At 48.5% G+C, this 452,301-nt stretch carries 416 protein-coding genes, 20 tRNA genes, 2 other RNA genes, 1 pseudogene and 1 other annotated feature (1 of these 440 running past the window's edge); of the genes and pseudogenes, 273 read left to right on the top strand and 166 right to left on the bottom strand.

From position 1 onward, the window contains the following. Nucleotides 1–494: 494 nt before the first annotated feature. Entirely contained in the window at nt 495–4,040 is a 3,546-nt protein-coding gene (locus CCE91_RS08715) for a translocation/assembly module TamB domain-containing protein (RefSeq protein WP_086434778.1), read from the bottom strand. After that, nucleotides 4,037–5,824, bottom strand: a complete 1,788-nt coding sequence (locus CCE91_RS08710; RefSeq protein WP_234996291.1) for an autotransporter assembly complex protein TamA — start codon at nt 5,822–5,824, stop codon at nt 4,037–4,039. Before CCE91_RS08710 ends, CCE91_RS08715 begins: the two co-directional genes overlap by 4 nt. 139 nt (nt 5,825–5,963) lie before the next feature. Here CCE91_RS08710 and CCE91_RS08705 point away from each other — a divergent pair, with 139 nt between their 5' ends. The 6 genes from CCE91_RS08705 (at nt 5,964) to CCE91_RS08680 (ending at nt 10,391) form a co-directional block, all read left to right on the top strand. Then, entirely contained in the window at nt 5,964–6,812 is an 849-nt protein-coding gene (locus tag CCE91_RS08705) for an HDOD domain-containing protein (RefSeq protein WP_086434777.1), read from the top strand. A gap of 90 nt (nt 6,813–6,902) precedes the next feature. Next, nucleotides 6,903–6,979: transfer RNA gene (locus CCE91_RS08700), tRNA-Trp, on the top strand. A 75-nt stretch (nt 6,980–7,054) separates the two neighbouring features. Then, the gene (locus tag CCE91_RS08695; RefSeq protein WP_086434776.1) at nt 7,055–7,402 is read left to right on the top strand and encodes a hypothetical protein; all 348 of its coding nucleotides are present in this window, start codon (nt 7,055–7,057) and stop codon (nt 7,400–7,402) included. Between the two features lie 2 nt (nt 7,403–7,404). Then, the gene (rimI, locus tag CCE91_RS08690; protein WP_086434775.1) at nt 7,405–7,839 is read left to right on the top strand and encodes a ribosomal protein S18-alanine N-acetyltransferase; all 435 of its coding nucleotides are present in this window, start codon (nt 7,405–7,407) and stop codon (nt 7,837–7,839) included. A gap of 159 nt (nt 7,840–7,998) precedes the next feature. After that, nucleotides 7,999–9,588 carry a peptide chain release factor 3 gene (prfC, locus tag CCE91_RS08685; RefSeq protein ID WP_086434774.1) on the top strand — a complete coding sequence of 530 codons (1,590 nt, stop codon included), beginning with the start codon at nt 7,999–8,001 and terminating at the stop codon, nt 9,586–9,588. Nucleotides 9,589–9,593: 5 nt separating this feature from the next. Further along, the gene (locus CCE91_RS08680) at nt 9,594–10,391 is read left to right on the top strand and encodes a TatD family hydrolase (protein ID WP_086434773.1); all 798 of its coding nucleotides are present in this window, start codon (nt 9,594–9,596) and stop codon (nt 10,389–10,391) included. Nucleotides 10,392–10,401: 10 nt separating this feature from the next. Here CCE91_RS08680 and CCE91_RS08675 read toward each other — a convergent pair whose 3' ends face one another. Next, nucleotides 10,402–10,986 carry an AhpA/YtjB family protein gene (locus tag CCE91_RS08675; protein WP_086434772.1) on the bottom strand — a complete coding sequence of 195 codons (585 nt, stop codon included), beginning with the start codon at nt 10,984–10,986 and terminating at the stop codon, nt 10,402–10,404. On the opposite strand from CCE91_RS08675, the gene serB reads away from it, so the two are divergent. Next, nucleotides 10,985–11,710 carry a phosphoserine phosphatase SerB gene (gene serB / locus CCE91_RS08670; protein ID WP_234996290.1) on the top strand — a complete coding sequence of 242 codons (726 nt, stop codon included), beginning with the start codon at nt 10,985–10,987 and terminating at the stop codon, nt 11,708–11,710. The genes CCE91_RS08675 and serB overlap by 2 nt on opposite strands. Here the strand turns inward: serB and CCE91_RS08665 are convergent. After that, nucleotides 11,663–14,125 carry a PilZ domain-containing protein gene (locus CCE91_RS08665; protein WP_086434770.1) on the bottom strand — a complete coding sequence of 821 codons (2,463 nt, stop codon included), beginning with the start codon at nt 14,123–14,125 and terminating at the stop codon, nt 11,663–11,665. The genes serB and CCE91_RS08665 overlap by 48 nt on opposite strands. Nucleotides 14,126–14,239: 114 nt before the next feature. On the opposite strand from CCE91_RS08665, the gene radA reads away from it, so the two are divergent. Then, complete coding sequence (radA, locus tag CCE91_RS08660) at nt 14,240–15,601, top strand: DNA repair protein RadA (RefSeq protein WP_086434769.1); 1,362 nt, start codon at nt 14,240–14,242, stop codon at nt 15,599–15,601. Between the two features lie 87 nt (nt 15,602–15,688). On the opposite strand, the gene ettA is transcribed toward radA, so the two are convergent. Beyond that, nucleotides 15,689–17,353, bottom strand: coding sequence for an energy-dependent translational throttle protein EttA (ettA, locus tag CCE91_RS08655; protein ID WP_086434768.1), 1,665 nt, complete (start codon nt 17,351–17,353; stop codon nt 15,689–15,691). A gap of 198 nt (nt 17,354–17,551) precedes the next feature. Between ettA and glyA the strand changes: the two genes are divergently transcribed. From glyA to ribBA, 4 genes are read left to right on the top strand one after another with little or no spacing between them, the layout of a single operon-like run. Then, nucleotides 17,552–18,808 carry a serine hydroxymethyltransferase gene (glyA, locus tag CCE91_RS08650; protein WP_086434767.1) on the top strand — a complete coding sequence of 419 codons (1,257 nt, stop codon included), beginning with the start codon at nt 17,552–17,554 and terminating at the stop codon, nt 18,806–18,808. A 12-nt stretch (nt 18,809–18,820) separates the two neighbouring features. Then, nucleotides 18,821–19,270: a transcriptional regulator NrdR gene (nrdR, locus tag CCE91_RS08645; RefSeq protein ID WP_086434766.1), complete on the top strand. Its 450-nt coding sequence runs from the start codon at nt 18,821–18,823 to the stop codon at nt 19,268–19,270. Nucleotides 19,271–19,294: 24 nt separating this feature from the next. Next, nucleotides 19,295–20,407, top strand: a complete 1,113-nt coding sequence (gene ribD / locus CCE91_RS08640) for a bifunctional diaminohydroxyphosphoribosylaminopyrimidine deaminase/5-amino-6-(5-phosphoribosylamino)uracil reductase RibD (RefSeq protein WP_086434765.1) — start codon at nt 19,295–19,297, stop codon at nt 20,405–20,407. 4 nt (nt 20,408–20,411) lie between these two features. Then, nucleotides 20,412–21,539, top strand: coding sequence for a bifunctional 3,4-dihydroxy-2-butanone-4-phosphate synthase/GTP cyclohydrolase II (ribBA, locus tag CCE91_RS08635; RefSeq protein WP_086434764.1), 1,128 nt, complete (start codon nt 20,412–20,414; stop codon nt 21,537–21,539). A 12-nt stretch (nt 21,540–21,551) separates the two neighbouring features. Here ribBA and CCE91_RS08630 read toward each other — a convergent pair whose 3' ends face one another. The 5 genes from CCE91_RS08630 to CCE91_RS08610 form a co-directional block, all read right to left on the bottom strand. Next, the gene (locus CCE91_RS08630) at nt 21,552–22,457 is read right to left on the bottom strand and encodes a ketopantoate reductase family protein (RefSeq protein WP_086434763.1); all 906 of its coding nucleotides are present in this window, start codon (nt 22,455–22,457) and stop codon (nt 21,552–21,554) included. Continuing rightward, complete coding sequence (locus CCE91_RS08625) at nt 22,426–23,823, bottom strand: AmpG family muropeptide MFS transporter (RefSeq protein ID WP_086434904.1); 1,398 nt, start codon at nt 23,821–23,823, stop codon at nt 22,426–22,428. The genes CCE91_RS08630 and CCE91_RS08625 overlap by 32 nt, the downstream gene beginning before the upstream one ends. A 10-nt stretch (nt 23,824–23,833) precedes the next feature. Next, the gene (locus CCE91_RS08620; RefSeq protein WP_086434762.1) at nt 23,834–24,430 is read right to left on the bottom strand and encodes a peptidylprolyl isomerase; all 597 of its coding nucleotides are present in this window, start codon (nt 24,428–24,430) and stop codon (nt 23,834–23,836) included. A 61-nt stretch (nt 24,431–24,491) separates the two neighbouring features. Then, nucleotides 24,492–25,037, bottom strand: a complete 546-nt coding sequence (locus tag CCE91_RS08615; protein ID WP_086434761.1) for a YajG family lipoprotein — start codon at nt 25,035–25,037, stop codon at nt 24,492–24,494. A gap of 77 nt (nt 25,038–25,114) precedes the next feature. After that, entirely contained in the window at nt 25,115–26,284 is a 1,170-nt protein-coding gene (locus tag CCE91_RS08610) for a methyltransferase (protein ID WP_086434760.1), read from the bottom strand. Nucleotides 26,285–26,357: 73 nt separating this feature from the next. Here CCE91_RS08610 and CCE91_RS08605 point away from each other — a divergent pair, with 73 nt between their 5' ends. The 3 genes from CCE91_RS08605 to ffs all read left to right on the top strand — a co-directional run bounded on the left by CCE91_RS08605 (nt 26,358) and on the right by ffs (nt 28,354). After that, nucleotides 26,358–27,446 (top strand): ketoacyl-ACP synthase III, encoded by a 1,089-nt coding sequence (locus CCE91_RS08605; RefSeq protein WP_086434759.1) that lies wholly within the window; start codon nt 26,358–26,360, stop codon nt 27,444–27,446. Further along, nucleotides 27,443–28,186, top strand: a complete 744-nt coding sequence (locus CCE91_RS08600) for an enoyl-CoA hydratase (RefSeq protein WP_086434758.1) — start codon at nt 27,443–27,445, stop codon at nt 28,184–28,186. Before CCE91_RS08605 ends, CCE91_RS08600 begins: the two co-directional genes overlap by 4 nt. 71 nt (nt 28,187–28,257) lie before the next feature. Then, nucleotides 28,258–28,354, top strand: an RNA gene (gene ffs, locus CCE91_RS08595) — signal recognition particle sRNA small type. 28 nt (nt 28,355–28,382) lie between these two features. Here the strand turns inward: ffs and CCE91_RS08590 are convergent. Continuing rightward, nucleotides 28,383–28,658: a late competence development ComFB family protein gene (locus tag CCE91_RS08590; protein ID WP_086434757.1), complete on the bottom strand. Its 276-nt coding sequence runs from the start codon at nt 28,656–28,658 to the stop codon at nt 28,383–28,385. 107 nt (nt 28,659–28,765) lie between these two features. On the opposite strand from CCE91_RS08590, the gene CCE91_RS08585 reads away from it, so the two are divergent. Next, nucleotides 28,766–29,887 carry a tryptophan 2,3-dioxygenase family protein gene (locus CCE91_RS08585; protein ID WP_086434756.1) on the top strand — a complete coding sequence of 374 codons (1,122 nt, stop codon included), beginning with the start codon at nt 28,766–28,768 and terminating at the stop codon, nt 29,885–29,887. A 4-nt stretch (nt 29,888–29,891) separates the two neighbouring features. Here the strand turns inward: CCE91_RS08585 and priC are convergent, their stop codons facing one another. Next, entirely contained in the window at nt 29,892–30,209 is a 318-nt protein-coding gene (gene priC / locus CCE91_RS08580) for a primosomal replication protein PriC (RefSeq protein ID WP_086434755.1), read from the bottom strand. A gap of 374 nt (nt 30,210–30,583) precedes the next feature. On the opposite strand from priC, the gene CCE91_RS08575 reads away from it, so the two are divergent. The 20 genes from CCE91_RS08575 to CCE91_RS08485 all read left to right on the top strand — a co-directional run bounded on the left by CCE91_RS08575 (nt 30,584) and on the right by CCE91_RS08485 (nt 48,560). Next, the gene (locus CCE91_RS08575; RefSeq protein WP_086434754.1) at nt 30,584–31,369 is read left to right on the top strand and encodes a DUF3450 domain-containing protein; all 786 of its coding nucleotides are present in this window, start codon (nt 30,584–30,586) and stop codon (nt 31,367–31,369) included. Then, a complete protein-coding gene (locus CCE91_RS08570; RefSeq protein ID WP_086434753.1) occupies nt 31,366–32,727 on the top strand; it encodes a MotA/TolQ/ExbB proton channel family protein in 1,362 nt (453 codons plus the stop codon). The genes CCE91_RS08575 and CCE91_RS08570 overlap by 4 nt, the downstream gene beginning before the upstream one ends. Before the next feature lie 4 nt (nt 32,728–32,731). Next, complete coding sequence (locus CCE91_RS08565) at nt 32,732–33,256, top strand: MotA/TolQ/ExbB proton channel family protein (RefSeq protein ID WP_086434752.1); 525 nt, start codon at nt 32,732–32,734, stop codon at nt 33,254–33,256. 12 nt (nt 33,257–33,268) lie between these two features. Continuing rightward, on the top strand, nt 33,269–33,670 hold the full coding sequence (locus tag CCE91_RS08560) for an ExbD/TolR family protein (RefSeq protein WP_086434751.1): 402 nt from the start codon (nt 33,269–33,271) through the stop codon (nt 33,668–33,670). Between the two features lies 1 nt (nt 33,671). Then, entirely contained in the window at nt 33,672–34,283 is a 612-nt protein-coding gene (locus CCE91_RS08555) for an energy transducer TonB (RefSeq protein ID WP_086434750.1), read from the top strand. 3 nt (nt 34,284–34,286) lie between these two features. Then, nucleotides 34,287–35,585, top strand: coding sequence for a tetratricopeptide repeat protein (locus CCE91_RS08550; protein ID WP_086434749.1), 1,299 nt, complete (start codon nt 34,287–34,289; stop codon nt 35,583–35,585). Nucleotides 35,586–35,742: 157 nt separating this feature from the next. Next, complete coding sequence (locus CCE91_RS08545) at nt 35,743–36,552, top strand: HvfB family MNIO-type RiPP peptide maturase (protein ID WP_086434748.1); 810 nt, start codon at nt 35,743–35,745, stop codon at nt 36,550–36,552. Next, nucleotides 36,545–37,303 (top strand): HvfC family RiPP maturation protein, encoded by a 759-nt coding sequence (locus tag CCE91_RS08540; protein WP_157984125.1) that lies wholly within the window; start codon nt 36,545–36,547, stop codon nt 37,301–37,303. Before CCE91_RS08545 ends, CCE91_RS08540 begins: the two co-directional genes overlap by 8 nt. A gap of 77 nt (nt 37,304–37,380) precedes the next feature. Beyond that, the gene (locus CCE91_RS12350; RefSeq protein ID WP_268802166.1) at nt 37,381–37,515 is read left to right on the top strand and encodes a hypothetical protein; all 135 of its coding nucleotides are present in this window, start codon (nt 37,381–37,383) and stop codon (nt 37,513–37,515) included. Nucleotides 37,516–37,527: 12 nt separating this feature from the next. Then, nucleotides 37,528–37,941, top strand: a complete 414-nt coding sequence (locus CCE91_RS08535) for a response regulator (RefSeq protein WP_234996288.1) — start codon at nt 37,528–37,530, stop codon at nt 37,939–37,941. Between the two features lie 58 nt (nt 37,942–37,999). Further along, on the top strand, nt 38,000–38,530 hold the full coding sequence (locus tag CCE91_RS08530; protein ID WP_086434746.1) for an adenine phosphoribosyltransferase: 531 nt from the start codon (nt 38,000–38,002) through the stop codon (nt 38,528–38,530). A 74-nt stretch (nt 38,531–38,604) separates the two neighbouring features. Next, nucleotides 38,605–40,851: a DNA polymerase III subunit gamma/tau gene (gene dnaX, locus CCE91_RS08525; protein WP_086434745.1), complete on the top strand. Its 2,247-nt coding sequence runs from the start codon at nt 38,605–38,607 to the stop codon at nt 40,849–40,851. Between the two features lie 51 nt (nt 40,852–40,902). Beyond that, nucleotides 40,903–41,232 carry a YbaB/EbfC family nucleoid-associated protein gene (locus CCE91_RS08520; RefSeq protein ID WP_086434744.1) on the top strand — a complete coding sequence of 110 codons (330 nt, stop codon included), beginning with the start codon at nt 40,903–40,905 and terminating at the stop codon, nt 41,230–41,232. Between the two features lie 11 nt (nt 41,233–41,243). After that, nucleotides 41,244–41,846 carry a recombination mediator RecR gene (gene recR, locus CCE91_RS08515; RefSeq protein WP_086434743.1) on the top strand — a complete coding sequence of 201 codons (603 nt, stop codon included), beginning with the start codon at nt 41,244–41,246 and terminating at the stop codon, nt 41,844–41,846. A 70-nt stretch (nt 41,847–41,916) separates the two neighbouring features. Further along, nucleotides 41,917–43,830 (top strand): molecular chaperone HtpG, encoded by a 1,914-nt coding sequence (gene htpG / locus CCE91_RS08510; RefSeq protein WP_086434742.1) that lies wholly within the window; start codon nt 41,917–41,919, stop codon nt 43,828–43,830. A 127-nt stretch (nt 43,831–43,957) separates the two neighbouring features. Further along, complete coding sequence (gene adk, locus CCE91_RS08505; RefSeq protein ID WP_086434741.1) at nt 43,958–44,602, top strand: adenylate kinase; 645 nt, start codon at nt 43,958–43,960, stop codon at nt 44,600–44,602. Nucleotides 44,603–44,665: 63 nt separating this feature from the next. Then, on the top strand, nt 44,666–45,073 hold the full coding sequence (locus tag CCE91_RS08500) for an MAPEG family protein (RefSeq protein WP_086434740.1): 408 nt from the start codon (nt 44,666–44,668) through the stop codon (nt 45,071–45,073). Continuing rightward, complete coding sequence (locus CCE91_RS08495) at nt 45,070–45,879, top strand: alpha/beta fold hydrolase (protein ID WP_086434739.1); 810 nt, start codon at nt 45,070–45,072, stop codon at nt 45,877–45,879. Before CCE91_RS08500 ends, CCE91_RS08495 begins: the two co-directional genes overlap by 4 nt. A 57-nt stretch (nt 45,880–45,936) precedes the next feature. After that, a complete protein-coding gene (locus CCE91_RS08490) occupies nt 45,937–47,157 on the top strand; it encodes an aminotransferase class V-fold PLP-dependent enzyme (protein ID WP_086434738.1) in 1,221 nt (406 codons plus the stop codon). Beyond that, nucleotides 47,154–48,560 carry an MATE family efflux transporter gene (locus CCE91_RS08485; protein WP_086434737.1) on the top strand — a complete coding sequence of 469 codons (1,407 nt, stop codon included), beginning with the start codon at nt 47,154–47,156 and terminating at the stop codon, nt 48,558–48,560. Before CCE91_RS08490 ends, CCE91_RS08485 begins: the two co-directional genes overlap by 4 nt. Nucleotides 48,561–48,563: 3 nt before the next feature. Here the strand turns inward: CCE91_RS08485 and hisIE are convergent, their stop codons facing one another. Genes hisIE through hisG form a run of 8 tightly spaced genes read right to left on the bottom strand, consistent with a single transcriptional unit; the run spans nt 48,564 to nt 55,671 of the window. Next, nucleotides 48,564–49,193: a bifunctional phosphoribosyl-AMP cyclohydrolase/phosphoribosyl-ATP diphosphatase HisIE gene (hisIE, locus tag CCE91_RS08480; RefSeq protein ID WP_086434736.1), complete on the bottom strand. Its 630-nt coding sequence runs from the start codon at nt 49,191–49,193 to the stop codon at nt 48,564–48,566. Next, nucleotides 49,193–49,996: an imidazole glycerol phosphate synthase subunit HisF gene (hisF, locus tag CCE91_RS08475; protein ID WP_086434735.1), complete on the bottom strand. Its 804-nt coding sequence runs from the start codon at nt 49,994–49,996 to the stop codon at nt 49,193–49,195. Before hisF ends, hisIE begins: the two co-directional genes overlap by 1 nt. Beyond that, complete coding sequence (hisA, locus tag CCE91_RS08470; RefSeq protein ID WP_086434734.1) at nt 49,978–50,715, bottom strand: 1-(5-phosphoribosyl)-5-[(5-phosphoribosylamino)methylideneamino]imidazole-4-carboxamide isomerase; 738 nt, start codon at nt 50,713–50,715, stop codon at nt 49,978–49,980. Before hisA ends, hisF begins: the two co-directional genes overlap by 19 nt. Then, entirely contained in the window at nt 50,696–51,304 is a 609-nt protein-coding gene (hisH, locus tag CCE91_RS08465) for an imidazole glycerol phosphate synthase subunit HisH (protein ID WP_086434733.1), read from the bottom strand. Before hisH ends, hisA begins: the two co-directional genes overlap by 20 nt. Continuing rightward, nucleotides 51,304–52,377, bottom strand: coding sequence for a bifunctional histidinol-phosphatase/imidazoleglycerol-phosphate dehydratase HisB (gene hisB / locus CCE91_RS08460; RefSeq protein ID WP_086434732.1), 1,074 nt, complete (start codon nt 52,375–52,377; stop codon nt 51,304–51,306). The genes hisH and hisB overlap by 1 nt, the downstream gene beginning before the upstream one ends. Next, nucleotides 52,374–53,459, bottom strand: a complete 1,086-nt coding sequence (gene hisC / locus CCE91_RS08455) for a histidinol-phosphate transaminase (protein ID WP_086434731.1) — start codon at nt 53,457–53,459, stop codon at nt 52,374–52,376. Before hisC ends, hisB begins: the two co-directional genes overlap by 4 nt. Further along, nucleotides 53,456–54,754 carry a histidinol dehydrogenase gene (gene hisD / locus CCE91_RS08450; protein WP_086434730.1) on the bottom strand — a complete coding sequence of 433 codons (1,299 nt, stop codon included), beginning with the start codon at nt 54,752–54,754 and terminating at the stop codon, nt 53,456–53,458. The genes hisC and hisD overlap by 4 nt, the downstream gene beginning before the upstream one ends. A 5-nt stretch (nt 54,755–54,759) precedes the next feature. Further along, nucleotides 54,760–55,671, bottom strand: coding sequence for an ATP phosphoribosyltransferase (hisG, locus tag CCE91_RS08445; RefSeq protein WP_086434729.1), 912 nt, complete (start codon nt 55,669–55,671; stop codon nt 54,760–54,762). Nucleotides 55,672–55,989: 318 nt separating this feature from the next. Here hisG and CCE91_RS12265 point away from each other — a divergent pair, with 318 nt between their 5' ends. The 12 genes from CCE91_RS12265 (at nt 55,990) to CCE91_RS08385 (ending at nt 66,265) form a co-directional block, all read left to right on the top strand. After that, nucleotides 55,990–56,244: a hypothetical protein gene (locus CCE91_RS12265; RefSeq protein WP_086434728.1), complete on the top strand. Its 255-nt coding sequence runs from the start codon at nt 55,990–55,992 to the stop codon at nt 56,242–56,244. Nucleotides 56,245–56,289: 45 nt separating this feature from the next. Then, entirely contained in the window at nt 56,290–58,260 is a 1,971-nt protein-coding gene (locus CCE91_RS08435; protein ID WP_086434727.1) for an ATP-dependent DNA helicase, read from the top strand. Nucleotides 58,261–58,264: 4 nt separating this feature from the next. After that, nucleotides 58,265–58,957, top strand: a complete 693-nt coding sequence (tsaB, locus tag CCE91_RS08430) for a tRNA (adenosine(37)-N6)-threonylcarbamoyltransferase complex dimerization subunit type 1 TsaB (protein WP_086434726.1) — start codon at nt 58,265–58,267, stop codon at nt 58,955–58,957. 67 nt (nt 58,958–59,024) lie between these two features. Beyond that, entirely contained in the window at nt 59,025–59,318 is a 294-nt protein-coding gene (locus tag CCE91_RS08425; protein WP_086434725.1) for a hypothetical protein, read from the top strand. A 52-nt stretch (nt 59,319–59,370) separates the two neighbouring features. Next, nucleotides 59,371–59,967, top strand: coding sequence for a Slp family lipoprotein (locus CCE91_RS08420; RefSeq protein ID WP_086434724.1), 597 nt, complete (start codon nt 59,371–59,373; stop codon nt 59,965–59,967). A 24-nt stretch (nt 59,968–59,991) separates the two neighbouring features. Further along, a complete protein-coding gene (locus CCE91_RS08415) occupies nt 59,992–60,909 on the top strand; it encodes an alpha/beta fold hydrolase (RefSeq protein WP_086434723.1) in 918 nt (305 codons plus the stop codon). 100 nt (nt 60,910–61,009) lie between these two features. Beyond that, entirely contained in the window at nt 61,010–62,689 is a 1,680-nt protein-coding gene (gene fadD / locus CCE91_RS08410) for a long-chain-fatty-acid--CoA ligase FadD (protein ID WP_086434722.1), read from the top strand. After that, nucleotides 62,686–63,822, top strand: a complete 1,137-nt coding sequence (gene rnd / locus CCE91_RS08405; RefSeq protein ID WP_086434721.1) for a ribonuclease D — start codon at nt 62,686–62,688, stop codon at nt 63,820–63,822. Before fadD ends, rnd begins: the two co-directional genes overlap by 4 nt. Before the next feature lie 5 nt (nt 63,823–63,827). Further along, nucleotides 63,828–64,097, top strand: coding sequence for a YcgL domain-containing protein (locus CCE91_RS08400; RefSeq protein WP_086434720.1), 270 nt, complete (start codon nt 63,828–63,830; stop codon nt 64,095–64,097). Between the two features lie 18 nt (nt 64,098–64,115). Beyond that, nucleotides 64,116–65,126, top strand: a complete 1,011-nt coding sequence (locus CCE91_RS08395) for a lytic murein transglycosylase (protein ID WP_086434902.1) — start codon at nt 64,116–64,118, stop codon at nt 65,124–65,126. A gap of 9 nt (nt 65,127–65,135) precedes the next feature. Beyond that, entirely contained in the window at nt 65,136–65,807 is a 672-nt protein-coding gene (locus CCE91_RS08390; RefSeq protein WP_086434719.1) for a fumarylacetoacetate hydrolase family protein, read from the top strand. Next, nucleotides 65,804–66,265: a YcgN family cysteine cluster protein gene (locus CCE91_RS08385; protein WP_086434718.1), complete on the top strand. Its 462-nt coding sequence runs from the start codon at nt 65,804–65,806 to the stop codon at nt 66,263–66,265. The genes CCE91_RS08390 and CCE91_RS08385 overlap by 4 nt, the downstream gene beginning before the upstream one ends. A 16-nt stretch (nt 66,266–66,281) precedes the next feature. On the opposite strand, the gene dsbB is transcribed toward CCE91_RS08385, so the two are convergent. Then, nucleotides 66,282–66,800, bottom strand: coding sequence for a disulfide bond formation protein DsbB (dsbB, locus tag CCE91_RS08380; protein WP_407681283.1), 519 nt, complete (start codon nt 66,798–66,800; stop codon nt 66,282–66,284). 237 nt (nt 66,801–67,037) lie between these two features. Between dsbB and fadR the strand changes: the two genes are divergently transcribed. Then, nucleotides 67,038–67,748: a fatty acid metabolism transcriptional regulator FadR gene (gene fadR / locus CCE91_RS08375; RefSeq protein ID WP_086434716.1), complete on the top strand. Its 711-nt coding sequence runs from the start codon at nt 67,038–67,040 to the stop codon at nt 67,746–67,748. Nucleotides 67,749–67,827: 79 nt separating this feature from the next. Here fadR and CCE91_RS08370 read toward each other — a convergent pair whose 3' ends face one another. Then, on the bottom strand, nt 67,828–68,409 hold the full coding sequence (locus CCE91_RS08370; protein WP_086434715.1) for a superoxide dismutase: 582 nt from the start codon (nt 68,407–68,409) through the stop codon (nt 67,828–67,830). A 205-nt stretch (nt 68,410–68,614) separates the two neighbouring features. Here CCE91_RS08370 and grxD point away from each other — a divergent pair, with 205 nt between their 5' ends. Together grxD and CCE91_RS08360 are read left to right on the top strand one after the other, a co-directional pair. Then, entirely contained in the window at nt 68,615–68,956 is a 342-nt protein-coding gene (gene grxD / locus CCE91_RS08365) for a Grx4 family monothiol glutaredoxin (protein ID WP_086434714.1), read from the top strand. Between the two features lie 65 nt (nt 68,957–69,021). Beyond that, nucleotides 69,022–69,627 (top strand): peroxiredoxin, encoded by a 606-nt coding sequence (locus CCE91_RS08360; RefSeq protein ID WP_086434713.1) that lies wholly within the window; start codon nt 69,022–69,024, stop codon nt 69,625–69,627. 52 nt (nt 69,628–69,679) lie between these two features. Here CCE91_RS08360 and rnt read toward each other — a convergent pair whose 3' ends face one another. Then, complete coding sequence (gene rnt, locus CCE91_RS08355; RefSeq protein WP_234996305.1) at nt 69,680–70,303, bottom strand: ribonuclease T; 624 nt, start codon at nt 70,301–70,303, stop codon at nt 69,680–69,682. A 222-nt stretch (nt 70,304–70,525) separates the two neighbouring features. Between rnt and CCE91_RS08350 the strand changes: the two genes are divergently transcribed. Beyond that, a complete protein-coding gene (locus tag CCE91_RS08350) occupies nt 70,526–71,422 on the top strand; it encodes a flagellar protein MotY (RefSeq protein ID WP_086434711.1) in 897 nt (298 codons plus the stop codon). Between the two features lie 10 nt (nt 71,423–71,432). Here CCE91_RS08350 and nth read toward each other — a convergent pair whose 3' ends face one another. From nth to rsxA, 7 genes are read right to left on the bottom strand one after another with little or no spacing between them, the layout of a single operon-like run. After that, on the bottom strand, nt 71,433–72,077 hold the full coding sequence (gene nth / locus CCE91_RS08345) for an endonuclease III (protein ID WP_086434710.1): 645 nt from the start codon (nt 72,075–72,077) through the stop codon (nt 71,433–71,435). Between the two features lie 9 nt (nt 72,078–72,086). Then, nucleotides 72,087–72,779 (bottom strand): electron transport complex subunit E, encoded by a 693-nt coding sequence (locus CCE91_RS08340; protein WP_086434709.1) that lies wholly within the window; start codon nt 72,777–72,779, stop codon nt 72,087–72,089. Continuing rightward, nucleotides 72,766–73,416, bottom strand: coding sequence for an electron transport complex subunit RsxG (gene rsxG, locus CCE91_RS08335; protein WP_086434708.1), 651 nt, complete (start codon nt 73,414–73,416; stop codon nt 72,766–72,768). Before rsxG ends, CCE91_RS08340 begins: the two co-directional genes overlap by 14 nt. Further along, nucleotides 73,413–74,474, bottom strand: a complete 1,062-nt coding sequence (gene rsxD, locus CCE91_RS08330) for an electron transport complex subunit RsxD (RefSeq protein WP_086434707.1) — start codon at nt 74,472–74,474, stop codon at nt 73,413–73,415. The genes rsxG and rsxD overlap by 4 nt, the downstream gene beginning before the upstream one ends. Nucleotides 74,475–74,484: 10 nt before the next feature. Continuing rightward, a complete protein-coding gene (rsxC, locus tag CCE91_RS08325; RefSeq protein WP_086434706.1) occupies nt 74,485–76,068 on the bottom strand; it encodes an electron transport complex subunit RsxC in 1,584 nt (527 codons plus the stop codon). Then, nucleotides 76,068–76,631: an electron transport complex subunit RsxB gene (gene rsxB, locus CCE91_RS08320; RefSeq protein ID WP_086434705.1), complete on the bottom strand. Its 564-nt coding sequence runs from the start codon at nt 76,629–76,631 to the stop codon at nt 76,068–76,070. Before rsxB ends, rsxC begins: the two co-directional genes overlap by 1 nt. Further along, nucleotides 76,628–77,212: an electron transport complex subunit RsxA gene (rsxA, locus tag CCE91_RS08315; RefSeq protein WP_086434704.1), complete on the bottom strand. Its 585-nt coding sequence runs from the start codon at nt 77,210–77,212 to the stop codon at nt 76,628–76,630. Before rsxA ends, rsxB begins: the two co-directional genes overlap by 4 nt. Nucleotides 77,213–77,465: 253 nt before the next feature. On the opposite strand from rsxA, the gene CCE91_RS08310 reads away from it, so the two are divergent. Both CCE91_RS08310 and CCE91_RS12410 read left to right on the top strand, forming a co-directional pair. Then, nucleotides 77,466–78,005, top strand: coding sequence for a phosphatase PAP2 family protein (locus tag CCE91_RS08310; protein WP_086434703.1), 540 nt, complete (start codon nt 77,466–77,468; stop codon nt 78,003–78,005). After that, nucleotides 78,006–78,902 (top strand): annotated as a pseudogene (locus CCE91_RS12410) (MJ1255/VC2487 family glycosyltransferase); the annotation flags it as partial. A gap of 188 nt (nt 78,903–79,090) precedes the next feature. Here the strand turns inward: CCE91_RS12410 and CCE91_RS08300 are convergent. The 3 genes from CCE91_RS08300 to CCE91_RS08290 form a co-directional block, all read right to left on the bottom strand. After that, a tRNA-Asn gene (locus CCE91_RS08300) sits at nt 79,091–79,167 on the bottom strand. A gap of 28 nt (nt 79,168–79,195) precedes the next feature. Next, nucleotides 79,196–79,272, bottom strand: a tRNA-Asn gene (locus tag CCE91_RS08295). Nucleotides 79,273–80,076: 804 nt separating this feature from the next. Continuing rightward, nucleotides 80,077–81,264: a pyridoxal phosphate-dependent aminotransferase gene (locus CCE91_RS08290; RefSeq protein WP_086434702.1), complete on the bottom strand. Its 1,188-nt coding sequence runs from the start codon at nt 81,262–81,264 to the stop codon at nt 80,077–80,079. Nucleotides 81,265–81,457: 193 nt separating this feature from the next. Here CCE91_RS08290 and CCE91_RS08285 point away from each other — a divergent pair, with 193 nt between their 5' ends. From CCE91_RS08285 to CCE91_RS08275, 3 genes are read left to right on the top strand one after another with little or no spacing between them, the layout of a single operon-like run. Next, complete coding sequence (locus CCE91_RS08285; RefSeq protein ID WP_086434701.1) at nt 81,458–82,810, top strand: MATE family efflux transporter; 1,353 nt, start codon at nt 81,458–81,460, stop codon at nt 82,808–82,810. After that, nucleotides 82,807–84,837 carry an excinuclease ABC subunit UvrB gene (uvrB, locus tag CCE91_RS08280; protein WP_086434700.1) on the top strand — a complete coding sequence of 677 codons (2,031 nt, stop codon included), beginning with the start codon at nt 82,807–82,809 and terminating at the stop codon, nt 84,835–84,837. The genes CCE91_RS08285 and uvrB overlap by 4 nt, the downstream gene beginning before the upstream one ends. A gap of 5 nt (nt 84,838–84,842) precedes the next feature. Next, nucleotides 84,843–85,319: a DUF2919 family protein gene (locus CCE91_RS08275; RefSeq protein ID WP_086434699.1), complete on the top strand. Its 477-nt coding sequence runs from the start codon at nt 84,843–84,845 to the stop codon at nt 85,317–85,319. Nucleotides 85,320–85,349: 30 nt separating this feature from the next. Here CCE91_RS08275 and CCE91_RS08270 read toward each other — a convergent pair. After that, nucleotides 85,350–85,425 (bottom strand) — tRNA-Val (locus CCE91_RS08270). 36 nt (nt 85,426–85,461) lie between these two features. Next, a tRNA-Val gene (locus CCE91_RS08265) sits at nt 85,462–85,537 on the bottom strand. Nucleotides 85,538–85,806: 269 nt separating this feature from the next. Here CCE91_RS08265 and gltX point away from each other — a divergent pair. The 6 genes from gltX to CCE91_RS08235 all read left to right on the top strand — a co-directional run bounded on the left by gltX (nt 85,807) and on the right by CCE91_RS08235 (nt 88,433). After that, nucleotides 85,807–87,216 carry a glutamate--tRNA ligase gene (gene gltX, locus CCE91_RS08260; RefSeq protein ID WP_086434698.1) on the top strand — a complete coding sequence of 470 codons (1,410 nt, stop codon included), beginning with the start codon at nt 85,807–85,809 and terminating at the stop codon, nt 87,214–87,216. A 15-nt stretch (nt 87,217–87,231) separates the two neighbouring features. Next, complete coding sequence (gene can / locus CCE91_RS08255; RefSeq protein ID WP_086434697.1) at nt 87,232–87,867, top strand: carbonate dehydratase; 636 nt, start codon at nt 87,232–87,234, stop codon at nt 87,865–87,867. Nucleotides 87,868–88,024: 157 nt separating this feature from the next. Then, nucleotides 88,025–88,100: transfer RNA gene (locus tag CCE91_RS08250), tRNA-Ala, on the top strand. Between the two features lie 33 nt (nt 88,101–88,133). Continuing rightward, nucleotides 88,134–88,209, top strand: a tRNA-Glu gene (locus tag CCE91_RS08245). 29 nt (nt 88,210–88,238) lie between these two features. After that, a tRNA-Glu gene (locus CCE91_RS08240) sits at nt 88,239–88,314 on the top strand. A 43-nt stretch (nt 88,315–88,357) separates the two neighbouring features. After that, nucleotides 88,358–88,433, top strand: a tRNA-Glu gene (locus CCE91_RS08235). Between the two features lie 4 nt (nt 88,434–88,437). On the opposite strand, the gene CCE91_RS08230 is transcribed toward CCE91_RS08235, so the two are convergent. Beyond that, nucleotides 88,438–89,085 carry an arylesterase gene (locus tag CCE91_RS08230; RefSeq protein ID WP_086434696.1) on the bottom strand — a complete coding sequence of 216 codons (648 nt, stop codon included), beginning with the start codon at nt 89,083–89,085 and terminating at the stop codon, nt 88,438–88,440. Nucleotides 89,086–89,087: 2 nt separating this feature from the next. Here CCE91_RS08230 and CCE91_RS08225 point away from each other — a divergent pair, with 2 nt between their 5' ends. Next, nucleotides 89,088–89,768 (top strand): ABC transporter ATP-binding protein, encoded by a 681-nt coding sequence (locus tag CCE91_RS08225; protein ID WP_086434695.1) that lies wholly within the window; start codon nt 89,088–89,090, stop codon nt 89,766–89,768. Continuing rightward, nucleotides 89,758–92,280 (top strand): ABC transporter permease, encoded by a 2,523-nt coding sequence (locus CCE91_RS08220; protein WP_086434694.1) that lies wholly within the window; start codon nt 89,758–89,760, stop codon nt 92,278–92,280. Before CCE91_RS08225 ends, CCE91_RS08220 begins: the two co-directional genes overlap by 11 nt. A 52-nt stretch (nt 92,281–92,332) precedes the next feature. On the opposite strand, the gene CCE91_RS08215 is transcribed toward CCE91_RS08220, so the two are convergent. Genes CCE91_RS08215 through ispZ form a run of 3 tightly spaced genes read right to left on the bottom strand, consistent with a single transcriptional unit; the run spans nt 92,333 to nt 94,091 of the window. Continuing rightward, nucleotides 92,333–93,226 carry an alpha/beta hydrolase family protein gene (locus CCE91_RS08215; protein WP_198677967.1) on the bottom strand — a complete coding sequence of 298 codons (894 nt, stop codon included), beginning with the start codon at nt 93,224–93,226 and terminating at the stop codon, nt 92,333–92,335. An 11-nt stretch (nt 93,227–93,237) separates the two neighbouring features. Beyond that, nucleotides 93,238–93,537, bottom strand: a complete 300-nt coding sequence (locus tag CCE91_RS08210) for a YciI family protein (RefSeq protein ID WP_086434693.1) — start codon at nt 93,535–93,537, stop codon at nt 93,238–93,240. Continuing rightward, nucleotides 93,537–94,091: a septation protein IspZ gene (ispZ, locus tag CCE91_RS08205; protein WP_086434692.1), complete on the bottom strand. Its 555-nt coding sequence runs from the start codon at nt 94,089–94,091 to the stop codon at nt 93,537–93,539. The genes CCE91_RS08210 and ispZ overlap by 1 nt, the downstream gene beginning before the upstream one ends. 134 nt (nt 94,092–94,225) lie before the next feature. On the opposite strand from ispZ, the gene CCE91_RS08200 reads away from it, so the two are divergent. After that, nucleotides 94,226–95,119 carry a TIGR01777 family oxidoreductase gene (locus CCE91_RS08200; RefSeq protein ID WP_086434900.1) on the top strand — a complete coding sequence of 298 codons (894 nt, stop codon included), beginning with the start codon at nt 94,226–94,228 and terminating at the stop codon, nt 95,117–95,119. Here the strand turns inward: CCE91_RS08200 and trpA are convergent. From trpA to CCE91_RS08170, 6 genes are read right to left on the bottom strand one after another with little or no spacing between them, the layout of a single operon-like run. Then, nucleotides 95,103–95,912: a tryptophan synthase subunit alpha gene (gene trpA / locus CCE91_RS08195; RefSeq protein ID WP_086434691.1), complete on the bottom strand. Its 810-nt coding sequence runs from the start codon at nt 95,910–95,912 to the stop codon at nt 95,103–95,105. The genes CCE91_RS08200 and trpA overlap by 17 nt on opposite strands. Next, nucleotides 95,909–97,144, bottom strand: a complete 1,236-nt coding sequence (gene trpB, locus CCE91_RS08190; RefSeq protein ID WP_086434690.1) for a tryptophan synthase subunit beta — start codon at nt 97,142–97,144, stop codon at nt 95,909–95,911. Before trpB ends, trpA begins: the two co-directional genes overlap by 4 nt. Beyond that, complete coding sequence (trpCF, locus tag CCE91_RS08185; protein WP_086434689.1) at nt 97,144–98,541, bottom strand: bifunctional indole-3-glycerol-phosphate synthase TrpC/phosphoribosylanthranilate isomerase TrpF; 1,398 nt, start codon at nt 98,539–98,541, stop codon at nt 97,144–97,146. The genes trpB and trpCF overlap by 1 nt, the downstream gene beginning before the upstream one ends. Continuing rightward, the gene (gene trpD, locus CCE91_RS08180) at nt 98,534–99,538 is read right to left on the bottom strand and encodes an anthranilate phosphoribosyltransferase (RefSeq protein ID WP_086434688.1); all 1,005 of its coding nucleotides are present in this window, start codon (nt 99,536–99,538) and stop codon (nt 98,534–98,536) included. Before trpD ends, trpCF begins: the two co-directional genes overlap by 8 nt. Continuing rightward, nucleotides 99,535–100,167, bottom strand: a complete 633-nt coding sequence (locus tag CCE91_RS08175) for a glutamine amidotransferase-related protein (protein WP_086434687.1) — start codon at nt 100,165–100,167, stop codon at nt 99,535–99,537. The genes trpD and CCE91_RS08175 overlap by 4 nt, the downstream gene beginning before the upstream one ends. Beyond that, nucleotides 100,164–101,795: an anthranilate synthase component 1 gene (locus CCE91_RS08170; RefSeq protein WP_086434686.1), complete on the bottom strand. Its 1,632-nt coding sequence runs from the start codon at nt 101,793–101,795 to the stop codon at nt 100,164–100,166. The genes CCE91_RS08175 and CCE91_RS08170 overlap by 4 nt, the downstream gene beginning before the upstream one ends. 52 nt (nt 101,796–101,847) lie before the next feature. Beyond that, nucleotides 101,848–101,942 (bottom strand) — a sequence feature (Trp leader region). A 326-nt stretch (nt 101,943–102,268) separates the two neighbouring features. Between CCE91_RS08170 and CCE91_RS08165 the strand changes: the two genes are divergently transcribed. After that, nucleotides 102,269–103,246 carry a DUF4382 domain-containing protein gene (locus tag CCE91_RS08165; RefSeq protein ID WP_086434685.1) on the top strand — a complete coding sequence of 326 codons (978 nt, stop codon included), beginning with the start codon at nt 102,269–102,271 and terminating at the stop codon, nt 103,244–103,246. A 114-nt stretch (nt 103,247–103,360) separates the two neighbouring features. Beyond that, the gene (locus CCE91_RS08160; RefSeq protein WP_086434684.1) at nt 103,361–105,382 is read left to right on the top strand and encodes an NADPH-dependent 2,4-dienoyl-CoA reductase; all 2,022 of its coding nucleotides are present in this window, start codon (nt 103,361–103,363) and stop codon (nt 105,380–105,382) included. Here the strand turns inward: CCE91_RS08160 and CCE91_RS08155 are convergent. After that, nucleotides 105,379–106,674: a Glu/Leu/Phe/Val family dehydrogenase gene (locus CCE91_RS08155; protein ID WP_086434683.1), complete on the bottom strand. Its 1,296-nt coding sequence runs from the start codon at nt 106,672–106,674 to the stop codon at nt 105,379–105,381. The genes CCE91_RS08160 and CCE91_RS08155 overlap by 4 nt on opposite strands. A 124-nt stretch (nt 106,675–106,798) precedes the next feature. On the opposite strand from CCE91_RS08155, the gene CCE91_RS08150 reads away from it, so the two are divergent. Genes CCE91_RS08150 through CCE91_RS08125 form a run of 6 tightly spaced genes read left to right on the top strand, consistent with a single transcriptional unit; the run spans nt 106,799 to nt 111,882 of the window. Further along, nucleotides 106,799–107,674, top strand: a complete 876-nt coding sequence (locus CCE91_RS08150) for a PHP domain-containing protein (RefSeq protein WP_086434682.1) — start codon at nt 106,799–106,801, stop codon at nt 107,672–107,674. A 39-nt stretch (nt 107,675–107,713) separates the two neighbouring features. Then, nucleotides 107,714–108,340 (top strand): L-threonylcarbamoyladenylate synthase, encoded by a 627-nt coding sequence (locus tag CCE91_RS08145; protein ID WP_086434681.1) that lies wholly within the window; start codon nt 107,714–107,716, stop codon nt 108,338–108,340. Then, on the top strand, nt 108,337–109,176 hold the full coding sequence (locus tag CCE91_RS08140) for a segregation and condensation protein A (RefSeq protein WP_086434680.1): 840 nt from the start codon (nt 108,337–108,339) through the stop codon (nt 109,174–109,176). The genes CCE91_RS08145 and CCE91_RS08140 overlap by 4 nt, the downstream gene beginning before the upstream one ends. Then, nucleotides 109,163–109,753, top strand: a complete 591-nt coding sequence (scpB, locus tag CCE91_RS08135) for an SMC-Scp complex subunit ScpB (RefSeq protein ID WP_407681282.1) — start codon at nt 109,163–109,165, stop codon at nt 109,751–109,753. Before CCE91_RS08140 ends, scpB begins: the two co-directional genes overlap by 14 nt. Nucleotides 109,754–109,755: 2 nt before the next feature. Continuing rightward, nucleotides 109,756–110,778, top strand: a complete 1,023-nt coding sequence (gene rluB, locus CCE91_RS08130; RefSeq protein WP_086434678.1) for a 23S rRNA pseudouridine(2605) synthase RluB — start codon at nt 109,756–109,758, stop codon at nt 110,776–110,778. 6 nt (nt 110,779–110,784) lie between these two features. Continuing rightward, complete coding sequence (locus CCE91_RS08125) at nt 110,785–111,882, top strand: agmatine deiminase family protein (RefSeq protein ID WP_086434677.1); 1,098 nt, start codon at nt 110,785–110,787, stop codon at nt 111,880–111,882. Here the strand turns inward: CCE91_RS08125 and CCE91_RS08120 are convergent. Continuing rightward, nucleotides 111,842–113,728: a tetratricopeptide repeat-containing diguanylate cyclase gene (locus CCE91_RS08120; RefSeq protein ID WP_086434676.1), complete on the bottom strand. Its 1,887-nt coding sequence runs from the start codon at nt 113,726–113,728 to the stop codon at nt 111,842–111,844. The two genes, CCE91_RS08125 and CCE91_RS08120, sit on opposite strands and share 41 nt — an antisense overlap. Nucleotides 113,729–113,803: 75 nt before the next feature. Beyond that, nucleotides 113,804–114,499 (bottom strand): SIMPL domain-containing protein, encoded by a 696-nt coding sequence (locus tag CCE91_RS08115; RefSeq protein WP_086434675.1) that lies wholly within the window; start codon nt 114,497–114,499, stop codon nt 113,804–113,806. Between the two features lie 138 nt (nt 114,500–114,637). Here CCE91_RS08115 and CCE91_RS08110 point away from each other — a divergent pair, with 138 nt between their 5' ends. From CCE91_RS08110 to CCE91_RS08070, 9 genes are all read left to right on the top strand, one after another. Continuing rightward, nucleotides 114,638–115,129 carry a regulatory protein RecX gene (locus CCE91_RS08110; protein WP_086434674.1) on the top strand — a complete coding sequence of 164 codons (492 nt, stop codon included), beginning with the start codon at nt 114,638–114,640 and terminating at the stop codon, nt 115,127–115,129. Between the two features lie 73 nt (nt 115,130–115,202). Continuing rightward, nucleotides 115,203–117,803 (top strand): alanine--tRNA ligase, encoded by a 2,601-nt coding sequence (gene alaS / locus CCE91_RS08105; RefSeq protein WP_086434673.1) that lies wholly within the window; start codon nt 115,203–115,205, stop codon nt 117,801–117,803. 237 nt (nt 117,804–118,040) lie between these two features. Beyond that, nucleotides 118,041–118,232, top strand: a complete 192-nt coding sequence (gene csrA, locus CCE91_RS08100) for a carbon storage regulator CsrA (protein ID WP_086434672.1) — start codon at nt 118,041–118,043, stop codon at nt 118,230–118,232. A gap of 220 nt (nt 118,233–118,452) precedes the next feature. Beyond that, a tRNA-Ser gene (locus tag CCE91_RS08095) sits at nt 118,453–118,545 on the top strand. 17 nt (nt 118,546–118,562) lie between these two features. Then, a tRNA-Arg gene (locus CCE91_RS08090) sits at nt 118,563–118,639 on the top strand. 38 nt (nt 118,640–118,677) lie between these two features. After that, nucleotides 118,678–118,754 (top strand) — tRNA-Arg (locus CCE91_RS08085). Between the two features lie 261 nt (nt 118,755–119,015). Continuing rightward, complete coding sequence (locus tag CCE91_RS08080) at nt 119,016–119,249, top strand: OadG family protein (protein WP_086434671.1); 234 nt, start codon at nt 119,016–119,018, stop codon at nt 119,247–119,249. A gap of 21 nt (nt 119,250–119,270) precedes the next feature. Beyond that, nucleotides 119,271–121,070, top strand: coding sequence for a sodium-extruding oxaloacetate decarboxylase subunit alpha (oadA, locus tag CCE91_RS08075; protein WP_086434670.1), 1,800 nt, complete (start codon nt 119,271–119,273; stop codon nt 121,068–121,070). Nucleotides 121,071–121,072: 2 nt separating this feature from the next. After that, nucleotides 121,073–122,203, top strand: coding sequence for a sodium ion-translocating decarboxylase subunit beta (locus CCE91_RS08070; RefSeq protein ID WP_086434669.1), 1,131 nt, complete (start codon nt 121,073–121,075; stop codon nt 122,201–122,203). Here the strand turns inward: CCE91_RS08070 and CCE91_RS08065 are convergent. Beyond that, nucleotides 122,186–124,819 carry a response regulator gene (locus CCE91_RS08065; protein WP_086434668.1) on the bottom strand — a complete coding sequence of 878 codons (2,634 nt, stop codon included), beginning with the start codon at nt 124,817–124,819 and terminating at the stop codon, nt 122,186–122,188. The genes CCE91_RS08070 and CCE91_RS08065 overlap by 18 nt on opposite strands. 172 nt (nt 124,820–124,991) lie before the next feature. Here CCE91_RS08065 and gshA point away from each other — a divergent pair, with 172 nt between their 5' ends. Together gshA and CCE91_RS08055 are read left to right on the top strand one after the other, a co-directional pair. Continuing rightward, a complete protein-coding gene (gene gshA / locus CCE91_RS08060) occupies nt 124,992–126,605 on the top strand; it encodes a glutamate--cysteine ligase (RefSeq protein ID WP_086434667.1) in 1,614 nt (537 codons plus the stop codon). Between the two features lie 52 nt (nt 126,606–126,657). Then, nucleotides 126,658–127,260 carry a transglycosylase SLT domain-containing protein gene (locus CCE91_RS08055; protein ID WP_198678004.1) on the top strand — a complete coding sequence of 201 codons (603 nt, stop codon included), beginning with the start codon at nt 126,658–126,660 and terminating at the stop codon, nt 127,258–127,260. A 19-nt stretch (nt 127,261–127,279) separates the two neighbouring features. Here CCE91_RS08055 and CCE91_RS08050 read toward each other — a convergent pair whose 3' ends face one another. Continuing rightward, entirely contained in the window at nt 127,280–128,578 is a 1,299-nt protein-coding gene (locus tag CCE91_RS08050; protein WP_086434899.1) for an HlyC/CorC family transporter, read from the bottom strand. Nucleotides 128,579–128,675: 97 nt separating this feature from the next. After that, complete coding sequence (locus tag CCE91_RS08045) at nt 128,676–129,482, bottom strand: cytochrome C assembly family protein (RefSeq protein WP_086434665.1); 807 nt, start codon at nt 129,480–129,482, stop codon at nt 128,676–128,678. Between the two features lie 180 nt (nt 129,483–129,662). Here CCE91_RS08045 and ffh point away from each other — a divergent pair, with 180 nt between their 5' ends. From ffh to tyrA, 7 genes are all read left to right on the top strand, one after another. After that, entirely contained in the window at nt 129,663–131,048 is a 1,386-nt protein-coding gene (gene ffh, locus CCE91_RS08040) for a signal recognition particle protein (protein WP_086434664.1), read from the top strand. 131 nt (nt 131,049–131,179) lie between these two features. Further along, nucleotides 131,180–131,428, top strand: coding sequence for a 30S ribosomal protein S16 (rpsP, locus tag CCE91_RS08035; RefSeq protein ID WP_086434663.1), 249 nt, complete (start codon nt 131,180–131,182; stop codon nt 131,426–131,428). 26 nt (nt 131,429–131,454) lie between these two features. After that, a complete protein-coding gene (gene rimM / locus CCE91_RS08030; protein WP_086434662.1) occupies nt 131,455–131,985 on the top strand; it encodes a ribosome maturation factor RimM in 531 nt (176 codons plus the stop codon). Then, entirely contained in the window at nt 131,985–132,758 is a 774-nt protein-coding gene (gene trmD, locus CCE91_RS08025; RefSeq protein ID WP_086434661.1) for a tRNA (guanosine(37)-N1)-methyltransferase TrmD, read from the top strand. The genes rimM and trmD overlap by 1 nt, the downstream gene beginning before the upstream one ends. A gap of 21 nt (nt 132,759–132,779) precedes the next feature. Continuing rightward, entirely contained in the window at nt 132,780–133,139 is a 360-nt protein-coding gene (gene rplS, locus CCE91_RS08020; RefSeq protein WP_086434660.1) for a 50S ribosomal protein L19, read from the top strand. A 102-nt stretch (nt 133,140–133,241) separates the two neighbouring features. After that, complete coding sequence (locus CCE91_RS08015; protein ID WP_086434659.1) at nt 133,242–133,850, top strand: DNA-J related domain-containing protein; 609 nt, start codon at nt 133,242–133,244, stop codon at nt 133,848–133,850. After that, nucleotides 133,847–134,986 carry a bifunctional chorismate mutase/prephenate dehydrogenase gene (gene tyrA, locus CCE91_RS08010; protein ID WP_086434658.1) on the top strand — a complete coding sequence of 380 codons (1,140 nt, stop codon included), beginning with the start codon at nt 133,847–133,849 and terminating at the stop codon, nt 134,984–134,986. The genes CCE91_RS08015 and tyrA overlap by 4 nt, the downstream gene beginning before the upstream one ends. Nucleotides 134,987–134,999: 13 nt before the next feature. Here tyrA and CCE91_RS08005 read toward each other — a convergent pair whose 3' ends face one another. Continuing rightward, nucleotides 135,000–135,353 carry a response regulator gene (locus CCE91_RS08005; RefSeq protein ID WP_086434657.1) on the bottom strand — a complete coding sequence of 118 codons (354 nt, stop codon included), beginning with the start codon at nt 135,351–135,353 and terminating at the stop codon, nt 135,000–135,002. 88 nt (nt 135,354–135,441) lie between these two features. Here CCE91_RS08005 and CCE91_RS08000 point away from each other — a divergent pair, with 88 nt between their 5' ends. After that, on the top strand, nt 135,442–136,080 hold the full coding sequence (locus CCE91_RS08000) for a cytochrome b/b6 domain-containing protein (protein ID WP_234996286.1): 639 nt from the start codon (nt 135,442–135,444) through the stop codon (nt 136,078–136,080). Nucleotides 136,081–136,123: 43 nt separating this feature from the next. Here the strand turns inward: CCE91_RS08000 and CCE91_RS07995 are convergent, their stop codons facing one another. Continuing rightward, nucleotides 136,124–136,600 carry a c-type cytochrome gene (locus CCE91_RS07995; protein WP_198677968.1) on the bottom strand — a complete coding sequence of 159 codons (477 nt, stop codon included), beginning with the start codon at nt 136,598–136,600 and terminating at the stop codon, nt 136,124–136,126. Between the two features lie 182 nt (nt 136,601–136,782). Here CCE91_RS07995 and CCE91_RS07990 point away from each other — a divergent pair, with 182 nt between their 5' ends. Continuing rightward, entirely contained in the window at nt 136,783–139,875 is a 3,093-nt protein-coding gene (locus CCE91_RS07990; RefSeq protein WP_086434656.1) for an amidohydrolase family protein, read from the top strand. Continuing rightward, a complete protein-coding gene (locus CCE91_RS07985; RefSeq protein ID WP_086434655.1) occupies nt 139,875–141,161 on the top strand; it encodes an amidohydrolase family protein in 1,287 nt (428 codons plus the stop codon). The genes CCE91_RS07990 and CCE91_RS07985 overlap by 1 nt, the downstream gene beginning before the upstream one ends. Before the next feature lie 102 nt (nt 141,162–141,263). Here CCE91_RS07985 and CCE91_RS07980 read toward each other — a convergent pair whose 3' ends face one another. Beyond that, the gene (locus CCE91_RS07980; protein WP_086434654.1) at nt 141,264–142,061 is read right to left on the bottom strand and encodes a response regulator; all 798 of its coding nucleotides are present in this window, start codon (nt 142,059–142,061) and stop codon (nt 141,264–141,266) included. A 113-nt stretch (nt 142,062–142,174) separates the two neighbouring features. Between CCE91_RS07980 and CCE91_RS07975 the strand changes: the two genes are divergently transcribed. Together CCE91_RS07975 and CCE91_RS07970 are read left to right on the top strand one after the other, a co-directional pair. Beyond that, nucleotides 142,175–142,480 carry an STAS domain-containing protein gene (locus CCE91_RS07975; protein WP_086434653.1) on the top strand — a complete coding sequence of 102 codons (306 nt, stop codon included), beginning with the start codon at nt 142,175–142,177 and terminating at the stop codon, nt 142,478–142,480. An 11-nt stretch (nt 142,481–142,491) separates the two neighbouring features. After that, complete coding sequence (locus tag CCE91_RS07970) at nt 142,492–144,141, top strand: ATP-binding SpoIIE family protein phosphatase (protein ID WP_159454939.1); 1,650 nt, start codon at nt 142,492–142,494, stop codon at nt 144,139–144,141. 7 nt (nt 144,142–144,148) lie between these two features. On the opposite strand, the gene yciH is transcribed toward CCE91_RS07970, so the two are convergent. From yciH to CCE91_RS07950, 4 genes are all read right to left on the bottom strand, one after another. Further along, on the bottom strand, nt 144,149–144,484 hold the full coding sequence (gene yciH, locus CCE91_RS07965; protein ID WP_086434651.1) for a stress response translation initiation inhibitor YciH: 336 nt from the start codon (nt 144,482–144,484) through the stop codon (nt 144,149–144,151). A 3-nt stretch (nt 144,485–144,487) separates the two neighbouring features. Beyond that, nucleotides 144,488–145,243, bottom strand: a complete 756-nt coding sequence (locus CCE91_RS07960) for a hypothetical protein (protein ID WP_086434650.1) — start codon at nt 145,241–145,243, stop codon at nt 144,488–144,490. Between the two features lie 86 nt (nt 145,244–145,329). After that, nucleotides 145,330–146,016 (bottom strand): sensor histidine kinase, encoded by a 687-nt coding sequence (locus tag CCE91_RS07955; protein WP_086434649.1) that lies wholly within the window; start codon nt 146,014–146,016, stop codon nt 145,330–145,332. Next, nucleotides 146,009–147,628 (bottom strand): tetratricopeptide repeat protein, encoded by a 1,620-nt coding sequence (locus CCE91_RS07950; RefSeq protein ID WP_086434648.1) that lies wholly within the window; start codon nt 147,626–147,628, stop codon nt 146,009–146,011. Before CCE91_RS07950 ends, CCE91_RS07955 begins: the two co-directional genes overlap by 8 nt. 93 nt (nt 147,629–147,721) lie before the next feature. Here CCE91_RS07950 and cysB point away from each other — a divergent pair, with 93 nt between their 5' ends. Next, nucleotides 147,722–148,699, top strand: a complete 978-nt coding sequence (gene cysB, locus CCE91_RS07945; protein ID WP_086434647.1) for an HTH-type transcriptional regulator CysB — start codon at nt 147,722–147,724, stop codon at nt 148,697–148,699. Between the two features lie 32 nt (nt 148,700–148,731). Here the strand turns inward: cysB and CCE91_RS07940 are convergent, their stop codons facing one another. The 3 genes from CCE91_RS07940 to pabB form a co-directional block, all read right to left on the bottom strand. After that, a complete protein-coding gene (locus tag CCE91_RS07940) occupies nt 148,732–150,105 on the bottom strand; it encodes an L-serine ammonia-lyase (protein WP_086434646.1) in 1,374 nt (457 codons plus the stop codon). Nucleotides 150,106–150,229: 124 nt separating this feature from the next. Further along, nucleotides 150,230–150,829 (bottom strand): CoA pyrophosphatase, encoded by a 600-nt coding sequence (locus tag CCE91_RS07935; protein WP_086434645.1) that lies wholly within the window; start codon nt 150,827–150,829, stop codon nt 150,230–150,232. Continuing rightward, entirely contained in the window at nt 150,826–152,277 is a 1,452-nt protein-coding gene (gene pabB / locus CCE91_RS07930; RefSeq protein ID WP_234996285.1) for an aminodeoxychorismate synthase component I, read from the bottom strand. The genes CCE91_RS07935 and pabB overlap by 4 nt, the downstream gene beginning before the upstream one ends. Nucleotides 152,278–152,504: 227 nt before the next feature. Between pabB and CCE91_RS07925 the strand changes: the two genes are divergently transcribed. Continuing rightward, entirely contained in the window at nt 152,505–154,016 is a 1,512-nt protein-coding gene (locus CCE91_RS07925; RefSeq protein WP_086434644.1) for a fumarate hydratase, read from the top strand. Next, nucleotides 154,009–155,385 carry a DNA recombination protein RmuC gene (gene rmuC, locus CCE91_RS07920; protein WP_086434643.1) on the top strand — a complete coding sequence of 459 codons (1,377 nt, stop codon included), beginning with the start codon at nt 154,009–154,011 and terminating at the stop codon, nt 155,383–155,385. Before CCE91_RS07925 ends, rmuC begins: the two co-directional genes overlap by 8 nt. Here rmuC and CCE91_RS07915 read toward each other — a convergent pair. From CCE91_RS07915 to cysZ, 4 genes are all read right to left on the bottom strand, one after another. Next, entirely contained in the window at nt 155,382–156,272 is an 891-nt protein-coding gene (locus tag CCE91_RS07915; RefSeq protein WP_086434642.1) for a hypothetical protein, read from the bottom strand. The genes rmuC and CCE91_RS07915 overlap by 4 nt on opposite strands. 79 nt (nt 156,273–156,351) lie before the next feature. After that, on the bottom strand, nt 156,352–156,756 hold the full coding sequence (locus tag CCE91_RS07910; RefSeq protein ID WP_086434641.1) for a hypothetical protein: 405 nt from the start codon (nt 156,754–156,756) through the stop codon (nt 156,352–156,354). Nucleotides 156,757–156,830: 74 nt separating this feature from the next. Beyond that, nucleotides 156,831–157,700, bottom strand: a complete 870-nt coding sequence (locus CCE91_RS07905; protein ID WP_086434640.1) for a hypothetical protein — start codon at nt 157,698–157,700, stop codon at nt 156,831–156,833. Between the two features lie 95 nt (nt 157,701–157,795). Next, nucleotides 157,796–158,515, bottom strand: coding sequence for a sulfate transporter CysZ (gene cysZ / locus CCE91_RS07900; RefSeq protein ID WP_086434895.1), 720 nt, complete (start codon nt 158,513–158,515; stop codon nt 157,796–157,798). Between the two features lie 212 nt (nt 158,516–158,727). Between cysZ and smc the strand changes: the two genes are divergently transcribed. From smc to ligA, 3 genes are read left to right on the top strand one after another with little or no spacing between them, the layout of a single operon-like run. Next, entirely contained in the window at nt 158,728–162,201 is a 3,474-nt protein-coding gene (gene smc / locus CCE91_RS07895) for a chromosome segregation protein SMC (RefSeq protein WP_086434639.1), read from the top strand. Nucleotides 162,202–162,230: 29 nt separating this feature from the next. After that, nucleotides 162,231–163,190 carry a cell division protein ZipA gene (zipA, locus tag CCE91_RS07890; RefSeq protein WP_086434638.1) on the top strand — a complete coding sequence of 320 codons (960 nt, stop codon included), beginning with the start codon at nt 162,231–162,233 and terminating at the stop codon, nt 163,188–163,190. Between the two features lie 53 nt (nt 163,191–163,243). Continuing rightward, on the top strand, nt 163,244–165,265 hold the full coding sequence (ligA, locus tag CCE91_RS07885; protein ID WP_407681281.1) for an NAD-dependent DNA ligase LigA: 2,022 nt from the start codon (nt 163,244–163,246) through the stop codon (nt 165,263–165,265). A 20-nt stretch (nt 165,266–165,285) separates the two neighbouring features. On the opposite strand, the gene CCE91_RS07880 is transcribed toward ligA, so the two are convergent. The 3 genes from CCE91_RS07880 to gloB all read right to left on the bottom strand — a co-directional run bounded on the left by CCE91_RS07880 (nt 165,286) and on the right by gloB (nt 168,395). Further along, nucleotides 165,286–165,798 carry a hypothetical protein gene (locus CCE91_RS07880; RefSeq protein WP_086434636.1) on the bottom strand — a complete coding sequence of 171 codons (513 nt, stop codon included), beginning with the start codon at nt 165,796–165,798 and terminating at the stop codon, nt 165,286–165,288. Nucleotides 165,799–165,838: 40 nt separating this feature from the next. Further along, entirely contained in the window at nt 165,839–167,473 is a 1,635-nt protein-coding gene (locus CCE91_RS07875; protein WP_086434635.1) for a lytic transglycosylase, read from the bottom strand. Between the two features lie 85 nt (nt 167,474–167,558). Then, entirely contained in the window at nt 167,559–168,395 is an 837-nt protein-coding gene (gene gloB / locus CCE91_RS07870; protein WP_086434634.1) for a hydroxyacylglutathione hydrolase, read from the bottom strand. A gap of 58 nt (nt 168,396–168,453) precedes the next feature. Between gloB and CCE91_RS07865 the strand changes: the two genes are divergently transcribed. From CCE91_RS07865 to CCE91_RS07845, 5 genes are all read left to right on the top strand, one after another. Beyond that, nucleotides 168,454–169,206: a methyltransferase domain-containing protein gene (locus tag CCE91_RS07865; protein WP_086434633.1), complete on the top strand. Its 753-nt coding sequence runs from the start codon at nt 168,454–168,456 to the stop codon at nt 169,204–169,206. Between the two features lie 108 nt (nt 169,207–169,314). Then, nucleotides 169,315–170,058, top strand: coding sequence for a sulfite exporter TauE/SafE family protein (locus tag CCE91_RS07860; protein WP_086434632.1), 744 nt, complete (start codon nt 169,315–169,317; stop codon nt 170,056–170,058). Between the two features lie 10 nt (nt 170,059–170,068). Then, nucleotides 170,069–170,455, top strand: a complete 387-nt coding sequence (locus tag CCE91_RS07855) for a rhodanese-like domain-containing protein (protein ID WP_086434631.1) — start codon at nt 170,069–170,071, stop codon at nt 170,453–170,455. 31 nt (nt 170,456–170,486) lie between these two features. Further along, nucleotides 170,487–170,912, top strand: coding sequence for a YeeE/YedE family protein (locus tag CCE91_RS07850; protein WP_086434630.1), 426 nt, complete (start codon nt 170,487–170,489; stop codon nt 170,910–170,912). After that, nucleotides 170,905–171,330, top strand: coding sequence for a DUF6691 family protein (locus CCE91_RS07845; RefSeq protein ID WP_086434629.1), 426 nt, complete (start codon nt 170,905–170,907; stop codon nt 171,328–171,330). The genes CCE91_RS07850 and CCE91_RS07845 overlap by 8 nt, the downstream gene beginning before the upstream one ends. A gap of 18 nt (nt 171,331–171,348) precedes the next feature. On the opposite strand, the gene rnhA is transcribed toward CCE91_RS07845, so the two are convergent. Beyond that, a complete protein-coding gene (gene rnhA / locus CCE91_RS07840; RefSeq protein ID WP_086434628.1) occupies nt 171,349–171,822 on the bottom strand; it encodes a ribonuclease HI in 474 nt (157 codons plus the stop codon). Between the two features lie 52 nt (nt 171,823–171,874). Here rnhA and dnaQ point away from each other — a divergent pair, with 52 nt between their 5' ends. From dnaQ to CCE91_RS07795, 9 genes are all read left to right on the top strand, one after another. After that, nucleotides 171,875–172,579: a DNA polymerase III subunit epsilon gene (dnaQ, locus tag CCE91_RS07835; RefSeq protein ID WP_086434627.1), complete on the top strand. Its 705-nt coding sequence runs from the start codon at nt 171,875–171,877 to the stop codon at nt 172,577–172,579. Nucleotides 172,580–172,611: 32 nt separating this feature from the next. Further along, complete coding sequence (locus CCE91_RS07830; RefSeq protein ID WP_086434626.1) at nt 172,612–173,883, top strand: TIGR03503 family protein; 1,272 nt, start codon at nt 172,612–172,614, stop codon at nt 173,881–173,883. Nucleotides 173,884–174,028: 145 nt separating this feature from the next. After that, nucleotides 174,029–174,105, top strand: a tRNA-Asp gene (locus tag CCE91_RS07825). A 38-nt stretch (nt 174,106–174,143) separates the two neighbouring features. After that, nucleotides 174,144–174,220 (top strand) — tRNA-Asp (locus CCE91_RS07820). Between the two features lie 355 nt (nt 174,221–174,575). Continuing rightward, nucleotides 174,576–176,756 (top strand): M3 family metallopeptidase, encoded by a 2,181-nt coding sequence (locus tag CCE91_RS07815; protein ID WP_086434625.1) that lies wholly within the window; start codon nt 174,576–174,578, stop codon nt 176,754–176,756. Nucleotides 176,757–176,937: 181 nt separating this feature from the next. Next, a complete protein-coding gene (gene dnaE, locus CCE91_RS07810) occupies nt 176,938–180,420 on the top strand; it encodes a DNA polymerase III subunit alpha (RefSeq protein WP_086434624.1) in 3,483 nt (1,160 codons plus the stop codon). 15 nt (nt 180,421–180,435) lie between these two features. Then, a complete protein-coding gene (gene accA, locus CCE91_RS07805; RefSeq protein ID WP_086434623.1) occupies nt 180,436–181,392 on the top strand; it encodes an acetyl-CoA carboxylase carboxyl transferase subunit alpha in 957 nt (318 codons plus the stop codon). A gap of 19 nt (nt 181,393–181,411) precedes the next feature. Next, nucleotides 181,412–182,404 (top strand): tRNA lysidine(34) synthetase TilS, encoded by a 993-nt coding sequence (gene tilS / locus CCE91_RS07800; protein WP_086434622.1) that lies wholly within the window; start codon nt 181,412–181,414, stop codon nt 182,402–182,404. A gap of 25 nt (nt 182,405–182,429) precedes the next feature. Next, complete coding sequence (locus tag CCE91_RS07795) at nt 182,430–183,311, top strand: DMT family transporter (RefSeq protein WP_234996284.1); 882 nt, start codon at nt 182,430–182,432, stop codon at nt 183,309–183,311. Here CCE91_RS07795 and CCE91_RS07790 read toward each other — a convergent pair. Continuing rightward, nucleotides 183,287–184,210 carry a GGDEF domain-containing protein gene (locus CCE91_RS07790; RefSeq protein WP_086434621.1) on the bottom strand — a complete coding sequence of 308 codons (924 nt, stop codon included), beginning with the start codon at nt 184,208–184,210 and terminating at the stop codon, nt 183,287–183,289. The genes CCE91_RS07795 and CCE91_RS07790 overlap by 25 nt on opposite strands. Before the next feature lie 351 nt (nt 184,211–184,561). On the opposite strand from CCE91_RS07790, the gene CCE91_RS07785 reads away from it, so the two are divergent. From CCE91_RS07785 to CCE91_RS07755, 7 genes are all read left to right on the top strand, one after another. Next, entirely contained in the window at nt 184,562–185,773 is a 1,212-nt protein-coding gene (locus CCE91_RS07785) for an efflux RND transporter periplasmic adaptor subunit (RefSeq protein ID WP_086434620.1), read from the top strand. Between the two features lie 12 nt (nt 185,774–185,785). Then, complete coding sequence (locus CCE91_RS07780) at nt 185,786–188,989, top strand: efflux RND transporter permease subunit (protein WP_086434619.1); 3,204 nt, start codon at nt 185,786–185,788, stop codon at nt 188,987–188,989. Between the two features lie 161 nt (nt 188,990–189,150). Next, nucleotides 189,151–189,891 carry a DUF599 domain-containing protein gene (locus CCE91_RS07775; protein WP_234996283.1) on the top strand — a complete coding sequence of 247 codons (741 nt, stop codon included), beginning with the start codon at nt 189,151–189,153 and terminating at the stop codon, nt 189,889–189,891. A gap of 3 nt (nt 189,892–189,894) precedes the next feature. Then, a complete protein-coding gene (gene astE / locus CCE91_RS07770; RefSeq protein ID WP_086434618.1) occupies nt 189,895–190,920 on the top strand; it encodes a succinylglutamate desuccinylase in 1,026 nt (341 codons plus the stop codon). A 142-nt stretch (nt 190,921–191,062) separates the two neighbouring features. Beyond that, nucleotides 191,063–192,262, top strand: coding sequence for a thiamine pyrophosphate-dependent dehydrogenase E1 component subunit alpha (locus CCE91_RS07765; protein ID WP_086434617.1), 1,200 nt, complete (start codon nt 191,063–191,065; stop codon nt 192,260–192,262). Then, the gene (locus tag CCE91_RS07760) at nt 192,262–193,239 is read left to right on the top strand and encodes an alpha-ketoacid dehydrogenase subunit beta (RefSeq protein ID WP_086434616.1); all 978 of its coding nucleotides are present in this window, start codon (nt 192,262–192,264) and stop codon (nt 193,237–193,239) included. The genes CCE91_RS07765 and CCE91_RS07760 overlap by 1 nt, the downstream gene beginning before the upstream one ends. A gap of 13 nt (nt 193,240–193,252) precedes the next feature. Further along, on the top strand, nt 193,253–194,845 hold the full coding sequence (locus tag CCE91_RS07755) for a dihydrolipoyllysine-residue acetyltransferase (protein WP_086434615.1): 1,593 nt from the start codon (nt 193,253–193,255) through the stop codon (nt 194,843–194,845). An 81-nt stretch (nt 194,846–194,926) separates the two neighbouring features. On the opposite strand, the gene CCE91_RS07750 is transcribed toward CCE91_RS07755, so the two are convergent. Beyond that, a complete protein-coding gene (locus CCE91_RS07750; RefSeq protein ID WP_086434614.1) occupies nt 194,927–195,712 on the bottom strand; it encodes an SDR family oxidoreductase in 786 nt (261 codons plus the stop codon). Between the two features lie 3 nt (nt 195,713–195,715). Then, nucleotides 195,716–197,278, bottom strand: coding sequence for an AbgT family transporter (locus CCE91_RS07745; protein WP_086434613.1), 1,563 nt, complete (start codon nt 197,276–197,278; stop codon nt 195,716–195,718). A gap of 97 nt (nt 197,279–197,375) precedes the next feature. Between CCE91_RS07745 and rnhB the strand changes: the two genes are divergently transcribed. Next, complete coding sequence (rnhB, locus tag CCE91_RS07740; RefSeq protein ID WP_086434612.1) at nt 197,376–197,933, top strand: ribonuclease HII; 558 nt, start codon at nt 197,376–197,378, stop codon at nt 197,931–197,933. An 8-nt stretch (nt 197,934–197,941) separates the two neighbouring features. Here rnhB and argE read toward each other — a convergent pair whose 3' ends face one another. Next, nucleotides 197,942–199,117: an acetylornithine deacetylase gene (gene argE / locus CCE91_RS07735; protein ID WP_133307046.1), complete on the bottom strand. Its 1,176-nt coding sequence runs from the start codon at nt 199,115–199,117 to the stop codon at nt 197,942–197,944. A gap of 189 nt (nt 199,118–199,306) precedes the next feature. Further along, nucleotides 199,307–199,885, bottom strand: a complete 579-nt coding sequence (locus CCE91_RS07730) for a hypothetical protein (protein ID WP_086434611.1) — start codon at nt 199,883–199,885, stop codon at nt 199,307–199,309. Between the two features lie 172 nt (nt 199,886–200,057). Here CCE91_RS07730 and CCE91_RS07725 point away from each other — a divergent pair, with 172 nt between their 5' ends. Both CCE91_RS07725 and CCE91_RS07720 read left to right on the top strand, forming a co-directional pair. Further along, nucleotides 200,058–200,990 (top strand): isopenicillin N synthase family dioxygenase, encoded by a 933-nt coding sequence (locus CCE91_RS07725; RefSeq protein ID WP_086434610.1) that lies wholly within the window; start codon nt 200,058–200,060, stop codon nt 200,988–200,990. Between the two features lie 58 nt (nt 200,991–201,048). Further along, nucleotides 201,049–202,815, top strand: a complete 1,767-nt coding sequence (locus CCE91_RS07720) for a bifunctional metallophosphatase/5'-nucleotidase (RefSeq protein ID WP_126797129.1) — start codon at nt 201,049–201,051, stop codon at nt 202,813–202,815. Between the two features lie 61 nt (nt 202,816–202,876). On the opposite strand, the gene CCE91_RS07715 is transcribed toward CCE91_RS07720, so the two are convergent. Beyond that, nucleotides 202,877–203,386, bottom strand: coding sequence for a hypothetical protein (locus tag CCE91_RS07715; protein WP_086434608.1), 510 nt, complete (start codon nt 203,384–203,386; stop codon nt 202,877–202,879). 205 nt (nt 203,387–203,591) lie between these two features. Here CCE91_RS07715 and CCE91_RS07710 point away from each other — a divergent pair, with 205 nt between their 5' ends. Continuing rightward, nucleotides 203,592–204,803, top strand: a complete 1,212-nt coding sequence (locus CCE91_RS07710; protein WP_086434607.1) for a Bcr/CflA family multidrug efflux MFS transporter — start codon at nt 203,592–203,594, stop codon at nt 204,801–204,803. Here CCE91_RS07710 and CCE91_RS07705 read toward each other — a convergent pair. From CCE91_RS07705 to fadE, 3 genes are all read right to left on the bottom strand, one after another. Next, on the bottom strand, nt 204,755–206,083 hold the full coding sequence (locus tag CCE91_RS07705) for a DEAD/DEAH box helicase (protein WP_086434606.1): 1,329 nt from the start codon (nt 206,081–206,083) through the stop codon (nt 204,755–204,757). The genes CCE91_RS07710 and CCE91_RS07705 overlap by 49 nt on opposite strands. Before the next feature lie 102 nt (nt 206,084–206,185). Further along, the gene (locus CCE91_RS07700; protein ID WP_086434605.1) at nt 206,186–207,754 is read right to left on the bottom strand and encodes an AbgT family transporter; all 1,569 of its coding nucleotides are present in this window, start codon (nt 207,752–207,754) and stop codon (nt 206,186–206,188) included. Between the two features lie 114 nt (nt 207,755–207,868). After that, nucleotides 207,869–210,319, bottom strand: coding sequence for an acyl-CoA dehydrogenase FadE (fadE, locus tag CCE91_RS07695; protein ID WP_086434604.1), 2,451 nt, complete (start codon nt 210,317–210,319; stop codon nt 207,869–207,871). Between the two features lie 246 nt (nt 210,320–210,565). Here fadE and CCE91_RS07690 point away from each other — a divergent pair, with 246 nt between their 5' ends. Next, nucleotides 210,566–211,354 (top strand): DUF3108 domain-containing protein, encoded by a 789-nt coding sequence (locus tag CCE91_RS07690; protein ID WP_086434603.1) that lies wholly within the window; start codon nt 210,566–210,568, stop codon nt 211,352–211,354. A gap of 9 nt (nt 211,355–211,363) precedes the next feature. Here CCE91_RS07690 and purN read toward each other — a convergent pair whose 3' ends face one another. Next, entirely contained in the window at nt 211,364–212,029 is a 666-nt protein-coding gene (gene purN / locus CCE91_RS07685) for a phosphoribosylglycinamide formyltransferase (protein ID WP_086434602.1), read from the bottom strand. Continuing rightward, on the bottom strand, nt 212,029–213,084 hold the full coding sequence (gene purM, locus CCE91_RS07680) for a phosphoribosylformylglycinamidine cyclo-ligase (RefSeq protein WP_086434601.1): 1,056 nt from the start codon (nt 213,082–213,084) through the stop codon (nt 212,029–212,031). The genes purN and purM overlap by 1 nt, the downstream gene beginning before the upstream one ends. Before the next feature lie 154 nt (nt 213,085–213,238). Between purM and rimI (CCE91_RS07675) the strand changes: the two genes are divergently transcribed. The 7 genes from rimI (CCE91_RS07675) (at nt 213,239) to CCE91_RS07645 (ending at nt 221,240) form a co-directional block, all read left to right on the top strand. Next, on the top strand, nt 213,239–214,393 hold the full coding sequence (gene rimI / locus CCE91_RS07675) for a ribosomal protein S18-alanine N-acetyltransferase (protein WP_234996282.1): 1,155 nt from the start codon (nt 213,239–213,241) through the stop codon (nt 214,391–214,393). 63 nt (nt 214,394–214,456) lie between these two features. After that, on the top strand, nt 214,457–215,566 hold the full coding sequence (locus CCE91_RS07670) for an NADH:flavin oxidoreductase (RefSeq protein ID WP_086434600.1): 1,110 nt from the start codon (nt 214,457–214,459) through the stop codon (nt 215,564–215,566). Nucleotides 215,567–215,642: 76 nt separating this feature from the next. Further along, nucleotides 215,643–216,001, top strand: a transfer-messenger RNA (tmRNA) gene (ssrA, locus tag CCE91_RS07665). 393 nt (nt 216,002–216,394) lie between these two features. Beyond that, entirely contained in the window at nt 216,395–217,726 is a 1,332-nt protein-coding gene (locus CCE91_RS07660; RefSeq protein ID WP_086434599.1) for a putative bifunctional diguanylate cyclase/phosphodiesterase, read from the top strand. A gap of 138 nt (nt 217,727–217,864) precedes the next feature. Beyond that, a complete protein-coding gene (locus tag CCE91_RS07655) occupies nt 217,865–218,212 on the top strand; it encodes a hypothetical protein (protein ID WP_086434598.1) in 348 nt (115 codons plus the stop codon). Between the two features lie 38 nt (nt 218,213–218,250). Further along, entirely contained in the window at nt 218,251–218,841 is a 591-nt protein-coding gene (locus tag CCE91_RS07650; protein WP_086434597.1) for a CBS domain-containing protein, read from the top strand. 245 nt (nt 218,842–219,086) lie between these two features. Beyond that, the gene (locus CCE91_RS07645; protein ID WP_198677969.1) at nt 219,087–221,240 is read left to right on the top strand and encodes a S8 family peptidase; all 2,154 of its coding nucleotides are present in this window, start codon (nt 219,087–219,089) and stop codon (nt 221,238–221,240) included. 92 nt (nt 221,241–221,332) lie between these two features. Here the strand turns inward: CCE91_RS07645 and CCE91_RS07640 are convergent, their stop codons facing one another. Both CCE91_RS07640 and CCE91_RS07635 read right to left on the bottom strand, forming a co-directional pair. Then, on the bottom strand, nt 221,333–221,887 hold the full coding sequence (locus CCE91_RS07640) for a hypothetical protein (protein WP_086434596.1): 555 nt from the start codon (nt 221,885–221,887) through the stop codon (nt 221,333–221,335). A 143-nt stretch (nt 221,888–222,030) separates the two neighbouring features. Continuing rightward, nucleotides 222,031–222,540 (bottom strand): SRPBCC domain-containing protein, encoded by a 510-nt coding sequence (locus CCE91_RS07635; protein ID WP_198677970.1) that lies wholly within the window; start codon nt 222,538–222,540, stop codon nt 222,031–222,033. A 162-nt stretch (nt 222,541–222,702) separates the two neighbouring features. Here CCE91_RS07635 and CCE91_RS07630 point away from each other — a divergent pair, with 162 nt between their 5' ends. Beyond that, on the top strand, nt 222,703–222,921 hold the full coding sequence (locus CCE91_RS07630; RefSeq protein ID WP_086434595.1) for a type II toxin-antitoxin system Phd/YefM family antitoxin: 219 nt from the start codon (nt 222,703–222,705) through the stop codon (nt 222,919–222,921). A gap of 4 nt (nt 222,922–222,925) precedes the next feature. Further along, nucleotides 222,926–223,282, top strand: coding sequence for a hypothetical protein (locus tag CCE91_RS07625; RefSeq protein ID WP_086434888.1), 357 nt, complete (start codon nt 222,926–222,928; stop codon nt 223,280–223,282). Nucleotides 223,283–223,501: 219 nt separating this feature from the next. On the opposite strand, the gene CCE91_RS07620 is transcribed toward CCE91_RS07625, so the two are convergent. After that, nucleotides 223,502–225,661, bottom strand: a complete 2,160-nt coding sequence (locus CCE91_RS07620; protein WP_159454938.1) for an EAL domain-containing protein — start codon at nt 225,659–225,661, stop codon at nt 223,502–223,504. A 236-nt stretch (nt 225,662–225,897) separates the two neighbouring features. Between CCE91_RS07620 and CCE91_RS07615 the strand changes: the two genes are divergently transcribed. Further along, a complete protein-coding gene (locus tag CCE91_RS07615; protein ID WP_086434593.1) occupies nt 225,898–226,917 on the top strand; it encodes a zinc-dependent alcohol dehydrogenase family protein in 1,020 nt (339 codons plus the stop codon). A gap of 37 nt (nt 226,918–226,954) precedes the next feature. Here CCE91_RS07615 and CCE91_RS07610 read toward each other — a convergent pair whose 3' ends face one another. Further along, nucleotides 226,955–227,158 carry a hypothetical protein gene (locus tag CCE91_RS07610; RefSeq protein ID WP_086434592.1) on the bottom strand — a complete coding sequence of 68 codons (204 nt, stop codon included), beginning with the start codon at nt 227,156–227,158 and terminating at the stop codon, nt 226,955–226,957. Nucleotides 227,159–227,327: 169 nt separating this feature from the next. Here CCE91_RS07610 and CCE91_RS07605 point away from each other — a divergent pair, with 169 nt between their 5' ends. Together CCE91_RS07605 and CCE91_RS07600 are read left to right on the top strand one after the other, a co-directional pair. Continuing rightward, complete coding sequence (locus CCE91_RS07605) at nt 227,328–229,478, top strand: TonB-dependent siderophore receptor (RefSeq protein ID WP_086434591.1); 2,151 nt, start codon at nt 227,328–227,330, stop codon at nt 229,476–229,478. 10 nt (nt 229,479–229,488) lie between these two features. Further along, on the top strand, nt 229,489–230,715 hold the full coding sequence (locus tag CCE91_RS07600) for a PepSY-associated TM helix domain-containing protein (RefSeq protein ID WP_086434590.1): 1,227 nt from the start codon (nt 229,489–229,491) through the stop codon (nt 230,713–230,715). A 65-nt stretch (nt 230,716–230,780) separates the two neighbouring features. Here CCE91_RS07600 and CCE91_RS07595 read toward each other — a convergent pair whose 3' ends face one another. From CCE91_RS07595 to CCE91_RS07570, 6 genes are read right to left on the bottom strand one after another with little or no spacing between them, the layout of a single operon-like run. Beyond that, nucleotides 230,781–231,887, bottom strand: a complete 1,107-nt coding sequence (locus tag CCE91_RS07595) for an MBL fold metallo-hydrolase (RefSeq protein WP_086434589.1) — start codon at nt 231,885–231,887, stop codon at nt 230,781–230,783. A gap of 41 nt (nt 231,888–231,928) precedes the next feature. After that, entirely contained in the window at nt 231,929–232,441 is a 513-nt protein-coding gene (locus CCE91_RS07590) for a GNAT family N-acetyltransferase (RefSeq protein ID WP_086434588.1), read from the bottom strand. A 22-nt stretch (nt 232,442–232,463) separates the two neighbouring features. Further along, entirely contained in the window at nt 232,464–232,715 is a 252-nt protein-coding gene (locus CCE91_RS07585; RefSeq protein WP_086434887.1) for a TIGR03643 family protein, read from the bottom strand. Nucleotides 232,716–232,736: 21 nt separating this feature from the next. After that, nucleotides 232,737–233,549, bottom strand: coding sequence for an alpha/beta fold hydrolase (locus tag CCE91_RS07580; RefSeq protein ID WP_234996281.1), 813 nt, complete (start codon nt 233,547–233,549; stop codon nt 232,737–232,739). A gap of 31 nt (nt 233,550–233,580) precedes the next feature. Further along, nucleotides 233,581–234,009: a hypothetical protein gene (locus tag CCE91_RS07575; RefSeq protein ID WP_086434587.1), complete on the bottom strand. Its 429-nt coding sequence runs from the start codon at nt 234,007–234,009 to the stop codon at nt 233,581–233,583. A 15-nt stretch (nt 234,010–234,024) separates the two neighbouring features. After that, a complete protein-coding gene (locus tag CCE91_RS07570) occupies nt 234,025–234,360 on the bottom strand; it encodes a YnfA family protein (RefSeq protein ID WP_086434586.1) in 336 nt (111 codons plus the stop codon). A 171-nt stretch (nt 234,361–234,531) separates the two neighbouring features. Between CCE91_RS07570 and CCE91_RS07565 the strand changes: the two genes are divergently transcribed. The 3 genes from CCE91_RS07565 to CCE91_RS07555 all read left to right on the top strand — a co-directional run bounded on the left by CCE91_RS07565 (nt 234,532) and on the right by CCE91_RS07555 (nt 236,298). Next, complete coding sequence (locus CCE91_RS07565; protein WP_086434585.1) at nt 234,532–234,894, top strand: hypothetical protein; 363 nt, start codon at nt 234,532–234,534, stop codon at nt 234,892–234,894. 34 nt (nt 234,895–234,928) lie between these two features. Continuing rightward, nucleotides 234,929–235,315, top strand: coding sequence for a hypothetical protein (locus CCE91_RS07560; protein WP_086434584.1), 387 nt, complete (start codon nt 234,929–234,931; stop codon nt 235,313–235,315). Between the two features lie 86 nt (nt 235,316–235,401). Then, complete coding sequence (locus CCE91_RS07555) at nt 235,402–236,298, top strand: sterol desaturase family protein (RefSeq protein ID WP_086434583.1); 897 nt, start codon at nt 235,402–235,404, stop codon at nt 236,296–236,298. Nucleotides 236,299–236,350: 52 nt separating this feature from the next. Here the strand turns inward: CCE91_RS07555 and CCE91_RS07550 are convergent, their stop codons facing one another. After that, the gene (locus tag CCE91_RS07550) at nt 236,351–237,082 is read right to left on the bottom strand and encodes a hypothetical protein (protein WP_126797133.1); all 732 of its coding nucleotides are present in this window, start codon (nt 237,080–237,082) and stop codon (nt 236,351–236,353) included. A 292-nt stretch (nt 237,083–237,374) separates the two neighbouring features. Here CCE91_RS07550 and CCE91_RS07545 point away from each other — a divergent pair, with 292 nt between their 5' ends. Then, on the top strand, nt 237,375–238,274 hold the full coding sequence (locus CCE91_RS07545; RefSeq protein WP_086434581.1) for a glycosyltransferase: 900 nt from the start codon (nt 237,375–237,377) through the stop codon (nt 238,272–238,274). A 16-nt stretch (nt 238,275–238,290) separates the two neighbouring features. Here CCE91_RS07545 and CCE91_RS07540 read toward each other — a convergent pair whose 3' ends face one another. Next, on the bottom strand, nt 238,291–238,947 hold the full coding sequence (locus tag CCE91_RS07540; RefSeq protein ID WP_086434580.1) for a Fe2+-dependent dioxygenase: 657 nt from the start codon (nt 238,945–238,947) through the stop codon (nt 238,291–238,293). Between the two features lie 121 nt (nt 238,948–239,068). Here CCE91_RS07540 and CCE91_RS07535 point away from each other — a divergent pair, with 121 nt between their 5' ends. Continuing rightward, a complete protein-coding gene (locus CCE91_RS07535) occupies nt 239,069–239,869 on the top strand; it encodes a hypothetical protein (RefSeq protein ID WP_086434579.1) in 801 nt (266 codons plus the stop codon). Between the two features lie 42 nt (nt 239,870–239,911). On the opposite strand, the gene CCE91_RS07530 is transcribed toward CCE91_RS07535, so the two are convergent. Genes CCE91_RS07530 through CCE91_RS07520 form a run of 3 tightly spaced genes read right to left on the bottom strand, consistent with a single transcriptional unit; the run spans nt 239,912 to nt 244,106 of the window. Beyond that, the gene (locus CCE91_RS07530) at nt 239,912–241,342 is read right to left on the bottom strand and encodes a PepSY-associated TM helix domain-containing protein (protein WP_086434578.1); all 1,431 of its coding nucleotides are present in this window, start codon (nt 241,340–241,342) and stop codon (nt 239,912–239,914) included. A 17-nt stretch (nt 241,343–241,359) separates the two neighbouring features. Then, entirely contained in the window at nt 241,360–241,914 is a 555-nt protein-coding gene (locus CCE91_RS07525) for a hypothetical protein (RefSeq protein WP_086434577.1), read from the bottom strand. An 11-nt stretch (nt 241,915–241,925) separates the two neighbouring features. Beyond that, nucleotides 241,926–244,106, bottom strand: a complete 2,181-nt coding sequence (locus CCE91_RS07520) for a TonB-dependent receptor (protein WP_086434576.1) — start codon at nt 244,104–244,106, stop codon at nt 241,926–241,928. 230 nt (nt 244,107–244,336) lie between these two features. Between CCE91_RS07520 and katG the strand changes: the two genes are divergently transcribed. Next, a complete protein-coding gene (gene katG, locus CCE91_RS07515) occupies nt 244,337–246,568 on the top strand; it encodes a catalase/peroxidase HPI (RefSeq protein ID WP_086434575.1) in 2,232 nt (743 codons plus the stop codon). 66 nt (nt 246,569–246,634) lie between these two features. On the opposite strand, the gene CCE91_RS07510 is transcribed toward katG, so the two are convergent. Beyond that, on the bottom strand, nt 246,635–247,222 hold the full coding sequence (locus CCE91_RS07510) for a DUF938 domain-containing protein (protein ID WP_086434574.1): 588 nt from the start codon (nt 247,220–247,222) through the stop codon (nt 246,635–246,637). A 154-nt stretch (nt 247,223–247,376) separates the two neighbouring features. Between CCE91_RS07510 and CCE91_RS07505 the strand changes: the two genes are divergently transcribed. Continuing rightward, nucleotides 247,377–247,682 (top strand): antibiotic biosynthesis monooxygenase family protein, encoded by a 306-nt coding sequence (locus CCE91_RS07505; RefSeq protein WP_234996304.1) that lies wholly within the window; start codon nt 247,377–247,379, stop codon nt 247,680–247,682. A gap of 111 nt (nt 247,683–247,793) precedes the next feature. On the opposite strand, the gene CCE91_RS07500 is transcribed toward CCE91_RS07505, so the two are convergent. Next, nucleotides 247,794–248,822, bottom strand: a complete 1,029-nt coding sequence (locus tag CCE91_RS07500) for a branched-chain amino acid aminotransferase (RefSeq protein WP_268802164.1) — start codon at nt 248,820–248,822, stop codon at nt 247,794–247,796. Nucleotides 248,823–248,958: 136 nt separating this feature from the next. Here CCE91_RS07500 and CCE91_RS07495 point away from each other — a divergent pair, with 136 nt between their 5' ends. Further along, the gene (locus tag CCE91_RS07495) at nt 248,959–249,351 is read left to right on the top strand and encodes a thiol-disulfide oxidoreductase DCC family protein (RefSeq protein WP_086434571.1); all 393 of its coding nucleotides are present in this window, start codon (nt 248,959–248,961) and stop codon (nt 249,349–249,351) included. Here the strand turns inward: CCE91_RS07495 and CCE91_RS07490 are convergent. Beyond that, a complete protein-coding gene (locus CCE91_RS07490; protein WP_086434570.1) occupies nt 249,348–249,584 on the bottom strand; it encodes a hypothetical protein in 237 nt (78 codons plus the stop codon). The two genes, CCE91_RS07495 and CCE91_RS07490, sit on opposite strands and share 4 nt — an antisense overlap. Nucleotides 249,585–249,795: 211 nt before the next feature. Between CCE91_RS07490 and CCE91_RS07485 the strand changes: the two genes are divergently transcribed. The 4 genes from CCE91_RS07485 to CCE91_RS07470 all read left to right on the top strand — a co-directional run bounded on the left by CCE91_RS07485 (nt 249,796) and on the right by CCE91_RS07470 (nt 252,467). After that, a complete protein-coding gene (locus CCE91_RS07485; protein WP_086434569.1) occupies nt 249,796–250,449 on the top strand; it encodes an epoxyqueuosine reductase QueH in 654 nt (217 codons plus the stop codon). Nucleotides 250,450–250,619: 170 nt separating this feature from the next. Next, nucleotides 250,620–250,898 (top strand): YebG family protein, encoded by a 279-nt coding sequence (locus CCE91_RS07480; protein ID WP_086434568.1) that lies wholly within the window; start codon nt 250,620–250,622, stop codon nt 250,896–250,898. Between the two features lie 18 nt (nt 250,899–250,916). Further along, the gene (locus CCE91_RS07475; protein ID WP_086434567.1) at nt 250,917–251,879 is read left to right on the top strand and encodes a calcium/sodium antiporter; all 963 of its coding nucleotides are present in this window, start codon (nt 250,917–250,919) and stop codon (nt 251,877–251,879) included. Nucleotides 251,880–251,933: 54 nt separating this feature from the next. Next, entirely contained in the window at nt 251,934–252,467 is a 534-nt protein-coding gene (locus tag CCE91_RS07470; RefSeq protein ID WP_234996280.1) for a SixA phosphatase family protein, read from the top strand. On the opposite strand, the gene CCE91_RS07465 is transcribed toward CCE91_RS07470, so the two are convergent. Further along, nucleotides 252,464–253,819, bottom strand: a complete 1,356-nt coding sequence (locus CCE91_RS07465; protein ID WP_086434566.1) for a patatin-like phospholipase family protein — start codon at nt 253,817–253,819, stop codon at nt 252,464–252,466. The genes CCE91_RS07470 and CCE91_RS07465 overlap by 4 nt on opposite strands. 113 nt (nt 253,820–253,932) lie before the next feature. Here CCE91_RS07465 and CCE91_RS07460 point away from each other — a divergent pair, with 113 nt between their 5' ends. From CCE91_RS07460 to CCE91_RS07450, 3 genes are read left to right on the top strand one after another with little or no spacing between them, the layout of a single operon-like run. Then, nucleotides 253,933–254,856, top strand: coding sequence for a pepsin/retropepsin-like aspartic protease family protein (locus tag CCE91_RS07460; protein WP_086434565.1), 924 nt, complete (start codon nt 253,933–253,935; stop codon nt 254,854–254,856). Between the two features lie 34 nt (nt 254,857–254,890). Then, complete coding sequence (locus CCE91_RS07455; RefSeq protein ID WP_234996279.1) at nt 254,891–256,327, top strand: serine hydrolase domain-containing protein; 1,437 nt, start codon at nt 254,891–254,893, stop codon at nt 256,325–256,327. Between the two features lie 6 nt (nt 256,328–256,333). After that, nucleotides 256,334–256,765, top strand: coding sequence for a VOC family protein (locus CCE91_RS07450; RefSeq protein WP_086434564.1), 432 nt, complete (start codon nt 256,334–256,336; stop codon nt 256,763–256,765). On the opposite strand, the gene CCE91_RS07445 is transcribed toward CCE91_RS07450, so the two are convergent. Next, nucleotides 256,766–259,654 carry a ligand-binding sensor domain-containing protein gene (locus CCE91_RS07445; protein WP_086434563.1) on the bottom strand — a complete coding sequence of 963 codons (2,889 nt, stop codon included), beginning with the start codon at nt 259,652–259,654 and terminating at the stop codon, nt 256,766–256,768. A 249-nt stretch (nt 259,655–259,903) separates the two neighbouring features. Here CCE91_RS07445 and CCE91_RS07440 point away from each other — a divergent pair, with 249 nt between their 5' ends. After that, nucleotides 259,904–260,656 (top strand): substrate-binding periplasmic protein, encoded by a 753-nt coding sequence (locus CCE91_RS07440; protein ID WP_086434562.1) that lies wholly within the window; start codon nt 259,904–259,906, stop codon nt 260,654–260,656. Nucleotides 260,657–260,729: 73 nt separating this feature from the next. On the opposite strand, the gene CCE91_RS07435 is transcribed toward CCE91_RS07440, so the two are convergent. Next, nucleotides 260,730–263,519 carry a M16 family metallopeptidase gene (locus CCE91_RS07435; RefSeq protein ID WP_086434561.1) on the bottom strand — a complete coding sequence of 930 codons (2,790 nt, stop codon included), beginning with the start codon at nt 263,517–263,519 and terminating at the stop codon, nt 260,730–260,732. 199 nt (nt 263,520–263,718) lie between these two features. Between CCE91_RS07435 and udk the strand changes: the two genes are divergently transcribed. Together udk and CCE91_RS07425 are read left to right on the top strand one after the other, a co-directional pair. Further along, nucleotides 263,719–264,351 carry a uridine kinase gene (gene udk / locus CCE91_RS07430; protein WP_086434560.1) on the top strand — a complete coding sequence of 211 codons (633 nt, stop codon included), beginning with the start codon at nt 263,719–263,721 and terminating at the stop codon, nt 264,349–264,351. Between the two features lie 15 nt (nt 264,352–264,366). Further along, nucleotides 264,367–265,575: a NupC/NupG family nucleoside CNT transporter gene (locus CCE91_RS07425; protein ID WP_086434559.1), complete on the top strand. Its 1,209-nt coding sequence runs from the start codon at nt 264,367–264,369 to the stop codon at nt 265,573–265,575. 31 nt (nt 265,576–265,606) lie between these two features. Here CCE91_RS07425 and tesB read toward each other — a convergent pair whose 3' ends face one another. Further along, a complete protein-coding gene (tesB, locus tag CCE91_RS07420) occupies nt 265,607–266,473 on the bottom strand; it encodes an acyl-CoA thioesterase II (protein ID WP_086434558.1) in 867 nt (288 codons plus the stop codon). 214 nt (nt 266,474–266,687) lie between these two features. On the opposite strand from tesB, the gene CCE91_RS07415 reads away from it, so the two are divergent. From CCE91_RS07415 to acnA, 5 genes are all read left to right on the top strand, one after another. Continuing rightward, on the top strand, nt 266,688–267,446 hold the full coding sequence (locus tag CCE91_RS07415) for a glycosyltransferase family 25 protein (protein WP_086434557.1): 759 nt from the start codon (nt 266,688–266,690) through the stop codon (nt 267,444–267,446). Between the two features lie 89 nt (nt 267,447–267,535). After that, on the top strand, nt 267,536–268,654 hold the full coding sequence (locus tag CCE91_RS07410) for an S-(hydroxymethyl)glutathione dehydrogenase/class III alcohol dehydrogenase (protein WP_198677971.1): 1,119 nt from the start codon (nt 267,536–267,538) through the stop codon (nt 268,652–268,654). Between the two features lie 36 nt (nt 268,655–268,690). Continuing rightward, the gene (gene fghA / locus CCE91_RS07405; protein WP_086434556.1) at nt 268,691–269,515 is read left to right on the top strand and encodes an S-formylglutathione hydrolase; all 825 of its coding nucleotides are present in this window, start codon (nt 268,691–268,693) and stop codon (nt 269,513–269,515) included. A 150-nt stretch (nt 269,516–269,665) separates the two neighbouring features. Continuing rightward, nucleotides 269,666–270,367: a 50S ribosomal protein L11 methyltransferase gene (locus tag CCE91_RS07400; protein WP_157984126.1), complete on the top strand. Its 702-nt coding sequence runs from the start codon at nt 269,666–269,668 to the stop codon at nt 270,365–270,367. Nucleotides 270,368–270,535: 168 nt separating this feature from the next. After that, nucleotides 270,536–273,217 carry an aconitate hydratase AcnA gene (gene acnA, locus CCE91_RS07395; protein ID WP_086434554.1) on the top strand — a complete coding sequence of 894 codons (2,682 nt, stop codon included), beginning with the start codon at nt 270,536–270,538 and terminating at the stop codon, nt 273,215–273,217. An 81-nt stretch (nt 273,218–273,298) separates the two neighbouring features. On the opposite strand, the gene CCE91_RS07390 is transcribed toward acnA, so the two are convergent. Together CCE91_RS07390 and CCE91_RS07385 are read right to left on the bottom strand one after the other, a co-directional pair. Continuing rightward, entirely contained in the window at nt 273,299–274,009 is a 711-nt protein-coding gene (locus CCE91_RS07390; protein ID WP_086434553.1) for an SDR family oxidoreductase, read from the bottom strand. Then, on the bottom strand, nt 274,006–274,398 hold the full coding sequence (locus CCE91_RS07385) for a 2-amino-4-hydroxy-6-hydroxymethyldihydropteridine diphosphokinase (RefSeq protein WP_086434552.1): 393 nt from the start codon (nt 274,396–274,398) through the stop codon (nt 274,006–274,008). The genes CCE91_RS07390 and CCE91_RS07385 overlap by 4 nt, the downstream gene beginning before the upstream one ends. Nucleotides 274,399–274,725: 327 nt before the next feature. On the opposite strand from CCE91_RS07385, the gene CCE91_RS07380 reads away from it, so the two are divergent. The 6 genes from CCE91_RS07380 to CCE91_RS07360 all read left to right on the top strand — a co-directional run bounded on the left by CCE91_RS07380 (nt 274,726) and on the right by CCE91_RS07360 (nt 280,377). Further along, entirely contained in the window at nt 274,726–275,085 is a 360-nt protein-coding gene (locus CCE91_RS07380; protein WP_086434551.1) for a hypothetical protein, read from the top strand. Continuing rightward, complete coding sequence (locus CCE91_RS07375; RefSeq protein WP_086434550.1) at nt 275,078–276,550, top strand: sodium:solute symporter family protein; 1,473 nt, start codon at nt 275,078–275,080, stop codon at nt 276,548–276,550. Before CCE91_RS07380 ends, CCE91_RS07375 begins: the two co-directional genes overlap by 8 nt. Further along, on the top strand, nt 276,547–276,669 hold the full coding sequence (locus tag CCE91_RS12345) for a hypothetical protein (protein WP_268802163.1): 123 nt from the start codon (nt 276,547–276,549) through the stop codon (nt 276,667–276,669). Before CCE91_RS07375 ends, CCE91_RS12345 begins: the two co-directional genes overlap by 4 nt. 6 nt (nt 276,670–276,675) lie before the next feature. Continuing rightward, nucleotides 276,676–277,740 carry an aspartate/ornithine carbamoyltransferase family protein gene (locus CCE91_RS07370; protein ID WP_086434549.1) on the top strand — a complete coding sequence of 355 codons (1,065 nt, stop codon included), beginning with the start codon at nt 276,676–276,678 and terminating at the stop codon, nt 277,738–277,740. A 16-nt stretch (nt 277,741–277,756) separates the two neighbouring features. Beyond that, complete coding sequence (asnB, locus tag CCE91_RS07365) at nt 277,757–279,772, top strand: asparagine synthase (glutamine-hydrolyzing) (RefSeq protein WP_086434548.1); 2,016 nt, start codon at nt 277,757–277,759, stop codon at nt 279,770–279,772. A 128-nt stretch (nt 279,773–279,900) separates the two neighbouring features. Next, nucleotides 279,901–280,377 carry an Hsp20 family protein gene (locus CCE91_RS07360; protein ID WP_086434547.1) on the top strand — a complete coding sequence of 159 codons (477 nt, stop codon included), beginning with the start codon at nt 279,901–279,903 and terminating at the stop codon, nt 280,375–280,377. Between the two features lie 112 nt (nt 280,378–280,489). Here the strand turns inward: CCE91_RS07360 and CCE91_RS07355 are convergent, their stop codons facing one another. Genes CCE91_RS07355 through CCE91_RS07335 form a run of 5 tightly spaced genes read right to left on the bottom strand, consistent with a single transcriptional unit; the run spans nt 280,490 to nt 288,011 of the window. Continuing rightward, nucleotides 280,490–282,286, bottom strand: coding sequence for an ExeM/NucH family extracellular endonuclease (locus CCE91_RS07355; protein ID WP_086434546.1), 1,797 nt, complete (start codon nt 282,284–282,286; stop codon nt 280,490–280,492). Beyond that, nucleotides 282,273–282,746, bottom strand: a complete 474-nt coding sequence (locus tag CCE91_RS07350; protein ID WP_086434545.1) for a MarR family winged helix-turn-helix transcriptional regulator — start codon at nt 282,744–282,746, stop codon at nt 282,273–282,275. The genes CCE91_RS07355 and CCE91_RS07350 overlap by 14 nt, the downstream gene beginning before the upstream one ends. Nucleotides 282,747–282,758: 12 nt before the next feature. After that, entirely contained in the window at nt 282,759–283,898 is a 1,140-nt protein-coding gene (locus CCE91_RS07345; RefSeq protein WP_086434544.1) for a CsiV family protein, read from the bottom strand. A 7-nt stretch (nt 283,899–283,905) separates the two neighbouring features. Continuing rightward, the gene (mfd, locus tag CCE91_RS07340) at nt 283,906–287,385 is read right to left on the bottom strand and encodes a transcription-repair coupling factor (protein WP_086434543.1); all 3,480 of its coding nucleotides are present in this window, start codon (nt 287,383–287,385) and stop codon (nt 283,906–283,908) included. Next, nucleotides 287,382–288,011 (bottom strand): PilZ domain-containing protein, encoded by a 630-nt coding sequence (locus CCE91_RS07335; RefSeq protein ID WP_086434542.1) that lies wholly within the window; start codon nt 288,009–288,011, stop codon nt 287,382–287,384. Before CCE91_RS07335 ends, mfd begins: the two co-directional genes overlap by 4 nt. A 107-nt stretch (nt 288,012–288,118) precedes the next feature. Between CCE91_RS07335 and CCE91_RS07330 the strand changes: the two genes are divergently transcribed. Genes CCE91_RS07330 through CCE91_RS07320 form a run of 3 tightly spaced genes read left to right on the top strand, consistent with a single transcriptional unit; the run spans nt 288,119 to nt 291,288 of the window. Continuing rightward, a complete protein-coding gene (locus CCE91_RS07330; RefSeq protein WP_086434541.1) occupies nt 288,119–289,366 on the top strand; it encodes a lipoprotein-releasing ABC transporter permease subunit in 1,248 nt (415 codons plus the stop codon). Then, entirely contained in the window at nt 289,359–290,048 is a 690-nt protein-coding gene (gene lolD / locus CCE91_RS07325) for a lipoprotein-releasing ABC transporter ATP-binding protein LolD (protein WP_086434540.1), read from the top strand. Before CCE91_RS07330 ends, lolD begins: the two co-directional genes overlap by 8 nt. 1 nt (nt 290,049) lies before the next feature. Further along, a complete protein-coding gene (locus tag CCE91_RS07320; RefSeq protein ID WP_086434539.1) occupies nt 290,050–291,288 on the top strand; it encodes a lipoprotein-releasing ABC transporter permease subunit in 1,239 nt (412 codons plus the stop codon). Here CCE91_RS07320 and CCE91_RS07315 read toward each other — a convergent pair. After that, nucleotides 291,285–291,809 carry a DUF2062 domain-containing protein gene (locus CCE91_RS07315; RefSeq protein WP_086434538.1) on the bottom strand — a complete coding sequence of 175 codons (525 nt, stop codon included), beginning with the start codon at nt 291,807–291,809 and terminating at the stop codon, nt 291,285–291,287. The two genes, CCE91_RS07320 and CCE91_RS07315, sit on opposite strands and share 4 nt — an antisense overlap. A gap of 29 nt (nt 291,810–291,838) precedes the next feature. On the opposite strand from CCE91_RS07315, the gene CCE91_RS07310 reads away from it, so the two are divergent. The 5 genes from CCE91_RS07310 to kdsB are packed head-to-tail and all read left to right on the top strand — an operon-like array spanning nt 291,839 to nt 297,918. Continuing rightward, nucleotides 291,839–294,154 (top strand): DNA internalization-related competence protein ComEC/Rec2, encoded by a 2,316-nt coding sequence (locus tag CCE91_RS07310; protein WP_086434537.1) that lies wholly within the window; start codon nt 291,839–291,841, stop codon nt 294,152–294,154. A gap of 57 nt (nt 294,155–294,211) precedes the next feature. After that, on the top strand, nt 294,212–295,960 hold the full coding sequence (msbA, locus tag CCE91_RS07305) for a lipid A export permease/ATP-binding protein MsbA (protein ID WP_086434536.1): 1,749 nt from the start codon (nt 294,212–294,214) through the stop codon (nt 295,958–295,960). Beyond that, nucleotides 295,960–296,979, top strand: coding sequence for a tetraacyldisaccharide 4'-kinase (lpxK, locus tag CCE91_RS07300; protein ID WP_086434535.1), 1,020 nt, complete (start codon nt 295,960–295,962; stop codon nt 296,977–296,979). The genes msbA and lpxK overlap by 1 nt, the downstream gene beginning before the upstream one ends. Beyond that, nucleotides 296,969–297,166: a Trm112 family protein gene (locus CCE91_RS07295; RefSeq protein ID WP_086434534.1), complete on the top strand. Its 198-nt coding sequence runs from the start codon at nt 296,969–296,971 to the stop codon at nt 297,164–297,166. The genes lpxK and CCE91_RS07295 overlap by 11 nt, the downstream gene beginning before the upstream one ends. Beyond that, entirely contained in the window at nt 297,163–297,918 is a 756-nt protein-coding gene (kdsB, locus tag CCE91_RS07290) for a 3-deoxy-manno-octulosonate cytidylyltransferase (protein WP_086434533.1), read from the top strand. Before CCE91_RS07295 ends, kdsB begins: the two co-directional genes overlap by 4 nt. A 21-nt stretch (nt 297,919–297,939) precedes the next feature. On the opposite strand, the gene CCE91_RS07285 is transcribed toward kdsB, so the two are convergent. From CCE91_RS07285 to CCE91_RS07270, 4 genes are all read right to left on the bottom strand, one after another. Then, the gene (locus tag CCE91_RS07285) at nt 297,940–301,017 is read right to left on the bottom strand and encodes an efflux RND transporter permease subunit (RefSeq protein ID WP_086434532.1); all 3,078 of its coding nucleotides are present in this window, start codon (nt 301,015–301,017) and stop codon (nt 297,940–297,942) included. Next, nucleotides 301,014–304,244 carry an efflux RND transporter permease subunit gene (locus CCE91_RS07280; RefSeq protein ID WP_086434531.1) on the bottom strand — a complete coding sequence of 1,077 codons (3,231 nt, stop codon included), beginning with the start codon at nt 304,242–304,244 and terminating at the stop codon, nt 301,014–301,016. The genes CCE91_RS07285 and CCE91_RS07280 overlap by 4 nt, the downstream gene beginning before the upstream one ends. Continuing rightward, nucleotides 304,241–305,353, bottom strand: coding sequence for an efflux RND transporter periplasmic adaptor subunit (locus tag CCE91_RS07275; RefSeq protein WP_086434530.1), 1,113 nt, complete (start codon nt 305,351–305,353; stop codon nt 304,241–304,243). Before CCE91_RS07275 ends, CCE91_RS07280 begins: the two co-directional genes overlap by 4 nt. Nucleotides 305,354–305,628: 275 nt before the next feature. After that, entirely contained in the window at nt 305,629–306,909 is a 1,281-nt protein-coding gene (locus tag CCE91_RS07270) for a citrate synthase (RefSeq protein WP_086434529.1), read from the bottom strand. 483 nt (nt 306,910–307,392) lie between these two features. On the opposite strand from CCE91_RS07270, the gene sdhC reads away from it, so the two are divergent. From sdhC to CCE91_RS07205, 13 genes are all read left to right on the top strand, one after another. Next, the gene (gene sdhC, locus CCE91_RS07265) at nt 307,393–307,767 is read left to right on the top strand and encodes a succinate dehydrogenase, cytochrome b556 subunit (protein WP_086434528.1); all 375 of its coding nucleotides are present in this window, start codon (nt 307,393–307,395) and stop codon (nt 307,765–307,767) included. After that, nucleotides 307,761–308,117 (top strand): succinate dehydrogenase, hydrophobic membrane anchor protein, encoded by a 357-nt coding sequence (gene sdhD / locus CCE91_RS07260; RefSeq protein ID WP_086434882.1) that lies wholly within the window; start codon nt 307,761–307,763, stop codon nt 308,115–308,117. The genes sdhC and sdhD overlap by 7 nt, the downstream gene beginning before the upstream one ends. Nucleotide 308,118: 1 nt before the next feature. Next, nucleotides 308,119–309,885: a succinate dehydrogenase flavoprotein subunit gene (gene sdhA / locus CCE91_RS07255; protein WP_086434527.1), complete on the top strand. Its 1,767-nt coding sequence runs from the start codon at nt 308,119–308,121 to the stop codon at nt 309,883–309,885. Between the two features lie 14 nt (nt 309,886–309,899). Next, nucleotides 309,900–310,613: a succinate dehydrogenase iron-sulfur subunit gene (locus CCE91_RS07250; protein ID WP_086434526.1), complete on the top strand. Its 714-nt coding sequence runs from the start codon at nt 309,900–309,902 to the stop codon at nt 310,611–310,613. Nucleotides 310,614–310,713: 100 nt separating this feature from the next. Next, nucleotides 310,714–313,521: a 2-oxoglutarate dehydrogenase E1 component gene (locus CCE91_RS07245; protein WP_086434525.1), complete on the top strand. Its 2,808-nt coding sequence runs from the start codon at nt 310,714–310,716 to the stop codon at nt 313,519–313,521. A gap of 9 nt (nt 313,522–313,530) precedes the next feature. Then, nucleotides 313,531–315,099 (top strand): 2-oxoglutarate dehydrogenase complex dihydrolipoyllysine-residue succinyltransferase, encoded by a 1,569-nt coding sequence (odhB, locus tag CCE91_RS07240; protein WP_086434524.1) that lies wholly within the window; start codon nt 313,531–313,533, stop codon nt 315,097–315,099. Between the two features lie 149 nt (nt 315,100–315,248). Then, nucleotides 315,249–316,415, top strand: coding sequence for an ADP-forming succinate--CoA ligase subunit beta (gene sucC, locus CCE91_RS07235; protein WP_086434523.1), 1,167 nt, complete (start codon nt 315,249–315,251; stop codon nt 316,413–316,415). Continuing rightward, nucleotides 316,415–317,287 carry a succinate--CoA ligase subunit alpha gene (sucD, locus tag CCE91_RS07230; RefSeq protein ID WP_086434522.1) on the top strand — a complete coding sequence of 291 codons (873 nt, stop codon included), beginning with the start codon at nt 316,415–316,417 and terminating at the stop codon, nt 317,285–317,287. The genes sucC and sucD overlap by 1 nt, the downstream gene beginning before the upstream one ends. A gap of 145 nt (nt 317,288–317,432) precedes the next feature. Beyond that, nucleotides 317,433–317,810 carry a hypothetical protein gene (locus tag CCE91_RS07225; RefSeq protein WP_086434521.1) on the top strand — a complete coding sequence of 126 codons (378 nt, stop codon included), beginning with the start codon at nt 317,433–317,435 and terminating at the stop codon, nt 317,808–317,810. A gap of 144 nt (nt 317,811–317,954) precedes the next feature. After that, complete coding sequence (locus CCE91_RS07220) at nt 317,955–319,202, top strand: acyl-CoA dehydrogenase family protein (protein WP_086434520.1); 1,248 nt, start codon at nt 317,955–317,957, stop codon at nt 319,200–319,202. Beyond that, entirely contained in the window at nt 319,199–320,266 is a 1,068-nt protein-coding gene (locus CCE91_RS07215) for a phosphotransferase family protein (RefSeq protein ID WP_086434519.1), read from the top strand. Before CCE91_RS07220 ends, CCE91_RS07215 begins: the two co-directional genes overlap by 4 nt. Nucleotides 320,267–320,324: 58 nt before the next feature. Continuing rightward, a complete protein-coding gene (locus CCE91_RS07210; RefSeq protein ID WP_086434518.1) occupies nt 320,325–321,074 on the top strand; it encodes an SDR family oxidoreductase in 750 nt (249 codons plus the stop codon). Between the two features lie 80 nt (nt 321,075–321,154). Beyond that, nucleotides 321,155–321,574, top strand: coding sequence for a hypothetical protein (locus CCE91_RS07205; RefSeq protein ID WP_086434517.1), 420 nt, complete (start codon nt 321,155–321,157; stop codon nt 321,572–321,574). 49 nt (nt 321,575–321,623) lie between these two features. Here the strand turns inward: CCE91_RS07205 and CCE91_RS07200 are convergent, their stop codons facing one another. Continuing rightward, on the bottom strand, nt 321,624–322,226 hold the full coding sequence (locus CCE91_RS07200; protein WP_086434516.1) for an FMN-dependent NADH-azoreductase: 603 nt from the start codon (nt 322,224–322,226) through the stop codon (nt 321,624–321,626). Between the two features lie 130 nt (nt 322,227–322,356). On the opposite strand from CCE91_RS07200, the gene CCE91_RS07195 reads away from it, so the two are divergent. Next, a complete protein-coding gene (locus tag CCE91_RS07195; protein ID WP_086434515.1) occupies nt 322,357–323,283 on the top strand; it encodes a LysR family transcriptional regulator in 927 nt (308 codons plus the stop codon). On the opposite strand, the gene CCE91_RS07190 is transcribed toward CCE91_RS07195, so the two are convergent. Together CCE91_RS07190 and CCE91_RS07185 are read right to left on the bottom strand one after the other, a co-directional pair. Then, nucleotides 323,264–323,797, bottom strand: coding sequence for a hypothetical protein (locus CCE91_RS07190; protein WP_086434514.1), 534 nt, complete (start codon nt 323,795–323,797; stop codon nt 323,264–323,266). The genes CCE91_RS07195 and CCE91_RS07190 overlap by 20 nt on opposite strands. Nucleotides 323,798–323,803: 6 nt before the next feature. After that, nucleotides 323,804–324,793 carry a pirin family protein gene (locus CCE91_RS07185; RefSeq protein ID WP_086434513.1) on the bottom strand — a complete coding sequence of 330 codons (990 nt, stop codon included), beginning with the start codon at nt 324,791–324,793 and terminating at the stop codon, nt 323,804–323,806. 127 nt (nt 324,794–324,920) lie between these two features. On the opposite strand from CCE91_RS07185, the gene CCE91_RS07180 reads away from it, so the two are divergent. Genes CCE91_RS07180 through glnS form a run of 7 tightly spaced genes read left to right on the top strand, consistent with a single transcriptional unit; the run spans nt 324,921 to nt 329,990 of the window. Beyond that, nucleotides 324,921–325,148 (top strand): hypothetical protein, encoded by a 228-nt coding sequence (locus CCE91_RS07180; protein WP_086434512.1) that lies wholly within the window; start codon nt 324,921–324,923, stop codon nt 325,146–325,148. Nucleotides 325,149–325,166: 18 nt separating this feature from the next. Then, complete coding sequence (locus CCE91_RS07175; protein ID WP_126797137.1) at nt 325,167–325,457, top strand: hypothetical protein; 291 nt, start codon at nt 325,167–325,169, stop codon at nt 325,455–325,457. A gap of 16 nt (nt 325,458–325,473) precedes the next feature. Further along, nucleotides 325,474–325,887, top strand: a complete 414-nt coding sequence (locus CCE91_RS07170; protein ID WP_086434510.1) for a hypothetical protein — start codon at nt 325,474–325,476, stop codon at nt 325,885–325,887. 1 nt (nt 325,888) lies between these two features. Then, the gene (locus CCE91_RS07165; protein ID WP_327078325.1) at nt 325,889–326,632 is read left to right on the top strand and encodes a 5-oxoprolinase subunit PxpA; all 744 of its coding nucleotides are present in this window, start codon (nt 325,889–325,891) and stop codon (nt 326,630–326,632) included. 1 nt (nt 326,633) lies between these two features. After that, on the top strand, nt 326,634–327,323 hold the full coding sequence (locus tag CCE91_RS07160) for a 5-oxoprolinase subunit B family protein (RefSeq protein WP_086434509.1): 690 nt from the start codon (nt 326,634–326,636) through the stop codon (nt 327,321–327,323). After that, nucleotides 327,320–328,285 carry a 5-oxoprolinase subunit C family protein gene (locus tag CCE91_RS07155; RefSeq protein WP_086434508.1) on the top strand — a complete coding sequence of 322 codons (966 nt, stop codon included), beginning with the start codon at nt 327,320–327,322 and terminating at the stop codon, nt 328,283–328,285. The genes CCE91_RS07160 and CCE91_RS07155 overlap by 4 nt, the downstream gene beginning before the upstream one ends. 43 nt (nt 328,286–328,328) lie before the next feature. After that, a complete protein-coding gene (gene glnS / locus CCE91_RS07150) occupies nt 328,329–329,990 on the top strand; it encodes a glutamine--tRNA ligase (RefSeq protein ID WP_086434507.1) in 1,662 nt (553 codons plus the stop codon). 83 nt (nt 329,991–330,073) lie between these two features. On the opposite strand, the gene CCE91_RS07145 is transcribed toward glnS, so the two are convergent. The 5 genes from CCE91_RS07145 to CCE91_RS07125 all read right to left on the bottom strand — a co-directional run bounded on the left by CCE91_RS07145 (nt 330,074) and on the right by CCE91_RS07125 (nt 333,293). Continuing rightward, nucleotides 330,074–331,102 carry a saccharopine dehydrogenase family protein gene (locus CCE91_RS07145; RefSeq protein ID WP_086434506.1) on the bottom strand — a complete coding sequence of 343 codons (1,029 nt, stop codon included), beginning with the start codon at nt 331,100–331,102 and terminating at the stop codon, nt 330,074–330,076. Between the two features lie 5 nt (nt 331,103–331,107). Continuing rightward, complete coding sequence (gene fur / locus CCE91_RS07140) at nt 331,108–331,557, bottom strand: ferric iron uptake transcriptional regulator (RefSeq protein WP_086434505.1); 450 nt, start codon at nt 331,555–331,557, stop codon at nt 331,108–331,110. A gap of 100 nt (nt 331,558–331,657) precedes the next feature. Then, nucleotides 331,658–332,182 carry a flavodoxin FldA gene (gene fldA, locus CCE91_RS07135; protein ID WP_086434504.1) on the bottom strand — a complete coding sequence of 175 codons (525 nt, stop codon included), beginning with the start codon at nt 332,180–332,182 and terminating at the stop codon, nt 331,658–331,660. Nucleotides 332,183–332,239: 57 nt separating this feature from the next. Beyond that, nucleotides 332,240–332,455: a DUF2788 domain-containing protein gene (locus CCE91_RS07130; RefSeq protein ID WP_086434503.1), complete on the bottom strand. Its 216-nt coding sequence runs from the start codon at nt 332,453–332,455 to the stop codon at nt 332,240–332,242. 58 nt (nt 332,456–332,513) lie between these two features. Beyond that, entirely contained in the window at nt 332,514–333,293 is a 780-nt protein-coding gene (locus CCE91_RS07125; RefSeq protein WP_086434502.1) for an alpha/beta fold hydrolase, read from the bottom strand. Between the two features lie 163 nt (nt 333,294–333,456). On the opposite strand from CCE91_RS07125, the gene CCE91_RS07120 reads away from it, so the two are divergent. Both CCE91_RS07120 and pgm read left to right on the top strand, forming a co-directional pair. Further along, nucleotides 333,457–333,945 carry a replication initiation regulator SeqA gene (locus CCE91_RS07120; protein WP_086434880.1) on the top strand — a complete coding sequence of 163 codons (489 nt, stop codon included), beginning with the start codon at nt 333,457–333,459 and terminating at the stop codon, nt 333,943–333,945. Next, on the top strand, nt 333,945–335,585 hold the full coding sequence (gene pgm / locus CCE91_RS07115; RefSeq protein WP_086434501.1) for a phosphoglucomutase (alpha-D-glucose-1,6-bisphosphate-dependent): 1,641 nt from the start codon (nt 333,945–333,947) through the stop codon (nt 335,583–335,585). Before CCE91_RS07120 ends, pgm begins: the two co-directional genes overlap by 1 nt. A gap of 10 nt (nt 335,586–335,595) precedes the next feature. Here pgm and CCE91_RS07110 read toward each other — a convergent pair whose 3' ends face one another. Next, the gene (locus tag CCE91_RS07110; protein ID WP_086434500.1) at nt 335,596–336,903 is read right to left on the bottom strand and encodes an MFS transporter; all 1,308 of its coding nucleotides are present in this window, start codon (nt 336,901–336,903) and stop codon (nt 335,596–335,598) included. A gap of 215 nt (nt 336,904–337,118) precedes the next feature. Between CCE91_RS07110 and CCE91_RS07105 the strand changes: the two genes are divergently transcribed. Next, entirely contained in the window at nt 337,119–338,201 is a 1,083-nt protein-coding gene (locus tag CCE91_RS07105) for a DUF2066 domain-containing protein (protein ID WP_086434499.1), read from the top strand. Beyond that, complete coding sequence (gene hda / locus CCE91_RS07100) at nt 338,189–338,911, top strand: DnaA regulatory inactivator Hda (RefSeq protein ID WP_086434498.1); 723 nt, start codon at nt 338,189–338,191, stop codon at nt 338,909–338,911. Before CCE91_RS07105 ends, hda begins: the two co-directional genes overlap by 13 nt. Here hda and CCE91_RS07095 read toward each other — a convergent pair. Genes CCE91_RS07095 through arsC form a run of 3 tightly spaced genes read right to left on the bottom strand, consistent with a single transcriptional unit; the run spans nt 338,908 to nt 340,260 of the window. After that, a complete protein-coding gene (locus CCE91_RS07095) occupies nt 338,908–339,294 on the bottom strand; it encodes a DUF2069 domain-containing protein (RefSeq protein ID WP_086434497.1) in 387 nt (128 codons plus the stop codon). The two genes, hda and CCE91_RS07095, sit on opposite strands and share 4 nt — an antisense overlap. Then, nucleotides 339,278–339,904 (bottom strand): NAD(P)H:quinone oxidoreductase, encoded by a 627-nt coding sequence (gene wrbA / locus CCE91_RS07090; RefSeq protein ID WP_086434496.1) that lies wholly within the window; start codon nt 339,902–339,904, stop codon nt 339,278–339,280. The genes CCE91_RS07095 and wrbA overlap by 17 nt, the downstream gene beginning before the upstream one ends. 2 nt (nt 339,905–339,906) lie before the next feature. After that, the gene (gene arsC / locus CCE91_RS07085; RefSeq protein ID WP_086434495.1) at nt 339,907–340,260 is read right to left on the bottom strand and encodes an arsenate reductase (glutaredoxin); all 354 of its coding nucleotides are present in this window, start codon (nt 340,258–340,260) and stop codon (nt 339,907–339,909) included. Nucleotides 340,261–340,316: 56 nt separating this feature from the next. On the opposite strand from arsC, the gene CCE91_RS07080 reads away from it, so the two are divergent. Further along, complete coding sequence (locus CCE91_RS07080) at nt 340,317–340,793, top strand: TlpA family protein disulfide reductase (protein WP_086434494.1); 477 nt, start codon at nt 340,317–340,319, stop codon at nt 340,791–340,793. A gap of 1 nt (nt 340,794) precedes the next feature. Here CCE91_RS07080 and bepA read toward each other — a convergent pair whose 3' ends face one another. Next, nucleotides 340,795–342,258, bottom strand: a complete 1,464-nt coding sequence (bepA, locus tag CCE91_RS07075) for a beta-barrel assembly-enhancing protease (RefSeq protein WP_234996278.1) — start codon at nt 342,256–342,258, stop codon at nt 340,795–340,797. A gap of 192 nt (nt 342,259–342,450) precedes the next feature. Between bepA and CCE91_RS07070 the strand changes: the two genes are divergently transcribed. Then, nucleotides 342,451–343,548, top strand: a complete 1,098-nt coding sequence (locus CCE91_RS07070; protein ID WP_086434493.1) for an AI-2E family transporter — start codon at nt 342,451–342,453, stop codon at nt 343,546–343,548. Nucleotides 343,549–343,593: 45 nt separating this feature from the next. Here CCE91_RS07070 and bcp read toward each other — a convergent pair whose 3' ends face one another. Then, complete coding sequence (gene bcp, locus CCE91_RS07065; RefSeq protein ID WP_086434878.1) at nt 343,594–344,061, bottom strand: thioredoxin-dependent thiol peroxidase; 468 nt, start codon at nt 344,059–344,061, stop codon at nt 343,594–343,596. Nucleotides 344,062–344,235: 174 nt separating this feature from the next. Between bcp and dapA the strand changes: the two genes are divergently transcribed. Genes dapA through purC form a run of 3 tightly spaced genes read left to right on the top strand, consistent with a single transcriptional unit; the run spans nt 344,236 to nt 346,966 of the window. After that, on the top strand, nt 344,236–345,111 hold the full coding sequence (gene dapA, locus CCE91_RS07060; protein WP_086434492.1) for a 4-hydroxy-tetrahydrodipicolinate synthase: 876 nt from the start codon (nt 344,236–344,238) through the stop codon (nt 345,109–345,111). 13 nt (nt 345,112–345,124) lie between these two features. After that, nucleotides 345,125–346,228 (top strand): outer membrane protein assembly factor BamC, encoded by a 1,104-nt coding sequence (gene bamC / locus CCE91_RS07055; RefSeq protein ID WP_086434491.1) that lies wholly within the window; start codon nt 345,125–345,127, stop codon nt 346,226–346,228. Nucleotides 346,229–346,249: 21 nt separating this feature from the next. After that, the gene (purC, locus tag CCE91_RS07050; RefSeq protein WP_086434490.1) at nt 346,250–346,966 is read left to right on the top strand and encodes a phosphoribosylaminoimidazolesuccinocarboxamide synthase; all 717 of its coding nucleotides are present in this window, start codon (nt 346,250–346,252) and stop codon (nt 346,964–346,966) included. A gap of 39 nt (nt 346,967–347,005) precedes the next feature. Here the strand turns inward: purC and CCE91_RS12225 are convergent, their stop codons facing one another. From CCE91_RS12225 to CCE91_RS07030, 5 genes are read right to left on the bottom strand one after another with little or no spacing between them, the layout of a single operon-like run. Then, on the bottom strand, nt 347,006–347,176 hold the full coding sequence (locus CCE91_RS12225) for a DUF2897 family protein (RefSeq protein WP_126797139.1): 171 nt from the start codon (nt 347,174–347,176) through the stop codon (nt 347,006–347,008). Further along, nucleotides 347,164–347,865, bottom strand: coding sequence for a M15 family metallopeptidase (locus tag CCE91_RS07045; protein ID WP_086434489.1), 702 nt, complete (start codon nt 347,863–347,865; stop codon nt 347,164–347,166). The genes CCE91_RS12225 and CCE91_RS07045 overlap by 13 nt, the downstream gene beginning before the upstream one ends. Next, nucleotides 347,859–348,989, bottom strand: a complete 1,131-nt coding sequence (gene dapE / locus CCE91_RS07040; protein WP_086434877.1) for a succinyl-diaminopimelate desuccinylase — start codon at nt 348,987–348,989, stop codon at nt 347,859–347,861. Before dapE ends, CCE91_RS07045 begins: the two co-directional genes overlap by 7 nt. Continuing rightward, nucleotides 348,986–349,333 carry an ArsC family reductase gene (locus tag CCE91_RS07035; protein WP_086434488.1) on the bottom strand — a complete coding sequence of 116 codons (348 nt, stop codon included), beginning with the start codon at nt 349,331–349,333 and terminating at the stop codon, nt 348,986–348,988. Before CCE91_RS07035 ends, dapE begins: the two co-directional genes overlap by 4 nt. A 9-nt stretch (nt 349,334–349,342) precedes the next feature. Beyond that, entirely contained in the window at nt 349,343–349,858 is a 516-nt protein-coding gene (locus CCE91_RS07030; protein ID WP_086434487.1) for a PTS glucose transporter subunit IIA, read from the bottom strand. Between the two features lie 259 nt (nt 349,859–350,117). Here CCE91_RS07030 and yfbV point away from each other — a divergent pair, with 259 nt between their 5' ends. After that, on the top strand, nt 350,118–350,540 hold the full coding sequence (gene yfbV, locus CCE91_RS07025) for a terminus macrodomain insulation protein YfbV (protein WP_234996277.1): 423 nt from the start codon (nt 350,118–350,120) through the stop codon (nt 350,538–350,540). Between the two features lie 15 nt (nt 350,541–350,555). Here the strand turns inward: yfbV and xthA are convergent, their stop codons facing one another. Next, a complete protein-coding gene (gene xthA, locus CCE91_RS07020; RefSeq protein ID WP_086434486.1) occupies nt 350,556–351,365 on the bottom strand; it encodes an exodeoxyribonuclease III in 810 nt (269 codons plus the stop codon). A gap of 191 nt (nt 351,366–351,556) precedes the next feature. Between xthA and CCE91_RS07015 the strand changes: the two genes are divergently transcribed. The 6 genes from CCE91_RS07015 (at nt 351,557) to hemH (ending at nt 358,389) form a co-directional block, all read left to right on the top strand. Further along, the gene (locus CCE91_RS07015) at nt 351,557–351,880 is read left to right on the top strand and encodes a DUF3392 domain-containing protein (RefSeq protein ID WP_086434485.1); all 324 of its coding nucleotides are present in this window, start codon (nt 351,557–351,559) and stop codon (nt 351,878–351,880) included. A gap of 79 nt (nt 351,881–351,959) precedes the next feature. Next, nucleotides 351,960–353,024, top strand: coding sequence for a patatin-like phospholipase family protein (locus tag CCE91_RS07010; RefSeq protein ID WP_086434484.1), 1,065 nt, complete (start codon nt 351,960–351,962; stop codon nt 353,022–353,024). Continuing rightward, the gene (locus tag CCE91_RS07005) at nt 353,015–354,991 is read left to right on the top strand and encodes a hybrid sensor histidine kinase/response regulator (RefSeq protein ID WP_159454937.1); all 1,977 of its coding nucleotides are present in this window, start codon (nt 353,015–353,017) and stop codon (nt 354,989–354,991) included. Before CCE91_RS07010 ends, CCE91_RS07005 begins: the two co-directional genes overlap by 10 nt. 171 nt (nt 354,992–355,162) lie before the next feature. Further along, entirely contained in the window at nt 355,163–356,362 is a 1,200-nt protein-coding gene (locus CCE91_RS07000; RefSeq protein WP_086434482.1) for a transporter substrate-binding domain-containing protein, read from the top strand. Nucleotides 356,363–356,373: 11 nt separating this feature from the next. Beyond that, on the top strand, nt 356,374–357,240 hold the full coding sequence (locus tag CCE91_RS06995; protein WP_086434481.1) for a hypothetical protein: 867 nt from the start codon (nt 356,374–356,376) through the stop codon (nt 357,238–357,240). A 57-nt stretch (nt 357,241–357,297) separates the two neighbouring features. Beyond that, nucleotides 357,298–358,389 carry a ferrochelatase gene (gene hemH / locus CCE91_RS06990; RefSeq protein ID WP_086434480.1) on the top strand — a complete coding sequence of 364 codons (1,092 nt, stop codon included), beginning with the start codon at nt 357,298–357,300 and terminating at the stop codon, nt 358,387–358,389. Here hemH and CCE91_RS06985 read toward each other — a convergent pair. From CCE91_RS06985 to CCE91_RS06970, 4 genes are all read right to left on the bottom strand, one after another. After that, a complete protein-coding gene (locus CCE91_RS06985) occupies nt 358,376–359,257 on the bottom strand; it encodes an MBL fold metallo-hydrolase (protein ID WP_407681278.1) in 882 nt (293 codons plus the stop codon). The genes hemH and CCE91_RS06985 overlap by 14 nt on opposite strands. A 109-nt stretch (nt 359,258–359,366) precedes the next feature. Next, on the bottom strand, nt 359,367–360,044 hold the full coding sequence (gene alkB / locus CCE91_RS06980) for a DNA oxidative demethylase AlkB (protein WP_086434479.1): 678 nt from the start codon (nt 360,042–360,044) through the stop codon (nt 359,367–359,369). 10 nt (nt 360,045–360,054) lie between these two features. Next, nucleotides 360,055–361,689 carry a methyl-accepting chemotaxis protein gene (locus CCE91_RS06975; protein ID WP_086434478.1) on the bottom strand — a complete coding sequence of 545 codons (1,635 nt, stop codon included), beginning with the start codon at nt 361,687–361,689 and terminating at the stop codon, nt 360,055–360,057. 145 nt (nt 361,690–361,834) lie between these two features. Beyond that, complete coding sequence (locus CCE91_RS06970; protein WP_086434477.1) at nt 361,835–362,272, bottom strand: GNAT family N-acetyltransferase; 438 nt, start codon at nt 362,270–362,272, stop codon at nt 361,835–361,837. 299 nt (nt 362,273–362,571) lie between these two features. On the opposite strand from CCE91_RS06970, the gene CCE91_RS06965 reads away from it, so the two are divergent. After that, nucleotides 362,572–364,536: a Calx-beta domain-containing protein gene (locus CCE91_RS06965; protein ID WP_086434476.1), complete on the top strand. Its 1,965-nt coding sequence runs from the start codon at nt 362,572–362,574 to the stop codon at nt 364,534–364,536. 1,151 nt (nt 364,537–365,687) lie between these two features. Here the strand turns inward: CCE91_RS06965 and CCE91_RS06960 are convergent. The 3 genes from CCE91_RS06960 to CCE91_RS06950 form a co-directional block, all read right to left on the bottom strand. Continuing rightward, nucleotides 365,688–365,764 (bottom strand) — tRNA-Pro (locus CCE91_RS06960). Between the two features lie 73 nt (nt 365,765–365,837). After that, nucleotides 365,838–367,475: a DUF3413 domain-containing protein gene (locus tag CCE91_RS06955; RefSeq protein WP_086434475.1), complete on the bottom strand. Its 1,638-nt coding sequence runs from the start codon at nt 367,473–367,475 to the stop codon at nt 365,838–365,840. A gap of 37 nt (nt 367,476–367,512) precedes the next feature. Then, nucleotides 367,513–367,755: a DUF1414 domain-containing protein gene (locus CCE91_RS06950; RefSeq protein ID WP_086434474.1), complete on the bottom strand. Its 243-nt coding sequence runs from the start codon at nt 367,753–367,755 to the stop codon at nt 367,513–367,515. Between the two features lie 72 nt (nt 367,756–367,827). Here CCE91_RS06950 and yejK point away from each other — a divergent pair, with 72 nt between their 5' ends. Continuing rightward, nucleotides 367,828–368,880, top strand: a complete 1,053-nt coding sequence (gene yejK, locus CCE91_RS06945; RefSeq protein ID WP_086434473.1) for a nucleoid-associated protein YejK — start codon at nt 367,828–367,830, stop codon at nt 368,878–368,880. Between the two features lie 66 nt (nt 368,881–368,946). Here the strand turns inward: yejK and cspD are convergent, their stop codons facing one another. Then, nucleotides 368,947–369,162, bottom strand: a complete 216-nt coding sequence (gene cspD, locus CCE91_RS06940) for a cold shock domain-containing protein CspD (RefSeq protein ID WP_086434472.1) — start codon at nt 369,160–369,162, stop codon at nt 368,947–368,949. Nucleotides 369,163–369,402: 240 nt separating this feature from the next. Here cspD and clpS point away from each other — a divergent pair, with 240 nt between their 5' ends. Together clpS and clpA are read left to right on the top strand one after the other, a co-directional pair. Continuing rightward, nucleotides 369,403–369,711, top strand: coding sequence for an ATP-dependent Clp protease adapter ClpS (gene clpS, locus CCE91_RS06935; RefSeq protein WP_086434471.1), 309 nt, complete (start codon nt 369,403–369,405; stop codon nt 369,709–369,711). Between the two features lie 71 nt (nt 369,712–369,782). Continuing rightward, on the top strand, nt 369,783–372,053 hold the full coding sequence (clpA, locus tag CCE91_RS06930) for an ATP-dependent Clp protease ATP-binding subunit ClpA (RefSeq protein ID WP_086434470.1): 2,271 nt from the start codon (nt 369,783–369,785) through the stop codon (nt 372,051–372,053). A 103-nt stretch (nt 372,054–372,156) separates the two neighbouring features. Here clpA and infA read toward each other — a convergent pair whose 3' ends face one another. The 5 genes from infA to ald all read right to left on the bottom strand — a co-directional run bounded on the left by infA (nt 372,157) and on the right by ald (nt 376,158). Beyond that, entirely contained in the window at nt 372,157–372,375 is a 219-nt protein-coding gene (infA, locus tag CCE91_RS06925) for a translation initiation factor IF-1 (protein WP_008489926.1), read from the bottom strand. A 107-nt stretch (nt 372,376–372,482) separates the two neighbouring features. Then, nucleotides 372,483–373,187: an arginyltransferase gene (locus CCE91_RS06920; protein ID WP_234996276.1), complete on the bottom strand. Its 705-nt coding sequence runs from the start codon at nt 373,185–373,187 to the stop codon at nt 372,483–372,485. Beyond that, the gene (gene aat, locus CCE91_RS06915) at nt 373,184–373,876 is read right to left on the bottom strand and encodes a leucyl/phenylalanyl-tRNA--protein transferase (protein WP_198677972.1); all 693 of its coding nucleotides are present in this window, start codon (nt 373,874–373,876) and stop codon (nt 373,184–373,186) included. Before aat ends, CCE91_RS06920 begins: the two co-directional genes overlap by 4 nt. Before the next feature lie 30 nt (nt 373,877–373,906). Next, on the bottom strand, nt 373,907–374,866 hold the full coding sequence (gene trxB / locus CCE91_RS06910; protein ID WP_086434469.1) for a thioredoxin-disulfide reductase: 960 nt from the start codon (nt 374,864–374,866) through the stop codon (nt 373,907–373,909). 164 nt (nt 374,867–375,030) lie between these two features. Further along, nucleotides 375,031–376,158, bottom strand: coding sequence for an alanine dehydrogenase (ald, locus tag CCE91_RS06905; RefSeq protein ID WP_086434468.1), 1,128 nt, complete (start codon nt 376,156–376,158; stop codon nt 375,031–375,033). 150 nt (nt 376,159–376,308) lie between these two features. Here ald and lrp point away from each other — a divergent pair, with 150 nt between their 5' ends. The 6 genes from lrp (at nt 376,309) to serS (ending at nt 383,181) form a co-directional block, all read left to right on the top strand. Then, nucleotides 376,309–376,800, top strand: a complete 492-nt coding sequence (gene lrp, locus CCE91_RS06900; RefSeq protein ID WP_086434872.1) for a leucine-responsive transcriptional regulator Lrp — start codon at nt 376,309–376,311, stop codon at nt 376,798–376,800. 90 nt (nt 376,801–376,890) lie between these two features. Further along, nucleotides 376,891–379,443, top strand: coding sequence for a DNA translocase FtsK (locus tag CCE91_RS06895; protein ID WP_086434467.1), 2,553 nt, complete (start codon nt 376,891–376,893; stop codon nt 379,441–379,443). A 27-nt stretch (nt 379,444–379,470) separates the two neighbouring features. Further along, on the top strand, nt 379,471–380,118 hold the full coding sequence (gene lolA / locus CCE91_RS06890) for an outer membrane lipoprotein chaperone LolA (protein WP_086434466.1): 648 nt from the start codon (nt 379,471–379,473) through the stop codon (nt 380,116–380,118). A 74-nt stretch (nt 380,119–380,192) separates the two neighbouring features. Beyond that, nucleotides 380,193–381,479, top strand: a complete 1,287-nt coding sequence (locus tag CCE91_RS06885; protein WP_157984159.1) for a replication-associated recombination protein A — start codon at nt 380,193–380,195, stop codon at nt 381,477–381,479. Then, a complete protein-coding gene (crcB, locus tag CCE91_RS06880) occupies nt 381,472–381,849 on the top strand; it encodes a fluoride efflux transporter CrcB (protein WP_086434464.1) in 378 nt (125 codons plus the stop codon). Before CCE91_RS06885 ends, crcB begins: the two co-directional genes overlap by 8 nt. Nucleotides 381,850–381,891: 42 nt before the next feature. Beyond that, the gene (gene serS, locus CCE91_RS06875) at nt 381,892–383,181 is read left to right on the top strand and encodes a serine--tRNA ligase (RefSeq protein WP_086434463.1); all 1,290 of its coding nucleotides are present in this window, start codon (nt 381,892–381,894) and stop codon (nt 383,179–383,181) included. A 15-nt stretch (nt 383,182–383,196) separates the two neighbouring features. Here the strand turns inward: serS and CCE91_RS06870 are convergent, their stop codons facing one another. The 5 genes from CCE91_RS06870 to CCE91_RS06850 form a co-directional block, all read right to left on the bottom strand. Beyond that, nucleotides 383,197–383,526, bottom strand: coding sequence for a TusE/DsrC/DsvC family sulfur relay protein (locus CCE91_RS06870; protein WP_086434462.1), 330 nt, complete (start codon nt 383,524–383,526; stop codon nt 383,197–383,199). Between the two features lie 4 nt (nt 383,527–383,530). Next, nucleotides 383,531–383,845, bottom strand: coding sequence for a hypothetical protein (locus CCE91_RS06865; protein ID WP_086434461.1), 315 nt, complete (start codon nt 383,843–383,845; stop codon nt 383,531–383,533). Between the two features lie 6 nt (nt 383,846–383,851). After that, a complete protein-coding gene (locus CCE91_RS06860; RefSeq protein WP_086434460.1) occupies nt 383,852–384,235 on the bottom strand; it encodes a DsrE family protein in 384 nt (127 codons plus the stop codon). Beyond that, nucleotides 384,232–384,594, bottom strand: a complete 363-nt coding sequence (gene tusD, locus CCE91_RS06855) for a sulfurtransferase complex subunit TusD (protein WP_086434459.1) — start codon at nt 384,592–384,594, stop codon at nt 384,232–384,234. The genes CCE91_RS06860 and tusD overlap by 4 nt, the downstream gene beginning before the upstream one ends. 85 nt (nt 384,595–384,679) lie before the next feature. Next, a complete protein-coding gene (locus CCE91_RS06850) occupies nt 384,680–385,345 on the bottom strand; it encodes a Bax inhibitor-1/YccA family protein (RefSeq protein ID WP_086434458.1) in 666 nt (221 codons plus the stop codon). Nucleotides 385,346–385,613: 268 nt separating this feature from the next. Between CCE91_RS06850 and CCE91_RS06845 the strand changes: the two genes are divergently transcribed. The 9 genes from CCE91_RS06845 to CCE91_RS06805 all read left to right on the top strand — a co-directional run bounded on the left by CCE91_RS06845 (nt 385,614) and on the right by CCE91_RS06805 (nt 390,862). Then, a tRNA-Ser gene (locus CCE91_RS06845) sits at nt 385,614–385,705 on the top strand. 159 nt (nt 385,706–385,864) lie between these two features. Continuing rightward, nucleotides 385,865–386,653 carry an acyl-CoA thioesterase gene (locus CCE91_RS06840; RefSeq protein ID WP_086434457.1) on the top strand — a complete coding sequence of 263 codons (789 nt, stop codon included), beginning with the start codon at nt 385,865–385,867 and terminating at the stop codon, nt 386,651–386,653. Nucleotides 386,654–386,661: 8 nt separating this feature from the next. Further along, nucleotides 386,662–387,258, top strand: a complete 597-nt coding sequence (locus tag CCE91_RS06835) for a DNA-3-methyladenine glycosylase family protein (protein WP_086434456.1) — start codon at nt 386,662–386,664, stop codon at nt 387,256–387,258. Nucleotides 387,259–387,434: 176 nt separating this feature from the next. After that, entirely contained in the window at nt 387,435–388,085 is a 651-nt protein-coding gene (locus CCE91_RS06830; protein WP_086434455.1) for a LuxR C-terminal-related transcriptional regulator, read from the top strand. Then, nucleotides 388,085–389,935 carry an excinuclease ABC subunit UvrC gene (gene uvrC / locus CCE91_RS06825; protein WP_086434454.1) on the top strand — a complete coding sequence of 617 codons (1,851 nt, stop codon included), beginning with the start codon at nt 388,085–388,087 and terminating at the stop codon, nt 389,933–389,935. Before CCE91_RS06830 ends, uvrC begins: the two co-directional genes overlap by 1 nt. Nucleotides 389,936–389,952: 17 nt before the next feature. Then, complete coding sequence (gene pgsA / locus CCE91_RS06820; protein ID WP_086434453.1) at nt 389,953–390,498, top strand: CDP-diacylglycerol--glycerol-3-phosphate 3-phosphatidyltransferase; 546 nt, start codon at nt 389,953–389,955, stop codon at nt 390,496–390,498. A gap of 73 nt (nt 390,499–390,571) precedes the next feature. Then, nucleotides 390,572–390,646 (top strand) — tRNA-Gly (locus tag CCE91_RS06815). 19 nt (nt 390,647–390,665) lie between these two features. Then, nucleotides 390,666–390,739: transfer RNA gene (locus CCE91_RS06810), tRNA-Cys, on the top strand. A gap of 36 nt (nt 390,740–390,775) precedes the next feature. Beyond that, nucleotides 390,776–390,862 (top strand) — tRNA-Leu (locus CCE91_RS06805). Nucleotides 390,863–390,908: 46 nt separating this feature from the next. On the opposite strand, the gene CCE91_RS06800 is transcribed toward CCE91_RS06805, so the two are convergent. After that, on the bottom strand, nt 390,909–391,598 hold the full coding sequence (locus CCE91_RS06800; protein ID WP_086434452.1) for an aspartate/glutamate racemase family protein: 690 nt from the start codon (nt 391,596–391,598) through the stop codon (nt 390,909–390,911). Between the two features lie 175 nt (nt 391,599–391,773). On the opposite strand from CCE91_RS06800, the gene CCE91_RS06795 reads away from it, so the two are divergent. Then, nucleotides 391,774–392,538, top strand: a complete 765-nt coding sequence (locus tag CCE91_RS06795; protein WP_086434451.1) for a glucosaminidase domain-containing protein — start codon at nt 391,774–391,776, stop codon at nt 392,536–392,538. A 3-nt stretch (nt 392,539–392,541) separates the two neighbouring features. Here CCE91_RS06795 and CCE91_RS06790 read toward each other — a convergent pair whose 3' ends face one another. Genes CCE91_RS06790 through CCE91_RS06780 form a run of 3 tightly spaced genes read right to left on the bottom strand, consistent with a single transcriptional unit; the run spans nt 392,542 to nt 394,200 of the window. Further along, the gene (locus CCE91_RS06790; protein ID WP_086434450.1) at nt 392,542–393,207 is read right to left on the bottom strand and encodes a haloacid dehalogenase type II; all 666 of its coding nucleotides are present in this window, start codon (nt 393,205–393,207) and stop codon (nt 392,542–392,544) included. 23 nt (nt 393,208–393,230) lie between these two features. Continuing rightward, nucleotides 393,231–393,647, bottom strand: coding sequence for a hypothetical protein (locus CCE91_RS06785; protein WP_198677973.1), 417 nt, complete (start codon nt 393,645–393,647; stop codon nt 393,231–393,233). Between the two features lies 1 nt (nt 393,648). Then, nucleotides 393,649–394,200: a carboxymuconolactone decarboxylase family protein gene (locus tag CCE91_RS06780; protein ID WP_086434449.1), complete on the bottom strand. Its 552-nt coding sequence runs from the start codon at nt 394,198–394,200 to the stop codon at nt 393,649–393,651. 130 nt (nt 394,201–394,330) lie between these two features. Here CCE91_RS06780 and CCE91_RS06775 point away from each other — a divergent pair, with 130 nt between their 5' ends. From CCE91_RS06775 to CCE91_RS06750, 6 genes are all read left to right on the top strand, one after another. Then, a complete protein-coding gene (locus CCE91_RS06775; protein ID WP_157984127.1) occupies nt 394,331–394,918 on the top strand; it encodes a TetR/AcrR family transcriptional regulator in 588 nt (195 codons plus the stop codon). Nucleotides 394,919–395,056: 138 nt separating this feature from the next. After that, nucleotides 395,057–396,538, top strand: a complete 1,482-nt coding sequence (locus CCE91_RS12380) for a DUF1538 domain-containing protein (RefSeq protein ID WP_327078324.1) — start codon at nt 395,057–395,059, stop codon at nt 396,536–396,538. Continuing rightward, nucleotides 396,535–396,885, top strand: a complete 351-nt coding sequence (locus CCE91_RS06765; RefSeq protein ID WP_086434446.1) for a P-II family nitrogen regulator — start codon at nt 396,535–396,537, stop codon at nt 396,883–396,885. Before CCE91_RS12380 ends, CCE91_RS06765 begins: the two co-directional genes overlap by 4 nt. A 17-nt stretch (nt 396,886–396,902) precedes the next feature. After that, a complete protein-coding gene (locus CCE91_RS06760; RefSeq protein WP_086434445.1) occupies nt 396,903–397,289 on the top strand; it encodes a CBS domain-containing protein in 387 nt (128 codons plus the stop codon). Between the two features lie 200 nt (nt 397,290–397,489). Next, a complete protein-coding gene (locus CCE91_RS06755) occupies nt 397,490–398,104 on the top strand; it encodes a CBS domain-containing protein (protein ID WP_086434444.1) in 615 nt (204 codons plus the stop codon). Nucleotides 398,105–398,148: 44 nt separating this feature from the next. After that, a complete protein-coding gene (locus CCE91_RS06750; protein ID WP_086434443.1) occupies nt 398,149–399,369 on the top strand; it encodes an MFS transporter in 1,221 nt (406 codons plus the stop codon). Here CCE91_RS06750 and CCE91_RS06745 read toward each other — a convergent pair. Next, nucleotides 399,361–400,260 carry a LysR family transcriptional regulator gene (locus CCE91_RS06745; RefSeq protein WP_086434442.1) on the bottom strand — a complete coding sequence of 300 codons (900 nt, stop codon included), beginning with the start codon at nt 400,258–400,260 and terminating at the stop codon, nt 399,361–399,363. The genes CCE91_RS06750 and CCE91_RS06745 overlap by 9 nt on opposite strands. Before the next feature lie 185 nt (nt 400,261–400,445). Here CCE91_RS06745 and CCE91_RS06740 point away from each other — a divergent pair, with 185 nt between their 5' ends. From CCE91_RS06740 to CCE91_RS06730, 3 genes are all read left to right on the top strand, one after another. Continuing rightward, nucleotides 400,446–401,117 (top strand): LysE family translocator, encoded by a 672-nt coding sequence (locus CCE91_RS06740; protein WP_234996275.1) that lies wholly within the window; start codon nt 400,446–400,448, stop codon nt 401,115–401,117. 93 nt (nt 401,118–401,210) lie between these two features. Further along, nucleotides 401,211–402,092, top strand: a complete 882-nt coding sequence (locus CCE91_RS06735) for a 6-carboxytetrahydropterin synthase (protein WP_086434441.1) — start codon at nt 401,211–401,213, stop codon at nt 402,090–402,092. A gap of 64 nt (nt 402,093–402,156) precedes the next feature. Further along, nucleotides 402,157–402,963, top strand: coding sequence for a M23 family metallopeptidase (locus CCE91_RS06730; protein ID WP_086434869.1), 807 nt, complete (start codon nt 402,157–402,159; stop codon nt 402,961–402,963). Here CCE91_RS06730 and CCE91_RS06725 read toward each other — a convergent pair whose 3' ends face one another. Beyond that, on the bottom strand, nt 402,964–404,754 hold the full coding sequence (locus CCE91_RS06725; protein ID WP_086434440.1) for a M61 family metallopeptidase: 1,791 nt from the start codon (nt 404,752–404,754) through the stop codon (nt 402,964–402,966). It abuts the gene before it with no gap. Nucleotides 404,755–404,844: 90 nt separating this feature from the next. Here CCE91_RS06725 and CCE91_RS06720 point away from each other — a divergent pair, with 90 nt between their 5' ends. The 4 genes from CCE91_RS06720 to CCE91_RS06705 all read left to right on the top strand — a co-directional run bounded on the left by CCE91_RS06720 (nt 404,845) and on the right by CCE91_RS06705 (nt 408,397). Then, nucleotides 404,845–405,516 (top strand): flagellar brake domain-containing protein, encoded by a 672-nt coding sequence (locus tag CCE91_RS06720; RefSeq protein WP_234996301.1) that lies wholly within the window; start codon nt 404,845–404,847, stop codon nt 405,514–405,516. A 98-nt stretch (nt 405,517–405,614) separates the two neighbouring features. After that, a complete protein-coding gene (locus CCE91_RS06715; RefSeq protein ID WP_086434438.1) occupies nt 405,615–406,703 on the top strand; it encodes a sensor histidine kinase in 1,089 nt (362 codons plus the stop codon). Next, nucleotides 406,700–407,527, top strand: a complete 828-nt coding sequence (locus CCE91_RS06710; RefSeq protein ID WP_086434437.1) for a LytR/AlgR family response regulator transcription factor — start codon at nt 406,700–406,702, stop codon at nt 407,525–407,527. The genes CCE91_RS06715 and CCE91_RS06710 overlap by 4 nt, the downstream gene beginning before the upstream one ends. Nucleotides 407,528–407,536: 9 nt before the next feature. Further along, nucleotides 407,537–408,397: a DUF6279 family lipoprotein gene (locus tag CCE91_RS06705; protein WP_086434436.1), complete on the top strand. Its 861-nt coding sequence runs from the start codon at nt 407,537–407,539 to the stop codon at nt 408,395–408,397. 17 nt (nt 408,398–408,414) lie between these two features. Here CCE91_RS06705 and pyk read toward each other — a convergent pair whose 3' ends face one another. Further along, a complete protein-coding gene (gene pyk / locus CCE91_RS06700; protein WP_086434435.1) occupies nt 408,415–409,851 on the bottom strand; it encodes a pyruvate kinase in 1,437 nt (478 codons plus the stop codon). 236 nt (nt 409,852–410,087) lie between these two features. On the opposite strand from pyk, the gene CCE91_RS06695 reads away from it, so the two are divergent. The 17 genes from CCE91_RS06695 (at nt 410,088) to CCE91_RS06615 (ending at nt 433,244) form a co-directional block, all read left to right on the top strand. Continuing rightward, on the top strand, nt 410,088–411,533 hold the full coding sequence (locus tag CCE91_RS06695) for a glyceraldehyde-3-phosphate dehydrogenase (RefSeq protein WP_086434434.1): 1,446 nt from the start codon (nt 410,088–410,090) through the stop codon (nt 411,531–411,533). Nucleotides 411,534–411,593: 60 nt separating this feature from the next. After that, a complete protein-coding gene (locus CCE91_RS06690; protein ID WP_086434433.1) occupies nt 411,594–412,727 on the top strand; it encodes a M14 family metallopeptidase in 1,134 nt (377 codons plus the stop codon). Nucleotides 412,728–412,821: 94 nt separating this feature from the next. Next, entirely contained in the window at nt 412,822–414,504 is a 1,683-nt protein-coding gene (locus tag CCE91_RS06685; RefSeq protein WP_086434432.1) for an alanine/glycine:cation symporter family protein, read from the top strand. Between the two features lie 134 nt (nt 414,505–414,638). Next, the gene (locus tag CCE91_RS06680) at nt 414,639–414,968 is read left to right on the top strand and encodes a zinc ribbon domain-containing protein (RefSeq protein WP_086434431.1); all 330 of its coding nucleotides are present in this window, start codon (nt 414,639–414,641) and stop codon (nt 414,966–414,968) included. Next, on the top strand, nt 414,968–415,288 hold the full coding sequence (locus CCE91_RS06675; protein WP_086434430.1) for a YeaC family protein: 321 nt from the start codon (nt 414,968–414,970) through the stop codon (nt 415,286–415,288). The genes CCE91_RS06680 and CCE91_RS06675 overlap by 1 nt, the downstream gene beginning before the upstream one ends. 1 nt (nt 415,289) lies before the next feature. Continuing rightward, a complete protein-coding gene (locus CCE91_RS06670; RefSeq protein WP_086434429.1) occupies nt 415,290–415,757 on the top strand; it encodes a GAF domain-containing protein in 468 nt (155 codons plus the stop codon). An 18-nt stretch (nt 415,758–415,775) separates the two neighbouring features. Next, a complete protein-coding gene (locus CCE91_RS06665; protein WP_086434428.1) occupies nt 415,776–416,066 on the top strand; it encodes a hypothetical protein in 291 nt (96 codons plus the stop codon). Further along, nucleotides 416,059–416,727, top strand: coding sequence for an RNA chaperone ProQ (gene proQ, locus CCE91_RS06660; RefSeq protein WP_086434427.1), 669 nt, complete (start codon nt 416,059–416,061; stop codon nt 416,725–416,727). The genes CCE91_RS06665 and proQ overlap by 8 nt, the downstream gene beginning before the upstream one ends. 14 nt (nt 416,728–416,741) lie before the next feature. Then, complete coding sequence (gene prc / locus CCE91_RS06655) at nt 416,742–418,802, top strand: carboxy terminal-processing peptidase (RefSeq protein ID WP_086434426.1); 2,061 nt, start codon at nt 416,742–416,744, stop codon at nt 418,800–418,802. Nucleotides 418,803–418,917: 115 nt separating this feature from the next. Then, entirely contained in the window at nt 418,918–420,303 is a 1,386-nt protein-coding gene (locus CCE91_RS06650; protein ID WP_086434868.1) for a sodium-dependent transporter, read from the top strand. A 30-nt stretch (nt 420,304–420,333) separates the two neighbouring features. Next, nucleotides 420,334–421,815 (top strand): Na+/H+ antiporter NhaC, encoded by a 1,482-nt coding sequence (gene nhaC / locus CCE91_RS06645; RefSeq protein WP_086434425.1) that lies wholly within the window; start codon nt 420,334–420,336, stop codon nt 421,813–421,815. 7 nt (nt 421,816–421,822) lie between these two features. After that, a complete protein-coding gene (pepN, locus tag CCE91_RS06640) occupies nt 421,823–424,504 on the top strand; it encodes an aminopeptidase N (protein WP_086434424.1) in 2,682 nt (893 codons plus the stop codon). Nucleotides 424,505–424,554: 50 nt separating this feature from the next. Then, nucleotides 424,555–424,809 (top strand): DUF2835 family protein, encoded by a 255-nt coding sequence (locus CCE91_RS06635; protein WP_086434423.1) that lies wholly within the window; start codon nt 424,555–424,557, stop codon nt 424,807–424,809. A gap of 152 nt (nt 424,810–424,961) precedes the next feature. Beyond that, complete coding sequence (locus tag CCE91_RS06630; protein WP_086434422.1) at nt 424,962–429,797, top strand: NAD-glutamate dehydrogenase; 4,836 nt, start codon at nt 424,962–424,964, stop codon at nt 429,795–429,797. 1 nt (nt 429,798) lies between these two features. Next, nucleotides 429,799–430,806 carry a quinone-dependent dihydroorotate dehydrogenase gene (gene pyrD, locus CCE91_RS06625; protein WP_086434421.1) on the top strand — a complete coding sequence of 336 codons (1,008 nt, stop codon included), beginning with the start codon at nt 429,799–429,801 and terminating at the stop codon, nt 430,804–430,806. 52 nt (nt 430,807–430,858) lie between these two features. Further along, a complete protein-coding gene (locus CCE91_RS06620; RefSeq protein WP_086434420.1) occupies nt 430,859–431,407 on the top strand; it encodes a cell division protein ZapC domain-containing protein in 549 nt (182 codons plus the stop codon). Nucleotides 431,408–431,423: 16 nt separating this feature from the next. Next, complete coding sequence (locus tag CCE91_RS06615) at nt 431,424–433,244, top strand: bifunctional 2',3'-cyclic-nucleotide 2'-phosphodiesterase/3'-nucleotidase (protein ID WP_086434419.1); 1,821 nt, start codon at nt 431,424–431,426, stop codon at nt 433,242–433,244. 39 nt (nt 433,245–433,283) lie between these two features. Here CCE91_RS06615 and CCE91_RS06610 read toward each other — a convergent pair. After that, a tRNA-Met gene (locus tag CCE91_RS06610) sits at nt 433,284–433,360 on the bottom strand. A 178-nt stretch (nt 433,361–433,538) separates the two neighbouring features. On the opposite strand from CCE91_RS06610, the gene rlmKL reads away from it, so the two are divergent. The 5 genes from rlmKL (at nt 433,539) to rmf (ending at nt 439,971) form a co-directional block, all read left to right on the top strand. Continuing rightward, nucleotides 433,539–435,659 (top strand): bifunctional 23S rRNA (guanine(2069)-N(7))-methyltransferase RlmK/23S rRNA (guanine(2445)-N(2))-methyltransferase RlmL, encoded by a 2,121-nt coding sequence (gene rlmKL / locus CCE91_RS06605; protein WP_086434418.1) that lies wholly within the window; start codon nt 433,539–433,541, stop codon nt 435,657–435,659. Further along, nucleotides 435,652–435,918: a glutaredoxin family protein gene (locus CCE91_RS06600; protein WP_086434417.1), complete on the top strand. Its 267-nt coding sequence runs from the start codon at nt 435,652–435,654 to the stop codon at nt 435,916–435,918. The genes rlmKL and CCE91_RS06600 overlap by 8 nt, the downstream gene beginning before the upstream one ends. A gap of 2 nt (nt 435,919–435,920) precedes the next feature. Beyond that, a complete protein-coding gene (gene uup, locus CCE91_RS06595) occupies nt 435,921–437,843 on the top strand; it encodes an ATP-binding cassette ATPase Uup (RefSeq protein WP_086434416.1) in 1,923 nt (640 codons plus the stop codon). 4 nt (nt 437,844–437,847) lie between these two features. Continuing rightward, nucleotides 437,848–439,596, top strand: a complete 1,749-nt coding sequence (locus CCE91_RS06590) for a DUF3466 family protein (protein ID WP_086434415.1) — start codon at nt 437,848–437,850, stop codon at nt 439,594–439,596. A gap of 201 nt (nt 439,597–439,797) precedes the next feature. Continuing rightward, nucleotides 439,798–439,971 carry a ribosome modulation factor gene (rmf, locus tag CCE91_RS06585; protein WP_086434414.1) on the top strand — a complete coding sequence of 58 codons (174 nt, stop codon included), beginning with the start codon at nt 439,798–439,800 and terminating at the stop codon, nt 439,969–439,971. 86 nt (nt 439,972–440,057) lie between these two features. Here the strand turns inward: rmf and fabA are convergent, their stop codons facing one another. Next, the gene (fabA, locus tag CCE91_RS06580; protein WP_198677974.1) at nt 440,058–440,570 is read right to left on the bottom strand and encodes a 3-hydroxyacyl-[acyl-carrier-protein] dehydratase FabA; all 513 of its coding nucleotides are present in this window, start codon (nt 440,568–440,570) and stop codon (nt 440,058–440,060) included. Between the two features lie 94 nt (nt 440,571–440,664). Beyond that, entirely contained in the window at nt 440,665–442,602 is a 1,938-nt protein-coding gene (locus CCE91_RS06575) for a Lon protease family protein (protein ID WP_234996274.1), read from the bottom strand. 206 nt (nt 442,603–442,808) lie between these two features. Between CCE91_RS06575 and CCE91_RS06570 the strand changes: the two genes are divergently transcribed. Then, nucleotides 442,809–443,183: a hypothetical protein gene (locus CCE91_RS06570; protein ID WP_086434413.1), complete on the top strand. Its 375-nt coding sequence runs from the start codon at nt 442,809–442,811 to the stop codon at nt 443,181–443,183. A 224-nt stretch (nt 443,184–443,407) separates the two neighbouring features. Here the strand turns inward: CCE91_RS06570 and CCE91_RS06565 are convergent, their stop codons facing one another. The 4 genes from CCE91_RS06565 to CCE91_RS06545 form a co-directional block, all read right to left on the bottom strand. Next, nucleotides 443,408–444,067 (bottom strand): DUF3047 domain-containing protein, encoded by a 660-nt coding sequence (locus tag CCE91_RS06565; RefSeq protein WP_198677975.1) that lies wholly within the window; start codon nt 444,065–444,067, stop codon nt 443,408–443,410. Then, a complete protein-coding gene (locus tag CCE91_RS06560) occupies nt 444,057–447,182 on the bottom strand; it encodes an efflux RND transporter permease subunit (RefSeq protein WP_086434411.1) in 3,126 nt (1,041 codons plus the stop codon). Before CCE91_RS06560 ends, CCE91_RS06565 begins: the two co-directional genes overlap by 11 nt. Beyond that, the gene (locus CCE91_RS06555; protein WP_086434410.1) at nt 447,182–448,228 is read right to left on the bottom strand and encodes an efflux RND transporter periplasmic adaptor subunit; all 1,047 of its coding nucleotides are present in this window, start codon (nt 448,226–448,228) and stop codon (nt 447,182–447,184) included. Before CCE91_RS06555 ends, CCE91_RS06560 begins: the two co-directional genes overlap by 1 nt. Before the next feature lie 223 nt (nt 448,229–448,451). Continuing rightward, nucleotides 448,452–448,955: a fasciclin domain-containing protein gene (locus tag CCE91_RS06545; RefSeq protein WP_086434408.1), complete on the bottom strand. Its 504-nt coding sequence runs from the start codon at nt 448,953–448,955 to the stop codon at nt 448,452–448,454. A 257-nt stretch (nt 448,956–449,212) separates the two neighbouring features. Between CCE91_RS06545 and CCE91_RS06540 the strand changes: the two genes are divergently transcribed. Then, complete coding sequence (locus tag CCE91_RS06540; RefSeq protein WP_157984128.1) at nt 449,213–450,283, top strand: efflux RND transporter periplasmic adaptor subunit; 1,071 nt, start codon at nt 449,213–449,215, stop codon at nt 450,281–450,283. Beyond that, a protein-coding gene (locus CCE91_RS06535) for an efflux RND transporter permease subunit (RefSeq protein WP_086434406.1) crosses the window boundary here: on the top strand, nt 450,283–452,301 show its 5' portion. 1,113 nt of this gene lie beyond the right edge of the window; 2,019 of the gene's 3,132 nt are visible here — the first part of the coding sequence; the start codon lies at nt 450,283–450,285; its stop codon lies beyond the right edge, outside the window. The genes CCE91_RS06540 and CCE91_RS06535 overlap by 1 nt, the downstream gene beginning before the upstream one ends.

Below are 452,301 nucleotides of genomic sequence, written 5' to 3'. Positions count from 1 at the left end.
ATGGTAGTGTGGGGTTTCCCCATGTGAGAGTAGGACACCGCCAGACTTCTAATTGAGAAAGCCCCGACCTGATGGTCGGGGTTTTTTTATGCCTGAAATTCGGGCCTGCAATGTAGCCTGACGTTCCACGTCAGGGCCGGGCCTGCCGGTAGCACCCATCTTCGTAACATAGCTATTTCGATACAGCACCATCTCACCTGCGGTAAAACCGCAGGCTACGTGGTGTAGCCTGACGTTCCACGTCAGGGCTGAGCCTGCCGGGAGCATCCCTCTTCGTAGCGTAATGATGTTTATGGGGCAACACCTCACCTGCGGTAGAACCGCAGGCTACGTGGTGTAGCCTGACGTTCCACGTCAGGGCTGAGCCTGCCGGGAGCATCCCTCTTCGTAGCGTAATGATGTTTATGCGGCAACACCTCACCTGCGGTAGAACCGCAGGCTACGAGATCGCAGGCTATACCAGCCGCAGGAAAGTTTAACGGGAGAAGAAGAGGTTAGTCTTTTTCTATTACGTAGATTAAATCGCCGCCCTGAGCTTCAGTACTTGAAGTGGACTCGAGCTGTAGCTGCTCAGTTAATTGGTAGCGTAGAAAGAAAGTATTAATAGGCTCTAGCAGGCCAATACCGTATTTCACGTACAGGCGCGGACTCAAGTGCTTGCCAATGAAGAAAGAGCTGGTGTTTAAATCGTCGCCTGAATCAATGCCGATTTCATCAATAGAGAAAGCATCTTTCAGATCTTTCCCGAGAAAGTCTACGCCCTGGCTACCAAGTAACATAGCCGCCTGCAATTGCAGATTCTCATCGGTTCCGGATGCTGTTGCCGGACCACGACCAAGAATGAGATAAGAAAGGATCTGGCTATCTGGCATGGCAGGGTTAGAAAATAAACGTAGTGAGGGTGCTGTTAAAGTGCCACCTACTTGCGCACCTACTTGAACACTATCGCTGAACGCACCGGCAGTGAATTCACGCTGTACCCGCAAATCCAGACCAGGGTTACTTATTACACCGCCAGTATAAATTAATGCGCCTCTTTCAATATCAAGTTCTTGTCCGTAAATTTCGTATAAACCCCGGGCCACCGCAATGTTACCAGAAGCCGTGGTTGGTCGTTTACCGTCATCTGTTACTTGCAGGCTGCCGGTAAGGCGGCCGTCAAAGCCGAACGCTTTAACGCGTACGTCATCGCCCAAAGAAATACGAATTTTTGCATCCAATGGAATCGGTGTTTCGGCATCTGTAGTCACGCGTTCCCCAGCACTATAAATCTCTACGTCAGCGGACTTGGATACAGTGCTTTCAAGCTCAGGTTGCTCAATTCGGGCGTATGGAATGGTTAATTCTCCGCGCACCGTAAGTTGATTATCAACAAAGTAGGCACTCACATTTGGACTCATGTCCAACGTCAGTTTTGGGGTATCTACGACGCGAAAATTTTCCCCTTCAACTTGTAAATCAAAGCCTGGTTGGAAGGGGCTTATCTGGCCGGTTATTTGTGCTGCACCTTGACTGGATTGAGCGGCACCTTTTACGGTAAATACCGACAAGTTAGTACTGTCATTTTCAATATCCAGACTAAGCTCTGTTAATAACAAGCCTAATTGGGTAAAGCCAAGCTGTGACGCTGACAATTCCAATTTGCCAAGGAACTCAGGGGTGTCAATGGTACCGCCAATATCAATATCGGTGGTAAGTGAGCCGGATTCATAACTCATCTGCGGAATTACTATCTGAAACAGGGCAAGGTCACTAAAGTTCGCAGTGATGTTGCCATTTAATGCGCCAGTGTTCTGCCAGTCAGTTATACGGACATTACCCGCGAGATCTCCCGCAATGGCGGCTGGAAGAATTTTTAGATCCGCTATTATATTTTTTTCGTCAGCGGTCCAGTTAGCGGCTATGTCTTTAAAGGAAACGCGCTGATTCTGGGTTTCCAATGCAACTTTGGCATTAGTGGATTTTAAATATCCCTCACTGGCAACAAAGGAATTATCTTTGGTGTTTAACGTAAGCCATGCCTCTGCGTCCACGGCTCCAAAGAACCGGGCCGGGTACTCGCGTAACAAGTCTGAAATGATACTAAGAGGAAATTGGTCTGCTACTACCTCGAGTCGGTTTAACGAACGACTTTGTTCTTCAACAATACGTTGTTGCAGACATAATGAGCTCGCCGACGCCTGCAAACAGAAGTCATCGAAACTCAGTGCCAGAATATCCTGAACCGGAACTTCAATGTTAGTTGGCTGATCCAACTGCCAGTTACCTAAAGCTGCTTCAGAAAACGAGAACTTGGTTAGGTTTACCGTTAGAACGTTTTCGGAAAAACCACCGCCAAGTTGTAGCGCCATTTGTTCAAAATCAAGTGCCCCGTAGGTTATGTCATTTGCGGCGCTTTCTACATCGAACTTCAGTGCTTGTATGTCACCGCTAAGCGTACCTTTGGCAGCAATGGAGCCGGCTATATTTTGTCCTGGTAACACAGCGCTGTAGGTTTCCAGATTAGCAATGCGACCCTGCCAGTTAATGGCCTGATCACGACCGAGGGTACCATTGACTGTTAGTTGGCTATCCGGACCGGTAATCTCGAAATTCGTTATATTCAGCACATCTTCGCGATAACTGGCGCTGCCCTTAGCATTGAAGTTTAATTCTGCTAGCTGCAGCGAGGCCTTGTTAATTAAAACACTAGCCTCGAGTCCATCAGACCAGTCTACACTGGCTTCATTTATAAGTTGTCCCTGTTCACCCACGAGTTCAGAGCTGGCTATAGTAAAGGCCGACGAGCTGCCCGTACCGCGCAGGCTGTGGTCAAAGGAGTAGCTCTGATAGTTGAGTTGATGGTTTAAATTAACCTGGTAGCTATCCAAGGTACCGGACACTTCCAGAGTACCCATTTGAGATGCCGCATCAGCAATTACCGCAGGGTAGGATAGGTCATCCCATTGCGCTGAAATAGTCAGCTCTGGGTTTGCAGAAGCCCACTTGTTAATATCACCCTGCAACGAAAGACGGTTTTCTTCACCGTCTTTGCTTTGAGTTACTTCTAGTTGTTTAACCACCAACTGGGTTTCAGTTAAATCAAGTGTTCCGACAAGCTGTACGCTATCGAGTTCGGGTACCTGAGCCGCAAGGTCAAGCTCAACCAGCATCTGCTCGAGTGAACCTGAGGCTTGCACAACACCAGTTAAATCGTCTGGAAGTTGCTCGCTGGGCGAGCTGGTAAAGAGTTGTGCTACATCCACTTGCTGCATACGCAGAGAAGCGTCAAACGCGGGTGCTTGCAGCAATTCGGTTAGGGTGGCTGCCAACTCAAGACGTTGGTTATTTATATCCAGCTGGTTTGCGACAGTCACCTTAGTGGCATCGCCTTCAACTGAAGTAGTACCGTTAATACTTTGCAACTCGGATACATTTAGTTGCCAATCTAGCTTAGCCTTTAAAGGGTAATTCTTCGTTGTGGTCACGCGGATCGAGCCGCTATTGAGCTTGGCAATGTCCTGGTACTGCAGTTGCAGCTGACTAAGCGCTAGGTCACTGTTCCGATAGTTTATTGAAGCTACCAGGGAAGCTAGTTCTTGGTTTAAACCATCATTATTCGACAGCCGGGCTGAGGTAATGCGCAATTTATCTACAGTTAGTTGCAGAGGTAAACGAATATCAGGCAACACGGGGCTTTGTTGCGGCGGTTCTTCGCTCGAAGACGCAGCCAGTTGTAGGTGGGGCTCTATCAGGGTTAGCTTAGTTAAGTGCACTGACCCATCGAGCAAGGCCAGTGGCCGCCAGGATAGTTGTAGGCTCTTAATGGTGATGTTTTGACCGCCGGTGGTAATCGTTAGATCACGAATCTCAAAGCTATCAATTAAGGTGCCATTGAGCTGCTCGTAACGTAGGTCAACTACATCGGTGGGCAAATAATCAATTGCAGTACTGGCAACAAAGCGACTACCTGATTCGGTCGCCACTAACCCCCAAAGCAGCAGGGGAATGCCAACAAAAATGAGCAGAATAATGGTCGCTAGTAACTTATATATGTTCATAAGTCAGGACCAAGTGTAAAGCTTAAACGCCAGGGCTTGTCTGGTTCGTCAATGGCTTGTGCCACATCAAGTCGCACCGATCCAATTGGCGATACCCAGCGGATACCTATGCCAACGGACTGCTTTAAAGGCCCTGAAGGTTCGATCATTGCGTTACCAATGTCAGTAAAGAGCGCAACACGCCAGTTGGGTTTAAATTCGTAATCAAACTCTAAGCTACCTACAGCTAAATAACGTCCACCGGTTACCACGCCATCAGCGTCTTCCGGGCCTAATTGTTCATAAGCATAGCCTCGCACACTATTGTCGCCGCCAGCGAAGAAACGCAACGACGGTGATAGCTCAGCGAAATCTTTAACATAAGTTGCGGCTAACTCGGCGCGGGCGAGCACCCGCCATTTTTCCGACAACGGTTGAACGTATTTGCCCGAGGCAATGACACTTGCAAAATCAGTGTCAGACAGGCCGGAATCACTACCGCCTTTTAGCGTTAATGAAACCCGGTATCCCTCGGCCGAAACGAAGCGGTCATCAGCCTGAAGTAGGGTCCAACTTACGCTTGGGATAAGGAAACGGGAGCTACCTTCGAGGTTATCGCCGTAGCGGAAGTCCTCTCGTTGCCAGTCTAACGCGTAGGTACGCTGCCAGTTGCTGAACTGACGTAGGTCGCTAACGCCAAATCGATAAATCTGCGCGCGCTGTTGCTCATATGATTTGTCAGATACTTCGCCATTGATAGAGTAATGATCAGTGGCAGGGTTAAGCCCAGGTATCAAATAGTTGATGCGCCCGGTAGTGCGAACTTCAGAAAGCTGCACTACGCCATTGAGCTGATGCCCACGGTCATTTACCCAGCGCCGGTCGTGGCCTAAAGTAATTCGGGCACCAGTATCGGTTCCGTAGCCTAAACCCAAACGGTAACGCAATCGTGAATTTGGTATTAAATCGACTTGAATTGGAATTTGCTGCTGCTCGGCCGCGCTATATTGTGGCGCAACCTCTACCCCGGAAAAGTAATCGCTGTCTGCCAAAGCAACCTGTAAATCAAGTAGTTGACGATTGGTAAAAGGATCGCCTTGACTAAAGTTCAGGTAGCGCTCGAGCAAACTATTGCGCAGCGGCGTTTCTGAAAATTCAACGGGGCCAAAGCTGTAACGGGCTCCAGAATTAAGCGTGAGTTCTATTTGAGCAGTCTTATTGGTTAATTCCACTTTCGCACGTTGAGTAGTCAGTCTGGCTTCATAATAGCCGCGCTCAGCAGCCAGAGCGCGTAACTGACTCTTCATTTGTTCGTAGCGGTCGTGGCGAAAAATATCACCACGTTTTAGTGGTAACTGATTAATCAGAGCGGCGAAAGCAGCATCATTAGCGGCGTCACCCTCCCGGGTAATATCAATGGCATCAACCCGGGTTGGCTGGCCTGGAGTAACTTGGTAATTTGCCTGCCAACTACCGTTATTACGCTCTAAGCTGCTTTGAATTTCAGCATGGTAATAACCGAGCGGCTGCAATGCGGTTTGTATTTCAGTTGGTGCTTGACGATGTAAGTAGCGTAATCGAAATGGGCGCGGCGCAGCTTGCTGGTGCAACGAATAAATGCTCAGCATCGGTAACAGGTTACTGCGTTGCTCATCGTTGAGTCCGGTAATAGTAACCGTTACTTTTTCAGGATCTTGTTCAGCATTACGCTGTTGTGCGGTTGTACTGCCAGCAAACACAAAGAGCAGAAGGCACAGACTAACCTGAGCGCTTAACCGCACAGCACTAATAAAGGTTACCTGCACAATAATGGCTTATCCTTTGCTCGACAAATTACTTAATGTTTAATACTGTCATAGGCCAAGTTTGCTTGTAAACTGATGGCATAATGAACAGAAGCTCTATTGACAATAATAGCATGATAACGGACGAGGGTTAGGGTATATGGCGATTGTTATTACAAAGGCAGAAAAGCAGTTGCTGCAATCGGTAAGTATTCCGCCACGACCTGAAACGCTGTTAAAAATTAGTGCCGAGGCGAAGAAGGATGAACCTGATGTGTCCGTTGTGGCTGAGGCCATTGCCGCTGATATGGGGATTTCAGCGGCGGTGTTGCAGGTCGTGAATTCAGCTGCATTTCGTCGGGTACGCGAAATAGAGTCGATTCAGCAAGCCGTAATGACACTGGGCTTTCGGCGCGTGTTCCCGATTGTGCGGGCGGTAGCCCTGAAATCGGCTCTTAGCAATCATGCGCTATTAGAAAATTTCTGGGATTACAACGAACGTGTAGCTGCAGCTTCTGTGCTAGTGGCTGAGCGGCTTGGCAAGAATCCATTGCGTGACCATGTATATATGCTGGGCCTTTTCCAGGGCGCGGGTATTCCGGTCATGTTGGCAGCATTTGACGACTACGACACTATTTTTGAGCGTTCTCAGGACGAAAGCTGGGATCAATTACTAAAAGAAGAACGAGAGCGCTACCAGACTACTCATACCACAGTTGGTGCGTTATTGGCTCAGCAATGGCGATTACCTAAGTTACTAGTGGAAGTCATTTACTACCTGCACGAGGAAGAGGGTATCTTTGAGTCTGATGATTTAGATGCATTAGGCCTCGACTTGCTGGGAGTGGTGAAAATAGGTCGTTACATTGCGGACCAACAAGAACGTCAGGAAGCGGGCCGACAAGAATGGTTAAGCGTGCAAGACGCAGTGTTAAATCATTTTCAGTTAGATGATTATCAGTTGGAAGAGATGCTTAGTGAAATTAACGAAGAGCTAAATGAACACTGAAGTGGCTAAAAAAGCGGCATTCAAGAGCGTTGTGCTCATAAAAGGCTTGCCTGACACCAAGCCCTCAGTATAATTCGGAGGCTACTTTGCAGGGGCATAGTTCCAATTGGTAGAACAGCGGTCTCCAAAACCGACGGTTGGGGGTTCGAATCCCTCTGCCCCTGCCAACTTCCTGAATTTTCTTGTGTTATCCTCCAGCCATACGCATAGTTACAACAGTAATTTAAACTTGGAGAAATCACATGTTGTCGGTTCAGCAACGCACAGCGCTAGGTCGCCTTGGTATACCAAACTGGCAGTTGCGCGAACAAGTAGATACTAGTGCTGCCTGTTATTACCGCTTGGGTAAGCTGTTGCTGGTATTTGCTGAGCCGGTAATGGTAACCAAACCGAGCTGGCTTGATGACTTAGTTACTGCTAGTGATGAATCGCTGGTAGCGCTTAACGAGCGAGCCGCATCCCATTGGGACAACGCGAACCTTGTTGATCTCCGCGGTGGCTCAGGTGTGTTTCCCGCGAATGATTTGAAACAACAGCTATGGCGTCATCTATACACGTACACTAGTAGCAGTCAGCCAAGCACCGACTAATCATGTTCATTCAGAGCGACCCCCTATTAGCCGACGAGGCGTTTGCCATTGAATGTCAGGTGCATGAATTCCCCTGGACGCGAGCAGTATTTGACTCTTGTAACAGCCAACAATATTGGCGTTCGGTACTGATTTTGAATGACAGTATAGCGGGTTACGTGATTGCTCAACCGGTTGCTGATGAACTCACTATTATGAACGTTGCGGTAGCTACTGTGAATCAAGGGCAGGGCTACGCTAAACAGTTGCTACAACACCTTTTCGCACGTGCCCGACAAGCGCAAATCAACACTATGTGGCTGGAAGTGCGGCAATCCAATACCAACGCGATTATGCTGTATCAGAGTCAGGGCTTTGTTCAAGTTGGTCGGCGCCGTGATTATTATCCCGCCGGCGATACCCGCGAAGATGCACTAATATTCCGCTTAGATCTGTAAATATCGCTACTCACAGCGGGCGTTAGCCTATCGCTGGTAAGTGATTTTTAGTCGAGATGATAGTACCATCCCTGTACAATGCGTCCGATAAAATACGCGAGCAAAACGACTCACCTCACATAATGTGTCCACCGTGATAGAGACAATTAAGAAAGCGACATGACAGACGAGAAAAAACTGAACGAAATCAATTGCCGAAGAACCTTTGCTATTATCTCGCACCCGGATGCTGGTAAAACAACCATCACTGAAAAAGTACTGTTGCTAGGTAAGCAAATTCAGAAGGCTGGTACCGTAAAAGGAAAGAAATCTGGTCAGCATGCAAAATCTGACTGGATGGAAATGGAAAAAGAGCGGGGCATATCGGTAACAACCTCGGTGATGCAGTTTCCCTATCGTGATGCTCTGGTGAACTTGCTGGACACACCCGGCCACGAAGATTTTTCTGAAGACACCTACCGGACACTAACCGCAGTGGATTCCTGCCTGATGGTTATTGATGGCGCCAAAGGTGTGGAAGACAGAACCATCAAGCTGATGGAAGTTACCCGACTTCGTGACACCCCTATTATTACCTTCATGAACAAACTCGATCGTGATATTCGCGATCCTTTGGAGTTGCTTGATGAAGTTGAACGTATTCTAAACATTATGTGTGCGCCTATTACCTGGCCAATTGGCTCAGGAAAGAACTTCAAAGGCGTGTATCACCTGAAAGACGACCAGATAATTTTGTATAAAAGCGGTCAGGGCCACAAGATTCAGGACATAGATGTTATTGATGGCTTAAATAATCCTGAGTTAGATAAGCGCATTGGCAGTTATGCTGATGATTTGCGCGAAGAAATTGAACTGGTTCGTGGGGCTTCAAACGAGTTTGATCACGAGCTCTTTATGGCTGGCGAACTGACGCCGGTGTATTTTGGTACGGCACTGGGTAACTTTGGCGTTGACCATATGTTGGACGGCCTGGTTGACTGGGCACCTAAGCCATTACCGCGCGAAACTGATCAGGGCCGCCAGGTCGTTGCCAGTGAGCCGGAGTTCTCTGGGTTCGTGTTTAAAATTCAGGCTAATATGGACCCAAGACACCGGGACCGTATTGCCTTTATGCGTATCGTGTCGGGCAAATACGAGAAAGGCATGAAGATGCGGCAGGTACGTATTAACAAAGACGTACGTATTGCCGATGCCTTAACCTTTTTGGCCGGTGACCGCGAACATGTAGATGAAGCATGGCCGGGCGACATTATTGGTTTGCATAACCACGGAACCATTCAAATTGGCGACACCTTCACTGGTGGTGAGTCATTTAAGTTCAGTGGTATTCCAAACTTTGCACCGGAAATGTTCCGCCGTATTCGTTTGAAAGATCCGCTCAAGCAGAAGCAACTGCTGAAAGGGCTGGTACAGCTTTCGGAAGAAGGCGCAGTGCAGGTTTTCCGCCCGCTTAGCAATAACGATCTGATTGTTGGCGCCGTGGGTGTGCTGCAGTTTGATGTGGTCGTACATCGACTTCGCTCGGAATATAACGTGGATGCTATCTACGAGAATATTAATGTAGCTACAGCGCGTTGGGTAACCTGTGACAGTGAGCGCAAGCTGGATGAGTTCCGTCTTAAAGCTGAGAGTAATCTGGCTTTAGATGGCGGTGACAACTTGGCCTATATTGCCCCTACTATGGTGAATTTGAATCTTGCTATTGAGCGTTACCCTGAGATTGAGTTCCACCATACCCGCGAGCACTAATAGGTATGCTGCCGCTGTTCGATACCCACTGCCATCTCGATTTTGAGGCTTTTGATCAGGATCGGGATGCGGTGGTTGAGCGGGCACAGCATGCGGGTGTAACAGCCATTATGGTGCCCGGAACTAGCCGTGAGCAGCAAAGCGCGGTGAATGCGGTGCAAGCGAAGTATCCTGATACCCTTATTACTGGCGTTGGCCTACACCCTTATTTTATTGAAAACCACAGCATGGACGATGGTGACTGGCTGGCGCAGCAACTTGCTGATAAGCCACAGTTAGTGGTTGGCGAAATAGGTTTAGATGCCACTATCGATCATGCTGATAAACAACGTCAGCTCTTTGAACAGCAACTAGATTTAGCTGCAAAATTTGAACGACCAGTAATTTTGCATCACCGTAAAACCTTGGACGAAATGGTGCCGATGATAAAGAAGGTACGGGATAAACTGCCGGATACTGGTGGAATAATCCATGCTTTCAGTGGCAGCATGCAACAGGCCGAGAGCTATGTTGAGCTGGGGTTTAAGCTGGGTATTGGCGGCACTATTACTTACACCCGGGCGCAAAAAACACGCGCGGTGGTGAGTGAGTTACCGCTGTCGGCGTTAGTGCTGGAAACCGATGCACCGGATATGCCGTTGGCTGGTTATCAGGGGCAACGCAATGAGCCAGCGCGCTGTCGCAAAGTTTTTGAGGTATTGCTGGAATTGCGGGCAGAGCCTGAAAGCGAAGTAAGAAGTGCGCTTTGGCGTAACACCGAAGACTGCTTTAAGCGGTTTTACCCGGGCATTTTCAATATCTGAGAGTAGCTAGTCAGGGTGTGGTTTTTTTATAACGAATTCGGTTAAAGCCAGCCATCAGTAACACGCCCGCAATAACAGCTAAAAACAACAAGGCGCGGCCTCGCTGGGTTAAAAACAGATGGGTTTGCTCTGGCTGCCGCAACAGTTGCTGATAATCAAACACCACGTGCAAATAGCCAATCAGATTATCATCAATAGTAAGCTCACTGACCATGGCGAGCGGTTGCTCAGTCTCATTACGTTCCTGCCAACCTATTACCGACGTTATTTCACCGGCTACCGCCAGTTGCTGACCATACTGATTTTGTATTGAGGCGCTAAGAATGCCTGGTTGCTGGTGTAGGTTCTCGGCAACTTCCCGCAATGCTTCGGTATTTTGCTGAACCAGCCAGTGAGTGGCTGAGTAAGCGGCTTGTTGCACGGCCATGCGGGCTAGTTGCTGAGTATGTAAGGTTAACTGCTGTCTACTCTGCTGCGTGGTGCTGTGCCAGACATGGGCTATTACCAGTATCAGCACCGCCCCAATAGCAAAACGCCGAAGTCGGCGGTAGACTATTCGAAAGAAGTTAATAAGCTCAGCAGAGGATATTTTCATGGCGTCACTATACGCTGGCGAGCTTCCTTTTTGCAATATCGAATCGAGGGAATTGATGGTGAATCTGCACAAACCGGGCTTGGTTGTCTTCGATATGGATTCAACCCTTATCACTATTGAATGTATTGACGAAATAGCGGATTTAGCCGGCTGCAAGCCTGAAGTAAGCGCGATAACAGCGGCTGCCATGCGTGGTGAAATTGATTTCGGGCAAAGTTTGTTACAGCGTGTTGCAGTACTAGCTGGTGTTCCTGAAACGGCCCTGACGCAGATATTTGAACCAATTCCTTTTACTACCGGGGCATTCGAATTAGTGCGCTGGTTTCAGCAGTTAGGTTGGAAAACCGCTGTCATTTCAGGTGGTTTTACCTGGTTTGCTGAGCGGGTGCAGCAAGAACTTGGGTTGGATGCGGCAGTGGCCAATAGGCTGGAAGTTGAAAACAACCAACTAACCGGTGTCGTAATACCACCGCTGGTAGATGCTCAGGCGAAAGCATCGCACTTAGTTCGTCTGGCTTCACAATGGTCTATCCCAGCGGAGCAAGTCATTGCGGTTGGTGACGGAGCTAACGATATACCTATGCTTCAAGCCGCTGGCTTAGGGGTTGCTTTTCATGCCAAGCCGACACTTTACCCCTATGCAGATCTGATTGTGAAACCTGCCGATTTAATGGTTTTAAAACACCAACTCGTTGAGCGGTTCGGCCAACCACTGCGCCAGTAGCTCTTGTTTCGCCGTGTAGTCTTCAACTGAGGTCTCCATGGCGGCTACCGCCGGGGTAATATCCTGTACATCGATAACCCCGGAGACACTCCACAACATAGCTTCTAAGTCGCTGGCTTTGTGGCTAGCATAGTTGGCTACGTAATTCAGTTCGCGTTGAATGAACTCCATGTCAGGACGCCCCGTTCGCGATAGATTAAAGCGCAGGATCTGGCGCACTACGGTTGCCGTTGATGGCGTTTCTTCTACAGCAAAACTGAGTTCAGTGGCTTGCTGCCACTGATGGCTGATTTCAATACGCTTATTCTGCTCGGTAAAATCAAGTGCAAGATAGGCCTGCGCAGGGCTATCGTCACGCTGCAGCTGCTCGAGCTTGGCAACGAGCACATCATTCCATTCCTGATTATTAAACAACAAACTTAAATCAAAGTGATGAGCTTTAGTGGCTTGTTGGGCCAGTAACTTCGCAATAAGTCCGCTGTGCGCACTGTAACCAACCTGACCTATTTGGGTAAGCTGACCGCGGGGGCGGTGCACAAACATCGGCAAACTCATTTGCGAAGCACAGGATAGGTTGCGCAAGCACAGTTCAATACCATGCAGTTGATTTTTCTCACGGGAAATACGCAGTTCTTCGCGGTTCTTTTCAATTAACGAATGAAAAAAGCGCGCTCCCGGGTGTTCGGTTTGGGCGCCTACGGCACGAAGGTTTAAAATGGAGCCGTCTTCACTGCGGCCAACCACCTGGTAATTTAGATTCAGCAGGTTGGCGTGTTTGCGGTGGCGATTCAATTCAGTCAAATCCAGTTTAAGCTCAGCGTCCAGTGGAACAGAGGTGGTGTCTTCAATCTCCAGTTGTAACCCAGATACGGAAAAATCGACCGTTACCCCATAATAGTTTCGCCCTTGCCAGTTAAATTTGGCTGGGGTGCGATAATTGAAGCGACTTTCTTTGCGCAAATTCACGAATTCAAGCGTGACTATTTGCGTTTTGTACGACAGCTTCTGGGTATGAGCAAACTGTTTTAGTCGCTGCGCTTCCTGACGTTTCACCGTTTTGGCTTCAAGCTCAGGGGTCGCCTCACTGGTCACGTCCAGCAGTTGCCCCACATGACTAATTCCTTCCAAACGCTTCATCACGCGCGGCGACGGCGGACGCATAACGTTAGTAACCGCTGTGTCCGGTACTGATAACGGCAACCATAATTTTGATTTATCGGCTTTGGTGAGGTTTAGTTGGTACACGCGCCAACTGTCCTTGGTGCGACCAAAGCTAATAAATGCTTCACGCAAACCAGTTTGCTCAAGTTCTGCCGCCGAGGCGGAGTAAAAGTACACTTTTCCCCGGGCAGTTACCGAAAAGCTGTAAATAACTAGCTGTTTCTCGTCTTGTGGTTGTTTCAGTACAGCGGTAAGTCGGCGGCCAGTGAATAAACCACCAATAACGGTCTGATTGTTCTCGTCCAGCCAGCTATTAATAATGTGCTTGTTGTTATCCGTTTGCAGCACCATGTCAGTGAACATTCGTTGTTCAACGCGCTTGAAAAATAGCGGTAAGGCGTTTAACCGGGGCATAAAAAACTGCTCATGACCTTTTGCCACCAGCGCTGCCAGAGTATTATCAAGGTTAATTTTATAGCGCTTTTTATGTCCGTTAATGAAACCCAATAGAAAGGTATCAAAACTTTCGGATTCGAAATCAGCTTTGCGACGTAACTTCAGGTAAGTCACCTGATCGGATTCGCGAGTGCTGTCGATTACTATGTAAGGAATTCGAAGTCGCTGATCAATAGTGAATTTTTGCGCTAAGCCGGTAAACCGCAAAGCAACCTCAGCGCCGGGAGTAAGGTTAACAGCTGACTTGCTGGGAACTTTTATGCGCATGCCCTGTACCGATAGGTCGGTAGTGGAAGCTTCAAACTCGCTGCCTTCAACGGGAATGACTTTTACTTCACTCACAAAGTTCATGCGCTCTTCATTGCGCTGGGCATAGCCGGCCAGTTTAAATGCCGGCACGTGAATATGGGAATGACTGGCGGCAATATTGGCGGCACCAAGAGCAGCACTATCGGCATTGCTCTGGCTAAGTAAACGCTGAATTTGTTCGTAGGTGTCTTGAGTAAACACGCCTTGATACAATGACAGGCCATTTTCAAAAATGACTAAAGCACGTTGATCAAGATAGTGAATGCGGCCATTATGTGGCACGGGAACACAGTCGTAGATAACCTCAGAGCGCATGTCTATGCTGCGGTTACAAGGCGTAACTAAGCGCCGTAATTCCATTTTGAGCTGTAACTTGGTTGGGCCGTCTTCGTCCGCTGTCAGTTGCGCGAAGATGTCCGCGAACTCAGGTTCGTTAACTATAGGTTTTAACTGCTCAATCAATTCTAGGTAATGTTCTTTATCGAACATATGTATCCTTGCGCGGCGCTGTTGTTGTAATAATTATGGAGCCGATTAGTCTTTTAACACAGGTAATGTCGTATTTTATGCGGCGAATGTAAAGTGTAAACCGAGGAGCTATAAGTGGCTAAAGCCAAAACTGCCTACGTGTGCCAGGACTGTGGCGCCGATTTTCCACGCTGGTTGGGGCAATGTTCAGAGTGTAAAGCCTGGAATACTATTACCGAAGTTCGGTTAGCGCCGGCAAACTCGCGTCAGCACGATCGACAGGGTTACAGCGGTTCTACGCAAGCGCAGGTGCAAACTCTGGCGGAAGTCGATTTACAGGATGTCCCCCGCTTTAGTAGCGGTTATACCGAGCTTGATCGGGTGCTTGGCGGCGGGGTGGTGCCGGGCTCAGCTATTTTGATTGGTGGTTCACCAGGCGCAGGTAAAAGCACCTTACTGCTACAAACCATGTGCCATTTAGCCACGCGCATGAATGCACTGTATGTAACGGGCGAAGAATCACTGCAACAGGTAGCCATGCGTGCCCAGCGGTTAGGGTTACCAACCGACAAGCTGCGGATGTTGGCGGAAACCTCTATTGAAACCATTTGCCAGCTGGCTGACAAAGAAAAGCCGGCCATTATGGTTATTGACTCCATTCAGGTTATGCATTTAAGCGATATACAGTCGGCCCCCGGCAGTGTTGCGCAGGTGCGCGAAACTGCGGCTTACCTGACGCGCTATGCCAAACAAAACAATGTCGCCATTATTTTGGTAGGGCATGTGACTAAAGACGGCAGTTTGGCTGGCCCTAAAGTGCTTGAGCACTGTATTGACTGCTCCATCTTGCTGGAAGGCGACACCGACTCGCGCTTTCGCACCTTACGTGGCAGTAAAAACCGTTTTGGTGCTGCCAACGAGCTTGGCGTATTCGCCATGACTGGCGAAGGCTTAAAAGAGGTCACTAACCCATCGGCTATTTTCCTGCAGCGCGCCGAGCAACATGGCAATGGCTCAGTGGTGATGGTGGTGTGGGAAGGCACCCGGCCTTTGTTGGTGGAAATTCAGGCGTTGGTAGATCATTCACATTTAGCCAATCCAAGGCGGGTAGCAGTAGGTACCGACACCATGCGGTTGGCCTTGTTGCTGGCGGTGCTGCACCGTCACGGCGGTTTGCATATGTCCGATCAGGACGTATTTGTAAACGTAGTAGGCGGCGTGCGTGTTACCGAAACTGCTTCGGATTTAGCCTTGTTAATGGCGATTGTGTCGAGCTTTCGGGAACGCGTGCTGCCACGCGACTTGATTGTGTTTGGTGAAGTTGGTCTGGCAGGTGAAATCCGGCCGGTACCCAATGGGCTGGCGCGCTTAAAAGAAGCTGCGAAGCACGGTTTTACCCGCGCTATAGTGCCACATGCGAATCGACCAAAAGAAGCTATTGCCGGCATGGAAGTTGTGGCGGTTAAAAGCTTGCCGGAGGCTTTGGAAGCGATTTAATCAAGCCGGTAAATCATGCTCACAAAAAAGCAGCGGTCTGCCAGGCAGAACCGCTGCTTTTTATTTGCTCCCAATAAGCAAAAGTTATTAGTTAATAGGCTTGTAACGTACACGATGCGGTTCCATCGCATCTTCACCGAAGGTCTGCTTCATATAAGCTTCGTAATCAGTGTAGTTACCCTCGTAGAAGGTCACATTACCGTCATCACGATAATCCAGAATGTGAGTGGCTACGCGGTCAAGGAACCAGCGGTCGTGCGAAATAATCATGGCTGAGCCCGGAAATTCAAGCAATGCCTCTTCCAGTGCCCGCAGTGTCTCGACGTCCAAATCGTTGGTCGGCTCATCCAATAACAGCAAGTTGCCGCCGGCTTTCAGTAGTTTTGCTAAATGCACCCGGTTACGTTCACCGCCAGACAAATCACCAATAAACTTCTGCTGGTCATTGCCTTTGAAGTTAAATCGGCCAACGTAAGCACGACTTTGAATTTCAAAGTTACCGATACGTAAAATATCGTTTCCTTCAGAAACTTCCTGCCATACGGTGTTGCGGTCGTTCATGCTGTCGCGGAACTGATCTACGCTTGCCAACTCAACGGTTTCACCCAAAGTAATAGAACCTGAATCTGGCTGTTCCTGTCCGGTAATCATGCGGAACAGTGTTGATTTACCTGCACCGTTCGGGCCAATAATGCCAACAATAGCGCCTTTCGGAACCTTGAAGGTTAAGTCGTCAATGAGTAGGCGGTTGTCATAAGACTTACGCAGGTTTTCCACTTCCAGCACTTTGTCACCAAGGCGCGGGCCGGGTGGAATGAACAGTTCGTTGGTTTCATTACGCTTTTGGTAATCGCTGTTTTGCAGCTCTTCAAAGCGTGACATACGTGCCTTGCTTTTGGCCTGACGGCCTTTCGGGTTAGTGCGCACCCACTCCAATTCTTGTTTAATGCTGCGCTGGCGGCCTTGCTCGCGTTTTTCTTCTTGTTCCAGACGTTTCTCTTTCTGCTCCAGCCAGGATGAGTAGTTACCTTCCCACGGAATACCGTAGCCACGGTCAAGTTCCAGAATCCAACCGGCAACGTTGTCTAAGAAATAACGGTCGTGGGTAATGGCAACCACAGTGCCTTCATAGTTGTGCAGGAAGCGTTCAAGCCAGGCCACAGATTCAGCATCAAGGTGGTTGGTTGGTTCATCCAGCAGCAACATATCGGGCTTGCTTAGCAGCAGGCGGCAAATAGCTACCCGGCGACGCTCACCACCAGATAAGGTTTTAACTTGCGCACCCCATTCTGGTAAGCGCAGTGCATCGGCGGCACGATCAAGAATATTGTCCAGGTTGTGGCCGTCTTTGGCCTGGATAATCGCTTCCAGTTGGCCTTGTTCTTTGGCTAAGGCATCAAAATCAGCATTTTCGTCGGCATAAGCGGCGTACACTTCATCCAACCGGGTGAGTGCATGTTTTACATCGGCAACAGCTTCTTCAACTACGTCGCGCACAGTGGCGTTTTCGTCCAATACTGGTTCCTGTGGTAGGTAACCTATTTCGATGCCAGACAAGGCCCGAGCTTCGCCGTCAATGTCTTTATCAATACCGGCCATAATCCGCAGTAAAGTTGATTTACCTGAACCGTTTAGGCCAAGCACGCCAATTTTTGCACCGGGGAAAAAGGACAGTGAAATATCTTTTAAGATGGTACGCTTAGGTGGTACTACCTTGCTCACCCGCGACATTGAATAAATATATTGCGCCATGCGACTTGGAATCCTCTTAAACAACGTATTTAGTGCTAAGTTTACTGTGGATTGCGCCGCGACCCAAGCGCAGAATGCGTCAAATAAAGCGCAAATACGTTTCACTTGGGCTAATCGGGCGACAAGGTAGGCAGTTACGCTATTTTCAGGTTAAAATAGCGGTTCTTAAATTATTCCGTGAAAGAAGTAGGAGCCCTGATGTTAAAACGAGACATGAACATTGCTGATTATGATGCTGACCTATGGCAGGCAATGACGCAGGAAGTAGAGCGTCAGGAAGAGCATATTGAACTTATTGCTTCTGAAAACTATACCAGCCCACGAGTGCTGGAAGCACAGGGCTCTCAGTTAACGAATAAATACGCCGAAGGTTATCCGCACAAGCGCTACTACGGCGGTTGTGAGTTTGTTGACGTGGTGGAAGATCTGGCCATTGAACGTGCCAAGCAATTGTTTGGGGCTAAGTTTGCTAACGTTCAGCCACACGCTGGTTCACAAGCGAACTCAGCTGCCTTTATGGCGTTGATGGAAGCGGGCGATACTGTGCTAGGTATGAGCCTGAATGACGGCGGCCATTTAACTCACGGCTCGTCGGTGAACTTCTCCGGCAAATTATACAATGCTGTGCAGTATGGGTTGAGCGAAGAAACCGGTGAAATTGACTACGAAGAAGTAGCTGCGCTGGCGCGTGAACATAAACCTAAGCTGATTGTAGCCGGGTTCTCGGCTTATTCTGGCGTGGTTGACTGGCAGAAATTCCGCGATATCGCTGATGAAGTAGGCGCTTACTTTTTAGTAGATATGGCCCACGTAGCTGGTTTGGTAGCTGCCGGTTTGTATCCGAACCCGGTGCCAATTGCCGATGTGGTAACTACCACCACTCACAAAACCTTGGCCGGTCCGCGTAGTGGTTTGATTTTGTCAGGCAAAGACGACGAAAAGCTACACAAGAAATTAAACAGCGCGGTATTTCCTGGTAATCAAGGTGGACCATTGTGTCACGTGATTGCTGCCAAGGCTGTTGCATTCAAAGAAGCGCTGGAACCTGAATTTAAAGCGTATCAGCAACAAGTGCTGAATAACGCCAATGCCATGGTTGAAGTGTTGCAGGAACGCGGTTACAAAATCGTGTCTGGCGGTACCAAGAACCATTTGTTCCTGGTTGATTTGATTGATAAAGACATTACCGGTAAAGACGCCGATGCTGCACTTGGCCGTGCCTTTATTACGGTGAACAAGAACTCAGTGCCAAACGATCCGCGCTCACCTTTTGTAACTTCAGGGTTACGTTTGGGTACCCCGGCTATTACCCGTCGCGGCTTTAAAGATGCCGAAGCGAAGCAGGTTGGTCACTGGATTTGTGACGTGTTAGATAACATTAACGACGAACAGGTTATTGAGCAGGTGCGTGAAGCCGTAAAAGCACTGTGCAAAAGATTTCCGGTTTACGGTTAACAGGTAACTAAAATGCATTGTCCGTTTTGCGGTATTCAGGATACCAAGGTTATTGACTCACGCTTAGTTGCTGATGGCGCCTCTGTGCGCCGTCGGCGCGAGTGTAATCAATGCCGCGAGCGTTTCACTACCTTTGAAACGGCGGAACTGGTAATGCCCAGAGTAATCAAGTCGGACGGCTCGCGTGAGCCGTTCAACGAAGATAAATTGCGTAATGGACTGCTACGGGCGTTGGAAAAGCGGCCGGTTAGCTTAGAAGTTATGGAACAGGCCATTCACAACATAAAATCCAGCTTACGGGCTACTGGTGAACGCGAAATTAGTAGTCATGAAGTTGGTAATCTGGTGATGGAAAACCTGAAGTCTATCGATAAAGTTGCCTACATTCGGTTTGCCTCGGTATACCGGGCATTTGAAGACATTCGTGAGTTTGGCGAAGAAATAGCCCGCTTGAATGACTAAACTGTTGGGAAATAATCAACTGAGATGACATCCTCATTTACTTCGGTAGATTATGAATTTATGCAGCGCGCTCTTGATTTGGCCGAGCAAGGTCGCTTCAGCGCCGCACCCAATCCTTGTGTAGGATGCGTTATTGTTGCCGCCGGAAAGGTTATCGGTGAAGGGTTTCACCTGCGAGCTGGCACGCCACATGCGGAAATTAATGCAATTGATTCTATTCGCAGTGAAAATCGTTCACAGCTGAAAGGGGCGACCGCATACGTAACACTTGAACCTTGTAGTCACTTTGGTCGTACTCCACCTTGTGCTGATGCACTGATTGCTGCTGAGGTTGGGCGCGTGGTGATTGCTATGCAGGACCCTAATCCGCAAGTGGCCGGGCAGGGTATTGAACGTTTGCGTAAAGCGGGAATTCAGGTAGAAACAGGCCTGATGGAACCCTTAGCAGAGCGGGTGAACCTTGGTTTTTGTATGCGCATGCGCAATGGGCGCCCCTGGGTTCGCCTAAAGCTGGCTAGCTCACTCGATGGCGCTACCGCTTTACAGAACGGTGAAAGCCAGTGGATTACCGGCGCTGAAGCGCGAAGCGACGTACATCGCTGGCGCGCGTTAAGTCAGGCTGTAGTTTCCAGTGCCACCAGCGTTATCCGCGACAACGCGCGATTAACTGCGCGGCATGACAGCGCGCAGCAGCAACCGTTACGCGTAATTTTAGATAAGCATAATGAATTAGACCCTGGCCACCCATTTTTTCAGGAGCAGGCGCCGGTGTTATTAGTTCGTAGCCACGTTGATACCAAGCAATCATGGCCGTCGAACTGCGAGGTTATAACAGCCTCATTTACAGCAGACGGTAGCTTTGATTTGGCAGCACTGATGGCTGAATTAGGTAAACGCGAAATTAATAATGTCTGGTTAGAGTGCGGAAAGTCTCTGGCGGGTAGCTTCTGGCAAGCAGATTTAGTAGATGAACTCATTTTATACTTAGCGCCTAAGCTCATGGGTAGTGCTGCGCAAGGTTTGTTGTCACTACCTGTATTTGAATCCATGCATCAGGTTCCAAGTTTGAACTTGATAGACGTACGTTGTGTTGGCGATGATATTCGTATTATTGCCACCAAAAAAGGTGAAAATTAAAGTTATGGCTAAAGCAGTAGGGCTGAATACCACCGAAGAAATTATTGCTGACATTAAGCAAGGCAAAATGGTCATTCTGATGGATGACGAAGATCGCGAAAATGAAGGTGATTTGATTCTTGCCGCCGATTGCGTCACTCCGGATGCTATTAACTTTATGGCGCGCTACGGGCGTGGGTTAATTTGCTTAACCTTAACCGAAGAGCGTTGTCAGCAACTGAAATTACCGCTGATGGTGGATCGCAACAATGCACCTTACGCCACCAACTTCACGGTTTCTATTGAAGCCGCTAAAGGCGTTACTACCGGTATTTCTGCAGCCGATCGGTCGGTTACTGTGCAAGCTGCAGTAGCTGCACAGGCCAAGCCAGAAGACTTGGTTATGCCTGGGCATGTGTTTCCTTTGAAGGCTAAGTCTGGTGGCGTATTAAACCGTGCCGGCCATACCGAAGCTGGTTGTGATTTAAGCCGTTTAGCCGGGTTTGAGCCTGCCGCTGTTATCGTGGAAATTTTGAACGAAGACGGCACCATGGCGCGACGTCCTGATTTGGAAAAATTTGCTGCCGAGCATGATTTGAAAATCGGCACTATTGCCGACTTAATCGAATATCGTTCGCTGAAAGAAAAAACCGTTCGCCGGGTAGCGCAGTGTCAGTTGCCAACCTCCTACGGTGAATTTGAGCTTGTTACTTATCAGGACACCATTAACCAGCAAGTGCACTATGCCCTGGTTAACGGTGAAATCAATCCTGAGCAACCAGTAACGGTTCGCGTTCATTTGCAAGATACCTTCAACGACTTGTTTGCCACCGAACGCGCTGGTAAACGCAGCTGGCCATTACCGCACGCTATGCAGTATCTGGGCAAAGAAGGTGGGGTGTTAGTGTTGATTGGGCGTCAGCAATCGGCTGATGACATCATTAACATGGTTAAGAGTTTCGAGCTGGAAGATCAGGGCGAACGCGCACCAACAGCGTCAGCTTCAAATGCATCTCGTAATGTCGGTATCGGCTCGCAAATTTTGGCCGATTTAGGGGTGCATAAAATGCATCTGATGAGTGCGCCGAAGCGTTATACCGCGCTTTCAGGCTTCGGTCTGGAAGTGTTGGATTTCATTGAAGACAGCATGTAATACCTGCTGTTACTAAGTCAGTTGATGCCACAGTTGCTCATGCGCTGTGGCATTAACATGGTGCTTAGCCGCCATACGAACTAAAAAGCCATTCAAATAATCTATTTCCGTTCTTCTGTTATTGCGAATGTCTTGCCGCATTGACGAATGGTTTGCCGCCGTTTTGTGAATCACCTCGAATACCAAAGCTTGAATAACTTCACCGTCAAATTCATAACCCGCTGCAGCAGCGATAGCGCAAAACTCCGTGCAGAGCTCCTGTATCTGGCTGGCAAACTGCGGCTTGGCTAAATGACCGTTCAAGCACTCGTGCACTGCCGTCAGCGGGTTTATTACCGAGTTAATGGCAAGCTTTAGCCAGCGCCGCTGCTGAATATCGTCAACCATCTGCAGTGGTGGCCAGGCTTTACTTAAAGTTTCAGCTGCGTCTGAATCCGTAGCTGCTGTCAGCCAACTTTGGCCAAGCCCGGAGTGAGTCACATAGTTGGTTTCAGTAAATGCAGCCTGAGTGGTTACCAAATGTCTTACCGGCAACCCCTCGAACAACTGAGCTTCGTTCTCAAGCATACCGTTATAACTTAAAATCAGCTGCGGCGGTGATTCAGCTTTAAAACCCCAGTTAGCGGTTCGGTAAGATTCGATAAAAGCGGCTACGTCATAGGCTTTGATAGCAGCAACTATAACCAGTGGGGCAGCGCTGCTGGCAGTTGCTACCGGGATGTCTAGTAAAGTGCTTTGCAGCGGTTTTTGGGTAGCGTCAACAAAGGTAAATTGACGCTGCGATGTCTTGTCGCTATCACGTAATTTAATCAAAACCTGCTGATCAGCGGACAGCAGCTTAGCGGCAATAAGCGAGCCAAGGGCTCCTTTACCAACTACCCACCAATTAACTTCGCTGCTGGTCATGCTGTTTGTCATGATAGCTAAGCTCTAGTTCGGTTAACTGTTTACGAATTAAGAATAAGAATAGCAGGCTAGGTAAAACCATGAGGGCCGTTAGTAAGAAAAACAGTGCCCAGTCACCGTCCAGCCAGTCGACTACGACACCACTGTAAGCTGCCAGCACAGTTCTGCCCAAAGTGCCTAACGATGCCATCAGCGCGTATTGGGTAGCGGTAAAAGAACGATGACAAAGTAGGCTAATGAACGCGACGAAAGCAACTGTAGACCAGGCTCCGGTGAAGCCATCAATCACTACGGCGGCAAGCAGCATATTAGTATTTGGACCACTTAAAGCTATCCAGGAGAAGAATAAATTACTGGAAGCCATAGCTAAACCGCCAATAAAGAGGCCGCGCACAATACCCAAGCGAAGGTTTACTAAGCTGCCGGCGACAGCAAAGAAAATGGTAACCCACCAGTTAATTAACTTTGAGTACAAGCCAATCTCATCATTGGTGAAACCAATTTCTTTGTAGAACACAATAGACATGCGACCGAGGAAAGCTTCACCAACTTTAAACAGGAAAATAAACAGCAGTACTGACAGTGCTAGCTTCACGCCATTGCGGCGGAAAAACTCGGCAACGGGCTCCACTATAGTCACAGTTAACCAGGTAATTACTTTGCGGCTGCGGTTAGACAAATGAGCCAGCTTTTCCTGATAGTGCATTTCGCGCTCTTGCTGAAACGCAAAATCAAGGCGTTTGGGTTCCGGAATAAACAACACCAAAAAGGCAATCACCGCCATAATCAGGCCTAACACAATGTACGCGTCTTGCCATTGCCAGGTAGTACCGTCCACCAGGAAGAAAGGAATAGCGCCGAGTCCGCTGTAGCCAGTCCACCAGCCCGCAGTTGCCATGGCCGCTCCAGCTGATTGCAGGCGCGGTTCGTCTTCGCCAAAAGACTCAATTCGAAAGGCATCAATAGCAACATCCTGAGTCGAGGAAGCTGTGGCCAGAGTTAGGGCCAATACACCAACCGTGGTTAGCTGACCAATTAAATCCAACTGACTAAGCGCCATGCAGCAAAGCACTATCACTAGCTGACAGGTAAACATCCAGCTGCGGCGCTGACCAAGCCAGCGGGATAATCCTGGCAGTTGTACCCGGTCAATCAGTGGCGACCAGAATACATTGATTGAATAAACTGCAAACACGGCACCAAAATAACCGATAACGGAACGTTCTAGTCCGCCTTCCTGCAACCAGGCTGACAGTGCTGATCCAATCATTACCCAGGGGAAGCCACTGGCCATGCCCAGCATGAATATAATCCACACACGTTTTTGTTTAAAAACGCGTAAGTCGGTTAGCCAACTGCGGGTTACTTGTGTGTTCACAACAGAAACTTCACTGGGCAGGTACCACTTCAATGCGAATTATTACCGGTGGATCAACGGGAACATCACGCCATTTGGTTTTCTCGTCGTATGGAAGCGACTCGGTTTGTGCCAGTTTCTGTAACACCTCATCGCCAGCAACAACTTTACCAAATACGGTATAACCCCAGCGGCTGTCACTTGGATTCAGTGAGTCATTATTGTCAATGTTAAAAAAGAACTGACGAGTAGCACTATGCGGCGCGCGCTCACGTGCCATGGCGATGGTGCCATAATCATTCTTCAGGCCATTGCCCGATTCATTCACAATTTGTTCAAACGAGGGCTTATCGCGAAATTCTTCAGTGTAGCCGCCGCCTTGCACCACATACTCTGGAACAATACGATGGAAGATAGTGTTGTTGTACTGCGCTTTCTCAACGTAACGGAGAAAGTTCTTAACCGTAATTGGCGCCCGGTCACGGTTTAGTTCCACCACAATATCGCCAACTGATGTGACCATTTTAACGCGAGGGAACAAATTGTCGGGTTGAATTTCGGCCGTTGCCGAGGTCATTGCAAACAGCCCCACAACTAGTGTGAGGCGGGTTATCAAGAGCTTCAACATAACTGCTCGTCCTGTTTTTTTAATTATTGGAGACGAGGTTTGGCCGCAGCCAAACCTTGTTTTACTCTGCCATAAAGTCGATTAGCTTAGGATCCCGTAGCATGTCGTCCAGCAATTTACCGAGTAACTCACTAAACTTCTCTTCCAGCTTTGCTGGATCGGCACGGAAAGCGCCTTCACTGCTGGCTTTGGCATTAAAATCACGCGTATAAGTGGCGCCGTCTTTTCGTGCGGTCAGTAACAACGAGATTTCGTGCTCGGCCTGATGTTTTACTGAGCCTTGTTCAACCCGAATAATAGCCTGACGGATAGCTACGTTCACTTGCTTTGAGGCGCTATTTACTACGTTTAATTTTTCCGCTAAAGCATCGTAAATGGCAGTTTCAAGCATAGGTGCGCTGCTGGCAAACTGCGCCTGATCATCGCTCAGTTTAATGCGCAATAAATAATTCTGTGCACGGGTATCGGTTACGCTTAGGGCTACTGGTAGCTGACTTGAGTTCGCACTAATTACCGGCTGCACAATCAGTGGGTTGGGTGCGCTCTGACAAGCACTAATAAGAAGTGCGGTGGCACCAATAAGAACTGACTTGATTACTGGGTACATAATTTCATCCTTCACATGCTACGACTATTGAACCTGTTATCTGCACAATACCAAGCTACAGGCAAACTCCAAAGCCATTATTTAATAGCTGAAAAAACCACGAACTTAGGATTACTTGCTATAACCTCTACTTGATCAAATAGGGTATTTAAAAATTGATGATAGCCTAAATGACGATTGCCTACGACCCGCAGCTCGCCACCTTTACGCAGCACTCGTTTCGCGTCGGTAAACATTTGTCGGGCCACGTGCTCGGTAATACTAAACTCTTGATGAAAGGGCGGGTTGCACAAAATCAGGTCAGCACTGTTGGTATCTGCGCTGGCCAGGCAGTCATCAACATAAGCATGATAGCGCGTGTCCCCCTCGGCCGGCGCCAGGTTCTTTGCAATATTTTCCTGTACCGAAGCGACAGCTAAATAGGATTCATCCACCCAGGTAACCTTCGCCTGCGGATTATTGCGCGCATAAGCTAGGCCTAACACGCCGTTGCCGCAGCCCAGATCAGTAACATCAGTGGCGGCTTTGGTAGGTAAGTTATCCAACAATAAACGTGCACCAATATCGAGTTGTTTGCGTGCGAACACGCCTGGTTGATGGCTTAACTCAAGCTCAAATTCAGGTACTTGCCACACTGATGTAAGCGCTGGTTCAGTTGCATCCGCTGGCGGAGATTGCAGTGTTCCGCCCAGCACCCGCGACTTTTTCCATGCCAGCGAAACCTTCATATCCGCCAGATAGCGTTGAAATAACTCTCTAACGCTTGGCGTAATAACTTTGCTTTTTGCTGCTGCAAAAATGGGGGTTCCGGCCGGCAGTTCAGCGGCAATGCGCTGTAACTGATATTCCAGCAGGCTTTGGCTTTTCGGAATTTTAAACACTACGCTGGCGGCGGGCGGTATGGCATCGGTCATACATAAAGGTGCTAGCGCTGGCGAGGTAATCAAGTCGGTATTTAGCTGTAAGTTCTGTTCATAGCCCAGCAAACTTACTCGCGAGTCGCTCATGGTCCAGCCGCCAAGCTCATGTAAACCAAGGGCTAGAGCCCCAAAGCTATCATTCAGGATAAGTACTGGACCAGCTAACTCGTTGTCTTCAGCCGCAGTGAGCATAAACTCGTCGGCGGTATCCCAAGCTTGTAGCAGCTCGTATTTGCGTTTAGGGTAACGTAAAAGCTGCCAGCAACCCGAATGGGTTTGCAGGCTCGTAGGTACTTTTTGTTGGCGATTTTCGGAATGATTTGGCATTGGTCGGACATTTCACTTGGATACAATCATGCTATGATACCGAAAAAGCGCAAGTGACTATAGGTTTAGCTCAGTGAAAAAATACGCAGAAATTACCGGGTGGGGTAAATGTTTACCACCAGCCGTGCTTACAAACGATGATTTAGCTACCTTTCTAGATACCTCAGACGAGTGGATTAGCTCGCGCACCGGTATTCTGGAACGACGGGTTAGTCACCTTGGTACGTCGGAACTGGCCACTATAGCTGCCAGGAATGCCCTTGCCGCAGCTGACCTGGACCCGAAGGAATTGGACCTGATCATTGTGGGTACCTGTACGCCGGATGAAATTATTCCAAATGTAGCCTCAGCCGTGCAGCGTAATATAGGTGCAACCCATGCCGCATCTCTTGATGCCAATGCCGCCTGCAGCAGCTTTTTATATGCTATGCACTTTGCCACTCAGGCTATTAAAACCGGTGCGCACAAGAAAGTGCTGATTATTGGAGCAGAGCGGCTGACTCGAATTTTAGACTGGACCCAGCGTGAAAGTGCGGTGTTGTTCGGCGATGGCGCTGGCGCTATGGTGCTGGAAGCGTCCGATAACGAGGTTGGTTTGTTGTCGTCTCATGTTACCTGTGATGCCGATGCCCGCGATGTCCTGTCGCTTGATTTTGGCCTGAGTTTCGACCGTTTCGGTTTTGACGGCATTATGGAATTTAGTTTTGTTGGTCAGGAAATTTTTAAGCGAGCAGTGAAAGGCATGAGTGCTTCAGTAGAGAAAGTATTTGCTGAAACAGGCTTAACCACCGAAGACATAGACGCATTAATTCCGCATCAGGCCAACAAACGGTTAATAGATTTTCTGGCGAAGCTGTGCAAAGTGCCGAATGAAAAAACTGTTATTAATATTCAGAAGTACGGCAACACATCTTCCGCAACGCTGCCTATTGCTTACGCTGAAGCCGTTGAGCAAGGGAAAATTAAGCCCGGTGACAAAATTATGTCGGCGGTATTCGGTGGCGGCCTAACTTGTGGTGCTGGCTTAATTAAGTGGGGCGACCGGGTTACTCCGAAGCAACCAAATGATCGTCAGCTACCTGCTGGTGATAAGTCGGCACTGGAATTAATTCTGCCGCTGCATGAACACACCAAGAAAGCGTGGGAGCAACGGGGCAAATGAGTCAGGATGTGAACATTGAGGTAACCGACAAAATAGTCACTATTACCTTAACCCGTACTTCAAAAAAGAACGCATTGACGCAGGCCATGTACGCGGAAATGACGGAAGCCTTAAAACAGGCTGATGCGAATAAAGAAATAGCTGCCGTTATTATTCAGGGCGCTGCGGATAGCTTTACTGCAGGTAATGACTTACAAGACTTCCTGAAAATGGAAAGTATTGATGAGGAAGCGCCGGTATTTCAGTTTTTGCATACTATTGCCAATGTCAGCGTTCCACTAGTTGCTAGCGTGAATGGTTTAGCCATAGGTATAGGTACTACCTTATTGCTGCACTGTGACTTGGTTTATGCCAGCCGTGATGCGCGTTTCTCACTGCCATTTATTCATTTAGGCCTGGTGCCTGAAGCCGCTTCAAGTTTGCTCCTACCGCAGCTTTGTGGTCGCGTGCGAGCGGCCGAGCTGCTGTTGTTAGGTGACATGTTTAACGCCGAGCAAGCGCTGCAATATGGCATTGTTAATCAGGTGGTTGATAATGATGCATTAAGTAAGCGTGTCAGTGAAGTAGCGCAGCAACTTGCTGACAAGCCGGTAGCCGGGTTGCGGGCCAGTAAAAAATTGATGCGCGCACCAACGGAATCTGTTGATGACCGTATTGCCCGAGAGGTGAAAGTTTTTGCTGCAGCTTTGGCTACCCCGGAAGCGAAAGCGGCTATTGCTGCCCGACTGCAGAAAAAGTAAGCACTTAACACGGCTTCCCTTGCTACCTGTAAGCCAATCAGGGATAATCTGCCACCTTGTTATGGTGACTTCATTGGTCCCCTCGCAATGCTAACTGGTGAACTCGGTCAGGCCCGGAAGGGAGCAGCCGTAGTCAGGGACGTGTGTGCCGGGGTGTGGCTGGTGAAGTCGCCACCCCAACTTCAAGTTCATTCAGTTACGACTTCGATTTTTCGGTGCGCTTATCCATAAATGCCAGCGCCTGCGTCATTGCTTCCTGCACATTCATTTCCATTTCTAGCCGTTTTGACTGTGGCAGGTAAAATGCCATGTCCACTTCATAGCGAATATAGCGCGGCGGCAGCCGGTTCAGCACTAAACAACATAAGTCGGCGAGGTCATCGCTACTGCGGGTTTTGGCCAAGTCCAAATGCTCGATTTGATCTAGCACAAGCTTTTCATAATAGTTATGAATATCATCATCAAGTTTCATTTAATTCTCCTACGCCCATAATTAGTTGTATAAAGCAAAGATAGCTTATCTTTACTTGGCTTGCTGCAGTTGCTCTAATTCAGGTCTCATTATTAAGGATTCATGTTATGGCAAAGAATATCGAACCTGTCTATTACGGCGAGTATCTGCAATTAGATAAGTTGCTTGATGCACAACATCCGCACAGCCCCAGATATGGCGCTGAAGCACATGACGAAACCTTGTTTATTATTGTTCATCAGGTATACGAGCTGTGGTTTAAACAAGTTCTACATGAGCTGAAATCTGTGCTCGCACTGTTTCAGTCAGCCGCTATTGCCGATCAGGACTTAATTACTGTGGTGCACCGGTTGGATAGGGTGAAAGCCATCCAAACCTTAATGAATGACCAGGTGGGTATTATTGAAACCATGACCCCACAAGAGTTTCTGGCCTTCCGTGACTACCTGCTGCCGGCGTCCGGGTTTCAAAGCATCCAATTTAAAGAGCTGGAGATTATTCTTGGCTTAACCCGTAAGCGTCGGGTGGCATTCGACCAGCAGTCGTTTTATAACCGCCTGAGTAATGAACATCGCACCCATCTGGAGGCGCTGGAAGAACAACCAAGCTTGTTTGATCGAATTGATGCCTGGCTGGCGCGTATGCCGTATTTGGAGTTCGCGGGTTTCAGCTTCTGGTCGTTGTACCAGGATGCGGTAAAAAATATGCTGGCTAGTGACGAACATATTATTGAAGAAAATGACACTTTGACGGCGGCTGAAAAAGAGCAGGAATTGGCGGCCCTAGACGCCACACGTGAAAACTTTGCGGCATTGTTTGATTCCGACAAGTATCAGCAAGCGCAAGCCGACGGGCGGGTACGGTTAAGCCAACACGCATTGCTAAGTGCTTTGTTTATCTCGTTATACCGAGAAGAGCCAGTGTTTAACTTACCCTTCCAGGTGATTACGTCGCTCGCCGACATTGATGAGAAGTTAACGATTTGGCGCTATAAGCACGCCATGATGGTGCAACGCATGATTGGCAGTAAAATTGGTACTGGTGGTTCATCGGGCCATGACTATTTACGCAAAACAACCGAATCGAATCGGGTGTTCGCGGATTTCTTTGCCATGGCCACTTATTTAATTCCTAAAGCAGAGTTACCTGCACTACCGGACCATGTTAAACGTACTATGGGATTCTGGGTTGCTGGCTTAGAGCTGGCTAGCGGTGAGCTCGACTTATAAGGGCTTAAAGTTTTACGGACAGGGCAGTTTGCAGGGCGCCCAACTGATCGGCCACGCGCTGCTCCAGATACTCTCGTTGGGTGCGCTGTTCTGGAGTTAGTTCAGTGTGCGGCTGCTTTGCCAGTTTAAATAGTAGTTCAGTATTCTTTTCAAGCTCTGCTACATAGTCCAGAGGTTGTTGGCTATTGCGGTTGAACAGGCTTGGATCAAACCAGGCAGCAAACAGATGCGCATCAGGATGTTGGTCTTGCCAAAATCTCGTTTGCTCACGCATACGTTTTATCTCAGTGGTAATTTTTTTTTCTAAAATGTCTACAGACACGACTATATCACCCTTATGTTTGATATATTTAGTTGTTAATATTTAGAGTCTTTCTTTTCTGTTTTGATCTAAACATCACAGTAAATTAAGTGTTTTCCAGTTGTACAACTGCCAATATGTTACTAAATTATAATCTAGTAACATTTGTTGAGTGTTTTTAACCTCTAATTTTGTTGCTTAAAAATCCTTTAAAACCAGTCTATATCGGCTGTTGACAGCTTCTGTAAGAACGTGGGAGTATTAACGCATTATTGCTGCAAAAGTAGCAATAGCTGCAAGTGTTGATTAATACTTTTTTTTCGTCATTCAATAACTCGAAGCCTTTAGCAATAGGTGCAATAGGTGGGAAGTTTCAGTCAAATTGGTTGGGAACTATGACCAAAGTAATCAATAAAAGCAAAATCGCCGCAGCCGTAATTGGCATGTTCGCGATAGCAGGCAGCGCTACAGCTACTGCACAAACCGATCTTCGGACATTACAGAACGAAGAAGCCCGGGTTCACGAGGCTGATCGCCAATCGCAAGATAAAGTAGATTCTTTGTTCGAGCAGAGCCAGGATTTATTATACGACTATCGTGCGGTTGTAGATGAGTACGAGAATCTGAAAGTTTATAACGACCACGTACAAACATTGGTAGACGATCAAAAACGTTCTATCGAGTCTTTGCAGCGTCAAGTCAATACTATCGACGAGACTAAGCAAGGCGTAGTGCCGTTAATGTACAAAATGATTGATGCATTGGATCAGTTCGTTGAACTGGATATTCCAATTCATAAAGAGCGTCGTCAGGAACGTGTTGAGCGTTTACGTGAAATTATGACGCGTTCAGACGTAACCACGTCAGAGCAGTATCGTCAGATTATCGAAGCTTACCAATCTGAAATGGACTATGGTTCAGGCTTAATCGCTTACCAGGGTACATTGCAGTTTGAAGGGCAAGATATTGCCGTTGATTATTTCCACTTGGGCCGTGTTGCATTTTTGGCACAGTCAATGGATTTACGTAACGCATGGATTTTCAACAACGAAACCAAAGAATGGGAATCGTTGGATGATGAATTCTTGTCGCCATTAACTACAGCCATTCGTATGGCGCGTAAGCAAACGGCGAATGACCTGGTTAAACTTCCAATTTTCGCAGCGGAGAGTGCAGAATGAAACATCTAGTGAAAAGTGTACTGGTCGCAGCAGCTGTCTGTCTGTCAGCCGGCACCACCTTCGCTGTGAGTGCACAGGATGACGCGAAATCTTTGGATGAGCTGTTGCAGCTGGTTAAAGAAAACCGTGCTGAATCGCGCCAGATTAACGCGCAACGTGAGCGTGAGTTCACAGCTGAGCGTGCGGACAAGCAAGCGCTGTTAAACCAAGCACGTCAAGAACTACGTAGCGAACAAGCTCGCGGCGAACGTTTACAAAACGAATTCTCTGAAAACGAAGTTACCTTAGCAAATAAAGAGCAAGAACTTGAAAACGCTAAAGGTACTTTAGGTGAGATTTTCGGTGTCGTACGTGGCGCAGCTAGCGAAACCATTGGTCGCATCGCAACTTCAATTATCAGTGCTCAGTATCCAGGCCGTGAAGACGTGCTGGAAAGCTTAGCTGAAGCTGATGAATTACCGACTATCGCAGAGTTGGAAGAGTTATGGATTTCCTTACTGACTGAAATGAAAGAGTCAGGCAAGGTTGTTACCTTTAACTCAGACGTTACTTTGTTAGACGGTGGTAGTGAGCAACGCGAAGTTACTCGTGTAGGTGTATTTAACCTGGTTTCTAACGGTGAATACTTACTGTACAACGATGCTACTGAGCAAGTGCAACCATTAGGGCGTCAGCCTGCCGGTTACATCACTAGTGAAGTTGCTACGTTTGAAGCGGCTGAGTCTGGTTACGAAGGTCTGTACATTGACCCTGCGCGTGGCCAAATCCTGAGCCTGGCAACGCAAAAAGCAACCATGATGGAGCGTTATCATCAAGGTGACACCGTTGGTTACGTAATTACCGCGGTTCTGGCCTTAGGTTTATTAGTTGCGATTTACAAACTAATCACCTTGGGTGCTGCTGGTGCGAAAATCCGTGCACAGTTGAAAAACACTGAAAACCCTTCAGACGGCAACCCGCTGGGTCGTATTCTGAAAGTTTATCACGCCAACAAATCATCAGACGTTGAAAACCTTGAGTTGAAACTTGATGAAGCTATCTTGCGCGAAACACCGCGAATTGAAAGCGGCGTTAACCTGATTAAGATTCTGGCAGCCATCGCGCCGCTATTGGGTCTGTTAGGTACCGTTGTTGGTATGATTGGTACCTTCCAAACGATTACCTTGTTTGGTACCGGTGATCCGAAGATTATGGCGGGTGACATCTCAATGGCACTAGTAACTACTGCCTTGGGTCTGATTGCCGCATTGCCACTGATTCTGATTCATAGTGTTGTGGCTGCTCGCAGCAAGTCTATCGTTCATGTACTGGACGAGCAGGCGGCGGGTATTGTCGCGTCGCACGCGGAAAAGGAGTAATCCTATGCTTTACCTGATGGAGCTTTGGGAATCTGTCAGGGATTTTATTGGTACCGGTGGCGACGTCTTGTACGTCGTCATGGCAGCGCTCTTACTCATGTGGATTTTATTGATAGAGCGCTTCTGGTTCCTGGCTAGTGTTTACCCGAAAATGAAGCAAGACATCATTGACCGGTGGAACGCGCGCTCAGATACCACGTCCTGGTACGCCCATAGAATCCGTGATGCATGGATCTCCGAGGCCGCAGACAAACTAAATGCTCGCATTTTGTTGATTAAAACTTGTGTAGCTATTTGTCCACTAATCGGACTTTTAGGTACAGTGACTGGCATGATTGCAGTATTTGAAATCATGGCAGTGCAGGGAACGGGTAACCCTCGCTTAATGGCGTCGGGTATCTCGATGGCAACAATTCCTACAATGTCGGGAATGGTTGCTGCGTTGTCAGGCATGTTCTTTACTACGCGTTTAGAAGCGCGGGTAAAACGTGCTAAAGACAGCTTAATCGACAGTTTGCCACATCATTAAGAGAGAAGAATTATGGCACGTAAACGTTTTCGTGAAGAGGAAGATGCGACGATCGATATGACACCGATGCTAGACATCGTGTTCATCATGTTGATCTTCTTCATCGTAACCACCTCTTTCGTAAAAGAAGCAGGGATTGACGTAACCAAGCCTGAGTCTGACCAAGCGCAGAAGAAGCCATCTGCTAACATCTTTATCGCAATTCGTGAGAACGGTGAAGTATGGATGGATAAGCGCATGGTTGATGTCGAGCGTGTAGCTGCGAATATCGAGCGTTTATTAGCTGAGCAACCTACCGACTTGGTAGTTATTCAAGCTGATAAAGAAGCACGTCATGGTTTGGTCGTTGATGTTATGGATCAAATTAAGGAAGCGGGTATAGACAATATATCCATAGCCGCAGAGGACGATTAATATGGTACGCTTTTTAGTATCAATACTATTAGGTGTCGCCGTTACTTTCGCTCTATTTGCGTTCATGGCTTTCTTGATTAGTGGCGGTGAAGGGCGTAATGAAGCGCCCCCACCAACACCTGTTATTGAGATTGTAACGTCGCCACCGGATACGGATTTGGATACGCGTCGTCGTACGCCGCCTCCACCTCCGCCGCCGCCGCAGGCGCCGCCAGAAACGCCACAAAGTGAGCCTGATACATCTGATGATTCAGGCATGAATATGGACATGGGCTTTGAGGTTGATGTTGGTGGCACTGACGGTCTATCTGGTCCAGGTGAAGGTTTAGGCCGCGACGGAGATGCACAGCCAATCGTGCGTATTAACCCTCGCTACCCACCAGCTGCTGCCCGAGACGGCATCACCGGCTGGGTTCGCTTAAGCTTTACCATCGATGAATCTGGCGGTGTAACTGACGTAGAAGTTATTGACTCAGAACCACGCCGTATTTTTGACCAGGAAGCGCGTCGTGCGTTACTGCGTTGGAAATATAAGCCGAAGGTTGTTGATGGTGAAACTGTGCGTCAGCCTGGCTTGACCGTACAGCTGGATTTCACTCTGGATGGAGCTTAATCAATGATGCAAAATTTATATAAAGCAGTCATTCGTGCGAGCGTTGTAGTTGGCGCTGGGTTGATGATGGCTCTGCCAGCATCAGCTCAGGTGAACGTGAATTACGATTTGCCGTCCGCAGAAGTGATTCAGGAACGCAAAGATAATCGCAAGAACCAAGCGGTTGGCGAGCGTGTTGGTCGCCGTATCATGAGTGCATTCGAACTATACGAAGCAGACGATATGCAAGGTGCAATTGCTGAACTTGCTGATTTGTCGCCAAGTGAAGCGTTCGACGTTGCTTATGTAAACCGCTTCCTGGGTGCATTCTATGCTTCTGAAGACCAAACTGACAAAGGTATCCCACTGTTGAAACAGTCAGTGGATGCTGATGTATTGGGTTGGTCGGATCAATCTGCAGCACTCAAAACCTTAGCGGATTTGTATTTGCAGGAAGAAGACTACAACAATGCACTGCGTTATTACGACCGGTGGTTGCAGTTTACCGGTGACGCGAATCCTGATGTGTTCTTGCGTATCGCCAATGCTTACTACGAGCTGAAGCAATACGACAAGGTCATCAAGCCAGCTGATATGGCTCTGCAAAATTTTGATAAACCGAATAAGAACCCGTATATCTTGAAAATGGCTTCTTATTACGAACGCGAAATGTTTGCCGATGCCATTACAGTATTGGAAGAAGGTTTGAACGTCATTCCAACAGAGAAAGGCTGGTGGAACCAACTAGCTAACTTCTATATGTTGGAAGAACGCATTGATAAAGCTCTTGAAACCATTGAAGTTGCTTATTTGGCGGGTTATCTGAACAGTGAAAACCAACACCGAGTGTTGATTCAACTGTATGCAAATAACGAGATTCCATACAAAGCGGCAATGTTAATGGCCAAGCACATCGATGCGGGCGACATTGAAGAAAACACGCGTAACGCTCAAAGCGCTGCTCGTAACTTTGAAGGTGCTCGCGAGTTCGAGAAAGCTGCCGAGTGGTATGGCCGGTCAGCAGCGCTTGCTGAAAGCAGTGCTGAAAAGGGTGATTTATATCGTCGTCAAGGCGTTGCCCTTATCCGTGCTGAAGAGTATGCGCGAGCTGCTGATGCCTTAAATCAAGCGTTACAGTTTGACTTAGACAAAGAAGGTGCTGTTCATATGGCACTGGCTGAAGCTTACTTATACACACGTGACTATCGTCAGGCGCTGGATGCTGCAACAACAGCTCAGCAGTTCGATAGCGAACGTCGCAGTGCGCGTAGCTGGGCGGGTTATATCCGCAACATAGCTGAACGCCGCGGTGTTTCTTTGTAAGTAGTTTTAGTTAACGTACTAAGTTACGTAATAAAAACCCTGCCATTGTGCGGGGTTTTTTTATGTCTGCAGTAGCTCACTAAAAGTGAGCTAAAAGTCAGTAACGGCAAAAAAGTGTTAAGCTTATAGCTTGCTGATCGTAGTGGTAGGAGAGTCTATGAAACAAGTAGGTATAGGTTTGCGCCGTAGCTTTGTAAATGATGCTTTGGCGGCACCAGCTTGTGTTGGATTCTGGGAGTTAGCCCCCGAGAACTGGATACCTTTTCCCAACGAATATAAGCGTAAGCTGCATGCGCTGAAAGAGCATGCCAAGCTGACCTGTCACGGCCTGTCATTGTCTATTGGTAGTCCGGATCCGCTGGATGAAAAATTTATTCAGCAAATAAAAAGCTTTTTAGATGAATACCAGATAGATATCTATAGCGAACATTTGAGCTATTGCTCCGCTAATGGGCATTTGTACGATTTGCTACCTATTCCGTTTGTAGAAGAGGCAACTGACTATCTAGCGCAACGCGTACGCCGTGTGCAGGAGATTGTTGAGCGTCCATTGGTGCTGGAGAATATTTCTTATTATGCGGCACCGGGTCAGCAAATGAGTGAGCTTGAGTTTATTAATACGGTGCTGGAGAAGTCCGGTGCACAGTTGCTGTTGGACGTGAACAATGTTTTCGTAAATAGTGTCAACCATGGTTATGACCCCTATGCATTTATAGCCGGCTTGCCTAGTGAGCGCATTGTATACGGCCATATTGCCGGGCATTATGAAGAAGCAAAAGATTTGTTTATTGATACCCACGGAGCCGATGTTAAACCCGAGGTGTTTAACCTGCTACGTTATGCCTACCGCCAGCACGGAATATTTCCCACTGTATTAGAGCGGGATTTTAATATTCCGCCCTTGGATGAGTTATGCAAGGAAGCACAGGTTATAGAGCAGATACAGCGTGAGGTCAGCTTTGACTAAAGAGTATGACTTTCAAAAGTTGCAAAAACGGTTTGCCGACTACTTGCGCAACCCCGAACAGTGCTCTTTTCATGAGATTGCTGAACAGCGGCGTTTGCATGTGTACCGCGATCTTATTCGTAACAACCTGCAAAGTTTTTTAAATTCCGGCTTTCCAGTTTCCCGCAAGGTGCTGGGTGAGGATTTATGGCGATTGACCGGAGATGCTTTTCGGGCTGGCTACCAGGCGCAGTCGCCATATTTTGCAGATATTTCCGGCGACTTCGTTGATTACCTGCAAAGTGCTGATATTGAAGCGCTACAACCATATCCCTTTATACGCGAACTCGCACATTATGAGTGGGTTGAGCTGAAGGTATCACTGAGTCACTTGCCGGAAGATTTAGCTGCGTTAACAGAGGAATCTCTGACAACAGCGCAACTGGTAGTAAATCCAACCGCGCAGGTTTTACGTTATCAGTTTCCGGTACATGAGGTTGCTACTGACAACCAACCGCAAGAACCTCTTAGCGAGGCTTTGTTACTAGTGGTGTTTAAAAATGCGCAAGGCGCGGTCAAATTCATTCAACTAAGCCCGCTGACGGCGCTGTTACTGCAACATGTACAGCAACATAAAGCGTTAACCCTGGTTGAGTTACAAGCTGCAATGCAAGCAGCTTTACCGCAATTTAATCCTGCAACTTTAGCGACAGGAATGCGCGAAACCTTAACTGAGTTCGGCTCCAGAGGGTTGATTGTTCAGCGCTTGTAAAAGGCGAGAAAACGACCTTTTATCCTGACCCAAAATCCAGTAAGATCTCGCCTCGAATTCGAACGAGGAAAGCTAACATGTCAGATTCAAATCACCATGAAGATTTTAAAGATGCAGCCGGTAAACGTTTTATGGGTGTATCGTTGGTCTGTCTAATAGCCATTGCACTACTGCCGATGGTACTCGCCTGGGTTAACTTCTTCTCGGCCTAAAAGGTTCAGTGAATGTCGCAAGTCATGTCACAACTAAAACCGAATCTAGTTTCACAATCACTGCTGTTAGTTGAGGACAATGAAAGCACTCGTGCAACATTGTTTCAGCTACTCGAACAGTTAGGCTTCAGTGTTGATTGCGCTGTCGATGGCTTAGATGGTTTAAATAAAGCCAGTCAGCGGCAATATGGGGTGGTTTTGCTGGATCACAAAATGCCGTTAATGGACGGCCTTTCGCTACTTAAAAATCTGCGCGAGATTGATTCTTATCAAGATACCCCTTTAGTGTTGCTTACTACCGCAGATTTGGCTCAGGTTGAAGCTAAAGCAACCGCTGCAGGTGCTACACTGACCTTACCGAAACCGGTATCCGCAGAAACTTTGGCGCGCGCACTACAACGCAGTTTGTGGAGTGGTGTTGCCTAATTAGCTAACGCCGGTGCAACCAGGTTCCATTGAAACAGCCCTCGCAGGGAGCGTGGAAATGACCGCAATAAACGCTTTAAAACCTTTAATTCGAACTATTCCCGATTACCCCAAACCCGGTATTCAGTTCCGCGATATTACCCCGTTACTAGCCAACGGCGATGCGTTCTATCAGGTTATAGAGCATTTTGCCGAGCGCTACCAAGATAAGGGGCTAACCAAAATCGTTGGCATTGAAGCGCGTGGGTTTATTTTTGCCACGGCGTTGGCCTATCGTTTGAAGTTAGGTTTTGTGCCGCTGCGCAAGCCCGGCAAACTTCCCGCGAAAACTCGCCAGCAGAGCTACGATCTTGAGTATGGAACAGACGCGCTTGAGCTTCATGACGATGCGTTAACCGCAACTGATAATGTATTGCTGATAGATGATTTGCTTGCCACTGGTGGAACTCTTATCGCTGCTCATAAGTTATTGAGTGATACTGGTGCCCGCATTCACGAATGCGCATTTTTAATCACTTTAAATGACTTACCCGGTGGTCAAAAGCTGGATGAAAACGGCATTGGTTACTATACGCTATTTGAATTTTAGGGTACCTTAACAAGCATTAGCTTAAAACGAATTGGTTCATACCCACCAGTTTCTAACGGAGTTTTAGCAGAGGCATGAGTTACCAGGTTTTAGCACGGAAATGGCGCCCTCAGACCTTCACCGATGTAGTTGGTCAGCAACATGTTCTGCGCCCGCTAATTAGCGCGTTGGAAAGCCAGCGGTTGCATCACGCCTATTTGTTTACCGGCACTCGTGGCGTTGGTAAAACAACCATTGCGCGTATTCTGGCCAAAAGCTTGAACTGTGAGCAGGGTATTCAGGCAACGCCATGTGGGGAGTGCGGCGCCTGTAAAGAAATCGATAGCGGCCGTTTTGTAGACCTGCTGGAAATTGATGCGGCGTCACGAACCAAAGTAGAAGATACCCGCGAGTTACTCGACAACGTTCAATATCGTCCCACCCGCGGGCGCTATAAGGTTTACTTAATCGATGAAGTGCATATGCTGTCACGGCATAGTTTTAACGCTTTATTGAAAACCCTTGAAGAGCCTCCTGAGCACGTGAAATTCTTGCTGGCGACAACGGATCCGCAAAAGCTTCCGGTAACCGTATTGTCGCGCTGCTTGCAATTTAATCTGAAGGCGCTTAGCCGCGATGAAATTGCCGGTCACATTGATTACGTGCTGCAGCAAGAAAAAATTCCGTATGATAAATCAGCATTGCCTGCGTTGGCGCGTGCAGCGCAAGGTAGTTTGCGTGATGCCCTGAGCTTAACCGATCAGGCCATTGCCCAGGGTCAGCAATCCGTTTCTCAGGAAGCGGTGCAAACCATGCTGGGCGCAGTTCCGGGCGCGCAAATTGCGAAGTTGCTCAATCATATTATTCGCGGGCAGGGCGCTGAAATGTTAGCGCTGCTCGATAGTGTTGCCGGCCAAATTCCAGACTTATCCTCATTACTGACCGAGCTACAGTACACCTTGCACCAACTAGCACTGATTCAGGTAGTGCCAGAAAGTGCTGAAGCTTTGTCGTTGTCGCCGGCGGAAACTCGACTGGCACAACAGATTCCAGCGGAGCTGGTACAGGTAATGTACGATATTGTGGCTGCCGGACGACGCGATTTACCTTTTGCAGCAGATGCCCGCAGTGGCGTCGAAATGACATTGTTGCGGCTACTGGCGTTTCGTCCAGAATATATAGATGTGGAAGAAACTTCTGCGGATGTAACCACTCAGGAACGACCTGTACCAGCGCCACCGGCGTCGGCAACAGCAACAGCTTCACCGGCTGCTACGAAACCTGAACCTGCTACGGAAGATACTGCAGAGAATACTGTAGAGAATAAGGTGGAGGATACCGCCGCCAGTAATATCGAAGCAAAAGCTGAGTCTGGCATGCCGAATCAGGACGCCAACAACTCCGCACCTGCAACGTCGGCTGATACTGAACTTGATAGTCTGGCTGATAGCTACCAGGACAACGAAGACGATGCCGATGAGTTATTTGCTGCGCAGGAAGAAATTCAGACCCAGGCAGATCAGCTTCGGGGTACTAATAGCACTGCGAATACACCTCAACCAGAAACACCGCAACGAGAAACACCAGCACCTGAGCAGGCTTCTGCTAATGCAACCAGCTCGGCCATGGCTAATTTGCTTGCTACCCGGTCACAGTTAACGCAAAAAAAAAAGCCACTGAATAAAGAGTCGGAAGCAAAGCTATGCCAACCAGAAGTCAAAACCAGCACTACGGCTGATGAAGATTCGAGAGAAAGCCTTGGCGACGCTGCTGACAATGTTGCAGAGAGCGCTACTGAAAGTGCGACTGAGAATGTTGCAGAGGTTGCTATAGAGAGTGTTATAGACAGCGCTCCCCAGCAGCAGGCGTCACCTGAAGCAGCTCAGGTTGCACCGGCAAGCCCTGCGCTAACTGAGCCGGCAGCGGCACCTACCATAGAATTCACCGAAAACGCGAAACTAGCCGCCGAGGTAGATCGCTGGAGTGCTATTGTTGATACTTTGCCGTTAACTGGCTTAAGTCGCCAGTTGGCATTGAATGCAGTGCTGCATGAGCACAGCAAAACGGATTATGAAGTGCGCTTAGCCGAGCAGCATAAACATTTGCTGAACGACACTACCCGGCAGAATTTAATCGACGCGTTGGCGGAAGCATTGCCTGATGCGCAGGTTCGTATTGAGGTTGCCGGGCAAACTGAAGCAACTCCACTACAAATACAGCAACAGCTGGATACCGAACGTGCCAAGCGGGCGCGAGCGGCTCTTGAGAATGATCCTCAGGTGCAGGCATTGCAAAAGCGCTTTGGCGCCACCATGATCGAAGAAAGCTTACAGGTTTTGTAGAACAAGAATACACAACCTTCATTTTTTAGCGACAGCAAAAGAGAGACAACTATGTTTAAAGGCGGTATGGGTAATATGATGAAGCAGGCGCAGCAAATGCAGGAGCGCATGCAACAGGCACAAGAAGAAGTTGCCAAGCTGGAAGTAACCGGCGAAGCCGGTGCCGGTATGGTAAAAGTAACCATGCTGGGAAACCACAACGTGCGCCGCGTTACTATTGATCCGAGCTTGCTGGAAGACGACGACAAAGAAATGATTGAAGATTTGGTTGCCGCGGCTATTAATGATGCGGTGCGTCGGGTTGAGCAAACCAGCAAAGAAAAAATGGGTGAATTGACCAGTGGTATGGGTCTTCCTCCTGGCTTCAAAATGCCGTTCTAAGGAAATAACTACTGATGTTGAGTCCTGCTCTGGCAGAATTGATTGCAGCGCTGAAAGTGCTACCCGGCGTTGGGCAAAAAACCGCTCAGCGCATGGCGTTTCAGTTGTTGGAACGGCAACGTGACGGCGCCACTAAGTTGGCGCGGTCGTTACAGCATGCGGTTGAGGTTATAGGTCACTGCAATGAATGCCGTACCTTAACTGAAGACCCTGTATGTCGCTTGTGCCAGGACCCGAAACGTCAGGAAAGCGGTTTGGTGTGTATTGTTGAAACACCAGCTGATGTGCTGGCGATTGAACAAACCAGTACGTATCAAGGCCGTTACTTCGTGTTGATGGGGCATTTGTCGCCATTAGACGGAATAGGTCCGGCTGACATAGGTTTAGATAAGCTGGCGGAACGATTTAAGTTAGGCCACATAAATGAAGTGATATTGGCAACTAATCCTACTGTTGAGGGCGACGCTACCGCTCACTACATAGCTAACATGGCACGCCAATATCAAATTCGCACCAGCCGCATTGCTCATGGGGTACCTGTTGGTGGTGAACTGGAGTTTGTTGATCAGGCCACGCTCGGTCACGCCTTCAGCGGGCGAAAACAATTCGATTAACGCTTGAAATAACCGTAGTCATCCCCATCTCCTGTATTGTTACGTTAAATCATTTACAGGAGAACTGATCATGACGGAGACCCGTCAAACTGAAACCCATGGTTTTCAAACCGAAGTGAAGCAACTGCTTCATTTAATGATCCATTCCTTATATTCCAATAAAGAAATATTCCTGCGCGAGTTGGTTTCTAATGCCTCTGACGCGGCCGATAAGCTGCGTTTTAAAGCGCTGAGCGAAACGAATTTACTGGCTGACGATGCCGAGCTGTACGTGCGCGTAAGTGCCGATAAAGACGCTGGCACTATCACTATTAGTGATAACGGTATTGGTATGACCCGCGAAGACGTGATGGCCAACCTGGGTACCATAGCTAAGTCTGGTACTGCGGAGTTCTTCGGCCAGTTGTCTGGTGATCAGGCGAAAGATTCGCAACTAATTGGCCAGTTCGGCGTAGGTTTCTATTCAGCCTTTATTGTGGCTGACTCAGTTACTGTGCGTACTCGCGTAGCTGGTGCGGCTAAAGAAGACGGCGTTGAGTGGCAGTCGCGTGGCGAAGGTGAATATGATTTAAAAGCCATCACCAAAGAACGTCGCGGCACAGATATCATTCTGCACCTGCGCGATGACGCGGAAGAGTTTTTAGACGAGAGCCGGTTACGTTCCATTATTAATAAGTATTCTGAGCACCTGAGCATTCCGGTGCAAATGCCGAAAGCTGCAGATGACAGTGAAGAAGCAGATAAAACGGAATCCAAATGGGAAGCCGTGAACTCAGGCAAAGCACTGTGGACTCGCGACAAGTCAGAAATTAGCGACGAAGAGTACAAAGACTTCTATAAATCCGTTGCTCACGACTTTGATGAACCCTTGCTGTGGAGCCACAACAAAGTTGAAGGCACCTCGGAATACACCAGTTTGTTGTATGTACCGAAACGCGCGCCATGGGATTTATGGAATCGCGATAGCCAGCACGGCATTAAACTGTATGTGAAGCGCGTGTTCATTATGGACGACGCTGAACAACTGATGCCAAGCTACCTGCGCTTTGTGCGTGGCTTAATGGATTCCAACGATTTACCACTCAATGTGTCGCGCGAAATTCTGCAGGACAATAAAGTGACTCGCGCTATGCGCAACGGCAGTACCAAAAAGGTACTGAGTATGTTGAGCAAGCTGGCGAAAGACGACGAAGAGAAGTATCTGGAGTTCTGGAAAACATTCGGCGCCGTGTTAAAAGAAGGGCCAGCAGAAGATTCAGCCAATGGCGAGAAAATTGCTGGTTTGCTGCGCTTTGCTTCTACCCATACCGATTCAGCGGAACAAACCGTTAGTTTGGATCAGTACCTGGAGCGCAAGCCGGAAGCCCAGAAGAGCATTTACTATATTGTGGCAGACAGCTATGAAGCTGCCCGTGACAATCCTGCGTTGGAAATTTTCCGCAAGAAAGGGCTTGAAGTTTTACTCTTGTCCGAGCGTATTGATGAGTGGCTGATGAGCCATTTAACTGACTACAAAGACGTTGAATTCCAGTCAGTAACTCGCGGTGATTTAGACCTTGGTGACCTGGAAGACAGCGCTGATAAAGAGCAGCAAAAGGCCACCGAAGAAGCTTTCAAGGAACCACTTGAGCGCTTCACTAAAGCACTGGGCGACAAAGTGAAGAAGGTTCGGGTAACCCACCGCCTGACCGATTCGCCAGCCTGTATCATTACTGATGAGAATGATATGAGCACCCAAATGGCGAAGCTGATGGAAGCGGCTGGCCAGAAAGTACCGGAAACCAAATACATTCTTGAGTTAAACCCTGAACACAAGCTGGTACAGCGTGTGACCGAGGTTACTGATGAAGATAAATTTGGTCAGTGGGCAAACTTGATTTTGGATCAGGCAACGCTGGCAGAGCGCGGTAGCTTGAAAGATCCGGCTCACTTTGTGACTCGTTTGAACAAGCTGATGCTGGAACTTACTGAAAGTACTTCTTAAGTTGGTTGAAGAGCAGGTGATTCGACCATGGTCGAGTCGCCTGAACTCTTGTAAAGCCACGCCCGGCAAGGTAAAGTTCGCTATTAACAAATAAGCGACACTCATTTCATTTAGACGAGGTTTTTTCATGCGCATTATCCTGCTAGGCGCTCCAGGCGCAGGGAAAGGAACGCAAGCGCAGTTCCTGATGAAAACGTTTGGTATTCCGCAGATTTCTACTGGTGATATGTTACGCAGTGCAATCAAAGCCGGTACCGAATTAGGCCTGAAAGCGAAACAAGTGATGGATGCCGGTAAATTAGTTTCCGATGACATCATGATTGGCTTGGTAAAAGAGCGCATTGCCGAACCAGATTGCCAGAATGGCTATTTGCTGGACGGTTTTCCACGCACTATTCCACAAGCAGATGCCATGCAAGAAGCCGGTATTGAAGTTGATTATGTACTGGAATTCGATGTGCCGGACGACGTGATTGTTGAACGTATGGCTGGTCGTCGTGTTCATCCTGGTTCAGGTCGTGTTTATCATGTGCAACACAATCCGCCAAAGCAGGAAGGCAAAGACGATTTAACCGGTGAAGATCTTATCGTGCGTGATGACGATAAAGAAGAAACCGTGCGTAAACGTTTGGCTGTTTATCATGAGCAAACCGAGCCATTGGTTAAGTATTATCAGAATGTGGCTGACCAAGGCGCAACCAAATACGCAAAAATCGACGGTACTAAGTCGGTTGATAAAGTCAGTAAAGAACTAGGTCAGTTGTTACAGTAAGCTGGCTCAGGTTATAGTAAGGCCCACTTTGAGTGGGCTTTTTTTTTGCAAAAGGAAAAAAACATGACATTGGTTCCACCTGTTATCTCATTATTGTATATCGCTTTACTAACCCTGTTACTACTGGTGCTGTCCGGTCGTATTATTCGTTTGCGCTGGCGCGATCGTATTGGTATGGGCATTGGCGATAGTAAAGATTTGGAAGTTGCAGTGCGAATTCACGGTAACTTCATTGAATATGTGCCGCTGGCGTTGCTGATACTCGTGATGATGGAAATGACTGGTGCTAATGCCATGTTGTTGCACGGGTTGGGTGCGTTACTCTTTATTGCCCGGGTTTGTCATGCAATGGGTTTAACGCGTTCAGTAGGTGTTTCGTGGCCGCGTACCGTTGGGGTATTGGGTACTTTCGCTATGTTGTTACTTAGCGCCGGTTACCTGCTTGGCTATTATCTGGGTCAGACTTTATGACGCAGAAGCAGGGCCTGCCAGCTGGTTGCCATAGGTACGGAAATGCGGACCGGGAGCCAGTAGTACTGTTGCATAGTTCGCAAAGCAATAGTAGCCAGTGGCGTGATTTGATTACCGAATTAGCCACTGACTATCAGGTGCTGGCAATAGACTTATTAGGTTATGGTCAGGCGCCGGCGCCGCAAGGGGAGGTTGAGTACTTTCGCTTGCAGCAGGAAGCTGAGCGCGTAACCGCTATTATTCAGGAATTAGCGATAGCGCAGCCGGTGCATCTGATCGGTCATTCCTACGGTGGCGCCTTAGCGCTGAAGCTGGCGCGCGAGTGTCCTTTTGCTGTTGCCTCGGTTGCGGTTTATGAACCTGTAGCGTTTCATGTATTAGCTGACCCGAGCGATGCTCGCCGTGAAATCTTAACTGTGGCTGGCAAGATGAATGATTACAGTGCTGTGGACGCCACCAGAGCCTTCGTGGATTATTGGAATCAAGCTGGCTATTTTGATGCGTTACCGGCACGTATTCAGCAGTTGATGAGTCAACAGGCAGCCAAAGTTCAAATGGATTTTGCGGCACTGATTGGCGAGCCTGCTGCGCTTGAGGACTATGAGCAGATAACCGTGCCCTGTTTATTATTAACTGGGCGCGACTCGCCACAAAGTGCTGGTGCCGTTATTGCCGCGCTTGCGCAAGTACTGCCGAATTGTGAGCTGCATGAAGTAGCCGGCGGTCACATGGCGCCGTTAACCGATGCCAGCAAGGTAAACCCGCATTTGAGCAGTTTTTTAAAGGCGCAAACTAAGGGTAACTGATATAATCCAGCCGTTTTAATTAAGCCTTAGCTCCAATCAATTCGGTAGGTCACTAGAATGCATAACTGGCAGGCAGATTTTCCGTTCCACCAACATCACCCGCAGCTGGTGTACTTGGATAGTGCGGCTACCTGTCAGCAACCCCAGGTAGTGCTGGATGCGATGCAAGACTACGTTATTCATCAGCACGCCAACGCGCATCGCGGTGCTCACGGGCGTGCCCGTGCCGCTACCCAGGCTTATGAAGATGCCCGCACCCGCGTGGCGGCTTTTATTGGCGCTGATGCGAGCAATCTTGCGTTTACCGCATCAACCACCGCCGCATTAAATCAATTAACTACCGCGGCCATTGACTGGCAAGCCGGCGATGAAATTGTTATTTCTGCCAGTGAACATCACGCCAATATATTGCCCTGGCAGCGCTTAGCTGAGCGCCTGGCGCTAACTTTAAGGGTTATCCCGGTAAGTAGTGGCACTGGTCAATTAATTGAGCCTGAGCAGTATCTGGGGCCTCGCACGCGTGTTCTGGCCATAACCATGGCTTCAAATGTGACTGGTGTAGTGAACGATCTCGCTAGTTTATGCAAGGCGGCGCGGGCCAAGGGTATTCGAACATTCATTGACGCGGCACAAGCGGCAGCGCACGTTCCTATTAATGTTGCCGAGTTGGGTTGTGACGCTTTAGCGTTTTCTGCCCACAAAGTGTACGGGCCAACTGGAATTGCAGCTTTGTACATGCGCCCGGAGCTTTGGCAAACTATGCCACCGCAAAATTTGGGTGGGGGTATTGTTGAAACTGTTACATTCACCAGTTCAGAGCTCATTAGCAGCATTCAAAAATTTGAAGCGGGTACGCCCAATGTTAGTGCGGCAGTTGGTTTTAGTGCGGCACTGGACTGGCTGCAACAGACCCAACAAGCAGGTGCCGGGCGATACTTACGTAATTTACAGCAAAAATTAATAGCGGCGCTGCAACAGCGCCCGCAGCTTGAATTACTGCCGTCGGATCCGAACGGTACTCCAATTGTCAGTTTTTACAGTCAGGCGTTTCATTGTCACGACTTAGCCTTGTTACTGGCAGAGCAGGACATTGCGGTTCGCGCCGGACATCACTGCGCGCAGCCGTTATTACAGCATTGGCAAATACCGGGAGTAGTGCGGCTATCGCTGGGGCTAACGGTGACTGAGCAGCAGTTAACCCAAACTCTGGTGGCGCTGGACAAAGCCATGGCCTTACTGGCTGAAACCGGGCCTTTAACCGAGAGTGACGAGGCATGAACACCACAGTAACCGCCGCGCAAAAAACCGCAGAATGGAAGCAACTGGCTAAGTTGACTGGTCCCATTTTGATAGCTCAGCTAACGCAAACCATGATGAGCGTGGTAGACACCGTTATGGCAGGGCGCGTGAGTGCGACCGATTTAGCAGCCGTTTCGGTGGGTAGTAGTATCTGGATCCCTGCTATTTTGCTGGTGTTTGGTTTAGCTCTGGCGCTGGCACCTATTATTTCTCATTTTGATGGTGCCCGGAATCACACCCAAATTGCGCGCATGGTGCAACAAGGTTTTTATGTCTGTGTGCTGGGCGGTCTGGTTACCTATGCCGCTATAGCCAGTGCCCCCTGGTTACTGAATATCATGACCGTGGAAGACGAGTTCCGACGAGTCACACTGGAATATCTGGAATATATTGTGTGGGGGCTGCCGGCCTTTATTATCTATATAGTGCTGCGTAATTTCTGTGAAGGACTTTCGCACACGCTGCCATCGCTGGTTATTGGTATTATCGGGCTGCTGGTTAATATTCCCGCCAACTACATTTTCATCTACGGCTATTTTGGCATGCCGGCACTTGGTGGTGCTGGCTGCGGGCTGGCTTCTGCCATCGTGCTATGGGCCATGGCTCTGGCTATGCTCGGTTACGTGGTGTGGGCGAAACGCTTCGCTTCCATTCAGCTGTTCGCGCGTTGGCATAAACCGAACTGGGACGACATCTGGTACGTGATCCGTATTGGTTTTCCAATCTCAGTGTCGTTGTTTTTTGAAGTGAGTTTATTTGCGGCGGTCGCACTGTTGATAGCACCACTTGGTGCTACCGTGGTTTCCAGCCACCAAATTGCGTTAAATATTTCTTCGCTGGTGTATATGGTGCCCTTAAGTTTGTCTATGGCGGTAACGCTGCGGGTTGGCTTTGCACTGGGCGCCGGTGAGCCTGGGGCCGCTATGCGTAGCCACAAAATGGCGCTGACCTTTGGCATGGCCTTTGCGGCCGTGAATGGCTTAATTATGTGGTTGGGTGGCGCCTGGCTGGCGGCGCTTTACACTGAAAATAGTGACGTGATTAAACTGGCTGCCCAGTTAATGGGTCTGGCGGCTATTTTCACACTCTCGGATACTTTCCAGGCGGTTGCTATTGGTACCCTGCGTGGCTACAAAGACACTCGCGTAGTGATGTTTATTACCTTCTTGTCGTATTGGCCGTTTGGACTGTCAGTAGGTTACATATTGGCCCTAACCGACTGGTTTGTACCTGCTATGGGTGCGGCCGGATTCTGGATCGGCTTTATTACCGGCTTAAGCATGGCAGCGGTGTTGCTCTCCTGGCGATTACACAAGGTACACAGAAGTTACCTGAAGCGTTTTCACCAGGGGCTGCATCCTGACCACGGCCATACCCACTAAGGCTTATTTGCTGCGGCGGTCGGCTAATACCTGCAGAACGTCGTTGAGGCTCAAGTCACTGCTTTGCAGAACCACCAGTAAGTGATAAAGCAAATCAGCGCTCTCGTTGAGTAACTCTTCTTTGTCGCCCACAGCGGCGGCTAATGCCACTTCAACACCTTCTTCACCGACTTTTTGCGCTGCCCGTTTAATGCCAGCGGCAAATAGCGATGCGGTGTAACTGGTGTCTGCGGCTTCGCCTTTACGTGAGCGAATCACGTTCTCCAGTTCGGTCAGCATGGGTTCTGCCGAGCCATCTGGTGCGGTAAAACAACTTTGCGTACCTAAGTGACAAGTTGGCCCTTGCGGTAGAGCTAAGGCCAGTAAGCTGTCGTTGTCGCAGTCGGTATGCAAGCTTACGAGCTGTAAAAAGTTGCCTGAGCTTTCGCCTTTGGTCCATAAGCGTTGCTTGCTGCGGCTGTAAAAGGTGACTTTGCCTTCGCTCAGGGTGTGCTCCACAGCTTCAGCATTCATATAGCCCTGCATTAACACTTCGCCGCTGAGCGCGTGCTGCACAATGCACGGCAGCAGGCCGCTGCTGGATTGCTGACTGGCAAAGGCCAGCTCGGTTACATTATTGCTCTGAATTCGCATTAGTTGTCCTGTTCGTTAAGCGGTTCAACAATAGGGCGAATAGCTATGCCCTGTTGGCTTAAATAGTCTTTCAACTCGGCAATTTGAATCACATTTTTATGAAACACCGAGGCCGCCAGAGCGCCATCCACTGCTGCTTGTTGGAATGCATCAGCAAAGTGTTCCATAGTACCAGCACCACCGGATGCTATTAACGGCACCGGACATACCTTGCGCATCGCACTTAGCTGCTTAATATCGTAGCCGTTGCGAACACCGTCCTGATTCATGCAGTTTAATACGATTTCACCAGCACCGCGCGCTACCACTTCAGCCAACCAGGCCTCGGTAGTCCAGGTGGTTTTTTGGGTGCGGCTTTCGTCGCCGGTAAACTGATAAACTTCGTATTGATTTTGGGCTTCGTTATAAAAGCTATCAATACCGATCACCACACATTGTTGACCAAACTCATCAACCAAACGGTTGATTAAACTCGGGTCGGCAAGTGCGGGCGAGTTTATTGAAATTTTATCGGCACCCATAGCCAATATTTCCTGGGCATGAGCAATACTTTTAATACCACCGGCTACGGTGAACGGAATATCGATAACCTTGGCAATGCGGCGTACCCAGGACTTGTCGACTACGCGCTGGTCTGATGATGCGGTGATGTCATAAAACACCAACTCGTCGGCGCCTGCGGCGGCGTAACGCTCCGCCAGTGGCTCAATGTCACCAATAATTTCGTGGTTACGAAACTGGACGCCTTTTACCACTTGTCCGTCGCGAACATCCAGGCATGGAATTATGCGTTTGGCCAACATGCCAGCGCCTCCTCGAGAGTGAATTTCCCGGTTAACAGAGCCTTACCAAGAATGGCGGCATCACAGTTCACAAACTGCAATTGATGCAAGTCATCCAGGCCTGCTACGCCGCCGGAAGCCTGCCATGCCACTTGCGGGTACTCTTCTTTCAACTGCTTATAAAGCGCAACATTGCAGCCGCTTAACATTCCGTCGCGGCTAATATCGGTGCACAGAACATGGCGGCAGCCTGCTTCCAGCAGTGGCTCCAGCACTTCGGTAAGAGTCAGCTCACTGGTTTCACGCCAGCCGTCAATGGCCACAAAAGGGCGGCCCTCAGGGTCAATATTTACATCGATAGCAATCACAATAGCTTCCGGGCCAAAGTCACGTAGCCATTGCTGCACTAACTGTGGTTGCTTGACTGCGGTTGAGCCAATCACAACCCGGGCAACCCCGGCGTTCAATAAATCCTGTACGTCGTCACGGGTGCGAATACCACCGCCTACCTGACACTGCATGCTGGTGGCATTGGCCAGTTGCTGAATCAGTTGTAACTGGCGTTTAGCGGTATCGCGGGCACCATCAAGATCAACGATGTGCAGCCACTTGGCACCGGCATCAGCGTAGGCCTTGGCCACGGGTAATGGATCATCATGAAAGGTGGTTTGCTGAGCAAAATCACCTTGTTTCAAACGCACCACAGCACCATTAATTAAATCAAGCGCGGGTATCAACATATTCGGACTCCAAAAAATTCTTCAAAATAGTTGCGCCGACAGATCCTGAGCGCTCGGGGTGAAACTGCGCACCATAAAAGTTTTGATGCTGAATCATGGCGGCAAAATCTTCACCGTAGTGGCTGCTGGCAATAGTGTAACTGTCTACGGGCACCGCAAAGCTGTGCACGAAGTAGCAGTATGCTGCTGCATCAAGACCCTTTAACAGCGGTGTGTCGGTGCGCTGCTGCAACTGATTCCAGCCCATGTGGGGTAACGGTAAACCATCAGCTTGTAAACGGCGGGTTTGGGTTGGAATCACGCCTAAGCAATCGACATCACCTTCGCTGGAGCTTTCGGTGAGCAATTGCATCCCCAAACAAATACCTAATACCGGCTGGGTGAGTTGCTGCAGGGTTTCTACCAGTTGCTTACGCTGAATGTTGCGCATGGCCGCACGAGCCGTGCCCACACCGGGTAAAATAACCCGGTCAGCGGCGCGAATTAGCTCGGCTTTGTCGGTAACTGTTGGCACATACCCCAGGCGTTCAAGTGCAAAGCATACTGACGTGAGGTTTGCACATTCGGTGTCAACAACCACTACTTTCATCACAGCATTCCCTTACTTGAGGGCAGAGTTTGGTCGCCGGTTTTAGTAACCGCCTGACGCAGTGCCCGACCAAACACCTTGAATAAGCTTTCTACCTGGTGGTGACTATTTCCTTCGCTGGTGCTTAAGTGCAGGCTTACAGCCATAGCATCACTAATAGAGCGGAAGAAGTGACCGACCATTTCGGTCGACAGTTCACCAACCTGAGTGCGGCTAAAGTCCGCCTCAAATTTCAGATAAGGGCGACCGGATAAATCCAGCAGACATTCCGCCCGGCACTCATCCATCGGCAGCGCAAAGCCGAACCGGCCAATGCCACGTTTATTGCCAAGCGCTTGACGCAAAGCCTGACCCAGCGCCAGTGCGGTGTCTTCAATGGTGTGGTGATCGTCAATGTGTAAATCACCAATCACTTTCACGTTCAGTGCAATGCCAGCATGCGTGGCAATTTGTTCCAGCATGTGGTCAAAAAAGCCAATGCCGGTACTAACGCTAATTGGCTTCTGCGCGTCCAAATCCACACTTACCCGAATATCGGTTTCGTTAGTGGTACGTACAATGCTGGCCTGGCGTGGTTTTTTTAATAGCTGGTGCTGTATGTGCGCCCAGTTTAGTTCGGCCGGATCATATTTAAATGAAGGCAAGCCCATATTCTCAGCCAGTTGCACATCAGTGTCGCGATCACCAATCACATAGGAGTCGGTGAAATCAATGCGACCCTGTTGCAGATACTCTTTTACTAGCCCCAGATTCGGCTTGCGGCAGGCGCAGTTATCCTCTGGGAAATGCGGACAAATAAGAACATCAGCAAATTGAATGCCCTGTGACTTAAAAATGTCCATCATCAGATTATGGGGCGCATCAAAGTCCGCTTGTGGGAAGCTGTTGGTACCCAGGCCATCCTGATTAGACACCATCACCAACTTGTAGCCAGCTGCTTGCAAGGCTAGCAGTGCCGGCACCACGCCAGGTTCAAAGGCCAGCTTATCAAGGCGGTCGAGTTGTTTATCTGAGGGCGGTTCAACCACCAGGGTTCCATCGCGATCGATAAATAAAATACGTTCAGCGCTCATGAGAAAAAATCCTGCGTAATAGCGTTAAGTGAGGCGATCAACTCATTGTTTTCAGTTTCCGAGCCAACCGTAATACGTACTGTGTTGGAAAGCCCGACCTGAGCGGATTGATTACGAATCAAAATGCCTTGCTGCTGACACCAACTAACCAGTTTAGCGGCGTCGGTAACTTGCACCAGTATAAAGTTTGTGACGCTCGGCCACAGCTTTTTCACATAGCTAAGCTGTTCAAGCTCTTGCTGCAAGCGTTCGCGCTCAGTAATAGTTTCCGCCAAACGAGCCTGCATTTGTTCGCAGGCCCCCGGTGCCAGCGCCTGAATAGCAACCTGCACGGTTAAATCTGGCAGCGGGTAGGGCGCCAAAACCTTTTGCATGGCAGCAATAACATCAGGGCTTGCCAGTGCAAAACCACAACGGATACCAGCTAAGCCAAAGGCTTTGGATAAAGTGCGCAGTACGACCAATTGTGGATACTTCTGCAACCATTGGCTAACACTGCTAATACCAGCCAGCGCCGCGTACTCAATATAAGCTTCATCAACTATCACCAGCGCCTGATCACCAACCGTTTCTAATACTTCGGTCAGCGCTTGTGATTCCAGTGCGTTACCCAGCGGGTTGGATGGATTACATAAGAACACCAGTTTTACAGCGGCCAGGTTTGCTTTTATTTGGTCTAAATCCAACTGCCAGCTGGCGGTTAGCGGAACGCTTTTAACGGCCGCACCATGGGTGGCTGCAGAAATGGCATACATACCGTAGGTGGGCGGACATATCATAATGGCGTCCTGACCCGGTTCGCAGTAGGTGCGAATGAGCACATCAATAGCTTCGTCGCTGCCGCGCCCAATCAGTACCTGATCGCTACGAACTTCGGCATAGTCGGCATAGGCCTGCAACAGCTTAGTGGACTGAAATTCCGGATACCGGTTTAAGCCAGTGGTATCAAGGTCGTAATCGTTGCCGTAGGGAGATTCATTGGCATTTAGCCACACACTGCCGCCACTCATGCTGCGTCGTGCAGAAGCATAGGGCGTTAAGGTTTGCAGGTGCTGCCGTTGCAGTTTTGCCGCAATACTCATGAGCTGGCCTCCATTCGAATGGTCACCGCTCGTTTGTGCGCATCCAGACCTTCGGTATCAGCCAGGGTTGTAATGGCTTCGGCCAGTTCGGCAAGTCCCGCTTTAGTAGCGGTTTGCACCGTGTAACGACGGTAAAAATCAAGCAAGCCCAGGCTGCTGTACACTTTTGAAAAGCCATAAGTGGGTAGCACGTGATTGGTGCCGGTGGCGTAATCGCCGCCCGCTTCAGGGGTGTAATCGCCCACGAAAACAGAGCCCGCGGTGGTTAGTTTCGCCAGCCACTGTTGTGGTTCGGCAAACTGCAACGACAAGTGCTCAGGCGCATAGTCCTGGGAAATAGCAACAGCCTGTTCAATATCCGCCACCTGAATTAAAGCACTGCTAGCTAATGCCTGAGTCGCTATGTCACGGCGGCTTAACTGGGCTAATTGCTGCATTAATTGCTGTTCAACTTTTTCGAGCATAGCGGCGCTGGTCGTTAGCAAAATAACCTGAGAGTCGGCGCCGTGTTCAGCTTGTGACAGCAAATCTGCGGCGACAAAGGCAGGGTTGGCGGTAGCGTCGGCTATCACCAGAAGCTCGGACGGGCCAGCTGGCATGTCCATCGCGCAACCGTCGCTGCGCTGAGCAACCAGCTGCTTGGCGGCGGTTACATAGCTGTTACCCGGGCCAAATACTTTATCTACGCGAGGTACTGTTTCAGTACCAAAGGCCAGTGCCGCAATAGCCTGAGCGCCGCCACAACGATATACCTCGGTAATGCCACAGCGCTGTGCCGCGTACATTAATGCCGGTGATAAGTCGCCGTTAGCGTCTGGCGGGCTTACCAATACGACTTGCTGACAACCCGCAATTTGCGCGGGTACACCCAGCATCAACGCCGTTGAAGGCAAGGTGGCAGTGCCGCCCGGAACATAAAGGCCCACGCTTTGCAGGGCGGTGAAACGTTGTTCGCAAGTCACGCCTGGACGCGTTTCAACCTGAATGTTCTGTGGGCGCTGGGCTTCGTGAAAGCGTTTAATAGTGTCATAGGCGGTATCAATAGCCTGACGCACCTTAGCGTCCAGCCGTGCCGCCTGCGCATCAATTTGTTCAGTTGAGTAGCGCAGGTTTGGCAGCGCTACCTTGTCGAACTTTTCAGTCAGGGCTAGCACTGCGGCATCACCCTCGGCTTTCACCTGAGTCAAAATGCCCTGAACCGTTTCCAGTAGCGCGGTCGAGGTTTTCTGTACCGGCCGCGCCAATGCCTGTTGACGGTGGTCGGCCGACATTTTTTGCCAATTCATCAGTTGCATGGCGTTTACCCCATCATTTTCTCAATTGGCAGCACTAGAATAGAGCTGCAACCCAGGGCTTTTAGCTCTTCCATGGTTTCCCAGAAGAGCTTTTCGGTGCTAACCACGTGCACAGCAACAGTTTCGTCGGTGTGGCTTAACGGCAAAATGGTAGGTTGTTCCGCGCCTGGCAGTAAATCAACCACACGTTCCAACATGGCTTTCGGTGCGTGCAGCATAATGTATTTGCTCTCGCGTGCCAGTTGTACGCCATCTAAACGCGGTAGCAACTGATCCAATAGCGCTTGTTTTTCTGAACTTAACTCGCCCGGACGCTGAATTAACTGAGCTTGTGAGCGGAAGATCACATCTTTCTCAACCAGGCCATTGGCTTCTAAGGTGGCGCCAGTTGAAACTAAGTCACAAATTGCATCGGCTAAGCCTGCGCGTGGCGCTACTTCAACACTACCGGTGAGCATGGCGGTGCTGACGTTTTTCACGCCGGCGTTTTTCAGGTAGCGCTGCAGCAGGTGCGGATAAGTAGTAGCTATGCGCTTACCTTCTAATGATTGCAGCGTGTCGTAGCTGGCTTCTTTAGGCACAGCGATAGACAAACGGCACTGCCCAAAATCAAGGTTACGCAGCTTGGTGAAAACCGCCGGAAAGTCGGTAGCCAAACGCTCTAAGCGCGCTTCTTCAAGCACGTTTTCACCAACTAAACCTAAGTCGACTACGCCGTCCATAACTAAACCAGGAATATCATCGTCGCGAACCCGCAGCAGATCGACCGGGTGGCTGGTGCTGTGCGCCAGCAGGCGCGATTCATGTAAGCTGAATTTGAAGCCACAGGCTTTCAGCAAGTCAATAGACTCGCGGCTTAAACGGCCTGATTTCTGAATCGCAATAGTCAATCTTGAACTGCTTAAAGATGATTCCACGGATAATCTCCTGTTAATAAATGCACAAAAAACGAAAAACCCCCGCAAGGTTGCCCTTCGGGGGTTGTATATTTTTCGAAGGCAACCATTAGGCTAGCCTTCTACGCACTAAGCATGGCTAGCGATCATATAAATGATGGTGATGGCGATGCTTTTGTATGAACATAAAAATGCCCTTGCGTGCGGTGAATTGGTTAAGTTGTACAGATTGTATCGAAAAAAATATGAATTGCAACCCTAAAGATATTAGAGTTTATACCGATATGTGGCTATAATTTGTACAGAGGTTGTATAGTCAAATAGCAACAGGGAGGCGAAATGCCAAGCTTAGACGCGATTTTGCCGTACATTCCGCGCGACACTCGCGTGGGACTTGTAAGGGAGCACGAACGAGTAAACCAGGTGGAGAAAAATACCCGCCTGCGTGAAATCGAGGAAGAAGAACAAAATGCTGTGCATGAAGAACAACAGCGGCAGTCTCAACAACAGCAGCAACAGCAACAGCAACAACAACGGCAAAAGGATCAAGATAGCGACGACGATGAGCATCCGCATCTCGATACTTATGCATAGCTGTGCGATAATTGGCGGCTGAATCTGCTGTTAATTGGGCGTGGCATGGCTGCTGTTGAAGACGTATTTTCCCCTACGGGTTTATTATCGAAAACTATTCAGGGCTTTCACCCGCGCCAGGCACAGGTTGATATGGCCACAGCCATTGAGCTGTCGCTAAAAAAGAACACCCAACTAGTAGTTGAAGCTGAAACCGGTACCGGCAAAACCTTTGCTTACCTTTCTCCGGTTCTACTCAGTAAAAAGAAAGCCATTATTTCCACCGGCACTAAAAATCTTCAGGAACAACTATTTCACCGTGACTTACCGGCTCTGCGTGATGCGCTGGCACCGGAAAAGCAAGTGGCCCTGCTCAAAGGTCGCGCCAATTACCTGTGCACGCACCGATTACAGCAAGCCGTTTCACATAGTGGTGAGCTGAGTAAAGACTTACAGCAGCAATTAGTACAAGTGAAGCAGTGGGCAGTGCGTACCCGTAGTGGTGATGTCGGTGAACTCAATGTTCTGCAAGAAGATGCTGCGGTATTGCCGCACGTTACCAGCACAGTAGAGAACTGCCTGGGCCGCGATTGCCCGGACTACGACCAGTGTCATCTGGTTAAGGCCCGAAAGAGTGCGCTTGAGGCGGATATTGTGGTGGTTAATCACCACTTGTTTTTTGCGGACATGGCGCTAAAAGATGTAGGTTTTGGTGAGTTGATCCCAGCTGCTGGCGCGGTGGTGTTCGATGAAGCGCATCAGTTGCCTGACATTGCCAGCCAGTATTTTGGTGAAGCTGTATCAAGCCGCCAGTTACATGAGCTGGCGCAGGAAATAAAGCTGCTGTATTTAACCGAAGTTAAAGATTTAAGGCAGTTAGATTCCGTCGGCGATAAATTAATTAGCAGTTTACGCGACTGGCGCCTGGCATTTCCCACCGACCCGCAACGTGGGAACTGGCGTGAATGGTCGCAGCATGAGCCGGTTATTGCGGCTGCTGCCCGGGTAACTGAAAGCCTTGAGTTGCTGCAACAAGTATTGAAAAGTGCACTAGGTCGACATCAGGACTTAGACCAGGCCTATGAGCGTTGTGTGCTGTTTATGCAAAAGTGGGAGCAATTACTAAGTACCGATCGCACCGGTTTTAGCTTCTGGTTTGAAACCACCGCCCGGCAAATTACCTTGCATCAAACACCCTTGAGTGTGGCGGACAAGTTTGGCGGCTATGTGCGTGCCAGCGAAATGAGCTGGGTGTTTACCTCGGCCACGCTGGCTATTGGCGAAAGTTTTAATCATTTCACCGAACAATTAGGTTTGCAGGACGCGCAAACACTGCGCTTAGCCAGCCCTTTTAATTTTTCGTCGCAGGCCATGCTGTGCATGCCACGATTTCTGCCGCAACCGCATGAACGGGAAATGGAAGCGGCGCTGCTGGATATAGCGCGTCAGGTGGTTGATGCTAATCCCGGCGGTACCTTTTTACTGTTTACCAGTCACCGTATGCTGCAGCGCATTGCCCAGCAACTGGAAGCCTTCACGGACAGGTTAATATTAACCCAGGGCTCCACCAGCAAACGCGAGCTGCTGGACGCTTTTGTGAATGATGGCAAAGCGGTATTGCTTGGCACCTCGTCGTTTTGGGAAGGGGTAGATGTGCGTGGCGATGCCTTGCGTTGTGTGGTGATTGATAAACTGCCTTTTGCCAGCCCGGACGATCCATTGCTGCAGGCACGCGTTGAAGATTGCCGTTTGCGCGGGGTAGAACCATTTACCAAGGTGCAGCTACCACAAGCCGTTATTGCATTAAAACAGGGTGCCGGACGCCTGATTCGCGACCGCCACGACAGCGGTGTGTTAATTGTGTGCGACAACCGACTGGTGAATAAAGGTTACGGGAAAACCTTTTTAGCCAGCTTACCGCCCATGCAACGCACGCGATCACTTGAGCAGGCGCTTGAATTTCTGAAGAATACCCACATTACCGAAGCAACTGACGTAACTGACATAACTGACATAACTGAAAACACCGAGGCTTAATTAAATGACCAACTTGCTGGCCATAGACACTGCAACCGAAAACTGCTCCGTAGCTTTGCAGGTAGGCAGTAAAATTTATTCCAGAGCAACAGAGAGTCCGCGTGAGCATTCACAGCGGCTGCTGGGTTTTGTGGATGAGGTCATAGCCGAAGCAGGCATTAAGCTACACGACATACAGGGTATTGTGGTGGGTAACGGGCCGGGCAGTTTTACTGGTGTGCGTATTGGCGTAAGTGTGGCGCAGGGCCTGGCTTTTAGCTTGCAATGCCCGGTAGTAGGTGTGAATAGTCTGGCGGCACTAGCCCATCAAGCCATACGTAAGCTAAGCGTTGAGCGTGTGGTAGCCGCCATTGATGCGCGCATGGGTGAAATATATCTGGCCGCCTATGAACAGGTTGACGGCCAGTTGCACACCACACTTGAACCTATGGTGGGTAAACCTGAGTCCCAGTGGCTCGCTCAACAGCTTGGTGAGTACACCCCGGCAGTAAGTGTTGGAACTGGTGTAGTGACCTACCGCGAAGCCTTCGCCAGTTGCACTGACACAGCTCACGCAGAAGAGGTTTTACTTCCGCTGGCGGAAGACATGCTGGCTATCGCGAGTAGTAAATTTTTCGAAAACGCGGTTGCCGCAGCGGATCTTGAGCCGCTATATGTACGTAATGAAGTAACCTGGCAAAAGTTGCCAGGACGTTAAACTTGTCGAATGCGACGGAACTAGCCATAATAAGCATTGGTCAGATAGTTAAGGCATAAGTAGCGACGTGGAACTCAAATCATTACAAACGCGGGTAGGGCAGCCACAGTGGCAGGCTCAGCAAACCCAGCAAAGCGCGGATAATCCGCGCCGTGATAAGGCGGCTGAGCAAATCAATGTGCCGGCGGTTCCGAATGAGCGCGAAGCACAAAAGCAGGCGCAGCAATGGCAAGCGTTTGAAACACAGTACGATATGCCATCAATGGCGTCGCAAAAAGCACTAGCGGCCTATCAGGGTGTTGCTCAAAACCCGCAGCGCGAACAAGTACAAAGCATGTTTGGTGTCGATATATACGCATAACTTGCTTTGGTTGCTGTGATAGCCCGGTTCGAGCCAACAGCAGGAGATGAGCATGAATATTTTAAAATCCATTCTAATTAGCGCCGCAGCACTTACTATTAGTGCCTGTTCCGCTATTCCCGAAGAATTACAGACCCCTGAAGGTACTAACCTTGTCAGTTTTGAACGCGCGTTAACCCAGCCAACTGAAGCGGTGGGAGAAACTGCGCGTTGGGGCGGCGTTATCGCCAGCGTTAGCAATACCGACAACGGCACTATTATTGAAGTGGTTAACTTTGATTTGAAAAACTGGGGACGCCCGTTGGTGAGCGATGAAAGTAACGGACGTTTCCGCGCTGTACTGGAATCCTTTGTTGATCCGCTGGTGTATCAGAAAGGCCGCAGTATTACAGTGGTAGGTGAAGTGATTGAGCCGGTGGAAGGTACTATTGATGAATATAAGTACTTATTCCCAACCGTGGCTGTTACTTCGAAAAAGCTTTGGACAAAAGAACGCAAAGCTGACGTTCAGATTGACTACAGTCCGTTGTGGTTCCGTCACCAGTTTTACGGCCCATACCCCTATTATTATCGCCCTCATACGCGGGTTCGGACACTGGAAACTAAGCCAGCCCGATCCGGTGGTGCGACTAACCAACAACAGCATTAAGCCATAAAGGGAAGTTCTATTTAAATGGACATGACAACACAGGATTGGCTCGCACGGGCTCAGCAAATTGCTGAGCCCGTTTCGTTTGAGCTGCCGTGGGGCAGCTTGCGCGGGTTGCGTTGGGGCAAGGCCGACGTGCAACCACAAATTGCATTGCATGGCTGGCTGGATAATGCGCACAGTTTTTTGCCCATTGCGGCTGAGTTTATGCGCTCAGGAGCACATAACGACCATAGCTTTATGGCGTTGGAGTGGGCCGGACACGGACACTCGGACCATCGTCCTGCGGGCAATCACTATTACTTTATCGACTACGTATACGATTTATGGGAGTTGCTGGAACAGCAGCAATGGCAGCAGTGTAATATTTTAGCGCATTCCATGGGCGCTTTTGTAGCCAACATGCTGGCTGGTATTGATCCGGACAAAGTCGCTAACTTGTATGCGGTAGAAGCTTTCGGGTTACTGGCAGCGCCGCCGGAACGCACCGCTGCCGATTTACTAAAAGGCTTTCGTAGTCGCCACGACTACCGCAATAAAAGCCGCCCTGATTACCCGGAGTTTGAGCGTGCTGTTGCAGCGCGCACGGCTGCGGGAGATTTCTCTAAAGAGCTGGCTGAGTTATTAGTTACCCGGGGTAGTGCTCAAAACCAATCTGGCAGCTGGCGGTTTCGGGCTGACGGCAGAGTGCGGGTGGAATCACCGTTTCGACTCACGCCTGAGCAAATTGCCAATGTGTTAGAGCAAATCAAGTGCCCGTTTAAACTGATTCGCGGTGCCAATGGCTTTAACCATGTAGATGAGCATTTGCAGCTCTGGCAGGCGGCTGTTCCGCAGCTTGAGGTGGAAGTTATGGAAGGTGGACACCACGTGCACATGGAACAACCAGCAGCTATGTGGCAAAGCTACGAAACATTTGTCAAGCTTGCAAAGACAATTTAAGCTCTCGAATTCACTGGTCGGATATGCGATGATTGCGGGCAATTTTGGGCACAAGTGCCCCTGAACCAAACTATAATTATAATTTGCAGGAGTTGAGACAATGGAAAAAATTTGGCTAAAACGCTACCCACCTGGCGTACCAGATACCATTGATCCCGATCATTATGCGTCGTTGGTCGATATTTTTGAAGAAAGTGTACGTAAATTTGGCGAAAAGTCGGCTTACGTAAATATGGATTGCGAGCTCAGCTTCATTGAACTGGATGAGCAGACGAAAGCCTTTGCGGCCTACTTGCAAAGCCTTGGCTTTGAGAAAGGCGACGCGGTTGGCGTGATGATGCCAAACCTGCTGCAGTACCCAGTCGCATTATTCGGTATTCTGCGCGCTGGCATGACGGTCGTGAACGTGAATCCACTGTACACACCACGCGAATTAAAGCATCAGTTAACCGACTCTAAAGCCAAAGGCCTGGTGATTCTGGAAAACTTTGCTCACACCCTGGCCAAAATCGAAGACGACGTAAAACTCGAAAAAGTAATTATCACTGGCATTGGTGATTTACTGCCGGCGCCGAAACGCTGGTTGGTAAACGCAGTAGTTAAATACGTAAAACGTATGGTGCCGGGTTATTCGTTAAGCAATACCATTAGTTTCCGTGCGGCGCTTAGCAAAGGTCAGAAAGCCAGCTATAAACGTCCGGAAGTAACGGGTGACGATTTAGCCTTCCTGCAGTACACCGGCGGTACTACAGGTGCTGCGAAAGGTGCCATGCTGTCGCATCGAAATATGGTTGCTAACCTGGAACAGGTTTCAGCCGTAGTTGCACCGCTGATGCAAGATGGCGAAGAAACTATCATTACCGCGTTACCGCTTTATCATATCTTCGCGCTAACGGCGAACTGCCTGACCTTCCTGAAGCACGGTGGTAAGAACGTACTTATTACCAATCCGCGCGACATGAAAAACTTTGTGAAAGAGCTAAATAAATATCCTTTCTCCATGATTGCGGGCGTAAATACGCTGTTCAACGGTTTGCTGAATACCCAGGGCTTTAAAGATGTGAATTTCTCCCATCTGAAAGTGGCTCTTGGCGGCGGTATGGCGGTTCAACGTAGCGTTGCTGAGCAGTGGGAACGAGTGACTAAGTCTCGCTTGCTGGAAGGTTATGGTTTAACGGAGTGTTCACCAGTAGTAACCACCAACCCAACCGATATCGAGCATTACACCGGCAGTATCGGTATTCCGTTACCATCTACAGACATTCGTATTATGGATGTTGAAACCGGTAAAGAAGTTGCTATGGGTGAGCCGGGTGAATTGCAGGTGAAAGGCCCGCAAGTCATGGTTGGCTACTTAAATCGCCCGGATGCTACGGCCGAGTCTATTCAGGACGGCTGGTTCGCTACTGGCGACATTGCTACTGTGGATGAAGAAGGTTTCTTCCGCATTGTGGACCGTAAAAAAGACATGATTCTGGTATCTGGCTTTAACGTGTATCCGAATGAAGTGGAAGACGTAGTGGCTGGCCATCCGAAAGTACTGGAAGTGGCTGCTGTTGGTATTCCGCATGAGTCATCCGGCGAAGTAGTGAAAGTATTTATTGTCCCGAAAGACAAGTCAGTAACCGAGCGTGAAGTCATTGATCACTGCCGTGAAAATCTGACTGGCTACAAGGTACCTAAGCTGGTTGAGTTCCGTGAAGAGCTGCCAAAAACCAACGTTGGTAAAATTTTACGTCGTGAACTTCGTGACGAAGAAGAGAAGAAGCAGCAGGAATGAATCCAGCCGAACTGGTAACTGATCAGCATCAACTAGAGCAGTTTTGTGAGCATGCGCGTCAGCACCAGCTGTTAGCTATTGATACCGAGTTTGTGCGAACTCGTACCTTGTTCGCAAAGCTCGGGCTTATTCAGGCGCGTAGTGGCGATGAAGTAGTCTTAATAGATCCTATTGCCGGTTTAGATTTGGCACCCTTCTGGAAGCTATTGCCAGATCCGGATGTTGTTAAAGTCATTCACGCTGGCGGCGAAGATTACGAGATATTCTGGCAAAAAACTGGCGAGCTACCAAACAATCTGTTCGATTCTCAGGTTGCTGCTGCTTTTGCCGAAATTGGCGATGCCATGGGTTATGCAGCACTAGTTGAGCATTACTTTTCGGTTACGCTGGACAAATCTCAGTCGCGTACCGACTGGTTGAAACGTCCGTTAACGGATTCCCAACTTACTTATGCAGCCGCTGATGTGCAATATCTTTATGATATTTACCCCAAGCTGTTAGCAATGGTTGAGGAAAAGGGGCACTACGATCTGGTGTTAGCTGAAAGTAGCTATCAGGCTAAGAAACGTGCCCAGCAAGTACCCACCGATTTACTCTATTTATTTATTGGCAATGCCTGGCAATTAGATCCGCAGCAATTAGCGGTGCTAAAAGAGCTGGCAGCCTGGCGGCAAACGCGTGCGGAACAAGAGAATATTCCGCTAAGTTTTGTGGCCAAAGAGCATGTGGTAATGGAACTGGCACGCAAGTTACCAGAGCGCACTGACAAGCTTTACAGTATTACTGATTTACCGCCTATGACCCGCAAGTATGCTGGTGATGAGCTCATAGCCTTAATCAGCAAAGCTCGTGAAAGTAGCGAGGCCGACGCGCCGGCACCTTTGTACCGGCTCACTGACATGCCTGGCTATAAAAATACCTTCAATGCCATTAAAGCGCATATACAAACGGTTGCGAATAAGCAGCAGATACCTATTGCGCTCATCGCATCGCGTCGCCAAATAAACGACATTATTCACTGGGCCTGGCAAATTCCACCTGAATTTTATTCGCGTTTGCCGCAACCAGACTTGTTCGCCGACTGGCGGGGCGCTATTCTGCGTGAACCTTTAGAGAAACTGTTGCAGCGTTAAAACCTATGTTGTGTGTTGTCTACAAAAGTCCGCGGCGCGCGGACACCTACCTTTATGTTGCGCATGGTAAAGATTTAACCGACTTACCTGCAGTACTGCTACAATCTTTTGGTACGCCGCAACAGGTCATGATTTTGAATTTACAGCCCGATCGGAAACTTGCCCAGGTAAATGCAGTCGAACTGCTGGAACATTTGCAGGAGCCGGGCTATTACCTGCAACTGCCGCCACCACCTGAAAATCTATTAGACAAACACCGTCAGCAAGGTCAATAACCCAGGAGCTACGCCATGATGAAACGAATTATAGGACTCACAGTTGCACTAGTTGCAATGGCGAGCCAGCCATTACTCGCGCAGGAAAGTGCAACCGAAACAACGTCTGGGAAAACGGCTGCTGAGTTTCCTGCTTATGTGGAAACCATCAAGCAAGAAGCGTTAGCGGAAGGTTTTACCGAAGACACTCTAAATAAAGCCTTCGCTGGTGTGAAATATTATAAGAAGTCAGTGGAAGCTGACAAAAACCAGCCTGAATTCAAACTAACTCTGGACACTTACTTACCGCGGGCAGTACCCGAGTGGAAGGTAAAGAAAGGGTTGGAAATGTATAATGAGCACAAAGAGCTGCTGACCAAAGTTGGTGAAGAATTTGGTGTGCAGCCGCGCTTTATTGTGGCGTTGTGGGGTATTGAAACCAACTACGGTAGCTACACCGGTGGTTTTGATGTTATTTCCGCATTAACCACTATGGCGTTCGATGGCCGCCGTGAAGCTTTCTTTAAAAAAGAGCTGTGGAATGCCCTGACTATTGTCCAGGACGGGCACATTGAACCGGAGCAAATGAAAGGTTCCTGGGCTGGCGCAATGGGCCAAACCCAATTTATGCCGAGCTCGTTCATGAACTTTGCTATTGATTATGATGGCGACGGTAAAAAAGACATCTGGAACAGTTTTCCGGACGTATTTGCCTCGGCTGCGAACTACCTGAAATCAGTAGGCTGGCGTGACGACGTTACCTGGGGTCGTCAGGTGAGCTTGCCGGACGACTTTGATGTTGAACTGGCAACCCTGAAGACCAAGAAATCTTTGGGTGAGTGGCAGGAGCTGGGCGTGCGGCGCTTTGACGGTGGTGATTTGCCGGGCCGTGACGATGTGCAGGCCTCAGTGATTATTCCTGACGACCGTAACGGCCGCGTGTACCTGGCTTATGCCAACTACGATGCGCTTATGCGTTGGAATCGTTCCAACTATTTTGTGGCTGCGGTTGGCTATTTATCGGACCGTATTCGCTTTCCACGGAATTAATAACTACCTATGTATGAACATACATGGCAAAACGGCGATAAGGTGGCCTTGCCGGCCACCAAAGCCATCTGTGTAGGCCGTAATTATCAGGCTCACGCCGCCGAGCTTAATAACCCGGTACCCGAACAGCCGGTGTTATTTATGAAGCCGGATACCTCGTTAAGAGCTTTTGCTGAGAATATTCACCGGCCAACTGATCGCGGTAGTTGTCATTACGAAATGGAACTGGCGGTATTAATTGGGCATTCCAGTAGTGGAACCATTAACGGCGATCCCATGGAATTGGTGGCGGGTTATGGTCTGGCATTAGATTTAACCCTTCGAGATTTACAAAAACAGCTGCAACAAGCAGGTAAACCCTGGGAACGCGCCAAGGCTTTTGCTGGCTCGTGCCTGTTATCCAACTGGATTCCCGCAGGTGAGGTGAGCCAATCACTGCAACTCTCCTTGCATATAAATGGTGAACTGCGTCAACAGGCCACTACGGCCGACATGATTTTCGCGCTGCCGCAGTTACTGGATGAAGCGTCGCAGGCGTTTGACTTGCGTGCCGGTGACGTACTACTGACTGGTACGCCGGCAGGAGTGGGGGCGTTAGCCGACCATGATGAACTGGAACTGAGCTTACTTGATAGGCAGCAGAACAAATCCTGGCAGTGGCATACGCGAGTAGCGAGATGACCGAGTTTTGGGAGCACAAAGCACTGACAGAAATGTCTGCTGCAGAGTGGGAAGCGCTGTGCGATGGTTGCGGCAAATGTTGCCTGCACAAACTCATTGATGAAGACGCCGACGCCGTTGAAGAGGAAGTGGTGTTTACCGATATCGCCTGTCGGCTATTAGAAACCAGTACCGCTCAGTGCAGCGATTACCCAAACAGACTTAAACATGTCCCCGATTGCGTCGTGCTAAGCCCGGACAATCTTAGCGACGTGTATTACATGCCTGAGTCCTGCGCCTATCGTCGCCTGGCGGAAGGTCGTGGGTTAGCAGCGTGGCATCCATTACTAAATAATGGCAGTAGGGCCGCACTTCGCAAGGCAGGTATTAGCGCCGCCGGACGTTGCGTGAGTGAACATCGTTATCATGGTGATTTGGAAGATAGAATAGTGACCTGGCCACTCTTTGATAAAGAATGACCAGGCTTAGTCGCGATTAAAAGCGATGAAACTTCAGCACCCGCACCAGAATTAATACCGCTGCAATCAGCGCGTAGGCCGCAAAAATAATCTGTAGCCACATTGGCATAGAAAGCCCTAAGAATTGCCAGTCAATGTCACCACATAAGCCCGGTGCGGCAAATAAATTTGGTAGCCACTGATGCAGCGGTGCCCAGTTCGGAAAGTTCGGGAAGGTTTCACAAACGGCGAAAAAGGAGTTCGCGGACGTTTGCATAGCAGCATGTTCTGCCGCAATCAGATAGCCCCACACTGACGCTACCAGCCAGCCCACCAGCCCGGCAAACCGGGTGATTGCGTACCTTGGTAACAGGGCCGGTAGCAATGCCGTCAGCGCAATACCGAACATAGCAACACGTTGATATATACACTTCACGCATGGTTCCAGGCCCATGGCGAATTGAAAATACAAAGCTACGATGATAAAAATCAGCGCAGATGCGAACAGTAACCACCAGGCTCCGGAGCGTTCAACCAACTTTCCAAGTTTATGTATCATGTGTATACGCCATGTTTTCGTCTATGAATACCAAAGGTTAACCCAGTAACCTTAACGTCCATGTGGACTTAAATAGTGCTGCTGAAGATAACTGAAGCTATAGCTGTTGTCGATACATCAATCATGTTAAAACTTGTCCGACCATTATAAAGCCTGATAAAATCAGCGGAATTATAACAACCATATAACCAATGCAATCACGCAGCCCGATCGCGTGCTGTGATAGGCGACAAAATGATCATAAAAGCACAAAGCCCGGCAGGATTCGCTGAGGAATATATTGTTAAGTCCATCTGGAACGGACATTTTGCGCCGGGCACTATACTGCCGGCTGAGCGCGAGCTTTCTGAGCTAATTGGCGTAACCCGAACCACCTTGCGGGAAGTGTTGCAGCGACTGGCCCGTGACGGCTGGTTAACTATTCAGCACGGCAAGCCAACTAAGGTTAACAACTTCTGGGAAACCTCAGGCTTAAATATTCTGGAAACTCTGGCACGGCTGGACGAAGACGGCATGCCGCAGCTAGTTGATCAATTGCTGTCAGCACGCACCAACATCAGCGCTATTTATATTCGGGCCGCAGTAAAGAATCACCCGGAGCAAGTACTGGAGTTGCTGAAAGACGCTGAGCAGTTGGAAGATACCTCAGTGGCCTTTAGCGCTTACGATTACCGCCTGAATCATGATTTAGCGCTGGCGTCGGGAAATCCTATCTACGTGCTGGTACTAAATGGCTTTAAAGGTTTGTATTCGCGCATTGGTAATTTTTACTTCTCGAATGCTGAAGCGCGCAAACTGGCAACTAAGTATTATGCAGAATTACGTGAAATTGCGCTGAAAGGCGGACGCAACGAAGCGGTAAATTTGGTACGTCATTACGGTATTGAATCGGGTAAAATCTGGCAGAGTATGCGTGCAGATATTCCTGATAACTTAATTGAGTAGTTTTGGTTGAGTAAAAATGACGTAAAAAAAAGGATGAACCAAGCTCATCCTTTTTTATTTGAGCTAATTGTAGTGAAACTTAGCTAAAGTTCTTTGCTACGAAATCCCAGTTAACCAGGTTCCAGAATGCTTTCATGTAGTCTGGACGCGCGTTACGGTAATCAATGTAGTACGCGTGCTCCCACACATCAGCAGTTAACAGCGGAGTAAGGCTGCTGTCTGTTACTGGTGTTTCGGCATTACTGGTGTTTACGATATCAACACCGCCGTCTGCAGTTTTCACCAGCCAGGTCCAGCCAGAACCGAAGTTGCCAACTGCTTGGTTAGTGAATTCTTCTTTGAATTTGTCAAAAGAACCAAACTTTTTGCTGATTGCGTCAGCAACAGCGCCGGATGGCTCACCGCCACCATTTGGGCTTAAGCAGTTCCAGTAGAAAGTATGGTTCCATACTTGTGCAGCGTTGTTAAACACGCCACCGCTTGATGCTTTAATCACATCTTCCAGGGATTTGCTTTCTAAATCAGTACCTTTTACCGCATCGTTCAGTTTATTAACGTATGCAGCGTGGTGCTTGCCATAATGATATTCCAGAGTTTCGGCTGAAATATGCGGCTCAAGCGCGTTTTTTTCATAAGGTAGAGCTGGTAATTCAAATGCCATTGTTAATTCTCCCTTGGCTTTTCGAGTGATTATTTCTGAGTGTAACGGTTGAATCCGCTACAACCCGTCTTCATATACTCTGTATTGTGCAATTCGGCTTATCTTTCAAGGGTAAGTATAGAATGTTTTTTTAAAAGCGCTGATTTCACCCGACCAAAACGGGTGTGTTATAATCTCGCTTTAAATAAGTCCACGTGAGGTAGTCATGGAAACGGTTGAACGAATTAAGCAGCAAATAGCTGAGCATCCTATTTTATTGTATATGAAGGGTTCTCCGAAGTTACCAAGCTGCGGATTCTCTTCTCAGGCATCACAGGCATTAATGAACTGTGGCGAGCCGTTCGCTTTTGTGGATATTTTGCAGAATCCCGATATTCGTGCAGAATTACCAATTTACGCTGATTGGCCTACCTTCCCACAATTATGGGTTGAAGGCGAATTAGTCGGCGGCTGCGATATCATTATTGAAATGTTTCAAAAGGGCGAGTTACAAAGCCTGATTAAAGACGTAGCCGAACGTCATCCGGCGCCGGAAGCTAGTGAATAAAGCACGCTGCGTTGATTACAAAATTCGTACTGATTAATTTTAATAGATAACAATGGAGATAAAACATGTCTGTATTAGTAGGTCGTAAAGCACCCAATTTTACTGCGGCAGCAGTATCAGGTTCTGGCGAAATCGTTGAAGATTTCAAACTGTCTGATGCCATTAAAGGTAAAAAAGCAGTGGTGTTCTTTTACCCACTTGATTTTACGTTTGTCTGCCCATCAGAGCTAATCGCTTTTGATAAGCGCTTAGAAGAATTCAACAAGCGCGGCGTTGAAGTTATTGGTGTATCTATTGATTCACAATTCTCTCACAGCGCTTGGCGTAACACTGCTGTGTCTGATGGCGGTATTGGTCCAGTGAAATACACCCTGGTAGCAGATACTAAGCACAGCATCTGTAAGTCTTACGACGTTGAGCACCCAGAAGCAGGCGTTGCCTTCCGTGCATCATTCCTGATTGATGAAGAAGGCATGGTACGTCACCAGGTAGTAAACGACCTGCCATTAGGCCGTAACATTGATGAAATGCTGCGTATGGTTGACGCCCTGAACTTCCACGAGAAACACGGTGAAGTTTGCCCTGCAGGCTGGAAAGAAGGCGACGAAGGTATGCAAGCAGACGCGAAAGGCGTTTCTAGCTACCTGTCTAAGAACTCTGACAAGCTGTAAATATGGCTTATCAATAAAAAGCCCCGCTTATGCGGGGCTTTTTTTTATCGGTTTAGTCGGAAGTGGTGTCGGATTGCATGGGCCAGCCGCCCAGTTGTTGCCAGCGATTTACCATCCAGCAGAATAGCTCTGCGGTGCGTTCGGTGTCGTACAAAGCCGAGTGGGCCTGCTTGCTATCGAACGCTATGCCGGCGGCCTGACAAGCTTTTACCAGTACGGTTTGCCCCAGCGTTAGCGCTGCCAGCGCAGTAGTATCAAAAGTGACGAAGGGGTGAAACGGATTACGTTTGATTTCGGTGCGCGCAGCAGCGGCCATTAAAAAGTTATGGTCGAAGGTGGCATTATGGCCAACCAGCACGCAGCGCTGACAATCGACCGCTTTTTGAGCCTTGCGAATAGGTTTAAATAACTCTTTTAGTACTTCCATTTCAGGCAAAGCACCACGCAATGGCGTGTGTGGGTCGATGCCATTAAAATCAATAGCGGCCTGCTCGATATTTGCGCCCGGAAACGGCTCAACATGGAACTGAATTGACTCGTCACGTACCAGTTGCTGTTCATCGTTGAACTTCAGAGTAACCGCAGCGATTTCGAGCAGGGCATCGGTATTGGCATTAAAGCCTGCAGTTTCAACATCAATAACTACTGGAAAATAACCACGAAAACGAGCCTTCATCAGCGCGGCATTGTCTTTCGATGTAGAGGTGTTCAATACTTCCGTTGGCTGGCTGCTAGTCATAACTTCCTATTAGTATTGGTAATGATAATCTGAATTCGAAGTAGCTTGGCGCAAAACCGCATTATTACAGAAAGCGTTCTGATCTTCCTGCTTTTCTTGTGCTAAAGCTTTGCGAACAAAGGTCGATATAAAAGCATCAATCATTGCCCGGGATACAGTATGAAATTGAAGTACCTGACTACTGCGTCTGCGCTGCTGACTTCCGCTTTGCTAATTGCGCCCGCTACTAGCGCGGTGCGTCACTATGCAGCGGACCTTTCTAATTCCAACTGGGAAGTGACCGAGCAGAGCGCGTTGCAATGTGAACTTGAGCATCAGGTACCTCGTTACGGGCGCGTGAAATTTGTCAGCGAAGCCAGCAAGCAACTGAACTTGCGCATGCGCCTTGAGTTTCTGCAGTTACCCGACAGTTATGATATTGCCTCGGTAAAATCTATTGCGCCTAATTGGTGGCCGGGTTCGTCAACTTACGAGTTGGGCGAGATGAAACTGTACAAACAGTTTAATAGCGAATTACCTAAGCAGGCGGCCTGGACTGTATTAACCGAGCTGGAGAAAGGGCGTCATCCAACTTTCTTTTATCAGGATTGGTACAACGAGCGTGATCAGGTAGCTGTGGGTTTATCGGCTGCAAACTTCCGCCGCAATTACGACGACTTCTTAAATTGTGTAAGCGGGCTGCTGAAATTTAGCTTTGAAGATATTGCCTACACAGTGCTGAATTATGATGACGACAATGGCGAGCTGACTCGCGAAGCCCAGCAGAAGCTGATGCAAATTGGTCAGTACTTGTCGCATGATACCGATTTGGAACTGGTGCTTATTGACGCTTACACCGATGCTTACGGTGCGCGTGAGCCGAACCAACGGTTAACCGAAGAGCGGGCTGAAATGATTAAGAGCTTCTTTACCGAACGCGGTATTAATGGTGAGCGCATTGTGACTGTAGGTCATGGTGAGCGCCGCCATATTGCCGGTAACGATGACGAATTAGCACGCGCTCAAAACCGCAGGGTAGTGATTCAGTTAAGCAAGCCACTACTGGGCATGCTGTAATCACCAGAGGCTAGGAGACGTCGTCAGACGTCTTCTGCTTGTACTCGCACAAGTCTTCAATACGGCACGAGCCACAGCGTGGTTTACGCGCAATGCAGGTGTAACGGCCGTGCAGAATAAACCAGTGATGTGCGTCTACTTTAAATTCCGCCGGTATTACCTTCACTAATTTATCTTCCACGTCGCGCACGGTTTTACCTGGCGCAAAACGGGTGCGGTTGGCCACCCGGTAAATGTGTGTGTCTACCGCTATAGTCGGCCAGCCAAAGGCTGTATTTAACACCACATTGGCGGTTTTGCGGCCAACGCCCGGCAGGGCTTCCAAAGCTTCTCTATTTTCCGGTACTTCACCACCGTGCTCGTTCACCAGAATGTGGCAGGTTTTAATCACGTTTTCGGCTTTGGAATTAAATAACCCAATGGTTTTTATATAGTCTTTTACGCCATCTACGCCTAAATCCAGCATTTGCTGCGGAGTACTGGCGGCTGGAAACAGTTTGCGGGTGGCTTTATTCACGCCCACGTCGGTTGCTTGTGCGGACAACAGGACCGCAATCAGTAACTCAAAGGTTGAGTTGTATTCAAGCTCAGTGGTCGGGGTCGGGTTGTCTTCCCGCAACCGTTGAAGTATTTCAATACGTTTATTTTTATTCATGAAAAACCTTTACGACTGCGCCGTAACGCGTGCTCGGGTGACTTGCTTCTCGGGCTTGCTGGCATGTTGTTCACGGTAGTGATCAATGGCATTTTTCAGGGCAATAATAAAGCCCATACCAATAAAGGCGCCCGGCGGCAAAATAGCCAGTAACAACGGGTAGTCAACGGTAAATAATTCGATGCGTAACGCAGTAGCCCATTCGCCCAGCAGTAACTCGGCGCCATCGAACAAGGTCCCGTTACCAATAATTTCGCGCAGCCCGCCTAAGGTCATTAGTACCAGCGTGAAACCAACACCCATCATCAGACCGTCAAAGGCCGACTGGCGCCAGGGGTTCTTCGAGGCATAAGCTTCAGCGCGACCAATAATGGCGCAGTTGGTTACAATCAGCGGAATGAAAATGCCCAGTGCCTGATACAGCCCGTAAAAGTAAGCGTTCATAATCAGCTGAATAACGGTTACAAAAGCCGCAATCACCATCACAAACACCGGAATACGTATTTCTTTGGGTACCCAGTTACGCACCAGCGACACGGTCAGGTTGGAGCCGATAAGTACCAGCATAGTTGCCAAACCCAAGCCCATGGCGTTGGTTATGGTGGCGGTAACCGCCAGCAGCGGGCATAAGCCCAGCAGTTGCACCAGGGCAGGGTTGTTATGCCATAAGCCCTGTAGGCTAATGTTTTTATATTCTTGCATCGCTGGCGACCTCCTCACAATTTGCGGGTTGTTGCTGCCATTGTGACTGATTCTCGGTAAACACTTGCACGGCGTTTTCTACCGCATGCACCACGGCGCGCGGAGTAATAGTTGCACCAGTGAATTGATCAAATACGCCGCCTTGTTTGCGTACGTCCCAACGCGAATCGTCATCGCCGTTAACTTGCATACCGTCAAAAGATTCAATCCAGTCGCTTTTACGGCGTTCAATTTTGTCACCCAAACCTGGTGTTTCCTGATGCTTCAAAGTACGCACGCCAGCCACGCTGCCGTCAGCATAAACCGCTACTAGTAATTGAATAGCGCCGCTATAGCCATTGGGTGCGGTTACTTCCATGGCCGCGCCAACAAAGCCCTGCTGCTGATAAGCCAGATAAACGTGTTTGGGCTGACTACCACCGAGTTCTTCGTGAGTGACCAAACGGCATTCTTCAAATAGGTTATTGGTGTAAGTTTCCTGTGGCAATACAGCATTTAAATTGTTACGTAACTGCTGTTGCTGCTGCGCGGTTATTTGATCTTCGGTTAGCAGTGCAGTGCCCACAATTAACAGCGTGGCAGCCACCGCGAACGCCGCCAGAACCAGACCATTTTTTTGCATGCTGGAAAGCGTCATGATGAAGATCCTTTATGCCCGTATACGGTTGGCTGGCTGTATTTGTCGATAATAGGTACGCACATATTTGCCAGTAGTACGGCGAAGGCAACTCCATCGGGATAACCGCCCCAGGTGCGAATCACGTATACCAAAAAGCCAATCAGCAAGCCAAAGTACAGCCGGCCGCGATTAGAGGTGGCTGCCGATACCGGGTCGGTCGCAATAAAAAAGGCGCCAAGCATAGTGGCACCGCCAAACAAATGCATAAACAGCCCAATGCTTTGGTCGGGCGCAATGGCCGAGCCAATAAGTGCCGGAACGGCTAGCCCAAGCATTAAACCAACCGGAATGTGCCAGCTAATTACGCGGGTGGCAATAAGTGCCAAACCACCTAATAAAAACGCAGCGTTAAGTAGCTGCCAGCCAACCCCGGCAATACCGCTAAAGATTGGATTGTTGGTGATTTCCGGGGTGGTTAGTTGCTGCGATAATCCGGTTTTGAGGGTGTCCAGTGGCGTGGCCATAGAAATACCATCAACCCCAGCTTTCAACTGTTGCACGTTATAGCCGTCGGCGGTGTAACCACTGAAGATGAGCTGGGTGGCATCATAAAACGACACACTAAAATTACTGAGCTCAGCCGGCAGCGGCCAACTGGTCATTTGCAGTGGGAATGACACTAACAGCACCACGTAGCCAGCCATAGCTGGGTTGAAAATATTCTGGCCAATACCGCCGTACAGGTGCTTCACAATGCCAATGGAAAATACGGTACCTATAACAATAATCCACCAGGGCGCCAGTGAGGGAATACTCAACGCCAGCAGCACTGCGGTAACCACGGCGGAATAATCGGCTAAGGTATTGTGGCTGGTGCGACGGCGCGCCTGGGTGAATAAAAACTCGGTGGCTACTGCGGTAATAGTTGCCAGTAACAGCTGAATAATAATACCTGGCCCAAAAATAACGTAATGGGCCAACGCACCCGGAATTAAGGCATAGCAAACCAGTCGCATAACCTGACCTGTGCTGCGAGCTGGTTTTGTATGTGGCGCCGGAGCGATACGAAAAGTCATGATGCGATTCTCAGCTGTCGTCGTCGGATGAGGATTGGGCTTGCTGTTTTGCCCGGCGCGCTTTGGCGCGAGCTAATGCTGCTTTTACCGCGTCCTGCGGATCTTTACCGGTAGTTTTCGCGGCTTCTGCCTGCGATTGTTTACGGGCTTCGGCCGCTTTACGATGGCGCTCCAAGCGTTCCTGCTGTTCACGTTCCAGCCGTTGCTGGCGCGCTTCAAAGCGCTCGCGGGCAACTTCGGCCTGAGCTTTTTCACGCGCTATATTGCGAATTTCTGCTTTGGCTTTGCGGTAATAATGCACCAGTGGAATGGCGCTGGGGCAAACATAGGCGCAAGCGCCACATTCAATGCAGTCGAATAAGTTTTGCTGCTCAAGCTCATCGAACTCTTTGGCTTTGGCGTGCCAGTACAATTGCTGCGGTAATAAGCTGGCAGGGCAGGCATCGGCACAGGCACCGCAACGAATGCAGGGCATTTCCGGTTCGGCGTCGGGTAACTCACGACTGCTTGGCGCTAAAATACAGTTGGTTATTTTTACTACCGGAACCGTTAAATCAGGTAGGGCGAATCCCATCATCGGACCGCCCATAATGACGCGCTGTTGCGGCTCGGCCTGAAAGCCGGCCTGATTCAGCAAGTGGGCAACCGGCGTTCCTAAACGAACCCAGTAATTGCCCGGTTGCTGTAAGGCTTCGCCGGTGGCGGTAACTACGCGTTGAAGCAATGGTTCGCCGTCAATAATGGCGCGCTTTACCGCAAAGGCGGTGGCCACGTTTTGCATCACCAAACCTATATCAATAGGTAAGCCTCGGCTTGGCACTTCACGCCCGGTAAGCAACTGAATTAGTTGCTTTTCGCCACCAGAGGGATATCTGGTAGGCACCACCCGCAAGGTTATAGTTGCATGGTCTTGCAAGGCTTCAGTTAAAACCTTGATAGCTTCTGGCTTGTTATCTTCTACCGCAACTAATGTTTTGGGAATATCAGCCAGATACATCAGAATTTCAGCGCCGCTGATAATTTCTGCGGCGTACTCGCGCATCAGGCGGTCGTCGGCACAAATATAAGGCTCGCACTCCACACCATTTAAAATCAGGTAATCCAGTGGCTTTTGCAGTGCCAGTTTTTGCGCAGTAGGAAAGCCTGCACCGCCAAGTCCGGCAATGCCTGATTGTTGAATATGGTTCAACAGGGTGGCGTGGTCGTGATTGCGATAATCCGCATAAGCTTGGCGTTCGCCCCAGCGGTCGTCGCCATCAGGTTCAATAATAATACAGGTATCGGCTAAACCAGACGGGTGTGCAACCCGTGCCGGGCCAATACTACTAACCACGCCGGACGATGGCGCATGCACCGGCAACTGACCGTGTTGCTTACTATTGGTTAGCGCTTGCCCTTTAAGCACGGTATCGCCGGGCTTCACCAGAATATCGGCGGGCTCACCAATATGCTGGCGTAACGGCAGAATAAAACGCTCGGGCAAAGGGAGTTCGCGAATAGGTTCAGCGGCCGCGTATTTGCGCTCTGGTGGATGAATGCCACCAGGGAAAGTCCAGATATGCCCTTGCTCGATTAATTCTTTACTACGCTGCATTAGTTACTGGACTCCACCATGCGCACCGGAATTTGCTCTAAATCCCATTGCCAGGTTTCCGGCTTCACGGTTACCGGCACCATGTCGATACAGTCCACCGGACATGGCTCAACGCACAAGTCGCAGCCGGTACACTCATGCGCAATGACCGTATGCATATGTTTGGCGGCACCTAAAATAGCGTCAACCGGGCAGGCCTGAATGCACTTGGTGCAACCAATACATTCATCTTCGCGAATCACAGCAACTTTTTTGGTACTTTCTTCACCGTGAGCAGAGTCCAGCGGTTTGGCTTCCACACCCATTAAATCAGCTAGCTCACGAATAGTCGCTTCACCGCCCGGTGGACATTTATTAATGTCATCGCCGTTAGCAATAGCTTGAGCGTATGGCCGGCAACCCGGATAGCCACATTGTCCGCATTGGGTTTGCGGTAAAATAGCGTCAATTTGATCCACTATAGGGTCGCTTTCCACGCGGAATTTCACCGCGGCAAAGCCAAGTACCACGCCGAATATCAGGGCGAGAAGTCCTAGTGCTAGTACTGCAGTTAATAAACTCATGAAATGGTCACCAGTCCGGTGAAGCCCATAAATGCGAGTGACATTAAGCCAGCGGTAATCATGGCAATAGCAGCACCCTTAAAGGGCAGCGGAACGTCGGCTGCCACTAGCCGCTCGCGCAATGCAGAGAATAAAATAAGCACTAACGAGAAGCCAAGAGCAGCGCCGAGCCCGTAAATAATAGACTCCACGAAGTTGTGTTGTTCGGTAATATTCAGCAGTGCCACGCCAAGTACTGCGCAGTTAGTGGTAATCAATGGCAGAAAAATACCAAGCAGGCGATACAAAGTAGGGCTGGTTTTGTGCACCACCATTTCGGTGAACTGCACTACCACGGCAATTACCAGAATAAAGCTCAGGGTTTGCAGAGCCAGTAAATCTAGTGGGGCTAACAGGTAAGTATTCACCAGATAGCTGCATACTGAAGCCAGAGTAAGCACAAAAGTGGTTGCAGCGGACATGCCAATAGCTGTTTCCAGCTTATTTGAAACGCCCATAAAAGGGCATAAGCCAAGAAACTTCACTAGCACAAAATTGTTTACCAGCACGGTTGCTACCAGCAACAGTAGGTATTCACCCATGATTGTATCCAGTTACGCCGAAGTTTGTGCGCAAGCACTGCAAGAATGATGTTTGTATGCGCCTATTATCAGTTTTTCGGGCGCGTTAAACAACCGACTAAAGGTAGGCTTATTCAGGTTTTTTCGAAAAAAACGGTGTTTTTGGGAGCTGCGCTTACTGAAACCTTCTTTGAACCTTCACTAATCTGTCGCATAACTGTCATTTTTAGGCTCTAAGGTAGCCTTTACTGCAACGAGGATCGGGGATTCTCTTATGCACATAAAGTGGCTTGGACGAATACAGAGCTGGGACGAACAAACGTTCTTCCTGTTAAGCACCAAACAGGCACAGCGTTGGTGCCGCCAATGGCCGCGCTGGCTGTCTCGTACCGGTGACGGTTACGGTTACATTCTAGCCTGCGTAGCGGCACTGCTGTTACAAGACCCCGACGCCGCAATATTGTCAGTCACTTTGTTATTCGGCTTTTTACTTGAACTTCCGTTGTACTGGTTATTAAAAAATACGCTGCGTCGACAGCGACCTTACCAACGTATTCCTCGCTTCAAGTCACAAATTATTGCTCACGATACCTTCAGTTTTCCCTCCGGTCATACGACAGCTGCCTTTATGTTCGCCGGCCTATGGGCGAATTTCATGCCTAGTTTGGGGCCATTGGTTTATACCTGGGCCGCCTTGGTAGGGCTGTCGCGCGTGTTACTGGGGGTTCATTTTCCAACCGATATACTTGCCGGTGCTTTATTAGGCTCGGCGTTAGCGGCACTTATTTTAGTTCAAACAGCGGGATGGTGGTAAATGCGAGTTTTAATTGGAGTTCAGGGCACCGGCAATGGTCACTTGAGTCGCTGTAGTGCGCTGGCAGAAGCACTGCGTGCTGAACAGGTTGAAGCCGACTTTCTAATTAGTGGAAGAGCGCGCGAAGCTTTGTTCGACATGGAGGTTTTTGGGAACTGGCAATGGCAACCCGGGCTGACCTTTCAGGTTCGCGACGGCAAGGTCAGGTTAGTAGACACCTTGCGTAAAAACGATTGGGCGCAGTTTAAACAGTCAGTGCGTGAGTTGCGTCTGGACGACTATGATTTGGTGCTGTCGGACTTTGAACCTATAACAGCCTGGGCTGCCCGCAAGCAGGGCAAGCGCTGCATTGGTATTGGTCGCCAGTTTGCGTTCTACCACAAGCATGCACAGTTGCCGGTAACTCTGCTGCAACGCCAACTACTGAAACAATTCGTGCCGGTTAGCGATGTGGTTGGCATGCACTGGCAGCGCTTGCACGATAATTTGCTACCGCCGGTGATTCATCAGCGCGGGAATGAGTCAGTCGCAGCTACTGAGGAAGCTATTCTGGTGTATTTGCCGTTTGAGAGCTTAGCTGCGGTGCGGCAACTACTAACGGCATTCCCGCAACAAAAATTTAAGGTGTTTCATCCGCAGGTGAAGCGAGAAGACGTGGGGCATATTTCTTACTTCCCACCGTCGCGTAACGGCTTTGCAGAAGCCATGCGTAATAGCTCAGGTGTTATTGCCAATGCCGGCTTTGAAACCACCAGTGAAGCACTGGCGCTGGGTAAAAAGCTGCTGGTTAAACCATTGCATGGACAGTTTGAACAGCAGGTGAACGCCCATGCGTTGCAAAGCGCAAAGCTTGCTGCGGTAATGACGAAGTTATCAACGGAAGCGGTGGCTGAATTTCTAACTATGAGTTCGGCAGTGCAGTGTGAATGGCCGGATGTAGCCAGTGCTTTAGCAAAATGGATTGCGGCAGGTGCAACAACGCCAATTAAGGAATTAAGTGATGTGCTGTGGCAGCAATGTAGATTAAATACGAATGAAGTAGGTTTTCAGAAGCGAGTCAGCGATAAAACGGAATTGGAGCTTAATGGCTCCCCAGGTTGGATTCGAACCAACGACACATGGATTAACAGTCCACCGCTCTAACCAACTGAGCTACTGGGGAATTGAATTAAGAGGGTTGTCACAAGCGTTGGCTCCCCAGGTTGGATTCGAACCAACGACACATGGATTAACAGTCCACCGCTCTAACCAACTGAGCTACTGGGGAACACTTGCGATAACGGTGGCGAATGTTAAAGGTACGGCCGGAAACTGTCAATACTAAAAATGTTGTTTGCTGCTTTTATCGACAGTGGCTGCGATATTCGCCATAAAGCCTGTAATAAAAGGACTTGGCGAGGTGTCGTCCTGGTGAATTCTGAGCCGCTGAGAATATCTGAAAAAAGCGTCTTGGTAACTGGAAAGGGGGCGGACAGTGTCTGTGAACAATGTCAAGCAAGTGTCATAACTGCAGCTATATCAAATGATATGTTAACGGCATTTCACTGTTATCCACAGCGGCGCAGAAGTCCCGTGTTTCATAGCTTTACAGATCTTATCCACGGAATCTGTGGATAACCCTGTGGGAAAAACTGTGAGTGACCAATAAAATCAAGCGGTTCAGAGCCGTGTCGCAGCTGGTCAAAAAATGGTTCTATAAAAATAAATGCATTAAAAACAATGGCTTGTAATTTTTGCGGTGAATGACATGATTTTCTTTTCTCAAGAAAAAAAGTATTTTCCTTGCATTCACAAATCTGTGCATTTCTTAATGAATTAGAGCAATTTTTAGACCAATAATGAGCTCGATAGTGAAATTTTTCGATAACATTTCGCTTTCTTTACTTGCCTTTTGGAGCCAACCCGAAACTAGGCTGGAACAATCAGTTAGTTACGAAAGTAACAAGTTTGTCACACAAATAACGCCTTGAATTTGGATATATAACGCGCTTAGTTCGAAATTTTTACAAAAAAAACGTCCATTGCCGCTTAAAACAGCAATAGACGCCCGTTTTTGATGGTTTAGCTGTCGTTAAAGCTTGTCGGCAAACTTGCGAATACGTGCAACAGCTTCTTTTAATGTATCTAAATCAGTGGCAAACGACAGTCGGCAGTGCTCATCTGTACCAAAGGCTGAGCCCGGAACCAAGGCAACGCCTACGTCATTCAGCAATTTTTCACACAACTCAACGTCAGTTTCCACCTTAGCTTTGCGCATGAGGTCACTAATGTTGGCAAAGGTATAAAAAGTGCCATCACCAGCCACACAACGAATACCATCAATGGTGTTCAGTGCTTCTACCAGGTAATCGTGGCGCTGTTTAAATGCCGACACCATGGTATCAATGCAGGATTGATCACCGTTCAGTGCTGCCAATGCGGCATACTGACTAATACTGGTTGGATTCGACGTGCTCTGTGACTGTACTTTTTTCATGGCCGCAATAATTTTCTTCGGGCCAGCGGCATAACCAATACGCCAGCCGGTCATGGCGTAAGCTTTCGAAACACCGCTTAATATCACAATGCGATCACGAAGATCAGGCGCCACCATTGCCAGATTGGCAAAGTCATTTTTGTTCCACAGTATGTGTTCGTACATATCATCGGTAGCTACCAGCACGCGCGGGTGCTTACGCAGCACCTCAGCCAGACCTTTCAGTTCGTCGGCAGTGTATGCGGTGCCGGCTGGGTTTGATGGACTGTTAATGAACATCAGTTTAGTGGCTGGGGTAATGGCATCGTCCAGTTGTTGCGGAGTGATTTTGTAACGCTGTTCAATACCAGCCCCAACAATAACTGGCTTAGCACCCACCAGTTTCACCATATCTGGATAAGATACCCAGTAAGGTGCGGGAATAACTACTTCGTCGTCACTGTCTAGCCAGGCGGTTAGCAAATTATAAATACTGTGTTTACCACCGGCGGAAATCAGAATCTCGTCGTTACTGTACGTCAATTGGTTGTCACGTTTAAACTTGGCAACCACAGCTTCTTTAAGTTCTTTAATACCATCTACCGCAGTGTATTTGGTGTGGCCATCGTCAATAGCTTTTTTGGCCGCGGTTTTGATGAACTCCGGGGTATCAAAATCAGGCTCACCCACGCCCAGCCCGATAACGTCTTTGCCGGCTGCTTTTAGTTCAGCTGCCTTTTGAGAAACTGCCAGAGTGGGCGAAGGCTGAATAGCATTAACACGGTGAGAGAGTTGGTAATCCACGAGCGCATCCTGTGATCGATTTAGAAGAGCACATACTATAAGAATTTGTGGGTAAAATGTCCATCAGCGCGACTGTGGTTCTGCTTATCGGCGTGGTCTTATTAAGCTAATTTAGGTAGACTGTGCTGCTTGTCAAACGTGTTCGCCAGCACTTGGCTTTGCGTGTCATGCTTTCAACTCCAACGAGGTACCGATGTCTACTGCAGTTGCTTCCCAAGCGATGCTCAATGACCCTATAGGTAAAGTTTTGTGGCGTATGACATGGCCAATGGTGCTGGGCATTGCAACGCTAATTAGCTTTAATGTTGTCGATACTTTTTTTGTGGGCTTGCTTGGTACTGAGCAGCTTGCTGCTATCAGTTTTACCTTTCCGGTTACCTTCACTGTTATTAGTTTAACCATTGGTTTGGGGATCGGTACATCCGCTGTCATCGCCCGAAAATTGGGCGCCAACCATACCAACGAAGCTCGTTTTGATGGCAGTTGTGCACTGTTGTTGTCGGCGTGCCTGGTAGGCGCTTTGGCATTTATTGGATATTTGTTCATAGATCCTATTTTTTCGCTGTTAAAAGCCCAGCAAGAACTCATGCCTTATATTCGTAGCTACATGACCTGGTGGTACGCCGGTGCGGTGCTGTTAGTTATTCCGATGATTGGGAATTCTATTTTACGAGCCTCAGGTGATACCCGTTCGCCAGCCTTTATTATGGCTTCGGGTGGTTTGCTGAACGCCTTGTTTGATCCGTTATTTATATTTGGTTGGGGGCCAGTGCCGGGTTACGGCATTGAAGGCGCCGCTATTGCTAGCGTGTTGGCCTGGAGCATCGGCGTGATTTTGGTGTTGGCTTACTTGAATCGGAAGCAGTTGCTAAGCCTGGTGGCTCCAGCGAATGCGCATATCATGCGCTCAATGGCGCAGGTATTGCGCATTGGTTTGCCGGCGGCTAGCGCAAATATGCTCACGCCTCTGGCTATGGCGGTAATGACAGCTATTATTGCTGGCTACGGTGCGCCTGCGGTGGCGGCATTTGGAGTAGGAACCCGGCTGGAGTCGCTGGCGAGTATTATTATTTTATCGTTGTCGATGTCGCTACCACCGTTGATTAGTCAGAACATGGGTGCCGATCGTATGACGCGGGTGGCTGATGCTTATAAAGTTGCACTGAAAAGTGTGCTGTGGATTCAGGCTGGAATATACGTGCTGCTGGTCGTATTTGCGCGCCCAATAGCCAATGTGTTCGCGCAGGAGCAGGAAGTTGCCGACATTGTAGTGCTGTTTATTTACATTATGCCACTGGCTTACGGATTACAGGGTTGGATTATTCTTACCAACTCCAGTTTTAATGCGCTACATAAACCTATGCAGGCGCTGTGGTTAAGTATTATTCGATTATTCGTATTTTTTGTTCCGATATCGTACCTGGGGTCAATTATTGCCGATATTCCCGGGCTGTTTATAGGCGGCGTGGTTGCCAATGTAATCACGGCTACTATCGCTTATCTATGGTTTCAGCACACCTTGGCAGAGGAGAAGCGTTCCGCATGACACGTCGTTTTGAGTTAGCATCCGATTTTTCTCCAGCCGGGGATCAACCACAGGCTATTAGCGCCATTGTGGACAATCTTGAGTCCGGGCTTGCCCATCAAACCCTGCTTGGTGTTACTGGCTCGGGTAAAACTTTTACCATGGCCAATGTGATTGAAAAGGTGCAACGGCCTACGTTGATACTGGCGCACAATAAAACGCTGGCAGCGCAGTTGTATGGCGAAATGAAAGAGTTCTTTCCGAAAAATGCGGTGGAGTATTTCGTTTCTTACTACGACTACTATCAGCCAGAAGCCTATGTGCCTACCACTGACACTTTTATTGAAAAAGACGCGTCTATTAATGAACACATTGAGCAGATGCGGTTGTCGGCAACCAAAGCGCTGTTGGAGCGACGCGACGTAGTGCTGATTGCCTCGGTTTCTTGTATTTATGGTTTGGGTGACCCCGATTCATACATGAGTATGATGCTGCACCTGCGCCGCGGCGATATTCTGGATCAGCGTGATGTACTGCGCCGGCTGGCGCAATTGCAGTACAAACGCAATGATGCTGCGTTCGAGCGCGGTACCTACCGGGTGCGCGGCGAAGTGATTGACATATTCCCGGCTGAATCAGAGAAAATGGCCATTCGGGTTGAAATGTTCGACAACGAAATTGACCGCATTAGCTTCTTCGAACCCTTAACCGGGCAAGTAACAGATGCGGACGTGGCGCGCGCCACTGTGTATCCCAAAACGCACTATGTAACGCCCCGCGACAAACTTCTGGATGCCGTTGAAAAGATCAAAGTAGAGCTGAAAGAACGTAAGCAACACCTGTTGGATACCAACAAACTGATTGAAGAGCAGCGCATTTCACAGCGCACCCAATTTGATATCGAAATGATGCTGGAGCTGGGCTACTGCTCGGGCATTGAAAACTACTCCCGTTATTTGTCGGGCCGTGCGCCCGGCGAACCACCGCCAACTTTAATGGATTACTTGCCCGACGATGCTTTACTGATCATTGACGAGTCGCACGTGACGGTTTCGCAAATTGGCGCTATGTATAAAGGCGACAGATCTCGTAAAGAAAACCTGGTGAACTACGGTTTCCGGTTGCCGTCTGCGCTGGATAACCGGCCGTTGAAGTTTGATGAATTTGAAGCCATAGCGCCGCAAACCCTTTACGTGTCAGCAACTCCAGGTAAGTTCGAGCTGGAGAAATGTGGTGGTGATGTGATTGAGCAAGTGGTGCGTCCAACTGGTTTGTTAGACCCTACTATTGAAGTGCGTCCGGTAGCGACTCAGGTTGATGATCTAATGTCGGAAGTTCGTATGCGGGTTGAGCGCAACGAGCGGGTGCTGGCAACTACCTTAACGAAAAAAATGGCAGAGGATTTAAGCGACTATCTGGACGAGCATGGTATTCGCGTGCGTTACCTGCACTCTGACATAGACACCGTCGAGCGCATGGAAATTATTCGCGACTTGCGGCTGGGTAACTTCGACGTACTGGTAGGTATTAACCTGCTGCGGGAAGGCCTGGACATGCCGGAAGTGTCACTGGTGGCCATTTTGGATGCCGATAAAGAGGGCTTCCTGCGCTCCGATCGGGCACTTATTCAGACCATGGGCCGGGCTGCGCGTAACCTGAACGGCCGCGCCATTTTATACGCCGACAGAATTACTGGTTCTATGCAGCGCGCTATGGACGAAACCGACCGTCGTCGCGACAAGCAAATTGCTTACAATGAAAAGCATGGTATTACCCCGAAAGGTTTGCAGAAGCGTATTACCGACGTAATGGACATGGGTGGCAGTCGCTCTAAGAAAGGCGCGAAAGACTCAGCCATTAGTCAAATTGCCAGCGGGCAGGGCGGTTATCTGGCCGAGCCGGTGCTGGATCCAAAAGAGCTGTTAAAAGAGTTACAGCAAACCGAAAAAGCCATGTACAAGGCCGCACAGAACTTAGAGTTCGAGGAAGCAGGTAGACTACGCGATCGGGTTGCACAATTGCGTGAGCAAGTGAAGCGGAGCGGTTAAGCGACATGTTGCAACCGGGTGATGAACGTTATCTGGATGGCGATGGGAAACCGCGGCATCCTATCGGCATTATGTTGGTGCTACTGTTCTTGTTACGTGGTTATGCAGCCTGGACAGTATCGTTAACCTTCAGTGACGATCGCAGTAAGTTATTGGGTTTCTTTTACAACAACACCGAGCAGTTTTTTTTAACCTTGCTGGCTGGCGTACCGGCACTGGCGGTTCTGATCTTAACGTTTTTTATGAAGCCCGACTGCCAACCCTGGGTACTTAGTGGTTGGCGCAAAGTGCCGGTCATGCTGTGGTTGGGATGGATACTGGACGGCATCGTGTTGCTGGGTTTAATTAGCTCACGCTGGCCTGAATTCGCGTCTGCAAAAGCTATTATGGTGATGATTTGGTGCTGGGCGGGTTGGTATTTATACAATTCTCGCCATTGGCGAAGGTACCAGCAATTAATGGTTAGTTATTGCAGTTCGTAATTGAAATTTTGCGATAAAACTTAGGGGAAGTGGTGGATGGTACTGGGCTTGAACCAGTGACCCCCGCCTTGTAAGGGCGGTGCTCTCCCAACTGAGCTAACCATCCAGGTATTCGGTATAAATCAGGTAGTGCAGGGCAACGTGGTGGATGGTACTGGGCTTGAACCAGTGACCCCCGCCTTGTAAGGGCGGTGCTCTCCCAACTGAGCTAACCATCCGTTATTTCTCTGTCGTTGCGGGGCGGTATTATAGGGCGTAGCTAACCACTGTCAATAAAAAAAGTGAAATGAGAGTTCAATTGCTGGCTTTTTCGCCAAAGCATCACTAAAGCACCAATAATCCACCTTATTTGCAAGAAATTCATTCTCACCGCCACAGATAAACCCTATCTGAATAATGCGCCCGGCGCACCTACCTGATAAACTGCCGCTATGTTTACAGAGATTTTGAATCTCAGTGTATTGCTCGAGCGGAGATCGGACTGATTATGACTGTAGTTACTCGTTTTGCCCCAAGCCCAACTGGCTTTTTACATGTTGGTGGTGCGCGCACCGCCTTATATTCCTGGTTAGTAGCTAAGGCTCAGGGCGGCAAATTTGTGTTGCGTATTGAAGATACCGACCGTGAGCGCTCAACCCAGCCAGCCATTGATGCCATTATGGAAGGAATGCATTGGTTAGGACTGGATTGGGACGAGGGTCCTTACTACCAAAGCCAGCGCTTTGAGCGGTATCAGGAACTTATCGATTTACTGCTGAAAGAAGACAAAGCTTACAAGTGCTACTGCAGTGCTGAGCGTTTGGAAACCATGCGTGAAGAGCAAATGGCGCGTGGTGAAAAACCTCGCTACGACGGTCATTGCCGTGACAACCCGAATGCCAGTGGTGACCGCTATGTGATTCGTTTCCGCAACCCGCAAACGGGCAGCGTAGTGTTTCACGATCATATTCGTGGGCCAATCGAATTTGCCAACACCGAGTTGGACGATTTGATTATTGCCCGCAGTGACGGCACCCCAACTTACAACTTCTGTGTGGTGGTGGATGACTGGGATATGCACATCACACATGTGGTGCGTGGCGAAGATCATGTGAACAACACCCCGCGGCAGATTAATATTTTAAAAGCCCTGGGCGCACCAGTGCCGGAATACGCACACGTGTCCATGATTCTGGGCGACGACGGCAAGAAGCTGTCGAAGCGCCATGGTGCTGTAGGTGTTATGCAGTATCGTGACGACGGTTACTTGCCGAAGGCGGTTTTGAATTATTTAGTACGCCTGGGTTGGTCGCATGGCGATCAGGAAATTTTTAGCACCGAAGAAATGATTAAGTTGTTTTCGCTTGATGAAGTGAACAAAGCGGCCTCAGCCTTTAACACCGAAAAGCTGAACTGGCTGAATCAACATTACATGAAAACCTTACCTGCTACCGAAGTGGCAGAGTACCTAGCCTGGCACATGCACGATCAGGGCATTGATGTAAGCAAGGGCCCACATCTGGAGCAGTTGATAGGGTTGCAGGCTGATCGGGTTAAAACTCTAAAAGAAATGGCTGCTACCAGCCGGTATTTTTATGAAAGCTTTACCGAGTTTGATGAAGCGGCGGCGAAAAAGCACTTACGTCCAGTTGCTAAGGAGCCATTGCAAGCCGCTCAGGAACGTTTAGGTGCGTTAAGCCAGTGGACGCCGGAAGCCATTCAGAACGCGCTGCAGGAAACGGCGGCGGCGCTTGACGTTGGTATGGGCAAAGTGGGTATGCCATTGCGCGTGGCGGCTACTGGTGGCGGTAATTCACCGTCACTGGATGCTACCCTGGCACTGATTTCACAGGACGAAGTGGTCCGACGTATTGATCTAGCACTTGCGTTTATTATGGCGCGCGAAGCGAACCAATAAATACGGAGTATTGAGATGCCGACAATTGACAGTATGTTGGAAAATAATCGAAATTGGGCAAAACGCCAGTTGGAAGAAGATCCAAACTTTTTTAAAGATTTAGTAGCGCAACAAAAACCTGAATACCTGTGGATTGGTTGCTCGGACAGCCGGGTTCCAGCGAATCAGGTAGTAGGTATGGCGCCGGGTGAACTTTTTGTTCACCGCAACGTGGCTAATCAGGTTATTCAAACCGACTTCAACTGCTTATCGGTATTACAGTTTGCAGTTGAAAGCTTAAAGGTGAAACATATCTTGGTTGTTGGCCACTACGGTTGTGGTGGCGTTGAAGCGGCAACTGAGTCCTGTTCACATGGTTTAGTAGACCACTGGTTATTCCCAATTAAAGATATTTATCGTGAGCACAAGAAAGAACTAGAAACGATAACCGACAGCCGCGAACGCCACAACCGGTTGTGCGAACTGAATGTTATTGAGCAAGTAAAGAATCTGGTGAAAACCACCATAGTTCAGAATGCCTGGGAGCGTGGTCAGGAACTTACGATTCATGGCTGGGTGTACAGCATTGAAGATGGTTTAGTGCGTGATATGAAGGTTTCTGCATCCGATAAAGAGGGCGTGGAACGTATTTATCATATGAATGGCGAATAGCTGGTTTGGTCGGGAATTGTTAGGAAATAGCTGCTTTTCCCGACAGACTGCTTTAAATTTCAGCAAACGCATTGTACAAGCCAAAAAAAGGTTGACACATGTGCGGCTACCACCATAGAATTCGCCCCGCTGTTAAGCACTGAAGCAGGCCATGTGTGGGGCTATAGCTCAGCTGGGAGAGCGCTTGCATGGCATGCAAGAGGTCAGCGGTTCGATCCCGCTTAGCTCCACCAAGTTTCCTTGTTTTAACAGCAAATGTTGATTGCGTCCCCTTCGTCTAGAGGCCTAGGACATCGCCCTTTCACGGCGGTAACAGGGGTTCGAATCCCCTAGGGGACGCCATTTCAACAACACTATCAGAGAATTACAGCGTCCCCTTCGTCTAGAGGCCTAGGACATCGCCCTTTCACGGCGGTAACAGGGGTTCGAATCCCCTAGGGGACGCCATTTCTTCTCGCTGCAAGTGTAAAATGCTAGAAAAAGTCTATGGGTCCCCTTCGTCTAGAGGCCTAGGACATCGCCCTTTCACGGCGGTAACAGGGGTTCGAATCCCCTAGGGGACGCCACTTTTTAGCTAGCTTCAGATTTTTCCTTTCTTGCTTGGGCAACTAACTCCAACAGTAATGGTTCCATGATATTGGCAATGGTTTCCTGCGCCTGTTCGTTCGGATGAATCCCATCGTTTTGCATTAAATCTGCATCAACAGCTATCTGTTCCATAAAAAATGGCACTAGCCGGATATTATTTTCTTCTGCAAGCTCCGGATACATAGCCGCGAACATTTCGGTAAATCGCTTGCCATAGTTTGGTGGTATTTGAATTTGGCTTAAGCCCACCACAATATCGCGTTGCTGTAACTGGTCGATGATTTGGTTCAGGTTGTCGCGAACAGTTGCAAGTGAGAAGCCGCGCAGTCCATCATTACCACCAAGTTCAACGAATACAGCCTGAGGCTGGTGGCGCTCAATAACTCCGGGTAACCGACGCAAAGCACCTTGAGTGGTTTCACCGCTAATGCTGGCATTAACGAGTTCAACATCGGGTTGTGTGTCCTGCCAGCGGCGCTCAAGAATACCGACCCAGCTCACGGATTTTGACATGCCATAGCCCGCACTGAGACTATCACCTAAAACAACAAGTGAAACATTTGCGGAAACTGGACGTATAACCAATAACAAAAGAATTATTGTTGAAAATTTGACAAGGAAATTTTTCATAAATGCTTATTCAAACCACTCAATTAGAAAAGAAAGTCACCACGAGCGAAGGCGAGTTGCAAATCCTGCATCCCATCAACATGCAAATAGCAGCCGGTGAAACCGTTGCTATTGTAGGCGCATCAGGCTCGGGTAAGTCAACTTTGTTGTCGTTACTAGCAGGTTTAGACCTCTCTAGTGCCGGAGACGTTCTTATAGATAACGAAAAATTAAGCGAATTGGATGAAGAGCAGCGTGCGAAAGTGCGCGCCGACAAGATCGGCTTTATCTTCCAGTCGTTTTTGCTGATCCCAAGTTTAACCGCGTTAGAGAACGTGATGTTACCGGCAGAACTGGCGGGTCACAAAACCGCAGAGCAAGAAGCGCGGGAGTTGTTGGCCCAGGTAGGTTTGTCTGAGCGCTTGCATCATTACCCGAATCAATTATCTGGTGGTGAGCAGCAGCGGGTGGCTATTGCGCGAGCCTTCATTGGTACGCCAAAGATTCTTTTTGCTGATGAGCCAACCGGCAACCTGGATAAGAAAACGGGTAACACCGTGGAAGATTTATTGTTTGATATGAACGCGAAGTCGGGCACCACCTTGATTATGGTAACCCACGATGGCGAGCTTGCGAAACGCTGTCAGCGTATTCTGCGCATGGACGCAGGACGCCTGAACGAGGAGCAACGCGATGTGGCCTAAAATATCGCGACGCTTATTACTACAGGAGTTACGCCGCGGTGAATTGACTATTATGGCGTTGGCCATTGTATTGTCGGTTACGGCGGTGTTGTCGTTGTCGCTATTCAGTGAACGTTTGCAGGAAGGTTTGCTGGCGCGTAGTAGTGAATTTCTGGCAGCCGATCGAGTACTGAGTTCGCGGCGGGAAGTGAACGAAAGTTGGTTGACCGAAGCTCACGAACGCAATTTGCAAACGGCTCGGCGGGTAGTATTCAATTCTATGGCCTTTGCTGGCGATGAGCTTGGCCTGGTTGATGTGAAAGCGGTATCTGAAGGTTACCCGCTACGTGGGGATTTGGAGACCGCAGCAGAGCCCTATGGTGAAGGTGAAGTAACCAATGGCGTGCCACCGCTCGGCGAAGCCTGGGTGGCTTCTGCCTTGTTTCAGTCGCTACAACTGGATATTGGCGACACCATAGAAGTGGGGGACAGCGCCTTTCGCGTTACCAGAGTGGTCACTTATGAGCCTGATGTGGGCTTTTCGGTGTTCACTGACAGTCCCAATGTACTTATTAATTATGCCGATTTAGCGGCCACCAACCTGATTCAGCCGGGCTCTCGTGTGCGCTACAACATTTTGTATGCAGGCGAGGCCGATGCCATAGCCGGTTATGAAGATTGGCTATTACCGCAACTAAATGATGACACCCACAATTGGCGCAGCATTGATGACGGTGATGCACCCTTGGCGCGGTCACTGCGTAGAGCCGAACGCTTTATGATGCTGGCAAGTTTGCTGGGCGTAGTGTTGGCAGCCACGGCAGTGGCGGTTGCCGCACAGCGTTACTGTCAGCGCAACTACGACGTGGTTGCCATTATGAAAACCTTGGGCGGCAGTAAAGCGCAAATTCAGAAGATATTTACGCTGCATTTATTGCTGCTCACGGTAATCAGCATAGGTATAGGCTTGTTACTGGGGTGGTTTATTCAGTGGCAGGTGACCGAATTAGTGGCCGCGCAGTTAGATACAACATTGCCAGCAGCGGGCTGGCGACCTTACGCGCTTGCCAGCGCCACCGGCTTACTTAGCTCGGTGATGTTTACGCTGTATCCGCTGCTACGGTTAATTAAAGTACCGCCGTTGCGGGTACTGCATCGACAACTGGTGGGTGCAGCAGATATTCGCTGGCTACACTGGCTGTTATGTGGCGGTACTGTATATCTGTTATTGGTGCTGTACAGCCAGCAGTGGTTGCTATCTACGGCGTTGTTCGCTGGTGGTGGCGGTGCTGCGGTAGTACTGCTACTGATTGGTCGCTTGTTTATTGGCGTGAGCCGTAAAGCGGGCATGCAAGCGGGTAGTGCCTGGCGGTTAGCTATGGCTGGTTTGCAGCGCCGGGCTGGCGCTAATAGCGTGCAGATGATTAGCTTTTCAACGGCCATCATGTTGCTGTTGTTAGTACTGGCATTGCGCAACGAGTTGCTGGCTGACTGGCAAGAGCAGTTGCCCGATAACGCGCCGAACTACTTTATTCTGAACGTTGCGGAAGAGAAAGTTGAGCAGCTACAGGAAACTTTTGCCGCAAAAGATATTGTCAGTAACGACATGTATCCCATAGTGCCGGGTCGTGTTACCGCCATTAACGATGAAGTATTGCGTGATGAAGTAACCAAAGAAGACCGCGATGCCGATGAAGGTGAGCGTGAAGAAGAAGGTGAAGCACGTGAAGGCTTTGGTCGTGAGCTGTCCTTAACCTGGCGCAACGAACTGCCACCGAATAATGTGGTGGTTGAAGGCGAGTGGTTTGGTGATGACACCACGCCGCAAGTTTCACTGGAATCCCAGGTTGCTGAGCGCATGGATATGAAACTGGGCGATGAGCTTGAGTTTAATATTGGTGGCGAAGTGTTTCGGGTACCGGTTACCAGTATTCGTGAAGTGAACTGGAACTCGTTACAACCTAACTTCTATATGATCTTTAACCCGGCCACTTTGTCCGACTTTCCGGCTACTTATATTTCCAGCTTCCACCTGGATCAAAGCCGTAAAAGCGAGCTGAATGCGCTGTTTAAAGACTTTCCACAGGTGTCTTTGCTCGACTTAGATGCCTTGATGGCGCAACTGCGTGAAGTAATTAGTCAGGTAAGCCTGGCCATAGCGTTCGTGCTGTTCCTGGTGATTATTGCCGGTACTTTGGTGTTAGTGGCTCAGGTACAGGCGTCCATGGAAGAACGCCAACAGGAGCTGGTGATTCTGCGAACTCTGGGTGCGCCAGCGAAATTACTGCGCCGAAGTATTACCTACGAGTTTCTGGTATTAGGGGGGATCAGCGGCTTAATAGCCACGCTGGCCATGGAGCTGTCCTTGTTAATACTACAAACGCAGGTATTTGAGATGGATGCCGTATGGCATTGGCGTTTCTGGTTAGTAGGACCGGTGGCAGGTGCAATTATTGTTGCGTTGTTAGGTCGATTAGCCTGCGCTCGATTAATTCGCCGTAATACAGCGCAATTAATTCGTACTCTGGCTTAAGAATTTAACAACTAAAGAGACCAAGCCATCAGGCGCAACCTGATGGCTTTTTTTATGCGCGCCCGGTGAGTTCCGGAAGCAAGTAATCAGTCCATAACGACGACGCAAATTCTTCGCGGAAAAAGCCAAAATGGCCGATTCTTTTAACGCCGATATCTTCGGGAGCAATGCGGATCATACGTAGTGGGGCCGATCGGTAGAACTTGTGCAGCGACTCTATATTGCGGGCTGAGAGTAGCTCGTCATCGGTAACTGACAGCGAAGTGATTGGTACCTTCACGGCCGCAAACTGACTACGCAGGGGCTCACCCTCAACGCCGACCAGATAATCTTTATGCAGGCACCAGCGGCGCCACTGCAGCATCACGTTCTTCGGCAAGTCACCAACCATTTTTAGCTTTTTGCCAGGGAAATAGCCGAACATCGGAATAGTAACCGGCACCATGAAGAACCACAGGAACCAGGCTTTGCGCTTCAGTGCCGGAGCGTTCTCCAGCCAATAGCCGCTACCCGTGGTTACGGTTACCATTTTGTCCACCAGATGATGGTTAGGCAGAGCGCCAAATAGCTGCCCGCCAACACTGTGGGCCAACCACTTAATTGGCAAGTCTGGGTGCTGCTGATGAACAAAATCGAGTATGGCGACGCAATCCTGCTGTGCCCAGTCGAGCACGTTGATAGACAGCTTACTCAGCTTGTTAACTGACGATTGGCCCATGCCGTAATAATCAAAGGTAAGTACTGCAAACCCTTTGGCTGCCAGCCATTCGGCAACGGGGGCGTAATAACGTTGTGGTACGCCCATGGCCGGCGCAATTATAATTGCTGTATGCGGCGTGGCGGGTTCGTAACGAGTGGCAACTACCTGATGATCCGCTGGGGTGCTAATAGTGCACTGCGTGATCTTCGTATCCATGGTGGCGCTGGTCATGGCAGTGCTCTTCATAGCAGTGCTCTTCATGGCAATGCTTTGATAAAAGGTTTAACAACAACCTCTTGATAAACACCAGCTTCAAGGTAAGGATCTGCTTGAGCCCATTGTTCGGCATCACCAAGCGATGGAAACTCAGCAATAATCACTGATCCGGTAAACCCGGCTTCGCCCGGCTCTTCGCTGGCAATGGCTGGACAAGGTCCAGCTACGAGCAGACGCCCTTCACGGCGTAATTGTTGCAGACGCTCTATATGCTTAGTGCGCGTTTGTTTGCGCAATTCCAGCGAATTTTCGTTATCGGATGCCATGAATACAAACCACATTAGGGTAATTGCTCCGTGTCTTTGTCACGATCGGTATGATGTTTAAACATATAAGCACCGGTAAATACGGTGAAAATTAGCGTGAGCGCTAAAATACCAAACACTTTAAAGTTTACCCAGGCTTCCTGCGACCAAAATTCGGCAATATACAAATTCAATGCTGCCATGGCCAGTGAGAATACAACCCAGGCATAGGTTAATTTGCGCCAGGCGAATTCAGGTAACTGAATTTCCTGACCGAACATGGACTGTAAGGGACTTTTGTTACGCAGAATAAGGCCGCCAGCCATCATTAATGCAATAGCAACGTAAACAATCGACACTTTAATTTTAATAAACCAATCGTCGCGTAATGCCAGTGTTACCGCCCCAAAAACCAGCACCACACCCAGAATAATCCAGTGGCGTGGGGTTAAGGGTTCGCGTAACAGGCGTAGACCCACTAATTGTAGTACCGTAGCAGCCATGAGTATTCCGGTTGCTACATAGATATCTGCCACTTTATAAAAAATGAAGAATAAAATAATCGGCAGATATTCAAGTAAAAGAACCATCCGGTACTCCAGCACGTTAAAACAATAAAACCATTGGCGGCAGTGTGCCAGAAAACATTGTCAGGCGCTAGATACAGCTACTACACTGAAAGTCAACAATGCTTGCCTGGCATGACTACAACGGGGGCTTTAAAATGAAACTCTTACTCACCGGCGGTACCGGTTTAATTGGATCTGAACTGGTTAAACGGTTGCGCAACCAATATCAGATCACAGTAAAAACGCGATCGCCAAGTAAAGCCTACCGACAGCTTGGTCACGATATTCATGCCATTAAAGACCTAAATGAAATAAAAGATATCGGTGACTTTGCTGCCGTGATTAATTTGCAGGGTGAGGGGATTGCCGACAAGCGTTGGAGCGCTACCCAACGAGAGCGCATTGAGCAGAGTCGCTGGCGGGTTACGCGTAAGCTGGCTGAGATGATTCAGGCGGCCGAGCAGCCGCCGGAAGTGTTTATTAGCGGATCGGCTATTGGTTTTTATGGCGATCAGGGCGACACCCGGGTTACTGAAACAAAGAATGAACCGACGGATGAATTTGCGCATCGGTTGTGTGCAGAGTGGGAGCGCCTTGCCAAAACCTCCGAGAATGGCAAAACCCGTGTTTGTTTAACTCGCACCGGAGTGGTGCTGTCGCGTCATGGTGGGGCGTTGCAGCAAATGATCACGCCCTATAAGTTTGGCCTGGGTGGCCCTTTAGGTGATGGTAAGCAAATGATGTCGTGGATACACATTGACGACATGATAGGTGCGCTGGAGCACATGCTCTCAAACGCCGACTGTCATGGCGTTTATAATGCCACGGCACCACAACCGGTAAGCAATGAAGAATTCAGTCAAAGTTTAGCGCGTGCTATGGGTAAACCGCATTTTATGCGGGTGCCGGCCTGGGTGTTGAAGTTAGCATTGGGGGATATGTCGCACATGCTGTTAACCGGGCAAGCAGTGTTGCCTGAGCGCTTACAAGAGGCAGGGTTCCGCTTCCGGTACCCTGCCATCAAAGATGCGCTTAAGGCTTGCGTGTAGCCGCTTTCATGCTGCTCACAAACTCATGCAGTGCGCTGAGCATTTTATCGGGTTGGTCGAGGTTGTCTTCAATGCGTTGCACCACGGCCGAGCCGCTGATGGCACCGGTAGCTCCGGCCGCAAGCGCAGCTTCCACATGATGCGGTTGGGCTACGCCAAAGCCTAATAGTGGTGGCGCGCTGCCAGCTTGTTTTAAGGACTCAATTAAGCCTTCGGCGGGGGTAGCCAGACTGTCCCCGGCACCAGTTACGCCAGCGCGACTAAGTAAGTACACATAACCTTCACTGGCTTTGGCAACGGCCTGTAAGGTCGCTTCAGAGGCATCTGGCGGGGCGATGAAAATTGGCGCGATGCCGTGTCGTTTGGCAACCTCACCAAATCGTAATCCTTCTTTTACGGGCACGTCAGCCAGCAATACCGAATCCACCCCGGCGGCACTTAAACGGCCATAAAATTTATCCAGTCCCTGAGCAAACGCCAGATTTGCATACAGCAGTAAACCGATTGGAATGTCCGGGGCGTAGGCCCTAACTTCAGTCAGTATGTCCAAACAATGCTGTAATTTCACACCCGCAGCCAGAGCGCGAATGTTGGCACGCTGAATAACCGGGCCGTCGGCAACCGGATCAGAGAAAGGTAAACCCAACTCGAGTGCATCGGCACCGGCGTCTATCAAGGTTTTGATAATAGCCAGGCTCTGCTCCGGGTTCGGGTCGCCAATAGTTACAAAGGGAACGAAAGCGCCTTCGTTTTTTTGTGACAGTTTGCTAAAGCATTCTTGATAACGATTCATGAATTTTTGTCCTGCGCTTGTTTGGAACCTTCTTGCTCAGCACGTTCCTGTTCAGCATAAATACGGCGCACATGGTCAATGTCTTTGTCACCACGGCCGGATAAGTTTATCAGCAATATTTCCGGTGCGTCGTGTTCGGCTGCCCGACGCAGCGCATAAGCTAGCGCATGGGCAGATTCTAACGCCGGAATAATACCTTCATGGCGGCTGAGTAACTCAAATGCTTCCAGTGCTTCGTCGTCGGTTACCGATTCGTAACGCGCACGCCCAATTGCTTTTAAATGCGCGTGTTGCGGGCCAACGCCCGGATAATCAAGTCCGGCTGAAACTGAGTAAGACTCTTCGATCTGGCCTTCATCGGTTTGCATCAAAAACGACATGCAGCCGTGCAAAATACCTGGCGAGCCAGCGGTTAAGGTAGCACCATGATGTTGCGTGGTTACGCCTTTCCCACCAGGCTCTACACCCACCAGTTCCACCCCGGTTTCATCAATAAACTCAGCGAACATGCCAATGGCGTTGGAACCGCCGCCTACGCAGGCAATAACTTCGTCAGGCAAACGGCCGGCGCGGTCAATAATTTGTGCTTTGGCTTCAGCCCCAATCATGCGGTGAAATTCGCGCACTATGGTTGGGAACGGATGTGGACCAGCGGCAGTACCCAGCAAATAGTGCGTGGTTGGATAGCTGGCAGTCCAGTCGCGTAAGGCTTCGTTCACGGCGTCTTTCAAGGTGCCGCTGCCGGTATCAACCGACACTACTTTGGCTCCCATAAGCTCCATTCGAAATACATTGGGTTGCTGACGTTCAACGTCTTTTTTGCCCATGTAAATAATGCATTCAAGCCCCAGTAAAGCACAGGCAAGCGCGGTAGCTGTACCATGCTGGCCAGCGCCCGTTTCAGCAATAATACGATTCTTGCCCATGCGTTTAGCCAGCAGAGCCTGCCCTAAAACTTGGTTGGTTTTGTGGGCGCCACCGTGAAGAAGATCTTCACGTTTTAAGTATATTTTGGTTCCATTTGGCGATTTTAACGGCAAGTTCATGCACAACGACAGCGGCGTCGGCCGGCCCAGATAATGGGTTAGCAGTTGTTTGAACTCAGCCTGAAACTCAGGATCCTGCTGCGCATCAACAAAAGCGTCTTCCAGCTGTTGCAGGGCGGGTAACAATATCTCGGGAACAAATTGCCCACCGAAATCACCGAAATAAGCGGAAAGAGGTTGTGTCATCATTGCTCCTTGCCGTAATGGCGGAGTTGTTGAAAAATAAGGCGTAACTGCCCGGCATCTTTGATGCCCGGTCGTAGTTCAGCACCAGAATTTATGTCCAGACCGGCAACGCCAGTTGCGCGTGCCGCCCGAATATTGTTCAGATTAAGGCCTCCGGCCAGGCTGCAGGACAGCCGCTCGCTGTCAGTTAGCTCATCAACTAGCGACCAGCTAAAAGCCTCACCAGTGCCACCAGGCCCATTATCCAGCAAATAACTATCTGCTTTCAGTTGCGGCAATATTAGTGGCGCGTCAACGGCAAGCGCACGAGTCACATGCAAAGGCCAGCGCACGGCCTGGCGTAAGTCCTGAATATAGGTTGCGTCTTCATGGCCATGCAGTTGCACATGCGTGAGATTCAGTTGCTGAAGCACCGCAATAACCTCGGGTAGCGGCTGGTCAGCAAACACCCCAACAAAAGTTAGTGCCGGCTCAGCTGCGCAAATAGCCCGGGCCTGAGCAAGGTTTACGCATCGCTTCGAGCGTGGCACGAAAATAAGCCCACCAAAAGCTGCACCCACACTGCGCACGGCAATCGCATCTTCAGGGCGGGTTAAGCCGCACACTTTATGAGGGCCGTAGATAAGCTCGCGACAGGCTTGGTCCACATTCGGTTGCGCTGACAGCGCACTACCAACTAGAAACGCATCTACGAAAGGTGCGGTGGCGCGAACCTGAGCATGATTATTAAAGCCTGACTCAGCAACCAGCACTGCATCTTTTGGTGCCAGCTTGCTTAGTTCAATACTACGTTCAGGATCTATGCTTAGATCGCGCAGGTTGCGGTTATTGATACCAATAATCTTGGCGCCAAGTGCCTTGGCACGTTGCATTTCTTCGGCAGTACTCACTTCGGTAAGCACATCCAGCTGATAGCGTTCGGCTACCGCAGCCAATTCCCGGTAAGAATCGTCGTCTAACACCGACAGCATTAACAAAATCGCGTCGGCACCGAAGTAGCGCGCCAGCAATACGTGTTCTGCCTGAGTAATAAAGTCTTTGCATAACACTGGTTGACTAACACTTTGGGACACCGCCGTGAGGTATTCAAAGCAGCCCTGAAAATGGCTGTGCTCAGTGAGCACCGATATAGCGGCGGCATAACGCGAGTAAGTTTGCGCCAAAGTTATCGGATGAAAATCCGCGCGGATCAAGCCTTTCGAAGGTGATGCTTTCTTGCATTCCAGAATAAAACTACTGCCAGGCGCTAGCAGTGCTTCACGTAAACTGCGGGTACTTGGGGTTAGCTGCGCTTCTAGTTGTGCCCGAGGATAATGTTCCAACAATTCGCTGATTTGTTGCTGGCGCTGCTTCACAATACCGCTCAGAATGGTTTCTTCAGCAATAACCTCAGTCATTCTGAGCCTCCTGCAATTGCTGTAAATGACGCATAGCCGCGCCGCTCTCAATGTGGCTTAAGGCGGCCTGAGCGGCATCTTTAAAGTTGTCGTAGTCATTACTTAGGTACAGCAGAGCGGCAACATTCATGGCCACCGCATGATGTTGCGCCTGCGAACCTTTGCCACTTAAAACTTGTTTTAATAAGTCCGCGTTACGGTCGGCATCACCACCCACTAATTCACTAACTGGCGCTTCGGTTAAACCAAAGTCGGCCGGCGTTACCGTATATTCCCGAATTTCGTTATCGCGCAGTTCCAGTACTAGTGACTCGCCGTGTAGCGCCAATTCGTCTAATCCGGCACCGTGCACTACTAACGCGCGCCGGCAGCCCAATAATTGCAGCGTTTCGGCTAACGGGCGACACCAGGCAGGGTCATACACACCCAGTAGCTGAGCATCGGGGCGCGCTGGGTTCAGCAATGGGCCCAGTAAATTAAATAAAGTGCGGGTTTTTAGCGTTTGCCGAACCGGCATGGCATAGCGAATGCCTGGGTGATAATGCGGGGCAAACAGGAAGCAAAAGTTGAATCTGTCCAGCTGTGCTGCAGCTACATCGGGATCCTGCGTCACATTCAAGTCCAAAGCCTCAAGTACATCTGCAGACCCTGAGCGTGACGAAACACTGCGGTTACCGTGCTTAGCTACGGTTAAACCCATACTGGCTGCAATTAATGCGGCAGTAGTGGAGATATTTAAGGTATTACTACCATCACCACCGGTACCACAACTGTCTACCACAAATCGGTCTGGTCTGATGAAGGGCTTAGCAGCAGCGCGCAACGCCTGGGCAGCACCGGCCATTTCTGCAGGAGTCTCATTGCGCAGCTTCATGGCTACCAAGGCTGCGGTAATTTGAATTTCGTTGAGTTCGCCTTTCACCAGGTGCTCAAACAATTGAACACTCTCTGTCTGAGTTAAGCTATTACCATCGAGAAGCTTTTTTAACGGAATCATGAGCGCGAAATCTCCTGTTGGTCGCGGCTAGTGAATGCCGCCGTTTGCTGAAATAAAAAATCGACACTTTGTTGCAGTAGCTGTGTGCCGAAGGTAGTCATCACTGATTCCGGATGAAATTGGAACCCAAGCGCTAATTGCTGTGGTAACCAGGCCGCCATTGGAATACTCCCAAAGTGCGCCAACTGATCAATAGTATCAGGTAAATCATAGCCGCTTAACGAATGATATCGAGCGACCGGAAGGGGGGAGGGCAGCCCGGCAAAAATAGGGTGCCCCTGACAAGTTATGTTTGCCACTTTGCCATGCACGGTTTCTTCGCAGCGATCAATGCGCGCGCCAACGCTATGCAGTAATGCCTGAAAGCCCAGGCAAATGCCAAGCATTGGTATACGTCCGCAGCAGTAGTCGATGAGCTTCAACATACTACCTGAAGTTAATGGATGCCCGGGACCTGGCGATAAACACACCAGTTGCGGGCCGGTATATTTTTCTAACGCAGCCTGAATTACTTCCACGGGCACTGTATTGCGGTAAATGGTTAGCTCATAGCCCAACTGACGCAATTCATCTACCAGGTTGTAAGCAAAGGAATCAAGGTTATCAATCAGTACAATTCTGGCCTTCATACCGGTGCTCCTGAGGTTGAATCAGTGGCTAATTCTGCTTCAGCTAACTGAATGGCGTGAATAACAGCACGCGCTTTGGCTTCGGTTTCATCCACTTCACTTAGCGGATCTGAGTCATGAACCACCCCGGCCCCGGCTTGCACTATGGCGCGTTGATTGCGAACAAAGGCAGACCGGATAGTGATACAGGTATCCATATCACCATTGCCAGCTAAGTAGCCAACGGCACCACCGTAACTACCGCGGCGTTCACCTTCTACTTCACGGATCAGGCGGGCGGCACTAATTTTTGGCGCACCTACCAGTGTGCCCATATTCATGCAGGCCTGATAGGCGTGCAGTGCGTCTAAATCTGTGGCCAATTGCGCTACCACGCGAGAAACCAGGTGCATAACGTGCGAGTACCTGTCTACTTTCAATAGGTCGGCCACGTGGCGTGTGCCGGGAATCGCGATGCGGGCTAAATCGTTACGCGATAAATCAACCAGCATCAGGTGTTCGGCAAGTTCTTTTTTGTCCATTCTTAGTGCCAGTTCCAGGCGGCTGTCTAAGTCGGGATGAATACTGTTGTCAGCATTTTTGCCTCGCGGCCGGGTGCCGGCAATGGGGTATAGCTCAACCTGATTACTGGCGCGCTGATATTTCAATGCGGATTCCGGCGATGCACCGAACAGCTGAAAGTCGTTGCTGCGAATGTAAAACATGTACGGCGAGGGGTTGGTTTGTTTCAGATGTGCATAGGCGCGCAGACTGTCGCGGCAGCTTAGCTCAAACTGGCGGGAAGGCACCACCTGAAAAATATTGCCAGCCAGAATATGCTCCTGCATTTGTGTGACTATTTCTTGATAGCGCTGGCGACTGGGTCGGGCTGTGACCTCAGTGTTCGCTGCTGGCGAAGCCGGATTAGATGGCGCTGTGCTACTTGGGTTTGGTAGCTGGCACAGGGCGGCAATTTCACCAACCCGCTGGCTTAAACGCAGGTACTCGGTTTGCATATGCTCGCCGCTCAGCACCGAGGCGAGCAATTCGGTGGTTTGTTGCTGATGGTCAATAACCAGCAAGGTTTCGGCTAAATAGAATACGTAATCAGGGCAGCTGTTGGTACCTTCAGGCACCTCGGGCAACTCCTCAAAGCTGGCGATAAAGTCATAGGCGAATACACCACCAATGAACACGCTTAACGGGTGTTTAGACGCTGCCTGCAAACCCTGTTGCACAATTCGTAATGGCTCCATGTTGCCGTGGCTGCGCAGCCGCGAATCTTCATCTTGAGTGCGTTCAGCAAGAGCCGGGCCGAAATCAAATAGCAGCTGCGTTGAGTCGCTTGCAGACTCAGACAAGTAGGGCGCTAAACGTGAGGCCAACCAAGGCAATAATTGGCTGCCATTGCTGGTCAGCGCATCCACCTGCACTTGCTGACCCTGACAGGTGAATTTAATTGCGGCATCTACCATCAGCAAGCTTTTCAGGCTTTGTTTGGAGTCAATTTCGGCGGACTCAAGCAAGATATTGTCACTGCGACTTCCGCACAGACGAGCGTAGAGCGCGAGCGGGTCGGCTTGATAGGGAATTTGAATCTGCAAGGTTTGCAGAGTTCCCGGCTCGTTATTGATTGTCGTTTGGTCCACTACAAGACTCCTGTCTGATACCTGAAATTAGCTACAGCCATTACTTAAGGGCATAAAAAAACCCGCTCAATGAGCGGGTTTTCATAAGTGTTTTATAAACGCACACACTCACACCACCCGCTATGTCGGGAAGTGCCACCACCAGTTCGCTTGTTTTTGTTGAACTTGTATAGTCATTTGTGTGAGTCTCAAATTTTGTTCTAGTTAGCTTGTAAGCGAGTAAAACAGACGTTAAGCCAAAGTTGTTTGTATGGCTTGTAGCTACCCTGTCTAACTTATCGAGAGCAAAGATACCTGCCCCTGATCATCATGTCAATATTCCAGCCGGAAATTCCAATACAGCTATGCGTTTAAGGTATGAATTTCAAGATTTACTAAACTATTACAAAAATTTGACAACGGTTCCCGAGATAATGTGTCAAATTATTTCAAGCGCCAACCTAGGCGCCGCAAGTAATTTAAGGAGTTTGATTATGATGAACACATTGATAAAGAACAAATTTGTAGTGGCAATGGCTTTGTCGGGCGTATTGGTGGGTTGTGGCTCAGACAGCGATGACAACAATAGCGGTACAGCAAATTTTACCTTTGGTGTGAGTGATGCACCGGTAACTGTTGCTGAAGAAGTAATGGTTTGTTTCAACACAGTAGAACTGGTCGGTAACGGCGCAGATCCCGTAACTTTTACCATTGGTGAAGATGGCAACACAGTAGCAGCCAATGATGCCTGCTTAGACGAGGAAGGCGAAGTGGTAGCCAACACTCGGGGTATTAACTTGCTAGAAGTTACCGGATCTGATTCGGAAAACCTGGTTAACAATGCAGAAATTCCGGCTGGCAATTATGGCCAGTTACGCCTTGAAATTGGCACCGGCTCTTATGTGATGGTTGACGGTGAGAAACTTCCGTTGCGAGTGCCATCGAATGAATTGAAGTTAATTGGTGTCACTATCGCCGCAGCAGGTGAAGTTAATTACACCCTTGAATTTGATTTACGTAAAGCGCTGGTGGATCCGGTTGGACAAGATGGTTATTTGCTCAAACCGACGGGCTTGCGCTTAGTGGATAACAGTGAAATTGGTCATCTGGAAGGTACTGTGGCTGAGTCGCTGCTGTTAAATAATGAGTGCCCGGTTGCTCCTGATGACATCAGTGCTCCGGTAGCCAGTGTGTATCTGTATCAAGGTGCTGATGTGGCCTTGGAAGACATGGCTGACAACGGCGGTTCAGAAGAAGTTGAACCCTATGCCAGCACAAACGTGTTCTTTGACGGCGCGGCCAACTATAACTTTGAAATTGGCTTTATTACCGCCGGCGACTACACCGCTGCTGTGACCTGTGATGATGATGCGGATCCAGAAGCTGATGATGATGTGAGCTTCCTGGAAGCCGAAACTGTCACTATTGAAGCAACTCAGCAACCTGCGACCGTGGAACTTGGCGCAGAATAAACCAGCCTGAAATGACTGAACACAAGCGCGATTACCGCGCTTGTGTTCGTTTCGCAACCGCAGTAAAGTAGCCTAATTAAAACGCTTGTTTAATTTATTGCTGCCGAGGTTGCCGTGACGTCTCCATATCCGCACTTACTGTCCCCGTTAGATTTAGGTCATACTCAACTCAAAAATCGAGTTCTGATGGGCTCCATGCACACCGGCCTGGAAGAAGAAAAGCAGGGTTTTGCCAAGCTGGCCGCGTTCTATGAAGAACGTGCGAAAGGTGGTGTAGGCCTGATAGTCACTGGTGGTATTAGCCCCAATTTTCGTGGTCGGTTAGCGCCTTTTGGCAGTGAACTAAGCCGGTTCTGGCATGTAAATAAGCATCGTCAGGTAACCTCGGCAGTACACAAACACGGCGCCAAAATTTGTTTGCAGATTCTGCATGCCGGACGCTACTCCTATCATCCGTTTTCAGTAGCTCCGTCGGCTATCAAAGCACCTATCACGCCGTTTAAACCTAGTGAAATGTCGGCGCGGCAAATTAAAAAAACCATTAAGCACTATGCGCGTGCTGCCAAGCTGGCCAAGCGAGCTGGTTACGATGGCGTGGAAGTTATGGGGTCAGAAGGTTATCTGATTAACCAGTTTATTTGTCCTCGTACTAATAAACGCACCGACGAGTGGGGCGGCTCCTTTGAGAATCGCAGTAAGTTACCACTGGAGATTATTCGCGCCATTCGCGCCGAAGTGGGTGATGACTTTATTTTGATTTACCGCCTGTCGATGCTGGATTTGGTGGAAGAAGGCAATAATTACGAAGAAGTGATTCAACTGGGTAAGGCGGTAGAAGCTGCTGGCGCCAGTATCATTAATACTGGGATTGGCTGGCACGAAGCGCGAGTTCCTACCATTGTTACCTCAGTTCCCCGCGCTGCCTTTGCCTGGATTACTGAGCGGGTGAAGCAAGAGTTGAACATTCCACTGGTGGCGGTAAACCGAATTAATACCCCAGCCATAGGCGAAGACATTCTTGCCAAGGGACAAGCCGACATGGTGTCCATGGCGCGGCCGCTGTTGGCCGATCCTGAATTTGTGAACAAGGCCGCACAGGATAAGGCCGATCGCATTAATACCTGCATTGCCTGTAATCAGGCATGTCTTGATCACGTATTTAAAAATAAGCGGGCGAGTTGCCTGGTGAATCCGCAGGCGTGCTATGAAACTGAATTAGTCATGGTGCAGGCCGCTAAACCGAAGAAACTCGCGGTGATTGGTGCCGGACCTGCCGGTATGGCCTTTGCTTGCTATGCCGCCGAGCGTGGTCATCAGGTGCATTTATTTGAACAAGCCAGTGAGCTTGGCGGCCAGTTTAATTACGCTAAGCAAATTCCCGGCAAAGAAGAATTTTACGAAACCCTGCGTTATTTTGCGAAACGTATTGAAGACACCGGGGTGCAGTTGCACTTGAATTCGCGTCAAACGGCTGCGTCTATTACTGCTGAAAACTTTGATGAGGTAGTATTGGCAACAGGTGTGATACCGCGTGAACTGAATATTCCGGGAATAGATTCACCGCAGGTGCTTAGCTATGTTGAAGTGCTGCGTGATCACAAGGAAGTAGGTCAGCGGGTAGCGCTTATTGGTGCCGGTGGTATTGGGTTTGATGTGGCTGAGTATTTAACCACTACGGGCAACCCGAGCACTGATACAGCACAATGGTCGAAGAAGTGGGGGGTTGATACCAGCTATGAAAACCGGGGTGGATTAACCAAACCCGATCGGGCCCAACCAGAACGCCAAGTGTATTTACTGCAACGGAAAACCAGCAAAGTAGGTGCCGGACTTGGCAAAACTTCGGGGTGGGTACATCGCTCATCGCTGAAAGGGAAAGGCGTAGAAATGATGCCGGGCGTTAGCTACAAAGCGGTAGTTCCTGAAGGGCTGGAAATTGAAGTGGATGGCGAAACTAAGCTACTACAGGTCGACAACATTATTATTTGTGCCGGCCAGTTACCGCTTCGGGAATTACAGCAAGAATTAGAACAGCAAGGTAAGCCGGTGCATTTAATCGGTGGTGCTGATGTGGCTGCGGAACTCGACGCCAAGCGAGCTATTCGTCAGGGCGCCGAGCTTGCAGCAAGCATTTAGTCGTTATTGAAATAGTGCTGATTGCCGCGTTTATCGGCGGCATCAGCCAAACGTTTGATTGCTTTTAAATAAGCTGCGGTACGTAAATCAAGCTCATGTTCTTCGGCTAAGTCGAAGCAATTGCTGGCCGCTCGCTCAATGCGATCGGTTAGCCGTTCTTCCACTTTTTCCGCGCTCCAGTAATCACCAGCGCGATTTTGCACCCATTCCATGTAACTCACAATGACACCGCCGGTGTTAGCTAGTACATCGGGAATGACTGGAATATTGCGCTCCAGCAGAATTTTTTCACCGTCATGAGACACCGGGCCATTGGCAATTTCCAGCACCAGGTTGGCGTTAATGTTGTTGGCATTGTCTTCAGTTATTTGATCTTCAAGCGCCGCCAATACCAGCACATCAACATCCAGCTCTAATAACTCATCATTACTTAGCTGGCGCGTTTCAGGCTCTTCATTCACTGAACTATCGCAATATACGAAGCCTTTCAGTTCCTGCTTCTCGTGTTTGTGCTGGTAAATTTTGTCCGGGTCCAGTCCATCTTCGCTATAAACGGCTCCCTTGGAATCGGATACGGCTACGACTTTATAACCTGCTTTGCGTGCATTGGTAGCGAAGTAATAGCCGGCGTTACCGAAACCCTGTACGGCAACTGTCATGTCTTCAGGGTTTTTGTCTTGCTTCTTCACCCACATGTTCAGCACTTTCAGTGCACCCAGGCCAGTGGCCGCAGTACGTCCTTCAGAGCCGCCCAAACCTATGGGTTTGCCGGTAATCACGGCCGGTGAATGGCGTCCTTCCAGTTGGCTGAACTCGTCGACCATCCAACTCATAACGGTTTCATTAGTGTTCACATCGGGAGCCGGAATATCGGTATCAGGCCCTATAATGGGGCGTATGGCTCGAATATAACTGCGTGACAGGCGCTCCAATTCGAGTTTGGACAGTTTTTTCGGATTAACTTGCACACCACCTTTGCCGCCACCGTAAGGTAGTTCCACCACGGCATTTTTAATGGCCATCCAGAAGCTAAGAGCGGTCACTTCTTCAGCGTTTACGTTGGGATGGAACCGGATGCCGCCTTTGGCTGGGCCCAGTACCGTATTATATTGCACTCGCCAGCCCGGGAATACTTTCAGTGCGCCGTTATCCATTCGCACCGGTACGGCCACTTGCAGGCTAACGTCGGGGTGTCTTAGTCGCTCTTTGACATCATCGGATACATCGAGAATTTGATAAATTCTATCAAGTCGTTCACTTGCATCGGATACGACTTTCGGTAAATCAGCCATCTTCACTCCTTGTCATTGGCAACGCGTGATATAATCACGTGACCCTGAATTCAGGGGGTTAGAAAGAGACGCTTTTGCTAAGGTTCTCACTATCATAGTCAAATTATAGGTAAAACAGATCAAAGTGTTAGCGCCAGTTTACGATTTACATTGCCACACCAATTGCTCCGATGGGGCCCTAAGCCCCGCTGAGCTGGTGCAGCGAGCGGTGCATCAAGGTGTAGATTATTTGGCGATTACTGATCATGACAGTACGGACTCCTGGCCGCTCGCAACACAAGCAGTTGCCAACGAACAGCACCCACTAGAATTAATTTGTGGCGTTGAAATTACCTGTCGCTGGCAGCAACACGAAATTCATCTGTTGGGTTTAAATATCAACCCTGACCATAGCGCAATTCAATCATTGTTAAATGCACAGCAGCAGCTCAGGCGCGACCGCTTTCAAGGTATGTTGGACAAACTGGCCGCAGCAGGCATTGATATAACCGTTGAACTTGGCACTATTAGCGGCATGCCAACGCGCAAACATATTGCCGACGCACTGCTGGCTAAAGGTGTTATTAAAGACTTTGCAGACGCATTCAAACGCTACGTTGGCGCTGGCCAGTTTGCTTATGTGAAAGCCGATTGGTGTGATTTGGCTACTGCTATTGCCGCGGTGAAGGCGGCTGGCGGGAATGCAGTGTTGGCGCATCCGCACGCGTATCAGTTGAGCAACAAATGGCTGCGGCGCTTACTGGAAGAGGCCCAGGCTGACGGCATGGACGGCTTAGAAGTCGCTGTTGGTCAACAACCTCAAGGGCAGCGTTCCGCGCTTGCCGAATTTGCTGCAGACTACAATTTATATGCTTCAGCAGGGTCTGATTTTCATGCGCCAAAACGCTGGCGGGAGCTGGGCAAAAACCTTTGTTTACCAGAATCTTGTGTGCCAATATGGTCACTATGGCAGACGCCGGCTGAGCGTGAATCTGACACCATAACAACTATAACTAATTAGCAGAAACTTAAGTTGCCAAGAGAAGAAAGGAACACCTACATGAGCCAGTATTTTGAAATTCATCCACAGAATCCGCAAACGCGCCTTATTCAGCAGGCCGTGGCGATTATTCGCCAGGGTGGCGTGGTGGTGTATCCAACCGATTCTGGCTACGCAATTGGTTGTCAACTAGGTAATAAACCCGCGGTTGAACGTATTTGCCAAATCCGCGACATCAGCAAAACCCATAACTTCACCCTGATGTGTCGAGATTTATCTGAATTAGCAACTTATGCACGCGTTGACAACAATGCGTTCCGGCTGCTGAAGAACAACACGCCGGGTGCCTACACTTTTATTCTGCTGGGTACTAAAGAAGTGCCAAAACGGTTGCTGAATCCGAAGCGAAAAACCATAGGTATTCGGGTGAGCGATGATCCTATTACCAGTGAATTATTGGCTGAGCTGCGCGAGCCGTTAATGTCGACCAGTTTGATTTTAGATGACAGCGAGTTTGCGGAGTCAGATCCAAACGATATTCGTGAGCGATTGGAAAAGCTGGTAGATCTGATTATTGATGGCGGCCATCGCGGCGAGAAGCCTACCACTGTCATTGATTTAGCTGACGGCAATGTAGTGATTGCCCGGCAAGGAAGTGGCTCGGTGGAGCCCTTTGCAGGCCTATGAGTGAAACGCCGGAGCTGACGCCGGAACAACATGCGCTACCGCTTGGTTTTGTGCGTGGTGAACCGGTTTTGGAGCGCCCGGAAGATTTGTATATTCCGCCAGACGCGCTGGAGCTTATTCTAGAAGCCTTTAGCGGACCCATGGATCTGTTGCTGTATTTGATCCGTCGCCATAAAGTGGAAATTGTCGATTTACCGATTTTACCCATTACGCAGCAATACATGACCTACGTGGACATGATGAAAGAGCTGAAATTAGAGCTTGCTGCTGATTATTTGGTCATGGCGGCCATGTTAACGGAAATTAAGAGTCGCCTGCTGCTGCCCAAGCCGCCGCAGGTTGAAGACGAAGAAATAGACCCACGAGCCGAGCTGGTGCGGCGCTTGCGTGAGTATGAAGCCATTCGCGAAGGTGCCGGACACCTTGAGGCGCAACCACAGCAGGAACGTGATTTCTGTGTGGTGCAGGCAAATAGTGATGCGCGCGAGTATGTTAAGCAGTTACCACCTGAAGTTAGCCTGGAAGATTTGGTGTTGGCCTTTGGTAAGGTAATGCAGCAGGCACAGTTGCAGGAGCATCATCATATTCACCGTGAACGCTTGTCGACCCGGGCGCGTATGAGCGCCATTTTAGATTTACTCACCCAGCAATCGCGGGTGCGCTTTAGTGATGTATTTGATACCAGCGAGGGTAAAGCTGGTGTGGTGGTTAGTTTTCTGGCCATTCTGGAATTGAGCAAAGAAGCCTTAATTGAAATTACTCAAGTAGACGCGTTTTCTGAACTGCATATTAGTAAACGCCAGGATCAGCAGAACATGGTAACTGAGCATGCATGACCAACAGCTAAAACAGGTTATTGAGGCCGCGTTGTTTGCCGCAGACGAGCCCTTGAGTGTTGATCAATTGAAAGAGTTATTGGCTGCTCAGCAAGTCAGTAAAGCCAAAATTCAAACGACATTGAGCGCATTACAGCAGGATTATCAGAATCGTGGTGTACAATTGCAGCAGGTTGCTTCGGGGTATCGGTTCCAGACTCGTACCGAACTTGGTTCTATTTTAGCCGGACTGTGGCAGGAAAAGCCGCCGAAATATTCGCAGGCACTGTTAGAAACCTTAGCCTTGATTGCTTATCGCCAGCCGATTACGCGTGGTGATATTGAAGAGATTCGCGGTGTTAGCGTGAGCAGCCAGATCATGAAAACCTTGCAGGAACGCGGCTGGGTAAAAGTTGTCGGACAACGAGAAGTACCCGGGCGTCCGCAGTTATATGCGACCACCGCCGAGTTTTTAGACTATTTTAATGTGAAAGATTTAGCCGAATTACCACCGATTCCATCGTCCGAAAATGCTCAACAAGCAACGGCCACGGAATCAACAACCGCTGAGACAGCGACTGACCAAAGAGTGCATTAACAATGAGTGAGAAGTTACAAAAGGTTTTAGCCCGGTCCGGGCATGGTTCACGACGTGAACTGGAAGCGACCATTGCGGCAGGACGCGTAAGCGTAAATGGCAAAATTGCCAGTTTAGGTGAGCGTATTGACGCTGATGCCAAGGTTAAGATTGATGGCCGCGATGTCGCTATTAAACCTGAAGACGCGGTAGTGTGCCGGGTATTGATGTATCACAAGCCGGAAGGCGAGTTGTGTACCCGCAAAGACCCTGAAGGCCGCCCAACCGTGTATGACCGCTTGCCAAATTTACAGGGCGCCCGCTGGGTTGCCGTGGGTCGGTTAGACGTAAACACCTCTGGTTTATTGTTATTTACCACTGATGGCGAACTTGCCAATAGATTAATGCACCCAAGCCAGCAAATTGAACGTGAATATGCCGCGCGGATTTTTGGTGAAGTTGACGAAGCTATGATGCAGCGGCTGCGCAAAGGCGTGCAGTTGGAAGATGGTCCAGCTCGCTTTACCACCATTAAACGCGCCGGCGGTGATGGCATGAACCAATGGTTCCATGTCACTCTGACGGAAGGGCGCAACCGCGAAGTTCGGCGTTTATGGGAGTCTCAGGAAGTGCGGGTTAGCCGCCTGATGCGTATTCGCTACGGCTCGATTCAGCTGGAGCAAGGCTTACCACACGGCGGTTGGGCTGAACTAACCTTAGACCAAATTAATTACTTACGTTCGCTGGTGAAACTGCCGGCAGAGCAGCGCAGCTTTATCGACCCGCGGAAGCAAGACACCAAGCAACGGCGCTTTGCCAGAGCTCGTAAAGCGAATGCGCAAATACGGCAAGAGCGGAATCCCGGAAAAGCCGGTAGATCCGATCAAGACAAACCAGCTTCCAGTCGTAGCAAGCGCCGCGAACCATCGCTTGAGCAGGCTTTTGGCGTAACCGATAATCCGCGTCGTAAAGGCCCTGGTGGTAGAGCGCCAACTGGCGGCTCGCGCAAACCAGCAGGTGGTTCGAACAAAAAAGATCGGCGTTAACTACGAGTGGCAGGCCAACCTTTAAGCGCTGGCTTTCAGTGTATTCCTGAGTGGCAACAGCCTGGTGCTGTTGCTGCTTTGTGGCCTAGCCGCAGCGATGTGTGGCGGCAACAAGCAAAGCCCGCTCAACATGCTCTGATTGAATTGCTGTTGCAAGCCGCAGATACTCTCCCGGTGGTGGTTGGCATTAACCTGAATGAATTTGCCCTTGCCGAAAAGCGCCTGCCGGCAAGCTTTAAACTCTTACCTATTCCCTATAATGATGCCTGGATGTGCGATATAGCACCATTTTGGCGATCAATTTCGTTATCTGAGCAATGCCAACAACGGCCAGAAGCTTTGCTGTGGCAGTTTGATGCCTGGCAAGGGTTGTATCCCGATGTCAGTAAAGATAATCGTTGCGCGCAAACCATGGCTACGCATTTATTGACCCGCTGGCAACGCAACTCAATGATTTTTGAAGGCGGGAACTTCACTACCGACGGACAAGGGCACGCGCTTGCCATAAGTTCCAGCGTTATACGCAAGGACATGCCGCTGTCGAAAGCGGAACGAACGCTAAAACAGCAGTTAGGGTTAGGGCGCATAACTTGGTTACCGCGTGGCCTAAGCGGCGATGAAACTCAGGGCCATATTGATAATATTGCCCTATTCATTGATTCCGAAACGCTGCTAATTAGCGGACTACCTGCTACTAATCACCCTGATTTTGAGTATCTGCAGCAGGTTCATGCACAGCTCAAAGAGTTGCAGAATACGCAGGGCAAGCGTTATCGAATTATTGAGTTGCCAGCCGCGCAGTTGTTACCTGTTGAGGCGGAACTGTTCCAGGGCATGTCTTATCGGGCAGGAGTGGTTAAGCGTAGCGCGCAACATCCGGTGTTGGCGAGCTACGTAAACCTGGTGAACCTTGGCGGACGTTTATTAGTACCACAATTTGGTATTTGCGAAGACCAGCAGGCGTTACAGACATTGCAACGTCAACTACCCGGTTGGGTTATTAACGGCGTTGATGCACGCGAGTTCGTACTGGCGGGCGGCGGGCCGCATTGTATGACCCATATTATCCCAGCAAGCGTTTGGGCATCGGCGCAACTTGAATAGAGCGGGGACCAGCTTGCTGAGCATTGTGGCAGGCTTCTTCGCAACGTTCGAATAAATGCCGAAACGATTCACCATCAAGATCCAGCTGCGCATAACCCATATATGCCGTAAGTGAACTATTGCTTTTACTCTCTATTGCAGCCAGTTTTAGCAGGTCATCAGTGACGCGCTTGAATAAATTTGCAGCTTCGCTTTCGTCAAAATCGGGCAGTAATAATAACCACTGCGCACCATTAATACGGCCAATTCGTTGTTCGCCGGTTAATAAGTTTTGGCAATAACTACTGAATTCATTAATTAGCTTATCGCCAGCATCGTGGCCGAACTGATTATTCATTTGTTTCAGGCCATGCAATCGAATAATAGCCAACGCAAACGGACGCTTATTGGTTAAAGCGCGGGTAATCATGTTCTGCGCCTGTCGGTTGATCTCTTTCCGGTTAGGCAAATTAGCCACTGCATCGGTTGCTCTAATATCGCGCAGAAGTAGTTCGTGACGACGGAGTTTACTGCTAAGTACTGCCAGAGTAATTAATACCAGCGTGGCTGCAATAAGTACTACAGCCAGTAACCAGTGATAGGCGGTGTTGCGCTGTTGCTGTGCAATCTCATAGGCAGTGCGGGCTTCATCGCGCTCACTAAGAGCCTGTTTTTCACGTGCTTCAACGTCTTTCAGTACCTGCTGAACGCTGGACTGAGAATCACGGAGCTGGCGCTCTCGATCCAACTGCGCATAATCCTGATAATAGCTTAAAGCTTGTTCATGCTTGCCTTGTGCGGTGGCTAGCTGGGCTTGTATGTAGGCTAGGTTAGCTTCGAGATCAATGTCATCGAGTTCGCTAATAAGTTCCTGGGCACGGTCAATCCAGCTCGGTGCCTCATCCGCCTTGCCGCGCAGAATTAAGGTTTCCGCAATACCTATGTACATCCAGGCTTCCATGGGCCAGATCTTGTCTTCAACAAAAGCAGGTAGGGCCTCCATATAACGTTGCATGGCCGGCTCATAGTCACCGGTATAGTACTGCAATAGACCAAGTGCCTGATTGGCGTAAGCAACGCCAAGGTCATCGCCTAAGGACGCTGAAATATCCATGGAAGTTTGGTAATGGTCGCGAGCGGCCTTCGTTTGGCCGGCAGCTTCGCGAGCTAAACCTAAATTATAATGTTGTATGGATAAATGCCACTGGCCGGCATCTGAAGCTAATTTAAGTGCTTCTTCCATTTCTTCAATAGCAACTTCATAGGATCCGGCAAGGCGATGAATTTCACCGGTAATGGAATGAAATATGTAAGCGACCCGGGCATTGTTAGAGTGGTAATTAGTGTCTAGCAGTTTCACTATATTCAGTGCCCGTTCAAGCTGGTTATTGTCGCCGGCAATCTGGGCTTCCACTACTCGGGTTTCAATAATTAAGTCGGTGTTTTCGATTTGTTCGGCCAACGCTAGAGCTAATTGATGCTCACGTTCTGCTGCTGGCTTATTGCCGCGCAGGTAGTGATGCTCCATCGCTATCATGCGCAAACTGGCTTCAGCAAACCTGGCTTCGCTAACCTGCGCGTATTTAATACCTTCGGTTACAGCTTCAAAGGAGGCCAGCTCTTCACCTTGCGCACGCAATGCTTCCGCTTTGATAATGTGGGCGTAGGCTAAGTCGTAGTATCGCTTTAGGGATTCATAGTCGGCAATGAGCAAGTTTACTTCGTTGAGTGTTTCTTTGGGATTGTTGGCGGCGGCGGTGCGCAAGTCTTCCCATTGCCCCGGTAATGCGGCATAAGCTGACGTAGGCAACACCGCTGCCACTAGCAGAAAAACAAAAGAATAAGCCAAGAGAAAAAGTTTGCGCACGCACTATCCTTATTCAGGAACCACTAGTGCTATCTTACTGCGCTAACCTCAGAAATCAATCCGCGTATTGACATACTACTTCTGGTTGAGGTTAAAAGTAACTCGTATTGTCGCTTCAATACTCTCTTGACCCGGTAATGAGGGGGATTGTTGAATGCGCATCTCTGCTTGTATAGGTGCTGAATGTTGCCCCCCAGTGAGTTCTTCAATGTTGGTGGCAAGGCCTAGTTTGGTATCGGCCTGCTCTGCCATTTGCGTTGCTTTTTCGCGAGCTTGCGCAAAAGCAGCCAGTAACGCTTGTTGATAAAGTTGCTCCGGGTTACTGAGTTGATAGCTGATATTACTAACCTGAGTAACACCACGTGCCAGCGCATTATCTATAACCTGATCAAATTGATCGGGTTGGCGGAGTACCACATTAATTTGTCGGCTTAGGGTGAAACCCTTTTGTTCCTGACGCTGGCCATTGTATTCGTAGTTAGGATGTACTTGCAGGCGGTAGGATTGGATATCCTCTTCGGCAATCCCCCGGTCGAGCAAATCTTTCAGTAACCTACTAGTGTTTTGATCAACCAGAGCTTTCATTTTGGTAAGTAAGGGGCCTTTTTCATTAATCTGAAAAGACAACTGAATAACGTCTGGTACGGCATTCACGCTAGCGCTGCCGGTTACGGTGACTTGTTGTTCGGGGGCAGCATTTTCAGCATGAGCTGAGATCGTGGTAAAGGCACTGATAAGAATGCCGTAAGCGAGAAGATGTTTGATTGTCATTGGCTATTCCACCTGAAAGAAATAAACTATTTGAGTAAAGACTCATATCATTACTAAGTATGAGTGCGGTTCACCCAACAGGTTCACTTATTGTATGAAAGGATTTTACCCTGAGCCTATTTGTGGGGAGTATTAACAATGGAAAATGAGGCTGGTGCAGCGGAACTCAACACCGACGCTGAGCAAGCGTCAGAAGTGTTGCTCAGATTGCTGGCACGGCGGGAACATAGCTATGTCGAACTTGAGCGCAAATTAAAGCAGCGCGGGTTCGACCCCAGTGTCAGCCGGAGCGTTATTGATCAAGCGGTAAGTCGCGGTTGGCAAAGCGATGAACGCTTTATGCAAAGTTTTTTACAAGAGCGCATACGGCAGGGCGACGGACCGTTGAAGGTTCGTGCTGCGGCTCAGCAGCGTGGTGTTAGTAATGCCGAGGTTGATGCGGCGCTGGAAAATGTGGAAATCGACTGGGCTCAGCAGTGCTATGAGAAGTTGCTACGACGCTTTCCTGATCAGGTTTCGCAAGATGCGAAAGACAAGAATAAACGCATGCGGTATTTACAACAACGCGGATTCAGCTTCGAGCACATAAAAAGTGCATTAAATAAACAACAAGAGACGTTGGCGGACTAGGCGCAACAGGCCTTTCATGGTAGCCTTTAGCGCTCTCAAAAACGTCTTTTTAACCAATGAATAGGAATGCGGTATGAGTATGACCAGCGCGGAAATTCGCGAAGCTTTTTTAAGTTACTTTGCGGAACGGGGGCACACACGCGTGAGCTCAGGTTCACTAATTCCCGGCAATGATCCGACGCTGTTATTTACCAACGCAGGCATGGTGCCTTTTAAAGACGTATTTCTGGGTGATGAAAAGCGTGACTATAACCGTGCGACCTCGTCGCAACGTTGTCTGCGTGCAGGCGGTAAGCACAATGACTTAGAAAATGTTGGTTATACCGCTCGTCACCACACTTTTTTCGAAATGCTGGGTAACTTCAGTTTCGGCTCCTATTTCAAACGCGAAGCCATTGAGTTCGCCTGGGATTTTCTGACCAAACGGTTGGAACTTGAACCTGGCAAGCTATGGGTGACGGTATTTACCGAAGACGACGAAGCTTATGATATCTGGGCGAAAGAAATTGGCGTTCCTGAAGATCGCATTTCCAGAATTGGTGAAAAAGACAATTTCTGGTCCATGGGCGATACCGGTCCTTGTGGGCCTTGTTCAGAAATTTTCTACGACCACGGTGAAGACGTTTGGGGCGGCCCTCCGGGCACTCCCGAAGAAGACGGCGATCGTTACATTGAAATCTGGAACCTGGTGTTTATGCAATACAACCGCCAGGCTGATGGCACTATGTTGTCATTACCTAAGCCGTCGGTAGATACCGGCATGGGCTTGGAGCGTATTGCTGCGGTGTTACAAAACGTGCACAGCAACTATGAAATTGATTTGTTCCAGGCATTAATAAAAGATGCCGCTGCAATTATTGGTACTGACGATCTGGATAATAAATCCCTGCGCGTTATTGCCGATCACATTCGCTCTTGCAGCTTCTTGATTGTTGACGGCGTGCAGCCGTCCAACGAAGGTCGTGGTTATGTATTGCGCCGTATTATTCGACGCGCAGTACGCCATGGCAGCATGCTGGGCGCACCGACCCCATTCTTTAGTAAGCTGGTGGGCTCGTTGGTAGCACAAATGGGTTCAGCATATCCTGAGCTGGCTGCTAAGCAGCAAGTGATTGAAGACGCGTTGCGTCGTGAAGAAGAACAATTCGCTCGCACGCTGGAACGCGGGCTAGCTATTTTGTCTGACGCTATTGCCGACTTAGACGGCAAGGTATTACCTGGTGACTTAGCCTTTAAGTTATACGACACCTACGGCTTCCCGTTGGACTTAACCGCTGATATTGCGCGTGAGAAAGAACTCACTGTTGACGAAGAAGGCTTCAACAAAGCCATGAACGAACAACGCCAACGCGCGCAACAGGCATCGAATTTCGGGGTTGATTACAACGCCAAGATTAAAGCGCAAAGTGTTAGTGACTTTACTGGCTATGACCAACTTACCGGCGACAGCCAGGTAGTAGAGTTATTCCGCGACGGCAAAGCAGTGGAACAACTAGCGCAAGGTGACACTGGCATTGTGGTGTTAGCCGCTACGCCTTTCTACGCCGAAAGTGGCGGGCAGGTTGGCGATACCGGTAAGTTAGTGGTGAACGGTGCCACTGTGCCGGTGAAAGACACCCAGTACCTGGGCAAAGCTATAGGCCATCATGTGAAAGCGGAAGCTGCCCTGAAAGTGGGTGATACTGTTGCTGTTCAGGTTGATTTGGAGCGTCGCGAAGCAATTAAGCGCAACCATTCTGCCACCCATTTGTTACATGCTGCCTTGCGTAATGTGTTGGGCGAACACGTAACCCAAAAAGGCTCGTTGGTAGACGAGCAGCGCTTGCGCTTCGACTTCTCACATTTCCAGGCGGTAACGGCGGAAGAATTAACTATAATTGAGCGTCAGGTAAACGAAGAAATTCGCCAGAACCATGCTTTGCAAACACGCTTAATGGCCATTGATGATGCTCGTGAAGCTGGGGCCATGGCCTTGTTTGGTGAAAAATACGATGACCAGGTTCGGGTTGTGAGCGTGGGTGACTACTCGCTGGAACTATGTGGTGGTACCCACGTGAAGCAAACCGGTGACATTGGAAGTTTCCGTATCGTTATGGAAAGCGGTATTGCCGCAGGCGTTCGTCGTATTGAGGCGAGTACTGGTGCTGGCGCGGTTGAGTTTACCTTGGCTCAGCAAGCCCAGTTACGCCGTGCTGCGGAAGCTTTGAAAACCGATCCCCAGCATTTGCTTGAACGTTTGCAAGTGGCGTTAGAACGCAGCAAAGGATTAGACAAGAAGGTAGCCGAGCTACAACAGCAACTGGCAGCCCAGGCCGGCTCGTCAATACTGGACAATGCCGAAGACATAGCCGGTATCAAAGTGGTAGTGGCCAAGCTTGAGAATACTGAAGCGAAAGCGTTGCGTGGAATAGTTGATGATTTAAAGAACCAAATGGGCACCGGCATCGTATTACTTGGTGTTAGCAGCGAAGATAAAGTCAGCTTAATTGCTGGCGTAACCAAAGATTTGGTTACGCAAGTGAAAGCAGGGGACTTGGTAAATGTTGCTGCTAACGAAGTGGGCGGCAAAGGCGGTGGTCGACCGGACATGGCTCAAGCCGGCGGTAGCCACCCTGAGAAGCTCGCTGATGCACTGTCAGCCGGTATTGCGTGGTTACGTGAACAATTGCGATAAAAGCCACGCTTGACGGGTCAAACAGAGTGTAAAAATTGTGCAGTAACTGGTGATAGCTGCTAGGCTTTATGCCACTGAATGACAAAGAATTTAGTGTCATTATAGTTGCTACACACAGATAGTATGATTGTTATATCGAATAAATGTACAGGGTTGTTAATATTAAGATGAACCGGTAGCAAATGAGCCGATTGCTGACCAATTTCTGGGAATAGGAAGTATTGAAGGAGCAGGCCAATGTTAATCTTAACCCGCCGAGTTGGCGAGACGTTGATGATTGGGGATGACGTCACAGTCACCGTCTTGGGGGTGAAAGGCAACCAAGTGCGTATTGGAGTTAATGCGCCCAAGGAAGTGTCAGTTCATCGCGAAGAAATATACATGCGAATTCAGGCAGAGCAAAAAAGCCCGGACGAAAACGCTGAATAAGATAGATTGAAAAAGCTGACGCAAGTCAGCTTTTTCGTTTCTGCAGCGGCAAAATTCGAACTTCTGATGGTTTGGCCTAAATTCACTAAACATCCGAAAACAAGCCTTTCTGTGGAAAAATCAACCGAGATGGGTAAATATCCCGCAACTGGCAACCAATCCGGAAAAAATCGTTTGACTTCGCTGTCAAGATCGCTATTATTCTCCGCCACAAGATAGTGGTGAGGTGGCCGAGTGGCTGAAGGCGCTCCCCTGCTAAGGGAGTATAGGGTTTGTAGCCCTATCGAGGGTTCGAATCCCTCCCTCACCGCCATTTATTTTGAAAGACACGCGCTCGTAGCTCAACTGGATAGAGTACCTGGCTACGAACCAGGCGGTTGGAGGTTCGAGTCCTCCCGAGCGCGCCATTTCAAGCTTGTGAACAATTCGATTAGATTGTCAATTTGCGCTCGTAGCTCAACTGGATAGAGTACCTGGCTACGAACCAGGCGGTTGGAGGTTCGAGTCCTCCCGAGCGCGCCATGACATCCCCCGAAAGTGTTAAATCAGTTTTCCTCATTACGTGCTCTAATTACTCCCTAGTTCGGTTTTCTAATTAATTTCACACGCTTTTACCTGCCTTAAGCTGTTGTCTTACTCCGATTTAGCTCTGTTCATTATCTAAGCATCATTTCGACTGCGAATAGCTGGTATTTCGTTGCCTTCTTCGTAGCTTCGACTTGCATTATGTTATGCTTATGTTTTTAATGGTTTATTAACATTTGGCGTGAGGTAGGAGCAACAATGTCAGAACTCGTTCATGAAGCAGCTGTCATTATGGCGGCAGGTATCATTACAGTATTTGCGTTTCTGATCCTACTTATAGGCGCCGTTAAACTTATCGGCCTTTGGTTTGCAGGTGGTGCCGGTAGCGAAGCTGCCAGTAGAAAGCGCCCATCAGCTAATGCAAACACTCAAATCGCACCGAACAAGCTTGCGGCTATAGGCGCTGCCGTGCGCCGTTACCGTGACTCGTAAGAACATCTTCAGGAGATCTCAATGAGCAAGCCTTTACTGCTTACCGAACTGGTGTTGCGTGACGCCCACCAATCCTTGCTGGCAACTCGCATGCGACTGGATGATATGTTGCCGATGTTGGAACAGCTGGATCAGCTTGGCTATTGGTCAATGGAGTCCTGGGGTGGTGCAACCTTTGATTCGTGCATCCGTTATTTGGGCGAAGACCCCTGGGAACGTTTACGCGAGATAAAAAAAGCAATGCCAAATACCCGCCAACAAATGCTGTTGCGTGGACAAAATCTACTAGGTTATCGCCACTACGCCGATGATGTGGTGCGTCGCTTTGTGGAGCGCGCCCGCACTAATGGTGTTGATGTGTTCCGCATTTTTGATGCGATGAATGATGTTCGCAATCTGGCGACAGCAATTAAGGCGGCGAAGGAAGTTGAAGGTCATGCGCAGGGAACCTTGTCGTATACCGTAAGCCCGGTACATACCCTGGATAAGTGGGTTGCCATGGCCGCAGAACTTGCTGATTTGGGTTGTGACTCTATTTGTATTAAAGATATGGCTGGTTTATTGCGTCCTTACGACGCTTATGAGCTCATCACGGCCTTGAAAGAAAAAACCGGACTGCCAATAGCCATGCAATGTCACGCCACCACAGGCTTGAGTACAGCGACTTATCAGAAAGCTATTGATGCCGACATTGATATGCTGGATACCGCTATTTCCTCCATGAGTATGACTTATGGTCACTCTGCTACAGAAACTATTGTCGCTATGGTTGAGGGAACGGAACGCGATACCGGTCTGGATTTGGAAAAGTTAGAGCCAGTGGCTAGCTACTTCCGTGAAGTGCGGAAAAAATATGCACAGTTTGAAGGGTCGTTAAAAGGCGTGGATGCACGTATTTTATTGGCGCAAGTGCCGGGCGGCATGCTGACGAATATGGAAGGTCAGCTGAAAGAGCAGGGCGCGTTAGATAAATTTGATGAAGTACTGCGCGAAATTCCGAAAGTACGCGAAGATCTTGGTTTCATTCCATTAGTAACCCCAACGTCACAAATTGTTGGCACTCAGGCGGTTATGAACGTGCTGAGCGGCGACCGTTATTCGAATATATCCAAAGAGACCAAGGGTGTATTACGAGGTGAATACGGTGCTACTGCGGCGCCGGTGAATAAAGAGTTACAAGCGAAAGTACTAAATGGTGATGAGCCCATTACCGTGCGTCCGGCTGATTTACTGGATGACGAAATGGATGCCTTAACCAAAGAGTTAAAACAGAAAGCCAAAGACGAAAATATTACGCTGGCGGAAAACGAAGTTGATGACGTGCTGACTTACGCATTATTCCCGCAAATTGGTTTGAAATTTTTGAAGAATCGCGGCAACAAAGACGCCTTTGAACCAGCGCCGGAAGCGCCGGATGAATCGGCACCAGCGACTAAACCAAAAGCCTCTGATACTGCGGCAAGTAAAAATACCGTCCAGACCTATCAGGTGAAAGTGAACGGCGAGCAGTTTACCGTTGAAGTTGGCCCAGCGGGGGAAATTAAGTCGGCACAGCCGAGCACCGCACCAGATACAAATGAAAGCAGCGCCCCTGCAGGAGGAGCCGGTAAGGAAATTACAGCTCCGTTGGCAGGTAATGTGTTTAAGGTTTTAGTTAAAGCCGGACAACAAGTGAAAGCTGGTGATGTATTAATTGTGGTAGAAGCCATGAAAATGGAAACGGACATTAAAGCCGAGCATGACGGTAAAGTTGTGTCTGTGGAAGCAAGTGAAGGCGACAGTATAGCCGCAGGCGATACGCTACTGACAGTGGAGTCGTAATAATGGAAGCGTTACAAACCTTGTGGGAAAGTACCGCACTGTATGCTTTCACCATAGGCCAAGCCGTGATGATGTTAGTGGGTGCGCTGTTACTTTTTCTGGCTATCAAGAAAAAGTTTGAGCCCTTATTACTACTGCCTATTGGCTTCGGTTGTATTTTAGCGAATATTCCTATGGCCGGCTTTAACGATCCGGGCGGCCTACTGTATTACATTTATGAAGTAGGTATTAGCACCGGCGTATTTCCGCTGCTGATCTTCATGGGCGTAGGCGCGATGACCGATTTTGGTCCGTTATTAGCCAACCCTCGCACATTGTTGTTAGGGGCGGCCGCTCAGTTTGGTATTTTCGCCACCTTATTTGGTGCGGTATTACTGAACTATGTTCCGGGCTTTGATTTTACGCTACAACAGGCCTCAGCCATTGCCATTATCGGTGGTGCAGATGGCCCCACAGCCATATTTCTTACGTCAATTCTGGCCCCTGAGCTACTTGGTCCTATTGCCGTAGCAGCCTATTCCTATATGGCGTTAGTGCCTATTATTCAGCCACCTATTATGAAAGCGCTGACGACGAAGGAAGAACGGGCTATAAAAATGGAACAATTGCGTCCGGTGGCCCGTCGCGAGAAAATTATCTTTCCCCTGGCAGCCCTGTTTTTAACGCTGCTATTTTTGCCAACAGCCACGCCGCTGGTGGGGATGTTCTGTTTGGGTAACTTAATGCGTGAAGCCGGTGTGGTGGATCGTTTAAGTAAAACGGCGCAAAACGAACTGATTAACATAGTTACTATATTCTTAGGACTAGCGGTTGGCTCGAAGCTGTCCGCGCATGAGTTTTTAGCTCTGGAAACGCTTGGTATTTTGGTGCTGGGTGCTGTTGCCTTCAGTATTGGTACCGCAGCGGGTGTACTCATGGCGAAGTTGCTGGCTCGCTTTAGTAGCACGCCAATTAATCCGCTTATTGGCGCGGCGGGCGTATCCGCAGTGCCTATGGCTGCCCGGGTAGTGAATAAAGTGGGATTGGAAGCTAATCCGCAAAACTTCCTGCTGATGCACGCTATGGGGCCAAATGTAGCGGGCGTATTAGGTTCAGCCGTTGCTGCAGGCGTACTCTTAGCCCTGGTGGGTTGATGAGTCGCCGGCAGCATCTATGCGCTGCTGCATAAGTTGTAAGTCGGAAGCTGCCTGCTGGGCTTGTTCCAGCAGCGCATCCACTCTGGATATTTTATCCGCAACCTTATCAATCTCTCCGGCAGCCATAAAAGTTTCTAACTGCGCTGCATGATTCTGCAAGGTATCTAACCCCAAGTTTCCGGCTGCGCCTTTTAAGGAATGAAAATAACGGCGGGCGCTGTCTTGTTGCCCACGTGAAATGAAGTCAGCAATTTTTGACGCACTGCGTTGATACTCTTCCACTAATTGATCAATTAGCCGCATATAAAGCGGCAAGTTATGCTGCAGGCGCGCCATCGCACTGGCAAAGTCGATGCCTTTTATTTGCGGATATTTCTTCGTAGCCTTTTCCGACACTGCTGCAGTTGGCGCTGGTTTGGCTTTGGAGTTCGGTTGGTAAGGTCCCGGCACACACCACTTGAGCAAGGTGCTGAGCAGTTGTTCTTCATCAATCGGCTTAGGAATGTGGCCTTGCATACCGGCGGCCAATGAACGCTCCGCATCGCCGCTCATAGCGTTAGCGGTCATCGCGATAATGGGTAACTGCTGCGGTGAGTAAAAGGTTCTGATGTTTTGCGTGGCCTGATAGCCGTCCATGACCGGCATTTGAATATCCATCAATACCGCAGCGTAGTTATGCTGTTGCACCTTCTCAACCGCTTCAAGACCATTCTCGGCGATATCAATTTGGAAGCCGTGGCTTTGCAGTATTTCACGTGCTACGTGCTGATTAATTTCGTTGTCTTCTACTACCAGAATAGGGGCATGCTGAATTTGCTCGGGAACTTGCGGGCGAGCTTCGGTAACGCGTTCTGCATTTTTTACGCCGCTGAGTACCGAGGTAAGTACGCGCGCCAACGCCGCTGCGGTATAAGGCTTAGTAATAAAGTCACGCGCACCAACCTGCAAAGCCCGTTCGGCTAGCTCTTCGGCGTAGTAACCAGTAGCCAGAATTAACTGGGGTCGAGCCGAATCAGAGAATTTCTGTTGCACCACTTCGCAAAACTCAAGCCCATTCATGCCCGGCAAACGCCAATCTACCAACGCAATATCAAACGGCGTTTCGCTGTTTTGCGAGGCTTCAAGAATGTCGAGCGCCTGTTCAGCGGTTCGGCATACTTTTACGTCCATATTGTAAGAGCGCAGCAACTCGTACAACATTTCCCGGGTACTTAAGTTGTCGTCGATGGCCAGAATCCGGGTGTGTTGCAGCTTCTTGAGCAAGGTTTGATGGTGCGAGGCATCCTGGCCCTGTTGAACGGGTAAGGTTAGCTCTATGTAAAACGTAGAGCCATGACCTTCGGCACTAATCACACCAATATCGCCGTCTGGCATCAGGTGAATAATGCGCCGGGAAATAGCTAGTCCGAGGCCAGTGCCGCCGTATTTTCGGGTGGTTGAAGAGTCGGCCTGAGTAAATGCTTTAAACAGATTAGCGCGCTGCTCTTCGTCCATACCTATACCGGTATCGGTGACTGAAATACGTAACCAGACTTTGTGTTCCTGACGATCCAACAGGGTTACCGCTACGTTTATTTCGCCGTCTTCGGTAAATTTAATGGCGTTGCTCACCAGGTTTACCAGCACTTGATTTAAGCGCAGTGGGTCACCCACCAGCAGCGTTGGAATATTAGCCGGGAGATTAATAATAAACTCGAGGTCTTTGTCGTACGCGCGGTAGGCAAACATGTCGGCCAAAGTGCCCAGTACGTCTTCTAAATCGAAGGGGATGGTTTCTATCGTGAGTTTGCCAGCTTCAATTTTGGAGAAATCAAGAATGTCGTTAATAACACCCAGCAGCGCTTGCGAGGACGAATCTATGACTTTTAAATAACGCTTTTGCTTTTCACTCAACTGAGTTTTTAGGCATAAATTTGCCATGCCCACTATGGCGTTAATAGGTGTGCGTATTTCATGGCTCATGTTGGCCAGAAATTCACTTTTTGATTCGTTGGCCCGTTCGGCGGCCTCTTTTGCCGTTTCCATTTCCGCCGCTACGGCCTTAATTTTGGATACGTCGTAGTAACTACCCAGTATGCCAATGAGGCGGCCGTCGTTATCAAATAAGGGCACACTGGAATGCTCTATCCAATGCTCTTCGGTACCTAATTCGAGGCGAACCTGTTGATTACAGGAGGCTTGTTGTTGTTCTAGTGTGGCTTTGTCACGTGTAAGCAGCTCGTCATTCGCGGCCAGCAGGGGAACGGAATCATCACTAAATGCTTGCTGGGTTTGTTCGGGAATGTCAAAGTCACTTTTGAAGGCCCGGTTACTACCTAGTAGTTGCAACTGGTTGTCGCGCCAGTAAACCCGTGTGGGCAGATCATTTAACATATGCTGCAACAGTTGCAACGTGGTTGCTGAAATAATGGGTGCTTCCAGTTCAAGCTGGAGATTGTCCTGACGACTGCGCAACCACAACAATACAGCTGTAATAAGGCTGACAGAAACGGCAATAAGCAGAGGCAAGAAGCTAAGGTTGTCGGGTAAAATGAAGAACAGCACCAGACACAGAGCTTGTAAAAGAACAAAGCTCAGCTGAATGCCTTGCCAAAATGAAATTGAGCGCTTCATAATTCCCTATGCGACAGCGATGATAAGCACTCATGATGCCATGCGAACGAACCAGCGCCAAGTAACCTATACCTTTTTAGTGATAACTTCGCATGGACGTTCGAACAAATAATAAGGTAAGCTTGCGCTATGCTAGTGGTTCGCCTGAGGCGAAATTATCTGAAGGAATACAATGTCAGTACCGACCTTTAATAGTCTGCTTAAGGTGCTCTCTAATTCGGCCAATCGCAGTGATTTAGCTGCGTTGAAACGCGGAATTGAGCGCGAGGGATTACGTATTACCGCTGACGGGCGTTTGTCGCCGCAGTTACATCCGCAGGCTCTGGGCGCTACCTTAACCCATCCCCACATTACTACTGACTATGCCGAGAGCTTACTCGAGTTTATTACCCCGGTTGCCCGAAGTGTGAAGCAAACACTGGCACAACTGGCGGATATTCATCGGGTTACCTATCGAGCTCTTGGTGAAGAGCTTATCTGGCCGCTCAGTATGCCGTGTTACGTTGGCGATGAAAAAGACATTCTCATTGCTCAGTATGGTAAGTCGCACAGTGGTCGCATGAAAAATCTGTACCGGCGTGGCCTGACATTCCGTTACGGCGGCGCCATGCAGATTATTTCCGGCGTACATTTTAACTTCTCAGTTCCTGATGGTATTTGGTCAGATCTCGCTGCAAGTTATGGCCGCGCAGATGATCAGGAATTTCGCTCGGAACAGTATTTCGGTTTAATTCGCAACTATAAGCGTATTAGTTGGTTGATTCCGTACCTGTTCGGTGCGTCTCCCGCTATTTGTAAGTCATTTTTAAAACATACCGATACGGAAATGGATTTCAGCCAACTGGGAAAAGGTACTTTATACCGTCAGTACGGCACGTCACTGCGCATGAGTGATCTTGGTTATACCAATAAAGAACAAGCTGATTTAGGTATTACCTACAACTCAGTTTGTGACTACGTGCAAGGGCTGCGGCGTGCGATTTCCAAAAAATCCACCCGGTTTTCACAAATCGGTGTGAAAGTTGGCGACGATTATCGCCAGCTGAATGACTCAGTGCTGCAAATCGAAAATGAATTTTACGCCACTATTCGGCCGAAGCGTGTTGCCGAAGCTGGTGAAACACCAACCCAGGCACTTGAACGTGCTGGGGTGGAATATATTGAAGTTCGAGCATTGGATGTGAATCCATTCAGCCCGGTGGGAATTACCGAGCAACAAATACGAATGCTGGATTTAATGCTGTTTTACTGCTTGTTACAACCCAGCCCAACCATGGATGAAGCACAGCAATTAGTTGCGGATAAAAACTTCAATCGGGTGGTAATGGATGGTCGGAATCCACGTCTGACGCTACAGCAGAATGGGCACGAACGCTTGCTGGCAGATTGGCTGGAAGAACTTTTTGCAGACTTTCATGATATTGCAAAAATAATGGATCAAGCTGGTGGTGATTCGAATGATTATCAGCAGACAGTAACTGAGCTTTATCAAATGGTATTGAATCCTGAACTTACTTTGTCGGGACAAATTTTACAGTTGCTGCGTGAACAAGGCATTGATAACGGTGTCTTTGGTATGTCGCTGGCGCAAAAATATCGGGATGAATTCTTGCAGCAACCGCTGGAAGAGTATACCGAAGCGCAGTTTAAGCAATGGGCCGAGCAATCATTGCAAGAGCTTAATGAACGTGAAAGCGCTGACCAGGGCACTAGTTTTGATGAGTTTCTAACAACTTACTTTGAGCAGGCCAAACAAGCCAAAAATGATTGTGCAGTAGAATCCTGAGGACGATTGCATGAAGCAGGGAAGACAAAGCTGTATCACTAAACCAAAAGCCATGTTGGCCGTGACCGTATTGGCTTTGTCGTTAGCGGGCTGTGCAACACCACCACCCTCAGAGCCTGATGATATTTGCGAAATCTTCTATGAAAACCGCGATTGGTATGATGCTGCCGAAGACGCCCGGGAACGCTGGGGTGCTCCTATTCAGGTGCCGATGGCCATGATGTATCAGGAAAGCTCATTTAAGCATGACGCGCTACCACCACGTGACTACCTGCTTGGATTTATTCCCTGGGGGCGGGTGAGTAGTGCCTACGGTTATTCACAAGCCAAAACCGGCACCTGGGACGACTACAAACGTGAAACTGGTAACAGTTGGGCCAGTCGTACTGACTTTGCCGATGCGATTGATTTCATGGGCTGGTTTATTTATAAAACTCACAGCATTAATGGTGTTTCTAAGTGGGACGCTTACGGTCAGTACTTAAATTACCACGAAGGTTGGGGTGGATATCAGCGCAAAAGCTACTTGCAAAAACCCTGGTTGGTAAAAGTGTCCCGCATTGTAAAACAACGCGCCAGTACTTATGGCGCGCAGTTGCGTTCGTGTGAGGAAGATTTACAGAAAGGCTGGCTGTGGCGGTTGTTCTTTGGTTAAGCCACGCTGCTAATAGTGTCTAGTCTTCTTGTTCGGTTATTTCCGGACGATAAAATTCTGGCATAAAGCGAACGGTTTTAACCAGGTTATCGCTGGTTTCAATAACTTCTACCGGATAACCTGCTACCCGCAAGCTTAACTGAGCTTGTGGAATATCACCGAGCAACTCAATAATAAGGCCGCTCACTGTTTTCGGCCCATCTAGTGGTAATTCCCAGTTCATTTCTTTATTTAGCTCGCGTAAGTTGGCGGTGCCGTCAACCAGAAAAGAGCCGTCGGGTTGAGGTTTCACACTATCACTTGGCGTTGGCGCCATTGATGTCGTGAAGTCACCCACAATCTCTTCCAGAATATCTTCCAGCGTAACCAAGCCCTGAATGTCGCCGTATTCGTCAACGACCAGACCAATACGTTCTTTATTATGCTGGAATTTCAAAAGTTGCACGTTTAGCGGCGTGCCTTCAGGAATAAAGTAAATATCACGAGCGGCGCGAACTAACGTAGATTTGTCAGCCTCGAACTGGTTCTTACTCATCAGACGCATGATATCGCGGGCATGTAAAAAGCCCACGGCATCATCAATATCACTGCGGTAAAGAAGAATGCGGGTGTGCTGGCCTTGGCCCAGTTGTTTGACGATGTTCTTCCAGTCGTCCTGAATATCAATGCCAAAAATGTCGTTACGTGGAATCATCACGTCTTCCACGGTCACTTTTTCCAGATCCAGAATGCTTAGCAACATATCCTGGTGACGCGAGGGGATCATCGAATTGGCTTCGTTTACCACGGTACGTAACTCTTCTGAGCTGAGGGCATAAGTACCATCAACCCGGTGCGGATTCACACCGAGTATGCGCATAAAACCATTGGTAATAAAGTTCACGGCGTACACCAACGGATACATCACTGTAAGCATTGGCTTGAGTATTAGCGAACTTGGAAAGGCAACCGATTCCGGGTGCAAAGCGGCAATGGTTTTGGGCGTAACTTCCGAAAAAATCAGAATGATCAGGGTTAAGCCGAACGTAGCAACCAATAGGCCGGCGTCACCAAACCACCGTAAACAGATAATAGTGGCAATAGATGATGCGGCGATATTAACCAGATTATTACCGATAAGGATAAGCCCGATTAATCGATCCGGACGATCCAGTAGGAACTGAACGCGTTTAGCGCCCGAGTTATTTTGCTGTACCAGATGACGCAGCCGATAGCGGTTTATCGACATCATGCCGGTTTCAGAGCCTGAGAAGTATGCAGACATGAGCAAGAGTACGGCTAGGGTAATGAGCAGCGTACTGGTGGATATGTCGTCCAAAAATTCAATACCTTTATTAAATACAGAGCCCACAATGTAAAGCCATAGGCCAACAAGTCAAGCCTTATTCGACCTATTCGGTTGTGAGCATAAGTGCCTAGACAGAAAGCAGTACGTCTTTCACAAAACGACTACCGAAATATCCAAGCGTTAAAATTGCGCTCGCAACAACGCTACTAATCACAATAACGCGACCACGAACCCCACGAACTTTATGCAAAATCACAATCACAGCGTAAATAGCCAGAGCTATTAGGCTTAATATAGTTTTGTGCGCCTGGCCCTGAGCAAACATGTTATCTAAAAACACAAAGCCGGTGAGTATAGCTATGGCCAGCAAAATGGTACCGGCACTTACCAGGCGGAAGAAATAATGCTCAACACTCATCAGTGGTGGTAAATAATGTGACAACACCCCAGCGCGGCGTTGCTTCAGTATTTTGGTAAGATAAAGCAATTGAATGGCGTATAAAGTGGCAAGTAGCAGTACACCATAAGCCAGTAGCGACAGCACAATATGGATAACTAAGCCGCGTTGTGGCGACAAGGTCGCGCCCCAGTCAACTGGTGCTAATATCATCAGTAGCACAGTAAAAGCCGAAAACAAATAAATCACCGGGCGTAGCAACATGCCGGCCGATTTGCCACGCAACAGCGTTAGGGCTGCCAGTAGCCAGGCGACAATGCTGAGCGAGCTGGCCATGTTTAAATGGTCAAAGTGGTCGCGTTCAAGCTGGAAAAAAATCATGGTGCCATGCGCTAGTACCGCCAGCAATGGCAAGCCGAAGCGTTTTAAAAAGCCGCTCGCGACCAGTGTTTCAGGGGTTTGCGCTACCTGGCGCAAAAACATCCAGGCACTGGCAAGATACAGCACAAGCGTTACAATCAGCAGCGTCATTAACATGGTGTGCGTTCCTTGACACGACATCAGTATAGATAAGTGGATTTAGTATAAGGCGTGGCGCAGCGAAACCCAATACTATTGCGAAACTTTGCGCGAACTAAGGTACACTAATAGGCATTATTCAAACGCATTTTTGGTTTTCCAAAACTGTAGGTATTGGCAAAACGAACGGGTTTTTTCATGTTTGAGAATTTATCAGAACGTTTATCGCAATCGTTAAAGGCCATTGGTGGTCGCGGTCGCTTAACTGAAGACAATATTAAAGACACTTTGCGTGAAGTGCGTATGGCATTACTGGAGGCCGATGTTGCCTTGCCGGTAGTGAAGACGTTTATGGCGCGGGTGAAAGAGCGTGCGCTTGGTGCCGAGGTAAATAAAAGCCTGACACCTGGGCAAGTGTTTATAAAAATAGTGCAAAGCGAACTTGAAGCGGCCATGGGTGAAGCCAATCAGCCGCTAAAGCTGAACGTGCAGCCGCCTGCAGTTATTCTGATGGCGGGTTTGCAAGGTGCGGGTAAAACCACCAGCGTTGGTAAATTAGCGCGGCATCTGCGCGAAAAGCATAAAAAGAAAGTGCTGGTAGTAAGTGCTGACGTGTATCGTCCAGCGGCTATTAAGCAGTTGGAAACCTTGGCTGCGGAAGTTGAGGTTGAATTCTTTCCATCCAGCACCGACGAAAAGCCAGTGGCGATTGCGAACGCCGCCATTGCTCATGCGAAAAAGAAGTTTATTGATGTTGTACTAGTGGATACCGCTGGTCGACAAGCAATTGATGAGGCCATGATGGCCGAAATCAAAGCTCTACACGAAGCTATTAATCCGGTCGAAACGCTGTTTGTGGTAGACGCCATGACTGGTCAGGACGCCGCCAATACGGCCAAAGCCTTTAGTGAGGCACTGCCATTAACCGGTGTGATTCTGACCAAGACCGATGGTGATGCGCGTGGTGGTGCGGCGTTATCAATTCGCCACATTACCGGCCAACCGATTAAATTCCTGGGTGTGGGTGAAAAGAACGACGCACTGGAGCCGTTTCATCCGGAGCGAGTCGCCTCACGCATTCTGGGAATGGGTGACGTGCTGTCACTGATTGACGATCTGGAACAGAAAGTCGATAAAGAAAAAGCCGAGAAAGTGGCTCGTAAAGTCATGAAAGAAGGCAAGTTTGATCTTGCTGACTTTCGTGACCAATTAGCCCAGATGCGTGATATGGGCGGTATGATGGGCTTAATGGATAAGCTGCCGGGCATGGGTAACATGAAAGAGCAGGTGAAAGGTCAAATGGATGACCGCACCACGTTACGCATGGAAGCTATCATTAACTCCATGACTCCGCGTGAGCGCCAGTTTCCAGATTTGATTAAGGGTTCGCGTAAGCGTCGTATTGCCGCTGGGTCAGGTACTCAGGTGCAAGACGTGAACAAGCTTCTGAAACAGTTTTTGCAAATGCAAAAAATGATGAAGAAGATGAAAGGTGGTGGCATGGCAAAAATGATGCGAGCCATGGGCGGAATGGGTGGCGGTATGGGTGGTAAATTGCCACCAGGAATGTTTCCCAAACGCTAGTAGGAAATAATTGGTGCAAGCCTTACAAAGCTTGCATTTACGTGAAAAATACGTAGAATTAGCGCGCTCTCCGGCATAGGTCGGAGGTATTTTTATTTACTTAACATAACTAAACTGTATCGAGGAACGTAATGGTAACCATTCGTTTACAACGTGGTGGCGCTAAAAAACGCCCATTCTACCAAATGGTAGTGACCGATAGTCGCAATGCCCGCGACGGTCGTTTCATTGAAAATGTCGGCTTTTTTAACCCAGTCGCACGTGGCAATGAAGAAAAAGTACGCATCGACTTAGGTCGTGTTGATCACTGGTTAGGCCACGGCGCAGCATTGTCTGAGCGCGTAGCTAAATTAGTAAAAGACGCGCGTAGCGCAGCGTAACTAACCAATAACGGTAGAAGTAACCTATGACAGAATCCACCGATAAAGTCGTTTTAGGTCGCGTAGGCGCGGTTTACGGCGTTAAAGGTTGGTTAAAGGTGCAATCTTATACCGATGTTGATGAAGATATTTTCGCTTACAGCCCCTGGCTGTTAGCAAAGCAAGGTAAGTGGCAACCGGTACAAGTCGCTGAATGGCGGCGGCACAACAAAGGATTGATTGTGCGGTTTGAGGCAATAACCGATCGGGATATGGCGCAGCTATACACCGGTATGGAAATTGGCATACAACCAGACCAATTGCCCGCACTTGCTGAAGATGAATTTTACTGGCGCGATCTGATTGGCATGACTGTGGTTAACACCGACGGTTATGACATGGGGAAAGTTGACCAGTTGATGGCCACCGCATCGAATGATGTGATGGTGGTGAAAGCAAATAGTAATGATGCGTTTGGTCGCTCTGAGCGATTAATACCATTTATTCAAAGCCAGTATGTACAGGCGGTGGATAAAGCGGAGAAACGCATTGTTGTGGACTGGCCGTCGGATTTTTAATGGCTGCGAAACTACAGGTAGGGGTAATTACCCTGTTTCCTGAAATGTTTAGTGCAGTTACCGACAGTGGTGTAACAGGACGAGCAGTACGGGATGGCTTAATTAATATTAGCCTGACCAATCCGCGCGACTTTACCCACGATCGCCATCGTACTGTAGATGACCGACCTTATGGCGGTGGTCCAGGTATGTTGATGATGGTACAGCCGCTCACTGATGCAATTGCTGCTGTGAAACAACAGCTTGGCGAGCGCAGTAAAGTGATTTATTTGTCACCACAGGGCCGCAAGCTTGATCATGCCGGTGCACGCGAGTTAGCCGGACATGAAAAGTTAATACTGATTGCCGGTCGCTATGAAGGCATTGATGAGCGAGTTATTACTCAGCATGTTGATGAAGAATGGTCGATTGGGGATTACGTGTTAAGTGGTGGGGAACTACCAGCAATGGTGTTGATTGATGCTGTTGCCAGATTAGTTCCAGGTGTTTTAGGGCATCAGGATTCAGCCAGTGAAGATTCTTTTGCAGAAGGTTTACTGGATTGTCCGCACTACACACGGCCAGAAGTATTAGATGGTGAGGCGGTTCCCTCAGTGTTGCTGAGTGGTAATCATGAAAATATACGCCGGTGGCGGTTGCAACAGGCTCTAGGTAGAACCTGGCTGCGACGTCCCGAATTGTTAAATGACCTAGCTCTGACTGACGAGCAGGAAGCACTACTCAAAGCGTTCCAGCAGGAACATGAGGCTTCCGGCACTAAATCGGGCAGTTAACTCTAGGAAAGTGAGGCTAACATGGCAAAAGTAAGTCAAAATTTGATCAAAGCGATCGAAGACGAGCAAATGAAGAAAGATCTTCCGGATTACAACCCGGGCGATACAGTTATTGTTAACGTTAAAGTAAAAGAAGGTAACCGTGAGCGTGTTCAGGCATTTGAAGGCGTGGTTATCGCTAAACGTAACCGTGGTCTGCATTCAGCATTCACAGTACGTAAAGTGTCAAACGGCGAAGGTGTTGAGCGTAGCTTCCAGGCGCACAGCCCAATCATTGACAGCGTTGTCGTGAAACGTCGTGGTGCGGTTCGCCGTGCGAAACTGTACTACTTGCGTGAGCGTTCAGGTAAATCTGCACGTATCCGCGAAAAGTTGGCATAAGCAACTCGTTCGCACGAGTTCAAAAGCTAACAACAGGGCTCACTTCGGTGAGCCCTTTTTTTTGTGATTTTTTCTTGGCAAGGCTTCTGGCATGATAGAACAATGAAACATGACTTTTTAAACCAACTTGATAGTGCTCTGGAAACCGAGCTATTAAGCGAAACCGAACCTATGCGCGAGCACGAGCTGATTCAGCGACTGCAGGGCGCCCCCTATGAATTGTTCGACGAGCAGGCATTGTCCGGCTCGCTACAGTTATTCCAAACGCATTTTATTTTGTTTAATGCGTTGTACCGGTTGCGCGAGAAATGGCGCCGGGAAAAACTGTTTGAGCTTAGTATTCATACCCTGGCGATTGTGAAGAAGCCCTATGAGGAGTATGAGGAAGCCTTGGTGGCCAAAGATGTATTGGCCGATTATTACCTCAACTGGGAACATTTCGAGTCTACTCGTGCCAATGACGTTGATGATTTGCTGAATAGTTTCTGGAATCGCGTACAAGGGATTCGCCAGCCGCCGGCGCGAGCTGAACTTGATAAAGCCATGCAGGTGATGGAAGTAGAAGAGTCAGAGGTTACCGACAAGGGCAATTTAAAACGCCGTTATCGGCAGCTATTGCATCGCCATCACCCAGACAAAGGTGGTTCTAAGCAACAAGTACAAGAAGTGAAGTGGGCCTACACAATTTTACAATCGCAGGTATCTGAATGAACAATGACAAGCAGCAATCTGCAGAAGAGCTGCAACAACTACGTCAGCAAATAGATGCTGCCGATGCAGATTTGGTTGCACTGTTGGCGCGCCGCCGCCAGCTTACCAGCGCTATTGGCGCGGTTAAAAAGAAGCTTGGTGAGCCTTTGTATGTGCCCGGGCGGGAAGTCGCCTTAATTCAGGCCAGACGCCAGCAAGCCGAAGAACAGGGTGTTGCCCCCGACTTAGTTGAAGATGTACTGCGACGAATCATTCGTGAGTCGTACCGTTCGCAACAAGACCACAGTAGTCAGACTCAGGGTGATGCGTCCCGGCCGATTCTGGTAGTCGGTGGTGGTGGTCAGCTAGGTAGCTTATTCGTAAGGCTATTTCGCGCTAGCGGCTATCAGGTGATCGTGGTGGAATCAGACAGCTGGGCTGCTGCTGCCGATTACTGGCAACACGCTCAGTTAGTGTTGGTGAGTGTACCCATTCAGGTGACCACCGAGGTAATTAAGCAGCTACCAGAGCTGCCACAGGACTGTATTCTGGCCGATCTCACCAGTATTAAAGACAAGCCGTTAACGGCCATGTGCGAACAGCACTCAGGGCCAGTGGTTGGCTTACACCCGATGTTCGGGCCGACCATTAAGAATCTGGCGAAACAGTTAATTGTGGTGTGTGAAGGGCGCTCCGTTGAGCACTGCCAATGGTTGCTGTCGCAATTGGAAAACTGGGGCGCACAGTTGCATCAGGTTAGCGCGCCGGCGCACGATAAGAGCATGGCTTTTGTGCAGGTGCTACGCCACTTTAGTACCTTTGTTTATGGTGAGCATTTGGCGGCCGAACAGGCCACTATTGATGAGTTGTTGAGTTTGAGCTCACCTATTTACCGGCTTGAATTAATGATGGTTGGCCGGCTGTTCGCGCAAAATGCTGACTTGTATGCGGACATCATTTTAGCTTCACCTGAGAACTTTGCCATGATTCGTCGCTATTTGCAGCGATTTGATGCGATTTTATCGGAGTTAGAACAAGGCAATCGAGATGCTTTTATAACCAGATTTGCCGCTTTACGCGAGTTCTTTGGTGGCCATGCTGAGCAATTCTTGCGGGAAAGCCAGCAACTGCTGCAAGCTGCTGACGATTTACGTTAACGAGTTAAGCAGCTTACAGCCAGCGCTTGAGTAATTCTTCTAAAGCATCAGGTGCAATCGGCTTATGAATGGTGGCCACCATACCAGCGTCGCGGCAGGCACTAAGTTCAGTTGCGCTTTGATGTCCGGTTACCGCCACTAAAGGTGCGGTGTAATTTGCATCTTGTAGTTTAGCTGCAACCTGAGCGCCGGTTAAACCGGGCATTTCGTAATCCAATAAAACTAAATCAAAGTTCTGGCTTAAGGCTTTTTCCAGAGCTTCGTCGCCAGTTTTAGCGGTAGTTACTTCAATACCTTCACGGGCTACCATGGTTTGCAGCACTTCCAGACTAATAAAATCGTCGTCTGCAATTAATACTTTCGCCATTACTAAGTTTCCTAGCTAAGATAAAACCACTCTAGCAAAATGCCTCGCTAAGGCATAGTGATTTGCAGCACTGAATTCGGAGGTCTAAGTGGCATCAACGCGCATTAAAATCTGGGACAGTTTCATTCGCATTTATCACTGGCTAATGGTGGTTCTTATACCGGCTTTGTGGTGGACGGCGGAAGAAGGATACATGGAACGGCACCAACAATTAGCGGTGCTCTTGGGCAGCTTGTTGATCACTCGTATTGGCTGGGGTATTTGGGGCAGTGAGTCGGCAAGATTCAGTCAGTTTGTTCGACATCCGCAACACGCATTCCAACATTTTCGCGAGTTGCGGCACGGCCAGTATCAGCCCGGGCGTACGCATAATCCGGCCGGCGGTTGGTTCGTTTTAGTGCTGCTGTTGTTGGTATTAATGCAATTTAGTAGTGGCTTGTTTGCCAGCGACGACATTTTCTTTGATGGTCCGCTGCACGCTTTGGTTGCTGCAGATACCGGCGATTTAATTACCGATCTGCATAAGCTGAATTTTAACTTTATTTTAGCGGCGGTTGGTTTACACGTGTTAGCGATTTTGGTGTACCGCTGGCGGGGAGTTAAATTACTAGAGGCGATGCTGCATGGTTACGTTGAGAGCCATAAACCGGCACCAGAACTGCGCCACGGTATTATCGCTTTAATTGTAGCTGTGGTGTTAACCGGCGCGTTGTGGTGGCTGTTATAGGGTGGCTGTTCGTAACAGCCACCTCAATTATCAATAGTCACTATTAATCACGATAGTCGTCGTGACAGCCTTTGCAGGTACGAGCAACGTCTTTCAGTGCGTCACCTGAGCTGTCCAGACTGCGATTGGCACTTACTGCAAGCAACTTATCAGCGCCGGTTTGCAGATCATTGGCGCGCTCCTGGAAGTCATCCCAGTTGTCCCAAATAGCGGGCAGGGCGTCGGTGTCTTCACCTGGCATCGCACCTTCCACAGTGAAACCAGCCCACGGAATTCCTGCTAATTTGGCAAAATCATTTGCCCGTTGCTGAAAAATATCAGGATCGTATTCGATATCGCCTTTCACCATATCGCCCATTACAGCAAAGTTTGCGTGCATCAGTGACAGGGCGTCTTTACGGTATTCAACCGCTTCTTTTGCGTCGGTAAATGGACTGTCTGCAATTGCTGTCGACATCAACGCGCCGCAGCTACCCAGAATAGCTAATGCAGCAAGATAACCCTTTCGCAATTTTTTCATAGTAGTATCCCTTGTTGTTTTGCTTTTCACCGTTACCAAACAGCCTTTCATCGGTTCGTGCATTGTAAATTTACTCACGAACAGTTTATGGTGAAGCTGTTAAGATCGATCAGTAATCCGCTATTACCATAGTACGAAGCTAGGTAAAACGCATATTTATTATAATAATCAGGGGGAAGTTGATGAACCGGAGTAACCATCTGACCGGTGTTAGTCTGGCGGTTCTTGCAGCACTTGGTTTGGCTCAAACAGCAATGGCTGACCAAACCACTACAGTGCAGGGAATCCATGACAAGACACCAAGCCTGGTTGCGTTTCAGAACGCAACCATAGTGCTGGAACCAGGTAAGCAGTTAACTAATGCAACACTGGTTATTGAAAACGGCAAAGTTCGGGCATTGAACCGCAACAACGAAGCCCCCGCCGGTGCGAGGTTAGTGGATGCCAGCGGGCACACTATTTATCCCGGCTTTATTGATGCTTATGCGAGCTATGGTGTTCCTGCACCAGAAGAAAGAAGCTCGGGCGGTTTTCGCAGCTCACCACCGATTTACTCAAATGAACGTGAAGGTGGTAATGCAGGTAATGCTGCCATTCACTCTGAGCGCGATTGGATTGATTCGTTTAAACCAGATGCCAGCGCTGCGAAAGACTTTATCTCGCACGGCTTCACTGCTGTTCAAACCGCACGCTTGGATGGTATTTTCCAAGGCCAGGCAGCTACGGTTTCACTGGCTGATAAGCTTCCGAACGATGTGGTTTATAACCCGAAAGCACGTCATTTTGGTTCTTTCGATAAAGGCAGTTCACAGCAGCAATACCCGTCGTCTTTGATGGGCAGCATTGCCTTGGTTCGCCAAACGCTTGCTGATGCCAACTGGTATGAAGAAGCTTATGGCAAGCAAGCGGTAACCGGGCCGGTTGAATACAACGCGGCTTTGGCTGAACTAACCGATATTGAAAACACCGGTATGGTGTTTGCGATTGACGATGAGCTGTCACTGTTACGTGCGAACGAAGTATTAAGTGATTTCTCAGTACCACGTGTATTTATTGGTTCAGGCTTTGAATACGCTCGTTTGGACGCGGTGAAAAATACCGGTTCCAAACTTATTCTGCCATTAGACTTTCCGGCTGCACCAGAAGTTGGCAGCGTTGATGGTCATTTGGATGTGCAGTTAAGTAACCTTCGCCATTGGGAGCGTGCTCCGGGTAATGCCGCGGCATTGGCTTCAGCTGGGGTTGATTTTGCCTTTACTCTGGCGCAGTTAGAAAAGAAAGAAGATTTCTGGCCAAACCTGCGTAAAGCGGTGGCACATGGTCTTGATAAAGACAAAGCGCTAGCGGCGTTAACGACGGTACCAGCGCAAATTAGTGGTGTTGATAACAAGGCGGGACGTCTTGCTCAGGGCTACATGGCTGACTTTGTTATTGCCAACGGCGATTTGTTTAATGATGGCGAGATTGTGTCAGTGTGGCTGCAGGGTGAAGAAGTTGAGCTGCAACCAATGCATCCTGCGGACTTTGCCGGATCTTATAGCTTAAATGTTGCTAATCAAGATGTTGAGCTGGAACTTAAGCCGGGCAAAAACTTGCAAGGTACGCTGAGCGTTGCCGATGCAGAGAGTAAATTGCATCACGCCAGTCACAACGAAGACACGGTCGAGTTTGTGGTTGACGCAACCATTGCTGATTTAGCTGGCAGCTGGCGTATGAAGTTACGTCAAGTGAGTGAAGACAGCTTATCTGGTATGGCAGTAGCACCTGACGGACGCGAGTTGATGATTACCGCAACGCGCACCGAAGCTGTTACAGCTGAGAGCAAGGAACCTGCGCGAGCGGATTCTTATATCAGTAAGTTAACCTATCCGAATGTTGCTTACGGCCGCACTGAGCTGCCAGCACGTCAAAACGTGCATATTAAAAATGCGACTGTTTGGACAGCAGATGAAGAAGGCACTTTAGAAAATGCCGACATTCTGATTCGTAACGGTGAGTTTGTGGAAGTCGGCAGTGGGTTATCAACGCCGTCTGGTTATACCGTCATTGATGCCGAAGGTAAGCACGTTACTCCGGGTATTATTGATGAACACTCACACATCGCGATTTCGCAAGGTGTTAACGAAGGTTCTGAAGCCATTGTTGCTGAAGTTCATATCGGCGACGTAGTGAACCCGGACGATATTCATATTTATCGCTCGTTGGCCGGTGGTACTACCATGGCCCAGTTACTACACGGTTCAGCCAACCCGGCTGGTGGTAAAGGACAAGTGATTAAGCTTCGTTGGGGCGCTGATGCTGACCTGATGAAATTTGATGCGGCGCCGGCCACCATCAAGTTTGCTTTGGGTGAAAACGTGAAGCAAAGCAACTGGGGTTCTGACTATGTAGTTCGCTACCCGCAATCACGTTTGGGTGTTGAAACCATTCTACGTGACGGCTTCCAGGCAGCGCTTGAGTACGGGCGTCAGTTGGATGACTACAACGATCTGAGTCGTTCAGAACGTCAGCGCACTGCGGCACCGCGTCCTGACTATCGCTTGGAAAGCATGCTGGAAATACTTCGCAGCGAACGTTTTGTTCACGCGCACTCGTATGTTCAGTCAGAAATTCTGATGCTACTTAAGCTAGCCGAAGAGTTTGATTTTACCCTGACCACCTTTACGCACATTCTGGAAGGCTACAAAGTAGCAACTGAAATGGCGAAACACGGCGCTGGTGCTTCTACCTTCGCTGACTGGTGGGGATTCAAGTTCGAGGTATATGATGCGATTCCTTACAACGCCTGTTTAATGGCGAAAAAAGGTGTGCTTACCAGCATTAACTCGGACAGTAATGATCTGCAGCGCCGCTTAAATACTGAAGCAGCTAAATCAGTGCGTTACTGCGGTATGTCCGAAGAAGAAGCAATCAAAATGATTACTCTGAATCCAGCGAAACAGCTGAAAGTAGACCAGTATGTGGGCAGCATTAAGCCCGGTAAACAGGCTGACTTTGTGATTTGGAATGATCATCCGTTGAGTGCTTATGCTCGAGCAGAACAAACCTGGATCAACGCACGTAAATACTTCGATCGCGAAGAAGATTTAGCGATGCGTGCTGCGCTTGATACTGAGAAGCAAGCCTTGATTCAAAAAGTACTGAACGCTGGCGAAAGCGCGCGTGACGGTGCAACCAATGGTTATAAACAACAACAGCCGACCTGGCACTGTGAAGATCAGCATGATGTTTGGCTGGATCAGTTTACGGCACATACCCATGGAGGACAGCACTAATGAAATCGATTGTAACTCTTGCTGCTGCGACTTTAGTTAGTGGTGCCGTGCTGGCCCATGACATGGTTCCCGGTGAACCACAGAAGCAGCCAATACTGATTAAAGATGCGACCGTTCACACTATTACTCAGGGTGTGTTGAGCGATACTGATTTGGTTTTTACTGATGGCCGTATTACCGCTATCGGCACTGACCTGACCACCCCGGATAACGCCCGTGTGATTGATGCAACGGGTAAACATGTGTATCCGGGGCTAGTAGCGCTGGACACCACCTTAGGGTTGGTGGAAATTGGTGCCGTTCGCGCCTCCGATGACCAGGAAGAAGTTGGTGCTATTCACCCGGAAGTGAGTGGGCACATTGCCTACAATCCGGACTCTGAAGTAACACCAACCATTCGCTTCAACGGTATTACTCATGCGCAAATCGTTCCTCAGGGCGATTTAATCATGGGTCAGTCGAGCTTGCTGCAAACCGACGGCTGGACCTGGGAAGATGCCCAGGAAAAGCTCAATGTTGGCGTGCATGTAAACTGGCCACGAGCGTCTGTTATCGACACCTGGTGGGAGCGTCGTAGCCCGGCCGAGCAACGCAAAGCTAACGCGGAAGCGTTGAAACTGTTGGAACGCGCTATTACCGATGCCAAAGCTTATTATGACGGTAAGCAGGCCGGTACCTTACGTGGTAAAGACATTCGTTGGGAAGCTATGACTGGCTTATTCGATGGGTCGAAAAAGCTGTTTGTGCATGCTGACGACAAACGCCAGATGGAACAAGCGCTGGAATTGCGCCGTGAGTATGGTTTCGACATGGTGTTAGTAGGTGCGCGGGACTCTTGGCGTATGGCTGACAAGCTAGCTGCCGAAGGTGTTCCGGTAGTTTTTGGTGCGCCTTATGGGTTACCAGCTCGAAACGACGAGGCTTATGACCAGGCTTTCACTACGCCAGCAACACTTGCAGCCGCCGGTGTTGAGTTTGCTATTGCTTACCCTGGTTTCTGGGATATTCGTAACCTGGCTTTCGCCGCAGGTAACGCTGTTGCTTACGGTTTAGATAAAGACCAGGCGTTAGCAGCAATTACTTATAATGCAGCGAAAATTCTGGGTGTTGAAGAGTCAATTGGTTCACTTGAAGTGGGCAAAAAGGCATCTTTAATCATCTCAGAAGGCGATGTAATGGACCACTTAGGCCAGGACATTGTGCACATGTTTATTGATGGCAGTGAGGTTGATTTAAATAACCGCCACCGTCAGCTGTATAACAAGTACCAGCAAAAACCTGAGTAATAGTACTTACACACTAGTACTTACACGAAAAAGCCGGGCATTTGCCCGGCTTTTTTATTTCCATCATTCGCTATTCTTTACCGTTCAACAATCCAGTGCTACTTACTGATCCAGCAAACGGGCTAATAAGTTGCGTAGCGTGGCTGGCTCAAACGGCTTGTCGGTTAAGGCATCAACACCGCTTTGCTTAATATTTGCTAATTGCGGCGAACTGGCACGCGCGGTAACCATTAGAATTGGAATGTGTGAAAGCCCTGGCGTTTGTCGAATAAACTCAGCTAATTCACGACCATTCATGTGTGGCATATGGAAATCGGTAACCACCAAATCAAAGGTCTGCTGTTGCAGAATCTCCATAGCTTGCTGACCGTTCTCGGCTTCACTAAAGTTATCTATACCTAAATCCGCAAGAATACGCTTCAGAAAATGTCTGGAAGTGACACTGTCATCCACCAGTAATACCGATAAATCTTCCGGGTCAAAGTTCTGCAGGCGCAGGGCGGTGGGTTCAATCAGGTCTATAGATGCATTCACTGCGCGTTGTAATTGAACCGAAGTGAAGGGTTTAGGCAAAATAGCAATAATGCCGGCCTGCTTAAACTCTTCGAGCTGGTCGTCGCGGTATTCACTGGACACCAACATAAAGCCGATATCTTCAGCCAAGCCTTGTTCGTGTATATAATGCAGCAAATCGTGCGCGGTTCCGTCTTCAAAATACATAGCGCTTGCAATAATGTCGGGCTGCAAAGTTTTAATTTTTTGTTGCGCTTCAGAAATGCATGCCGCACCATCTACATTAGTGATGCCAGCTTCAGCCAAGTGGCGCTTAATCACTTTTCGTTGAACTTCTGAAGGTTCAATAAGTAAGATTGATAAATCGGCAGCTTGAACGTCTGGCATGTCAGGTTCCTTTGGCTTGAATCTGACTTAGGTTAGGTGATTTATTCAGTAAACACAATGACCTGGTCTGTATTTGCCAGGCACTCTACTAATACTTTGGAACTGGGATTCAAATGAGCTTACATAGACAATTTTCGAATGACGGCAAACAATTAATTATTACTATTAAAGGCAAATTCGATTTTAGTCTGGTGCAGGAGTTTCGGCAGGCCTACGCTGAAATCAATGAACAGCAGCCAACAGTGGTAATAGATCTTCGCGAGACTGAGTATTTAGATAGCTCGGCTTTGGGTATGTTACTTAATATGCGTAAGTCACTGGGCGATCGAGTGAAAGAAATTCAACTGGTGAACTGTCGCCCTGAAATTAGACGTATTCTTGATATTTCCAGATTCGATAAAATGTTTGTTATTGCCTGATGTCCGTGGCTATGCGAGTTCTTATTGTTGATGATCAGCCGGCAAACCGTTTATTATTGGCGAGTTTGCTGAATGATTTTGGGTACGACGTGGTGCTCGCTGCCGATGGTCATGACGCCCTGAATAACTTTTCTGAGTGGGCACCGGATATTGTTTTGCTGGACATTATGATGCCCGGCATTACCGGCTATGAACTAGCTCCTAAGCTAAAAGAACTAGCCGGAACTGTACACCTACCTATCATCTTTATTACCGCATTGGATGAACAGGAATCGCTGCTACGTTGCCTGAGTGTTGGCGGTGACGACTTCTTACCGGTACCCTTTGAGCCAGTCGTACTGCAAGCCAAGTTAAGAGCCCATCAGCGGGTGCGCGAGCTCAGTCAGAGTGTGCACGAAAAGAATAGATCTCTGGCGTGGCATTCAGCTCGAATAGACCGCGAACATCGAATCGTTGAGCATATATTTCGCAATGCGCTGAGCCGTAATTATTTGGACTATGAGCATATCGAAACCCACTTAATACCGGCCAGTATGTTCAGTGGCGACCTCTGCCTAGTCGCGGCAGGGCCACTGGGAAATTTATATGTGTTGCTGGGCGATTTTACCGGGCACGGGCTGGCTCCGGCAACGGGCGCGTTGCCTTTGTCACAGGCATTTTTCACCATGGCCGATCGGGGCGTGTCAGTGGCCGAAATGGTGACTGAATTTAATCAACGCTTGTTGCAGTTACTGCCTGACGACATGTTTTGTGCAGCTATTATGTTGGAAATATCCGCCTCGGGTGAGCGCTTAACCTATTGGAATGGGGGCATGCCCACAGCCTTTTTAATCAACGACGATGGTGAAATCTGCGAGCGCTTACCAGCACAGCATATGGCGTTAGGTATTTTACCCGGTGATGACTTCGATAGTCGGGTTACTACCCATAACTGCCATAGTCAGCAGCGTATTGTGCTGCACTCCGATGGCGTTACGGAGTTACGCAATCAGCAACAACAGATTTTCGGCGAGCAGCGGTTTGAAGATTTACTCACCAGTCAGGGGCGCATAAAGCTGTCACAAGTGGTGGCGGAGCTGGAGGCTTTTCGTGGTAATAAGGAACTGGAAGATGACGTATCACTGGCCATTTTGCGTTGTAAGCCAACCGCAGTTAAGCATGAGCCTGCGGTGGCAGAAGCCGGGGTTAGACTACCGTTTGAACTGAAAGTAACTATTGGTGTGCATGAAATGAAGCATGCTGAGCCAGTCACTATATTAATGAGTTCATTGAGTCAGCTACCGGCATTAAAAAGCCAGCGCGGCACCATATTTATGTTGCTTTCGGAAGCATACAATAACGCGCTCGAGCATGGTTTATTAGGCTTAGACTCAGGCTTGAAAGACGACCCGCAAGGTTTTGAAACCTATTATCAGCAACGTACTAGCCGGTTGGATGATTTAACCGATGGCCAGATAACTATTAAGTTGAAGTTTGATCCCACTGAGCGATTGGTTCAGGTGAAAGTATCTGATTCTGGTGCGGGCGTGAGTACTCTATCCCAGAAAGATATGCAGGAAGAGCGGCCGCATGGGCGTGGTTTAGCGTTACTATCAGGGTTAACTGAAAACCTGGAATGGCTGGACAATGGTCGTACGGTACAATTTGATTTCAGGCTGTAGCGGGAGTTTAACCGCCCGCTAGCTTAACCTTGAATTTCTGCTGCTCAAGCCAGGCTTTGACCACGTCACGTTGGTCGCCCTGCAACTCAATGGTAAAATTTTTAACCGCGCCACCAACGCCGCAGATGCGTTTCAATTGCTTGGCTAACTGTTTAAGTTCTGCTTCGTTTTTTTCGATACCAGTAATGATGGTTACGCCTTTGCCTTTACGACCTTTGGTTTGCCGGGTTATGCGCACCACACCATCACCTACAGGCGGTGCGGGCTCTTCTTTGGAGGGTTCAATTCGGCCAGCGTCAGTGCTGTAAACCAACTGACTAAGCTGGTCGCTTAAGTTCGACATAACTTACCATTTGCGTTTAGGTTGAAACAATTCTTCCAGTTCATCTTTCTTACGGTTACTGGCATCACGGGCATTGGTATCACGTAGCTCTTCAGTAATAGCGTCTAGATCTTCGCTTACCTGAGCTTTGCGTGAGGTAATATACTCGTCTGTAAAACTCTGGTCTTCCAGCATTTTCAGGGCTTTTTCGTAGTACTGACGTGCCGAACCCAGCATTTGCGTACGATACGCCATTTTACCGCGTCGAATTAAGCTCTCAACGCTAACTTGTACCTGAATTTTAACCAGCTTACGATCTTCCGCTAAAAACGAGGTGGTATCAATACGACCTTTGGAGTGTTCACTGCGCAAGGCGTTCCGTAATTTTTTAATGGCATTCAACATGCCTATTACTTGTTTATCGTTCTCAGGAATTTCCAACTCACCACTTACTGGTTCGTTGTCTTGATTTTCGAACGCTTTCACACGCTGCTGATACTCTTCTATGCGGTTCTTGTTTTCACTGGTTGGTGCAACCGTGAGCATGCGTTTTACGGCATCTAGTGCCCGCTTGTTCAAGGTCAAAATAAGTACCCGTCCAACGGGCAGGTTGCTGGCCGCATTAATGAGGTCTTCTGATTGGTCAAATACCAGCTTATAACGCGCAAGCTTTTGACGGCGTTCAAGCTCAGCTCGCTGTTTGTGTTGCTGAATGGCGTTTACAGCTATCGCCAGCACTACCAAAGCAACTATTAGAATAATGACGATTGTAATGATCATCGGGTGTTATCCACCGTCGTATTTATTTTTATAATATATCTCATACTAACCAACTTCGCGTCATATAGGTAGTATCCTGATTCTGATTAGGGCAGGGTCAGGCTAAATACGCTGCCACCCAGTTTACCGCCATTGCTCAAATGAATGTGGCCAGCTTTGTTGTTGCGGTGATGCTGACTTGCTATTAATTGCGCAAAGTAAATGCCCAAACCGGTGCGCGCCGCCAGTAAATCCAATTGTGCAACAGGTGCATCGGCGGCTTTTAGCATGCTGTCAGGATAGCCGGGGCCGTCGTCCTCAATATGAATGGTAACACCACCACTGTCTGCAGCCGCGCTAATAATTATAGTATCGGCCGTGTAACGTAAGGCATTAACGATAATGTCGTTCAGCAGGGCGCTGAGCAGGTCACGGTCGGCGTACATGGTTAACTCGTCATCAATGTCTATTTGAATTTGAACGCCGCGCTGCTGGGCGTACAGCTCGTGGCTGGCGACCAGGTCATCAATAAGTTCTGCCACATAATATAAATCGATATTTACCGGCAGGCTTTGTTGTTCCTGACGATAAATCGCCAGTAATTGAATCAAGCCCATATTAATACGCTGCGCTTCATAGTGCAGGCGTGATAGTTCGGCGCCGTGATGCTGATCGGCTAACTCCATGGCCAGATTTTCGATGGACTGGATTAGCAGGCATAACGAATTTTTCATATCGTGAACGCTGGACGCGAGAACGGTAGGAAAATCGATAACTCGTTCACTTTCAGACATCGGCGGTATCCTCTTGCTGACGATAGCGGATATCGTTCAGTTTAATAGTGAGTACATCAAGGTGGCCACGACGATTATCGGCCTGAGGCAAAGATTGTGCGGCTAAAATACAACGCCGGCAGCTATCAATATCGTCATCGTTGCGACCCTGCTGTTCCATTAGTTTGAGTAAGGTTTGTAATAAATTCAAGGCGATGCTGACATTATCGGGTGCAAACCGAAAGGCATCAACAAAGCGCTGTTTTGCCGCAGTTAACTGGTTCTTCTGGAACAGCGCCATACCTTCGCGATTTAAGTTCTGGCCGCGCTCAGCATCGGGCTTCACCGGATACAGCACAGTTTCGCCGCGATTTACTTGCTGATGCAGTTGCTCCGCTGCTTTAATATCAGGGTAGGCCTCATAGGTAAGTTCGGCTTCTTCCCGCAGCAGTAACTCAGGATGCAGTTGCAGACAATGCTCAATCACTTCATCAATCAAAGTACTGGCTTTGTCAGGTTGTTGCTGGGCTGCAATCATGCGTGCAAAGATTAATTGAAATGCGAGCGCAATTTGTGGCTCATCGGCAAAGTGACGTTGCTGGCGTTTCAGAACTTCCTGCAATTCATTTAAGAAACGCTTTCCTTTAACCGGGCCATGGCTTAAGAATCCGGCAAATAGGCTGCGTGCATAATTAACTAAGTCGTCGGGTCGCAGCTGCACTGCCGGGTTGGCGTCGGCAACCGCAATTAAGCGGCGGAAGCTACTGGTAAAGGTTTGCATGTCTCTCAAACGCAGCGCCAGACGACCCAGGCGGCGCAACACTTGCGTGTTGTTTTTACTGATATCGGCGGCCCGGCTTAGCGCTTCTGCGGCTTGTTGCAGTTCACCTAGTTGTTCAAGCGCTTCAGCTTTCAGCAAATAAGCGTCGGTGCAATAAGCATGTTTGCGCAGCACCAGTTCACAGCTGTCAATACAGTCTAAAAAGTTACCCAATTCCAACTGACACACGGCCCGGCCAAGATGTGCCCAGCTGTGCTCGGCATTGTTCAATACTCGCTCGTAAACTTGCAGCGCACTCGCAGCATTACCTTGACGAATAAAAGCCAGAGCCATCATGCGCAAACACTGCAATGCCAGTTTAGGAACCCGGCCAAGCTTTTCTTGCGCAAGCTTAACGGCTTGCTGATAATCAAATTTATCTAAGGCTTCTTCAATGTGACGCAAAGCTGCTTTTTTGATCATTAAATTATCAAGCTGCTGCCGTACTTGGGCTTTTTGCAGGGGTGGGTGCCAAATTTCATCCGGACTATGCAGTAGCGATGCCTTCACCATATCGGCACTGCGTTCGGCGCAACAAATAATAAAGGCACTGCGATATTTATAATGTCCTTGTTCCTGCAATTGACGTAAAAGCTGCAAACCGTCGCTGTCATTGCTAAAGTGGTAATCACAAATCACAAAGTGGGGTTGCTGGCGTAAATACAGCGCCTGCGCCGCAGTTAAATCTTTGGCGGTTTGAATTCGACGTACACCGAAGCTCTCCAGCATTTTAGTCAGCTGGAGACGAAACTCGTTAACTTCACTGACAATCAGGAAGTGTTTTTTCTGATACCATTCGTAGCGTTTGGTCATGAGTTACTTGGAATAAGCCTATATAATGTTATATATTTTTAGAATAACAGCCACAACATTACCAGCCAGCATGCGTTGGTCAAGCGAGCGGTCATGAAATTACAGCAATTGCGCTATATCGTTGAGGTATTAAACCATAACCTCAATGTTTCGGCGACTGCAGAGAACTTGTTTACTTCCCAACCTGGTATCAGTAAGCAAGTACGCATGCTTGAAGACGAATTAGGTGTGCAAATATTCGGGCGTAGCGGCAAACATTTAACCCACGTAACTCCGGCAGGGCATGAAGTTATTGGTATTGCCCAGGAAATATTGGCCAAGGTTGATGCGATTAAGTCGGTTGCAGCGGAACATACGCTGCCGGACCAAGGTAAACTGAACATTGCCACTACCCATACGCAAGCCCGCTATGCATTGCCGTCGGTGATCAAAGACTTTATGCACAAATACCCGCAGGTATCCTTACACATGCATCAGGGGTCGCCACAGCAAATTAGCGAAGCTGCGGCGAAAGGGCGGGCCGATTTTGCCATTGCCACTGAAGCACTGCATTTGTATCAAGACTTAGTGATGCTGCCCTGTTACCACTGGAATCGCTCGATTATTGTGCCGCCGGACCATCCGTTAACCAAGCTCAAGCATGAAGTAACTATTGAAGACGTGGCTGAGTTTCCAATTGTCACTTATGTGTATGGTTTTACCGGTCGCTCGGAGTTGGATCGTGCATTCAGTGCCAAGGGCTTGCAGCCACAGGTGGTATTTACTGCGACCGACGCCGACGTTATCAAAACCTACGTGCGCATGGGGTTAGGTATAGGCGTGTTGGCCACTATGGCCTATGACGAAAAACAAGATACCGATTTAGTAGCTATACCTGCAGCGCATTTGTTTGCCGCCAGCACCACCAAAATTGGTTTCCGCAAAGGTACTTTCTTACGTGGTTATATGTACGACTTTATGGAAGCCTTTGCTCCGCACCTTACCAAAGCTAGAGTTGATGAGGCCGCGGCATTAAAAACGCATGATGAAATTGAACGGATGTTTGCGGATATTAAGCTGCCCACGCAGTAATTAGCGCAGGCAGCTAGTTAGTTAGCGCCGGATTAGCACTCGATAATATTCACAGCAAGACCGCCGCGAGCGGTCTCTTTGTATTTGGTTTTCATATCGTTGCCAGTGTCCCACATGGTTTTAATTACTTTATCCAGGGATACTTTGTGATCACCACTACCACGCAGAGCCAGTCGGGCTGCGTTAATGGCTTTAATAGCACCCATGGCATTACGCTCAATGCAAGGTACTTGCACCAGACCGCCAACGGGGTCGCAGGTTAAGCCTAAGTTGTGTTCCATGCCAATTTCCGCAGCGTTTTCAACGTTAGACACACTGCCGCCCATCAACTCTGCTAAGGCACCGGCAGCCATTGAACAAGCCACGCCGACTTCGCCCTGACAACCAACTTCAGCACCGGAAATAGAAGCATTTTTCTTATACAGAATACCAATCGCGGCCGACGTTAGCAGGAATCGTACTATGGTTTCTTCGTCCAGCTTCTCAATAAATTTGTCGGCGTATTTCATGACTGCCGGAATAATACCCGCAGCACCGTTGGTTGGCGCGGTAACTACGCGGCCACCGGCGGCATTTTCTTCATTCACGGCGAGCGCAAATAAATCAACCCAGTCCATCAATTGCATTGGATCTGTTGAGCGTTCATTTTTTAAGCATTGATACAGCGCAGGTGCGCGGCGACGAACTTTCAAGCCACCCGGCAGAATACCTTCGGTACGAATGCCGGTATTGATACATTCATCCATGGTTTCCCAAATGTGTACCAAACCTTTGCGAATATCTGCTTCATCGCGGAATACTTTTTCGTTGGCCAGCATTAGCGAACTGATGCGCATGCCTTGCTCGCGACAGTGATTCAGCAGCTCAGCGGCGCTATCAAACGGGTAGGGAATAGGCTTACTGGATTGCTCTATGGCCTCTTCCAGGGTCTCATCAAAATCGGCATCCCGCACAATAAAGCCGCCGCCAATGGAGTAATACAAGTCTTTATACAGCACGTCGTCATTTTTATATAAACGCAGTTCCATAGCATTGGCATGCTTAGGTTTAGTTTTGCGGCGGTGAAAGTTAATAGCACCTTCACGCGGAAAACTGACTTCATGCTCACCCAACAGCTTTAGTTTTTGGGATTTGTCTGTTGCTGCTAAAAACTCTTCAACTTTGGTGGTATCCACTGTTTCAGGGCTTTCGCCAGCCAGACCCAGAATAACGGCCTTGCCGGTACCGTGACCTTTACCTGTTTGCCCGAGCGATCCGAATAACTCCACTTGAATACTGGTGGCGTTGCTTAAACCCACTTCTTTATCGGCTGCTTTTAAAAACTCGGTGGCTGCCCGCATAGGGCCAACCGTGTGGGAGCTTGAAGGACCAATACCAATTTTATAGATATCAAAAACGCTGATCATTACACTGCTCTCCTGTAACCACGACGGCGGTTGTTTATAAGTAGTATAGCTCGCTGTCGTGCCATGATGTTATTCCGCTATTGTCGCACGGATACCTGGGGCTAAATCAAGCGCTGTCGCCGAATCAGTTAAGTGATCGGAACAGCTGTTGTTGTTCGGGTAATAAATGGTCAGCGAGTTCACGCAACATCCCAGCGGTAGCGCCCCAGATATTACGTTGCTGGTAGGGAATGAAATAAACCTCGGGATAAATAAACCGGCGCAATTTGTACACGAAATGATTGGGCTGGTGCAGAATATTAATTAACGGAACTTCAAAAATATCGGCAACTTCGCTGCGCTGGCGCACGAAATGCTCCTGGGGCGTAATAAATCCGATATACGGGCGCACCAGAAAGTTGGAAATCACCGGATAGTCCTGCAACTTCCCAATAATTTCGACATCAGCCCGAGCCAGGCCAATTTCTTCTTCGGCCTCGCGCAATGCCGTGGTTACCAGATCTTTGTCTTCAGCGTCGTGGCGACCGCCGGGGAAGCTGATTTGGCCCGGATGGTGGCGTAGTTTACTAGAGCGTTGCGTCAGAATTACCGATAGCCCGTGGTCACGCTCAATAATCGGAATGAGTACAGCTGCCGGGCGCAACCCTTGCTGCGTCGGACGTTGGCGTGACGGCTGCGGTTGCATGCTAAACCGCTGCATAAAATCCTGGCGGGTATGAATCATAGTTCTGGCTCCGTGGTTTCGGCCGTTTCCGCCAGAATAGGTAAAATATGACCCACTTTGTCGAAGGTTTCCTGATATTCGGCCGCGCACTCGGAATCCATCACTAAACCACCTCCAGCCCAGCAGTAGATTTGTTGGTTAGCACATACCAGGGTACGGATCATAATGCTGGTGTCGGCAGCACCGTGCTGAGAAATATAGCCCATACTGCCGCAGTAGAAGCTGCGCCGGTGTGGTTCAAGCTTGTCGATAATATTCATCGCACTAATTTTTGGTGCTCCGGTAATGGAGCCGCCCGGAAAGGTTGCCGCAATAATATCCAGCATATCGTGGTCGGCGCTTAGCTTTCCGTGCACTGTGCTGACTAAGTGATGCACGGCCGGGAAACTTTCGATTTTAAACAACGCGGGTACGCTCACGCTACCGGGGTCGCATACCCGACTTAAATCATTGCGGAGCAAATCGACAATCATCACGTTCTCGGCACGATCTTTACTGGCCTGCTGAAGCTCAGCTGCAGCCTGCTGGTCCAAGGTTGCGTTGGAATGGCGTGGGCGAGTTCCCTTAATGGGTTTGGTTTCAATGTTGCCTTCGGTGTCCAGCGCAATAAAACGCTCCGGCGACAAGCTTAGAATGGCACCAGTTTCCAATTGCATGAATGCCGAAAACGGGCCTTGATTGTGTGCCCGCAGACGCAAGTAGGCATCCCATTCCGATCCTTCGTAGCAGCTGGAAAAGCGTTGTGCCAGATTAATCTGGTAACAGTCACCCTGACGCAGGTGCTGCATAACCTGTGCAAACTTATGGGCATAGTCAGCTGCAGTTAAATTTGATTGCCATGGCTGCAATAATTTGAAGCTCTGCTCAGGCTGTGGCTGCTTGGGGCGCTCAGCTAAACCTTGCCAGAGTGCAGCCTCTTGTTGCCATTGTGACTCAGGCGCAAGCAAATACAATTGCTGTTGTTGTTTATCAAAGATGAGGGCTTTGTGGTACAGAGCCACGGCCAATTCCGGCAAATCTATATCGGCATCGGCTTGCGCGTTCAATTGCTCTAACTGTCGCCCAAAGTCATACCCAAAGGCGCCAGCCAAACCACCCTGAAACGGCAAGTGAGCAGGTCCGGTGTAACTTGGTAAGGATGCTACATCTTCTCGCAGCAATGGTTGCCATTGGCTGGCCGGGTAAGTAGCACAGGTGGCCATGCGCTGCTGGTCGTGCTTGTTATCTACTGTACTATCTGCCGCACTATCTACCGCGCTACCTACCGTAATAGTATCGCCACTTAGTTGGTAGGTGCGGACTGGTTCATAAAACACCATATCGAACCGGGCGTTAGTATGAGTAGCAGTAGCGGTATCAAGAAATAGCGACCAGGGCACCCCGGCAAGATGCTCAAACAGCATAACTAAGTTACTTTTCAAGACTACAGGCTGCGCCAGTAAAGCCACCGGGAACTCCTCGAAAACCACAGTAAAACACCTGGTTAGAATAGCACAGACAGGCCTGCCAGCGCTATGCATAGTCGCCGTCGGCGTCTGGTCAGCACTGTCGATACAAGGTATCATTAGGCTTTCCATAACAGACTGAATCCGTTACGGCTTTCGGTGCAAAATAGTTATTAGCTATCTTATGCGGTAGCAAGCTGAAATCGCATAAGTTTGATGAGGTAAAAAACATGGCAATGATTCGTCAGGCAGACTTTATTGAAAGCATTTGTGATGCGCTGCAATACATCTCTTACTATCACCCACTGGACTTTGTGCAGGCGCTTGAGAAGGCCTACCACAAAGAACAAAGTGAGGCGGCTAAGAATGCTATCGCGCAGGTGCTGACGAATTCACGCATGGCTGCCACAGGACATCGCCCGATTTGTCAGGACACCGGTATTGTTACCTGCTTTGTGAGAGTGGGCATGGGTGTGCAGTGGGACAAAGTTGATATGACGGTGCAGCAGATGGTGGACGAAGGTACTCGTCAAGCCTATACCAATGCTGAGAATCCATTGCGTGCCTCCATCGTTTCTGACCCCGCAGGTGCCCGTAAAAACACCGGTGACAATACCCCTGCAGTAGTTCATATAGACATGGTAGCAGGCGATAAAATTGAAGTGATGATTGCTGCTAAAGGCGGCGGATCAGAAAATAAATCGAAGATGGTGATGTTAAACCCGAGCGACTCCATTGCTGACTGGGTGGTTGAAACCATGCCGAAACTAGGCGCTGGCTGGTGTCCGCCGGGTATGATTGGCTTAGGTATTGGCGGTACTGCAGAAAAGTCTGCTGTATTAGCGAAAGAAGCCCTCATGGATCCGGTTGATATTCAGGAATTGTTGGACCGCGGTGCGCAAACTGCTGAAGAAGAGCTACGCCTGGAAATTTATCACCGGGTGAACAAGCTTGGTATAGGTGCACAGGGTTTAGGTGGTGTTACTACAGTTATGGATGTGAAGATTAAATCTGCACCTACCCATGCGGCTTCAAAACCAGTTACCTTAATTCCAAACTGTGCCGCCACGCGTCACGCGCACTTCGTGTTAGATGGCTCAGGTCCGGCTGACCTGCAACCACCAAAACTAGAAGATTGGCCGGATATTACCTTTGAACTTGGCGACGATGCCCGCCGGGTGAATCTGGATACCGTGACACAAGCCGACATTGAAACCTGGAAAACCGGTGAGACGGTGCTGTTGTCGGGCAAGCTTTTAACCGGTCGTGATGCCGCGCACAAACGCATAAAAGAAATGCTGGATAATGGGGAAGAATTACCAGTAGATTTCACCAATAAGTTTATTTATTACGTAGGGCCAGTAGACCCTGTGGGTGACGAAGTAGTGGGGCCAGCAGGGCCAACTACCGCTACCCGCATGGACAAGTTTACGGACCTTATGTTAGATAAAACCGGCATTCTGGGCATGATCGGTAAAGCCGAGCGCGGACCCGCCACAGTAGCCAGCATTAAGGACCACAAAGCGGTGTATTTGATGGCTGTTGGTGGTGCTGCTTATTTGGTAGCGAAAGCTATTAAACAAGCCAAAGTAGTGGCCTTTGATGACTTAGGTATGGAAGCCATTTATGAATTTGATGTGGAAGACATGCCAGTGACTGTGGCGGTAGACAGCACCGGTGAAAATGCACATGAAACAGGTCCGGCAATTTGGCGCCTGAAACTGGAAGAAGCAGATGCCTGAATTTGAACTGTGGCAGCTTATTAGTGCCTTGGGGCTAAGTCTGATTATTGGTGTTGGGCTTGGCTACGCGCTCAGCGCCCCGGCCCGAACCCGGTTGCGTGAGCAATTAAGCGACCAGCAACATGAGTTAGCTTTGCAACAACAGCAGGTTGAGCAAGCGCGCCAAGGCACAGCGCAGGTAGAACAACGTCTGACTCAGGCCGAGCAGAACTACCAGCAGGCATTACAGCAACGTAATGAGCTACAGGCGGAGCTATCTGGTGCCAGAGTTAAGTTAGAAGAAACGCTGAAACATGCAACTGAAAAGCAGCAACTACTGGAAGCCAGCGAAGAGCGCTTAAAGCAAGAATTTGAGCGGCTGGCGCAGCAAATTTTTGAGCAAAAGTCAGAGCGCTTGCAGGCCAGTAGTAAACAAACTCTGGAAACCACGCTGGCGCCATTTAAGCAGCAGTTGGATTCCTTTAAGCAGCAGGTGCAGTTGCAGTACAGCGAAGAAATTAAGCAACGCCAGGCCATGACCTCTGAGTTGCTTGGTTTGAAAGAGCTGAACAAGCAGATGTCGGCAGAAGCGGAAGCGCTTACCCGGGCATTGAAGGGTGATACCAAGCAACAGGGCAACTGGGGTGAAGTGGTTCTGGAACGCATGCTGGAGCAGTCCGGGCTGCGTGAAGGTCACGAGTATGAAACCCAAAGTCAGCATCGTGATGCCGAGGGTAAATCCTTCAAACCTGACGTGATTGTGCATTTACCAAACAACAAAGACGTGGTGGTAGATTCGAAGGTGTCACTGGTTGCTTACGAGCGCTATTTCAACAGCGACGATGATGCAGAACGCACTCGTTGTCTGGACGAGCATGTCACGTCGTTGCGCAATCATATTAAAAGTCTGGGTAAGAAGAACTATCAGCAACTGGAAGGCGTTCGCACGCTTGACTATGTGTTGTTGTTTATTCCGATTGAACCCGCATTTTTGTTGGCGGTAGATCGCGATCCTGAACTGATTAAACTAGCGCTTGATCACAACATTATGTTGGTAAGCCCAACCAACCTGCTAGTGGCCTTACGCACAGTAAATAACATTTGGCAGTATGAATATCAGAACCAGAATGCACAACGTATTGCCGCAGATGCCGGCAAATTGTACGACAAGTTTGCTGGTTTTCTGGAAGATATGAATAAAATGGGTAATGCCATTGAAGCGGTGAAGAAAAATTTTGATGGTGCCATGAATAAGTTATCCAGTGGCCGCGGCAATTTGGTTAACCGAGTTGAGAATTTCCGTAAGCTGGGTGTACAAACCAGTAAAAAGATTGATGCGCGTTTATTAGATGACCAGGACGATGCCAATAATCAAACGGACGACGATTAATCCATCGCCTGGTCGTGGTACTGCCAGTAGTCAGTAACAGTTTCACTGTTAAACCAAAACTCCAGGATGTTACGAAAGCTCTCCCGTTGTAGTACAACGGGAAGTACTTTGTCTATTTCGGTAATAGCCTGTCGGCCCCAGTCATTTGCCGTGCAGCCAATGGCCCCCGCAACAGCCTTACTATTGTTCTCAGTAATCGGCAAAAACACCAGGTCTTTGTTGGTTGTCATTTCGTAGTAACGTTTAATAATGTCGTAATCAATCGTAAAATCCAGCCGTTCTTCCATGATCATTGACAGCAATGCCACGTTGTTATCGTCACCGCTAATGTTCACATGTAAATTAGTAGCGGCAGCGTAGGCGGCAATTAGTGGCTGAAGCTGCCCGTACTTGCGGCTTACCGGTTGCCCAAACCGGTAGCGTTCAGTTGCCAGTACCTGTGCTAATGAAATGTTATCGCCAAAGCGTTGCTGGAGCTCCTGAGCAACCCTTTGGTTGGTGATAATACCGTGCGGCCGGTAAACATGGGTAGGTTCGCTATAAACCACATAGTCGTTGTCCTGATTGTGAATCATGCAGGGAAAGCACATGTTTTCCTTGTTCGAAATCAGGTTAGACACCCGCGAGTGAGGCATTAATTCCTGCTTATGCTTGAGGCCGGTCAGCTCATGTTGAAGCTCGCTCATCAGCACATCGCAGATGCCTTGGGTGGCATAGGGGTCCTTCACAATATGAAATGGTGGAGCCGGATTGTACGCCCAGGTTATTGTGTCGATTTTATCAAGTGCCGAACTGGTTGTTGAAACCAGACTTGCCGCCAGCAATACAGCTAGGGAAATATGCTTACCTTGGTGCTTGCGCAACGAAACAACTTTGGCTTTAAGCATTGGGTTGGCTACTCACTATGGCGAATGATCATCTCTAATTCTAAATTTAGTTGCTAAATTGTTAATAATAAATATAGCGTTAGTTATAGTTTCTAAAAAATTCAACAATTTGTAACTGCGCACATAGGAAAAAGTGGTCACCGTATTGTAGTTTTTGTAGCTTGTGCTGAATCAGGAACTCGGGGTTTCTGGTTTGCACGGTAAGGCTTAAACAGCCGCGAATTGCCGCAGCCACTTGCAGAGCTAGTTTCAACTTGTTGCTGTCGGCGGGCAAATAACAGCTCAGCAAGCGCGACATTGCAACACAGGCTTCGGTTTGGTTGAGGCCGTGCATGGCGAGCACCTGCGGTGATGCCAGCAACAACCGTTGCTGCGGTTGAAACAAGTATATAGCCGGATTATGCGGCGGTGGTAATAGCGCTGGTTGAGAGAGTTCTGTTAGCGGAAGGTGTTCAGTTACGGCGTTTATCAGGGGCGTGTTCATAAGGCTGTTCGCTATGCGTTGGAAGGTACCTTGAGTTGTACCTGAACTAACACAAAGTTCCCAGTAAGAGGCTGTCAGTCAGCGCTGAAATTGGTTCGGTAGATTTGATTGTAGAGCTGTATGAACTCAGCATGAAGGCTACTGTCGAGATGCTGCAGGTGGGCATTCAGATAGCTTCGTTGCTGCACTGCTATGGCATGTTCCTTATTTATTTCTTTCATCGCCTTTTTACCAAATGCTGACTTAGCGCAGACAAAGTAGCCAAGCAGCTTTAGCGGTGCCTCTTGGGGTACAAAAGAGACCAAATCTAATTGGCGTTGATGCCGCTGTGCAAATATATTTACCGGAATCGGTGATGAAATAAACATGTCAATGCGCCCGGCCAACAGCATGTCGATAAGCGCAAAGCTACTATCTAAACTGGAGTGACGCCATATTTGCGGTTGTACTTCAGGCATAGCTAACACTCTATCTAAGGCTTCACCATACGACCGACCTTCCATCAGCCCAATACGGATATCTTGTTGTTGCCGGAGCAACTGGGCGAGTTGTTGGGATTGTTGCTGAGGAAACCGCTTATCGTCAGCGCGCATATATACTCGCAAGCCTGGAAAAATAACCTGAGGCAGGTCGCTATAAAGCATAAACTCTTCACGGCTAGATGTTTTCAGGGTTTTTTCGGCACAAGCATTGGGATCGTCAGCCATTAATTGCAACATGCGGCTGGCATTGATAACACGCTCCTGAATACGAAATCCTGGAAGCTGTTGAATCACTAAATCGGCGGTTAATTTATTAACACTAATGTGATGAAATTTATCGGCAGCGGATTCATCTGAATGCATACCAATTAACCAGTGTATATCTTGCTCACTTGCATGCGCTGCACTGGTGTGCTGTAAAGCAATAAAGAAAGTTATAAGCAGCAGCCAACGATTAGCCATGTGTGAGTCCCTTGTGCATAAATCAACCTTAGATTAACACAGCAATTTTATTTAATGAATTGGCTTTACATCGGTTCTGTCCAGTATTTCTCTGCTTAGGACTTGTGTCGCAAACTTGGTTCGCGGTAATGGTCTACCCATAACGCGGTGGCACCACAAATAGCTACTGGCATCACAATAAAGTTAATGAACGGCACCATAGTAACCAGTGCCACAATAGCCCCAAAGGAGAACGACTTACCACGTTGCTGGCCTAACTGGCTGCGCATGTGATTAAAGGACAGCTTGTGATTATCAAACGGGTAATCCAGATATTGAACGGCCATCATCCAGGCGGTCCAGCATAACCAAATAATTTGCCCCACCACCGGTAACAGGAGCGCGAGCATGAAGAATCCGAGGGCGCGCGGTATAAAATAAAGTAGCTTTTGAAATTCGCGTGCCAGCGTTCGCGGCGTGTCCTTCACAATATCTAACACACCCGAGTCGTCTATGGTCTGGCCGGTTAAGTGGCGCTCTACTTTTTCGGCCAGCAGCCCGTTAAACGGCGCCGCAATCCAGTTGGTCAGGGTATTAAACAGCAACCCAAAGGTGAGCAGAATGACCACCACAAAGAGTGGCCACAGCAAATATTCCAACCACTGAAAATAGCCGGGCAGCCAGTCCATAATACCTTGCATCCACACCGTCATGCGATCGACTAACCACATTACTGCCAGGCTAAACAGAATGAGATTCGCAAGTACCGGAATAATGACAAAACGCTTTAGGCCCTTGGTGGTTATCAAATCAAACCCACGAATAAAATAGGCCATGCCATTGTGGCTAAGCGGCTGGTTAGATTGCTGCGAAGAGGCCATGCAAACTCCTGTCATTCGGCGTAATTCATAGCCCTAGTCTACGCCATTGGTGAGCGAATATGCACCCTTGAAATTGTTACAAAAAACCGTTTAATCTGCTAGAGTCGATGGCATCATAAGAGCGTTACCCTAACAGCGCCACAGAACGGAACCCATACCCACATATTATGCGTCTGAAGTATATAAAGCTGGTTGGCTTCAAATCTTTCGTCGACCCTACCAAAGTTCCTTTCCCTCACCAGATGACTTGTGTGGTGGGGCCAAACGGCTGTGGTAAATCAAATGTTATAGATGCCGTGCGTTGGGTGCTGGGTGAGAGTTCGGCTAAGAATTTGCGTGGCGATGCCATGACAGACGTTATTTTTAACGGCTCAACGGCGCGCAAACCAGTTTCTCAGGCCAGCGTTGAATTGGTGTTCGATAATTCTGAGGGTCGCTTGCAGGGTGAGTACGCAAGTTATGCGGAAATATCCGTGAAGCGGGTGGTGACCCGCGATGCCCAATCAACCTATTTGCTCAATGGCAGCAAATGTCGTCGCCGCGATATTACCGACATCTTTTTAGGAACCGGTTTAGGGCCACGCAGCTACGCCATTATTGAACAGGGCATGATTTCTCGACTGATTGAGTCGAAGCCGCAGGAATTGCGGGTATTTATTGAAGAAGCCGCTGGTATTTCGAAGTACAAAGAACGCCGCAAGGAAACTGAGTCTCGCATGCAGCACACGCGCGACAACCTTGAGCGTTTGAGTGACGTGCGCGAAGAGCTGGGTAAGCAGCTCGATAAATTACAACGGCAAGCGCAGGCGGCACGCCGTTACAAAGCTCTGAAAGCCGATGAGCGCAAATATAAAGCCGAACTGCAGGCGTTGCGGTGGTTACACAATGATAGTAGTGCTACGCAACTGCGTGAACGCCTGCAGCAAGAAGAAACGGAACTGGAACGTTGGATTAGCGAACAACGTGGCAGTGAGCGCGGCACCGACGAGTTGCGGGCGCGTGAGCAGGAATTAAAAGAGTCTGCCGAGCGGGTGCAGCAAAGCTACTATCAGTTGGGTGCAGAAATTACCAAGCTGGAACAACAGCTGCAACACCAACGGCAGTTGCAGGCACAGCGCGAGCAACGTGAACGGCAACTGCGTGATGAGTTAGAACAATTACAACATCATCAAGGTGAAGAGCAAGAGCAGCAAGAACTGTTGGCGGCGGAGCTTGCCGAATTACAACCACAACAGGAAGCCGCGACTGAAACTCTGACCCTAACCGAGGCTCAGGCTGAGGCCGCTGAACAACGCTGGCAACAATGGCAAGACGATTATCAGGAGCGGTTGCTGCAGCAACAGCAACATGAGCAGCAACTGCAACGGCTGCAACTGGCGCGGGAAAATCTGGCGCAACAGCAACAGCAAGTTCAGCAACAGCTACAACAGTTGCAAAGTCAGCAGCAGGAACTGGAACAACAACAGCAGCAACAGCACCATGAGCTGGCGCAGTTAGATAGTGATGCAGCGGCCAGCGCTCTGGCGTTGGCTCAGGCTGAGGTTGATCAGCAAGAGCAACATCGTGAGCAAGCCGAGGTGCAGCATAACAACTGGCAAAGCGAGCAAGATGCGTTGCAGCAACAGCGGCAGCAGCTGCGTGGGCAGATTAGTTCTGTTGAGCGGTTACTAGCGGCGCAACAGCAGCAATGGCCACAAGAGTTACAGCAGTGGTTGCAACAGCATCAGTACCAAAGTTTAGGTACTGTCAGTGAATTGCTGCAAGGGGCGGACGCCAGTTGGCGCGCATTTGAACATGTGTTGCAGCATTGGTTACAAGCACCGGTACTGGAAGCTTTACCCGCATCCTTACCGACTGTGTTCGGGGCTCGTTTGGCGGTGCTGGATACTGGCACTCAAGCCCCGGCGGGAAGCCTTGCCGCGGCACTGACCGGACCCTTGCAGCAGTGGCCTTATTTACAGGGTATTGGCTTGGCAGCAACGGCAGCAGAGGCGCAGCAATTGTTAAACCAATCGCAGTGGTGGTCGGTAGTAGCGAGTGACGGTACCTGGCTAACCAGGTCTAGTTATCAGGCTCCCAGTATTGCAGATGAAGACAGTGCGCTGCAGCAACAACAAGAACTGCAACAGCTCCAAACTCAGCTACAGCAATGTGAAAGCCAGTTGCAGGAGCTGGAGGTTAAGCTAAGTGAACTACAAAGCGAGCAGGAGCAGCGCCGACAAAATCTGCAACAATTGCAAAGTAAACTACGTGAACAACATGAGCACTGGGTCACGGTGCGGGAACGCGAGCAGTATATGCAGCAGCGCCTGGCTGAACTGAGCAAGCGGCTGGAGCAGGGTGCTGAAACCCAGCAGAATTTGCTGCTGGAGCAAGAAGTGCTGGCGGAAAAAGACGTTCAGCTGGAAGAGCAACTAGAACAGTTGCAAGCCGCCGGGCATGAGGATAAAGATCCAGCTGCTATGCAGGCCGAACGGGAACAATTGCAGCAGAATTATCAGCAATTCCGGCAACAGTTGCAGCAAGCGCGTAGTGAGGCGCAACAATTGACGCTGCAGTGTCAGCAATTACAAAGCCAGCTGCAACAGGCAGCACAGTTGAAACAGCGCACCCAAACCCAACTGCAGCAGTTGCAAGAGCAGCTACAAGCAGTGCTACAACCAGATACCGACGTACGTGAAGAGCAAGAGCTGCTGCAGGTACAATTGGAAGAAGCTCTGGCGCGTCACCAGGAAGTTGCCCAGCAGCGCGCTCAGGTGAACAATCAGGTGAGTGACATTGAGGCTGAACTAAGAGGCTTGCAGCAGGGTCAACAAGGTGTTGAACAGAAAATTGAACGCTCGCGCCGGGCCGCCGAGGCATTGAAGCTGGAATTAAGTGCTTTGGATGAGCGCAGTCGCAATATACTGCAGGGCTTGAGCGAAATGAATCAGTCGCTGAAACCGGTGCTTGAGCAGTTGCCGGAAGATGCTGACGAAAAGCTCTGGCAACAAGAGGTTGATCGATTGCAAAGCGCAATTGGGCGGCTGGGCGCTATTAACCTTGCAGCTATTGAAGAAGCCGACGCGCAAGCGGAACGGAAGCAATATCTGGATCAGCAGCACGATGATTTACAGGCGTCATTGGAAACGCTGGAAACGGCAATTCGCAAAATAGACAAAGAGACGCGGCAGCGGTTTAAAACCACCTTTGATGCCGTGAACAGTGACTTACAAGCCTTATTTCCGAAGGTGTTCGGTGGTGGCAGCGCCTATTTAGAATTAACCGATGATGATTTGTTAGACACCGGGGTGACTATTATGGCGCGTCCTCCGGGCAAGAAAAACAGTACTATTCATCTGCTTTCTGGTGGAGAAAAAGCGTTAACCGCTTTATCATTGGTGTTCGCCATTTTCCGCCTGAATCCGGCGCCATTTTGTTTGCTGGATGAGGTGGATGCGCCATTAGATGACGCCAACGTTGGGCGTTTTTGCCGATTGGTTGAAGAAATGTCGGCAACAGTTCAGTTTATTTACATTAGCCATAATAAAGTGGCAATGGAAATGGCTTCGCATTTAGCTGGAGTCACGATGCAAGAAGCAGGGGTCTCACGCCTGGTGGCGGTGGACGTGGAAGAAGCCGTAGCCATGGCGCACGCTTAATAACCATAACAAAGGGTAGCGAACAGAACATGAACGATCTGCAAATAGCATTTAGCGTGGTTGGTGTGTTGCTGATTCTTGCCATTATTGGGCATGGCATGTGGACTATTCGGCGCAATGACAAAATGAGCAAGGCGCAACACGATGCGCTGGCAAGAAAACGCAAAAAACGCGACGAACAAGGTTTCGATGCCGACGGTATTGGCGAAGTTCGTGTGGTTGATGGAGCAGATGTGCCCAAACCGTCGCGGGACTCAAAATCAGGTAAAGTTGATAAAGATCCCTTAACTTCGGCACAGGCAGCTATGCCTGATACTTCAGAACCCCTGTCTGGAACTAAGTCACCAGAGCCATCCGACTCTGAGTTTGACTCTATCCATGTAGATGCTGATGAACGCTTAACTCCAGTAGCACCGGCTGCGCGAGAAGCTAAGTCGGATAGTAAAGCGGATACTAAACCGGAACGAGCGGCAGAAGCCAAAGCGGAACCTAAGGCAGCGAGCAAGCCCACCCAAATGGACTTGCACATTGATGAAGTGACCGAAACCGAAGGTATTACCGCAGAACCTGAAGAAGTGATAGCGCTGCATGTGAAAGGCGACATTCAGGGCGCCATATTGTTGCAGCAAATGACCGAGCTTGGTTTTAAGTTTGGTGAGTTTGATATTTTTCATCGCCATGAAACCACCGCCGGAACCGGTCCGGTATTGTTTAGTCTGGCGAATATGTTTAACCCTGGCACCTTTGATATTGATGAAATGGAAGTGTTCAAAACCCAGGGTATTGCGCTATTTCTGGCATTGCCGGTGAAAGGGAGCGCGCAGCAAGCCTTTAATATGATGCACAATGCGGCTCAAAAAATTGCTAAAGCGGTTGAGAATGGCCAGGTTCTGGATGAACATCGCAATCCGTTAACCCGCCAAACGGTTCAGCATATTCAACAACGCATTCGGGAGTTCGAGCGCCGGCAGCTATTGCGTAATCACTAACGCTGTTTGAGCAACCTACCCATTAATCCAAGTTAAGTGTTAACCAAACCATGATGAACAGCAGTCAGGCCGCGCAGCGTGTCGCCGAATTACACGACTTACTGAGTCGCTACAATCGTGAGTATTACGAGCACGATGCTCCTTCTATACCAGATGCTGAATATGATCGGTTGTTTCGCGAGTTGCAGCAGTTGGAAGAGCAATACCCAGAATTGCTGAATGCGGCTTCACCCACTCAGAAGGTAGGTAGCGCACCACTTGCCGAGTTCACCCAGGTAACCCACGAGTTACCTATGCTGTCGCTGGACAATGCGTTTGATGAACCCTCCTTTGATGCTTTCTGTGAACGAATTGAGAAGCGGCTGGATACCCGCGACGCCATCGCTTTTTGTTGTGAACCCAAACTAGACGGCGCTGCGGTGAGCTTGTTGTATGAGCAAGGCACTTTGGTGCGCGCAGCCACTCGTGGTGATGGTCAGCGCGGCGAAGACATAACCGTAAACGTAAAAACTATTCGCAACGTGCCGCTGCAACTGCGCGGTGACGTGCCTGATCGCATTGAAATTCGCGGTGAAGTATTTATGCCATTGCAGGGCTTTGAAAAGTTTAATGAACAAGCGCTGCAAGCGGGCCTGAAACCTTTTGCCAATCCACGCAACGCGGCAGCGGGCAGCTTACGCCAGCTAGATTCGCGCATAACGGCGCAACGTCCGTTGCATTTTTACGCTTACGGATTGGGTTTTATCAGTAGCGAAAATAACTTGCCGAACACTCAATATGAGCGCTTGTTGCAGCTAAAAGAGTGGGGGCTGGCGGTAAGCCAGGAAGTACGGCGTGTGAGTGCCAAAGAAGGCGTGCATGCTTATTATCAGGATATTCTAAAGCGCCGCGGTGAACTGAAATACGAAATCGATGGTGTGGTAGTGAAAGTGGATTACCTGCCATTTCAAAATGATCTGGGCTTTGTTGCCCGCGCGCCGCGGTGGGCCATTGCCTGGAAGTTTCCGGCTCAGGAAGAACTTACCACAGTAACTGGAGTTGATTTTCAGGTGGGGCGAACGGGGGCTATAACTCCTGTTGCTCGACTTGAGCCGGTATCGGTTGGTGGGGTAACTGTGTCCAACGCAACCTTGCACAATGCTGATGAAATTGAGCGTTTAGGCGTTCGCATTGGCGATGTGGTTACTATTCGCCGTGCGGGGGATGTGATTCCACAAGTGGTCGGGGTGGTGCTGGATCGCCGTCCGGAAAACACGCATGCCATAGAGTTTCCGAGTCACTGTCCTGAATGTGATTCGCAAGTTGAAAAAGTGGCCGGTGAAGCTGTTACCCGTTGTACCGGTGGGCTTATTTGTGCGGCGCAACGCAAGCAGGCGCTAAAACATTTTGCTTCGCGCAAAGCCATGGATATTGATGGGCTGGGCGACAAGCTGATTGATCAGTTGGTGGATGCTGACAAGTTACATTCGCCCGCTGAACTGTATGAGCTAAGCGAAGCTGAGCTTGCCAGTATGCCGCGTATGGGCGAAAAGTCAGCTCGCAATATTGTTGCGGCTATTGAGAAGAGTAAAGCGACTACCTTACCGCGCTTTCTGTACGCATTAGGTATTCGAGAGGTAGGTGAAGCAACTGCGCTGAACCTGGCTGAGCATTTTGGCAGCCTGGATGCACTCATGGCGGCGAGCATAGAACAATTACAGGAAGTGAGTGATGTGGGCGTAGTGGTAGCTGAGCATCTGTATGCCTTCTTTCAGGAACCCCACAACCAGCAGGTTGTGCAGCAGTTGGTGCAGCGCAGCGGTATTAATTGGCCAGCAGTTACTGTGGTGGCGGCAACGAATGCGTCGTTAGCGGGCAATACCTACGTATTAACAGGTACACTAACCCAGTTGACGCGCGACGAAGCCAAGCAAGCATTACAGGCGCGTGGGGCGAAAGTGTCAGGCAGTGTTTCCAGCAAAACGACAGCGGTTATTGCGGGCGATAACGCGGGGTCTAAACTGGCGAAAGCGGAGCAGTTGGGCGTGCCGGTGTTGTCTGAAGATGATCTGCAGCAACTGATTGCTGCAGATTAATTAGTAGATGAACCAGAGCATCATTCGATGCTCTTGGCACTCAAATCTTTCTTATAACCACTGCCGTTAATTCCAATTAAACCGGTATCATCAAATTCAAACATGATGGTTGGATGCGTGGTGTCCAGCAGCATATTGCGGTCATCAATCAGTACCCGGTAATCATTCAATGAGGCCTGTTTACTATCAGCGGGCGCAGTTCTTTGAATGCGAATACGATGGTCGCCAACGCGCACATCAAAGCCATGCAACGAGCCTTGCGCAAACTCAGGAACATATAAGTCACCGTTCTTGCCAACAATCATGTTCAAAATGTAGTTCGGTGGCACTGAGTCGGTGGCTACTTTTTGCTTACCTGCGTGAAAGTAGGTTTGGCCATTATCGTTCAGGAACGCGAACTGATAATCCAACGGTGCCGTGCGTCCTGAAGGATAGGTGATAGTGCCTTTTAGCGGCTCTACCCAGTCAGCAAAAGCAGGCAATGATAAGCTGGCTAAGCCGAGCGCAAGGCATGCGTGAATAATGGTTTTCATGACTGTTCTCCCACCACTGTCGAGGCTTGGTAAAATGCTGTTAAATATTTAAGTTGGTAACATCAACAAATAGTTTTAATTGCTGCCCAGGTTGCAAATAAGCACCTCTACTTATTTTGTTCCATTTTTCAATTTCTGCAATAGTGACGTTAAAGCGACCGGCAATTCGTGCCAGCGAATCACCCTGACGCACCCGATAGCTTAAGCCCCGAATGACACCTTCACGGTTATTTGGGGTAACCTGCGGAGCTTCACTCAACCATACTGCCAGTTTTTGTCCGGGCCGCAACATGTCGGTAGGAGCCATGCCGTTCCATTTTGCAAGTTGGCGCAAGTTCACGTCATACTCACGACTGATATCCCATAAAGTGTCACCAGCGTTTACTTGATAGTCTACGCGGTGTTTGCCTTTTGGATTGGCCTGGGTAGCGGCCAGTCGTGCATCAGCGGATAAGCTGTAGTCTTCAAGGTCACGTGCTGCAACCGGAATTAACAAGTAATCACCCGCGCGAATAATGCTACCGGAAATATTGTTTACCCGTTGAATCACGTCGGGTGTGGTGTGGTATTTATTGGCGATAACCAACAAACTTTCGCCAGAACTGACGTGATGGCGCTCCCATTTGAGCCAGTCTGCCGCGTTGGTAATTGCCAGTTGTGTGCGTAATGCTGAAGCATTGGCGCGGGGTAGCATCAGGCGGTGCGGCCCTGCTGGTGCCGTTGCCCAGCGATTATAACCAGAGTTGTAGTGATGGAGCTCAGACAGGTCAAGCTCCGCCATTTCAGCTGCCATGGCTAAATCAATTTGGCTGTCTACGGTAACAATATCTAAGTAAGGTTCGTTGGCGATTGGATAGAAACTAAATTCGTAGTTATCTGAGTGTTTCAGGATATCGGCCAGGGCTAATAGTTTGGGTACATAGGCCCGGGTTTCGCGGGGCAAGTCAAGCGACCAGAAGTCGGTTGGCTTACCCTGTCGCTTATTCTTTCGAATGGCATTAGCTACCCGGCCTTCGCCTGAGTTATAAGCCGCCAGCGCATGCAACCAGTTACCATCGAAAAACTTGTGCAGCCGTTCTAAATAGTCGAGCGCAGCATGGGTGGCTGCGTAAACGTCACGGCGGCCGTCGTACCACCAGTTAATTTCTAATCCATAATGAATAGCTGTGCCGGGAATAAACTGCCAAATACCGGACGCGCGGCCATGGGAATAGGCGAAAGGATCAAAAGCACTTTCTACAATGGGTAATAAGGCTAATTCTAATGGCAGTTGGCGGCGTTCAATTTCTTCAACAATGAAATGCAAAAATGGTTCGGCGCGCTTGCCGACTCTGTCCATGTAGGCTGGATTACGTAAATACCAGTTGCGCTGTGCCTGCAGGCGCGGAATTTCCGGGGCTACAAAATGTAATTGGTCACGAATACGATCCCATAAGAACTCCTGTTCTTGTGGGGTGGGTGGAACTTCAACAGCAACAATGGCATCTTCTGGGACAGACTGTGCTTCGACTGCTTGAGACTCTGACGCTTCATCATTCTCTACACTGGCCTGTGCGGAGCTTTGGTTGGTGCCAGGAGTAACGAACTCGTCATCACCAATTAGTGGCCACGACGAGGTCATTTGGCAACCTGACAATAATAAGGTCAGGCAGGCGCCCAGATACACTTTTTTCATCTACATCAATCCTGTTGTGCTGTATTAGAGTTATCAGCGGTATTGATGTCTGTTACTGACACCATGTGTACCGCAGTTTACTGAATTAAAATTTGTCTTTCCACTGTCTAATAAAGGCGAAAACTTCGGCAGTGTTATCGGGGGCACTTCCATGCTTGTCCTGATACACCTTTATAATACTATCGGCGTTGCAGCGTAAAAATGGATTAATTAAACGTTCAGTAACCAACAAACTGGGTACCGTTGGTTTACCTTGCTCGCGCCATTGCTCGGCTTGTTGTTGATAATCAGCAAGAGCTTGATTGTCAGGTTCAACCGCCCGGGCAAATTTCAGATTCGCCAGAGTGTACTCATGAGCACAATAGACGGCGGTGGCGTCCGGCAGTTCCGCCAGCTTTCGTAAAGATTCAACGAAACCTGTTGGGGTGCCCTCAAACATTCGGCCGCAGCCGCCAGAAAACAGGGTGTCACCACAGAATAAGTAACCCGGTGTATAAAACGCTATGTGATCCAGAGTGTGCCCTGGCGTGCTTAATACCTGAAAACTTCGCTGCAACACATCCAAACTAATAGTGTCTTGATCTCGAACTACCTTGGTTATGCCTGCAATATTGGAGTTGTCGGGGCCAATCACCGGGCATTTATAAGCCGCAACCAGCTCCCCAATGCCACCAGTGTGATCGTGGTGATGATGGGTAATAAGTATTCCCGCTAAGGTATTTTGGGTTTGCTCTAACCAATCCAGCACTGGCTTAGCGTCACCCGGGTCGACAATAATAACCGGCTCATTGCTGCTCGCTTGCAGTGCCCATATGTAATTATCATCAAAGGCAGGAATAGCTGTGACTATTAATTCGTTATTATTAAGCTCATGATGAGAGTGCGTATCCGTTGATCGCTCACTTGCGAATTCAGATGCCATGATGCAGTCTCCTGTATAGTGTGCTGATGGTTATAGGTTAACACAAGGACCTGGTTTTATGGTCTTAAAGCCGGCTTTATTAGAACATAGTGAAAACCCTCCCGAACTCTGGTCTGAACTGGCTCAGGGCAATTGGCTGCAGGCGCAGGCGAATGACATTCTAAAGCCGGTTTGGCCGCGGGTATTTGGTTACCACCTGGTTACTTACGGTGGTCTTGCCGGCAAACTCGAAACACAAAACTCCCATATTCGGCATCAATTTAGTGTGGGCACCCATGCTGATGCGCAGGTGCGCGCCGACGGGGTGGCCTGGCCCTTTGCCGAGAGCAGTCTGGATGCTATTGCCTGTGTCGCCATGCTTGAATTTGAAAGCGACCCGCATCGTTTGCTACGTGAGTTTAGCCATAGTTTGATTGCCGACGGACACCTGATTTTGGTTGGTATGAACCCGTTGAGTCCGGCAGTACTACCCGGATTATGGCGCGGTGGTAAGCATGCTTACCCATGGCGGGGACGTTACTTTACTCGGGCACGGGTATTGGATTGGCTGGCGGTGCTCAATTACGAAGTTACTACGTGCGAGTATTTTGCGCCCACTTGGTTACTACCTAATGGTGAGCCGCCCGGTTGGGGCATCACCCGTATGGCTAACTATGTGCCGCAAATGGGGTCTATGTACCTGATTGTGGCGCGCAAACGCGAGCATGCGGTTAGGCCTATTCAACACTCCGTGAGAAAAGTAGCTGTAAATGGTTTAAAGCTGGCGAACTATTCTCAAAAAGGCATTGCTAAAAAGCATTCTTCCTCTTAAAATAAAAAAGTAATAAGCATATATCAGAAAAGAATATATAGGTTTATCAATTGCTTTTCAGCTAGATAATAAATCTGCTTTATTTATAGCTTAAGTAAGGACCCGCAAATGGCATTGCTAGGTGCAATAATAATTGGCTTGAGCCTTGGTCTGTTCGGCTCCGGCGGCTCAATTTTAACTGTGCCAGTATTACTTTATATGGTTGGGCAGGAGCCTAAACTTGCTATTGCGTCCTCGTTGCTGGTGGTTGCCGGCATTAGCTTTATGGCCAGCCTGCCCAATTTACGCAAAGCAATTATTAGCTGGCGCCACGTGCTATTTTTTGGCGTACCGGGAATGTTTGGTACTTACGGTGGGGCCTGGCTGGGGGGCATGGTTGAAAGCTGGGTGCAGTTGTTCGTATTTGCCGGCCTGATGCTAGTAGCTGCGGTATTTATGTGGCGCAAGCGAGCTATTACTGAATTACCACCGTTAGCCTGGCGCCCCTGGAAAGTTTTAGCTGAGGGTACCATAGTTGGTGTTATCACCGGTTTTGTTGGGGTTGGTGGTGGCTTTCTTATCGTGCCCGCATTGGTTATTTTAGGTGGTTTAGCGCTGCCAGTTGCGGTAGCCAGTAGTCTGGTAATTATTTCGCTAAAGTCGTTTGTGGGATTTGGCAAGTATTATCAGGTACTAGTGCTGGAAGGCTATAGTTTTGACTGGCAGGTCATTGGTCTGATGGTGGTGGCTGGTTTCATTGGTAGTGTTCTGGGCGGCTGGTTGGGTAGCCGTATTCCGGCAAAGCCCCTGCAGCGCGGTTTTGCGATATTTTTAGTGATAATGGCGATATACGTTGTTATTCGTACAATTTAGGAGGTAAAGCATGATTTCAGCACAAGAGTTGTGCGCGCAGGCGCGCAGTAACGTTGAAGAAGTATCTGTGGATGAGCTTTATGAAAGACTCAATCACGGTGCTCGTGCTATTGATGTTCGAGAGCCTGAAGAATACGCGGTAGGGCACATTCATCGTGTGGTAAACATGCCACGCGGGGTGTTAGAAATGCAATTACATCAACACCCTGATGTTGCTGGCTACGACGATGCTTTGTCGCGTATTGCCGACGAGCCGCTATATTTGATCTGTCGTAGTGGTGGCCGTTCGGCGCTAGCGGCAGAGTCGTTAACGCGAATGGGATTTACCAAAGTGTATTCAGTGGCTGGCGGCATGAACGCCTGGCTTGATGCCCGGTATCCGCAAGTAGGCGGATAAGCTGAGCTTTATTAGTTAAGGAGCGGATTCTATGGAAACAACCTTTACGCCGGTTTCGGCTGCCATTGGTGGCGTCTTCATTGGTTTGGGCGGTTTATTACTGTATTTGTTCCTGGGGCGTATTGCCGGTATTTCGGGCATTATTGCCGGCGCCATGGGGCAGCGCGAAGGGCGTGGCTGGCGGCTGGCCTTCATCATTGGCTTATTAGTCGGGCCCAGCGTTGTACTCTGGTTCGATCCGACCTTTCATTTTAATAGTCCGTTATTAAGCGTTACCGTCATTATTGCTGGTTTATTGGTTGGGCTTGGCACCCGTTGGGGCAGTGGCTGTACATCGGGTCATGGTGTTTGTGGCGTGAGCCGCATGTCAACGCGCTCTATTGTCGCCACTGTGTTGTTCGTTGGTGTGGGAATTCTGGTTGCCAGCTTAATCAATGCGGGAGTAGCTTATGCGTAATCATTTATTTGCGTTCATTGCGGGCCTGCTTATGTCTATTGGCATTACCTACTCGCAAATGATTGACCCAATTAAAGTAAAAGCTTTCTTAGATGTTTTGGGAAACTGGGACCCTACGTTACTGGTGGTAATGGTAAGTGCTCTCATAACCTATGGTATTGGTTTTGCTCTGATTCGGAAGCGCACCAAGCCAGTTTTCGCACCAAAATTTCACTTACCTGAAAAACGTGATGTTGATCGTCCGTTGGTTGTAGGTTCGGTGTTGTTCGGAGCTGGTTGGGGCTTGGTGGGTTATTGTCCGGGTCCGGCCATGGCGGCGTTGCTTGCCGGCAGCTTGGGTACTCTGGGCTTTGTCGCGGCTATGCTGCTTGGCTTTGTCCTAGCCGGCAAATTTCCGTTACCGGCGGGCACTAAATAAACGCAGTAATTGCCGGCTTTAGCTTGGGTTAAAGCCGGTATCTTCCTGTAATTTGTTTGACTCAGCAGCGGTGCGGGCAAGCACGTCACAACGCTCGTTTTGCGGATGTCCGGAGTGACCTTTTACCCAATGCCATTCAATAGTATGCCGCTGACATTGCTCATCCAACTGTTGCCATAAGTCTACATTTTTTACCGCCTGTTTACTGGCTGTGCGCCAACCGTTGCGCTTCCAGTTGTGTATCCATTGTTGAATACCCTGACGTAAATACTGGCTGTCAGTGGTCAATTCCACCACACAACCCTCTGTTAATGCCGCTAAGGCTTTAATGGCCGCCAGCATTTCCATGCGATTATTCGTGGTAAGACGATAGCCCTCGGCCAGCTCTTTCACGTGCTTGCCGTATTCGATTACAGCGCCATAACCGCCGGGACCGGGGTTACCTAAACAAGATCCGTCGGTATAAATGGTGACGTGCTTCTGCTGACTCATAGTTATTGCTACTATATTGCGTTAAAGCGGCAAAGTATAAACAGGAATCGCCATGCGTCAAATTGTACTGGACACTGAAACTACCGGATTAGACCCGAAACAAGGTCATCGAATTATCGAAATTGGCTGCATTGAGGTTATCGATCGCAAACGCACGGGTAATCATTTTCACGTTTATATCAACCCGGAGCGGCTGGTGGAGCAAGAAGCTATTGACGTGCATGGCATCACCAACGAGTTTCTGCAGGACAAACCTATATTTGGCCAAATCGCCGACGACTTTTTTGATTTTATCAAAGGCGGTGAGTTGGTTATTCATAATGCCCCCTTTGACGTTGGCTTCATGGATCACGAATTCGCTGCATTTGGCAGCAAATACGGCACCACTGCTCAGCACTGTAAGATTCTGGATACCTTACAAATGGCGCGGCAATTACGCCCGGGCCAAAAGAACAATCTGGATGCGTTATGTCGGGCGTTCAGTGTTGATAACTCGGGTCGGGACTTCCACGGCGCTTTATTAGATGCTGAGCTACTAGCCGATGTTTATCTGGCCATGACCGGTGGTCAGCGCAAATTAGATTTAGCCGCGAAAGCCAAACAGCAAGGTGAAGGGGACGCCCGCGGTATTATTCGTTTAACAAATAAACCTGAGCTAAAGATTATTCCTGCATCTGCCGATGAAGAAGTAGCCCACCGTGAACGTCTGGACGTGGTGGAAGCAGAGGGAGGAAGCTGCCGTTGGTCGCAGTCTTAACACGATTTAGTTGGCTGGTTGTTTTAATCGGGATGATGCCCGCGTGGGCGGCTGCGCAAACAAATTTTGAGTTACCGCCACCACCGGAAGATCCAGCCGAAGTTTTGACCATGCTGGACGAACCCGGCAAAGCAAAGTTGCCTATTCTTGGGCGGCGCTTCCGTATTGATTTCCAAATTGACCAAATCACCTTGGTCTTCTTTCGCGAGCTCGGTAGTGCACCGGTGGTATTAATTCAACCGGACGGCACTAAGTGGTATGCAGCGAAACACCCGCGTGAGAATGTCACCTGGCACAGTCAGGCTGAATTCGACATGATTACCATCGACAAGCCGCAACCTGGCCCCTGGCAAGTATCAGGACGCGTGTTGCCTGATAGCTCTGCAATGGTGGTTACTGAAGTACAGTTTCACCCAGATCCTATTCCAAATCCGCTGTATGCGGGTGAAACGCTGAAAGTGAGTGGCAGGTTAACCAATGGCGGTAAGCCGATTGAGATGCCGGCGTTTCGCGATGTTATTAAGCTCGATGTGATTTTTATCAGCAGTAATAATCCGGAATACGATAATTTCGGGGTGGATCCGACTCGAGTTGGTGAATTCCGTGACGATGGCCGTGATCTGGACGAGGTACAAGGTGATGGCGAGTTTACTGGTAGCTTTAAATTAAACGTTCGCCCTGGTGAGTATCGGCCGACCTATCGTGTTTCCACACCTTTGCTACAGCGCTCAGTGCAACAGGATTTGGTGATAGTTAAGCCGTTGCCGGTGGCAATAGAAGTAGAAAAAGCCAAGACAGTGGATGGTGATCACAAGTTATTGCTGACACCTGACACAGAGGTTATTAAGCCCGGTTCGCTGGTGGTTAACGGTCGCACCCTATACCCGAATGCTGAAAGCGAAGAGTGGTCGGTTAATACCGCGCAGGAAGCGCCTTATGAGGTGGCAATTCCAAGTTATGCCTTTGGTCGGTATGTAATTACCATGGACGTGTTTGCCACTGACAATAATGGGCGAGAGTTTATAGCCACAGCGGAAGCGTTTGAATTTATAGCTAACGAACCACCGCCGCCTGAACCTACCGCCGCAGAGCGTGCTGAGCGAGAACGTTTACGTGTTGAAGCCGAGCGGGCAGAGCAGGAACGGCTGGCCGAACAACAAGCTCAGCAAATGATTTGGCGAGTGGTCATTATTCTACTGGCGAATATTTTAATTATCGCGCTGGCGGTTGGACTCTGGTGGTGGCTGCGTCGGCGTAAAGCCAAGTCGGCTGAAGTGGCAGAATCAGCCGAAGAAACTACATAAAAGATACAAAAATAAAGCGTTCTGATTAGAATTCAGCCAAACAGCATCTTTTATCTAAAAAAAGGTTGACGGAAGCAGCCGCCGCTCGTAATATTCACGCCGCGTTGAGGGGGTGTTCTGACAAGTCCCACAATGCAGGAAAGCTGGAGCGGTAGTTCAGTTGGTTAGAATACCGGCCTGTCACGCCGGGGGTCGCGGGTTCGAGTCCCGTCCGCTCCGCCACTTTCCCTTGTTTTAAGATTTTTAAGTAATGCCGCTGCGGAGCGGTAGTTCAGTTGGTTAGAATACCGGCCTGTCACGCCGGGGGTCGCGGGTTCGAGTCCCGTCCGCTCCGCCATTTACTTAGCTTCCCCCTAAGTTCCGAGTTATTTCCCCTAGAGTTTTAAACTCAATACGAAATCACCTTTTGAATTCTAACCAGAATTCGCAGTATCTTTGTTGCTGCCGTTCTCATTAGCCCTGTGCTGAACTCTTCCCCTATAATTATCGTTCCCTATAATTATCGAGCTCCCCTGAATTGGGTTCAAAAGCGGCATTTGTGCTACGAGTAACACTTGAGCATTGGTCGCCACGAGCGTACATTATTAGCGCCTAATTTAAACAGAATTTTGTTATGCTCACGCAAGTCATTGTGTTTGAGATAACCAGATTCACAAAACTAGTACTATAAGAATAACCAAGGAGAACATGACATGCGTAAGAGTCTACTAGCGGTTGCAGTTACAGCTGCACTAACCGTTGCGGCTTGTTCGGACGTTGAGAAAGCAGAAACTCAATCTACCGAAGCTGCTCAAGAGCAACAGGCAAGTGCCGATTTTAATCAAGCGAATCCATTCTACGCGCCAAGCGATTTACCTTTCATGGCGCCAGATTTCACCAAAATTAAATTTGAACATTATCGTCCTGCACTACTGGCCGGTATTGAGCAACATGCGGATGAAATTGAACTGATTGCCAACAGTCAGGAAGCCCCAACATTCGACAACACTATTGTGGCAATGGAACGCGCTGGCAGCCTGCTCAGTCGTACAGCATCTGTGTTCTACAATTTGGCTGGTTCTGATAGCAATGACGATATGCGTGCATTGCAAACTGAAATGGCACCAAAACTGGCAGCTCACAGCGATAACATCAACTTAAACGCTGACCTGTTTGCACGCGTGAAATCAGTGTACGAACAGCGTCAAGGGCTTGAATTGAACCCTGAGCAAGTGCGTTTGGTAGAAGATTACTATAAGCAGTTCGTTCGCGCTGGTGCACAGCTTAACGATGAACAACAAGCCGAGATTCGTGAATTAAACAAAGAGCTGTCTTCGTTAACTACCGAATTCCAGAAAAGCCTGATGGCGCTGGTAAATGAAAACCTGATTGTGGTTGAAGACAAGGCGCAGTTAGCTGGTTTAAGCGACGCTCGCATTCAGTCTTTAGCTGATGCAGCTAAATCACGCGATATGGAAGGTAAGTATGTTATTACCTTAAGCAACACCACTCGCCAGTCAATTTTAGGTGAGCTGGAAAATCGCGAATTGCGTCAACGCGTATTCGAAGCTTCGGCGAATCGTGGTACCGGTAACACTGAAACTTCAACGTTACCTATGGTTAAGAAATTGGCCGAACTGCGTGCCGATAAAGCTGCGCTGCTGGGTTATAACTCCTGGGGTGATTACGTGCTGGAAAACAGCATGGCGAAAACTCCTGTAGCAGCTCAACAATTGCTGCGTGACTTAGTGCCAGCTGTTATTAGTAACGTTGACGCTGAGAAAGAAGCAATTCAGGAAATGATTGAAGCTGAAGGCGGCGACTTTACTGTGAAGCCTTGGGACTGGGCATTTTATGCTGAGAAAGTTCGCGCTGAGAAATATGCACTGGATGGCGATCAAGTAAAACAATACTTCGAGTTTAACCGCGTGGTTGAAGACGGTGTGTTTTATGCCATGAATCAGTTATTTGGAATTAGCTTTGAAAAACGCGACGACATTCCGGTTTACCACGAAGACGTTGTGGTTTATGAAGTCAAAGACGTTGATGGGGAAACCTTAGGCTTGTTCTATGGCGACTGGTTTACTCGTGATTCTAAGCGCGGCGGTGCCTGGATGAGTTCATTCGTGTCGCAGTCTAACTTGATGGGTCATAAGCCAGTTATTTTGAACAACATGAACATTACCAAAGCTCCGGATGGCGAGCCTACGTTGTTGAGCTTTGATGAAGTGAGCACCATGTTCCATGAAATGGGACACGCGCTGCACGGTATGTTCTCTGACGTAATGTACCCGTCACTGGCCGGTACTTCGGTTTCTCGTGACTACGTTGAATTCCCGTCTACCTTCCAGGAAGACTGGACACTGAACGAGAAAGTGCTGAATAACTACGCCAAGCACTATCAAACCGGTGAGCAAATTCCAAAAGAGTTACTGGATAAAGTGCTAGCTGCGCGTAACTTCAATCAGGGTTATGACACGCTGGAATACATTGCTGCAGCGTTGTTGGACCTTGAGTACCATACGCTTTCAGAAGACGCTCAGGTAGATGATGTTGCTGCGTTTGAAGAAGCGGCACTAACGCGTAATGGCGTTAACTACGAAGCCGTACCTCCGCGTTATCGTTCGCCTTACTTCGCGCACGTGTTTGCCGGTGGTTACTCAGCTGGCTACTACGCTTATATGTGGAGTGAAATCCTGGCTGCAGATGCCTTTGCATATATGCAGGAGCAGGGTGGTTTGACGCTGGAAAATGGACAAGAATTCCGTAACAAAATCTTGTCGCAAGGTAACAGCAAAGATCCAATGCAACAGTACATTGATTTCCGTGGTCAGGAACCAACCGTTGAAGCATTGCTTGAACGTCGTGGTTTAACCGACCCAGCGATCGACTAATAGTGTTGTTGGTTTTATGAAAGCAAGCCGCAGTGGATATCCACTGCGGCTTTTTTTTACCTAAAATAGTGCATTGCTGAGCTGTAGCGTGCGCAATTGCACATGACATCAGCACCTACTTCAGGCAGAATAAAACGTCTTTCTGAGGATAAAAATAATTACCAACCAGATGCCAGTCGACATGCCAAGCGAAAACCAGCAACAGGCGAATGCCACTTTTATTCATTTACGCTTACACAGCGATTTTTCGATGGTCGATGGACTGCCGAAAATAGGCCCTGTGTGTGAGGCTGTGGCCGGTCTTGATATGCCTGCGGTAGCATTGACTGACCAAATGAATATGTGTGGTTTGGTGCGGTTTTATCGTACGGCGCACAAGCATGGTTTAAAGCCAATTGTTGGGGTGGATTTATGGGTACTGGACGGTGACGATGAGCCTGCGTTTCGTTTAACTGCTTTGGCCATGAACAACGATGGCTACCAACAACTCACCCAGCTCATTTCCAGAGCTTATTTACGTGGTCATGTAAAAGGCCGACCTTGTATTGATAAAGCCTGGTTGGCAGAACATAGCAATGGCGTATTGCTGCTTTCCGGCGGCTTGCAGGGTGATATTGGACGCTTGTTAGTGCAGCAAAAAACTGCCGAAGCAGAAGCGGCGCTGAGCTTTTATCAGCAGCACTTCCCAAACCGTTTTTATCTGGAGTTATCGCGCACCGGCAGACCTCAGGAAGAAGACCAGTTACATGCTGCGGTTGCACTTGCTGCAGCCACAGATACCCCAGTGGTGGCCACTAACGAAGTGGTGTTTTTGCATCGTGAAGATTACGCGGCACATGAGATCCGCGTTGCGATTCACGATGGTTATACGCTGGATGACCGGCGCAGACCGAAATTATATAGCGAGCAGCAATACCTGCGCTCGCCGGCTGAAATGCAAAGCCTGTTCGAAGATATCCCGGAAGCGCTGGCTAACACCGTTGAAATTGCCAAACGCTGCAATGTGACCGTGCGGTTAGACGAATACTTTTTGCCGGAATTCCCAACCGGCGGTATGACCCCGGGCGACTTTTTAGTTAAAAAGTCTCAGGAAGGACTGGAAGAGCGGCTGCAACATTTATTCCCCGATGCTACTGAGCGCCAACAAAATCGGGCTGAGTACGACGAGCGTTTGCAAATTGAGTTGGACGTTATTAACCAAATGGGTTTTCCAGGTTACTTCCTGATCGTAATGGAATTTATTCAGTGGAGTAAAGACAACGGCATTCCGGTAGGGCCGGGCCGGGGTTCGGGTGCGGGCTCACTGGTTGCATACGCGCTTAAAATTACCGATTTGGATCCGTTGGAACTGGACTTGCTCTTCGAGCGATTTTTGAATCCGGAACGGGTATCCATGCCCGATTTCGATATCGACTTCTGCATGGATCGCCGTGACGAAGTGATTGATCACGTTGCCGATCTTTATGGCCGTGAAGCGGTATCTCAGATTATTACTTTCGGAACCCTTGCTGCGAAAGCCGCGATTCGCGACGTTGGCCGGGTGCAGGGGCATCCATACGGGTTTGTTGACCGGATTTCCAAGCTGGTGCCAATGGACCCGGGAATGACGCTGGCGAAAGCCTTTGAAGTAGAACCTAAGTTAGGCGAAATCTACAATCAGGATGAAGACGTTAAAGACCTGATTGATATGGCGCGCATTTTAGAAGGCGTTACCCGTAATGCTGGTAAGCACGCCGGTGGGGTAGTTATAGCCCCCACTAAAATCACTGACTTTTCGCCGCTGTATTGTGACGAAGAGGGTAATAACCCGGTTACTCAGTTTGATAAGAACGACGTGGAAACCGCTGGGTTGGTGAAGTTCGACTTCCTGGGGCTGCGTACCCTCACCATTATCCAGTGGGCGCTGGAAATGGTGAATGCTAAGCGTGACGCCGATCCTATTGCCATAGACGCTATTCCGCTGAATGACTCTACCTGCTTTAGATTATTAAAAGAGGGTAATACCACCGCCGTATTCCAGCTGGAATCGCGGGGTATGAAAGACTTAATTAAACGCCTGTTACCCGATAGCTTCGAAGACATTATTGCTTTGGTAGCCTTGTTCCGACCCGGGCCATTGCAATCAGGCATGGTGGATAACTTTATTGACCGGAAGCACGGTCGTGAGCAGGTGTCTTACCCGGACGCGCAATACCAGCATGACAGCTTAAAACCTATTCTGGAGCCCACTTACGGGGTTATTTTGTACCAGGAACAGGTTATGCAGATTGCACAGGTATTAGCAGGCTATACCCTAGGCGGCGCTGACTTGTTACGGCGTGCCATGGGTAAGAAGAAGCCGGAAGAGATGGAAAAGCAGCGGGCGATATTCGAAGAAGGCGCTGCGCAAAATGGCATTGATCCTGAACTGGCCATTAAGATATTCGACCTGGTAGAAAAATTTGCGGGTTATGGTTTTAACAAATCGCACTCGGCTGCTTACGCACTGGTTTCCTATCAAACTTTATGGCTGAAAACCCATTACCCGGCCGAGTTTATGGCGGCGGTAATGTCGGCTGATATGGATAATACCGACAAAATTGTAACCCTGGTGGATGAATGCCACCGACTGGGGCTGACCTTGTTACCGCCGGACGTGAACAAGGGCGAATATCGTTTTACCGTAGATGAAGACCAACAAGTCGTTTACGGCATTGGTGCTATTAAAGGTGTAGGCGAGGCGCCTATTGAAGCTATTTTGGCAGCACGCGCCGACGGGCCATTCAAAGATTTGTTCGACTTCTGTTGCCGGGTAGACCTTAAACGTTTGAATCGCCGCGTAATGGAACGTTTGATTCGTGCTGGCGCCATGGACAGCCTTGGCCCGCATCGTGCCGCGCTAACTGCCAGCTTAGAGAAAGCTATGCGCCAGGCCGAGCAGCACGCGCGAGCCGAAGAAATAGGGCAAAACGACCTGTTTGGCGTATTGGCAACAGAGTCGGAAAAAGTAGAACATGCCTTTGCCAAAGTAACCCCATGGTCTGAAGCCGTGTGGCTAGACGGCGAACGGGAAACGCTGGGGCTTTATTTAACTGGCCACCCGATCAACCGTTATCGGCGCGAACTCAAGCATTATGTGGCCGGAACCTTAGCGGATGTAACGACAACTGGTCGTGATCAAGTTACCCGGGTAGCAGGTTTGGTTATTGATGTGCGCATACTGACCAATAAAAAAGGTCACCGATGGGCTATTATTACCTTAGATGACAAAAGCGGTCGACTTGATGTACGGTTGTTTTCGCAAGAATACGAGCAGTATGAACAGCTGCTCATGAAAGACCAAATTCTGTGGGTGCAGGGAGAGGTCAGCTTTGATGATTACAGCGGTAGCAATACAATGACCGCCCGAGAAGTAAAAACGATAGTGAAAGCGCGGGAAGCTTATACCAAAGGGTTAGCACTGCAGGTAAGTGCTGATTTATGTAATGAAGCTTTTCTGAAGCGTCTGGAAGCCACCTTACAGCCACACAGTGGCGGTGCGTGTCCGGTATTTATAGACTATCAGCGTGATGACGCAAAAATTAGACTGGCAGCAAGCCATGAATGGTTTGTAACGCCAACCGATGAATTACTGCATGATGTAGAAACTTTGCTGGAAAAACAGCAGGTCAGCCTCGAATTTTAACAAAATGGTAACGCGATGAGCCTTAAATTTTTAGATTTCGAACAGCCTATTGCCGAGTTACAAGCACAAATTGACGAGCTTAAGAACGTTGGTGAGAAAGGTGATTTTGATATCAGTCTGGAAGATGAAATTAGTCGCTTGCAGGAAAAGCGGGTGCAACTTACCGAGAAAATTTTCTCGGATTTAGGTGCCTGGCAGGTCGCGCAAATGGCGCGTCATCCATTACGGCCTTACACGCTGGACTATATTGCTAACATGTTCACTGATTTCGACGAGTTGGCCGGTGATCGGGCGTTCGCGAATGACGAAGCTATTATTGGTGGTACTGCGCGCTTAGACGGTATGCCGGTTATGGTGATTGGCCAGCAAAAAGGCCGCGAAACCAAAGAAAAAATCCGTCGTAACTTCGGGATGCCGAAGCCTGAAGGCTATCGTAAAGCAATGCGCTTAATGGAAATGGCACAGCGCTTTAAAATGCCCATTGTCACCTTTATTGATACTCCGGGTGCTTATCCTGGCGTTGGCGCTGAAGAACGCGGCCAAAGTGAAGCTATTGCCCGTAACCTGAAAGTTATGGCGCGCCTGACGGTGCCGATTGTTTGTACCGTTATTGGTGAAGGCGGTTCCGGTGGAGCCCTGGCCATTGGCGTGGGCGACCGGGTTAACATGTTGCAGTTCAGTACCTACTCGGTTATTTCGCCGGAAGGTTGTGCTTCTATTTTATGGAAGAGCGCCGAGAAAGCACCGCTGGCAGCAGAAGCTATGGGTGTAACCGCACAGCGCAGTAAAGAGCTGGGCTTAATTGATGCGATAGTGGCTGAGCCGCTTGGTGGTGCCCATCGCGATCCGGAAGAAATGGCCAAACGTTTGAAAAAGCAGATTCTGGGCGATTTGAACGAGCTGGGTAAATTAGACAAAGTAGAATTGCTGGAACAGCGTTACGCGAAGCTGATGTCTTACGGCTACTGCTAACTTAAGGCTCTAAAAGATTATGGCGACGGCTTTAGCAGACGAGATTTATGCGCGTTTTTCGCAACGCCTGCTGGAGTTGTCGCTGGCACCCAACACCCAATTGGTTGCCGCGCTTGGCGGCGGGGCTGATTCACAAAGTACACTGGATTTGCTCGACCGGTTTCGCCAATACCACCCCGAATACCGTTACTTAGCCATTCATTTGGATCATCATTTTCACCCGGATTCACCTCAATGGGCCGCACAAATTAAAGCGGATGCCGAGCGCCGTGAGTTCCCGGTGATTGTGGAACCGCTTGAAGTACCCCTGGGTAAGCGTCAAAGCAAAGAAGCACAGGGCCGGCAGTTACGTTATCAACGCCTGAGCGAACTTACTGATAACAATGCACTTATTCTGCTCGGCCAACACCGCAATGATCAAATTGAAACCTTTCTGTTACAGCTGAACCGTGGCAGCGGGCCCAAAGGGCTTGCGGCTATGGGCGAAGTGGCGGACTTTACCGGCAACAGACGGCTGTGGCGGCCATTGTTGCAGGTAAGTAAGGCCGATATTTATAGCTACGCCGAACAACGCCAGTTGTTCTGGATAGAAGACGAAACTAACCTGGATACCCGTATTGAGCGTAACTTTTTACGTCACGACGTAATTCCAACGCTGGAGCAGCGCTGGCCGCAATTTGGTCAAAGCGTATTGCGTAGCGCTGCCTTATGCGCTGAACAACAAGCGTTGCTGGAAGAATTACTGAGTGTTGAGCTTACCCAATTAACCAATAGCGAAGGTGCGTTGGCGGTTGATTCCTTAAAACAGCATAGCGAATCCTTTCAGCGGGCTATTTTGCGCCAGTGGTTGCAGCAGCAACAGGTGAGTATGCCTAGCCAGGCGCAACTGGAACAAATGCGCCAACAAATGCTATTTACTACTAATGACGCCCAGCCGCAGGTTGGTTGGGGGCCCTATGTGCTGTCGCGAACCCGTAGCCGCCATTTGGTGGTGACTACCCGCGAACGCTAAGCTCCAACCGCGGAACCTAAGTTTAATGATGCCAAAAAATCAGTCCCGCGCCATGCTGCTCGGGCTTATTGCGGTGGCCTGCTGGGCTACTGTGGCTACCGCTTTCAAACTCGCATTGACCGGTTTAACCCCGCGCCAACTGGTAACTATTGCCAGTTTGGTATCGGTGTTCATTTTTGCTGGCGTTATTACCCGAAAACGGCAATGGCCTGCCGCCTGGCAAGCTTTGCGTGCTTCTCCCCGACAGTACTTGTTGCTGGGTGTGTTGAATCCGGCGGTGTATTACTGGGTGCTGTTTATGGCCTACGATGCGCTACCGGCGCAGCAGGCACAGGCGATTAATTACAGTTGGGCAATGGCCTACAGTTTACTTGCCATTCCGGTGCTGGGCCAAAAATTAAGCCGGCGTGAACTTTGTGCGCTGGGCATTGCATATAGTGGAGTGGTGGTTATTGCGACCGGCGGGAACTGGTCGCTGGCGGACAGCAACTGGTTTGGAATAAGTTTGGCCTTGGTAAGTACCTTGCTGTGGGCCAGTTACTGGTTAATCAATACGCGTAATACCGACGCGCCCAGCCATGCGTTGCTGTGGTGTTTTGTGATTGGCTTTTTGGTACTGGTGCTGGCCGAGCTGATATGGCCGCAACAGTGGCCGCACTGGCAGAACCCGGTGTATCTGGCAGCCATTTATGTTGGGGTGTTTGAAATGGGGCTCACGTTTTTATTGTGGCTTAGCGCATTACGGCTGGCCGTGAGCTCAGCGCAGGTATCTGCGCTGATTTTTCTGTCGCCGGTGGCCTCGTTGGGGCTCATTTATCTAGTGCTTGGCGAAACCATTCAACTAACCACCTTGATTGGGCTAGGTGCGATTCTGCTTGGTCTTTATTTACAGCGGCAACAAAGCTGATTTTTGCCGTTGTTTTTTGCACTGTACATGGCTTCGTCGGCACGCTGCAGTACCGAATGAACGCTATCATCTGCGCCTAACATAACGGCTCCCGCGCTCATGGTTAAATTGTACGGAGCTAACCCGGTATTGCGCTGTAAAGCGTTCTGTAAGCGGCTGAAGGCATACTGAACGCCAACTAACGACGTGTCTTCCAGCAGAATAACAAACTCGTCACCCCCGAACCGGAACACCTGATCACAGTCACGTAAGTGTTCACGCAACAAAGTACCGAAGCTTTTGAGTACCTCGTCGCCATGTTGATGACCCAAGTTATCGTTAACGGCTTTAAAGCCATCCAGATCTAACAGCAACATACCAAACGGGGTTTGAATACGTTGTTGTTGATAAATGGCATGCTGCAGTACTTCTTCCAGGTAACTACGATTGCCAAGTCCGGTTAAATAATCACGAATTGCTTGCTGACGGGCTTGTCCATGCGCCATGGCATTACGTAAGGGGAAAGTTAACTGGCGATGTAAACCGTCCAGCGTACGGCGCACTGCCGCGCTTAAGGGGCGGCGCAGATTATAAACCAGTTGCCCAAGGTATAAGTCGTCGGCGTACAGCAAGGCGGTATGCTGATGAATATCGCCATCGGATTGCTCGGCGGCCTGATTGTGCAACAGGGTGAAAGCATTGTCGTCAGTGACAAAGCGCAAACTGCTACAAAGTTGCATAGGCACAATGTGTTGGGCGAAAATACTTAACAGTTGTTCAAGCTCTAAGGTAGTTTGCAGACTTTCCAGCAAACTGTGATGGCGTGACTGCACCTCGTGCGTGGTTGAGATAATACTCACCAGCGAGTCGCCGTTCATTGATTTAAGGGCCTGAGTGCGTAGCGCTGTTGTTTTTTGCATTGCTGTTCCTTGGTTCTGATTTTTCTATCAGTTTATGGAATGCTTTAAGCAAAAACCTTGCCACTGTATATTAATGTATTTTGAATCAATTACTTGCATCGTATCTTGTTCGGCTTTTTTCGAGAGGGATAAAATTTTGACGGCAACAAATTGCCAGCGGCAAAACCGCTAAAGTCCCTTTATGTAACATGGATTTACAAGTTAGGGTGGGGCACTTACAAATAGCAACACATTGGCGGTAACATCTTGCGGCTGTAGGTTGCATAATAGTATCCATGCATGAACTTTGCTGCTAGATGATTTACCAGCTCAGTTCGAACGAATACGAAACATCTGTTCAGGACATATACTATGGCTATTAAGAAGCGCGCCTTTTTACCTCCTCTCATTATCCTGTTTGCCATTATCGTGGCAGTAGTGCTTGGGGCGACTAAAGCACCACCGGAGCAAAACAAGGACGAACGACCGGCAGTATTGGTTGATACTATGGAAGTAGCGCCGCAGGACATCCGTTTTCAGGTTGCCTCACAAGGTACTGTGGAACCGCGTCATCAAACGTCGCTGGTTGCCGAGGTAGGTGGCCGGGTGATGGAGTTAGCCGATAACTTCGTGGCGGGCGGATTTTTCGAAGAAGGCGATATGCTGGTGCAAATCGACCAGTCCGACTATCGGGTAATGGTGCAAGAAGCACGAGCGAATCTTGCTCAGGCGCGTGCAGCTTTAGAAGAAGAGTTGGCACGGGCACAGGTTGCCAAAGAAGAATGGGCTAGTATTGAACAGGGCAATATTCCATCGCTGGGCTTGCGCGAGCCGCAGGTTGCCAGTGCAGTAGCTACTGTTGAATCGGCCGAAGCACGCTTGCAGAAAGCCGAGCGAGACTTACAGCGAACCACTATTCGCGCACCATTCGACGGACTGCTGCGTAGCCGCAGTGTAGATGTTGGCCAGTATATCGGCGTGGGTTCGCAGGTGGCCATGATTCTGGGTACCGAAGTGGCCGAGATTCGCTTACCTTTGAGTGATCGTGATTTAGCCTACCTTGATCTACCTATTCAAGGTGCTGAGTTAACGGCTGAACCTGATGTGAAATTTGTCTCTGACATTGCCGGCCAGCAAACAGAATGGTTTGGCAAGCTGGTTCGCAGCGAAGGCATTTTGGATGCTAATAGCCGTGTTATTTATGGGGTAGTGCAAGTTCGAGACCCTTACAATCAGGAAGGTCAGACGCATTCGGTACCACTGCGCTTTGGTCGCTTTGTGCAGGCGGCTGTGGCCGGTAATGAAGCAACCAATGTATTTGTGCTGCCACGTTATGCCTTAACTTCTAAAGGAACCGTTTGGGTGGTAGATGACGAGCGTAAAATCCACGAAGTTAAAGTGAATGTGCGCCGAACTGATGCCAACGACGTTTTCGTAAGTGACGGCTTAAAACGTGGTGACAAGGTTATGTTAACGCAATTGGCTAACCCGTTACCGGGAATGAAAGTGCGTTTGGAGGGCGATCCGCTGCCAGCAACGGAAGAGCCGGAAGCTAGTTCAGACGAAACCCTAATCGGTAACTAAGAGGACTTACGTATGAGCACTACTAAACCGCAAGTCCCGGGTGAAAAGCAAACCGGACTCATTGCCTGGTTCGCGAATAACACGGTTGCAGCTAACTTACTGATGTTCTTAATTATCATTGGTGGTTTGTTTGCTGTGCAGGAAGTACGCAAGCAGATGTTCCCGGAAGTTGAGCTGAATATTATTAGTATTCAGGTGCCATTCCAGGGGGCCGCGCCGCAAGAAGTTGAGCAGGGCGTTATTGTTCGTATTGAAGATGCTATTGAAGATGTGAACGGTATTGAAGAAGTGACTTCAACCGCGCGGGAAGGTTTAGCATCCTTAAGTATTGAGGTTGAATCCGGCTACGATCCGCAAGTGGTCATGGACGAAGTGAAAATGCGCGTAGACGGTATTGCCAGCATGCCTGAGCAAACCGAGAATCCGGTGATTTATCGTGTGCGACCGCAGCGGCAGGTGATTTGGTTGTCGGTATACGGCGATATTGATGAAGTTGCCATGAAAGAACTGGCCAAAGACGTTCGCGACGACCTGAAGTCTATTGGCGGTATTACCAAAGTTGAAGTCGTAGGCTCGCGTGAGTACGAAATTGCCGTTGAAATTTCCGAACAGGATTTACAGCGTTATAACCTAACCTTCCAGGAAATTGTTGCTGCCGTGCGTGGTACTTCAGTTGATATTCCGGGCGGTTCCATTAAAACGCCAAACGGCGATATCTTGCTGCGAACCAGTAATCAGGCGTACATCGGGCAAGAATTTGAAGACATAGTTCTAATTAACAATCCAGACGGCACCCGCTTAACGCTGGCTGACATTGCTACGGTTCGTGATGGTTTTGTGGAAACTGAAAACTTCACCCGCTTTGACGGCAAACCAGCCACCTTTGTAAGGGTTGACTCAGTTGGCGACCAGAACGATTTAAAAATTGCCGAAGTCGTGCGCAACTACGTTGACCGTAAGCAGAGTGAATTGCCTTCGGCAGTTAAAATAGCGCATTGGGGTGATAGTTCGTATTACTTGCAAGGGCGTTTGGATTTAATGACCGGCAACATGGTTTCCGGCGGTTTCCTGGTATTTATAATGCTGGCGCTGTTCCTGCAACTGCGCCTGGCGTTTTGGGTAATGCTGGGTATTCCAATCTGTTTCCTTGGCACCATTATGTTAATGCCACTACCCATGTTCGATATCTCCATCAATATGATTTCCCTATTTGGTTTCATACTAGTACTGGGGATAGTGGTGGATGACGCCATAGTCATAGGGGAAAGTGCGTACTCGGAAATAGAAAAGCACGGTAAAACCACAGACAACGTTGTTAAGGGTGCCAAGCGTGTTGCCATTCCGGCTACCTTTGGGGTATTGACGACTATGGTGGCCTTTATACCAATGTTGATGGTAGACGGCGGCATGGGCGCTATTTGGGAATCTATCGCCTGGGTGGTTATTTTATGTCTAGCATTCTCACTGGTGGAATCAAAACTGATTCTTCCGGCGCACATAGCCAACATGAAATATTCCAAAGGCCGTGGTGAAAAGGCCAATGCATTCCAGCGTTTTCGAAATAAAATTTCAGACGGCTTAATGTACGTTGTGAAAACCAAGTACCGGCCGTTTTTGAAAAAATGTTTGCACTACCGTTACACCACATTGGCGACTTTCATTGCCATGTTCGTTCTGATGATTGGCTTAATTGCTGGTGGTGCCGTGCGCTGGGTATTCTTCCCGGATATTCCAAGCGACTTTATTCAGGCGAATGTGGAAATGCAGCCAGGTAGCTCTGAACAACGCACTATTGAAGTGGTGCAAAAAGTTGAGCAGGCACTGCGCGATGTAGACGCTGAAATAGTGGATGAAGATGGTGCAGCGGTGATTCGTCATACCAATATTTGGTTAAGCGGAACCTCTGGTGGCACTGTGTTTGCTGAGTTAGCCAAAGGTGAAGAACGCGAAATTGACGGTTTTGATATTGTGAACCGCTGGCGTGAACAGGTTCCTGAGTTAGCTGGGGTTAAGGCATTAAACTTCCGTGGCAGTATTGGCGGTGGTAATGCATTTGATCTCGAGTTTCAGCTAACGGGTGAAGATTTAACGGAGCTGTCTTCTGCCGCCAATGATTTGAAAGCTGAGCTCCGTCAGTTTGACGGTGTGTTCGATATTGAAGATACCTTTGGCGAGGGCAAGGAAGAAATTATTCTGAAGCTGAAGCCGCTGGCGAATGCTATGGGCATTGATTTGGCCGATTTAGCCAATCAGGTGCGTTATGCATTCTATGGTGCTGAAGCGCAGCGAATTCAACGGAATGATGAAGAAGTTCGGGTTATGGTTCGCTATCCGCTGGAAGAGCGTCAGTCGGTGGGCAGCTTGGAAAGCATGCGTTTACGTACTGCAGGTGGTGCCGAAATTCCATTTACTGAACTGGCCGAAGTTGAATTCAGCACTGGTTACAACACCATTACGCGCATTGACCGTGAACGCTCGGTGAACGTGCGTGCTCGGGTTGATAAGCAGAAGGTAGAACCTTCGTCGATTGTGAAAGACATTACGTCGGAAAAAATTCAGGTGATTCTGGATAAATATCCGTCGGTTGAATACAAGCTACAAGGTGCGTCACAGGACGAAGCAGAAGCGACTAACTCGCTGCAATACGGCTTTATGTTTGCGTTAGTTGCCATCTACGCGCTGATGGCTATTCCATTGAAGTCGTACAGCCAGCCGCTGATTATTATGTCGGTAATACCTTTCGGTATGATTGGTGCGGTACTTGGTCACCTGATTCTGGGCATACCAATTAGTATTTTAAGCTTGTTTGGTATTATTGCCCTGGCCGGGGTGGTGGTAAACGACTCCCTGGTGATGGTGGACTACGTTAACCAGGCTCGCAAAGATGGTGTGAAATTACGCCAGGCGGTGGTTGATGCCGGGGTGCGCCGTTTCCGGGCCATTATCTTAACCTCACTGACGACGTTCTTCGGGTTGTTACCAATAGTGCTGGAGAAAAGTCTGCAGGCGAAAATTGTTATTCCAATGGCGGTGTCACTGGCATTCGGTATTTTGTTCGCAACCGTGATTACACTGTTGCTGATACCTTGCTTGTACCTGATTCTGGATGACTTCAAACGTGGCGTTCGTACTATGCTGTCCTGGTACGGATTAATGGCGCCACCGCCACCGAAAGAGAGCACTCTGGTAGAAGACCATGGCGCAGGCAAAGTCTAGAAAACTGTCATAAAATAGTAAACATCTGTTGTTATAGTTGTTAAAGTCACTAGCGCGGGTACTTTGGTCAAAAGTGCCCGCGATTGTCTTTCTGATACCGCCGTTTTAATTTGTTCATCGCATGAACAATGTAACCTGAATGAAGAGACAGAGGCAGCGCCGTGGCGACCGAGAACACTATTATGGCTATTTCATACCTGGACTGGATAGCGCTGGGTATCTTTATTGTATGCTGGTATGGCTATACCACCTTCGCTCGCAAGCGCGCCCGTACAACCCACAGTTTATCGAGTATTTTGCGTCAACTGCGCATTGACTGGATGGCTACCTTAACCCGCAAAGATCATCAAATTGCCGATGCTGCTTTGTTAGGGAATGTTGAACGTACGGTTACCTTTTTTGCTTCTTCCACCATTCTGGTACTAGCTGGTGTGCTAACCGTTCTGGCGTCAGCTGAGAAACTAATGGTGGTGCTTCAGTCGATTCCTTTTACCGCGGTTACCAGCACTGAAAAAGTGCAGGTGAAGCTATTTCTGTTGGCGCTGATATTTGTGTTCGCCTTCTTCAAATTTACCTGGGCGATACGCCAGTTTGGTTTTGTGTCGGTGTTAATGGGAGTGGCGCCACAATATCGTAGCCCCGACTATACTGAAGAGCAGCGCGATATGTATGTTCGCCACTCAGCCAAAGTGCTGGATCAAGCCGGTCACGAATACAATAACGGTTTAAGAGCGTACTACTTCGCCTTAGCCTTTTTAATGTGGTTTATTCATCCATTCTTTTTTATTGGCACCACTTTACTGGTGGTATGGGTGTTATACCGCCGTGAGTATCGCTCGCGTATTTTGCGCTCGCTACTTGCAACTAAAGGCCTGGTGCCAGGAAAGCAACAACAGGAGTAACCAGTGGAATTAGAATGGTCTGACTTTTTAAAATGGACTCGGGAAACGCAACCCGGCAGTGTCAGTGAGCAAACATTAACCCTGGAAAACGAAGTTACCGTAGAAATATGGGATTCAGGTGTCATGGTGGCGCACCCACCGAAGCCTGGTAGTAAGGATATTATTTTATCTTGTGCCGTACATGGCGACGAAACCGCGCCTATAGAGATGGTGCGGGATATAGCTCATGACATTATCGCTGGTGATTTAGTACCTGCTCACCGGGTGATGTTATTGATTGCTAACCCGGACGCTATCAATAACGGTACGCGGTTTGTTGACGAGAACATGAATCGCTTATTCAGTGGTGCTCATGCGAATGGCAACACTGCCGAGCATAAACGTGCGCAAAAGCTAGAATATTACGTGCAGCGCTTTTATGACGAAGCAACAGGTACTAAACGTCAACGCTTTCATTACGATTTACACACTGCAATTCGCGATTCCATGCACGAAAAATTTGCGGTGCATCCGTTTACGCACGGCAAACCTTATAAAAAGAATGAGTTGAGCTTTTTGAATCATTGCGGCATTGAAGCGGTGTTGCTAAGCCAAAGCGCAACCACCACGTTTTCCTATTTCAGTGCCGAGCAATTTGAGGCAAATGCTTTTACTGTTGAATTGGGTAAAGTGAAGCCGTTTGGTGAAAACGACATGAGCCGGTTTGCGAGCGCTGATAAGGGTTTGCGTGAGTTAATTAATCAACATGACCTGCAGTTACCAGAGTTTGATGCTAACCAGCTAAAAATTTACGAGGTAACACGAGTCATTGACCGCCAGCACGAAGACTTTCAGTTACACTTTCCAACCGATGTTGCCAATTTCACGCCATTTGAACAGGGTTATGTGCTGGCAACTGATGGCGAAACTGAGCACTGTATTGAAACGGCAGGCGAACGCATTGTATTTCCAAATGCGAAAGTCAAAATTGGCCAGCGTGCCTTGCTGCTAGTAGCTGAAATTCCAGCGAGTCGTTTGAAGCTGGTCTAACCTTTGTTTGTTACCTGAAATTTACAACTGCCGCAGGTTTTTTCACTGCGGCGGTGTTTGCATGTGGGTAAACCTGCAGGTAAAGTGAGCGCAATTTAACGACCACCCCGTCTACACACGATTATTCTTATAAGAGAAGGTTATGGCGAAGGACAAAAAACACCAGTTGGAAATAGTAACCAAGCCGTCATTTATTGATGGTTCTGCGTTGAAAATTCCAATGCTACAAATACTCAAAGAAGACGGCACCTTACATAAAGATGCTGAACTACCTGAGTTCGATAAAGAACTTATGCTGAAAATATTCGACACCATGCAATTTATCCGGGTGTTGGACGAGCGCATGATCGCCGCCCAGCGGCAGGGTCGTATCAGCTTTTACTTGTCTTCATTAGGTGAAGAAGCAGCGAGCATTGGCTCGGCTGCGGCGCTGGACGACGAAGACATGATCATGGGTCAGTATCGCGAGCAAGGTTCACTGGCCTACCGCGGTTTTACTGTAGAGCAGTTTATGAATCAGCTGTTCTCGAACGAGCAGGACCTGGGCAAAGGCCGTCAAATGCCGGTGCACTATGGTTGCGCTGATTTGAACTTCATGACCATTGCGTCACCGCTAGCTACCCAGATTCCGCAAGCCACAGGCTACGCCTACGGCCAGAAAATGGATAAAAACGGCAAGTGTACTATTTGCTACTTCGGTGAAGGTGCTGCCTCGGAAGGTGACTTCCACGCCGCATTAAACATGGCCGCAGTGTATAGAGTGCCAGTTATCTTCTTCTGCCGTAACAACGGTTATGCCATTTCAACCCCAGCTCAGGGCGAGCAATTTGCCGGTGACGGTATTGCCCCACGTGGTGTTGGCTATGGTATGAAGACTATTCGTATTGACGGCAACGACATTATGGCGGTGCTAAAAGCAACGCAAATGGCGCGTAAACTTGCGGTTGAAGAGAATGAGCCAGTACTTATTGAGGGTATGTCTTATCGTATGGCCGGTCACTCAACCTCGGATGACCCAACGGGTTACCGTACGCGTGATGAAGAAGCCGGTTGGCGTGCCAAAGATCCACTGGAGCGCTTGCAAAAGTGGTTGCTGAGCAAAGACTGGATGACGCAGGAAAAAGCGGACGAAATTTATCAGCAGAAGAAAGAAGCTGTATTGGCTGCACTGAAGAAAGCTGAAAAAGTAGCAGTGCCGCACATTGATGAAATTATTGAAGATGTGTATGACCAACCTCACGACCAGCTGCAACAGCAGTTGCGCGACTTGAAAGCACATATTCAGAAGTACCCGGATGCTTATCCGAAAACATCGGGTCGTATTGAGGGAGGTCAGGACTAATGGCGAAAATGAACTTACTCCAGGCCATCAACAATGCGTTAGATTTGGCCATGGCAAAAAATGACAAAGTATATAGCTTTGGCGAAGACACCGGTTCTTTCGGTGGCGTATTCCGTGCTACTTCAGGCTTAACTGAAAAGTATGGTAAGCACCGCAACTTTAATACACCGCTGGTTGAGCAGGGTATTTTAGGATTTGCGAATGGCCTGGCTTCTCAAGGCAGCTACGCCGTTGCTGAAATTCAGTTCGGTGATTATATTTTCCCGGCGTTTGACCAAATTGTGAACGAGTCAGCCAAGTTCCGGTACCGTTCAGGTAACGAGTTCAATGTTGGTGGCTTAACTATTCGTACGCCATACGGCGGCGGTATTGCTGGTGGTCATTACCACTCGCAATCACCAGAAGCTTATTTCGCACACACGCCAGGCTTGAAAATTGTGATGCCGCGTAACCCGTATGAAGCAAAAGGGTTGTTGCTGAGCTCTATTTTCGATCCAAACCCGGTTCTGTTTATGGAACCTAAGCGCATTTATCGTGCGTCAGTTGGCGAAGTGCCGGAAGAGGAATACACCATCCCACTTGGCAAAGCAGACGTGATGAAAGAAGGCTCTGACATTACCTTGCTAGCCTGGGGCGCTCAGGTTGAGATGATCGAAAAAGCGGCGGAAATGGCTGAGAAAGACGGCGTTTCTTGTGAGCTTATTGATTTACGTACCATTTTACCTTGGGACATAGAAACCGTAGCGAAATCTGTTACCAAAACAGGTCGTTTACTGGTCACTCAGGAAGCGCCATTAACTGGTGGTTTTGCCAGCGAAATAGCGGCGACCATTCAGGACCGCTGCTTCTTGTACCTGGAGTCTCCAATTGCCCGGGTGTGTGGTTTGGATACACCGTATCCGCTCTCCCATGAAAAAGAATACTTCGTGGATCACTTGAAAGTTTATGAAGCGATTAAAGCTTCAATGAACTACTAACGGAGCGCCTACGATGAGCAAAGATTTTATTCTACCTGACATTGGCGAAGGCATTGTTGAATGCGAAATCGTTGAATGGTTAGTGGCTGAAGGTGATGAAGTTAAAGAAGATCAGCCGGTGGTTGAAGTAATGACCGATAAAGCCGTGGTTGAAATTCCGGCCAAAGACGATGGCGTAGTGAAGAAGCTTTATTATGCCAAAGGCGACATTGCCAAGGTTCACGAGCCTTTGTTTGCCATTGAAAGCGCGGGTGATGAGTCCGAAGCCGAAGCCAAGCCAGTAAGCAAAGACCCGGCACCTTCGTCAAAGCAGGAAGAGCAGCAAAATTCTCAGCCAGAGCCAGCGAAAAAAGGTGGCAGCACCACTACCGACTTTATTTTGCCAGATATTGGTGAAGGTATTGTTGAGTGTGAAATTGTGGAATGGCTGGTTGCTGAAGGCGACGAAGTGAAAGAAGATCAGCCGGTGGTTGAGGTGATGACCGACAAAGCCATGGTTGAAATTCCGGCCAAAGACGACGGTGTAGTACAAAAACTTTATTACGCTAAAGGCGATGTTGCTAAAGTTCACGAACCGTTATTTGCATTAACCGTAGCTGGCGGCAGTGGTGATTCTGACTCGGATTCGAGCGAAGCTAGCTCGCAGTCAGGTAGCAAGGCAGCAACGGACACCAGCAAATCTGCCGGTGGTCAGGCCGAGCCGCCAGTAGCAGCCCGTCAGGGTAAAGCTGTGGCTAGCCCTGCAGTACGCCGCCGCGCCCGCGAAATGGATATTGATATCAGCAAAGTGGAAGGCTCAGGTAAGAAGGGCCGAGTCATGAAAGAAGATATCGAGAATTACCAAAGCGGTGCTTCGAAGCCTACTGCAAGCGAAAGCACGAAGCCGGCAGCAACCCAGGGCGGCAAGCGCACTGAACCTATTCGCGGCGTGAAGGCGGCTATGGCCAAAGCTATGGCGGAATCGGTACGAACCATTCCGCACTTTACCTATGCCGACGAGTTTGACCTGACCGACGTGATTGCGCTGCAACGCCAATTGAAAGCACGGTATCAGGACGAAGGCGTGCGCATTACTATGATGCCGTTTTTCATCAAGGCATTGTCATTAGCACTGAAAGAATTCCCGCTAATGAATGCGCAGGTGAACGACGACTGCACCGAAATTACTTACTTTGATGACCACAACATTGGTATGGCTGTGGACACCAAAATTGGCTTGTTGGTACCTAATATTAAGCAGGTACAAAACAAGAGCATTATTGAGGTGGCCAACGAAGTAACGCGCTTAACCACTGCGGCTCGCGAAGGCAAAGTGGCGCAGGCAGATATGAAAGGTGGCACTATTAGCATCTCGAATATCGGCGTTATTGGCGGCACTGTAGCTACGCCAATTATCAATAAGCCGGAAGCGGCTATTGTGGCCTTAGGCAAGGTGCAGGAATTACCGCGCTTTGATGCCAATGGCAACGTGGTAGCACGTAAGCTGATGACGGCAAGCTGGTCTGGTGATCACCGCATTATTGATGGCGGAACTATTGCCCGCTTTAACAAGCGCTGGCAGGAGTTTTTGGAAGACCCAACCAGTATGCTGGTGCATATGGTGTAAGCAGTATTCTTCACGAATCTGTTTGAAAAAAAACGCCCATACCAGTAACCCGGTATGGGCGTTTTTTTATAGCTGGGTAAGTTACAGCTTGGCGATCATTCTTCGCACATAGCTGGGCGAAATACGTTGAATAAGCGGCGCCAGCTTACTCAAACCTTTGCCTACCACAACTTCGTCTTTACGGGCGGTTATGGCTTTCACTATGGCCTTAGCACAGTCTTCCGCCGACATACCGCTGGCATTGTCCTGATCCGGCTCGCCTAAGGCGGAACCATCACCAGTTAACGAGTTGTGTGCCACCGGCGTATTAATAAACCCCGGCAAAATAGAAGTACAGCTAATTTTATCAGCCGCAACTTCTGCGCGCAGGCTGTCCATAAAGCCCAGTACGGCGTACTTCGCGCCTGAGTAGCCACTACGCAGCTTAGTACCGATTTTACCGGCTACGCTGGATACAGTGACTATATGGCCTGATTGGCGCGCTACCATGCTAGGTAATACCAGCTTAGTGAGTGCAACCACCCCAAAATAGTCAATCTCCATGAGCTGACGGTAAACCTTCAAGTCGGTGTCCAGAATCAAACTGCGCTGGGAAACGCCGGCATTGTTGATCAGGATATCAATTTGAGTGTCACCCAGGGCTTTGGTAGCCGCTGCCATAGCTTCCTCAGGCTGGCTTAAATCTAAGGCCAGCACTTGATGCTTGTCACTGTTTGGTAAGCTTTTGCGTACTTCTTCTAAAGCATCCTCACGTCGCGACGTTAAGATTAAGCGCACATCGTAGTTGGCCAGCTCGCGGGCCAGCGCTAAACCGATGCCTGAAGAGGCACCGGTTAACCAAATGGTTTTATCCGTTAGATAGCTCATGATTTAGCCCGCCGGTGGGTAATCGTAAGTAGCCTGAATTCCAAGTGGAATATCGAAGGCTACGCCAAGCGTCCAGTACAGGATTAAGAATGCTGACCAGATAATTAGCAGGCTAATGGAGTATGGCAGCATTAATGCCACCAGTGAGCCAATGCCGGTATTCTTCACATAACGCTGGCAATACAACACGACTAACGGGAAGTAGGGTAGTAGTGGCGTAATAATGTTACTGGAGGAATCACCCACGCGGTACGCAGCCTGAGTTAAGTCCGGCGAAAAGCCCAGTTGCATCAGCATTGGTACAAATATAGGTGCCAGCAACGCCCACTTGGCTGAGGCGGAGCCAACAAACAGGTTAATAAAGGCAACCAGGAACACAATGCCAACCAGAGTCATGCTGCCCGGCAAGGCCCAGCTCTGGAGTATTGAGGCGCCTTTAATTGACAGTAAGGTACCAAGTTGTGAATCACCGAATGCTTTAATGAACATAGCGCAGAAGAACGCCATAACCATGTAGTAAGCCATGCCTTCCATCGACTTGGTCATGGCATTCACAACATCCTGCGAATTCGTGAAGGTACCGGCAACAAAGCCATGAACCACACCCGGAATAATAAACAGCAGGAAAATTAGCGGAACAATGGACTGCATTAAGGGTGCGGTAAACGAAGCTAGTTCACCAGTTGCATCAGCCAGCGGTGTATTTTCTGCGGTTGCGGCCAGGTACAACAGGGTTAAACCTACCACCATGGTCAGTACTGCAGAATAAAAGGCTTTGCGATCACGTGGTGTTACATCGTCTAGTGCCGGCATGTCTTCCTGGTCGCCGTCAATCTCAGCACCTTGCAAACGCGGCTCAATAACTTTGTCGGTTAGGTACCAGCCAATGGCTACCACAACAATGGAAGATAAGGCGGTGAAGTAGAAGTTATTCAACGGGTTTAACTGAATATTCGGGTCCAGCATTTGCGCCGAGGTTTGAGTGAAACCCTGAATTAACGGGTCAATAGCCGAGGGCACAAAGTTGGCACTAAAGCCACCGGAAACACCGGCGAAAGCGGCCGCAATACCAGCCAGTGGATGTCGACCAGCAGCATAGAAGATAACCCCACCTAGTGGAATTACCAGCACGTAACCGGCATCAACTGCGGTGTGGCTGACAATAGCTACCAGAATTAATACCGGGGTTAGCAGCATCTTCGGGGTAACATTAAGCATCAGTTTAATAGCTACATTAATGAAGCCACTGCGCTCGGCTACACCAACACCCAGCATGGCTACTAACACCACACCTAAGGGCGCGAAGCCCATAAAGGTGTTCACCATGTTGGCTAAGAAGTCAGCCATTTCGGTGCCGCTAAGCAAATTCACAACACTGATTTGCTCGCCGGTAAGCGGGTGCACTTCGTCAAAAGTGACACCAGAAAGAAAGAAACTAATAACCCAGACAATAAGAAGTAAGCCAAAGAACATCATGGCCGGGTCGGGGAGCTTGTTACCTACTCGCTCAACCCGATCGAGCATACGATTGAGCCAGCTGTCGGCCGTTTGCGATGATTGCGACATGAGATAAGATTCCCTTGTTATTTTTGTAGTTTGTTTGTTGTTATTTTGAATGCCAAGGTATCATACCTAAATACCCCTAGAGAGCAAAAGAGTTGTCATGATTTGTGGAACTGATGAGGCTGGGCGTGGGCCATTGGCCGGGCCGGTAGTGGCTGCTGCGGTGATTTTGAACCCGGATGATCCCATTACCGGTATTACCGACTCAAAGAAGTTGAGTGAAAAGAAGCGCCAAAAGCTTAATGAAGAAATAAAAGAGCGGGCACTGTACTGGAGTATTGCCCAGTGTGACCCGGCCGAAATTGATGAAATTAATATTCTGTGGGCATCTATGCTGGCTATGCAGCGAGCCATAGAGGCATTGCCAATTGCCCCGAGTTTAGTGCTGGTAGACGGTAATCGAGTGCCTAAGTTAAGTATGCCCGCCAAAGCGATAGTTGGTGGTGATATGCAGGAAGAATGTATTGGGGCGGCATCAATACTGGCGAAAGTAGAACGTGACCGGCAAATGCTGGCCTGGCACGAGCACTATCCGCAGTATGAGTTTGCCAGACATAAAGCCTACCCGACGCCATTGCATTTGGCCTTACTGAAAGAACATGGCGTGAGTCCGATTCACCGACGCAGCTTCGCGCCGGTTGCCAGATTGCTTAAATAAAGGGCCTGTTAGCCGCCACACACCTTGCGGATCATAGTTTCCAGTTGCTGTTGCGCCGGTTTTATCTGGCTTAGCTCTATGTATTCGTCGGGCTGATGCGCCTGATTAATAGAGCCTGGCCCCATCACAATAGTCTGGCAACCCAGCCCTTGCACAAAAGGGGCCTCGGTGCAGTAATTCGCGGGCTCGGCTGTTTGTCCGCTAATTTGTTGAGCCAATTGCACTATGGCGCTGTTGGTATCACAGCGATAGCCCGGAATAGGTTCATGCAAATGATGCAGGCTTACTGCATTGGGGTAGCGTTGATTCACCTGGGCCAGATGGTGATTCAGCAAATCGTACATTTCAGGTAAGGCCATGCCCGGCAGTGGGCGTATGTCTATGTGCATTTCGCAGCAAGCACAAATACGGTTGGCGGCATCGCCACCATGAATGTTGCCGAAGTTTATAGTTGGGTAGGGCACTGCGAATAAGTCGTCGGTATAGCGCTTTTGAAAGCTCTGCTGTACTTGTTGTAGCTCACTAATTACCGCATGCATTACTTCGATAGCATTTACCCCAGCCGCCGGATTCGAGCTATGGCCACTTTTACCAACTACTCGAATTGCCTCGGTGGAATGGCCTTTGTGAGCCACTACCGGAGTCATGCTGGTGGGCTCGCCAATAATGGCAAATTCCGGTTTTAAATCCGGGTATTTGTCGAGCTCGCGAGCACCAGCCATGGTGGTTTCTTCGTCGGCGGTGGCCAAAATATACAGCGGTTTGGTTAACTTGGTTAAATCCAACTGGCGAATCGCTTCCAGTACAAAGGCAAAAAAGCCTTTCATGTCGGCGCTGCCGAGGCCATACAACCGGTTGTCAGCTTCAGTTAGCGTAAAAGGATCGCGAGTCCAGCGGCCTTCATCCCAGGGTACAGTGTCGGTATGCCCGGCCAATAGCAAGCCACCGGCTTGAACGCCGTCAGGACGATAACTGGCCAGCAAGTTAAACTTATGCGGTTGCCCCTGCAGAGCATTCACTTCTAACTGAAAGCCCAGTTGTTTGAGCCAACCTGCCAGCAGGTCAATCACAGCTTTGTTGCTGGTGTCCCATTTCGGGTCAATACAGGACACTGAGGGTTGTGCTACCAGTTGCCGGTAGAGCTGCATGAATTCGGGAAGTTTTGCTGACACATTCGAAGTCATAAGAAGTTACGCACCTTGCTGAAGTTTAGAATATCAGCATAGCTTTTATTGGCGTGCGGTAGTAGAGCTTAGCTCAGAATCTTGTGGAATATATTATGCCGTTACCTGCGCTTTTGTTGATAACTTTTGGGCAAAAAAAAAGCCCCGCGGGAGCGAGGCTAAGCTTGGAGAAACTCCTGCTTTACAAAATTACCAGTGGTAACGGGCGGTCAGTAACCAACCTTCACCAAATTCAGAGTCGTTGAAATCAACACCAATAGCTAATGCTGGCGTGATGAAGGCACGGCCACCAACAATGTATTGAGTGTCAGTGCCGCCGTCGGTGTAATCAACCCAACCTAAACCACCGTGAACTTCAAACATGCCAATCCGTTGGCGTAAGTTTGCTTCAATACCGTAAAAGTTTGAATCGTCAACATCATAGTCAACGTTACCGGCTTTCACAGAGAAATCAGCGGTAAGGCCGTCGGCCAAACCAAAGTAACGACCGCCTTTCACAGCAAAGCTGTTGAAGTCGTCATTACTGAAACCATTGTTACCCAGGGTACGGTAATAGCCGGATAAGAAGTAACGATCCTGAAGTTCATAGCTAGCTTCGAATCGCAAGCCCGTGTCTGAACCGCTATACTCGTTATTGTTTTCCGCGGCTACGCCAATGTAGTTGAAGTCAGGCTGTTGTTCGGCCAAAACAGTTCCACTAAAGGCGGTGGTGCTCAATGCTAAAATTGCTGCAGCGCTGCCACTTAAACGAAATTTATTTTTGTACATAGGTACTCCTTGCGTTACGAAAAATTCGTAGTGTCCGCGGCATTGGACTGGAGGCTATCGATTAAGGTTCGGGGCTTTACAAGAGCTTTACGAAATACATAATTTTGCTTGTTGTTTAAGGCCGAAATTCATAGCATAGGCGTCCGTTTACAGATTGCATTCAGGTAAGGTTATGAAGTCCATTCCACACATAGATATGAGCCAGTATGAGGCTGATTTTGAAATCTTCGCGCAGAACGTAGGTGAAGGTTACGAGCGCAATGGTTTTGTCGCGCTTACCAACCACGGTATCAACATCGACATTATTCACGGTGCGCTGGATATCAGTCGCGAATTATTCGCCTTACCTGCCGAAACCAAACAGCAATACCATCAACCAGGACAGGGCGGCGCCCGCGGTTACACGCCGTTTGGAACGGAAATTGCGAAAGACGCCAAGCATGTCGACCTAAAAGAGTTTTGGCATATTGGGCGTGAAATTGAGGGTGAACCACCATTTTCGCAGTTGCTGCCAAACGTATGGCCGCAAGAAGTTCCTGAGTTTAAAACCCGTATGCTGGCGCTTTATAAGGCTTTGGATATGCTGGGCAACCAGGTATTGGATGCCTTAGCTGTGTATTTGGGCCAGTCGCGGGAGTTCTTCCGCAGCCGCGTAGATATGGGGAATTCTATTTTACGTCCGTTGCACTATCCGCCAATTGTGGACGAAGGCACGCCTTCGGTTCGTGCGGGCGCCCATGAAGACATTAATGTACTGACCTTGCTGGTTGGCTCGCGCGAGCCTGGCCTGGAAGTGCTGGCACGCGATGGTAGCTGGATACCTGTAACTATTATTGAAGGCGCCATTATTTGTAATGTGGGTGATATGTTGCAGCGCCTAACCAACAACGTATTACCTTCTACCACCCACCGGGTGGTGAATCCGCCGGCACCGTACAGCAGCAAGTCACGCTATTCTATTCCGTTCTTTTTGCATTTTAATCCGGATGTATTAATAGATCCGTTAGCCAGTTGCGTTACTAGCGACAACCCTTGTCGTTATGAGCCTATTACTGCCGATGATTATTTAATGCAGCGTTTGCGTGAAATAGGCTTATTGAAATAAAAGGTCGATACGCTGGTGGCTTGTGGTGGTTATTGGCTTTCAGCAAAAAGGTGATTCTATGAATGCTCAGTTTAAATTACTCGCGTTAGCTACGGCGTTAGCAACTACGGTGGCATGTTCGAATATGGCACCGGACACGGCAGCCACACAGCCAGCAACTGCCAGTGGCGCGACTAATTTTGAGCTGACCATAGCGCACGTGAACGATCACCACTCCAACCTGGATGCGCATTCACGTACATCGTTGCAACTAGATGGCGAGAGTGTGCGCGTTGAAAGCGGTGGTTTTGCGCGCGTGGCAGCCATGATTGATCGTATTAGCAGCGCAAACCGCCATGTCCTGAAATTGCATGCCGGTGACGCTATTACCGGCAGCCTGTACTACACGTTGTTTCAAGGGAAAGCCGATGCGGCCATGATGAATCACGTGTGCTTTGATGGTTTTGTGCTGGGCAACCACGAGTTTGATAATGGTGATGCCGGCTTGAAAAAGTTTCTGAATGCATTAGCTAAAGGTGACTGTAATACCCCGGTGCTGGCGGCGAACGTAAAGCCGGAAGTTGGCGTGTCGCCGTTAACTCCGCGTGGCCGCTGGGATTCGTTTCAGCCTTATCAAATTTATAACCTTGGCGGCCAGAAAGTTGGCGTTATTGGGTTAGACATTGCGGTAAAAACCAAGCAATCGTCACAGCCCGATGCCACCACCACCTTTGCCGATGAACGCGAAACTGCCGAGCACTATATTGCCGAGCTACAACGCTACGGCGTGGGGAAGATTATTCTACTCACGCATTATCAATACAGTAACGATTTGGCGCTGGCGCGCGCGTTGCCTGCAGTTGATGCCATTATTGGTGGTGACTCGCATACGTTACTCGGTGACTTTAATAGCTACGGACTCGACAGTGACGGCCCTTATCCAACTCAGATTACCAATGCCGATGGTGAGCCGGTGTGTGTGGCGCATGCCTATGAATACAGCAAAGTAGTAGGTGAACTGCAGTTGCAGTTTAACGGGGATGCTATTTCCAGTTGTGGCGGCCGTCCGCATTTTTTGTTGTCGGAAGAGGCACCAGCAGCGTTTGATGACACTGGCCTGTTTACTCGTATTGCCCCGCAAGCTTCGGCAGTTGCTGTACGCGACACTTTTGCTAAAGACGTTGATGTGCTTACCCAGCAAGTTATTGCGCGGGCGCCGGAACGTTTATGTATGCAGCGCATGGGCGTGATTAGTCGCGAGCAGTGCGGTAGTGCAGGGCAGTCGGATATGCACCAATTGGTCGCGCAAGCGTTTTTACGCAGTGTGCCGGCGGCTGACTTTTCGTTGCAAAACGGCGGTGGCGTGCGTGGTGAATTGCCAGCAGGTTCTATTAGTTTAGGCGACGCTTACCGCATTTTGCCGTTTTCGAATACGCTGGTAACGGTAGATTTAACCGGAGCGGAAGTAAAGCAATTGCTGGAGCAGACCATGGCTTATACCTTGTCTGACGCCGGCTCCGATGGTTCTTATCCGCACGGTGCTAATATTCGCTTTGACGTTGACTTAAGTGCTGCTGATGGCAATCGCGTTAGCGCTATTCAAACTCGCACCGAGCAGGGCTGGCAGCCGCTTAACAACGACCAACGCTACAGCATGGTTACCAACAGTTTTGTGGCTAATGGCAGCGATGGCTGGTTGTTGCTGGGCGAGCTTAGCGAGCAAGGTCGAGTGGAAGACACTTATATAGAGTACGCCCAGTCGTTTATTGACTGGTTGCGAGCGCAGGATCAAGTGACCCGCCCGGGCCAGCACAGCACTATTAATTACACCCCGGTGCAGCCATAAAAAAGCCCTGACTTAACTACCAGTAGTTAGCCAGGGCAACCTTGGGGTATTGCAAAAACGTTTAAATTAACTGGGGCTTGCGAACCGGGTGTTGCAACTGTTCAGCTTGTTCCAGATAACCCGCTACAAATTGCGGTACATATCGAACGCTACCGTCGTCAGCCAGAATGCTGGCACTAGGTGCAAACAAATTCGAATGGCTCTGATAGCCGGCACAAACCGGACATAACCAGGGCAATTCACCATCATGAATAGTTTGAAATACGCGCTGTAGCGGTACATTCAAAGACACATAAAACCAGCCATTTTCAAACGCCAGTTCAATCACGTCGTCGGGTAGTGGCTTTGGCCATCTGTTGGTACTGGCAATCAGGGCTTTATTGCTAATTAGCGTGCGTACTACCCGGTGTTGTCGTGGCTGATGTTGCTGACCACAGGAGCAACATTCGGCGGCAGGTTCATGGTGTAAGGGTTGTTGAATAGATTCCCGTTGAAAGCGCTGACGCAGGGCAAAGCCTTCGCGTTCCAGTTTCGCCAGGTGAATAAGATCAGTCATAATAAATTGCAGCATACGAACTCCGTGAATTTGAGGTTCGCGCCCATTGGCGCGCTTTAGCCGTATTTGTATCCCGCCCGCAAGTTGCTTATTTAAATCGGCGGCAAATCAAGATTAACAATTGGACGTTTAGATGTCCATATAAAAATAACGCTGTGGTATAATTTTGCCCATAATCAACAGCCAGCAGGCTCCACCCAAAACAAAGGCCGTTCAAAGAATGCAGAATCCACCGGTATCCGAGCACGCCAGATTTGATTTAGTCGTAGTATTGCTGGCTATGCTAACGGCGTTCGGCCCGCTTTCTATTGACATGTACTTGCCAGCTTTTAACGATATTGCGCAAACCTATCAAACGGATTCCAGCGGTGTTGAGTTATCGCTTACGGCGTTTTTCTTCGGACTATTCATTGGCCAGTTGCTGTACGGCACAGTTTCCGACCGCTTTGGTCGGAAACCACCACTGTATTTTGGTTTGGTTATTTACATTATCAGTTCGCTGGCCTGTGCCTATGCGCCGAACTTAGAAACCCTGGTGGTGTTACGCTTTGTGCAAGCCATTGGTGCTTGTGCGGGGCTGGTCATAGCGCGGGCTATGGTGCGAGACTTGTATACGCCGCAAGCTTCAGCGCGGGTATTTTCGTTCCTGATTCTGGTAATGGGCATAGCACCAATACTGGCGCCATTAATGGGTGCTTACATCACCATGCTATTTGGCTGGCAGGCCATATTTCTAATTGTGGCGGCACTGGGTGTGGCGTGCTTAATTACCATTCATAAAGTGCTTCCGGAAACCCGGGCGCCCGACGTAGCAGTGCGTATTAGCGGCAGTTTAACCACCTATTGGGGCGTACTGAAAGATCCGGCATTCCTGCGCTATTCGTTAACCGGCGGAATTTCGCAGGCAGGTTTGTTCGCTTACATTACCGCATCGCCGTTGTTGTTTATTGATCACTTTGGCCTAAGTCCTACTTATTACAGCTGGTTATTTGGTGCGAACGCCGTAGGTATTATTGGCATGGCGCAGCTAAACGGCTGGTTGGTGCAGCGCTACACGGCCCGTACTATTTTGAATAAATCGCTGCCATTGCTGGCATTCATATCCATTGGCTTATGGTTTAGCGGCGCTTACAGTTTAGGTTTTTGGGCTGTGGTGATTCCGATATTTTTGTATATCAGTACGCTGGGAATGGTGTTTCCAAATGCCATGGCGGGAGCCCTGGCTGAGCAAGCAGAGCGCGCGGGTTCGGCGTCGGCCGTTACCGGCAGCTTGCAGTTTTTAATTGCCGGGTTAGTGTCGGCAGCAGTGAATGTAGTAGGGCAGCACCATCACCATGCCATGTTGATGGTGATGGGTAGCTGCGGTTTGGTAGCGGTAACCGTTTATCGGCTGTTGCGACGCCCGGAACCTGCGCCTGAGCGCGAGTTCTGAGAGTCACGACGTTGACCGCCGCCAGCACGACCGGCGTTACCACCACGGCCTGACTGATTGCGACCCTGACCACCACCTTGACTACGTTGGCCACGGCCATTTTGTAGTGGTTCGGCTTTAATGCTCGGATCCACTTCATAGCCGGGTACAAGTTCTTCAGGTATTTTGTTTTTGGTAACGCGTTCGATATCACGCAGCAGTTTATGCTCGTCTATACAAACCAGTGAAATAGCTTCACCTTCGCTACCGGCACGGCCAGTACGACCAATACGGTGCACGTAATCTTCAGCAACCTGCGGCAACTCATAGTTCACCACGTGTGGAAGCTCATCAATATCAATACCACGTGCAGCAATGTCGGTAGCTACCAATACGCGTAGCTTGCCAGCTTTAAACTGCGCCAATGCCTTGGTACGCGCGGCCTGGCTTTTATTGCCATGAATCGCAAGCGCCGGCAGGCCATCGTCAGTTAGCTGGGTAGCCAACCGGTTAGCACCGTGTTTGGTACGGGTAAATACCAGCACCTGACGCCAGTTGCGGCTACCAATTAAGTAGCTTAGTAACTCACGCTTACGCTTTTTGTCTACCGGGAACACGCGCTGTTCAATGCGATCAGCAGTGGCGTTACGGCGGGCAACTTCAATATGTTTAGGTTCGGTCAGGAATTGCTTTGACAGTGCCTTAATTTCGTCCGAGAAAGTGGCCGAGAACAGCAAGGTTTGGCGTTTTGCCGGAACCAGCTTCAGCACTTTCTTAATGTCGTGAATAAAGCCCATGTCGAGCATGCGGTCGGCTTCATCCAATACTAATACTTCAACTTTGCTTAAATCCAGCGTGCCCTGACGGCAATGGTCAAGCAAACGGCCTGGGGTAGCTACCAGAATATCAACGCCACGACGTAACTTGTCGATTTGCGGATTAATACCAACGCCACCAAAAATAACCAGTGATTTTAAACCGGTGTATTTAGCGTAAGTGTTCAGGTTGTCTTCAACCTGTGCGGCCAGTTCACGGGTCGGTGTTAAAATAAGCGCGCGTATGGCGGGCTTACCGGCAGGCTTCTGAGCGCTTAATTTATGCAGCAGTGGCAGGGTAAAACCAGCGGTTTTACCAGTACCGGTTTGCGCGCCGGCCAACAAGTCGTGCCCGGCCAGAACCACAGGAATTGCCTGTTGCTGAACTGGGGTCGGGGTGGTGTAACCGCACTCGGTGACGGCACGTAAAATAGCATCGTTAAGACCCAACTCGTTAAAAGAGCTGGTAGTTTGTTCTGAAGACATGAAACTCCGGGAATTTATAAAAAGGAGGAACCACTGTGGTACATCTGGTCGGCAGTATACCACAGTGGGGCCATTAGGGTTAGTTTGACGTGTGCCCTGCGGTTAGGGGGTTACCGCAGGGTAGTAGGTAGGGGCGTTTATACCAACTGGCATATCAAAGCCAAATACCCAGATAAAGAACAGCGCGCTCCAGCCCAGCATAAACACAATACTGTAGGGCAGCATGGTGGCAATTAAGGTACCAATACCAAGATCTTTCTTATAGCGCACGGCCACCGCCAAAATTAACCCGAAGTAACTCATCATGGGCGTAATAATGTTGGTGGTTGAGTCACCAATCCGATAAGCCACCTGAATAACTTCCGGCGAGTAGCCGATAATCATGAGCATAGGCACAAAAATTGGTGCGGTAATGGCCCACTGGGCTGAAGCAGAGCCCAGCATCAGATTCACAAAAGCACACATGGCAATAAAGAGTACGAATACCACCGGGCCGGTCAGGCCAGCGCTGGTTAGGAATTCGGCACCTTTTACCGCGAAAATACTACCGAAGTTAGTCCAGCCGAAAAAGGCCACAAACTGTGCTGCAAAGAACACCAGCACTATGTACATGCCCATGGTGCTCATGCTGTTCGACATGGCATCAATTACGTCACGGTCGGTTTTCATAACGCCGGTTATCCAGCCGTACACAAAGCCAGGAATCGCGAAGGTAATAAAGATAAAGGCGACAATGCCCTTTAAGAACGGTGAGTTTCTAACTTCACCCGTTTCAGGATTACGCAGAATACCCCATTCAGGCACTATGGTGAACGCAAGCAAAATAGCTAGCACAAGAAAGCTGATACCGGCACCAATCATGCCGCGTTTTTCCAGCTTGGTTAGTGATTCAATTTTTTGCTCTTCTAAATCAATGCTGGCTTCACTAGGGTCATATTTACCCAGCTTAGGCTCTACAATTTTTTCGGTAACCACGGTACCCATAATGGCAATTAAGAAAGTACTTATAGCCATGAAATACCAGTTAGCTTCAGCACCAACCAAGTAGTCCGGATCAATTAAGTTGGCTGCTTTGGTGGTAATACCGGCCAGTAAGGGGTCAACGGTACCAATTAACAGGTTGGCGCTGTAGCCGGCTGAAACACCGGCAAAGGCCGCCGCCAAACCAGCTAACGGGTGACGCCCTAACGAATGGAAGATCATGGCGGAAAGCGGCACCAACACGACATAACCAAGCTCGGCTGCCGTATTAGAAATAACCCCGGCGAATACCACGGCTACGGTAACCGCACGTGGGTGTGCGTTCATCACCAGGCCGCGCATAGCGGCAGACAACAAGCCTGAACGTTCGGCAATACCAACACCCAACAAGGCCACCAATACGGTACCCAGCGGTGTAAAGCCGGTGAAGTTAGTGACCAGGCTGGTAACTATGCGTTGCAAGCCTTCGGCATTCATTAAGCTAACGGCTTCAATAATGCCGCCGCCCGGGCGTGGATCTTGTGCGCTTAAACCAAAGTAGCCGGCAATGCCGCTGCCAATAATAATCAGTAAACAGAAAATGGCGAACAGAGTAATAGGGTGGGGTAATAAATTACCCAGCCATTCGACCGTATCGAGAAAGCGGGTAAAAGCACCGCGCTTGGTCGTCGTATTCGAAGGATGCGTCATGCAGCACGAACTCCTGATAGCGTATTTATTGTTATAAGAAGCGATGGATTGTACACGAAAAAAAACGGCGCCACAGGGCGCCGTTTTAATTTTTACGAATTTAGGAAGTGGTAACTATGCCGCTTCGCTGGTTTTAGCTTTCTTCTGATAGTTACGAGCAGCCTCGCCCGCCATCAGTTCAGCATGGTCAAAGTCGTCTACGTTAATTACTTTCAGGCGACCTTGCTCAGCGCGTTCCAGCAGTGCTACTTCGTCATCGCTCAGTACGCCAAGCTCTTTACCTTTGGCTGCAACTTTGTGCAGTTGGGTAAATGGCAGACGTTGCTTCGCTGCTTTACAAACACGGTCATACAACGGCTCTGCCGCAATAATATCAACCAGAGTTTGCTCAAGGAAACCAAACTGACCTTCCGGAGCCACAAACTGACCGGCACCTAAGCGTGAACGGGTTTCGTTCGGTTGCATTAGCATGCGCGCTACTTTGTGGTCGGTTTTATCGCTTGGTTGCTTGGCAATACGGCCAAACGGATACATGATAACTTTCATTACTTTGCCAACGCCGCCGAAGTTGTCCAGCAGGGCCAGTTGTGATTCCTGCAACTTATACAGTGAATCTTCAACACCCCAGCGCAGCAGCGACAAGTCTTCTTTTAAACGACCTTCATCTTCGAAACGCTTCAGCGTGGCAGAAGCTAAGTACAGGTAGCTCAGCATATCGCCTAAACGCGCTGAAATACGCTCTTTACGCTTCAGTGAACCACCTAACACGCCCATCGCAACGTCAGACAACAACGCCAGGTTTGAGCTGAAACGGTTCATTTGCTGGTAGTACACTTTGGTGCTGTCACTGTAAGGTGAAGCACTCAAGCGGTGACCACCTAAACCTAAGAACAGTGAACGGACAAAGTTGCTCATGGCAAAGCCAATGTGACCGAAAATAGCTTTATCAAAGCGTTTCAGGCCAGCCGCGCTGTGATCAGCTGAGGCTTCCATTTCTTCCAGTACATATGGATGGCAGCGAATAGCACCCTGACCATAAATCATCATGCTACGGGTCAGAATGTTTGCACCTTCCACGGTAATAGCAACAGGAACGCCCTGATAGCCACGACCTAAATAGTTGTTCGGACCTAAGCAAATACCTTTACCACCATGAATGTCCATAGCATCGTCCATGCACTGACGTAATTTCTCAGTCATGTGGTATTTAGCAATTGCCGAAATGACCGAAGGTTTCTCGCCTAAATCGATACCTGTGGTAGACAATGAAGTTACTGCGTCCATCAGGTAAGCATTACCGCCAATGCGTGCCATGGCTTCTTCAACGCCTTCCATTTTACCAATTGGCAATTTGAACTGGCGACGAATGCGCGAGTAGGCACCGGTAGCCAGCGCGATAGATTTGATACCACCAGCACTGTTTGAAGGTAGGGTAATAGCACGACCAACCGACAAACACTCAACCAGCATACGCCAGCCTTTACCGGCCATTTTCTCGCCACCGATAATGAAATCAAGTGGTACGAATACGTCTTCACCACGAATCGGGCCATTCATAAATGGCACGTTCAGCGGGAAGTGGCGACGGCCAATTTCCATGCCTTTGGTGTCGCGTGGAATTAACGCAGCAGTAATACCAAGTTCTTTAGTGTCGCCCAGCAAGCCGTCCGGATCGTTCAGTTTGAACGCCAGACCAATTACCGTAGCAACGGGTGCCAGAGTGATATAACGCTTGTTGAAGTTCAGCTTAATACCAACAATTTCTTTGCCTTCCCACTCGCCTTTGCACACTACGCCAGTGTCTGGAATAGCGCCGGCATCAGAGCCAGCTTCAGGGCTGGTCAGGGCAAAACAAGGCACTTCTTCACCTTTCGCTAGGCGCGGCAGGTAGTAGTTTTTCTGTTCGTCAGTACCGTAGTGCTGTAACAGCTCACCCGGACCTAATGAGTTAGGTACGCCAACGGTACTGGCCAGTACCGTACTTACACCAGCAAGCTTCTGTAGTACACGTGACTGTGCATAAGCACTGAATTCTAAACCGCCATATTCTTTCTTGATGATCATGGCGAAGAATTTATTGTCTTTCAGGTACTGCCACATTTCCGGAGGCATGTCTGCTAACGAGTGGGTGATTTCCCAGTCGTTACACATTTTACAAACTTCTTCTACCGGGCCGTCCAGGAACGCCTGCTCTTCAGCAGAAAGTTCAGACTTTTTAATGCTGTGCAGCTTTTTCCAGTCTGGTGCACCACGGAACAGCTCGCCTTCCCACCAAACGGTACCGGCATCGATAGCGTCTTTTTCAGTGGTCGACATTTCCGGCATTACGCTGCGGTACATTTTCAGCAGTGGTTTTGTTAACAGGCTGGTACGCAGTGGCGCCAGGTTCAGTGGAATCAGAACCAGTGCTAACAGAACCCAAAGTACAGGACCAACAATGCCTGCCCATTGGCCAACAGCAAATAAACCTACCAGTGCGGCACTGGTAAGCAGCAGCGATGCGCGCTGATACATTAAAACGCCTAGCACTAAAAGGCTGGCAATAATCCAAAGTGTGATACTCATAGTTGTACTCCGTACTTCAACCTGTCATCTAACCTATAACCGAGTTAGAGGTCTGACCAGTAAAATTTATGCGACCAAATTATAGCAAATAAAGGGCAAATTCAAGGTAAATTTGAACGCGCGTTTGAATTTTTACAGCTAGCAAGTGTCAACTTGTGTAGCCAGTTGCGCTTTGTGCACCGCGCTTGTGCCTACTAAGCTGAAGCGCTATTCTAAAATTAGTTATAAAAACAGAGGTTTGTAGATATGTTTCTAGCCCCAAAAGGCATCGGTACCCAATTCACAAAGCTCGCGAATTTATGCGTAGTGGCCGGTTTTATGATGGCTACGGCAATGCCTGCGGCAGCCACGCATGACAAGGTTGAGCAGTCCGATTTAACGCCCTTTAAAGCTGACTACGTGGTTACCAGAGGCGGCTCTGACTACGGCCATGCCGTGCGTACTCTACAAACTACGAAAAATGACGCCTATAAGCTCACTATGATGACCGACATTTCCTGGTTGTTTTTATCGGATAAGCGCACTTTTAACAGTGAGTTCAAGCTGAAAGACAATAGAGTTCAGCCATTGGTTTTTAGCTATTCACGTACGGGCACAGGTTCGGACAAGAGCTTTGCGGCGCGCTTTGATTACGATCAGCAGCGGTTGGTAAATCAGGCCAATGACAAGGCGGTAGGGCTAGAGTGGAACGCAAACAGACTGGATGAAGCCAGTGCCTTGGTGCAATTACAGCGCGACGTTGCGCAAGCGGATAAAGCCGATAGTAAAACCCGCGAATGGCAATATAACGTGGTAGACGAGAAGGGCGCCGATGACACCCTGAAGTTTCGCTGGAAGAGCAAAAAGGAAGTTCAGTTACCCTACGGCACGCTCGAAACTATTGTGGTGGAGCGGGTACGAGAAAACAGTTCGCGAGTTACTGACTACTGGTTTGCACCAGAGTTAAACTACAACTTAGTGCGTATGTATCAAGCCAAAGATGGCGACGAAACCGCCACCCTTGAGCTTAAAAATTATGAAACGACTGCGCAATAGCTTTCGAGCTTAGTCGGTAGCATACCCCTGCGAGCCAAGCAGTTCGCCGTCTAACATGGCACCTTGGGCGGTTAAGCGCAGGCGGTCAGCACAAAACCACTGACATACCAGCGGATAAATACGGTATTCCTGCTCGTGAATACGTTCCTGTAAATCGGCTGCGGTGTCGTCTTCAAACACCGGAATTTTAGCTTGCAGAACTACCGGACCGCCATCTAACTCTTCGGTTACGAAATGCACACTCACACCATGCTCGGTATCACCGGCATCCAGGGCTCGCTGGTGGGTGTTAATACCTTTGTATTTTGGTAACAGCGAAGGGTGTATGTTCAGCATGCGACCCGCAAAATGCTGTGTAATTGGCTGCGTTAAAATACGCATAAAACCCGCCAGCACAATCAGGTCTGGCTGATAGGTTTCAATTAACGCCTGCAGTTGCACGTCGTAGGTTTCACGCTCGGCGAAATCTTTGTGCGACAACACTGCTGTGGAAATACCTTCGGCTTCAGCCTTGGCTAAACCGCCGGCAGATTCCTTGTTAGCAATAACACCAACCAGTTCGCCATTTATGTAACCAGCTTCACAGGCGCGATGCAGCGCCATCATGTTGGTGCCTGAGCCGCTGATTAGCGCAACAATACGTTTTTTCTGCTGTGCGTTTTGCTGATCTGGCATTAGCAAGTTTCGTCCGCGCGAATATCTACCTGAGCTTCGTCGTCGGCGGCACTTTCAATGTGGCCAATTAACCAGGCGTCTTCGCCTTCGGCGTTCAGAATTTTCAGTGCTTCATCAACTTGGTCTTTTGGTAGGGCAATAACCAAACCAACGCCACAATTGAAAGTACGGTACATTTCGCGAGTACTTACGTTGCCGTTCTCACGCAACCAGTCAAAAATTACCGGCCAGTCCCAGCTATTGCCGTCGATTACGGCTTTAGTGTTGGCAGGTAATACGCGCGGGATGTTCTCCCAGAAACCGCCACCGGTAATGTGCGAAATTGCATGCACAGGAACAGTTTCAAGCAGTTTCAGCACTGACTTCACATAAATACGCGTAGGCTCTAACAAATGCTCAGCCAGGCTCTTACCATGGAATTCAGCTTGTACATCGGCACTGCTTACTTCAATAATCTTGCGGATTAATGAAAAGCCATTCGAGTGTGGACCACTAGAGGCCAATGCAATTAAAGCATCACCGGCCGCTACTTTGGTGCCGTCAATAATGTTTTCTTTTTCTACAACGCCGACACAAAAACCAGCGATGTCGTAATCACCATGCTGATACATGCCCGGCATTTCTGCAGTTTCACCACCAATTAAGGCACAGCCGGCTTGTTCACAGCCTGCGCCAATACCGGTAACTACGTCGGCCGCAACATCAACATCCAGCTTGCCGGTAGCGTAGTAATCCAGGAAGAACAGAGGTTCAGCGCCTTGCACAATCAAGTCGTTTACGCACATGGCAACCAAATCAATACCCACGGTATCGTGTTTTTGCAGGTCAATGGCTAAACGTAACTTGGTGCCGACGCCGTCGGTACCAGATACCAGCACCGGGTGCTTATATTTGGTTGGCAATTCACATAATGCGCCAAAGCCACCCAGACCACCCATAACTTCAGGGCGCGCCGTGCGCTTAGTAACACCTTTTATACGCTCTACCAGTGCATTTCCGGCATCAATATCAACGCCTGCATCTTTATAGCTCAGAGAAGGTTTTTGGTCGCTCACGGAAAGTCCTCAATTAATGGCTCAGGCGGCTGCTGCGAGGGAAACGTAACAGCCTTAAAAAATTTGCGCGTAAGTTTACCACTTCTCAGCATCAGGTGCGATATAATGGCGCAGGTTTCCACCCATATTTTGTTAAAACGGCAGTATATATACCATGAACTCGATGAACAAAGCTGCGGCTCAAGCCGCGCCTGACAATGCTGTGCCTTGTTCACTCGAGCGGGCAACTCTGGCCCATGTGCCGGAATTGGTGACCATAGAACAGCGCAGTTTTCATATTGATCGCATTAGCGAACGCAGCTTTAAGCGGTTTATCAGCCAGAACATTGGTGATTTCCGGGTTGCCGTGCAAAACGATCAGGTGGTTGGCTATTACATTGTATTGTATCGGCAAGCTACCAACCTGGCGCGGCTGTATTCACTAGCGGTAGATCCCGACTTTAGACGCCAGGGTATTGGCCGAAAGTTACTGGCTGCAGCCGAGCACGATGCCGACGAGCGCCACTGCCTGTTTTTACGCCTGGAAGTGCAACTGGATAATCAAGCTGCACTGGCGTTGTATCATCAGCAAAACTACTACGACATGGAAATACGTGCCGAGTACTACGAAGACGACACCGACGCGCTGGTGCTGCAGAAGTTGTTACCACGCTATCAACCCAGCGGTGAGCAGCGGCTGGTACCTTATTTAACTCAAAGCACCGAGTTCACCTGCGGCCCGGCAAGCCTGCTCATGGCCATGGCCTATTTTGATATTCCAAGCGCTGAACACCAGCATGAAGAATTGGAAATATGGCGTGAAGCGACCACTATATTTATGACCTCCGGCCACGGCGGTTGTGGTCCGCATGGGTTAGCGCGCGCGGCGGTTCGCCGGGGCATGGCGGTAACTGTGCACGTAAGTAAGTCCGGCCCGTTATTGATGGACTCGGTGCGTAACGAAGAGAAAAAACGCATTATGAGCCGCATTCAGCAGGCCGATATTAATGCGCTGGAAAGTGCCGGTGTGCCCATAGAAGTAGGGGACTACAGTCTGGACCAGTTGCGCAGCGACTTAGACAGCGGCAAATTAGTAGTGGCGTTAATAAGCACCTATGTGTTCGATCAAAGCAAAGCGCCGCACTGGGTGTTAATTTGTGCTGCAGACGACGAATATGTGTATATAAACGACCCCGATCAGGACACCTTTGCCTGGCAATCGGCAGCCGATAGACAATATTTACCCATTCCTCACAATACCTTCAAACGCGCCTTTGGCTATGGCTCTCGTAAGCAAAAAGCAGCTTTGGTTTTGTCAGCCGCCCTTTAAAATCATCCATTTCGGTCCTATATCTGTATATAGACATAGTTTAAAGCAGACAAAAGGATTGTTATGACAGGCATTTTAGAGAACGAGTTTAGTACTACTGAGTTCGCGGAAATGAAGTTGGACAACCGCTTTGTGCTCGCCCCTATGACGCGTGTGAGTGCCGACCCCGACGGTTGTGCCAACGAACTTATGGCCGATCACTACGAGCGCTATGCAAAAGGCGGCTTCGGTTTATTGATTACTGAAGGCACCTATTTAGACAAAGACGCGAGCCAGGGTTACGCCAATCAACCAGGCATTGCCGACGTACCGCAAACCGAAGCTTGGGAACCCATAGTAAAACGTGTGCACGACGCTGGTGCGAAAATTATTTTGCAATTGATGCACGCTGGTGCACAAATGCAGTACAACCGATTTACCGAAACTCCAATTGGTGTGAGCGAGCAGCAGCCTAAGGGTAACCCGCTTGGCTTATACGGCGATCAGGAAAACTGGTACGACGTAAAACCTATGGACGAACACGAGTTCGATCAGGTTATGAATGCCTTTGTTGCTGCGGTAAAACGTGCTCACGAAGCCGGGTTTGACGGGGTAGAATTGCACGCCGCCAACGGTTACCTGCTAAACGAATTCCTAAGCACTCATTTTAACGATCGTAAAGACCAGTGGGGCGGCGGCATTGAAGAACGTGCCAAGTTTATTCTGATGTTGGTGAAAGCAGCTCGTTCCTCGGTGCCCGATGATTTCAGTATTGGTATTCGCCTGTCGCAGATTACGATTACCGACAGCGACTATCAGTTACCCGAAGGTGAAGAGGGCTTTGAATGGCTGGTAAAAGAGTTGAAGAAAGCTGGTGTTAGCTTCATTCATACCACCGACAACGACGTTAACCGTAAGTCACTGAAAGATGGTGACCGCTCACTGGCGCAAGTAGTGCGCGATGTGGGTGTACCTTTGATTATTAATGGTGGTATCACCGAAGATAACTACGAAGAGTTAGGCGAAGAGTACCCGGACGCGTTAATGGCGCTGGCGAAAAAAGCGCTGGCAAACCCTGATTTTGTGAAGCGGGTGAAAGGTAATGACGAAGTGAAAGATCTCGACTTCGAAATGCTGCAACCTGTTGCCAACATTGAGAACGAACTCAAATGGCGCGAGCAGAACGCAGACTAGTGTTACCCACTAACAACGCTGGCTAATTGCCAGCGTTCGGTGGTATAATTACTACGTACTTGAGTTAAGAATACCCGGGGCTGATATGGATTCGACGGGATATACGAAACCCAAGGTGCATGCCGAGGTGAGGCTGGCCTCGTAAAAAGCCTCAACTTTATAGTTGCAAACGACGACAACTACGCTCTAGCGGCTTAATAACCCGCTGTGCCTGCCCCCCAGCGCTTTGTCTATGAGACTGGATCAGGGCAGCTAACCCTAAAGTAGACTCGCGTGGATGCTTCGCCCGGAGCTGAAGCGTTAAAACCAATCGGGCTCGTTAGTGCTGAAGCCTGTTAGTTGGCGTCACACTGATTAACTAAATAACTGACTAAGCATGTAGTACCGAGGATGTAGGTATTGCGGACGGGGGTTCAACTCCCCCCAGCTCCACCAATCCAAATAAAAAGCCGCTCTCATGAGCGGCTTTTTTGTGTCTGAATCCCCGCGTTTAAAGGATTTTAGGCGATCTTCCATTCTCAGATAATCTCACGATATTACAGAGTAACCTAACGTTTTTGTATTCCTGAGTGGTAGTCAACAATTCGGGAATACAACGATTGGAAAAATTGATATGCCGCAAGCTGGAGATCACCCGAGCCGGCTCGTCTGTCAAGTATGGCTGTGGATATAATGTAAAAGTAAGACTAGTCTAATAACAAGGTGCTTTTGTCCTTTTACAGCATTATCTAGAACTGGTACTTAAATGAGGTTAATTAATAGGCCCTATGCGAAAGAATATCCTGAGCATTACTAGAAAATTCCGCTGCAAAGGGGGAGGAGGATCGAATGGCTTTTTTTACAAAGAGCACAAATACGCGCGATGTTTCTGCTGAGAGAGATTCTCGCACTAAGCTGCTTTCCAGAAACGAATTTTACCGAGATGTGAACCCCTTAATATCGGACGGGAAATTATTAATCGAGTCTCTTGCCCTGATGGTTATTGATATAGAAGGGTTTGACTTTATTTTACGTACCTTCGGCCCCGGTCAACGAGATAACGTTATTGAACAAGTTTCTCGGAGAATTCAGCAACTAATCGGTAACGATCATGTTCTCTATCATATTACTCAAGATCGGTTTGCTCTCATTTATTGTGAAGTGAATTTAGCTGAAGTAGAAAAAATGGCAGCTAAGCTTCTTCAATCCTTGAAAGATCCATTTGAAGTGAGTGGTGTTGCTTACAATCTGGACGGTTATATCGGACTGAGTTCTTTTCCCGACGACGCTTCGTCTGTTTCCGAACTAGTAAGAACGGCGGTGTTCGCTTGTGATAAAGCTCGCAGAGTAGACGGCCGATACATGCTGTATGAGAAGCATCAGGACGATAAAGAACGAGAGCGATTCTATCTGTTGCTCGATCTTGAAAAGGCGTTAATCAATGATGCTGAGATTGAAGTTGCGTATCAGCCTCAGATTAATTTAGACACAGGCAAAATTTATGGTGTTGAAGCACTGTGCCGATGGCGTCACCCCAAGCATGGCATTATACCGCCCGGTCATTTTTTGCCCTTTGTTGAGCATAGTCCGTTAATGATGCCGCTCACCGAAAAAATTCTACGCACAAGCCTCGCAGATACTGCAGACTGGGATAAACTCGGGTTTAGCGGAAGTTTAGCGGTAAACCTGAGCACAACATTATTCGGTGTGCCTGACATGATGGACCGGTTTAGTGAGCTACTTGATGCCAGCCCAATTAATGCCAACAGAATCCATTTTGAAATCACCGAAACAAGTGTAATGGAACGTCGGAACCGTGCCGTTAAGATTCTCTCTGAATTGAAAAGCTCTGGCTACGGAATTGCTATGGATGACTTTGGCACTGGCCATTCATCGCTGGCCTACATATCTGATTTACCGATAGATACTATAAAGATAGATATGCATTTTGTTCAAAATATGGATAAACCCTGGGGTAGAGCCATTGTGGGCGCCGCTTCTGCATTAGCTGAAAATTTAAATCTGAGAACCTGCGCAGAAGGTATTGAAACTGAGGAGCAACTTAAAGCTTGCGAAGAATTAGGAGTTTCATTTGGCCAGGGGTACTTTATTGGCAAGCCTATGTTCAGAACCGAACTTGAAGGTTGGCTGAAAACGAATTCTGCCGCTGGTGTAGCCTGACGTTTCACGTCAGGTGCGATGCTCCCATCAAAACAATGCGAACTGCAATAACTAGTTCTGTGCCACTTGAAAAAATAACCATAGAACCGCATATTTATTACTAATACGGCTCTTATCGCTAATTTGAGTAATCAGCCCATGCAGGCAATGCGTTTTTGGTTTTTCACACTATTTATAAGTCTGTTGGTAACGCCAGCAGGCGCGAATAGTGTTGGTAACTCAAAAACAGCCGCTAACACTGAAAGCAATAGAAGCATTCATGGTGGGCTTGCTTCAATTGGCAAGTTTGGCCTGGTAGCCCCTACATTACCAAGCTTAGAGTCGCCTACGGAACAAGAGCCTGGCGATCAGCCGGACGTTAGTGTCAACGTTAGTTATAACGTTAAATCAGTCGGCGCAATTGAAATTGCGTTTTCCAAGCCGTTATCTTTTAGCGAATCCGCTTATAGCCAGAAACAACCGAGAGCGCCACCTCATACCATTTAGTCAAATTCCTTTCTTCTTGATTAAATGGAGTACTTACCATGAGTGTATACCACAGTTTGCAATGGTCAGCGGACGCTGACCATTATCCCTTAGCCGTTAAACCAGAAGTAACAGTTACCGAGCACAAATTAAGTTGGCACCAGCCGGCCGTGTTGGTGATGGATGACTTTCTGAAACGCACCCCGTTGCGGTTTAACCGCAGTACACCGTTACCGGTGGTTGAGCAAAAGATCAATCAATCGACGGAACGTTATGCGTGCATTGTAGACAGTGCAGGGGGGTTAATAGGAATGCTTTCAAAGAAAGATATTCACGGGCCTAAAAGTATTGCGTTAGCAACTCAGCGGCAATCTTCGTGGGGTGAATTAATGGCAGAAGACATGATGATTGCGGTGTCGAAAATTCCCCAAGTAACCTTGCTCTCGTTAAATAAAGCGCGCATTGGCGATGCGGCGGCAACCCTGCAACAAGCGAACGCTGAGTATTTACTGATTCATGATCCGCGTGCCGATGAAAGTGATTCGGTACGTGGCGTGATTAGTAGACTGGGAATTGTTGAGCACACCGGGGAATCGGTGCGACTATATCACTGGGCTTCATCTTTCTCGGAAATTGTCGACGCGTTGTAAAAAAAGACCACGCCTCGCTATAAAAATAACGCGGGGCGTGGCTTCCTAATGTTGGGTTGCCATCGGCTGATAAAGCTTTGTATAGCCCTCTTATTTCAACCTTGTGTTCTGTCCAGAATAAAACCTTCTTTACCTTTCCTTTGCAATTCTCTATCGGTCATTCTATTTACATTTATTTTACATGTGTTACAAATTGTAACGTCGATTTTTCGGCGTTTTTTTTATACAGAACAAAAGGTAACTTAATGTTTAAAAACAATAAAAACAAATACAGTAAGAAGCACAGTGCGATAGCGCTGGCATTGGTGGCGTCGCTGGGTAGCGTTGCTTTATCAAGTAACGTAGTGGCCGCAGAGGGAGTCAACCAAGGCAAGGGCAAGGCTACTACAAAACAGCCGACTGAGTTATCAGCTGGCTTCATCATTGAGTTTAAAAAGAACTCACGCTTAATGAATGAAGTGGCTCAGGCAGCATCTGCTGGCGGTCAGGCTCGAGCTGCAGAAGTAGCCAATCAGGCCAGCCGAGTTGCGCAGGAGCTTTCTAGCGAACTCGGTACTAAGCTGAAGTTTAGTCGTGGTATGGGTCTTCCGGGGCGTTTTGTGTTTGACTCAGAAAAACGCATGAATTCGAAACAAGCTGAGCGGATGTTGCAGAAAATCAAAAATCATCCACAGGTTGAATCGGTCGAAGTTAACCAATTACTACAGCACTTTGCGACGCCTAATGATCCGCAATATTCTGACCAGTGGCATTACTATGAAGGCAACGGTGGTTTGAATGTGCCTTTAGCATGGGAAGCGGCAACCGGTCAGGGTGTTGTGGTGGCGGTTCTGGATACTGGCTATCGTCCGCATGCTGATTTAAATGCCAATATTTTGCCCGGCTACGACATGATTTCGGACCCATTTATTGGGAACGATGGGAATGGTCGCGACAGCGATGCAAGTGACCCTGGTGACTGGACTAGTGCCGGTGCCTGCGGGAATGGCTTTCCGGAGCAAGATCGTTCGTCCAGTTGGCATGGTACCCATGTGGCCGGCACCATTGCAGCGGTAACGAATAACAACAGCGGTGTTGCTGGCGTTGCTTATAACGCGAATGTTGTTCCGGTGCGGGTGCTCGGTCGTTGCGGCGGTACAACAGCCGATATTGCTGACGGCATCATTTGGGCGTCAGGTGGTAACGTGTCAGGTGTGCCAGGCAACAATAATCCGGCTGACGTTATTAACATGAGTTTAGGTGGGCAGGGCAGTTGTTCAAGCACCACCCAGCAAGCGATTAACCTTGCGCGTGGTAACGGCTCAACCGTGGTGATTGCGTCTGGTAACAGCAATTCGAACTCAAGCAATTTCAACCCTGGTAACTGTAGCGGCGTAGTGAATGTTGCGGCAACCAATCGTGACGGTGGCCGGTCATATTACTCGAACTTCGGTACCAACGTAGATGTTGCTGCTCCAGGTGGTGCGCAATCTTTCGCTAATGACCCAAATGGGGTGTTGTCCACCTACAACTCAGGTTCAAGCACGCCAGGGTCTGATAGCTATAGCTACAGTCAGGGTACTTCCATGGCAGCTCCCCATGTGGCTGGTGTGGCAGCGCTGATCAAGGAAGCGAATCCGTCAGCGTCACCTGATGAAGTTGAGTCTATATTGAAGCAAACCTCTCGCTCCTTCCCTAGTTCTTGCAGTGGTTGTGGCACCGGTATTGTCGACGCCTTTGCAGCTGTTGACCTCGCATTAGGTGGCGGCGGTTCGGGCGGCCCGGGTGAAAACGAACTAGAAAATGGTGTGGTTGAGTCGAACTTGAGCGGCGCAACCGGTAGTGAAGTGATGTACACCATGACCGTGCCAGCTGGTGCGTCGGACTTGTCATTCTCAATGTCTGGTGGTTCTGGTGATGCTGACTTGTATGTACGTTTTGGTTCAGAACCAACATTGAATACCTGGGATTGTCGTCCGTACGTAGGCGGAAATAATGAAACCTGCGACATTGCGAACGCTCAGGAAGGTACTTATTACGTGATGGTACAAGGTTACTCTGCTTATAGCGGCGTATCCTTAGTAGGTGAGTACACGGGTGGTTCAACCGGTGGCGGTTCTGGTGGTGATACCTACGATAACTTATCCGCTTCAACTGGCAACTGGGTACGTTACACCGTTGAAGTTCCGGCTGGCACCAGCAGTTTGAATGTCGAAATTTCAGGTGGATCAGGCGATGCTGATTTGTACTTGAATTACGGTAGCCAACCAAGCACCTCAACCTGGGATTGCCGTCCGTACCTTGGTGGTAATAATGAAACTTGCAGTGTGAATTCGCCGCAAGCGGGTACTTATCATATCGGCATTCGTGCTTATCAGTCTTTTAGTGGTGTGACTTTAGAAACAGCCTACACAGACTAAGCTGATTTGAGCTTTACAAACAATGCAAAGCCCACCTGTTTGGTGGGCTTTTTTGTGACCTGATTTTAGTGAACCACCGTGAACGGTAATTATTAGTTCCAGCGCACCAAAGTAATAGGTACAGCACCGCCGGTATAGTCAAACTCCACTTCTACCAAGCCACCGCTTTGGCTAATTGCAACTAAGCTGGCGCAATCAAGGTTTTGAGCGCATAAAAAGCTGTATCCAAAAAAACCGAATACTCCCGAGCTTTTCTCGGTAAAAGAGCCTCGCGTTAGTTCGACATCGCTGTAAATGTAGCTAGTGCCAATGGCATCAGGTTCTGCGCTAATCACTTCAACTAATTTGAAATAAGTAGTCCCATCACTGGTTTGAAAAGTAACTAACCGGAGTTCATAAGAGGTACCAAATTGGTATTCAAAATCAAAAACATCATCTACAAAAATTATCTGGCCGTTGTCGAGTTGCGCGGGGACACCAATTAGGGGGCTTAATGCGACACCAGGGCCGTAATAAACAGGGTTTGATGGCGCGCTTATAGTGTATTCCTGAGGTTGCACGGGCTCTGGTGAGCTGTCGTTACAACCGAGTAAATAGCAAGCTGACAGGGCTAGCAATACCGAACGTACAAATGTTGTGAATCTCATGTTCATACAATCCTAATTAATGTAATCGTTGTTAACATTTCAGGAGTGTGCTTTGAAAGCAAGAGATTCTGTAGGTGATCGGTTTTTTGTTTAACAACTGTGAGGGTAGTTGTGAAGGCAGTTGCGAGGGCTGTGCGGATACCTTATTGCTGGTATCCGCCAAACGAGGCCAGTTGCTGTGACAGCACGCCGTCAACAATGGGTGCAAGCCGGGTGAAATCCATGGTTGGATAACCGCCGACAATGTAATCCAGGCTGAGAAGGTTGTCGGCAAAGGTGATTGTCATAGTGCCGCTCATTCCCAGCGATTGCAGCGGCCCGAGCCCGCCGACTAAACGCAGCGCTTTATTGGGGTCTACGTAAGTTATTTGCATGTGTTGTGCTTGCCGGTCGCCATCAATCTCACAAAAACAGCCACCAGCAGTGGCATTTAGCGACAATTTGCCGGCGTCACCAAACCAGGTGTGGTCATTCAACCACCAGCCACTAATATGATTCACGAAGCGGTCGTAGCCTTCTTGCGCGCTGCCGTCAAAAGTCTGCTCAAGCTTAATTTGGAAACCATGTTCTGACGAGGAAGCGACTTCGGCTTTACTTGAAGCGGTAAACATTAAGAACAAACTGGCTAGGGTAATAGTTAGTGTGGTTTTCATTCGTGGAATCTCATTGATTTTTATTGATGTTATAGCGCGCTGGCTAAGACTTGTCGATGCTCGAGGAGCATTCTGGTCTAAGAACAGAAGATTTTACTACCATTGCTCAAAATCTGTTGCTAACATTAAATCAGTCTTTAAAAAGCCTTTTTAGAGGTTGGTATGAGAACCGAAACTGTTACTTATCTGAAAGAGAACGCTAACTCACTTGAGCTGAAGGAAGATTTACTTGTAACGAAGAAGGGCAAGCCAGCTTATGTGGTTCAGTCTTATGATGATTATGAGTTCCAGCAGGAAACACTCGCGTTGCTGAAAGTGATTCGTTTGTCAGAGAAATCCTTGCAAGACGGGGCTCTGGAACTTGATGATGCGTTCGAGTGACACTATGGCCACCGTCGCAAAGAAAAAATATAGGGTAGTTGCATCTCCATTATTCAAGTTGTCTTTGCAGCGATTTAGGGCATTTTTAGCTCGAAGTAACTCTTCTGAATTCGCACTGAACACATCGTTAGATATCAAACGTCGCATCGAACAAGAGCTGACTGAAAACCCTGAGCTAGCGCCAGTTAGCGAACGATTATTTGACTTAGGTTTGACGGAGTATCGTCAGTGGGCTTTGGATGAACACAATGTGGTATTTTACAAAGTTCATAGCACAGAATATAGAATCGAATTACTGCTGATAATAGACAGTCGACAAAGTGCGCGTAAGCTACTGTTTGAATTAAATCTGCTGATTTAAATTGGCGACATCCAGACTTATGCTGTTGTCATTTTTCTTGAATTTTTGAAATATAAATAAGCGAAGTAAATAAATCCGGCGAAAGGAATAACAGCGTTCCATATAACCGTATAAGTACTTACTAATAAAAGATTATCGGCTTTCCCTGACAATAACTTGGCTGTTACGACTACACATAAAACAATATTCAAAATGCTTAACTAACTAACGAAAGTTAAATTAAGTAGCCATGTATCTTCCAAGAAAGCTAAGGAAATCCGCTTCCGGAAGTGGTTTTGAAATAAAGTAACCCTGTGCGCAATCGCATCCAAGCTCGCGCAGTAGCTCCAGGGTTTTCTCATCTTCTACACCTTCGGCTACGGTCTTAAGATTGAGGTGATCAGCGAGTACTAATGTAGATTTTATAATGTTGCAGTTCTTTATGTTTTTAAGCATATTTGAGACAAACGAACGGTCAATTTTCAATTCTTGAATTGGAAACATACTGAGATAGGCTAATGAGGAATAACCTGTTCCGAAATCATCAATCGAAACTTTTACTCCAAGGTCTTTCAACTGCTGCAATACCTCGCTAATACGCTCACTTTCATTAGAGAAGCTGGTTTCAGTTAGTTCCAGTTTTAAATCACAGAACTGGCCTTTATGGCGTTTTACTGTCTTTTTAAGCGTACTTACAAAGTTGGAGCCAGCAAGATCAAGAGCAGAAACATTCACACTTAAGGTCATTGGTCGATTTTCCCGGCGTAATTTTGCAGCGATACGCATAGCTTCATCAATCATCAGCGCGGTTACTTGAGATACAAATCCCAATTTCTCAACGAGCGGAATAAAAATGTCAGGGGTAAGAAAGCCGAGTGTAGGATGTTGCCACCGCACCAAAGCTTCTGCACCTATTATTTCTTCACTTTCAATATCTACCTGAGCCTGAAAAACAGCATGCATACCTTTGAGTGAGCCACCTCTGAAGGCTGCAATAATTTCCTGATGTCTTGGGTCGGGTGCCATAGCACAATCATAAAGAACCCAGTCTTTATGATTCGTTAACGCTACCGAAAGCGCAGAATCTGCATTCGAAAGAAGGGTGTCGCTATTGGTTCCGTGATCAGGGAAACTAGCAGAACCAGCCACGTATTTCGAATAGGGGAGCTCTTCTGCCTGATTAACGGACAGCAGCCGGAAAAACTCTTTTATTTCAGGACTATCGGAAAAAACTGCAAAAATACCGCGTCCATAATAGCAACAGGGCCCAGTTATTTTTGCATCAAGTAATGAAGTAATAAATGTAATTAGATCTTTGGAATAAGACTGCCCTAATGTGCCGCGAACTTCGTTTAGATAAACGAGTTTAAAAATCAATAATTCGCAGTTGGTCGGCTTACTTTTTATCGCGTCATCCACTAGCTGACAAAAGTGATGGGGGCGTGGCAGTCCTGTCTCAGTTTCATGTTCGGCCAGAAACTTAGCTTCAAGTTTCGATTGCTTCGCGCGAGATAATGCAAGATTAAGATGGGCGGTTTTACACCGCAGCCGTCGTTGTAAAATCCATGACCATAGTAAAAACGTAGTCATTAATAGAATTGCCGCTATAGCTGTATAACCAATATAAAACGGCACTTGAACGGTATAATAATCACCCGAGTTTATATCAGGTTCCCATTTTTCATAAATCTCTTGATAATCGCCGGAGGTGAATACTGAGTTTAGTGACTCTTGTAGCCATGCGTGCAGCTTGTTGTCCGCTTTTCTTACCGCGAAGGCATAGTCACGTGGCCAAAATGGCGGGCTAGCGCGTGATAAAGGTAGTTCATGAACGTCGATAAGGAGATCTGCCGTGGACTCGGTTAATAGCGCGAAATCAGCAGTGCCTGCAGTTACTGCTTCAAGTGCTTCAAGAGCGTTGGAAACTAAAACTAAATTCACTTCGAGGTTTTCAGTGATTAGCTGTTTATGTGCGAACGACAGCTCTTCCATAGCCACACTCTTACCCACGACATATTCAATACCACCTACAGCAGGCTGATTATCAGTTCCGTAAATAGCATGGCTCACCACAAAAAAGGGTGTCGTAAATTGAAACTCTTGCTGCCGCTGTTCTGATATGAACATCGGAAGAATATCTATCTCGCCGTTTCTCAGTGCCAGTTCCATTTCACTCCAGGAACCAAGTTTGTGCTGAACAGCGGCACCTCCTACCTGACTCACCTGACGAGCCAAGTCAACATTAAAGCCTGCTGGTATACCTCTATTAAGCCACTCGAATGGGGGATATGACGAGTCTCCACCGAAAATTACCTTGCTGGGAGGCGCAGAGGTACCTTCGTTAGCTAGAGCTGGCGAGAGGGGGATAACTGGCAGTAAGCTTATTAAAAGAAGCGCCATGCGGCACTTTTTTAAGCTTATGGAAACGTGCATCTGGGTAGAAATGTGGCCGATCCTTATTAAAGGACTACTCACACAAGCTTAGTCGCTTTACTTGTATATGCAATTTTGGCGGTTAATCACGCGCTTTGTATTGAACATAATCAGCTGTTTTTATTAATGTAGGCGCAGTTTGATCTAATCACCTAGGCTTACTACTACTAATCTGTACAGTCTTAAACTAGAGGATTATAAGTATGGCGAACAAGATTAAAGCGCTACGGTTGAAAGAACCATTTGGCCTGGACAACATTCAAGTAACGGAAATCGATGATCCGGGTAAACCCAGCCCGGGTGAAATTCGCGTTAAAATTAAAGCCAGTTCACTTAACTTCCATGATTACGGTGTTGCTGCCGGGTTTATTCCAACCGAAGACGGGCGCATTCCAATGTCCGATGGTGCCGGCGTAGTGGAAGCCGTAGGCGAGGGTGTTGACGAGTTCGCGGTAGGCGACAACGTGGTATCAACCTTCTTTCCCGACTGGCAACGTGGTGCTGCTGCGGTGGGTGATTTCCGCTCAACGCCAGGCGATGGAATTGATGGCTATGCGCGCGAAGCGGTTGTGCGTCCAACTCGATTCTTCACCCATCAGCCAAACGGCTATAGCCACGCCGAATCGGCAACCTTAACCACAGCAGGCCTTACCGCATGGCGAGCACTCGTGGTGGACGGCAACATTAAGCCAGGTAACACAGTGTTGGTGTTGGGTAGTGGTGGCGTATCGGTATTTGCCTGCCAGTTAGCTAAAAGTCTGGGGGCAACTGTGTTTGCGACCTCGTCTTCGAATAAAAAGCTGGAGCGGTACAAGGAACTGGGTGCTGACCATGTGATCAACTATAAAGACGATCCTGAGTGGGGTAAAACAGTTCGCAAATTAACTAACGGCCGTGGTGTTGATCACGTGATTGAAGTAGGTGGGCCGGGTACTTTACCGCAGTCTATTAACGCTGTGGCTATTGCAGGTCATATTGCGTTAATTGGCGTATTAACCGGCAACGAAGGCAAAATCCCAACCACCAAGTTAATGGCCAAGCAAGCGCGGTTACAGGGGCTGATTGTAGGTAGTCGCGAGAACCAGCAAGACTTAGTGCGAGCTCTGGAAAGCAACGGCGTTAAGCCGGTAATTGATAAAACTTTCAAACTGGAAGAGCTGGCTGACGCTTTTCGTTATGAAGAAGCAGGCAAACACTTCGGTAAGATTTGTCTGGAGTTTTAATTCTATTCTGCTTACAACAAAAGTTGAGCCTTCGGGCTCAACTTTGCTTCACATCTGATTTTAATACCAATGCGGCGGCATAAATTAAGCCTAATAATGGCATCAGCGAGAGCAGGGCACCAAGCACACCAGCAATGATTGGGGTATTGGTTTTTCTTCTACCGAGATAATAGGTCAATGCGCCCATAATCAGGGCGAAAACTGCCAGAAACTGTCCAACTAGCGTTGCGTTAAAACTCATCAGTCACTCCTTTGCATGATTTAATGTTTTTATAACATCTGGGTCAGGCTAAACCATATAAGCGAAAAAAACCAGCCTGTATTTTCTCGATAAAGATCCGTTTATTAATATTGTAATGCGAATCGTTCTCATTTAAGATCCCTCGCACAATTCATAGGGGGATAAAAAAATGAAGTTCACTAAGTGTTTTCTCGCACTAACTTTGGCCGGTATTACTAGCACGCCTGTGTTAGCTCAAGTGGCTGAATCTACTAGCAATAATCAAGAGAAAAGCGCCCAAGACACCATTGAGCGAATTAACATTAAAGGGCGCGCGCAAACCTTGTACCGCCAAAATGAAACGAGCGTTGCCACACGAACAGCAACTCCCATTGAAGAGATCCCGCAGAGCGTTCAGGTATTAACCGAAGAGTTAATTAATGATCAGGCTGCCCGGCAAATAACTGATCTGTACCGCAGTATTAGTGGGGTTAACTCCTTTAGTTATTCTGGTGTTACTTTCCGTGGGTTCCGTCAGGACGAGATTTTATATGACGGTGTTCGTGGTGACCCCTTTAACGGTTTCGCGGTACCTCAGCTATTCAATATTGGCCAAATTCAGGTATTAAAAGGCCCAAGTGGAGCTATGTTCGGTAGCGGTCAGCCCGGCGGTATTATTAACTACGTAACCAAAAAGCCAACGGCTGTAGCCGACCGTTCTATTGAGCTAGGTTTGGGTAACTACGATTACAAGCAAGGCTCGATTGAATTAAGTGGACCTATAAATGAGGACGCATCGCAACGTTATCGTGCAGCTTACTACTACGACAACGAGCAGCCGTTCCGCTATAACACTGAGCAAACTAATAAAATTCTGGATTTAGGCTATGCCTTTGATATTGGTAACACTACCGAAGTTATTTTGCAGTTAACTGATTATACGCAAGACTACCAGGGGGCTCGTTTGCGTGGTGTGCCGGTTGATAATAACGGGAACTTTGTGACCGACCGTGAGTGGAACCACAACGAAGCGACCGATTTTCAAACCTTAGATGCCAGCGTGTATCAGGCTCGTATTAACCATGATTTCTCACTGAATTGGCGTGGCGATGTAACGGTTCGTCATTATGACAACACTGAGCGTCAGAACTATCACGAACCACGCGGCTTGGTTGATGCCGACTACAACCCGGTAACCGATCCTGCTGATGCTGTTTACAGCGCGCGCCAATTCCGCAATCAGTATCGTGAAAACCAGGCCACTAGCGTAACTGCCAACTTGGTTGGTGAAGTCATGATCGGGCGTCTGGACCACACCTTGCTAATGGGTGCTGAAACCTACACCTCGGAAAATACCTTTATTGGTAACAATGCGAACCCCGATGAAGTGCCTTACTTAGAAATTGTGAATCCCGTTTACGGGCTAACTTCTGGTCCATATTCTACTGACTTAGCTGCGGTAACTCCGCGTGAATCCGAAGCGCAGCGTGATGGTTTTTATCTGCAGGACCAAATTACCTTTAATGACAAAGCCAATATTCTGGTTGGTTTGCGTTATGACCAGTTCAAAGACGAATCCGGAACTACGCAATTTGATGACGGCGATTTGACCTACCGCGTAGGTGGTACCTATGAGTTTGCCAACTGGGTACGTGCCTATGCACTTTATGGTACAGGCTTCTCGCCACAATCAGCAGGTAGCCAGGACCCTGAAGTTGGTGGCCCATTTGAGCCCGAGCAATCTGACATTGCCGAGCTGGGTGCGCGCTGGTCATTTATTGACGACGCCATTCGTGTGAATACTGCGGTGTATGAAATTAACCGTGAGAATATCTTACAGGCAACCGACCAAATTTCAGATGATGGCCGCACTATTTTAGGTAACGTGGGCAAAGTTAGAAGCCGCGGTTTTGAAATTGACGTGCTGGGTGACTTAACCGACCAGTGGGTGCTTAATGCCAACTATGCCTACAACGATGCTCGGGTAGTAGAAACAGCTCCGGGTCAGGGCATTACTAATGCGGTGGGTGACCGCTTTGTGAATGCGCCGTTGCATCAGTTTGGGTTGTGGACGCGTTATGATTTGGCAGCCATTAACTCATCTATCAGCGGTGGCATGGATTATGTGAGCGAGCAAATCAGCTTCTCCGGCCAAAAAGTGAAACCATATACAGTTTTTGATGTGAGTTGGCAGACCAAAATTAATAAAGATTGGTTGTTCCAGCTGAACATTAAGAACTTGTTCGACAAAGAATATGCCTCCAGCGGTTTCTTAAGTCGTACCGGCCATTTCCCGGGTGAGCCGCGTCGTGTATACGCTTCTGTGAAATATAGCTTCTAAGGAGTAGTCCATGACCAATCGCCAGTGGTTTACATTGCATTCCTGGGCAGGCTTTGCGTTTGCGGGGCTTCTGCTGCTCATTTGTGCCACTGGCGTTTTGGCCACCGTTAGCTACGAAATTCAGTACCTAAGCGACGAAAAGTACCGCGCGCTGTCAGATCGCAATGGTCCGGTTAACTGGGCTCAGTTAGAGTCAAATCTGGTGAGTGAATATGCCGACAGCCATATTCTGGGTGGCGGGGTTCATGCGCAAGACTACTTGGCGGGTGAAGTTCGGTTAATGACACCTCAGGGCTTTCGTTTCGTTTACTTTGATCCTGCCACCGGAACCTTGCTAGGCGAGGGTGGTTGGGGTCAGCTTTCGCGGTTTTTGCGTAACATTCATATGTACCTTTCCATGGGCAGCGTGGGCAAGTATATAGTTACGCTTACCAGTTTATTGCTCATTATTTCGCTGGTTTCTAGCTTTTATGTGTATCGCAAATGGTGGCGCGGGTTTCTCAACAACCCCGGCAAACTAAGTTGGAAAAAGCGTATCGACTGGTCTGGTTGGCATAAATGGATAGGCCTATGGACCTGGTGGTTTGTTGCGCTGATGGCCTTTACCGGCTTGTGGTATTTGATTGAACGAATGATGTTTGATTTTGACTTGGATCATTATCCGGCATCGCCCACAGTGCAGCATTCAGAGCCACAGCAAAGCCAACGCGCATTGCCAGTTACTGAGTTAGTTGCAAAGGCCAGAGCCGCGCGACCAGATATGGATATTACCGGATTCTATTATCCGCACGGCTACAACCAGCCAATGTCATTGGTAGGTCAGAATGATTCAATTCTGGTGAGAGACCGCGCTAACCGAGTGTATTTAGATCCGATTACAGGGGAGGTTGTGTCTACTCAGTATGCTGCTGATTTAGGGTTAGTAGCACGCATTGCGGATACAGCCGATCCGCTGCACTTCGGAAACTTTTCCGGCCTGACGGTGAAGCTTATTTATGCGCTGTTTGGGCTAATGCTAACGGCTTTGGTTGCTGGTGGAATGCGAATGCATTACCTGCGTACGCAACAACGCGACCCCAATGTGGCGAAATGGCTAAGTATTACCGGCAGTATTTCTATTGCAATTAGCATTGCTGCGCTGGTTTACACCAGCATAGAGTTTGACCAGTACAGCAATACTTCTAAATCGCTCTCACCGCAATTAGGCGAACTGACGCAGCGGGTTACAGATAATTGACTTTCCCTTTCCACTCCCTGGATAGGTTTTAGCCCCGGCGAATGTCGGGGCTTTTTTTACAGCAATTAAAGCGCGATTTGTTCACCTTCGTTCAGAATTACCATAGGCAGGTCGCCGTTCACTTCTGGGTGCATTTTTAACAGCCGCAATAACGGTGAGTGCGACGAGCGGTCGCCCATTTGCCAACTGGCGTTGCCGTAACCCCAGGGGATCATAACGCCACAGTTCAGATCTTTGGCGGCAACCAGAGCATCTTCAGGGGTGGTATGAACGTAGCGATACCACTTTCCACTGGTTTCATGATGGTAGGACGCTATTGGTAATAAACACACGTCAATGTCACCATGCTGTTCATTAATTTCTTTAAAGTGTTCTGAATAGCCGGTATCTCCCGCGAAAAACACTTTTTTGCCATTGTGTTCAAGTATCCAACCACCCCAGAGAGCTGCTTCTTCGTCGCTATACAAGAACGGCACCCAGTAACGGCTGTTAAAATGGTGCGCAGGCACCGCGTGAACCAGAGTGTCGCCAAGCTTTTGCGTAGTAAACCAGTCCATTTCGAACAGGCTAAGCCCCGCAGTTGGCAGGTAATCGGCGGTATCAAGATGGACAAAGTACTTTGGATTTTCGCCCAGGCGCTTAATATCAGCCTTATTAAAGTGGTCATAGTGCAGGTGAGAATACAGTACCGCATCAACGTTTTTTAATTGCTCAACAGCTGGCCACTGTGGTGCTGTGCGAGTGATGCCGCCTGATAATGAGTGTGCCCAGTTAATGGGGAAATCAAATTGTTCACTCACAGGATCAAATAAGAATTGCTGGCCATTTGCTGTGGTAATTAAAAACGTAGCGTGACCAAGCCAATGAATTTGAAAGCCGGCATCAGCCGCAAGATTAGGGGAGTCACCCTGGTAACGGCAGTTCTCGGCAGTAGCTTCGCAAACAACGTCGGGGTGCGCCGGATAGCAATCTTCTTCGCAGGTAACCGGGTAGTCGGTTAGTTTTGGAAATAAGTTCTCATAGCGGCCGTCGGCTGCTTTTTGACTGCCACCTGACTCCGGCACAATACGTTGCACCTGATTGGCGTCGTTTACTAAATAGTTAACCAGGGAGCACCCGCTTAAAAATAGGCAGGTATAGGTAAGCGTTGCGGCTACTAGGATGCGTTTCATTTAGAAGTAAAGTCCATTTTATGAGTTGTTAGCGTGAGCGATTATAGCGGGTCGCTTGCGATTGTATAACGGCTAATTTGTTCGTCATCCACTTCAATACAAGAATGAAGCTGGCCGCCGCATGACTCAATCATGCGGCGCGAAGCGGCGTTATGGGTATGACAATGAATATGAATGGTTTTAATGCCAAAGGCTCTAGCTTTATCGATGCTTAATTCAAGCAATTTATTACCTAAGCCTTTACCACGATACGATGGGCGAATACCTAAACCTATATGGCCACCGCAGTGTTCTATCTGGCTGTTTAAACGATAGCGAATATTGGTGCAGCCGATAATTTCATCGTCTTCAACCAACCAGTAAGTTGAACTCTGCACAAAACCATCAGGAATATTCAACCCCTGACTGAAGTTATGAATTCGCTTTAGTAAGGCGGCAAAGTCGCTGTGATCAAAGTCTAGCGGAAAAGGGTAACGTTCTTCGTTGCCCAACTCTTGAATGTAATTAATATAACTCTGCTGGTAGTCAGCCGAGGGTAAAATAAGAGTTGGCACTGTTCATTCCTTTGATTCGTTGTTAACGCTGCTTGTACTGAGTGGGGCAATAACCGCGAGAAACGCCTTCAGGACGCAGCTTTTTATGTTTGGTGTTGCGGCCTGTTACGCGCTCACGCCAGAGCCGAAAGCTGCCGGGCTTGAGCTGCGCTCGCATAAATTTTATTACATGCTTTTCGTCTAAACCGAATTGCTCTTCAATGGCCTCAAAGGGCGTGCGATCTTCCCATGCCATTTCAATAATGCGTGATTGTTCTGATTCGGTAAAGTGCATAAACAGACCCATTAAGTGCTTTTACTCACTTACGCTGGCCTGCTGCAATAGGATCGCAAGCTCTTGTAAAACCAATTCGGGTTCGTCAACTTGAACAAAGTGACCACTGTTGGTGGTTAACACGGCTTTACCTTGTGGAAACGCTTCAGCCCAATGCTGCCAGTGTTCGCCCCAAAGCTGGCGGCCCCGGTCAGTAAAAAATAAATTCGGTGGATTTTCCATGGTCTTCACTGACGCAATTACAGTTACTGGAATATCTTTAATTTGCGGATAGTCAGGCAGGGGCCGCTTACTCCAAAAATCCAGGTAGTTATTCGACATGCCATTGGCCATATCGTCCAGTTTAATCTGAGCGATCTCTTTATTGGCCTGCTCAAGATTTATGGCCCGCAGAACATCTACATCGTGTTCTGAGGAAGGGTCCAGCATTAATAGAGCTTTTACCTTAGTTGGGTAAGCCGCCGCAAAATCACGAGCGATACTTCCACCATAAGAGTGCGCCACCAGAATAACCGGCTCTTCAATGTTCAGTTTGGTTAATAACTCATGAGTATGGTTGGCATAGTCGACAGAGGTAAAGTGGCGTTTCACTTGCGTGGAGTTGCCATTGCCAACTCGTGAATAGCGAATCACTCTGGCATTTTCAGCAATGCCATCAAATACCGAATCCCACTCAGTAATACCGCCACCAGCCCCAGCTTCCAGCAGCACCGTGTGGTGCCCTTGTCCGGCAATCTCGTACTCGAGTTCAAATTCACCAACTTCAACAAAACCTCTTTCGGCAGCGAGCGTGGTGAAAGGGATTAGCAGCATGGCAAGTAAAATGGCTTTCAAAACAGTTCCTTAAAAGGTCAGGGTATAAAGTTCACTGGGATTGATTCAGATAAAATGGTTCAAACGATCGTATACAGTAATTTCGGATATCGAATGTTTCTTCTTCTCGAGCAATACCGTACTGAATGCACGCGCCAGCATCTGAATTTGAGGAATTATAAGCAAAAATTAGCTCTGGCGTGTCATCATTGATCTTTGCGTTGCTAGAAGACATAGATAGGGGGTTTCCGGCAAAGTCATTTAAGAAAAACTGCACACCCACTACCCTATATTCTTCTGAGATTTTGGCAGGAAACTTGAGAAATCCATACTGCAAATCTGAACCATCGTTGCCTTCCTCAATAGTCACTGACCAACCAAGACGTTCGAAATTCTCCAGCGTAACTTCAGTGAATTGACCGGGGTCGGTTGCATGAATATAAAAGGGTACAAAAAATAATAGAATCATTAGATATTTCATGATTTTACTCTAAATTTATTTCCAGCCATAAGCGATAATCACCATTCCCGTTAGTACAAAAGCAGCACCAATAAGGTCATATAGAGACAGCGGGGATTTATCTACCACCCGTAGCCAGATTAATGCGGTTAGCACATAAATACCACCGTAAGCCGCGTACACACGTCCACTTTCGGCAGGGTGCAAGGTTAGCAGATAGGCAAATAATCCAAGACTCACTGCAGCAGGCACCACTAACCAGGCTGAATGTCCGCGCACCAGCCAAAGGTACGGCAAGTAGCATCCAACTATTTCGGCTATTGCCGTGATAATAAAAAGCCCAAGTGTTTTTAATAGTAGTAATGCGCTCACGAAAACCCCCGCAGACTATTTATAGTTATCATACATTATGTGGAAGCTTGAATATGGTGCCGTGTCATTAGTTTTGACTCTGTACAAATAAGCTCCACTCATGTAGTTTCAAAAGTTAAAACCATGTTAAAGGATCGCACGCAGGATTAATGGCGTGCAAAAAGGATTTATATGAAAAACTGGGAAGATTTATCTCTACTTAAGAAGATTTTTTTCGGATTTTTGATACTCACTATCGCAGTACTAGCTCCGGAATTTGCTCTGCTCATTCAGTTTGGTGGTATTGAGGTAGCTTTCGCTTTTTTACTCATCTATTTAAAGCCTGCAATAGCTTGGTTCGAAGCCAAATACAGCCAGCTGGAAAGTCGCGTTTTACTGGCTTATTTCTCATTTAAACAAAGTGCATCCACCAAACCCTCAGTGTTTATCACTCAAGCAGCGTTTTGCTGTTTGGCGCTATTTATAACAGGTTCAGCGGCTCTCTCGTTTAGCTTCTTTATGCCAGCTTTATTATTTAATTCAGTGCTCATGTAATCGTTTTGAAAGCGAGTTTACTAGAGGATTGTACATGCGTTATTTGATTTTACTGTTTTTCGTCAGCTCTTTTTCTCATGCGGTATGTATTATTCCAAAAGAAAAGTTCGCTGTATGGAACGAACAATATGCTCACTTATTTGAAGTGGTTATCGAACAGCAGAAAGACGGGGCTCATAGTATTTATGTATCTTTGCCTGACGCGATTGAAGAGATGCCGCTCGATTTGGTTGCAGTGGCTCTAGGTGGCTTTGATGAGCCGAACTTCTTCTCACTGGTAGAGCCGTTTGAATATCAGGGTAAAACTACAGTGTGGTTCGTCACTAAATTACATGACCAGGAAACGCACGCATTAACGGTTAGCTACGGCGACGGAGATTGTGGAGGTATATCAGTACAAGTACCAATAGAGTTTAATTAACTCTTCGACCCGGCAGGTAAACCTGCATCCGAATTAACCCTCCCGCGTCTCACTGATGTTGAATCAAAGGCCTTGTGGAGGGTGTTATGTCAACTTCAGTAGTAAAAACCAGTTCTGGTATCTGGTTGGCGCAGGTCGCTGTTTATCCCTTAGCTATTCTTGCCTGTTTAGCCTTTTTAGACTGGGCGGCTAAGTCCGACTTTCCCATGGAAGCGGCGCAGTTTATAGCTTTTTTAACGGCCATTTTTGTGGTCATGCTGTGTGAGCACTGGATGCCGTTTTCCCAGGACTGGAAGAGGCGTATTGGCAGTGATCGGAAAATCGATATCCTCACCTTATTTTCTACTATGGGCGTGGTATTCCCAGCACTAAAAAACGTTGGTAACTTGCTGGCTGTGGTGTTGGTGGTGTGGCTGTTTGAGTCGCCCGAAGCCATTCTGTTTCCAACCGACTTGTTCTTTGTAACACAACTATTTATGGCGGCAGTGATTGCTGAATTTGGTGGCTATTGCTTACATCGGATTTCGCATCATTTTCAGGTGTTGTGGCGTTTTCATCTGGTGCATCACAGCGCATCGCGTATCTACTGGATGAATGCCTATCGCTCGCACCCCATTAATATTTCATGGCACTATTTGGCTAGCATTTTTGTATTACTGTTGATTGGTGTGCCGCAAGAGGTGGTGTTGGGCTATTCAGGTTTGGCGGGGGTGGTATCGGTATTCCAGCATGCCAATGTGGCGTTTAAGTTCGGGCCGTTAAACTACATTTTTAGTACGAACGAAGTGCATCGCTGGCACCATTCCACCAAGCTCAGCGAGGCCGATAATAACTACGGCAATGTGCTGATGATTTGGGATCATGTATTTGGCACTTTCTACTTACGGCCGAATGAGTCCCCTGCAAGTGTTGGCTTGCACGATACGAAAGGCGTGCCGGTGCACAGTTTTTTAAAGCTAATGCTATATCCGTTTAAACGCTAGCTTCATTTTCCACTACTAAAATGCGAGCCTCACCAATAGGTGAGGCGACATGTTATTTCCCATCCGTGAAAATATTAAAATGTGCGTTCAATTGAGCTAGCTGCTGATCATTGCCGCCGCTTTCTTGCTTGTTAAAAGTCCACAGTGACTCACCCTTACTGCCTTTCCAGGTAATTAACTTCGGATTATTACCAACGCGGCGAATACTACAGTTATTCACTCGTGCCATGGTGTACCACCATAAATCGTCAGCATAAGGCGCTAGTTTGGTAGCAAGTGTTTGATCTTTCGCTTGTTCGCCAAGGCTTCCCGGCGGAAATAACACTCCTGCGCCGCTAGTGAAGAACAATAAAGGATCCGGCCCGCGAACTTCGGTTTTGGGTTCCCATTTGCGATAGGGCAGTACTTGATTGGTTTTCTTATCTTTTTTAATTCTATGGGCGCGCCAGCACAGAATTTCGTTGTCGTTACCCTGATATTCGCTGGTGAGTGCGTGCAGCCAATTTTCGCGATAGTAAATATCATCGTCAGCGGTTACGTGAAAGGCGTTGGGGAATTCATTTAAAGCCGGAATTAGCTTTTTATAGGAGCGGGTGTCGGTTGGTACTGGCATAACCGACAAGCCATAGTTTTGGAGTTCTAAAACCTGCTGGGGAAGTTTATTTATGTCAGGTTCGAACAACCACAGGTTTAAGCGGTCAAAGTTAGTGTTCTGTAATAAGAGTGACTTTAACGTCAGGTGTAATGTTTCAAAACGCGCCGGAAACGATGTCAGATTTATCATCAGTGGCTGATTGAGTTGGTTAGAGGTTCGGTTAAGCAGGTTCTTGCGCTCTTGCCACAATTTTTCTACGCGCTGCTGGGCTGTTTTCTTAAGGTATATCCCAGCAATGGATTTGTACTTTCTAAGCCAGAGATACTTTATGTTGGCAATAATCGACATAGGTTAGTTGTGGCTCTCGGTTATTAAAATCAGTAAAAGCGAATTTTTCACTTTATAGATGAAACGCTTTGTTTTAGGGTTGTGCAGGATTCATATAAAACCCTAAAAAAAGAATAACAACAAGGTCAAAAATATGAGCTTAACAAGAATGGTGGATGCAAGTAGCGAATTCTTACTTCGATTTGCCGCCTCAGGTTATCTTCCCGCCCGCTGGTTTTATCATGCCCCCCCAAAGAGTTTTCTACAAACAAAGCCGAAACCGCCGGAAATGGTCGAAATTGTGGCTCATTGCTGGCAGTACTCGCATTTATTTGTGTTTCAGTTGCAGTCCTTGGTTAATTACCCGCCCACTGAATTTAAAGTGGTGTTTACTGGTTTTTATTGTGAAGACGACAGGAAGACGGTGGAGTTAATTGAGCATTATCGCCAAATGCAGATAGCTAACGTGGAATGGAATTTTACCCCCTTGTCGAAAGAACAATTATTACGCCGAGCTATTGGTCGTAATAAAGCAGCAAAGGCAACCCAAGCTGATTGGATTTGGTTTACCGATTGCGATGTTATTTTTGGTCCTGACACCTTTCCATCGTTGTTTGAGCAACTCTCCGGCGAACGCTCAATACTGGTATTTCCGAAGAAGGTAAGCAGAACGGCGCTACTGTGTAAGAACGATTCCATCTTAAATAAAGATTGCGACGATGGTGTTGATTTATCTGTACTTGAAACCTGCAAATTTAAAATGCATACCTTTGAAAAAGCCACCGGTGCAGTACAAATTGTGGCTGGTGATGTGGCCCGTAAATACGGCTATTGTGAAGGTGTAAGGTGCTACCAGCAGCCGCAAGAGCGCTGGGTGAAAACCTATGAGGACCGCGCTTTTCGTTGGATTTTAGGCACTCATGGCAAACCGCTTAAAATAAAAGAAGTTTCAGTCATTCGGCACGAAGAAAAAGGGCGTTACAAGAAAAACACTTTTGGCGCTAAACTCAGAACTGCTAATCGTCGTATGAAGGATCGCTTGTTCTCAAGGTGATTTTGAAGGGTGGCTGTTACTCCAGCCACTGCCGTTGCAGATTCTGGTAAACCTTGCTCAAACGATCAAACTGCGCTGATTTCTGTTGCTGCGCGAATTCGTGTTCCAGCGCCTGGCTAAGTTCAAATAGCAGTTCGCGCTTGCCCGGGTCACGCACTAAGCTTTGTAACCAACCGACCATAGCCACGCGTTCACCGCGGGTTACAGCTTCTACCTGATGCAAATAATGACTGGGGTAGAGCAGCACGTCACCGGTGTCTAACCGCCAGCTACGTTCGCCGCTGGTGTCCTGAATAGCCATCGCGCCGCCGTCGTATTCTGACAGCGCACTCAAACTGACTGTAAATGATAAGTCCGTGCGTATGCCCTGCATCCAGGCATCGTCCACATGCCAGCCATAATGATCACTCACGCCATAACGATTCAGCATACAGCGACCAAAGTGTTTTGGTTGTGCCGCTTGCACCCAAACCGGGTGTTTTAACAAACGTTCTTGTATCAAGCTAACGACGTGCTGGCTTAGGTCGTCACCTTCACTTTGCTGGTTTTGCTTTACGCCTTTTGCAGCATAGCCGGCACTTAATTTACCGTCACGGAACTGCGCGTTGTCTAAACGCTTGCGAAGGGCGGCAACGGTAGGGGCATCAATAACTTGAGACAGATGAATAAGCATAAACTTGTATCATTTAGTTGAGAATGGTTATCATTTATATGTACTATATAGTAACCTAAGAAAATGAACCAGACCCTTGTGGAAAAGGTCGTGGTTTCGGCAACTCACAACGAGGTACATTATGATTGAGAAACGTAAGCTTTGGCAACAGTCGCCGGCACTGCTAGCCACTACTATGGCTACTACTTTAGGCATGGCCAACGCACACGCGTTACCGGTAGCTCCCCAAACGGTACAAATGGTAGCTATGCAAGCCGCAGGCGAAGCCGAAATGGTTGATGCAAGCATTGATCTGCGCACCAATAACCAAGAGTATCTGGCGCAACTTGGTCTTATTCGTGGCCATTTATGGGTAGGTATGAAGCTATATGAGCAAGGCCATTTAGCCATGGCGAAAACCCACATGAAGCATCCGGGTGATGAGCTTTATAGTGGTTTGGAAGGGGCCTTTGCTGCACGTAACTTGCCGGGTTTTGCAGAGCCGTTAAGTGCACTGGCTAACAGCGTAAACAACGACGCCGACAGCGATGTGGTGATGGCTAACTATGAAACGCTTAAGCAAGCCATTAGCAAGAACGAACCCATAGAATCTATGACTGCCAGCGACATGCTATTGAGTGTTGCTTCCATGCTCTCTACTGCGGCGGAAGAATACGCTATTGGTATTAAAGAAGGTGAAGTGTCTAACGTGCATGAATATCAGGATGCGCTGGGTTTTACCGAAATTGTGCTGACGCGTTTAGATAGCTTGTCGCCAGAACAGAAAGCCCAGGCAGAAACTGAGCTTGCCCAGGCCAGCCAGCTTATTCGCGACTTACTGCCAATGTGGCCAACTACCACGCCAAGTGGCAAGTTAGAGGGCGACGCGAGTGAGATTTACGGTGTTGCTGCTGAAATTGAATTAATGGGTCGTTCGCTGTAATCAATTAGAACATAGCTGCAGCGACTAACAAGGCGCTACTGATTAAGCATCAGTAGCGCCTGTTTTTTGCCAGTACCAAATAAGTAGTAGGGCAACACCCAGCAAGCAGCTGTTTACCAGTATAGATATTGGCTCTAACGCACTGGCGCCGAAGCGGAACAGATGTACCAGTACTAAACTAACCAAGGCTAGTATCGTCAGGCCAATCAATTGCGAGCGAACCTGAGCATGCGCATTACGCCATTGTGCGTAAGCCATAGCCGCTAATATTCCCAGCCAAAATACCGGAGTAGCTGACACTTGCAGGCCGATTTGAGCAACACCTGCTGCAGCCAAAGCTGCCGGACTGCCCCACACAATACCTAGCCAGAGGTTATTGAGCGCATCACGCTTGCCGCGTTTTTGCAGCCATAAATTTATACCACTAACGCATATCACGGTTAGGGCTAAGCCTAGCAGTCCGTATAGAACTTTCACGAACTCGCTGCCAAAGTGACCAAAATGGAGTCTATATACCGAGAAAACCGCTCCCTGACCGGGTTCACCATCGGCGTAACCAACTTTATTCATATAGTTGCCGCTGGCATCAAAGCGGTACTGCTCCGAGTAAATGAGCTTGTCCATATGCTGTGAGCCAATCAGCATATATTGCGACTCGGTTCCCACTTCTTCTACGGTAATAAATACGGGTTGGGTGCCAGGGGACACTTCTTTTAGTTGCTCCATAGCGCGCGGAATGTCTAGCACTAACGGCTGATCGGTCAGTTGCGGAATATCACCGTACAAGTCGGCAAACAGTGCCATAGGGTCAGAATCATATAAGGCGTCGGAATAGAAACCGGTTAGGTAGCTGGCCAGTCCGAAATAGGCGCCGGTTAGCGCAATCATTAGGTGGAAGGGCAAACCCCATACGCTTAAGCGGTTATGTAGGTCGATTTCACGTGCCTGTGGATTGCTTTTGCCACGAAAACTAAAGGCGTCTTTAAAGATCCGCCGGTGCGCCATAACGCCTGAAATAATCAATGCACTAAGTAAGGCACCCATTAAGCTCACTAATACCAGCCCGTAGGTTTCCGGCAAGTGCAGGGCTTCGTGCAGCGTTGCAATAAAGTCTGTAAATGGCTGCGACTTAATGGCGCCCAGTGAACCGTCTTCATTAATAAACCAGCTTTGATGATCGGTGGTAATGCTGGTACGCGGTAAGTCCGGTGTGGGTAGCCGAATAATGATGTGGTCGGAAAGCTGCTCAGGATGCTCGTTTAGCAGGGTTTCATAAGCGGTTTGAATAGTGCTGGCCTGGTAATCCAGCGACTCATACACAAAAGGTTGTTCCCAGCGCTGAATTTCCTGGCTAAACACGGCCACAGTGCCGGAAAAACACACCAAAAACATAAGCACGGATACCAACAAGCCAAGCCAGGAATGGCTTTTTAATGAGCGTTTACTGAGTGCTGGGGAAACAGATAATTTCATAGTGTTTAACTTGTTGGTTAGCGGTAAATAATTAGCGCAGCTACAGCGCTAATAATTGCAAAAGTAAGGGCTGGACGCCAGAGCTTGCTGTCGGCACAGGCCCAGTAAGCGGCCAGGCCCCAAATTACCGGCATGGTGTATATACCAAGCGCAACTATGTTGACGCTTTGCCAGGGTAACAACGAGGTGGTTACTACGGTAAACAGCATGGCGCTTGCGCCCGCCAGAGGCACTGCGGTTATCAATACTAACGCTTGTTTCGGTAAAGCCTGAAGTGCGTTTGTTAATGCCAGCGGTTGTTGTGGTAACTGCGGAGTGCGATTCTCTTTAACGCGTTTATCCCGCGTTAAGGCAATCAGCGCCCAGCTTTGCAGGGCTATGGTAATGAACGCATAGCAAACGCCGAACTCCGGCCCGTGGGCGATACTCCAAAGGTAAACGGAAAGCGCCACTAAAAACCAGGCGCCGCATAAAGCGACGCCGTGATAGTTGCGAATTTTTCGTTGCCAGGCGCGATAAAGAATAGTTATTCCTACCGCACTACAAAGAAAGGCAAGCAGTGATAAAACCATCAGGCCTGTCCTTAAAAGTTAAACGAGGCAGACAGTTTAAAGGTACGCGGCTCGCTTAGCATCAGGTAATTCGAACCTGGGAAGCCGCCTACTGAAGCCCAGTAGTTGTCATCCAGCAGGTTTTCCACCCGGGCGCGCAAGGTCACTTCAGTGCCGGCAACAAAAGTCACGTAACGAGCACCTAAGTCAAAGCGCTGTGACGATTCCACTTCCAACGTGTTGGCTGAATCTGCGTATTGCTCTGAGGTGTAAATAGCACGGGCGTCCAGCGTTAGGCCCGGCACGGCTGTCAACGCCCATTCACCATTCAGGTTGAGCTGCAGGTCTGGAACCCCGATAGCGGTATTACCATCAAAAAAACCGCCCTGAGTTTTGTTTTGCTCAGCATCTAACCAGGTTAAACCACCCAACAGCCGCAGATTGTCAGCCGGCATGCCAAATACTGTTAACTCCAGCCCCTGGTTCTGCTGTTCACCTTCTACGGTAAAGCGATTATCACGCACCAGACTGGTTGGTTTGCTGGTAGAGAAGGCACTTAAGGTACCGCCGAAGCGCTCAGCGTCATATTTCACGCCAATTTCATATTGCTCGGTCTGATAGGGGTCGAATACTTCACCAGCGTTTTCAATAGGTGTACCGCCGCTGGAGGCCGGTGCTACTTCGCCGGGAACTAAACCTTCAATGTAGTTGGCATAAAACGACACTGAATCCGAAGGTTTCACCACCACACCGGCAACCGGAGTCAGTTGTGACTTGTCGTAACCCGACAAGCGATCACCAGTATTGTAATCAAAGCTAGTCAGTTCAATATTCTGATACCGCACGCCCAGGGTCAGTAACACCAGGTCGTTATTAAACGACATGGTATCGGCAATGGCGAAGCTGGACATATCAATGCTTTCGGTAACCAGCGGGTTAGCTAAGTCACCGCCGATAAAAAAGTCAGCTGCTGGCTGTTCTGCGGTATAAGGCGCATATAAGTTACCTTCAAAACCGGCGAAATCTGAAAATGCGTAAGCGTTTTTGGAATCCATTGAGAATGCGGATGCAGAAGCAATAAACCGATGTCCAACGGAGCCAGTTTGTAATTCGCTGCTAGCACCAATTTCGTAGGACCGGATATTGTCTTCACGGGTGTTATCAAAGCGATAAGCGGTAGTGTCGCCATTGGCGTCTGCGCTGGGGTTAGCCAACACGTTTTCTTCTTCGCCTGAGCGGAAGCCAACGGCGGCCCAGGTTGAAGTGCTGTCGCTAAGATCAAACTCAGCGCGCACGGCACCGAATACCTGACGCTCGTCACTGTAAGTCCAGTTCTGGGCAAAGTTAATGTCGGCTTCAGGTGCTTCAGGAATCGCACCTAAAGGTGTCACCGTTGGGCGAGGGGCGTCTACTTGGTGATCCTGAAAGCCTAAATCGGCAGCCAGGCGGAAGTTGTCACTATCGTAATCAACATTCACGGAAGCCATGGACAGCGAACGGTCTTGGTTATCAATAGCCATTTCGCCGTCACGTTGAGCCAGATTTACCCGTACCCCAGTGCTTTCTTCTTCGTCACCAAAACGACGTGACAAGTCGGCACTACCGTACCAGTGGCCTTGATTCTCATAACCTGTGGTTAGCCGCGCTAGTGGCTCATCGCCCGCGCGCTTAGGTACTACGTTTACGGAGCCACCTAAGCCACTGCCACCAGGTGCTGCACCGTTTAAGAAAGCGTTAGCGCCACGGAATACTTCTACGCGCTCTAAGAATTCAGCGGTGACGTATTGGCGCGGTAAAATGCCGTATAAACCGTTATAAGTCATGTCATCAGAGTAAACCGGGAAGCCACGGATAACATAGAGTTCCTGAAAATTACCAAAGCCTTTCGCAACACGTACTACGGGATCATTTTGCAGTACATCGGCAACGCTTTCTGACTGCTGTTCGCGAATCAGCTCTGCGGTAAAGTTGGTGGCACTGAAAGGGGAGTCCATCATGTCCAGGTTGCCCAAAATACCAGCCCGGCCACCGCGCGCAACTTGCCCACCCGGATATTCGTCATTCAAAGTCACCTGCGAAGAAGTCACCTTAATACGTTCAATCTTTTCTGCGTCGGTAGGCTCAGAAGTTTCACTTTGAGCAACAGCTGGCAGAGCACTTAAGCTAACTACAGAACTAATAGCAACGGCAAGGCGGGTCAGATAAAACGGCATAGTGTCTCCGAAAATTAGGTGGAATATGTCACTTAATTAATGTATTGGATGATAATTATTATCATTAAGGTTTGCAAGGAAAGAGTAAATATTAAATAGGAAAGGTCAGATATTCGATTAACCTAATCTGTTTTTTCAATTGACTGCGGTCTTTTAAATTGATTAAAACGGTCTATAGTTAGCTTGCTAAATCTGTGGTCTAAACATTTAACTAACAAAGGCTAACTACAATGTTGAAAAAGACTCTTCCTGTTCTCTCCGCGCTGGCTCTGGCTGTTTCTCTTGGAACTCAGCCTGCTCCTGCGTTTGCAGCCGGTGAGGCAAAATCAAACCAGTTCTGGTGGCCGGATCAATTAAACCTTGAGCCATTGCGCCAACACGGTGTTGAATCAAATCCTTTGGGTGAAGATTTTGATTATGCCGAAGCATTTAAAACCATTGATCAAGATAAGCTGAAAGAAGAAATTGAAGCTTTGATGACCAGTTCGCAAGACTGGTGGCCGGCTGACTACGGTCATTATGGTCCGTTCTTCATTCGCATGGCCTGGCATAGTGCCGGTACTTACCGTATGCATGACGGTCGCGGCGGTGCAGGCGGTGGTCAGCAACGTTTCGAACCTTTGAACAGCTGGCCAGATAACGTAAACTTGGACAAAGCTCGTCGCTTACTGTGGCCAATTAAGCAGAAGTACGGCAATGCCTTGTCATGGGCTGACTTAATGGTACTTACCGGTAACGTTGCCATGGAATCTATGGGCTTTAAAACCTATGGTTTCGCTGGTGGTCGTGCCGACGACTGGGAACCAGATTTAGTTTACTGGGGTTCTGAGAACGAATTTCTGGCTGACGACAAACGTTATCACGGCGGTTCTGAGCGCAAGCTTGAGAAGCCATTAGCGGCCGTACAAATGGGTTTGATTTATGTAAACCCGGAAGGCCCGAACGGCAACCACGATCCAATTGCAGCCGCTCACGATATTCGTGAAACCTTCGGTCGAATGGCTATGAACGACGAAGAAACCGTTGCTCTGATTGCCGGTGGTCACACCTTCGGTAAAGCACACGGTGCTGCTAAAGCTGATTGTTTGGAAGAAGCACCTGCGGCAGCTGGTGTGGAAGAACAAGGCTTAGGCTGGAAAAATAAATGTGGTAAGGGTAATGCCGAAGACACCATCACCAGCGGCTTAGAAGGTGCTTGGACTGCAACTCCAACGCAGTGGAGCATGCAGTATCTGACCAACTTGTTTGCCTTTGAGTGGGAACAAACTCGTAGCCCGGCAGGTGCGGTACAGTGGATTCCGGTTGATGGCCAGGCGTCAAACTTAGTACCAGATGCGTTTGATGACTCTAAGCGTCATGCCCCAATCATGTTCACTACGGATTTATCATTAAAAGAAGATCCGGCGTATCGTGAAATTTCAAAGCGCTTTATGGAAAACCCGGAAGACTTTGAACTGGCGTTTGCCAAAGCCTGGTTTAAGTTGACTCACCGTGACATGGGCCCACGTGCTCGTTACATTGGTGACAACGTGCCGGAAGAAGCCCTGATGTGGCAGGATCCGATTCCAGAAGTTGACCATGAATTGGTAAATGCCGACGACATCAAACAGTTGAAAGCTGACATTCTGGATACCAACCTGAGCGTTCCTGAGTTAGTGCGTACTGCCTGGGCTTCAGCATCAAGCTATCGTGGTACCGATATGCGTGGTGGTGCCAACGGTGCACGTTTGCGTTTAGCTCCGCAGAAAGACTGGGAAGTGAACAATCCAGCTGAAGTAAGCAAAGTACTAGCTGCGCTGGAAAAGGTTCAGCAGGAATTCAATGACGGCCAACGCGGTGACAAGCGTGTGTCACTGGCTGATGTGATTGTACTAGCTGGTGCAGCGGCCATTGAAAAAGCAGCGAAAGACGCTGGTCATTCAGTGACAGTACCGTTTGAGCCAGGTCGTATGGATGCCTCGGCTGAGCACACAGATGTTGAATCATTTGCTGTACTTGAGCCAAAAGCTGACGGCTTCCGCAACTTTTTTGATGCGGACGCGAATACGCGCTCACCTGCCGAAATGCTGGTAGATAAAGCGAACCTGTTAACCTTAACCGTGCCAGAAATGACAGTGTTGGTTGGTGGTTTGCGTGCGCTGGATGCCAACGTGGGTGGTGCAGACCATGGCGTATTTACCGATAAGCCTGGTACCTTAAGCAACGATTACTTCGTTAACTTGCTGGACATGGGTACTAAATGGTCAAAAGCAGACAACGCCGACGGTATTTATGAAGGCCGCGATCGCAACAGTGGCGAACTGCAGTGGACGGCAACACCGGTAGACTTGGTGTTTGGTTCCAACTCAGAACTGCGTGCAGTAGCTGAAGTGTATGCGGTAAATGGCGTGGAAGAGAAGTTTGTAAATGACTTCGTAAGCGTCTGGACCAAAGTAATGCAACTGGATCGTTTTGACCTGTAATTTCTTTCTATCAGGTCAGTAAACATCAAAAGTGAAAAGCAGCGCATATAGCGCTGCTTTTTTATGTTAACGAGAAAATTCCAATAAACGGTTATTCGCAGGCATATCGTGATCGTTCACCAGTTTAAAACCTTGTGCTTGTGCCAAACTAATTATCCATTCAATGTCCCGAATTCCCATGTCAGGTTCGCGAGTTCTCAGTAATTCATCAAAGGCTTTATTGCTGTCACTGGTAAAGTTGCCGGCGTAGTTAAACGGGCCATAAATGCATACTTTCTTTACGCCACGCAAAGTATCCCCTAAGTGCTGAAATAGGCGCTGAACACCTTCCGTCGGCATAATATGGCAGGTGTTCGCGGTAAACAGTGCATCGTACCCGCCGTCGGGCGCTTGATTAAATACATTAAACTCCACTGCTAGTGGTTGCCCTGCAATACCTTCTGCTTTTATGCGCGCCTGCAATCCATGCAGATAATCGTTTTGATCACTTGCTTGCCAGCACAAGTGCGACAAGTTGTGAGCAAAATGAACGGCATGTTGACCAGTGCCGCTGCCAACTTCAAGTACCTGAGTACAGTCTGCAAATGCAGTTGTAAGTACTGGTAAAATAGGGTTTTTATTGTTCTCGCAGGCCTGAGAAAAGGGCAGTGACATAGTTTATTCGCTTTGTATTACAGATGATTACCATCAATTTAACATAATTAACACATGTAAACGACAGCGTCGCTGCTTATGTTCCTGTTAAAGGTGGAATTGCTCTTCTATGCTGTTACTAACTGGCTGAAGGAGGAACGAACAAGTGAAGTATATGTTTGAGGTTCGTATAAAACCGGGTCATAGCGCCGAGGAATACGCGGATGCCTGGGTTCGTGCTAGTGAAATAATTCAACAGGCACCGGGCGCCCGTGGCACTGAATTGCATCAAAAAATTGGTGACCCCAATGCACTTATTGCTATTGCGAGTTGGGAAAGCAAGGCTCACCGAGATGACATGGAAGAAGAGCATAATCAGAAGGTGCAAGACATTATTAGCAGGGCAGCCCCAATTTGCGACATTCGCCCATTGGGTGAATTTGAAGATCCCAAGTGGGTGGTTATGCCACCAGGTGACTAAGCGTTCTAACCGAGGTACAACATGGAAAGCAACATACCTGTTTTAGATATGGCATTACCATCGGGGCCTCTATCTGCCTGATTTCACTGCCTGCTGGCGGGCCTTGGTGCTTTATACGCGCTGCAACCAGCCGCGCGTGTCTTCCGCTTTGCCCCACTGAATAGCGTTCAGCGCTTCACGAAGTTTCAGAGTTGTACTGCCCACGTCGCCACTACCAATAGTGTGTTCTTTGCCATTGTGAATGAGCGTTCCAACCGGGGCCAATACTGCAGCTGTACCTGACAGTGCCGCTTCTGTGCCTGGTTTACTGGCACGTTCCAGCAGTTCATCAATGCTCAGCTCACGTTCAGATACTTTCATACCCATATCACGTGCAATGGTCAGAATGGAGTCGCGGGTAATACCGTGCAAGAAGGTTGAATCCAGTGCTTTGGTAATGATTTCATCGCCATCAATTAACAGGAAGTTGGCAGCACCAGTTTCTTGTACGTCACCGTTTGGACAAAACAGTACCTGATCAGCTTGTACTTCAGCGCGTGCTTTTAGAATAGGTTGCAAGGCGCTGGCGTAATTACCGCCACTTTTAACCATACCCATGTGCGCTGCACAGCGGCTGGTGTCTTGTTCCAATAACAAGCGTAGGCATTTGTCGCCACCGGCAAAATAGTTACCCACCGGCGACAGCAATACATACAGCATAGAGCTGGCGCTAGGCGCTGCGGCCTTACCAATGGATGCTTCAGTACCAAGATGAGTAGGGCGGATGTACATGGAGCCTGGTGGTAGTGGAATCTCATCCAGATAACGGCGAACCATGTCCACAATCATAGCTTCCAGCATGGGCTCGTCGATGGTCGGCAAGTGCAGCAGTCGGCTACTTTGCGCCATGCGCGCAATATTGCGATCCATGCGGAAAATATTGACTGAACCGTCTTCATGTTTAAAGGCTTTAAGGCCTTCAAAGCAAGTGCTTGCGTAGTGCAACACATGCGCACCCGGGTGCAGATTTATGCTATCGGACGTAACAATCTCAGGTTTACTCCAGTTGGAGTCCGCAAAGGTTGTTAGTGCCATTTCAGGCATAAAAACAGTACCAAATGTAGCCATAGTTCGTTCCTGGGTTCTTAAGTTGGTGCGCAATATAGCATAAATGGCGGCGTTTCAAACTTGCGGCTAATTCACCGGTGTTGTGCTTTCTTTACATCAGCGAAATGACTGAACTATGCGGGTACAATGAACGTAACTACTTACAGAACTTTTTAACTCACGAGATTTTATGTCGCATCAACTAACGATATTCTATGACGGTGGTTGTCCGTTATGTGTTCGCGAAATGAAACACTTGAAGCGCCTGGATAAAAAACAGGCCATGGCATTTGAGAATATTCATGAACAGAGCTTCTCGCAGCGGTTTGGCAATGTAGATGTCGCTCGTGCGAATGCGATTTTGCATGGCATGGATGCGAACGGGAACATGTTGTATGGTCTGGACGTGACGCACGCAGCCTGGTCGCTGGTGGGTCGTGGTTGGCTGACAGCGCCGCTACGCTGGCCCGGGTTGAGTTGGATAGCGGACAAGGTCTACCTTGGTTTTGCCGGGAACAGGAACCGTATTTCCAAGCTATTAACGGGCAAGGAACGTTGTGAGCAGTGCTCAATCGATAACTAACCACAGATTTTATAATGCACACAGCGCAACAATAAACCGCGTACGCACTCCTTACTGCAGTTGCCAAGGCAATGAATATCGCTGGCCACCAAGTGGCCATCATGCAACAGCTGCATCAGCTTGGCTGAATCAATAGTGAGATTTACGCCTTGTTTATCTTGGCCTGAGTTAGGTGCAGGAGAGGGCTCGGTAGTTACCTTAATTGGATTTCGTTGCCATTGTTGTGTGCGCATAGATCAGATCACCTCGTTATGGTTGTCGTTACAGGTTGTGAATCAATCGCCCATAACAAAGTTAATCTAAATGATAATCGTTATCAATAATGAGTTTGTAAAATTATCCTCATCGTAGTTATAGTTATTTATCGCAGCAGCGTTGCATCCGCTGTTATAATAGGCACAATTCGCCCTTGATTCGTTATTAGATAGTGATTGGTTGTTGATTATGAAAAAGTCCGCACAAGAAACAATAGTTTTAGAAACTCCCACCGGCTCAGATCACGTGTTGCTGCATTCGTGCTGTGCGCCGTGCTCCGGCGAAGTGATGGAGCGTATGGCGGAAGCTGGTATTAAGTTCACCATATTTTTCTACAACCCAAACATTCATCCTGAAAAAGAATACTTGCTGCGCAAAGAAGAGAACATTCGCTTTGCCGAAAAGCTTGGTGTGCCTTTTATTGATGCGGATTACGACAGTAAGAACTGGTTCGAGCGGGTGAAAGGTTTAGAGTGGGAACCAGAGCGTGGTGAACGTTGTACCGCATGCTTCGACATGCGCTTTGAGCGTACCGCGCTTTATGCCCACGAGCATGGCTTTGATACCATAACCAGTTGCCTTGGTATTTCACGCTGGAAGAACATGGAACAAATTAATGACTGTGGTAAACGTGCGGCAGCGCGCTATCCGGACATGCATTATTGGACGTTTAACTGGCGCAAGCAGGGCGGTGCTGCACGTATGGTTGAAATTTCCAAACGCGAACGGTTTTACCAACAAGAGTATTGCGGCTGTATTTATTCACTACGTGATACCAACCGCTGGCGCCTTGAAAACGGCCGCGATCGTATTGAACTTGGTGTGCAATATTACACCGAGTAACCTGACGTTCTACGTCAGGTGCGGTGTAACAATCAAAAGCTAAATTTGATGCTGCCAACAGAACTACTGGTACCAGACCTTCTCGACTCCAACCCGGCAGTTGCATACAAAACACAATAACTGTATAAATAAACAGTGTTAAATATAACGATTACCAAAGGACATCCACGATGGCGGTAGTAACCAAATATGTAGTTGTTCGCGACGGAGCCGAAAAAATGACTTTCACTTCAAAAGCCGAAGCCGACGCGCATGATAAAATGCTCGATATGGTGGATGAGTTAGTACCACTGTTAGAAACCAGTGAGCTGGTAAGTGATGAGCAGCAATTAGAAGCATTAGCAATGTTTCTGGCCAAAGAGCGTGAACGGGTATTAATAGCGCTGGGTGCGAAAAAGAAAGTAACCAAGAAAAAGCCTGCACCAGCAGCGCCAAAAGCATCTGAATAACATAAGGAGAGTGAAGCGATGATGGATTTATTGTTTGTTATCGTTGGTGTGGTACTACTTACAACAGGCGGGGAAGCGCTTATCCGTGGCTCGCTTGCTACCGCCAAACGTATAGGCATTTCACCACTACTCAGTGGCTTACTTATCGTTGGTTTTGGTACCTCCGCTCCTGAGTTAGTAGTTTCAATAGATGCGGCATTAAACTTACAGCCCGATATTGCGGTAGGTAACGTGGTTGGCAGTAATATAGGTAACGTGCTGCTTATTCTGGGTACCTGCGCCATTATTTGCCCACTGGCAGTAAAACCATTGGCGTTGCGCCGTGACGCTATAACCGTGTTAGCGGCAACGGTTCTATTTATCATTTTGGTTGGTGGTAGTGCGCTGGCACGTGGCGATGCAGCTATTCTGTTGCTGGCGCTACTGGCTTATTTAGTCTGGGCGTATCGCACCGAGCGCTTGCAAAATAACCCCGCTGCAGAAATGCACACGGCTGAAGCGAATGAAATTGAAGCCTTACCCAAAACCGGTCTGTGGATAGCAACAGCGATAGTTATTGGGTTAGCGTTGTTAATTGTTGGCTCGCAGATTTTATTGAAAGGCGCTACTGGTATTGCCGAGGCGTTCGGTATTTCTGAAGCAGTTATTGGTTTAACTTTGGTTGCCGTGGGAACCTCGCTACCGGAGTTTGCGGTATCTATTATTGCCGCATTGCGTCGTCATGCCGATGTTGCCGTGGGTAACATTCTGGGGAGCAATATATTCAACTTACTGGGTATTTTAGGTATTTCAGCCTTGCTGCAACCCTTACCGGTGAGTGAACGGATTTTACAGTTCGACCAATGGGTATTGTTGGCAACTTCGCTGGTATTATTGCTGTTCTTGTATACGGGGCGGCGTTTGTCGCGACTAGAGGGCGCTATATTTTTGGCTGCTTATGTGGCTTACGTTGGCTTAAGTTTTACCGTGTTTGGTGGCTAACCGTACAACGCAGCACACAAGCCTCAGGTTGAATCATTACCGAGACTAACACGAATGAAATTGATGATATGTACGGGACTAACCTCTTTACTAAAAGTACTGTTACTGATGATGACGATGACCACAAGTGCCAATGCTGCCGACACTAGCTATACCTTATACTTTTCGCGTCATGCGGAGAAGGTTGATGCCAAAGACGACCCGATACTAACTCAGGCAGGGCATCGCCGAGCTGCCATTTTGGCAACTATGTTGCAAAATGCTGGAATTGAACGAATTTATACCACCGATTATCAACGCACTCGGCAAACGGCAGGTCCTGCCGGCAAGCTGCTGAATCTTAGTGTGGAAACTTATGTTGCTGGTGAACCGGAAAAGCTTGTTGATAGCTTGCTGGCACAACAACAGAACGCGCTTATTATTGGCCACAGCAACACAGTACCAGATTTGGTTGTAAAAGCCGGTGGTGAGGCTCCTGCATTAACCGAAGAAGATTTCGGTGACTTGTTTCAGTTGGTTATTAGCAACGGCAAAGTTGTGACCACCCGTCTGGTGGTGCCTATGCTACCTGAAACGAAAAAGGACTAATCCTTTAAGTCCTCAAGTAGCCGCTGAAACTCAGGATTATCCTTTAACAATTCGCGACCAGCCTTAGCCAGAGCGCTTGATTGCTCTTTGGTCAGTGACAGGCTGGTTGGTATTTGGTTTAAAAAGTTACGTTCGTCTTCTTGTTGCACACCGTCAAAGCTCAGTTCAATTAAATAGGGTTCTATGGGTGACCATAACTCTGACAAGTCCTCTGACCAACGCTCCATGCTGCGACGAATTAAACTAATAGTTGCCGCATTGTAACGATGCAACTGAGTGTCGGTTACCGCGCTAATGGTGTTCTCAATATCAGGAATTTCATTAGTGGACTCAATATTGTAACGCGGTTTAGCTGACGCATTTACCGAAATAATAACCAGCCGTTTGGAGGGTTCGGTTCCAATCAGTTTCATGAAATCTTCAATACCACCGCTTATTTCGACCATTTCATAAAATGCCATTAAGCCAAGATTGTCGGTAATGCCACCGTCAACCAGGTGAATATACTGGCGTTCATCACGATGCTCATAGGTTTTTAATGATTCAATAGTTTCAATTAAATGCGGAGACAGTTGTGCTTCTTCCAGCTTCGATTGATCAAGTTCCTGCAAATACGACTGCTCTGGGTTTACACAGCCCTTATGGTTGCGTAGTACTACCGGGTTTAACATCACCGGCACCGCCGATGATGCTGTTACCGCGCGAGCAATCGGGAAATTGGCGATATCTGAACAGAGTAGGTCAAAATACTCTTGCACGAACGAGAAGCGTATTCCACCACCCATGTCAGTAGCATTCATGACAATTAACGGAGCGTCAGCGCGCTTTAAATCAGCAAAGGTGGCACCTTTGAATAATTTCTCTTCGTACAGTCGGGTGGCTATTTCAGTGCGTCCTTCGCGTGAAAACCACAGCAGTGGGCTGGCTAACCCGTAAAGCCACTCATTCACGTAGTCTATGCTCAGAAAATCGCGTTCGAACTGGGTAAATAGTTGATCACCAAATAAGCCATAATAGGCAGCGGTAAAACTGCCGCCAGATACTGATGAAATCATGTCTACCTGATCCAGCATGCTGGTGTTTTTATCATCTATTTCCAACTCGGCGTCACGCAGTGCTTCCATCACGCCATAAGAAAGTGCCGCAGCGCGACTACCGCCACCTGAAAAAGCTAATACCAGAGTAATGTCATCAGAGCGATTATTGGCGGTTTCGTAGTCTTTTAATGCGTAGTTATTCGCGCTGTTTTCGGAAGTAGCCTGAGAGTCATTGTCGATAACTCCAAAGGTGGTACAGCCTGTTGCGAACAGGGTTGTGGCGATAAGTAAGGTAGCGCGAGCGAGCTGATGCATAATTTAGCCGGGAATTGTAACTATATGTTGCAAAATTGTATAAAACGATAGGATCAAAACGTTGTTTTATATAGAATTTGGTGTGAACTAAAAATTACAACAAGGAACACAGGATGTATAGACTTTTTTTAACATTTACGTTGCTGATTAGTCTCAGCTTTAGCCAATTGAGTTGGGCCGGAGCTACCGAATGGTTTGATGTTGATTTCTCGGGTGGAGGACTAGCGCTGCCAGTTACTGTGGAAGGGATTCAGACGCGAGCAGCAATCAGCTCGGCAGATACTTTGAATACTATAGGTGCTGAGTTTATTGCAAAGCACAACTTGAAACTGAACGACACAGGTAGGGAAGTTCGCATACAAACTACATTTAGTGAAAGCAGCGTGCCGGAGAATAGAGCTAAACCAATTTACGGTAAAGTAGCTATTAACTTGTTTGGTCAGGACACCGCCATGGAATTTGCCGAAATGGATTATGGCTCGCCTGATGTAGGGGTGTCACTTGGTGCTAACTTCCTGAAGAAGTTTATTATTCAGATTGATTACCCAAATGCGAGAATGCGTTTGCTGACCCGCGACAGTGTAGATATGAAAGAAATCTCGAACTTAAAAACTCGTCGTGACGCTGAAACCGGTGATCCGCTGGTGCAAGTAAACTTAAACGGTGAAACGGACGTTTGGCTGGTTATTAACACAGAAGGTGGTCCGGGCGTATTTACTGAGCGTAGCCTTGCTGAAAAATACAATTGGATAGAACGATTTGGTCCTGAAACTATTGAGATTAACAGCTCCCAGGGTAACCAATATGTGGATCTATTCACGCTACCGGAAATGACGCTTGGTCCTTATGAAATGGCCGATGTAGTGGTAGCGGTGCGAGCCGAAGGTGAAAATGCCAACTTAACCCAACAAAGCGAGAACAGCATGTCGCGGGTGCAGGGTGCTCGAGTACGTGGTTATCTGAGTACAGATGTTTTAAAACACTTTGTGTTAACCTTGGATTATCAATCAGGCTTGGGACACATTCACGCTCCCTAGCTAATTCAATGAACTGGCGAAGCAGGAGCTGGCAATGACATTTGTAGTCAATAAACTGAGTATTAGTAGTTTCATTTCATTAAGTGGAATATTGCTGGCACCTGCCGCGCTTGCAAATGAAAGCCCGGAAACTTTGTCTGCCTATGCGGCAGGCTACCGGGCTGGATTTACCTGCAGTGCACTACACAACGCAAATAAATCAGCTGAGCAAATTGAACGTGACGAGCTAACGGGTATTTATCCGTTAATTGCTGACACTGTCACTGAGTTGAGCGAGAGCACCTATCTAATCGAACATCAGGGCCAGCCGGTCGTGTCGGTGAAATACAGCGATACTATGCCGCCGCGTTATTCCTGGTGGCGCCAGCAGTTAGGTTGTGTTGATTTGCCGGTTGGGGCTGAGCTAGACGCCATTGCGCATTTACCGAAACTTAAAAATCCAAGCCCAACCGATCAAGCTGATAATGGTAAACCCTGGCAGCATCAGGTAGAAATAAATGCGCCAACCGATAACGATGAGCTTAATAGCGTACTTGATGCAGCATTCACCAAAGAATACGGCAGCGGTGCGCGAACTTCGGCAGTACTTGTGGTCACCCCTGATACTATTGTGGCGGAACGTTATCGCGACGGCTTTACTCCTGAAACAGCGCAACGCACCTGGTCGGTGGCAAAAAGTATTGGCGCCAGTGTTATTGGTGCCGCAGTTCAACAAGAAATATTAACTGTAGACGAACCTGCCGGCCTTGAGAATTGGTCGCATGCTGCCGATCCGCGTGGCTCTATTACGCTCGAGAATCTTCTGCATATGGCGTCTGGCTTAGATAGTAATGCGGCCGGCAATCGCACCGACAGAGTATATATGGGTGGTGGGTTAGTAAGTGACACAGCTACGCAAACGGCCCTTGAAGCCGAACCTGGTACGCGCTGGAAGTATGCGAATAATGACACTATGTTAGCCATGCGGGTGCTGCATGAGCGTATGGCAAGTACTCAGGAATATATTGAATTTCCATTTAAGGCGCTGTTAGAGCCACTGGGTATGCAACATACGAGCTTGGAAACCGACTGGCGTGGTGATTTTATTTTGTCATCACAGGTGTGGACTACGGCCCGTGATTTAGCGCGTTTAGGCGTTTTACATTTGCAAAATGGCAAATGGCAGGGTGAGCAACTGCTACCGTCTAACTGGCTGGAATACATCAGTAAACCGGCACCAGCACAACCTGCTGCAAGTGAAGATAGTGATGAACCTGTGGTTGGCTATGGTGCTCAGTGGTGGTTGTTCAATGATGACTTTCCGGGCTTACCGAATGACACTATTGCGGCTCGCGGTAATCGTGGTCAGTTCTTGATAGTTATTCCATCGAAGCAACTGGTGATTGTACGCCGTGGTTACGATTTAGCTGGTGAGCCGGGTTTTGATGAGGCGCGGTTTGCCGCTGACGTGCTCGCGACATTGGCTGAGTAATTCGCTATGCCGGCTGCAGTTAGTTTTATTACACTCACAGTTGCCAGTTTAGAGCGTGCGGTGAGCTTTTATCGCGACGGGTTAGGCTGGCAAACTGAAGGTATTATCGGCACCGAATACGAAAATGGTGCCGTTGCCTTCTTTCCGCTGCCACATGGGCAAATATTAGCGCTATGGCCGCGGGCTAGTTTACTAAAGGATTTGCAACTAAAAGACAGCGCCACGGAAGCCGATATCAGTACGAACGCGAGCATGATGCTCGCGCACAATCTGGCTAGTTGTGCCGAAGTGGATAAGTTTATGCAAGTTGCTGAAGCGGCGGGAGCTCGTGTTATAAAACCGGCAACGAAAACCGCCTGGGGTGGTTATGCGGGGTGTTTTCAAGATCCGGATAAACATCTTTGGGAGGTAGTCTGGAATCCCAAGTTCCCGCTTTAGTTACCTATCGTCGTCCGCAATAACAACTTGATTCCTACCATCGTGCTTGGCGCTGTACAGCGCCTTATCTGCGCGTAGCAATAAACTGCTATGACTTTCATTGGTGTGGTGCTGGGCAATACCGGCACTCAAGGTAACGGTTAACTTGGTATCAATATCTTCAAAGCGGGCTTCGGCTACTCGGCTACGAATACGTTCACAAATCTTAAATGCGGTATCAATATTGGTGTTATCCAGCAACAGCGCAAACTCTTCACCACCCCAACGAGCGGCATGGTCATTGTCGCGGATACAGTCACGAATAATGTCCGCCAGACGCTTTAAAATTTCATCGCCACTGGCATGAAAGTAGGTATCGTTCACGTCTTTAAAATTGTCTATGTCCAAAATAGCCAGACACAATGGTTGATCGAGTTTTTCACTGCGTAGCAACGCACGTTGAATAAAGCGATCGAAGGCGCGGCGATTGGCTAACTGCGTCAGGCTATCTTGATTGGCTAGTGCCTCAAGTTCTTTGGTTTGTTCATTTACCAGGGTTAACAGGCGTTGACGCGATTTGGCCAAACCGCGTAAGCGCAGCCTGACCAACCCGGCAATAGTTAGCACAATAATGAGTAAGCCTAACAACTGAATCCACCACCGTTGCCAAAGCTCCGGACGCTGGTATATGTCCACAGTAGCTATCTGACTCCATTCCCCGCGCGGGTAGGCCGCACGAACCGCGAACTGATAATGGCGCGGCGCCAAATCGGTGTAATCGACACTCATGACATTCCCGCGGTCAACCCAGTTTTTATCAAAACCGCGTAGTTGAACCTGATAGCGGATACTCTCTGAGTTTAAGTAGCCCAGCGCGGCGTATGAAAATGATACCCGGTTAACTTTTGCATCTAGCTCAGCACCGGGTGCAATTGGCTGGTTGTCGGCTGCTACGCGGTGTATGTCTACGTTCGGCGGTACCGAGTTATTGTGTCCCACTTCAACCGGCGTTGTGCTGGCAACCCCGCTGGACAAAGCAAACCAGATTTCACCGCTTTGGGATTTTATGATGGCTTGGTCGCCAGTGTTCATTTGCGCTGTTTGTAAGCCGTCGGCTTTTTTAAATAACCGATAGCTAACCTGCGTTTGGGTTCCGGCTAAAACTGCATCTACCTGACGCTGTGGTAACCGCAACACACCGCGGCTATTACCACCCCAAATATTGCCACTATTGTCGCGGGTAATACCGAAGTAGTTGTCAAACGGTAGGCCATTTGCGCGCGAAATAACAGTCCATTCGCCGGTACTTTGGTCTCTGGCCATTAAGCCGCGGTCGGTGCCTAGCCATAAATGACTGGCGTCTTCGTATATATTGAATATGTATTGCGCATCATTTCCTGCGGCGAAGTCGTAGGGTTTAATGGTGTTTGATTTCAATTCGAACTGGGCCAGGCCGGTTAAGGTGCCAAGCCAGATAGTACCAAGTGAGTCACGATACAAGCTGGCTACATAGTCGTGCGGCAAGCCATCGTCGGTGGTAAAGGTTTGCAACTGCAATTGGTCCTGACTGAAATCAATACGATGTAGACCTGACACGGTTCCAATCAGTAATTCATATTTGCTCAACGGCAGTATGGCGCGAATTTCGTTGCTAACCATGCCATCTGCCTTATCCAAACGCTTTAATAGCTCCTGATTTTCGACAACGTATAAGCCATCGGTAAAGGTACCTACATAAATGCGGTCGAATTCATCACTGTTGATGCTTAAAATAGATTTGTTGTGCAGTTCCGGTACTGTCGCTATGGGGCTAAAGTGGTGATTCTGGTATTGGCTAAGTCCACCTAAGCCACCAACTAACAGGGTGCCGTCACGCAGTTGGTGCAAGGCGCGAATATAATTCGCGGGTAAGCCGTCAGCTTCGGTGTAGGTTGTAAATAAAGTACTGCGTAATTGCACCAATCCGCCGTGTGTACCCACCCATAAACTGCCTTCCCGATCACAGAAAATATCCAGCACATGATCATTGGGTAAACCATGGGTGCTATCTATATACTCCAGTGTTTGTTCTTGTAGCGACACTTTGGCAATGCCGTTTTTATGGGTTCCGGCCCATATGTTGCCAGCCATGTCTTGATGTAACACGTTAATGGCACTACGCAGCGGGGTTGGAAAAACCTCAAAGCGTGGCTGCTGACTGTCGTTGGCAATGTATAGCTTGTTGTCTATGGCAACCAGTATGCGTCCGTCAGTTAGCTGCAACATAGTTAACACGGTATTGTCGGGTAATTGCGTTAGCGGTGTAAATGAATTCCCATCAGACGCTAACTGCGCAACACCATTATTGGTACCAACCCACAAATAGCCTGCTTTAGTCATCAATAAACTGTGAACGGAACGGCCTGGAAGGCCATGCTCGGTGCTGTAAGTTTGTCGTTCACCGCTGGCCTTTTGTTTGACTAAACCCGCATTAAAAGTACCAATCCAGAGATCTTCATTGGCATCAACAAAGAGCCGGTGAACGCGCGGTGGGACCGTATCAAAGGTTTGCCAATCGTTGGCATCTGTTCTAGCGATACCGCCGCGAGCACCACCAAAGAGCACTTGTGACGCATCAGGAGCGCGAATAACTTCAAGCATGCCATTATCAGGTAAGCCGCTTTGGCGGCGGTCATCAAACACTTCAAATTCACGCCCGTTAAATCGCACCGGGCCTTCCCAGGTGGCAATCCATAAATAGCCTAGTCTGTCCTGAGTGATTCGGTTTACTGAGTTGTGAGGAAGGCCATCATCAGACGTCCACACACGTATATTTAACGGGGCGTCGGTATTTACATCGGGAGCTTCTGTGTTAGCACTGGCGTAACTAATATAGGCGAAAGCGCTCAGGGCGCAGAAAAGTCTGAGCATGACTTTGCATATAGCAAGGAAGCTGGCTGGATACAACGTCAAATGCTCCTGAAATTAGATTCTAACTATGCCTGAGCATGTTTCTACATAAACGATAAGAGCTTTACAATAGCAAGCAATTCGAGTGAACAAAAGCATCTATTTACAACTTCAGTTTAACTTTTGATACAAATTCGTTATGCCTAGTGTCGCACTAAATTAAAAGTTACTCTATGCTCAAAAGAGGCACCGATCGGTGAATAGAACACTATGCAACGACTTGTTAATTTTCTCATTCTTGTTTTTATCCTTTCGCCATTCATTGCCTTCGCCCAGCAGCAACCCATTCGGGCTATTGTGAGTGCAACCAATGAGAGCCCCTACGCCATTTTTGAAAATAGGCGTCTACATAGTGGTATTGCCAAAGACATTTTAGATACTTTGGCCCAGCGCAATTTCCGTCATATTGAATACTTAAACTTACCCAGAGCAAGGGTAGAACTTTGGCTGGAATCGGGGCAGGCGGACATTGCTTGTTTTCTAAACCCGGATTGGGTGGCAGATCCCGAGCAACTGGGCTGGTCCCCCGTGCTCTTTATGACTGAGCAGGTATTTATACGCCGCTCTGATAGTGCGCCTATAACTCGCGTTACAGATTTGAATGAATTTCGAATTGGTACGGTAAGAGGCTTTAGTTATCCGGAATTGGAAGCATTGTTTAGCTCTGGCCAGGCAGTTCGCGATGACGCGGCGGATTTAGCGGCGAATATTGAACGTTTGCGAGAAGGGCGCTTGGACACCGTCATGAGTGTTGACTTACATGTGGACTATTTTGAAGTGGCCAAAAATAATCCTGACTTTGTGATAGATAAAATGTGGGCAGACCCGGCACCTACATACTGCGCTTTGAGCAAACATAATTCGAATAATTACTATCAATTACAACAGGCATTTCAGGAATTAGTGAACACCGGCGCTGTGGAAACTATTCTAGCTGGTTATTCAAAGCGCTCATCACAGTAGTGGTTTATGGCATAAAAAAGCCGCACCTGGGGTGCGGCTTTTAACCATTAGGGCTAAGCTTGGCTTATTAAACTTATAGCTGATCGGCGTCCAGTACAGTTACCTCACCCAGATTTAACGAGCGTACTTGCTCTTCAATTTGCGCAAGATCGCCTACAATAACCCAGGTTAACGCGTTAGGCCGAAGAACGTCGTCGGCTACCGTGTGAATTGCATCTAGCTCCAAACTCCGCACGCGTTCTCCGTAGCTTTCTAACCAAGCCATGTCCTGCTCTTTTTCCAGTGCATTCACAATTGCTTGTAATAATGCGCCTTTGGTTTCGTAGGCTCCCGGCAACTTGGCCGTTTTATTTGATTTTACTTTTTCAAGCTCAGCTGGCGTTGCGGTTTCATCACCAATATAGCCAGTGAGTTCTCGCAGAATCTCTTGTATAGAGGCTTTGGTTTTGTCGCTTTGTACCGGCGCAACCGTCAGGTAAATACCCTGAGCATCGGCATCTAACCAGGTTGAACGCACACCATAAGACCAGCCTTTGTCTTCACGTAGATTCATATTCAAGCGACTGGTAAAACTGCCGCCTAAAATAGTGTTCATGACGTCAATGGCTTCGGCATCACTCGTGTTACCAGAAGGCGCAAGCTGCCCGGCAATAATAGTAGCTTGCGGTGAACCTGGCTGATCAATCAAGAAAACCCGGTTACTTTGTTGCTGAGCCACCGGCACAAACTGCTTACTTGGTTTGCTGCTGGTAGGTTGTTCCCAGTTGGCCAATTGCTGTTCCAGAATGGGCTTAATGGCCTCGGCGGTGGTATCGCCAACAATAACCAGGCGAGCGTTGTCCGGACGTAACCAGGTTTCCCGGTGGGAAACTAAGTCATCACGCGTCAACGCACTAATGGAGTCAACTGTACCTGACCCCGTTAAAGGCACGCTGTAGGCGTGATTGTCGCCAAACAATAAGCCAGGCATCACTCGTAATGCCTGAGCCTGTGGCTGCGCTTTTTCTTTGGTAATGTTTTGTAGCCAAATGGAGCGTTTACGTTCGATCTCATCGGCACTGAAAGATGCGTTTAATAGTACGTCCGCGAAAATCTCAAGGCTTGGGCTGAGATTAGTGGTAAGCGTGTCCATGCTAATACGTGAGGAATCCAGGCTAGCTGAGGCATTCAGGTTTGTTCCTAAGCTATCTAAATCAGCCTGAAGCTCAAGGGCATCGCGATTAGTGGTGCCTTCTTTGAGCATATTCATGGTGAAGCTGGCGGTACCTGGCTTATCGCCAAAATCAGCCGCATAACCGCTATCAAATACCAAACTCATTTGTACCGTTGGAACGTCATGCCGCTCGGCTAAAGCTACTTCCAACCCGTTGGACAGGGTAAAGGTAGTTAGCTCAGGCAGGTCTAATTCGGGTAGTGCTCCAACTGTTGGCAATTCAGAACGATCGGCTTGTGACTCGCCAGTCATATAGTTCGGCTGAGGTACTACATTGAGTACAAAAGCGCCGTCGGTAAGCCATTTGTCCATCGCGGTTTGAATGTCGGCCGCAGTGGTATTCTGAAGTGTTTCTAATTGTTGTTGATAGAACGCCGGATTGCCATGATACACCTCGCCGGCAGCCAGAATATCTGACTTACCACCAAAGCCGCCGATACGTTCGGCGCCACGCACAAAATTAGCCGCCTGGCGGAACTTAACCCGGGCGAGTTCGTCGGCCGTTGGGCCTTCTTTTAATAAGCGCTGCAGTTCTTCGTCAACAATAGCTTCAATGGCACTGAGCTCTACGCCGGGTTTGGCATCGGCACCCAGAATAAATTGGCCGGCAAGCACGCGATCATACTGAAAGCCGAATACAGCTGACGCGATTTGTTCGTCATAAACCAAGCGTTGATACAAACGTGAGTTCTTGCCATTGGCGAAGATATCAACCAGCAGCCCCAGGTAGTCGGAGTCTTGCGTGCCCATTTCGGCTGTATTCCATACTTTATACATGCGCGAGGCAGGCACGTTGTCTTCCATGGTCATGCGCTTGGTGCCAGTGGATTTGGCTACCCAGGATTTGGTTTTGGTCAGTGGTTTGCCAGCTTCAATGTGACCAAAATACTGGGTCACTTTTTCTTTTGCGGTTTCAAGGTCAATATCACCGGCCAGTACGATGACCGCATTGGCCGCACCATAGTAGTCTTCAAACCACTGATGCACGTCGTCTAATGATGCGGCATTCAGATCTTCCATAGAGCCAATAACTGACCATGAGTAAGGGTGGCCTGCTGGAAAGGTTTCTTCAGCCAGCACGCTAAATACGCGACCATAAGGTTGCGCTTCACCCTGGCGTTTTTCGTTTTGTACTACGCCACGTTGTTCATCCAGTTTGTCCTGGGTAACAGCGCCAAGCAGGTGGCCCATGCGATCAGACTCCATCCACAGCGCCATATCTAGCGCTGGCGTTGGAACATTCTGGAAGTAGTTAGTGCGATCGTTATTGGTGGTGCCGTTCATATCGGTGGCACCGGCTTTTTCGAACGGGCCGAAGTATTCATCATCGTAGTTTTCGGTACCGTTGAACATGAGATGTTCGAACAAGTGAGCGAATCCGGTTTGGGAAGGGCCTTCGTCTTTCGAACCAACGGCATACCAAACGTTTACCGCCACTATAGGAGCTTTGCGATCTTCATGAACAATAACGGTTAAACCATTAGGTAAGGTAAAGCTCTGATGGCTTATTTCAACTTCAGGTAAGGCTTGACGTTGTTGCTGAGCTGATGCGGCTTTATTTGGTTGTTCTGCACCGGAAGAGGTTAGTTGGCAGCCACCAAGTAGCACCGTTGCTACCGCAGCTGCGGTCAGGCTTTTATAAAAATGCATGAGAATGAATTCCTGATTAACGAATATTGTTTGCCACTATAAACCAGCGGATCTTATTTTCAATGGCCTTAGTCGGGATAAAATGTAACAAATAATCGTACATTTGTGCGCTCTGGTAAGCAGGCCTTGATCGGCACTTCCAATTCATCGCTTTATCTAGGATAATTGCGCGCTGTTGTTAGCAACGGATACTCAAAGCGTGGGAAAAACAACGATAATAGCCATTGCTGGTGCTTCAGCGTCGGGTAAAAGCCTTTTTGCATCAACGGTATACCAGCAATTAGTGGCAGAACTGGGAAGTGATGGAATTGCGATTCTGGCGGAAGATGCCTACTATCGCGATCAGACTCATCTGAGCCTGGAACAACGACAGCTTACCAACTACGACCACCCCTCAGCTTTTGAGCATAAACTGCTGGCTAAGCACCTGCAGCAGTTACGCGACGGCAAGTCGATTGAAATGCCGCAGTACAGCTATACCACCCACACCCGCTTAGCTGAAACTATTCCAGTGTCACCCGGACGCGTGGTTATGGTTGAAGGTATTTTGCTGTTGTCTGACCCGGAATTACGAGAGCACTTTGATATATCAGTGTTTATGGATACCCCACTGGATATATGTTTGCTGCGCCGCATGCAGCGTGACCTAGAAGAGCGGGGCCGTTCGATCAGCTCAATCACTGAGCAGTATCAGGCAACGGTTCGGCCAGCATTTTTTGAGTTTATTTTGCCCTCCAAACAATTCGCTGATTTGGTTGTGACCCGGGGTGGTCAGAATGAAATCGCCATCGATTTAATTCAATCAAAAATTCGTCAGTTGCTGGCGGAATAAAATGGTTTTTAACTTATGAATAGCTTTCTTGGCATCGCGATTATCTTGTTGGTTGCCTATTTGTGTTCAACCAACAGACGCAGCATTAATTGGCGCACGGTTTCCGGTGCTTTCGCGCTGCAAGTTTTACTTGGTGCCTTTGTGCTGTATGTACCTTTTGGTCAGGAAGTATTGTTTTCCGTAGCCAATGGCGTTTCACAAGTTATTTCCTTCACTAAAGCCGGCATTGATTTTATGTTCGGTGGTTTGGCTTCAGCTGAATTTGGCTTTGTGTTTGCTATTCAGGTACTCAGCGTTATCGTTTTCTTCTCGTCGCTCATTTCTGTGCTCTATTATTTGGGCGTTATGAAGTGGATTATCCGCATTCTGGGTGGCGGCATGCAAAAGTTGCTCGGCACCAGCCGGCCTGAGTCTATGTCAGCGGCAGCTAATATTTTCGTGGGGCAAACTGAAGCGCCCATGATGGTGCGTCCGTTCATTGCCACTATGACTCGCTCTGAGCTATTTGCCGTGATGGTAGGTGGTATGGCATCGGTATCCGGCTCGGTGTTAGCCGGTTATGCGGGCGTCGGGGTAGAGCTGAAATATTTGATTGCGGCCAGTTTTATGGCTGCACCCGCTGGTTTCCTGATGGCTAAAATGATGATTCCGGAAACCGAAAAGCCGCGCGATGACGTTGAAGAAGTTCAAATTGAAGATAAATCCGTAAACGTTATTGATGCTGCTGCTTCAGGTGCCTCCAGCGGTATGCAGCTGGCCATTAACGTAGGTGCTATGTTGATTGCCTTCGTGGCGCTTATCGCACTTATTAACGGTATTTTTGGCTGGTTCGGTGGTTGGTTTGGCTATCCGGATTTAACCCTGCAGCAAATTTTTGGCTATGTGTTCCAACCGGTCGCTTATGTGCTGGGTGTGAGCTGGGACGAAGCGCGTTTAGCGGGCAGCTTTATTGGTCAGAAGTTAGTGATTAATGAATTTGTGGCCTACCTGGATTTCGTGAACTACAAAGACCAGCTGAGCCAGCAGTCGCAAGTCATTATTACTTTTGTGCTGTGTGGTTTTGCGAACTTTTCGTCAATTGCCATTCTGTTGGGTGGTTTAGGCGGAATGGCGCCTAGCCGTCGTCACGATATTGCCCGCCTGGGCATGCGCGCACTACTGGCTGCTACTCTGGCGAACATGATGAGTGCAGCCATTGCCGGCTTGTTCTTCTCGTTAGGCTAAAAGTTAGGCCAACGAACAACACAAAAGCTCGTTACGAGCTTTTGTGTTCACGTACCACACCTTCCTGAATGGTAGATGCTACCAATACCCCTTTGCGAGTAAAGAACTGACCACGCACTAAACCGCGTGCGCCACTGGCGCTGGGGCTATCAATGGCGTATAGCAACCAGTCATCTAAGCGGAAATCCCGGTGGAACCACATAGCGTGGTCAATAGTGGCCATCTGAATATTCGGTTGCGCGAAGCTGCGGCCGTGTGGCTGCAAGGCTGTTGGCAGGAAGTTAAAATCAGAAGCGTAAGCAAGCAGGTATTTGTGCACGCGAGCATCATCGGGCATCTCACCATTCGCGCGGAACCAAACATAGCGTTTCGGCTCAGATACTTCCGGTTTAAACGGATTCACTGCCGTCACAAAGCGCATTTCAATAGGTTTTTCACAAATAAACTTATTGCGAAGGGCTTCCGGAATCAGCTCCGCATGTTCGCGGTAAATATCTAAATCAGAAACCAAACCTTCCGGGCCAGGTACGTCAGGCATGGCATCCTGATGCTCAAAGCCTTCTTCGGCCACCTGGAACGAAGCGGTCATGTAGAAAATTGGCTTGCCGAACTGCACGGCTTTAACTCTGCGAGCAGAAAAGCTTTTGCCATCTCGAATTATTTCAACGTCATAAATGATAGGCTTGCGCGCATCGCCAGGACGTAAGAAATAACTATGCAGTGAGTGAACTTTACGATCTTCGGGCAGGCTGTCTTTTGCTGCAGATAAAGCCTGACCTATGACCTGGCCACCAAATACGGCACCAAAGCCTAAGTCCTGACTTTGACCGCGATAAATTCCCTGTTCTATGGTTTCAAGTTTTAGCAAATCCAGTAAGTCATTAAGTACCTGACTCATGTGTTTCTTCCTTATGGGCCGCGCTGAATATGGTTGAAGAAAGTATTGTACGGGGAATTAACGTAAAGAACAGGTAAAGAATGAGTAAAGTTGTCTGTTTTCGCCTGTTTTTCGCTGAACTTCTGCAGGCTCAAACACTCTGTGTTCATAGCCCTGAAAAGCGTTTAGGGCGTTACAAATATTGCGCGGATAATAGTAATTAGAGGAACAAGAAATGCGCTATCAGGTACTGCTAATAAACGCCGATTCGGCCACTTCCAGACTGGAGCAAATGAAGCATCAGTTTTCGCGGGCTGGTATGCATTTCAGCCGCGTGGTTGGCGTAGCGTCGGCCGACGTGTCCGATGAGTTATATCAACAAGTAGTGGATTCATCACGCAACCACAGAGATTATTTTCATAATTTAAGTAGCCGCGATGTGGCTACCTATTTAAGCCACCGCCAGGCCTGGCAAGAATTAGTAAACAGTGGCGTTGATTACGGCGTAATTCTGGAAGACGACACTGTATTAATAGACGGCTTTAATGAACTACCAAATCGTATTCGCGACATTCTGGTGCCCTGGAATATGATTAAGCTGGCAGAACCATATAAACGCGAGCGCAGCACCGTTTATACCCATGTGGGCGCCGCTACAGTCGTACGTTACGAAGTGGTGCCGCGTGGAAGCTGCGCCTACGTATTAAAGCGTAGCGCAGCAGAGCAGCTATTAGCTCGCACCGAAACATTCTTCCGCCCGTTGGATGTAGATTTCCAGTGGTGGTGGGAAATGGGCTTGAATGTGATTGGCCTGAAGCCTTATCCGGTGAAGCTCAGTCATCGGCTGGGACGAGATATGCGGCAGGCGTACATGCCACAAGCTAAAGCACAACGACGTTACGTGAAATTACGTCACAAGGCCAAATTCTGGTGGTTGAATAAGCAAAGCAGCGACTCAAACCCGGGTGATAGCACTGCTACTTTAGGCGAATAGCTCCTGCAGCCCAGATTGAGATCTGCTAGGCTGCTGCTCACGTACAGACTAAACTTATGTCCTCGTTTAATGAGCAACCGGAGTAAAACATGATCAAGTGTCGCGCCGCAGTAGCGGTAGAGGCTGGTAAGCCTTTGCAAATTGAAACCATTGAAGTAGCGCCACCGAAAGCTGGCGAAGTATTGGTGAAGCTGGTGGCAACAGGTGTTTGCCACACCGACGCCTACACATTATCCGGAGATGATCCTGAAGGTATTTTCCCGTCTGTGTTAGGGCATGAAGGTGGCGGCATTGTTACCGAAGTTGGCGAAGGCGTTACCAGCGTTAAACCTGGTGACCACGTTATTCCGCTGTACACGCCAGAATGTGGCCAGTGTAAGTTCTGCAAATCCGGTAAAACTAATTTATGTCAGGCTATTCGCGCCACTCAGGGCAAAGGCTTGATGCCTGACGGCACTAGTCGGTTTAGCTTGAATGGCAAAATGCTGCACCACTATATGGGTACCTCAACTTTTAGTGAGTACACGGTATTACCCGAAATTGCAGTCGCTAAAATCAACCCGGAAGCACCACTGGATAAAGTATGTTTACTCGGTTGTGGGGTTACCACAGGTATTGGCGCTGTGTTAAACACAGCGAAAGTAGAGCCGGGTTCTACCGTGGCTATTTTCGGCTTAGGCGGTATTGGCCTGTCAGCTATTATTGGCTGCAAAATGGCTGGTGCAGAACGCATTATCGGGATTGATTTGAACCCTGATAAGTTCGATATGGCGAAAAAACTTGGCGCCACTGAATGCATTAATCCACTCGATTATGACGACCCAATTCAGGACGTGATTGTTGAACTCACCGAAGGTGGCGTGGACTACTCGTTTGAGTGTATTGGTAACGTGAATGTGATGCGTTCAGCACTGGAATGTTGTCACAAAGGTTGGGGTGAGTCGGTGGTTATTGGTGTTGCTGGCGCGGGCCAGGAAATCAGTACGCGGCCATTTCAGTTGGTTACCGGTCGGGTATGGCGCGGCAGTGCCTTTGGTGGCGTCAAAGGTCGCAGCCAATTACCAGAGTACGTGGATCGCTACATGAACGGCGAAATTCCAATGGATGACTTTGTAACGCACCGCATGGGTTTGGAAGACATTAATAAGGCCTTTGACTTAATGCACGAAGGTAAGAGCATTCGTTCCGTTATTCTATTTGATGAATAAACGGACGCGAAGCACGACCTGAAAAGGAGCGAAAGCATGGAACTTATTGATGAACACCGCGCCTTTGGTGGCGCGCAGCAACGTTATAAGGTGCAGTCTAAAAGTCTGGCCGGGGAATCCATTTTCTCGGTTTTTCTGCCACCGAACTGGAGCGCTGATACACCAGTATTGTACTGGTTGTCGGGATTAACCTGCACCGATGAAAACTTTGTTCAAAAGGCCGGCGCACAGCGCGTAGCAGCTGAACTTGGTATTGCCTTAGTTGCACCTGATACCAGCCCGCGTGGCGATGAAGTTGCCAACGACGATAGCTATGATTTAGGGCAGGGCGCTGGTTTCTATCTGAATGCCACCCAACAGCCGTGGCAACGGCATTACCAAATGGAAACCTTTATTGTGAATGAGTTACCTGAGTATGTTCGGGAACTTGGTTTACATGGAAAAGCCAGCATTAGCGGACATTCCATGGGTGGGCACGGCGCACTGGTATTGGGATTACGTCACCCGGAGCGTTATTGCAGCGTGTCGGCGTTTTCACCTATCGCGAATCCAAGTGATTGCGGTTGGGGTGAAAAAGCCTTTGGCACCTATTTAGGCAACGACAAATCTGTGTGGTATCAACATGATGCCAGTAAGCTGCTGAGTGAGCATAAAGCTCCGTGGCCGATACTGGTTGATGTGGGGCTGGCTGATCAATTCCTGACTGAGCAGTTAAAAGTGGAACGGTTAGAACAAGCGGCTGCGAAAAGCGGCAGTGAGCTCGAATTAAACCGCCACGAGGGTTATGACCATTCCTACTTTTTTGTGTCTAGCTTTATTGAGAACCACTTGCGCTTTCACGCAGGTTATTTGAAAGCCTAGTGTTTAAGGGTTTAGTGGCAGTTCAAGCCATAGCCTAAATCAAAAAGCTATGAGATAGAAAAAATGAATCTATGCGCAGCTGCCCGGCTGCGCATAAACTTAGCGACACTTTGTATTCTTCACCCTTTTAAAAACGAATTGAGTCGCTACATGTCAGTATCTTCCTATCAGGTTCAGCAAACAAAATTTCAGTTAGAGCATCGCTCTGGCGTTTTTGCCCCTAGTGCCCACGGACGCTTTTATGCCGAGCATATAGCTATTTCGGCAACCGACTCGGTTATTGATATTGGCTGCGGCAGTGGCATTTTGTCAGTTTATGCGGCTTTGCAGGGGGCGCAGGTAGTTGCCACTGATATTTCGGCTGAGGCGGTGGCTTTAACGCAGCACAATGGCGGCCTGAATAATGTGGCTATTGAAGGTCGTGTCGGTGGCTTTTTTGGTGACTATCAACAACAGTTCGACGTGATTCTGGCTAACTTACCGCAGGAAATAGTGCCCAGTGCACATGCCTTAGAGCTCGGTGCCGGTGCGGCAGAAATAGATGGCGGCCAGCGCGGAAATGATTTGCTGGTAGAGTTACTGCAATTGGCGCCACAATATATGCACAGTAATTCGCGTTTGATTCTGCCGCTACATACTCTTAGCGACTACCAGCATTCCCTCAAGGTAGCCATGCAGATCTTCGACGTACGCTTAATCGCCATTGGCGATTTAGCCGCAAAAGACTTTGTAAAACAGCACCTGGACTTTTATCTTAGCTTTGCTCGCCAGGGTACAATTCGCTTGTTTGAACAGGACGAAAACTGGTTCACTAACGTGTATGTTATTGAATTAAGACGCAAGTCTGGTTGATCTTTACTGTAGTTACCCCCATATTCATGACACGGCACAACAAATAATTCCCCCGTATCTGCTGTCGCTATTACAGTCATAACCAGCATTAATGGGCATGACGTGGAAAAAGCGGGCGGGTGGAACTACTATTAAAAGCAATTAGAATTCCAGAAACAGGAGCGTGCTATGTCAGCTAATGACAGCTTGAAAACCTTAAGTACTCTTAAGGTGAATGGGAAAGAATTTCATTATTACAGTTTGCCGAAAGCAGCTGAGAAACTCGCCGGAACGGCAGATATAAGTAAACTTCCAACCTCTTTAAAAGTGTTGCTTGAGAATTTGTTACGCAACGAAGACGGCAACACTGTTACCACCGACGACATTGAAGCCATGGCTAAATGGCTGAAAAATAAAAATTCTGACCGTGAAATTCAATACCGGCCTGCGCGTGTTCTGATGCAGGATTTTACTGGTGTACCAGCGGTTGTTGATTTAGCCGCCATGCGTGATGCGGTGGCCAAAGCAGGGCAGAAGCCAAATCAGATTAACCCCCTGTCAGCTGTTGATCTGGTTATTGACCACTCAGTAATGGTTGATAAGTACGGTACTCCGGAATCTTTCAAAGAAAACGTTCGCATTGAAATGGAACGAAACTTTGAGCGTTACGAGTTCTTGCGCTGGGGCCAGAAAGCTTTTGAAAACTTCCGCGTCGTACCACCGGGCACGGGTATTTGTCACCAGGTTAACCTGGAGTATCTGGCCAAAGTAGCCTGGACTAAAGAGCAAGACGGCAAAACCTTCGTGATGCCAGATACACTGGTGGGCACTGATTCGCACACCACTATGATTAACGGCCTGGGTGTATTGGGCTGGGGTGTTGGCGGTATCGAAGCCGAGGCGGCGATGCTGGGGCAACCGGTATCTATGTTGATTCCGGAAGTTATAGGTTTCCGGTTAACCGGTAAGATGCCAGAGGGCGTTACCGCTACTGACTTAGTTTTAACCGTGACGCAAATGCTGCGTGCACATGGTGTGGTCGGTAAATTTGTTGAATTCTACGGCCCTGGTTTGGACCATCTGCCGCTGGCCGATCGTGCCACCATTGCTAATATGGCGCCGGAATATGGTGCTACCTGTGGCTTCTTCCCAGTCGATCAGGAAACGCTGACCTATCTGCGCCTGTCAGGTCGTGAAGAAGAAACCATTGAGCTGGTAGAGCAATACAGCAAAGCCCAGGGCATGTGGCGTGAAACCAAGAATGAACCAGAGTTTACCGATTCGCTGGAGCTGGACTTAGGCGACGTAGTAGCGTCACTGGCAGGTCCGAAGCGTCCGCAAGACAGAGTGGCAATGCCAGAGCTGGGTAAAAACTTTGATTTAATTCTGGAAACCTCAGGCCAAAGTGAAGAAAAAGACAAAGAAGTGAAAGTAAAAGGCAAAGACTTCAGCCTGAAACACGGCGACGTCGTTATTGCGGCGATCACTTCTTGTACCAACACCTCCAATCCAAGCGTGTTAATGGCTGCCGGTTTGGTTGCCAAAAAAGCGGTTGAGAAAGGCCTAACCAGCAAGCCGTGGGTGAAAACCTCACTGGCACCTGGCTCTAAAGTGGTAACCGATTATCTGGGTAAAGCGGATATGACGCAGTACCTGAATAAACTGGGCTTTGATCTGGTGGGTTATGGCTGTACTACTTGTATTGGTAACTCCGGACCACTGCGCGAAGAAATTAGCGCGGCTATTAATGAGGGTAATCTTACCGTTTCATCTGTGTTGTCGGGCAACCGTAACTTTGAAGGCCGGGTGCATCCTGAAGTACAAGCCAACTGGCTGGCTTCACCACCACTAGTAGTAGCTTATGCGTTGGCGGGAACTACCCGTACCGACTTAAGCAAAGATCCGCTTGGTGAAGACAAAGACGGTAACCCGGTTTACCTGAAAGACATTTGGCCAACTTCTGCAGAAATTGCCGAAGCAGTGCGTTTGGTTGACGGTGATATGTTCCGTCGCGAATATGCCGATGTATTTAAGGGTGATGACGAGTGGCGTGCTATCCCAGTGGGTGAGGGCGAAACTTACAGCTGGAACGATGATTCCACTTACGTGAAAAACCCGCCGTTCTTTGAAGGTATTGATAAGCCGTTAGACGGTCTGAGCGATATCAAGAACGCGAATGTACTGGCGGTGTTTGCTGATTCTATTACCACCGACCATATCTCTCCGGCTGGTTCAATTAAAGCCAGCGCGCCTGCAGGTAAATACCTGAAAGAAAACGGCGTAGAAGAGAAAGACTTTAACTCTTATGGCTCGCGTCGTGGTAATCATGAAGTGATGATGCGCGGTACTTTTGCCAACATTCGTATTAAGAACCAGATGCTTGATGGTGTGGAAGGCGGTTACACGCGTCATATTCCATCCGGCGAAGAAATGTCTATTTACGATGCAGCTATGAAGTACGTAAATGACGACACGCCATTGGTGGTGTTGGCTGGTAAAGAATACGGTACCGGCTCAAGCCGTGACTGGGCTGCTAAAGGCACACGTTTGCTGGGTGTGAAAGCCGTTATCGCTGAAAGCTTTGAGCGGATTCACCGTTCCAACTTAATCGGCATGGGCGTGTTACCACTGCAGTTTGCCGACGGCGAAGGTGTGAAAGAGCACGGTCTTACCGGTGATGAAGAAATCAGTATCACAGGTATTACTGACGACTTAAAAGCAGGTCAAATGCTCGACGTTTGCGCCCGCAGAAAAGACGGCAGCGAAGTGTCTTTCCAGGCCAAATGTCGTATCGACACTGGGAACGAGCTGGAATACTACCGTAGCGGCGGTATTCTGCACTACGTACTGCGCCAGATGTTAGCTGCTTAATCTCAGTTAACAGTACGAAGAACTAAAAAGGGCCAGCAAATGCTGGCCCTTTTTTTGGTCTGAATTCAAGTGCCACTGGGTCTAAATCATCAACGCACGACCACCATCTACTTTAATAGACTCACCGGTTAGAAAGGGGTTGGAGCGCAAAAAGCGCACAGTGTCTATCATGGGCTGCAAACCACCTTCAGCTTTCAAAGGGGTTTGTTCCATCACCTGTTTCCGGTGTTCGTCATCATGCTCGGGCAGAAACAGAATAGGACCGGGTTGAATGGCATTCACACGCACGTTAGGCGCCAGTTGCTTGGCGAAGCTCTGCGTTAAATTTGCCAGGCCGGCTTTGGCCGCGCAATAAGCAATGTAATCAGTTGAGGGGCTGTCGGTATAAATATCGGTGATATTTACCACCAGACCGTCTTCTGCAGCGGCCAGTAACTCTGCCAAATCTCTGATCAGTAAGTAGGGCACTAGGGCGTGCACATTAAATACTGCAGCGAGTTTGTCGCTATTGCTATCAACAGCGTCGTTGTTGAAAAAACATGAGGCATTGTTTACCAGTAAGTCGAGCTTGTCGGTACGTTTTTTCACTTCGCCAATTAGTGCTGCAATACTGTTGATATCATTGAAATTTGCTTGCAAAGCGATGGCGCCGTCTTGCTCCAGTTGTTCAACCCCAGCCTTGCTAGTGTTGTAATGGGCAAACACTAAAAAGCCTTCCTGCAACAGACTTTGTGCCAGTTCGAAACCAAACCGGCGGCCGGCACCGGTTACTAATGCAACTTTCTGATTCATGAGGCCACCTCGTATTGCTGCTGAAACTCGTTTTTTAAAGTGACCAGATAATCCGGTACCTCAGGCCAGGGGCCGGAGCTGATGGTTCCAAGTATATCTATATCTATTGGACGGTCTTTAATGCTGCAGTCAGGGTCGCTACGGTCGCGGCCAAGACTGATTTCAATCGTGTTGAATGCCTGCTTTAGCCTATCGGCTGGCAAATGGGTTTGCACCACAAACAAGGCGTTTAAGAATTCATTGTCGGAATTCATAGCCACTGGCTCGGTCGTGATAACCCGGGAATAGTGAACCTCTTGCGCAATACCCGCGAGGTAACTTTTGGCCCGGCTAATATTGTATTCGGGCGCGATGTTTGAGCCCAGACTGCATAAATAGTAGAAGGTCATAAGTATTGAGTCTCGTTAACGCCGCTGTGAGCGCACGCTTCATTGGTTCAGTGTTGTTATGCAGGCAATACGCAATATTGTTGCAGAAGGTTCTTCGACTCGCAAAATATAGGAACTGATCCATACTTACAAGGTAGTAGTATCGATAATGCTTCGAGTTGAAATTAATAATAACCCTTGTTAGCCTGAGTGCTAAGGGAGCTAAAGGATGAGTGCGTGCCTGGGATTATTAGGATACTGACAATAATAATAACTGTATTACCTGTTTTCTTTAGCGCAGCTGAAGCTCAACTTAAGGAGCTCGCGTTAGAGGGGCCCAGCGCTGTCGTGAAAGAAGGTTACTTCACCCTGAATCTAACCGGCACAGCGAGCGATGAGAATTACCAACAACTGGAAATAGAACAAAGCACCGATGAGAACTTCACTCAGGTGGAAAGCCGCTTCCCGTTCCTTGGTAACTTTACCCAAATTTCTTTGTCTGGTTTTAACAATGGCAATTATTGGTTCCGCGCCCGCGGCCAAAGTAGTGATGGGACTGAATTTACTACCGCACCCATTGCGGTAACTGTGCAACATTATCCTCTGTGGCAAGCCTTAACTTTATTTAGCATTGGTGCTGTTATGTTCCTGATTGTGGCGAGCTATATTTTACTGGCAGCGCGTAAGGGTGGGCGCCGCCATGGCTGAAACGCTAACTACTGAATATGCATTAAGTACCGAACTTGGCCTGACGTTGGTGGTGCTATTTGGCGCTGCCTGGGTGCTGTTTGGCTATTGGCTGGGCCGCAAGAATAAAACGCATGAAGATTTTGCGTTAGCCGGACGTAATGTTGGCTTCGCTTTTGCGGCAGCCACAGCCATGGCTACCTGGGTAACTAGCAACACCACTTTAGTAGCGCCACAGCTGACCTACCAATTCGGGATTTGGGGCATGGTTGGTTATTCGTTTGCTGCGCTGGGTCTTATTTTATTTGCACCTTTAGCTAAACGAATAAAAACATTGTTGCCCAATGGCTACACCTCCGGTGACTTTATTCGACTGCGTTTTGGCCGTATGTCGTGGCATGTGTTTATTGTTATTTCTGTGGTGTATGCGTTCGGTTGGTTGGTGAGTTTAGGTATGGCTGGCGGCATTTTACTGGAAGCGCTCAGCGGGCTGGATTATCACCTGGGAATGACTGCCATTTTAATTATTTGTGTGGGTTACACCCTATTTGGCGGTTTACGCGCGGTAATTGCTACCGACTTTATTCAGGCCTTGATTATCATTATTGGGGTATCGGTTATTGCCTGGTTGTTAATTGATAACGTTGGCTTAGATACCATCCACTCGCAGCTGGGTAGCGATCATCCGAAGTTACTCGATGTGCTGTTTCCGGCAGCTATTATGTTCTTGTTCAACAACATATTCTTTGGTCTAGGCGAAATTTTCCACTCGAACGTATGGTGGTCGCGGGCTCTAGCGTTCAAGAAGAATGTAGCCTTTAAAGCCTTTTTGGTAGGCGGCCTGTTATGGTTACCTATTCCTATAGTTACTGGCTTTATTGCGCTGGCCGCGCCACAGCTTGGCATTTTTCCACCAAGCCCCGATATGGTAGGCCCAACGGTGGCTGCCGGAGTGTTGGGGCAGGTGGGTGCAGTAGTGGTATTTATTGTGGTGTTCTCGGCGCTGGCATCCAGTTTGGACTCGTTGTTAGCGGCAACGTCAGACTTAGTGACTCGCGACATTTATCATAAGCACCTGCGTAAGGATGCTTCCGATGGACACTTAATGCGCTTTAATCGCTACACTATTTTAGGTTTGGGTATTTTAACCTGGCTACTATGTATGCCGCGCATTGCTACTTTAGGTGCTTTACTTAACTTTGCTGGTGCCTTTGTTGCCAGCACCATTTTCCCAATTTTACTGGGGCTTTATAACCGTCGTTTGCCAGGGCGCTATGCGGCGGCAGCTATGGCGGTTGGTACTGCGGTTGGTTTATGCAGTTATTTTGTCATCGGTTTTTATGTGGCGGCGCTCAGTTCGTGCGCCGTGTCCGGTTTAATTTGTGCGGTTGGCGTGTGGCGTTCGAATGAACAGTTTGACTGGCAACAGTTGGACGAAAAGCCTGACTCGCAATCACCCCAAACGGATAAGGAGCAACTGCAATGATTATGTCTTTATCTGTGTTTAGCGGTTTAATTTGGTTGGCGCTGGTGCTGACTATTGCAACGCCGGTGTTACTGCTGGCGTTACTAGTGAAAGATTTCATTTCTAATCAAGTGTGGTAATTACTTATGAACGAAGATGACGTGTCGTTTGAACGCAAACGGCCGGATGTATATGGCGATGCACATCCAAAGGCCTTGTTGCGTACGATTGAAGAAGACGGTGATTTTCTACTCAAACTGGCAGATCAGCATATAGTTTCGGCGGATCAATTTAACGTTGAAACCATGCGTCAGTTATTCCGCTTGGCGGCCAAAATAGAGAGTAATCCCAAGCGGTTTAGTACGCCGCTGAAAGGAAAAATTTTAATTAGTGCTTTTTATGAGCCGAGCACGCGCACGCGCTTGTCATTTGAGAGTGCCTGGCATCGGTTAGGCGGCGATATTATGTCTATTACCGACCGTTCTACCACAGGTATTGCCAAGGGTGAGTGTTTGGCCGATGTGGCTGAAATGTTCAACAACTACGGCGACTGTGTGGTGTTGCGCGACACTAATGCGGGCTCTTTGTTTGAGATGATGGATGCGTTGCGCATTCCAATTATTAATGCCGGTAATGGTATTGATGAGCATCCTACTCAGGCTTTGGCCGATATGTACGCCATTTTTAAGTGGAAGCCGGAATTATTGGCTGAAGACAATGATGTGAAAGTAAAAATTGGCATTGTGGGTGTGCCGGGAAAAATGCGTACGGTGCGCAGTTTCTTGAAATGCTTAGCCATATTCCCGCAAGCGGTAGAAGAGCTGGTTATTATTCATGATGAAACCGTGACCGATGAACTGTTCGCCGACGGCCAGCGCGAAGAGCTGGAAGCTGTCGGAATTAAGTTATCTACCGAAACGGTGATGGATGACGTACTGCCATCCTTAGATGTGGTCTATATTAATGCCATTTCGTGGGAAGGTGATTCTTTTAATACTTATGGTAAAGAATTTCATCTTACAGCGAAGTCGCCGCTGAAAGAGAGCGCCATTATTTTACATCCCCTGGCGCGCGGAGAAGAGTTATCCGTAGATTTGGATCCGACCTCGCATAACTGGTATTTCAGCCAGGCCCGGGGAGCAGTTTTTTTGCGTATGGCATTGTTAACCTGCATGGTTGAACGAGCTGAGCGCGTTATTGATGTAGTCTGAACGAGGAACCTATTCTATGTGCGGTATTGCAGGTATTTTTCAACATCAGCCAAGTACAACTATTACCCCGCAAACCTTGGTAAATATGGCCGCCATTATGCACCATCGCGGGCCGGACGGATTTGGATATCAGGTACAGCCTGAGCAGGGCGTGGGCTTTAGCCATGCGCGCCTGACGATTATTGATTTGGATGAAAACAGAGGTAAACAGCCGTTTCGCTCAGACGATGGCAACTTAATGTTGGTGCATAACGGTGAGTTCTACGACTTTAAACGTATTCGTGCTGATTTAACTGCGCAGGGTGCACGGTTTCGCAGTAAAAGTGACTCGGAAATCGTTTTGCATTTGTACCAGCGCTTTGGCTTAGCTGAAACGCTAACCCATTTGCGCGGGGAATTTGCTTTTGGTTTATACGACCGCTCGGAAGACACTACTTATTTGGTGCGTGACCGGTTTGGTATTAAGCCGCTGTATTATGTTGAAACAGACGAAGGCCTAGTATTTGGTTCAGAGCTTAAGGTGCTGTTTGCGAATCCAGCAGTGAAACGTGAGTTTTCTGCCGAAGGTTTGTATCACCAGTTAATTCAAGTCATGGTGCCCGGTAGTACCGCCTTTGAAGGGGTTAAGCAGGTAGCGCCGGGACATGTGGTGAAAGCGACGCGTAAAAACGGCAAGCTGGAAATTACCGAGGAAAAATACTGGGACGTAGACTTCCCGCTGGAGCAGGATCACGAAGGCGACGAAGCCGACGAGCAAAAGTACATTGACGGAGTACGTGAGAAGCTTCTGGAAGCCGTGCAGCACCGTTTAACAGCAGATGTTCCTGTAGGGTGTTACTTATCCGGCGGAATTGACTCCTGTGCCATTCTGGGCCTTTCTGCAGCGGCCACGCAAACCTCGGTGAAAGCATTTACCATTGGGTTTGATTCAGCTGCCTATGATGAAACTCCCATAGCGCAGGAAATGGCTGAAGCCACTAAGGCCGATCACCACATTATGCGGTTGAAGGCGAATGACCTGTACGACCATTTTGTGAAAACCCTATGGCATACCGAACGGACAATTTATAACACCCTTGGCGTAGCCAAATACCTGATGAGCAAAGAAGTTCATGAAGCAGGTTATAAAGTGGTGTTAACCGGCGAAGGCTCGGATGAATTGTTTGCGGGCTATCCGGCATTTCGCAAAGACATGTTTATGCATGGGCTTGACCATTTGCCTGAGTCAGAACGACAAGAGTGGCAGGCGTTGCTGGAGAAGAACAACAAATTGTTCAAAGGCGCCATGTTAGCCCGGGAAGAATTCGTCAGCCCAGCCTTTAATACCAAAATGGGCTTCACGCCTAGCTGTGTGCAACCCTGGTTGTCGTGTGCCGATGCAGCGCTACCGCTGATGGCAGCCGATCGTCGTGCACAAGTGGTGGACTACGATCCAGGCAAAGCTATTGCCGATACTTTGGACCAAGACATGCTAAACGGCCGTCATCCGTTGGACCGTGCTCAGTATGTATGGATAAAAACCATGCTGGAGGGGCAAATTTTGACCTGGGGTGGCGATCGAGTAGATATGGCGAATTCCATGGAAGCACGGCCGCCGTTTCTTGACCATCATTTGGCTGAGTACGCCTTCAAAGTACCACCACACCTTCGCATTAAAGGTAATAAAGAGAAATACGTGCTGCGGGAAGCCATGAAAGGCTTGTTACCTGAGGTGCTGTATAAGCGCGAGAAGTTTGCCTTTATGGCGCCACCGGCCCACACGGATCCGGAAAAGTGGAAGGCGGTAGAGAAGTTAGCCGAACAGTTCTTAAGTAAGCAAGCTGTTGAAAGCGCTGGGTTACTGGATTACGACGAAGTGGTTCGTACCTTCGAGAAACACCAGTCAGACGAAGTGCCCATTGAAGAAAAGGTGCAGCTGGATGCGGTGATAAACCACATGCTGGGGGTGCAGGTATTGCATCATCACTTTGTGGCTACTGATGTACCGGCTGCGGCGCAAAAGCGTGCTGAAGAATTAGGTTGGCATGCATAAAATTTTTAATTGAGGTACTTGAATTAGTAAAACTCAGTTCTTATTTAAGTTATGAGGTCGGTGTCTCTGAGAGAGCCGCCTCATTAACTTAAAGAATGTCATGTTATTGCTTCTGAAGGAGAATCATTATGGCAACGATAGATCTGAGTCCACTGTATCGTAGCAGTGTAGGTTTTGACCGCATGGCGCGGTTACTGGATTCCGCAATGCGCGCAGAAAACAACGGCGCTGGCGGGTACCCTCCATACAACATCGAAGTCGTGGGCGAGAACCGTTATGCGGTAACCCTGGCAGTTGCAGGTTTCGAGGAAAACGAACTCGAAATTGAAGTCGAGAATGGCATCTTGCGAGTGCAGGGTAAGAAAGCTGACGAGCAGGAAGCGCGTGAATACCTGCATAAAGGTATTGCTTTCCGCGGCTTTGAACGCAAGTTTAACCTAGCAGACCACGTTGAAGTGTCCGGTGCGGCACTGAAGAACGGTCTCTTAACCATTGGTTTGGAAAAGCAAATTCCAGAAGCGATGAAACCTAAGAAAATTGAAATTGGTTCGTCCACCAAAGGCTTGCTGGGTCGGTTGAGTAAAAGTGATGAGAAAGTCGCTTAAGGCATTAGGTGTTAACTTAAAGGCTTAAATACTCGGCTTAAACTAGGCAAACGAAAAGGGAGCAACACCTGGGTTGCTCCCTTTTTTTATTCTTTTTCCAGTACTTTGCCAATTACCAGCGCAAATCAATATACAGCGGGTCGTGATCAGAGGCGCGATAGGCATTGGGTTGATACCAAAGTTCTGCTTGTTCGTCGGTTTTGTTTTCTAAACCGTATTCGAAGGCGCGTGGTTCGTCAGCGTTAGTATGCCAATACGCCAAGTCCACCACTTTGCTACGTAAGTTTTCATTCACCAGAATATGGTCCAGGCTACCAGCCTGAGCATCGTACACATAAGAATAGCCGTTTGGCGCGTATTCCGGCATCAGATTGTAATAACCGCCAGCGGCTAAGGCGTGCATAGGATCTTCCTGCGCATAAGCATTAAAGTCACCTAACACAATTTGCTCATCACTAACTTGCATAAGCTCTGGTGAGCCTAACCAATCTGCAAGTGCAGTGGCTGACTCGGTGCGTAGTACATTCCAGCACGCCATACCATCATCCTGACGAGCATTAGGATTGTTGGCGTCTTTCGGGCAACTGCCTTTGGACTTAAAATGATTAACCACCACGGTAACGGCGGCATTTGGCTGCTGTTGAAAGTTGAAGGTTTGAGCCAGCGGTGGGCGGCTACCCCAGTCAAACGGCTTACTGGTTAACACCATAGCCTCACCTTTCGGCGTCACGCGGTCGGCGCGGTAAAGCAGGCCATTGGTAATTTGATCTGAACCAAGCTGGCCTTCGCCAACTGTGATAAAGCGCCAGGAGTGGCCACTAGCTACTGCCAACGCTGCGGTTAACTGAGCAATAGCGCTGTCGTTGCCATAGCCGTCGTTTTCAATTTCCATAACGCCAATAATGTCGGCATTAAGTGCCTGCATGGCCGCCACTATTTTGGCTTGTTGGCGAGCGAGTTCGGCTACTGATTCAGCTCCCCGCGAAGTTGGAAACCCATTTTCGCCGCCATCGCCATTGAAGTAATTCAGCACATTAAAGCTACTAACACGTAGGTGTTCTGCCGCTGGTGGTGCCGGTGGTTGCGGGCGTGGATTCCGATGCGCCATCACTATTGGCTGCTGCGGCTGAATTTTATAGTTACCGTTAAATTCACTGATATGACCTTTCACCTGAACCAGGGTATCGCCGCTGCGGAGCGGGTTATCAGCGGTTAGCTGCGGGGCCGGGAAGGGAATTTTGGCTGGATATTGCAAGGTGCTATTGTCGTCAATAATCAACCGTTGGCGTTGATGTTTTGCCAGAATCGCTGCTACTTCAGCCTTGCCACGTACTTTCTGAGTTGGCGTGAACAAACGCTCGTGCGACACCACAATTTCGCCAAAGCGCTGGAGCTGGTAGTGGCCATTAATAACCAATTCTTGCGGGAACTCCACCAGCATACCTTCTAAGGATTCGAACACAGCTACACTGGCCACCGGTAACCGCAGCTCAACTGCGTTAGGCACTTCGGTGCTACCACAAACTTCAAGATGCGTCAGATGCTCTAACTGAGTTTGCTGATTCGCTTCACTGACCAGACCTTGCACTGTGACTATATCGCCTGGGCTTAATTCCGGTTGCATGGAGCTATGGGCAATAAATAAACCTTCTGAGCTAGCATCCGAAGCGTCGGTGTCTGTGGGCAAACTTTGAATAAAAAAGCCACCTAGTTGTTCTGGTTGGCGCCAATCAGCAGTCACTATTCCACGGGTTATCACTTCGGTGCCAACATCAGCACTAATCGGTCCTGTGCCCTGAATCTTGCTGATAGGCGAAATGGGGTCGTCACAAGAAATTGCGGCACTTGGTGAGCATCCGGCTAACGCCCAGCTAGCCAGTAGCAGCGCACAATAGTTAATGGTTTTCATAGCTTCCGACCTCAAGCACTGCGGCTGCGTCAAGTTGTTCTGCATCCATCATACGCGCAACGCGCTGCATTGAGGACAGGAGTAGTGATTGTTCCCAGGCTTCCAGCGCACAAAAGTTCTCAATGAAATGATGTTGCAGGGGGCGTGGGGAGCGAGCTAGCAAGTCAGCACCGCGGGTAGTGAGTGACAGTACCACCCGGCGTTTATCGGTGGTACTACGCGTGCGGTGAATCAGCTCACGGTGTTCCAGACGGTCAATGATATTACTGACTGTTGCGGGGCTCAAGGTAATGTTTTGCGCCACAGCACTGGCCGTGATGCCGGTTTGGGCTGAAATTTCGCGTAAAATAAGAAGTTGCGGTGCCGTTAGTCCGGCATCTTTATTCAGTTGCTTGGAGTAAAGATCGGTAGCTCGAATAATTTTGCGCAGCGCTAATAAAAGCTCTTCATACTTTTCCATGATCGATCCGTGTTAGTCGCGTCTGGCTGATTTATCAGTTCGGCGGATTTGCACCACAATGCCCATTTTCGGATGGTCGAAATAATGCGTTTCATGGCTTATAACCCGACGCACCTGAGCAAAAGGGTATGCTCGTAAAAATGCCTGCTCAGAGACTTTTCCTTGCAAGGCTTGTTCAGCTTGCGCAGCCATGGTTGGTGTTGCTTCTTTGGCGCGAGTTTCTTCGCGTAAATTAAACTTGTTATCAATATGCAGGTAATTACCGACCAGATATATGTGCAGCAGACCGTCAAGTTCCCACACCTGATCTGACAGGTTCTTTGGCCAGTACTCCGGGCGCAGAGGCAGTAACTGCTGGGTTGGGTCATCACCAATTTTGAAGTTGACGGAACCATCATCAACCAATTGCAGCAGTTTTTGAATACGGTCTAACTGGCTGTTATTGACACTGTCTGATTCGGCAAAAGAGCTCGCATTTGATTCCGGGCCAGTAGTTTTAAACCCAAAATAATCATAGCTGTCGGAGAAGTTGTGTCCCGCAAATAGGTGTACAGGATAATCATCGCCGCGGCCAAACACGGGTTGGCGATAACTCAGATGCAGCAGTGGTTGAGCTTGCCCTCGGGCACTTAATTGTTCACGTAACTCGGTTAATTCATGGTTAGCAACGGGCATTAAAAAGGGCTTACGCGCGTCGTCTAAGTCGCCTCCGTAGCCATCAATAACTACCGGAGTGGAAGTTAGATGAGAAAGCCGGGACACATGAGGTTTGCCGTCAGCACGCGGAATTAAATCGTGCTCACCGGGCAGTGAACAAGGTTCCAGTTGGAGTATTTCTTCCGGCGACATATCACTGCACTTGGGCAGGTAATAGGTTAAATTCCAGACCGCAGGAGCCATCCAGTCGGTTAAGAAATCGGTATGCTGATCGGTTGTAATAGGTTCTACCGGAAGCGGGAAGTCTTCTTGTAATTCATTCCCGGTGGTGTGCTTGAAAATCAAAACTTCTACTTCAAACCACCGCCAACTCTCGTAATTTGTGTTTGGCGGGGTAGCCGCAGTCGCGACCGGCGCGGTCAGTACCGCACCAAGCATTACGCTCAGGCTAGTAGTGAGTCCCAGCAGGGTTGCGAACATTGTTTTATGTTTCATTTTGTCCTCAAGCAACGGCACTGGTTTGCGAAAAGGTTTCTAACAGAGACTCTACCAGTTTTAATCGGCTTTGAGTATCTTCCAGCGTACGGACAACCTTCAAGCGAGTAGGGCCATCAAGCTTATATTCATTGGGTGATTGCTGTATGAGTGTAATCAGCTGCTGAGGTTCAATTGAAGTTCGCTCAGCAAACTCGAAGCTCAGTCCTTTCGGACCGCCGTCAATTTTGCGAATGCCCAGTTTGGCGGCGGCGTTGCGTAACTTGGTTTGCTGCACTAGATTTTTTGCCGGCTCCGGTAATAATCCGAAGCGGTCAATCATTTCCACCTGCAGCGCATAAAGGCTGGTTTCATCTTCGGCACCGGCGATGCGTTTGTATAAGCTCAAGCGTAAATTCACGTCGGCTATATAGCTTTCCGGTAATAGTGCCGGAATACGTAAATCCACTTCCGTATGATTCTTCAGTAAGCTATCAAGCGCTGGTTCTTTGCCGTTTTGCAAGGCATGAACTGCCTCTTCCAGCATATCCATATACAAGGTAAATCCTATGCTTTCAATTTGACCGCTTTGGTCATCACCCAGCAGTTCGCCAGCGCCCCGAATTTCAAGGTCATGGGTGGCGAGCATAAAGCCGGCCCCCAAATCTTCTAACTGCGAAATCGCTTCCAGACGCTTGGCCGCATCTTTGGTCATACGTTTAGGGTGCGGTGTTAACAAGTAAGCGTAGGCCTGATGGTGCGAACGGCCGACACGACCACGTAGTTGGTGCATTTGCGCCAAACCCAGATGATCCGCGCGATCCATAATAATGGTGTTGGCAGTAGGTACATCAATGCCAGTTTCAATAATAGTGGTGCACACCAGCACGTTAAAACGCTGATGATAAAAGTCAGTCATAATGCGTTCAAGATCACGCTCACGCATTTGCCCGTGGGCAACGGTAACCCGAGCTTCGGGAACCAGTTCTGCAATGGTATCTGCGGTTTTTTCAATGGTGTCCACGTTGTTGTGTAAGAAGTACACCTGGCCACCACGCAGTATTTCCCGCAATACTGCTTCGCGTACCGTTGGCGCATCATATTCACGCACAAAGGTTTTAACGGCCAGACGTTTTGCCGGCGGTGTGGCGATAATAGAGAGATCGCGCACCCCGTGCATGGCCATGTTCAGAGTTCTGGGTATTGGGGTGGCAGTAAGCGTCAGAATATCTACATCGGCACGCAAACGTTTAATGGTTTCTTTCTGGCGCACACCAAAGCGGTGTTCTTCGTCCACAATCAGTAACCCCAGATCTTTAAATTTAATGTCGTTTTGCAGCAGCTTGTGGGTACCAATAAGAATATCTACTTTGCCGTTTTCCAGATCCGCTAACACCTGCTGAGTTTGTTTACCGGTGCGGAACCGCGATAGCACTTCCACGCGAATTGGCCAGTCGGCAAAACGGTCTTTAAAGTTCTCGAAATGTTGTTGTGCCAGCAGTGTGGTAGGAACCAATACGGCCACTTGCTTGTTGTCGTTTACGGCCACAAAGGCGGCGCGCATGGCGACTTCGGTTTTACCAAAGCCAACATCACCACACACCAGCCGATCCATCGCGCGCGGCTCTTGCATGTCTTTTAATACAGCGCTAATGGCTTGCAACTGGTCGTCGGTTTCTTCGAACGGGAAGCTGCCGGCAAACCTGGCGTAGTCGTCATTGTCCAGTTTAAAGTTATAACCAGGCTTGGCTTCGCGTTGCGCATAAACATCCAGCAGTTCGGCGGCCACGTCGCGAACTTTTTCAGCGGCACGTTTACGGGCTTTTTCCCACTGGTCGCTACCTAGCTTATGCAGTGGTGCGCTGCTTTCTTCGCCGCCGCTATAACGGCTTAGCACATGCAGCGAGGCTACCGGAACATAAAGCTTGCTGGCATTGGCATATTCAATGGTTACAAACTCAGTGGTTAAGCCACCGGTTTCCAGAGTTTGTAGGCCCTGATACCTCCCAACGCCGTGATCAATATGCACCACCGGCTGACCCACACGAAGCTCAGCCAAATTACGGACCATGCTGTCGGCACTAACATTACTCTTTTGATCGCGGCGGCGGCGCTGACTAATTCGGTTGCCAAGCAGTTCGGTTTCGGTAATAAACGCCAGCTTTGGCTGCTCGCTCACAAAGGAGTTAACAACATCGCTTACGGTAATACCTACCGGCTTATCACTAGCTAAGAAATCAGTGAATTCGCTAAAAAACGATGGCACCAGCTTAATTTTGCTAAGCATATCGAGCAGCGTTTCGCGGCGACCGGCCGACTCTACTGAGAACAGCACCCGTTCTTGCTGAGTGTGAGCTTTCTCAATGCGCTGGCGTAATTTCTTTAGCGGTTCTTTATGCTGATGTTCTACAGCTATGTCTGCCAGAGTTTCGGTAGCAAATTCCTTTTTACCCGGCTGTGCCGCAGTAGCGGGCACCAAAGCACGAATGCGCGCATAGTTTTTAAAGCCCGCATGCACGTCGTCGGCAGAAAGAAACAGTTGGCGCGGTGTTAGCAGCGGTCGTTGGGTATCGTAACGGCGTTGCTCATAACGATAATCAATATCGTGCCAGAGTTGTTCGAGACTACCTTGTAAGTTCCCAAAGGTAACCAGTAAGGCATCTTCGGGTAAATAATCGAACAACGTTGCGGTGTGATCAAAAAATAGTGGCAAGTAATACTCAATTCCACCCGGGAATTCGCCCTGCGAAACCTGCTGGTAAATAGACTCACGTGCCGATGGCGCATCAAACTGTTCGCGAAAACGAGCGCGGAAACCTTCAATAGCGGTTGGCGTGGTTGGAAACTCATGCGCCGGTAACAAGTTTATTTCTGGAATAGGATCGGCAGATAACTGGGTATCTGGATCGAAGGTGCGGATGCTATCAATGTCAGTGTCGAAAAAATCAATTCTAAATGGGCTAACGCTGCCCATGGGGAATACATCCAACAAGGAGCCGCGGGCACAGAATTCGCCATGCTCCATAACCTGATTCACAGCACGATAGCCTGCGCGTTCCAGTCGGGTTCTTAGCGCATGTATATCCAGTTGTTGGCCAGCACTAAGTTGTAGTGCCTGACCACTGATATAGTCTGTTGGCGCAATGCGGTGCAAAAGGGTGTTCAGTGAAACAATTAAAGCGCCGCGCTGGGTTTGCGGTAATTTAGCCAGCACGCTCAGGCGTTCGGAAATAATGTCCTGATGCGGCGAAAAATTATCGTAGGGTAGGGTTTCCCAGTCCGGAAACACCATAATATTGTCGCGATAGTCCGGGCAGAAATAGCGAATTTCGTGTTCGAGGCGATGTGCCTGAGGAGCGTCCGGCGTCACAATAAGCACCAGGTGAGGGTGCTGTTTAACCACCTCTGCCAGTGCCAGCGCAGCACTGCTGCCGTGTAAATTCTGCCAGGTTACGTCTTTACTTTTTGATGCGGGCAGCGGCGGCTGCAGTACAGAAGCTAAACTCATTCTTTCGTTATCGTCTCGTCAGAAGCGGATGATTTTAATTGTTGGCGTTCGGCCGACCGTTGTTTTAGCTGGCGAGCCTGTGAATGCAGGCTAGCGCGTACCAGCAATTCTTGATCTTCTTCGCGTAATCGCACAAAGGCGATGGTGTATTCAGGCTGCTCAGCATCAGTGGCTTCAATGACTTGCCCGTAAGCAAAAATTGCCGCGTAGTCGTCAGGTAGAAATAATTTTACTTGAACATAATCGCCAATTGCCAGCTTCGTTGTACTTTGGGTGACGAAACCGCCACCACTGTAGGCAAGGCCTTGTTGACGGTGCTCGGGGTGGTCTTCCTGACGCAACATATAGGTTAAAATCATACTAATGCGAGAGGACTGCTGAGCGAGTATTTGCGCAATCAGCTTGGCACTGCGTTCGCTCATGTTTAAATCGCGTAACTGAGCCTGATCGACTACCAGCATGTCACTGGCCAGCTTAAACAAATCCGGAATTTCAGCTGCGAAATCATCTTCATCTGGTACTTTATCGTTTTCCGACAACGGCTTCAGGTTTACGGAAAAGGCTTGCTGAACCGAAAAATACTGGGCATATTCATGCGCTAGTTCCGATTGAATAGATGTGCTCATTGGAATTCCTTCTGGTTGCCACCCCGCGTTTAGGTCATTATCCTTGCTAACGCTGAATAAGCAACTACCAAGATATCAGATTAACGCACACTTAAAGGGAAACAGCTATGTTTCAGCCGCTGGCGCTGTTTATTGGCTTACGCTATAGCCGCAGCCGCAAAGGAAGCGCATTTACTGGTTTCATTAACCGCTTTGCTTTAGCCGGCATAGCCCTGGGTGTGATGGCGTTAATTGTGGTTACCTCGGTAATGAACGGCTTTGAAAATGAACTGAAGAAACGCATTTTGGGTGTGGTGCCGCAACTGACGGTATCAACCTCAACCAGTGACGGCATAAATAACTGGCAACAACTCGCTGATAGCTTGCCTCAGTATGAAGGCGTGATTGCGATTGAACCTTATGTACTTACTCAGGGCGTTGTTCAAGGCTCAAATCAAATTAAACCGGTGGCCATGCAAGGCTACTATCCCGATCGGGCCGACAGCAGCATGCGGCTAGAGGAACACATTGTAGCTGGCAACTTAACTACGCTGGTTGAGGGCGATTACGGCGTGTTTATTGGTCGCTCGTTGGCTTATGACTTAGGCCTTGTACCTGGCGATACGATTCGTTTGCTGGCTGCGGCCGGTGGTGTATTCACCCCGCTTGGACTGATGCCGGCCCAGCGGCGCTTTGAAGTGCTGGGGCTGTTCGAGATGGAATCTGAAGTGGATAGCCAAATGGTGGTGGTCAATGGCGTTGATCTCGCACGTTTATTGAGGCTGGATAAAAATGCGGTAAGCGGGTTAAGGTTCTATTTCGAAGACCCGTTTATGGCAGCCGAAGTTGGCCAGCAGTTACAGCAACATCTGGCATCAACTGCTGCAACAGCGAACTTACAGGTAACCAATTGGCGCAGTCGCTATGGTCAGCTCTTTACCGCTGTCGCCATGGAAAAGCGCATGATGTGGATGATGCTGGCATTGGTAATAGCCGTGGCTGCATTCAATATTGTGTCCGGACTTATGCTGGTGATTCAGGATAAACGACGTGATATCGCCATACTGCAAACTATGGGCACTCGCGACAGCGTTATTTACCGTATTTTTGTGGTGCAGGGGTTATTTAATGGGGTAGTTGGCGCTTTACTGGGCTTAGCTGGCGGGTTGCTGGTAGCAACATATTTGAATGAAATAGTTACGGCAGTGGGTATTGATCTAACCATGATTAGTGGCCAGGGATTACCGGTACTCATGCAACCGGTGCAAATTAGTACGATTGTAGTGAGCGCTATTTTGTTAGCGTTATTGGCAACTTTATATCCAGCCGCGCGGGCGGCACGAACGCAACCTTCAGAGGCGTTACGTTATGACTGATGTTTTACTGGCCTGCACGAAACTTAGCAAAGATTACCGTGATGGCGATCACCAGTTGCGGGTACTCGATAATGTCGAAATCACTATTAACTCGGGTGAAATGCTGGCGGTAGTGGGAACCTCAGGGTCAGGTAAAAGTACCTTATTGCATCTGCTTGGTGGGCTGGATAAGCCAAGTGCTGGCACGGTGCATTTTCAGGGCAAAGATATTTTGTCATGGTCGGCCAACCAGTTAGCCGACTGGCGCAATCAGCAGCTTGGTTTCGTGTATCAGTTCCATCACCTGTTACCTGAGTTTAATGCTCTGGAAAACGTTGCTATGCCGCTGTTAATTGGTGGCCTAAGCGCTCGTCAGGCAGAACAAAAAGCGGCAGAAATATTGAAGTTGGTGGGCTTGAGCGCACGGGCGCTGCACCTGCCATCGGAATTGTCAGGTGGTGAACGACAACGCGTCGCCATTGCCCGGGCGCTGGTTACTGATCCCGCCTTAGTACTGGCAGATGAGCCCACCGGTAATCTTGATGACGAAACAGCACAGGGTATTTACGAGCTGATGCTGAGCTTGAATCAACGTTTAGGTACTGCATTCTTAATCGTTACGCACGACCAGACGCTGGCAGCTCGTCTGCATCGTAGTTTGCGGTTACAGCAAGGTCGACTGGTAGCGGGGGAGTCCGCTTAGCATGGCTAACCTTACCTGGCTGCTGGCGCGGCGGTTTCGTCGAAACCATGGCAAAAACGGATTCTTGTCTTTTATTTCAGCTTCGTCAACTATGGGCATAGCGCTTGGTTGTGCGGTATTAATTACTGGCCTGGCGGTTATGAACGGTTTTCAACAAGTACTGGAAACACGGTTTTTACGGCTAGTGCCCCATATTGAATACACGGCGGTACAAGGCAGTTTTAAGTCTGCCAATAGCGCGCTTGAGCAACTGCGGTCACAGCCAAGCGTAACTTCCGCGCAAGCAGTTATAAGTACCCAGGCCATGGTGCAGCAAGGCTCCGAATTTAAAGGGATGCAGCTCACCGGTATTGCAGTAAACGAGAATACTGGCAATCAGCCGCATGCGGTACGTGAGTTTATGCCAGCGTCAACCTGGCAAGCATTGCAGCAAAGGTCCGGCGGCGTGGTGTTAGGTGTGGGGCTGGCACAGCAGTTACAGGTGTCTGCAGGGGATCAGTTGCAAGTGTTAGTTGCCAGTGGACAGGATTTCCGCGAGCCCAAACGACATCAATTACAAGTTGTAGGCACTTTTGAATTCGGCGGTGAGCTTGATTACCGTCAAGCCTTCGTTGGCCTTAAAACCGCGCAACAGCTAACGGGGCTAGGTGAGGGCGTAACTTCGTTGCAGGTTCAGCTAGCCGATATCTACGCTGCCCCCCGATTGGCTATGGAGCTGGGTAATCAACTCGATGAATATGTGTACATAGATCACTGGGTACGCTCACAGGGTCACTTGTATCGCGACATTCAGTTAGTACGGGTTGTTATGTACCTGATCTTGGTATTAGTTATGGCGGTCGCCTGCTTCAATATTGTGTCTACGCTAATTATGACGGTACAGGAAAAAATGGCGCAAATAGCCATTCTGAAAACTATGGGTATGCGTCATTCAGCGTTACTTAGAGTATTTGTTTGGCAAGGTTTGCAAAGCGGTATTAGTGGCACTGTACTGGGTATTCTCGGGGGTATTTTATTGGCACTCTCACTGCCTGAACTTATTCACCTTATTGAGCAAATGTCAGGAAGTAAGGTGCTTTCCGGCGATGTGTATTTTGTTGATCAAGTGCCAACTTTATTAGCCGTTGGTGACGTTGTTTTAGTTGGGTGTGTAGCTTTGGTCATGAGCATACTGGCAACTTTATACCCGGCCTGGCGAGCTGCGCAAGTGTCTCCGGTGCACGCCTTGCACAACAATTAGCGCTTTTTACGAAACTTAAATTTACGGCCTTGCCATTCGCGCACTACAGAAACGCGCCATAAAACGCGAATAACGACGTAGCCAATGCTGCTGGCAATAAGGCCCAGTACAAAACAGCCCAGCAAAAAGGCTGGCCCTATGGTTGCAATGCTGTCGAATAACCATTCCCAGGACAATTCAAAGGCAAAGGGCTGCGGTGCTTCACCAATCATCCAGGCGCCCACCTGATAGCACAAGTAAAATAGCGGTGGCATGGTGATTGGATTAGAAACCCAAACCAAACTAACAGATAGCGGTAAATTTACCCGGAATATAATAGCGGCTGCCGCAGCTAAGAACATTTGAAAGGGAACCGGAATAAAGGCGCAGAATAACCCTGCCGCAAATGCACCGGACGCTGACCGACGATTTAGATGCCATAAATTAGCATCATGCAATAACTTGCCAAACATTTTCAAACTGCGGCTATCCCGAATCTTGGCGTGACTCGGCATAATGCTGCGAATAAATTTCCTTGGCATGTAACCTCTACTCATCAGGTACAACAGCTATGGATCGGTGGTTGTTCGGGATGCTTGCCGGTATTTTGCTAAGTACCGGTTTTACCAAGCTCATGGCACTCTGGCAATGGTTTGGTTATGCGACATTAGTCGTGATTTTTGCTGTTTTCGCAGCAAGGTATCGCAGTGCCCGTGGTACCTACCTAAAATCCACATGTATTCTTATGGGGGGCATATTTTGCGGTATTTGTTGGGGTGCTGGCAACGCTTATCTTACGTTTTACAAAGATTTAACAGCTGACAACTGGTATCGCACTCAACCAGTTGAAATTACCATTGACCGTTTGCCTGAATTTCAGTCCGGCGCAGTGCCGCGCTGGCAACTAAGTGGTCGGCTGAACCGGCTGAACTATAAAGACTTACCGCAACCACCGCGTATTTTACTGCATTGGTATAACCCCTCTAACAACGCTCAGCCTAAACTTGGTGAACGCTGGCGCTTTCTCGCTCGCTTAAAGCCCCCGCAAGGTTTACGCAATGAGGGTAGCAGTAGCTACCATCGTTATCTAGTAAGGCACAAGTTCCGCGCTCTCGCCACTATACACTATGGGCGTCGATTAGAAGGCGCTAGTTCGGTTCGTCAGCAACTGTGGGACAAGCTTGCTGATTTTCGTAATCAAATCCCTTTCAGTGGCGTACTAGCGGCTATTACTCTGGGACAGCGGCAGTGGTTAACGAGTGAACAACAAGAGGTATATCGTGAAACAGGTTTAGCGCACTTAATCGCCATTTCCGGACTTCATCTGACCTTAGTTGGTGGCGGCACTGCGTATCTCTGGTATCGGGGGAGATCTTTTATGGCGGCCCGATCTCGCAGCCGACGCGAAGGGCGAAGCTATTGGCTGGAGGCGATATGGGTGGGTTGGCTCATAGCTTTTGGCTACGCCTGGCTAAGTGGCTTTGCCATATCTACGGTGCGGGCTTTAGTCATGTGGTTGGTGGTAGTGCTGCAGCGCAGCTGTCAGTGGCGGGTAGCACCGGCCCGAACCTTGCTGCGAGCCGTGTTACTGGTTCTACTGGTAGATCCTTTAGCTTGGCTAGATGCAGGCTTTTGGCTGTCGGTGAGCGCGGTGGCAGCTATTGTGATGTTGAATTGGCGCTGGTTACCACCGCATGGGCGATTGGCCTCATTGCGCTCGTTGTGGCGATTAGAACTGTGGTTAAGTTTAGGCATGCTGCCAATTATGCTGTGGCTGTTTCAAGGTATTGCAGTGGCTGCACCTGTTACAAATTTGATTATGGTACCGGTTTTCAGTTTTTGGGTATTACCGCTAAGTTTGCTAGGTGTTGCAGCTGTTGGGGTGGGGGCTAACGAGCTTGGCGGGTGGTTATGGCAGGCCTCAGCACTTGGACTAGAGCTGAGTTGGCCAGCTCTGCAGGGGTTAACTGAGCAAGGGTGGCAATGGCTGAGTACTGAGTACAGTTGGTGGCTGCTGCTGGCGCTAGCTGCCGCCGGTTGTTATTTATTGCCGCTGCGGCATTACCAGCGCACTGGTTTGGCTGCGGGAGTAGCGGCTTTAAGTACAGTTGCGTGGTTATGGTTGGAACTAAGCCGTAGCCATTTGCTTATTCTGCATACGCTGGACGTGGGGCAGGGAACTGCTGTGGTTATTGAGCGCCGTGGGCGGGCGTTATTAATAGACACAGGGCTGCGCTACGGGCCGGACTTCAGCAGTGCTGAACGCGTGATCATACCTATGCTGCAGCACCGGCAACTGCGTCCGGAACTTGCTTTTGTAAGCCATACTGATGCCGATCATGCGGGTGGACAGGCGGCTTTGCAGCAAGCCTATCCGAACATGAAATGGCTCGGCGTGGGCGGTAAGCCTTGTGTTGCAACTATGCAGGGCAGCTGGCAAGACGTTAGTTGGCAAGTATTGCACCCACAACGGGTAACCCGACACGATCAAAATAATGACTCCTGCGTTTTATTACTAAAGTACCGCCACCTGCGAATACTTTTGCCGGGTGACGCAGAACGCCTGGCTGAAGCGACTCTGGTGGGGCGTCATGGGGTGCGGATAAACGCAGACATACTGCTAGTTCCGCATCATGGTAGCCGAACTTCCAGTACCACAGTGTTTTTAAAAGCGGTAAGCCCAAGCCTGGCGATCTTTAGTCGTGCGGTACAAAACCGCTATGGCTTTCCGCATCCAGAAGTATCCCAGCGCTATGAAAAACTGGCCATTGCCACGGCAGACACGGCGTTGGGAGGTCAGTTACAAGTAGTTAGTGATGGGGTTCTTTGGTGGTTGCAGCAGCCGCTGGCTGCACAAAACGGAAGTTGGTACGACGCCAATTACTAGCCAGCGCCTAAATAAAACGGTTAGAATGGAATCATTATTTCTTATGATAGTTTGGACATGGACTTAGAACTGCAAAGAAAACAAACCCTGCGGCGCCTAATGAAATATATAAAGCCGTATCGGGGCGCCTTTATTCTGTCGATAATTGGCATGATTGGCTACGCGGCCGTTGATAGCTTCTTTTTATCACAAATACAGACGCTAATTGATGACGGTTTAACCGACCAGAACAGTCGTATTCTGATGATAGGCGCGCTATTTGTGCCCGTTATTTTTATTGTGCGCGGTATTTTTAACTTTGTTTCCAGCTACTTTTTAAGCTGGGTTGGATTCAAAGTGGTAACGCGGCTGCGCCAGCAGTTGTTCGAGCACATGATGCAATTGCCGGTGTCTTTTCATGACCAACATTCAACCGGTGATTTAATTTCGAAAATCACCTACACCACTCAGCAAATAGCAGAAGCCAGTAGCCGTGCGATTCTTATTTTGATTCGTGAAGGCGCTTTCGTTATTGGCCTGCTAACCATTATGTTCTATCACAGCTGGCAGCTGTCGCTGGTGTTTTTGATTGTTGGGCCGCTGGTCGCAAAAGTTGTAGCTGTGGTTTCCAAACGCTTCCGCCAGGTGTCGAACCGCATTCAAACCGCCATGGGTAATGTCACTACTACCGCTGAGCAAATGCTCAACGGGCATAAAGTAGTAGTGATGTACGAAGGGCAGGAACGCGAAGCCGATAGCTTTAAAGAAGTAAATAACGTTACCCGCAATCAAAATATGAAGTTGGTAATTGCGCGAACCTTAAGTACTTCCGTGATTCAGTTTATTGCCTCGTTAAGCCTGGCCATGGTGCTGTTTATTCTAAGCTTTCCAGACATGCTGGAAGAGCTCTCCGGTGGTGCCTTCGCAGCTCTGTTAGCCGCCATGATGATGTTATTACGTCCGTTAAAACAGCTAACCAATGTAAACAGCGACTTTCAACGCGGCATTGCGGCAGCGCAAAGCGTGTTTGAGGTGCTCGATGAACGTCCGGAAATTGACCAAGGTGAGCATCGGATAGGGCGCGCTAAAGGTCGTATCGAATTTGAAAATGTCAGCTTCACCTACAATGAAACCGACGCGCCTGCATTGCACGAGGTTAGCTTTTCGGTAGAACCAGGTAAAATTCTGGCATTGGTAGGCCGCTCGGGTAGCGGTAAATCTACTATCTCTAATTTGCTGACGCGTTTTTATGACGTTGAATGTGGCAAAATTTTGCTCGATGGCGTGGACATTAAAGACTACGAGTTGAAATGTTTGCGTCGGCAATTAGCCGTGGTTTCTCAGCACGTAACCCTGTTTAACGAAAGCATCGCCAATAACATTGCTTACGGTGCCATGGGTAGCGTTACCCCAGAACAGATTAAGGCGGCGGCAGAACAAGCTTATGTCACCGAGTTTACTGACGACTTACCGAATGGCCTGGACACTACTGTTGGTGAAAACGGCGTGATGTTGTCTGGCGGTCAGCGCCAACGAATAGCTATTGCGCGTGCGTTGTTGCGTGATGCGCCAATTCTTATTCTGGATGAAGCCACGTCGGCGCTGGATACCGAGTCGGAGCGACATATTCAGAACGCTTTAAGTGCATTGCAACGTGACCGTACCTCAATCGTTATCGCGCATCGCTTGTCGACTATCGAAAACGCAGACGAAATTTTGGTGCTGGAAGATGGTTCTATTCTGGAACGCGGCAGTCATCAGGAATTGCTGGAAAGCGAAGGTGCTTACTACCAGCTTTATAATCTGCAGTTTAGCGGCAGTCACTAATGCGCTGGATTGAGTCAGCGTGGTATCGGCCTTATTTACATCCGCTACTTTATTTACTGGTGCCGCTAAGTGCGCTCTTTAGTGTGGTAACTTCCGTACGCCGACTGGCATTCCGCTGGCGCTTAAAACGTTCCTATAAAGCGCCTGTGCCGGTATTAATGGTGGGTAATATCAGCGTAGGCGGTACCGGTAAAACGCCGGTTGTGTTAGCGCTGGTGGAATGGTTGCAACAACACGGCTGGAAGCCAGGAATTGTAACCCGCGGTTATGGTGGGCAGGGGCCATTTCCATTGTTGGTAGAAACTACTGCCACGGCTGCTGAGTGCGGTGATGAACCTCTATTGCTAGCCCAGCGCAGCGGCGTTCCGGTTATTGCCGATCCGAATCGCGCCCAGGCAGCGCAACAACTACTACGTGATTTTCCTGCCGTAAACGTGTTGATTAGCGACGATGGGTTGCAGCATTATGCTCTGCAGCGTGACCTTGAACTTATTGTGGTAGATGGCAAGCGAGGCATAGGTAATGGCTGGCGGCTACCTTGTGGGCCTTTGCGCGAGCCGCTTACGCGATTGAAAAAAGCCGATTTTGTGCTGTTAAATGGCCAGCCTGATGGTCCTGGGGCGAGCGCTATAGCAGCACTGACTAAGGCGCATTCAATCAGTACTGAAGCGCGGTCCTGGCATCGGGTGAGCGACGGGCAAAAAATTGATAAGCCTGACGGTGAGCCGGTTACGGCTATTGCCGCTATTGGTCACCCGCAGCGCTTTTTTAATACCTTGCTGGAGCAACAAATTGAGCTGGCAGAAACCGCTAGTTTCGCCGATCATCATGCTTTTACACCTGCAGACTTTCGGCATTTCAACCGGCAACGGCCGTTGTTAATGACCGAAAAAGATGCCGGGAAGTGTCGTGCGTTTGCACAGCGGCATTGGTACTATTTAGCAATTAATGCACAGTTGCCAGAATCGTTCTGGCAACAGCTGGAATTGAAATTAAAAGGCTTAACCCATGACTCTTGATAAGAAAACCTTAGCGTTACTGGCTTGCCCACTATGCAAAGGGCGGTTGGTATGGAATGCCGAGCAGCAAGAACTTATTTGTCGCGGTGATAAACTGGCGTTTTCAGTACGCGATGACATTCCGGTGTTGCTGGTAAATGAAGCACGTGAACTAACAAATGAAGAGTTGGAGAAGTTACCCTCATGAGTTTTACAGTGGTTATTCCTGCGCGTTATGCATCCACCCGCTTACCTGGTAAACCGCTGGCAGATATTGCCGGCAAACCAATGATTCAGCACGTTTACGAACGAGCTCAGGCTAGTGGTGCCGCCGAAGTGATAGTTGCAACCGACGATGAGCGTATTTTAAACATGGTGGAAGGTTTTGGCGGCCGGGCCATGCTGACCTCGCCAACGCATGAATCAGGCACTGAACGTTTGGCTGAGGTTATTGAATATTTAGCTTTGGCAGAAAATGAGGTAGTGGTGAATGTGCAGGGTGATGAACCCTTTATTCCACCAGAGATTATTCGCCAGGTAGCCGATAATTTGGCTAACCAGCGTCAGGCGCCTATGGCAACTCTGGCAGTACCTTTGGCTAATCGCGATGAAGTTTTTAATCCGAATACCGTGAAAGTAGTAGCCGATGCGAACGGTTATGCACTGTATTTTAGCCGTGCCCCCATTCCATACAGTCGCGACCAGTTTAGTAATTCTGACGAGCAGACTTTACTTGAAGGCGTGTATTTCCGTCATGTGGGTATTTACGCCTATCGTGCTGGCTTTGTGTTGCGTTATGCCAGCTGGGATGCAAGTCCGTTAGAGAAAATTGAATCTTTGGAGCAACTACGGGTACTTTGGCACGGTGAGCGAATTCACGTAGCAGAAGCAATTTTTAATCCACCGGCGGGCATAGATACCCCGGAAGATTTAGCACGAGCACAACAACTGGCGGGTTAACCGCCAGTTGCTTCATGCGACTTAAGATTCACTAACAGGCTTAACCACTCGCTCTACAGCCTTACCTGAACTCGCTTTCAATAACCGAAAGCGATGACGCCAAACCAGCAAGCGAACGTAGGCAAATGGTACTAAGTACAAGCTGGTGACGGTTGAAAACAGTAAGCCACCAATAATGGCAATCGCCATAGGGGCGTACGGAGGGCCGTCGCCACCAATTTGGGTAGTGCCCATGGCTAGTGGAATTAAACCCAATACCGTGGTGGCTACGGTCATAATAACCGGCCGCAAGCGGCTTACACAGCCATCAATAACCGCCGTGCGAATAGTCGCTCCTTCCCCTAGTAACTGATTTATCCTGTCCACCAGCACTATACCGTTGTTCACCACTATTCCCATTAGAATCAGAATGCCAATCATGGCCATAACTGTGATGGATTGTCCGGTCACTAACAACGCCCAGAACACGCCAACAATAGATAACACCAGGGAGGTGATAACAGCGGTTGGCAACAGTACCGACTCAAACAGCGCAGCCATCACAATATAAATCATGCAAATGGCAAGAATCATATTAGTTAGCATCACGTTCTCAGCTTCCTGCTGGCGGCGAAAACTGCCATCTAAGCTCCACTCATATCCGCTTGGTAGCTCCAGTTGTGCCATTTTCTCGGTGATACGGTCGCGTGCTTCATTTAGCGGTAGTTCATCCAGATTGGCACCGATATTCAATGCAGTTCGGCGATCATAGCGACGTATTTCTCCCAACTGCGGTACTCGGGTAATAGTAGCCACTGAACTTAAAGGGAGTATTTCATTACCCTGACGCGCTACCGGCAGCTCTTTCAGCTTTGCCAGCGAAAATTCCAGCTCTTCGTCGAAGGCTACCCGAATTGGTATTTCACCATTGGGGTCGGCACGGAATGAGCGTAAGCGTTCGCCCCGCAGGGCCGTTGAAACCGTTTTCGCAACGTCTGCAGTGGTTAGCCCTAAGCGGTGCACCCGTTCACGGTTAATATTTATTTGTAGTTCGTATTTACCTTCTTCCTGTTCCGAACGAACATCAGTAAGACCATCAATCGAGCTTAGTAGCGGCGTGATTTGCTCCGCCAAACTTTGTAATACGTCAGTCGAGTTCCCGCTTAAAGTAACGCGAACACCGCCGCCACCGCCGTTACCCCAGCCAAAACCCGGTTCACTACGTAACATAGTAGGAAAACCGGCGCGGATCCGCTCCATGATAGAACTGATTTTCTCGTCGTACTTGTCCTTGAGAATAACCGTAGTCATGGCGTGGCCAGGCGTGTAATAGCTATAAACCTGCTCAATGTGAAAGCTTTCTTTGTTGTCGTACAAGTAAGCTTCCATCCGGTCAACTTCAGCCTCAACTTCGGCCAGTTTGTATTGCGTTTTAATGTTGTAGTTAATAAATATCTGGTTATTAAACGAACCTTGTTCGCTGTCACCACTGACCAAACTCATGGGAATAAAGGTACTTGCTAAAATCAGTAGCGCGAACAGCCCGGTCCAGCGAGGATGATCCTGCGTCCAGCTTAGCGACGCCTGATAGTAACGTTGCAGCTTCGGCGGTTGTGTAGATTTTTTAACTTTTAGCCGATGGCTGAAACGTGACAATAATAGCGGTATCAGAGTTTGTGAAATTAATAAGCTAGCCGCTAGTGAGAAGCAAATAGAAATAGCCACGTGCTCTAAAAACACGGTGACGTCAATTTTCTCACCAATAATGTTGGGTAGGAATACAATGGCGGTAGTTAGGGTACCGGCAATAACCGCCAGGGCTACTTTACCAACGCCACGTACCGTAGACGCTTCACCAGGCTCGCTGGTTTCAGCCTCGTGCTGAATGCTTTCGGTCACAACCACCGCGTTGTCTACCAACATACCAACGGCCAGCATTAAGCCCATTAACGACAGAATATTCAGGCTGTAGCCGAAGAAGTACATGCCACCTAAGGCAATAGCGATAGAAATTGGTACCGATAGCACCACAATGAAGGTGGTGGTGAGATTGCGTAAGAATAAAAACAACACAATAAAAGACAGCACCGCGCCTATTAAACCGGCATCCAGCAAGTCGCTAAGCGAGGTAGTAACGCCATCCGCAGTGTCATCCATTACATACAAATTAATACCGTTAAACTGTGGGTCGTCACGCACTTCGTCAATAACGCTCATAACCGCCCGTGACACTTCCACTAAGTTGGCATTGGACTCTTTGAATACTTCCATACCAATGGCATATTTCCGGTCCAGGTGACGGCCTTCAGAGCGCCGCGGCATTTCCCGTTGTACCGTGGCAATGTCACTCAATTTTACTTGATCGGTTATCAATAAATTGCGGATTTCCGCCAGATTCTGAAACTCTCCAATAGGGTTTACCAAAATACGTCCGTGTGGTGCTTCAATATGACCAGCCGTTAAGGCGAAATTACTCTGACGCAACCGATCCACAACAGTTTGTTGGTCAATATTAAGTGCCAGCAGGCGTTCGCTGCTCAGGCGAATCATAATCTGCTGAGGTTCAATACCATACAGGTTAACTTTGGACACGCCCGGAACCCGCTCAACTGGGCGTTTCAGGTTACGGTCTAACAGTTCATAGGCATTGCTAAGGTCGCGTTGGCTGGAAATACGCAACTGAAAAATCGGCATATCGCTGGTATTAAACTGATACACCAGCACGCGCTCCACATCATCAGGCAACAGGTGGCGAACCGTATCAATTTTCTCACGAGCTTCGATACTTTTGCCGTTGATGTCGGATTCCCATGCTAATTGTAGAAACACCTGACTCATATTTTCGTTAGAAACCGAGTTCATGCGTTTAATGCCGGGCAGGGTAGCCAGAGCTTCCTCAATCGGGCGCGTTATCAGACGTTCAACTTCTGCCGGGGTTGAGTTGGGATAGGGCACTTGCACCATAATTTCTGGAATTTCTATACCTGGAAATTTCTCTAAAGGTAATAAGCGGCTAGCAATAAGCCCCAGCAGTACCAGTGATAGAAACACCATGCAGGTGGTAACGGGGCGACGTAACGCCGCCCGCGCAATAACACCGCCAAAGTCTGCTGTACTCATGACTGCACTCCATAAGATTTACGGTCGAACAGCGTGTACAACGCCGGAATAAATAGCAGTGTTAACGCGGTTGAGAAGAACAAACCAAAAATTACACTAATGGCCATAGGCGCGCGTATTTCCGCGCCTTCGCCTAAGCCCAGTGCTAGTGGTAACAAGCCCAGTACTGTGGTCATCATGGTCATTAGAATAGGGCGCAAGCGCTGTTGCGCCGCGGTTGCAACGGCAGTGATTCGTTCCACGCCTTCCGCACGCAGCTGGTTCATGCGATCAACCAGAACGATGGCGTTATTCACCACAATACCAGCCAGCATGATTAGGCCAATAAACACGATAATGCTGAGGCTGGTGCCGGTAATAGCTAAGCCCAGTACCGAGCCGGCTCCGGCCAGCGGCACCGTAAATAGAATAAAGAACGGATGTAACAGAGACTCAAACTGTGATGCCATAACCAGATAAACCAGAAATACCGCCAGTAACAAGGCGAATTGCAGCGAGCGGAACGACTGTTCCATTTCTTCGTTCTGGCCTGAAACTACGGCAGTTACGCCTAAGGGCAACTGCTGATTGTCCAGCACTGCTTGCGCTGCCGCTACTGCCTGAGCTAAGTCACCCACAACAATGTTGGCTTCAACCAGCGCAGTGCGCTCCTGATCAATGCGGGTAATTTCACTCGGTCCGGTGATTTGGGTAATGGTTGCTACCGCGTGCAGCGGCAGTTCACGCTCTGAGCCAGGATTAATTACTAGTTGGCGCAAGTCGCTTACCGAATCACGGTCCTGTATCTGGCTGCGCACCAGTACATCAATTTTCCGGTCGTCCAAACTGTACTGGGTAGCTACCCGGCCGCCGATTTTCGCTGCCAGCAACTCACTCACGTCTGCTGCGGTTAAACCTAGCTTGGCTAACCGGGCGTGATCAAACTGCACCGCAATTTCCGGTTGGCCATTGGTCATATTCACGCGAATGTCAGTAAGCTCTGAGGTAGCAGCTAAGGCGTCGGCCACCTGCTGGGCACTTTGCTGCAACAAAGGTAAGTTATAGCCAGTAAGTTCAATTACCAGTGGGCTGGTAAAGTTGAATAGCTCAGGGCGGCCGAATTTTACCATAACACCGGGTAATCGTGCGGCCGTTTCACGCAGCCGGTCCATTACTTGGGCTTCTGTAGCAGGGCTTGCGGATGACTTCATTACCACATTCAGGCGACCCCAGTAGTCACCGCCTTGCGCCGGTGAGGCGTTTAATAAGCTGCCGGTACCAGCTACTGAATAAAAGCGTTCAATGGCGGTTTCATTCGCGAGTGCTGCGCTTAACGTCTGCAAGGTAGCGTCGGTTTCGTGAATGGCTGCGCCGGGGGCTAGCTCTACTTCTACATAAAACTCGCCTTGCGCCATGGCTGGAAGCAGGGCAACCGGAAGCCTTGGCAGCAAACTGTAGCAGGCAACTGCAACCAGTAGAATACTTGCTAAGGTAAGCGGAGCCCGCCGTAAGCAAACTTGCAGTAAGCGTGTATAAGCGCTTTCAACTATCAGGTAAAAGGCATTAAATGCAGCTAGTAGCGGTTTGGTTAGTAACAAAAAGCCACGGCTTAGCACGCGCCATATCAGCTGAATAACAGCGGTTATGGCAAAAGGAATGTAGCGAACAATAAGCGTAACCGGGAACGCCAGAGCCACCCGCCACCAGGGTAAATCTCGTGGCGGTTGCGGTTGCATGAGTGGATCATTGGCGATGCTGTCTACCGTTTTGCTTTGGCGGGCGGCTAGCATCGGAATTAGTGTTAACGCCACAAATAGGGAGGCCAGCAACGCGAAGGTTACTGTTAGAGCCTGGTCACTGAATAACTGCCCGGCAATGCCTTCTACAAAAACCAGGGGAAAGAACACCGCCATGGTGGTAAGGGTAGAGGCGGTAATGGCGCCAGCTACCTCACTGGTACCTTGCTCAGCCGCTTTATCAGCCGACTTATCCTGTTGGTGACGCGCTATATTTTCAAGTACTACAATAGCGTTATCCACCAGCATACCAACGGCCAGGGCGATACCACCTAGCGACATCATGTTTAAGCTGATATTGTTGCTGTAGAGCAGGTTAAAGGTAGCAATAATAGAAACTGGTATCGCTAACGAGATAATGACAGTGGGCCATACGCGTTGTAAGAACAGGTAGATAATAACCATCGCCAGTAAACCACCAAATATGGCGGCATCGCGCACTTCGCTTATAGCTGCGCCAATAAATACCGACTGATCATATATTTGAGCAAGCGTGTACTCGGCCGGAATTAAATTGGCCTGTTGTAACTGCTGCAAACTGCTGCGAATGGCTTTTGCAACAGCTACGGTATTGGCATCACCTTCTTTGTAAAGTGATAGCTCAACAGCCTCAGCACCACCAACCCGGGTAATGGCATCGCGGTCTTTGTAGCCGTCGCGGATTTCGGCAATGTCACTTAACTGAATATGAGAATCGTTGCGGGTGGCAATATAAATGGCGCGAATATCATCCAGTGTTTCAAATTGATTAAGCGTGCGGACCAGATATTCGTGCCGCTCGGTTTCAATGCGGCCACCGGAAAGGTTTATATTTTCTGCGCGAAGCCGCTCAATAATTAGCGACATGGGAATTTGTAATTGGGTCGAGCGCTGTTCGTTTACAAGAATTTGAACTTCGTCTTCCAGACCACCGCCTAAGCGCACTGAAGCAACGCCGTCTATGCTTTCAAGTTGGCGCTTTAAGTCTTCTTCGGCGTAGGTGCGCAGGCGTTTTAGGTTGGCTGTTGAAACATTATTGTCCGCCGTTTTAAGTGCCAAGCGGAAAATCGGATCCAGCGCCGGGTTAAAGCGCAAAATCAGTGGGTTCTCAATGTCTAGTGGTAGTTCTACCAGATCCAGTTTTTCACGGACATCCAAACTGGCCATGTCCATATTGCTACCCCAGGCAAACTCGAGCATTACATCACTTTGGCCGGCACGAGATATAGACTCAACCCGGCGCACGCCTTTTACGGTACCAATAGACTCTTCAATAGGTTTGCTAACTAATTGCTCTACTTCAGCCGGCGCAGCGCCCAGGTAGTCTGTTCTGATCGTTAAAGTGGGGTACGACAAATCCGGCAGTAAGGTAACCGGTAGTCGCGATAGCGATACCATACCAAATAACAATACTGCCAGCGTGATCATTGCAATAGTAACGGGCCGTTTTACGGCTAGGCTGGCAATACTCATGGAGCGTTTCCTTCCAGAGCAGTGGCCGTATCAACGCTGGTTGCTGGTTTAATAACTTCAACCAGAGCCTGATCTTTAAGGCTGTTCTGACCGGTAGTGATAACTTCGTCGCCAGCGTTTAAACCTTTGGTTATTTCTACATTTTCATCGGTTTCAAAACCTAGCAATACCGTTTGTTTTGCTGCCACTCCCTCGTTGTTCACCACAAATACATGGTGCGAGCCGTCTAAGCTAATCACTGCATAGCGGGGGAGCACTACCACGTTGTCACGCTTTGCATAATGCAGGTTCAACTGGGCAAACATGCCTGATTTTAATTGATTTTCGCTGTTGTTTACTTCCAGCACCACTTTGAAAGTACCAGAGGCGGTATCAATGACCGGGCTGATTCGCTCAACGCGAGCGGTGTATTCTTGCTGTGGATAGGCGCTTACGCTTAAGGCTGCGGTTTGGCCTACTTGCAGATGACGCAGTTCGTGCTCAGGTAAGTGAACAATGCCTTGTAAGCGGTTCTGGTCAACAATATGAAATAACGTTTTAGCCTGATACTGCTGCACCATGTTGCCGGTTTTCACATAACGCACGGCGATATGGCCGTTAATGGGTGCGACAATCCGCGTTTCGCTCAGGTTTAGTTGGGCCATGTCGTGCTTAGACTGCACAATTTGCACCTGGTAGCGAAGTTTGTCATAGGCATCAGCACTAATCATTTCGCGGTCGGCCATATTCTTCATACGTTTCAGCTCTTGCTGAATACTTTGTAGTTCGGCTTGAGTTTGCGCAGCCTGAATGGCGTATTCGTTATCGCGTAGTACCGCTAACACCTGGCCCTTTTCAACATAATCGCCTTCTTCTACCAGAATTTCCTCAACAATACCGTTGACCTTGCTGGTTACGTCGGCCTCTTCGCGTGCTTCTAACACTGCGGTGGTGCGGTAACTGGAGGTAATACTGGCTTGCTCGGCCACTGTCGTTGCCACCGGTACTCGCGCTTCAGGTGCCGCAGCTTCAGCTGTTTCACTATCGTTTGCGCCGGCGGGATTGCAGCCGCTTAACAGGGCAGTGCTGCTAATTAGAAAAGACCAGGCTAACAGGGTACGTGTGTTCATTAGGTTGCTTCCGTTTTTATTGAGCACAATGGCCGAAGCCGTTATGACTACTTAAATTGATATTGCTACAGAAGCTATTGCAGGCGGTGTGCCAAGTTGTAAAGAATGTAAATATTCTTTTAAAACAATTGGTTATATAAATAGGCGGGTGTGATAGAAGGGCGGTGTTGTAATTATGTGTGAAAGTTTTCACTAATTATTAGCGAAAATTACCAACTTATTGATGAGCAATAAAAAAGGCGCCCTGAAGGCGCCTTTGCTGCAATCATTAACCATTACTTCTTAATTGGTTTAAAATCGCGTTTTTCTGCACCCGTATACAATTGACGTGGGCGACCGATTTTCTGGTTACTTTCGCTCATCATTTCGTGCCAGTGCGAAATCCAGCCAACCGTGCGCGACAGCGCAAAGATAACGGTAAACATATTGGTAGGAATACCAATAGCTTTCAGAATAATACCTGAGTAGAAGTCTACGTTCGGGTATAGTTTTTTCTCAACGAAGTATGGGTCTTCCAGCGCAATGCGCTCCAGTTCCATAGCTACGTCTAACAAAGGATCATCAACGTTCAGATCGTTTAGAACTTCGTGACAGGTGTCACGCATAACGGTAGCGCGTGGGTCAAAGTTCTTATAAACACGGTGACCAAAGCCCATCAGACGGAAAGGATCGTTCTTGTCTTTGGCTTTTTCTACGTACTTCGGAATGTTGTCTACCGAACCGATTTCTTTCAGCATACGTAAGCAGGCTTCGTTGGCGCCGCCGTGTGCCGGGCCCCACAATGAAGCGACACCAGCTGCGATACACGCATACGGGTTAGCACCTGATGAGCCAGCTAAACGCACTGTTGAGGTTGATGCGTTTTGCTCGTGATCGGCGTGTAGCGTGAAAATACGATCCATTGCTTTAGCAATAATAGGATTCAGTTTGTAGTCTTCCGCTGGCACTGAGAACATCATGTTCAGGAAGTTTTCTGAATACGACAGTTCGTTGCGCGGGTATACAAATGGCTGACCAATGCTGAATTTATATGCCATAGCCGCAATCGTTGGCATTTTGGCAATCAAGCGGTAAGCGCTACGACGACGTTGCTTCTCGTCGTGAATATCCAGGTCATCGTGATAAAACGATGATAATGCGCCAGTTACCGCACACAGCATCGCCATTGGATGGGCATCGCGACGGAAACCGTTAAAGAAGTTATGAATACCCTGATGCACCATAGTGTGCTTGGTAATAGTATCTTTAAATTTAGTGTACTCAGCGTCCGTCGGCGCTTCGCCGTGCAGCAGCATGTAACATACTTCTAAATAATCCGCTTCGGTAGCCAACTGATCGATTGGGTAACCGCGGTGCAGAAGAATACCTTGTTCACCGTCAATGTAAGTAATTTTAGACTCACATGAACCTGTGGCTAAAAAGCCAGGATCGAAGGTAAAGAAGCCATGTTTGCCTAAAGTGCGCACGTCAATAACATCGTAGCCGGCGGTACCAGACAAGACCGGAAGGTCAATCGATTGGCCGTCAATCTGCAGGGTGGCTTTACGATCAGCCATAAGGAAATCTCCTCGTTGTTGCTGCTTCATTACAAAAAAGGACGCTAATTTAACTCGATTTAGCCCCCGCTTGTCAATTTTACCAAACGGGCGTTTAAACTTACTCAGGATTATCAATAAAGATCAAAACAGAGAAAAAATGCAGTTTTTTGGCATCCATACACAATTCTTAAGTATAGGTTATAAATGAGTCATTTGAATTACAAAATACGACCAAGGTAGGATTGTTTTTTTTCGTTGTAATTCAATTATTGATCTTGTTCATGATTCCTTTCGTTATTCTTTACAAATCGCGAATTCAGGCGGTGAATTCATTGTAATTCTTTGTATCGCCCGATATACTTTGCTGCGATCTAAACAGGGTCCCCAATCTGGGGATGCGAGAGGGTAGGTTCTCCTTTAGTGTAAGGTAGATGTTTAAGCTAATTGGTGAATCTGTTGTCCTGAGCATGTTTACAATGCTTTTAATAAAGGCAAAACAACGTGAAAAAACAAAGACCTGTAAATCTTGATTTAACAACAATTCATTTTCCTTCCGCTGCTAAAGCTTCTATTTTGCATCGTACTTCTGGTGTGATCATGCTGGTCGCTATTGGTTTACTGGTGTGGGCATTAGCTTTATCACTGAATTCAGCAGCAGATTTTAGTTTCATCAAAGACCTGATGACTGGCTTTGTGGCCAAGTTTATCGCCTGGGGTATTTTGAGTGCACTTGGTTTGCACTTATTAGCAGGCATACGTCACTTAGTTATGGACATGGGTTATTGGGAAGAGATTAAGTCTGGCAACCTCAGCGCCAACGCTGTGTTTGTAGGAGCTATTATTCTGTCAGTGTTAGCGGGGGTATGGTTATGGTAAAAGTGGCATCCACTTTTGGTCGTAGCGGCACGCACGACTATATTTTACTGCGCGCAACAGCCGTTATTCTGGCTACCTACGCGATTTTCCTGGTGGCTTTTATGGTGTCAGTGGACACTATTACTTACGCCGTCTGGACCAATTTATTCGCAAACATGGGCATGAAGATTTACACCATGTTGGCGCTTACCGCCGTATTGATTCATGGTTGGATCGGAATCTGGCAGGTTATTACAGATTACGTGAAGAACACCGGCCTACGTGCCTTAGTCCAATTTACTGTCAGCGTTGCACTTATCGTTTACTGGTTAGCCGGTTTACTGATTGTGTGGCCTGTGGAGGGTGTCTGAAGTGAGCGTACAAACTCTAGAATTTGATGCCGTTGTAATCGGCGCAGGTGGTGCAGGCATGCGTGCTGCATTACAAATATCGGAATCTGGCATGAGCTGCGCGCTCATGTCCAAAGTATTCCCAACGCGTTCACACACAGTGTCTGCGCAAGGCGGTATTACCGTTGCCTTAGGTAATGCGCATGAAGACAACTGGGAATGGCACATGTTTGATACCGTTAAGGGTTCCGATTATATCGGCGACCAGGACGCTATCGAATACATGTGTAAAACCGGTCCGGAAGCTATTTTAGAACTGGAGAACATGGGTCTGCCATTCTCTCGTTTCGAAAACGGTAAGGTTTACCAGCGCCCATTCGGCGGCCAGTCTAAATCTTTTGGTGGCGAACAAGCCGCCCGTACAGCTGCAGCCGCTGACCGTACTGGTCACGCTATGCTGCACTTGCTGTATCAGCAAAACGTGAAGAACAAAACTACGGTATTGTCGGAGTGGTATGCGCTTGATTTAGTAAAAAATCAAGACGGCGCCATTGTCGGTACGACGGCACTAAATATTGAAACTGGTGAAGTATTCTTTATTAAAGCCAAGGCTGTGGTTCTGGCCACTGGTGGTGCAGGTCGTATTTACGCTTCAACTACCAATGCTCACATTAACACTGGTGACGGTGTTGGCATGGCACTGCGTGCTGGCGTGCCAGTGCAGGACATGGAAATGTGGCAGTTCCACCCAACCGGTATTGCCGGTGCAGGCTCGTTGGTAACTGAAGGTTGCCGCGGTGAAGGTGGCTACTTGTTGAATAAAGACGGCGAACGCTTCATGGAGCGTTATGCACCAAATGCGAAAGATTTGGCATCACGTGACGTGGTAGCACGTTCAATGATGACGGAAATTCGTGAAGGTCGTGGTTGTGAAGGCCCATGGGGTACTCACCTTAAGCTGAAACTGGACCACCTGGGTCGTGATGTGCTGGAAAGTCGTTTGCCGGGCGTTTGTGATTTGGCGAAAACCTTTGCTCACGTTGACCCTGCTGAAGAGCCGATTCCAGTTATTCCTACCTGTCACTATATGATGGGCGGTATTCCAACCAACGTTGATGGCCAGGCTTTAAGCGTTGACGATAACGGTAACGTGAAACCAATTCAGGGCTTGTTCGCCTGTGGTGAAATCGCTTGTGTATCTGTACACGGCGCTAACCGTCTTGGTGGTAACTCACTGCTCGACTTAGTGGTGTTTGGTCGCGCCACCGGTATGCACTTAGGTGAAGCCTTAGCTGCGAATACTGAAGCGCGTGATGCGTCAGAAGACGACGTAGATGCGGCGCTGGCTCGCATGAACCGTTGGAACTCTACCCAGAAGGGTGAAGATCCGGTGCAGGTGAAGAAAGATTTACAGAAATGCATGCAGCTGAACTTCTCGGTATTCCGTGAAGGCGATGCTATGGCTGATGGCCTGAAAGAATTGAAAGAAATTCGTGAGCGTCTGAACAATGCGCGTCTGGATGACACTAGTGCTGACTTTAATACCCAACGTATTGAATGTCTGGAACTGGACAACCTGATGGAAACTGCTTACTCAACAGCAGTTTCAGCGAACTTCCGTACGGAAAGTCGTGGTGCGCACAGCCGTGCAGATTATCCGGATCGTGATGATGAAAACTGGTTGGCACATACAGTGTTCCGTCCAGCGGATGATTCAGTTGTAAAACGTAGCGTAAACATGCAACCGAAATTGCGTGACGCATTCCCGCCAAAAGCGCGGACTTACTAAGTTAGGTGGCAACGATGAAGAAGTTGAAGATATCAGTTTATCGTTACAATCCGGATGTAGATAATGCTCCATACATGAAGGACTACACGCTCGAGGTTGAAGAAGGCCGCGACATGATGGTGCTTGATGTATTACTGAAGTTGAAAGAACAAGATCCAACATTAGCATTCCGCCGCTCATGCCGTGAGGGTGTGTGTGGTTCTGACGGCTTGAACATGAACGGCAAAAATGGCCTGGCATGTATCACTCCGCTGTCAGCGTTACGCGGTAAAAATGTTGTGGTGCGTCCACTACCTGGTTTACCGGTAGTGCGCGACTTGATTGTTGACTTAAGTCAGTTCTACAAGCAATACGAAAAAGTAAAACCATACCTAATCAACGACGACAAGAATCCACCTGCGCGTGAACGGTTGCAGTCGCCTGAAGAACGAGCGGAGCTGGACGGTTTATACGAGTGTATTTTGTGTGCATGTTGTTCTACATCATGCCCATCGTTCTGGTGGAATCCGGACAAATTTATTGGTCCGGCAGGTCTGTTACATGCTTATCGCTTCTTAGCCGATACTCGTGATACAGCAACCGAAGAACGATTGGATGATTTGGATGACGCATTCAGCGTATTCCGTTGTCACGGTATTATGAACTGTGTAAGTGTTTGCCCGAAAGGCTTAAACCCAACTAAGGCTATTGGACACATCAAATCCATGCTATTGAATCGGGCAGTTTAGCGAAACTGCTTAGATTTGCTATAGTTATGGCCGAGCTGTATCGAAATAGCCATCCAGCTCGGATGGCTATTTTTTTATAAACGAGTGTGAAGGAACAGCGATGCAAGACGGCGTAATGCAAGCCTGGCTAGAATCCTCCCACCTTGCTGGTGGTAATGCTGCATATATAGAGGAACTTTTCGAAGTTTACCTTGATGATCCAACAGCCGTTGGAGAAGAATGGCGGAAGTTCTTCGACGAACTCCCTCATGAAGGTACTCGTGACACCAAACACAGCGTGATACGCGACGAGTTCCGTGAGCTGGCGAAGAATAAGCTCAAGCAAGCCGGAACTGTTGTTACCGGCGCTCCCGACCTAAAACAAGTTAAAGTACTGCAGTTGATCAACGCGTATCGTTTCCGTGGTCATCAGCATGCCAAACTTGATCCACTTGATTTGTGGAAGCAAGCCGAGGTTCCAGATTTATCGCTGGAATATCATGAGCTTACCAAAAGTGATTACGACCAGGAATTTAACGTTGGTTCTTTAGCCGTTGGCAAAGAAACCATGAAGCTGGGCGATATTCACAAGCTTCTGGAACAAATTTATTGTGGCTCGATTGGTGCAGAATATATGCACATCGTGTCAACCGAAGAGAAGCGTTGGATTCAACAGCGGCTGGAAGGGCAGTTGGGTAATCCTGAATTTTCTGCTGATCGCGCCAAACAAATTCTAAAAGAATTGGTTGCCGCTGACGGCCTGGAAAAGTATCTGGGGTCAAAATTCCCGGGTGCGAAGCGTTTTTCTTTAGAAGGTGGTGACAGCTTAGTACCACTGTTAAAAGAATTGATTAGCCGCTCTGGTGAAAAGGGCGCCAAAGAAGTCGTTATTGGCATGGCCCACCGTGGCCGTTTAAACGTGCTGGTAAACGTACTGGGCAAAAAGCCACAAGACTTATTTGATGAGTTCGCCGGTAAACATGGCGAGAATAAAGGTTCAGGTGACGTGAAGTATCACATGGGCTTCTCGTCAGACTACGCCACTCCGGGCGGCGATGTGCATTTAGCCTTGGCGTTTAACCCATCTCACCTGGAAATTGTGAATCCGGTAGTTATGGGCTCGGTACGTGCGCGTATGGATCGCCTGGGTTGTAAAGATGGCAGCAAAGTACTGCCCATTACCATTCATGGTGATGCTGCTATTGCTGGTCAGGGCGTAGTGCAAGAAACCTTCAATATGTCGAAAACCCGCGCCTATCAGGTTGGCGGCTCGATTCGCATTGTGATTAACAACCAGGTTGGTTTCACCACGTCGAAGCGTGAAGATGCTCGTTCTACGCAGTACTGTACAGATATTGCCAAAATGGTACAGGCACCAATATTTCACGTGAATGGCGATGATCCTGAAGCCGTAGTATTTGTAACTCAGCTAGCCTTGGATTACCGCAACACCTTTAAGCGTGATGTGATGATTGATTTGGTTTGTTATCGTCGGCATGGCCATAACGAAGCAGATGAACCAAGCGCAACGCAACCGGTTATGTATGCAAAAGTGAAGAAGCAGCCGGTAACCCGCGAAATTTATGCCAAACGCTTAGAAGAACGCAAAGTAGTAGACGAAAACGAAGTGAAGAACTTTGTTAGTGACTACCGCGATCAGCTTGATAAAGGCGAGATTGTGGTTGATGAATATCGACCCATGAAAGCTCATTCGGTTGACTGGAGCCCATACATTGGTAATGAATGGGATGTCGCTTTTGATAGCAAAATCAGCATGGAACAAATCCAGAAGCTGGGTAAAGCGATTTGTCAGTATCCGAAAGATCACAAGCTGAACTCTCGTGTGAAAAAGGCCTATGACGAACGCGTGAAAATGGCTGAAGGCGAGAAAAAAGCCGACTGGGGTTTTGCAGAAACACTAGCGTACGCTACCTTAGTAGATGACGGTCACCGCATTCGCTTAACTGGGCAAGACAGTGGTCGTGGTACTTTCTTCCACCGTCATGCGGTATTGCACAATCAGAAAGACGGCTCTACCTACATGCCAGTTAATCACGTGCGTGATGGGCAAGCTCAAATCGAAATATATGATTCGGTGTTGTCTGAAGCGGCCGTAGTTGCGTTCGAGTATGGTTATGCAACAGCAGAGCCAAAAGCATTGGTTATGTGGGAAGCCCAGTTTGGTGACTTCGTAAACGGTGCTCAGGTAGTTATCGATCAATTCTTGAGCTCTGGTGAACAAAAATGGGGTCGCTTATGTGGCCTGACATTATTGTTGCCGCATGGTTATGAAGGCCAGGGGCCTGAGCATAGCTCAGCACGCCTTGAGCGCTTCTTGCAGCTATCTGCCGATCATAACTGGTCGGTATGTGTGCCAACTACGCCAGCTCAGGTGTTTCATATGATTCGTCGTCAGCAGTTGCGCCCGGTGCGCCGGCCGTTAATAGTGATGACGCCAAAATCATTGTTACGTCATCAGTTGGCAGTATCAGATTTGAGTGAATTAGCTGATGGTGAATTCCTGAATGCAATTCCTGAAATTGATGATTTAGATCCGAAAAAAGTAAAACGAGTGGTGTTATGTTCAGGTAAGGTTTATTTCGACCTGCTAACCGAACGCCGCAAGCGGGAACAAACCGACGTTGCGATTATTCGTATTGAGCAACTCTATCCGTACCCCGCTGAGCAAGTTGCTGACATTATGAAAGATTATAAGCACGTGAAGGATTTTGTCTGGTGTCAGGAAGAGCCACAAAACCAAGGTGTTTGGTATAGTAGCCAGCATCATTTCCGTGCCAGTATTCCGAAAGGTGCAGAGTTAAGCTATGCCGGACGTGACGCTTCAGCGGCACCTGCGGTGGGTTATATTTCTGAGCACAACAAGCAACAGCAAAAACTTGTCGACGACGCGCTAACCATTAAAAGGTGAAGATTGACCATGGCGATTGAAATTAAAGTTCCTCAACTTCCTGAATCTGTTGCAGATGCAACAATTGCAACCTGGCATGTGAAGCCAGGTGATAAAGTGTCACGCGATCAAAACTTGGTCGATATTGAAACCGACAAAGTAGTGCTGGAAGTGACTGCACCTGCAGACGGCGTGCTCGGCGAAATTATTGCTGACGAAGGCACTACCGTTAATGCCGAAGAAGTGATCGGTAAGCTTGAAGAAGGCGACGGCGGCAACTCAGGCTCAGAAGACAGCAGCAAAGAAGAGAAAAAAGAATCTAAGTCTGACGACGAAGACAAAGACTCTGAAAAAGTTGCCGCTAAAACGTCGAAAAAGTCAGGTTCAGATGAGAAGTTTGAAGTGAAAGTTCCTGACTTGCCTGAGTCAGTAGCTGATGCCACTATCGCTGTTTGGCATGTGAAAGCTGGTGACAAAGTGAAGCGTGATCAGAATCTGGTTGATATTGAAACCGATAAAGTGGTGCTGGAAGTTGTGGCACCTGCTGATGGCGTGCTGGAAGAAATTAAAGAAGAAGAAGGCACTACTGTTGGTGCTGGCGACATTATTGGTATCGTGTCTAAAGGCGATGGCGATAGCGGCGACAGCGGCAGTGAGAAGAAGAGCGAAGACTCAAGCGCAAGCAAAAGCGACGCTGATGACAGTGACGACGACAAAGAAGTTGCTGGCCCGGCGGTACGCCGTTTGCTGTCTGAGCACGACTTAAAAGCTGCAGATGTAAAAGGCACCGGTAAAGGTGGTCGCGTTACGAAAGAAGACGTGCAGAATCACGTGAAAGCAGCCAAAGAAAGCAAAGGTAAAGCGTCACAAGACACTTCTACTTCTGTCAGTAAAGGTGGCCGCGACGAGAAACGTGTGCCAATGACGCGTTTGCGTAAAACCATTGCAAAACGTCTGCTGGAAGCGAAAAACGCAACGGCCATGTTAACCACCTTTAACGAAGTGAACATGAAGCCAATTATGGACCTGCGTAGCAAATACAAAGACGTATTTGAAGAGCGCCATGGTACCCGTATGGGCTTTATGGGTTTCTACGTGAAAGCCGTAACTGAAGCGCTGAAACGCTTCCCAGAAGTAAATGCCTCTATTGATGGCGATGACATTGTGTATCACAACTACTTCGACATCAGCATTGCCGTTTCAACGCCGCGTGGCCTGGTAACTCCAGTGTTACGTGATACCGACAAAATGGGTATGGCTGACGTTGAGAAAAACATTAAAGAATTAGCGGTGAAAGGTCGTGATGGCAAGTTGACCATGGACGACATGCAAGGCGGTAACTTTACTATCACTAACGGTGGTGTGTTCGGTTCGCTGCTTTCTACGCCAATTCTGAACTTGCCACAAAGCGCGATTCTGGGTATGCACAAAATTCAGGACCGGGCCATGGTAGTAGATGGCAAAATTGAAGTTCTGCCAATGATGTATCTGGCGCTTTCATACGACCACCGCATTATTGATGGCAAAGAATCCGTAGGCTTCCTGGTAACTATTAAAGAGTTGCTGGAAGACCCACAGCGTCTATTATTAGACGTATAAGCAGTGAAACCAGCCGCAAACCTGTTGAACTATTGTTGAAAGAACGGTTTGCGGCTGTTTTTTTAGCGTTGAATCACGTACTATTCGGCGCGAAATTCGGGTAAGCAGCTGCGGCTGCTTTTGTTGTTCAAACGAATCGGAAGAGCATCATGAACTTGCATGAGTATCAGGCCAAACAACTCTTTAGAGAGTTCGGTTTGCCAGTATCTGAAGGCTTTGCAGTAGACACAGCTGATGAAGCAGTTGAAGCCGCAAAACGTATCGGCGGTGATAAATGGGTTGTTAAAACTCAGGTTCACGCAGGCGGCCGCGGTAAAGCGGGCGGCGTTAAATTAGTGTCCAGCACTGACGAAGTGCACGCATTTGCATCAAACTGGTTGGGTAAAAACCTGGTCACATATCAAACAGATGCAAACGGACAGCCAGTTTCTAAAATTTTGGTAGAAAGCCTGACTGACATTGATCAGGAATTGTACTTAGGCGCCGTAGTTGATCGTGCATCACGTAAGATCGTGTTCATGGCATCAACTGAAGGTGGCGTTGAAATTGAAAAAGTTGCTGAAGAAACTCCAGAAAAAATCCTGAAGGCAATTATTGACCCAACAGTTGGCGCACAGCCATACCAAGGTCGTGAACTTGGCTTTAAATTGGGCTTAAACCCGGATCAAGTGAAGCAATTCACCAAGATCTTTATGGGTCTGGCTAAAATGTTCGAACAGTACGACTTCGCACTGTTAGAAATTAACCCGCTGGTTATTACCGAGCAAGGCAATCTGCATTGCTTAGACGGTAAAGTGAACATTGACGGTAACGCTTTGTATCGCCAGCCAAAAATTAAAGAAATGCACGATCCTTCGCAAGACGACGAGCGTGAAGCCCGTGCTGCGAAATGGGAGCTGAACTACGTTGCTCTGGACGGTAACATTGGCTGTATGGTCAACGGTGCTGGCTTGGCAATGGGGACCATGGACATCGTTAAGTTAAGTGGCGGCGAGCCGGCTAACTTCCTGGATGTTGGTGGCGGAGCAACCAAAGAGCGCGTTTCTGAAGCATTTAAAATCATTTTATCTGATAGCAATGTGAAAGCCGTACTGGTTAACATTTTCGGCGGTATCGTTCGTTGCGATATGATTGCTGAAGGTATTATTGGTGCCGTTGAAGAAGTTGGCGTTAAAGTTCCGGTAGTTGTTCGTTTAGAAGGTAACAACGCTGAACTTGGCAGAGACAAATTAAAAGAAAGTGGCCTGAACATTATTGCAGCAGCGAGTCTGTCTGACGCTGCCGATAAAGTGGTTGCTGCGGCAGGAGGTCAATAATGAGCATTTTGATCGATAAAAGCACCAAAGTAATTTGCCAGGGTTTCACTGGCGGTCAGGGTACTTTTCACTCTGAACAAGCAATTGCTTATGGTACGCAAATGGTTGGTGGTGTAACTCCGGGTAAAGGCGGTCAAACGCACCTGGGCTTACCGGTATTCAACACTGTTCGTGAAGCGGTTGAGAAAACTGGTGCTACTGCATCTGTTATCTACGTACCAGCGCCATTCTGTAAAGATTCAATCATTGAAGCTGCCGACGCTGGCATCGAGCTGATTGTTTGTATTACTGAAGGTATTCCTACGTTAGACATGCTGTTCGTTAAAGAATACTTAACGCACAAAGGCGTGCGCATGATTGGTCCAAACTGCCCAGGCGTTATTACTCCTGATGAATGCAAAATTGGTATCATGCCTGGCCACATCCACAAGAAAGGTAAAGTGGGTATTGTGTCACGTTCAGGTACTTTGACTTATGAAGCTGTTAAACAGACTACTGACGAAGGTTTTGGTCAGTCTAGCTGTGTTGGTATTGGTGGCGACCCAATTCCTGGCTCTAACTTCATTGATATTCTGGAACTGTTCGAAAAAGATCCAGAAACAGAAGCTATTGTTATGATTGGTGAAATTGGTGGTACTGCTGAAGAAGAAGCAGCTGAGTACATCAAAGAACACGTAACCAAGCCGGTAGTTTCTTACATTGCTGGTGTTACTGCACCTCCAGGTAAACGTATGGGCCATGCCGGTGCGATTATCTCAGGTGGTAAAGGTACTGCAGACGAGAAGTTCGCAGCACTGGAAGCCGCTGGCGTGAAAACCGTTCGTAGCTTAGCCGATATCGGTAAAGCACTGCGTGAAAAAACCGGTTGGTAAGTTAGTCCTAAGTTAGGATAGTGAAAAGGCCGCTCGTTTGAGCGGCCTTTTTTGTTGTCTGCAAATCTATGTACTAAGCTTAAAATTAGTTGAACGACAGTAATTTACTGGATCACTTAGCCATCAAGCGAAGAGGAACCAGCTGATGTTTAAATTACCTGATGACATTAAAAAGAATAATTACCTTGGCATTGCCTGGTTAGCGGCCATGCTGAACATTTTTTTCTATCTGCCCATTGGCATTATTTTAGTCATGCTTAGCGTTATGGCACCTGAAGCACCGACAGAGTCGGCCGTCGGTACCTTAAGTCAGACGTGGAATTATATTGGCGCTATTTTTAGTCTGGTTGTTTGGGTGGCTTCATTGGTCTATTTGGTAATGAATTCACGGTTTTCCACCGGCGACTTTAAAACAGCATTTCGCTATAGCGTGATTCCGGTGGTGGGTTTGGCCGTAGCTGCAGCTGGTATTGTTGCCGGCTTTTTCGTGTTTTTAGTCAATAGCGTGCTGATAGCTATTTAACGCAACGTTTAATCTTTAAGCTGCGGCGGTTGAACGAAATTAACCGCTTCAGGGCTTCACCTTTCGCGCTGTCCGCTCTACAATCAATTAAACATTCAAACAGTTGTTTAATAATTGCCACTAGAGCAAACAAGGCAGAACTCCATGGATTTTACTCCAAGTAAAAAAACAGAATCGTTCCGACAACGGTTACTAGCCTTTATGGCTGAGCAGATTGAGCCAAACGAAGCCCAATATCAAAAAGAAAACCGCCGCTTAAACCCTGATGAAGACTGGCGTCAGTGGCAGGTGCCGCCGCTGGTTGAGGAGTTAAAAAGCAAAGCTAAAGCGGCGGGCTTGTGGAATTTGTTCTTGCCCGACAGCGAGCTGGGCGAGGGTTTAACTACCTTAGAGTATGCACCACTGGCAGAAATCATGGGCCGCAGCCTGTTAGCTCCCGAAGTATTCAACTGCAACGCTCCCGACACTGGCAATATGGAAGTTCTTTATCATTTTGGTAGTGCCGAGCAGAAGAAAGCCTGGTTAGAGCCTTTGTTGGAAGGCGAAATACGTTCGGTGTTCTGTATGACGGAACCTGATGTAGCCTCGTCTGATGCAACCAATATGCAAGCCACTATTGTGGCTGATGGTGACGAGGTTGTCGTGAATGGTCGTAAATGGTGGTCAACCGGGCTGGGTCATCCGAATGCGAAGTTTGCGATCGTGATGGGACTGACTGATGAAGCCGCTGACCGTCATCATCAGCACAGTATGGTGATTGTACCTTTAGATAGTGCCGGTGTGACCGTGGAGCGTATGCTGCCAGCCTTCGGTGAATACGATGCACCCTATGGCCATGGCGAGTTAGTGTTCGACAACGTGCGCGTACCTAAGGCGAATATTATTGCCGGCTTAGGCAAAGGATTCCAGATTGCGCAAGGGCGCTTGGGGCCTGGCCGAATTCACCACTGCATGCGCGCGATAGGTGCTGCGGAGCGGGCACTTGAGCTCTTCGTCACTCGTGGTCAGGAACGCATTGCGTTCGGTAAGTCGTTATTGCAACTGGGCGGCAACATGGAGCGTTTAGCGGATATGCGTATTGCCATTGATCAAGCGCGCTTATTAACCTTTTATGCGGCCTGGAAAATCGACCAGGTTGGCGCTATGAAAGCTCTGAAAGAAATCTCAGCCATTAAGGTAGTGGCTCCAAATGTGCTGCAGCAAGTGGTTGATGAAACCATTCAATTATATGGCGGTGCAGGCATGAGTCATGACGTGCCATTAACCTCTCTGTTTGCGGTAGCACGAGCATTACGTATTGCTGACGGCCCTGACGCTGTGCATCGCGCTACCATCGCCAAGGTTGAGCTGCGTAAACAGCAAAACAAAGCGGCAAGCCGGGAGGACGAATGAGCCAGGTTATAGATACTGCCGGACAGGTGCGGGAAGGTGAAGAGCTTCCGTTAGCCGCCTTAGATAGTTTTTTAAAAGCACAACTACCTGATTTACAGGGTGAACTGAAAGTAACCCAATACGGTGGCGGCGCTTCTAACTGGACTTATCGGTTAACCTACGCCAATGCGGATATGATACTGCGGCGTGGACCAGCGGGAACCAAAGCGAAATCAGCGCATGACATGGGGCGGGAGTATCGCCTGCAGAAAGCGTTGAAACCGGTATTCCCCTATGTGCCCGAAATGCTGTTGTATTGCGAAGACGAAGAGGTAATAGGCACCGATTTCTACATTATGGAACGGCTTGAGGGCATTATTCCGCGTAAGAATATGCCGCGTGGTCTTGAGTTACCGGCCGAGCAGGTTCGGCAGCTATGCACTAATGTTTTAGACCGCTTAGTAGAATTGCATCAGGTTGATTTAGACAGTACCGGTTTACGCGATCTTGCTAAAGGCGAGGGCTACGCTAAACGCCAGATTGATGGCTGGAGCGAGCGCTACCGCAAGGCCAAAACCTGGAATGTACCTAGTGGTAAAGGCATTATGCGGTGGTTGCAGGAAAACTTACCTGAGCATGAAACCATTTGCTTAACGCACAACGACTTTCGTTTCGATAACGTGGTGCTGGACGCTGAGGATCCCACGAAAGTTATAGGCATTCTGGACTGGGAGCTGGCGACTTTGGGCGACCCGTTAATGGATGTGGGTAATATGCTGGCGTACTGGATTCAGGCTGACGATGATGCCATTGCACGCAGTACAAGGCGCCAGCCAACCCATTTAGACGGCATGCTGACCCGCCAACAGGTGATTGATTATTATTGTGAAAAAACCGGCTTTAAGGCGAGTAACTTTACCTTCTACGAGGTGTACGGCATTTTTCGTTTGTCGGCTATTGCTCAGCAAATTTATTACCGTTATCACCACAAACAAACCCGCAATCCCGCTTTTAAAAACTTTTGGTTTTTAGTGAATTACCTGCATTGGCGTTGCCGCAAGCTAATTCGCAACAGCGGCACTTAAATTGCTACTGGTTAAAATAACAATCATTGAAAACAAGAATGAATAAAAAGGATTTCTAATGACTCGTAAAACAATATTGATTACCGGTGCCAGCTCTGGCTTGGGCGAGGGTATGGCAAAGGAATTCGCGGCCATGGGGCGCAATTTAGCGCTTTGCGCACGGCGTACGGATCGGCTGGACGCGTTAAAGCAAGAGCTTACTGAGAAGTATCCGGACATTAAGGTGAGCGTACAGGCACTGGACGTGAACGATCACGACCAGGTGTTTGCGGTATTTAAAGCCTTTAAAGAAGAGTTCGGCTATTTAGACCGCATTATTGTAAATGCCGGCATGGGTAAAGGCGCGTCGCTTGGTACTGGCTACTTTCATGCTAACAAACAAACCGCCGTAACCAACTTTGTATCTGCGTTGGCGCAATGTGAAGCTGCGCTAGAGATATTCCGCGAGCAGAACGATGGTCACCTGGTCACTATGTCATCCATTAGCGCACTAAGGGGTATGCCACGCGCGATGACTGTTTACGCGGCTACCAAAGCTGGATTGCTGAGCATGACCGAAGGTATGCGTGCTGATCTAATGAAAACGCCTATTAAAGTGAGTTCAATTTTACCTGGCTTTATTCGTTCGGAAATAAATGAAAAAGTGAAGAACACACCTTTTATGGTAGACACCGAAACTGGCTGTAAAGCCTTGGTGAAAGCGATTGAGAAAGAGCCGGTACAAGCTTATGTTCCGGGTTGGCCGTGGGCGTTGATTGGCTTTTTGATGAAACGCTTGCCGTTGAAAGTAGTAATGAAATTAGGCTGATTTAATTGCTTTAAAGGTAGTTACTGCGGCCAGCTTATGCTCTAATTACATTTTTGCAACAAGCTATTCAGGACCTAAGTATGGAAACGATAAATTGGGGTGAGTTAGGGGTTGTCGGTATTGTCGCGGCGATAGTAGCCGGTATTATTAGCGTACTGATTTTAAACCTGCTCCAGACATTAATTATCAAATATGCCACCCAGTGGTCGGCGAAGTTTGAAACACCTTATTGGGTGAACTACTGGCGTATATTGCTAATTACCGTTATCACCAGCGTTATTGGCCCTGTATTACTCTATTTGGGCGTTAATCAGTGGGTAAACGTGGTCATTGGCTTTATTATTGGCGTATTTCTAATCCAGCGCCTGATAAAAGGCTCGCAAGGGCAGCAAATGAACTTCGGCAACGCGATTGTAGTGACGCTAATCTGGAATGTTGCCCTAATGCTGTTTGGTTTGGCTATGGGTGCGCTTGGCACTATTATGCTGGCGGCATCTTAACACCATAACGCCGCGCGAAAAGGCTCCCAGTTGGGAGCCTTTTTTGTGGTTACAGCTGTTTAATTTCTGCTTCGGCAGCAGCTATGGCTTGCGCTTTCGGCTCGTCACCTAAGTTAACGCCTTCAGCACGAACGACTTTCACGTCAGTAATACCAATGAACGCCAATGCCGAGGTCAGGTAGCTTTCCTGGTGCTCCATGGCTGCGGCATCGCCATTGCTGTAAACACCGCCACGGCTAGATACAATGTAGGCGGTTTTACCCGTTACCAAACCTTCAGCACCACTTTCGGTATAACGGAAAGTTTTACCTGCCTGTAGCACCCGGTCTAGCCAAGCTTTTAACTGACTTGGAATAGTAAAGTTGTACATAGGGGCAGATATTACCAGCGTATCAGCGGCAAATAGTTCGTCCAGAAAGCTTTCCGTGAGCTTTACTTGTTGCTGTTCAAAGTCTGAACGCTCTGATTCTTCTTTGCCTGCGGCCATAAGAATTTCGGCAGTTAAGTGAGCCGGTGAGTCTGCTACCAAATCACGATAAACCAGCTCAGCGGTACCGTCATTCTGCTGCAAGCGTTTAACTAACTGAGCGCTAAGCTTACGGGTTACTGATTGATCTACAAACAATCCTGAATCCAGATGTAAAATTTTCATTGGGTCTACTCCCTTGGTTGGGTCGGATACACATTACTTTTTAATCGTGAAACCAAGTGTATAGAGTTCCAAAATTGTGTGTAGATGGTTATTATGGAAACTGTTGTTGCATAAATGGAACAGTGAGCCAATGCAAGATATTACCAACATGGTTTTGTTTGCACGCACCATAAAGGCGGGCAGTATTAGTGCTGCGGCGCGTGATCTTGGTATGCCCAAATCAACGTTAAGCCGGCGGTTAACAGAGTTGGAGCGGGAGCAGGGCATTCGACTCGTTCATCGAACTACGCGCAAGCTAACCCTGACAGAGGTAGGCAAAGCCTTCTTGGTACATTGCCAGGCTATTGACGAAGCCGCAGAAGCTGCCGCTGACGTATCCAAACGAGTATTGGATGTTCCGCGTGGTGATTTGCGGGTCAGTTGCCCTTATGCAGTGTGCCAAAGCCTGATCGCACGGGTGTTGCCTCAGTTTATGCAGCAATACCCTGAGGTTAAAATTCACCTGGTAGCAACGAATAAACCGGTGAACTTGATTGACGAGGGTATTGATGTCGCCATTCGGGTGCGACCAAAAATCGAAGACTCGGCGCTTGTTGCCAGGCCGATTTCACCAGCTCCCACAACTTTGTATGCCAGCCCGGATTTTGTGGCTTCGGCGGGGCCATTACAGCATCCACTGGATTTGATGAAGCAACCCACGCTGTCATTACATTACAGCAGTGGGCGTTATGCGCTGGAATTACAGCATGCGTCAGGCGAAGCTATTACCATTACTCATCAGCCGCGTTTGATTACCGACGACATGTGGGTGATTCGTGAAGCTGCTGCGGCCGGACAAGGTATTGCTGCGTTACCCAACTATTTGTGCCGTGAGTATGTGGCCAACAACAAGCTTGTGAGAATTTTACCCGAGTGGTCGTTGCCCGCTGGCATCATGCATTTGGTGTATCCGCATCGGCGCGGTTTGCTGCCAGCAGTGAGGGTGTTTGTGGACTATCTGGTTGAACAGTTACCATTGGCAGCGGGTGCGGAACATTTTACCGACCCGCGCGATTAGAGGTGTTGTCAGATTCACTACTGGCGCATTCGCCAGTAGTTTCCAGAGCTTCAATATCCACTACCAGGGTGGCTGATACACCGGCCGTGTTCTCGTAAATGAATACCGGTTCGGCCAGGTTTAAAGCACCGCGGGTACCTTGATGGAATAAGGTTACATTGGTTGCATTATTCGCCTGCAGTTGCAGGCAGGCTTCAGATGGGGCCGTGAGCATACGTTGCCAGTCGCCGCTGGCGGGTTCATGTAACCACACTTCGTAACCTTGCCAACTGGTAGGGTTGCCACGCTCGCATTGATATAAACGCACTTCAGCCGAATTCGAATCCAGGGTTACTAACTGCTCGGCTTCGCAGTTAGCCAGTGGCGGTGGGTCAGGCTGATAGGTGGTCAGCTGATACACCACAACGCCAACAAAAAGCACAACCAGGGTAATTGCCGCGGCCATAAACCACAGTAATACCCGGCGGCCTGCACGAGCCGCTCGCTGTTGTGCTTGTTTAATTCGATCAAACATAATTGGTTAACTCTTTCGGTTAGAAGTGGATACACCCAGCCCTGCTGGAATAGCCGGTCCGAGCAAACGCTCACCCTGATAGTGGGCAACCTTGCCAAACCGGGCATGCCCTTGTTGCCAGTCGGTATCGGCCTGACGAATGCGTTCGGCGTTGTGACTGACGTAATTCCACCACATAGTAACAGGCTGCGGGAAGGCTTCACCACCTAGCAGCATTACACGAGTGTCAGCACCAAATGCCAGAGTGAGTTCGCTGCGGTTGGCACCCAGGCTAATCACCTCATGTTCATGCGCTCCATGACCTTGATTAAACTTAGCATTGGTTGGATGCGTTAAGTACAGACTGCCGCTGACTACATAAAGCGCATATTCGAACTCTTTATTCAGTTTAATGGTTGCCTGGGCGTTTTTGGGAGTGGTTAACAACATGGCAATACAAGGGTGGAAGGTGGTACCCGGTGAGCGATAGCTTTCATACTTACCCAGAATAAGCTCGGCCATTACGTCGTCTATGGCAAAATGCGGTAACTCCCGATAGTGCTCGAAGCTGGGTGCTACTTGCTCATGCTGCTCTGGCAACGCGCACCAAAGCTGTAACCCATGTAAGGGTTGTTGCAAGTTTTGCTCGGCAACTTCGGCGTGGCTAATACCATTACCTGCGGTCATTAAATTCAACTGACCGCGGCGAAGTGGCTGTTCGTAACCTAAACTATCTAAGTGTTTTAACTCGCCGGAGAATAACCAGGTAATAGTTTGCAAGCCTATGTGTGGATGCGGGGCTACATCAAACTGACGGTAGTTCTTAGTGGCAACCGGGCCAAAGTGGTCAACAAAACACCAGGGGCCAACCATGCGCAGTTGTTGCTGCGGAATAGCACGATACACGGTTAGATTTTCAGTCAGCGCACGGGCTTTCGCGCTTAGAAGCGTTACGTCCTGTTGTATATGTTCCGACTCACAGACTTCGCTCTGAGTTTCGTGCGTGGAACGCGTCATGCTGAACTCCGGTGGTTAGTTCCTGAATCAGTTGATTTGAGTATGACCATAGTCGTAACTGAGCTCAAGTATACTTTCTTAAATGCCTAAAAATGGTTAAGGTAAAGGCTCTGACAAGGAGACACAGATGATTCTGTCACTACTGGTCGTAGTTATTGGTTTTGCTGCTTTAATTAGCGGCATTTATGAACAGAGTTTGCTGGCAATGATTTTGGGTGCCGGTTTAATGTTAATTGGCTGGGGAGTGTTCCGGTGGCGTTGGCATCAGCAAAAATCGAGCAAACAACCCGCTGATCGCCCAGCTGAAACTCCGGCTTCAAGCTCGGATAAAAACGATGACAATCAGAACAACTAACAGGGGAAACTCAGGCGCATGAATAAGATGTTGGTAAAGCGTTTAGCAGCATTAGCTGTAATGGTACTGGGACTATTAATGGCGGTACTTGCACCTGCTGGTGGAAGTACTGATAGCTGGCGCATTGTAGGTTTTGCAATGCTTGCGGTGGGTATTATCTGGATGATTAAACAACCGCAAAAACCACAACGGCAACCGGATGAGGAATACGAACGGCCGCCGGAAATGACACTTATTCAGTCACCGTTACTATGGGTACCTATTATTATTGTGGTACTAGGGCTGCTTACCTGGCTATTAAATGGCTAATTAAATAGGAATTTTTATGTCGTTAACTAAGCGTTTGGTTATTTTAGCCGGGTTAATTGGAATTCTCTTCTACACAGCGTCTATGGATCAGTTAGTGGCCTGGATAGCAGACTTTGATTTGAGTTGGTACGGTTTGGGCACGCCCTTAGCCTGGGGAATTATTTTAGGTGGCTTGTTTGCACTGGTAGGCGTTACCTTCGTGGACCGCTGGTTGCCAACCTTAACGCTTATTTCGGCCATGCTGGTAACGCTGGGATTAACCGGCACTGCCGCGGTTGCTGCTAAGCACCAGTTAGCCGTGTTGGTATTGCCAACGCTCACCATTGCTACGCTGGGTATTGGTATTTATTTATTTGCTTATGCATTTGCCCGTTTCGCTGGTGCAGAACGCGCCCGTAAAGCCGACAAAGCAAAACAAAAAAAATCCTGACATGATGCTATTAAACTGTGACATGGGCGAAAGCTATGGTGCCTGGACTATGGGTGCCGACGCGGACGTGATGCCTCACATTGATTTAGCCAATATTGCCTGTGGTTTTCATGCCGGCGATCCCGCTATTATGCAGCGCACTATTGCTCTGGCCGTAGCGGCTGGCGTTAAGGTTGGCGCGCATCCGGCATATCCCGATTTGGCTGGCTTCGGACGCAGATCATTGACATTCCCTGACACCGAACTGCTCGCTATTTTGCATTACCAAATAGGCGCTATGAAGGCCATGTGCAGAGTTGCTGACACACCGCTACATCATGTGAAGCCCCATGGCGCACTTTATAACGACATGCAAAGCAGTGAACAACTGTTCCGGCTAGTGTGTCAGGCTGTGGCCAACACCGCGCCTGAAGCGAAACTATTAACCTTAGCCAGACCCGATCAAGAGTATTGGCGCGCTATTGCAGCCGAGTATCAGGTTGACGTTCTGTTTGAAGCTTTTGCTGACCGGGCCTACGAAGATTCAGGCCAGCTTCGCAGTCGGGCCTTGTCGGGTGCTGTGCTGGCTGACCGGGCGGCAATTCTGGCGCAAGTGAATAGCTTAGCCAGCAGCGCCCGAATCACTACCTTTAGTGGCAATGAATTGGCGTTACCCGCGGATACTATTTGTGTGCACGGTGATAATCCTGAATCTATCGCGACTGTAGCGGCCATACGAGAAAGTCTAACCACGCTGCGGGCTTAGCATGAAGAATTTACCCGACATTCAACGCGCCGATGTAAATGCTATTTTGCTTACTTTTGCGGCTGAAATTAGCCTGGAGCAGAATCGCCGGGTGCATCATGTTGCTGCCGAGCTTCGCGCAAATCACTCGCCTGAGTCTATTCGCAGCAATGTGCTGGAATTAGTGCCTGCCTATAACACACTGATGATTTACTACGACTTTATAAACATTGATGAACAGGCGTTTATTGATGCTCTAAAGCAGGTGCTGAGTAGTCTCAGTGAACCTGAAGCGGGCGCTGCGCAGGGCGAGTTGTATCAGGTTGGAGTTCTATATGATACCAGTGTTGGCCTCGACCTTGAGTGTGTCGCGCGTCGTGTGGATGCTTCCATTGATGACGTGATTGCGATGCACACCAAGCCTGAATACCACGTTTACGCGATTGGTTTTGCCCCGGGTTTTGCGTATTTAGGTGATGTGGATCAGGCGTTGCGGTTGCCGCGGCTGGATTCTCCCCGCCAGAAGGTTCCTGCCTTAAGCGTTGCTATTGCCGAGCAACAAACGGCTATTTATCCGTTGGAATCACCTGGTGGCTGGAATATCTTGGGACGTTGTGCCCAGTTGCCGCCATTAGCCGCTGGCGTTAGGGTACAGTTCTATTCGTTAACTCGCGCTGACTATGAACAACAGCGTCAGGCAGGTGATAAATGAGCGGCTTGCGGGTAATCGAGCCGGGCATGTTGGCGTTGGTTCAGGACTTTGGTCGATTCGGCTGGTTGGCTCAGGGCTACAGTCGCGGCGGCCCGGTCGACGAACATGCGTTTCTTTGGGCGAACAGATTGCTAGGTAATCACTTCAATGCCGCGCAGATAGAAATTACGTTAGGTGGTTTTAGCGCTACCGCGCAAGCGAGTATGAAAATAACGGTAACCGGCGCAGATGTTCCCGTTAGCGTTAATGGCAACTCGGTGCCGAACTGGCAGGTACTGCAAGTAAACGAAGGCGATAAGCTCGCCATAGGTTATGCCCGCAGTGGTTTGCGCGCGTACTTAGCCGTAGCCGGTGGTTGGCAGGTAACACCGGTAAAAGGTAGTTGCGCCACCGTTCGGCGTGAACAAATAGGTGGTTTAACCGGGCACGGCCACGCGCTGGTTGCCGGTGATTCACTCACACCTGAAGCGGTTAACAATTCAAGTCAGGCGGTTACCGGGCAACGGGTGAAACCGGACTTTATTCCTGATTACACTAGCAAGCTGGTGCTAGACGTAATGCCAGCGGCGCAATTTCAGCAGTTTGCTGCCAGCGCGCGAGAAGTCTTCTTTTCCGAAACCTACCAGGTAATCGATAAAGCGGACCGTATGGGTGTTCGTATGAAGGGTGCTGCGGTTAATTGGCAAGGCGCCGGTTTAGTGTCAGAACCCTTACCCATAGGCGCTATTCAGGTGCCTAGCGATGGGCAGCCCATTATTATGCTAAACGACCGGCAAACGCTGGGCGGTTATCCTAAGCTCGGTGTTCTGAGCTGGACCGCGAAAAACCGCCTGGCACAAGCAACTCCGGGCAGTAAAATTCAGTTTAAAGAAGCCGACGCAAAGCCTTTACAAGAGCAACTGAAGCAAGTTTACCGATTTTTCTCGGTTGCTTGTCAGCAGGCTCAGAACCTGCGATCATAAGCGCCATACTAACACCCCTGTCCGCATTGGAGAGCCAAACGTAATGGCAGATACTGAAGTCCGTCGCAGTAATTTTATTCGGCAAATCATTGATAAAGATCTGGCTAGTGGCAAGCACCAGCAGGTGCATACCCGTTTTCCGCCAGAGCCAAATGGTTTTTTGCACATTGGTCATGCTAAATCCATAGTGCTGAACTTCGGTATTTCGGAAGACTATCAGGGGCGCTGCAACCTGCGTTTCGACGACACCAATCCACTGAAAGAAAAAGTTGATTACGTAAATTCGATTATGACCGACGTGCAGTGGTTGGGTTACAACTGGCACGAAAAGCCGCGATATTCGTCGAACTACTTCGATGCGCTGCATGGCTTCGCTATTGAATTGATTGAGAAAGGCCTGGCCTACGTTGATTTCTCAACGCAAGACGCCATGCGTGAAATGCGCGGCACTTTGAAAGAGCCGGGTGTGAATAGCCCTTATCGTGATACATCGCCTGAAGAAAACCTGGATTTATTTAAGCGTATGACTGCCGGTGAGTTCAGTGAAGGTGAATGTTGCTTACGTGCAAAAATTGATATGAAATCGCCGTTCATGGTGTTGCGTGACCCTGTTATTTATCGGGTTCGCTTTGCGCATCATCACCAAACCGGTGATAAGTGGTGTGTCTATCCCATGTACGACTTCACCCACTGTATTTCGGATGCACTGGAAGGTATTACGCATTCTCTGTGTACATTGGAGTTCCAGGATAACCGCCGGTTATATGATTGGGTGCTGGATAACATCAGCATTGATTGTCACCCACAGCAAATCGAATTCTCGCGTCTGAACTTACAGTACACCGTGATGAGTAAGCGTAAGCTTAATCTGTTGGTGGAAGAGGGCAAGGTATCGGGTTGGGACGATCCGCGGATGCCAACTATTGCTGGTATTCGTCGCCGTGGTTACACACCTGCGTCTATTCGTGAGTTTTGTCACCGCATTGGCGTTACCAAAATGGATAACCAGGTTGAAATGAGCATGCTGGAAGCCTGCATTCGCGATGAGCTGAATGTGAGTGCACCACGAGCGATGGCGGTTATTGATCCAGTACGTCTGGTTATTGAGAACTTCCCGGAGCAAGAAGAAGTTATTACCGCGCCAAATCATCCGAATACACCGGAAATGGGTAACCACGAGCTGAGCTTCAGCCGTGAACTTTATATTGAACGTGAAGATTTCCGTGAAGAAGCGAATAAGAAGTTTAAGCGCTTGGTGCTGGGTAAAGAGGTTCGTTTACGCCATGCTTATGTCATTAAAGCAGAGCGGGTAGAAAAAGATGACGCAGGTAACATCACCACCATTTACTGCAGCTACGATGCTGACACTTTGGGTGAGGATCCAGCCGATGGTCGTAAAGTGAAAGGCGTGATTCACTGGGTGTCAGCAAGTAAAGGGTTACCGGCCGAATTCCGCCTGTATGACCGCTTGTTTAAAGTACCAAACCCGGCCGCCGAAGAAGACTTCTTTAGTACCCTGAACGAAGAGTCATTGGTAGTGAAGCAGGGCTTCGTGGAGCCTAACCTGGCAACCGCAGCACCTGAAGAAGCTTATCAGTTTGAACGTATTGGTTACTTCTGCGCTGATAGCCGCGACAGTACGCCGGAGCATCTGGTATTTAATCAAACCGTTGGTTTACGTGACGTGTGGAATGAAAACGCCTAAAGCTGGCTTGGGTTGAACAACAAAAAAAATGCACCTTCGGGTGCGTTTTTTATATCTGTAGCTTAGTGCTATAAAGTTGGCTATTAAACGATGTATTTGTCTAGCAGTTTAGCGCCGTATAAACGCGAAGGGGTGTAATAACCACCTTCAGGCGTATGGTGTAGTACAAACTGGCAAATGTCGACGGCGCCATATGCGGTAAGGGTATAGCCATTTTTTACTTTTACCCGCAGCGTTTCAGTTTCACCTTTGGCGTTACTGATTTCGCCCCAAACATAAGTTGGGTTCTTCTCGCGCTGCTTTTCGTCCGGGCCGGCAGGTTGCTGTTCTACTTTCTTTTTCATCCAGTTTTGTACTGGTTTAAAAGCCAGCAACCAGCGGAACCAGTTTAACCGGCGCAAACGTTTCACCAGGGTTGGGCTGGCTGGAATATACACTTCAATATTTGGTATTTCAGTAGTGTAGTAGGCTGTTGCCACATCGCCCCATGGAATAGTCATGGCATATTTTTCGCCATCACCAAAATCAATAGTTTCGGCTTTGTATGCTAGCGGCACATTCTTGATCACGCCGTCTTCACGCACAGCGCCGCCAATAGCTAAACGCTCAACGCTGGTTTTAGCGGTACCCTGACTCATGCTTGAGCGCGAGTCGAAACCAAGCTTTAAGCTAACCGCATTTGGCATTAGGGCGTTTAAGCGCGCTGCTACGCAATCGGTTGGAATCACGTCAAAGCCAACACCCGGGCACAGCACTATGCCAGCTTCTTTCGCTTGTTGGTGCTGACTGTGAGCATATTCAAAGGTATCCAGTTCACCCGTGATATCCAGGTAATGAACTCGCGCGCTAATGCAGGCTTGAATCATTGGTGGGGCTGTTGCTGAAAACGGGCCGGCACAATTAATAACCAGACTAATATCGGTTAAAGCTTCAACCACGTCGTCATGATTATCTAATGCAAAGGCTTGCCACGGTAGTTCTAACCGTTCAGCCAGTTGTTGAACCTTGGCTTTCGAACGGCCTGCAAGCACCGGGGTGTAGCCCATTTTTTTGGCGTGCTGGGCAATCAGTTTACCGGTATAACCGTAAGCACCATAAATCATGAAGCGCATAGTAGTTACGCCCCGTCTTGATGCGCTTTGTATTCACAACCTTCACCACGTTGGCATTCACCGTACAGATACAAGCTGTGGTTGGTCAGCGTTAGCTTGTTGGCCGCGGCGATTTCGTCCTGGCGGCGCTCAATCACGTTGTCTTCAAACTCGAACACATGACCGCAGGTTAAACAAACCAAATGATCATGGTGATGTTTATTACTAAGCTCAAATACCGAGCGGCCACCTTCAAAGTGGTGACGCGTTACAATGCCGGCATCATCAAACTGGTTCAACACGCGATAAACCGTTGCCAGACCGATTTCTTCTTTACGCTCAAGCAGCAGCTTATACATATCTTCGGCGCTGATATGCTGATTATTTGGATCTTTCAGCATCTCAAGTATTTTTACCCGAGGTGAGGTTACTTTCAGCCCGGCACGTTTTAATTGTTGTTCGTCGATGCTTGTCATAGTTTTTCACTGTCGGTTGAGTTCAGACTGAGTATAGCCAGATTAGCAGCAGGGGGAAACGAGATTTCCCGTGGTTACTATACGAGTTACAACTGACCCGTTATGCTAATTCGGCTAAGCACATTTCTTCATACACTTGCGCACACCATTTTTGCACGCGCTCTTTCGTTAATTCTGGTTGGCGGTCTTCATCAATGCCCAGACCAACAAAGTGGTCGTCATCGACCAGGCCTTTAGAGGCCTCGAAGTTATATCCTTCAGTAGGCCAATGACCAATCACAATACCGCCATGCGTTTCAACGATATCGCGAATCATGCCCATGGCATCCAGGAAGTACTCGGCGTAGTCTTCCTGATCGCCACAACCAAAAATAGCAATGAGCTTATCGGTAAAATCGATATCTTCTAATTCCGGGAAAAAGTCATCCCAGTCACATTGGGCTTCACCGTAATACCAGGTTGGAATACCAAACAAGAGTAAATCGTAGTCAGCAATCTGCTCTTTGCTTGATTTCGCAATATCGAACACATCGACCAGCTTCTTGCCGAGCTCTTTTTGAATCATTTGAGCCACAGCTTCCGTATTACCAGTATCACTGCCGAAAAAAATACCTACGCTTGCCATAGAGTTCGTTTCACCACTTTTACGTAACAGTTGAATAGAATAGGCTTTATCTATTGCTTAGATGCCGCCACTAAAGAATGCCTGAATAACGCCTTTTGCAATAAAGCCGGCGCAGCCAACAAACAATACTGTCCATACAGCCCAACGGCCGAACGGCGGTACTTTACCGTTTTTTAATACGTCATGAATGGCCAGACCGATTAATAAAAATAAAGCGGCCATTGCCAGATTCAAGCCTAAGGCTTCTATTTGCTCAAAATGTTCCGATAACATCAGTATTTACACCGGAATTTGTTTTGAAAATTGTGCCTAATACTAACATAGGCGGCCGCTACGAGCGAGTATTGGCGTCTAAAAAGCGTTTCACCAAACGGTTAAATATACGCGGCTTTTCAGCGTGCAGCCAATGCCCGGCACCGTCCATTATCTTGGCTTCAGCATTAGGGAATTGCTTGTTTATGGCATCCTGATGCTCTTTTAAAATGTAGTCGGATTCGCCACCTTTAATAAACAACACTGGGCCTTCATAGGAGCCCTCGCCAATGCCGCCGGTAAGCGTTTGGTAATTCGCGTCAATAACATCCAGATTTAGTCGCCACTGATAGGCGCCGTCTTTGCGGCGTAAGTTTTTTAGCAAAAACTGGCGTACGCCGCGAGTTTCAATAGCTTGCGCCAGTTGTTTGTCGGCATCACCGCGGTTATCTACCTTACTTAAATCCAGCTCTTTAAGAGCGTTTAGGATGTCGCGATGGCGCGCATCGTATGCAACTGGAGCAATATCGGCAAACACGGCAGCGTGAACTCGATCAGGATGATCTATGGCTATTTGCATGGCAATTTTACCACCCATGGAATGACCCACCAAAAAAGCCTGCTTTATTTTTAAGTGGTCCATCACTGCAATGACATCCGCTGCCATGCTGTCATAGTCCATGCTGTCAGTATGAAAGGAGTCGCCGTGATTGCGTACGTCTACGGCCAACGTGGTGAATTCATCTTCCAGGCTACGAGCGAGAGTGTTGAGGTTGTCCGCGTCGCCAAACAAACCATGAATTAAGACTACAGTAGGGCCACTACCGCGTTTCTCGTAATTGAGTAAATCTGAGCTCATAGGAATTCCTTTACCACAAATGATTAGCCTACTATTGTCGGTTACAAAGCCAATTGTCGCAACCATACCCAGTACATAGCTTTGCGTATTTGTGTGAATCAGGCATGGAGCATTTATGTGGCATGCGTATAATGTTCCTATCATTTCAGAAGGTAGCATGAGCATGAGCAAACGGATTGAAGTTGACGATGATGTTTACGCACATATTGCGGGGCACACGCAGCACATTGGTGAAAGTGCATCGGATATTTTGCGTCGCTTACTAAACCTGCCCAAAGGTACGGCGCAGCCGGTACTTGCCAGTGCCGCGTCACAACGCCGAATTTTTGATGTGCTGAATCACGCAGATTTAGCCGAACAGCGCAGCGTAGTCGCGCGTTTTCTGCATATTTTGGCTATGTTGTATCGTTGCCATGCCGACGACTTTAGCCGGGTATTACAAGTGCGGGGACGCGATCGTATCTACTTTGCCGCCTCAGAAAATGAACTAGCGCAAGCGGGTAACAGTACCAATCCAAAACAAATCCCGGCCTCGCCGTACTGGGTCATCACCAACAATAATACAACTCGCAAAAAGTCGATGTTAACTCAGGTTGCCAAAGAGCTGGGTTATAGCGAAGCGGACGCAGAGAAAATCAGGGACTTCTTATAATGGCACTTCACCCTCGCGCCGGGCAGCCGGCTCAAGCAGAAGACTTAACTAATGTTGCGGTGCTGGTTAGCGCCTATTTTGTAAACGAGGTGGATCCGCGCCAGAAATCCCAGAAAGTGGCTTTCGGTACCTCAGGACACCGCGGCTCGGCACTGAAGAATTCGTTTAACGAAGCGCATGTGTTGGCTATTAGTCAGGCGCTTTGCGCCTATCGCGAAGAGCAGGGCATTACCGGGCCATTATTGCTGGGTCGTGATACCCATGCATTGTCTGAAGCAGCGTTTATGACGGCATTGGAAGTGTTTGTGGCCAACGGCGTTGAAGTACACATTCAGGCTGACAACGGCTATACGCCAACACCGGTCATCAGTCACGCGATTTTGCGTCACAACAAGGGGCGCACCAGTGGTTTAGCTGACGGTGTGGTTATTACTCCTTCGCATAATCCGCCGGCTGACGGTGGTTTTAAATACAATCCGCCCCATGGTGGACCGGCCGATACCGATGTTACCCGAACCATTGAAAAATACGCTAATGCCATTTTAAGCGCTGAGTTAATGGGCGTGAACGCAATTTCTTATGAAGCTGCACAAGCGTCTGAACTGTGCCGTGAAGTAGACTGGCGCGCCGACTATATTGAAGCACTGGCCGAGGTGATTGATATTGATGCCATTACCAAAGCCGGTATTCGTATTGGAGTGGACGCTATGGGTGGCGCGGGCGCCAGCTACTGGCCGTTAATTGCCGAGCGCTATAACCTTAATATCACTGTATTAAACAATGTAGTAGATCCTAGCTTCAGCTTTATGAGCCTGGACAAAGACGGGCAAATCCGCATGGATTGCTCTTCTGCGTGTGCCATGGCGCCACTGTTAAAACTGCAAAATGATTTTGATGTGGCGGTGGGTAATGACCCTGATTATGACCGTCACGGCATAGTTACACCTACGCACGGCCTGTTAAACCCTAATCATTATCTTGCCGTAGCCATTGATTATCTGGCTAAGAACCGGAGTTGGGAAAAAGACTTAACCATTGGTAAAACTTTGGTTTCCAGCGCCATGATTGACCGTGTTGCGGCAGCCAATAATCGTACAGTGCGGGAAATGCCGGTTGGGTTTAAATGGTTTGCACCTGAGCTAGCTGCCGGCACCATGGCATTTGCTGGCGAAGAAAGCGCCGGGGCCACCTTTGCTGATAGAAAAGGACAGGTTTGGACTACCGACAAAGACGGTATTATTTTGGCCTTGCTGGCCGCTGAGATTACGGCAGTAAGTGGCAAAAACCCGGGTGAATATTATGCCAATTTATGTGAACAACATGGCACGGCTTATTATCAACGGGTTGATGAAGCCTCATCTGCGGAACTGAATGCAGGTTTTAAAGGCATTCGCGCGTACAAACTGAAGTTAGAAACCTTAGCCGGGCATCCGGTTAGCGCTATTCTAACCAAAGCACCAGCCAACGATGCCTTGATTGGTGGCGTAAAAGTAGTTACCGAGCAGGGCTGGTTTGCGGCGCGGCCGTCAGGCACCGAGCCGGTGTACAAAATTTACTGTGAGAGTTTTGTCAGTGAGGAACACCTACAAGAGTTAAGCCAGGAAGCGGCGGAATTAGTGCGCACCTGGCTTAGCAGCTAACTGTTAGTAATTAACCGTTGTCACCATGTTTTAAAATGGCACCGCTGGTCATAGCTGTTTGATCATCGGTGTCTTCGTCCGGGTCACCTAAATCTTCGGCCAAAGTTGTTAATAGCTCATCTGATGTTTGCCCAGGCGAAACCATTGCAAAGGCGCTGTGTGTTTGCCCTTCGGCACGTTTGCGCTGACCAATGCGATACAACGAGTAGCCGCACACCATAAGCGTTAACAGCGTTAGCAAGTAGAAGAAATAGCTGGTTTCACCAAATTGCATAAGTGCCGCTACAGCTGGTGCACCAATGATTGAACCGACACCACCAATTTTGATAATGGAGCTGGTTGCGCCAACCATTTGATCTTTTTCAAGATAATCATTGGTGTGGGCCATGCCCAGCGAATATAGCGGTAAAATAGCGGCGCCAAGCAAGCCGACGAACAAGTAAATCCAGCTAATTTGATCGCTCGATAGCTGCGACAGAATCAGTGCCATTAAAGCGCCAGAGCCTGCGCAAATAGCGATCATTAAGCGGCGATCCAGGCGATCTGAAAGTAATCCAATAGGTGCCTGGGAAATCATGCCACCGAGAATAAATGCAGCCATAAATAGTGATATTTCTGGTACCGACAAGCCCAGGGTAATGGCGTAAACCGGACCTATACCGTAGAACATGGCATAACAGGCCTGCATAATAAAGGCGTTAGCCACCCCAAGCGGCACGAGTTTAATCAAAGTTTTAATAGGAACCGATTTAGTGTCGTGGGTGGTGGGTTCCACCGTCACACTGATTAGAATAGGTATGAGTGCCACGTTAATTAACAGGGCAACTATGGCGAAAGCTACAAAACCAGCCGGATCGGTAACCCCAAGCACCAATTGCCCGGCCACCAGACCACCATATATCAGCACTAAATACACCGACAGCAGCGTACCGCGGTTTTTATTGTCCGCCATGGTATTTAGCCAGCTTTCAACAATCACAAAAATGGCTGAAATGGCAAAACCGGTTAGAAAACGCATTACAAACCACACGATGGGGTCTACCCAAATGGCTTGTATTAAAATGGTAAAAGCAGCTAATGCCGCCAGTCCGCCAAAGGCACGAATGTAACCAACCCGGCGAATATCTTTTGGAGCACGGGTGGTGCCAAACAAGAAGCCAATAAAGTATGCCGACATAATGACACCAGTAACTAAGGTGCCAAATTCCTCAATGGTTGCCCGTAAACTTAGCAGGGTACTTGTCATACCAACGCAGATACCAATTAAGGTAATGCTGGTCAGAAGTGAACTTATGCCCCGAAGTTGTTGTTTAAGCATGAGTGGTCATCCATGGTTTTGCCTGCCCAGCGATATTGGGATGTTGGCGGCGGATAGAGTGGCTTTATCGGCACACTTTAACAGTCCTGCGTTGGGCTGAAAAGTAAATTGGGTCGCTGATTTCAGTTATCCACAGCTTGTGACTTGCCGCCGGGGATACAGCTGTTTATCATTCAACTATTCGGGTGCTGTTTAGCAACGTAAAAGGAAGCAATATGACCGTGCACAGTGCTGCCGTCAAAACAACAATCCGCGCATTATTAACCGGGCTACTTTGCCTGGTTAGCCTATCCGCTGCCGCGGTTGAATTAGATGACCTGTACGAGGCTCAGGTAAGCGTGAATTCGCAAGCTCAGGCTGAACGTCAGCGCGCGCTGGAGCAGGTGTTTGAACAAATGGTGGTAAAAGTTACCGGCAACTCTGGTGTGCTGAGCGAAGACGCAGTGAAGCGGGCTAAGGGGCAGGTTAGCGACTATTTGGTGCAATACGGTTATCGGAATGAGAATTCGCAACAGTGGTTATGGGCCAGCTTTGATGAGAGCAAAGTAAACTCATTATTGCGGACAATAGATGCCCCCATCTGGGGCAACCGGCGGCCACGCTTAATGGTGTGGATGGCACAAGAGCAGAACGATGGCACGCGTGACATTATTGCCAGCGATAGCACTACCGTGATGAAACAACAATTATTGAATCGTGCCCGTGAACGGGGCGTTCCGGTGGCACTGCCGTTAATGGACTTAACCGATCGCATGCGAGTTTCAGTTACTGATGTGTGGGGGCGTTTCGAGCAACCATTGCAGCGCGCGGCGCAGCGTTACACCGCCGATGGCCTGTTGATGACCCGCGTGTATCGGTCAACTGACCCTGACACTAACGGTGATTGGGTATTCGAGTGGCAGGCTATAGTAGGTAATGAGCGAGTGTATGGGCGCGAAGTTGGCAATGATCCGGCGCTTATGGCGGCACCATTAGTGGATTCTGTTGCTGAAAAACTGGCCGAGCTTTATGGTATTCGTTCCAGCGATGCTGAATCTGATGCGTTAACTATTCGGGTATTACAGCTTAATTCAATTGATAGCGTGTTAAGTGTAGAGAAGTTTCTGGCTAGTTTATCTATAGTCAAACAGGTTGATTTACTTGAGTTTGGTGATGGTAAAGCTGAGTTTACTCTGCAGCTACACGGCGACGCCAAGCGAGCGCAGCAGACTATTAGTCTGGATAGACGCATGCAAATTATCAATGACAATCCATTTGCCGCAGTGGCCAGTGTTCCGGAGTATCAGTGGCAAAACTGACAACTACTGCACGGCAACTTGGCTTAGCGGTTCAACTTCCCGATGATGAGAATTTCGCTACCTTTATTGACGGCGAAAACAGCTCGCAGGTGGCGGCATTAACCGCTTTTGTCGACGCCGGCAGTGGCGCAGGACAAAGCTCACCCTGGTGTTTACTGACCGGTGCTGCCGGCGTAGGTAAAACCCATTTATTGCACGCTTTATGTGCGGCAGCACCGCAGCATGCTATGTATTTGTCGTTGGCCGATATTGCTGAACAAGCTGAGCCTTCGGTATTAACCGGATTAGAACAGGTGCCGTTACTCTGTCTTGATGATGTGGAAGCGGTGCTTGCCGATGAAAACTGGTGTTACGCGTTGTTTAGCCTGCTGAACAAAGTGAGTGATGCACAGCAGTCACGCATTGTCATGACCAGCAGGTCATCGGCTAATCAGGTAAAAACCGCATTAGCGGACTTAACCTCGCGGTTACAATGGGGCTTGCCACTGCAACTGCAGGAACTAAGCGACCCGTATAAAGTGAAAGCCCTGCAGTTACGCGCCAAAATGCGAGGTATAGAGCTACAGGCCGACGTTGCTCAATTTATGCTACATAGATTGGGACGGTCAATGCGGTCGTTAATGCAGTGTTTGGCACAACTAGATGAAGCGTCATTGGCGGCGCAACGCCGCCTGACTATTCCCTTCGTAAAACGAGAACTCTCTATTTAGTCCTGTTCGCTCTTCTTTTTCAAACCTAACCCTAATGCACGACCCTGTTTTTGCGCGTAGTAGGTGCAGCCAATAAAAGCGCCGGTAGCCAAAATGATTTCAATAATAGCCAAATGACGTACCTCGGGGCTGGTATAAACCACGGTTAAACCGTGCAAAAAATACCACATCAACACAAAGTTCGCCCAGGCGTGGGTGTAGGGTTTACCTTGCAGTATTCCTTTTAATGGAAACAATAACGGCAGCCCATATAGCAGCAGTTGAAACCATACCGAATGCATAGTGCTGGGAGCAATTAGGGTATGCCAGGCGAATACAAATATAACGAGTCCGCAGTAACTGAATAGCGCTAAATAGCGCAGGGTTTTAATGGTGTTTGCCAAGATTCTGCTCCTTCTTTAAGCGACTTGCCGTGGTTACTAAACGCCGTCCCAATGCTTCGGCACATTGTTGCTCATGTTCGCTTAAGCTGGTTTCCTGATGCTGACTTAAATGACTGGCGCCATAAGGTCCGCCGCCGGTTCTGGTTTGGTGAACCGCTGGCTCAGCGTAAGGAATGCCAACCAATATCATGCCGTGATGAAGCAGGGGTAATGCCATCGACAGCAAGGTGCTTTCCTGGCCACCATGAAGGCTGCTGGAAGAGGTAAACACGGCGGCCGGCTTATCGGTCAGACTACCTTGCAGCCACTGCGTCGAAGTCGTTTCAAAAAAGGCATGTAGACTACTTGCCATATGACCGAAGCGAGTGGGGCTCCCCAGGGCCAGGGCATCACAATTCTTTAAGTCTTCCAGACTGACCTGAATGTCACGGTCACTTTTCGGTTGCTTAGCGGTATCCGCTTCTTGGTCACGCGTGCTATCGGCAACAGTGCGTAACAACACTTCTGCACCAGCCGCGGTTGCACCTTCAGCAATGGCATCGGCCAGCGCTCTGGTGCTGCCATGACGGCTGTAGTACAAAATCAGTAAGGTAATATGCTGATTACTCATACTCACTCAAATAACTCCAGAACTGCTTCCGGTGGGCGGCCAAGACGGGCGCGATTGCCGTTTACCACAATAGGTCGCTCGATTAGCTTGGGATGTTGTACCATAGCTTCCAGCAAGGCATCTTCATCATGCTCGTCAGCAAGATTATTGGCTTTAAAAGCTTCTTCTTTGCTGCGAATGAGTTCCCGCGCAGACTGAAAGCCCAGTAATAACAATAAATCTTTCAGCTGTGCCGTTGATGGCGGAGTCTTTAAATACTCAATAATAGTAGGCTCAATACCCTTATCCTGAAGTAATTGCAGGGTTTGTCGGCTTTTTGAACAACGCGGGTTGTGATAAATTTCGACTTGGCTCATGAGATTAATTTCCATTTGATATACATATCTATAGCTTACCCTAGAAGGACGATGTAATGAACAAAACGGCAAAAAGAAGCTGGCAGCGAGTGCGTCAGCTAAGCCTGGCATTAAGCTTAGTAACCCTTGTTGCCTGTGGTGACAGTACTGATTTTGTAACTGACAGCGGTGGTGCTCAACAATGGGATCAGCTACGTGGTCAGTACGTGGTCGTTAATTACTTTGCCGAGTGGTGTGCGCCATGCTTGAAGGAACTGCCGGAGCTAAATGAGTTTCACGAATTACATCAGCAAGAAGTTACTTTGTTGGGCGTTAGCTTTGATCCAATGAACAACGAACAGTTAGCTGAGTTAAAGAGTAAGCATGGCATTGAGTTTCCGTTAATCCAGCCTACGCCGGCACCGAATTTACCTTTCCCGCGTCCTGAAATGCTGCCAGCCACTTATATAGTTACCCCTGAAGGTGACGTAAAAGGACCATTGCTGGGCGAACAAACGTTGGGCTCCCTGCGAGCTGCCGCAGGGATTGAGTAAGTTATAGAGTTTCGGCCTGGTGTTGCAGCGCTTTAATTTGGTCTATACGCGCTTGCAGACGCTTTTTGGTCAGTTGATTATCGGAACTGGTATGCGCTGTATGAAATTGGTCGATGGCTATTTTGAAGCCACCATATAGCGCATAAATTTCACCACGTGTTTCGTGCATAGCCGCAAGTTGTCCGGTTTTTTGGTAAGCCTCGGTCAGTAATTCCAATGCAATAATGTTATCCGGGCGTCGTAGCAGGTAATCGCGCAATAACTGGATAGCCATTTGGTGGTCATTGCGCTTCATTGCTGTGTTGGCAAAATTCACCGTAATAACTTGTTCGTTAGGACGTTTCATATAGGCGTTTTCAAGCATAGCGTAGGCTTCATCAACGCGATTTAAGCCCAGCAAAATGTCGGTGTGAACGTCAATCACAAACAAATTATTTGGGTAATCTCGAAGCAGGGGAGTCAACAATTCTTCCGCTTTGGCCGGATTGCCTGAGTCTAGTGCAATAATAGCCGCGCCATAGCGGGCAGCAGCTGCCGTTGATGCATTGCGGCTATTCATGTCCTGTTCAAATTCGCTACTGCTGGTTAGTTGCAAGTGCCGCGCTGAAATGCGCGCTTTCGCCAGTTTAAAATCGAAGTTATCAACTTCAACCGGACTTGGCAGCATATCAGCACGCTGGCGTGTATCTGCTACGCGGGATTCCGACAATGGGTGAGTGAGCAGCATTTCCGGCGGTCTTGAGCTGTAACGGTATTTGCTGGAAAGGCGGCCAAAGAAATTGGGGGCACCCTGAGGGTCAAAACCCGCATTGGCCAGAATATTAATTCCCACGCGGTCAGCTTCCTGCTCAAATAACCGGGTGTAATTAATTTGCGACTGTAAGCCGCCAGCGCTGACGGCGGAAATAGTTGCCATGCCAAGATCCGGGCTTGCCATAGTTAATAGGGCGCCGGCGATCATAGCGGCGATTCGGCCCGCGCTCACTGATTGTTGCTGTTCAATGTTACGAACTATATGCCGCTGAGTTACGTGAGCAACTTCGTGCGCTAATACTGAGGCTAGTTCTGATTCCGTTGCGGCCTCATAAATTAAGCCGGTGTGAACACCGATTTTGCCACCTAAAAACGCGAATGCGTTAATCTCCCGATGATTTATCCAGACAAACTCGAATGGGAAGCGCACATCAGGCGCGTTAACGACTAAACGGTTGCCAATATCATTCAAATATTCACTAAGTACCGGGTCGTGTACAACGGGAGCGGCTCCGCGCAGTTGGCGCATATATAAATCGCCAATCATTTGCTCCCGTTGGATGGACATGGTGCCACCGCCAGTAGTGCCAAGTTCTGGTAAACGGCTTTGTGCCTGCACCGGCGCATAAAGCGTTGTGCATATACCCACAGTAATAATTGCTGTGGTGAAGGTGCCCAGGAACCGGGCAAGAACTTGTTTCATTTTCTTCATTCAGACGTCCATTACATCATTGTCGTCATGCGACTCTTCGCTAACTACGACTCTATTTTTAGCGAGCGAGTTCCTTTGCCATCATAAGTTGTTTCTAATTTTGATGAAACGCTTGATCGTATGCGTAGATGATTATGCTAATCTGTCAGCATAACAAAAAACTCAGGCATGCCATCTTTAACTAGGAATATTATGTGGGACTATATTAAGAATTGGTATAACCGTAAATTCTCTGACCCTAATGCGGTTACGTTGTTTTTAGTATTATTGATCGGCTTCTTTACCATTGTATTTTTTGGTCCGGTTCTGGCGCCGCTACTGGTAGCTATAGCGCTAGCCTATTTACTGGAGTGGCCGGTCATACATTTAATGCGCCTGGGGTTTGGCCGACTTGCCGCAGTTATACTGGTATTCCTGATTTTTATGACGCTGGGCTTTGGGCTGATATTTTTCCTGATGCCAGTGATATGGCAACAAGGACTCGCCTTGATCCGTGAATTGCCTGAAATGATCTTATCTGTTCAGTTGTTGCTGAACCGGTTACCGGAAATGTTCCCGGGCTTTGTGAACGAATATCAGATATCCCAACTTATTCAGTCCTTTAAAACACGCGCCATTACTGTGGGCGAGGGTTTGATTGGACAGTCGCTCAATTCCATCGTGAATTTAATGGGCATACTTATATACGTGATTGTGGTGCCGCTACTGGTACTGTTTATGCTGAAAGACCGCAAAGTATTGCTGGCGCACCTGGAGCGTTTATTACCACAAGATAGACGTTTACTTAGTCAGGTTGGCACCGAAATGAACTTGCAAATCATGAACTACATTCGTGGTAAAGCGCTTGAGGTAGTGATTGTGGGTGTGGCTACGTATCTGGGCTTTGTTGCCTTTGATTTGCGTTATGCGGCATTGTTGGCAGTACTGGTTGGCTTGTCCGTGTTAATACCCTATATCGGCGCTGTGGTGGTGACCATTCCGGTGGCGCTGGTAGCCGTATTCCAGTTCGGTTGGTCTGCTATGTTCGCCTACGTTCTGGTTACTTATCTGATTATTCAGGCATTAGACGGCAACCTGCTGGTGCCGCTTCTGTTTTCTGAAGCGGTGAGCTTAAACCCGGTTTACATTATTGCCGCAGTACTGTTTTTCGGTGGTCTATGGGGGTTCTGGGGCGTGTTCTTTGCTATTCCCTTAGCCAGTTTAGTAAAAGCAGTGTTAACCGCATTGTCTACCTCAACATCTACCTCAACACCTACCTCAACACCAACATCAGCCCGGTCGCCTGAATAGGCATAATCCGGAGCTGATGGAAGTACGGCTAGTAATGTATTGGCCTTAGCTGGCCAATACGTCTAGCACTACCTCATGATGGTTCTTGGTTTTAAATTTGTCGAACACATGGCTAACGGTGCCATCGGTTTCAATTAAAAAGCTAATACGGTGAATACCATCGTATTCTTTACCCATAAACTTCTTATTACCCCATACGCCAAAATCATCGGCAACCTTATGATCTTCATCACTCAATAGGGTGAAATTCAGCGCATCACGTTCCGTGAACTTAGCTAACCGCTTCGGTGCGTCCGGGCTAATGCCTACTACTGTTACATTGTGAGCGGCTAATTCTTTTTGACTATCACGTAGTTGCTGTGCCTGCACTGTACAACCCGGGGTCATGGCTTTCGGATAGAAATAAACCAACACCCGTTGGCGAGCTAATAAATCTTTTAATGAAACCAACTCATTATTGGCGTCGTGTAATTCGAACTCAGGCGCTTTATCACCTGCTTTTAAAGTATTCATAAGAACTCCTGTTGGCGGCTTACACGGCCGCTCCGGTAAGCGAAATAGAGTGTCACTATCATAACCTTCCGGGTTGTAAAAACCAATTCGTGAAAGCGCTATGAAAGCATTGTCGGGCTTGTGTTTCACCCGCGCTGCCAGTAACATTGTGGGCTTAATAAATAGGGGGCCACAATGCTAAAAGGAAGTATCGTTGCGTTAGTTACGCCATTTACCCGACAAGGGAATATCGATTATTCCGAGTTGGAAGCTTTGGTGAATTGGCACTGCGAGTCGGGTACCGATGCTATTGTAGCTATGGGTACTACCGGTGAATCAGCAACCCTAAGCCATGACGAGCACGTGGCTGTGGTAAGTGCGGTAACTGAGTTAGCTGGAAATCGCGTGGCGGTTATTGCTGGCAATGGTTCCAATTCAACCGCCGAATCGGTTTATTTAACCGAACGTATGTCACAATTGCCAATAGCTGGCTTTTTAAACGTAAACCCCTATTACAACAAGCCGTCTCAGCGCGGTTTGGTGGCACATTATCAAGCCTGCGCAGAAGCCAGTGATAAGCCTCAACTTTTGTATAATGTTCCCGGACGCACTTGTTATGACGTGCAGCCAGAACAGGTTGCAGAGTTAGCGGCCATTGACAATATTGTAGGTATTAAAGAGGCGACAGGTGATTGTTCCCGCGTTGCCAAATTACGTGAGTTATGTGGTCCTGACTTTATTCTGCTAAGTGGCGATGATCCCACTGCCTGTGAATTCATTTTACAAGGTGGCGATGGCGTCATTAGTGTTACCGCTAATATTTGCCCTGATAAAATGCAGGCTATGGTGGCTGCTGCGCGCGCCGGTCATGCTGAACAAGCTAAGCAACTGGATCAGGAAATGGCCGCTCTGCATCACGCCATGTTCGTTGAATCAAACCCAATTCCAGTAAAATGGGCACTCGCTCGTATGGGGCGATTGCAAGCATTTTACCGATTACCGCTAACTGAACCGGAACTTGTTAACCAACAAGCAATCGAACAAGCGATACAACAAGCCGGATTAGTTTAAGCCTGGAGCAATAATGAAATTAAATGTAGTAGCAGTCAGTTTGCTGACATTAACCGCTGTAGCGGCATGTGGAACCACCAACCGAGGGCAAGCTGAAGGTAGCTTCGCCTATGTTGATAGTAAGTTAATTGAGCCATTGGAACCAGCCGAAGGGTTGCAACTGCCAGCGGAACAACGCCAGTATCAAATTCCATCGATAGCAGGTGATTCTGCTGCTGTTGGTACTGCAGTTAACGTGCTGGCGCCGGTTCAGGTACGTCCGATAGCAGCTGGCGCGCGTATTGAGGATGCCAGCAATGAAACCCGCGCATTCTTTGATGACGTTGAAGAAATTGATGATTTGTCGGGCACCGTATGGACCGCGTTATTAAATACAGTTGAGCGTAAGCAAATACCCGTTGCGCAGCAGCAAGAAGAACAGCTGTTAGTTACTGATTGGTATACTGAGCGTACTGAGGTTGAAGCCGCCGATAGTTCGTTTTGGGCATTTTGGCGTGATGATACAGATGTGCTTGAAACCAAAAAGAAATTTCGCATAACGCAAGAAACTGCAAGCCATGGTCGCACCACATCATTGCTGGTTGAATTGGAAGGTTTTGAGCGTTACAGAAATGGTTCAACCTTGAATGAGTCCTCACCACTGGTTGAGCGTAATGCTGAAGCACAGTTTATGAATGAAGTTATGGCATCGCTGTACTACATTCAAGACGAAGTTTACCGCAGTATTGTGAACGAAGGTTTGCAGGCTGAGTTAGGTTTCAACCAGGAAGGTAACCCAGCGTACTTATTACCAACAGATTTCGAGCTAGCCTGGACCTTAACGGCAAACACCTTTGAAGCGCTTGGTTTTACCATCGAAGATTTGAATAAAACCAACGGTCGTTATTACCTGAATTACACTGCCGGTGGCGGCGTGTTATCAAGTCTGGCGTTCTGGCGTGACAAAAAAGCTGTTGATGTAGGCTTGGCGAACGGCGACTACGAAGTTTCTTTAATTGAAAACGATGGGCGCGTAGCGCTGACCATAAAACACGATGAAGAAATGCTTGATCCTGAACGGATGAGTGCGTTCTTTGATTTATTTGCGGCCGAGTTTACACAACAAAGTAAGTTGTGATCATCTGACTGAGAGGATGTGATGGAAAAGCGTGGTGAGTTGTACCGTGGTAAAGCGAAAACTGTATTTGCAACCGATGATCCGGAACGTTTGATTCTGGAGTTTCGGAACGATACTTCCGCGTTTGACGGCGAACGTATCGAGCAATTAGATCGCAAAGGCATGGTGAATAATAAGTTTAACAACTTTATTATGGCGAAACTGGAAAGCGCCGGTATTCCAACGCAACTCGATAAAGTGCTGAGCGAGAACGAATCGCTGGTGAAAAAACTCAAAATGATCCCAGTTGAGTGTGTGGTTCGGAACATTTCCGCAGGTTCGTTGTGCCGTCGGCTCGGGGTAGAAGAAGGTATGGATTTAACACCGCCTACGTTCGAGTTCTTTTTAAAGAATGACGCGCTGCACGATCCTATGATTAACGAATCTCATATCATGACCTTTGGTTGGGCTACCGCAGAGCAACTGGAACGCATGAAAGAACTGACGTACCAGGTAAACAGCACCTTGCAGACGATGTTTGCTGAAGCAGGCATGCTGTTAGTAGACTCTAAGCTTGAGTTTGGCGTGGACTCTGACGGTGAAGTTATTTTGGGTGATGAATTCACTCCCGACGGATGCCGTTTATGGGACAAAGAAACCCGCAATAAATTAGACAAAGACCGCTTCCGCCAAGGTTTAGGTGGGGTAGTCGAAGCTTATGAAGAAGTAGCCCGTCGCTTGGGTGTTAAGCTGGACTAAAACGTTGTGAGCATAACAAGGCGATGACGAGGAAAAGTTCTAATTGTTTTCTTGGTCGTCGTCTTCTTCTTCATCTTTCTTGGGCTTAGCCTTAATTCCTCGTTTATCCAATTCTGCTTTAGTTAGCCACCCAGTTTTCGCTGAGTACTTTAAAACCAGTATATTGGCGGCAATAAAACCTACTACTAAAATAATGATTAACCACACCATACATCGCTCCAGCCGTTGTCTGTACAAATATTGTCTACATAACGTTCTTTAATATCCGCTAAACGAGCCAGAATACAACGTTTACCTTCAATATCTGCATCAGTTAATGCTGACGCTAAAGTTGCGGTGCTTAAATTGTTACGTGCTGCTTCTGCTATTACCCGATAACTAACATGCCATGGCTCAGCTGCTACACCGCCCTGATAGCGTGCGTAGGGTAAGAAGAAGCCATATTCGTGAGCATGTCGTTGCAGCCAGCAAGCTACGTCATAGCAAGGACCGCCTTCGGCATACTCACCTGCGGTTAGCTGTAGCTTGTTGTCGGTAGTATTAAACGGGCGGGGATCGTACAAATCAAGGTCGGTGCCCCAATGATGGCGGCTAGCGCCGGGCAATGCAGACCAGGTTAAAATAGCATCGATTTTTTCGCCAGTGCTTAGCTGTTCGGTTTGCAGTAACTCACCGCGATCACTGTAAATAGGTGCTTCGCCGTTAAATTTGCGATTCCAAATACCCAGTTGCCGATCAAAACTGCGAAAGGCTGAGGCAATAGCTATCACCACGCCTTGATCTGCTGCGGCCTCACACATACGAGCGTAGGCTGCTGCCACCTCAGCTTGCAGCTGGTGCTGCTGATAGTCGATTAAATGGCTTGAGTCACGCCCGGTTAACTGGGCTGGGGTTAACATAACAAACGCTCCAGAATAGCCTCGTAAACATCTGTCAGTATATCCAGATCAGTGGCTTTCACACATTCATTTACCTTATGAATGGTGGCATTAACAGGGCCAAGCTCAATCACTTGTGCACCTGTAGGCGCAATAAAGCGACCATCAGAAGTGCCGCCGGCAGTAGATAGCTCAGTGGCTTGCCCAGTTACTGCCTGTATAGCCGCGCAAGTGGCATCTACCAAGTCACCGTGGTCGGTCAGAAAAGGAGCGCCATTATGAGTCCAGCTTAAGTGAAAACTCAAATCGTGCTGCTCCAGAATGTCGGTTACGCGATTCTGTAGCTCTACCGCCGTAACTTCAGTGCTGTAGCGGAAATTAAACTGTACCTCACAACTACCGGGAATCACGTTACCGGCACCAGTGCCTGAGTGCACATTGGAAATTTGGAAGGTGGTAGGTGGGAAAAATTCATTGCCATGATCCCAGTGCGTATTTACCAGTTCAGCCAGTGCCGGTGCTACCAGATGAACCGGGTTCTTCGCTAAATGAGGATAAGCAACGTGCCCTTGTATACCATTAATGGTCAGGAATCCGGTCAGACTGCCGCGGCGACCATTTTTAACCGTATCGCCTAAGCGCTTGGTGCTGGAAGGTTCACCAACCAGACACCAGGTGATTTTTTCCTGCCGCGCTTCCAGCGTATCAATAACGCGGGTGGTGCCATTTATAAACGGGCCTTCTTCGTCACTGGTTATGAGGAAAGCAATGCTGCCCTGGTGCTCTGGACGCGCAGTTACAAAGCGTTCAGTAGCAACAATCATAGCCGCCAGGCTGCCTTTCATGTCGGCGGCACCGCGCCCATACAGGTAACCGTCACGCAAGGAGGGTGAAAAGGGCGGACTTATCCATTCTTTAACTGGCCCCGACGGCACCACATCAGTATGGCCAGCAAAACAAAATACCGGGCCTTGTTGATTGCGGCGTGACCACAGGTTAGTGGTATCTTCGAACACCATGGTTTCATTACTAAAACCCAGTTTCGCCAGGCGAGCCGCTAGTAGCTCCTGACAGCCATCATCAATAGGCGTTACTGACTCGCGAGCAATCAGTTGCTGCGCCAGTTGTAGGGTTGGCGATGTTATTTCAGTTGTTGTTGCCACTGTTCCACCTTAAAACCACAAAGAATAGGTTGCTCTGCTGCAACTAGCGGACGTTTCACCAGTGTTGGATGTTCACAGATTAGCTTCGCGGCAGCAGGCACTGAACTTACTGCTTGCTGCTCTTGGCTAAGTTGGCGCCAACTGGTGCTGCGCTTATTCAGTACCTGATCCATACCAAGCACGTTTAACCAGGTTTCCACTTGTTCCTGCTCAAGGCCGTCTTCGCGGAGGTCATGAAAGCGGTAGTCAATGTTTTCATTGGCAAGCCACTTCAGAGCTTTACGAACAGTATCGCACTGCTTTATTCCATAAACTACATACTGCATAAAGAATTCCTATTGCTGAGCTGATAAGGATATTTTTATAAAAGGTTGTTCATTACAACGTGCACTGCCGGGTTGCCAGTCAATTTCGTTGGCACTACGGTCAGGAAAAACAATGGCCAACGCGGTATGACCAAGATTAGCCTGCAACACTGGCAAATGCAGCCTGGCTAACAGGGTGCCGGCGCGTATTTTCTGGCCAAGTTTGGGTTGCTTCGTAATACCCGGTAAGTGGGTACTGAAGGCTGGATCGGCAAATAGCAGCACACAGTTCTCAAACTTTTTAGAGCCACATGATGCAGGGCTGGCATGTGGCAACAGAAAATGCCAGTAATGCCCGGCAGGGCTAACGTACTTTAATAAGCCACTGGCAGGTGCTACAAGTTCATTTCCATGCACTTGCAGGCTTAGTCCGGAGCCTAAAACTTGCTGTTGAACAACACTATCAGGATGGTGCACTAGCGGCTGCTTGCGGCCATGCGCTGGTGCGGCAATACAAATGTCGTGATCAGGCATTAGGCTAAGCATAGTTGTGAATTCGTAAGCCTATCTTCGCAAAATCAGCGAGTATGGACAAGCAACAACGGGGTTTTGTGAAAGGTATCCACATTGTCTGTGGATATGTCTGTGTGTTAGTCGGTTTAAACTTGATAAGATATTGAATAATATAATAAAAATAAGTTTGTGTGCTTTATCACCAATCGCAAATTTATTCGTCACTCAGTTGCCTGTATACTGAACACATTGCTTGCTTATGCAGCAGTGACAACCGAACAAAGAGGTGGGTGTGGCTTTTATTAAGTATTTGCAGGACGGCCAACGGTATATGAACAAGTGGCCACGCCACTCGGTGGTGGCGGCCTTTACCGAAACCCGGGTTATACCCGCAACGCGAATTGCGATTACCATGATGCCAGCACTGGCAGTTCTGAATATGTTGGTGCAATGGCAGTTTCATAATCAACAGTGGACCACGGCCGCCTTTATTGGCAGCCTGTTTTTGTTGATGTTACCGCTACAGGGATTGTACTGGCTGGGTCACCGCTCCAATAAAGCGTTGCCACCACCGTTATTGCACTGGTATCAGGAACTACAGCGTAAATTGAAGGTGGCACCGGCGCAGCAGGGCAAGCCCGGCACTACCACCTACATGGATTTAGCCGTATTGCTACGGAAAGTGCTGGCTGAGTTGCCGCCGGATGAGCATTAGCCGGCGGCGTACGCGTTAGAACTTGAAGCTAGACCATACCGGGGCGTGATCAGAAGGCTTTTCAATACCCCGCAGTTCATAGTCAATGCCGCTATCAGTGCAGGCTTCGGCTAACTCGGCGGTAGCCAGAATTAAATCAATACGCAGCCCGCGATTGTCATCAAATCCGCGTGAGCGATAATCAAACCAACTAAACTGTTCCTGCGGCTGTGGATAATGAGCCCGATAAGTATCGGTAAAGCCCCAGTCAACCAGGCGTTGCAGCCATTCACGTTCTTCCGGTAAAAAGCTGCACTTGCCAGTGCGTAACCAGCGTTTTGCGTTGTCCGCACCAATACCTATGTCTGCATCTGTGTGGGAAATGTTCACATCACCCATTACCACTATGGGTTGATCCGGGCTATGTGATTCATTCAGATACTGCATTAAATCAGCATAAAATTTTTGCTTGGCAGGGAATTTCGTCGGATGGTCGCGACTTTCGCCTTGCGGGAAGTAACCATTTAGAACCCGTACTACTTTGCCTTCATCGGTGGTGTAGTCGCCCATTACCATGCGTCGCTGCGCTTCTTCGTCGTCGCTCGGAAAACCGCATTGGGTATTTGCCAGAGGGCGCTTCGACAACAGGGCGACGCCATAGTGTCCTTTCTGACCGTGATACACCACGTGGTAACCCATGGCTTCAACCGCTTCAAGCGGGAACTGGTCGTCATGAACCTTAGTTTCTTGTAAGCCAATGACGTCAGGTGCGTGCTTTTGAATCAAAGCCTCTAACTGATGCAGGCGGGCGCGGATACCGTTAATGTTAAAGGATACGACTTTCATGCTTAAGGGTCTCTTTATAGCCAGAATTTAAGCTCGTGAGCATAGCATTGTTGAATAATCACTGCGATACCTCAGTGCTTGCCAACACCATGACTTTCGCTCAACACATCACTGTACCTGCTGTTTGAAAACGGTATACTTTATTGGTTAGTCGCCTTCATCGCGCGATTTTATTAATCAAGAGGTTGTACATGAACCAAGTGATGCTTGAACTGGGCTTGATGATTCGCCCCCATTTGTCGGATGTCGCCATGATGATAATGGCTACCTTATTGGTCATTTATGGTAATGCCATAAACCAGGGGATTCGGCGCCAATTAGGTGGCATGCATTTTATTTTTAGAACCTTACTGTTTGTACTTATCTGCGCCTTCGGTTACGGCCTTGCTACCGTGTGGTTAACCCCATTTATAGCCGGTCTATTGGCGCAGGTTCCAAGTATTTACTTAGCACTTGTTTGTGTCGGTATTATGTTGACCTTGGGTGTCCTAGCCGAGAGAAAACGACAAATTTAATATAAACAACAACTTAAAATAATGACTATTGGTCACTTAACGTAATGACTAGTAGTCATATAAAAATAGGTAGTTCAGGATGACAGATTGGATTCGCCTGCAGGCAGGCTCTGACGCATATCAGCAGATACAGGAAAATGGACTGAAGCAACAGGATGTTGGCATGCTGCTAGGTGCTTCGGGCGGGCCAAAGTGGTTTGTGCTGCAAGGTCTCGACCAATTTTTATTTGGTGAATTCTTTAAAGATCGTAAACAACCCCTGGATTTGCTTGGAACTTCAGCAGGAGCCTGGCGTTTCGCCAGTTTGGGGCAGCCCGACAGCATCGCCGCCAGTAACCTGTTTGCGGAGTTATATAGCAGCCAAACATACAGCGAAAAGCCTGATGTAAACGAAATTACTGACGAAGCACGGGCATTACTGCATAAGTATATTCCTGACAACGTGGTTCCGAAAATTCTACAGCAGGATATTTTCCGGCATCATTTTATTGCGGTTCGCTGCCGAGGCTTAGTTGCAAGCGAGCGCAAACTGCAGTTAGCCGGGTTGTTAACATCGGCTGTAGCCAATGGTGTTAACCGCAAATGGTTAGGTCGAAGCTTTGAACGAGTGCTATTCCACCACCCCAGGTCAGATGCGGCATTTAGCAATAGCTGGAATGATTTTAAAACCCATAAAGTGCCCCTCAGCACGGATAATTTTAAATCCGCCTTGTTGGCCTCAGGGTCTATTCCTATGGTGCTACATGGCGTAAAAGATATTCCCGGGGCGCCACCGGGAATTTATCGTGATGGTGGCATTACCGATTACCATTTCGATATTGATTTGGGAGCTGTGAATGGGTTGGTGTTGTATCCGCATTTTCACAATCAGGTAATACCGGGATGGTTTGATAAACACATACCCTGGCGCCGTACTTTGGGAACGCAGTGGCCGAAGGTAGTATTAATGACACCAACCGAAGAGTTTTTAGCGCGGTTACCCTTTGGCAAAATCCCGGATCGAAAAGACTTTGCCACGCTTTCGGCCGTAGACCGATATAAGTACTGGCAACAAGCTATTGAGCAGGGCAAGTGGCTAGCTGACCAACTACAGGAATGGATAGCCACCGACAAAATTCGCGAGAAGGTGCGTTTATGGCAATAGCCGACAGAGATTTTGAGGCGCTGCTGTCTGCCAGTGGCCTGATTTCTGTTTTTGTGTGGGACAACAGCCCCGGTTTTCCGGTGTTGTATGTTACTGAGAATGTTGTACGACTGCTTGGCATCACCAAGCGTAACTTCGAGCGCTTTGGGTTAACCTACGAGCGACTGGTGCATCCCGACGATTACCCGCGTATTTGTGCCGATGTTGAACAGGTCATGCAAGACCCCACTATTCCAGCGAGTTTTACTCACGATGATTACCGTTTGGTGCGCGCCGATGGTGAGGTCATTTGGGTGGCTGACACCACTATTATTCAGCGGGACGAGAATGGTGAGGTGGATTACCTGTTCGGCTATATCATTGATATTACTGAACGAAAGTCGCTGGAGCTTGCACTTGAGCAAGAACGTCACCGCTTAGCACTACTTATTGAAGGAACCCGTGTTGGTATTTGGGACTGGAACCCGCAAACCAATGCGGTGAGTGTGAATCATCGCTGGGCCGAGATGCTGGGTGTTTCAGAACAAGAACTACCGACCAACATAGAAGGTTTGCTGGAGCGCGTTCATGCGGATGACGTGGCTGGCTACGAGCAAAAAATCCAAGCGCATTTAAACGGTGAAACCCAATTCTACGAAAGCATACATCGTATGCAGCATAGCGACGAAAGCTACCTGTACATGCTGGATCGGGGGCGTGTTACTGAACGCGATAAGCATGGCCAGGCCATTAAATTTATTAGCACGCTAACCGACATCACCAGTCAAAAAGAGGCTGAACTTAAAGCGTTGCGAGCGGCCCAGGCAAAAACACTATTTCTGGCTAACATTTCTCATGAAATAAGAACGCCCTTGCACGGTATTCTGGGGATTGCTGGTGTACTGGAGAACACCCAGTTAAATGCACATCAGCAGGAACTAGTTGGAACCATTAAACGTAGTGGCGGTTATTTACTGCGCACGCTAAATGACGTGTTGGATTTAACCGGCGCCGAAGAGGGCAAGCTTAAAGTAACGCCAACGGTGGCGGACCCGCGCGCTATTATTCGTCACATACAGCAGTTGTTTAGCGAAACGGTAAAACAAAAAGGGCTCAGTTTGAGTGTTGTTATTGCGGATGATTTACCGCATCGGGTAAGCGCTGATCATGCCCGGTTAATTCAGATTATGAGTAACCTGCTGAGTAATTCCATTAAGTTTACCGAGCGGGGTGACATTCGGCTTGAACTGTCGTGGCAAGCTGGCAGCAGGAACGCTGTTAGTAAAGACCCTGATCAAGGCTTATTGATTTTGCAGGTTACAGATTCTGGCATTGGTATTCGGGATACCGAACGCATTTGGCATATGTTCGAGCAAGAAGAGTCGAATCTAAACCGCAAACACTCCGGCAGTGGACTTGGCCTGGCCATTGTGCGAAGCCTGATCGAGTTAATGCAGGGTGAAGTCAGGGTACGCAGTGAACTTGGTGTTGGAACTGAGTTTCGCGTGTCGGTTCCGGTTGGACGCTGTCACGATGAATCTGCACAACAACCCCTTGGTGACCATATGCAGCAGCAAGTTGCTGTTGCTGAACAACTCACACCGGCTTCATGGGAGCAGTTGGCAGGGCAGTTTCGGGTGCTTATTGTTGACGATAGCGATGTAAATCAACTGATTTTGGCGGAAATGCTGAATCAAATGCAGATACCCTTTGCACAGGTTCGTGATGCCAACGCGGTTATGGAGACTGTTGCGTCAGGCGAATTCGAAGTTGTATTTATGGATATTCATTTACCTGACATTGATGGCTTGGAGTTAACCCGACAAATTCGTCAAAACAACGGTAAGCAGCCCTATATCATTGCCTTAACCGCCGACGCTTTCACAGAAACCAAGTCAGCCAGTGAAGCGGCCGGGATGAATGACTATATTACCAAGCCGTTTTTGTTCGAACATATTCAAGCAGCACTCGTAAAAGCCCGCCAATAGAAGAGCGAATGCTAATTTGTAAGCAGCTTTGGTAAAAGCCTGATGAGCTAACTACACTCAAAGTAGTTGCGGTTTAATACCGTGAAATAACGGGAGGTTCCAACAGTGTGTAAGCTAAGGTTTTGGCTCTCGATTATTAGTTTAGCAGCAGGTTTTACCGGTCCTTACGCCATGGCTAACGATGAGCCCCCGGTGCAATTACGAACCACTGAAATGCCTCCGTATCAGATGTTGGAGCAAGGGCAGCTTGGCGGTATTTCGGTTAGCACCTTGAGTTGCGCGTTTAGCGCAATAGACACCCCGTACCACATTCAGCTGGTGCCGGCTAAGCGCGCTGAGCATGATGTTAAAACGTCGTCAGCGGATGGTTTCTTCAGCAGTATTCAACACGCCGAAGCTGATCAGTTTGCTAGGTTGTCTGCGCCACTAGCCATGGAGAAGTGGTTCTTGGTATCACGCAGCGAAACTGTAACACCGAACGTTGCGGCATTGTATGGCTTACGTCTTGGTGCCATTAGAGGTAGCAGCGAGGCGCAGTGGCTGCAACGTGAGCTTAAGCAAGCCGTACACTTAGTGGCTGAAGAAAAGCAGTTGATACAGCAATTAGAAGCAGGGCGAATTGACGCTTTTATTACCGAACAGCGACGTTTAACCACTAGTTTTGAACGTTGGCTAAACCGGCAGGCCGCAGGTTTAAGGCTACAGTTTTTGCGCTACGCTGAGCTTGGTGTGTATTTTCAACGGAATTTCCTGCTCCAACGGCCCGGTTTTTTAACCAGGTTTAACCGCGCATTAGGTGATTGTAATGAACTGGAAATAAGCCTAAACGAGGCAGAGCGGGGTCATTTGCAAACCAAGGCAGAAGCTTTTCTGCAAACGCTTAATCATAATGTGGTAAAACAGGCATTACGAGAACGGTTACAAAACCCTGTTACTGCAACTGAAATAGCCGACTACGAAAAACGCTGGCAGGCAGAGTATTTTTCTGGTGAATATCAATTTATTGCGAGTATGCAAAGCCTGCCTGTTAGTGACTGGCTCATGCAAAAGGCAAATAGTATTCGCGATGGGTTTACCGAAATTATACTGTTCGACAGACAAGGCGCTTTAACCGGTTTTAGTCGGGTACCCAACGACTATGATCAATCCGATGAGAATAAATTTGCGTATACCATCGGTACTGATGAACCTGGTGTTTATCTTAGTGATATTGTTTACGATCGCTCCACCCAGCGTTTTCAGGCGCAGTTTTCGGCTCCCGTTTTAGATAGTGACGGTACTGTATTAGGTGCTATTACATTGGGTTTAGATACTGAGTATTTATTGTCAGGTGCAACGGTGCCTCTGGCGTTACTATTGATTGATGAGTAGGAAATAGCTGCATGGCGGGTTGGAGTCGTTGGTGGTTGTTAGTGCTATTTAGCCTGGTAACTAGTTCAGGATTTGCCAACACCACTGTGGTAATGAACAAGGCTTTCGCTGAATTAACAGAAGAGCGCGACTACAACTATCAATTGCTGAAACGAGCATTGGCCATCACTGCAGATGACTATACCGAGGTAGCTTTAACTCGCTACCCATTGCCAATGACTCAAACACGGTTAATTCACGAGCTTACGAGTGGTAAAAAGGTTCAGGTGGGGGTACTGGCGTCAGGCTATTGGCAACAGCCGGGGGTAATCGCAATACCAGTTCCTGTGCGCCGTGGTTTGTTGGGATGGCGCTTGTTGGTTACCCACGAACAAACCTTACAGCGACTGCCTGACCTTGCTGAGAATACCGAGGCGTTATCAAGTCTAACCACAGGGTTTGGTGCCGACTGGGTTGAGTTGCCGCTAATGCGCGATACTTTTGCGCATGTTGAAACCGTGGAGCAAACGTCTGATCTTTACCAGCAATTACTAGACGGAAACTTTGATGTATTCAGCCGTTCCGTTATCGAGCTATGGCTGGAGTTGGAAAATTTAGGTAGCAGCGCTGATAAATTAGCAGTAGTGCCGGGCGTGGTATTACGTTATCCCTTCGCCGACTTTTTTTATGTGCCCGGCGATCAACCGGAATTAGCGAAGCGTATTGAACTGGGACTGCAACGTTTATACGCCAATGGCGACTACGAAGCACTGTTTATGTCATTTTACGGGGCTGTGATTGCGCGTGCAGAGCTGAATAATCGTCGTATTATTGAATTAAAAAATATTCCACTAGCACCCGTTAACGAAATCGCCGAGCAATGGTGGTATCGTCCATAGGTAGCGGGTTAATAGCAACCATCACATATTTTCAACCGAGCAGAGAATTATAAAACTATGAAGTATCAGGGAAGTCCGAATTTCACGCATGCTCAACAAGACAAGATTGGGGTATTAGTCACCAATTTGGGAACGCCAGACGCACCAACCAAAGGTGCGTTAAAAACCTACCTGAAAGAGTTTTTAAGTGACCCGCGAGTGGTAGAAGTGCCGCGGTTGTTATGGTGGTTTATTTTAAACGGCGTTATTTTACGCTTTCGCCCGAAACGCTCAGCTGCGGCTTACAAAACCGTTTGGACTGATCAGGGCTCGCCGTTACTGTGGCATACAAAAGCGCAAGCGGATGCACTTCGGCATCGCTTGCAGGCTGAGCATGGTGATAATTTCGTGCTTGAATTCGCTATGCGTTACGGTAATCCAAGCATACCCAGTGTGCTCGAGTCGATGTTTCAGCAAGGCGTTCGTAAACTGGTGGTAGTGCCGTTATATCCGCATTACTCAGCATCAACCACAGCTTCTACCTTCGATAAGATTAGTCAGGACTTTACCCGCCGACGCTGGCTGCCGGAGTTGCGCTTTGTTACGCATTATCATGACTATCCGCCATTTATTCAGGCCGCTGCAAGCCGTATTCAGGCGCATTGGAATGAGCACGGTCGTACCGATAAATTGCTGTTTTCTTATCATGGTGTGCCGCTGCGTTATTTGAAAAACGGCGATCCATACCATTGTGAGTGTCATAAAACCTCACGATTAATTGCATCCGCTCTGCAACTACAACCGCATGAGTATATGACAACGTTCCAGTCACGCTTTGGCCGTGAACCCTGGTTACAACCTTATACGGATGAAACCATGAAAGCCTTACCGGGGCAGGGTGTTAAGTCAGTACAGGTATTTTGTCCGGGATTTTCTGCTGATTGCTTAGAAACTATTGAAGAAATTGGCGAAGAAAACCGGGAGTACTTTATTGAGAGTGGCGGCGAGCGCTATGAGTATATTCCGGCGTTAAACGACAGTGTTGAGCACATAGACGCACTGTATAGCTTAATTCAGCAGCAACTGCACGGTTGGCAGCTGGAGCACGACACGGTAGAGCGTGCCGCGCGTGCAGCTGGGTTAGACGGCGGTACCCCTACAATTGGTTAAGCGGTAACTTCAGATAAATCTGGCCATTGCCTTCTGCGGGAGGCAACTGGCCAGCTCGGATATTCACCTGAATAGCCGGCAGTATGAGCCGCGGCATATCTAAACCACTATCGCGTTCATCGCGCATTTGCACAAAGTCACTTTCAGTCACGCCATCATGCACGTGAATGTTATTCGCCTTTTGCTCGGCAACTGTGGTTTTGCAGTTGTGTTCTCGGCCCTCGGTAGGGTAGTCGTGGCAAATGTACATAGCGGTGGAAGGTGGCAACGCCAGAAGCTTCTGAATCGACTGGAACAATTGCGCCGAACTCCCCCCTGGGAAGTCACAACGAGCGGTGCCTACGTCGGGCATAAACAGCGTATCACCTACAAACACGGCTGACTCATTCACAATGTACGCCAAATCGGCTGGTGTATGGCCAGGTGTATGCATCACTCGAAACGACAGCTTGCCCACCTGAAAGCTTTCGCCATCGGCAAATAAACGATCAAACTGGCTACCGTTTGGCAAAAACTCTTTTTCCAGATTGAATACCTGCCGAAATATCTCCTGCACATTTTTAATGTGCTCACCTATGCCGATAGGAGCGCCGAGCTGCTCACGAATAAAAGGAGCCGCCGACAAATGGTCGGCATGCGCGTGAGTTTCCAATACCCAGCCGAGTTTCAGGTTTTGTTCCTGAATAAAGTCGATAATTTTCTGGGCGCCTTCGGTAGAAGTACGACCTGACTTGTAATCAAAATCTAATACCGGATCGATCACCACAGCGTGTCCAGCAGGTTCGTCATACACTACATAGCTATAGGTTTCGCTGTCACCGTCTAAAAATGCTTTTACCAGAGGTACGCTTGTTGCTGTCATGGTCATGGCCGGCTCCTTTGTCGTACTGAGTTTTAAATCGGAATTTAATGCTAAAACTAATTTAGTTATATATATATTCTTTTTTGTTATTTATCAAGTCTAGCCATTATTTTATCTAGCTTGCTTTGCGCAGCGTCAAGTTTAGACGGTGATCGGCGGTGGTTCCCTTCGAAGCCTTAACGGGCGCAATGCCGTGATAGCGCAGCCTATCTGCTGCACCCCAAACCACCACGTCACCGTGCTCCAGTAACAGCCGCTGTGGGCGATCGCTACGTTTTAGCCCGCCCCATAGAAATTGTGCGGGTAGCCCGAGTGAAATAGAAACAATAGGTTGACTGAAGTCGCGTTCGTCGCGGTCCTGATGCAGCCCCATGCTGGCTTTGGGTAAGTATTTATTGAGTAAACAGCTGTCTGGTACGAAATCGTTGTATCCAGCTTGTGCGGCGGCATCGTGTGCCAATTCAGAAAGAAACTGTGGCAGTGAAGGCCACGGCTTACCGGTTTGTGGGTCGGTCGCTTGATATCTATAGCCCTGGCGGTCGGATACCCAACCTAACTCACCGCAGTTGGTACTGAGTGCAGACATTTGCTTACCGCCAGGCGTTTGCCAATGACGAAAGGGGGCTTGCGCGCTAATAGCTGCAGTAGAAGTATAAATTTTGGATGCGGCGGTGGAGGCAAAGCTCTTTAGAATGACACTGTGGTCACTAAGCGGGAAGACGGTTGTTTCCCGCGGCGTTGAGTCCACGGGAAACAAGTCTAAATTATAAGCAGAGTTGTTTTCATCGTTCATACGAACGATATTAAGCGTTCACCCGGAATTTGCTAATACTTTCCTGCAGTTTACGCGACAACTGTTGTAAATCTTTACTGGCACTGCTGACCTGATCTGAACCCGTAGCTGCTTGCTCCGAGGATTCCGTAATGCTGCTAAAGTTCTCATTAATATCATCTGCAACCGCAGCTTGCTCTTCAGCAGCACTGGCAATTTGCGCATTCATGTTGTTAATGTCAGAAACCGCCAGGTTGATACGACGCAGTGAGTCGCCGGCACGAGCCGCCTGTTCCACACTTTCGCCAGCTTTTTTCTGACCACGTTCCATAACAGCAACAGCGCCATCAGCGTTGTTTTGCATGGCTTCAATAAGAGATTGAATGTCACGGGTTGAATTCTGGGTGCGATTTGCCAGCCCACGTACTTCATCCGCAACTACGGCGAAGCCACGGCCATGCTCACCAGCGCGAGCCGCTTCAATAGCCGCGTTCAGTGCTAACAAGTTGGTTTGGTCGGCAATACCTTCAATCACTTCCAGTACGCTGCCGATTTCGCGGCTACTATCGGACAGCTGCTGTATTACACCTGCCGCTTGTTCAACTTCGTCGGCCAGCTCAGAGATTGACGCCATGGTTTTTTCTACTTCCTGGCTGCCTGAGGTGGCTTCTTTGTCAGTATCTTGCGCTAGCTTCGATGCCTCAACCGTGTGCCGAGCTACTTCACGAACGGTTTCAGACATTTGCTGAATCGCATTAGCACCGCGGTGCGTCTGTTCCTGCTGAGTTTTAACCAGCTGTTCGTTATTGCTCGAAGTTTGCGTTAACTGACTGGAGGCAGCGGCTAAGGTATCCGCTGAAGAGCCTACGTCACTGATGATCGCCGCCAAATGGGTACGCATGGACGCTACCGCACCCATAATGCTATTTGGATACTTAGTATGCACCATACGGGTCAAATCGCCATCAGCCACGCGTTGAATTTCAATGGCTGCTTCTTCCGGCTCACCACCAATCATGCGCGTTAAACGCGTTACTAACCGGATGCTTACCAGCACACCGATAATAACGGCAAGTAGAGTTACACCTAACATAACGGACTGGAAGCTACCGCTTTCACTGCGTACTAGAGTGACACCGGCCGAAATATTTTCTTCCTGATAATCAATGAAGTTGTTTACCGCAGCTAACCAGGCCGTGTAAGCCGGTGACACGTCACTCAGAACGAAATCCTGCGCTTCCTGGCGATTTCCTGCAGCCATAATTTCTACGGTTTGCTCGGTCAAATCAACGGTCTTAACTTCAATTTCTTGTATTCGCTGTAGTAGCTCTCGTTCACGTGAGTTAACGTTTTCACGGTTACTAAATAACTCGGACATAGTTACCGCGGCTTGTTGATAGAAGTCATCTAACTCAGCTATTTCACGCAAATGCTTTTGCCGCGCAGTATTATTTTCAACCAACACATAATCCCGTATCGCAATGGCACGGTCGTGCACACTGCCGCGGAAGTTAATAGCCGCGCGCTGCTTATGACTGTCAACGTCGTTTACCTGGGTGAGGGTGGAGTCGATAATGTTTACCTGAAAAACACCAAAGGCAGTAATACCGATCATAAGAACAAGAAGAATACCAAAACCAAGATAAAGACGAGTTGCTATAGTCATAAAAATTCCGCTAAGTAACGTCTGCAAAGTAGAGCAGTCGGGTGATGATGTAATATCTAAAGATGATAGTACCGACAGTTGCAAGAATTAGATCACATACTTGCATTTAATCGATGATTATTTCGTTAAAATAGAAAAATGCTGCTTATAGAGTACAAGACAGCAGCAAACGGTGATTGTTGTTGCCAAGTAGGTGGGGCTTGTTGGCTAGTTCAATGAAGCCGTGGTTTTTATAAAGCGCTAGTGCCGCATTGTTGTCGGGAGCTACGGTAAGATATACAACCCGGTCATTACGCTGTTTCAGCATGGTTAGAAACTGCTGCAGCAAAGTTTTGCCAACGCCGGTACCCTGAGTGTTCGGTGCCACCAACAGTGACATCAACCAAATCTCACCAGTATTTTCCCCTGGCGCGCCTAGCACATAACCCACAACTTGCTCATGCTGCTCGGCCACCCACAACAAACTCGGCCATTGCTGCAGCGCCTGATACAAAAATAGCTCAGGATAATGCTCGGGCGAATAGAGGTCTTTTTCTAAGGCGGCTATAGCGGGAATATCAACTGCTGTGGCTTGACGAATCATGCGTGGGGTTACTACTAAAATGCTTGCTCAATGTTGCGCGCATTGTAACCGAAACGCGCGTAAAAAGCGCTCAATATTTTGGTGAGATATCATAAGAAAGTGCTAGTGTTCTAAGTATTGAAAGGTTATTATTTTGTTGATTTCTATTTCGCTGTATTGAGAAAATAAAACCGTGCTCGAGAAGTGATTCCGATTATGTGAAACCGAGAATTATCAGCGAGGAATTGCAAGTTGTGCTTACTACCCCTTTGGTAACTAAGCGAAAATATACTAATAAAAGTTATTAACATGGAGTGTTTATGTTTCGCAAAACAGTACTAATGAGTGCGTTACTCATTGCCTTTTCGGCCTCAGCCCAGGACGTTATCAAGCCATTCTTAAATGAGATACAACTAAGTCCGGCTCCACCCTTAGAAGAGAAAGTCGAAATAGATGTCGTTGTGTTTTACCAACCTATTTATATGCAGCGTTTGGGCGGTTTTGAAGCACTTTATAACCGCGTTAATGGGCTTATTTCTATGACGAACTTTATTTACGGTATTTCAGACACTGGTATTGAATTTAATGTGATCGAACTTCGTGCGGTAACAGGTATTCCGAATGATCAGCCTTTTGAAGAAGAAACCGATGCTGACGGAAACGTTATTGTAAAAAGTTCCAGTTCGATTTTTGGTAGTCGCTTATTAAATTCTGATGGTTACTACGACGAAGAAGGTAACTACCAGGATAATTATCCTGAACAGCTGGTGTACACGGAGTTTGGTGGTGACATTGGTTTATATATCACTGATTACCGAGATCCAACTGGTGAAGCTAAGCTTGGTGCGGACGCACAGGGTAGTGAGGTATCGGCAATTGCCGACCATATTATTCTCGCACCAACTAACGAACGCATCTCGAGAGCGCTAGCACACGAATTTGGGCATAATTTGGGAGCAGCTCACCAGGAAGGCGCAGATCGAGCGTCTGCCTCGCTTGATAATGCCCGGGCGTATGAGTGCGGTGGAGAGGTGACCATTATGTGGTCACACGAAAGCGATTCTGATTACGACAATGCTCAGTTCTTTTCTACACCCTATCGAACCTCCGGAGGTGAACTCTGTGGTGAAGAAGGTTACGCCTATAACGCCGAAGTACTCCGCCAAACAAAAGTGTCTGTAAGTGAACGCCGGAGTCGTCCTGCATCGCTAGGCACGGTCTCATTTGCTGAGACTGGTTATGCTGTAGGTGAAAGCGCGGGAGTTGCGGAAATTACACTAACCCGAACTGGCGATTTGTCTGAGGAGATATCGGTCGCCGTGGTGGTTGAAAGTGATACTGGCTCGACCACAACGGATTTAAAAGAGGCGTATCAGCGCGTGACCTTTGCGGTCGGTGAATCTGAGGCTACTGCATCTTTTGAAATTGTGCAGGATGCTAAAAATGAAGGAAATGAGAATTTATCCCTTTCTTTGGTTTACCCATACAAAGCAACTGTTTCTGATAGTTCGTCCACACTGACGCTGACAGATGACTATACCGGTGAGCCGGGTGAGCCTGTCATCGCCTCCGGTGTATCGGTTGAAGAGGGCGAAACGGCTACGGTTCGTATTGCCCGCACCAACGGACTTGATGGTGAATTGGTAGTAGATGTTCGCGCAGTCTTTGCGGAGGATGAATCCAGTGCTGCCGATGCCAGCTCGTTTGATAACGTCATTGAGCGATTTATTTTTGCAGATGGTGAAGCTGAGAAATTTGTTCAAATTGGAACCGCAGATAATGAAGAATATAACGGTCTCCAGGTATTCTTAGTTAGAGCAGAATCTGACGGGGTAGTTCTTAGCGAAAACTTAGTTAGAGTAACAGACAATGAACCCGCTGATGTTGAGTTCACAGTGGAATCAGGAACTGCTGTCGCAGGTGAGTCAGTCGTCGTTGAAGTTTGGCGCGCCGGTGATTTAAGTGGGAAAGTATCTGTTGGGGTTAATACGGCTGACGGTACTTTAGTGGCTGGAACTGACTTTAATGCCGAGAGTAAAGTCGTTACGTTTTTTCCAAATGAAACGTCAAAAGAAGTTGAAATTAATCTGACAGGCGCAACTGCAGGTAGCTTTAGCATCGAGCTATCAACGGGTGAGAGCTATACAGTATCTGTTAGTGAACCTGTGAGCTCCGATAGAGCCTCTGACAGCGCTTCAGGCGCGTCTACAGGACCTTACCTATTAATCTTTTTACTATTAACGTTGGTACCTAGAGCTTTCAGAAAGAGAGATAAACACTTTTAATAATCCGGGTTAGAGAGAGGATGCTTTCGCATCCTCTTTTAAGTGTGAGGTTAATCAAAACTCGGACATGTCCTACAAAGTAATGTCGCAAAAAGTCCCGAGTGTTAGCGCACACAGGTATCAAATCGAAATACCGGTAAGAGGACTTATGTAAAAATTCTCATTGGTAATTGTAGGATTAATATTGATTTCTGAAAGTGCTTTTTCACAAATAACTCTTCATGAGAATATTATGCATCAGCAGATTGTAATCCCCCCGAAAATTTGGAGCAGTTATAAATAGAAAATTCCGTTAAACTAAATCGCTCGTTGATGACGACTTACACAAAAATTGCGGAAGATACAGTGGAGTGCCGGATAGTACCGAGCACTGAAGATAGCTTTAATCCTAGATAGAGGATAATATGAACGTAATAGAATTAGCAAGAAACGGTGATATATCAGTTCATTGGCTATGGGTTATTTTCAGTTTATTTCTAATTTCCCCTCTAGCTCTCTTAGTCGCAAAAAAAAAGAATCGCATTAGTGTGAGCATGATTCTTCTGTGCATATTACCTATGATTAATATTTATACACTTTTCTTTTTACTATTTTTCGGTAAACGTTCTGAGAGTAATTAAAATTAATTAGAGCTTCATAAGCCACTAAGTTTTGCTTTATTCTTAGTGGCTTAAAATAGGAAATGTTTTAAGGTCTGAAGTGATTTTTATATTGGTATTTATGATCTTTTCGTCTTTGCGATTTGTTAACGATTATCTGAACCTTAATTCTCTTTCTTATGATTCTTTTTTATTCTCTCGCCACCAAAGCTAACCAAAAAACGCCCTTAGACTGATGATTAAAATTTTAACTGCCTAAAGATATTCAATGTAACGAAGCACAAATAGCATCAAACCGAACATCTGGTACTCCCTCTCTTATTTGATAATTCAACTTTAACTCATTGATTTGTGGTCTTTCGCGACGACAAAGCACAGGAGACATTTCATAGCGGGCAATATCGTTTCGCACGGTAATTTCTAATAGAAAGTAGCTTTTCAAATGCCATAAAGCTGCAATATTTTATCTGCTTGCTGAATTGGCATGAAATATAGAGTATTGCGCGCTAACTTGTAAGGTATTGATATAGCGAGGATTGCTAGAGAAGAAATTGGTCGGCGTGAGAGGATTTGAACCTCCGACCCCTGACACCCCATGACAGTGCGCTACCAAGCTGCGCTACACGCCGACCGAGTGCGGTATGTTACTGTATTAGCCAAAATAGGCAAGTGCTTTGGGGTTGTTTGCTGATTTTATAAGCACTATTTCCGTTCTTTTTCGGCACCGTCCTGACTGAAGCGTTTGAGCTCTTTTATGGCGTCTACCAATACCGGTGTTGGTGGCTCAGCATTTTCAATTAGGTTGAAGTTGGTGCTGCCAAAAACCTGCATTTGACCATTTCTGTCCAGTACCGTAGTTAGCTCCTTATCGTAAATCACAATATAAGGTGAAAAGCTGACTACCTGAGGGTAGCTGGACTGTTCCTGATGCAAGTTTTTACCATGGCTAACGGCGGTTAGGCCATTGGTGCAATTAACCATACTGCTAAGTACTGTCGGCACTATGTCGGTTAAGTTTGCTAACTGCTGAGGTGGAACCGCCAGTTGGTTATTGTGTAGCAGTGGTACCTGTAACTCGTTTGGCGCTAAGCCTTCGGCTGAAATCCTGCTCTCGTTGGTTGCGCTCAAGGCCGTAATATATACCTGACCATTTTCAGCCAAGCGCTGCTGCAAGTAGGCTACTACCGCCTCAATATCGGCAACGCTGGTAAATACCATGTCCAGTGATGCCGTTGCGGTAACTTGTGTTGCGGCCAGGTCATTCAGCTTTTCCTGCAGTACCGGAGTTAAATGGCTTGCGGTAAAAGACGGCGTACTAAGCCAGCGTGGCGCCATGCTAAAGTCATTCAAAACCGGCAAGTAAGCTGGTTCGCGCTGTTCTTTCTGAATTGGCCGTTGGTAAATATCCGCAATAGCGTAGGTTAGCTGGAATGCGCCGCGGGATGCGTCGGGGTGGCCAAGCAGGGTCACTGGTGCCAGGTTCAACTGTGGCAAACGTTGTAACAATTGTGCCTGCTGCGCGTTGTTCAACTGCTCAAATACCACCAAGGTTACTGAGGCTGCATCTGGCACCTTGGCGCACATCAGTGGTGCGGTTGGGTAATGCAGTTTCAAATCATCGGTGGCGTTCATTATTTCCTGACGTGCTTCGTAAATTTGCGCGTCAATTAAGCCGTGATCAGCCATCAGCGTTTTAGCAGTAGTTGGATAAGAAACTGGAAATAAGTCGTCTTGCTGAGTAATTGGCCGGTAAAACACGCCGTCAGCCCAAATGTGCACGCTGTGACTAACTAAAAAGCACAATACGAATACCGTGGTAACAGGTGCACCAATGCGACGCCGCTGAATGTCGTCCAGCCGCTTCCAGGCCAAATTAGCGATGACCACTTCAAACGCCAGAATTACCAGAAAGCTAAGTAACAACGCCAGAATAATAACGAAGCTGGCACCAGCGAAGGCGGCTTCAGCGTCGCTGGCTAGTTGCGACAGCGAGTAAGTATTTAAGTGGTAGCCGTAATAACGGAAAAATACCGCATCGGCAGCTAACGCAATTAGCCCTAGCGAAGCAAGTAGTGCAGCTATACCTCTAAGCACATGGGCGTAGGGCACCAGCATACAAAAAGGAAAAATAAGAATAATGAAGAAGACAAAAGGCAAGAACGCGAAATGGCCGATCCAGCTGACCAGCATGTACAGCACACCCAGCAGAGTTCCTGGTGATTCGGCAGCCTCTATATAAAGCGTACCTATAGCAAGGGAAACAAATATATTTACGAAGGTAAACCAGTGACCCCAGCTAATAAGCCGGGCGATTTTATCGCGCTGTTGTTGTTTTCCCATGCGTGCCGATTTCCTTGCGTGGTTGCTAAGTAGCTAACTAGTTACCATTTTTTGATGCCGCCGGAGCGGTCGTTAAGGATTGTAGCAGGACTTTGCCAAACTGCTCAGCTACGGCTTTACGCTGGGTATCAGAATAGCCTTGCTCAATTACATTTGAAACCGCGTTACCAAGCGTCATCAATGCCAGGTTGGCTGGGGTTTGCTGACTACTAAAAACGTCCAGTACCTGTTCCAGCAATTGTTGCTGTTGTTGGGCATCGTATTTTGACAGGATTGGCATAGGCCTCACTCATAAGCATGTTAGAATGTTGCCATGTTAACATAGCAACCACTTCAGGAAAGCGAAAAAACAATGCAATTACAGGTGTCTGACAGCATTATTCATCAGTTTTATAGCAGTGCAACCGCAACCAGCAAGGGAATTGGTTTACGCCTGGCTGCCGAGCCTCACGCAGCTACCGAACAACTGGTGACCTTACTTACTGAACTTACCGATGTGTATAACGCCAAGCCGGCCAAAGGCTACGCTAGTTTTATTGGCGCCGAAGACGACGGTGATGCTGGTGAATTTCCGGAGTTACTGCAACAGTGGCAAAGCCAGCAAATGTCATTTTTGGATTACTCTCAGGCAGCCGCTCGTTTGTTGCATCAGCAGCTAGAAAAGCACGGCATTCTGGAAGAAGGCTTTTTACTGCTAGCGCATTATCAGCACATGACCAATGACTTCTTAACTGTTGGTTTCCTGCCAAGTAAAGACGGTGTCACTATCGGGCCTGATCTGGCCGTAGATAAATCATCACAGCTAGACATAAGCCGGGTGCAGTTGGCGGCACGTATTGATTTGACCGAACTAAAGTTAGACCCGGACAGCCGCAGCTATATTTCTTTTATTAAAGGTCGGGCAGGCCGCAAGGTTTCGGATTTCTTTTTAGATTTTCTGGGTTGCAGCGAGCGCGTGAACGCCAAAGCACAAACACAGCAACTGGTCGATCAGGTGCAGGCCTATGCTCAGGTGGAGGCGTTACCGAACGAAGCCGCCGTTGCTATGCGTAAGCAAGTTTATGACTATTGCGACGAGCAATGGCAGCAGGGTGAGCAGGTACGGGTGAAAGACTTATCTGAACAACTACGTGGCAGTGTGCCAAGTGAGCGTAGCTTTGCTGATTTTAGTCGCGAGCAAACGCCTGAGGAAATGCGCTTGCATGATGAATTCCCGGCAGATAAAAGCACGCTGCGTAAGTTGGTGAAGTTTTCCGGACAGGGCGGTGGTTTGAGCGTTGGCTTTGATCAGGGCATGCTGGGTGAGCGGGTGAAGTACGATCCGGCAACAGACACCTTAACGGTTCACGGTACGCCACCAAACTTGCGCGACCAGCTGCGCCGGTTCTTTGGTATTGATAGCTAAAAACGACATAAAAAAAACGCCGGCAATGCCGGCGTTTTCGTCTATCTTGTGCGGGTGGCCAACTGTCTATTTATCAGACTGAGTTGGCGTTATATTGGTAGCATGTAGTCCCTTAGGACCTTCTTCGAGTTGGAATTCTACGTCCTGGCCCGCTTTTAGCGTGCGGTAGCCTTCCATTTCGATAGTTGAATAATGCGCGAAAATATCGCCCTCACGATCTTCGGTCTCAATAAAGCCGAAGCCTTTTGAGTTATTGAACCATTTGACCTTACCAGTAGCCATACATCTACTTCCTTAAATATTCTGTATTAAAACATCATTATTGTTAGTATGACGTCGCATCTGCCTTGAAAAATCGCATTGCGAGCGCCATGATCAACTCTAGGTAACTTCCACCATTAGTCAAGTAATTTGTGCGAAAAATAATCATTTTTGTAAAGCTTGCGTTAACAAATAATTGCACAATGATTGTGAGCGAAATTCCAAATTCAGCACTATAGTAATGATAGAGCGAAATAAATAATGAGTGAGTTTGAACATCAGCATCAAAGTGGCGTCAAAGAAAAACACGAATTGAAACCGCCACCCATGTATAAAGTTATCTTAAATAATGATGACTACACGCCCATGGATTTTGTAGTAGAGATTTTGGTCCGCTTCTTCCGTATGAACAGTGAACAGGCTACCGACGTCATGTTACAGATTCATTATAAAGGAAAGGCAGTGTGTGGGGTTTTTTCAGCAGAAGTGGCTGAAACCAAAGTAGTGCAGGTAAATCAGTACGCCCGGGAACATCAACATCCGTTGTTGTGTACCATGGAGCCCAGTTAAATGCGCGCTATAGTCCGGGTAACGTTACCTACAGTGTACCAGCGTACCGATGCAGTAATTAAGGAGTGCTTATGCTGAACAAAGCCTTAGAATTAACCCTGAACGATGCGTTCCGGCTGGCTAGAGAGCGCCGGCATGAGCTAATGACCGTAGAGCATCTGCTGATTGCGCTATTGGATAATCCAGATGCTGCTGACGCTCTGCGCGCTTGCGGCGCTGATTTTGCGCAATTGAAAGAAGAATTAATTAGCTACATAGAGCGCAGCACGCCGCGCTTTGAGGACGACACCGATCAAGTAGATACTCAACCTACACTTGGCTTTCAGCGCGTATTACAACGTGCCGTTTTTCATGTGCAATCCTCTGGTAATGCGGAAGTTACCGGCGCAAACGTGCTGGTGGCTATCTTTAGTGAGCAAGAGTCACAGGCAGTTTACTTACTGAACAAAAGCGATATTACCCGGCTTGATGTGGTGCATTACATTTCACACGGGTTGTCGAAAGTGGATGACGAACATAGCAGTGGCGAAGAAAGCACTAGTTCCGAAACCGAGCAACAGCAACCGGAAGAGCAGCAAAGCTATTTGAAGCGCTTTTGTGTGAATCTGAATGCGCGTGCCCGTGCGGGTGAAATTGACCCGCTAATTGGCCGTGAATACGAGCTTGAGCGCTGTGTGCAAATACTCTGTCGTCGCCGTAAGAACAATCCGTTGCTAGTGGGCGAGGCCGGCGTTGGTAAAACCGCTATTGCCGAAGGGCTGGCACTGCGCGTAGTAAGCAAAGACGTGCCGGAAATTATGCAGGACGCCATTATTTACTCGTTAGACATGGGTGGCTTGCTGGCCGGTACTAAGTATCGCGGTGACTTCGAGAAGCGCTTTAAAATGCTGCTGAAGGAACTGAAAGAGCAAGACCATGCGGTACTCTTTATTGATGAAATTCACACCATTATTGGTGCTGGTGCCGCCAGTGGTGGGGTGTTAGATGCCTCTAACCTGCTGAAGCCTATGCTTTCAAGCGGTGAACTTAAGTGTATGGGTTCTACCACCTACAACGAATACAAGAACGTGTTCGAAAAAGACCGGGCGCTGGTGCGACGCTTCCAGAAAATTGATGTGGCTGAGCCTTCGGTTGAAGACACCACTAAAATTTTGCTGGGCTTGAAAGAGAAGTACGAAGAGCATCACGGTATTCGTTATACCCAGCCGGCTATTCGCGCTGCGGCAGAGTTGTCTGCCAAGTACATTAACGAGCGGCACTTGCCAGACAAAGCTATTGATGTAATGGATGAAGCGGGCGCTAGTCAGCGTTTGTTACCACCATCGCGGCGGAAGAAAACCGTGGGTGTAGCCGATATTGAGCAGATTATTGCTAAAATTGCGCGTATTCCAGAGCAATCGGTGTCTCGCACCGATCAAGACTTGCTGAAGCAGCTTGATCGTAACCTGAAAATGGTGGTGTTTGGGCAGGATCAGGCCATTGATAAACTAACCGCTGCCATTCGCTTGTCGCGGTCAGGTTTAGGTGCGGAAGAGAAACCTATTGCCTCGTTCTTATTCGCAGGCCCTACCGGTGTTGGTAAAACAGAAATCACTCAGCAGCTGGCCACAGCTATGGGTATTGAGTTCCAACGCTTTGATATGTCTGAGTATATGGAACGTCATGCGGTAAGCCGTTTAATTGGTGCACCTCCTGGCTACGTAGGCTTTGATCAGGGTGGTTTATTAACGGATGCTGTAATTAAACATCCGCACTGTGTGTTGTTGCTGGATGAGCTGGAGAAAGCTCACTCGGACATTTTCAACATACTGCTGCAGGTAATGGACCACGGTACCTTAACGGATAACAACGGCCGGAAAGCTGATTTCCGTAACGTGATTATTGTGATGACAACCAATGCCGGTGTGCGTGAAACCGTGCGAAAGTCGATTGGTTTCAAACAACAAGATCACAGTCACGATGCCATGAGTGAAATCAATAAAATCTTCACGCCTGAATTCCGGAACCGCTTAGATGGCATAGTGTGGTTCAATCACTTAACCACCGAAGTTATGCATCAGGTTGTTGATAAGTTTATTTGTGAACTGCAGGCACAGCTAGATAAGAAAGGGGTGTCGCTGGAACTTGATAAACAAGCGCACAACTGGCTGGCTGAACGTGGTTACGACAAGGAAATGGGCGCGCGGCCTATGGCTCGGATTATTCAGGAGCACCTGAAGAAACCGCTGGCAAACGAAATTCTGTTTGGTAAGTTAGCCCGTGGTGGCAACGTGCAGGTTACTTGTATAGATAATGAGCTTAGTTTCACCTTTGAAAGCCGCGGTGAAGCGGTCGAGTCCTGATAGCCCGCTAAACAAAGTAACTAAATAAAAAGCCGCTGAAGTTAACCTTCAGCGGCTTTTTTGATTTGTTTCGCATTTTCTGTAAACAATAAATGCTTAAGGATTAGCGCGCGCGGAAAACGATACGCCCTTTAGTTAAATCATAAGGGGTTAGTTGCACGGTAACGGTATCGCCGGTCAGAATACGGATATAGTGTTTACGCATTTTGCCAGAAATATGCGCAGTTACCACGTGGCCGTTCTCAAGTTCGACACGGAACATAGTGTTTGGCAGTGTATCTAATACAGTGCCTTGCATCTCAATACTGTCTTCTTTCGCCATTCATATCCTCGGTAGTTTTGGTTTCGGTTTCTTATCGGTAGCTATCATTTGAGAAGCTACGATGCGCCGTTTTCTGGCACTTAGAATTACCGCTTACTTAAAAGTGGTCAGGATTTTAGCTCTTTTTCCCAACGATTGCCAATATAGCGTTCATTTGGCTTGAATTTAGCCTTGTAATTCATTTTTTGACAGTCATCTATTTGATAGCCCAGATAAAGCCAGGGGATCTGCCACTGTTTCGCCAGCTCCAGTTGCTTGAGTACGCAAAAAGTGCCGAGCGAGCGTTGCGATTGTGCCGGGTCGAAGAAGGTATACATGGCGGACAGCGCCTGGGGTAATCGGTCACATACAGCTACAGCAACCAGAGTTTCATTGCTGTGCCACTGCAGCCAAACCGGATCCAGCCAGTCGCAGGAAACCCAATCTAAGAAGCGATCAGGCTGTGGCGGGTACATGGCACCGTCTTGATGACGTTGGTTAATAAAGTCACAAAATAGCGCTTGCTGCTCGGCACCAAACTTACCGCCAATGGTGAGTTCCAAGTCCTGATTTTTGGCAAGCACACGCTTTTGACTGCGGCTGGGTTGAAAGCCGGCAACATCTACTCGTAGCGACTGACACGCCTGACAATGATCACACCAGGGCCGGTACAAATCATTGTGACTACGCCGGAAGCCGCGCTCCAGTAATAACTGATAGTGCGCAGGAGTAGTGGCTTGCTGAGCATCCTCCACCATCACAGCCAGACGTTCCTGTTGGTCGGGTAAGTAACCACAAGGTGCGCTGCTGGTAAGTCCGAACTGCATGGTCATAGGTTTCTTGGCTGCCAAAACTCGTGCTGAAGTGAATGCTGCTGAAGAATATTGAGTTTGTGCAAAAATAAATCTCTTGGCAAGGGCTTTGCGCCCAAACTAAACAGGTGCGCGTTACCTACCTGGCAATCTATGACTTTGCCACCGGCGGCAGCGAAGTGACGGCTGAATTCAATGAGGGCTAGTTTCGAGGCATTGTCGTGCAACTGAAACATGCTCTCGCCACAAAACATAGCGCCCATAGCTACCCCGTATAAACCACCCACCAGCTGTTGTTCATGCCAAACCTCAACCGAGTGGGCATACCCCAATTCATGTAGGCTTTGATAGGCGTGCTGCATAGCGGGGCTGATCCAGGTACCTTCATTGTGTTCACGCACTTGCGCACACTTTTGGATAACTGCAGCAAAGTTCTTATTAATAGAGCAGGTGAGCTCGGTTTTACGCAAAAAACGCCGCATGCTGCGACTAATGTGAATGGCATCTACGTCAAATACCGCACGAGGATCGGGGCTCCACCATAAAATGGGGTCGTCGGGCCCAAACCATGGGAAAATACCGTGCTGATAAGCGCTGATGAGCCGTGCCGGTGACAGGTCACCACCAATTGCCAATAAGCCATTGGGTTCCGTCAGCGCCGCACTGGGCGCCGGGAACACAATCTTATCTTGCGGCAGCTGTACCAGCACCAGCAAGCTCCTTTCGTTACGGCGGTTAACCTAAGACTTGGTTAATCCATCCAAGTAGCGCTCGGCATCAAGCGCGGCCATGCAACCGGTGCCGGCGGAGGTAATAGCCTGACGATAAATATGATCCATCACGTCACCCGCTGCAAAAATACCAGGTACGCTAGTAGCTGTGGCGTTGCCTTCCAGGCCACTTTGCACTTGAATATAGCCATCAACCATATCTAGTTGCTGGTCAAAAATACCAGTGTTTGGTTGGTGACCAATGGCAATAAAGCAGCCCATCACTTCCAATTCACTGAGGCTATGGTCATTGGTGTCTTTTATCCGAACGCCATTAACGCCACTGTCATCGCCAAGCACTTCATCAAGAGTTTTGTTTAAGTGCAGGGTTACGTTACCGTTTTTCGCTTTTTCCATTAAACGGTCAACCAGAATTTTCTCCGCGCGAAAAGTTTCACGGCGGTGAATCACGTGCACTTCGCTGGCAATATTAGACAAATACAAAGCTTCTTCAACTGCGGTATTACCACCGCCAACCACGCACACTTTCTGGTTGCGATAAAAGAAACCATCGCAGGTAGCACAGGCCGACACGCCTTTACCCATAAAGGCTTCTTCAGAAGGTAAGCCAAGATATTTAGCCGAAGCACCGGTAGTGACAATGACTGAGTCGGCGGTGTACTTGCCAACATCACCGGTTAATTCGAACGGGCGCTTACTAAAATCAACCGAGTTAATGTGATCAAAAATGATATCGGTATCAAAGCGCTCGGCGTGCTTTTGCATACGAACCATTAAATCAGGGCCGGTTAAGCCTTCCGGGTCGCCGGGCCAGTTCTCAACATCGGTAGTGGTGGTAAGTTGACCACCTTGTTGCATACCGGTAACCATAACCGGGTTCAAATTAGCGCGGGCGGCGTAAACAGCGGCGGTATAACCAGCCGGGCCGGACCCCAGAATTAACAGACGGCAATGCTTTACTTCAGCCATGTAAGACTTCTCCAGTTAATCGTTTCATTTTATTCGTTTTAAGAATGTTCGGGTATGTTAAGGCTATGGGGACTGATTGTAGGTTTAACAAGCTTTCGGAACAAGCGTGATACGCATTCAGGCAAAAAAAAGCCTGACCGAAGTCAGGCTCTGGTGAGGTTGGCTTAACCGCCAACCGCTTGCATTGGATCTAAGTATTCCAGACCAAGCTCTTCGCCTAAGTCGTCGTGAACCGCTTTATAGGTGATTTTACCCATGTGCATGTTCAGGCCATTACGCAGGTTTACGTCGTTCTTCATCGCCGCTAAGCCTTTGTTAGCCAGCGCTAAACCGTAAGGCAGGGTAGCGTTGTTCAGGGCAATAGTAGAAGTACGGGCAACGCCGCCTGGCATGTTGGCAACACAGTAGTGAATAACATCGTTCACGACATAAGTTGGATCCTGATGGGTGGTTGCTTTCGAAGTTTCAAAACAGCCGCCCTGGTCAATAGCTACGTCAACGACTACTGAACCCGGACGCATGTTGCTCAGGTGCTCACGAGTTAACAGCTTAGGTGCCGCTGCACCTGGAATTAATACCGCGCCAATAACCAAGTCAGCTTGACGTGAGAACGTATCAATAGCATCAACAGTAGAGAAAATAGTTTTTACACGGCCGTCGAACAAATCGTCCAGCTCGCGTAAACGTGGTAACGAACGGTCTAAAATAGTTACTTCAGCGCCCATACCTACAGCAATCTTAGCTGCCTGAGTACCAACTACGCCGCCACCAATGATTAGTACACGACCTGGTTCAACGCCTGGTACGCCACCTAACAAGGTGCCGCTGCCGCCGCGAGATTTCTCAAGGTTGTGCGCGCCAGCCTGAATAGACATACGGCCAGCTACTTCGCTCATTGGCGCTAACAGTGGCAAGCCGCCACGGTTATCAGTAACAGTTTCGTAGGCAATAGCAGTAACGCCAGCTTCAGCTAATAGCTTGGTTTGAACTGGATCTGGTGCCAGGTGCAGGTAGGTATAAAGAATCTGACCTTCACGTAGTTGCTTACACTCGTCTGGTTGCGGCTCTTTTACCTTCACAATCATTTCTGCTTTGGCAAAAATTTCTTTCGGGTCGGCCACAATAGTTGCGCCGGCAGCTTCGTAATCTTCATTGGTAAAGCCGATAGCAGCTCCGCCATTTTGCTCAACCATCACTTGATGGCCATGCGTAATGTATTCGCGAACGGCCGCAGGAGTAAGACCAATACGGTATTCGTGATTTTTAATTTCTTTAGGAACGCCAATTAACATGGTTGCTGCCTTTTTCATGTGCAAATGGAGTGGAAATAAGTTCCAACTAGGTGTGCGCATTATAAAGATTGTTAATGTGTGTTTCTTGCTTTTTTTAAGTGCAAAAATAGTGTAAAACACTATTAATGGCCATAAAAACGAATGTTAATCATGTTTAATGCTGAAGAACCTATAGAAATAACTATTGATCGAATTGACCGCAAAATTCTGCGTATTTTGCAGGACGACGGCCGCATTGCCAACGTGACGCTGGCGCAGCGGGTTGGCTTGAGCCCTACAGCCTGTCAGCAGCGCGTCAGAAAGCTTGAACAAGAGGGGGTTATTGAGAGTTATCATGCTCGCATTAACCCGTCTAAGCTGGGTGCCAACCTGATGGTATTCGTTGAAATTACGCTCACCCGAACCTCACCCGATGCCTTTGCGGAGTTCAGCGAAGCCGCGCGTAAAACTAGTGAAGTATTGGAGTGCCATCTGGTGGCAGGGGATTTCGATTTCCTGATAAAAGCGCGAGTGCCTGATATGCCGGCCTACCGTAAACTGCTGGGAGAAACGCTATTAGTTATGCCCGGAGTGAACGAATCACGCACTTATGTGGTCATGGAAGAAGTGAAACAAGAAAATAAAGTGTTAATCAAAGGCTAACAAGCAGGCCGACTTTGGTTACAATGGGTGTTCAAAAATAATTAAAAATAGTCCAGCTAGGAGCTTAACCATGAATCAGGCAGGTACCGCATGACAGGAATGCAACGCATACTTGAAGCTAGTCTGATCTTGTGTGGCGCTTTTGCGGTGTTCCTGCTGCTGGCGTTAACAAGCTTTCATCCGGCCGACCCAAGCTGGTCGCAAACTGGCTATCAGGGCAGTATTCATAATTCTGCCGGCGCTATAGGTGCCTGGTTTGCCGATGCGCTGTTATTTACGCTGGGCTTTGTCGCTTATTTAATCCCATTTGGGTTTGCGGCGCTGGGCTACATGATGTTCCGCCGCCCACGCAAGCTTATTGAGTTGGACTATTTAACCGTGGGGCTGCGGTTAATTGGATTAATTCTTACTTTGGTGGGGGCTTCTGCGCTAGCTTCTATTAATTTTGACAATATTTTTCAATTCTCCGCCGGCGGCGTACTCGGCGATGTCATTAGTTCTTCGCTATTGCCATACTTTAATTTACTTGGCACCACTTTATTGTTGCTGACTTTCCTGTGCACAGGGTTAACTCTGGTTACTGGCATTTCATGGATCTGGGTGGCAGACAGTATAGGTTCAGCTGTTATAACAGCCACCTTGTGGTTGGTAGGCTTTGTGAAAGGCTTTAGTTTGGGCCGGGACAAAAACTCTGATACCGAGCAGCAAGCCGACAGCGAAGAGCCGGAAGTATCATCGCCCTGGAAGGAAGCCGAGCAGTTAGGGTATGAAGACGAAGACGCTGAAGCTTTACAAGCTCCGAAACAAGGGCTGTTGGGGCGTTGGTTTGGGAAGGGTAAAAAGAATAAAGCCGCGCCACTTCGCGACAGTGAGTTAAATATTGCTGCCGATGAACGTGGTCGAGCTGATGAACCTGACATTGATTTAGATGGTTTATTTGGTGTGCGCACTGATACGGACCAACCTGCGCTGGGCAATAACAGCGAGTCAAATGAACCGCCACGATTCAGCCGTGCTGCCAAGAAGAAACTGGTAGATGATCCCGACGCTGACGCCGTGGCTATGGCGCCAACAAAAGCCAAGCAAACCTCCGCATCAACAGCCGTTAGTGTTGCCGAAGACGCAGACAGTAACCAAGACTTAGCTGGCTCTATAATGCCGTCACTGGAATTGCTGGACCGCCCGGATCGCAACAAGAACCCGATTACCGAAGCTGAACTCGAGCAGGTGAGCAGGGCGGTAGAAGCAGTACTGCAAGACTTCGGTGTGGATGCCAAGGTTGCGAATGTACAGCCAGGCCCGGTGGTTACTCGCTTTGAACTGGATTTAGCGCCGGGCATTAAAGTATCCAAAGTATCGAATTTAGATAAAGACATTGCTCGCTCGCTGTCGGTTGAGAAAGTGCGGGTAGTGGAAGTGATTCCGGGCAAGTCCTACGTTGGTTTAGAAATACCGAACAAATTCCGCGAAACCGTGCGTTTAAGCGAAGTGCTTAGTTGTGAAGCGTTCGATAGCAGCACTTCGCCACTAACCATGGTGTTAGGTGCGGACATTTCCGGCCAGCCGGTCATTGTTGATTTAGGCAAAATGCCACACTTACTGGTAGCTGGTACCACCGGCTCGGGTAAGTCGGTGGGCGTAAACGTGATGATTTTAAGCCTGCTATACAAATCAACGCCTGAAGACGTGCGCATGATCATGATTGATCCCAAGATGTTGGAGCTGTCCGTGTATGAGGGCATTCCACACTTGCTAACCGAAGTGGTTACCGACATGAAAGACGCGGCCAATGCGCTGCGCTGGTGTGTGGGTGAAATGGAGCGGCGCTATAAGCTCATGTCCGCGCTTGGTGTACGTAACCTGAAAGGCTATAACGCGAAAGTGGCGGAAGCCGCTAAAACTGACAAACCGCTACGGGATCCTATCTGGAAACCGGGCGATTCCATGGATGAATTGCCGCCAATACTCGAAAAACTACCGAACATTGTGGTGGTAATTGACGAGTTTGCCGACATGATGATGATTGTTGGTAAGAAGGTAGAAGAGCTGATTGCCCGGATTGCGCAAAAAGCACGGGCGGCCGGTATTCACTTAATATTAGCCACCCAGCGACCTTCGGTGGACGTAATTACTGGTTTGATTAAAGCTAATATACCTACGCGAATTGCCTTTACGGTGCAGTCTAAAATTGACTCACGAACTATTTTGGATCAGCAGGGTGCTGACCAGTTGTTAGGTGCCGGTGACATGTTGTATCTGGCCCCAGGTAGCGGCGTGCCAATGCGGGTTCACGGTGCTTTTGTGGACGACCATGAAGTGCATAAAGTAGTTGGTGACTGGAAAAAACGTGGACGCCCTAACTATCTGGAAGAAATTTTAAAAGGTGGCGTGGGTGAAGATAACCTGCTGCCGGGCGAGCAACTTGAGCTGGACGACGGTGAGAGCGATGAACTTTACGACGAAGCTGTTGCCTTTGTAACTGAAACGCGACGGGTGTCGGTGTCGTCAGTACAGCGTAAATTCCGTATTGGTTATAACCGCGCGGCCCGTATTGTGGAACAAATGGAAGCCAGTGGGGTAGTAACCAGCGCCGGCAATAATGGTCAACGTGACGTGCTGGCACCGCAGGCGCCGCGCGACTAATCACAACGTTAATTAGGTAGTAAACGAATGATGAAATCTTTAGCGATAGCGGCGGGGTTGTGGGTTGTAGCCAGCGGCGTAGCTGCAGCACAAGAACCACAGCAAAGCGAGCAAGCACAGTTAATTGAACGGCTAGAAGAACTGAATACACTGCAGGCTAACTTCGTGCAATTGGTGAAAGACGCCGATGGTGAATTAGTGCAGCAACTGCAAGGTGCTATGGTACTGAAGCGTCCCAATAAACTTATCTGGCAAACCGATGCTCCGGACGAAACGCTGTTGGTGGCCAATGGTGAAACACTTTGGTACTACAATGCTTTTATTGAGCAAGTGACCATCTACGATCAGGCTGAAGCGGTGGCGCAGTCGCCATTACTGCTCCTGCTTGATGCTGAGAATAACGACTGGCAGAACTATAACGTTTCCATTCAAACTGACGCCGGTGAGCACAGCTACACCATTACCCCGAAAGACAGTGCTCAGAACATTTCATCGTTAACGCTGCGCTTTGCAGAAGGCGCTATATTAAGTCGTATTACGCTGGACGACGGTCAGGGTCAGGTAAGTGAAATAGGTTTATCTGAACAAGTGATGAATGAACGGGTATCAGATTTACGGTTCGACTATGAGGTTCCGGCTAACACCGATGTTGATGATCAGCGTAGCCGTAATTAAGCCTGAGGGCATTTGTGAGTAACTTCGAACTGGGATTCCAACAAACCTCCGCTCAAGCGCCACTAGCGGCGCGTATGCGTCCGCAAACGCTGGCTGACTATATCGGTCAGCAGCACTTGCTGGCCGAAGGTAAACCGCTACGCAAGGCGGTAGAGCAGGGCCAGTTGCATTCCATGATTCTGTGGGGGCCGCCCGGCACCGGCAAAACCACTTTAGCTGAACTTATTGCTGCCACCGCCAATGCGGCGGTAACGCGTATTAGCGCCGTCACTTCCGGGGTGAAAGAGATTCGCCAGGCCATTACTGATGCACGCGATCTGTTAGCGCAAAATGGTCGGCGCACTATTTTGTTTGTAGACGAAGTACATAGGTTCAATAAAAGTCAGCAAGACGCCTTTCTTCCACATATTGAAGACGGCACTATTGTGTTTATTGGTGCCACTACCGAAAATCCCGGTTTTGAAATTAATAACGCCTTGCTGTCACGAGCCCGGGTATACCGGCTTCAAAGCTTAACCAGAGACGACCTGAAAACCGTGGTAACGCGGGCGCTAGAGGACACTGAGCTAGGCCTGGGGCAGCGTAACTTAACACTAAGCGATGCGGCGTTGGACTACTTACTGAACTCAGCCGATGGCGATGCGCGGCGACTGCTCAATTTTATTGAAATTGCCAGTGACTTCGCCGAGCAGGGGCAAGAGCTAGGCGTGGACGTTGTGCGCGACGCTATTGGCGAAAAACAAACGCGTTTCGATAATCAGGGCGATATTTATTACGATATTTTGTCGGCTTTCCATAAGTCGGTGCGTGGCTCGTCACCCGATGGCGCCCTGTATTGGTATGCACGGGTGCTGGCTGGTGGCGGTGACGCTCTCATCATTGCCCGGCGCTTACTGGCTATTGCGTCGGAAGACATTGGTAACGCCGATCCACGCGCGTTACAAATTGCGCTGAATGCCTGGGACACCTACCATAGAGTTGGCCCCGCTGAGGGCGAGCGAGCTATCGCACAGGCAGTTATTTACTGCGCTAGCGCAGCCAAAAGTAATGCGGTGTATAACGCCTTTAAACAAGCGGTGAAGCTGGCACAAGACGCGCCAGACTATGCAGTGCCGGCGCATTTGCGTAATGCGCCCACCAAAGTGCATAAAGCCGAAGGCTACGGCGAAGACTATCGTTACGCTCACAATTATCCCCATGCCTTCGTAGCTGGCGAGCGGTATTTGCCCACAGCTATTGCTGATACCGTGTTTTATCAGCCCAATGAACGTGGCTTGGAAGCGAAAATATCTGAAAAACTACGCTGGTTACAGAGCTTAAGTGCTGCCAGCGACTGGCAACGGGATCCAAACGATGACTAGCTATTTATGGGTGGCACTAGGTGGTGCTTTAGGAGCGGCGGGCCGTTACGGTGTTGGCATGGCGCTATTGAATGTCACTAAGGCGTTTCCTTTTGCGACATTGCTGGTTAACATAGTGGGCTCATTTTTACTGGGTTTGCTGGTAATGAGTCAACAACATCAGCAACTAGGTGACAACCATTGGTTATTGTTCGGAGTTGGCCTGCTTGGTGCCTTCACCACTTTCTCGGCGTTTTCGCTGGAAGTGGTACTGCTGGCTAATCAGGGTGACTGGCTCAAAGCCTTGTTACACGTGTTACTTAACCTGGTGCTTTGCATTGGCGCGGTACTGTTGGCCATGGCTTTATATCCGACGCCGCAAAGCACTTAATACACAAGATTCATTTAACTTACTATTTCAGACAGGACGGTCATGTTAGACGCAAAATATTTCCGCAGTGAACTCAATCAAGCGGCAGAACGCTTGGCAACCCGTGGTTTCAAGCTGGACGTTGAACAGTTGGAAACGCTGGAGTCACGTCGTAAAGAACTTCAGGTTCGTACGGAGAGTTTACAGGCAGAGCGTAACAGTCGGTCCAAGTCTATTGGTAAAGCCAAAGCGGCTGGTGAAGACATTGCGCCATTACTGGCGGAAGTTGACCAGCTAGGCAGCGATTTAGAACAGGCTAAAAAAGACTTAGCCAGCTTACAGGAAGAGCTTCAGAAAATTATTGAAGGCGTTCCTAACCTGCCAGCAGAAGATGTTCCGGTGGGGAAAGACGAGTCTGAAAATGTGGAAGTTATCCGCTGGGGAACCCCACGCGAATTTGAGTTTCAACCGAAAGATCATGTTGACGTAGCCCAGGGCTTAAAGGGCATGGACTTTGAAGCGGCCGCTAAGTTAACCGGCGCGCGCTTTGTGGTGATGAAAGGCGGTATTGCCCGCCTGCACCGCGCATTAACGCAGTTTATGCTGGATTTGCACACCACCGAGCATGATTACACGGAAACTTACGTGCCTTACCTGGTAAACCACGACACTTTGTATGGCACCGGCCAGCTCCCTAAGTTCGGTGAAGACCTGTTCCATGTGAAAGGCGCCACTGAACAGCAGGTTCCGTTGTCGTTAATTCCGACCGCGGAAGTTCCGCTAACCAACTTAGTGCGCGATGAAATTGTGGAAGAGGAGTCGTTACCACTTAAGTTTACTGCGCATACCCCGTGTTTTCGTAGTGAAGCGGGTTCTCACGGCCGTGATACCCGTGGTCTGATCCGTCAACACCAGTTCGATAAAGTGGAATTGGTTTGGTTAAGCAAGCCGGAAGATTCCATGAACGCGTTGGATCAACTAGTAGGTCACGCTGAGAAAGTTCTACAATTGCTTGAATTGCCTTACCGTAAAGTCACTCTATGTACTGGTGATATGGGCTTTGGAGCCACCAAAACCTATGATCTGGAAGTGTGGTTGCCAGAGCAGAACACCTATCGCGAAATCAGCTCATGCTCGAATATGGGTGACTTTCAGGCGCGTCGTATGCAAGCACGGTTCCGCCGTAAAGCAGCGAAAAAGCCGGAATTACTGCACACCTTAAATGGTTCAGGTTTAGCGGTCGGTCGGGCATTGGTTGCGGTACTCGAAAACTACCAGCAAGCCGACGGTTCGGTGACTATTCCAACGGCACTTCGTCCGTACATGGGCAACATTGAGCAGTTAACGCCGTAGGTTTTGATGTGGCCGCTAAATGCACTTCGCTGGTTTGGGTAAACCAGCGATGCGGGTGGCCTGCTTAGCCGGGCCTTTCGGAAATAAGCTATACAAATAACGGCTATTGCCTTTATCAGCCCCTAAACTTTTTGCGACCGCTTTCACCAGTACTCGCATAGCCGGGCTGGTATCGTACTCTTGATAGAAATTCCGCACAAAATTTACTACTTCCCAATGCGCTGGTGTCATTTCAATAGCTTCCAGCGTGGCTATATGCTCAGCCAGCTCAGGCGACCAGTCATCAAAATTGGCTAAATAATGATGCTTGTCGGTTGCGTATTCTTTGCCGTTAAATTCAATCATGATGCTAATACGTATACACGGGGTGATGCTGCAAAGTCAGCTCCAGCCATTGGCTGTCGGTAAGTAAGCTCACTTGCTGTTGTTCGCAGGCCGATACCAGCCCAAGTGATTCGGCATCCGTTTGCAAGGCCGCAAGGTGCAAACCTAAGCTCTGTAAGCGAGTTTGTAGTTGTTTGTCTAACAACCCCGCAATATGACTACCAAACGCCAGCACAGTGTCACCTGCGCGCAAATTGTTGCTGGTATCAGCAAGCACAGCGCTAAGCGGCTGTTGCATAAGCTGGTGCAGTGCTGATGAGTTCAAAGCCGGATCCGACATAACCAGTTAAAACCTCAGTAGCTGGGTAAAATGGGCGTGTTGCTGATGCAGTTCTTGTTGCGACAATACCGTTACCTCTATGCTGAGCTGCTCGGCAGTTAACCCAAAACGCTGTAAGTCTTCGCTGGCTACCATAGGGGCAGGTACATCAAATAACTCCAGCATGCCGTACTTCTTTTGCACTGAGGGCGTGTTGAAGGCCTCAGTAAGCGTTGCCGGCGTTACCAGATTAAGTATCGCATGACTTTGCAGTACTAATTGCACAGGAATATCCAGCGCGGCGGCATTTAGCGCCACATCCAGCGCTTCACGTGCTGCCACTGAATCTGGCCCTGCAGTTTGTATAACCAGCAGACTAGGCGCGGTATGGTTTGACTGTGGCTGCATCATAGGAATTGCACCACTTTATCACTTTGGCTTAGCGCCACCAGGAATTCGGTTAAACCAGCCGCATCAAAGGCTGGGTTCAGATTCGATTGTTCGCCTTTAACTGCGGCGTGAATACCGTAATGTTCAGCAACCGTGTGACAAACTACCAGTGGTACCTGATGTTCACGGGAAAAGGCTACCCAGTCGGCGGTATGCGGTTCGCTATCGTGCGACGCCAGAGCATGCAGAACGCCAGCTTGGTAGAAGAATACCTGCTGTAGCTGGTGTCCGTTGGCAATGGCGGCACGGGCATAGCGCAGCGCATGGTGACTATGACCAAGCTGCGGCGACTGCTGAATGCAAAGACTGATGGTTGCCATGTTGATTATCATACTTTGGAAACAAAAAACGGAAACAAAAACGCCCCAATTAATGGGGCGTTTGAACTAAGTGTTGGCTTGCGAATTAATCGTTGCTGCCAAACGCCGTCAGCAAGTGAATCAAGCTGAGGAAAATATTATACAGTGAAACGAACAAGGTAACAGTAGCCAGAATGTAGTTACGCTCGCCGCCACGAATAATGGCGCTGGTTTGCATTAAAATGGCACCTGACGAGAACAGGATGAATAATCCTGACAGCGCTAAGCTTAAAGCAGGCAGCTGCAGGAAAATGTTCGCGACAAAGCCGATAACGATAACAAAGAAGCCGGCTACCATCATGCCACCTAAGAACGACATGTCTTTCTTAGTTGTCAGTACATAAGCTGACAGGGCAAAGAAGATAAGTGCTGTACCACCAAATGCGGTCACCACAACATCAGCACCGCCATTACCGATAACCATATTCAGAATCGGCCCCATGGTGTAACCCATGAATCCGGTCAGCGCGAATACAGATAACAGACCAGCAGAGCTGTTGGATGTTTTATGCGTTAAATATAGTAAACCGTAAAAGCCGACCAGGGTAATAATCAGACCCGGGTGTGGCCAGTTCATTGCCATACTGACACCAGCAACTGCGGCACTGAATGCCAGAGTTAATGCCAACAGCATGTATGTGTTACGTAGAACTTTATTGACCTGTAATACTGACTCTGAACGAGCTGTATACGCTTGGGCTTCGTTACGCATTATTTTCTCCGATTTAATTATCCGCCGAAAGGGCGTTACTTCTGCCAGTTAGAATACTAGAACTGTGAAAAGGTTCCAACTATTCTCGTAGCTACAGCAACTAAATGTGGGTGAATTGTATGCTTTTCAAGCAATACGTAAGAAAATTACTATTGGTTGTCTATTTTGCCACCAAACAAACGACTTGATTGAATTTTTTGCTTTACAAGCGCAGGTGCTCTCTTTATCATTCGCATCGTCTTAACGGCACTAAGTGTCACGAGACTGCGGAGAGATGGCAGAGCTCGGTTTAATGCACCTGACTTGAAATCAGGCGTGGGTTCATTCCCACCGGGGGTTCGAATCCCTCTCTCTCCGCCACATTCAAAAAAAGCCCTGCAAGGAAACTTGCGGGGCTTTTTGCTTTTCGCGTTAGCGAGTTTTGCAAAGGCGCCGTAAGCAGATCCTCGCACTCTTTTATACTGGTCTTACCTGTGTATAATCAAAGTTAACATTAGAACAAACGAAAAGGCCGTTACCATGAATTTTACTGAAACTCTGGCGCAGATTACGCCGGCTGCCGAGCAGACCATTCAACTGCCGAAGAAGTGGGGGCAGGGTCGTGCTCTATTTGGTGGTATTACCGCAGCTATTGCCTGGCAGTGCGCGCGCTATGGTGCGCAAGATGATCAGGCGATTCGCTCGCTAAGTGTGTTATTTGTTGCACCTATTAACGATGGTGAAGCGCAGTTGGAACGTCGGGTATTGCGTGAAGGTAAATCAGTTAGCCAAATTAGGGTAGACATAGTGCAGGCCGGTGAAGTGGTGTTGTCAGCGCTGGCTAGTTTTGGTCGTAGCCGGGAATCTACCATTGCGGTTGATGCGCATGCGCGGCCGGACATTCCAACGCCCGAGCAAGGCCCAGCAATGCCGGAAATGAGCATAGTGCCGGAGTTCACCTATCACTATGACTACCGGGTTACTGTCGGTGGCTTACCCTTTAGCGGGAACAAATCACGTCAGTTTGGTGGCTGGATGCGCTTTCGCCATGAAACCTCGCATATTAACCCTGGTTTCCTGCTTGGTTTAGTGGATGCCTGGCCGCCGGCATTGCTGCCACACCTGTCTCAGCCCGCGCCGGCAAGTTCGTTAAGCTGGACCATTGAGTTTATTGATCCAATGCCAGACAAGAGTGCGCATGACTGGTGGCAATATGTGGCAGATATTGAGTATGCTGCTGATGGCTATGGTCATACTCAGGCCAGTATTTGGGACAACGACGGTCGTTTGGTGGCGTTAAGCCGACAAACCGTCACGGTGTTTGCGTAAGGAATTTTATGGGTGCGGTAACAGCTGAAAGTATTCGTCAACATTTGTGCGATACCCAACCCGGGTTTTCGCGCTGGTTAATGGAGCATCCGGAAATTGAGCCTATACAGGCCACCGGGCTGCATCCGCTGCAAGCCTTACCGCGGATTATTGTTCGCCAAATGCTGTCGGGCAAAGCCTCAGACACTATTATTGCTCGCGCTGAGGCGAAAGCGCGTGAGCAAGGACGCAATGATATTGCCGATCTCGATTACATGGATTTGCTGGAATGCGGCTTAAGCCGTACCAAAGCCCAAACCGTGATTGATTTCGCCCGCAGCTACCAACAGAACCCCTCTGCTATTGATAGCTGGCCGTCGCTGAACGACGAAGCCCTTATGAATGCTATAATGGCCCATAAAGGAATAGGGCGCTGGAGCGCTTCTATTCTGGCGATTTTCCATTACGGTCGCGAAGATATATTCCCCGCCGGTGATAGCAGCCTGCGTAAAGCCATGCAGCTAATTGGCGAGCAGGGTGTTTACATTACGCCAGCCAAAGCATCTCCGTATCGCAGCTATTTAGCCTGCTATTTATGGCAGTTACTGGATCAAAAGCGTATTTAATATGTCAGTCGACATATAATCGCAATTCTCTCATGTCATTTGTCGTACTAATTTGAGGGCAATGGCTTCAATTCGTTAGTTATCAATAGTTTCTGTTGCAAATTCAAACTAAAAGGCAAAATCTGAAATACCGGGCACAATCAAGTGCAATGGGTTCTAAACATAAGGAGATGTTGATGACACCTATTATTCTTGCCATAAGCAGTGGCTTAGTACGTGCGGGTATGGAACATGTACTGGCCGAGCAATCAAACTATCAAATTTGTGCAAGCGTAGGCACATTCAATGAGTTGCGGCAGGTAGCAAGGGATTATCCTTATGCTACTGTGGTGTTGTGTAGTCAGCTTAGTGGTGATGCCACCATTGAAAGCTGGCGACGGCTGGTAAAGCGCTATCCTGACTTACTCTTATTATTATGGGGGCGTAGCTTTCAGGACGTACTGGACTTTCAGTGCAGTATTAGTCAGGTAGATGCCTATTTGCTTGAGCATTGCAGTTGTCAGGAACTGCTTGATGCCATGGTGTCCATACGCGCAGGGCAAATGTATGTGGCCTCGGCGGTGGCAGAGTATTTTGCCCGTAATCCACGCAAGCAAGAACAACGGCAGTTGTTTGAACAACTGAGTGAGCGGGAAATGCAGGTTACCCAAATGCTGGGCCGTGGCATTCGGGTTGCAGAAATCGCCAAACACCTTAATATCAGCACCAAGACAGTAAATACCTTTCGTTACCGTATCTTTGATAAACTTGGCATAAGTGGAGATGTCGCGTTATCGCATGTGGCGATTCGCGCCGGTATTGTTGACATTATGAACCTAGAGACTTAATGACACCCGAATTTGATGCTCAAGAATTTCTACGTCACCTGACCCATCAACCCGGCGTTTACCGGATGTATGATGGTGAAGGTGATGTTATTTATGTGGGTAAGGCGAAAGATTTACGTAAACGCGTTGCCAGCTATTTTCGCAAAACCGTAGACAGCCCGAAAACCCAAACCTTAGTGAAGCAAATTCAGAACATGGATGTAACGGTAACCAATACCGAAGCAGAAGCCTTGATTCTGGAAAACAACTTTATTAAGAAATACCGGCCGCGCTACAACGTATTGCTGCGAGACGACAAATCCTATCCTTATATATTAGTAAGCAGCCATGAACACCCGCGTTTAGCTTTTCATCGTGGCACCCGCCGTGACAAAGGTGAGTACTTCGGGCCGTTTCCGAATGGTGTGGCGGTACGCGAAAGCTTACGCTTATTGCAAAAGCTATTCCCGGTCAGGCAGTGCGAAGACACCTATTACCGAGCCCGTAGCCGCCCGTGTTTGCAATATCAGCTTAAACGTTGCCTGGCGCCTTGTGTGAAAGGGTACTGCACTGACGACGAATATCAGGAGCAGGTGCAGTTAGCGAAAGATTTTCTGAAAGGCAACAACCAACAAGTTATTGATGTGCTGGTGGATCGTATGGAACACAGCAGTCAGGCGCTGGAGTTCGAGCGAGCGGCGCGCTTTCGCGATCAAATTACGGCATTGCGGCAGGTGCAGGAGCGTAACTCAGTTACCGGCAATCAGCAGGAACTGGACGTGATTGGCTTTTCTCGCAACGGCGGTATTTGTGCAGTACATGTGCTGTTTGTTCGCGATGCGCAAATACAGGGCAGTCGTAGCTATTTCCCGAAAGTGCCGGCCAACACCGACGATCAGGAAGTGCTGGTGGCGTTTTTACTTCAGTTTTACCTGTCAGATACCGCTGGTCGTAAGTTACCGAAAGAAATCATTTTACCGGAACAAGACGAAGCACAATCAGAGCAACGCCAACAGGAACTGGATTTAATTGGCGAAGTGTTAGCGCAGAAAGTGCGTTTAGCTAGCCGTGTTCGCGGTGAGCGTAAGCAGTATCAGTCACTGGCAGCTAAAAATGCGTTAAATGCATTAGAGAGTAAACTGAATCAGCAGTCGACCATGCGCATGCGTATTCAGGCGTTGGAAAAGGTACTGGATTTGGGCGCCAGCATTGTGCGTATGGAATGCTTTGATATTAGCCACACTATGGGGCAGGAAACCGTTGCCTCGTGCGTGGTGTTTGATATTAATGGCCCGAAAAAAGCCGATTACCGGCGCTATAATATTAGCGGTATTACCCCTGGCGATGACTACGCAGCTATGGCAAAAGCCTTAGCGAAGCGCTATGACAAGGCGCGGGATGCAGGCGAAGGGAAAAGTAACATTCCGGATATTCTGTTTATTGACGGTGGCAAAGGGCAACTGGCGCAGGCAGAAAATTACTTTGCCGACTGGGGGCGGGCGGCACCACTATTAATTGGTGTGGCTAAAGGTGAATCCCGTAAACCTGGGTTAGAAACTCTGATTTTGGCCGGTTCGCATCAGACTATTCCAATGGAAAAAGACGCGGCGGCGCTGCATTTAATTCAGCATATTCGCGATGAATCGCACCGCTTTGCTATTACCGGACACCGGCAGCGTCGCGCCAAAGTTCGGCGCACATCCACCCTTGAGGATATTCCTGGAATAGGTGCCAAGCGGCGTCAGAAAATATTACAGAATCTTGGTGGATTACAGCAGGTGAAACAAGCTAGTATTGAACAGCTGAAAAGTATTCCGGGCATTAGTCCGACCATGGCAGAAACCATTTATCACGCGTTTCGTGACGAATAAAGGACGAAGTATCCAAAATGTGGAATATTCCTAATTTATTAACCTCTTTCAGAATATTTTTGATTCCGGTATTTCTGGTGATTTATTACTTGCCGGGACCGGAAGCAAATTTCTGGGCGGCGCTGGTTTTTGTTATTGCTGCAATTACTGACGCGCTGGATGGTTATGTTGCGCGCAAGTTTAATCAGTTCACTGCGTTTGGCGCGTTCTTAGATCCGGTTGCTGATAAAGTCATGGTTGCCGCGGCCCTGGTGGTGGTGGTTGAGCATTATGCAACCTGGTGGATAACCATTCCGGCACTAACTATTATTAGCCGCGAACTGGTCGTTTCAGCACTGCGCGAGTGGATGGCACAAATTGGACGCCAGGGACAGGTGGCTGTATCGAATTTGGGTAAGTTAAAAACCATCGCGCAAATGGTGGCTTTGGTTGGCTTACTCTGGGAAGCAAACACCTTCGTTATAGTTACGGCTACGATTCTTCTATACTTGGCTTTTGCGCTCACTTTATGGTCAATGTGGGAATACTTAAGAGCTGCTTGGGCGGATTTGAGTCAAAAATAAGCAAACGATACATGAAATAGCAAAAAAGCGTTGACGTGTTCGCATAAGACAGTAGAATGCGTCGGCACTGGATGCGGGAATAGCTCAGTGGTAGAGCACAACCTTGCCAAGGTTGGGGTCGCGAGTTCGAATCTCGTTTCCCGCTCCAAATTTTTATAAAACCCCAAGGCGGGTTGGCAGAGTGGCTATGCAGCGGATTGCAAATCCGTGGACCTCGGTTCGACTCCGGGACCCGCCTCCAAGTGCGTGCAATACGTCACTTAAAAAAATCGAATGTGCCCGGGTGGTGAAATTGGTAGACACAAGGGATTTAAAATCCCTCGATCGTAAGATCGTGCCGGTTCAAGTCCGGCCCCGGGCACCACTTTTCGAGATTACTGCAATATCCCCAACTAGATGAAGCTCGCCATTTACTTCAAAGCAAACTGAACTGCTTGTTCGGCATGTATTTCGGTCGTATCGTAAAGCCGAAGTTTAGTATCTTCTGGTTGAATCAGTAATCCTATTTCTGTACACCCCAAAATAACAGCTTCAGCGCCTTGCTCACCTAAATCAGCTATTATTTTCTGATAGGCAGATTTTGACTTCGAATCGGTAATTCCCTGACATAACTCATTAAAAATGACTGAATGGACCTGTTCCCGTTGTTGTGCGTTGGGAATAACGACCTCAATGCCATGTTGCTGTAACCGTTCCCGGTAGAAGTCCTGTTCCATCGTAAACTTTGTTCCGAGTAAGCCAACGCGCTTAACTTGATCTTGTCGTAGTGCTTTGGCCGTTGCATCGGCAATATGTAGCAAGGGTATGTTAACTGACTGCTCTATTTGTGGGGCAACCTTGTGCATGGTGTTGGTACAAACAACAACAAAGTCAGCGCCTGCAGCTTCCAGTGACTGTGCTGCGGAACTAAGAATTTCGGCGGTGGCATCCCACTCTTCGTTGCGCTGCAACGGCTCAATTGTCGCGAAGTCCAGGCTGTAGAGCACCACTTTGGCCGAGTGAAGTCCGCCCAACTGTGCTCGTACTTTTTGGTTTATCAACCGGTAATAAGTTTGGGTAGACTCCCAGCTCATTCCACCAATTAGTCCAATAGTTTTCATTCGCCACCTCGAGATTAAGCAAAGTCTATATAGAACCTAGCAGTTTTCTAATTCTTAAGCACGAGCTTGCCCCGGTTGAGCACAAAGTGGCGGGCTAGAGTGCCGATCTTTCTTATGTCAGCGTGCGTAGGTTAACTAAGTACAAAACTTATAATCCATTTCAATGGAGTTATTCATGTTTAAAAAAGTTTTTATTCTTGGTGTTCCCGTTATTGTTATTGCGGCAATAGTGTATTCGTTTAGTAAACCACAAGTGCCTGATTTTTCAGAGTACGCAGCAGGCGCTGAGCGCAAAGAGGCATTTTTTGGTTACTTTCTTCCAATAGTGCGAGAAAAGAACCAGGAAATGCGGGAAATGCGCGCCGAAATTAAAAGCATGCATGAGAACAAAACTGATTTGGGTTGGTTTGAGCAGTCCAAACTGGATGACTGGGTGGAAACCTATCGTGTTGCTGATTTTGATGCCAGTAACGACGCTGACTGGGAACGATTATTGATGAAAATTGATATAGTGCCGCCCTCTATGGCGTTAGCTCAGGCGGCCAATGAGAGTGCCTGGGGTACCTCGCGATTTGCGCTGGAGGGTTACAACTATTTTGGCCAGTGGTGTTTTGAGGAAGGCTGCGGCATAGTGCCAAGTGGTCGCGATGCCGGCAAAGCACATGAAGTGGCCGACTTCGCAACGCCGGCGGATTCCGTTGAAAGTTACATTCGTAATATTAATCGCCACTATGCTTATCAGGAGCTGCGTGAGATGCGGGCGGCACGTCGTGACAACGAGCAGCCAATTACCGGCATTGCACTGGCGGCAGGCTTAGAAAGCTATTCAGAGCGCGGTGATGAGTATATTAAAGAGCTGCGTTCCATGATCCGTTTTAATGAGCTGGATACTTTTGATCCGAAAGCGCCAGCACCAGCAGCGCAGACGGCGCAGGACTAGCCGTCAATTCAGCTTATCAGTCAGTTGCGCCAGGCTGCTGACTGTAATCGTTGGCTCAATTCCCCATGGGTCGTAAACTGCGTGAGCGTCACGCTTAATCCAGGCGGCTTGCATACCGGCCGAGCGCGCCCCAATTACGTCGAAACTGTTGCTGGAGATAAGCCAGGCTTGATCGTGGCTGGCGTTAGCTCTGCGTAAAAAATGACTATACACGCCAGGGTTCGGTTTAAACGACTGCATCTCATCAGTACTGACAACATCGGTAAAGAACTCAGTTAAATCGGCATGCTCCAATAATTGCTGTACTGCATTAGCACTACCGTTCGAAAATGCATACATGGCAACCTGGCGTTCTTTCAAGGCTTGTAAGCTTGCTCTGGCGTCATCAAATGCCGGTAGTTGGCGATAGGTAGCTGACAGAGCTTGCCGCTGCTCAGCACTCAGTTTGGTAGCAAGCTCGGCATCAACATACACCAGTGCCTGTTCAGTGCAGGTGGCAAAGTCACAGTAATTTTGCATCAGGCCGCGCCTAAAAGCGTACTCCAGTTGTTTATTGCGCCAACGCCGGGAAAATTCCCCGGCGTGGTCACCAACATAGGTTTGCAATTTCTCGTACACGCCGTTGGTATCAATCAGCGTGCCGTATACGTCAAACGCCAAGGTTGTCATTTGTTAACTCCAATTTACCGGGTTTAAACCGAGAACTTGGTATCGTAATCACGCAAGTAAAACAGTACCCAACAAGCTGCCCACATTGGCCATGCAGCAAAGAACAGTAGATTGTTAAATGCGTCAATGTACTGCGGAAAAGACGACAGGGTGGAAACACCATGCAACACGAATATCAAACCGTAGGTAATGGTTTTGCGGTAACCAATCACAAATGCCAGCACCAAGACTAATTGCAATGCACCCAGCACCGCCGCCATGGTTTCATTCAAACCGCTGACACCGTAGAAGCCTTCAAATACTGCTGCCGTATGGGTGGGGTTAACAAACTTATCCAGCGCCCATACCAGCATGACAATAAATACGCCAAGTCGCAGTGCTAGCAGGGACCAGGGCAGTTTGCGAGCTAAAACAGAATCGCTAATAGTTGCAGCCGTCATGTTATTTTTTCTCCCAGCTAAATTTTTGAAATGGCTTATCTACCGGGGTAGCTGCCAGATGGTTGGTGTAGTTACTCATCACTTTTTGTGCAATACCCAGTACAATTTCCAGGGCATGGCGTTTGTCATAACCGGCGTCATGGAAAGCCTTGAGTTCGTCGTCAGAGGCATGACCGCGATTGCGAACCAAGCTCAACGTGAAGGTGCGCAAGGCCTCAAGTTTGTCATTTGGAAGCTCTTCGTTGTTACGCAGGGCGCTAATAATGTTGTCACTCACGTCGGTACTTTTGGCAATGCCGGTGTGTGCTGCCATACAGTAATGACACTCATGCTCGTTGCTAATGCTAAGCCAGACAACAGAGAGTTCGTCGGCGTTAAAGCGGGTATTTTGAAACAGCTCATGCAGGGTCTGATAACCTTCTAACAGCTGTGGTGATTCAGCCATCACTGCATGCAGATTGGGAATCATCCCCATTGCTTGTTCGGAATTTTCAAGTAGTTCTTTACTGTCCGCAGGTGCGGAAGACTTATCGTGAAGTTTATACCCTGCCATGATTCCTCCATTACAACTGGTTGTTTTTGAGTGGTCGTTCAATTATTATGAGCAACTATAGATGTTGTTGAGCAAACACTCAAGTAATTACGAAAACGGACTTGAGAGTCGTAACCTTACAGTGAGCCTTATGCCCAGACCTGCAAAATTCGACCGGGACACAGCAATTGGTAACGCCGTGCAGCTATTTTGGCAGCGTGGCTTTTCGGCTACCTCCATGAAAGATCTGGAATCGGCGCTAAATATGCGGCCGGGCAGTATTTACGCCAGTTTTGGCAGCAAAGAGCAGTTGTTTGGTATGGCGCTGGAAAGCTATGCAGAAGTGTCGTTAGCCAAATTAGCTGACCAAATAGCCAACGAGCCGTCAGCTATTCAGGCGCTGGCCAGTTATTTGCGCGGTATGGCTGACGAGCAGGCGGAAATACCGCCGGCACAAGCTTGCATGCTGGTGAAGACCTTACTTGAGTTGGGCCATCAGAATTCTGAGTTGGGTGCCCGGGCCGAGGCATTACTGGCGCAAATGGAGTCTACTTTCGCCACTATTTTGCAGCGAGACGGTATTCCTGAGGCCGAGGCGCAACGTATTGCGAGCCGCCTGCAAGTTGGCATTATGGGATTACGCAGTTATTTCCAACGCGATATCAGTGCGGCACAAAAAGCTGAGCTGGCCAATGCCTTAGCCGATGACCTGCTGTATTGGGCGCAAGCCTACCGCTAACCAAACAATTCCTTGATCAAGAATAAAAGCCAGCAGCCGATCCAGTCGATATTTGCCTTGCGCAATAGCAGTGAGTCTTTCATAGTTAACCTTTAGCGCTACCATTTGATGTCGCAGAGGAAGGATTCGAGCTTGTTCTTGAAGGACTTTTACCACGCCTTTTTACATGCACTGCGTAACTTACTGCCAATCGTCTTAGTGGTAGTGGTATTTCAGGCGTTGGTATTGCGTCAGGTTCCTGAGAATCTGCTGAGTATCAGCATTGGCTTACTCATTGTGGCTGCGGGCGTGGCCTTGTTTTTACAGGGCTTAGAACTCAGTATTTTCCCCGTCGGCAAAAGCCTTTCAAACCAATTCGCCAAACGTGGCTCTATTCCTATCTTATTAAGCTTCGGCTTCTTTCTTGGCTTTTCGGCGGTGGTTGCTGAGCCGGCACTCATTGCCGTGGCTGAACAGGCACAACAAATCAGTCAGGGGCTCATTGATGCATTAACTCTGCGGCTGATTGTGGCCTGCTCGGTGGGGCTGGTGGTGGCACTTGGAGTGCTGCGTACTATTCTGGGCTGGCCGCTGCACTGGTTTATGATTATCGGTTATTCCCTGGTGGTTGCGGTTACCTATTTTGCGCCACCCGAAATAGTGGGGCTGGCGTACGACTCCGGCGGGGTAACCACTAATATTGTGACGGTGCCGCTAATCGCTGCAATGGGCATTGGTTTGGCTGCATCAATTCGGGGGCGTAACCCATTAATTGATGGTTTTGGTCTGGTCGCTCTGGCGGTGATGGTTCCTATGATAAGCGTGCAGGTGTACGGCATTATTGTATACAGTGACGCGGGCGGCGGTCCGGCAGTGGGGAATCTGGTATATGAAGGGGCCGGTGATGCGCCCTCAGAGCCAATGAAAATGCTGCTGGATTTGTTAACCATGCTGCGCGATGTGTTACCCATTCTGATTACTGTTTTATTCTTTCAATATCTGGTTTTACGACGTCAATTAACCAATCCACGGTTAGTTTCGTTCGGCTTTGCGCTGGTAATTTTAGGCCTATATGCCTTTGTAGTTGGCCTCAAAATGGGGCTGTTTCCAATTGGCACCAGCATGGCTGAGCAGCTTATTGCGCACAATAATTATACCTTCGTGTACTTGTTCGCTTTTGCTATTGGCTTTGCCACTACTATGGCTGAACCCGCACTTTTGGCCATTGGGCAGCAGGCCGAACAGGCGGCCTCGGGTAAAGTAAATGGTAATGTGATTCGCCTGCTGGTAGCTGCCGGGGTAGCTATTGGTATCACCTTAGGTGTACATCGCATTATTGTGGGCGACTCAATTCACTATTACATTATGGGCGGTTACGCATTGGTTATTTTCCTGACCCTGTTTGCACCGCGCTACATTGTTGCGTTGGCTTACGATTTAGGTGGGGTAACCACCTCGGAAGTAACAGTACCACTGGTAACCGCGCTTGGTATTGGTTTGGCAACAAATATAGAAGGGCGAAATGTACTTATTGACGGCTTCGGACTGATTGCTTTTGCGTCAATATTTCCGATAGTAACCGTCATGACCTACGCTATTTTAATGGACTTTGTAACTAAGTTACGAGAGAGGCAAGTATGAAATTTTCAGTGCTAGTGGCCATAGTGCCGGAAGAAGTAGAACAGGAAGCCATTGACTGCGCCCGCGATTTAGGCGCCGGTGGCATGACGGTATTTTCGGCTCGTGGTATCAGTAACAGTGTGAAGAAAACCTTTTTAGGGCTTACCTATGACGGTAGCCAGACGGTGCTGATGATGGTTTTAGAAAAAGGCCTGTCGGTAGAGATCTTAAAAGCGCTACAAAGTGTTGTGCGAGGCGATGATGGTGATTCTAAAGGACTTATTTTCACCATGAGTTTGGAGCATTTGGCTGGCATTGACGTGAGCCAGGTCGAGAAATTTGAAGAGCATGTGAAGCAATCTATTTAACAGCGAGGCGAATTCTAATGTTAGTGAAAGACGTAATGATAACCGAGGTTCATACCGTATCTCCGTTTGCATCGCTTCGCGAAGCGCTAAGCTTAATGAAGCGTCATAATGTGAAGTCGTTGGTGGTAGATAAGAGTTCTCCGCACGATGCTTATGGGTTAATTACCTATACCAACGTGCTGAAGACAGTGATTGCAGAAGACGGCGACATTGATTTACTGAATGTGTACGACGCTTGTGCCAAACCCGCGATTAGTGTTGGCAAAAGCCTTGCGGTGAAGCACGTGGCTGCGTTGATGAGCGATCATAAAGTGAAACGGTTAGTGGTAGTGGATGACAACGACCTGGTTGGTTTTATCGCCATGAACGACATCATGGATTTGCTACTGAGTAAAATCGATTAGTAACTCGGACGAGTTGTTATTCAAATGCACGCGGAAGGGGGCATAAATACTCACTTCTGTTATCGAAATGTAACGAACTTACGCGATTGACCATTAGTCGCAAATCTATTCTGGCGTGATTGTAATCCGGTTGCGCTCGCTCTATGTTCGGCATCCTAAGCGTAAAAGCACCTTATGGGGTTTAGTCGGAGATAGTTTGAATGGATGCATTTTACAGCCTGCCATTAACCGTACCAGCATATCAGCAACTGGCAAATAACGTCCTACCTATAGTGGCTGGCGAGCAATCACAGCGCCCCATGGTGCCTGACTGGCATGCGCCGGCGGTGCGGGTGTTACATGACTTCTCAAGTAAACCACCACTGCAACTGACGCCACAAACCTCGCTGGCGGAAGCGGAAGCTCAATTGCTCGGGCATGGCGAGTTTGATGCTGCGGTTACTAACAGCGATGGGCAGCTAGTTGGGATAATTGCGCTGCAACACATTCATTCACGCAAAACCTTGGATTTAGCCCAGCAGCAACAGCTTCGCTGGGAACAGTTGCAGGTAGAAGACGCCATGATTGCGGTAACTCAGTTGCCCGCAGTGAGCTGCTCACAGGTACAACAGGCGCGTATTGGCGATGTGGTGGCAACCTTGCAACAATTGGGTAACCACTATCTGTTAGTGCATACAAAAGATGCCGTTCGCGGTATTATTAGCGCTCTGGCGATTCATCGGGTGACACAAGAAAACGTTCCGCTGCAACCGCCGTTATTTCCTTTTGTCGAGTCTGTTGATGAATCTGTTGCTAACAGCACGGAGCAAGCCTAGCAATGATTTGATGGATGTGATTAAAACCCTTTAAGGAGCGGGTCTTGCAACTCTACCTACAGTTAATCAAGCGTTACCCCGCATTTCTACTCTTCGGATTTATTGCCACCTTCGCCTCAAGCTTCGGGCAAACCTTCTTTATTGGCCTGTTTAACGACTCTTTGCGTGCCTCGCACCAGTTAAGCCATGGTGAATTCGGAAGTTTATATGCCGCAGCTACCTTTCTTGGCGGCGTTCTGCTGATGCGCATTGGCGGTAAACTGGATCAGGTACCATTGGCCGCCTTTACCAGCTTTACTTTTATCGGGCTTGCCGTGGCGGCTTTGTTGGCCAGTTGGAATGCGCATGTGGTGATGTTGTTTGTAGCTATTGCAGGGCTGCGTTTATTTGGGCAGGGCTTTATGGGCCATGTGGCGATGACCAGTATGGCGCGCTACTTCGGTGCTAATCGCGGTAAAGCGGTGGCGGTAGCGGCTATGGGCTTCCCACTCGGTGAAGCAACTTTACCTATTATTATGGTGGTGTTGGTGGCTACGATTGGCTGGAGTGCGCCCTGGTTGCTGGTTGCGGGCTTACTGTTATTACTGTGGCCGCTAATGTTAAAGCTGCAGCGTCATAAGCCAGAAATTACGCCAGCAACCACCAGCGGTAATGAAACTGAGCAAGTACAGCTAGCCCTACGCCAGCGCGATCTGGTTCGTGATCCGCGTTTTCTGGCAGTGGTTCCGGCGCTGCTGGGGTTACCCTTTATTGTCACAGCCTTATTGTTTAACCAGTTATGGCTAGCTGATCAACAAAGCTGGTCGGTCGCTGCTGTGGCAGGGGGCTTAATTGTTTTCTCAGTAACCCGGGTAACGGTGTCGCTAATAGCGGGCAACATGATTGACAAAATTGGTTCCGACAAGCTTATTGGCGCCAATATTCTGCCGGCAACCCTTGGTGTGAGCTTATTGCTGGTGATAGACCATGTAATGGGCTGGTGGCTATTTCTTGGTTTGGCTGGTTTTAGCGCCGGTATTAATGCGGCCATTGGTGGCACCATTTGGGCTGAACTCTATGGCATTCAGCGGCTGGCTACAGTGCGAGCCCTGTACCACGCCTTAATGGTGTTCTCGACTGCGCTATCGCCGTTAATTATGGGGCTGATGATTGATGGCGGCTACCATATGGACACCATTATGGTTTTGTTTACCCTGATACTACTGTTGGCCTGGCTCAACGCACAGCGCTTAGCCGGCGCTTTGAAGCGCGCGAACTCAGCGTAAGCGCGCCTGCAGCCATTTGCTAAAGGCTACCAAAGGCACTGGTTGGCGTGTGCGTTTACGGGTAAATAAACTTAACGCCTGCGGCAGTTCTACCCGTAAGTCGTTAAACTGTTGCAGGCTCTGTAGTTGAGGGTGGGCTAAGAAATGCTCATCAACTAAAGTGACAGTTTGTGGCTTAGTTAATAAATCTACCGCCATGCCAAGCGAATCTACAGACGTTAGGCGGGCATCTTTGGCGATATTGTCGTGCTGCTTTGAAAACGCCTGCCACACCTGACTTTGTTGATTAACCAGCCACTCCAGCTCCGACAATTCCAGCGCGCCGTTATAGCTGGTTACCGGAATATAGCCGCAGCGGCAAAGTGGGGTTTGTTCAATTTGTCGGTCGCGCAACTTGCTACAGCCAATTACTATATCTAATTGCTCGTGTTGCAACTGTTCAATGGCTTGGGCGGCGCTGTTGCTTTGTAAATGCAGAGGTAGTTCACTGAAAGCCAGTTTAATATGCGGATAAATGCCGTAAAAGTCATGCAGCTGAGGTGCTAACCACCACCGTAGCCATTCGCCGGGCAGGGCAATGCGAAGGGTTGTTACGTCTTCGTCACCCAGGGATTGCGTTTGTTCCAGTAAGCGATTTAAACTGGCAAATATTCGTTGTAATTCAGGCGCTAACCGCTGCCCCGCAGGGGTAAGAGCATGCAACCGGTTGTCCCGCTGAAATAAGCGCGTTCCCAGCTGCTCTTCTAAGGTTTGAATTTGTCGGGTAATAGCGGATTGTGACACGCCAAGTTCTTGTGCAACCTGTTTGAAGCTGCCCGCATAGGCGGCTGCGGCAAACACTCGCAAAGCATTTAGTGACGGCGTTTTACTGGTTTTTGAATCTGTTGTCATAATAAGCGCTAGCTACCTGATATGTCGCAAAGGGAACAGCCATGTTCACTTAAAGGCAACATAGGTTGCGATAAGGTGAATTACGTAGTAGCCAAGAGTCTGGCAGTTGAATAGGGTTTAGGCAAGGAATTTTCAGCCCTGTTTAAGTCAATTTTTCGTAAAGTTATGAGTAAGTAAGGGGCCGTGTGGATCTTTCAGTGTATTGGGCAGAGTTCTTAAGTATTGCGATATTGCACTTTATGGCGGTAGCAAGTCCGGGTCCTGATTTTGCAGTAGTCACCCGCTATAGTATTCGCTTTGGGCGGCAAACCGGATTATGGGTAAGTTTGGGCATCGGCGTGGGTATTCTGGTGCACATTGCTTATTCGCTGTTAGGGGTGGCGTTGTTTATTCACCGCTTTGACTGGGTATACGTAAGCGTTCTGGCCATTGGCGCGGTTTATCTGGGTTGGCTTGGCTGGCAGGCGATCCGGGCCAGGCCAAGGTCTGATGCCGACTTACCGACCTCGCTAAAGAGCAATGATGCACAAACGCCGGTTAGCAAAGAGGTCTCTAATACCAGAGCCTTTGGTATTGGCTTCTTAACTAATGGCCTGAATGTGAAAGCCACACTGTTCTTTTTAATGCTATTTAGCACCATTATTGCACCGGCAACGCCTACTTTGGTGAAGTTGGGCTATGGTGTCTACATGGCCATTGCCACCGCCGTGTGGTTTAGCCTGTTAACGCTGGCCATGACCTGGGGGCCGTTTTATCGGCAATTATGGCGCTACAGCCATTGGGTTGATCGCGCTATGGGGCTAGCTCTGTTGCTAATCAGCGTTCATTTAATTAGTGAAGTTATAGCGCGCATATAAAGCTCGTGAGGCACTTATTTAACTACGGCTAACGCGCTATACTTAACCCATTCACAGCACCGCCTTAAGGGCATAGCAAGAGCTTTCATTTTCATGCAGTTATTTGTAAACGATCTTACCGTTATCGATTTCTCGTATTTATGCCCTCAACGCGGCATTGTTGGCGAGAGCTGGATAGTCGACATCATTTTAGATGGGGCGCTGAACGAGCAATCCATGGTGTTGGATTTTGGGCGGGTAAAGAAGCAAATTAAAGCTATTATTGATGACTCGGTTGACCACAAACTGGCAGTACCTGCAGAACACGAATACACGCAAGTTACCCGCAATGAAGATAAAAGCAGCTATTGGGTGGATTTCATGCGCCCGAATGAGCGTTCTATTCATTTGCATTGCCCAGCTGATGCCTTTGCTTTTATAGATTCTGAACAGGTGACTATTGATACGGTTACTGATTATTTACGAGCGGTGATCAAACGCGAGCTACCAGAGAACGTAGCAGGTTTACAGTTGCAACTGCGTGCCGAAGCTATTCCTGGCGCGTTTTATCATTACACCCACGGTTTGAAGAAGCACGATGGTAACTGTCAGCGTATTGCGCACGGACACCGGTCACGACTTTACATTAGTCTTGACGGCAAACGTTCAGAAACACTGGAAGCGGCCTGGTGTGAGCGCTGGCGCGACATTTATATAGGCTCGCTGGAAGATGAGGTGAGTTTGGCTGAGGTAGATTGTTCGCAGACCGCAGGGCAGTGCAATGAACACACCCACGTAGCCTACGCTTACACCGCTGACCAGGGGTTGTTTGAATTACTGGTACCACGTGGTGAAAATTATATTATTCCAACCGATTCCACGGTGGAATGTCTGGCCCAGTATCTTGCTGACCAGGTGAAACAACAATATCCGCAAGCCAAGGTTCAGGTAACAGCGTTTGAGGGTGTTGGTAAAGGAGCAATTGGTTATGCCTAAGTTTATGCTCGAAATGTTGCCTACGGCACGCAAAGCACTAGTAGCTGTTGCTGCCATCGCCACCATGAATCTAATCGCCGTAACGGCTGTACATGGTAATGAAGCCACAGCCGACAAGCTGCAATTACAGGGTAAACTTACTCAGGGCGCGCTGATTATTGGCTCTACTGAGCCCGGTAGTGAGGTAAAACTTAATGGTGAAAAGCTGGAAGTAACGCCCGCTGGCGAGTTTGTGTTTGGCTTTGGCCGTGATGCCCAGCTACAGCATCAACTTCAGGTGCAATTACCCGACGGTAGCAAAATTGAGCGGGCATTAGAGCTAACCCAGCGCGAATATAAGGTTGACCGGGTTGACGGCGTGCCGGCAAGTACCGTAAATCCGAATCCGGAGCAGGTGAAGCGCTCCAGACAAGATTCCGAGCAAGTTTGGTTAGCGCGGCAAACCTTTAGCGACCGACGTGACTTTCTGACACCTGTTATTCGTCCGGCTGAAGGCCGAATTAGTGGCGTTTATGGTAGTCAGCGAATTTTTAACGGCGAACCCCGGCGTCCTCATTTCGGCCTCGATATAGCGGCGCCAACCGGAACGCCGGTGATCGCACCCTGGCCTGGGCGGGTATTACTTGCGGTGCCGGATATGTTCTTTTCTGGCGGAACTTTGATTATTGACCATGGCTATGGCGTCACCACAACCTATATTCATTTACATCAGGTGTTGGTGGAAGTGGGCAAAGATGTAAATCAGGGTGACATTATTGCTGAAATTGGTGCAACCGGCCGCGTGACTGGCCCGCATTTAGACTGGCGGGTGAACTGGCAACAAGAGAAGTTAGATCCAGCCTTGTTGCCGTATTTATTTGATAACGACTGATTAATCGGTTGGCGCTTCCTCGCTAAGCGTCAACCAACCATTAATAAGTTCCGGGTGAGTAACACTAAGTACCCGTGAGTAAGGCTTAGGCTCGGTCCATTCTATGGTTAACGTCATCAGTTCATCACGCCGAAAGGCATGCACTTTGGTGGCTTGTCCCGGCGCCATGCGGCTCAACACCTCTTTCACTGTGGTGTCCGTCACCTGTAAATCATCAATGGCAATAATGCGATCACCAGCGGCTAAGCCCGCTCGTTTGGCTGGCTCATTGGCGTACACGTTCAGTAATTCCAGCCCCTGCGATGAGCCTTTATATTTGGCACCCAGTTGTACCGGTAAGCTGTCGCTGGCGCGCTTGCCGTTGTGACTGTTATCGTCAGCAGCGAAGGTACTCTCCAACTTTACGCCAAAGCTTTGCAACAGGGTTTGCAGTGGCAACGGCTTGGTAGTGCGCAGTGCAGTGTGCATAAACTCGGTTAAATCTACGCCCGGATAACTGTTTAAGTGCTCCACAAAGGTGTGGTCTTCAGTACCCAGCTGCTCTTTGCCGTATTTATTCCACAAGTCTTGCATCACCTGCGCCAGGGTTAATTTGTGGTCGGTTAACAAGCGTAGCTGCAAATCCAGACACAACCCAATAAGCGCGCCTTTGGCGTAATAGCTAATAATGCTGTTGGGCGCATTTTCACCTTGCTGATAGAACTTGGTCCAGGCCAGGAAACTTGATTCGGTAACGGTTTGAATGCTCTCACCAACACCGCGCTGAACCCGCGCAATGGTTTCCCCTATCAGGTTTAAATACGCTTTTTCGTCAATGATACCGGCACAATGAAGTACGTAGTCGTCATAGTACGAAGTCATACCCTCGTAGAACCACAACTGCTCGGTGTAGCTTTCGGCATCGAGCTGGTAGGGCACAAACACTTTAGGTTTGAGGGTTTTAATATTCCAGCTGTGAAAGTACTCGTGGCTGCACAAGCTTAAAAAAGTGCGGTAGTCGTTATCAATTTCTACTTCACCTGCTTGCGCAAGATCTTTGCGTGAGCACATCAGGGCGGTGGAGTTACGATGCTCCAGCCCACCAAAACCTTTGCCCACAACTATGGTTAAGAAGGTGTAGGACTCAAACGGCGCTGGTTTGCCGAACATGTCCAACTGGTATTCACAAATGCGTGCTAAATCAGCGGTAATACGGGCGGTGTCGGCGTAGTTTCTACCAGCCAGTACCAACGCATGCTTGATTCCGCCAGCAATAAATTCTTCAATAACCAGATTGCCCAGCAGGAATGGGTAGTCAATTAATGCTTCGTAACTGTCGGCCTGAAAACTTCCGGGTTTGAACGAATCACCGGAAGTTCGCGGCATGCCGGTAGCAACCTGCCATTCGGGGTGTTGCTCACAAGGTTCTAAAATTAACTCACAAGGTTGGTCGGTTTGCCCCTCAACAGCTAAACATAAGCTACTGTTATTAAAGAAACCCCAGAATTGGTCGAGATAAGCAGTGCGGACCGATAAATCCCAGGCGTAGGCTTGATAAAATATCTCAACCGGGCCATTTAGCTGGCCAAGCTCCCAGGTGTGTTTATCTATAAGTTTTACGGCAACAGGTTCGCCGTGGCACTGGGCATAAAGGCCCATAATATTCTTCGCGAAATCGCGGATCATGTAGCTGCCCGGAATCCAGGCTGGAAGTTTGACGCGTTGGCCTTGCGTTGCAGGTTCAGGAATGGATAATTTTATCTCGAACAGGTGACCGTGTACGTCAATGGGTGTTATTTTATAGGAAACCAAGAGAACCTCTCTGCTCGGGTGATATGCGAAAAGCCTTGAATAGGGATTAAATCAGAACGAGTAGCCATAAGGAAGATTACTCACGTGGATATGCTAAAAAAAATATTTGAATTGCCAGTTGGACAGCGCGTTGAAATTCAAATCAATAAAACCAGTGTACCACTTCGCTTCCAGACCGAATTTGTTGGAATCGTAAAAAAGCGTTTCTTTATTGTAGCTATGCCCGATACCCGTAAATTCGGCGATATGCGCGATGCTATTTACGAGGGTGTGGCTGTAGTAGTGCGTTTCGTTCTAGAGGGTGATTTAGGCGAAGTTATTGCCTTTCGAAGTGATGTTGAATTCATTACTAGCCACCCGACCAAGTTAATGTACATCGACATGCCGCAAATTGTTGAAAGCCGTCCTATTCGCAGCGATCGTCGCTTTGAAACCCGTTTACCCACGCAAATTACCAAAATGGCGGGGGCCGATAGCGACTATTCCGCGCTGGTGGTTAACCTTTCCATGAGTGGCTGTCAGTTAGTGGTACAGGACGAAGCCCTGGACGTTGAAAAAGACAGCCACATTGACTTGCGCTTTCAGTGGTTGCAACAAGACATCACTATTACCGGTATTGTACGCGACATACGCGTTGTTCATCGAGACGACGAGAGCCCACAAACCATGATGGGTATTCAGTTTGCCCGCAGTCGCAATAACGAAGATATTAAGCAGCTGTTTGCCGCGTCGTTAATAGATATCGACAGCGCTGATTATTAGTCAACGGAAGAATGCTGCGTTCAACAGCGCTTAGCTTGAGATAGAAATCAGTTTACCTCTTTGGAACTGACGTATAATCCATTCCAAGAGAGGTCATCATGCAATTTAAGTTATCACAATGGCGCGGTTTACTTGACGACCGCAACCGCTTCTTCTGGGTACTACAGGGAGTGGGTTGGTCAGGCTACGCGCTAGTTCATTACATTGGCTCACTGATGCACGAGATGCGCGATATTTACGTGCTGATCCTGCTGTTGGGCGCATATGCCGGTTTTCTACTAACCGTACCGCTACGTTATTTATATCGCCGTATTTGGGACGTGAGACCCTGGCAGCTGGTATTAATCGTATTAAGCTCCGCTTATTGTAGCGCCGTTACCTGGGCGGTTATTGATAACGCCACGTATTGGGAAATCTATAAATTCGGGTTTCGGCCCGAAAGCAACTGGTTCTATTTCAAGAACAGTTTGGCAAAGTTCTACATTATGCTGAGCTGGAGCGGCCTGTACTTCGGTATCAAGTATTACCAAATGCTGCAGGACGAAAAGCAAAAAGCCTTAGTGGCAACCTCCATGGCGCATCAGGCGCAGTTGAAAATGCTGCGCTACCAGTTAAATCCGCACTTTTTGTTTAACACCTTAAATGCCATATCTACGCTTATTCTGGTAAAAGAAAACGAACTGGCGAATCGCATGATGTCGAAGTTAAGCCTGTTCCTGCGCTTTTCACTGGATAACGAGCCGATTAAAAAAATACCTTTGGATCGTGAACTGGATGCCTTGAAGCTATATCTGGATATTGAAAAGGTTCGGTTTGACGAGCGTTTACGCGTAAACATAGATATTGAAGACAAGGCAAGAAATGCGCTGGTGCCAAGTTTAATACTGCAACCACTCATCGAGAATTCCATCAAATATGCCATTGCGCGGATGGAAGAAGGTGGTGAGGTAGTGGTTAAGGCGCGGGTGATCGGCGACGATCTAGTGTTGTCGTTATCCGATAATGGTCCGGGTAGTAAAATACCGCCTCAGGAGCTGGTGAAATCCGGTGGTGTGGGTTTGGCAAATACACGCGATCGACTAGAAGCCTTGTATGGAAAGAATTACTCCTTTACATTGTCCTCTAACGAGCCAACCGGCTTATGCATTGATATCAGGATCCCCTGGGAACAGGTTGAAGGACTATGACAGAACGGATTAAGACCCTTGTGGTTGATGATGAATCCCTTGCCCGTAAGGGCTTGTCGGTAAGATTAGAGGATTTTCCGGAAGTACAGGTACTAGATGCTTGTCAAAGTGGACGCCAGGCTTTGGAAGCTGTGAAAGCGCACCAACCCCAACTGATGTTTCTGGATATTCAAATGCCCGGTATGAACGGCTTTGAAGTGTTGCGTGAAATTCGCCAGCAGCAGTTGCCGATGCCGTTGGTGGTATTTGTAACTGCCTATGACCAGTATGCGATTAAAGCTTTTGAAGTGCGTGCTATTGATTACCTGCTGAAGCCAGTTGATCACGAGCGTTTGCAAAAAGCGATAGATCGCACCATGAGTACTATTGAGCAACAACAACAGCAGCAACAACAAGATAAGCTCATTAACTTAGTGGCAGACGCGACCGGCGAAGATTGTGAAGATATTTTAAAACGCTTAGCTAGCGGCGAAGATATAAGTGGCAGTCGTTACCCGGAGCATATTGCCATTAAAGAAAGTGGTGAAATTACCCGGGTAGCCATCAATGCCATTGAGTGGGTAGACGCTGCCGGCGATTACATGTGTATTCACGCACAGAACGAAACACATATATTACGGCGTACCATGAAAGAGCTGGAGCAAGAGCTGAATCCTCAGCGTTTCCAACGCATTCACCGTTCCGCTATCGTGAATATGGCGCATGTGGAAAAGCTATGTAGTCGCCAGAACGGCGAGTATCATTTGATCCTTCGTAACGGAAAACAACTAAAAGTAAGTAGAAGCTATAAAGATAGGATTAAAAAGTTAATCCTCAATACTTAGGTGTTCTATATGCGCTACTGGTTTGTGGTCGTTCTATGTTGGTTAATGGTGGGGTGTTCATCGCAGCTTGGCTATCGCTTTGCCGATACTCTCATTGCCTGGAAAATAGATGATTATGTGAGTCTGAACTCGACTCAGCAGGAGCGCGTTGACCAGGATATTACTGAACTACACGAGTGGCACGCCACCTCGGAACTGCCGCTATATCGCAACACCTTGTTGCAACTACGTGATGCGGTGCAATCTAATACCCTTACCGCAACAACCTTAGAGCAAGTAACCAGTGACGGCTGGTATTTCTGGGAGCGCGTGCGTTTGCAAGCGCACCCCTACGCGCAAGAGTTGCTACCTGAGCTGTCAGAAGCTCAACAAGACGAACTTTTGACCAACTTGCAAGAGAAGCTGAATGAACGTAAAGAACGCTATCAGGAGCGCATAGAAGAGTCTCCCGACGAGCGTTTTCAAGAGGAGTTAGAAGAACGTCGCGATGAAGTCAGCGATTGGGTAGGGCGTTTGACCGAGCAGCAGGAAAGCCTGCTACAAGAGTGGCTTGAAGCAGAGCAGTCGCGCGGTGAAATGTGGTTAAACTATCGCCAGAGCTGGCTTGATTCCTTTGCTGAGACTTTGCGGGCAGGGCCTGAGTCGGAGAACTACCAGAGCGAACTTGAGCGTTTGATTAAAGAACCTCAGAACTGGCGCAGTGAAGAAATGCAAAAATCGTCAGAATTGAACCGGGGTGTTGATCAACGCTATTTGCTGGCGCTTTATAAAAGTTTGAATGAGCGTCAACGTGAGCGTGTGGTCGAGCGAATAAATAGCTACATCGAAGATTTGGACGGCTTAATACAACACTTTAAAAGTGCTGAATAAGCCGCCCGACAGCGTTTTTATTGAACCGTCATGATTTTGCAGGTATTGGTAGAGCCTACCGTTTCCATTACATCACCGTGAGTTAGAATCACTAAATCCCCAGTGTGTATGTGACCCTGTTGCTTAACCACTTCAATTGCTTCTTTTACTAAGGATTCAGCCGGCCACTGGGTTGAATCAAACTCAACCGGGTACACACCACGATACAATGCGCACTTAGACCGGCTGGTAATATGCCGTGACAGCGAGAATATTGGCAAGGTACTGGTGATACGTGACATTAACTTGGCGGTGAAGCCTGACTCGGTTAACGCAATAATGGCTTTAACGCCAGTTAAGTGAGTGGCGGTATACATAGCTGCCATGGCTGCCGCTTCCTGAATACTGGCAAACATTTCTGCTAAGTCTTTGTGTTCCAGTTGCGCCATTGGGTGTGTTTCCGCACCTTTACAAATTTCAGCCATAGATTTCACCGTTTCAACCGGGTATTTACCAGCTGCGGTTTCTGCAGATAGCATTACGGCATCGGTACCATCCAATACAGCGTTGGCAACGTCCATAACTTCGGCCCGGGTTGGCATGGGGCTTTCAATCATAGATTCCATCATTTGCGTGGCGGTAATCACAACCTTGTTCAAGCGGCGCGAGCGCTCAATGATTTTCTTTTGTTTACCTACCAGTTGCGCATCGCCAATTTCAACTCCCAAATCACCCCGGGCAACCATCACGGCATCGGAGGCGCGAATAATATCGTCAAGCGCAGCATCACTGGCTACGGCTTCGGCGCGTTCAATTTTGGCGCAGAGTAAACCGTTACCACCTGCTTTACGCAGCAACTGGCGAGCTTGATTAATGTCATCACTACTGCGCGGGAAAGATACTGCCAGGTAATCAACGCCAATTTTTGCGGCGGTTTTTATGTCTTCCAAATCTTTTTCAGTCAAAGCTGCGGCCGATAAACCACCGCCCTGACGGTTAATACCTTTGTTATTCGATAACTTGCCACCCACGGTAACCCGGGTGATCACTTTGCTGCCTTTTACTTCGGTTACTTCTAGCTGCACGCGGCCATCATCGAGTAACAAAATATCGCCGGCCAGAACATCGTTTGGCAGTTCTTTGTAGTCGATGCCAACCTGGTGTTCATCACCATCAGCAGTGCCGAGTTCGGCATCCAGTATAAAAGTGTTGCCATTAACCAGCGTGATGCTGTCTTCTTTAAAGCGGGCAACCCGTATTTTAGGGCCTTGCAGGTCGCCTAAAATAGCCACATGACGACCTTGGCTGGCGGCAATTTCACGCACCTGCTTAGCCCGCAGAATATGGTCGTCAGCCTTACCATGGGAAAAGTTAAGCCGCACCACATTGGCTCCGGCTGCAATGAGTGCTGCTAATACGTCAGGCTTATCGGTTGCCGGGCCTAAGGTAGTTACAATCTTTGTGCGCCGTAGCATAGCAGTGCTCCTAATTTTAAATGAATTTTCGAATGGAATGCCCGCTGGGTTTGACTTTAGCGGTACCAATACTTGCCTATATTATCATAGATTTATGACACTTAAGGATAGCCCTGTTGAATCTTTATGGTGGAATAAATTGCTTGTATAGGCCGAGTCAGCATTGGCGTCTGCGGCCATTTTTCATTACAATAGCGCCACTTTTTTCATCTTTATCCTCAGAAAAGGTTTATCGCATGACTGATACGCAGCAAGATCAAACGTTAACAAGCTGGCAAGAACGCCAGGAATACGCCGAAATGATGCAGCCATTATTAGGGCGCTTGTACCGTAATTCAGGTGTGGAAATATTAGTTTATGGTCGCACCTTGCTGAACGTATCCACCATCAACATTATCAAAGCGCACCGCCTGATTCGCCGTCATGAAGGCATGAAGCTGCGGTTGCGTGAAAGCTACCCGTTCTTAGAAGCTATCGCCAAGCTGAAGCTGGCACCAGCGCGTATTGACTTAGGTAAACTGGCCTTTAACTACTTGCACAAAGGGCAAGGCGAAGGTAAGAGTGTTGAGCAATACGTACAAGAGCAGTTGGTTGATATTATTGATAAGCAAGACGAAATTCCGGCTCAGGACATCGTTTTGTATGGTTTTGGTCGTATCGGTCGGTTGCTGGCGCGATTATTAATTGAGCGCAACGGTAGTAATAATAAAATGCGTTTACGCGCCATTGTAGTGCGCGGTGGCCGTGATGGTGACTTAGAAAAACGTGCAAGCTTATTGCGTCGTGACTCGGTGCATGGTCCGTTTAATGGTTCTATTACCGTTGATGAAGAGAACAGCTCGATTAAGGCGAACGGTACCAGCATTAAAGTGATTTACTCTGATGGTCCTGACCAAGTCGATTACACTCAGTACGGTATTAAAGACGCTATTGTTATTGATAACACTGGTATCTGGAAAGACGAAGCTGGTCTTGGTTTGCACCTGAAATCGAAAGGTGTGAAGAAAGTGCTGCTGACAGCACCTTCTAAAGGCAGCATCAAAAACATCGTACATGGCGTGAATGACAGCGATATTTTAGCAGACGATTTAATTGTATCTGCGGCGAGCTGTACTACTAACGCGATTACACCAGTACTGAAAGTTATTAATGACAAATACGGTATTCGTAATGGCCACGTAGAGACCATTCACTCGTATACCAACGATCAGAACTTAATTGATAACTACCACAAAGCGGATCGCCGTGGTCGCTCAGCGCCACTGAACATGGTTATTACTGAAACTGGTGCTGCCAAAGCAGTATCTAAAGCGTTGCCAGAGTTAACCGGTAAATTAACCGGTAATGCCATTCGGGTACCAACCCCGAACGTGTCTATGGCGATTATGAATCTAAATCTGAATACGGCTACTGATCGTGATAGCTTAAATGACTTTCTGCGCGAAATTGCATTGCATTCAAACATGCAGGCGCAAATCGATTACACCGCCTCTACTGAAATCGTTTCTACCGATTTGGTTGGTTCTCGTCATGCCGGTGTCGTTGATTCACAAGCAACCATTGTTGATGGTGACCGGGCTGTATTGTATGTTTGGTATGACAATGAGTTTGGTTATAGCTGTCAGGTTATTCGTGTAGCTGAAAAGATGGCTGGACAAGAGATTTTAAATTTACCGAAGTAATTGAGAAAAGCGCCAGATCCGGCGCTTTTTTCATAAGAAAAAATAAAAAGGGTAATTCAAATGCATATAACTGCGCAGTTCGACAGTGGCAATATTGATGTCATTGAAGCTAATTCACCAGAGAGTATTCGTCTTGCCATTCGCAAAGACAACGAATCCGATTTTTATCAGTGGTTTCATTTTAAACTTTACGGTGAAGCTGGTGTTGAACATGTTATGACCATCGAAAATGCTGGTACTGCGGCTTATCCGGTAGGTTGGGAAGATTATTCCGCGCTGGCTTCTTATGACCGCGAAACCTGGTTCCGGGTACCTACCAGCTACGATGGTAAGCAACTGGTAATTAGCCACATTCCTGACCAGGAAAGCGTGTACTACGCATATTTTATTCCGTATTCCTATGAGCGCCATCAAGATTTGGTGCAGTGGGCGCAACAGTCCATGGATTGCCAGCATGAACTGCTAGGTCAGACCCTGGATGGCCGTGACATGAACCTATTGGTTATCGGTGAACCCGATGCTGATAAAAAAGCAGTGTGGATTACCGCGCGTCAGCACCCGGGTGAATCTATGGCTGAATGGTTTGTTGAAGGTGCGTTAAGCCGTTTGCTGGATGATGAAGACGGTGCCGTGCGTAAGCTTTTACAACAGCACGTATTTTATATAGTTCCAAACATGAATCCGGATGGCAGCGTGCGTGGTCACTTAAGAACCAATGCCGCTGGGGTGAACTTGAACCGTGAGTGGGCTGAGCCTTCCATGGAAAAAAGCCCGGAAGTGTACCTGGTGAAGCAGAAAATGGCCGAAACCGGTGTTGATTTGTATTTGGACATTCACGGCGATGAAGGCTTGCCGTATAACTTTGTGGCGGGCTGTGAAGGTATTCCAAGCTATAACGACGCGCATCAGGCACTGGAAACTAAGTTTAAAGATGCATTGGTAGCTATTACGCCGGAATTCCAAACCAAATATGGGTATGAGCAAGACGCTCCGGGTGAAGCTAATCTGAGTATTGCTTGTGCATCTGTTGGTGAAGCGCATAAGTGCCTGGCCTTTACTATTGAAATGCCGTTTAAAGACAACGCCGATCTGCCGGACGCAGATTATGGCTGGTCAGTAAATCGTTGTCGTCAGCTTGGTGCTGACACTATTAGTGCGATTTATGCTGTAGCTGGCGATCTCCGTAGCAACTAAGCTGTTACGGTGCTCGCTTTCATGAAGTTTTGCGTGTATAAAAACCATAAAATCATAAGAACCTTTAACAAGATTAAAGGCTAGGGGGATAACCTTGGACGCAATCAATAACTTTCTGCTTCTGCTGGATAGCTACTTAGGCTCAGCAGCTTATTTTCCATACATCCTGCTGGGTGTAGGTCTGTTCTTCACTATTTACCTGGGCTTTCCACAATTGCGGTACTTCCGTCACGCCTGGAAAGTTATTAGCGGTAAATTCGATAAAAAAGGTGCTGAAGGCGATACCTCGCACTTCCAGGCGCTATCAACAGCACTGTCCGGTACTGTCGGTACCGGTAACATTGGTGGTGTGGCGCTGGCTATCTTCCTTGGCGGCCCGGCAGCTTTGTTCTGGATGTGGATTACCGCGTTCCTGGGTATGACCACCAAGTTTGTGGAAGTAACCTTATCGCACAAATACCGTGTTAAAACCGAAGATGGCACCATGGCTGGTGGCCCCATGTACTACATGGATCGCCGCTTGAACATGAAATGGTTGGCAGTGATTTTTGCTATTGCTACAGTTATCAGCTCCTTTGGTACCGGTAACATGCCGCAAATCAATAACATCGCGGTTAGCATGGAATCTAGCTTTGGTATAGAGCCAATGCTAACTGGTGGCGTGCTGGCTATTTTGCTGGCCATGGTTATTATTGGCGGCATTAAGCGCATCGCGGCAGTGACATCCAAAGTTGTACCGCTGATGGCCTTACTTTACGTTGTTGGTTCACTGAGTGTTATTTTCTATAACCTTGAGAACATTGGTCCTTCCATTGCCGCTATCTTCACTGACGCCTTCACCGGTTCAGCCGCAACAGGTGGCTTCCTGGGTGCAACTTTTGCCTACGCGTTCAACCGGGGTGTAAACCGTGGTTTATTCTCAAACGAAGCGGGTCAGGGTTCTGCGCCTATCGCTCACGCTAGCGCGCGAGCAGAGGAACCGGTGTCTGAAGGTATGGTTTCAATTCTTGAGCCATTCATAGATACGATTGTTATTTGTACCTTAACGGGTCTCGTTATTCTGTCGTCCGGGGTGTGGTCAGAAAAACATGAAAACATTTTTGCCCGGGCTGACATGGAATTCATCAGCGGCAACTATGACGACAGTCTTGCTGCCGATCGCGGATCCTTGCATGCCTACTTGAACGATACCAGTGACAACAGCGTAGAGCTTTACACCGGTACTGTTGAAGTTCGTGATGGTGCGCCCGTTAGCAACGGCTATACCTTGCTGCATGCTCGTTCAGTGGCTGAAAACGTTCGCTTTATTGTCGCCGGTGAAGACCCGTACAACGGCGTACTACGAGTGGAAAACGGCCAGCTTCGCAAGGATGATATTACGGTTATTGGTGAATCACTGGTGCATTCAGCACCGCTGACATCGCTGGCTTTCTCGCGTGGCTTCCTGGGTGATGCCGGTGAGTACATTATTCCTATCAGCTTGTTAATGTTCGCGTTTTCAACTGCTATTGCCTGGTCGTACTATGGTGACCGCGCCATAGTTTACTTGGTTGGTCAACGCGGCGTTATGCCATACCGGATTCTGTATGTTGCAGGCTTCTTTGTGGCGTCCTTTGCGGATACAACGCTGGTGTGGACGATGTCTTACGTGGCAATAGTACTTATGACGCTGCCCAACTTACTGGGTATTATTCTGCTGCGAAAAGAAATGAAATCTACCGTGAAAGACTATTGGGTTTCGTTTGACAAAGATCGCGAGAAAGAGAAGCAAAAATAAATCAATTTTTGTGCAGTTTGTGTAAATAAGCCCGTCGCTTGACGGGCTTAATTTATTCTAAAGCCCTCGCAACCCTTGAATTTACCCATAAAACCCTTATATTGCTTGGATTAGAGAGGAAAACGGGGAATGCTATGGCGCTAACTAATTGCCCATCGTGTAACAAACGAATTTCATCAAAAGCACCAGAATGTCCGCATTGTGGTTTTAATTTACAAGGCCAGTCCGATAGCGACCTGGACCGGGAATGGGCGCGTATGAAGCAGTTGCGTAAAGACAAACTCGCACAACAATCCATGCTCTCATTATTAATTCTTATCGCAAGCTTTGCGTATTGGGCTATTCAGCAGCCCGAGCCAAAGTCGTTGCCGGCCAATCTCAGTATTGGACTTATGGTTATTGGTGGCATTTGGTATGTCATTACTCGTTTTCGTATGGCATTTCTGGGTAAACGGCGGCGTTAATGAAGTTTGATGACTTAATTGCGTCTATTAGTCGCGAAACCTTTGAGCGACTGGTAACGGCAGTAGAAACTGGTCGTTGGCCAGATGGCGCAATGTTAAGTGAGCCGCAAAAAGAACAAACGCTACAACTTATTATTGCTTACCAGGCAAAGTATTTACCCGGAGATGAACCTTTCCGGGTAGGTGCTGATGGCCAGTTAGTTACGAAAACTAAAAAAGAAATGCGCGCATCGTTATCTGCCAGCGACCAAAACGCCAGAAACAACCTGGAGCAGAGCATCGCTCGCTTTCCACTTACCGACACTAATAGTGACTCCTAGTATGCTAACTCAGTTTTACCAAGATCTGATTGCACAAGCCGAAGCCATTACGGCCGACGAACCTAACCTGATTGCAAATTTAGCGAACTTATCGGCGCTGGTGTACGATCAGCTTGATAACGTGAACTGGGCCGGATTTTATCTAACCGAAGGTGAAGATACCCTGGTGTTAGGTCCGTTTCAGGGCAAAGTTGCCTGTATTCGCATTGCCTTCGGTAGTGGCGTATGCGGAACTGCTGCGGCAACTCAGGAAACTCAGCTGGTTGCTGACGTGCATGCCTTCGCAGGGCATATTGCGTGTGACGCAGCGTCTGAATCAGAAGTGGTAGTGCCCATTATAGTTGCCGATAAAGTGGTGGCTGTACTAGATATTGATAGTCCTTCTCAGGGCCGGTTTAGCGAGTCGGATGCGGCTGGTTTAACAGCCTTGGGGAAAGTCATAGAAAAGCTGCAATGGCAGCGTTCATAACGCCGCAGGGAAGTTTACATGTGGAGTGAATTTGATATTCGCGCCTATCTTGTCAGCGAACACGATATGGCATTTTTTGAAGGCGAAGAAGAGCAAGCTACTGATCAAATGAATCAGATGCTGCATTTTATTGCCGATAATAGTGACGAAGACGATAGCTTGGAGCAATTGGAAGAAGTAGTGCGCCGTACTTTATATGCCTGGATTGAGGAGCCTGAGTTGCTCGGTTTAGACAGCGAAGAAATGGAAACGTACGTACTTGAACAATTAGCTGAAGTTCGCCAACAGGAAGAAGATACGGATGAGTGATATTGAACAAGGGAGTGGCGAAGTCGCCCCAAAAATAACCCAGAGCAAAGCGGTTATTGCCTATTTGGCTGAAAAATTCCCCCAGTGCTTTAGCTTAACAGGCGAAGCCAAACCTCTAAAAATCGGTATTTTCGATGATTTAGCGACACGTTTAGAGAATGATGAGCGGGTGAGTAAAACGCGCATACGAACGGCACTTCGGCACTACACCAATAGTTGGCGTTACTTGCGCGTGGTGAAAGCCGGCGCCGAGCGCGTTGATCTGGATGGCAATGCGGCGGGTATTGTAGAAGAAGGCCATCAACAACATGCTGAAGAAGAATTAGCAGCCTCTAAAGCAAAAGCCGCAGAGAAAGCCGCGGAAAAACGCCAGCAGGAAAAAGCCGCGAAGCCTGAGCAGAAGCGTCAGGCTCGGGCAAAAACGCCAGCAAAACGTAAGCCAGCTGGTAAACCTGCCGCGCCGAAAGCCGCCAAAGCTAAACCGGTTAACCTGCAACAAGCGGAACTTAACCAGTTGAAAGTAGGTCAACAAGTACAAGTTAAAGTTGGTCAGGCACCAATGCCTGGACAAGTTGTAGCGGTTGAGCGGGACGATGTTCAGGTTCAATTGCAAAATGGTTTAACAATGAAGGTGAAAGCTGAAAATATATTTTTTAGCTAACTAGGAGTATGCGTATGAAACGCTTTGGTGTTTTGCCACTGTCTATAGCTATCGCTTTATGGGCGCCAATTACTTTGGCTATCCCGCCGGCTCATGAAATTTCTGAGTTACCTGAGCTGGAGCCAGCTGAGCACCATCAAGTGGCAAGTAAGCGTATCAACTCCTACTTTACCCGCTACCACTATAAAAACATGACGCTGAATGACGAATTATCGAGTCAAATTCATGATCGTTATTTAGAAGTGCTGGACTACAGCAAAATGTTTTTATTAAAAAGCGACGTGGAAGCGACTGAAGAGTACCGTTCGTTGTTTGACGATATGATTAACAGCGGCGACTTAACTATTGCGTACAACCTTCATGATAAAGCGTTAGAACGTCGTTTTGAACGCTATAGCTATGCTTTGTCGCTGCTGGATGAAGACCAACCAATGGACTTCAGCGACAACGAAGACAAATACTATTACAACCGTGAAGACGCCAGTTGGCCGGAATCAGAAGCTGAACTGGATGAACTCTGGCGCCAGCGGGTTAAATACGATGCGTTGAACTTGAAGTTGGCAGGAAAAGACTGGCCGGAAACGGTAGAGACTTTGGGTAAGCGTTATAACAGCACCCTGAAGCGGTTAACCCAGACCAACTCTGAAGATGTGTTTCAGGCAGTAATGAATGCCTTTGCGCGCAGCGTTGAAGCTCACACCAGCTATTTATCGCCAAGCAACTCCGAACGCTTTCAGCAGAACATGAACTTGTCGCTGGAAGGTATAGGTGCGGTGCTGCAATCCGAATATGATTACACCATTGTGCGTAGCCTGGTACCTGGTGGACCGGCTGACAAGAACGGTGGCATAGGCCCGGATGATAAAATTATCGGTGTTGGGCAGGGCGATGAGAAAGATACTTTCGTAGATGTAGTTGGCTGGCGGCTTGACGAAGTGGTTGAGCTAATTAAAGGTCCGAAAGGTTCTACTGTGCGCCTGCAGGTATTAAAGGCTAGCCAGGGTGCTGGTGGTACTCCAAAAGAAATCACTATTGTACGCGATGAAGTGAAATTAGAAGATCGCGCTGCGAAAGCTGAAGTAAAAATACCGGAAGAGGGTGAATATAAGGGCCGCAAAATGGGTGTTATTACCATTCCTGGTTTCTATAACAACCTTACCGCTGATGTTATTGATTTAATTGAAGAACTTGAAGAAGAGAAAGTAGAGGGTTTAATTGTTGATTTGCGCGACAATGGTGGTGGCGCCTTGAATGAGGCCATTTCATTATCTGGCTTATTTATTGATAAAGGCCCGGTAGTGCAGGTTAGTGATGCCAGCGGCCGCGTTGACGTTAGCGCCGACCGCGATGGTAGAACTTATTATGAGGGTCCGCTGACGATTATGGTGAACCGCTATAGTGCTTCTGCTTCTGAAATTTTTGCCGCTGCAATGCAGGACTATGGACGCGCAGTAGTGGTTGGTGAAAACACCTTCGGTAAAGGTACTGTGCAGCAGCATAGAGGCTTGCAACGCCGCTTTGACTTCTTCTCAGAACCTATGGGTAGTGTGCAATACACAGTTGCCAAGTTCTACCGTATTGATGGTGGCAGTACCCAAATGAAAGGCGTGCAACCTGACATTAATTTACCGGCATACATTGATCATGAAGAGTTTGGCGAAAGTAGTGAAGACAACGCTTTACCATGGGACAGCATTAATCCCGCGCCTTATGAAATGGTGGGGCAACCAAAACCGGATCGTTTAAAAGAACTACAGACACTGGTTGACGAGCGCGTTAATGAAAATCCTGAGTTTAAATACGTGTTCGCGGACATTGAAAGATACCGTGAACAGCATGATAAAACCTGGATTAGCTTGTCACTGGAAAAGCGTCAGCAAGAGCAAGATGATGAAGATGCGAAGCGCTTAACTCGAATGAATGATCGTTTGCAGCGTCAAGGCATGGAACCAGTGAAGGAACTTGAAGATCTGGACGACATTGATGATGAGTTATTAGAAGCCGATCCTTACTTAGATGAAACCATCTATTTGGCATTTGATTTAATTGAAGAAAAGCAGCTTGCGTTGCAATAGCTAGTTGTTTGTTTGAAAAGCCGCAGGAATGCGGCTTTTCTGTATGCGCTTGTCAACGACTGCGGTTTTGTGGTCAGATAGCGGCTTTGTTTACATCCACAATAATGAATTGCACATGACAACTATAACAAATGCGATTTCAAGTCGGTGGTCTAGCCGACTTTCTTTTATTCTGGCCTCAACGGCAGCCGCCGTTGGTTTGGGCAATATCTGGAAGTTCCCCTATATAACCGGTGAGAACGGTGGCGGTGCCTTTGTTCTAGTTTATCTTGTGTGTATTTTACTCATAGGTATTCCGGTCATGATTGCTGAGGTGGTTATTGGCCGCCGCGGTCGTCACTCCCCGGGCCATGCAGCACGAGTAGTGGCGAAGGAATCAGGACGTAGCAGTTGGTGGCAGTCAGCCGGTTGGCTGGGCATGTTAACTGGCTTCCTGGTACTTAGCTTTTATACCGTCATAGCGGGCTGGGCCTTGGCTTACGTATTCGAAGCCGGCGCGGGAACCTTTTCCGGCGCCAGTACCGCAGCCATTAACGATACCTTTATGGCGTTAACTGGTGATGCGAAAGCGTTAACCTTCTGGCAAACACTGATTGTTGGCGGAACTGTGCTGGTAGTTGGTAATGGTGTGAAGAATGGCCTGGAACGCTCGGTGCGATTCTTATTGCCGGCCATGATAGCGCTGCTGATGGTGGTAGCTGTTTATGCCGGAGTTACCGGTGACTTTCAGGCGGCGGTGAACTTTATGTTCGCGCCGGATTTTAGCCGGTTAACGGTAAATGGCGTCATGATTGCGCTGGGGCATGCGTTCTTCACGCTTGGACTCGCCTCTGGTGTGGTCATTATGTACGGCGCTTACTTACCGAAGAGCACCTCAGTGGTGCAAACCACACTGTGGATAGCCATTGCTGATACCTTTGTTGCGCTACTTGCAGGCTTAGCCATTTTCCCCATTGTTTTTGGCTCGAACCTTATTCCGGGCGCTGGCCCCGGGCTTATATTCCAAACCCTACCGGTTGCCTTTAGCACCATGCCGGCAGGTATTCTGATTGGTACCACATTCTTTGTGATGCTTGTTATTGCTGCATTTACCTCGGCTATTGCGATGATTGAATCGGCCGTAGCCTTTTTAAGCGAACAACTAAAAATTGGCCGTTGGCCAGCTACGCTTATTGCCGGAACTGTATTGTGGTTGTTTGGCCAGTTAACGGTGTACTCCTTTAGCGGTAGCAGCTGGGCGCAGCTCGATTGGGTTATTTTTGGCAAACCCATAGCCAGCATTTTTGAATTTATTGATTACCTGACCTCAAGCTTGTTGCTGCCGTTAGGTGGTTTGCTATTAGCGGTGTTCGTGGGCTGGGTAATGCAATCTCGCTATAGTCAGGACGAGCTGGATACCAAACCGGCGGTGTTCCGCCTGTGGCTGTTCTGTGTACGTTGGTTAGCCCCAATCGCAATTACCTTAATCTTTCTTCAATTAGTTGGCGTGATTACGCTGTAACGTTCAATTTATAACGGAAATTAAATACTCATGAGTTCTTCGGATACAACAACCAGAACCCCGAGCTACATTCAGGCACTGATCCCTTTAATAGCACTCATAGCTATGTTAGCCACCTCAGTGTATTTGTTTGGTGAGGATTCATCCTATGGTCCTAACCAAATCGCCTTGTTGGTTGCGGCTGGTATTGCCACTTTGGTGGGCTTTTACAATAAATACACCTGGAGCGACATAGAAGAGGGCATTACTGAGGGTATTTCTGTAGCCCTGGGCGCCATGCTGATTATTTTGGCAGTAGGTGCCTTAATCGGTACCTGGTTGCTGTCGGGTACGGTTCCAACACTTATTTATCTTGGTCTGGAGCTGTTAAGTCCGAGCTTATTCTACGTAGCTACCTGCGTTATTTGTGCCATTGTGGCGCTTGCCATAGGTAGTTCCTGGACTACGGCTGCCACTATTGGTGTGGCGTTGATGGGCGTTGCCGCAGGCATGGGCTTATCGCCGGCCATTACCGCTGGTGCCATTGTGTCTGGTGCCTATTTTGGCGATAAAATGTCACCGCTATCAGACACCACGAATTTGGCCGCTGCCGTTAGCGGAACTGAGCTGTTTGCCCACATTCGTTACATGGGATACACCACGGTGCCGTCGTTTGTGATTGCGCTGATCATTTTTTCGGTACTGGGCTTTAATGCCAACACCGATGTTAGCTTAGTGCGCCTGCAAGAAATGCAAAGTGAGCTAGTAGCTACCTTTAATATCGGTTGGGAAATGGTGATACCGCTGGTGGTGTTATTTGCCCTTGCTGCTATGCGCAAACCGGCATTACCAACAGTGTTCTTTGGCGCCTTACTGGGTGGCCTGTGGGCGGTATTGTTCCAACCTGAAATGATTGCGCAAATGGCCGGCGGTGAAACCGGTGCTTTGACTACTCTAGCTGTGGTTTGGCAGGCGTTAGCTGACGGTACTGTGGTAGTAACCGGCAATGACGATTTAGATTCACTGCTAAGCGGCGGTGGTATGAGCAGCATGCTTAACACTATTTGGCTTATTCTAAGTGCCATGACCTTTGGCGCTATTATGGAACGCACCGGCCTGTTAAAACGCTTTATTCAGGGCATGCTGGTTGCGGCGAAATCTACCGGCTCGCTAATTACAGCGACAATATTCACTTGTTTTGGTGCCAACGTACTTACCGCCGACCAATACATGGCTATTGTTCTGCCGGGCCGTATGTTTAAAGAAGAGTATGCACGTCGCGGACTCGATCCGAGAGTTCTGTCACGAACGCTGGAAGATAGCGGTACCATTACTTCTGCACTGATTCCGTGGAATACCTGTGGTGCCTACATGTTTAGCGTGTTGGCCGTGAGTCCGTTCGAATATGGACCATTTGCGTTCTTCAACCTATTGGTACCACTATTTGCAATCATTTTCGCCTATACTGGCTTTAGTATTCTTTACCTGAAACCAGGTGAGAACCAACAATCATCCAAGACCTTAAAGGTATAAGCTTTTTATGACACAACAATCGGCTGAAGTGGCGGCAACGCCAGCCATTGCTAAATTTCGTAAAGACTACAGTGCTCCGAACTTCACCATTGATGAAGTTGCGTTAACCTTTCATTTGGCCGACCACCACACCAAGGTGGTTAGTCAGTTGAAGGTAAGGCGTGTGGGAGCACACCAACAACCTTTGGTGTTACAAGGCGAGCATTTACAGCTTGAGAGCCTGGCGTTAAATGGTAACGATTTGGGCTCAGATCAATTCCAGTTAAGTGATACTGAACTCACTATTGCGACAGACCTTGAACAGTTCTCGCTAACTGTTACTACCATAGTGAATCCAACTGATAATAAGGCGCTGGAGGGGCTGTACAAGTCGGCTGGCACCTATTGCACGCAGTGCGAGGCCGAGGGCTTCCGCCGTATTACTTATTATTTAGACCGGCCTGATGTGTTGGCTACTTATACCACCACTATTTATGCCGACGCAGCGCAGTACCCGTACCTGTTAGCCAACGGCAACAAAATTGACAGCGGTGAAACCGAGCAGGGTGAACATTGGGTAACCTGGCACGATCCACATCCGAAACCAGCTTATCTGTTTGCGCTGGTAGCAGGGGACTTTGACGTATTGCGCGATCAGTTTACAACTCGCAGTGGTCGTGATGTTGCGCTGGAATTCTTCGTTGATAAAGGCAACCTGGACCAAACCGAGCATGCTATGCAGTCGCTAAAAAATGCGATGCGCTGGGACGAAGAACGTTTTGATCTGGAATACGATTTAGATATTTACATGGTTGTTGCCGTTGATTTCTTCAACATGGGCGCTATGGAAAATAAAGGGCTAAACGTATTCAATTCGAAGTACGTGCTGGCGAACCCAAATACCGCTACTGATCAGGATTTTCTGAATGTGGAATCGGTGATTGGGCATGAATACTTTCATAACTGGACCGGCAACCGCATTACTTGCCGTGACTGGTTCCAGCTAAGCCTGAAAGAAGGTCTGACGGTATTTCGCGATCAAGAATTTAGTGCTGACTTAGGTTCACGAGCGGTGAACCGGATTCAGGACGTGCAGATTATTCGCACCCACCAGTTTAACGAAGATGCCAGCCCGATGGCGCATCCGATCCGTCCTGATAAAGTTATTGAAATGAATAACTTTTACACGGTCACTGTTTACAACAAAGGTGCCGAAGTTATTCGTATGCTGCATACCCTGTTGGGTGAGCAGGGCTTCCAACGTGGTATGCAGGAATACGTGCGTCGCTACGATGGTCAGGCCGTAACCTGTGAAGATTTCATTCTGGCTATGGAAGCTGCCAACGATCGTGATTTTAAACAGTTCCGCAACTGGTATCGTCAGGCTGGCACGCCATCACTGCAGGTTACCCAGAGTTTTGCTGCAGACAGCAAGCAATTGCGACTGCGGATTAAGCAAAGCACGCCGGCGACACCTGGCCAGCCGACGAAACAACCGTTCCACATGCCCGTGGTTATTTCAGCTTACAATAACCAGGGTGAGCGCTTGACGCTGCGTAGTTCTGATCAGGAGTATGCTCATACTGACACCGGCGGTACTTTGCTGGAGTTAACTCAGGCTGAGCAGGAATGGGTATTTGAGGGTATTGACAGCGAACCAACGCTGGCCTTACTCGAAAACTTTTCCGCACCAGTTAAACTGCAGGCTGATTACAGCGCAGAGCAATTACGCTTACTAGCGGGCTGTGCGGACGACGCCGTGGTGCGTTGGGATGCAGTGCAAAGTATGTTGCGCAAGTTGTTGCAAGACGCAATAGCTGCCGAAATTCCGGCGCAATTGTCGGACTCTGTGGCCACAACGCTGCGCACTGTGCTGCACGATGACGTTGATCCAGCACTACGAGCGCTGGCACTGGCTTGCCCAAGTGTCGACGAACTCGCTGAACTCTATGAGCAAGTGCCACTAGAGGCTATTGTGCAAGCGGTTGATAGCTTGAAGTTGGATATAGCATTACAATTGCGCGAAGATTTTGCCGCAGTATATGACACGCTAAGTGATCAATTAGGTTCAGCCACCTATGAACTGGACGGCCGTTCCATTGGTTTACGCAGCCTCAGGAACCGTTGTTTAGGGTATCTTGGCTTGGCTCGTTCAGCGGCCCCAGAGAGCACTGACGAGCTGTTACAACAGCATGACGCTCAGGCTACCAGCATGACAGACCATATTGCCGCATTACAAACTGCAGTTTGGACTGACAACCCGCAAGCGTCGGTGTTGTTAGCCGACTTTGCTAACCAGTGGCAAGACAACCCGTTGGTCATGGACAAATGGCTGGCTACTCAGGCGGCAGCACCTGTTGGCAATGTAGTAGGGGAGGTTGCAGACCTGCAACAGCATAGTGCCTTTACTCTGGCTAATCCAAACCGGGTATATGCGCTACTAGCTACCTTTTCGCGCAATATGCGGTACTTTCATCAAGCCGACGGAAGTGGTTATCAGTTAATTGCCACTGCTATAAAAAGCTTAAATAGTAGCAACCCGCAGGTAGCGTCACGATTGATCACGCCGTTTCTGCAATGGCGCCGGTTTGATACAAAACGCCAGCAACTGATGCTAACCTGTTTAAACGAGCTCAAAGCGCTGCCAAACCTTGCCAGCGACTTATATGAGAAGATTTCGCAAAGTTTGGCGACTGACGAAAAAAACTAGCTTTGCATAATTATGAAGCCCGAATGTCCGTTTGACGTGGCAAAAATATCATGACCGAAAAGTATTACTGGTTTACTTTGCATATTAGTTACGCAGATTATCAGCAGAACTACTATGGTAAGGGGTATTTTAACGTTGTGGTGAGAACCGATGACGGCATTCGCGTTAGCTTCCCTGCGGGGCGATTGCTGCCGTTTGTCACCGGTAGCGGAATACATGGGCGCTTCCGTCTTACCACTGATGCGAACGACCGTTTTTTGCGCTTAGAGCAGGTTCATGCAGTCAGCGGTCATAATCATTCGTAAGGCCTTATTAAGGCTGGTCTGAACTCTTATTTATTGTCACCAAAAGCGTTGAATATAAACAATAAATGGTCGACAATATGAGCATGATCATGCCGGTGATGCTGCTCAGGCATCCGCTGCAATCCGCAATTAACGAGCAAGGACAATAAACTATGTCGTTGGGCGATGGTAACCACCCAGTTATTTTGGAAAAAGTCTCTGATTTAATTAAGAAAAAGGCTTCTGAAGAAGAAGCTGGTCTGATTCAGGACTTTGCACTTCGGCTATATCAAAATATTTCTGCAGACGACTTACGTCATCGGAATGATAGCGACATGTACGGCGCTATCATGGGGTTGTGGCACAGCTTTAACAGCTACAAGTCGGGTGATAAGGCGCTAATTAAGGTTTATAACCCTGAAGTACCCCGTCACGGCTGGGAATCGCCGCACACTATTATTGAAATTATTCAGTTTGATATGCCATTTATGGTTGATTCAGTGCGGATGGCGCTGACCCGACTCGGCATCACTTCGCATTTGTTATTACATCTACCTATTAGCCACAAGCGTAAAAGCAATCAGGTGACTGAATTGCTAAAACCTGGCACGAAAGGAAAAGATGTAGAAGTGGATACGGTGTTCCTGGTTGAAATTGACCGTCAAACCAGTGCCGCTGAAATTAAACAGTTAAAGCAAGAACTAGCCTCGGTGATGGAAGAGGTTACGCTGGCGGTGTCTGATTGGCAGGCCATGCGTAAGCAAATGATGGTAGTAGCCGATGAGTTGAAAGACATTAACTACCCAGGTACTGAGCAGGAATTAGCCGAAGCGCACCGCTTTTTAACCTGGTTAGCGAAAGATAACTTCACCCTTATGGGGTATCGCTGCTATTCGTTAGAAGCTGTTGAGGGCGACTACGAAATTAAGCAAGTTACCGATAGCAGCCTGGGTTTACTGCGTAATTCAGTGTCTAAGCAAAGCCGGCTTATTTCGTCTCTGCCGGAGCGGGCACGCGACATTACCTTTAATAACCGCCTGCTGTTGTTAACCAAAACGAATTCCAAGTCGCGGGTACACCGTCCGGCGCATAGTGATTACATAGGCATTAAGCGCTTCGACAAAAACGGCAAAGTTATTGGTGAACACCGCTTTATTGGCCTGTATTCGTCAAGCTTCTACAACAATAGCGCCCGTGACGTTCCGTTAGTTGGTGAGAAGCTGCAGCGGGTAATGGAGCAGTCGGGTTTTGCTGCGAACTCGCATGCCGCGAAAGCCTTGTTGAATATTCTGGAAACCTATCCGCGTGACGAAATCGTTCAGGCGGACGAAGATGATCTACTAGAAGTAGGGCTGGGCGTTTTGCAAATGCAAGAGCGCGATATGACCCGGGCCTTCCTGCGAAGCGATATTTTTGGGCGTTTCGTGTCTTGCATGGTGTATGTACCTAAAGAGCGTTACAACACCATTTTACGTCAAAAAACACAGGGCTTGCTTGCAAGAACCTTGGAAACCGACAGTGAAGTCGAATTCACAACCTATTTTTCAGAATCGTCGCTAGCCCGAACTCACTATACAGTGCGTGTTGGCGAACAGGTGCAGGACATTGATGTGAAAGAACTAGAGCAAAATTTAATTGAATCTGCGCGTACCTGGGAAGATAACTTTGAGCGTATCTTGAGTAGCACCCACGGTGAAGGCAAATCCAACGCGTTAAATAGTAAATACGCGAATGCGTTCCCTCGTGCTTATAAAGAAGAAGTGCTGCCGTCGGTAGCCATTGCTGACATTGCGCAACTGGAAGCTCTGAACGACGATCATAAATTAGGCATGCTGTTTTATCGCTCACGCGAAGAAAAAGAAGACAGCAAGTACATTAAATTAAAATTATTCCACAAAGATCAGCCGATCCATTTGTCGGACGTGCTGCCAATGCTGGAAAACTTCGGTTTACGCATTATTGGTGAAAGCCCGTATCAGATCAAAGCTGCAGATGGCTCAGTGGCCTGGATCCTTGATTTCCACATGCTACATACAGCAGGGAAACTAGATTTAGAAAAAGCCCGGGATATTTTCCAGGATGCGTTTGCCCGTGTGTGGCAAGGCCATTACGAAGACGACGGCTTTAACCGCTTAGTATTGAGCGCCGGCATGACTGGCCGCCAGGTCACTATTTTGCGTATGTTCGCGAAATACATGCGCCAAATCGGTACTACTTTCAGCCAGAGCTACATTGAGAGCACTTTCAGCAAGTATCCGCTGATATCTAAGCTGGTGGTGAAGCTGTTTTACACCAAGTTTGAGCCAGGTGTGAAAAGCGTTGAGAAGAAGCTTGGTGCTTTAGAAACTCGTATTAACGCAGAGCTTGAGCAGGTTGCTAACCTGGATGACGATCGTATTATTCGTCGTTATGTTGAGTTAATTAATGCGTCGCTGCGCACTAACTTCTTCCAAACTGACGCTAACGGTCAGGATAAACCTTATATTTCAGTGAAAATCCTTCCTGAGTTGGTGCCTGAAATTCCGTTGCCATTACCGAAATTTGAAATATTCGTTTATTCACCGCGGGTTGAAGGTGTTCACTTGCGCGGTGGTAAAGTGGCTCGGGGCGGCTTGCGCTGGTCCGATCGCCGCGAAGATTTCCGTACCGAAGTGTTAGGTTTGGTAAAAGCTCAGCAGGTGAAGAACACCGTTATTGTTCCGGTTGGTGCGAAAGGTGGTTTCTATTGTAAGAACTTACCGGAAGAGCGTGAGGCTTTCTTTGAGGAAGGCAAAGAGTGCTACCGCACCTTTATTCGCGCGTTGCTGGATATCACTGACAACATCGTGAACAACGAAGTTGTGCATCCGGAAAATGTGGTACGTCACGATGAAGACGACACCTATCTGGTAGTTGCTGCCGATAAAGGTACGGCAACCTTCTCAGATATCGCCAACGCTATTTCCAACGAATACAACTTCTGGCTGGGCGATGCCTTTGCCTCTGGTGGCTCTGTAGGTTATGACCATAAGAAAATGGCCATCACTGCTCGTGGCGCCTGGGAATCTGTTAAGCGTCACTTCCGTGAAATGGGAATTGATTGCCAGACCACTGATTTCACCGCAGTTGGTGTAGGTGATATGGCTGGCGATGTATTTGGTAACGGCATGTTGTTGTCGAAGCACATTCGTTTGCAAGCCGCCTTTAACCACATGCACATATTCATTGATCCTAACCCGGATGCGGCATCATCGTTCAAAGAGCGCGAGCGCTTATTCGCGTTACCACGTTCGAGCTGGGAAGATTACAATCAAGAGCTGATTTCTGCTGGTGGCGGCATCTTCAAGCGTAGCGCTAAATCTATTGAGCTAACGCCTGAAATGAAGAAAATGCTGGGCACAACCAAAAAATCGATGAACCCGGCCGAATTAATTAAGGCTTGCTTGTGCATGCCAGTTGATTTGCTGTGGAACGGCGGTATTGGCACTTACGTGAAAAGCGTTCATGAAACGGACTCAGACGTTGGCGACCGCGCCAACGATGCATTGCGCATTAACGGCAAAGAGCTGAAAGCCAAAGTTGTGGGCGAGGGCGGTAACCTGGGCTTCACCCAGCTTGGCCGTATTGAATATGCTCGCAGTGGCGGTCGTATTAATACCGATGCTATTGATAACGTGGGCGGCGTTGACTGTTCAGATAACGAAGTAAATATTAAGATTTTGCTTAACGGCGCGGTTAATGCCGGTGACTTAACGCGTAAACAACGCGACAAGTTACTGTATGAAATGACCGATGACGTGGCTGAGATTGTATTGAAAGACTGCCGTCGTCAGTCGCAGTCGATTTCGGTAACGCTTATGCGTGGCCCGGATCAGATTAAAGAGATGCAACGCTTTATTCATCACTTGGAGCGCGAAGGCCAGTTAAACCGTGCCCTGGAGTTCTTGCCGGATGATGACGACTTAGCCGAACGTCAGGCCTCAGGGAAAGGTTTAACCCGTCCTGAAATGGCCGTAATTACCGCCTACGGCAAAATGGTTCTGAAAGAACAGTTGGTAGATGAAGCTATTGTTAACGATCCTTTCCACGGTCGTTTGCTGGTTGGCGCATTTCCTGAACTACTGAGAAATGAATTCTCAGAGGCCATGGAATCTCACCCACTGCGTTCACAAATTATTGCCACTCGCTTAGCCAACAACATGGTTAACGATATGGGGCCTAACTTTGTCCACCGTAAACAAGACGCTACCGGCGCATCTGTGGCCGAAGTTGCCTCTGCTTATGTGGTTGCTCGCGAATGTTTCAACGTACGCGGTTTGATGGATCAAATTGAAGCCAGCAACAACAAAATGCCTGCTGAGCTGCAAAACCAGATGTTGTTCCAGATCCGCCGCATGGTGCGTCGGGCAACGCGCTGGTTCCTGCGTCACCGTAATCCAAGCTTGAACGGTATTCAGGAATATCTGGATTTCTATAAAGCGGCCTTTGATGATTTACGCAAAAACGTGCTTAACTACTTGGTTGAAAGCGAGCGTAAAGGCATGCAAGACGCCATTGATGGTTACATAGAGAAAGGCGCGCCGAAAGAATTAGCCGGCCAGGTTGGTATTCTAAGCAGCGTCTTCTCGGCAATGGATATTGCTGAAGTGTCGCATGAAACCGGTCGTAAGCTGGACACTGTGGGCCACTTGTACTTTAAACTTGGTGCTCGAATTTCACTGCATTGGTTCCTGGATCAAATTAACAGCCAGCCGGTTGCAAACCATTGGCAAGCATTGGCCCGGGCAGCTTTCCGCGAAGAACTTGATTGGCAGCAACGCGCATTAACCCTGGTGGTATTGCGGTTTGCTGAGGACGAGAAAGACGCCGAAGTTATGCTGGACTCCTGGATTACCGACAACGAACAGTTCCTGGAACGCTGGCAGCATATGTTGTCCGACTTCCGCACGTCGAAGAGTCACGAGTTTGCCAAGTTCTCTGTGGCGCTGCGTGAACTGATGTTGCTAAGCCATAACTGCGCTACCAAGTAATATGTATAAACTGGTGCGCAAGTGGTTGTTCAGCAAGGATGCTGAATGGTCCCATGACTTTACCCTAAAGTTATTGCAGCGTTATGCTCGTACGCCGCTGGCTATGTTCTGGCGCCAACAAGTGCCAGCAAAACCAGTTACCGTTATGGGAATCGAATTTCCAAATGCGGTGGGGTTAGCTGCCGGCCTGGACAAAAACGCGGAATGTATTGAAGCCTTTGCGCAAATGGGCTTTGGCTTTATTGAAGTGGGTACGGTGACGCCGTTGCCACAACCGGGCAACCCACAACCACGTATGTTTCGTATTCCCGAGCGAGAAGCACTGATTAATCGCATGGGTTTCAATAACAAGGGCGTGGACTATCTGGTTGAGCAAGTACAGAAAGCGAAGTTTGACGGTGTACTTGGCATTAACATTGGTAAGAATAAAGATACTCCGGAAGAGCAGGCAGTTAATGACTATTTAACTTGTATGCGTAAGGTGTATGCGTTCGCGTCCTATATTACGGTCAATATATCGTCACCGAACACACCGGGTTTGCGTAATCTACAACACGGTGATGCGCTGGTGTCTTTGCTTCAACAGTTGAAAGATTTACAACAGGAATTAGCCACAAGTCATAAGCGCTATGTTCCGCTGGTAGTGAAGATTGCACCAGATTTGAGTCAGATCGAAATTCAACAAATGGCCGAAGCTTTGCTAACCGCCAAAATTGATGGTGTTATTGCCACCAACACCACCTTAAATCGTGATGCAGTTGAAGGTTTAGAACATGCTGATGAAGCAGGTGGATTAAGTGGAGCTATATTGCACAAGGCGAGTACTCATGTGGTACAAGAGTTAGCTAAAGTATTGCAGGGGCGCATTCCTATTATTGCGGTGGGCGGCATTAATTCTGCTGAACGCGCACAAGAAAAATTAGCTGCGGGTGCCAGTTTAGTGCAGGTTTATACGGGCTTTATTTATCATGGCCCCGGGTTAGTGAAAGAAGTTGTTGAACACTTGTAATACCAGTTGTTTTCGAGTAACTTATTTTGCACAAAAACAATAAGGAAATGTTGTGCGCGCTTCAGATCAATGGTTTTGGCAATACAACGAGAGCATTGAACGCTTAACCGTGGTGTTAAGCGAAGAACTAGTGCATCACGTGCCATACAAAGCCAGTAAACTGGTAGCCATGGTTGAAGGGGATTTCCCGTTTGATTGTGACGACGCGCAGCAATTTCAGCACGCATTTGATTATCTTGAATCTTTTGATCAAATTCCTCCTGTAACTGTCATGGCAACAGCTCTTAATGCTGCCGCATGGTTACGATTTGGTCGCCCGCAAATGCCACAAAGCTGGCATTTTCAACAGTCTGAAACGAACCAATTGCCGGCCGATAAAAAGCTGTGTGAACTTAACTCAGGTTTTACCAAGGGGTTATTTTATATAGTTGATAGCGACGACGAGTTTGCCGTATGCATGTTATTGGATCGGGAAATGGCGGTTTCTGATATTAAAACGCTCAAACAGTTTGATACCGTCAAAGTGCTATTAAATCGTTTGCAGCCTAGTACTATTGATCCAGTATCCGACAATTCTTACAGTCAGCAACATACTGCCTGACACACGAGTTCAGGTTATGTCTAGATTTTGGTTAGTCTCGAGCGTACTGTTTTTAATTTCATGTCAGTCACCAACCATTGAATCTACCGGGGGCGAGACGATGATCACCCCAGCCGAAGCACCTACCATTACTCTGCGATTGCTGGAAACCAGCGATATTCATGCCTATATGTTGGGCTATGATTACTTTCAGAACGAATCACACGCTAACTATGGTTTTTCTCATACCGCTGCCGTTATTGAAGCCGCGCGTAAAGAGCATCCGCAGGCGGTACTGATTGATAATGGCGACCTTATTCAAGGCAGTCCCTTGGGTGACTATGTGGCCGCTAACGGTGCAGCAGGCTTGCAGAGTAATCCACATCCGATTATAGCTGCTTTAAACGCTATGAATTATGACCTTGCTAATCTGGGTAATCATGAGTTTAACTTTGGCTTGGAGTTTTTAAGAGCTACCTATGCGGCGGCTGAGTTTCCGATTATCAGCAGTAACCTCGCGGTGTTAAATCGCGATGATGCTGACTACTCCTGGCTAAGTAAAAACACCGTATTAACGCGCGAATTGAAAGACGAAAATGGTAAATCACATCGCATAAATATTGGTTTTTTCGGAGTTTTACCACCACAAATTATGGTGTGGGATAAGCAGCATTTGGCCGGTCAGGTACAAGTTCAGGACATAGTGACCAGTGCGCGTGAAAACATTGAACAACTTAAACAACAGGGCGCAGATATTATTGTTGCTGTGGCGCACTCAGGTATCGACTTTAAACGGCGTAATACTTATGGCGCTGAGCAAGCCGTTTATCAGTTAGCCGGGGTAACTGGCATTGACGCTATTCTGTTTGGTCACCAACATCGTGTATTTCCTGGCGACAGCCGTTACGACAATATTCCCTGGATTGATAATAAAGCCGGACTTATTCGCGGTATCCCCGCAGTTCAACCGGGCGCTTTTGGCAGTCACCTAGGGGTTATTGATTTGCAGCTTCAGCGTCAGGCAGGGCGGTGGCAGGTAATGAACAATCAGGTTCAGGTGATGCCTATTTCCACCGCAGAAAACCCGGTGATTAAAGAATTGGTAGCTAACACACACGCTGACACTAAAAACTATTTGCAGCAGCCTATCGGCCACACGCAACAGCGGCTTTCAAACGAACTTGCCAGGGTGCAGCCAACCCACGGCGTTCAGTTTGTGCAACAAGCGCAGCTGTGGTTTGCCGAAAACTTACAACAGCAAGGCTTAATACCACAAAATTTGCCGTTGCTGAGCGCCGCAGCGCCTTTTCGGGCGGGATTGGGTACCAATGACTCGTATACAGATATTCCAGCCGGAGAGCTTACCTTAGGTGATTTGGCTGATGTATACCCGTATCCAAACACGCTGCAAGTAGTGAAACTTTCAGGGGCACAGGTTATCGAGTGGTTGGAAATGTCAGCTCAGGCTGTTCAATCTGGTGGCTCGGATTCAAACCTGCGAGGTTGGGTAACCCAAGGTTTTGCCAGCTATAACTTCGATACGCTTTATGGGCTTACCTATAGCATTGATACTCAGGCACAGCCAAGGTACGACTATAGTGGTCAGCTGGTAGCTGAACATGCAGGCCGAGTGGCAAACGTGCGCTTTAAGGGCCAGCCGATTAACAAAGATCAGATGTTCCTGGTGGTTACCAATAACTATAGGGCAACTGGGGGCGGTGGCTTTCCCGAGCTTGATGGTTCACTGACGGTTTACGAGGGCACTGCAGAGATTCGTTCGATTCTGGCTGACTATTTGAAAAGCCTTGGCGAACAGGGCTACAACAGTCAATTAAATAAATTCTGGGAAATTAAATAGATTACTTAGGAGATCTTGGATTGAAACTAATTCTCGGATTGGTTGCGGGAGCAGGATTCGAACCTACGACCTTCGGGTTATGAGCCCGACGAGCTACCAGACTGCTCCATCCCGCGTCCGAGTGAGGCGCATATTAAAGAAGACCCTGCCGAAGCGCAAGCCCTTATTTTGTTATTCGGTGATTAATTGCCCAAAAGCGGTTCAAGCGCTGAAATAACCAGCAGTTTCGACAATACAGCAGCCTCCAGCTTCGCTATAATTAGCGCCTAATGCATATTCGGGAAAAATCACCGCATGACAAAACCAGCGAGCTACTTTGCAACCTGCGCGAAAGGGCTTGAGCCTTTATTATTTGACGAACTCCAGCAATTGGGTGGCACTGACGTACGCCAAACCATTGCGGGCTGCTCTTTTTCGGCCGATACCTTAACTGCGTACCGCATTTGTATGTGGACGCGACTGGCAAGCCGGGTGCTCCTGTTGTTGGGTCAACACCACATTGATGAAGCGCAGGACATTGTCAAAGCCGTATCAGCGTTCCCGTGGGAAGAACATATGCAACCGGAAGCCGCTATGATAGTGGACTTTTCCGGTAGCCATCCGGCTATACGCCACACACGCTTCGGTGCCCAGCTGGTAAAAGACGGAGTCGTAGACCGCTTTCGCGAAGTAGCGGGCAAGCGACCTAATGTATCTCGTGATGACCCGGACATACGTATTACCGCGCGGTTATCCAAAGACATACTGACCTGGTATCTGGATTTGTCCGGAGAAAGCTTACACCGTCGCGGTTATCGTTTACGCAAAGGCCTGGCGCCACTGCGTGAAACCTTAGCTGCTGCTATTGCCATTCGTTCCGGCATCAGTGCTGAAACTGATACTGCCGTGGCTGATTTATTCTGTGGATCGGGCACCTTGTTGCTGGAGTCCGCCATGATACGTTATCAACGTGCGCCGGGCTTGCGCCGTGACCGGTGGGGCTTTCATCATTGGCTGCAACATGAACAAAGCGCCTGGCAACAAATCCAAACCGAGGCCGAAACTATCTTTGAACAGGCTAAAGCCGAGCTCACCACCCATTTTTACGGGTACGATGTTGATGCCGATATGCTGGCTATTGCAAAAGAGAATGCTGAGCGGCTGGAACTGGCCGATGCTTTTACCTGGCAACAGGGCGATGCCACTGAAGTAGCAGCACCAGCCGAGCAGGGCGTGGTTATTAGTAACCCACCTTATGGTGAGCGTTTGGGCGAGGAAATAGAAACCTTATTGTTATATCGCCGATTTGGCCAAAACATACGCGCCCATTTCCAAAACTGGCAGTTGAATATACTGGCTGGTGACGAGAGCTTGCTGAAGCGCTTGAAGCTACGTAGCCATAAGAAATATAAGCTATATAACGGTGCTTTAGACGTAGTTTTAGCTTTATATGATATGACCAAAGAGCAAGCTGAATTTACTGAAAGTAAATCTGATGACATATCTAACAGGCTTAAGAAGAACTATAAGAAGCTAGAAAAGTGGGCGGCACAGGAAGGTGTGAGTTGCTGGCGACTCTATGATGCGGACTTACCTGAATACAACGCAGCAGTAGACGTGTACAACGATTATTTGATGATTCAGGAGTATGCCGCGCCGGATGATATTCCGCCAGCAGTGGCTAAAGACCGACTGTGGCACTTAATTGATAGCCTGCATCAGGCGTTGCCGTTTGAGGCAAATAAAATGACCCTGAAAGTGCGTCAACGTCAATCTGGTAAACAGCAGTATGAAAAACAAGAGCAATTGAACTGGACTACCATTGTGAATGAGTACGATGCCCAGTTTGAAGTGAATTTAACCGATTATCTGGATGCTGGGTTATTTCTGGATCACCGCTGGGTGCGCCGGGAACTGGCCAAGCATAGTGCTGGTAAGTCGGTGTTAAACTTGTTTGCTTATACTTGTAGCGCTTCCGTGCACGCTGCGCTGGCAGGTGCCAAAGAAGTGATCTCGGTGGATCTGTCGCGCACATACTTAGAGTGGGGCGCGCGTAACTTTGCCTTGAATAACCTGCGCAAGGCCGAGTTTCAAATGATTCAGGCTGATTGTGTGCAGTGGCTACGAGATCAACCGCCACAACAGCGCTTCGATTTGATTTTCCTGGATCCGCCAACGTTTTCAAATTCCAAGCGAATGGAAGACAGCTTCGATGTGCAGCGTGATCACGTGCAGTTACTGAAGCTAGCCGCACGTTTGCTAACCGACAACGGCGTGGTGTTCTTCTCCAATAACAAACGCAAGTTCAAGTTGGATGAAGAAGGCCTTGCCAGCATAGGTTTAATAGCCGAAGACTGCACTAAAGCGTCGATTCCGCCTGATTTTGCGCGTAACAAAGGAATTCATAACTTTTATAAGGTGCGTTTTCTTGACTGATTTTTACCTGCTAACCAAGCCTGATTGCACCTTGTGTATGGAGGCGCTGAAGCTTATTCATGAAACCGATTTGGATGAGCCCATTGAGCTGCATATGGTTGATATTTCAACTCAACCGGAATTGCTTGATGAGTATGCCTGGTTGGTACCCGTGTTAGTGCGTGCCGCCGACGATGCCGAGTTACGTTGGCCGTTTGGCGATCAACTTTTACCTTTCTTAGTTTCAGAAACAATTACCCCGACAGCGAGTTCGCAATAATTATGAGTGTTTTACGTATACAGCAAGCCCAACTCGCCTTTGGCGATCAAGCCATTCTTGATCATGTAGATTTAGTGATTGAACCAGGCGAGCGCCTGTGTCTGGTTGGCCGTAACGGCGCTGGCAAATCAACTTTGTTAAAGGCGATTGCCGGTGAAATTGTGTTAGACGACGGTCGAATTCAGCGTGTTGGTGATGCGGTAGTTACCCGTTTACCGCAGGATCCGCCCATGAACTCTGACCAAATGGTTTATGACTATGTGGCTGAAGGCTTGGCTGAAACCGGCGCTATTATTAGTGAGTATCACCGTTTGTCGGCGCAGTTAAATGATAATCCTTCGGACCAATTGCTGAACGCACTGGAACGCGCGCAATCCGCCTTAGAAGCGGTTGACGGCTGGACCCTAAGCTCACGAGTTGATGCAGTGCTGACTAAGCTGGCATTACCTGCTGACAGCACCATGGAGAACCTTTCCGGTGGTTGGTTGCGTCGAGTCGCTCTGGCGCGGGCGTTGGTTGTGAACCCTGATTTGTTGTTGCTTGACGAGCCAACCAACCACCTTGATATTGAAATGGTGAAATGGCTGGAAGAAACCTTGCTTGATTTCAAAGGTGCGGTGCTATTTATCAGTCACGACAGGGCGTTCATACGCCGTCTGGCAACACGTATTATTGACCTGGATCGCGGTAGCTTAACCAGCTTTCCTGGTAGCTACAGCAAGTACCTGGATAAAAAGCAGGAATTGCTGGAAATTGAAGAAGCGCAAAACGCAGAATTCGATAAAAAACTGGCTCAGGAAGAAGTGTGGATACGTCAGGGCGTGAAAGCCCGCCGTACCCGTAACGAAGGGCGTGTTCGCGCCCTGCAGGACTTACGAAAAGAACGGGCGGCGCGCCGCAATCAACAAGGGCAGGCGAAGCTGTCGGTTAATCAGGCCAATCGCTCTGGTAAGTTGGTATTCGAAGGTGAGCAAATTCAATTACGCTTTGCTGAGCAAGTGATTATTGATGGCTTAGATTTCACCTTGCTACGCGGCGACAAAGTGGCGCTGGTTGGTCCGAACGGCTGTGGTAAGAGTACGCTTATTCGCGTTATTCTTGGTCAGCAGCCAGTAGATGCCGGGGTTATTAAGCTTGGTGCCAATTTGGAAGTTGCCTACTTTGATCAACACCGGGCCAAGCTGGATCCTGCGTTGTCAGTTGCCGAAAACGTGGGTGATGGCAAGCAGGATGTAACCTACAACGGTCGTACCCGCCATATATTAAGCTATTTGCAGGACTTTCTGTTCAGCCCGAAACAAGCGCGAACGCCGGTTAAAGCCTTATCTGGTGGTGAACGTAACCGGGCGCTATTAGCAAAATTGTTGCTACAACCAAGCAACCTGTTGGTATTGGATGAACCTACCAACGATTTGGACATAGACACCCTGGAGCTATTAGAACAAATTATTACCGAGTATTCGGGCACTGTTATTCTGGTTAGTCACGATCGTGAATTTGTGGATAACACAGCTACCAGTGTGTTGCTGTTTGAAGGTCAGGGCAAAATCACCGAAATCGTGGGCGGTTTTACGGAAATAAATCACTATTTGGCGCAATCTAACGAGCCTGTGGGAACTAAACCAAGTTCCAATTTGTCACACAGCGATACGACTTCTGAGCGGCCGGTTGCTGGTCGCAGTGGTAAGAAAAAGTTATCATACAAATTACAACGTGAATTAGATGCTTTACCTAAGCAAATAGAGGCTTTAGAAACTGAGCAGGGCGAGTTGCAACAGCAAATTGCCGCGCCTGATTTTTTCAATCAGCCAGTTTCAACCACAGAACCTGTTATGCAACGTATGGCGGCTCTTGAAGAAGAGCTTTTGCAAGCGTTAGAGCGATGGGACGAATTAGAGCAATTACAACAAGAGAGCAGTCAGTAATCATATGAAAATTTTTGTTCATGGAACCTTAGCCGCCGCAGTTGTGGTCGCATTAAGTGGCACTGCACAAGCCGATACTTTTCAGTTCACTGAAATAGAAACACCAGAAAACCTGCGGAATTTAATTCCTGCTGCTATTAATAATAGTGGCCAGGTTGCTGCCGTGGGTCGCTTTCCGAAAGATATCGAAATTCGTCCCGAATGGATAACACCTGAATTGCGTCGGCAGGCCGGTATCCCTCAGGATACCGATGACGAAGTGGTAGAAAGCATTACTGATGCACAATATGACCGCTTGATTCCATTGTTGGAAGACCGTTTTAACAGTAACTTGCGTAACCAGCGTATTGGTACCAACAGAGCTGTGATTAGTAACGGTACCACCGAAGTGCTGCAATTTTTTAATGACACTGATCCGGCCACTCCTGAACTTGAAAACGCAGTCGAAAGCTCACTGTATCAACTGAACGAAAATGGTGTTTATGTTGGTTACGGCAGTGCTCCTTATCGCCCGCTGGTACATACCTACACCACGGAAGTTGACGGTGAAGACGTTGAAGTTGAAGAAACTTTCTTCGAGCGCGACTTTATTAGTCGCGGCGTATGGTACTGGGATGGCCAGTTAAAAACAGTTGAACCGCCTGAACAGGCTCAGCTAGGCGGCGAATCGGCTATTCTTGATATCAATGAAAACAACCTGGCGGTTGGCTATGCCAGCGTAGGTGTTTCGCCATCGGCACAAGAAGATATTGATAACTGTACCGAAGAAACCGATGCGGTTGAAACACGCCCGGATTATGCCTGCGTGTGGAACCTCTGGTATCAACGCCAGGGTTCACTAATTACCTACTTGCGCAGTTCGCAGTTTGATCGCACCCAAATTACCGGCAATAACTCCATTTATGACGTGCATGCCTTTATGTGGCAGCTCGATGCAAACGGTGATGTGATTAGTGCGACCGATTTGGGCACTTTGGGTGAGCGCGATGCAGAAGATGATGACTTAGATTATTCAAGCTATGCCTATGCAGTGAACAACAATGGCGTGGCAGTAGGGCAGAGCTGGACCTATTACAATGGAAACACAGGTATTCGCGTGAAAATGCCAGTATATTTCCAGGATGGCGAAGCTTTACCAATTACAGTTGATGAAAGATATCGCTGGGGTGCTGCAGTTGATATCAATGACAACGGTCTGGTGGTTGGTTATGTGAAACGTTTGGTGAACGACACCTTACGCGATGTCCCTTTTATGTATGATTTAGGCAGCGCAGAACCTGAACTGGTTGAACTGGATAGCTTTTTCATAGGATCAGCTGCAGTGGTTACAGCAGTGAATAACAGTGGCGTAATAGTAGGTAGTGCGGAAGTAGAAGCTACTATTTCAGGCAATCGCCGTCGTGCTGGTTTTATGATGGACACTACCGCCGACAACATGGAAATGATTAACCTGAACGATACCATTCGTTGTGATACCGATTATTTCATCGTGTCAGCTGAAGACATTAATGATAACGGTCAGGTATTGGCAACAGCTCTGGTGAATGTTAATTACACTGACGAGAATGGTAATCAGCAGATTCGCACGGACACCAAAACACTGAAGCTAGATCCTACCGGCGGTGAGATAAATAACTGCCAACAAGAGCAAGGACTAGTTGAGCGCTCTGGTGCTTCTACAGGATTATTCTCGGCGTTTGGTATGTTGTTGATCGGTGGGCTTATTACAATTCGCCGTAAATTTTTCAACTAACCAAAATTCTTATTCTAAAAAGAATTGATATTAAAAATCGCGCAGTATCATAGAGTTATTATCGTTTTATGACACTGTGCGATTTTCTTCATTGAACTCCTTCCAATACTTGCTATCTCTATATATAGGCATCACAAAAAGCTGATTGCCTGTTTATTAGATATACATCCCTTCAATACTTTGCAGGACGAGGAATCAATGATGAAAAGACAAAAACGCGATCGCCTCGAACGCGCACATTCTCAAGGTTTTAAAGCTGGCGTTTCAGGGCGCTCCAAAGAAGTCTGTCCCTATCAATCAACAGATATACGCTCACAATGGCTGGGTGGTTGGCGTGATGCCATGGAAGCAAGGGGCGATGGACTTTATCGCTAATTGTCACCGTTAAAATAAAAAAGCCCGCCTGTTGCAATAACTGGCGGGCTTTTTGGTTCTTAGGCTGTGCCTTTGTGCAGCAGAGCTTAGAAGTTTGATGTGTCGGTGAAGAGTCCGACCTTCAAATCTTTCGCGGTATAAATTTCTTTTCCGTCTACTTCAACACGGCCATCGCCAATACCCATATAAAGACGACGTTTCATAACGCGCTTCATATCAATAAAGTAACTAACTTTCTTCGCCGTAGGTAAGATTTGTCCGGTGAACTTAACGTCACCTACACCTAGTGCACGACCGCGGCCCGGGCCACCGGCGTGAGCCAGAAAGAAACCGGTGAGCTGCCACATGGCATCCAAACCAAGACAACCAGGCATAACCGGGTCACCAATAAAGTGACAACCGAAAAACCATAGGTCAGGGTGAATATCCAACTCTGCGTGGATAAAACCTTTACCGTGGGCGCCGCCATCTTCGGTAATTTCCACAATCCGATCCATCATAAGCATGTTCGGTGCAGGAAGTTGGCTGTTGCCAGGGCCAAACATTTCACCACGGCCGCAGGCCAGAAGTTCTTCACGTGTGTAGCTTGTCTGTTTCATAAACACCTGATGATTAGTAAAAGATACGGCGCTTAGCTTAGCGAACAGTTGTACGCTAAACAACTCCGATTAGTTCTTTTCTTTATCTTAGTACTTAATCGCGCTTAGTTAAACGCTGCCAAAACGAAGGTTGACCTTCCTGACGGTGCAGTTGATGCAAACGATCGCGGATACGATCAAACACTTCCTGTTCGGGCGTTTGTGACAGTAGCTCAAGCGCTTCACTTACATGGCCTACCGCATAAATTTGAAACTCATTGGCCTCAACCGCACGTGCTATGTCGCGGCTAAGGTTTAGCTGGCTCAGGTTGGCAGTAGGGATAATAACGCCTTGCTGGCCGGTTAAGCCGCGCGCCTTACACACCTCGAAATAACCTTCAATTTTCTCGTTAACCGCGCCAATAGCTTGCACCCGACCGAACTGATCGACCGCGCCGGTGCTGGCTAAACCTTGCTGTAGCGGAATATCAGCCAATGCCGACAGTAAGCAACAAAGCTCTGCCATAGAGGCGCTATCGCCATCAACTTCATGGTAGGACTGCTCAAAAACAATGGTGGCCGACAACGACATAGGTTCGTTGCGGGCGAACAAATTAGCGATATACGCGGTTAAAATCATCACGCCTTTGGTGTGAATGTTACCGCTTAACTCAGATTTACGTTCAATATCAATAATATCGCCGTCGCCGTAATGCACGGTAGCGGTAATTCGCGACGGTTCACCAAACTCAGTGCCGCCGGCACTGATAACCGTAAGACCGTTCACCTGGCCAACAGCGCTGCCACTGGTAGCAATATAGACTTGCTCTTCCAAAATCGCCCGGCGGCTAAGCTCGGCAATATAACCACTGCGATGCCGTGACTGCAGCAGGCTTTGCTGGATTTGGTCTGCGTCAATACGCTCTAACTTGGCGGCCAGGGCCAAACTGTTCGCCTCACGCAGCAGTTGCATGAGTGCAATGCTGTCTAAGCTTAGTTCATGCTGATAATCGGTAATGCGCGCAGCAAATACCAATAGCTCGGCATAGGCGGCGTCGGTTAACGGTAATACGTTTGCTTCCTGCCAAACGTAATACAAATAATGGAAATAGTCGGCAATAGGTTGCTGGGTAATTGAGTAATGGCCCGCAATATCAGCCAGGTATGGGAACAGATTATCAAAATCACGATCGAGCTCGCGCAATTGAGCGTATATATCGCGGTCGCCCAGCAGTAGCACTTTTAACCGAACCGGTATAGGCTGCGGCTCGTAGTAGGCGGCAATACTGCCGTCACCTGGTTGCGGCCAGTGAAATTCACTGGTTTTTAGCACGTGCTTCAGGCGCCGCCAGAGACCTTCCTGACGTAACAGCTCTTCAGCATCAATAACCAAAATGCCGCCATTAGCGCGAAGCAGGGCGCCTGGCTCAATTAAATGCAGGTTAGAACTAATGGTGCCTTGTACTGACTGCAGTCTAATACTGCCAAACAGCGAGGCTTCGGTAACGCGATCACATAAGTAATAAGGTTGCGTACTTTCATGCGCCACAATCACATTGGCCAACTCGTCACCTGGTAAGTCAGCAAAGGTTAAGTTACCTAACCGGGTTAGATAATTTGTCAATGAGTCGCTCTGATGCGCCTGAATCATCGCTTGTTGGCGTTGTGTACGCTCATCGGCAGTAGCACCTAGCAGCGCCACTAATTCTTCGACAACGGTTCCAGCATTCCCGGCTGGCACCTGAACGCAAACAGGGCGGTGCGCTGAATCCGGATTCGCAAGATATAACCAATCTACGTATTGCGGTTGGAACTCGCATTGACCAATAACAGCCTTTAGAAAATCCGTGGTACGAACGCCCGCAACCGTTGAGATGTAAGCGTGAGCATAGCGCCCGGGTATCTGCAGTGACTGTTTTAATGCTGTTACCGCACGTTGCTGCCCAACTAAAGGTCGGGATTCAAGCTTGTCTGGACGCTGGCTGGCCAGCATCTGAGTATCAGGCATGAGAGCTTGTGCAGTTAGCTTGCTTGGTATGGCCAGTTTGGTCATGTAAATAGGGTTCCGGGTAGCTTATTCAACAAAGGGTAATTGTACCTGATGTCACATCTATATGAAGAAATTATTAAAAACTCCGATTATTTGCGATGGTGACTATGCCGAAGCTCATAATTTAGCCAAAAGTAAACAATAAGTAATGGAAATTCAGGTCTAGCTGAGTAAACTATGCAAAAAGTAGAACTCATGAGTATAAGATTGTGATCGATTTAAGCAACAACATCATCATTGATGAATTCTCTCAGAAACATCGCGTGCATAGCGCCGAAGATGTCAAAAAGGTACTGAACTCATCAACTTCACCCTTGGTTATTCTGCGCAACGGTAATGTTGGTGGCTTTAGCTTAATAGGTATTAGCGCACCTAAAGGAGAACAACGTCGGTTTACCTTTTCAAATCAGCAAGATCTCTGCCTGCAGGGAATTTCTGTGTTGCTGAATCAAAGCGTATTCAAAACAGCGCCTGTAAAAACTCCAAACAAAGCGAATGGTAAAGCGTCCGAATCAGCCATGGGCGACTACAAAACCAAAGATACACTTTTTACCGAAACCGAGTACAAGCGTAAATTGCGTTAACAGGTTTGGAAGATAGTTATTTCCAAAGCGTAAAACTGTAGCCAGATTCCATTCAATACATCCTCAATTTTATCGACTTCAAATTCCGTTACAACCAGTTCAAATGAATAGGCCGCGAAAACGGCCGGTTCTTACCCTGGTTTTCCCTATTTATTGATTGCGTATAATGTATATTATGTTAAATCATACTCATGTCAGTTTATAGCCGTTAGGTAACTAGTTACTTATTCTTCAGGAAGAAAACGGATCTCGCCGTACCAGGCGCTCACCTTTTGCTTGGTGTTGTCGCAGTCGGTCATGATGGCGAATGCTGATAGCTCGGTTAAATCACGGTCGTGAAGGCGTTTGAAGTCTTCGCGAATGTTGCGGCGTTCTATGCGCCAATCATCGCTAAAATCGTCAGCACCGCGCAGCGCCACCATGGTTGCCTGTGATGCGTAAGCGTTGTCCCAGGTGCTGCCTTGCTGTTGCTGGCTGGACCAAACGTAATTGATAGCGCGAGTACGCCACACCAGTAGTTTATGTTCATCTACTGCGTAAATACGGGCCGGGTAATCATCGCCGGATTTACTTTGCTCGTTGTTACCTTCAATACCTTCACGCACACGCCAGCGCCATTCAACGATAGGTGTTTTAGTTAAATCTATGGCTTCGCGCAGGAATAACCCCGATGCGGTGCCCTGCTCGCAGCTTGCGTATACAGCGGGCTCACCGGTTGGAGTTTCACTTAGTTCGTAATCGGTATAACCACTGAAGGAGTGTTTGTCCCATTCAATAATGTCTTTGGGTGCAAAAACCAAAGGCTCTGCAGCTTGCGCAGTTACTGGGTTAACAGCAACTCCGCAAGCAACCAGAGCTACTCTGATGGCCAAATTAGTGGCCATAGTCTTTCGCGGCGGCAAGCTCGTCATGCAGTTGTTTACTTTCATCTGCACGAGGCTTGGTAAAGCGTGCCAGGCCTAAATACAGCACTGGCGTAAGGTACAGCGTGAATACTACTGCAATACCTAAACCACCAAATACCACCCAACCTATGGCATTCCGCGCTTCTGCGCCGGCACCAAATGACAGAATTAGCGGTAAACCACCTAAAATGGTTGAGAACAAGGTCATCGCGATAGGACGTAAACGGATTTTGGCCGCGTTCTCGACCGCTTCACGCAGCGGTAAACCACGGTCACGAAGCTGATCGGCAAACTCCACTAACAGAATTGAGTTCTTCGCCAACAGCCCTATTAACATCACTAAACCAATTTGTGAGTAGATATTAATGGAGTTTCCAGTTAGGTACAGGGCGAAAATTGCTGCCGCAATACCGAATGGAACCGTTAATACCACAACAATAGCACTATTCACGCTCTCAAATTGCGCAGCAAGCACCAAGAGCACAATAACAAAGGCTAAGATGTAGGTTAACGCAATCTCGTTTGCGGTTTCCTCATAGGCTTCAGCCTCACCAAGGAAGATTAAAGCCACGTTTGAAGGTAGATTTTCTTGTCCTAAATCACGTAAACGCTCAACCGCTTCCTCCAGCGGAAACTCATCGGGTAACTCCATGTCGATTTCGATAGCACGACGTTGTTTCTGACGCTCCAGCTCTGCAGCTACACCTTCTTCGGTAATGTAAGCAAGGCTCGATAGTGGCACCAGTTCACCAGTGCTTGAGCCTACGTACAGATTGGTAAGATCGCTCGGATCATTAATCATGCTACTATTTGCTTGCAACATAATAGGTACTGACTGATCACCTACGTTTAAGTCGGCGATATCATCACCATTAATAGCGGCGCGTAAGGTTGCAGCAATATCGCTAAGTGGCACACCTAATTGCTCCGCTCGGCGACGATCAATATTCACCCGCAACTGCGGCTGTGTTGGCTGATAAGAAATACGTGGCGTACCCAGTTCCGGAATATTGTCACGAATTACGGTTACAAACTCTTGTGCGGCAACGAATATCTCCTGATAGGTTTCGCCTGTCAGAGCTATTTCAAGACCACCGCCCTGTCCGCGCAAGTTTAGACTGTTCGAACCGAAGGCGCGCGCCGGTGCACCTGGGATTTCAGATAAAGGTCCGCGTATTTCGTCAATGATTTCCTGTTGCGAGCGATCGCGCTCTTCCCAGTCTTCCAACTGTACGGTAATAAACACCAGGTTTGGATCCCACTGGCCCACCACCGTATTAATCGACTTCACATCGCCACCATTTACGTAAGGCAGCAGTATGGATTCCATTTCCCGTGCCTGGCGATCCATAAAGTTTAAGCCAACCCCATCAGGGCCACGCGCAAAAATACGAATAGTACCGCGGTCTTCCGGAGGCATAAGTTCATTTTCAAGTTGGCTGTACACAGCTACCGCACCAAGCGCAGCAACGATGCTGGCAATAACCACAAACCAGGCTTTATCTAGCGCCCAGTGCAGAGTTTTGCTGTAGAAATTCTGTAGTTTGGTGCCAATACCACCAAGCGGATGGCCTTTGTTCTCTTTTAGCGGCAAGCGTGCAGTTAATGCAGGTACTAGTGACAGCGCCACAAAGGATGAAATGATAACAGCACCGGCAAGTACCCCGCCGAATTCGCGGAATAAGCGCCCTGCTGTTGAAGGTAAAAAGGCAATAGGCACAAATACGGCAACCAACACCGCAGTGGTTGCAATAACAGCAAAGAACACTTCGCGGGTACCAATAACAGCGGCAGCTCTGGCGCCCAAACCCATGCCCCGACGGCGCTGAATGTTTTCAGATACCACAATGGCATCATCAACAATAAGGCCGGTTGCTAATACCAGAGCCAGCAAGGTTAAAATGTTAACCGAGAAACCCAATGCCCAGATAATGCCCAGTGAACCTATCAACGCTACCGGTATGGCAAGAGCCGGAACTATAGTGGCGCGACCGGAACCAATGAATAGCCATAAAATACCAATGACCAATAAAATGGTAAGTCCGAGTGAGGTAATAACTTCAGATACTGAGCCGCGAATAAATTCCGCATCATCGTTGGTCACGCTAATGTCTAATTCTGGAAAGCGTTCATTCAGTTGTTTCGCCAACATCAGCACTTCGTCTGATATTTCAATGGTGTTGGAGCGCGCCTGACGAATAATTCCCAAACCTAATACGGTTTTGCCATCTAGCCGAACCAAGCTTTGCGCATCGGCCGGACCAAAGTAAACCGACGCAATATCACCAATGCGGGTATCGCCGCGAACCACGATATTTTCTACTTGCTCAGCCGTAACTGAGGTAGCATCTGCACGCACAATAAGCCGTTGATCGGTGGATCTTAAGCTGCCAGCTGGCACATCAAATGGCGCCTGGCGTAATACTTCGGCTATGTCTGTAACGGCCAGACCAAAACTGGTTAACCGGAGCGGATCTATAACTACCCGCAGTACCCGGCGCCTGTCACCATTTAATCGTACATCAGCAACACCAGGTACACTCAGAAACTGCGGAGCCAAGTCGGTTTCAACCATTTCCGTAAGGGTTTCTAAATCTAAGGTATCGCTTGATATAGCCAGGCTTACTACGGATTCGGCGTCGTTATCAGCTTTAATAACGGCAACTTGTTCCACGTCCTCCGGCAATTCGCGCTGCACCCGGCTCACGGATTCGCGGGTTTCGTTGGCGGCATCGTCTAAGTCGGTACCTGGGCGAAATTCCACTACAATACGAGTACTATTTTCTTCACTGGAAGCGCGTATTGATTTAACCCCACTTACCCGGGCTACCGCGCCTTCCAAACGGCTGGTTACTTCGGTATCAACGGTTTCCGGAGCTGCGCCCGGGAAACTGGCACTTACCGTTACTATGGGGCGATCAACGTCAGGTAGCTCGCGCACCTCAACACCATTTAACGCCGCTAAACCAGCAATAATAATAAGCAAGTTTAAAACAACTATTAATACCGGACGTCGAATCGACGTAGACGCTAAATCATTCGCTTCAGCCGTCGGCAGGTCTCTATTGTCGTTTTCGTTAATGTCGTTGCTCATTAGTCGCTACCCACTTGCTCATCGTTAAAGATAACGGATTGGCCGTTGCGCAGACTTTGGATGCCCTCGGTAATCAGCACGTCGCCCAGGCTTAACTCGCCAGCAACTAAAATCCGCCCTTCCAGACGCTGTTTAATTTGTACTTCAACACGTTTTGCTTCTTTGTTGTCGGCAATCCACACATAGGCGCTATCGGCACCCCAGGACAGCGCCGACTCTGGAATCACCGCATAGCTGTCGCCCTGAATTTGTAAACGTACGCGAAAGCTCATACCCGGTCGATATAAGTCGTCTTGATTATCTATCACGGCTTGCGCGCGCAAAGTACGACTGGCGCTATCAATACGAGAATCTACATTAATAACTTTGGCGGGAATTTCTGCACTGCGGTTCTGCCATGGCTGCACGCTCAGTTCGGCGCGGTTGCGCAATAGTTCCGACGCTGCTTCAGGTGCACGGAAATCTACCAAGAGCTGGTCACGCTTATCTAAGGTGGTGATCATGGTGGTGGTGGTAACCCGATCACCGACTTCAACATCAGTGATACCTACAACGCCTGCAAAGGGAGCCCGAATCATGCGATCTTCAAGATTGGTTTCGGCTTCGTCCAGTTGCACTTCAATTAAATCGCGAGCTATTTCGGCTTCATCCACGTCACTTTGTGGTACTGCGCCATTTTCGCGACTTTGTTTCAACCGATCCAAGGTGCGCTCAGCATCCATTAATTCCAAGGTGGCACGGGCTACCGCAATCTCCTGCCGACGCGCATCTAGCTTTACCAGCACGGCACCAGCTTCCACCTTGTCACCGGCATTGAAATTAACTTGAGTAACTTCGTCTGCTACGGCCGGATAAATACTAACGGAGCGGATTGCCTGAGCTGTGCCTACGGAATCAACGCGAGTGCGTTCGCGTTCGAAGGTTAATTGTTCAACCTTTACTTGGGCGCCCTGGTCACTTCCCCAGCTTTGCGTATGTCCGACAGGACTATTCATCATAATAGCGGTGGTGAATAAGCTGATGGCTAAAAGCCTGGTTGAACGCATGAAAAAATCCTCAGTACAATCGATTGTGGTCACTGTTGTGAGCAATAGTGATAGTTATTGCAAGTATACAGATATTAAGCAGATCTTGATCAAAGGCGGCCGTGCATCTTCGATGAAAGCACTGTTTTTGTGCGACCAGCGCCTTGAAATCGGCATTTATATTCGTAGCCAATAAAAAACGCACCCTAAGGTGCGTTTTAACAAGTTCTGAAAACCTTTCATACTACATTGCAGAAGGTGGTAACAGAACGGTATCAATTACGTGGATGACACCATTGCTGGCTTTAATATCTGCTTTTGTCACTGTTGCGTTACCAACCATAACACCATCACGGGCATCAATTGCTACGGCAGAACCTTGTACGGTTTCCGCGTCCAACTGCTTACCGGCAATGTCTTTGCTCATCACTTTTTGGCCTAGCACGTGATAAGTCAGTACGGCTTGCAACTGAGCTTTATTCTCTGGCTTCAACAGATTCTCAACAGTACCTGCTGGTAATTTTTCAAATGCGGCATTCGTTGGTGCGAATACAGTATATGGGCCATCACCTTGCAGGGTTTCTACTAAATCAGCAGCTTTCACTGCTGCTACCAGAGTTGAAAATTGGCTGTCGCCACTTGCTATAGTAATAATGTCTTTCTTCTCGCCATGGTGATTTGCAAGTGCTGATGCCGAGAAAACTAATACAAATACCGATGTTAGTAACATTTTCGCTGAACGTAACATAGTTGTACTCCTTTAGGCTGTTAAATGTTGTTGTTCGCAGAGTTATACGCCTCAGTTATTAGAATGGTTTTTAATCAAATGTAAAAAAATAGTAAGTGAAAATATCGTCGATCTTTTTTACATGCTCGCTACGTAGCAACTAACATAAGTGCAATGATGAGACAGGAAGCCCAAAGCCGATGCCTAATTTGTTAAGACATTCGAAACTTACTACGCAACTTGACTTGCTTTGCCCTGCCCCAGTTGTCAGGGCTTTGGTGAGTGGCTTTTGCCTTGCTCTGATACTCGGCATTCCCCTTGCGCCAGCTTATGCACAAGATCCCGTGACTGTTGCTGAAGTGAAACGAACTGCCATTGTTGAGGTAATTCGTACTAGCGGAACCTTGGTGAGTTTGCGTAATGCACAGGTGAGTGTACGCACCGCGGGACTAATAGAGTCCACTGCCGCTGAAGCCGGCGATATGGTTACTGACGGGCAATCCTTATTGCGTTTAGATGCTGAGTTAATACAAAGTGAAGTAGCTGTTGCTGAAGCCGAACAACAGCAAGCCGAAGCATTAGCTACTGATGCCCAACAACAGTTTGAAGAACTGGCCACTCTGGAACAGCAACAAAGTGTCGCTACCAGTGAAGTGCGCCGGGCGCGTGCCGAGCTGGCAGCAGCGAAAGCCAATGCGACAGCGGCCGCAGCGAATGCCGAGCGTAGTCGGGTTATTTTAAGCCAGCATCAATTAAAGTCTCCTTTTGCCGGTATTATTGGTGAGCGCTATGTCACTGCTGGCGAATGGGTTAATCCTGGTGATATTGCTTATCAGTTGGTCGACCCTAAGCAAGTTTACGCGGACTTCTACCTTCCCCAAGCCAGTGCGCGTTTTATAAAAAAGGACCTTCCGGTTCAGTTATTGTTGAACAAAGACCGCAGCTATAAAGGACGGGTTGCCGAGCTAGTGCCCGTAGCGAACCAACCAAGCAGAACTTTTAGGGTCAGGGTGAAACCGAACGACGCGCTACTCCAGGACACTATTATTGGTGCGGCGGTTGAAGGTGAATTTCGTTTTGAACTGGCAGAACAAGGTCTGGTTGTTCCTCGGGATGCTCTGGTGCGATATCCAGACGGCCGCACAGCAGTATGGATCGCGCAACAGAATGACGATAATCAATGGGGAGTATCTCAGCAGCAAGTAACTATTGGACGCACCTTTGACGGCCTGGTTGAGATTGTCGATGGATTATCGGCTGATGCCCGTGTTGTGGTTCGCGGCAATGAGTCGTTGCAACAAGACCAACAGGTTGAGCTGGTAGAAGCTAGCTCAAACGGTGACCGCTAATGTTTGAAGCTATTATCCGCCACGGCACTATCATGGCCGTGGGCGCATTGATTTTGGTGGTGCTTGGGGTTCTTGCGGCGTTTCGAATTCCGGTACAAATGATCCCGGACTTAGAAGTACGAACTATTTCGGTGCAAACCAATTGGCCCGGCGCCACTCCGCAAGATATAGAAAAAGAAATTCTTATTGAGCAAGAAGAATTCTTGCGCAATATTCCCAACTTGCAACGCATGACCGCAACCGCCAACAGCAGTCAGGCGTCCATTGAACTTGATTTCCCATTTGGGGTGGATGTTACCGAAACCCTGATTTTGGTAAATAACGCATTAAGCCAAGTGCCTGACTATCCTGAAAATGTTGATGAACCGCAGATATTTGCTGCGTCCTTCTCCAGCAACGCATTTATGTACTATCGGGTGGTTCCCCTGCCCGGCAATCCTCGCCAGCTTGATATGGTCATGATGCGTGACTTCGTGGAAGATCGCGTACGTAATCGCATGTCGTCGGTAGCTGGGGTATCACAAATTGGTGTTAGCGGCGGTGCCGAGCGGCAAATCCAAATCCATTTAAATGGACAGGAATTGGCCGCGCGGGCTATTCCGGTTACGCAGGTGCGCGACGCCATTCGTGCGCGAAATCAGGACGCCTCAGCGGGTGAAGTGGAGAGTGGTAAGCGTCGATACTTGCTGCGCACCGTTGGTCGCTATGACGACTTAGATGAATTGCGCAATACCATTATTAGCCAGCAAGGTGATCGCGTGACACGCCTTCACGACGTAGCCGTGGTAGTTTTTGATCATTATGAATTACGCTCGGAGTCTTGGTTCCGCGGTGAACAGGTTATTAGTCTGCAAGTGCAACGAGAACTTGGCTCCAACGTTATCGACATAAAGTATGCCATGCAGGCCGAAGTTGAACGTATCAATGACGAAGTATTAAACCCGGCCGGTATGACCTTGCAACTAAATTCTGACGATGTTCGCTATGTGGAAGCCTCGGTCGCGAACGTATGGCAGAACCTGGCCATAGGTGCGGTATTCGCCACCTTAGTTATGTTTCTATTTTTACGCAGTGTTAAAGCCACTGTGGTTGGTGTTATTGGCGTACCTATATGCACCATTGCCGCGTTTTTGGGGCTATTACTATTCGACCGAACCATTAACGTGATTTCATTAGCCGGTATTGCCTTTGCCATCGGCATGACGCTTGATAACACTATTGTAGTGCTGGAGAGTATTGAGTTAGAACGCAAACGCGGATTAAAACGCTTTGAAGCGGCCGCAGCAGGCGTGCGCAAAGTATGGCCGGCGGTATTAGCGTCCAGTTTAACCACCATGATGGTGTTTTTACCTATCTTATTTATTCGCGAAGAAGCCGGTCAGTTGTATTCCGATGTGGCTATTGCCATTGCGGCCGCAATTTTGGTTTCTATGCTGGTGGCTATTACGCTGGTTCCCACTATATTAGCGCGATTAAAATTTGCCGGTAAAACCTCATCGACGGCAAATTTACAACAAGCCACTGTCGCGCGCTTAAGGAAAACCTTTCACTCCGGCAAAGCTCGTGCAACAACGCTGGTTACAACGCTTATTGCCAGTGGCGCTATTGTGATTTGGCTAACCCCACCGGCCGAGTACTTACCTGAAGGTGAGGAAGCGAAAACCTTTGCGGTGATGAATGCGCCGCCGGGTTACAACCTCCAGACAATGAGTGCTATTGGCGCAGAGTTACGTGAGTATTTCACCCCGGCGTTAGATTACGAAGTGGGCCAATACGATCGCGGCGAAGTTGAAATACCTGCCCTGCTTACCTTTACCCTTAGTGTTTCACCGGAAAGTTTACGCATCATTGCTGAAACCAAAGATGATGCCAAGATTGATGCATTAATGGATGTTATTACCGAGCGCTATGAGTCGTATCCGGGCATGCGGGCATTTGCATCGCGCGGTTCTATTATTAGTAGCAACGATGGTGGTACCCGCAGCATTAACCTGGATATTTCAGGGCCTGATTTGGTT

This window comes from Pseudidiomarina planktonica, from assembly GCF_900177775.1.
In the GTDB taxonomy this organism is placed as follows: Bacteria; Pseudomonadota; Gammaproteobacteria; order Enterobacterales; family Alteromonadaceae; genus Pseudidiomarina; species Pseudidiomarina planktonica.
The sequence above is the reverse complement of the archived record's forward strand: the minus strand, read 5'-3'. Positions and strand labels throughout refer to the sequence as shown.

Excerpts from the sequence above, each read along its gene's own strand:
- CCE91_RS08390 (WP_086434719.1), top strand. The coding sequence starts at position 65,136 with ATGTATGAACATACATGGCAAAACGGCGATAAGGTGGCCTTGCCGGCC.
- rlmKL (WP_086434418.1), top strand. The coding sequence starts at position 433,539 with ATGACAAAACCAGCGAGCTACTTTGCAACCTGCGCGAAAGGGCTTGAG.
- CCE91_RS08490 (WP_086434738.1), top strand. The coding sequence starts at position 45,937 with ATGCATAACTGGCAGGCAGATTTTCCGTTCCACCAACATCACCCGCAG.
- rplS (WP_086434660.1), top strand. The coding sequence starts at position 132,780 with ATGGCAAAAGTAAGTCAAAATTTGATCAAAGCGATCGAAGACGAGCAA.
- CCE91_RS07715 (WP_086434608.1), bottom strand. The coding sequence starts at position 203,386 with ATGCTGCAATTTATTATGACTGATCTTATTCACCTGGCGAAACTGGAA.
- CCE91_RS07925 (WP_086434644.1), top strand. The coding sequence starts at position 152,505 with ATGGCAATGATTCGTCAGGCAGACTTTATTGAAAGCATTTGTGATGCG.
- CCE91_RS07080 (WP_086434494.1), top strand. The coding sequence starts at position 340,317 with ATGAACAAAACGGCAAAAAGAAGCTGGCAGCGAGTGCGTCAGCTAAGC.
- CCE91_RS06860 (WP_086434460.1), bottom strand. The coding sequence starts at position 384,235 with ATGATGCAGCCACAGTCAAACCATACCGCGCCTAGTCTGCTGGTTATA.
- CCE91_RS07000 (WP_086434482.1), top strand. The coding sequence starts at position 355,163 with ATGGCTAACGATGAGCCCCCGGTGCAATTACGAACCACTGAAATGCCT.
- CCE91_RS07700 (WP_086434605.1), bottom strand. The coding sequence starts at position 207,754 with ATGACGCATCCTTCGAATACGACGACCAAGCGCGGTGCTTTTACCCGC.
- CCE91_RS08225 (WP_086434695.1), top strand. The coding sequence starts at position 89,088 with ATGCTTATTCAAACCACTCAATTAGAAAAGAAAGTCACCACGAGCGAA.
- CCE91_RS06755 (WP_086434444.1), top strand. The coding sequence starts at position 397,490 with ATGGATGCATTTTACAGCCTGCCATTAACCGTACCAGCATATCAGCAA.
- yejK (WP_086434473.1), top strand. The coding sequence starts at position 367,828 with ATGCAATTACAGGTGTCTGACAGCATTATTCATCAGTTTTATAGCAGT.
- ribD (WP_086434765.1), top strand. The coding sequence starts at position 19,295 with ATGACATCCTCATTTACTTCGGTAGATTATGAATTTATGCAGCGCGCT.
- CCE91_RS07455 (WP_234996279.1), top strand. The coding sequence starts at position 254,891 with ATGACATTTGTAGTCAATAAACTGAGTATTAGTAGTTTCATTTCATTA.
- clpS (WP_086434471.1), top strand. The coding sequence starts at position 369,403 with ATGAGTGAGTTTGAACATCAGCATCAAAGTGGCGTCAAAGAAAAACAC.
- CCE91_RS08110 (WP_086434674.1), top strand. The coding sequence starts at position 114,638 with ATGGAAAATGAGGCTGGTGCAGCGGAACTCAACACCGACGCTGAGCAA.
- CCE91_RS08220 (WP_086434694.1), top strand. The coding sequence starts at position 89,758 with ATGTGGCCTAAAATATCGCGACGCTTATTACTACAGGAGTTACGCCGC.
- CCE91_RS07475 (WP_086434567.1), top strand. The coding sequence starts at position 250,917 with ATGATGGATTTATTGTTTGTTATCGTTGGTGTGGTACTACTTACAACA.
- CCE91_RS07950 (WP_086434648.1), bottom strand. The coding sequence starts at position 147,628 with ATGACCAAACGCTACGAATGGTATCAGAAAAAACACTTCCTGATTGTC.
- CCE91_RS08145 (WP_086434681.1), top strand. The coding sequence starts at position 107,714 with ATGAGCCAGTATTTTGAAATTCATCCACAGAATCCGCAAACGCGCCTT.
- CCE91_RS12265 (WP_086434728.1), top strand. The coding sequence starts at position 55,990 with ATGCCAAGCTTAGACGCGATTTTGCCGTACATTCCGCGCGACACTCGC.
- tusD (WP_086434459.1), bottom strand. The coding sequence starts at position 384,594 with ATGGCAACCATCAGTCTTTGCATTCAGCAGTCGCCGCAGCTTGGTCAT.
- CCE91_RS06975 (WP_086434478.1), bottom strand. The coding sequence starts at position 361,689 with ATGACTATAGCAACTCGTCTTTATCTTGGTTTTGGTATTCTTCTTGTT.
- rsxA (WP_086434704.1), bottom strand. The coding sequence starts at position 77,212 with ATGGGTGAATACCTACTGTTGCTGGTAGCAACCGTGCTGGTAAACAAT.
- CCE91_RS06545 (WP_086434408.1), bottom strand. The coding sequence starts at position 448,955 with ATGTTACGTTCAGCGAAAATGTTACTAACATCGGTATTTGTATTAGTT.
- CCE91_RS06775 (WP_157984127.1), top strand. The coding sequence starts at position 394,331 with ATGCCCAGACCTGCAAAATTCGACCGGGACACAGCAATTGGTAACGCC.
- CCE91_RS08560 (WP_086434751.1), top strand. The coding sequence starts at position 33,269 with ATGGCACGTAAACGTTTTCGTGAAGAGGAAGATGCGACGATCGATATG.
- CCE91_RS08415 (WP_086434723.1), top strand. The coding sequence starts at position 59,992 with ATGGACATGACAACACAGGATTGGCTCGCACGGGCTCAGCAAATTGCT.
- CCE91_RS07910 (WP_086434641.1), bottom strand. The coding sequence starts at position 156,756 with ATGAACACGCCCCTGATAAACGCCGTAACTGAACACCTTCCGCTAACA.
- trxB (WP_086434469.1), bottom strand. The coding sequence starts at position 374,866 with ATGGCTGAAGTAAAGCATTGCCGTCTGTTAATTCTGGGGTCCGGCCCG.
- lolD (WP_086434540.1), top strand. The coding sequence starts at position 289,359 with ATGACTGATGTTTTACTGGCCTGCACGAAACTTAGCAAAGATTACCGT.
- uvrC (WP_086434454.1), top strand. The coding sequence starts at position 388,085 with ATGACACCCGAATTTGATGCTCAAGAATTTCTACGTCACCTGACCCAT.
- rimI (WP_086434775.1), top strand. The coding sequence starts at position 7,405 with ATGTTCATTCAGAGCGACCCCCTATTAGCCGACGAGGCGTTTGCCATT.
- tsaB (WP_086434726.1), top strand. The coding sequence starts at position 58,265 with ATGACCAACTTGCTGGCCATAGACACTGCAACCGAAAACTGCTCCGTA.
- fur (WP_086434505.1), bottom strand. The coding sequence starts at position 331,557 with ATGACAAGCATCGACGAACAACAATTAAAACGTGCCGGGCTGAAAGTA.
- lolA (WP_086434466.1), top strand. The coding sequence starts at position 379,471 with ATGATGAAATCTTTAGCGATAGCGGCGGGGTTGTGGGTTGTAGCCAGC.
- CCE91_RS06965 (WP_086434476.1), top strand. The coding sequence starts at position 362,572 with ATGTTTCGCAAAACAGTACTAATGAGTGCGTTACTCATTGCCTTTTCG.
- rmuC (WP_086434643.1), top strand. The coding sequence starts at position 154,009 with ATGCCTGAATTTGAACTGTGGCAGCTTATTAGTGCCTTGGGGCTAAGT.
- CCE91_RS08005 (WP_086434657.1), bottom strand. The coding sequence starts at position 135,353 with ATGGCGAAAGTATTAATTGCAGACGACGATTTTATTAGTCTGGAAGTG.
- CCE91_RS07915 (WP_086434642.1), bottom strand. The coding sequence starts at position 156,272 with ATGCTTAAAGCCAAAGTTGTTTCGTTGCGCAAGCACCAAGGTAAGCAT.
- CCE91_RS07605 (WP_086434591.1), top strand. The coding sequence starts at position 227,328 with ATGAAGTTCACTAAGTGTTTTCTCGCACTAACTTTGGCCGGTATTACT.
- CCE91_RS07310 (WP_086434537.1), top strand. The coding sequence starts at position 291,839 with ATGGATCGGTGGTTGTTCGGGATGCTTGCCGGTATTTTGCTAAGTACC.
- CCE91_RS08215 (WP_198677967.1), bottom strand. The coding sequence starts at position 93,226 with ATGAAGAGCACTGCCATGACCAGCGCCACCATGGATACGAAGATCACG.
- rnd (WP_086434721.1), top strand. The coding sequence starts at position 62,686 with ATGAATCCAGCCGAACTGGTAACTGATCAGCATCAACTAGAGCAGTTT.
- CCE91_RS07935 (WP_086434645.1), bottom strand. The coding sequence starts at position 150,829 with ATGATTCATACCCGCCAGGATTTTATGCAGCGGTTTAGCATGCAACCG.
- CCE91_RS08500 (WP_086434740.1), top strand. The coding sequence starts at position 44,666 with ATGACATTGGTTCCACCTGTTATCTCATTATTGTATATCGCTTTACTA.
- CCE91_RS07615 (WP_086434593.1), top strand. The coding sequence starts at position 225,898 with ATGGCGAACAAGATTAAAGCGCTACGGTTGAAAGAACCATTTGGCCTG.
- mfd (WP_086434543.1), bottom strand. The coding sequence starts at position 287,385 with ATGAGTTTAGCTTCTGTACTGCAGCCGCCGCTGCCCGCATCAAAAAGT.
- CCE91_RS06635 (WP_086434423.1), top strand. The coding sequence starts at position 424,555 with ATGACCGAAAAGTATTACTGGTTTACTTTGCATATTAGTTACGCAGAT.
- htpG (WP_086434742.1), top strand. The coding sequence starts at position 41,917 with ATGACGGAGACCCGTCAAACTGAAACCCATGGTTTTCAAACCGAAGTG.
- CCE91_RS07555 (WP_086434583.1), top strand. The coding sequence starts at position 235,402 with ATGTCAACTTCAGTAGTAAAAACCAGTTCTGGTATCTGGTTGGCGCAG.
- wrbA (WP_086434496.1), bottom strand. The coding sequence starts at position 339,904 with ATGAGTAATCAGCATATTACCTTACTGATTTTGTACTACAGCCGTCAT.
- hisH (WP_086434733.1), bottom strand. The coding sequence starts at position 51,304 with ATGAAAGTAGTGGTTGTTGACACCGAATGTGCAAACCTCACGTCAGTA.
- CCE91_RS07645 (WP_198677969.1), top strand. The coding sequence starts at position 219,087 with ATGTTTAAAAACAATAAAAACAAATACAGTAAGAAGCACAGTGCGATA.
- trmD (WP_086434661.1), top strand. The coding sequence starts at position 131,985 with ATGGCTGCGAAACTACAGGTAGGGGTAATTACCCTGTTTCCTGAAATG.
- CCE91_RS08535 (WP_234996288.1), top strand. The coding sequence starts at position 37,528 with ATGTCGCAAGTCATGTCACAACTAAAACCGAATCTAGTTTCACAATCA.
- CCE91_RS06840 (WP_086434457.1), top strand. The coding sequence starts at position 385,865 with ATGAATTTTACTGAAACTCTGGCGCAGATTACGCCGGCTGCCGAGCAG.
- CCE91_RS07745 (WP_086434613.1), bottom strand. The coding sequence starts at position 197,278 with ATGTCGCAATCATCGCAAACGGCCGACAGCTGGCTCAATCGTATGCTC.
- arsC (WP_086434495.1), bottom strand. The coding sequence starts at position 340,260 with ATGAGCCAAGTCGAAATTTATCACAACCCGCGTTGTTCAAAAAGCCGA.
- CCE91_RS07860 (WP_086434632.1), top strand. The coding sequence starts at position 169,315 with ATGGCATTGCTAGGTGCAATAATAATTGGCTTGAGCCTTGGTCTGTTC.
- accA (WP_086434623.1), top strand. The coding sequence starts at position 180,436 with ATGAGCCTTAAATTTTTAGATTTCGAACAGCCTATTGCCGAGTTACAA.
- CCE91_RS07130 (WP_086434503.1), bottom strand. The coding sequence starts at position 332,455 with ATGTTATCGGAACATTTTGAGCAAATAGAAGCCTTAGGCTTGAATCTG.
- alkB (WP_086434479.1), bottom strand. The coding sequence starts at position 360,044 with ATGAACGATGAAAACAACTCTGCTTATAATTTAGACTTGTTTCCCGTG.
- CCE91_RS07370 (WP_086434549.1), top strand. The coding sequence starts at position 276,676 with ATGAACGAAGATGACGTGTCGTTTGAACGCAAACGGCCGGATGTATAT.
- CCE91_RS07460 (WP_086434565.1), top strand. The coding sequence starts at position 253,933 with ATGTATAGACTTTTTTTAACATTTACGTTGCTGATTAGTCTCAGCTTT.
- CCE91_RS07985 (WP_086434655.1), top strand. The coding sequence starts at position 139,875 with ATGAAATCGATTGTAACTCTTGCTGCTGCGACTTTAGTTAGTGGTGCC.
- CCE91_RS06590 (WP_086434415.1), top strand. The coding sequence starts at position 437,848 with ATGAAAATTTTTGTTCATGGAACCTTAGCCGCCGCAGTTGTGGTCGCA.
- ribBA (WP_086434764.1), top strand. The coding sequence starts at position 20,412 with ATGGCTAAAGCAGTAGGGCTGAATACCACCGAAGAAATTATTGCTGAC.
- CCE91_RS07215 (WP_086434519.1), top strand. The coding sequence starts at position 319,199 with ATGAGCCAGGTTATAGATACTGCCGGACAGGTGCGGGAAGGTGAAGAG.
- bamC (WP_086434491.1), top strand. The coding sequence starts at position 345,125 with ATGAAATTAAATGTAGTAGCAGTCAGTTTGCTGACATTAACCGCTGTA.
- CCE91_RS12225 (WP_126797139.1), bottom strand. The coding sequence starts at position 347,176 with ATGGTGTGGTTAATCATTATTTTAGTAGTAGGTTTTATTGCCGCCAAT.
- CCE91_RS06715 (WP_086434438.1), top strand. The coding sequence starts at position 405,615 with ATGCAATTTAAGTTATCACAATGGCGCGGTTTACTTGACGACCGCAAC.
- CCE91_RS07445 (WP_086434563.1), bottom strand. The coding sequence starts at position 259,654 with ATGCTCAGACTTTTCTGCGCCCTGAGCGCTTTCGCCTATATTAGTTAC.
- uvrB (WP_086434700.1), top strand. The coding sequence starts at position 82,807 with ATGACACGTCGTTTTGAGTTAGCATCCGATTTTTCTCCAGCCGGGGAT.
- CCE91_RS07785 (WP_086434620.1), top strand. The coding sequence starts at position 184,562 with ATGGCTATTAAGAAGCGCGCCTTTTTACCTCCTCTCATTATCCTGTTT.
- CCE91_RS08620 (WP_086434762.1), bottom strand. The coding sequence starts at position 24,430 with ATGTTGAAGCTCTTGATAACCCGCCTCACACTAGTTGTGGGGCTGTTT.
- lpxK (WP_086434535.1), top strand. The coding sequence starts at position 295,960 with ATGCGCTGGATTGAGTCAGCGTGGTATCGGCCTTATTTACATCCGCTA.
- CCE91_RS06885 (WP_157984159.1), top strand. The coding sequence starts at position 380,193 with ATGCGTCCGCAAACGCTGGCTGACTATATCGGTCAGCAGCACTTGCTG.
- CCE91_RS08550 (WP_086434749.1), top strand. The coding sequence starts at position 34,287 with ATGATGCAAAATTTATATAAAGCAGTCATTCGTGCGAGCGTTGTAGTT.
- CCE91_RS07480 (WP_086434568.1), top strand. The coding sequence starts at position 250,620 with ATGGCGGTAGTAACCAAATATGTAGTTGTTCGCGACGGAGCCGAAAAA.
- CCE91_RS07640 (WP_086434596.1), bottom strand. The coding sequence starts at position 221,887 with ATGAGATTCACAACATTTGTACGTTCGGTATTGCTAGCCCTGTCAGCT.
- sucD (WP_086434522.1), top strand. The coding sequence starts at position 316,415 with ATGAGCATTTTGATCGATAAAAGCACCAAAGTAATTTGCCAGGGTTTC.
- CCE91_RS07855 (WP_086434631.1), top strand. The coding sequence starts at position 170,069 with ATGATTTCAGCACAAGAGTTGTGCGCGCAGGCGCGCAGTAACGTTGAA.
- pgm (WP_086434501.1), top strand. The coding sequence starts at position 333,945 with ATGGCACTTCACCCTCGCGCCGGGCAGCCGGCTCAAGCAGAAGACTTA.
- CCE91_RS07450 (WP_086434564.1), top strand. The coding sequence starts at position 256,334 with ATGCCGGCTGCAGTTAGTTTTATTACACTCACAGTTGCCAGTTTAGAG.
- rnhA (WP_086434628.1), bottom strand. The coding sequence starts at position 171,822 with ATGAGTCAGCAGAAGCACGTCACCATTTATACCGACGGATCTTGTTTA.
- pgsA (WP_086434453.1), top strand. The coding sequence starts at position 389,953 with ATGTGGAATATTCCTAATTTATTAACCTCTTTCAGAATATTTTTGATT.
- tyrA (WP_086434658.1), top strand. The coding sequence starts at position 133,847 with ATGAACAATGACAAGCAGCAATCTGCAGAAGAGCTGCAACAACTACGT.
- CCE91_RS07565 (WP_086434585.1), top strand. The coding sequence starts at position 234,532 with ATGAAAAACTGGGAAGATTTATCTCTACTTAAGAAGATTTTTTTCGGA.
- CCE91_RS07295 (WP_086434534.1), top strand. The coding sequence starts at position 296,969 with ATGACTCTTGATAAGAAAACCTTAGCGTTACTGGCTTGCCCACTATGC.
- msbA (WP_086434536.1), top strand. The coding sequence starts at position 294,212 with ATGGACTTAGAACTGCAAAGAAAACAAACCCTGCGGCGCCTAATGAAA.
- CCE91_RS06695 (WP_086434434.1), top strand. The coding sequence starts at position 410,088 with ATGACTGATACGCAGCAAGATCAAACGTTAACAAGCTGGCAAGAACGC.
- CCE91_RS07175 (WP_126797137.1), top strand. The coding sequence starts at position 325,167 with ATGAATAAGATGTTGGTAAAGCGTTTAGCAGCATTAGCTGTAATGGTA.
- trpCF (WP_086434689.1), bottom strand. The coding sequence starts at position 98,541 with ATGACTGAGGTTATTGCTGAAGAAACCATTCTGAGCGGTATTGTGAAG.
- CCE91_RS06710 (WP_086434437.1), top strand. The coding sequence starts at position 406,700 with ATGACAGAACGGATTAAGACCCTTGTGGTTGATGATGAATCCCTTGCC.
- CCE91_RS06870 (WP_086434462.1), bottom strand. The coding sequence starts at position 383,526 with ATGATTGAATTTAACGGCAAAGAATACGCAACCGACAAGCATCATTAT.
- CCE91_RS07220 (WP_086434520.1), top strand. The coding sequence starts at position 317,955 with ATGGATTTTACTCCAAGTAAAAAAACAGAATCGTTCCGACAACGGTTA.
- CCE91_RS07070 (WP_086434493.1), top strand. The coding sequence starts at position 342,451 with ATGTGGGACTATATTAAGAATTGGTATAACCGTAAATTCTCTGACCCT.
- gshA (WP_086434667.1), top strand. The coding sequence starts at position 124,992 with ATGTCAGTACCGACCTTTAATAGTCTGCTTAAGGTGCTCTCTAATTCG.
- CCE91_RS07330 (WP_086434541.1), top strand. The coding sequence starts at position 288,119 with ATGTTTCAGCCGCTGGCGCTGTTTATTGGCTTACGCTATAGCCGCAGC.
- CCE91_RS07815 (WP_086434625.1), top strand. The coding sequence starts at position 174,576 with ATGCGTAAGAGTCTACTAGCGGTTGCAGTTACAGCTGCACTAACCGTT.
- CCE91_RS07210 (WP_086434518.1), top strand. The coding sequence starts at position 320,325 with ATGACTCGTAAAACAATATTGATTACCGGTGCCAGCTCTGGCTTGGGC.
- rimM (WP_086434662.1), top strand. The coding sequence starts at position 131,455 with ATGACAGAATCCACCGATAAAGTCGTTTTAGGTCGCGTAGGCGCGGTT.
- CCE91_RS08015 (WP_086434659.1), top strand. The coding sequence starts at position 133,242 with ATGAAACATGACTTTTTAAACCAACTTGATAGTGCTCTGGAAACCGAG.
- CCE91_RS07845 (WP_086434629.1), top strand. The coding sequence starts at position 170,905 with ATGCGTAATCATTTATTTGCGTTCATTGCGGGCCTGCTTATGTCTATT.
- odhB (WP_086434524.1), top strand. The coding sequence starts at position 313,531 with ATGGCGATTGAAATTAAAGTTCCTCAACTTCCTGAATCTGTTGCAGAT.
- CCE91_RS07425 (WP_086434559.1), top strand. The coding sequence starts at position 264,367 with ATGAATAGCTTTCTTGGCATCGCGATTATCTTGTTGGTTGCCTATTTG.
- hisD (WP_086434730.1), bottom strand. The coding sequence starts at position 54,754 with ATGCAACTGATGAATTGGCAAAAAATGTCGGCCGACCACCGTCAACAG.
- CCE91_RS07545 (WP_086434581.1), top strand. The coding sequence starts at position 237,375 with ATGAGCTTAACAAGAATGGTGGATGCAAGTAGCGAATTCTTACTTCGA.
- nth (WP_086434710.1), bottom strand. The coding sequence starts at position 72,077 with ATGAATAAAAATAAACGTATTGAAATACTTCAACGGTTGCGGGAAGAC.
- CCE91_RS07635 (WP_198677970.1), bottom strand. The coding sequence starts at position 222,540 with ATGAAAACCACACTAACTATTACCCTAGCCAGTTTGTTCTTAATGTTT.
- CCE91_RS07610 (WP_086434592.1), bottom strand. The coding sequence starts at position 227,158 with ATGAGTTTTAACGCAACGCTAGTTGGACAGTTTCTGGCAGTTTTCGCC.
- ettA (WP_086434768.1), bottom strand. The coding sequence starts at position 17,353 with ATGGCGCAATATATTTATTCAATGTCGCGGGTGAGCAAGGTAGTACCA.
- CCE91_RS06785 (WP_198677973.1), bottom strand. The coding sequence starts at position 393,647 with ATGACGGCTGCAACTATTAGCGATTCTGTTTTAGCTCGCAAACTGCCC.
- CCE91_RS07670 (WP_086434600.1), top strand. The coding sequence starts at position 214,457 with ATGACAGGCATTTTAGAGAACGAGTTTAGTACTACTGAGTTCGCGGAA.
- CCE91_RS08665 (WP_086434770.1), bottom strand. The coding sequence starts at position 14,125 with ATGTTCGATAAAGAACATTACCTAGAATTGATTGAGCAGTTAAAACCT.
- CCE91_RS07630 (WP_086434595.1), top strand. The coding sequence starts at position 222,703 with ATGAGAACCGAAACTGTTACTTATCTGAAAGAGAACGCTAACTCACTT.
- CCE91_RS07355 (WP_086434546.1), bottom strand. The coding sequence starts at position 282,286 with ATGAAAACCATTAACTATTGTGCGCTGCTACTGGCTAGCTGGGCGTTA.
- CCE91_RS07875 (WP_086434635.1), bottom strand. The coding sequence starts at position 167,473 with ATGAAAAAAGTGTATCTGGGCGCCTGCCTGACCTTATTATTGTCAGGT.
- hisIE (WP_086434736.1), bottom strand. The coding sequence starts at position 49,193 with ATGCGAATTCAGAGCAATAATGTAACCGAGCTGGCCTTTGCCAGTCAG.
- CCE91_RS07105 (WP_086434499.1), top strand. The coding sequence starts at position 337,119 with ATGACCGTGCACAGTGCTGCCGTCAAAACAACAATCCGCGCATTATTA.
- gltX (WP_086434698.1), top strand. The coding sequence starts at position 85,807 with ATGACTGTAGTTACTCGTTTTGCCCCAAGCCCAACTGGCTTTTTACAT.
- CCE91_RS06735 (WP_086434441.1), top strand. The coding sequence starts at position 401,211 with ATGCAGTTATTTGTAAACGATCTTACCGTTATCGATTTCTCGTATTTA.
- CCE91_RS07980 (WP_086434654.1), bottom strand. The coding sequence starts at position 142,061 with ATGCCAGACGTTCAAGCTGCCGATTTATCAATCTTACTTATTGAACCT.
- prc (WP_086434426.1), top strand. The coding sequence starts at position 416,742 with ATGAAACGCTTTGGTGTTTTGCCACTGTCTATAGCTATCGCTTTATGG.
- dnaX (WP_086434745.1), top strand. The coding sequence starts at position 38,605 with ATGAGTTACCAGGTTTTAGCACGGAAATGGCGCCCTCAGACCTTCACC.
- CCE91_RS07990 (WP_086434656.1), top strand. The coding sequence starts at position 136,783 with ATGAACCGGAGTAACCATCTGACCGGTGTTAGTCTGGCGGTTCTTGCA.
- CCE91_RS07165 (WP_327078325.1), top strand. The coding sequence starts at position 325,889 with ATGATGCTATTAAACTGTGACATGGGCGAAAGCTATGGTGCCTGGACT.
- CCE91_RS07690 (WP_086434603.1), top strand. The coding sequence starts at position 210,566 with ATGTTTCTAGCCCCAAAAGGCATCGGTACCCAATTCACAAAGCTCGCG.
- CCE91_RS06555 (WP_086434410.1), bottom strand. The coding sequence starts at position 448,228 with ATGCGTTCAACCAGGCTTTTAGCCATCAGCTTATTCACCACCGCTATT.
- CCE91_RS12350 (WP_268802166.1), top strand. The coding sequence starts at position 37,381 with ATGTCAGATTCAAATCACCATGAAGATTTTAAAGATGCAGCCGGTAAA.
- CCE91_RS07705 (WP_086434606.1), bottom strand. The coding sequence starts at position 206,083 with ATGTCTTCAGAACAAACTACCAGCTCTTTTAACGAGTTGGGTCTTAAC.
- zipA (WP_086434638.1), top strand. The coding sequence starts at position 162,231 with ATGAACGATCTGCAAATAGCATTTAGCGTGGTTGGTGTGTTGCTGATT.
- CCE91_RS06705 (WP_086434436.1), top strand. The coding sequence starts at position 407,537 with ATGCGCTACTGGTTTGTGGTCGTTCTATGTTGGTTAATGGTGGGGTGT.
- CCE91_RS07035 (WP_086434488.1), bottom strand. The coding sequence starts at position 349,333 with ATGCAGTATGTAGTTTATGGAATAAAGCAGTGCGATACTGTTCGTAAA.
- CCE91_RS08210 (WP_086434693.1), bottom strand. The coding sequence starts at position 93,537 with ATGTGGTTTGTATTCATGGCATCCGATAACGAAAATTCGCTGGAATTG.
- katG (WP_086434575.1), top strand. The coding sequence starts at position 244,337 with ATGTTGAAAAAGACTCTTCCTGTTCTCTCCGCGCTGGCTCTGGCTGTT.
- CCE91_RS08070 (WP_086434669.1), top strand. The coding sequence starts at position 121,073 with ATGGAAGCGTTACAAACCTTGTGGGAAAGTACCGCACTGTATGCTTTC.
- CCE91_RS07465 (WP_086434566.1), bottom strand. The coding sequence starts at position 253,819 with ATGCATCAGCTCGCTCGCGCTACCTTACTTATCGCCACAACCCTGTTC.
- CCE91_RS07865 (WP_086434633.1), top strand. The coding sequence starts at position 168,454 with ATGGTCTTAAAGCCGGCTTTATTAGAACATAGTGAAAACCCTCCCGAA.
- CCE91_RS07270 (WP_086434529.1), bottom strand. The coding sequence starts at position 306,909 with ATGGCTGATCGTAAAGCCACCCTGCAGATTGACGGCCAATCGATTGAC.
- CCE91_RS08675 (WP_086434772.1), bottom strand. The coding sequence starts at position 10,986 with ATGAAAATATCCTCTGCTGAGCTTATTAACTTCTTTCGAATAGTCTAC.
- fabA (WP_198677974.1), bottom strand. The coding sequence starts at position 440,570 with ATGAAACAGACAAGCTACACACGTGAAGAACTTCTGGCCTGCGGCCGT.
- CCE91_RS08275 (WP_086434699.1), top strand. The coding sequence starts at position 84,843 with ATGTTGCAACCGGGTGATGAACGTTATCTGGATGGCGATGGGAAACCG.
- CCE91_RS07960 (WP_086434650.1), bottom strand. The coding sequence starts at position 145,243 with ATGATCATTACAATCGTCATTATTCTAATAGTTGCTTTGGTAGTGCTG.
- rimI (WP_234996282.1), top strand. The coding sequence starts at position 213,239 with ATGAACTCGATGAACAAAGCTGCGGCTCAAGCCGCGCCTGACAATGCT.
- CCE91_RS07030 (WP_086434487.1), bottom strand. The coding sequence starts at position 349,858 with ATGCTTAGCCTAATGCCTGATCACGACATTTGTATTGCCGCACCAGCG.
- CCE91_RS07415 (WP_086434557.1), top strand. The coding sequence starts at position 266,688 with ATGCGCTATCAGGTACTGCTAATAAACGCCGATTCGGCCACTTCCAGA.
- tesB (WP_086434558.1), bottom strand. The coding sequence starts at position 266,473 with ATGAGTCAGGTACTTAATGACTTACTGGATTTGCTAAAACTTGAAACC.
- CCE91_RS07200 (WP_086434516.1), bottom strand. The coding sequence starts at position 322,226 with ATGAAAATTTTACATCTGGATTCAGGATTGTTTGTAGATCAATCAGTA.
- trpB (WP_086434690.1), bottom strand. The coding sequence starts at position 97,144 with ATGACACAACCTCTTTCCGCTTATTTCGGTGATTTCGGTGGGCAATTT.
- CCE91_RS06565 (WP_198677975.1), bottom strand. The coding sequence starts at position 444,067 with ATGGCCACTAATTTGGCCATCAGAGTAGCTCTGGTTGCTTGCGGAGTT.
- prfC (WP_086434774.1), top strand. The coding sequence starts at position 7,999 with ATGACAGACGAGAAAAAACTGAACGAAATCAATTGCCGAAGAACCTTT.
- CCE91_RS07160 (WP_086434509.1), top strand. The coding sequence starts at position 326,634 with ATGAAGAATTTACCCGACATTCAACGCGCCGATGTAAATGCTATTTTG.
- CCE91_RS07385 (WP_086434552.1), bottom strand. The coding sequence starts at position 274,398 with ATGACCTTCTACTATTTATGCAGTCTGGGCTCAAACATCGCGCCCGAA.
- CCE91_RS08400 (WP_086434720.1), top strand. The coding sequence starts at position 63,828 with ATGTTGTGTGTTGTCTACAAAAGTCCGCGGCGCGCGGACACCTACCTT.
- CCE91_RS06745 (WP_086434442.1), bottom strand. The coding sequence starts at position 400,260 with ATGACAACAGATTCAAAAACCAGTAAAACGCCGTCACTAAATGCTTTG.
- CCE91_RS07755 (WP_086434615.1), top strand. The coding sequence starts at position 193,253 with ATGAGCAAAGATTTTATTCTACCTGACATTGGCGAAGGCATTGTTGAA.
- CCE91_RS06790 (WP_086434450.1), bottom strand. The coding sequence starts at position 393,207 with ATGACAACCTTGGCGTTTGACGTATACGGCACGCTGATTGATACCAAC.
- alaS (WP_086434673.1), top strand. The coding sequence starts at position 115,203 with ATGAGTATGACCAGCGCGGAAATTCGCGAAGCTTTTTTAAGTTACTTT.
- CCE91_RS07345 (WP_086434544.1), bottom strand. The coding sequence starts at position 283,898 with ATGAAACATAAAACAATGTTCGCAACCCTGCTGGGACTCACTACTAGC.
- CCE91_RS08555 (WP_086434750.1), top strand. The coding sequence starts at position 33,672 with ATGGTACGCTTTTTAGTATCAATACTATTAGGTGTCGCCGTTACTTTC.
- CCE91_RS07525 (WP_086434577.1), bottom strand. The coding sequence starts at position 241,914 with ATGGTTTTATCACTGCTTGCCTTTCTTTGTAGTGCGGTAGGAATAACT.
- CCE91_RS07830 (WP_086434626.1), top strand. The coding sequence starts at position 172,612 with ATGATGCCCGCGTGGGCGGCTGCGCAAACAAATTTTGAGTTACCGCCA.
- acnA (WP_086434554.1), top strand. The coding sequence starts at position 270,536 with ATGTCAGCTAATGACAGCTTGAAAACCTTAAGTACTCTTAAGGTGAAT.
- rsxD (WP_086434707.1), bottom strand. The coding sequence starts at position 74,474 with ATGACTTTTCGTATCGCTCCGGCGCCACATACAAAACCAGCTCGCAGC.
- CCE91_RS06680 (WP_086434431.1), top strand. The coding sequence starts at position 414,639 with ATGGCGCTAACTAATTGCCCATCGTGTAACAAACGAATTTCATCAAAA.
- CCE91_RS08520 (WP_086434744.1), top strand. The coding sequence starts at position 40,903 with ATGTTTAAAGGCGGTATGGGTAATATGATGAAGCAGGCGCAGCAAATG.
- trpD (WP_086434688.1), bottom strand. The coding sequence starts at position 99,538 with ATGATTCCGTTAAAAAAGCTTCTCGATGGTAATAGCTTAACTCAGACA.
- CCE91_RS06575 (WP_234996274.1), bottom strand. The coding sequence starts at position 442,602 with ATGACCAAACTGGCCATACCAAGCAAGCTAACTGCACAAGCTCTCATG.
- CCE91_RS07145 (WP_086434506.1), bottom strand. The coding sequence starts at position 331,102 with ATGCGCTTCATGATTTATGGTGCTTACGGTTATACCGGTAAACTGATT.
- CCE91_RS06665 (WP_086434428.1), top strand. The coding sequence starts at position 415,776 with ATGTGGAGTGAATTTGATATTCGCGCCTATCTTGTCAGCGAACACGAT.
- CCE91_RS08695 (WP_086434776.1), top strand. The coding sequence starts at position 7,055 with ATGTTGTCGGTTCAGCAACGCACAGCGCTAGGTCGCCTTGGTATACCA.
- fadE (WP_086434604.1), bottom strand. The coding sequence starts at position 210,319 with ATGAGTATCACACTTTGGATTATTGCCAGCCTTTTAGTGCTAGGCGTT.
- ffh (WP_086434664.1), top strand. The coding sequence starts at position 129,663 with ATGTTTGAGAATTTATCAGAACGTTTATCGCAATCGTTAAAGGCCATT.
- CCE91_RS08585 (WP_086434756.1), top strand. The coding sequence starts at position 28,766 with ATGGCAAAGAATATCGAACCTGTCTATTACGGCGAGTATCTGCAATTA.
- CCE91_RS07550 (WP_126797133.1), bottom strand. The coding sequence starts at position 237,082 with ATGATAAATCTGACATCGTTTCCGGCGCGTTTTGAAACATTACACCTG.
- pepN (WP_086434424.1), top strand. The coding sequence starts at position 421,823 with ATGACACAACAATCGGCTGAAGTGGCGGCAACGCCAGCCATTGCTAAA.
- xthA (WP_086434486.1), bottom strand. The coding sequence starts at position 351,365 with ATGAAAGTCGTATCCTTTAACATTAACGGTATCCGCGCCCGCCTGCAT.
- fadR (WP_086434716.1), top strand. The coding sequence starts at position 67,038 with ATGATCATAAAAGCACAAAGCCCGGCAGGATTCGCTGAGGAATATATT.
- CCE91_RS07015 (WP_086434485.1), top strand. The coding sequence starts at position 351,557 with ATGAACCAAGTGATGCTTGAACTGGGCTTGATGATTCGCCCCCATTTG.
- CCE91_RS07510 (WP_086434574.1), bottom strand. The coding sequence starts at position 247,222 with ATGTCACTGCCCTTTTCTCAGGCCTGCGAGAACAATAAAAACCCTATT.
- CCE91_RS07360 (WP_086434547.1), top strand. The coding sequence starts at position 279,901 with ATGGCAACGATAGATCTGAGTCCACTGTATCGTAGCAGTGTAGGTTTT.
- CCE91_RS07505 (WP_234996304.1), top strand. The coding sequence starts at position 247,377 with ATGTTTGAGGTTCGTATAAAACCGGGTCATAGCGCCGAGGAATACGCG.
- CCE91_RS08615 (WP_086434761.1), bottom strand. The coding sequence starts at position 25,037 with ATGTACCCAGTAATCAAGTCAGTTCTTATTGGTGCCACCGCACTTCTT.
- CCE91_RS06830 (WP_086434455.1), top strand. The coding sequence starts at position 387,435 with ATGACACCTATTATTCTTGCCATAAGCAGTGGCTTAGTACGTGCGGGT.
- CCE91_RS07275 (WP_086434530.1), bottom strand. The coding sequence starts at position 305,353 with ATGAACACACGTACCCTGTTAGCCTGGTCTTTTCTAATTAGCAGCACT.
- CCE91_RS08055 (WP_198678004.1), top strand. The coding sequence starts at position 126,658 with ATGTTGGCCGTGACCGTATTGGCTTTGTCGTTAGCGGGCTGTGCAACA.
- CCE91_RS07435 (WP_086434561.1), bottom strand. The coding sequence starts at position 263,519 with ATGCATTTTTATAAAAGCCTGACCGCAGCTGCGGTAGCAACGGTGCTA.
- CCE91_RS06765 (WP_086434446.1), top strand. The coding sequence starts at position 396,535 with ATGAAATTTTCAGTGCTAGTGGCCATAGTGCCGGAAGAAGTAGAACAG.
- CCE91_RS08715 (WP_086434778.1), bottom strand. The coding sequence starts at position 4,040 with ATGAACATATATAAGTTACTAGCGACCATTATTCTGCTCATTTTTGTT.
- CCE91_RS07520 (WP_086434576.1), bottom strand. The coding sequence starts at position 244,106 with ATGCCGTTTTATCTGACCCGCCTTGCCGTTGCTATTAGTTCTGTAGTT.
- CCE91_RS07975 (WP_086434653.1), top strand. The coding sequence starts at position 142,175 with ATGAGCTTACATAGACAATTTTCGAATGACGGCAAACAATTAATTATT.
- CCE91_RS08600 (WP_086434758.1), top strand. The coding sequence starts at position 27,443 with ATGAGTCAGGATGTGAACATTGAGGTAACCGACAAAATAGTCACTATT.
- CCE91_RS07540 (WP_086434580.1), bottom strand. The coding sequence starts at position 238,947 with ATGCTTATTCATCTGTCTCAAGTTATTGATGCCCCTACCGTTGCCGCC.
- CCE91_RS06800 (WP_086434452.1), bottom strand. The coding sequence starts at position 391,598 with ATGAAAACTATTGGACTAATTGGTGGAATGAGCTGGGAGTCTACCCAA.
- CCE91_RS07850 (WP_086434630.1), top strand. The coding sequence starts at position 170,487 with ATGGAAACAACCTTTACGCCGGTTTCGGCTGCCATTGGTGGCGTCTTC.
- CCE91_RS07120 (WP_086434880.1), top strand. The coding sequence starts at position 333,457 with ATGAGCAAACGGATTGAAGTTGACGATGATGTTTACGCACATATTGCG.
- infA (WP_008489926.1), bottom strand. The coding sequence starts at position 372,375 with ATGGCGAAAGAAGACAGTATTGAGATGCAAGGCACTGTATTAGATACA.
- CCE91_RS07410 (WP_198677971.1), top strand. The coding sequence starts at position 267,536 with ATGATCAAGTGTCGCGCCGCAGTAGCGGTAGAGGCTGGTAAGCCTTTG.
- rsxG (WP_086434708.1), bottom strand. The coding sequence starts at position 73,416 with ATGACGCTTTCCAGCATGCAAAAAAATGGTCTGGTTCTGGCGGCGTTC.
- yciH (WP_086434651.1), bottom strand. The coding sequence starts at position 144,484 with ATGTCGAACTTAAGCGACCAGCTTAGTCAGTTGGTTTACAGCACTGAC.
- CCE91_RS07655 (WP_086434598.1), top strand. The coding sequence starts at position 217,865 with ATGCAGGCAATGCGTTTTTGGTTTTTCACACTATTTATAAGTCTGTTG.
- CCE91_RS08630 (WP_086434763.1), bottom strand. The coding sequence starts at position 22,457 with ATGACAAACAGCATGACCAGCAGCGAAGTTAATTGGTGGGTAGTTGGT.
- CCE91_RS07485 (WP_086434569.1), top strand. The coding sequence starts at position 249,796 with ATGAAAAAGTCCGCACAAGAAACAATAGTTTTAGAAACTCCCACCGGC.
- pyk (WP_086434435.1), bottom strand. The coding sequence starts at position 409,851 with ATGCTACGGCGCACAAAGATTGTAACTACCTTAGGCCCGGCAACCGAT.
- CCE91_RS07125 (WP_086434502.1), bottom strand. The coding sequence starts at position 333,293 with ATGAGCTCAGATTTACTCAATTACGAGAAACGCGGTAGTGGCCCTACT.
- crcB (WP_086434464.1), top strand. The coding sequence starts at position 381,472 with ATGACTAGCTATTTATGGGTGGCACTAGGTGGTGCTTTAGGAGCGGCG.
- CCE91_RS07205 (WP_086434517.1), top strand. The coding sequence starts at position 321,155 with ATGGAAACGATAAATTGGGGTGAGTTAGGGGTTGTCGGTATTGTCGCG.
- rsxB (WP_086434705.1), bottom strand. The coding sequence starts at position 76,631 with ATGAGTTTATTAACTGCAGTACTAGCACTAGGACTTCTCGCCCTGATA.
- CCE91_RS06560 (WP_086434411.1), bottom strand. The coding sequence starts at position 447,182 with ATGAGCAACGACATTAACGAAAACGACAATAGAGACCTGCCGACGGCT.
- CCE91_RS07905 (WP_086434640.1), bottom strand. The coding sequence starts at position 157,700 with ATGGCTAATCGTTGGCTGCTGCTTATAACTTTCTTTATTGCTTTACAG.
- CCE91_RS07005 (WP_159454937.1), top strand. The coding sequence starts at position 353,015 with ATGGCAATAGCCGACAGAGATTTTGAGGCGCTGCTGTCTGCCAGTGGC.
- grxD (WP_086434714.1), top strand. The coding sequence starts at position 68,615 with ATGGAAACGGTTGAACGAATTAAGCAGCAAATAGCTGAGCATCCTATT.
- ispZ (WP_086434692.1), bottom strand. The coding sequence starts at position 94,091 with ATGGTTCTTTTACTTGAATATCTGCCGATTATTTTATTCTTCATTTTT.
- CCE91_RS07650 (WP_086434597.1), top strand. The coding sequence starts at position 218,251 with ATGAGTGTATACCACAGTTTGCAATGGTCAGCGGACGCTGACCATTAT.
- CCE91_RS06720 (WP_234996301.1), top strand. The coding sequence starts at position 404,845 with ATGCTAAAAAAAATATTTGAATTGCCAGTTGGACAGCGCGTTGAAATT.
- CCE91_RS07155 (WP_086434508.1), top strand. The coding sequence starts at position 327,320 with ATGAGCGGCTTGCGGGTAATCGAGCCGGGCATGTTGGCGTTGGTTCAG.
- CCE91_RS07010 (WP_086434484.1), top strand. The coding sequence starts at position 351,960 with ATGACAGATTGGATTCGCCTGCAGGCAGGCTCTGACGCATATCAGCAG.
- CCE91_RS08385 (WP_086434718.1), top strand. The coding sequence starts at position 65,804 with ATGACCGAGTTTTGGGAGCACAAAGCACTGACAGAAATGTCTGCTGCA.
- CCE91_RS08080 (WP_086434671.1), top strand. The coding sequence starts at position 119,016 with ATGTCAGAACTCGTTCATGAAGCAGCTGTCATTATGGCGGCAGGTATC.
- CCE91_RS07730 (WP_086434611.1), bottom strand. The coding sequence starts at position 199,885 with ATGTACAAAAATAAATTTCGTTTAAGTGGCAGCGCTGCAGCAATTTTA.
- CCE91_RS07195 (WP_086434515.1), top strand. The coding sequence starts at position 322,357 with ATGCAAGATATTACCAACATGGTTTTGTTTGCACGCACCATAAAGGCG.
- CCE91_RS06795 (WP_086434451.1), top strand. The coding sequence starts at position 391,774 with ATGTTTAAAAAAGTTTTTATTCTTGGTGTTCCCGTTATTGTTATTGCG.
- CCE91_RS08395 (WP_086434902.1), top strand. The coding sequence starts at position 64,116 with ATGAAACGAATTATAGGACTCACAGTTGCACTAGTTGCAATGGCGAGC.
- can (WP_086434697.1), top strand. The coding sequence starts at position 87,232 with ATGCCGACAATTGACAGTATGTTGGAAAATAATCGAAATTGGGCAAAA.
- CCE91_RS08140 (WP_086434680.1), top strand. The coding sequence starts at position 108,337 with ATGAGTGAAACGCCGGAGCTGACGCCGGAACAACATGCGCTACCGCTT.
- CCE91_RS07110 (WP_086434500.1), bottom strand. The coding sequence starts at position 336,903 with ATGCTTAAACAACAACTTCGGGGCATAAGTTCACTTCTGACCAGCATT.
- CCE91_RS07765 (WP_086434617.1), top strand. The coding sequence starts at position 191,063 with ATGGCGAAGGACAAAAAACACCAGTTGGAAATAGTAACCAAGCCGTCA.
- rluB (WP_086434678.1), top strand. The coding sequence starts at position 109,756 with ATGAGTGAGAAGTTACAAAAGGTTTTAGCCCGGTCCGGGCATGGTTCA.
- CCE91_RS06615 (WP_086434419.1), top strand. The coding sequence starts at position 431,424 with ATGTCTAGATTTTGGTTAGTCTCGAGCGTACTGTTTTTAATTTCATGT.
- CCE91_RS06780 (WP_086434449.1), bottom strand. The coding sequence starts at position 394,200 with ATGGCAGGGTATAAACTTCACGATAAGTCTTCCGCACCTGCGGACAGT.
- lrp (WP_086434872.1), top strand. The coding sequence starts at position 376,309 with ATGTTTAATGCTGAAGAACCTATAGAAATAACTATTGATCGAATTGAC.
- CCE91_RS06865 (WP_086434461.1), bottom strand. The coding sequence starts at position 383,845 with ATGTCGGATCCGGCTTTGAACTCATCAGCACTGCACCAGCTTATGCAA.
- CCE91_RS08545 (WP_086434748.1), top strand. The coding sequence starts at position 35,743 with ATGAAACAAGTAGGTATAGGTTTGCGCCGTAGCTTTGTAAATGATGCT.
- CCE91_RS08610 (WP_086434760.1), bottom strand. The coding sequence starts at position 26,284 with ATGCCAAATCATTCCGAAAATCGCCAACAAAAAGTACCTACGAGCCTG.
- CCE91_RS07440 (WP_086434562.1), top strand. The coding sequence starts at position 259,904 with ATGCAACGACTTGTTAATTTTCTCATTCTTGTTTTTATCCTTTCGCCA.
- serS (WP_086434463.1), top strand. The coding sequence starts at position 381,892 with ATGTTAGACGCAAAATATTTCCGCAGTGAACTCAATCAAGCGGCAGAA.
- gloB (WP_086434634.1), bottom strand. The coding sequence starts at position 168,395 with ATGGCATCTGAATTCGCAAGTGAGCGATCAACGGATACGCACTCTCAT.
- nhaC (WP_086434425.1), top strand. The coding sequence starts at position 420,334 with ATGAGTTCTTCGGATACAACAACCAGAACCCCGAGCTACATTCAGGCA.
- hisF (WP_086434735.1), bottom strand. The coding sequence starts at position 49,996 with ATGTTGGCCAAACGCATAATTCCATGCCTGGATGTTCGCGACGGACAA.
- dnaE (WP_086434624.1), top strand. The coding sequence starts at position 176,938 with ATGCCAAGCGAAAACCAGCAACAGGCGAATGCCACTTTTATTCATTTA.
- CCE91_RS07250 (WP_086434526.1), top strand. The coding sequence starts at position 309,900 with ATGAAGAAGTTGAAGATATCAGTTTATCGTTACAATCCGGATGTAGAT.
- CCE91_RS07495 (WP_086434571.1), top strand. The coding sequence starts at position 248,959 with ATGTCGCATCAACTAACGATATTCTATGACGGTGGTTGTCCGTTATGT.
- CCE91_RS08590 (WP_086434757.1), bottom strand. The coding sequence starts at position 28,658 with ATGAAACTTGATGATGATATTCATAACTATTATGAAAAGCTTGTGCTA.
- CCE91_RS08565 (WP_086434752.1), top strand. The coding sequence starts at position 32,732 with ATGCTTTACCTGATGGAGCTTTGGGAATCTGTCAGGGATTTTATTGGT.
- CCE91_RS07315 (WP_086434538.1), bottom strand. The coding sequence starts at position 291,809 with ATGCCAAGGAAATTTATTCGCAGCATTATGCCGAGTCACGCCAAGATT.
- CCE91_RS07725 (WP_086434610.1), top strand. The coding sequence starts at position 200,058 with ATGAAGTCCATTCCACACATAGATATGAGCCAGTATGAGGCTGATTTT.
- CCE91_RS08705 (WP_086434777.1), top strand. The coding sequence starts at position 5,964 with ATGGCGATTGTTATTACAAAGGCAGAAAAGCAGTTGCTGCAATCGGTA.
- CCE91_RS07400 (WP_157984126.1), top strand. The coding sequence starts at position 269,666 with ATGTCAGTATCTTCCTATCAGGTTCAGCAAACAAAATTTCAGTTAGAG.
- purN (WP_086434602.1), bottom strand. The coding sequence starts at position 212,029 with ATGCCAGATCAGCAAAACGCACAGCAGAAAAAACGTATTGTTGCGCTA.
- CCE91_RS06760 (WP_086434445.1), top strand. The coding sequence starts at position 396,903 with ATGTTAGTGAAAGACGTAATGATAACCGAGGTTCATACCGTATCTCCG.
- CCE91_RS07750 (WP_086434614.1), bottom strand. The coding sequence starts at position 195,712 with ATGAGCTATCTAACGGATAAAACCATTTGGTTAACCGGTGCCTCTTCA.
- proQ (WP_086434427.1), top strand. The coding sequence starts at position 416,059 with ATGAGTGATATTGAACAAGGGAGTGGCGAAGTCGCCCCAAAAATAACC.
- fldA (WP_086434504.1), bottom strand. The coding sequence starts at position 332,182 with ATGGCAAGCGTAGGTATTTTTTTCGGCAGTGATACTGGTAATACGGAA.
- bcp (WP_086434878.1), bottom strand. The coding sequence starts at position 344,061 with ATGAATACTTTAAAAGCAGGTGATAAAGCGCCTGAGTTCGAATTACAC.
- fghA (WP_086434556.1), top strand. The coding sequence starts at position 268,691 with ATGGAACTTATTGATGAACACCGCGCCTTTGGTGGCGCGCAGCAACGT.
- CCE91_RS07880 (WP_086434636.1), bottom strand. The coding sequence starts at position 165,798 with ATGAAAACCATTATTCACGCATGCCTTGCGCTCGGCTTAGCCAGCTTA.
- dnaQ (WP_086434627.1), top strand. The coding sequence starts at position 171,875 with ATGCGTCAAATTGTACTGGACACTGAAACTACCGGATTAGACCCGAAA.
- CCE91_RS07940 (WP_086434646.1), bottom strand. The coding sequence starts at position 150,105 with ATGATCAGCGTTTTTGATATCTATAAAATTGGTATTGGTCCTTCAAGC.
- CCE91_RS08175 (WP_086434687.1), bottom strand. The coding sequence starts at position 100,167 with ATGAAGGCCAGAATTGTACTGATTGATAACCTTGATTCCTTTGCTTAC.
- CCE91_RS07595 (WP_086434589.1), bottom strand. The coding sequence starts at position 231,887 with ATGAAACGCATCCTAGTAGCCGCAACGCTTACCTATACCTGCCTATTT.
- CCE91_RS07720 (WP_126797129.1), top strand. The coding sequence starts at position 201,049 with ATGAATGCTCAGTTTAAATTACTCGCGTTAGCTACGGCGTTAGCAACT.
- CCE91_RS07560 (WP_086434584.1), top strand. The coding sequence starts at position 234,929 with ATGCGTTATTTGATTTTACTGTTTTTCGTCAGCTCTTTTTCTCATGCG.
- CCE91_RS07245 (WP_086434525.1), top strand. The coding sequence starts at position 310,714 with ATGCAAGACGGCGTAATGCAAGCCTGGCTAGAATCCTCCCACCTTGCT.
- CCE91_RS08285 (WP_086434701.1), top strand. The coding sequence starts at position 81,458 with ATGTCTACTGCAGTTGCTTCCCAAGCGATGCTCAATGACCCTATAGGT.
- nrdR (WP_086434766.1), top strand. The coding sequence starts at position 18,821 with ATGCATTGTCCGTTTTGCGGTATTCAGGATACCAAGGTTATTGACTCA.
- sdhD (WP_086434882.1), top strand. The coding sequence starts at position 307,761 with ATGGTAAAAGTGGCATCCACTTTTGGTCGTAGCGGCACGCACGACTAT.
- CCE91_RS08360 (WP_086434713.1), top strand. The coding sequence starts at position 69,022 with ATGTCTGTATTAGTAGGTCGTAAAGCACCCAATTTTACTGCGGCAGCA.
- rpsP (WP_086434663.1), top strand. The coding sequence starts at position 131,180 with ATGGTAACCATTCGTTTACAACGTGGTGGCGCTAAAAAACGCCCATTC.
- CCE91_RS08570 (WP_086434753.1), top strand. The coding sequence starts at position 31,366 with ATGAAACATCTAGTGAAAAGTGTACTGGTCGCAGCAGCTGTCTGTCTG.
- serB (WP_234996290.1), top strand. The coding sequence starts at position 10,985 with ATGGCGTCACTATACGCTGGCGAGCTTCCTTTTTGCAATATCGAATCG.
- CCE91_RS07585 (WP_086434887.1), bottom strand. The coding sequence starts at position 232,715 with ATGCACTTTACCGAATCAGAACAATCACGCATTATTGAAATGGCATGG.
- CCE91_RS07280 (WP_086434531.1), bottom strand. The coding sequence starts at position 304,244 with ATGAGTATTGCCAGCCTAGCCGTAAAACGGCCCGTTACTATTGCAATG.
- CCE91_RS07625 (WP_086434888.1), top strand. The coding sequence starts at position 222,926 with ATGGCCACCGTCGCAAAGAAAAAATATAGGGTAGTTGCATCTCCATTA.
- CCE91_RS07795 (WP_234996284.1), top strand. The coding sequence starts at position 182,430 with ATGATGCCAAAAAATCAGTCCCGCGCCATGCTGCTCGGGCTTATTGCG.
- CCE91_RS08065 (WP_086434668.1), bottom strand. The coding sequence starts at position 124,819 with ATGAAGCGCTCAATTTCATTTTGGCAAGGCATTCAGCTGAGCTTTGTT.
- CCE91_RS08340 (WP_086434709.1), bottom strand. The coding sequence starts at position 72,779 with ATGCAAGAATATAAAAACATTAGCCTACAGGGCTTATGGCATAACAAC.
- CCE91_RS08485 (WP_086434737.1), top strand. The coding sequence starts at position 47,154 with ATGAACACCACAGTAACCGCCGCGCAAAAAACCGCAGAATGGAAGCAA.
- rnt (WP_234996305.1), bottom strand. The coding sequence starts at position 70,303 with ATGAAGGCTCGTTTTCGTGGTTATTTTCCAGTAGTTATTGATGTTGAA.
- CCE91_RS07710 (WP_086434607.1), top strand. The coding sequence starts at position 203,592 with ATGCAGAATCCACCGGTATCCGAGCACGCCAGATTTGATTTAGTCGTA.
- adk (WP_086434741.1), top strand. The coding sequence starts at position 43,958 with ATGCGCATTATCCTGCTAGGCGCTCCAGGCGCAGGGAAAGGAACGCAA.
- CCE91_RS06850 (WP_086434458.1), bottom strand. The coding sequence starts at position 385,345 with ATGCGTAACGAAGCCCAAGCGTATACAGCTCGTTCAGAGTCAGTATTA.
- CCE91_RS07955 (WP_086434649.1), bottom strand. The coding sequence starts at position 146,016 with ATGTCTGAAAGTGAACGAGTTATCGATTTTCCTACCGTTCTCGCGTCC.
- bepA (WP_234996278.1), bottom strand. The coding sequence starts at position 342,258 with ATGAAGAAAATGAAACAAGTTCTTGCCCGGTTCCTGGGCACCTTCACC.
- glyA (WP_086434767.1), top strand. The coding sequence starts at position 17,552 with ATGTTAAAACGAGACATGAACATTGCTGATTATGATGCTGACCTATGG.
- CCE91_RS08680 (WP_086434773.1), top strand. The coding sequence starts at position 9,594 with ATGCTGCCGCTGTTCGATACCCACTGCCATCTCGATTTTGAGGCTTTT.
- dapA (WP_086434492.1), top strand. The coding sequence starts at position 344,236 with ATGCTAAAAGGAAGTATCGTTGCGTTAGTTACGCCATTTACCCGACAA.
- CCE91_RS07620 (WP_159454938.1), bottom strand. The coding sequence starts at position 225,661 with ATGGCGCTTCTTTTAATAAGCTTACTGCCAGTTATCCCCCTCTCGCCA.
- CCE91_RS07470 (WP_234996280.1), top strand. The coding sequence starts at position 251,934 with ATGAAATTGATGATATGTACGGGACTAACCTCTTTACTAAAAGTACTG.
- CCE91_RS08530 (WP_086434746.1), top strand. The coding sequence starts at position 38,000 with ATGACCGCAATAAACGCTTTAAAACCTTTAATTCGAACTATTCCCGAT.
- CCE91_RS06650 (WP_086434868.1), top strand. The coding sequence starts at position 418,918 with ATGACAACTATAACAAATGCGATTTCAAGTCGGTGGTCTAGCCGACTT.
- CCE91_RS07375 (WP_086434550.1), top strand. The coding sequence starts at position 275,078 with ATGGCTGAAACGCTAACTACTGAATATGCATTAAGTACCGAACTTGGC.
- purC (WP_086434490.1), top strand. The coding sequence starts at position 346,250 with ATGGAAAAGCGTGGTGAGTTGTACCGTGGTAAAGCGAAAACTGTATTT.
- cspD (WP_086434472.1), bottom strand. The coding sequence starts at position 369,162 with ATGGCTACTGGTAAGGTCAAATGGTTCAATAACTCAAAAGGCTTCGGC.
- CCE91_RS06995 (WP_086434481.1), top strand. The coding sequence starts at position 356,374 with ATGGCGGGTTGGAGTCGTTGGTGGTTGTTAGTGCTATTTAGCCTGGTA.
- CCE91_RS06895 (WP_086434467.1), top strand. The coding sequence starts at position 376,891 with ATGACAGGAATGCAACGCATACTTGAAGCTAGTCTGATCTTGTGTGGC.
- CCE91_RS07575 (WP_086434587.1), bottom strand. The coding sequence starts at position 234,009 with ATGAAATATCTAATGATTCTATTATTTTTTGTACCCTTTTATATTCAT.
- argE (WP_133307046.1), bottom strand. The coding sequence starts at position 199,117 with ATGACTTCGAATGTGTCAGCAAAACTTCCCGAATTCATGCAGCTCTAC.
- hisB (WP_086434732.1), bottom strand. The coding sequence starts at position 52,377 with ATGAGCGCTGAACGTATTTTATTTATCGATCGCGATGGAACCCTGGTG.
- CCE91_RS08420 (WP_086434724.1), top strand. The coding sequence starts at position 59,371 with ATGAATATTTTAAAATCCATTCTAATTAGCGCCGCAGCACTTACTATT.
- tilS (WP_086434622.1), top strand. The coding sequence starts at position 181,412 with ATGGCGACGGCTTTAGCAGACGAGATTTATGCGCGTTTTTCGCAACGC.
- CCE91_RS08575 (WP_086434754.1), top strand. The coding sequence starts at position 30,584 with ATGACCAAAGTAATCAATAAAAGCAAAATCGCCGCAGCCGTAATTGGC.
- CCE91_RS06985 (WP_407681278.1), bottom strand. The coding sequence starts at position 359,257 with ATGACCATGACAGCAACAAGCGTACCTCTGGTAAAAGCATTTTTAGAC.
- CCE91_RS07760 (WP_086434616.1), top strand. The coding sequence starts at position 192,262 with ATGGCGAAAATGAACTTACTCCAGGCCATCAACAATGCGTTAGATTTG.
- hemH (WP_086434480.1), top strand. The coding sequence starts at position 357,298 with ATGAAGTATCAGGGAAGTCCGAATTTCACGCATGCTCAACAAGACAAG.
- rmf (WP_086434414.1), top strand. The coding sequence starts at position 439,798 with ATGAAAAGACAAAAACGCGATCGCCTCGAACGCGCACATTCTCAAGGT.
- CCE91_RS08370 (WP_086434715.1), bottom strand. The coding sequence starts at position 68,409 with ATGGCATTTGAATTACCAGCTCTACCTTATGAAAAAAACGCGCTTGAG.
- fadD (WP_086434722.1), top strand. The coding sequence starts at position 61,010 with ATGGAAAAAATTTGGCTAAAACGCTACCCACCTGGCGTACCAGATACC.
- rnhB (WP_086434612.1), top strand. The coding sequence starts at position 197,376 with ATGATTTGTGGAACTGATGAGGCTGGGCGTGGGCCATTGGCCGGGCCG.
- CCE91_RS06630 (WP_086434422.1), top strand. The coding sequence starts at position 424,962 with ATGTCGTTGGGCGATGGTAACCACCCAGTTATTTTGGAAAAAGTCTCT.
- CCE91_RS07535 (WP_086434579.1), top strand. The coding sequence starts at position 239,069 with ATGATTGAGAAACGTAAGCTTTGGCAACAGTCGCCGGCACTGCTAGCC.
- CCE91_RS07995 (WP_198677968.1), bottom strand. The coding sequence starts at position 136,600 with ATGAAAAAATTGCGAAAGGGTTATCTTGCTGCATTAGCTATTCTGGGT.
- clpA (WP_086434470.1), top strand. The coding sequence starts at position 369,783 with ATGCTGAACAAAGCCTTAGAATTAACCCTGAACGATGCGTTCCGGCTG.
- CCE91_RS07660 (WP_086434599.1), top strand. The coding sequence starts at position 216,395 with ATGGCTTTTTTTACAAAGAGCACAAATACGCGCGATGTTTCTGCTGAG.
- CCE91_RS07780 (WP_086434619.1), top strand. The coding sequence starts at position 185,786 with ATGAGCACTACTAAACCGCAAGTCCCGGGTGAAAAGCAAACCGGACTC.
- CCE91_RS06955 (WP_086434475.1), bottom strand. The coding sequence starts at position 367,475 with ATGGGAAAACAACAACAGCGCGATAAAATCGCCCGGCTTATTAGCTGG.
- CCE91_RS07185 (WP_086434513.1), bottom strand. The coding sequence starts at position 324,793 with ATGACGCGTTCCACGCACGAAACTCAGAGCGAAGTCTGTGAGTCGGAA.
- CCE91_RS07335 (WP_086434542.1), bottom strand. The coding sequence starts at position 288,011 with ATGAGCACATCTATTCAATCGGAACTAGCGCATGAATATGCCCAGTAT.
- CCE91_RS07600 (WP_086434590.1), top strand. The coding sequence starts at position 229,489 with ATGACCAATCGCCAGTGGTTTACATTGCATTCCTGGGCAGGCTTTGCG.
- glnS (WP_086434507.1), top strand. The coding sequence starts at position 328,329 with ATGGCAGATACTGAAGTCCGTCGCAGTAATTTTATTCGGCAAATCATT.
- hisA (WP_086434734.1), bottom strand. The coding sequence starts at position 50,715 with ATGTTGATACCCGCGCTTGATTTAATTAATGGTGCTGTGGTGCGTTTG.
- CCE91_RS06970 (WP_086434477.1), bottom strand. The coding sequence starts at position 362,272 with ATGATTCGTCAAGCCACAGCAGTTGATATTCCCGCTATAGCCGCCTTA.
- rsxC (WP_086434706.1), bottom strand. The coding sequence starts at position 76,068 with ATGCAGCGTAGTAAAGAATTAATCGAGCAAGGGCATATCTGGACTTTC.
- CCE91_RS08165 (WP_086434685.1), top strand. The coding sequence starts at position 102,269 with ATGATGAACACATTGATAAAGAACAAATTTGTAGTGGCAATGGCTTTG.
- smc (WP_086434639.1), top strand. The coding sequence starts at position 158,728 with ATGCGTCTGAAGTATATAAAGCTGGTTGGCTTCAAATCTTTCGTCGAC.
- CCE91_RS08495 (WP_086434739.1), top strand. The coding sequence starts at position 45,070 with ATGACGCAGAAGCAGGGCCTGCCAGCTGGTTGCCATAGGTACGGAAAT.
- CCE91_RS06835 (WP_086434456.1), top strand. The coding sequence starts at position 386,662 with ATGGGTGCGGTAACAGCTGAAAGTATTCGTCAACATTTGTGCGATACC.
- ald (WP_086434468.1), bottom strand. The coding sequence starts at position 376,158 with ATGTTAATTGGCGTTCCTAAAGAAATTAAAAATCACGAATACCGTATT.
- sucC (WP_086434523.1), top strand. The coding sequence starts at position 315,249 with ATGAACTTGCATGAGTATCAGGCCAAACAACTCTTTAGAGAGTTCGGT.
- cysB (WP_086434647.1), top strand. The coding sequence starts at position 147,722 with ATGAAATTACAGCAATTGCGCTATATCGTTGAGGTATTAAACCATAAC.
- CCE91_RS08200 (WP_086434900.1), top strand. The coding sequence starts at position 94,226 with ATGAAACTCTTACTCACCGGCGGTACCGGTTTAATTGGATCTGAACTG.
- CCE91_RS08310 (WP_086434703.1), top strand. The coding sequence starts at position 77,466 with ATGCACATAAAGTGGCTTGGACGAATACAGAGCTGGGACGAACAAACG.
- CCE91_RS08045 (WP_086434665.1), bottom strand. The coding sequence starts at position 129,482 with ATGTTAATGACGCTGCTGATTGTAACGCTTGTGCTGTATCTTGCCAGT.
- ligA (WP_407681281.1), top strand. The coding sequence starts at position 163,244 with ATGAACAGCAGTCAGGCCGCGCAGCGTGTCGCCGAATTACACGACTTA.
- CCE91_RS07170 (WP_086434510.1), top strand. The coding sequence starts at position 325,474 with ATGTCGTTAACTAAGCGTTTGGTTATTTTAGCCGGGTTAATTGGAATT.
- CCE91_RS07285 (WP_086434532.1), bottom strand. The coding sequence starts at position 301,017 with ATGAGTACAGCAGACTTTGGCGGTGTTATTGCGCGGGCGGCGTTACGT.
- CCE91_RS07320 (WP_086434539.1), top strand. The coding sequence starts at position 290,050 with ATGGCTAACCTTACCTGGCTGCTGGCGCGGCGGTTTCGTCGAAACCAT.
- CCE91_RS07225 (WP_086434521.1), top strand. The coding sequence starts at position 317,433 with ATGTTTAAATTACCTGATGACATTAAAAAGAATAATTACCTTGGCATT.
- CCE91_RS07530 (WP_086434578.1), bottom strand. The coding sequence starts at position 241,342 with ATGAAATTATCTGTTTCCCCAGCACTCAGTAAACGCTCATTAAAAAGC.
- CCE91_RS07790 (WP_086434621.1), bottom strand. The coding sequence starts at position 184,210 with ATGCAAAAAACAACAGCGCTACGCACTCAGGCCCTTAAATCAATGAAC.
- cysZ (WP_086434895.1), bottom strand. The coding sequence starts at position 158,515 with ATGGCCTATTTTATTCGTGGGTTTGATTTGATAACCACCAAGGGCCTA.
- kdsB (WP_086434533.1), top strand. The coding sequence starts at position 297,163 with ATGAGTTTTACAGTGGTTATTCCTGCGCGTTATGCATCCACCCGCTTA.
- CCE91_RS07390 (WP_086434553.1), bottom strand. The coding sequence starts at position 274,009 with ATGAATCAGAAAGTTGCATTAGTAACCGGTGCCGGCCGCCGGTTTGGT.
- CCE91_RS06920 (WP_234996276.1), bottom strand. The coding sequence starts at position 373,187 with ATGACCATGCAGTTCGGACTTACCAGCAGCGCACCTTGTGGTTACTTA.
- CCE91_RS06950 (WP_086434474.1), bottom strand. The coding sequence starts at position 367,755 with ATGCCAATCCTGTCAAAATACGATGCCCAACAACAGCAACAATTGCTG.
- uup (WP_086434416.1), top strand. The coding sequence starts at position 435,921 with ATGAGTGTTTTACGTATACAGCAAGCCCAACTCGCCTTTGGCGATCAA.
- CCE91_RS08230 (WP_086434696.1), bottom strand. The coding sequence starts at position 89,085 with ATGAAAAATTTCCTTGTCAAATTTTCAACAATAATTCTTTTGTTATTG.
- CCE91_RS08350 (WP_086434711.1), top strand. The coding sequence starts at position 70,526 with ATGAAATTGAAGTACCTGACTACTGCGTCTGCGCTGCTGACTTCCGCT.
- csrA (WP_086434672.1), top strand. The coding sequence starts at position 118,041 with ATGTTAATCTTAACCCGCCGAGTTGGCGAGACGTTGATGATTGGGGAT.
- CCE91_RS07970 (WP_159454939.1), top strand. The coding sequence starts at position 142,492 with ATGCGAGTTCTTATTGTTGATGATCAGCCGGCAAACCGTTTATTATTG.
- CCE91_RS07180 (WP_086434512.1), top strand. The coding sequence starts at position 324,921 with ATGATTCTGTCACTACTGGTCGTAGTTATTGGTTTTGCTGCTTTAATT.
- CCE91_RS08435 (WP_086434727.1), top strand. The coding sequence starts at position 56,290 with ATGGCTGCTGTTGAAGACGTATTTTCCCCTACGGGTTTATTATCGAAA.
- CCE91_RS07190 (WP_086434514.1), bottom strand. The coding sequence starts at position 323,797 with ATGTTTGATCGAATTAAACAAGCACAACAGCGAGCGGCTCGTGCAGGC.
- trpA (WP_086434691.1), bottom strand. The coding sequence starts at position 95,912 with ATGAATCGTTATCAAGAATGCTTTAGCAAACTGTCACAAAAAAACGAA.
- CCE91_RS06690 (WP_086434433.1), top strand. The coding sequence starts at position 411,594 with ATGCATATAACTGCGCAGTTCGACAGTGGCAATATTGATGTCATTGAA.
- CCE91_RS08115 (WP_086434675.1), bottom strand. The coding sequence starts at position 114,499 with ATGACAATCAAACATCTTCTCGCTTACGGCATTCTTATCAGTGCCTTT.
- oadA (WP_086434670.1), top strand. The coding sequence starts at position 119,271 with ATGAGCAAGCCTTTACTGCTTACCGAACTGGTGTTGCGTGACGCCCAC.
- hisC (WP_086434731.1), bottom strand. The coding sequence starts at position 53,459 with ATGAGTATTGCGGCAAAACTGCAACGGCAGCACCTGCAAACCTTAACG.
- asnB (WP_086434548.1), top strand. The coding sequence starts at position 277,757 with ATGTGCGGTATTGCAGGTATTTTTCAACATCAGCCAAGTACAACTATT.
- CCE91_RS07350 (WP_086434545.1), bottom strand. The coding sequence starts at position 282,746 with ATGGAAAAGTATGAAGAGCTTTTATTAGCGCTGCGCAAAATTATTCGA.
- CCE91_RS06675 (WP_086434430.1), top strand. The coding sequence starts at position 414,968 with ATGAAGTTTGATGACTTAATTGCGTCTATTAGTCGCGAAACCTTTGAG.
- CCE91_RS06670 (WP_086434429.1), top strand. The coding sequence starts at position 415,290 with ATGCTAACTCAGTTTTACCAAGATCTGATTGCACAAGCCGAAGCCATT.
- CCE91_RS06730 (WP_086434869.1), top strand. The coding sequence starts at position 402,157 with ATGAATCTAATCGCCGTAACGGCTGTACATGGTAATGAAGCCACAGCC.
- pyrD (WP_086434421.1), top strand. The coding sequence starts at position 429,799 with ATGTATAAACTGGTGCGCAAGTGGTTGTTCAGCAAGGATGCTGAATGG.
- CCE91_RS08155 (WP_086434683.1), bottom strand. The coding sequence starts at position 106,674 with ATGGCTGATTTACCGAAAGTCGTATCCGATGCAAGTGAACGACTTGAT.
- CCE91_RS12345 (WP_268802163.1), top strand. The coding sequence starts at position 276,547 with ATGATTATGTCTTTATCTGTGTTTAGCGGTTTAATTTGGTTGGCGCTG.
- CCE91_RS07490 (WP_086434570.1), bottom strand. The coding sequence starts at position 249,584 with ATGCGCACACAACAATGGCAACGAAATCCAATTAAGGTAACTACCGAG.
- CCE91_RS07045 (WP_086434489.1), bottom strand. The coding sequence starts at position 347,865 with ATGTTAACCCCAGCCCAGTTAACCGGGCGTGACTCAAGCCATTTAATC.